Raw genomic sequence first — 453592 nt, 5'->3', positions numbered from 1 at the left:
CGTACCTGTGGAAGCGACGGCAGCCAGCCGTCCTCGCCCCCTGCCCAGGGACCGGTGTGCCGCCCATGGGCTCAGGACGTACTCAAACCCGACGCTGTGAAAGGTTGTCTTACATGTCCGAACCCGCCCGGGAACCGTCGCTCGACCATTTCGGCCCCCAGGGGATGAGGCGCTTTCACATTCCGCAGGGGCACGGGATCCCGTGTCCGGAGTCGGCCCGTGAAACTCTGCAGAGCGTCGGCGTGCCGCTGCACGTGGCTCCTTACTTCACGGCGGCCTCCCCGACCGACAGCCTGAAAATCGGCGTCTACGCCGCCCACCACCACCTGCCACAGCCACCTGTCGGACAGTCGAATTTGCTGCGGCTGGGTACCGACGGCCTGGCCCACCTGTGCGTCCGCCCCGACGGCTCGGTGCAAGCTGTGTTCCTCGGCGACTGGGGCGAAGCAGACATGCTGGTGTCCTCAAACGTCAGCGCGTTCGCCACCTCGCTCGCTGCCCTGGACCGCACGCTCCCGGTGATCGCCGCATCCACATCTCTCCCTGACGCCGCAGCCGCTTTCCGTGAGCTCAACGCCGAATTGCGCCAGATTGACCCTGCCGCCTTCGAAGACCGTGAGAGCTGGTGGCCGCGCGTCCTGGACGATGTGCGGCACACCCTCAACTTCCCCTTCTCGGCCGCCTTCGAATACCTCGACGCCGCAGGTGACAAACAGATCGTCACCGACGCCACCGGCCCTGGGCGTGCCCACCCCGAAGAAGTACTGTGGCATCGGCTCGAAGAACAGGGCGTCACACCGGAGCAGGTCCGGCGGGTGTACTGCGAACTCCAGCCGTGCATGATGCCGGGCCACTATTGCGCCGCCTGGTTGCAGCGCATCTTCCCGCACGCCGAGTTCACGCACTCTTTTGACTACGGTTCGGCAGCTGAGTCACGCGAGCAAGGACTGAAGGACCTCATTACCCATGCGGCCGAACAGGCTGAGCGGTAAGCATGGCGAGCACCGGACAGTGGGCCCGTCCTGCTGCCGGCCGGGAGCCGGCAGCCGCTGCTCTGTTGGCCTGGATGGCCGACGAATCCGCACCGCGCCTGTGCCTGGTCACCGGCAGCAGAGGCTGCGGCAAATCCACCTTGTTGGCCTGGTTGGTAGCCCATGGCACTCGACCCGGCACACCCGCCCAGCGCCGTGTGCACGCATTTGTTCCTCTCGGATGCCTCGGACTGCGAGCAGCCGCCTGGACGCTGGCGGACCAGCTGCAACTCAGCGCCCCTTCTCCTGCTGATCTGCTTCAGGCCCTAGCTCTGGACCCGCGGCCGACAACCATCGTGCTTCCCGACCTGCACACTTCGGCAGCCCCCGATGCGCTCACTGAACTCGTCGCTGCTTTGCTCGGTCTGGATCACATACGCCTGATAGCGGAAATCGATTCCCAGAGTCCGGCAACCGATGTGCTCGCCTCTCACCGGCCAGCCGTCATGAACCTTGATCACGATCAGTGGACCGACGCCGACCGTCTGGTCGCCTGGAGAAGGCAACATCGCCCCTCCTTCGCGCCTTTGCCGGAGCCCACATGGATCAGGTCCACGTTGCAGGATCTCGACGACCCCGCCCACGTCACAGCCGCCGACCCTCTCCAGGTCACCACCCACTACGAGGCCAGCCACCACGACCACGGCGGACTGCGCACTGCCTGGCTGCGTGCCGGGCAGTCCCTCATCAGCGAACACCAGCCTTCCCTTCGGGCTCTGCTACTGCTCGCCGCCCTCGGCGACAGCGCCGATCCTCGCCTGCGGCACGAGCTCACCGCCCTTGCCGCTGATGCCTCCTGGCAGTTGCTGTGGAGCCGGGTCAGCGGCGACATCCGACCGCCCTGGCCAGGTCCCGCGCGTGCACTCGCCTTCGGCCCAGCGCCGGACACCACGCTGCTGGTGGCAGACCACCAGGGGGTCGTTCGCATCCTGAGCGTGATCGACGCCCACCCCGCTGGACGCCTGTCCAGGCCTTTTCATCCCACAAACACACTGGTCTCACTGCCGGACGCCACCGTGCTCGCCCTCACAGGGCAAGGTCAACTCGATGCACAGCGCCTTACTGTCCCGTCACAATCCACGGGCATCAGCGCGCTTCTGACCGATCACGCCAGCACCAGCGAGCTGCTCATCGACACTCTGCGCGAACACCTCGCACGCCACCCCGGCCGGGTTGTCGCCGCGTCCACGAGCCTGCTCGCCGTCGCCGATCGCACAGGCGCCGTGTACGCCTTCCCTTCTCATTCCCCAACCGACGGCCCGCGCACGGCCACCCTGCACCAGGCTCCGGTCACTGCGATGGCCGTCGTGGACTTGCATGCGTCCGAAAGCTTCGACGACACCGAGCCCGTCCCGCTGCTGTTCAGCGGAGCGCTCGACGGGAAAGTGCACGCCTGGGCCCCGGGCAAAGAAGCGATACCCACCCCGATCGCCGCGCGACCCGCGCCCGTCACAGCTCTTGCCGCAGCGCACACCCCCACCGGACCCTCGCTCGCCATCGCCTGGGCGGACGGCCTCATCGAACACCATCATCTGAACAGTGGCACGCTGCGCACCTTCCGCCCCGGACCCCCAGTGCAGGCCCTTGCTCTGACACCTCAGGGCCACATGGTGGTGGGCGCGGAGGAGATGCTCATCTGTCTGAGCCCCCGCTGACACAGACACACGACTCCAGCCGGCCAGTACCGGTTGACGACCTATCAGCTTGTAATAAAAGCTGATCGGGTCGAGTCAAGCGTGGGGGAGTAACACACGTGGGGAAGCAGCTGCCCGATGAGCTTGTCGAGGTCCTAGACCTCGTCGGCGTCAACTGGCCCAACATCGATGAAGACGAAGTCCGTGAGAGCGCGACGGACTACCGCAACCTGGCCGTAGGCCTGCGCGACGTCATCGCGCAGGGCAACAAGGCCTGCTCCCACATCGTCGCCGGCCGCAGCAAGGGCAAGACCGTCGACGCCATCGACCGACGCTGGGGCAAGCTCACCACCAAAGACCTCTCCACCTTCAGCAAGAGCCTTGACGACCTCGCCGACGCCCTCGACGACTGCGCCAGCTTCATCGAAGGCTGCAAAATAGCTTGCATAGCCGAACTTTCAGCAACCGCCGCAACGGCAACCGCTGGTGTAGTCGGCATGTTCTTCACCGCCGGCCTCAGCGGCCTGCTCAGCGCCGCAGCGATTGTCGCCTGTCGCATCGCGCTGAACGAAGCGATCGACTACGCCATCGAACAGATCGCTTTGGTCGTCACCGAGAAGATCGAGGGAAGGGTCCTCGGTAAGATCGAGGACCTGTTTACCGACCGGTTTGACGCCGGCGACGATGCTCGAGGCTACGCGGTGGGCAGCGCGGACATGGCCATGGATCTAGTCATCGAGTTCGACGAGTTCGACAAGGCATCCGGGGGCTACGACGAGACCAAGCGCGACTTCGAAAAGAAGAAGATCACTCACAAGACGGGCAGTGCAAAGCGGCGTAGCTCCGTCAACAAGGACAGCCGCTTCCACAAGCTCGCCACCGTCATGGACAAGGCCGAGGACGCCGTCGACAAGAAGGTCGACGAGACAGTCGATGTCCTGGAAAAGCACGGTGGGAAGATCGACGCCAGCAAGAAGGAACACAAGAAGGCCGACACGGAAAGCAAGGAGGACATCGACAGCTGCAAGGTTCCCGGTGATGTCCCGATGTATCTGGTCAACCTCGACGGCAGCATCGTGGAACTCCACACCAACGGCACCACCACTCCCGTCGGCAAGAACGACGACTCCGGCATCCACCTGCTGATGACCGAGGACGGCGGTAAACGTGCCTGGCGCCCTCGGGACGGCGACACCAATCCGTATCCGGTCGGGGTCGACGACACGAAACGTGTGGAATCGAAGCCCATCGCTCCAGGCTCAACAGACCTGGCACGAGCCACCCAAACCGCCCGATACGCGAAAAAAGACTGGACAGGAAACAACTACGCCGCCGGACGATTCATCGACGACAAAGGGCACGACTTCATACTGGTCGGCCACAGCAAGAGCGTCCATTCCGAACGCGCAATCGGGTACCCACTGCTCAAGGCCAATCAGAAGGAGCACCTGAAAAGCCTGTACACTGAGCGAGAACCCTGCCAGAAGCCACCTTCATACTGTGACCGGTGGACCGCCAAGTGGTTCGGAGAGGGTATTCCCGTCACTCACTCCCAAAGCTACGACCAGTCGCTCCCCAAGAGGGAAGATGAAACAGATTACAAGTATCGTAGAAGAGTAGACGCCGAACACATCGAGTATCGAAAAAATTTGAAGAACTGGTATAAGACCCACACTCCGGAAACTCCCTACCAGGACTGAGAGAAGAACAGCAGGCTCCCGTGATCTTTGATTTTCACCCCAGCGAACTCGACCGGATCTTCGGTGCCGATCACGTGCAGCGGGTCCCTCCAGAAGCGGCAATCGCCGCCGGCATCACCGGCGACACCCGCTCGTTCCTGGTCGAAAACGGACTGCCTGACAATGAGTTCCTGACGTTTCCGGACTTCAGGAAGCCGGGAGTGGCATTTCGGAAGGTTTCGCTCGAAGACCTTGGCGCAACGTGGAATCTCCCAGAGTCCGCCGGGTGCTGGATCGTCCTCGGCAATTTTGAGATCAGTACACTCGTCCTGGACACACGCACCGGTGAGGTGCATCAACTCGCCGAGGGCATCATGCGCCCGATCCCCCTGCATGGAGACATCTCGTCCTTGGTGAAGACGATTGCGGCATTGACCGAGCTCACCAAGGCGCTGCCTGAGGACTACGAAGACGACGAGGAAGCACTGGAGAACCTGCAAGAGGACCTCGACAATCTCAAGCGCTTCATCTCATCGCGCGATACCCGTCCCTTCGCAGATGAGCACAGTGAATGGGTTGACATTGTCACCTCGCTCGGCGCCGGCATGTGGGGATAGCCCCGGAGCGCGTCGCTCGGCTTGTCCATCTCCTTGTCCCCCTTCCATGAGGATCTGGTCGCCCGCCCCCACTGCGGGCCGGGACCGTGCTTTGCGGAACGGATACGCTGTGGATTCACGCGGCCGGGCTGCTGCTCACGGTCTAAATTTTGCGGAGGCGTGGCCGTAGCTTTCGTCGGTGTCACGCGGAACGTTTGGGGAGGAGAGGCAGACCGTCCACCCGAGCGGCGATGAAGTTGTGGCCCCCTGCTCCCTGCTCATGTCCATGCGACGAGCCCAGCACTAGTGATCTGAGTCAGAGATTCGTGGGCAGTAGGCGGCGACCTTGTCGAGGATCTCGTCGGCTGTCTTTGTCCAGACGAACGGTCTGGGGTGTTCGTTCCAGTCGGCGAGCCAGGCCCGGATGTCGCGTTCGAGGGCTTGGACGGAGCGGTGGACGCCGCGCTTGAGCTTCTTCTGCGTGAGTTCGGCGAACCACCGCTCGACCAGGTTCAGCCAGGACGCGCTGGTGGGGGTGAAGTGCAGGTGGAACCGAGGGTGCGCCAGCAGCCACCGCTTGATGTCCGGGGTCTTGTGGGTCGCGTAGTTGTCCAGGATCAGGTGAACCTGCAGATCAGCCGGGACTTCCTTGTCCAGCTTCGCGAGGAACTTCTTGAACTCGGCCGCCCGGTGGCGGCGGTGGAGGGAGCCGATGACCTTGCCGGTGGCGACCTCGAGGGCGGCGAAGAGGGTCGTGGTGCCGGCCCGGACGTAGTCGTGGCTGCGGCGTTCGGGAACGCCGGGCACCATCGGCAGAACAGGCTGGGAGCGGTCCAGTGCCTGGATCTGCGACTTCTCGTCCACGCAGAGCACCAGGGCCTTCTCGGGCGGATCGAGATACAGACCGACGACGTCGCGGACCTCGTCGATGAACAGCGGGTCGGTGGACAGCTTGAACGTCTGCGACCGGTGCGGGGCCAGGGCGAACGCCCGCCAGATCCGCGAGATGGTCGACTGGGACATCCCCGTGGCCGTGGCCATCGACCGGGTCGACCAGTGGGTCGCGTTCTTCGGCGTCTCCTCGAGCGTCTTGACGATGACCCGCTCGACGTCGGCATCGGTGATCTTCCGGGGCACGCCGGGCCGCGGGTCGTCGCACAAGCCGTCCAGGCCCCGCTCGATGAAGCGACGCCGCCAGGTGCGGACCGTGTCCGGAGCGATCCGCAGCCGGCGGGACACCTCCATGATCGAGTGGCTCTCGGCGCACTCCAGCACGATCCGCGACCTCAAGGCCAGAGCCTGAGCCGTCGTACGACGGCGTAACCAGCCCTCCAACACCCCCCGCTGGGCATCGGTGACCGACAACGGCGGAATCTTCGGACCCGGACGACTCATACCCGACTAACGACGAATCTCTGACTCAGGTCACTAGCCGACGAGGTCTTCGGCACGCTGGCGGACGCGGACCGCGCCGACGTGCCGCTGAACACCGAGACCCTCGCCTCCGTCGTCAACCGCCTTTCGGTGCTGACGCTGCGCATCTGGCACAGCGAGCGGGCTGCGGACAGGGACGAACTGGCTCGCCGACGCGTCCCCGTCCTCCACGGCCAGCGGGAGGAGCTGTGCGCTGCCCTCGACGCGCTCGTCGCCGACGTCGCCGCCGGCCGCCGGCGGCTTCCCGTATCGGGCCGCTTCAAGCTGTATGGGCGGGGCTGTGGACTGCGCCAGGGCGAGGTGTTTCGGGCTGAGCCGGAGGACATCGACTTCGAACGCGGCCCGCTTCACGCTCGGTGCCGAGTGCAGGTGATTCAAGGAAGGCTGTACTTCGCCCTTCCGAGGGGCAGGAAGATCCGCACGGTGACCTGCCCCGTCGGTGGCCGAGGCGCTGAAGCGTCACATCGAAACCTTCCCGCCGGTAGAGGTGAAGCTGCCGTGGGGCAGGCCGGACGGGAGAGGAAGAAGATCTCCCTCCTGCTCGCCACGCGCTTCGGCACGCCATCGCGGTGTACACGTGGAACACCTGCACCGGCCCGTCGTGACCGTGGCCCGCCAGCTCGGACATCCCTCACCCGCGATCACCCCGGTTACCATGGTCGCTTCATGTCGGAAACCGGCAGCAAGGGGGCGCGCGGGCTGCTGGGGGAGGGGGAGACCGGCTCACCGGCCACAATTCCACGGATACCCCTGCGTCGTCGACCGGTGATTTCCGCCCCCACGCCCTGGAGAAGTCGTCCCTGGATCGCAAGGCTGAAGAGATGGGTGGCCTGGGAAAGTGTTGGAAGAGGTCGTAGCGACCCGCTATGTCACGCCCCTGCGGGAGGGCGGCTCGCTCCCCGGAATCGTCGAAGCCGATGATCTCGGTACCTATGTCATGAAGTTCACCGGCGCGGGACAGGGCCGCAAGACGCTCGTCGCGGAGGTGATCTGCGGCCGGCTCGGCCGGCGCCTCGGGCTGCGCGTGCCCGAGCTCGTCGCCATCCAGCTGGACCCGGTCATCGGCCTGGGCGAGCCCGACCAGGAGGTCCAGGAGCTGCTCAAGGCCAGCGGCGGGCTGAACCTCGGCATGGACTACCTGCCGGGCTCCATCGGGTTCGACCCGCTCGCGTACGAGATGGACCCCGTCGAGGCCGGCCGGGTCGTCTGGTTCGACGCGCTCATCAACAACGTCGACCGGTCCTGGCGCAACCCCAACATGCTCGTCTGGCACGGCGAGCCGTGGCTCATCGACCACGGCGCCACCATGATCTGGCACCACAACTGGCCCGGCGCCCAGGCCTCCGCCGCCAAGCCGTACGACGCCTCCGACCACGTACTGGCCACCTACGGACCCGACGTGGCCGCCGCTGCCGCCGAGCTGGCCCCGCGCGTCACCGAGGAGCTGCTGACCGAGGTCGCCGCCGACGTACCCGACGAATGGCTGGTCGACGAGCCCGGCTTCGACACGCCCGACGCCGTGCGGCGCGCCTACGTCGAGACGCTGCTGCCGAGGGCCGCGACCATCCACGAGCGCGTCACCGTGGGGAAGCGGACCGAGCGCAGGCCCTCGCAGGCGCCCGGCTGGCTCACCGACCACCTCACCCCCTGGCCCCACACCACCGGGCAGGACAAGCACAGCAAGCAGAAGGACAGCGGCGAGTGACCGAGCGCAACGTCTTCGAATACGCCCTGCTGCGGGTCGTCCCACGGGTCGACCGCGGCGAGTGCTTCAACGCCGGCGTGGTGGTCTACTGCCGCGCCAAGGGCTTCGTGGCCGCGCGGACGCACCTGGACGAGGCCAAGCTCACCGCGCTCGACCCCGCCGCGGACGTCCTCGGCGTACGGGCCGCGCTGCACGCCGTGGAGGGCGTCTGCCGCGGCGGGGACGACGCCGGCCAGGCCGGGTGCGAGGACGCGGGCCGCCGCTTCCGCTGGCTCGTCGCGCCCCGCTCCACCGTGGTCCAGCCGGGCCCCGTGCACACCGGCCTCACCGCCGACCCGGAGGCCGAGGTCGAACGCCTGCTGGACCTGCTGGTCCGCTGACCGCGCGCCGGAAGCCCGGCACCCGCGCCACGGGCCGTTGACACCGGGTGCCAGGGCTTCTAGCGTCTCGTCCTGCTGAAGGTACTAAGCGGTCGCTCACCACCCGGGCAACGGTGGCGGCGGGCGACTCCAGGGACTCAAGGGCGAGGAGAACCAGCATGTCCACCACCCAGCAGCGCGTGGCCGTCGTGACCGGAGGGGCGCGCGGCATCGGCGCGGCGACCGCCGTACGGCTCGCCGCCGAGGGCCGCGCCGTCGCCGTCCTCGACCTCGACGAGGCCGCCTGCAAGGACACCGTCGACACGATCACCGCCGCCGGCGGCACCGCCCTCGCCGTCGGCTGCGACGTCGCCGACAGCGCCCGGGTCGAGGCCGCGGTGGCCCGGGTCGTCGACGAGCTCGGCGCCCCCACCATCCTCGTCAACAACGCGGGCGTCCTGCGGGACAACCTGCTGTTCAAGATGTCCGAGTCCGACTGGGACACGGTCGTCGACGTGCACCTCAAGGGCGCGTTCCTGATGGCCAAGGCGTGCCAGAAGCACATGGTCGACGCGGGCTTCGGCCGGATCGTCAGCCTGTCCTCGTCCTCCGCCCTCGGCAACCGCGGCCAGGCCAACTACGCCGCCGTCAAGGCCGGCCTCCAGGGCTTCACCAAGACCCTCGCCAAGGAGCTCGGCAAGTTCGGCATCACCGCCAACGCCGTCGCGCCCGGGTTCATCGTCACGGAGATGACCGCGCAGACCGCCGCGCGGGTGGGCATGGGCTTCGAGGAGTTCCAGGCCGCCGCCGCCACGCAGATCCCCGTCCAGCGCGTCGGCCGCCCCGAGGACGTCGCCAACGCCATCGCCTTCTTCACCGGCGACGACGCCGGCTTCATCTCCGGCCAGGTCCTGTACGTGGCCGGCGGGCCCCTCAACTAGCGCGCGGCGGGGAGAGACGATCATGAACGCCAGCACACTGCCCGAGCCCACCGGCCGGGTCGCCCTCGTCACCGGCGGCAGCCGGGGCATCGGCTACGGCATCGCCGAGGCCCTCGTCGCGCGCGGCGACAGGGTCTGCATCACCGGCCGCGGCGAGGACGCCCTCAAGGAGGCCGTCGAGCGGCTCGGCGCCGACCGCGCCGTCCACATCGCGGGCAAGGCCCACGACGAGGCCCATCAGGCACGCGCCGTCGAACGCACCATGGAGGCGTTCGGCCGGGTCGACTACCTGATCAACAACGCCGGGACCAACCCCGTCTTCGGCCCCATGGCCGACCTCGACCTCAATGTGGCCCGCAAGGTCTACGAGACCAACGTCATCTCCGCGCTCGGCTTCGCCCAGCAGACCTGGAAGGCGTGGCAGAGGGAGAACGGCGGCGCCATCGTCAACATCGCATCCGTCGCCGGTGTCGCCGCCTCCCCGTTCGTCGGCGCGTACGGGATGAGCAAGGCCGCGATGATCAACCTCACGCTCCAGCTCGCCCACGAGTTCGCCCCGGTCGTCCGGGTCAACGCGATCGCCCCGGCCGTGGTGAAGACGAAATTCGCGGAGGCCCTCTACGAGGGCCGCGAGGCGGAGGTGACCGCCGCCTATCCGCTCGGCAGGCTCGGCGTGCCCGCGGACATCGGCGGCGCCGCCGCATTCCTCACATCGGACCAATCGGACTGGATCACCGGACAGACTCTGGTGATCGATGGGGGAATTTTCCTCAATGCCGGAGTCGGCTGAGGTGGATTGCGCCTGGTTGGTCGACTAATGCCTCAAGTGCCCCGCCGGTCTCCCTGATTGACCTGGCGGGGCGCTGCGGTATGGTCTGCCGACCATGGCTGAACGAGGAGCGTGTGCACGTGTTCAACCGGACCAGTCTGCAGGCAGCTGCAGCCCTTGCGTCCATATCCCTGCTGGCGGGATGCAGTCTCTTCGCGGGTGATGAAGCCGAGGCGGAAAGCAAGATCGTCGTGGGTACGACGAGTTCTCCGACGACCCTCGACCCAGCGGCCGCGTGGGACAGCTCCTGGGAGCTGTACCGGAACGTCTTCCAGACGCTGCTGAGTTTCCCCACCGGCAGCACGACGCCCCAGCCGGACGCGGCGGAATGCAAGTTCGCCGACAGCGCCAGCAAGGTGTTCGAGTGCGATCTGCGCGACGGGCTGCAGTTCTCCTCGGGCAACAAGATCGACGCCGCCGCCGTCAAGCACTCGATCGAGCGCATCCGCACGATCAACGCCGAGGGCGGTCCGAACGGCCTGCTCGGGTCCCTCGACACGATCGAGACCCGCGGCGACAAGACGGTGGTCTTCCGGCTGAAGGAGTCGGACGCCACCTTCCCGTTCGTCCTCGCCACCCCGGCCATGTCGATCGTGGACCCCGCCACCTACCCGGCGGACAAGCTCCGCGAGGACGGCAAGGTCGTCGGCTCCGGCCCGTACACCCTCGCCAAGTACACCGAGGGCGTGGAGGCCGAGCTGGTCAAGAACCCCACCTACAAGGGGTTCGCGTCCGACCGCAAGAACACGGCCGTCACCATCCGCTACTTCGGCGAGTCCGACGCGCTGGTCGCCGCGCTGAAGAACAAGGAGATCGACGCCACCTACCGCGGCCTCACCGCCGAGGAGGTCGTCGAGCTCAGCGAGAAGAAGCCCGAGAACGAGGGCCTCCAGGTGGTCGAGTCCACCGGCGCGACCATCCACTACCTGGTCTTCAACCCTCAGGACCCGCAGGCCGGCAATCCCGCCGTCCGCCGGGCCGTCGCCCAGGTCATCGACCGGGGCGCCCTCGTCGCCAAGGCGTACCGGGGCACCGCCGAGCCGCTGTACTCGATGGTCCCCAAGGGCATCGCCGGGCACACCACGAAGTTCTTCGACCAGTACGGCGACCCCGACGTCGCCAAGGCGAAGAGCATCCTGCGCAAGGCCGGCATCGACAAGCCCGTCAAGCTGACCATCGGCTACACCACCGACCGGTACGGCTCCTCGACGGCCGCCGAGTTCGCCGAGATCAAGCGGCAGCTGGAGGACTCCGGCCTGTTCGAGGTCACCCTGGTCGGCAAGCCCTGGAAGGAGTTCCAGGAGGCCTACCAGAAGGGCGAGTACCCGGTCTTCGGCCGCGGCTGGTTCCCCGACTTCCCGGACCCGGACAACTTCGTCGCGCCGTTCGTCGGCAAGAACAACGTCCACGCCGCGCCGTACGAGCAGCAGGAGATCACCGAGCGGCTGCTGCCCGAGTCGCGCCGCAAGAGCGACCGCGCCGCGGTCACCGAGCAGTTCGAGCGGGCCCAGCAGATCTTCGTCGAGGACGTCCGCCTGCTGCCGCTGTGGCAGGGCAAGCTGTACGTGGCGGCCAGCGAGGAGATCGGCGGCGCCGAGCGCGCCCTCGACCCGCAGACCGTCATGCAGATGTGGGAACTGCACCGCAAGACCAGCTGGTAGCGGCTGCCCGACGCAGGAGGTGGGGTCGCTTGTCAGTGGTCGCAGGTAGGTTCTGTGAACGACAAGCGATCCCACACCGGAGGTTGTTGACGTGACCGACACCGCCATGCTGCCCGAGTCCTGGCGCGGCGTCCTCGGCGACGAGCTGCAGAAGCCGTACTTCAAGCTGCTCACCGAGTTCGTCGAGGAGGAGCGGGCCAAGGGGCCGGTCTACCCGCCGCGGGACGAGGTCTTCGCCGCGCTCGAGGCCACTCCGTACGACAAGGTCAAGGTCCTCATCCTGGGCCAGGACCCGTACCACGGAGAGGGCCAGGGGCACGGGCTGTGCTTCTCCGTCCGGCCGGGCGTCAAGACCCCGCCCTCCCTGCGCAACATCTACAAGGAGATGCAGGAGGAGCTCGGCCACCCCGTCCCGGACAACGGCTATCTGATGCCGTGGGCCGAGCAGGGCGTCCTGCTGCTCAACGCCGTGCTGACCGTCCGCGCCGGCGAGGCGAACTCCCACAAGGGCAAGGGCTGGGAGAAGTTCACCGACGCGGTGATCAGCGCCGTCGCCTCCCGCCCCGACCCGGCCGTCTTCGTCCTGTGGGGGAACTACGCGCAGAAGAAGCTGCCCCTCATCGACGAGACGCGGCACGTCGTGGTGAAGGGCGCCCACCCCTCCCCGCTCTCCGCGAAGAAGTTCTTCGGCTCCCGGCCCTTCACGCAGATCAACAAGGCCATAGCCGAGCAGGGCCACGAGCCGATCGACTGGCGCATCCCCGACCTCGGCTGAGGACCCCGCCCCCGGGCCCGCGGCTCCTTGCCGCTCGCGGGCACGGGGGACTTCCAGGTCCCGCCGGCCGCCGGCCCCTCGCGCCCGCGTGCCCCGAAGCCCCCTGGGGCGCCACGGCCCGGAATCCCCCCGTTCCCGGTCTCGGGCCTCGCGGGGGCCGCGCTCGGGAATCCCTCTGAAGCCGCCCGTTCCCGGCGTCGGGCCTCCTGGGGGCCGCTGAGAGCCCGCCAAGACGTTCCGCTCCCGGCGTGAAAAAACCGTTGTCGCGGCCGGGGCCGCCCCGTAAGGTCCCTTCCCGACGGCGTGTAGCTCAGTCAGCCAGAGCACCGGGCTCCAGACCCGGAGGGCGCAGGGGCAGATCCTGCCACGCCGGCTTATGGACGACGACACCCGCCACCAGCCCGCCGCGGGCACCGGATACCCGCGGGGGCAGCTGGCCAAGGCTTTCGCCACCGCCCGCACCCACCCCGACCCCGCCACCCGCGACCGCGCCGGACACCGCGCACGGCAGTGGCGGGACGTGCTCGACGGCATGGCGTCCGGGAGCCTCGCCATCGGCTCTCCCACCCCCGCCGGGTGGCCCGCGTGGATCACCCCGGAGGTCGTACGGGGCGGCTTCGCCACCGGTTCCCCCGCCGCCGGAGGGCCGCTCACGCCCCACGAGACCGACACCGCGCGCCGCGCCGGCATCCCCGCCGAGCGCGCCGCCCTCTTCCGCCACCACCTCACCAGGCCCGGCCTGCGGGAGCTGTGGGCGCTCCTCGACAGCGGCCGCTACACCGCCGACCTGCCCGAGGAGACCGCCCTGCTGACGGTCGCCTGGCTGGTCCGCGCAGGCGACCTGGAGGCCGCCGCCCGGCTCGTACGGGAGCTGGAGCCGTACGCCGACCGGCTCCGCTTCACACCCCGCCCGTCGCCCCGGCCCGCCCCCGCCGACGGCGTCCACCGCGGCACGCTCGCCGACGCCACCGCGACCCTGGAGCGGCGCCGCCCCCACGCGGCCGTCGAGACCCAGCGCGAGGCCCTCACCGTGTGGCGCCCGTTCGCCGACGAGCTGCTCGCCCACTGGCTGCTGACCGCGGGCCCCGACGGCGTACGCGTCCTGGAGCGGACCCCCGGCCCCGCCTGGCTGGAGCGCGGCGCCGCCCTGCTCGACCGGTACGAGCGGCTCGCGGCCACCCACACCCGCTGCGCCAAGCACCGCAAGCCCAAGGAGAACGCCGCGATCCTGCGCGCCGCCCTGGAGGACACCGTCGCGGGGCGCGCCCTGGACGCGCGGCGGCTCGGGCTGCTGCGCCACGCCGTCGCCTCGATGGTCCGGCGCCGCGGCCTGCCCGGCTCCCCGGAGCACACCGCGCTGCGCCGCCGCCAGGCCGAGGAGGCCGCCCGCCCCTCCCACCACGCGCTGGCCCGGCTGGTACTGCGCCGCCTGGCCGGGCTGCCGGGCCACACCGGCTTGCCGGACCCGGACGCGTACACGGGCCCGGTCACCGCGCGCGAGGCCGAGGAGACCGGCATCCCCGCCGGTACGGCCCTGCCCGCGGCGGTGCGGCGGCCCGTCGAGACGGCGATGTCCGCCCCGCTGCGCATCCTCGTGGAGCGGGGCATCGTCCCCTCCGGCGAGATCCTCGCCCGGCTGGCGTCCCAGCTGGTCGCCGCCGTCCACGCGCGTGCCTGCCCCGACGAGGCGCTGGGCGCCCTGGCCGCCGCCCACCACCGGGCGTTCCAGTCCCGCCGGTCGCTGCTCCTGCTCGACCTGGCGAGGCAGACCCGGCCCGACGACCTGCCGTGGGCGCGGGCGCTCGCCCCGCACCGGGGCGGCGGCGCCGGACGGGACGACGCCCGCGCGGCGCTGCGCGAGCTGGCGGAGCTGGCCGTCGAGGCGTTCCCGGGCACCCTGCTGCCCAACCCGCTGATCTGGCAGTTCGGCCACCTCGCCCGCCAGGCCGAGCTGGAGGCGCCGTTCACCGAGGAGCTGGCCGCCGACATCTTCACGGGCACGTTCACCCCCAAGTTCGCCTCCGCCGCCGCCATCGCCGCCGACCTTTTGGAGGGCACGCTGTACGAGCGGTACTACGGCATCGACTACGCCGCCGTCCGCGCCCTGGCGGCGGCGCACGGCACGGGCCGGGCGGGGAGCGGCGGATCGCGCGGGCAGGGGACGCCCCGGACGGCCGGCGGGTTCGCGCGGCTCTGCCACGAGCGGGCGGGCGTGGCCGGCCGTTCCTGGAGCCCGGCGGCCAACGGCACGGTGATCGAGCAGGCGCAGATCCTCACCACCCACAACCTCGCCACCCTCGTCCACGTCGTCGGCGCCGCCCCGCAGGCGGGCCCGGCCGAACTGGCCCGCCGCTGCCTCGACGACGTCCGACGCCTCACCGGCCTGGCGGCCCGCCACCCGCGCCCGCTCAGGCTGATCAAGAACGCGGCGTACGCGTGGCGGCACCTCGTCTTCCATCTGTCGCTGTGCCCGCCCGGCGAGCAGGCCGCCTTCCTGGACGAGGCCGGCCTCGGCGAGGGCGGGCTCACCCCGGCCCTCGCGGGACTCCACCTGGTGGCGGCCGGCGGCTCGTTCGGCGCCGACGGCACGGCGGCCCGGGGCCGCGCCCGCCGCTTCCTCGGCTGGACCACGGAGCGGCACTGGCTGACCGCCGCCAGGTGACCGGCCGCCGTCGGCTGCGTCTGCCCGGATACCGCCGCCCGGGCGGCTAGCTTCGGGGTACGACGACGAGAAAGGCCCCAGCATGGCGGACGACGACGCGGCCCCGCCCGGCCGCCCGGGCGAGCAGGTCCCGACCGGCGGGGACGACGACCCGGTGATGACCGGCATCGGCCAGGCGATGATGCTGCTGCACGGCGGCGACCGCGAGGAGGCCCGCAACCGGTTCCAGGCCCTGTGGGAGCGGATCGGGCCGGACGGCGACCCGCTGCACCGCTGCACCCTCGCCCACTCCATGGCGGACGCGCAGGACGACCCCGACGACGAACTCGCCTGGGACCTGCGCGCCCTCACCGCCGCCGGCACGCTCGACGACGACCGGCCCGCCCGGCACGGCACGGCCGCCGCCCTGCGGGCCCTCTACCCGTCGCTCCACCTCAACCTGGCCGCCGACTATCTGAAGCTGCGCCGGCCGCACGCCGCCCGCGAACACCTCGACCGGGCCCGTGCCGCCTCCGCAGCGCTCGGCGACGACGGATACGGCGCGGGCGTCCGCGCCGCCATCGACCGCCTCGACCGCCGCCTCCGCGACCACGGAGCCTGACACCCGCCGGCGGCCTTCCGGACCGGACCGGTGCCCGCAGAGCCCCTGGACCGGTCGACGCCGGCCGGCCGGGCACCCCGAGCCCGCGCGGGACGGGTGCGCGCCGGGGTGAAACACGCCACACGTATGCTGCGGGCGGACGGCACCACGTGAGAGGAGACGCCCGTGAAGGTGGGCTGCATCGGGCTCGGCGACATCGCGCAGAAGGCGTACCTTCCGGTCCTCACCGCCCGGCCCGGAGTCGAACTGCACCTCCAGACCCGCACCCCCGCCACCCTGGAGCGCGTCGCGGAGGCCCACCACATCCCGGCGGCCCGCCGCCACACGGACCTCGACTCGCTGCTCGCCGCCGGCCTGGACGCCGCGTTCGTGCACGCCCCGACCGACGTCCACCCGGAGATCGTCACGCGGCTCCTGGAAGCGGGCGTCCCCACGTACGTCGACAAGCCCCTCGCGTACGGGCTCGACGACTCCCGCCGGCTCGTGGAGCTCGCCGAGCGGCGCGGAGTGTCCCTCGCCGTCGGCTTCAACCGCCGCTGGGCGCCCTCCTACGTCCAGTGCGCGGAGCACCCGCGCGAGCTGATCCTCATACAGAAGAACCGCGTGGGCCTGCCCGAGGACCCCCGCACGCTCGTCTTCGACGACTTCATCCATGTCGTCGACACGCTGCGCTTCCTGCTGCCGGGCCCGGTCGAGCACACCGACGTCCGCGCCCGCGTCCGCGACGGCCTCATGCACCACGTGGTGCTCCAGCTGTCCGGCGACGGCTTCACGGCGATCGGGATGATGAACCGCATGAGCGGCTCCACCGAGGAGATCTTGGAGGTGTCGGGCCAGGACACCAAGCGGCAGGTCGTCAACCTGGCCGAGGTGATCGACCACAAGGGCCAGCCCACCGTGCGGCGCCGGGGCGACTGGGTGCCCGTCGCCCGGCAGCGCGGCATCGAACAGGTCACGCTCGCCTTCCTGGACGCCGTCCGGGCCGGCACGGTCCTCAGCGCCCGCGACGCCCTGCGGACCCACGAACTGTGCGAGCGGGTCGTACGGGACGCCCTGGAGCAGGCCGCCTGACACCCCGCACCCCGGCGGCGCCCGCCACCCCGGCGAGGACGGCGAGCGCCGCCCACGGGGCCCAGTCCCCGAACCGCGTGTACGGGGTCGTCGCGGTGGCGAGCGGCAGGTCGTAGACGGCGGCCGCGCTGCGGTCCGTGCCGATCGGCGTGCCGATCCGGGCGCCGTCGGGGCCGTACGCGGCGCTCACCCCGGTCAGCGTCGCGTGGACCATCGGCCGCCCGGTCTCCGCCGCGCGCAGCGCCGCCAGCGACGCGTGCTGGGCGGGCGCCCAGCTGTCCTGGAACGTCGACGTGGCCGACTGGGCGACCAGTACCCGGGCGCCGTCCCGCGCCAGGTTGCGGCTCATGTCGGGGAACGCCGACTCGAAGCACACCAGCGGCCCCACCGCCAGCTCCCCGTCCTTCCCGGCCGTCATCACCACCTGGGCCGTGCCGCGCCGCCGGTCCTCGTCGGCCGCGCGCCCCACCGAGGTCACCCACCCGAGCACGGACCGCGCGGGCACGTACTCGCCGAACGGGACGAGCCGCATCTTGTCGTACCGGTCCCCGGTCGGGCCGTCCCGGCCGACGAGGACGCTGCTCTTGTAGATCCCCGGCAGGTCCGAGCGGCGCGCGTCGACGTTCACCAGCACTTCCGCCCCGACCTGCCGGGACACTTCGGCCAGCCGCTCGGCGAGGTCCGGCCGGGCCGCCAGATCGGCGCCCACGCTGCTCTCGCCCCACACCACGAGGTCCACGTCCCGCCCGGCCAGGGCACGCGTCAGCTCCTCGCCGCGGGCGAACCGCCGCTCCGGGCCGTCCGGCCCGCCGATCACGCCCGGCTGGACGACCCCCACCCGTACCGTGTCCACCGGCTCCGCGGGCGCCGGCCACAGCCAGGCCGAACCCATGGCGACCGCGCACACCGCCGCCACCGCGACAGCGGCCGTACGCACGGAGGGAACCGCCACCAGCAGCGCCACCGCGGTGTTCACCGCCACCACCAGGAGCGTCACGAGCCACACCCCGCCCAGCGCCGCCATCCGCAGCGCCGGCGCCACCTGCCACTGGCTGGCGCCCAGCAGCCCCCAGGGGCCGCCCAGCCCCTCCCAGGACCGCACCATCTCGACCATCAGCCACCCCGAGGGCACCACGGCGCACGCCAGCAGCGCCCGCGTCCGCGACCCGGCTGCCTCCCGGAACGCCCACCGCGCCAGCCACCCCCAGGGCGCCCACAGCAGCCCCAGCAGCGCGGCCAGCACCAGGATGAAGACATGGAGGTTCGGCATCAGCCAGTGGTGCACGGCCAGCACGAACCCCGTACCGCCCAGCCACCCCTCCAGCGCGGCCCGCCGGGCGGTCGGCGCCGAGCGGAGCAGCAGCAGCCACGGCACCAGCGCCCCGTACGCCAGCCACCACAGGGAGGGCGCCGGGAACGCCAGGGCGGGCAGCGCCCCCGCGAGGACGGCGGCCGCACCGCGCGCCCGGCCCGACGAAACCGCCCGTGTCCACCACGCCGGGGACGGCCGCGCGGCCACCTCACCGTGCTCGGCCCGCAACCGCATCCGCGTCGCCTCCTCGCCCCGGAATCGTCCGGCTCCCGGGAGCCCGGAACTCCAGTGTGACGGAGGAGATCACTCCACGGACAGTGCGCCGGGCGCGCGCCCCGCGCTTTCCCGGTGGTTTCCCCGGCCCGTACGGGTGGGTCAGGCGGCCTCCCACTGGTGGGCGCGCCCGCCGCGCCACTCCACCAGGTGCGGATCGTCCAGGTCGATGCCGGTCTCGTCCAGACCGGCGCGGCGGAGGAACTCGACGAGGTCGGCGTCGTTGTGGGCCAGCCCGAGGATGCGGCCGCGCGCGGTGACGCGGCGGCCGCCGCTCGGGGTGGGCCGGTGCACGACGATGGGCGCTTGCCAGGGCATACCCCCAGGGTGCCCCGCACGCCGCTTGATCGCAGGCCGCGGCGGGACGGTGGGCGGCCGGACGCGCGGCGGGCCCGGCAGCCGCGCCGGGCACGCGTCGGGCCGCCCCGCGGGAAGCGGGGCGGCCCGGTGCCGGTGGAGTGCGAGGGCTACGCGGCGGTGCCGACGTCGCCCGCCTGCGCGGCGGCCCACTTCAGGACGAGGGCCTGGTAGATCCGCTGCTCGTCGGCCGACAGGCGTCCGCCCGAGCGCGCCCACAGTTCGCGGATCGCCCGGTTCAGGGCGTCGGCGTCGGGGGCGGGCATGGCGGGGTCGAACGCGGGCTTGGACATGGGACAAGACTAAGGGGCAGATCGGACCATCCGCTGTGACCCGCCACGCACCGTGACGATTCCCACGTCCCGGCTCCGGACGGGCCCGCGCGGCCCGGGGCGCCCCGCACGCGCGCCGCCCCGCACCCGGCGCCGCCCGCGCGCCGCGCGTCAGTGCGAGGGCTGACCCGCGTCGGGCGCGAGGACGCCCAGCCAGATCAGGGCGAACAGCACCAGCCCGAGCACTATCCGGTAGATCACGAACGGCATGAAGCTCTTGGTCGAGATGAACTTCATGAACCAGGCGATGACCGCGTAGCCCACACCGAAGGCGATGACCGTGGCGAAGACCGTCGGCCCCCACGCCACATGGCCCTCGCCGACGGCCTTCAGCTCGAACAGGCCCGAGGCCAGCACGGCGGGGATCGCCAGCAGGAAGGAGTAGCGGGCGGCGGCCTCACGCGTGTAGTTCATGAACAGCCCGCCGCTGATGGTCGCGCCCGACCGGGAGACGCCCGGGATCAGCGCCATCGCCTGGCACATGCCGAAGATCAGGCCGTCCCTGACGCCGAGGTCCCGCAGCGTCTTGCGCTCCGGCGCCGCGCGGTGCCGGCCGCCCTCCTGGGCGCGCGCCGCCAGCCGGTCGGCCACACCGAGCACGATGCCCAGCACGATCAGCGTCGTCGCGATCAGCCGCAGATCGCGGAACGGGCCCTCGATGTGGTCCTTCAGCGTGACGCCCAGCACACCGATCGGGATCGACCCGACGATCACCAGCCAGCCCATGCGGGCGTCGTGGTCGGAGCGCATCGACTTGTCGGTCAGCGACCGGAACCACGCCGTCACGATGCGGGCGATGTCCTTGCGGAAGTAGATCAGGACCGCCGTCTCGGTGCCGATCTGCGTGATCGCCGTGAACGCGGCGCCCGGGTCGTGCCAGCCGGCGAAGGCGGCGGTGAGGCGCAGATGGGCACTGGAGGAGATCGGGAGGAACTCCGTCAGCCCTTGGACGAGTCCGAGGATGAGCGATTCGAACCAATTCATGGGGCCAGGGCCGTCCCGAAATGTGCGTGTGCGGTCGTTTGGGTCGGTGCAGCGTATCGCTTCCCGGTGAACGGAGGGTGATCATCCGGTGTCGTGGAGCGGTGTCAGGACACGGCGGACGCGCGCATCCGGTGCCGCTTCCGCCACGCCACCACGGCGCCCGCCGTGACGCTGACCACGATGAACCCGGCCGACAGCAGGAAGGCCGGAGACGTCGGCGACGCCGCCTCGCTCCCGGCGACGACGTACGCCGCCGTGTTCGGTACGCAGCCCAGCCCCGTGCCCAGCAGGAACGGCGCGTACCGCATGCGGGAGAGCGCCGCCCCGTAGTTGGCCGCCGCGAACGGCACGCCGGGGAAGAGCCGGATCGCCAGCGTCGAACGGAACCCGTGCCGGCTGAGCTGCCCGTCGGCCGCCTCCACCCAGCGGCCGCGCAGCAGCGGGCGCAGCGCGTCGCGCCCCAGCGCCCGCCCGAGCGCGAACGCGATGCCCGCGCCGAGGACGGTCCCCGCGACGGCCGCGGCGAGCCCCGCCTGCGTGCCGAAGAGGGCGCCGGACGCCAGGTTCAGCACGGGCCGCGGCACGAACGCCGCGGTGCACAGCCCGTACGCGACGCCGAACAGCACGACGGCGCCCGCCCCGCCCACCTGCGGCGGCCAGCCCCCGCCCGCCAGGACGCGGTGCGGCTCGTACGCCACGACCAGCGCCCCGGCGCACGCGAGCAGCACCACGAGCAGCGTCAGCCGCGACCAGGGCGACAGCAGGAGTCGGGAGCAGCGCAGGGCGAAACCGGCCTGGGGCCGGACGGCGGGCTCGAGCATCCGGGGAGCGTAACCGACGACGGGCGGGCCCCACCGTGACCGGCGCCGCATCCCGCCCACCCGACCGCGCGGCCCGCCCCACGGGTACGCACGGTCACACGCGCACACCCGCCCGCAGGACGTGCCGGTCGCGTGGCGCCGGCAGCGGGATACGGCCGGGGAAATTCGCTCGACGCGCGCGAGTGGTCACGGCAGGATCGTCCGCATGTCCCGGTACGCCTTCCTCGCAGCGCCGTCCGCAGTCGCGGACGCGCCGAAGGCTGCCGCCATCGTCCTGGACGGCGCCCGAAGCTGACCCTTCCCGGATCGTCCGGCGGACCCCGCAGGGGGAGGGTCGGCAAGGCCGAGGGGTCCCCGCACACGCTTCGAGTTCCGGAGAGGAACCACCCCGTCATGTCCAAGACGGCCTACGTGCGCACCAAGCCGCACCTCAACATCGGCACCATGGGTCACGTCGACCACGGCAAGACCACCCTCACCGCGGCCATCACCAAGGTCCTCAGCGAGCGCTCCGGCGGCGCCACCTCCTACGTCGCGTTCGACCGGATCGACCGGGCGCCCGAGGAGGCGCGGCGCGGCATCACCATCAACATCGCGCACGTCGAGTACGAGACCGACACCCGCCACTACGCCCATGTCGACATGCCCGGCCACGCCGACTACGTCAAGAACATGGTGACCGGCGCCGCCCAGCTCGACGGGGCGATCCTCGTCGTCTCCGCGCTCGACGGGATCATGCCGCAGACCGCCGAGCACGTGCTGCTCGCCCGCCAGGTGGGCGTCGACCACATCGTCGTCGCCCTCAACAAGGCGGACGCGGGCGACGACGAGCTGACCGACCTCGTGGAGCTGGAGGTCCGCGAGCTGCTCACCGCCCACGGCTACGGCGGCGACTGCGTGCCGGTCGTCCGCGTCTCCGGGCTGAGGGCCCTGGAGGGCGACCCGCGCTGGACGGCGTCGATCGAGGCGCTGCTCGACGCGGTCGACACGTACGTGCCGATGCCGGTGCGGTACGTGGACGCGCCGTTCCTCATGCCCGTCGAGAACGTGCTCACCATCACCGGCCGGGGCACCGTCGTGACGGGCGCCGTCGAGCGCGGCACCGTGCGCGTCGGCGACCGCGTGGAGGTCATCGGCGCCGGCACGGAGACCGTCGTCACCGGTCTGGAGACCTTCGGCAAGCCGATGGACGCCGCGCAGGCCGGGGACAACGTGGCGCTGCTGCTGCGCGGGGTGCCGCGCGACGCGGTCCGCCGCGGCCATGTGGTGGCCGAGCCGGGGAGCGTCGTGCCCAGGCGCCGGTTCACGGCGCGCGTGTACGTCCTGTCGGCCCGCGAGGGCGGCCGGGCGACGCCCGTGGCGACGGGCTACCGGCCGCAGTTCTACATCCGCACCGCCGACGTGGTCGGCGACGTGGACCTGGGCGAGGCGGCCGTCGCCCGGCCCGGCGACACGGTCGCCATGACCGTCGAGCTGGGCCGGGACGTGCCGCTGGAGCCGGGGCTCGGCTTCGCGATCCGCGAGGGCGGCCGCACGGTCGGCGCGGGCACCGTGGACGAGGTGCTGTAGCCCGCCGGGGCGCCGGGGGAGCGGCTGGGAGAATGGGGCGGTGAACGAGCCCGTACCCGTACTCCGCGCCGTCGACGGCGGCACCGCCAAGCTCATGCCGGACATCGACCGGGAGCGGGCCTGGCTGCTGACCGTCGACGGCGCGCCGCAGTCGTACGTCGACCTCGACGACCCGACGCATCTGGAGTTCGAGTACGCCCGGCGCCTCGCCCATGTCGTGGACACCGCGGCCGACGAGGGCGCCCCGCTCGACGTGGTCCACCTCGGGGGCGGGGCGCTGACCCTGCCCCGGTACGTCGCGGCGACCCGGCCGGGCTCGCGGCAGGAGGTGGTGGAGGCGGACCGGGGGCTGCTGGCGCTGGTCGCCGAGCACCTGCCCGTACCGGCCGGGTCGGGGATCACCGTGCACGGCGCGGACGCGCGGGCGTGGCTCGGGGCGGCGCCCGCGCGGTCGGCGGACCTGGTGGTGGGCGATGTGTTCGGCGGCTCGCGGGTGCCCGCGCACCTCACGTCCGTCGAGTACGCGCACGAGGTCGCCCGGGTGCTGCGGCCCGGCGGCGTGTACGCGGCGAACCTCGCGGACGGGGCGCCGTTCGCGTTCCTCCGCTCCCAGCTCGCGACGTTCGCCGCCGTGTTCGGCGAGCTGGCCCTGATCGCCGAGCCCGCGGTGCTGCGCGGCCGGCGGTTCGGGAACGTGGTGCTGGTCGCGTCGGACACGCCGCTCGACACCGCGCGGCTGGCCCGCCGGACGGCCGCCGACGCGTTCCCCGCGCGCGTCGAGCACGGCCCGGCCCTGGCGCGGCTCACCGCGGACGCGTCGGCCGTACGGGACGTCGACGCCGTGCCGTCACCGGAGCCGCCCGGCGGGGCGTTCGGCATCGGCTGACCGGGCGCGGCGGGACGTCCCGTGTCCGCCGGGCGGGGCGCGGCGGGGCGTCCCGTGTCCGCCGGCCCGGCGCGGCGCGCGCTACGCCGGCGCCGGGTCCGGGTCCGACGCGGCGGCGGACGGCTTCTCCAGGCGGTCGGCGGGCACCGGCTTCGTACGCCGCGTCAGGTTCCGCACGTCGGGGACGAGCAGCACCAGCGCCGTCACCACCAGGATCAGCGCGGCGCACCCCCACAGGGCCTGCGGACGCCCCACGGCGTCGGCGACGGGGCCCGCGATCGCCGTCGACAGCGGCAGCATCGCCGTCGAGCCGAACCAGTCGTACGCGGAGACCCGCGACAGCTTCTCCTCCGGGATCTCCTGGTGGAGCGCGGTCATCCACGCCACGCCGAAGACCTCGATCGCGACGCCGGACACCAGCATCACCGCCGCGAGCGCGCCCACGGGCAGCGGTACCGCGAGCCCCGCCGACGGCAGGGCGAGCGGGAACACGCACACCGTGCCCACCAGCAGCATCCGGCGCGGTTTCCAGCGCATCATCAGCAGCGCGCCCACGACCGTGCCCACGCCGAACGCGGCGAGCGCGAGCCCCCAGGGCCGGGCCCCGCCCAGTGATTCCTTCGCCACCAGCGGCCCGTACACCGACTCGGCGGCCCCGACGACGGCGACCACGACGGAGAACTGCGCGACGATCGACCACAGCCAGGGGCGGCTGACGACCTCGTGCCAGCCCTCCCGCAGATCGGCGAGCAGCCCGCCGCCGGAGGCCCGCTCGGGGATGTGGCTCACGTCGAGGAAGGCCCGCATCGCACCGGCCACGGCGAACGCGGCCGCGTCGATCGCGAGGACCCAGCCCGGCCCGAACGCGGCGATCATCGCGCCGCCCAGCGCGGCCCCGCCGATGGCCGCGCCGCTCATGGTCATGCGGAACAGGGCGAAGGCGCGGTTCACCTGGTCGCCCTGGACGCTCGACATCAGCATGCCCTCGGCGGCCGGGTTGAAGAACGCCTGCCCCGTGCCGCACAGCGCGCTCAGCAGCATCATCTGCCACAACTGCGCCCGGTCGGTGAGGACGAGGATCGCGAAGAGGGCCTGCGAGACGCCGCTGACGGTGTTGGCGGCGACCATCACGCGGTGCCTCGGCAGGCGGTCCGCGACGGCGCCGCCGACGAGGAGGAAGAGCATGAGCGGCAGGGTCCGCGCGGCGGCGACCAGCCCCACGTCGCCGCCGTCGCCACCGGACTCCAGCACGGCGAACGCCCCCGCCACCAGGGCGCCGTGGGAGCCCAGGCTGGTGATGAGGGCGGCTGCGGTCAGCAGCACGTAATTGCGGCCCGCCCACTCCGGGCGGCGGCCGGGACGGAGGCGGGAGAGTGCGGCGGGGGTTCTCACATCCGGGACTATCTCCGGTGGAGACCCCCGCCGACAAACGGATTAACCGTCAGAAAGGGCCGAAGCGCCATGAAACCCCGGTGCCCGGCCGGGGCCCGCGGGGCGGGGTGCCGCGCGGCCGGGCGCCGCGGGAGGGGGTTACGAGGCCGGCGTGCTCAGCCGGACCGTGCTGAGGATCTTCTGGATCGTGGCCTCGGGGACCTCGTCCTTGATGCCGGTGTTCGCGTACATCACCCAGGAGACGAAGTCGCCCTTGGCGTTCTTGAAGGAGAACGCGATGGACTTGCCGTCCGTGTCGCACTTGTTCTCGTGCTTGGTGTTGAGCGCGGTCGCCGTGGCGACATGGCCGCTGAGGCCGGACTTCGTCGTGTACGGCACAGCCTTGGTGATCTTCACCGTGCCCTTGGGCTCGGTCTGCGCGTATCCGGCCCACACCCAGCTGCCGGCCTCGTTGTACGCCGCCTCGGCGGTGTTCTTCGCGCCCTGGCCGCCCTTGGTGCCGGCCGTGGCCAGGCTCCAGGTCTCCGGGGTGCCGTCCTTGTCGTCGTCGAAGGTGCACCACTCGCTCTTGTAGCGGCCGGGCGCCGACATGGTGACGACGGGCGTGCCGTCGCCGGCCTTCTCGTCCTCGAAGCCCGTGGCCACACCCGAGCCGATGACCTCCCAGTCCGGCGGGATGTCGAAGAGCGTGTCCCGCTTCGGGTTGTGGACGACCTTCCAGCCCGGTATGGACGCCTGGGGCGCCGTCGAGCCGTCACGCGGGTTCTCGGTGGGCGACTGCGGGGGCGCCATCGGCGCCGAGGGCGCGGCGGCGCTCTGGGACGGCGCGGTCCCGCCCTGCGCGGTGTCCTGCTTCTCGTCCTCGCCGAGGACCAGGAAGCCGGTCACCCCGGCCGCCGCGAGGACGACGACGGCCGCGGCGATGGCGACGACGGTCGTCTTCTTCTTGTCGCCGCCCGACGGTACGGGCGGGCCGGGCGGCTGCCCGGGAACGGCGTACTGCGGCACGGTCGGCTGCTGGTACGGGTTCTGCTGGTAACCCGGCTGCTGCGGGTAGCCGGGCTGCTGGTACCCGGGCTGCTGGTACGGATTGGGCTGCTGATACCCCGGCTGCTGATAGGGGTTCTGCGCGTTCGGGTCCTGCGGGTTCTGCTCGCCCCCGGGCGGCTGCTGTCCTGGCCACATGGGCTGTAACCATAGAGGGGAGGGGTGGCCGGTGCCATGCCCGGGCCCCGCCGGAGGGTTCACGCCCAAACTACTGCCTGGTAACTTCGGGCGCATGTCCGACACGATGCCGAACATCGGCGAGATGCTGCTGGCCACCGTCCCGATGGCCAGGACCCTGAACCTGGAGGTCGTCGAGGCGACCGCCGAGCGGGCCGTCCTGCGCCTGCCCGACCAGAAGGACTTCCACAACCACGTCGGCGGCCCGCACGCCGGGGCGATGTTCACCCTCGGCGAGTCGGCCAGCGGGGCCATCGTCATCGGTGCCTTCGGCGACCAGATGGGCCGCGCCGTCCCGCTCGCCGTCAAGGCGGAGATCGGCTACAAGAAGCTGGCGATGGGCGTGGTCACCGCCACCGCCACGCTCGGCCGCCCCCGCGCCGACGTCGTCGCCGAGCTCGACGCGGGGCAGCGCCCGGAGTTCCCGGTCCTCGTGGAGATCACCCGCGAGGACGGCGCCGTCACCGGTGAGATGACCATCACCTGGACCCTGCGCCCCCACTCCTGACCGCCGGGCGCCGCGCCGCCCCCTCGCCGCCCGCCCGTGGCCCCACCCGGCCGCGGGCGGGCGGCTCCATGGGCGAGAGCGGCGCGGCCGGTGCGCGCGTACGGCTCCTGCGGGCGGCCCCCGCCTCGTACGCCACCCGCCCGGTACGGCGCCAGCACCGCCCGTCGCGCCACCCGCCCGGTACGGCACCGTCACCCCCCCCGTCGCGCCACCTGCCCGCGTACGGCGCCGTGACCGCCCCCCGAGGCCCCGCCGGAAGCGGGTGTGCCGGGGCGCAACCTCCGCCGCCGCCTCCGCGTCTCCTCCCCTGGCCCCGCCTCCCCGTGCGGCGCGGGGCGTCCCGTCCGACCCGGTAGGCTGCCTGGCCCCAGAGGTCACTCGTCGATACGGAGGAACCGGCGTTGCACGTCCAGGAGTGGCTCGAGACCGTCCCGGCGGTCAGCATCTACATCCTGGTGGGTGTGGTGATCGGGCTGGAAAGCCTCGGCATCCCGCTGCCGGGTGAGATCGTCCTCGTCAGTTCGGCGCTCCTCGCCTCCCAGCACGGGGACATCAACCCGTACATCCTGGGCGCCTGCGCCACCGCCGGGGCGATCATCGGCGACTCCATCGGCTACGCCATCGGCCGCAAGGGCGGACGGCCCCTGCTGGCCTGGCTCGGCGGGAAGTTCCCCAAGCACTTCAGCGAGGCCAACATCGCCATGGCCGAGCGGTCCTTCGAGAAGTGGGGCATGTGGGCCGTCTTCTTCGGCCGGTTCGTCGCCCTGCTGCGGATCTTCGCCGGGCCGCTGGCGGGCGTGCTCCACATGCCGTACTGGAAGTTCCTCATCGCCAACGTCTTCGGCGGCATCCTCTGGGCGGGCGGCACCACGGCCGTCGTCTACTCCGTCGGCGTCGTCGCCGAGGCGTGGCTGAAGCGGTTCTCCTGGCTGGGCCTCGTCCTCGCCGTGGCCATCGGCCTGACCTCGATGCTGGTGCTGAGGCACCGCGCCCGGAAGGCCACCGAGAAGTCCGAGGCCGAGCGCGCCGCCGCTGCCGCCCCGGAGCCCGTCCCCGCCCCCTGACCGCCCGGCCCGCCCCGGCGCGGTGCGCACCGGGGCGCGGCCTCCGAGCGGGGACGGGCACCGGGCGTGCGCCGCGGAGGTGCCGGTCAGGCCTGTGCGGCGTGCGCCTCGCGGTGCGCCCGGGCGAGGTCCCGGTACATCGCGGCGTTGACCTTGATGCCCTCGCGCTCCTCGTCGGTCAGCTGCCGCTTCACCTTCGCGGGGACGCCCGCCACGAGCGAACCCGGCGGCACCCGCATGCCCTGCGGGACCAGCGCCTGCGCGGCGATCAGGGAGCCCGCGCCGATGTGCGCGCCGTTGAGCACCGTGGCGCCCATCCCCACCAGGACGTCGTCCTCCACGGTGCAGCCGTGCAGCACGGCGTTGTGGCCGACCGAGACGCGCTCGCCGACCGTCACGGGGAAGCCGGGGTCGACGTGCACCGTGCAGTTGTCCTGGATGTTGCTGTCCGCGCCGAGGACGATCGGCCCGCAGTCCGCGCGCAGTACGGCGTGGTACCAGACGCTCGCGCCCGGCCCCATGGTGACCTCGCCGACCACGACGGACGTGGGCGCGGCGAACGCGCTCTCCGCCACCTCCGGCCGCTTGCCGCCCACCGCGGTGATCAAAGGCCGTTGCGTCATTCCGTGCTCCTCGTGCGCTGGGTTCGTCGTCACGCCCAGGAGGAACCGTAGGGCACGGGTGACGGTGCGGGGCCGGTGGGGCGAACATCACAGCCCCGCGCCCTCACCGGCGCCGATCCGGCCCACTACCGTGTCCGGGTGCCCAGGAACAGAAACACGTTCTCCTTTTCGTCGCTCGCCGCGTGGCGCCGCCGTGCGCTGACGGCGGCGGTGCACCGCGGCTGGCGCTGGGTGCAGGAGACCGGCTCCGTCACCGCCGAACGGCCCGGAGCGCTGCGCTTCCGCCGGATCGGCGAGGGCACGCGGCTGGCCTTCCCGCTGGGCACGGTCTTCGGCGAGCCGTGGATCGAGCTCGGCTCCTGCTGCATCATCGGCGAGCAGGTCACGCTCAGCGCGGGCATGCTGCCCGGCCTCGACCTCGGCCCGGACCCGGTGATGACCCTCGCCGACGGCGTCGTCCTCGGGCGCGGCAGCCATGTCGTGGCGGACGCGCCGGTCACCATCGGCGCCAACACCTTCTGCGGGCCGTACGTCTACATCACCTCGACCAACCACAGCTACGACGACCCGCACGAGCCGATCGGCCGCCAGTGGCCCCGCTCCGCGCCCGTCGAGATCGGCCCCGGCTGCTGGCTCGGCACCGGAGCGGTGGTCCTGCCCGGCGCCCGTATCGGACGGAACGTCGTGGTCGCCGCCGGGGCGGTCGTCCGGGGGGAGGTCCCCGACCACGCGGTCGTCGCCGGCGCGCCGGCCCGTGTCGTACGCCGCTGGGACGCCGAGAACGGCTGGCAGCCGCCGCTGCGTACACCCCCGCCCGTGCCGATCCCGGAGCACGTCACCGCCGCGCAGCTGGCCGCGCTGGCGGCCTGGGAAGGCCACTGACCCCTACGGCCCCGAGCCCCCGCGGCCCGTCGGCGGGGTGTCCGGCACCCGCGGTCGGACCGCCCGCCGCGCCCCGTCCCTGAGCCGGGCCTCCCCGAGCCCGCCGGTCCGCCCCGCGCCTCCGCGGGCCGGGCGACCGCCGGTGCCGCGCGCCACCCCGCCGGACCGCCTGACTGGCCCCTTTTCGGCGGGAACGCCCAGTATGGAGGGTGAGGTGGATGGCGAAGTGACCAGCGAGGGTGGCACCGCGGCTGGGGCTCCGGGACTGCGGGCTGACCTCGCAGGCGGAGCCCCCGGCGCCGTGCGCCCGTACGGGGCCGCGGCCGGGGCCGGACGCGCCCTGATGTTCGCCGGCGCGACCCTCGCCGCCGTGTACGTCCCCAGCGAGGGCGGCCGCGAACTGCGCCTCGCCGGGCCCGCCGACCGGTCGGGGACGCTGCCGGGCTGGCCGGGCGGGTACGCCGTGTCGGGCCGGTCGGCCGTCGCCGACGTCTTCCGCAGCGGCCGCCCCCTGTGGCCCACCGCCGCCGAACTCGCCGCGCGCCGGGAGGCCGTCCCCGAGGGCGTACGGCCCGACGCGGCCCTGGGGGTGCTGCCCGTCGGCGCGGACGACCGGCGGCTCGGCTGCCTCGTCGTGGTCGACGAGACCGGCCGGGGCTTCGACACGGACCGGCGCGGCTTCATGGAGCTGTACGCCGAGCAGGTCGCCGCCCGCATGGAGGCGGGCGGCGAGGCGGCGACCGCGTACACCGTGGCGAGCGGCGCCGGCGGGATCGTCCCGGAGGGGTCGGTGCCGCGCCGGGAGGGCCCGTCGCAGATCCGGTACCAGCTGATGCCCGGTCAGGCCCTCGACGCCGAACGCCTCGGATCGTTCACCCTCGAACTCCACACCGGCCGGATCACCGCCGACATGCGGATGCTCGAACTGGTCGACATCGCGCCCGAGGACTTCGACGGCCGGGTCGAGACCCTCCTCGCGCACGCCGTCCCCGACGACCTGCCCGCCCTGATGTCGCTGGTCGAGCCGGGCAAGAGCACATCGGCCGGCCGGGAACTGGAGTTCCGCGTCCGCCGCCCCACCGGCGACCTGCGCTGGCTGCGGCTGCGCTCCCGCGTCCTGCACGACCCCGCCGGACGGCCCGAACGCGTCCTCGGCATCGTCGTCGACGCGTCCTCGCTGCGCCCCGGCACCGACGAGGTGTCCCTCGTGCAGCGGCTGTCGGCGTCCCTCGCCGCCACCATGACCGCCCGCGACGTCGCCCGGGTCGTCGTCGGCGCCCTGCGCGACCCGCTCGTCGGCGCCGACCGCGTCGCCGTCGCCGGTCTGGAGGCCGACCGGCTCGTCGTCACCGTCCTCGACCCGCCGGAGGCCACCGCGTGGCCGGAGATCTGGCGCTCCGAATGGCGCTCCGAGTGGCCCGACACGCCGCTGCGGTCCCTGCCCACGCTGGCCGCGGCACTCCGGGACGTGCGGGTCGGGCTCGTCCCGGCCGGGGCCGACGTCGAACCGGCCCTCGCCGGTGTCGGCCCCGGCGGCCTCGCCCTGCTGCCGCTGCCCGCCGAGGGCCGTGTCATCGGCGCCTGCCTCGCGGGCTGGGACAAGCCGCACGAGTTCGGCGCGGAGGAGCGGTCCCTGCTGACCGCGACCGCCGGCCTCGTCGGCCAGGCCCTGCGCCGTGCCCACGCCTTCGACGCCCAGCACGAACTGGCTACCACCCTCCAGCGGAGCCTGCTGCCGCGCCGGCTGCCCGAGCTGGCCGGGGGAGTGGCCGTCGCCCGCTACCTGCCCGCCATGGTCGGCCTGGAGGTCGGTGGCGACTGGTACGACGTGATCCCGCTCTCCGAGAGCCGCGTCGCCCTCGTCATCGGCGACGTCCAGGGGCACAGCGCCGGAGCGGCCACCATCATGGGCCAGATCCGCACCGCCATCCGGGCGTACGCCGTCGAGGGCCACCCCCCGGACGTCGTCGTCTCGCACGCCAACCGGCTGCTCGTCGGCATGGAGACCGACCTGTTCGCCACCTGCTGCTACGTCGAACTCGACATGGAGGAGGGGGAGACCTGGATCGTCCGCGCCGGACACCTCGCCCCGCTGCTGCGCCACCCCGACGGCTCCACCGAGGAGGTCGAGACCGAGGGCGGCCTGCCGCTCGGCGTCCTCGCGGACTCCGACTACCCGATCACCGCCGTCGGCCTCGCCCCCGGCACGGTCCTCGCCCTGCTCACCGACGGCCTCGTGGAGTCCTCCAGCCTCCACCTGGAGGACGGCATGCTGCGGATGCGGGACCTGCTCTCCGACGCCGACCCGCGTGACGCGGGCCGCATGGCCGACCGGCTGCTGGGCGACGGGACGCGCCGCGACGACGACATCGCCCTGCTGCTGATGCGCTACGACGGGATGGGCGTCCCGCCGATCCGCACCGGCTGGACCGTGTGGCGGCTGCCCGACGCCGTCATGCACGCCCGCCGCTTCACCGCCCGCACCCTGCGCGCCTGGGGCGTCAGCGAGGAGGCGGACGCGGCGCTGCTGGTCGTCTCCGAGCTGGTCACCAACGCCCTGGTGCACACCCAGGGAGCCGTACGCCTCGATCTGACGCTCGCCGGGGACCGGATGCGCATCGCCGTCACCGACGCCTCGCCCAGGGCGCCCGCCAAGCCCGTGATGGCCGACTGGGAGTCGACCGGGGGGCGCGGCCTCTTCCTGGTGGAGGCCATGTCGTCGTCCTGGGGCTCGGTCCCGGTCAGCGGCGGCAAGCAGGTGTGGAGCGAGTTCGTCGTCACCCGCGAACCGGGCCCGGCCGGCGGCGGCGCGCCCGGGCCCGTGCCGGAGGAGGCGGCGGGCCCCGCCCCGTCCGGCTCGAGGCGCGTCGGCTCCGCCAAGGAAGGAGGGTGAGGGACGTGTTCCGTCGTACGAGGCCGCGCACGGCCCTCCGGACCCCGCGGCGGGCTCCGGCCCTCGGGGTGTCCCGAACGCGTACACCCCTCCGCCGGAGGTCCGGCGGGCCGCGCTCCGGGCCGGCCGCCGCCGCCCTGGCGTTCGCCGTGGCGCTCGCCGGCTGCGGCACCGCCGAGCAGGCGCATCTGGACGGCGGGCCGAGCCCCACGCTCACCGAGTTCACCCCGCGCATCGGACTGCTGCTGCCCGACACCCACACCGCGCGCTGGGAGACCTTCGACCGGCCGCTGATCGAGGCGAAGGTCGACCAGATCTGCCCCGGCTGCACCGTCGACTACGCCAACGCCGAAGGCGGCGTCGCGGCGCAGAAGCAGCAGGTCGACTCGATGATCACGGCGGGGGTCGACGTGCTCGTCCTCAACCCCGTCGACTCGCGGGCGCTCAGCTCCGCGGTGACCAGGGCCGCCAACGCGGGCATCCCCGTCGTCTCGTACGACCGCCTCGCCGACGGCCCGATCTCCGGGTACGTCTCCTTCGACGGCCGCCAGATCGGCCGCCTCCAGGCCGAGGCCCTGCTCGAGGCGATGGGTCCCGAGGCGGACGGCGGGCAGATCGTCATGATGAACGGCGACCCGGCCGACCCCAACGCCACAGCCCTCGAACGGGCGGCGCGGGAGGCGCTGAACGGGCGGGTGCGGATCGCCAAGTCGTACGACACGGACCGCTGGCGCCCGGAGATCGCCCACGCCAACATGGCCGGCGCCATCGCCGCGCTCGGCGCGGGCAGCATCGACGGGGTGTACGCGGCCAACGACGGCCTCGCCGGCGGTGTGGTCTCCGCGCTGAAGGCCAACTTCATCGACCCGCTGCCGCCGGTCACCGGGCAGGACGCCGACCTCGGCGCCATCCAGCGGATCATCAGCGGCGAGCAGTACATGACGGTGTACAAGCCGTTCAAACCGATGGCCGAGGCCGCCGCCGAGATGGCCGTCGCGCTCGGCCGCGGCGACCCGCCGAACGCCATCGCCCCGCAGGGCGGCGGCCAGGCGACGCTGCGGGGCGTGCCGGCCCTGCAGTTCGCGCCGATAGCCGTCACCGCCGGGAACGTGCGGGAGACGGTCGTACGGGACGGGATGTACACGATCGGGCAGATCTGTACTCCGAAGTACGCCTCGGCGTGCGCGAAGGCGGGACTCACCGTGTAATCGGGCTCACCGCGTGCGCCACCGGGCCCGCGCGGCCGCCGGGACCGCCGCACGGGCCGCGGGCCCGCTCGTGAAGGGCCCCGGGCCGCCGGGACCGCCGCCCGGTCGGAGGCCCGCCGTGTCGTCGGGGAGAAGGAGGTGATGGTCGGTGCCGGTCCCGCCGCTGCTGTCCCTGCGCGGCATCCGCAAGCGGTACGGCGCCGTCGAGGCGCTCGCCGATGTGGAGCTGGAGATCAGGGCAGGGGAGATCGTCGCCCTGATGGGCGACAACGGCGCCGGGAAGTCCACCCTCGTCAACGTCATCGCCGGGGTCGCCCCCGCGGACGAGGGGGTCATCCGGTGGGAGGGCCGCGCCGTGCGGGTGCGGCGGCCCCACGACGCCCACGCCCTGGGCATCGCCACGGTCTTCCAGGACCTGGCGCTGGCCCTGTGCGACAACCTCGACGTCGTCGGCAACCTGTTCCTCGGCCGCGAACTGCGCCGGGCGGGCCTGCTGGACGAGGTGGAGATGGAGCGCAGGGCCCGCGACCTGCTCGGTTCACTCTCCATCCACATGCCGGACCTGCGGGCGCGGGTGGCGTCCCTGTCGGGCGGCCAGCGGCAGACCGTCGCGATCTCCCGCTCGCTCATCGGCGAGCCCCGGCTGCTCCTCCTCGACGAGCCCACGGCTCCCCTCGGCGTCCAGCAGACCAGCCGGTTCCTCGACCTGGTGGAGACCCTGCGGGACCGGGGCGCCGGGGTGCTGCTGGTCAGCCAGAACATGGGCGACGTCAAAGCGGTCGCGGACCGCGTCGCCGTCCTCCACCTCGGCCGCAACAACGGCTTCTTCGACGTCAGCACCGCATCGCAGGAGCAGATCATCTCCTCCATCACCGGAGTCACCAGCCACCCGGGACCGGGCACCGCCCGCCGCCCCCCGCACGCGCGCGGAGCGGGACGGTGAACGGCCTGCGGCGGACGCTCGGCGGCGGCGCGGAGGCCGTCGGCCGCCGGCTGACCAAGGGCGAACTGGGCGCGCTGCCCGTCGTCGTCGCCGTCCTCGTCATCTGGTCCGTCTTCCAGATCCTCAACGCCAACTTCCTCGCCCCCCGCAACCTGTCCAACCTCAGCGTGGACATCGTCGGCGCCGGCATGATCGCCGTCGGGATCGTCTTCGTCCTGCTGATCGGGGAGATCGACCTGTCGGTCGGGTCCGTCAGCGGCCTGTCGGCGGCGCTGTTCGCCGTGCTGAACGTGCGGCACGGCATGGCCGAGTGGCTGGCCATCCTGACGGCCGTGCTCTGCGGCGCCGCCATCGGCGCCCTGCACGGCTACTTCATCGCGCGGATCGGAGCCCCCGCCTTCGTCGTCACCCTCGCCGGGCTGCTCGGCTGGAACGGGCTGATGCTGTACGTGCTGGGCACCAGCGGCACGGTCAACCTGGACGAGCGGAGCCTGATCGGCGAACTGACCGGCCACTACTTCCACGAGGTCGCCGCGGCGTACGGCCTCGCGGCGGTCGGGTCCGTGCTGTGCTTCCTCGTGTACTACCGGGACCGGCGGCGGCGCAGGGCGGCCGGCATGCCGCACCGCCCGCTCACCGAGATCGCGGTGCGCACCGGGGTGGTGGCGCTCATCGCGTTCTCCGCCGCGCACGTGCTCAACCGGTTCCAGGGACTGCCGCTGGCCCTGCTGTGCTTCCTGCTGGTCGTGGCCGGCCTCGACCTGGTGCTGCGCCGCACCCGCTACGGGCGTAAGGTGTACGCCCTGGGCGGGGGCAGCGAACCGGCCCGGCGCGCCGGGATCGACGTCGTCCGGGTGCGGATCTCGGTGTTCATGCTGTCGGGGACCATGGCGGCGATCGGCGGGCTGTTCCTGGCCTCCCGGATCACGTCGGTGAGCCAGACGTCGGGGTCGGGCCTGCTGTTGATGAACGCCATCGCCGCGGCCGTGATCGGCGGCACCAGCCTCTTCGGGGGCCGGGGCACCACCTGGGCCGCGCTGCTGGGCATGCTCGTCATCCAGTCGATCGCCTCCGGGATGTCCCTCCTGGGCATCCAGCCCGCCGTCCAGTTCATGATCACGGGCGGGGTGCTGCTGGCCGCCGTCGTCATCGACACGGTGGCCCGCCGCACTCGCAGGGAGCACGGCTGGGCGTAGCCGGGACGGCGCCGAAAGGGGCCTTGGCGCCGCGCTCTCCCCGTTCCGAGGGCGTCAGCCCAGGCCGAGCGCGGGGATCTCGATGGCCGGGCACCGGTCCATGACCATGTCGAGGCCCGCCGCGGTGGTGCGCGCGTACGCCGCCTCGTCGATCACGCCCAGCTGGAACCAGACCGCCTTGGCGCCCTTGGCCACGGCCTGGTCCGCGATGTCGCCGGCCAGCTCGCTGTGGACGAACACGTCGACGACGTCCACCGGGAACGGGATCTCCGCCAGCGTCGCGTACCCCTTCTCGCCGTGCACGGTCTCCGCCTTGGGGTGGACCGGGACGACGCGCTTGCCGAACCGCTGGAGGACGGCGGCCACGCCGTACGCCGCGCGGGAGCGGTTGGTGGACAGGCCCACGACGGCCCAGGTGTCGCCGGACTCGGTGAGGATCCTGCGGATGGTCTCGGTGTCGCCGTACACGTGCCGTCTCCTGACTGCCGGGGGCTGCTGCCTCGTGATCAACCAGGCTAAGGCGCACGGCATTCCGTCACCCCTTTACGCGCGACATGGATAGTGGCACTATCTAGATATAGGTAGTGCCACTATCCATGTCTGTTTCCGCGCCGTTCACGCGCGCGCCGCCGAGAGGACCCGTCATGCCCACCCTGCCCTGGACCACGCCCCACCCCGTGCCCGCGCACGCCCCCGCCGTCGTGATGGCGTCCCGCTTCGAGGTGCGCTCCCTCGCGGACGTGCCGCGCTTCTTCCTGAAGTCGCTGGCCGCCTGGCGCCAGGTGAACAGCGCCCCCGGCGTCTACGGCGCCTCGCTGGTCGCCCGGCCGCTCAAGCGGACCTTCTACACGCTCTCCGCCTGGCAGGACCGCGACGCCGTGTACGCCTACGCCCGCGCCGAACCCCACCGCGGGATCATGAAGGACCTCCGGTCGACCATGCGCGGCTCCACCTTCACCTTCTGGGAGACCACCACCGACGCTCTGCCGCTCAGCTGGGACGAGGCCCACCGCCGCCTCGCCGAGCAGGCGGCCCGCGACGCCGCCGAAGGGGCGGGACGCGGCCGCGACTAGGGTGGCGGGATGCAGGAGCAGTACCTGACGGTGGCCCGCGAAGGCGTCCACGAGATCGAGATCAACCGTTCGCGCTTCCTCTGCGCGCTCGCCCCCGCCGCGACCGAGCAGGAGGCGCAGGACTTCGTCGCCCGCGTCCGCCGCGAGCACCCCACCGCCACCCACAACTGCTTCGCGTACGTGATCGGCGCCGACGCCGCCGTGCAGAAGGCCAGCGACGACGGCGAGCCGGGCGGCACCGCCGGTGTGCCGATGCTCCAGATGCTGCTGCGGCGCGACGTGCGGTACGTCGCCGTCGTCGTCACCCGCTACTACGGCGGGGTGAAGCTCGGCGCCGGCGGCCTCATCCGCGCCTACGGCGGCGTCGTCGGCGAGGCCCTCGACGCGATCGGCACCGTCACACGCCGCCGCTTCCGCCTCGCCACCGTCACCGTCGACCACCAGCGGGCCGGCAAGCTCCAGAACGACCTGCGCGCCACCGGCCGCTCCGTCCGCGACGTGCGGTACGCCGACGCCGTACGCATCGAGGTCGGTCTGCCCGACGCGGACGTGGACGCCTTCCGGGGCTGGCTCGCCGACGCCACCGCCGGCACGGCGACCCTGGAGCTCGGCGGCGAGGCGTACGGCGACGCCTGACGCCCGCGCGCCGGGGCGGGGCCGCGCCCCACCGGCCGCCGCCCCACCGGCGCGCGAGGCCGCCCCGTACGGATGGCAGACTTGCCTACCGGTCCGGGCGGCGGACGGCACGGCCACGCGGGCACCGCCCGCCGGCGCCGGCGCGACCGCGGCGGCGGCAGCGGTACGAGCGGCACACAGGGGGCGGAGCGGAACGTGAGACTTCTGCACACATCGGACTGGCACCTGGGCCGGTCCTTCCACCGCGTCAGCCTCCTCGACGCCCAGGCCGCCTTCCTCGACCACCTCGTCGCCACCGTCCACGACCACGACGTGGACGCCGTCCTCGTCGCCGGCGACGTGTACGACCGGGCCGTGCCACCGCTCGCCGCCGTCGAGCTGTTCGACAGCGCCCTGCACCGGCTCGCCGAGGCGGGCGTCCCCACGGTGATGATCTCCGGCAACCACGACTCGGCCCGCCGCCTCGGCGTCGCCGCCCGGCTCATCGACCGCGCCGGCGTCCATCTGCGGACCGACCCCGACGGCATCGGCACCCCCGTGCTCCTGCCCGACCCGCCGCACGGCGACGTCGCCGTCTACGGGCTGCCCTACCTCGAACCCGCCCTCGTACGGGAACGCCTCGGCGCCCCGAGGACCGGCCACGAAGCCGTCCTCACCGCCGCCATGGACCGCGTGCGCGCCGATCTCGCCACCCGCCCCGAGGGGACCCGCTCCGTCGTCCTCGCCCACGCCTTCGTCACGGGCGGCGAACCGAGCGACAGCGAGCGGGACATCACCGTCGGCGGCGTCGCCTCCGTGCCCGCGGGCGTCTTCGACGGCGTCGACTACACCGCGCTCGGCCACCTCCACGGCGCCCAGGCCCTCACCGACCGCGTCCGCTACTCCGGCTCGCCGCTCGCCTACTCGTTCTCCGAGTGGCGGCACCGCAAGACCATGTGGCTCGTCGACCTCGCCCCCGACGGCTCCGTCGCCGCCGAACGGATCGACTGCCCCGTCCCGCGCCCCCTCGCCCGCGTCCGGGGCCGCATCGACGACCTCCTCGCCGACCCGGCCCTCGACCGCCACGAGGACGCCTGGGTCGAGGCGACCCTCACCGACCCGGTGCGCCCCGCCGAGCCCATGGCCCGGCTCACCCGGCGCTTCCCCCACACGCTCAGCCTCGTCTTCGAACCCGAGCGCGCCGACACCTCCGACGACCTCCTCTCCTACGCCCGCCGCCTGCGCGGCCGCACCGACCAGCAGATCGCGGAGGACTTCGTGACCCACGTCCGCGGCGGCGCCGGCCCCGACGCCCACGAGCGGGCCGCCCTGCGCGGCGCCTTCGACGACGTACGCGCCGACCTCGCCGTACGCGAACGCGAGGTGGGCAGGTGAGGCTCCACCGGCTCAGCGTCACCGGCTTCGGCCCCTTCGGCACCACCCAGGAGATCGACTTCGACACGCTCTCCTCCGCCGGCCTCTTCCTCCTCCAGGGCCCCACCGGCGCCGGGAAGACCTCCGTCCTCGACGCGGTCTGCTTCGCCCTCTACGGCTCCGTCCCCGGCGCCCGCCAGGCCCCCGGCACCACGCTGCGCAGCGACCACGCGCCCGCCGGCACGGCCACCGAGGTGGTCCTCGACCTCACCGTCGCAGGCCGACGCCTGGAGATCACCCGGCGGCCCGCCCAGCCCCGGCCCAAGAAGCGGGGCAGCGGGTTCACCACCGAGAAGGCCCAGTCCTGGCTGCGCGAATACGACCCGGGGACGGGCACCTGGAAGGACCTCAGCCGCTCGCACCAGGAGATCGGGGAGGAGGTCGCCCAGCTCATCGGCATGAGCCGCGACCAGTTCTGCCAGGTCGTGCTGCTGCCGCAGGGCGACTTCTCCCGCTTCCTGCGCGCCGACGCCGAGGCGCGCGGCAAGCTCCTCGGCCGGCTGTTCGACACCCGCCGCTTCGCCGCCGTCGAGGAGCGCCTCGCCGAACTGCGCCGCGCCGCCGAGCAGCGGGTCCGCGAAGGCGACCAGCGGCTCCTCGCCCTCGCCCACCGCATGGCCCAGGCCGCCGGTGACGCCGCCGCCGACTGGCCCGCGCCCGACGGCGAACCCGGCGACCCCGGCCTCGCCGAAGCCGTCCTCGACTGGGCCGCCGTCGCCCGTTCCGGCGCCCGCGAAGCCCTCGACGCCGCCCGCCTCGCCCTCACCGCCGCCGAGGAACGGCAGACCGCCGCCCGCCGCGCCCTGGACGGGCAGCGCGAGCTCGCCGCCCTGCGCGAACGCCACGAGGACGCCCGCCGCCGCGCCGCCGCCCTGGAGGCGGGCCGCGCCGGCCACGACGCCGACCAGGCCCGCCTCGACGCCTCCCGCAAGGCCGAACGGGTCGCGGGACCGCTCGACCAGCGCCGCCAGGCCGAGCGCGAGCACGCCGCGGCGAGCGCCGGCCACGACCGCGCCCGGACCGCGCTCCTCGCCCTTCCCGGCCTGCCCGCCGACCTCGCCGACGCGGGCACGGAGGCCCTCGCGCGCCTCGCCCGGACCCGCCGGGAGGAACTCGGCGGCCTGGACGCGGCCCGCCGTGCCGAACAGCGGCTCGCGGAGATCGCCCGCGAACGCGCCGACCTCGAACGGCAGGCCCGCGCCGACGACGAGGCCCTGCTGGAGACCGCCGCCTGGCTGGACGGCTGGGACGACACCCGCGGCGCCCTCCTCGCGCGCGTGGACGCCGCCCGCGAGGCCGCCACCCGGGCCGAGCACCTCTCCGGACAGCTCGCCCCGGCCCGCCGCCGCAGGGACGCCGCCCGCCGCCGCGACGCCCTCACCGGCGAACTGGCCGCCGCCCAGGCCCGGTACGCGGCCGCCCGCGACACCGCGAACGCCGCCCACGAGACCTGGCTCGACCTGCGCGAACGCCGACTGCGCGGCATCGCGGCCGAGCTCGCCGCGCACCTCACCGACGGCAACCCCTGCGCGGTGTGCGGCTCCGCCGAGCACCCGGCGCCCGCACGGCCCACCGCCGACCATGTGGACCGCGCGGCGGAGGAGACGGCGTACGAGGCGCACACGCGCGCCGCCGAGGCCCGCACGGCCGCGGAACGGGACGTCGTCCGCGTACAGGAAGCCCTCAACGCCGCGGCGCAGGAGGCACGGCACGACGGCGGGCCGAGCGGCGGCGAGCCGTCGGGCACCCGCGGCACCGAACCGCCGGGCGGCCCGTCCGTCGCGGAACTGGAGGAGCTCGTCGCCCGGCTGGAGCGGGAGCACGCCGAGGCGCGCGCCCTCGCCGCCGACAGCGCCTTCGCCCGCGAGGAGCTCGACCGGGCCGAGCGCGAGCACGCCCGCCGCGTCGAGGAGCGCCGGCTGCTGGAGACGCGGTCCGCCGCGCGCGCCTCCCGCCGCGACACCCTCGACCGCGAACAGGCCGACCGCCGGGCCGACCTGGCCCGCGTCCTCGGGGACGGCGGCGGCACCGTCGCGGCCCGGACGGCGGCGCTGGAGCGGGAGGCCGCCGCGCTGGACGCCGCCGCCGACGCCGTACGCGCCGTCGAAACGGCCGCGCGGCGCCTGAAGGAGGCCGACGGGCGGCTCGCGGACGCCGCCTACCGCGCCGGGTTCGCCACTCCGGCCGCCGCGGTGGACGCCCTCCTCGCCGAGCCCGAACGGCGTGCCCTCCAGCGCCGGGTGGACGCCTGGCAGGCGGAGGCCGCCGTGGTCGCCGACCGCCTCGCGGACGCCGCCGCCCGCGCCGCGGCCGAGGGCCCGGCCGCCGACGTCGCCGCGGCCGAGGCCGCCCACGAGGCCGCCGAACACGCCGTCCGCGCCGCGACCGCGCGGCTCGCCGCCCACCGCGAGCGGTGCGAGGCGCTGGAGCGGCTCTCCGCGCGCGTGGCGGACGAGGTCCGCTCGCTGGGCCCGCTGCGCGTCGAATACGACCGGGTGGCCCGGCTCGCCGCCCTCACCGCCGGGACGTCCGCCGAGAACGAGCGGCGGATGCGCCTGGAGTCGTACGTCCTGGCGGCCCGCCTCGAACAGGTCGCCGCCGCGGCCACCGCCCGGCTCCAGCGCATGTCCTCGGGCCGTTACACCCTGGTCCACTCCGACGCCCGCAGCGGCGGCAAGCGGGCCGGGCTCGGGCTGCACGTGGTCGACGCGTGGACCGGCAGCGAGCGGGACACGGCGACGCTCTCGGGCGGCGAGACCTTCTTCGCGTCGCTCGCCCTGGCGCTCGGCCTCGCGGACGTCGTCACTGACGAGGCGGGCGGCGTACGCCTCGACACGCTCTTCATCGACGAGGGGTTCGGCAGCCTGGACGACCAGACCCTGGACGAGGTGCTGGACGTCCTGGACTCGCTGCGCGAACGGGACCGCAGCGTCGGCATCGTCAGCCACGTCCCCGACCTGCGCCGCCGCATCCCCGCCCAACTGGAGGTCGTCAAGGGGCGCGACGGCTCGCACGTGCGGCTCAGGACCGGCGACGGCACCCTCGGCTGATTCCGTCCCCGCGCACGGCCCCGGGCCGGCCGCGTGGACGGGGTCAGCGGCCGACCGGGCGGCGGGGCAGCGGCGAGGAGTACACGACGCTGGTGGTCACCGACCCCAGCGCGCCGATCTTCCCCGACACCTCCTCCAGGTGCCGCATCGACCGCGCGGCGACCTTCAGGACGAAGCAGTCGTCCCCGGTGACGTGGTGCGCCTCCAGGATCTCGGGCGTCGCCTCCAGCAGGTCGTGGAACGGCTTGTAGTTGCCGTTCGGATAGCGCAGCCGTACGAAGGCGAGCACGGACAGGCCCAGCGCCTCGGGGTCCACCACCGCCGCGTATCCGGTGATCACCCCGGCCTCCTCGAGCCTGCGCACCCGTTCGGTCACGGCACTCGCCGACATCGCGACGGCGCGGGCGAGGTCGGCGAAGCTGACCCGGCCGTCGGTCTGGAGGAGCTGGAGGATGCGCCAGTCGGTGGCGTCCGGTGAGAATCCCGTCATGGAGCAGCAATAGCAGGGGAATCCACGGCGGAACAAGGAGATGGCCGGGGATCGTCACTTCATCGGAACGTCCGCCGACCGTAGTTTCCTGGTATGAACCTCACCACGGAGATCACCGACCCGACCGCCCCTGCCCCGGCCGCGCCCGCCACCGCACCGGCCCCCGGCCTTGTCCACGCCGCGTCCGCCACCGCACCGGCCCCCGGCCCTGTCCACGCCGCGCCTGCCGCGCCCGCCACGGAACCGGCCCCCGGCTCGGCCGTGCCCGCGTCCGCCGCCAACCCGGTGCTGCGCGTGCCGCCCGCGGCGCCCCCGGCGGCAGCCGCGTACTTCGCCGCGAGCCTGGCGTTCCACGCCGACGTGGCCGACGTGGCGGCGGCCCTCGCCGACGGCGGCGGCCCCGGCTTCGCCGTAGTGGACTCCCGCTCCACCGAGGCGTGGGACCAGGGGCACATCCCCGGCGCCGTCCATCTGCCGACCGCGCGGATCCCCGAGGAGGCAGCGCGGCTCCTCGATAAGGCCGTCCCGGTGGTCACGTACTGCTGGGGCCCCGGCTGCGACGGCGCCACCCGCGCCGCCCTCGCACTCGCCCAACTCGGCTACCACGTCAAGGAGATGCGGGGCGGCTTCGAGTACTGGGCACGCGAGGGCTTCCCGTACGAGACGTCGGAGGGCCCGCGCCGACGGGACGCCGACCCCCTCACCGCGCCGGTGGCCGGCGGAGCCTGCGGCTGCTGACGCCCCGCCGCCCGCCGCCGCCCGCCGGCGACCGCGGTTGTCCCCGGCCGCGGTCGCCGTCGGTCACCGCGGCTGTCCCTCACGGCCGCGGTTCCCCGCGGCTGCGGACCGGGGCGGCGCGCGGCCGCCCGCGGGGTCACAGCCGGGACAGCTCGTCCACCAGGTCGTCCAGGCCGAGCGGGCCCTGCGAGAGCGCGGCCATGTGCCACTTCTTCGCGTCGAAGGCCGCCCCGTGCGCCTTGCGGGCGTTCTCCCGGCCCAGCAGCCACGCCCGCTCGCCCAGCTTGTAGCCGATGGCCTGGGCCGGCATCGACAGATACCGGACCATCTCGCTCTCCACGTACGCGGGCGGCCGGCTGCTGTGCCGCTGGAAGAACTCCTGCGCCAGCTCCGGCGTCCAGCGCTCGCCGGGACGGAACGGCGAGTGCGCCGGGATCTCCAGGCCCAGGTGCATGCCGATGTCCACGACCACCCGGCACGAACGCATCATCTGCGCCTCCAGGTAGCCGAGCCGCCGCTCCGGGTCGGGCAGGAAGCCCAATTCGTCCATGAGCCGCTCCGCGTACAGGGCCCAGCCCTCCGCGTTGGCGTTCACCATGCCGACCGTCGTCTGGAACCGGGACAGCCGGTCCGCGACGTGCGCCCACTGCGCCAGCTGGAGGTGGTGGCCGGGCACGCCCTCGTGGTACCAGGTCGACACCAGGTCGTACACGGGGAAGCGGGTCTCGCCGTTGACGGGCAGCCAGGTCCGGCCGGGGCGTGAGAAGTCCTCGGACGGGCCCGTGTAGTAGGGGGCGGCGGCGCTGCCGGGCGGCGCGATCCGCGACTCGACGCGCCGCACCCGCTCGGCGAGGTCGAAGTGCGTCCCGTCGAGGGCGTCGATCGCCTCGTCCATCAGGTTCTGCAGCCAGGCGCGCGTCTCCTCCACGCCCTCGATGTGCGTGCCGTGCTCGTCGAGGTGCGCCAGCGCCTCCCACGGCCCGGCGCCGGGCAGGATCCGGTCGGCCTCCTTCCGCATCTCGCCGAGGAGGCGGTGGTACTCGTCCCAGCCGTACGCGTACGCCTCGTCCAGGTCGAAGTCGGTGCCGTTGTGGTAGCGCGACCAGCGGGCGTACCGCTCGCGGCCCACCGTGTCGGGCGCGTCCGCGACGGCCGGCGCGTAGGTGCCGCGCATCCAGTCGCGCAGCTCCGCGACGGCCGCCGTCGCGCCGTGCGCCGCCGTGTCCAGCTCCGCGCGCAGGGCGGACGGGCCCCCTGCCGCGAACTCCTCGAACCAGCCGCGCCCGCCGCCCTCGCCCGCCCACTTGCCGAGCTGGTCGATGAACGTCGCCGTGGCGCGCGGGCCGCCCGTCAGCCCCCGCTTCAGGCCCAGCGCGAGGGACTCGCGATACCCGTCGAGCGCGGCCGGCACGGCCCGCAGCCGCTCCGCGACGACCGCCCAGTCCTCGTCGGTCTCCGTCGGCGTCACCGTGAACGCCATGCGGACGCTGTGCGCGGGCGACCGGAGGTTGCTGACGGTCCGCAGGCCCTCCTGGGCGTCGTGGACGGCCAGTTCGGCCGTGAGCCGCTCCCGCAGGAGCCGCGCGCAGCGCCGCTCGGCGTCGCTGCCGGCGTCCGGCAGCCGCTCCGCCGCGTCGAGCCGGACGAGCGTGTCACGGGCCAGGGCGGCGCGTTCCTCCTGGCCGGCGGGGGAGTAGTCGGGCAGAAGCGCATAGCTCTCGCGCACGCCCAGGTACGTGCCGGTGACCGGGTCGAGTTCCACGAGGTCCGCCACGAAGGCGTCCGCGACCTGGCGGGGGAGAGCGCTGCTGGGGGTATCTGGCATGCCGACCATCCTCGTACGCGCCCGGCGCCCGCGTCACCTCATTCGATCACAGTCGGCTGACAAACGAGCGCGCCGCCGGCGCCCCCGGCCTCCTGTGCGATGCGGTGGTGGCGGAAGGGGCCGGTGGGTCGTCGCGCCGGGACCGGGCGGGGGCGCCGCCGTACCGCTCGGCGAAGGTCGGCGCGACCTGTGGCGAAGCGCTCCCCCGGCCGTGCGCGCCGGACGCCGGGCGCCCGGGGACGGCGCCGCGGGCGGCGGGGCGCGCCTCGCGCGGGCGCGCGGTGGGGCCGCGGCGCGGTCGGGTGCGCCGCGGCCCCACCGCGCGCCGACTTTGGCCAAAACCCTTCGCCCGAGGGCCGCACCCGGGACGGCTACGGCCGGTGAGGGGTGCCCTGACCGGCGCGGCCGGTGCCGGGAGCGTGCCGGGGGAGCGGGGCGGCGGGCGGGAGTTGGACGGGGCGGCCGCGCCTTTCGGCCGACTCGCGCCGCTCGGCACGCAGCGTCTCCAGCCGCGCGGTGATGACGAGGGTGCCCTCCTCGATCTGGTAGTCGAGCGGCAGCCGCAGGGCGCGCATGGCGGCGACCATGCCCGTGTTGGACGCCTGCGTCACGGCGTACACGCTGTCGCAGCCCGCGTCGAGCGCGAGGCCCACCAGCCGGCGCAGCAGCTCGGAGCCGACGCCCCGCCGCTGCCAGGCGTCCTCCACGAGGAGGGCCACCTCGGTCTCGTCGCCGTCCCACAGCAGGTGCCCGAGACCGACCAGCCGCCCTGAAGCCGTCTCCACGGCGAGGGTGCGGCCGAAGCGGGGGCTCAGCAGATGGTTCAGATAGCGGTCCGCGTCGGCGACGGGACCGTGGTAGCGCAGCCCCAGCGTCCGGTCGGAGCACCGGTCGTGCATGGCGCGCGCCGCCGGCAGGTCGTCCTGGTCGGCGCGGCGGACGGTGATCTCGTTGCCCTCCGGCAGGATCAGGACGTCCTGGCTGCGCGGCACCCTGGGCCCGAGCCGCGCGTCGAGCTCGACCAGCGCGCGGGCGCGGGCGAACTCGGTGGGCGTGAACGGCAGGTAGGGGCGCTCGACCGTGAGCACCCCGCCGTACGGGTCGCGCAGCAGCATCACCGTGTCGTTCTGCTCCAGGGCGCCCTCGACCGGGGCGGTGCGGTCGTTGCGGCGGCCGGTTCCGGGGGAGACGGCGGGGACGGAGCGGATGGTGCAGCGGCCCAGCAGCTGCCGCAGCGCCAGCGGCAGTTCGGCGGCGTCGAGGGCGGTGCGGGTGGCCATGCCCAGGACCCGCGTGGGCGTGTCGACCAGGTCGTGGGCGTCGGCCCGCTCGATCCAGGTGCGCGTACCGCCCGCGGCGGCGGTCTGCCGGGTCAGCGCGGCGGGCTGGAGCGTGGCGGGGGCGCGCAGCAGGAACTCGTCGACGGTCCCGTCGGCCAGCGGGTGCGTCTGCAGCGTGAGGATGTCCACCCGCAGCTGCGCGAGCGCCCCGCACAGGGCGGCCAGGCTGCCCGGTTCGTCGCGCACGGTGGTCCGCATCCGCCACAGCACGGTTCCGGCCCGGCCGTGCCCGGCGCCGCCGCCGGGCGCCGCCTCGCCGCCGGGCGCCGCCTCGCCGCCGGGCGCCGTCGAGCCGTCGTGGCCGGGGGCCGGTGAGGGCGCCGGGGCGGCCGGGTGCCCGTGGGTGGAGGCGTGTTCCGGGCCGGCCGGGTGCCCGTGGGCGGGCGCGGTTCCGGGGGGTGTGGGCGTGGGCGGGGCATGGCTGTGGCGGCGTGCCCACCAGGTGTGGAACGCGGCGGTGGCCACCAGGACCACCGCGGACACGATGAGCAGGTACGGCCCGTTGGGGCCGTGCGCGATGGCGTTCGCGATCGCGTCCGCGACGGCGACGGCGGTGAAGAGCGCCGCGAGCTCGACGAGATCCCGCCGCCAGTGGTGCTGACGGCGGGTACGCTTCGCGGAAGTGACGGTCACTTCGGTCATCTGGGTCATGGCACCACTTTGACGCAGCGGTGTTGCGCGATCACGAACGATGTGTGACTGACTGGTTAAGCATGCATCTGCGGCTAAAAGGTTGATTTTTGCAGTGTGTCCGGACCGGCACGGCACGGCCACCCGGGCCCGTCCCACGCCGGCCGGCGACCTCACCGGCCCACGCCGGTCCCGGCCCGACGCCGGTCGGGGAGTAGCCGGTCCGGGTCCCGGCCCGCGCCGGTCCCGGCCCGACGCCGGTCGGGGACCAGCCGGTCCGGGCCCGCCTCGCCTGGGGTCCACACCAGTCGGCCCACGCCGGTTCGGGCCCGCGCGAGCCGGGACCACCGGCCCAGGCTCACGCGGGCCGGGGACCACGCCGGTCGGCGCCCGCCCGGGTCCGGGCACACGCATTGCCGTCCCGGGAATTCCGGCCCGGACGGCGCCGGGCACTCCGAGGCGGTCGGCACGCGCCGGCCGTCCACCCGCGGAGCCCGGCGCCCCGCAGCGCCCGGCCCGTCTCCAACGGGTGGCTCAGGCCAGCGCCTTGGCCAGCCTCCTGGCCTGGACGACCAGCTGTGAGGACCCGCGCCGCGCGGCGAGCTCCGCCAGCCCCGGCATGCCCTCCCGCGCCGACGCCCCGGACCCGGACGCCCCGGACGCGGACCCCGGCCCGGACGCCCCCGCCCCGCACCGCTCGGCGCAGTCGGCGGCCACCGCGAGTACGGCGCCCAGCCCGCGCGGGGGTTCACCGGCGAGCAGCGTCGGCAGGGCGCCCGCGAGGACCGCCCACACCGTGCCGTACGCGCCCGTCTCCGCCGTCGTACGCAGCGCGTCCGCCAGCCGGTTGACCTTGACCGTGCCGAGCTCGACCAGCTCCGCCAGGTCGCCCCCGAGCCGCGTCGCGTCCAACTCCCCGCGCGAGGCCAGCACCAGCAGGGCGTCCACCGCCGCCAGCCGGTCGTCCGCGTGCCGGGCGCCGAGCCCGCAGGCCACCGCGAGGTGCACCGCGGGCCCCGCCTCGCCGTCCGCCTCGGCGAGCGCCGGCAGGACCTGCCCGCCGTACCGCTCGTCCTCGTCGGCGCAGCGCGTCACGAGCGGCAGCAGCCAAGCCGCGAGTGTCTCCCGCTCGTGCGGCAGTACGGCGATGCCCTCACGGGACTCGCTGGTCCGGCAGTAGCAGTTCGCGCCCTCCCCGGTCCAGGGCCGCCCCAGCGCCCGGAACGCGGGCGGGAACTCCCGCTGGAGCACCGGGTTCTCCGCGGTCGCCACGACCGGGCGGCGGAGCGGCGTGCGGTCCTCCACCCAGACGGGCCGCGGCACCTCGGCCACCGCGCGCGTACCGGGCGCGAACGCCCCGCGGCCTTCCGTCAGCCAGGCCGCAAGCCGGTCGCCCTCCTCCGTGCCCAGCGCGGCGGCGGCCTCGGCAGCCTCGCGCACACCGGGGCCCGTGCGGCGCACCCGGAGCAGCGCCTGCGCCGCGTCGCACTCCCCGGGGCGTACGCCGAGCCGCCGGTACGCCGCCAGCCGGTCGACCAGCTCGGCCGGGTCCAGCGCGCCCGACCGCCACGTCGGCGTGGCGAGCAGGAACGGCAGCGGGTCCGTCACCGCCCGGAACGCCGCCTCCTGCGCCCGCGCCACCGGTACGCGCCCGAGCCGCCGGTGCCCACAGCCGTGCCCGGCCACGTCCCGGAGGCCGCGCAGCAGCGCGTCGCGCCCGATGCGTCCCGCCACGGCGGCGACGAACAGCGGCACGCCCCGCAGGTGCCTCGTGTCGGCCCGCGCGTGGTCGTACCACCACAGTCCCGGCAGCAGCGGGAGGAGCGCCTCCCGCAACGCCTCGACGTCCCGGTGGGCGGCGCGTGTCAGCCCGTCCAGCGCCCGTTCCGTGTCCACGCCGTCCGGGTCGGCGGAGCGCAGCAGTACGGCGACCTCCTCGACCAGCTCCGGCAGCGTCCCGGCGGCCGGAGCGACCCGCTGCGGCTCCGGCGGAGGCGGCAGCAGCTCCACGTACGGCCCCCCGGCGCCGCCCGGCTCCTGCGGCAGCGCGCCGAACACGGCCGCCGCCGCCTCGCGGTGGACCGGGCTCAGCAGCGCGGCCGCGCTCTCCGCCAGCGCGCGGCGCGTCTCGCCGTCCACCGAGCCCAGATGCCGGCCCACCAGCTTCAGCGCCCGCTCCTGCAGCGCGGTGTCGCTGTGCCCGAACGCCTCGGCCAGCACCGGCAGCAGCTCCCCGGCCGCAGCCGCGTCGCGCCGCAGGACCTTGCCGACGAGGGCCAGCTGCGCCCGCACGAGCTTCTTCTCCGGCCGGAACAGCACCGAGGAGGACACCTCCGCCACCTGCCGCGCCGGCAGCCCGCCCGACTCCGCGAGCCGCGCCAGCACCTCCTGCGCGTACCCGGCCACCGCCGACGGTGCGTCCGCCGCGAGGCCCGCCCAGTCGGCCGTACGCTCCCGCTCCTCCCGCGCCGTGAGCTTCAGCGCCCGCAGCAGGTCCAGCACGAACCGCAGCTCCGACGGTCTGCCGCCGCGCAGCAGCCGGGCCACGGAGCAGTTCACCAGGACGTCCCGCTCCACCACGTCCGTCTCGGCGAGCGAGGCCAGGACCGCCGCCCAGCCCTCTTCCCAGAGCAGCGCGCCGTCGAGCTCGGCCGTCTCGAAGAGGCGCGGCACGAGCACGGGTGTCTGCGGGTCGGCGGACAGCTCCGGCAGCCGCCTGCGGGAGGAGACGGAGTTCAGCCAGCCGTGCACATAGCCGTCCGTCACCGGGACCGGGCAGCCGGCACGCTGCACCAGCCCGTGGATCAGCGGATAGTCCTCCCGCGCCGTCGCGGCACGGCCCGCCAGCCGGTGCGCGATGTCCCCGAGCCACGCCGGGTCCCGCCGCCGCAGCACCGCCAGCAGGAGCGTGTGCGGCGGCGTCGCGAAGTCCCGCAGATCCCGGGCGCCGATCCACGACGCGACCGCCGCCGCGCCCGTGAGGCAGCCCGCTCCCGCGACCATGATCGCGTGGTGAACGGGCCGCCGCTCGGTCCACCGGTCCCAGCCCCAGTCGCGCAGCTGCGCGCGCAGGGCCTTCAACTCCGCCGACAGCGCCCTGCGTTCCGCCGCGTCCAGCGTCCACAGCAGCTCCGGCACATCGTGCGGCCTGCCCTCCCGCACGGCCTCCAGCACGTCCTTCATCGCACCCCTCCCGTGGCCTTCGCCTCACGCCGCGCCATCCGCACGGCCAGCGCGTGCTTGCAGGGGCCGCGCCCGCCCCGGTGGTCCGTCCACCAGCGGCAGGTGCACGTCAGCGCCCCGCCCGTCTCGCGCACCTGGTAGCGGCGCTCACCCGACGCGACGGTCGCCAGGGCACCCGGCCCCGCCGCCGCCGACAGCTCGACCGCCCCCGAGGCGACCAGCTCGCGCGCCGCGAGCAGCCGCGGGTTGTGCCGCTCGGCGCGCTCCGCGTCGTACGGCAGCTCCCGGTGGAAGTACGCGGCCTCCGCCACGTCGTAGCCCACCCGCCCGGCCGTGCCGAGCCGCGTCAGCGCCGCCCGCACCCGCTCCACCGGCAGCCCCGCCCGCACCGCCAGCTCACCCGGGTCGATGCGCGGCTCCCAGGCGAGCAGCACCGACACCAGCTCCGCGTCGGCCTCCGCGTCCGGCGAGGCCAGGGCCTCCAGCACACCGCCCTCCCCGGAGAACCCGCGCGACGGCTCCGGCGAGAGCGTCAGCGTGAGCCGCATCCCCGGCAGCACCACCTCCCAGGCGCTCGCCGCACCGCCCGCCCCGGCGGCGGGCGCGGCCGGCCCGTACACGCGCAGCGCCGTCGCGTGCCGCAGCACCCGCTGCAGCGCCACCAGCCGCTCCGGGCCCGCGAGGCACACCGCGCCGGGGACGGGCCGCGTCGTCGGCCGCAGCGTCCGCCCCGCCGGTACGACCCACATCGGCGGCCGACCGGCGGCGCCGGCGGCGCGCGGCAGCGACCGCAGGAACCGCACCGCCTCGGCGGCCGGCAGTTCGGCCCGCAGGTCGAAACCGGAGCACGCCACCTGCGCCTCGGCGAACCCGCGCAGCCACCGGTCCGGCAGCGGGACCTTCTTCTCCACCACCGAACCGCCCAGCGTGGTCACCGCCAGCTCGTCCGGGCCCACGCGCAGATGCAGCGGATCGTCGCCGGTCAGCCGGGACAGCGCCTCCCGCAGCGGGTTGTTCACGTCCACATTGGTCGTGCCGTGCCCCGTGTCCGCCCCGTCCAGCCCGTCGCGCAGCACGTCCAGCCGCGCGTACACGCCGTTGCACCCCGAGAACGACTCGAACCGCAGCCGGTCGCCGTTCCCCGCCACCACCGGGTCCAGCGAACCCGGGCGCATCCGCTGGTGGTAGCGGGCGGCGGCGACGTCCGCCACCGCGAGCAGCCCCCGCGCCGCGGCCAGAGGGGACGTCAGGAACCCCGAGAAGAACCGGGGATGGGCCTCGGCGCCCACCGGCGTCAGCCCGCCGGAGGTCTCCAGTCCGAGCGCCCGCCCGGACGGTGAACTCCCCAGGGCGGACGGGCGTGCGTAGGCGAAAGCCTGTACGGATCGCGTCATGTCCCGACCGTAGAACCCGCCACTGACAATCCCCGGCGGCGGCCGCCCGAGGCCCTGCCCGGCCCCCGGCGCTCCCGTCGGCCCGGCCCCTGCGGAAACGGCACACCGGGCGCACGGGGCGGGACCGGCACGGCGGCGGCAGCCGCTTTCCGGCCACCCGCCCCCGCTCTCCGCCGGGCTCCCGGCCCGGCCGCACCCCGTACAAGCCGGCCCCCATCGGCGGCCGCCGGCCCGGCCCCGGCGACACGCCACCGGGCCGCCGTGTGTCCCCCGCCTCGCGCTACGGCACCGAGGGGCGGTGCGGCAGCGGCAATTACCCTTCAGTAGCCGGGAGTTCGGCAGCGCCTCGGACAGGCGCCCGCGGTGCGCCGCCCGCCCCGGCGAGGATTGGTCTTGACCAAGGGGGTGGCCCGTCCTATGGTCGCAGGGATAGTGCAGGGACCTTTAATAAACAAAGGCACGGAAACTCGTCCGGGACACGGCGATCGCGGAGGATCAGGGTGGGGACCACGCAGCTGGAATCGGTGCCGGAGCCGAAGTACTGGCACTTGAAGACCGTGATCGGCGAGGCGCTCGACTCCGAGTTCCAAGTCGGGGAGATCCTGCCCAACGAGCGGGAGCTCGCGGCGCGCTTCGGCGTCGCCCGCGCCACGCTCCGCCAGGCCCTCGAACAGCTGGAGCTGGAAGGCCGCCTCCAGCGCCGCCGCGGCGTCGGCACCACCGTCGCCCCGCCCCGCGTCGGCGTGGACGTCTCCACCGCCCAGCACCGCTGGCCCGGCTCCGGCGACGACAGCTGGCAGGCCGTCGACTGCGCCCTCACGCCGCCGCCCGCCGCCGTCGTGCGCCTCCTGGCGGCCGACACGGACACCGGCGAGGAGACCGCCGCCGCCACGGCAGCCGACGCGCCCGGCACCGTGTACGCGGTGCGCCGACTGCGCGCCACGCACGGCCAGGCCGTCGCCGCCGAGCAGCTGTACGTCCCCGCCGCCTCGGTCCCCGGCCTCGCCGACGCCGACCCGCTGACGGGCCCCGCCCTCGCGCGCGGCGTCCTGCGCGAGCTGGAGCGGCTGCCGCTGGAGGGCCAGGACCGCTCCGTCGAACTGGGCTCCGCCCGCGCGGACGACGCCAGGGAACTGGACCGCCTGCCCGGCGCGCCCGTGCTGGTCGTCACGACCCGCTATCTGTCCGGCGGCCGTACGGCGGCGGTGTCCGTCGCCACGTACCGCGCCGACACCTGCCGCCTCACCTTCGGCGACGTGGGCGACCTGCAGATCGCCTCCTGACCCGCGCGGCCCTCCCCGCCGCGCGGCGCTGCTCAGCGCCGCGCGGTGACCGTGCCCTCCACGGCGAACAGCTGCTCCTCCACATGGTCCAGGGCCAGCCGCAGCGCCCCCGTCGCCACGGCCGCCTCACCCAGCAGCGAGAGCTCCACACGCGGCGGCCGCAGGCAGAAGCGGGCCAGCTCCTCCCGCAGCGGCGGCAGGACGCCGTCCAGACCGGCCGCCCACCCGCCGACGACCACGACCTCCGGATCCAGCGCCAGCACCAGCGCCCCCACATCGTGCACCAGCCGCTGTGTGAACCGGTCCACCGCCGCCATCGCCCGCTCGTCCCCGCGCCGCGCGGCGGCGAACACCTCGGCGACCGCCTGCTCGTCCAGCGGGTGCAGCGGCTCGTCCGTCGTCGACAGCAGCGTCTCCGGCTTGTCGCCGCGCCCCAGCAGGTGCAGCGCCCCGATCTCCCCGGCCGCCCCGCCGAAACCCCGGTGCAGCCGCCCCCCGATCAGGGAGCCGGCGCCCGGACTGAGCCCCGCCAGGACGAACACGATGTCGTCCGTGTCGATCGCGGCGCCCTTCCAGTGCTCGGCCACAGCCGCCGCGTTGGCGTCGTTCTCCACCAGCACCGGACAGCGGAACGACCGCCGCAGCCGCTCGCCCAGCGCCAGACCGGTCCACCCCGGCAGCGCCGTGCACAGCCGCACCGTCCCGTCCGCCTCCACGATGCCCGGCGTACCCACACCGACCGCCCGCAGCGCGCCGCGCGCCACACCGGTGCGGCGCAGCACGTCGGCGACGGCCGCGCGGACCCGCTCCAGCCGCTCGTCGGCCGAGGCCTCCACGGACACCTCGCGCGTCCCCGCGCCGATGATGCGCCCGTCGAGCCCCGACAGCAGCGCAGCGACCCGGTGCGGGCCGATCTCGATGCCCAGCAGGTGCCCGGCCTCGGCCCGGAACCGGAACCTCCGCGCCGGCCGTCCCTGGCGCCGCACCTCGCGCTCCTCCGGACCGGCCTCGACCACCAGGCCCGCCTCGATGAGCCCCTCGGTGACGCCCTCGACGGTGGGACGGGAGAGGCCGGTGAGCCGGGTGAGGTCGGTCAGGGTGCGGGCGTCGCCGCCGCGCAGCGCATGGAGTACCACCGCGGAGTTGATCCGCCGCAGCAGCGAGGGATCTCCGCCGGTCAGCCGCCCCACCTGTGTCCTCCCAGCTCGAGCCGCGTGTCTGCCGGATCGTACTCAATGCCGGGGCGCCGCGGCGAGGGAGGGCCGCACGGCCCGGCCCCGGCGGCCCGATACGGTACGGCGATCCCGTACCCGCAAGACGCCGCCCACCCGCCCGGCGCCCCCGCGCGACCCCGTTGTCCACAGGCCGACCTGACGCGACGCCAATTGTCAGTGGGGCGGGCTTTACTGGAGCCATGACCACGGGCCGTCACCACCTGACGATCATCGACCTGCTGCGCAGCCGCCCCTTCCCCCGGCAGCGCGGCCGGTCCGACGTGGGCGAGAGCGGACCGGGCTACCACATAGCCGAGCTCGCTACGAGCGAGGACTTCTGGGAGGACCGCGGCCGCGCCGAGGAGGTCCAGGAGCAGTTCGAGGCGGAGCTCGACGCGCTGGCCGTCCTGCTGGCCGGGCGGTGGGGCGAGCCGCAGGTCTTCAGCCTCTGGTCGGTCTTCGAGCGCGGGATGGACGGCGAGGAGATGCCGGAGCCGTGGGGCGTCCTCAGCAACCACGTGCCGCATGTGCACCTGTGGAGGACCGACGGCCGGTGGATAGCGCTGGGCGTCTCCCAGTGGGACCGGGAGCTGCCCTTCCAGCTGCTCGCCGTCGTCACGGAGACGGATCCTCCGTAGCGGCGGCCCTCAGGCGGGCGTACTCCTCGGCCATCGTCCGCAGGGTCCAGTGGGCGTTGAGACCGCTCGGGTTGGGCAGCACCCAGACCCGCGTGTCACCGATCGTCCGCTCCTGCGGCCCGATCACCGCCTTCCGGTCGCCGAAGGCCACCCGGTACGCGGTGACGCCGACGACCGCGAGCCGGCGGGGCCGCAGCCGCTCCACCTTCGCCGTGAGCAGCCGGCCGCCCTCGCGGAACTCCTCGTCGCTCAGCTCGTCGGCCCGCGCCGTCGCCCGCGCGACCACATTGGTGATGCCCAGCCCGTACGACAGCAGCTCCTCCTGCTCGGAGGGCGCCAGTTGGCGCGGGGTGAAGCCGGAGAGGTGCAGCACGGGCCAGAAGCGGTTGCCCGGCCGGGCGAAGTGGTGGCCCGTGGCGGCCGACATGAGGCCCGGGTTGATGCCGCAGAAGAGCACGGACAGGCCGTCCGCGACCACGTCGGGGACGACGCGGTCGCGGGCGGCCTGGAGCTCCTCGGCGGTGAAGCGGCGTGAGGCCACGTCAGAGGATGGCGCCCGGGGTGTAGGCGGCGGCCTCCGGGTGCCGCTTGGCGATCTCCTCGATCCGGGCGACCACGTGGCCCACCTGGTCGGCCGCGGCGCCCGTGAAGGACAGCTTGTCGGCCATCAGCTCGTCCAGTCCGGCACGGTCCAGCGGGATGCGCTCGTCGGCGGCGAGCTTGTCCAGCAGCTCGTTGCGCTCCACACCCTGCTCCCGCATGGCCAGCGCGGACGCCACGGCGTTCTCCTTGATGGCCTCGTGGGCGACCTCGCGGCCCACCCCGGCGCGCACGGACGCCATGAGCACCTTGGTCGTCGCCAGGAACGGCAGGTACCGGTCGAGCTCCCGCGCCACGACCGCCGGGAAGGCGCCGAACTCGTCCAGCACCGTCAGGAAGGTCTCCAGCAGCCCGTCGAACGCGAAGAACGCGTCGGGCAGCGCGACCCGGCGCACCACCGAGCAGGACACGTCGCCCTCGTTCCACTGGTCGCCCGCCAGCTCCCCGGCCATCGACGCGTAGCCGCGCAGGATGACCATCAGCCCGTTGACGCGCTCGCAGGAGCGGGTGTTCATCTTGTGCGGCATCGCGGACGAGCCGACCTGGCCCGGCTTGAAGCCCTCGGTGACCAGCTCGTGGCCCGCCATCAGGCGGATCGTCTTCGCCAGCGACGACGGGGCGCTCGCCAGCTGCACCAGCGTCGTCACGACCTCGTAGTCCAGGGACCGCGGGTAGACCTGGCCGACGGACGTGAAGGCGTGCGCGAAGCCGAGGTGCGAGGCGATCCGCTGCTCCAGCTCGGCCAGCTTCGACGCGTCGCCGCCCAGCAGGTCCAGCATGTCCTGCGCGGTGCCGACGGGGCCCTTGATGCCGCGCAGCGGGTAGCGGCCCAGCAGCTCCTCGAGACGGGCGTAGGCGACGAGCAGCTCGTCCGCGGCGGTCGCGAAGCGCTTGCCGAGCGTCGTGGCCTGCGCGGCCACATTGTGCGACCGGCCGGCCATGACGAGCTCGCCGTACTCGGCGGACAGCTTCCCGAGCCGCGCCAGCACGGCGACGGTGCGGTCCCGCATCAGCTCCAGGGAGAGGCGGATCTGCAGCTGCTCGACGTTCTCCGTCAGGTCGCGGGACGTCATGCCCTTGTGGACCTGCTCGTGGCCGGCGAGGTCGTTGAACTCCTCGATCCGGGCCTTCACGTCGTGCCGCGTGACCTTCTCACGCTCGGCGATCGACGCCAGGTCGACCTGGTCGACGACGCGCTCGTAGTCGGCGAGGGCGGCGTCCGGCACCTCGATCCCGAGGTCCTTCTGGGCGCGCAGCACGGCGAGCCACAGGCGGCGCTCCAGCTTTACCTTCTGCTCGGGGGACCAGAGGACGGCGAGTTCGGCGGAGGCGTAGCGGCCGGCGAGGACATTGGGGATGCGAGGCTTTGCAGTCACGTGTACGGATTCTACTGGCGATTCGTGCAGGCCAGCGCGCCGCCCCGGATTGTGCGTTGCTACGAGACGCAGGCCGCTTCCCGCCGCGCCCGCGCCCGTCCGGCGTACGGGAGGCTACGGCACCGGCTACGGCACCGGGCCGTCGAACGGCAGCAGGTCGGGGCGCTTCGGCGGGCGGCCGTCGCCGGACGAGCGGCCCGTCAGGCGCCGCCCGATCCACGGGCCCAGATGCTGGCGGGCGAACCGCATATCGCTCAGCCGCCGCTCCACCCACGGAGTCCGCACCTCCGGCGGCAGGGGCGCCCGCCAGTCCTCGCGCGCCTCCAGGCCCAGCGCCTGCCACACGGCCTCGGCCACCCGCCGGTGTCCCTCGGCCGTCAGATGCAGCCGGTCCACGTCCCACAGGCGCGGATCGCCCAGCACCGGCGCACCGTACAGGTCCACCACGAGCGCGTCATGCCGCGCGGCCAGGCCGTCGATGTGGGCGAACAGCTCCTCCATGCGCGGCCGGAAGCGCTCCATCACCGGTCCGCGGCGGCCGGGGCTGCGCATCAGCACGAGCCGCTTGCACGACGGGGCCAGCCGCTCGACGGCCTCGTCCAGCCGGGCGCGGACCCGTCCCATGTCGCACTTGGGCCGCAGGGTGTCGTTGAGCCCGCCGACCAGCGTGACCACATCGGCGCCCATGGCGGCGGCCCGGTCCACCTGCTCGTCGACGATCTGGCCGATGAGCTTGCCGCGCACCGCCAGATTGGCGTAGCGGAAGCCGGGCGTCAGGGCGGCGAGCCGGCCCGCCAGCAGATCGGCCCAGCCCCGGTACGAGCCGTCGGGCAGCAGGTCCGACATCCCCTCGGTGAAGCTGTCGCCCACCGCGACCAGACTCGTGTACGTGGCATTCATCTCCATGGCGCAGTGATCGTACCGCGCGGTCGGGATGCGACCTGCTGTTCGATTAAGATCGCCGGAGCCCGGGCCCCGGAAGGCGCCCGGGGACCACGACCGGGGGAAGAGACGGGAGAGCCCATGACCGGGGCACTGGAACAGACGCTCGCCGACGCGCTGGCCCATCTGCTGACCGCCCTCGACACCAGCGACGACGAGGTCGTCGACCCGGACGAGGCCGTCCGGTGGATGGAGCACACGTCGCACGTCCTCGACCGGCTCACCGCGGCCGACCGGCGCCGCCTCGCCGACCTGTTCCGCGACACCGCCCGCCGCGAGCCGGAGGGCCCCTGGCGGGACGCGCTGCGCGAGCTCCCCGACAACCTCGGCCTGGACGAGGACGCGCACAGCGGGTACTGCGACGCCGTGGAGGACCACACGGCCCGGCTCGTGGCGGCCGTGCGGGACGCCGACCCGGCGACGCCCGTCCCCACCTGCCCCGGCTGGACGCTGACCGACCTGGTGCGGCACCTGGGCGAGGTGTGCCGCTGGATGGACCACCTCGTCTCCACCCGCGCCACCGCGCGCGTGGAGCCCGACGCCGTGCCGCTCGACCTGCCCGGTGACCCCGCCACGTATCCGGAGTGGCTGGCGCGCTCGGCCGACGCGGTGCTGCGGACGCTGCGCGACGCGCCGCCGGAGGCGCCGATGTGGTCGTACGGCGCCGATGCCCACGTCCGCTTCTACGCGCGGCGCCTGTGCTACGAGACGGCCGTCCACCTGGCCGACGCCGAACTGGCCCTGGGCGGGCGGCCGGGCGTCGACCAGGGCACGGCCGCCGACGGCATCGAGGAGTTCCTGGAGAACCTGCCGTACTACGCCTGGGTGGCCGAGCCGATAGCCCAGCTGGGCCGCGACGGGGCGGCGCTGCGGCTGCGCGCCGCCGACACGGGAGCGGTGTGGACCCTGACCCTCGGCGGCGGCGGCTTCGGCTGGAGCACGTCCGGCACCGGCCCGGCCGCCGTCACGGTCGAGGCCGGATGCGGCGAGCTGCTGCTCCTGCTGTACGGCCGGTACGGCGCCGAGGACGGCCGGTTCACCGTCACCGGCGACCGCGCCCTCCTCGACGCCTGGCTGGCCGCCACCCGCTTCTGAGCCGGCCGCGCCGTGCCGGGCCGCGACCCGCACCACGGGCCACCGCGATCAGGCACCGCGGCGGCGGTCGACGGCCGCGCCGCCGCGGCCCCGCCGGCCGTGCCGCGGCGCGGGCCGGGCCACCACACCGCCGCGGCCCCGCCGGTCAGGCGGCCGGGCCGCCCACCAGTTCGCGCAGCACGTCCTCCATCGTGACCAGCCCGGCCAGCCGGCCGTCCTCGTCCAGGACGGCCGCCAGATGCGTACGGCTGCGGCGCATCGCCGTGAGCACGTCGTCCAGCGGTGTCGCGGCCCGCACCCGGGCGATCGGACGCATCGCCGACACGGGGAACGGCTGGTCGCGCGGTATGACGTCCAGCGCGTCCTTCACGTGCAGATAGCCCAGGATGCGCCGGGACGCGTCGACCACCGGGAAGCGCGAGAAGCCGGACCGCGCGGCGAGCCGCTCCACCTCGTCCGGCGTGGTGCCGACCTGCACGTACACGACCCGCTCCAGCGGCATGACCACATCGCGCACCGGGCGGCGGCCCAGTTCCAGCGCGTCGTGCAGCCGCTCGGCGGCGCGGTCGTCGAGCAGACCCGCGTCCCCGGCGTCGGTGACCATCCGGGCCAGCTCGTCGTCCGAGAAGGTCGCGGCGACCTCGTCCTTCGCCTCCACGCGCAGCAGCTTCAGCAGCGTGTTGGCGAACGCGTTGATCGTGAAGATCACCGGCCGCAGCGCCCGCGCGACGGCCACCAGCGGCGGGCCCAGCAGCAGCGCCGTACGGACGGGCTCCGCCAGCGCGATGTTCTTCGGCACCATCTCGCCCAGCAGCATGTGCAGGTACGTGGCCACCGCCAGGGCGATCACGAACGAGATCGGATGGACCAGTCCGTGCGGCACGCCGACCGCCTCGAACAGCGGCTCCAGCAGATGGGCGATGGCGGGTTCCGCGACGATGCCGAGGACCAGGGTCGCCAGCGTGATGCCGAGCTGGGCGGCGGCGAGGAGCGCGGACACGTGCTCCAGGCCCCACAGCACACTGCGGGCCCTGCGGTTGCCGGCCTCGGCCTCGGGCTCGATCTGGCTGCGGCGCACGGAGATCAGGGCGAACTCGGCGCCGACGAAGAAGGCGTTCAGGACCAGCGTCAGAAAGCCGATCAGCAACTGGACGGCGATCATCGGCCGGCCCCCTCACCAGAAGAACCCGAAGGACCCGAAGAACCGGACGTCCCTGAGGACCCGGAAAACCGGGAAGGCCCCGAGGGCCGGGAAGCACCTGAAGCCCCGGAGGACCCCGACATCCGGGAGGCCCCCGAAGCGCGGGTCCCCGAAGGCCCGGCAGAACCGGAGGCACCGGCGCCCCCGGACTCCCCGGTCTCGTCCGCGTCGGCGCCCGCGGCGGGCGCGTGCAGCATCAGGCGCGCCGCCCGGCGTCCCGAGGCGTCCACCACGTCGAGCCGCCAGCCGGCCACCTCGACGGTGTCGCCGGCCTCCGGGATGCGGCCCAGCTCCGTCGCGACCAGCCCGGCGAGCGTCTCGTACGGGCCGTCCGGCACGTGCAGCCCGATCGTCCGCAGCTGGTCGGTGCGGGCGGCGCCGTCGGCGGACCACAGGCCGCGTCCGTCGGCGTCCTCGCCGGCCCGAGCCAGGTCGGGCGTCTCGTGCGGGTCGTGCTCGTCGCGCACCTCGCCGACGACCTCCTCGACGATGTCCTCCATCGTCACGACGCCGGCCGTGCCGCCGTACTCGTCGATGACGACGGCCATCGTGGCCTTGCCGTACATCCGGTCCAGCAGCCGGTCCACGGTGAGGCTCTCCGGCACGAGCACCGGCTCGCGCAGCAGCTCGACCACCGGGGTCCGCAGGCGCCGCTCGGCCGGGACGGCCAGCACGTCCTTGATGTGCGCGGTGCCGATGACCGTGTCCAGGCTGCCCCGGTAGACGGGGAAGCGGGACAGGCCGGTCGCCCGCGTCGCGTTGGCCACGTCCTCCGCGGTGGCCTGCGCCTCCAGGGCGGTGACCTGGACGCGCGGCGTCATCACGTTCTCGGCGGTCAGCTCCGCCAGGTTGAGCGTGCGGACGAACAGCTCGGCCGTGTCCGGCTCCAGCGCGCCCTCCTTCGCGGAGTGCCGCGCCAGCGCCACCAGCTCCTGCGGGCTGCGCGCGGACGCCAGCTCGTCGGCCGGCTCCATGCCCAGCCGGCGCACCATGTGGTTGGCCGTGTTGTTGAGGTGGCTGATCAGCGGCTTGAACGCGGCGCTGAAGACGCGCTGCGGGGTCGCCACGACCTTCGCCACGGCGAGCGGCGACGAGATGGCCCAGTTCTTGGGCACCAGCTCGCCGACGACCATCAGGACCACCGTCGACAGGGCCGTGCCGATCACCAGGGCGACCGACGAGGCGACGGACGGCGACATGCCGAGGCCGCGCATGGGACCGCTGATGAGCTTCGCCACGGAGGGCTCGGCGAGCATGCCGACGATCAGGTTGGTCACGGTGATGCCGAGCTGGGCGCCGGACAGCTGGAACGTCAGCGACCGCACGGCCTTCAGGGCGCCGGTGGCGCCGCGCTCACCGCGCTCGACCGCCCGTTCGAGCGCGCTGCGCTCGATGGTGGTCAGGGAGAATTCGGCCGCCACGAACGCGCCGCACGCCAGGGCGAGCAGCAGCGCCACGAGGAGCAGCAGCACTTCCGTCATCGGTTCACCTCCGTCCCATGATCGGTCAGAGGCGGGATGATCGCGCGATGTCGATGGCGGGTCGTACTACTGGGAGGCTCGCCCATGGGCGGACGCTCACACACCTTTCGCGAACGGTCGGATTCGTACACCCATCGTAAAGGAGCAGCAAAGCACCGCCAGGTCCGATCAGCCTCAGTCGGTGAGCGGCTTGACCCAGCGGCTCCACTGGGGCTCCGGGGCGTATCCGGCGGCCCGCCAGGCGGGGTGCGCGGACGTGTTGCGGTCCAGCACCATGGCGTCGGCGCGCCGCCCGCCCAGCCGCGTGAACCGCTCCTCCGCCGCCGCGAGCAGCGCCGTACCCACGCCGCGACGGCGCCGCAGCGGGTGCACGGCCAGCCGGTACAGGTGGCAGCGCCATCCGTCGAACCCGGCGATCACCGTGCCCGCCAGCTCCCCGTCCCCGCTCTCGGCCAGCAGCAGCGCGCCGGGGTCGCGGGCGACGAGCCGTTCCACGCCGTCGCGGTCGTCGCTGATGCTCGTGCCCTCGGCCGCCAGCTTCCAGAACGCCAGAACGGCGTCCACGTCGGCGGACCCGGCGGCGCGTATCCGAAGATCGTCCATCCCCGCATCCCATCACCGCGCGCCGGTCGGCGTCGAACGGTTTCGGCCGCGTCCGCCCGACCCCTTGCCGGTGCTAGCGACTTCGCGCTAGCGTGGTGGGGTGGCGAAGACTCAGCTGAACGTACGGGTGGACGAGACGACCGCCGAGGCGGCCCGGCGCAGAGCGCGGCAGCGGGGCGTCAGCGTGAACCGGTACATCGAGGAGCTCGTCCAGCGCGACGTCGGCGAGGCGGGCCGCACGTTCGTGGACGCGGCGGCCGACTTCATGAAGCAGTACGAGTCGGTCTTCGCCGACGAGTTCCGCGGGGACCCGGTGCTCGGGCCCCGGCCCCGCCCGGAGGGTGGTCGGTGAGGGCGTCCGCGCGCGCATGAACCTCTCCATCGACCTCGCCTGGCTCCTCATGGTCGCCGAGCAGAAGGCCCCCAACGACCCGCAGGTCGTCGACTGGGGCGCGCTCGTCGCCGCGGTCAGCCGGCACGACGCCGAGATATTCGGCATCGCCGTCTACGACGACCCGCACACCCGCGCGGCCGCCCTGCTCCAACTGCTGCTGCACGTCCCCGCGCTGGAGCACTCCAACGCCCTGTTCGCGTCGGCCGTCGCGTACGGGTACCTCGTCGCGTCCGGCCTGCGCGTCACCACGTCCCCGGAGCGCGTCAGGGAGCTGGCGCGCCTGGTGAAGACCGGCGCGGTGGACGTCCGGGACATCGCCGACGAACTCGAACGCTGGACCCTCTGAACCGGCACGCACCGGAGCCCCGAGCGGCAGCCACCCGGCACGGAGCGGCCCCACGGCCGCGGGGCCTCCGTCCCTGCGGGACCGGGGCCGCCGGGGGAGACCCGCATGAGTACGCACGGGTCGGCCCCTTGAGTACCCCGGCGGATACCCCGCCCCCCACCGCCCCGGTTTCCTGGCCCCATGACCAGCGCACCGACCCGCCGCCGCATCGAAACGCGGCAGATCACCACCCTCGGCACGGCGCTCGCCGGGGCCCTGCTGCCGCTCGCGCTCGGCGTCCTGTTCGCCAAGGCGATGGCCGCCGACCCGATGACCCCCGTCAACGCCCTCATCACCAACGGCGGGCGCGCCCGGATCTCCCCGGCCGGGCTGCGCGGCTGCGGGCGGGCGGGCCGCGGCGGTCTCAGGCGGTGCCGGACGCGGGTCGCCGCGCGACGCCCACGACGGCGGGCGACGACGGCAGCGGAACACCCCGCTCCGGAATCATCAGCCGCCGGTAGGTGACGATCTCGAACCCGGCCGCCTCCATCTCGGCGAGCGGGTCGCGCGCCGTGTGGCAGCCGCCGAACAGCCGGGGCCACACGGTCGCGTCCACCCCCCGCTGCACCGCCGCCAACACCCGCCCCTGCGCCCGGCCGTGCTCAAGGAACCGCAGCTCACCGCCCGGCTTCAGCACCCGCCGCAGCTCCGCCAGCGACCGCCGCACGTCCCGTACGCTGCACAGCACCAGCGACGCGACGGCACCGTCGAACGCCTCGCTCTTCACCGGCAGCGCCTCCGCCGTCCCCGGCACCACGTCCACCGGAACCCCGGCGCGCAGCCCCTCCTCCACGGCGAGCCGCCGCAGCAGCCGCTCCGGCTCGATCGCGACGACCTCGGACACCGCGGCCGGGTAGTACGCGAAGTTCAGCCCGTTGCCCGCACCCACCTCGACGATCCGCCCGGACAGCCCGTCCAGCAGCTCCCGCCGCAGCTCCCCGACCCCGCCCTTCGCGTCGGCCAGCACGCTCACGCGCGCGTAGAACCGGGCGAACAGCGGATGGCGCACGGCGTCCGGGCCGGCCTTCGTCCTCTGCTTCGTCATCGCGGACCTCCTCCGACAGCATCCAGCAGGGTCGGGCGCACACGGGGATGATGCCCCGCACCGCGCCGCCGAGAGCCCGTCAGCCGGCCACGAAGCAGAACTCGTTGCCCTCCGGGTCGCGCATCACCTGGAAGTCCCCCTGCTCGTCGCGCACCACACCACCCACGCGTACGGCTCCGAGGGCCACCGCCGCGTCGGCCGCGCCCGCCACGTCGTCGGCGTGCAGGTCCAGGTGCAGCCGGTTCTTCGCCGACTTGCCCTCCGGCACCCGCTGGAACGCCACCCGCACGAACCCCGGAGGCTCGACGTACGACCAGCCCTGGTCCCGGTCCACGGGCTCGCCGCCCAGCATCGCGGCCCAGAACCGCACCAGGGCGGCGGGGTCCGCGCAGTCGAACACGGCCTCGCTGACAGTCACTCGCATACCCGCCAGCGTATGCGCCGGACGCCCCGGCCCCCAGGACCGAGGCGCCCGCCGCGCATGTCTCCCGTGAAACCGGCCCTCAACAGGCCGGACCGGGCGGGAAGGTCACGCGCCCGCCGCCCGGGCGAACGCCTCCGCGTCCCATGTCCCGCCCAGCTCCGGGGCCAGCCACCCGGGCGCCTCCGACCGGAACACCCCGGGCGCGAGAGCGCCGGCACCGGCCGGCACCGCGCCCAGCAGCGGGGCACCCGCCGAGGCGGGCAGATCGGCCAGGTTGCACCGCTCGGCCAGCCCCGGCGCCTTCGGCCAGCTGCCCACGACCATGCCCAGCTGCGCCAGGCCACGCGCGCGCAGCGCCTCACCGGTCAGAGCCGCCAGGTTCAGCGTGCCCAGCCCCGCCGCGGCGACCACCAGCACCGGGGCGTCCAGCATCCGCGCGGCATCGGCCAGGGTGCCGCCGTCCGCGTCGTACCGGACCAGCAGCCCGCCCGCGCCCTCGACCAGCACCAGGTCGTACTCGGCGGCCAGTTTCCCCGCCGCCTCCGCCACCGCGTCGGGCCGCACCGGGGCCATCCCGGCCCGCCGGGCGGCCGTCTCCGGCGCCAGGGGCTCGGGGAACCGGGCCAGTTCGCGCCCGGTCACCCCCGGCCCCGCGAGCCGTACGACCTCGTCAGCGTCGCCCCGCTCACCCGGCCCGACACCCGTCTGCGCGGGCTTCAGCACGGCCACCGAACGCCCGCCCGCGCGGGCGGCCGCGGCGACGGCCGCCGTGACGACCGTCTTGCCGATCTCCGTACCGGTACCGCTCACCACCACGACCGGCATGTCAGCCCTCCCTCGCAGCCGCGCACACCGCACGGCAGATCCGCGCCACGTCCTCGTCACCCGTCACATACGGCGGCATCACGTACACCAGGTCCCGGAACGGCCGCAGCCACACGCCCTCGCCGACCGCCGCCGCCGTGGCCGCCGCGACATCGACCGCATGGTCCAGCTGGACCACGCCGATCGCGCCGAGCACCCGCACGTCCTTGACGCCCGGCAGCCCGCGCGCCGGTTCCAGGCCCTCGCGCAGCCCGGCCTCGATCCGCTTGACCTCCCGCGCCCAGTCCTGCGACAGCAGCAGATCGATCGAGGCGCAGGCCACGGCGGAGGCCAGCGGATTGCCCATGAACGTCGGACCGTGCGCCAGCACCGGCACCTCGCCGCGCGAAATGCCCTCGGCCACCCGCGAGGTGCACAGCGTGGCCGCCATCGACAGATAACCGCCGGTCAGCGCCTTGCCGAGGCACATCACATCGGGTGCCACCCGCGCGTGGTCCGCCGCGAACAGCTCACCGGTCCGCCCGAAGCCCGTCGCGATCTCGTCGAACACCAGCAGCACGTCATGCGCGTCGCACGCCTCCCGCAGCACCCGCAGGTACTCGGGGGAGTGGAAACGCATACCGCCCGCGCCCTGCACGACCGGCTCCACGATCACGGCCGCCACCTCGTCGGAGTGCCGGGCGATCAGCTCCCGCAGCTCCCGCGCGTACCGCTCCTCGTACGCCTCAGGGGGCGCCGGGGCGAAGACCTGCCGGGGCAGCACACCGGTCCACAGGTCGTGCATGCCGCCTTCGGGGTCGCACACCGACATGGGCTGCCAGGTGTCCCCGTGGTAGCCGCCCCGCCACGTCAGCAGCCGGCGCTTGGCCGGGCGGCCGGTGGAGCGCCAGTACTGCAGGCACATCTTCACGGCCACCTCGACCGAGACGGAGCCCGAGTCGCTGAGGAACACATGCCGCAGCGGCTCCGGCGTGATCTCCACCAGGCGCGCCGCCAGTCGCACGGCCGGCTCGTGGGTGAGCCCGCCGAACATCACATGGCTCATCCGCTCCACCTGGCCGCGCACGGCCTCGTTGAGCACCGGGTGGTTGTAGCCGTGCACGGCCGACCACCAGGACGACATGGCGTCCACCAGCTCCGTGCGGCCCCCGGCCGGTTCGGCCAGCCGCAGCCGCACCCCGGCCGCCGACTCCACCACGAGCGGGTCGACCCGGCCGGGCATCGGACCGTACGGATGCCACACGTGCTCCCGGTCGAGCGCGATCAGCTCGCCGGGCGTGTACCGCGGCTCAGGCATTGGGCGCGAGGTCCGTACCGGCACCCCGGCGGCGCACCGCGACCAGATCGGGCCGCGCACCCGGGACGGCGGCGCCCTCGCCCTCGGCGGCACCGGAAGCGGCCTCGGGGGCCACCGCGGCGGCCGTCGCGGTCTCACCGGCACCGGCCGACGAGCCGCACACCCCGCCCGAGCCGCCCTCCGAGCCGCAACCGCCGCCCGTGCCGCAACCGCCCGCCGCCGCGTCCGCGCGGTGCTCGGGCAGCGTCGTCGTACCGGCGCCCTCCACCTCGAACCCGGCGTCGGCGATCATCTCCAGGTCCGCCTTGCCCGCCTGGCCCTCACTGGTCAGGTAGTCGCCCAGGAAGATGGAGTTGGCCAGGTGCAGCGCCAGCGGCTGCAGCGTCCGCAGATGCACCTCGCGCCCGCCCGCCAGCCGGACCTCCACGTCCGGGCAGACGAACCGCACCATCGCCAGGATGCGCAGCGCCCGCTGCGGCGTGAGGTTCCACTCCTTGGCGAGCGGCGTCCCCTCGAACGGGATGAGGAAGTTCACCGGCACCGAGTCCGGGTCCAGCTCACGCAGCGCGAACACCACGTCGACCAGGTCCTCGTCGCTCTCGCCCATGCCCGCGATCAGACCCGAGCACGCCGACAGACCCGCCTCGTGCGCCTTGCGCACGGTGTCGACCCGGTCCGCGTAGGTGTGGGTGGTCGTGATCTCCCCGTACGTCGACTCGGACGTGTTCAGGTTGTGGTTGTACGCGTCGGCGCCCGCCGACCGCAGCCGCTCCGCCTGGCCGTCGGAGAGCAGCCCGAGGCACGCGCACACCTCGACGCCCTCGTTGTCCTCCTTGATCGCCTCGATGGTCTTCGAGACCCGGTCCACGTCCCGGTCCGTCGGACCCCGGCCGCTGGCGACCAGGCACACGCGCTTCGCGCCGCCCGCGATCCCCGCGGCGGCCGCCTTCGACGCCTCCTCCGGCTTCAGCCACGTGTACTTGAGGATGTCCGCCTTCGAGCCGAGCCGCTGCGAGCAGTACGAGCAGTCCTCGGGGCACAGCCCGGACTTCAGGTTCACCAGGTAGTTGAGCTTCACGCGCCGCCCGAACCAGTGGCGCCGCACCTTGCCCGCCGCCGCCACCACGTCCAGCAGCTCGTCGTCCGAAGTCGCCAGTACGGCGAGCGCCTCTTCACGGGTCGGCAGCTCACGCCGCAGCCCCTTGTCCACCAGCGTGTTCAACAGGTCCATGGCGCTGATCCTGACGCACGGCACACCCCCTGGCCAAGGAGGAACCGGACAACGAGCGCCGTCGGAGGTGTGTGGATGACCACACTCTGACCACGCCTCTTCTTCGTTAGGGTCTGTGCGCTGCCTACAAAGGGGACCAGACATGCCCAAGGCCACGCCCGGCGACGCCCTGCCCGCGACGCCGTCCGGACGGACCGACGCCGCCGGCCCGTTCGACCGGACCGAAGCGGCCGGCCCGTTCGACTGGACCGACGCCGAGGCCCGCCGCCGCGCCTCCGCCGGGCTCGTCCGCACCCTGCGCCCCCGCCCCGCCGACGCCGACCTGCTGGACCTGGCGAGCAACGACTACCTGGGCCTCACCCGCCACCCGGAGGTCACCGGCGCGGCGGCCGAGGCCGCACGCCGCTGGGGCGCCGGCGCCACCGGCTCCCGGCTCGTCACCGGCACGACAGCCCTCCACGCCGAACTGGAACGGGAACTCGCCGGCTTCTGCGGCTTCGAGGCCGCCCTCGTCTTCTCGTCCGGCTACGCCGCCAACCTCGCCGCGCTCACCGCGCTCACCGCGCACGGCTCCCTCATCGTCTCCGACGCCGGCAACCACGCGTCCATCGTGGACGGCTGCCGCCTGTCGCGCGCCGAGACCGCCGTCGTCCCGCACGCCGATCCCGACGCCGTACGCAAGACCCTCCACGCCCACCCCGGCCGCCGCGCCCTGGCCGTCAGCGACTCGGTGTTCTCCGTGGACGGGGACGCCGCCCCCCTCGGCGAGCTCGCCGCGGCCTGCCGGGAGCACGGCGCCGCCCTCGTCGTGGACGACGCGCACGGCCTGGGCGTCCTCGGCGACGGCGGCCGGGGCGCCCTCCACGCCGCCGGCCTTGCGGGCGCGCCCGACGTCGTGGCCACCCTGACGCTCTCCAAGTCCCTGGGCAGCCAGGGCGGCGCCGTCCTCGGCCCCGCCCGCGTCATCGAGCACCTGGTGAACGCCGCCCGTACGTTCATCTTCGACACGGGCCTCGCCCCGGCCGCCGCGGGCGCCGCCCTGGCGAGCCTGCGCCTGCTGCGCCGCGAACCGCACCTCGCGGGCCGCGCCCGTACGGTCGCCGCGACCCTGCACGCCCGGCTGGCCGCCGCGGGGCTCACCGCCGTACGGCCCGACGCGGCGGTCGTGTCGGTGCGGGCACCGTCCCCGGACGAGGCGCTCCAGTGGGCGGCGGACTGCCGCGCCGAGGGCGTGGCCGTCGGCTGCTTCCGCCCGCCGTCCGTGCCGGACGGGGTGTCGCGGCTGCGGCTCACGGCCCGCGCCGATCTCACCGACGAGCAGATCGACCGGGCCGTGGCCACGATCCTGCGCACGGCGCCGCCGTCCCGCTGAGCGCACGGCGAATCCGGTCCGGGGCGGTGGTCCCGCCCGCACCGCGCCGCCGCCCCTTGAACCCTCGGCGGATACCGTCCGCCGGTGACACCGTCCGGACGGCGCCGCCGGAAACCGCTCTCCCGTCGCAGCGTTCACCACTTCGGGCGACGGGCGGGCGCCTATCTCGGCGGAGCCCTCCCGTAAGCACGACATAAGTGGCAGTCTGGCGCGAAGCACAGTCCGGGACCGTTTGACCGGCAATCCACGGCATGCCGGAGTCCGGCCCGGTGGGAAAGGGACAGCGTCGCCATGGCCGACCATCAAGAAGCGTCCGTCACCCTGCCGAGCGATCCCGCCTCGGTCTCCACCGCCCGCAGATATGTGGCCGACGTGCTGGCCGAGTGGGGTCTGCCAGGCGGCAGCGACACCGCCGAAACGATCCGCCTGATCGTCTCCGAACTCGCCACCAACGCCGTCCAGCACACGCGCGGCCAGTCACCCGACTTCACCGTCGACGTGCGCCTCGAACGGCACGAGTGGCTGCGCATCGGCGTCACCGACAGCCACCCGCGCTATCCGAGGCGCCTCCCCGCGGCCGCGCAGCAGGACAACGGCCGCGGCATGGTCATCATCCGCTGGCTGGCCGCCGAATACGGCGGCCGGCTGACGGTGACGCCGACCGAGCAGGGCGGCAAGACCGTGTGGATCGCGCTCCCCTGGAAGGCGCCGCTGCAGGGCTGACCTTTGGTGCCTGCGCGGTCGCCTCCGGCGGATGTGACGTGCTGCGGGGGCGCACCGTGCCGGTGCAAGCGGCGCGCGCAGGCGGAAGCGGCGCGTGTCGGCGGACGGCGACGAACCGACGGAGCAGGCCGTGCCGGCAGGCGGCGACGTGGCCCGGGGGAGCAGGCAGCAGTTGACGTGCGGTCAGCGCACCCGGCCGTAGGAGACGGACCGCGTCCAGATCCGGTCGAGCTTCACCCACGAACCGGTCTTCGGCGAGTGCCAGATCCGGTTGTTCCCGGCGTAGATGCCGACGTGGTACACGCCGCCGCGCCCGTGGAAGAACACCAGGTCGCCCCGGCGCCGGTCCGACTTCGCCACCCTGCGCGTCTTGTTGTACTGGCCCTGCGCGGTGCGGGGCAGCTTCTTCCCGGCGCGCTTGTACGAGTAGAGCGTCAGCCCCGAGCAGTCGAAGCGGTGCGGGCCCGCCGCCCCCCACTGGTACGGGGCGCCCTTCTTCGACGCCGCGACCTTCAACGCCTTGCCCGCGGCGGCCGGAGCGGCGTGCGCCTCCGGAGCGGCGGGTGCGACGAGCGTGCCGCCCACCGCGAGCAGCGTGAGAGCGGACAGGGCCCGGGCGATCCGGGCCGGCATCGGATGGCAGGGGGAGGACGGTACCGGGACCTGATTCTGCGTCGCGGACATGCAGTACCCTTCGTCAACCCGCCTGTGAAGGATTGCCTGTCGGGTTCGGACAGGACGAAGATGCCCGGCCGCTGACGCGGCTTCACCCCAAGGGACACCGGGCCGCACTCCGTGTGCGGGGGTCGCCCCGTACTGCTCGGGTCCTCCACTCCTGCCGATCCACTGATGTCGACCAGTCGTCCGGACGGCGGCAGGACTCGGCGTTCCGCCCGGACCGCCCCGCCGGGGTGGCGGGGGCTTGTCGTCGTGACGGATCTTTCCCGCACCGCCCCGGAATCGGGAGCTGCGACGGGGCGGTGTGAGCCTCGTCACGCTTGCTCCGAACGGGTGGACGGCAGTGTTTCCCGGCCGACCCGCCGGATACGGCTGAGCCTCGTACCTGCGGCATCGCGACCCGCGACGGCCCGACGCCTACCGCCGGTCCGCAACTCGTCCCCGTCGAAGTTCGTCCTTTCGCCTCAGCCGAACGGTCCAGTGGCCGTCCCCCGGCCGGGTCCCCGAAACCCGTCAGGGTGACGCATCGTGAGGCACCGTCACCCGCAGGGCGCGCCGCTCGCCGTCCAGCGCGCGCAGCGCACGCGCCAGCGTCTCGGCGTGCACCTCGCGTTCGCCCCGCTCGTGCATCAGCGTCAGGGCGTCGCGCAGCGCGACGGCCCGGCCCACCAGTGCCTGCGCGGCCCGCAAAGCGCCGTACGTGTGCGTGGCGCGCGCCGGGTTGAGGCGTCCCAGCAGGTCGACGGCCTCCAGGAACGCGTCGACATAGGCGCACTCCGCCCGCGTGAGGGCCGGCAGGGGAGGGAATTCCGGCGGACGCACGGTCACCCCTCCCGGGTGCGCAGCACGTGGTCCACCACGCCGTGCTCCCGTGCGCCGGCCGCGTCGAGGACCAGGTCCCGGTCGAGGTCGGCGACCACCTGGTCGCGCTCCCGCCCGGTGTGCCGGGCCAGTACGTCGACCAGCAGCTCGTGCTGGCGTGTCAGTTCCCGCGCCTGGAGGTCGAGGTCGGAGGGCTGGCCGCGCAGCGGTTCGGCCAGCTCGGGCTGCCGGAGCAGCACCCGTGCGCCGGGCAGGGCCGCGCGCTTGCCGGGCGCGCCGGCCGCGAGCAGGACGGCGGCGGTGGACGCGGCCTGCCCGATGCAGGTGGTGGCCACGTCGCAGGAAATCAGCTGCATGGCGTCGTAGATGGCGGTCATCGCGTCGACCGGTCCGCCCGGCGAGTTGATGTACAGGGCGATGTCCTGGTCCGGCGCCGCGTACTCCAGGTGGATCAGCTGGGCCACCACGTCGTTGGCGGCCGTCGCGTCCACGGGCGTGCCGAGGAGGATGATCCGCCCCTCGAGGAGCTTGGAGTACGGGTCGAGGGTGCGGGTGCCCCAACTGGTGCGCTCGGTGAACTCGGGGAGGACATAGCGGGCGTGCGGGGTCATGACGGGATGCCTCCATCCGTAAAAAATGTACAGGATGTACAGACCGTTAGAATGGGAGCATGGCCTACGAGATTCCGGTGACGCAAGCCCGGGCAGAGCTCGCCGATCTGATCAACCGCGTCGTCTACGGCGGGGAGCGCGTCGTCGTCACCCGCCACGGCAAACCGCTGGTGGCGCTCGTCTCCGCCGCTGACCTGGAACGACTCGAATCGCCCCAGGAGGCGCCCGACGAGCGGGCGGTCGGCTCGGTGTCGGAGTTGCGCGAGGCGCCGTCCGCTCCCCGCGAACACCGCCGCTTCGGCATCGCCGCCGAGCACCGCCCCTACGGGGACTGACGGGCGCCCGCCCGCTCACCGCCGCACGCCGCGCGCCCCCGACCGGGGCGGGCGGGGGCGCGGCTCGTCGATGCCGGGATGCCGGGGCGGCTCCGTCATGTGGCGTACGGGCGTGCCCCCGTGTGGCGCGCGGACGGCGATGCGCATCAAGGGCATGGGTGTGCGGAGCCCGTACGCCGGAACGCTGCCGGGCGGGGCGGGGCGGGGCGACGGCGGGTGGGGACGGGTGCGGACGGGCGTGGGTCCGGTCTGGCGTTCAGTCGCGGCGGGCGCGTCGCGGCAGGAGGCGCCGGAGGCCGCGCGGGCGGTCCGGGGCCGGGGGCGTCGCGGGCTCCACCGGGGCGGCCGCCTTCACGGCGGCGGCGTACTCGTCCACGTACTCCTGGCCGGACAGGTCGAGGATGCGGTACATGATCTCGTCGGTCACCGCGCGGACGACGGCCTTCTCGTTCTCCATGCCCGCGAAGCGGGAGAAGTCCAGAGGCTCCCCGAACCGGACCGTGACGCGCTTGATCTTGGGGAGCACCTTGCCGGGCGGCTGGATCTCGAACGTGCCGACCATCGCGCACGGCACCACCGGCACCCCTGCCTTCAGCGCCATCACCGCGACGCCCACCTTGCCCTTGTACAGCCGCCCGTCGTGCGAGCGGGTGCCCTCCGGGTAGATGCCGAGCAACTCGCCCCGCGACAGCACCTGCAGGCCCTCGCGGATCGCCGCCTGGCCGGCCTCCTTGCCGGACCGGTCCACCGGGATCTGCCCCGCGCTGCGGAAGAACGCCGCGGTCAGGCGGCCCTTCAGGCCCGGCCCGGTGAAGTACTCCTGCTTGGCCAGGAACGTGATGCGCCGCTTCAGTACGGCCGGCATGAGGAAGTGGTCCGAGAACGACAGGTGGTTGCCCGCCACGATGGCCGCCCCTGTCTCCGGAATGTGCTCCAGCCCCTCGGTCCTCGGCCGGAACAGCAGACGCAGCAGCGGCCCGAGGAGCACGTGCTTGAGCAGGTAATAGAACACGGGCTGGCTCCCTACGCTGCCGGGTCGGCCTCTGAGCTGCGTGCCACCGGGTCGAACGGCACGTGGAGGAGGCGCGGGGCATGTGCGGGCCTCGACACCTGTGATCACCTCTGATCGTACGCGTACGGACCTGGCGCTGATTCTCATGAAAAAGGATCAGTTCATTGTCGCTCACGGGTCCGACGACACATTCACACCGACGCCTGTCATACGGGGGACGCCCCCCACCGGTCTCCCGGGCAGACGACAACCAAGAGCCGGGGGTTGCGGCGGGCGCCCTTCCACGGCGACGGCGGGCGACGGGTGACGGACGAAGGGGGGCGGACGACGGGCGGTGGGCGACAGACGATCGATGGCAGGTGCGGCGGGCGGCAGGTGAGGCCGAGGCCTGGGGCGGCCGAGGCCTGCTGGGGAGGCGGGCGCCAGGAGAGGGGTGTCGGATGGCGGCGGACCACGGACGACCGGTGACGGGACACGAGGAGGATCGAGTGACGTGACGTGACGAGAAGGCGCGGGCGCGGTGTGCGGGCACGGCGCACGGACGCATGAGCGCACCGGCCCGTCGGCCCTGCGGGGACGGGGACGAGAGCGCGGGCGGGGGCCTCGGCCGGCGCGGGGCGGCCTGGGTGGTCTCGGCCAAGGCGGGGTGGTGTCGATCGGGTAGTGCTCGGTGGGTCTGCGGACCGGAGCGGTGCCGCCGGGGTATGCGAGACGTATGTGGTGGTTCCACCGGATACACGGCTCGTTCCGCGGCTCGCCCTTCGGGCGGGGGTGGCGGCGTGGCAAGGACCTGGAGCTGATGCACCGGGCCATGGGTTTCGCGGCGCTCGGCCTGCTGACCCTCGTCCCGCTCCTCATCGTGGTCGCGGCAGCCGACCCCGCAGGCGGCCAGGGCTTCGCACAGTGGCTCGCGGAGGGCCTCGGTGTGAGCGAGGCGTCGCGGGACGAGGTGGAACGGGTGTTCGCCGCTCCCGCCTCGGCCCTGGAGTCGACGACGGGTTTCGGTCTGGCGGCGCTCGCGGCGTTCGGGGTGACCTTCGGGGGCGTCGTCCAGACCGGGTACGAGAAGGTGTGGGAGGTTCCGCCGGCCCGCTGGCACACGATGTGGCGGCACCTGGTGTGGCTCGCCGCGCTCATCGGCTACCTGCTCCTGTCGTCCCACGTGGCTGCCCAGCCGACCGACGTGGGCGACCTGACCTGGCGGATCACCGTGGCGGTGGCCAGCGCGCTGGTGTTCTTCTGGTGGTCGCAGCGACTGCTCCTGGGCGGCCGGGTGCCATGGGGCGCACTGCTGCCGGGTGCGGTGTCCACGGTGATCGGGCTGGCGGGCCTCTGGGTCTTCTCGCACCTGGTGTTCTCGCCGCTGATCGCCTCCAACGCGGTGGCGTACGGCCCCGTCGGCACGGTCCTGGTCATCCAGTCATGGCTGGTGGGAGTGGGCTTCGTCGTCTTCGGCGGCGCACTCGTCGGCCGCGTGCTGTACGAGGAGCGCTGGCTGATCGGCCGGGTCCTGCGCCGCACCCTGCAACGCCTCACGCCCCGCCGCCGAGCGGAGAGGCCCTGAGCGGACGGTCACGCTGAGCGGACGGTCACGCTGAGCGGCGGGGCGGATGGCGGCCGCAGTCTCCCGTCCGAGCCCGTCGCCCGCCCGGGCCCTCCTGGGAAATCCGCTTGCCTGCTCCGGTCGGTCCTGGAACAGTGTGCCGCGCTCCGCGACCTCGCAGACACACTCACGGTGAGGAATGAAGCCAATGTTCTCGGCGTCCCCCAGCGGCCGCCGTCGGCCCTGAGCGCCTGCTCCGCAGCGGCCTCAGCGTGCCACGCTGTTCCACACGGCGGCCCCACGACGCGGTGCCTGACGCACCGCCACGCTCCCGCGCCCCGAACGTCCCGCGTTCGCCAGGGGCTCCCGAGACTTCGTGAGGTCGATACCCACCATGGACATCCAGGTCCAGAGCTTTGCCGTCGCCAATCTCCGCCGCCGCCCCGTGGTCGTCGAGACCGGTGGCTTCGTCGCCGGATTCACCCCCGATACCGACAACCCCGACATGAACTACGCGACCCCGCTGCCCGGCGCCAAGCCGATGGAGCAAGACGTCGCGGCCTTGATCGGGGTCTTCCGGGAGCGGGGTCTGCTGCCCCGACTGGAGTTCGCCCCGCAGGCCGCCCCGGCCGTGGCACCGGCCCTGCGGGCGGCGGGCTTCGCCACCGAGGCGGTGCACGAATACCTCGTCTGCACACCCCACACGCTGACAGCCCCCGAATCCGCCGACTCTCCGCGTGTGGAGAGCCCGGCCACCGAAGAGGAGTTCGCCGAGCTCGACGCCGCGTTGGCCGAGGCATTCGGTGGCGTCTTCGCGCCCTCCCCGCAGGGTGCGGCCCGACTGCGCCGCACCCAGCGGAGCGGCGGAGCGGTCCGCTTCGTCCGCGACCCGGAGGGCGGCATCGTCGGCGGGGCGTCCTGTTCCCCGCCGGCCGAGGGCACCGCAGAGCTGTCCGGCGTCGGCACCCGCCCCGCCTACCGGGGGCGCGGTATCGCCGCCGCGGTAACCGCCGCGCTGACCGAGGCGATGTTCGCCCGGGGAGCCGGATCAGTCTGGCTGGAGTACTCCGGAGAAGGATCCCGCCGCGTCTACGAGCGCGTTGGCTACCGACCGCAAGGCACTCGCCTCTACCTCTCCTTGCCCCCGACGCGGCAACCCTGACGCCACCGACCCGCTCGGGGGGGGCGACGGCATGCCGCCCGCCCCCCCCCGAGCTCGCAGCGCCCCACCAGACGCGACGACCTCTCAGGCAGCGCCCGCCGCACTACGTCCGCGTCGATGGCGACCCTTCTGCGGGTGGTCCGAAGGCCGGGCCGTCCGGCATGCGCCTCGGGCGCGGGCCGCCGACCCGGGGGCCTGGGGCCGGCGGCCGGGGCCGGGGTCATCGAGGGGCGGTGGGGCGGACCGCGAGGATGGCGATGTCGTCGTCGCTGTCGGCGCCCAGGCCGATCAGGAGCTCGTCGCACAGGACGTTGAGGGGTTCGCGGGCCAGGGCGGCGGTGTGGCGGCTCAGGCGTTCCATGGCGTCGTCCAGCGATTCGTCGCGGCGCTCGATCAGGCCGTCGGTGTACAGCAGTACCGTCGCGTTGGCGGGGACGGCGTCCTTCGCGCGGGGGCGGGGCATGTCCGGGTCCATGCCGAGCAGCACTCCGGACCCGTCCTCCAGGAAACGGGTGTGGCCGTCGTCCGTCGTCAGCAGCGGCGGCAGATGCCCGGCCGACGAGTGCACCAGCTCCCACGGGCCTTCCGCCGGGCCCTTCAGCAGCCCGTAGATGCACGTCGCCGTGGCTTCCCGGTACAGCGTGTGGTTCGCCATGTCGAGGCGGCGCAGTACCGTCTCCGGGGGTTCCTGCCGGTCGACGGCGATACCGCGCAGCATGCTCCGCAGCTGGCTCATGGCGATGGCCGCGTCCAGGTTGTGCCCCGTCACATCGCCGATGACCAGCGCCGTGTCGCCGCTCGGCAGGATGAAGCTGTCGTACCAGTCGCCGCCGACCTGCGCCGTGGTGGACGACGCGGCGTAGCGGGCCGCCAGTTCCAGATGGGCGACCTCCGGCAGTACGGGCAGCAGGGACCGCTGGAGCCGTTCGGCGATGTTCCGGGTCTCCTGGTACAGGCGCGCGTTGTCGACGCCCAGGGCGAGCGCGCGGCCCAGGTCGTCGATGAGCGACAGATCCCCTTCGGTGAACGGCCGGTCCCGGTCCGTACGGGCCACGGTCAGCGCGCCGAGGATCTCCCGTCGGGCCCGCAGCGGCGCGACGATGGCGCTCACCGTCTCCAGCCGCCCGAACAGCTCCCGGTAGTGGGCGTCCAGCGGGCTCGCCGCCTCACCGGGCGGCGGGGAGTCGGCGAGCAGCAGCGGCCCGGCGCCGCTGAGGGCCCGCGCCAGGGGGCCGCGGGCCGCGTCCGTCAGCGGCGGCAGCGCGCCCTCGAACTCCTCCATGCACAGGTCGCCCGGGTCGCGGTGGACCACACGCGCCCGTTCGAGCAGCGCGTCCTCGGTGAACAGGTCGATCGCGCACCAGTCGGCGAGGCGTTCGGTGAGGATCCGGCCGACGTGTTGCAGGCCGTCGTCCAGGTCCGGGGCGTTGCTCATCGCGGCGCCGGTCTCCGCCAGCAGCGACAGGCGTTCCAGCGCGGGCAGGACTGCCTCGCCGCGCCGGCCGGCGGGGGCCGGGTGCTGTGGGGCGGACGGGGGAGCGGCGTGTTCCTGGGGCGCGGCGGCGGGGCGTCTGCCGGGGCGGCGCGAGGCGGGCCCCGGCGCGGCGGCGCGGGGGGACATCTGCGCGACGAACACCGTACGGCCGTCCGCCGTCTCCTGCGTCTGGATGAACAGTCGCACCGGTACGAGCCGGCCGTCGCGGTGCAGCGCGGGCAGCGGGACCGAGCGGCCCAGGATGCGGGGCTGCCCGCTCAGCAGCAGCGACGTGAACGCCGCGATGTGCCGTTCCCGCAGGTGCTCGGGGATGAGCGTGGGGAGCGGCCGCCCGACGAGGTCGTCGGCGTGCCAGCCGACCAGGTCGGCGGCGGGGCCGTTCACGGCGATGATGCGGTTCTGCTCGTCGGCGGCGATCGTCGGGACCCTGCTGGCCTGGACGTGCGCGGCGTCCCACGGCGCCGGTTCCGCGGGCCCGGCGCCCGGATCGCGCGGCACGACCGTCCAGGCGGTGGGGTGCGTGCCCGTGAGCTGGCCGGTGATCTCGTCGAACAGCCAGGTGTGGAAGACGCGGCTGCGGGGCAGCGCGGGCAGGGCGAGCAGCCGCTCCTCACGCGCGGCCTGCTCGGCCACGTCCAGAACGCGGCTCAGGGTCTCCACCGCAGGTCCCGCGTCGGCCGGCACGGCCAGCGGCAGGGAGCGGATCTCCCCCTCGACGGGCTCGTCGCGCAGCGCGGCCGTCACGCACGCGCTGATCACGTTGCTGATGTCCTGCGCCGTGACCAGGTCCTCCGGCGGTACGTGGTGTTCCCCGGCGGCCGCGGCGAGCTCCAGTTCGCGCAGCAGGACGTGCCGGTGCTGCTGCGCCGCGGCGTAGAGGGCCCCCGGTACGTCGACCAGCGTGACCGTCTCGGCGGACTCGGCCGGCGGCTCCGGGTTCCGCCACGCCGTGGGGTGCGGGGCCGGGCCCGGCGACAGTTCGAACCACACGGTCTTGGCCGTGTCGCCCGTTTCGACGCCGTGCCGGGACGCCAGCCGCTCGACGAGCGCCAGGCCCTGCCCCGTACCGGCGTACGGAGGGCAGTCCTGCGGCACCAGGACCCGCGTCGGACGGTGGTCCCGCACCGCGACGCGGACCCGGCCGTCGGCCGCGCCGGCGGACACGTCGATGTCGGTGCGGGCGTGCAGCACGGCGTTGGTCACCAGTTCGCTGGTGAGCAGTTCGGCGGTGTCCAGCAGGTCGGGTGCGGTCCCCGGTGCGGCATCGCCCAGAGCGGCCCGCACGAACCGGCGGGCCCGCGCGGCGCTCTCCGGGTCCGGAGGGAACCGTTGCGACGGTGCTTCCGGGGCAGTGGGGACGCCCATGCCCTCAGTCTGCCTCAGCGGACCCGGCCTCGCGGCCCGCCCGAGCCGCCCCGTGGCAGACGGGTGAGCCCCCGTGCCCCTCCGCCCCCGGTGCCCCCTGCCCGCCGTGCCGCCGGCACCGCCCCGGCGGAACGCCCGCCCGCAGCGGAACCGTGGCGCGATCCGCGTGCGCCCCGCGCGACTGCCGCTCCTAGCGGAGGCCCAGGCACGGCAGCCACGCCCGCGATGCCCCGCGGGCCGCCGTCAGCAGGGCGGCCAGCGCTCCCGGCGCGCCCGTCAGCAGATCCGCCGGCCAGCAGGGTGCCGCCGGCCTGGTCCCGCCCGCTCCGGGCGCGGGCCCCGAGCCGGGCGCATCCGGTGCGGCCCCCGATCCGGGGCCGGCCGGGCTCGTACCCGGGCCCGTGGCCTGCGGCGCCAACGCCTCCGGCAGCCGCGCGGCCAGCAGTACGGCGAGCCGCTCCCGCAGCCGCGCCGCCCCCTCGTGCCCGGCGTGCCGGGCGAACGCGTCGGCCACCACCAGCACGCCCGCCGCCCCGTGGCACAGGCCCAGCAGGTCGGCGGGCCCTTCGCCGTACAGGTGGAAGCCCTCGTCGTACCGCTCGGCCAGCCGTGTGAACACCTGGGCCGCCCGGTCCGCGGCCGCTTCGTCGCCCAGCGCGTTGGCGGCGTCCCACAGCGCCCACGCCACGCCGGGCGCCCCGTAGCACCACGCCTGCCGGGGCGCGGCCTCCCGCGAGGGGATCCGCCCGTCCAGCCCGGCGCCCGGCCAGGTGCGCAGTCCCCGCCCGTCCTCGTACTCCTGGCGCTCCAGCCACCCCGTGACGCGGCGCAGCGCCCCGGCGGCCTCCGGACCCGCGTGCCGTACGGCGGCGGTCAGCGCGGTGGCCACCCCGGCGGCGCCATGCCCCATGCCGGTGTTGATACGCCCCTGCAGCCACGCGAGGTGCGGGTGCCGCTCGTACCCGTCGGTGCGCAGCCGCCACAGGTCGTCGCTGTCGCACAGGGCGGTGAGCCGGTCCCGGTACGGCGCGAGGTGGACGGGATCGGGGCGTACCCCGGCGCACTGCGCGAGGAGGCCGCCCGCGGGGCCGACGATCAGGTCGTAGTCGGCCAGCCGTACGCCCTCGGTGCGGCTCTCGCGTGTCGCCGCCGTGTCGACGAGACGGTCGCGCAGCCGGTCGGCGACCTGGTGGAGGCCGGGGTGGAGGGCGGCGCCGAGGCGCAGGCCGACGAGCGTGCCGGCGAGTCCGCCGTCGTAGAGCCCGGTGTGGCCGGGGCCCCGCCCCGCGCCGCGCGCCCAGACGGCGACGGCGTGCGCGGCGGCGTGGACGTCCTCCGGTGTGGCGCCGTCGGCGCTCGCCACCACGTGGGCGAGCACGGGTACGCCGGGGTCCGACGGAATGGGCGCGGCCCCGTCGCCGTCGGGCGCGGCGGCCCAGCGGGTCAGACAGCGGACGGCGAGGTCGAGCGCGTCGGACCGGCTGTCAGCAGCGTGCGGGACGGGCCGGCTGTCCGGGACGTGCGCGGCGAGGCGGGCCGCGCCCGGCGGGGCGACGGGGGTACGGGCGGGATGTCGGGGCCTTGGCTGCACGGTGCTCCTCGGATCGCGTGCCTGCGGGAAAAGAGGGCGGATCGCCGGTGACAGGTGGCGGATGAGGACGGTTGGTTTCGGGTGTCGGGCTTCGCTTCTCGCTTCCCGGGTGTCGCTTTCCGCGTGCCGGGGGCCAGTCCCGTGTCCTGGTCGGAAGGGTCCGACCGGGGGCCAGGTTTCACAGCGGGTCCCAGGGGGCGTGGCGGAGCCGCCCGCTGGACGGGCGGCTCCTGTGGTGCGCTGCGGTCACCCGCAGATGACCACCGTGGCGCAGACGATGATCGTGCAGAGGCCGCTGCAGCCGGCCGTGTACGCCTGCGTCTCCGGCAGCTCCGTCTCGGTGATCCGCGCGTCGAGGTCGTCGATCAGGTTGTCCAGGTCGGTGAGTTCGAGGGTCTGGGGCATGGTGGTCCCGCCTTTCGTGGTTGTCGTTGCTTGCTTCTGTCTCCTCATGAGGTGTTGACCGCCCCAGGGGACCGCCGCCCACGCGGGACGGTCGGGCCGGGGACGCCTGTGGGCGCCTCGCCGGGCAGCAGCGTGGCCGCGGCCTGCGCGGCGAGCTGCTCCGGACGGGCGCGGTGGGGGAGGCGCAGCAGGACCTGTGCGGCGACCGGCGCCCCGCCGTGCAGCGGGTCGCGCAGGGTCAGGCCGTCCGGTCCGGGCAGCATCTCCTCGGCGTACAGTTCGCCGCCCGCCCGCTGCGCGCACAGGCGCTCGACCAGCGGGACGGCGGTCACGGAGTCCAGATCGGCCGGGACGGGCTTCGCCCCGGGCGCGGTGCGCAGGAAGACGTGGCGGGGCAGTCCGGCGGAGCGCCGCAGCACCGCCAGCGCGCGCACCTTCGCCAGGGCGCCGTCGCGGGGGTGCCACAGCCGGGCGCGGTCCAGCCGCCAGGTCGCCGGGGCCACCACGAGCGTGCCGCCCGCGACCGTCAGCCTCGGCAGCCGCGCGGCTTTGGGCAGCGCGGCCTCCAGGCCGTCGAGGCGCACCATCCGGCGGGTCGCCGGGAGACCTGCCGTCAGGAGCAGTCGCGTCAGCACGTCGTACGGCGGCGCGGGGCTGCGCGTCGCATGGTGGACCGGCACGATCCGCCGCCCGTCCGCCTCGGCGACCAGCAGCCCGTCCCGTACGCGCACCGTGATCCGGTCCAGCGGCAGGTACCGCGCCTCACCGCCCGCCGGGCCGTAGTACGGCGTCGGGTCCGGGTCGCCGGTCCACCAGGAGGTGACGACGGGGCGCCGCACGGCGTTCGCGGCGCGTTCGGCGAGCGGCGGCACCAGCAGTTCCACGAACCGCACGCCCGTGCGCCGCTCCAGGTCCGCGAGGAAGGCCCGGTACGCGTCGGCCGCCCCGTAGCCGCCGTCCAGCGCCCGCATCCCGTCCGCGAACCGCGCGTCCAGTACGCCCGCCGGGGACGCCGTCTCCAGTACGGCGAGCGCGCCGCCCGCACCGCCCGGCAGGGGCCGCAGCAGGCAGTCGTACGGCCAGGGCGGCAGCGCCTCGTCGGCGGGCGGCGCGCCGAGCGCGTCCAGCAGCCCGTCGTCCAGGTCGACCCGCTCCTCGGCGGCGTGGGCGGCGAGGTGGCCGAGCAGCGCGCCGTACGGGGTGCCGGCGGCGTCCGTCCCGGGCCAGCCCGCGTACGCCCGGAGCGCGACGGGGGCGGGGCCCTCGGCGGGGGCGAGCCGCTCGGCGAGGAGTTCGCTCACCGGACGGGGCTCCGGACCGATCCGCCACGGCACCTCCGCCGGAGGTTCCACGGCGGCCTCCCGCAGCGCGGCGATCCGCGCGGCGACCCGCACCGCGTCCTGTACCCGGTCGGCGGCGCGCGCCGCGACGACGGTGTCCGCCCGCCGGTACACGTCCACGAACCACCGCCCCGCCGCCTCGGCGGCCCGCGGCTCACGGGCCGGTTCCGCGCCGCCCGGACGCTCCCCGCGCCCCGCCGCCTCGGCGCCGTGCGACGGCCCGCACGACCCCGCGGCGCCCCCGGTCCGTTCGCCCGCCACCGCACCCGCCGCGCCGGTACCCTGCGGCCGCTCGGCGGTCGCCGCCGTCTCTGCCGATCGCGGAAGCCCGGCCGCCGCCCCGGCCCGCCCGGTCGGCCGCAGGCCGTGCTCCGCCGCCCCCGCCGGACGCGGCAGCTCCGCGCCCGGCGGCGTCCACGCCCCGTACCGCTGCCGGGGTGCCGCGCACACCTGCAGGACGCCCACCCCGGCCAGGTGCCGCAGGAACCCGCGCAGCACCGCGGGGTCCGCGGGGCGCGTGCCCGCCGCCCCGGCGGCCAGCGCCTTCTCCAGGTCGCCGAGTGCCACAGGTCCGTCCGCGAGCAGCGCCAGGACCCGGGCCAGCGCCCCGGTGCGCCGCAGGACGACCTCGCGCAGGCGCCCCGGATCGCGCGGCTCCACCACCCAGCAGCGCAGCACCGCCGTCCCGTCGGCCGGGTCGCCCGCCGTGAAGTGCAGCGGCGCGGGCGCCAGCAGCGTCGCCGGCGGGGCGTCGAGCAGGTCCACGGGCGCGGCACTTGTGCGTACGAGGTGGACGTTCTCCACCTCCCCCAGGGCGACGGCGCCCAGCGCGGCCCGCCCCGCGAGCAGCGTCCCGGCGCCGTCCGCGCCGCCCACCGGGGCCGCCGCGACATGCCCGGCCCAGCCGCGCGGTGTCGTCTTCGCGGCCATCCGGCCCAGCACCCGCCACAGGTACGCGGACCGCTTCCGCAGCTGCTTGCCCTGCCAGGAGCCGCCGTCGGCCAGCCGCCGCGCCACGTCCTCGACGACGCCGGGCGCGGTCTCGGCCAGGAACGTCCGCAGCACCGCGTCGTTCCGGGCGGACTCCCAGGCGCGGGTGCCCACGCGGGTCTGCTCCGCCGCCACGGCCTCCTCCAGCCGTCGCGCCTCCGCGCGGGCCTCCCGCGCGCCCTCCAGCAGCGACCGCGCCTCGCCCAGCAGCGCCCCCGCCGCCGGTACGCCGGACAGGGCGGCCAGCAGCGCGCAGTCGTCCGGGCCGGGCGCCTCCCCGGCGTGCAGGCGGCGGCGCAGCGCCAGTACGGCACCGCGCTCGGCGGCCCCGAGCCGGTCGTCCGGCACGAGATGGGTACCGACCCGTTCGGCGAGCGCCCGCGCCCGGCCGGCCAGCCGATCGACGGTGCCGGCGTGCCGGGCCACCCGGTCGAACAGCGCGGGGTCGCCGGCCGCCGTCCACGCGGCGCACGGCATGCCCGCGACCCGCAGCAGTGCCAGGGCGCCCAGGGTGTCGGCCGTGTCGGCGCTCATGTCAGGCCCTCCCGTCGTCGGTGAGCGCCTCGCCGGTGGGCGCCTCGTCCGCGAGCGCCTCGGTGAGCAGGCCCTGCCGGGCCACGGAGAAGCGCCCCCGGTTCCAGTGGAAGATCACCCAGTGGGCGGCGGCCCTGCGCGGCCCGATCCGCGCCTCACCGGACTCGAAGTAGCCGGTCCGCCATTCCTCGGCCGCCGCGCGCAGCGCGTCCCGGTGGGCGGCCACCCGCGCCCGCCACGCGGGGGGCAGCGCGTCGAGCCTGGCCTCATCGGGCAGCTCCCAGTACGCCCGGACCCCCGCCGCGGCCCGTTCCCGTTCGGCGCCGCGCAGCCCTTCCGCGAGCCGGCGGCCGGTCTCCTCCCGTACCGCCTGCCACACGCCCCGGTGCTCCCAGCCGACGATGCCCAGCCCGTCGAGTACGGCGCGCAGCAGCGTCAGCGACAGCCGCCAGTCGGCCGGCGGGCGCTCCCCGGTGTGGTGGTCCAGCCATGCCCGCGAGTCCGCGGTGTGCAGCCGGTGCACGTGCTCCATGGACCGGGCCCCGCCGTAGAGGTACGTCTCCGGCTCGTACACGGCCGGCACCGGTTCCGCCCAGCCGCGCGGCGACCGGCCGAGGAGGCGTACGAGCTCCGCGCGCAGCGTCCCGGCGGCGCAGGGCGCGGGCGCGTGGAACCGGACGCGCAGGCCCGGCGGCTTGTGGACGAAGAAGAAGTCGTCGGCCGCCCCCTCCTCGGTCAGTTCGCGGGCGGTGTCGGCGAGCCGCCGGTACAGGGCGGGCCAGGCACGCGCCCCGTCGGGGGCGAGGTTGATCTGCGTCCACCCGCTGTCCGGTCGCCGTTCGTCGCGCAGGGCGCGCAGTCCGGCGGCGACGAAGGTGCGGCGGGCCGCCTCGTACGCGTCGCCCTCGGGCACCAGCGGGAGGGCGCCGGGCGGATCGGTGCGGGCGTCGTGAAGGCAGTCCGCGAGCAGACGCTCGACCTGCAGCATGCGGCCTCCTCAGGGACGACCCGGCGGATGGCTCCGTCGGATGTCGGACGGTCCGACAACTGTGTGTCCATGTCACGGTCCGTCGAAAGCATGAGGAGAAGTAGTCATATGAACGATGGGAGTGCGCTGGCGTGACTCCGAGGTACGCGGGGCGGACGCGCGCGCCGGAGCCCGCCACGGGCGCCCCGTGAGGAACGACCGGGGCCACGGCGGTGGTCGCCGTGGCCCCGGGGTGCCGTACGCGGTTCCGGTGCGGGTCAGCGCCCGGACCGGACCGTCACTGGTAGGTGATGTCCGACGCGGCGTAGCGGCAGTGGGTGCCGTCGGGGCCGCTGCCGAGGGTGCGCGGCTCCTTGCCCTTGTTGTTGCCCTCGTACCGGACGCACGGCTGGATCTTCCGCTTGGCGTCGCCGTGGACGCGGATGTCGCGCAGCGACGCCGTGTCGCCGTAGTTGGCGTTGACGCCGACGAGCTGCTTGCCGGGCACGGTCACGTCGACGTCGCTGACGATGATCGTCCGCTTGTACTGCGTGGAGCAGTTGCCGCAGCTGCGCACCAGCTTGCCGAAGTCGGACAGCTGGAACTTGGTGATGACCAGCTTGCCGGCGCCGTTGAACTGGAAGACCTTGTCGGACGCCTTGCGGGCGCCGCCGCCGTACACCGTGTACACCGACGAGGCGGACTTGCCCTTGAAGGAGGCGGCGTCCTCGCCGACGTCCTCCCACCAGACGTTCTGCAGGGTGCAGCTGCCCAGGCAGTGGACGCCGTCGGCGGCGGGGGAGCCGATGACGACGTTCTTCAGGACCGCGCCGTCCTTCAGCGTGAACATCGGCGCCTGGCCCTCGCCCTGGCCGCCGTCGCCGAGGGCGCCGGTGCCGTGGAAGCGCTGGAGTTTGCCGTCGTACGTGCCGGACACCTCGATGGTCTTGGCGACCGGCTTGCTGCCCTTCGCCTCCGGCCACGCGGACGCGGCGCCCGCCGGGGCGAGCATGCCGCTGCCGACCAGCGCGGCACCGGTCAGGCCGAGCGCGGTCAGGCCGCCGACGACGGCGCGGCGACGGGTGAGGCGGCGGCGGTGACGCGCACGCGGCGCTACCGGCTGCGTCGGCTGTGTCTCTGAACTCATGTGAATCCTCGGATGGGGGGCCACTTGCACCCGGTAGTCGCCGCCGCCACCGGGAGGGTTGCCGCCCCGAGGAGTTTCTCCACGAAGTCCCCCCGGCGAGGGGTTCCGCCCGCGAGGAGTCCAGCCCGCGAAGAGTCCGGCTGCGCGAGGGCCCGGACCATCGGGCGTCCGGGCCACCGGGCGTCCGGGCCGCCGGAGCGCCGGGGCCCAGGACCGCCGGACTCCATCACCGTCGGGCCCCAGTCACCGGGTCCCGGGACCGTCCGGCCCCCGGCTCAGTTGTCGCCCGCGGCCACCATGCCCAGCGTCACCAGGCCGAGCACGATCCAGGCGAACCACAGCCATCCGTTGCTGCCCAGGGCCACCGTGTACGCCGTCGTCAGGACCAGCGCACCGATGGTGACCATCCCCATGGTCTTCGTGGAACCGGACATCGCGCCCTCCTCCGGAGCCGACCCGCGGGCCTCGCCCTGCCATGGTCGCCCCAACGGAGTGCACGGCGCTACCGGCGTGCACGTCCCGCGCGCACCCTGTGCGCCCCGCGCCCACCGAGGGGTCGTGCGCCCCCGCACCTCACGCGCGCCCTCGCACCCGCCCTGACCCCGCATCCGCGGTGACACCCCGCACCCGCGCCCGGGTGCGTCCCGGTCTACCGGCTGCCGCGTGCCTGGAGCGAGGCCAGGTACGCGTTGTACGCCTCCAGCTCCTTGTCGCCGTCGCGGTCCGCGGCCCGGTCGGAGCGGCGCGCCGCCCGCTGCTCGGAGTGGTACCACTGGTACATCAGCGCCACCAGCACCACCACGGACGGGATCTCGCTGAACGCCCAGGCGATGCCGCCCGCGGCGTTCTGGTCGGCGAGCGCGTCGATGCCGAGCGACGCCGGGGGGTGCGCGTACGTGCCGACCATCGGTTCCGACGCCATCATCAGCGCGATCCCGAAGAACGCGTGGAACGGCATGCCCGCGAACAGCTCCAGCATCCGCATCACATACCCCGGCCGGTGCGGGCCGGGGTCCACGCCCATGATCGGCCAGAAGAACACCAGGCCGACCGCGAGGAAGTGCACCATCATCGCGATGTGGCCCGTCGTGGAGCCCATCAGGAAGTCGAACAGCGGCGTGAAGTACAGGGCGTACAGGCTCGCGATGAACATCGGGATCGTGAACGCCGGATGCGTGATCACCCGCATGTACCGGCTGTGCAGCAGCATCAGCAGCAGCTCTCGCGGTCCCTTGGAGCCCCGGGCCGCCACCGGCAGCGCCCGCAGCGCCAGCGTCACCGGCGCGCCGAGCAGCAGCAGGATCGGCGAGAGCATGCTGATCACCATGTGCTGGACCATGTGGACGCTGAACATGACCATGCCGTAGTCGTTCAGCCCCGTGCACATCACCAGCGCCACGGTCAGCACACCGACGGTGAAGAACACCGTGCGGCCGACGGGCCAGGAGTCGCCGCGCCGCCGCAGCCGCGCGACCCCCCAGCCGTACAGCGCCAGCGCGAGCAGACAGCCCACCAGGAAGAACGTGTCCGGCGAGAACGCGAGCCCCCGCCCCAGCGTGAACGGCGGCAGGTCCATCATCGTGCCGTGTCCGCTGTGATCCATCCGGCGGCTCCTGATTCATGCTGGGTTGTCCGCTTGCCGCACCAGACTAGAACCGCCCCCGGCCGCGTCGGCGACCGGGGGCGGGTTCGGCGCGCCCGCGCGGCGCTACAGGACCGTCTCCGCCTCGGTGTACCGGTCGGCGGGGACCGTCTTGAGGGTCTGGGTGGCCTCCGCGAGCGGGACCATCACGATCTCCGTGCCGCGCAGCGCGGTCAGCATGCCGAACTCACCGCGGTGCGCCGCCTCCACCGCGTGCCAGCCGAACCGGGTCGCGAGGACGCGGTCGTACGCGGTGGGCGTGCCGCCGCGCTGGACGTGGCCGAGGATGACCGCGCGGGCCTCCTTGCCGAGCCGCTTCTCCAGCTCGCCGGCGAGCTGCTGGGCCACGCCCGCGAACCGCTCGTGCCCGTAGATGTCCTTGCCGCCCTCGTTGAACGCCATGGTGCCCGCGCGCGGCTTGGCGCCCTCGGCGGCCACGACGATCGCGAACTTCTTGCCCGCCGCGAAACGCGCCCCGACACGGGCGGTGAGCTCGTCGATGTCGAAGGGGCGCTCCGGTACGACGATCGCGTGCGCGCCCGCGGCCATGCCGGAGTGCAGCGCGATCCAGCCGGTGTGCCGGCCCATGACCTCCACGATGAGGACGCGCTGGTGCGACTCGGCGGTCGTCTTCAGCCGGTCGAGCGCCTCCGTGGCGACACCGACGGCCGTGTCGAAGCCGAACGTCACATCCGTCGAGGCGATGTCGTTGTCGATCGTCTTGGGCACGCCCACTATCGGCAGCCCGGCCTCCGACAGGAGGTTCGCCGCCTTCAGCGTGCCCTCGCCGCCGATCGGGATGATCGCGTCCAGGCCCAGCTCGGCGACGTGGCCGCGGGCCCGCTCCACACCGTCCACCAGGTGCGCGGGCTGCACCCGCGACGAGCCGAGGATCGTGCCGCCCTGGGCGAGGATGCCGCCCACGGAGTCCAGGTCGAGCTTGCGGTAGTCGCACTCCAGCAGGCCCCTCCACCCGTCGTGGAAGCCGATGACCTCGTCACCGTGGTCGACGACGGCGCGGTGCACGACGGAACGGATGACGGCGTTCAGACCGGGGCAGTCGCCTCCGGAGGTGAGCACACCAATGCGCATAGCCCGAAATACCTTTGCAACGTGGGCCGACTCCCGGACCACGTCGTCCGGTCTGGATCACCCGTAACCCTACCGGCGGAGGGGGGCGTCATCGAACCGGACGTCCGGCTTGTGGACACTTCGGAGGAACCAACGAGGAGCGGCGCGAAAAGGCCCAAACGAGCGGCCCGGCACACGGAAGTGCGACCCGGTCCGCGAGGCGCCCGGCACGTGCCCGGACACGGCGCAAAGGGGCGGCCGCGGGCCCGTGCGACGGACCGCGCGACCGCCCCTCACCGGTGCGGCGCGGCTCAGGCCGGCTGGCTGGCCGCCGCGATCCGCTCGGCGCGCAGCGCCTCGTACCACCGGTCGTCCGTCGGCGGCAGCGCGTTCACGTCGAGGGCCAGCTTCAGCAGCAGGTCCGCGATCTGCGGGTTGCGCGCCATGACGGGGCCGTGCATGTACGTGCCGAAGACGGTGTCGTTGTACGCGCCCTCGGTGCCGTCGCCGGTGCCGTTGCCCTTGCCGAACACGGTCCGGGCGAACGGGCGGGCCGTCGGGCCCAGGTGCGTGATGCCCTGGTGGTTCTCGAAGCCGGTCAGCTGCGGCAGGCCCAGGCGCGGGTCGATGTCCGCGAGGACGTCGCCCACGCACCGCTCGCCCTCGCCGCGCGTGGAGATCACGTCGATCAGGCCGAGGCCCGGCTCCCGCTCGCCGAGGTCGTTGATGAACTCGTGGCCGAGGATCTGGTAGCCGGCGCACACCGAGAAGATGATCGCGCCGTTCTCCGCCGCCCGGTTCAGTCCGCCGTCCCGGCGCAGCCGCTCGGCGGCGAGCCGCTGCGGCCGGTCCTCGCCGCCGCCGATCAGGTAGATGTCGCCGGAGGTGGGGATGGGCTGGTCGCTGCGCACGTCCACGCGGTGCACGTCCAGGCCGCGCTGGCGGGCGCGGCGCTCGACGACGAGGACGTTGCCCTGGTCTCCGTAGGTGCTGAGCAGGTCGGGGTAGACCCACACCAGACGCAGACTGCTGTCGCTCATGCTCTTTCGTCCTTAGGGGCTCGTGGGTCAGTTGCCGACGCGGCGGCGGACGTCCTGGAACGCGGTGTAGTTGGCGATCAGCTCGATCCGCCCGGGCGGCGCGCTCTGCACGGCCTCGTCGAGGGTGTCGCACACGCGGAAGTCCAGGCCCGCGACCTCCAGGCGCACGGCGAGGTCCAGCCGGCGGTCGCCGATCACGAAGATCGGGTGCCCGGCGAGGCGCGGGTAGTCGACGTCCCACAGCCACGAGGTGTCCGTGCCGTCCGCGCCGCGCGCGTTCACGGAGAGGATCACCGGCGTCGGCGGCTGGTCGATGAGCGAGAACGTCTCCAGCCAGCCGGCCGGGTTCTTCGCCAGCAGCAGCCGCAGGTCGCGGCCGAGGAACGACACCACGTCGTACCGGCCCGCGACGGCCTGCACCTGGTACATCCGCTCCAGCGCCACCTGGGGCGGCACCCCGAAGACGGCGGCGACGGCCGCGGAGGTCGTGGCGTTCGCCTTGTTGGCGCGGCCCGGCAGCTGGAGGTGGATCGGCCAGGCCGAGCCGTGCGGGTCCAGGACGTGGTCGCCGCTGAGCGCCCACGTCGGGGCGGGGCGGCGGAAGCCGCACTCGCCGCAGAACCAGTCGTCGCCGGGGCGCTGCATCACACCGCCGCACGCCGGGCAGGACCAGGCGTCGTCCTTCCACTCCTGGCCGGCCGCCACCCACACCACGTTGGGGGAGGAGGAGGCGGCCCACACGACGAGCGGGTCGTCGGCGTTGGCGACGACCACGGCCTTCGTGCCGGCGAGGCCCTCTCGCCACTTCTCGGCGAGCATCCGGGTCTCGGCGGCGCGGTCCAGCTGGTCGCGGGAGAGGTTGAGCAGCGCGATCGCCTTGGGCTCCGTGTCGCGGGCGACGCCCGCCAGGTACTTCTCGTCGACCTCGATGACGCCGTACTTCGAGTCCGTCCCGCCGGCCAGCGCCGAGGTGATGCCCGCGGGCATGTTGGCGCCGAGCGCGTTCGAGACGACCGGGCCGCTGGCGCGCAGGGCCTCGGCGATGAGCCGGGTCGTGGTGGTCTTGCCGTTGGTCGCCGACACCAGGACGACGTCCAGATGCTGCGCGAGCCGGCCCAGAAGGTCGGGGTCGAGCTTGAGCGCCACCCGGCCGCCGATCACCGATCCGCTGCCGCGCCCCGCCGCGCGAGACACCGCCGCTGCGGCCTTGCCCGCCGTCACGGCCAGCTTGGCGCGCGGCGACAGCGGCTCCGAGTTGCCTGCCATCGTCCTTGTTCCTCCTAGCGTGGGTCGCCTCAGCCTATCGAGATCCGGTCGCCGCCCCGAACCCCGCCACCTGCCGGAAGGCTGGTGGCGGGCCTGAACGTACCCTGAACGCCATGCGAAACCGGCCGATCCCCGGCAGTTCCGGCGCCGTGCGGGCGATGAGCCTGCTCGGCTCGCCCGTGCTGCACGCCCCCTGCGAGACCGTCACCGACTTCGGGCCGTCCCTGGCCCGTCTGGTGGAGGACATGTTCGCCACCATGTACGCGGCGAACGGCGTGGGCCTCGCGGCGAACCAGATCGGGGTGGGCCTGCGGGTGTTCGTCTACGACTGCCCGGACGACGAGGACGTCCGGCACCTCGGGCACGTCGTCAACCCGCGCCTCGTGGAGGCCGACGGGGTGAGCGTGCGGGGCCCGGAGGGCTGCCTGTCGCTGCCGGGCCTGGAGGCCGGGACGGAACGGTACGACCGGGCCGTGGTGGAGGGCGTGGACGTGCGGGGCGAGCCGGTGCGGGTGGAGGGCACGGGCTTCTTCGCCCGCTGCCTCCAGCACGAGTGCGACCACCTGGACGGCCTGGTGTATCCCGACCGGCTGGGCGGCTGGCGCCGCGCGCGGGTCCTGCGAGCCGCCCGCCGCGCCCCGTGGGGCCGGCGCGGCTGACGGGGCGTAGGGGCCGCGGGTACGCCGTGCGGCGGTACGCGCCCGAGGCCGGCCCCGCCCGCGCTCGTACCGCGTCCCGGTCCGCGTCGTCCGGCCGGGTGGGGCCCCGGCTCAGAACCGGGGGCCGTCCACGCGGTCGTCGGCCTCGGCGAGGCGGCCCCACAGGAGGTCGGCGAGGGCGGACACCAACGCGGCGCGGCCGCAGGGCCGTTCGCCGAGCCACCAGTCGCCGGCCGCGTGCATCATGCCGACGATGCCGTGGCCCCACACGCGCGCCATGGCCTCGCCGCCCTCGCCGAGGTCGATGCGCTCGGCGATGACGTCCGCGAGCTCCTCGCCCATGCGGCGCAGCACCGGCGCCGAGTGGCGGCCCACGTCGAACCCCTGCTCCGAGTGCTGGCCGGCCTCCTCCGACGGGTGCATCAGGAACCGGTACACCTGCGGGCGCGCCTCGATGGCGGCGAGGTACGTGTCGAGGGTGGCCTCCACGCGCCGGCGCCGGTCGGCGGGGGCGTCGAGCGCGGCGCGCAGCGCGGACAGCAGGGCGTCGGTGTGCCGTTTGGCGAGGGCCCGGTACAGCCCGCCCTTGTCGCCGAAGTGGCGGTAGAGGATCGGCTTGGTGATGCCGGCCTCGGCGGCGATCGCGTTCATCGACGCCTGCGGTCCGTCGCGCAGGACCACGCGGTCCGCCGCCTCGAGCAGTTCGCGCCGCCGCTGTTCGGCCGACCGCTGCTGCTCGGTCCGGTGTGTGGTGTCCATAGCGTCTCTCCCCGCCCGTCGATGTTCCGTAAGGCAGCCGCAACGTAACACCGTCACTGCGGACGCTGCCGGTTGACAGCCTCTACTTACCGGTAACAGACTGCGGTTACCGTTAGTAACATGCGCCGCGCGCCGGGAGGGAACCATGGCCGAGTTCACGCTCGAGCTGAACGACGACCAGAAGCAGGTCCGTGACTGGCTGCACGGCTTCGCCAAAGACGTGATCCGCCCGGCCGCCGCCGAGTGGGACGAGCGCGAGGAGACCCCCTGGCCGGTCATCCAGGAGGCCGCCAAGGTCGGCATCTACTCCCTGGACTTCTACGCGCAGCAGTTCTTCGACCCGACCGGGCTCGGCATCCCCATGGCGATGGAGGAGCTGTTCTGGGGCGACGCGGGCATCGCCCTGTCGATCGTCGGCACGGGACTGGCCGCGGTGGGCGTCCTCGCCAACGGCACCGAGGAACAGATCGGCACCTGGATCCCCGAGATGTACGGCACGCCGCAGGACGTGAAGGTCGCCGCGTTCTGCTCGTCGGAACCGGACGCCGGGTCGGACGTCGCCTCGATGCGGACCCGCGCCGTGTACGACGAGGCGAAGGACGAGTGGGTCCTCAACGGCACCAAGACCTGGGCCACCAACGGCGGCATCGCGAACGTCCATGTCGTCGTGGCCGTCGTCGACCCGGAGCTCGGCTCCAAGGGCCACGCCTCCTTCATCGTCCCGCCGGGCACGCCGGGGCTTTCGCAGGGCCAGAAGTTCAAGAAGCACGGCATCCGGGCCTCCCACACGGCGGAGGTCGTCCTGGAGGACGTACGGGTGCCCGGCTCGTGTCTGCTCGGCGGCAAGGACAAGCTGGACGAACGGCTGGCGCGCGCCCGGGAGAAGGCCCGCAACGGCGGCGAGCGGGTGAAGAACGCCGCGATGGCCACGTTCGAGGCGTCCCGCCCGGCCGTCGGCGCGATGGCGGTCGGCACGGCCCGCGCGGCGTACGAGGTGGCGCTCGACTACGCCACGACACGCGAGCAGTTCGGCCGCCCGATCATCGACAACCAGGGCGTCGCCTTCCAGCTGGCCGACATGCGCACCCAGATCGACGCGGCCCGCCTGCTGGTGTGGCGCGCGTCGTGGATGGCCGCCACGGGCAAGCCGTTCACGTCGGCGGAGGGCTCCATGTCGAAGCTGTACGCCAGCGAGGTCGCCAAAAAGGTCACCGCGCAGGCCATCCAGATCCTCGGCGGCAACGGCTACACCCGCGAGTACCCGGTCGAGCGCATGCACCGCGACGCCGCGATCTACACCATCTTCGAAGGCACCAGCGAGATCCAGCGCCTCGTCATCGCCCGCACCCTCTCGGGCCTCCCCATCCGCTGATCCGTGGATCCAGGCAGGACGGATACAGCGCCTACCCGAAGCCGGCCTCCTCTCTCACACGAGAGGAGGCCGATCAGGCCGTAGGGAGGCATGTTGATCCACGGTCGGGTGGTGTGCGCGAGTGCGGACAGCACCGCGGTTCGTGCCCGGACAGCACTCCTGTGTTCCGCCGCGGTCCGGTGGGGAGCACGGGATTCTCGTTTCTCCTCCGGTGAGAGGGGCGGTTAGCCTCCGGGGCATGACGGACCTGGTTCACGAGGGCGGAACCGGCGGGGAGCCGGCGGCGACATGGGTGGTGGGCCCGGGGACGGGGTGGCGGGTGGAATGGGCCACCGACGGCCTGATCACCGGGTCCGGCAAGGCGGCGACCGGCCACGCCGACTGGGTGCGTTCGGCGGCGACCACCGTGGTTGACGGGCGCGCGGTCGCCATCACCGGAGCTGACGACGAAGCCGTACTGGTGTGGGACCTGGCGACAGGAGAGCGGATCGGTGCCGCGCTGCCTGCCCGTGGTTCGGTGTGGACTGTGGCCACAGAGATCGTGGACGGCCGTCCGGTTGCCCTCGTCGCCGACCCGTCTGCCCTGGTGCAGTCGTGGGACCTGGCCGAGGGCCGTCCTCTGGCGAGTCTCGCTGGTGGCGCGTGGGCTGCGGCGACAGGCGTGGTGAACGGTCGACCCCTGGTCCTCATAGGAAGACAGAACGTTCCCAGGCTGTCGATGTGGGACCCGGCCACGGGCGAGGTTGTGGGCGATCTCGTGAGCGACCCGCAGGTGGGGCGGATCGGCGCCGTGGTGGCGGTGGCGACGGCAGTGGTGGACGGCCACTCCGAGGCCGTCACTCTGCACGACGACAGCACCGTCAGGGCATGGAGTCTCACCGAGCGTCTGTATCAGGGCCAGGTCGCACCCCCGACCGGGGGCAACAGCCAGCGGGTGTCGCTGGCCGTCGCCGTCGTCAGCGGCCGCTTGGTCGCCGTCACCGGCACCTGGGACGGGCAGGTTCAGGTGTGGGACGTGGCGACATGCACGGAAGTGACGGGGCGTGCGCCACTGACCGGCCATACGGGGCCGGTGTGGGCCCTCGCCGCGACCGTGATCGACCCCCTCGTCATCACAGCCGGTGACGACCGGACGGTACGAGTGTGGGACATGGCCGCCCGCCGTCAGGTGGGCTCGGATCTGGTGTTCCCTTCGGAGGTGACCGCCGTGACCATGGCCTCCGACGGGCGGCTGGTGGTCGGGGTCGGCGGCGACATAGCGGTCCTGGCACCGCACCCGCATGCCCGGGCACGGTGACGCTGTTCCCCTCGTCGTCGGCGAGAGCGATGAGCATCGCTTCGCAGCGATGTCGTCCATAGCCGCCCCCCTCATCGACAAGGACTGAGCGATCGTCGCCCTGCAAGGAGCGCATCCGCCACTCCATGTCATCGGGAGTTCTCACAGCTCGCACCCCCTCCCGGGCCTCCCCATCCGCTGACCGCCCCGCGGCCACGCCGTCTCCCGGAACCCCGGGCCGGGGCTCCGGGAGACGGCGCCGTACCCGCCCTCAGGAACAGGTCTCGTGCAGCTTGACCGCGCCGAAGTCGATGGTGGTGTCGGCCGTGACACTGGTGCCCGCCGCCGGACTCTGCGAGCAGACGGTCCAGTTCCGGTCCAGCACCTGCGCCCGCCCCGCGCCCGTCTCGTCGTGCGAGCTCAGAAAGAACAGGCCCTGCGCCTGGGCGTGGTCCTGGGCGTCCTGGAGCCCCATGCCGACGAAGTCCGGAACGGTGATCCTGACCGGTTCCGCGGGCGGCGCCGAAGTGGCGGGCTTCGCCGCCTTCGGGGTCTGCGAGGGCGCGGCGGCCGCGGGTTTGGCATCGGCAGGCGGAGCCGCGGTCACCGTCCGGGTGACCGTGGGCGCGGGTGCCGGGCTCGCACTTGTGTCGGCGCCCGTTTCGCCCCCCGACGCGCCGACGCCGACGCCGACGAGGAACAACAGGGCCGCGGCGGGGACGGCCACCCGCTTGCGCGCCCACTTCGGCCCTGTCGCCGACGACGCCGCCTGCTGCGCTCCCCACTGGGGTTGAGGCTGCTTCGGTGACGGTGTGTTCATGGAACCCCCCCTGGTGCGTGTCCGGAAGCCCTGAACGTAGCGGGCGGGGGCGCAGCGAGGGGACGATCTCCTTCCGTTGGTGACGGAATCGTGATGGCAAGAGGGGGATGGTGTGCGGGTCCCCCGGCCGGCGCGGGGGGAGGGGTGGGGTCCGCGGGCGGGCCGGTCGGGGGGCGGGTCACTTCACCGAGCCGGCCATCACCCCCTGGACGAAGTGGCGCTGGAAGGCCAGGAACACGATGACCGGGACCACCAGCGACAGGAAGGCGCCGGGGGCCAGGACGTCGATGTTGCTGCCGAACTGGCGTACCTGCGACTGGAGTTCCACCGTCAGGGGCTGCGACGACGAGTCGGCGAACAGCAGGGCGACCAGCATGTCGTTCCACACCCACAGGAACTGGAAGATGGCCAGCGACGCGATGGCCGGGCGGCCCACCGGGATGACCAGGTGGGTGAAGATGCGCCACTCCCCGCCGCCGTCCATCCGCGCGGCCTCCAGCATCTCACGCGGCATCTCCGCGAAGTAGTTCCGCAGCAGGAAGATCGCGAACGGCAGCCCGTACGCCACGTGGAAGAGGACCACGCCCGGGATCGTGCCGAAAAGCCCCAGCTGGCCGAAGAGCTTCGCGACCGGCAGCAGGCCCACCTGGACCGGTACCACCAGCAGCGCCACCACCAGCAGGAACAGCCAGTCGCGGCCCGGGAACTCCAGCCACGCGAAGGCGTACCCGGCCAGTGCCGCCAGCACGACGACCAGGGCCGTGGCCGGCACCGAGATCAGCACCGTGTTCCAGAACGCCCGCGTCATGCCCGCGTTGTCCAGCAGCGCCGCGTAGTTGGCCAGCGACAGCTGACCCGGATCGGCCAGCGCCGTCCACCAGCCGCTCGACGCGCTGTCCCGCGCCGACCGCAGCGACGACAGCAGCAGCCCCGCCACCGGTGTGATCCAGATCAGGCCCACCACCAGCAGGAACGCCTGCACCAGGCCGTTGCCGAGCCAGCGGCGCAGCCGGCGTTCGCGGCGGCGCGGGGGAGCGGACTTCGGCGGGGCGGCCGGGGACGCCTGCTTCACCGGGACGGGCGGCGCGGTCGCGGTCATGACTGACTCCTGCGGAAACGGCGGACGTTGAAGACCATCGCGGGGATCACCAGCAGCAGGAGCAGGACGCTCAGCGCGCTGCCGAGCCCCTGGTCGTTGCCGCCGCCGAACGACACCAGCCACATCTGCGTGGCCAGCACCGTCGCGTCCTGCTGCACCGGGCCCGGCGCGATGATGTAGATGAGGTCGAAGACCTTCATCACATTGATCACCAGCGTGACGAAGACGACCGTCAGCACGGGCGCCAGCAGCGGCACGGTGATCCGCCGGAACACCTGCCACTCGTTCGCCCCGTCGATCCGCGCCGCCTCCAGCGCGTCCCTCGGCAGGGCCGACAGACCCGCGCCGATCAGGACCATCGCGAAGCCCGTCCAGATCCACAGGTACGCCCCGATGATCGCCGGGGTGACCAGCGCCGGCCCCAGCCAGGACACGCCCGCGAACGGCTCCGCGAAGTTCTCCGCCGGCAGCCGCACCGTGTACGAGCCGCCCGCGTCCAGCCCCTCGAAGCGGAACGCGCCGTCCGCGCCCGTGGTGGCCGTGGCGACCGTCCGGCCGCCGCTCACCGCCTCGACGGCCAGGCCCGGCAGGCCCCGCTCCGCCGCGTCCACCTCACCCGGACGCCCCCCGCCGCCCGGCGTGAAGTCCAGGTACACCACGCCCCGAAGCTCATCGGGGCCCGCCTTCGCCGAGGACGCCTCCGCCGCGGGACGCGCGTCCTCCGGCACCTCGGCGGGCTTCACGCCCACGAGGCCCAGCGGCAGGGCCGTACCGCCCGGGGAGAGCGCCCGTGTCGTCTCGTACGCCCCGCCGTCGACGGGCCGCACGGCCTCGCCCTCGCGGGCCCGCGCCCCCGGATACGACGCGCCGTCCTCGAACAGGTCGTGCACGCCCACCACGGCGGCGTTCAGGACGCCCTTGTCCGGGTCCTCCTCGTAGGCGAGGCGGAAGATGATGCCCGCCGCGAGGAACGACACCGCCATCGGCAGGAACAGCAGCAGCTTGAACGCCGCCGCCCAGCGGATCTTCTCCACCAGCACGGCGAGGATCAGCCCGAGGCCGGTCAGCAGCGTCGGCGCCACGACGACCCAGACGGTGCTGTTGCGGACCGCCGTCAGCGTGGCCGGGTCGCGGAACATCTCGACGTAGTTGCCGGCGCCGACGAAGCGCGTGCCCGACGCGTCGAAGAGGCTCCGCCCCACCGAGAACAGCACCGGGTACACCACGAGCGCGCCGAGGAGCAGCAGCGCCGGCAGGACGAAGGCGACGGCGGCGATCCGCCGGCGCCGCCCGGCGCGGCGCCGCGCTTCGGCGGCCCCCCACCGGGCGGTTCGCGTGACTGTGGTCATCGCGCTCAGCCCTGGTTCGCGGTGCGGTACGCCTTGGCGGCCGCGGCCTCCAGCGCGGCCGCCGTGCGGGCCGGGTCGGAGGGGTCGCGCAGGAAGTCCTGGAGGATCTTCCACTCGCCGGCACCCTTGGTGCCGCCGAATGCCGCCGGGGCCTGGTCCGACATGTCGAAGCGCACCGAGTCGCCCGCCTTGATCAGCGACTCGGCGGTGGACCGCAGGGTCGTGTCGCCGTACGCGCCGAGGTCCACGGACTTGTTCGGGGAGATGAATCCGCCCTCGGCGGCCCACACGGACGCCGCCTCCGCGGTGGTGAGGAACTCCACGAACGCCATGGCGGCCTTCTGGTTCTTGCCGTCCTTGAGGACGACCGCGGCGTCACCGCCGCTGACGACCGGGGCCTTGCCCTGGCCGACCGGCGGGAACGGGAAGAACGTCGCGTCCTCGCCGATCTTCCGCCCGAACTCGTCCTTCGCGATGCCCGCGACGAAGTCGCCCTCGTAGACCATCCCGGCCTCCGGCTTGGGCCCGAAGACCTTCTCGACCGAGCCGGGGAAGTCCGTCGCGAGCGCCCCGTTGCGCCCGCCGGCCAGCAGCTTGTCGTCGGCGAACAGCTTCGACAGCGACTTCAGCGCCTCGACGACGCTCGGGTCGGTCCACTTGATCTCGTGCCGGGCGAGCTTGTCGTACTTCTCCGGGCCCGCCTGCGACAGGTAGACGTTCTCGAACCAGTCGGTGAGCGTCCACCCGTCCTCGCCGGCGACCGCGAACGCCGCCGTGCCCGAGTCGGCCACCGTACGGGCGGCCTTGAGCATCTCGTCGTACGTCGTCGGCGGCTTCACCCCGGCCTGGTCGAGCGCGTCGGGGCTGTACCAGACGGTCGACTTGTTGGACGCCTTGAAGTAGACGCCGTACAGGGTGCCGTCGACGGAGCCGTAACCCTTCCACACGGGCGCGTAGTTGGCGTCCACGGACGTCGCGACGTCCTTCGACAGCGGCGTGAGCCACTTCTTCGCGGCGAACTGCTGGAGCACGCCGACCTGGGGGACCATCACCACGTCCGGGGCGTTGCCGCCCTCGATCTTGCTGCCGACGACGGTGGAGACGTTGTCGCCGGTGGACACGAACCGGGTCTGCGCGCCGGTCTTCGCCGTGAAGGCGTCCAGCACCTTCTGGAAGTTCTTCTGTTCGGCGCCGGACCAGACGCCGGCGACCGTCAGGGTCTGCCCGGCCAGGGCCTTGCCGTCGCCGCCGCCCGCCGGGGCGACCGGGTCGCCGCCGCACGCGGTGGCGCCCAGGGCCAGGACGGCGGTGAGGGCGGCGGCGCGCACGGCGGTGGAGCGGGAGGCGGTGGAGCGGGCGGTCGTGGAGCGTCGTCTCGTCATGTCCGTACCTTTCGCAGGGGTTCGGTTCGGTTCGATTCGGCTTCGGGAGGAGCGCTCGGGGAGGAGCGCTCGGGGAGGAGTGCCTGGGGAGAGGGCGGGGGAGCGCGGTCAGGGGGTCGTGATCCACCAGGCCGCGGTGGACCCGGGCAGCGAGCCCGGTGTGCAGGGGCCGCTCGCCAGCAGCGGCGTCCCGTCGACGGGCGCCGGGACCGGAGCCGTACCGAAGTTCACGGCGCACACCAGTCCGTCGCCGCGCTCGAAGGCCAGGACGCCCGGCGGCGCCTCCAGCCAGCGCAGGCTGCCCTCGCCCAGCTGCGGCAGACCGCGCCGCAACTGGAGGCCGTCGCGGTACAGGTGCCAGAACGAGCGCGTGTCGGCGAGCGCCCGGTCGGTGGCGTGCTCCGCGAACCAGCCCGGCTGCGGCAGCCACGGCCGCACCTCGGCGCCCGCGCTGAACCCGAACGGCGAGGCGTGCCCCGACCAGGGCAGCGGCACCCGGCAGCCGTCGCGGACGCGGGCCCGGCTGCCGGTGCGGCGGAAGATCGGGTCGGTCAGCACCTCGTCGGGCAGGTCCACCACCTCGGGCAGGCCCAGCTCCTCGCCCTGGTAGATGTACGCGGCGCCGGGCAGGGCCAGCATCAGCAGCGCGGCGGCGCGGGCGCGGGCGGCGCCGAGGCCGGTGCCCTCCGTGCCGGACTCGCCGTACCGGGTGACGGTGCGGACCTGGTCGTGGTTGTTGAGGACCCACGTGACGCTGGAACCGGTGCCGGCGATGTCCCGCAGCGCCTCGTCGATGACGGCCCGGAACGCGGCCGCGTCCCACGGTGCCCCCAGCAGGTCGAAGAAGAACGCCTGGTGCAGCTCGTCGGGCCGTACGTACAGGGCGTGTTCGCGGGCGGTCGGCACGGACACCTCGCCGACCAGCAGCCGTTCGCGGCCGTCGCGGGCCGTGTACTCCTCGCACACCTTCCGCCAGTGCCGCCACACGTCGTGCACCTCGGGCTGGTTCCACGCGAGCGGGTTGACGGAGTCGCGGGTACGGGCGTCGGCCTCCGGGTCGGGCGAGTCCGGCAGGTCCGGGTGCTTGAACAGCCCGGCGGCCACGTCGATGCGGAACCCGTCGACGCCCCGGTCGAGCCAGAACCGCAGCACCTCGTCGAAGTGGGCGCCCACCTCGGGGTTGCGCCAGTTCAGGTCGGGCTGCTCGGGCGTGAACATGTGCAGGTACCACTGGCCGGGCGTGCCGTCCGGCTCGGTGACGCGGCTCCACGCGGGGCCGCCGAACATCGCGTGCCAGTTGTTGGGCGGCAGGGCGCCGTCCGGGCCCCGGCCGTCGGCGAAGTGGAAGCGGGCGCGCGCCGGGCTGCCCGGACCGGCGGCGAGCGCCTCGCGGAACCACGGGTGCTCGCTGGAGCAGTGGTTGGGGACGATGTCCAGCAGCACCCTGATCCCCAGCCGGTGCGCGTCGGCGACCAGTGCCCCGAACTCGTCCAGGTCGCCGTAGACCGGGTCCACGTCCCGGTAGTCGGCCACGTCGTAGCCGTGGTCGTGCTGCGGCGAGGGGTAGAAGGGGCTCAGCCAGATGCCGTCGACGCCGAGCTTCTTCAGATACGGCAGGCCGGAGCGGACGCCGGCGAGGTCGCCGATCCCGTCGCCGGTGCTGTCCAGGAAGCTGCGGACGTACACCTGGTAGATCACCGCGTCGCGCCACCAGGGGCGCGTCAGGCGGTGGGAGAGGCCGTCGTGGGCCGGGGCTGTGAGCATCACCCGTTGACCTTGTTTCTGCGTGAAGGGTGCGCGCCGCCCGGAAGAAGACGGGGCAGCGGTTATGCATGCATGTTAGGTAGCGCGCTTAACCTCGTGTCAACGACGAAGTCATAAACACCGGCCGGTTACCGGGGTATGCGGGGATTTGTCCCTACGGAAAACAGGCAAGGGCGGCAGAGGAATGCCTAACAGGTAACTAGGGAAGGTGGAGGTGAGGGGATTCGGCGTCCGCGGTCAGCCGCGGCGGCGCGCGATCGCTTCCAGCTCGGCCGCCAGCCGCCGCACCGCGGCCCCCGGCTCCTGGCGCTGCGCCAGCGCGTCGTGCATCACGGCCTGCACGGCGAGGCTCACCTGCTCGTACCGCGGGCTCTTGGGACGCGGCCGGGCCGCCAGCACGCCCTCGCGCAGCGCCGGCAGGTACGGGAAGCGCCGCACCAGCGCCTCGTCCCCGTACAGCGCCGCCCGCACCGGCGGCAGGGCGCCCTCCACCAGGACCCGGCGCTGCACCGCGTCGCTGGTCAGATACGTGATGAGATCGGCGGCCGTCTCGGCGTGCCGCGCCCGGCTGCTCACCGCAAGGTTGGAACCGCCCAGCACGCTCGTGCCCGGACCGTCCCGGCCCGGCAGCGGCACCGCCCCGAACCGGCCCGCCACCTTCGAACCGCTCCCGGAGGCGCCCGCCCACGCGTACGGCCAGTTCCGCAGGAACAGCAGCCGCCCGGCCTGGAAGGCCCGCCGGGACTCCTCCTCCGTGTACGTCAGCGCCTCGCGGGGCACCCACCCCTCCCGTACGCCCCGCGCCAGGAAGGCCACCCCGGCCCGCGCGGCCGCCGAGTCCACCGCGACCCGGCCGCCCTCCTCGCCGAGGACCGCGCCGCCCGCCGAGTACACCGCCTCCGTCACGTTGACCGTCAGCCCCTCGTACGGCAGGAACTGTCCCGCGTACCCGCCGACACCGTGCTCCGGGGCGACCGTCCGCGCCTGCCGCTCCAGCTCCGCCCAGGTGCGCGGCGGGCGCTCGCCCGCCGCGGCCAGCAGATCCGAGCGGTAGAACAGCATCCCGGCGTTCGTCACGTACGGCACGGCGTACAGCCGCCCCTCGTACGTCGCCGTGTCCACGACCGGCGGCAGGAACGCGTCCAGCGCGAACCGGTCGCGTTCCAGCGGGGCGATCCACCCGGCCGCGGCGAACTCCGACGTCCACGCCACATCGATGTTGAGCAGGTCGAACCTGCCGTCACCCGAGCGCAGGTCCGTGATCATCTGCGCCCGCGTCTCGTCCGCCGAGTCCGGCAGCTCCACCAGCGTGACCCGCTCCGCCGGGCGCGCGCGGTTCCAGTCGTCGAGCACCGGCCGCAGATACCCGGTGAGGTCACCGGCCGTCGCCAGCGTGACCGGGCCCCGCCCGCCGTCCCGGCGCCCGTCGCCGGGCACACCGGACGCCACCGAACCCACCAGCAGCAGGATCACCACCAGGAGGCCCCTACCCGCGGCACTCGTCCACCGCATAGGTTCCTCCTGCAGCACCGGTCCGGACGCCCTCGTCAGGTCAGGGGCATGTATACCTGTTAGGCATTGGGCGATACTAGGGCGCAGAGCACATCGAGCCCGGATCGCGACAGAAGGAGAGCCCACGAGTGCGCATGCAGCTCCTCGCTCTCCTCGCGGACGGGCCCGCGCACGGCTACGAGCTCAAGCAGGACCTTGAGACGCTGCTGGGCGCCGCGTACCCTCAGCCCAACGTCGGCCAGATCTACGTCACCCTGGGCCGGCTGGAGAAGTCGGGGCTCATCGAGGGCGAGGAGGTCGCCCAGTCGAGCCGGCCCAACAAGAAGATCTACCGCCTCACCGCCGCCGGACGCGACGAGCTGCGCGCCTGGTTCGAGGCGACCGCCGAGGAGCCGCGCGTACGGGACGAGTTCTTCATGAAGCTCGCCCTCGCGCCGCGCACCGGCCTCGCCGACCAGATCACCCTCATCAACCGACAGCGACGCGAGTACCTCAGGACGATGCGCACCCTCTCCAAGCTGGCCGCCACCGAGACCCGCGACAACCGCACCGCGCACCTGCTCATCGAGGGCGCGATACTCCACCTCCAGGCCGATCTGGACTGGCTGGAGCGCTGCCAGGAGGAGCTGGAAGGGCTGGAGGAGCGGCGATGAGCGCGCGCCGCGCGGCCCGGTGGCCCCTCCTGGGCCGCAAGCGCGCCGCGACGCCCGCGGGTCCGCCCGCCGGGACGCCCGCACCGGCAGCCGCGGGTACGCCCGCACCCGCACCCGCGGGTACGCCCTCCGGAACACCGGACGGCGGCGAGGCCGCCGGAACCCGGGCCGAGCCCTCCGCCCCGCCCGCGGGCACCACCGCCCCGGCGTCCGGGAGGCCCACCCCGCTGCTGGAGGCCCGCGGCCTGGTCAAGACGCACCATGGCGAAGGCGGCCCTGTCCACGCCGTGCGCGGTGTCGACCTCACCGTCCGTCGGGGCGAGTTCATCGCCGTCACCGGGCCGTCCGGCGCCGGCAAGTCCACGCTGCTGCACCTCCTCGGCGGCCTCCAGCGCCCCGACGAGGGCACCGTCCGCCTCGACGGCGAGTCCACCGACGGCTACAGCGAGGCCCGCTGGGCCGTGGAGCGGCGCCGCAGCGTCGGCATCGTCTTCCAGTTCTTCAACCTCGTCTCCAACCTCACCGTCGCCGACAACGTCGAACTGCCCGCCCTCCTCGCCGGCGCGCCCGCCCGCGCCGCCCGCGCCGAACGCGACAGGCTCCTGACCGAACTGGGTCTCGCCGCCAAGGCCCGCAGCATGCCCGGCGAGCTGTCCGGCGGCGAGCAGCAGCGCGTCGCCCTCGCCCGCGCCCTGGTCAACCACCCCCGGCTGCTCCTCGCCGACGAACCGGCCGGCAGCCTCGACAGCAAGGGCACCCGCGAGGTGATGCGGCTGCTGTCCCGCTTCCACCAGCGCGGCCAGACCATCGTCCTCGTCACCCACGACGCCCGGCTCGCCAGTGCGGCCGACCGCGTCATCAGCTTCTTCGACGGCCGGATCACCGACGACGTCCGTCTCGGCGGCGACGACGACCACGACGACACCACCGACGCCGGGCCGCGCGCCGCAGGCCCCGCCCGCGTCGTCGAGCTGAGGGACTGACCGCCGTGCGGGCCATGCTGCGCTGGGCGCACGCCGATCTGCGCACCCACCGGGGCGAGGCGCTGTTCCTCGTCGCCGCCACCGCCGGGATCGTCGCCTCGCTCCTCCTGGCCGCCGCCCTCTTCGGATACGCCACCAACCCCTGGCAGCGGGTCTTCACCCAGTCGCACGGCGCCCACGTCTGGCTCCACACCGGCCGCGCCGCCGACCCCGCCCGCCTCTCCGGCCTCGACGGCGTCGCGTCGGTCGCCGGCCCCTACGACACGGTCGCCACCACCGCCGCCTCGCGCGGCGCCCGCGCCGCCGTCGAACTGCGCGCCGCCCCGCCCGCGCCACCCGCCACCGGCCGGCCGCTGCTCACCGCGGGCCGCTGGCTCGACCCGGCCGTACCCGACGGCGTCGTCCTGGAATCGGGCCTCGCCGCCGCCCTCGTCGCGGGGCCCGGCGACACCCTCACCCTCCCCGGCGGCAGCGGCCGCACCCTCACCGTCCTCGGTGTCGCCGACACCGCCGAACCGCGCTACGAGCCCGGCGAACGCCCCGGCACCGTCTGGGCCCCGCCCGCCACCGTCCGCGCCGTCCCCGGCCTGCCCGGCCGCATCACCGGCCTGCGCCTCACCGACCCGGACGACACCGAGTACGCCGTACAGCGCGCCGTCACCGCCCTCGGCGCCGGCGCAGTCACCGAGGTCACCCCCTGGCAGCGGGCCCGCGCCGAGGCCCAGGGCGACACCCGGCTCCTCGGGCAGGTCCTCGGCCTGTTCGGCCTGGGCGCGCTCGCCGCCGCCGCGCTCGCCGTCTTCGGAGCGATCAGCACCCGCGTACGGGGCCACCTGCGCGACATCTCCGTCCTCAAGGCCGTCGGCTTCACCCCCGGCCAGGTCGTCCGGGTCTTCCTCGCCCAGCACCTCGCGTACGCGGTGCTCGGCGCGGCACTCGCCACCGCGCTCACCCAGCTCCTCGGCAGCCGCATACCCGGCAGGGTCGGCGAGGCCGTCGGCGTCTGGCAGGGCCTGCCCGGGCACACCGCCGCGCTGCTCGGCGTCCCGGCGGCCGTCGTGGTCCTCATCGGCGCCGCCACCTGCCTCGCCGCCTGGCGCGCCGGACGCGTCCCGCCCGTCCCCGCGGGCACCACGGCGGGGCCGCGCACCGGGCGGGGACTGTCCCGGCCCGCGCTGCGCGCCCTGGCCCTGCCCGGCGTGCCGCCCGCCCTGGTCCTCGGCTGGCACCGCGCGTTCGGCCGGGGCCGGCACGCCCCCGCCGCGGTCGCCCGGCTCGCCCTGCCCCTGCTGCTGATCACCGTCGCGCTCGGCGCGTGGACCACCATCGCGCGCTTCGACGCCCGCCCCGAGCAGCTCGGCCTGCCCGCCGCGCTCACCGCCCGCCCCGCCGAGGGCGTCGGCGACCGGGAGGCCCGCGCCCTGCTCCAGCGCAGCCCCGACGTGCTCGCCGCCCACCGGGGCCTGGAGGTCGCCGCCCTGGTGCCCGGTCAGACCGGAACCATCGCCCTGCGCGGCCTCGGCACGCGCCAGGACCCCTACCCGTACTCCGTCGCCGAGGGCCGTCCCCCGCTCGGGCCCGACGAGGCGGTCGCCGGGCAGGGCCTCCTCGACCTCCTCGGCGTCCGAGTGGGCGACTGGGTGCGCGTCACCGTCGGCGGCCGCCCCCAGGTCCTCCATGTCGTCGGCCGCAGCATCGAACCGGAGAACGGCGGCCGCACCTTGTCCACCTCGCTGGACACCCTCCGCGAGAACGACCCGGACCTGCGGCCCACCGTCTACCACCTGCGGCTGCGCCCCGGAGCCGATCCGCACGCGGTGCGCGCCGAACTGCTCCAGGCGGCCGCCGGACGCCTCGACATCCACGAGGTGCCGGGCCCCGCCGACCGGCTGGCCGCGCTGCGCGGCGTGGTCGCCGGGCTGATCGCCGTCCTCGCCCTGATCGGCCTGACCGAGGTGACGACCGCCATCGGCGGGGCGGTCCGGGACGGGGAGCGCGACCTGCTCGCGTGCAAGGCCATGGGCCTGTCCGCCCGGCAGGTCACCGCCGTCACGGTCAGCGCGGTCGGCTGCACGACCCTCGCCGCCGCCGTCGCCGGTACGGCCCTGGGCGTGCCGCTCGCGCGGTGGCTGATCGACCTCGAGGGCCGCACCAGCGGTATCGGCGCGGGCATCGCCCACGGGCCGTCGGCGCTCCAGCTGCTGGCGGTGGCCGCCGCGGCCGTGCTGGGCGCCGTCGCGCTGGCGGCCGTCCCCGCCGCGCGGTCCGCCCGCCGCAGACTGGCCGACACGCTCGCCGCGTACGCCTGACGGACCCGCGCCGCACCCCCGGCTGTGCCGGGCGCCGGGGCGTCGCACGGCGGCCGTACGGCCGGGCGGCCGGCCCGCGCCCGTATCCGCGGCCCCCGGCGGGCGCGCCCGGCACGGGTCGGGAGCGGGCGGTGCCGGGTCGGGCCGGGAGCCGGGCGTGCCCGGTGAGAACGCGGGTCAGGCCGGGAGCGCGGCCTCGATCGCGTCGACCAGCTCCGGCGCGTCCGGCTCCGTGCGCGGACGGAAGCGGGTGACCTCGCCCCGCGCGCTGATCAGGAACTTCTCGAAGTTCCACTGGACATCGCCCGCCTCGCCCCGGGCGTCGGCGACCTCGGTCAGCTCGGCGTACAGCGGGTGCCGGCCCGGCCCGTTGACGTCCGTCTTCTCCAGCAGCGGGAACGTCACCCCGTACGTCGTCGAGCAGAAGGTGCTGATCTCCTCCGGGCTGCCCGGCTCCTGCCCGCCGAACTGGTTGCACGGCACGCCCAACACGGTCAGCCCGCGCTCGCCGTACTCCTGCTGCAGCTTCTCCAGGCCGGCGTACTGCGGGGTCAGCCCGCAACGCGACGCCACGTTCACCACCAGCACGGCCCGGCCCCGGTACTCGGCCAGGCTGGTGGGCTCGCCGGACAGGGTGCGCAGCGGAATGTCGTACAGGCTCATGGGCCACTCCTCGTCGTCGGGGATCGTTGACGGGTCAACGCGTCAGCGGATCAGACGACAGGGTAGACACGTACGCATGAACGACGAGCCACTTCCGGACTGCGCACCCGCGAACACCCCGGCCGACGCGTCCGGGCGCCCGCCCGTGTCCTGCCGGATGTGCGGCCGCCCGCTGACCGGCCGGGCCTCGCGCCGCACCGGTCTGGGACCGGCGTGCGACGCGAAGCTCCACCCGGACCGCCCCGACATCCGCCCTCGCCGCCACGAGGTGGAGCAGGAGCCGCTGTTCTAGGCGGCCCGGCGACCGGCCGGGGCTACCGCAGCCGCCGGAACAGGCCCTCCTGGACCACCGAGACCAGCAGTCGCCCCTCCACGTCGTAGATCCTGCCGCGTGCCAGGCCCCGGCCGCCCGTTGCGATCGGGGACTCCTGGTCGTACAGGAACCACTCGTCCGCGCGGAACGGCCGGTGGAACCACATGGCGTGGTCCAGCGACGCCATGTCGAATCCGCGCGGCCCCCACAGCGGCTCGACCGGGATGCGCACCGCGTCCAGCAGGGTCATGTCGGAGGCGTACGTCAGCGCGCAGGTGTGGACCAGCGGGTCGTCGCCCAGCGGGCCCACCGCGCGCATCCACACGGCGCTGCGCGGGTCGGCGTCCTTGATCTCCTCGGCCGTCCAGCGCAGCCGGTCCACGTACCGGATGTCGAAGGGCTGGCGGCGCGCCATCCGCTCCAGCGACTCGGGCAGCGCCCCCAGGTGCTCGCGGATCTCGTCCACGACCGGCGGCAGCGTCTCCGGGGCCGGGAAGTCCAGGCGCGGCGGCAGCTGGTGTTCGAACCCGGCCTCCTCCGGCTGGTGGAACGAGGCCGTCAGATTGAAGATCGTCTTGCCGCGCTGCACGGCCGTGACCCGCCGGGTGGTGAACGACCGGCCGTCGCGCACCCGCTCCACCTGGTACACGATCGGCACGCCGGGGATGCCGGGCCGCAGGAAGTAGGCGTGCAGCGAGTGCACCGGGCGGTCGCCCTCCGTCGTGCGGCCGGCGGCGACCAGCGCCTGCCCGGCGACCTGCCCGCCGAAGACCCGCTGCAACGACTCCTCGGGGCTGCGGCCGCGGAAGATGTTGACCTCGATCTGCTCCAGGTCGAGCAGGTCGACCAGTCTCTCGGCGGGGTTCGTCGTCATGGGCTCTCCGGTTCTCCTCGTGACGGGTGGGATGCGAACTGCTCCGACGGGCCGGGCGCGCGGCGGCGCCGGCCGTCGGCGACGGCGGGCGCCGTCAGAACGGGCCCACGTCGGTGACCCGGACGACCGCGCGGCCCTCCTCGTCGGACGCCGCGAGGTCCACCTCGGCGCTGATGCCCCAGTCGTGGTCGCCGTTCGGGTCGGCGAAGGTCTGCCGGACCCGCCACAGGCCGTGCTCCGGGTCCTCCTCGATGGACAGCAGCTTTGGTCCGCGCGCGTCCGGGCCGGTGCCCAGGTCGTCGTACTCGTCCCAGTACTTGTCCATCGCCTCGCCCCACGCGTCGGCGTCCCAGCCGGACTCGCCGTCCAGCTCGCCCAGCTCCTCCACATGGTCCAGCGCGGCCAGCTCCACCCGGCGGAACATGGCGTTCCGTACGAGGACGCGGAAGGCGCGGGCGTTGGCCGTGACCGGCTTGACCTGGTCGGCCTTCTCCTGGGCCTCCTCGGCGGTCTCCACCTCCGGGTTGGCCAGCTGCTCCCACTCGTCGAGGAGGCTGGAGTCGACCTGGCGGACCATCTCGCCCAGCCAGGCGATCAGGTCCTCCAAGTCCTCGGTCTTCAGGTCGTCGGGGATCGTGTGGTCCAGCGCCTTGTACGCGCTCGCCAGGTACCGCAGCACGATGCCCTCGGTGCGGGCCAGCTCGTAGAACGAGGTGAACTCCGTGAAGGACAGCGCCCGTTCGTACATGTCGCGGATCACCGACTTCGGCGACACCGGGTGGTCACCGACCCACGGGTGCGACTTCCGGTAGACGTTGTACGCGTGCCACAGCAGCTCCTCCAGCGGCTTGGGGTACGACACGTCCTGGAGCCGCTCCATCCGCTCCTCGTACTCGACCCCGTCGGCCTTCATCGCGGCGACCGCCTCGCCGCGCGCCTTGTTCTGCTGGGCGGCGAGGATCTGGCGCGGGTCGTCCAGCGTCGACTCCACCACGGACACCATGTCCAGCGCGTACGACGGGGACTCCGGGTCCAGGAGCTCGAACGCGGCCAGGGCGAACGTGGACAGCGGCTGGTTGAGCGCGAAGTCCTGCTGGAGGTCGACCGTCAGCCGGATCGTGCGGCCCTCCGCGTCCGGCCGGTCCAGTTGCTCGACCACACCGCCGTCGAGCAGCGAACGGTAGATCGCGATGGCGCGGCGGATGTGCCGCAGCTGGTTCTTGCGCGGCTCGTGGTTGTCCTCCAGCAGGCGGCGCATCGCCTCGAAGGCGTTGCCCGGCCGGGCGATCACCGACAGCAGCATCGTGTGCGTCACCCGGAAGCGGGACGTCAGCGGCTCCGGCTCGGACGCGATCAGCTTCTCGTAGGTGTTCTCCGTCCAGTTGACGAAGCCCTCGGGCGCCTTCTTCCGGACGACCTTGCGCCGCTTCTTCGGGTCGTCGCCCGCCTTGGCGAGCGCCTTCTCGTTCTCGATGACGTGCTCGGGCGCCTGCGCGACCACGAACCCGGCCGTGTCGAACCCGGCCCGCCCGGCGCGCCCGGCGATCTGGTGGAACTCGCGGGCCCGCAGCGTGCGCACGCGGTTCCCGTCGTACTTCGTCAGGGCGGTGAACAGCACCGTGCGGATGGGGACGTTGACGCCGACGCCCAGGGTGTCCGTACCGCAGATCACCTTCAGCAGTCCCGCCTGGGCGAGCTTCTCCACCAGCCGGCGGTACTTCGGCAGCATGCCCGCGTGGTGCACGCCGATGCCGTGGCGCACGTACCGCGACAGATTGCGGCCGAAGGCGGTGGTGAACCGGAAGTTGCCGATCAGCTCGGCGATCTTGTCCTTCTCCTCGCGCGAGCACATGTTGATGCTCATCAGCGACTGCGCCCGCTCGACGGCGGCGGCCTGTGTGAAGTGGACGATGTAGACCGGCGCCTGCTTGGTGTCCAGCAGCTCGGTCAGCGTCTCGGTGATCGGCGTCGTCCGGTACTCGTACGACAGCGGCACCGGGCGCGTCGCCGAGCGGACCACGGCGGTGGGGCGGCCCGTGCGGCGCGTCAGGTCCTTCTCGAACATCGACACGTCGCCGAGCGTCGCCGACATCAGCACGAACTGCGCCTGCGGCAGTTCGAGGAGCGGGATCTGCCAGGCCCAGCCGCGGTCCGGCTCCGCGTAGAAGTGGAACTCGTCCATGACGACCTGGCCGATGTCGGCGTCCTTGCCGTCGCGCAGCGCGATCGACGCCAGCACCTCGGCCGTGCAGCAGATCACCGGCGCGTCGGCGTTCACGGACGCGTCGCCGGTCAGCATGCCGACGTTCTCCGTGCCGAACAGCTTGCACAGGTCGAAGAACTTCTCCGACACCAGCGCCTTGATCGGCGCCGTGTAGAAGGTCACCTGGTCATGGGCGAGCGCGGTGAAGTGCGCACCCGCCGCGACCAGGCTCTTGCCCGAACCGGTGGGAGTGGAGAGGATCACGTTGGCGCCGGACACCACCTCGATCAGCGCCTCCTCCTGGGCCGGGTAGAGCGAGATGCCCCGGCCCTCCGCCCATGACGAGAAGGCCTCGAAGAGGGCATCGGGATCGGCGGTCTGCGGCAGCTGATCGATAAGGGTCACGCCTCCATCTTGCCTGGCTTCCGCCGGGAAGCGGGAACCGGCCACCACCTCGAAGATCACGAGCGGTACCCTGTCCCGTCAACTCGGCTACACGAACAGCGGACTGGGGCGGGGCACACACATGATGGGACCGGCGCACTCACTGTCCGGCGCGGCGGCCTGGCTGGGTGTGGGCGCCGCGGCCACGGCCGCCGGGCACCCCATGCCATGGCCGGTTCTCGTCGTCGGCGCGCTCATCTGCGCCGGTGCGGCGCTCGCCCCGGACCTCGACCACAAGTCGGCGACGATCTCCCGCGCCTTCGGGCCGCTCTCCCGCTGGCTGTGCGAGGTCGTCGACAAGCTGTCGTACGCGGTCTACAAGGCGACCCGCACCCGGACGGACCCGCGCCGCAGCGGAGGCCACCGCACCCTGACCCACACCGCGCTCTGGGCGGTCGCCATCGGCGTGGGCGGCTCCGTCCTCGCGGTCACCGGCGGCCGCTGGGCCGTCCTCGGCATCCTCTTCGTCCACCTGGTCCTCGCCGTCGAGGGCCTGCTGTGGCGGGCCGCCCGGGTCTCCAGCGACGTCCTCGTCTGGCTGCTCGGCGCCAGCTGCGCCTGGATCCTCGCCGGGGTGCTGGACCAGCCGGGCAACGGCGCCGGATGGCTGTTCGAGGCGCCCGGCCAGGAGTACATGTGGCTGGGGCTGCCGATCGTGCTCGGCGCGCTGGTGCACGACATCGGCGACGCGCTGACCGTGTCGGGCTGCCCGATCCTGTGGCCGCTGCCGATCAAGAAGAAGCGCTGGTACCCCGTGGGGCCGCCGAAGGCGCTGCGCTTCAAGGCGGGCAGCTGGGTCGAGGTCCGGGTGCTGATGCCCGTCTTCATGGTGCTCGGCGGGTTCGGCGGCGTGGTCGCGCTGAACGTCGTCTGAGACCCCGCGGGGCGGCGCGTGGCCTTCGCGGGTTCGTTCCGGCATGCCGGACTTCTTCCTGCGGGGCCCGCGCGAGAACCGGCCGATGTCCGCCCGCCCCCTGGCGCCCCCTGCGCGGGCGCGCTTCACTCCCTGCCCATGAGACGACGAACGATCATGAGCATGATCACCGGCCTGGCGCTCGCCGCGGGCGCCCTCGCCGGCGGGCCGGCCGCCGCGGCGGCGACCGAGAGGCCCGGTGTGCCCGCCGAGTTCGGCTCCGACTGGCACGACCCGGTCAGCGCCGCGCCGCCCGTGCCCCGCCCCGAGGGCGTGCGCTCCTGCGAGGTGACCGTCGCCCGCGCCCAGTTCCGCGACTTCACGCCGTACCGCGGCTCCTACACCCCGCCCGAGGAGTGCGGCAGCCGGTGGAGCGCCGTGGTCCTGCGGCTTGAGGGCAAGGTCAGGGGACGCCAGTACGACCGGCTCGGCCACCTCGCGATCGGCGGCGTCGAGGTCTTCCGCACCTCCACGCCCCAGCCCTCCCCTGAGGGCATCACCTGGTCGGTGGAGAAGGACGTCACCCGCTACAGCGACACGCTCCGCCGCCCGCAGCCCGTCGAGATGCTCATCGGCAACGTCGTCGACGACACCCACACCGGCGTCATCGACGTCACCGTCACCCTCACCTTCTACGCCGGGCGCGGCCCCTCCGACCCGGCACCCGACCCGGCCGCCACGCCCGAGCGCGTCCTGCCGCTCGGCACCGACGGCACCGTCACCACCCCGCGCAACACCGAGCGGATCCTCGCCGAGGTGTACGCCACCGGCTCGGGGGGCGGCTGCGAGGAGTACTGGTACCTGTCCGTCCCCACCGGGGCGCCCTACTCGTGCGCCGCGGCCGACGGACCCCACCGCGAGGTCCGCGTCAGCGTCGACGGGCGGCTCGCCGGTGTCGCCGCGCCCTTCCCGACGGTCTGGACGGGCGGCTGGTCCAACCCGTTCCTGTGGTACGTGATCCCCGGCCCCCGCGCCCTCGACGTCAAGCCCGTGGTGTACGACCTGACGCCCTTCGCCGGGCTCCTCAACGACGGCCGCCCGCACCGCGTCGAGGTCTCGGTCGCCGGGGTCCCGCAGGGCCTGCCCGGCTGGAGCACCCCCGTCAATCTGCTGCTGTGGCAGGACGAGGGCCGCGACGTGGTGACCGGCGCCCTCACCCGCCACGACGACGGCGGCCTGGCCAACACCTCCGTCCACACCCCCGGCGCGCCGCACCGCGTCGACACCCGCGCCGCCCACCGGCTGACGGTCGCCGGGTACGTCGACACCTCCCGCGGCCGGGTCACCACCACCGTCACCCGAGCCGTCGGCCACACCTCCGTGCACCGCTGGGGCGCCGACGAGAACCCCGACGCCCTCGACGCCACCTGGACCGACCACGAGACGGTCACCACCGGCGGCACCACCACCCGCACCCACCGCACCTACACCATGGACGGCGAGACGACCCTCGGCGCGGGCGACCGGCTCCGCACGGTCCTGACCCTCGCCGACCGCGCCCGCACCGACGTACGGCGCGACGGCCGGCAGCTGTCGTACGAGCGCCTGGACCACACCTACACCGGCGACGCCACCTTCACGCTCGGCGTCCCGCGCGACCAGCGCCACGCCGTGGGCACCTCCATGGAGCGCTACCGGCTCCACTCCTCCGCCGGCTGCCACGACCGCACCCTGCGCACCGCCCAGGGCGTCCTGACCGAGGACCGCACCCGCTGCTGACCGCCCCGCCCGCACCGGCTCGTCCACCCGGCACGGGCCCGGCGGCCGCCCCCGCGACGGGCGGCGGCCGCCGGGCCCCGGTCACGCCTCCGCCGGGCGCTCCGAGTCGACACCGGGCCTGCCGCGCCGCCACTCCCCGCGCGTGAAGTCGGGGAACTCCAGCGGCGCGCCGCCCGCCCGCACCGACGCGTGGCTCAGCGGGACCGGCGCCGTCCAGGTCGCCGCGTCGTACACGTCGAAGTCGGGGACCAGGCCCAGCCGCATGCACTGCGTCAGCCGGTACACCATCAGGTAGTCCATGCCGCCGTGCCCGCCGGGCGGGTTGGCGTGCTCCTTCCACAGCCAGTGGTCGTACTCCCCGGCGTACGCCGCGAAGTCGCCCCACCGGTGGTCGGCGTGGTCCGGCTCCAGGTAGATCCGCGCCGGGTAGTCCTCGAAGACGCCCCTGGTGCCGCCCAGCGAGTTGATCCGGCTGTACGGGTGGGGCGTGGACACGTCGTGCTCCAGCCGGATCACCCGCCCCTTCGCGGTCCGCAGCATGCTCACGGTCCGGTCGCTCCCGATGTACGTCTCCTTCCAGCTCGGGTGGCCGGGCGGCATGTGGGCGGCCCGGTACTCCGCGAGGCCCAGCGCCGGCGTGCCGAAGCTGCTGATGCTCACGACCCGGTCGCCGCGGTTGACGTCCAGGTAGTTGGCGACCGGCCCGAAGCCGTGGTTCGGGTACAGGTCGCCGCGCAGCCGCGTGTGCCACAGCCGCCGCCACGGGCCCTCGTAGTACGTCGGCGAGAACATCAGCTCCCGCAGGTCGTGGTTGTACGCCCCGGCCGCGTGCAGCAGTTCGCCGAACCGGCCCGCGTGCGCCATGCGCAGCACCCGTGTCTCGTTCCTGCCGTAGCAGCAGTTCTCCAGCTGCATGCAGTGGCGGCGGGTCCGCTCCGACAGGTCGACCAGCGCCCACAGCTCGTCGAGCGCCATCGCCACCGGGCACTCCACACCGACGTGCTTGCCGTTCAGCAGCGCGGCCCGCGCCATCGGGAAGTGCAGCTCCCACGGCGTCGCCACGTACACCAGGTCGATGTCGCCCCGCTCGCACAGCCGCTCGTAGTCGTGCTCGCCGTTCGCGTACACCGCGGGCGTCGGCTGCCCGGCCGCCGCCACCCTGGCCGCCGCCCGCGCCGCCTTGTCCCGTACGGGATCGCAGACGGCGGTCACCCGGACGCCCGGGACGGCGAGGAACAGGTCGAGCATGCCGGCGCCGCGGTTGCCGAGGCCCACCACCGCCACCCGCACCGTGGACCTGCGGGCGAACGGCACGCCCGCCATGGTGGCGCCCTGCCGGGGCGGCGGCGCGGCCCGCCCCGCCGTGCCCGCGCCCCCGGCGGTCGCGGCCGCCGCGGCGTGGGCGGGGGCGCCGCCGATGGCGCCGATACCGAGACCGGCGCCCGCCACCCCGGCGGTCGTGCGCAGGACGGCGCGGCGGGAAGGGGCGGGGGCGTCGTGCTGCGCGGGTACTGCGTCGTCGCTCATGGAACCTCCAGTACATGACGTGCACGGCTGGTTCATGAATCCCACGAGGACCCTCGCGGGCGGGCGACGGGTGCGCAAGGGAGCGGATCAGCCGTCCGCCCCGCCCCACGGGCCCGCCGGGTCGCCGCCGCACGGCTCCACGGGCCCGCCGGGTCGCCGCCGCACGGCTCCACGGGCCCGCCCGGCTACGGGCGTGTGGCGCGCTCCAGTTCCAGGAGGACCGACCGGTAGGGGCGTCCCGTCGCGTGCTGCATCCCGATCTCGCACGTCCGGTTCGCCGACAGGTACGCGTCGAACTCCCGCGCCCGCACCCCCGCCGCCTCCCGCGCCGTCGCCGCCTCGGTCAGCTCCGGGTGCAGCAGCCCGCGGTCGCCGGCGAACGCGCAGCACCCCGCGTCCGCCGGGACGACCACCTCGTCGGCGCACACGGCGGCGAGCGCGGCCAGGTGCTCCCCGGCGCCCAGGGCCGCCGCCGAACACGTCGGGTGGACGACGGCGGAGCCCACCGTCCGGCGCACCGCCAGCCCCGGCAGCAGATGCTCCACGGCCCACACCACCGCGTCGTACACGGTCAGTTCGCCGTGCAGCCGGCGCGTCGGCGCGTCCAGATACGGCACCAGCTCCCGGCCCAGGCCCAGCGCGCACGACGAGGCGTCCACGACCAGCGGCAGCAGCCCGCCGCCGGTCCACCCCCAGGCGGCCTCCACGACCCGCCGGGCCATCACCGAGGCGCCCTCCTCGTACCCCTTGGACGCCCAGGCGGTCGCGCAGCACAGGCCCCGCACGTCGCCGGGCACCCACACCGGCCGCCCGGCGCGCGCCGACAGGGCCACGACCGCCTCGGGCAGCGTGGGACCGCCGGGCCCGTCCGGCGAGCCGAACACCCGGTTGACGCAGGCCGGGAAGTACACGGCCGCCGCTCCCGCCCGCTCCGTGCGGGGCAGCCGCGCGGGCGCGGCGTCCGGCACTTCCGGCAGCCACTCCGGTACGAGATCGGGCCGCACCGCCCTGCGCAGCGCACCGGTCACCGCCCGCGGCAGCCGCTCGCCCGCCACCCGCCGCGACCGGTACGCGGCGGCCACCGCGCGCCGCGCCGCGCCCTCCACGACCGCGAAGTTCCGCGCGGCCAGCGCCGCCGCGCGCTCCTCGCGCGCGGAGTGCCGCAGATGCCGCAGCCGCTTCATCAGCGCGCCCGTGTCGATGCCGACCGGGCAGGCCGCCGCGCAGGAGCCGTCCGCGGCGCAGGTGTCCACCGCGTCGTAGCCGTACTCGGCCACCAGGGCATCCTCCACCCGGGAACCGTGCCCCTGGCGGACCATCTCCCGCCGCAGCACGATCCGCTGGCGGGGCGTGGTCGTCAGGTCCCGGCTGGGGCAGACCGGCTCGCAGAACCCGCACTCGATGCACGCGTCGACCAGCCCCTCCACCGCGGGCACGGACTTGAGGCCGCGCAGATGGCCGCTCGGGTCCCGGTCGAGGACGACCCTCGGGGCGAGCACGCCGTCGGGGTCGAGCGCCTGCTTGGTGCGCCACATCAGCTCCGTGGCGCGCGGCCCCCACTCCAGCTCCAGGAACGGCGCGATGTTCCGCCCCGTCGCGTGCTCGGCCTTCAGCGAGCCGTCGAAGCGCTCGACGGTCATCCGGCAGAACGCCTCCATGAACGCCGCGTACCGCTCCACGTCCGCCGGGGACGCCGGGTCGAACGCCAGCAGGAAGTGCAGGTTCCCGTGGGCGGCGTGCCCGGCGACGGCCGTGGTGAAGCCGTGCTCCGCCTGGAGGTCCAGCAGGGCGGCGCACGCCTCGGCCAGCCGCCCGGGCGGCACGGCGAAGTCCTCCGTGATCAGCGTCGTACCGGGCGGGCGGGAGCCGCCGACGGCCGTGACGAACGCCTTGCGGGCCTTCCAGTACCCGGCGATCGTCCCCGCCCTGCGGGTAAACGCGTTGGTCACCGACTCCACCGGGGCGATCAGCTCCAGCGAGTCCAGCACCTCCACGGCCGCCCACTCGTACGCGTCCAGCGCCGCCGCGTCGGGCGCGCGGAACTCGACCAGCAGAGCCGCGCAGTCGCGGGGCAGCTCCGCCCAGTCGGGCGGCACCCCCGGCACGCTGACCGAGGCGCGCAGCGTGTTGCCGTCCATCAGCTCCACGGCGAGCGCCCCCGCCGCCGTGAAGCGGGGCACCGCCTCCGCGGCCGCGGACAGCGACGGGAAGAACAGCAGCGCCGCCGACACCGCCCGGTCCAGCGGCAGCGTGTCGAGGACGACCTCCGCGATGAACCCGAGCGTCCCCTGCGAGCCCACCATCAGCCCGCGCAGGATCCGCGCCGGGGTCTCCCCGTCCAGGAAGGCGTCCAGCCGGTAGCCGTTGGTGTTCTTGATCCGGTGCTTCGCGCGGATCCGGGCCGTCAGCCCCGCGTCCGCCTCGATCCGCGCCTTCAGGTCCAGCAGCGCCTCGCACAGCTTGGGCTCGGCGCGCGCCAGCAGCTCGTCGGCGTCCGGGGCGCCCGTGTCCACGACGGTGCCGCTCGGCAGGACGACGGTCAGCGACGCCACGGTCCGGTAGGCGTTGCGGGTGGTCCCCGCGGTCATGCCGGAGGCGTTGTTGGCCACGACCCCGCCGACCGTGCAGGCCGCCGCGCTCGCCGGGTCGGGGCCCAGGACCCGGCCGTGGGGCGCGAGCGCGGCGTTCACCCGGGCGACCGTCGTGCCGGGCCGTACCCGCACGCGGGCGCCGCCGTCGAGGACCTCGACGCCCTCCCAGTGCCGCCGGACGTCGACCAGGATGTCCTCGCCCTGCGCCTGCCCGTTCAGGCTGGTCCCCGCCGCGCGGAAGACCACCTCCCGGCCCTTGCCGCGGGCGTACGACAGGATCGCCGACACGTCGTCCACGTCCTCGGCCAGCAGCACGACCCGCGGCACGAACCGGTACGGGCTGGCGTCCGAGGCGTACCGCACCAGGTCGGAGACGCGCGACAGCACCTTCTCCGGTCCGAGGACGGCGGTCAGCTCGTCGCGCAGCCGCGAGGACGTGCCGTGCGCCCGCAGATCGGGCAGCCGGTCCGGCAGGGGCGTCCGCCCGGTGTCGCCCGGGCGCAGGGGGTCCGGCTTCGGCTCCAGCAGCGGCATGTCACGTCCCCTCGACGGCGCGCGCGGGGCGCGCGGCGGCTCAGCAGTGCCGCTCCGGCACTCCGTCGACCAGAGCGGACAGCAGCCCGCCGAGCACCTCGCGCTGCTCGACGGTCAACGGGGCCAGGATGTCCTCTGCGGCGGCCCGGCGCGCGCTGCGCAGCCGCCTCAGCGTGGCGCGCCCCTCGTCCGTGAGCTCGATGCGGATGACGCGGCGGTTGGCCGGGTCAGGTACGCGGCGCACCCGCCCGCTCGCCTCCAGCCCGTCCACCAGGCTGGTCACCGCCCGGGGGACCACCTCGAGCCGCTCGGCCAGATCCGCCATCCGGGGCGGGCGCTCGTAGTGCGCGACCGTGCGCAGGAGGCGCGACTGCGCGGGCGTGATGGCGATGTCCGCGGCCTCCAGCTGCCGCTTCTGGCTGCGGTGCAGACGGCGGGTCAGCCGCAGCAGCTGTTCGGCGAGCAGGCCGTCGGCGTCGGGTGCGTTCATAATCGGAAGGGTATCAGGACACCGCTCATTGTGAACCAAGGTAACAATGAGCTATCCTCTGCTTCGAGGGTCGTGCCCCGCTGCCCGCGGGGCACGCGACGACCGGCCGGAAGGAGCCCATGCGTATCCACGCCGAGTCCACCTGGACCCCGCCGCCCCCGGATCCGGACCAGCCGCCGGCCCAGATCCGGCGCATCCTGCGGCTCTTCCGCCCCTATCGCGGCCGGCTCGCCTTCGTCGGCCTGCTCGTCGGCGCCTCGTCGCTGGTGGGGGTCGCCTCGCCGTTCCTGCTGCGCGAGATCCTGGACACGGCCATCCCGCAGGGGCGCACGGGGCTGCTGAGCCTGCTGGCGCTCGGCATGATCCTCACCGCGGTGGTGACCAGTGTCTTCGGCGTCCTGCAGACGCTGATCTCCACCACGGTCGGGCAGCGCGTCATGCACGATCTGCGCACGGCGGTCTACGGCCGGCTCCAGCAGATGCCGCTCGCCTTCTTCACCCGGACGCGCACGGGCGAGGTCCAGTCGCGCATCGCCAACGACATCGGCGGCATGCAGGCCACGGTCACGTCGACGGCCACCTCCCTGGTCTCCAACGTGACCGCCGTCGTGGCGACGATCGTGGCGATGCTGGCCCTCGACTGGCGCCTCACGGTCGTCTCGCTCCTGCTGCTGCCGGTGTTCGTGTGGATCAGCCGCCGCGTCGGCAGGGAGCGCAAGGCGATCACCACCCAGCGCCAGAAGCAGATGGCCGCCATGGCGGCCACGGTCACCGAGTCGCTGTCCGTCAGCGGCATCCTGCTGGGCCGCACCATGGGGCGCGCCGACTCGCTGACCCGCTCCTTCGCCGACGAGTCCGAGCGCCTGGTCGACCTGGAGGTGCGGGCGTCGATGGCCGGGCGGTGGCGGATGGCGTCCGTCAGCATCGTCATGGCGGCCATGCCCGCGCTGCTCTACTGGGCGGCCGGGCTCGCGCTCCAGGCCGGCGGGCCGACGATCTCCATCGGGACACTCGTCGCCTTCGTCTCGCTCCAGCAGGGCCTGTTCCGTCCGGCCGTCAGCCTGCTCTCCACGGGCGTGCAGATCCAGACCTCCCTCGCCCTCTTCCAGCGGATCTTCGAGTACCTCGACCTGCCCGTCGACATCACCGAGCCCGAGCGGCCCGTCCGGCTGGAGAAAATCCGCGGCGAGGTCCGCTTCGAGGACGTCGCGTTCCACTACGACAAGGACGACGGGAAGACCGGCCCCACGCTCGACGGCATCGACATCGTCGTGCCCGCGGGAAGCCGCCTCGCCGTGGTCGGTGCCACCGGCTCCGGCAAGTCCACCCTGAGCTATCTGGTGCCCCGCCTGTACGACGTGACCGCCGGCCGGGTCACGCTGGACGGCGTCGACGTGCGCGACCTCGACTTCGACAGCCTCGCCCGCGCGGTGGGCGTGGTCTCCCAGGAGACCTACCTCTTCCACGCCTCCGTCGCCGACAACCTCCGCTTCGCCCGGCCCGACGCGACCGACGCCGAGATCGAGGCCGCCGCCAAGGCCGCGCAGATCCACGACCACATCGCCTCGCTGCCCGACGGGTACGACACGCTGGTCGGCGAGCGGGGATACCGCTTCTCCGGCGGCGAGAAGCAGCGCCTCGCCATCGCCCGCACCATCCTGCGCGACCCGCCGGTCCTCATCCTGGACGAGGCGACCAGCGCTCTCGACACCCGGACCGAGCAGGCCGTCCAGCAGGCGATAGACGAGCTGTCCGCCGGCCGGACCACCATCACCATCGCCCACCGGCTCTCCACCATCCGCGACGCCGACCAGATCGTCGTGCTGGACGCCGGCCGCATCGTCGAGCGGGGCACCCACGCCGAGCTCCTCGCCCGCGGCGGCCGGTACGCCGCGCTGGTCCACGGGGACGTGCGACTGGACGCCGCACCGGGTCACACGGAAGCGCCGCCGCTCCCGTGGGACGGGGGAGCGGCGGCGCCGGACGGAGCGAGCGTCAGACCAGCCAGCCCACGAAGTGGATGACACCGGCGAGCAGGTGGGTGATGAGGTCCATGCGGTGAATCTCCTTGTGCCTTGTGCATGTGTGGGACTACGCAGTCGCGGTCTACAGCCCGTCGCTTGCGCCCCGTAAGCATCACGCGCCGCGGCGGTGCGACGCGGGGGAATCCCCTCCGGCCACACGTTCCGGCGAACATCCGCTCGCACGTTCGCCTGTTCCCTCACATCAGTCATACGTGCCGATATATCCCATATGCGAAATTTATGAGGATCTCCGGGTTAGCGTGCCCGCATGAGGCTCGTGACCCAGAAGGCGCACCGTCACAGGCATCGGAGGCGCGGCAGACCCAGGCTGACCCGCCGGGGCAGGATCGTCCTGATCACCGGCGTGCTCGCCCTCGTCGCCGCGGGGACACTCGTGCCGCTGCTCGTCCTCCGCGACACGCCCCCGCCGCCCAAGCCGCCGGAGAAGACCCGCACGCTGCTCATCCCGGAGGGCTGGCGCGCCGGCCAGGTGTACGACGCCGTGGACCAGGCCCTCCGGGTACCGCCCGGCACCACCCGCACCGAGGCCGCAACCGCCCGCCTCGGCCTGCCCCCGGCCGCGCAGGGCAACCCGGAGGGCTTCCTGTTCCCGGCGACGTACCCGATCGACAAGACGACCACGCCGCGCGGCCTGCTGCGCTACATGGTCACCACGGCGGGGGAGCGCTTCGGCACACCGAAGGTCGCCCAGGGCTCCCGGCGTAGCAGCCTCAGCCTCTACGAGACGGTCACCATCGCCAGCATCGTGCAGGCCGAGGCCGACACGGCGGACGACATGGGCAAGGTCGCCCGCGTCATCCACAACCGCCTGGCCCGCGGCATGGCCCTCCAGATGGACTCGACGCTCAACTACGCCCTGGACCGCTCCACCCTCGACACCTCGCACGCCGACACCCGCATCGAGAGCCCGTACAACACCTACACGACACCCGGCCTGCCCCCCACCCCCATCGGCAACCCGGGCGAACAGGCCGTCCACGCCACGATCGCCCCACCACCGGGCGACTGGCTGTACTTCGTGACGGTGAACCCGGGCGACACCCGCTTCACCGCCGACTACGACGAACACCTCGCGAACGTGGCGGAGTTCAACCACAACCGCCGCACGGCATCCTCATAACCCGCGGTCCGGTCAGGCCGCGGTCCTCGCGGGGCTTCGCCGCAGCAGCTGCCGGACCTCGCGGACGGCGGCGCGTCCGGCGCGGTTGGCGCCGATGGTCGAGGCGGACGGCCCGTAGCCGACGAGGTGCACCCGCTCGTCGCGTACGGCGCGGGTGCCGTCCAGCCGTATGCCGCCGCCCGGCTCCCGCAGCCGCAGTGGCGCCAGATGGTCGACGGCCGCCCGGAAACCGGTCGCCCAGAGGATCACATCGGCGTCCAGGGTCCGCGCCGTACCGCCCTCCGGGGCGTCCCAGGCCACGCCCGTCGGGGTGATCCGGTCGAACATCGGCCGCCGGTCCAGGACGCCGCGCGCCCGCGCCTCGCGGATCGCGTCGTTCAGCGGCAGCCCGGTCACGCTGACCACACTGCTCGGCGGCAGCCCCTGCCGTACCCGCTCCTCCACCAGCGCGACCGCCGCCCGCCCCTCGGCCTCGCCGAACGGCCCTTCGCGGAAGACCGGCTCGCGGCGCGTCACCCATGTCGTCTCGGCGGCCACGTCGGCGATCTCCATCAGATGCTGGGTGCCGGACGCGCCGCCGCCGACCACGATCACCCGCAGCCCGGCGAAGGGCTCGGGCCCCGGATAGCCGGCCGTGTGGAGCTGCCGCCCCCGGAAGGTCTCCTGTCCCGGATAGCGCGGCCAGAACGGCCGGTCCCAGGTGCCCGTCGCGTTGATCAGCGCCCGCGCCGCGTACACGCCCTCGGACGTCTCGACGCGCAGCCGCCCGCCGTCGCCCTCCCGCACCGCCGTCACGTCGACGGGCCGGTGCACCCGCAGGTCGAAGGCGTCCTCGTACCGGGCGAAGTACCCGCCGATGACCTCCGAGGACGGCCGGCCCGCGTCCGCCCCGGTCAGTTCCATGCCGGGCAGCGCGTGCATCCCGTGCACCTTGCCGTACGTCAGCGAGGGCCACCGGAACTGCCAGGCACCGCCCGGCTCCGGCGCGTGGTCGAGCACCACGAAGTCCCGCTCGGGTACGAGTCCGGTCCGCCGCAGGTGGTACGCGGCGGACAACCCGGCCTGCCCGGCACCCGCGACGACCACGTCGATGTCGTTCACGCTTCCCCCAACCGACACGGGGCGGAGGATCTTCCCGCCCCGCCGCAGGGGCACCATGGAGGCATGAGCGACGCATTCACGACCCGCACGCTGGACATCACCACCGGACGCCGCGAGACCGTCCACGACCTCACGGACGCCTGTGCGGCCTTCCTCGACGAGGTGGCGCCCGGCCGAGACGGCCTGCTGAACGTCTTCACGCCGCACGCCACCGCCGGCGTCGCCGTCATCGAGACGGGCTCGGGCAGCGACGAGGACCTGCTGGCCGCCCTGCACACGCTCCTGCCCGCCGACGACCGCTGGCGCCACCGCCACGGCTCCCCGGGCCACGGCCGCGACCACGTCCTCCCCGCCCTGGTGCCGCCGCACGCCACGCTTCCGGTCCTCGCGGGCCGCCTCGCCCTGGGCACCTGGCAGTCGGTGTGCCTGGTCGACACGAACGTCGACAATCCGAACCGCCAGGTGCGCCTGAGCTTCCTGGGCTGACGCGCCGGTCACGACCGCCCTCCCGGGGCGGCGGCCGGCCGCGGAGCCGGCGTCAGTAGCCGTAGATCATCTTGTAGGCGACCTCCGGGAGGAACTGTCCGGCCGAGGAGCCGGCGCCGACGCCGCAGTTGCCGTCGGACTCGCCCGGTGCCTTGATCCACAGCAGCATCTCGGCGCCGCCGCCCATCTGGGCGGGGGTGCCGATGCGGCGGCCCGCGGGGTTGCACCACTCGCCGTTGGAGCCGTTGCCGTTGCGGCTGGTGTCGACGACGAACGGCTTGGTGTAGCCGTAGCGGGCGGCGAGTTCGCTGTTGACGGCGTTGCCGTAGGCGGTGTTCTGGGCGGTGGTGTAGTAGTTCGAGACGTTGAGGGAGAAGCCGTGGGCCTGGCGGAGCCCGGCTTCGTGGAGGCGCTGGGCCATCGTCGCCGCGCCCACCCAGCCGGGGTTGCCCGCGTCGAGGTAGACCCAGGTGTTGGGCGCCTGGCGGCCGAACTCGGCGAGGGCGCCGCTGATCATGCCCTGTCGTTCGCGGATCTGGGTCTGGTTCAGGCAGCCGTAGTCCGCGAGGGAGTCGGGTTCGAGGACGACCAGGGCCGGGCGGTTGCCGATCCCCCCGGCGAACTGCGAGATCCAGGACGCGTAGGCGGAGGGCGACGAGGCTCCGCCTCCGGAGTGCCCGCCGCACGAGTCCCGGAGGTAGATGTTGTAGGCGACCAGGACGGGCAGCTTGTCCGCCTGGTCCGCCGCCCCGGCGTACGCGCCCGTGGCGGTGCCGATGGTGCCGCTCCAGGCGCCGAACCAGCGGGCCATGGGCCTGTTGGCGAGGGACGTGCTGATCGCGGGCGCCCGGCCGTCACCGGGGTTGGCGGCGACCCACTGCTTCGCGGCGGAGTTCGGGTCCACGTAGAAGCCGCTGGTCATGGTGGTGGGGTCGGCCGCGTGGGCGGGCGGCGCGACGGCGAGCGCCAGGGGCACCGCGGCGAGGGCGGCGACGAGGGCGCGGATGGTGTGGCGCATGGCTGTACCTTTCGTTTCTCCGACGGGGACCGCCGCGCGCGCGAGCGGGTCCCGGATGCCTGCTGCGGTGGCTCCTGCCGGCGTCCGACCGGACGGGAGGGGGCCCGGATCATCCTGGCCCCCTCCGGTGTACGGGTGTCGGCGCACCGGGTCAGGCGCGGCTCCAGCGCTGGTTGGTGCCGTTCCAGCAGGAGTAGAGCTGGATCAGTGTGCCGTTTGCGGTGCCGCCGGCAGCGGCGTCGAGGCACAGGCCGGACTGGACGCCGACGATGGAACCGTCGGAGTTGAGCCGCCACTTCTGGTTGTCACCGCCCCAGCAGTTGTAGATCTGCACCTTGGCGCCGTTGCCGGTGCCGGCGGCGTCCAGGCACTTGTCCCCGTAGACCCTCAGCTCGCCCGCGGCGGTGTGGGTCCACTGCTGGTTGGGGCGGTTGTTGCAGTCCCAAAGCTGGACCTGGGTGCCGTCGGCCGTACTGGCCCCGGGCACGTCCAGGCAGCGTCCCGAGGCGACCCCCTTGATCTGTCCGGAGCCGGGGGAGGGCGTCGGAGTGGGGGTGGGGCCGGGGGAGACGGCGTTGAGCGCGTTGAGGACGGAGGTGTAGGCGGGCTTCTTGCTGCCGTCGCCGTTGAACAGCAGCGGCGTCTGCTCGGCTCGCCAGGAGTCGGTGTCCCGCACGCCCCAGACGGTGATGCCGACGCACCGGGGGACGGCCAGGCAGTCGTTGGTCACGTTGGCGTAGGTCGTGGGGGAGGCCCCCTGGATGTCGAGCTCCGTGACGGCCACGTCGACGCCGAGGGCGGCGAAGTTCTGCAGGGTGGTGCGGAAGTTGCTGTTGTACGGGCTGTCGCTGTTGAAGTGGGCCTGGAAGCCGACGCAGTCGATGGGCACGCCGCGCTGCTTGAAGTCCCGGACCATGGCGTACATGGCCTGCGTCTTGGCCCAGGTCCAGTTCTCGACGTTGTAGTCGTTGTAGCAGAGCTTGGCGGCCGGGTCCGCGGCGCGCGCGGTGCGGAAGGCGACCTCGATCCAGTCGTTGCCGGTGCGCTGCAGGTTGGAGTCGCGCCGGGCTCCCGAGGTGCCGTCGGCGAACGCCTCGTTCACGACGTCCCACTGGACGATCTTGCCCTTGTAGTGGCCCATCACGCCGTTGATGTGGTTGATCATCGCCTGGCGCAGCGCGCTGCCGCTGAGGCTCTGCATCCAGGCGGGCTGCTGGGAGTGCCAGGCCAGGGTGTGGCCGCGCACCTGCTTGCCGTTCTGCACCGCCCAGTTGTAGACGCGGTCGCCGGCGGTGAAGTTGAACTGGCCCTGCTGGGGTTCGGTGGCGTCGATCTTCATCTCGTTCTCGGCCGTCACGGAGTTGAACTCGCGGGCCGCGATCGTCGTGTACGCCGGGTCGTTGAGCTTGCCCGAGGCGATGGCGGTGCCGAAGTAGCGCCCGCTCTGGGCCGCCGCGCGGCCGAGCGTGCTCTCGGCGGCCTGAGAGTCCGGCGGTGTCGCCAAGACGGTGGCCGAACCGAGGACGCCGACGATCAGCGCCGCGCACAGGCCGCCGATCTTACTGCGTAGAAGGGATGGTCGAACGACGTGTGAGCGCATGACTGAGCCTCCAGGACGGAGATCACGGAAGGATTTCGAGCGCGGCGGAGGGAATTGCGTCGTGCTGTCGTCTGCGAGGTCCGCGCCCGGGAAAAAAGGGGGGGTGCGTGCCGCCAGGGAGTGACGATGTGAGGCCGGCACCGTGCCCGCGGCGGTGAAGAGATGAAGCGGCCTCGGGAATCAGTGTGAAAATTCGGCAGGGGCATGTCAACGGTTTCGAAGGTGTTTCGAATTCCGCCTCTTCGGGGTGATCCGGAAGAGAATTCCGCGGGCCCTTCCCCGCCGAAAGGATTTCGACGGGGAAGGGCCCGCTCTGTGTCCGCCGTTGAGGCGTCCGCGCCTTTTCCGATGGAGGGCGCGGAGAAATCCCGGACGTGGACGCGCGGCTCCAACGGCCGCCCCGCATTCCCCCCCGTACGGTCGATTACCGCCGCCTGTCCGCGGGCGGCCTCACGCGGGCGTGCGCGGCCCGCCCGCTTCGCCGCCGCACCGACGGCTCAACTCCGCTGGGGATACGTGAGATCGAACCAGGCGAAACGCGCCCGGCTGGTGGACGGGCGGCCGTTGGAGGTGGCGTAGAGGCCGAGCTGGACGCTGGTGAACAGCGGGGTGAGGAAGGTGGCTTCGACGGTGGCCAGGTCCCGCCAGGCGCCGTCGGGCGCGGCGTGGGCGAAGGTGTGGCCGAAGCCGCGGATGCGGACCCCCAGGCGGACGGGGCCGGGGGAGAGGGGGACGCGGGCCAGGACGTCGGGCCCGCGGTGGAGGCTGAGCCCTTCCGCGTCGCGAAGGAGGAGAAGGTGGGCGTCGTCGTCGATGACCACGGCGAGACCGGCTTGTTCGCCCGGTGCGACGGGGGTGAAGTGCAGTTCGGTGGACACGTCGCAGTCGGGGTGCTCCTGGGGGCGGACCAGCAGTGAGGGGGCGCTGCGTTCGCCGAGGCGTTCGGGGCGCAGCTGGAGCAGGAGCCCGTCACCGGTGGTCCAGAACGGCGCGCGGGGCGTGCGCAGGGTGCTCCAGTCGGCGGAGAGGGCGGCGAAGTCGTCGTGGACGGGGAGCCGGGGACTCGTGTGGGCGACAGGGGTGAAGACCGGCCAGCCGTCGCTCCAGGTGACCCTGGCGAGGAAGGTCTCGCGGCCGATGGCGGAACCCGGGCGCACGCCGAGGAGGACGGCCCGCCAGTCGCCGTCCGGGGTCTGGACGAGGTCGGCGTGGCCGGTGCAGGTGACCGGGCCCGTGGCGGGAGGCAGCACGGGGTTGCCGGGGGCGCCCTCGTACGGGCCGGTCACGCGGCCCGCGCGGGCGGCCACCACACTGTGGTCCACATCCGTGCCGCCCTCCGCGGTGAGCAGGAGGTAGCCGCCGTCGACCCGGTAGAGGTGCGGGGCCTCCGACCAGCGTGCACCCGGCCGGCTCCCGGACCACAGAACGTACTCGGGTCCCGTGAGCCGCCGTTCGCGGGGCAGGTACTCACGCATCCAGATCTCGGTGCGGCCGGCGGCCTCGTCCAGGGCGCGGGCGGCGGTGAACCAGGCACGGCCGTCCCCGTCCGGCCCGTCGTCGAAGAACAGCGACGGGTCGAAGCCCTCGCCCTCCAGCCACTGCGGCTCCGACCACGGTCCCGCCGGGTCGGTCGCCGTGACGACGAAATGGCCGCGGCCGTCCATCAGCGTGCAGACGAGGTGGAAGACCCCGTCGTGGTGCCGGATCGTCGGTGCGAACAGACCGCGTGAGGGCTCGCAGCCGTCGAGGTCGAGCTGCGACGGCCGGTCGAGCGCGGAGCCCAGACGCCGCCAGTTCACCAGATCGCGGCTGTGGAACACGGGAAGCCCCGGGAACCACTCGAAGGTCGACGTCGTCAGGTAGTAGTCCGCTCTTACCCGGCACACGGAGGGGTCGGGCCGGAAGCCGGGCAGCACGGGGTCGGCGAAGGAGGCGCTCATGAGACGGGGACGATCTCGACGGGCACGGACAGCACCCGGTCGGCCGCCGGGTGGCGCACGGGGCCGTGCAGGGTGAAGGAGCCACGCAGCGGCAGATCGCCGCTCGACCGGCCGACGGCCACCCCGATCTCTCCGGGCTCCACTCTTCTGCGCAGGTCGAGCCCGGTGAAGGAGGTCCGGTCGGCGTGGACGGAGAAGGTGACGCGGGCGGCGGCGCCCGGCCGCAGCTCCACCCTGGCGAATCCGGCGAGCCATCTCTCGGGACGGACGACGGACGCCTCCGGATCCGAGAGGTAGAGCTGGACGACCTCGGTCCCGGCCACCTGCCCGGTGTTGCGGACGGTGACCGAGACGGCGACGGAACCGTCCGTCGGGGCGACCGGGTCCACCGAGAGGTCCGAACAGGTGAAGGTGGTCCAGCTCAGCCCGTGTCCGAAGGGGAACAGGGGCGTCGGGTCCACCGAGCTCCAGTCGGTGTGCCCGCCGAGCCTGGAGCGCAGGTAGGTGCCGGGCTGGCCGCCGCCGTGGCGGGGGATGGAGACGGGCAGCCGGCCGGAGGGCTCCGCGGCCCCGCTGATGATCCGGGCCAGCGCCGTCCCGCCCTCCTCGCCGGGGAAGAACGCCTGGATCACGGCCGACGCGCGCTCGGCCAGCGACCCGAGCGCGTAGGGCCGCCCGGAGACGACGACCAGGACGGTCGGTATCCCGGAGTCGAGGACGGCGGCGGCGAGGGCGGCCTGGTCGCCGGGCAGGTCGAGCGTCTCGGCGTCGCAGCCCTCTCCCGAGGTGCCCCGGCCGAACATGCCGGCCCGGTCGCCCAGGACGAGTACGTTCACCTCCGGGTCGTCCGCGGTGACCGTGAACCCGGCGGCGGTGAGCGCCTCGCCGAGCGTCGGGATCTCGAGCCCCGGGTCGCCGGGCAGGGCCACGTGGTTGGGGAAGGAGTAGCACCCGAGGAAGGCCTGGGGGTCGTCGGCGTACGGACCGCTGATCGCGACGCGGCACGGCCGCAGCGGCAGCGTGCCGTCGTTGGCGAGCAGCACGGTGGACCGCTCGGCCAGCAGCCTGGCCAAGTCCCGGTTCTCCGGCGGGTCGAGGTCGACCGGCTCCGGTTTGACGGGCTCCCAGTCGGGGTCGAGCAGGCCCAGCCCGGCCTTCTGCAGCAGGACCCGTTCGGCGGCCCGGTCGACGAGCGCCTCGGGGACGCTGCCCGACCGCACGAGTTCGACCAGCGGCTCGCCGTAGCAGCGCACCGTGGGCAGTTCGACGTCGATCCCCGCGGCCAGCGCCAGCGCGCCGGCCCCGCCGCGCGATCCGGCGACGCCGTGCCGGGTCTCCAGGAACGAGACGGCGTAGTAGTCCGCGACGACGACCCCGCCGAAACCCAGCTCGCCCCGGAGCAGATCGGTCAGCAGGCGCTCGTCGGCGGCCGCCGGGACGCCGTCCACATCGGTGTAGCTGTTCATCACCGAGCGGGCGCCCCCCTCGCGGAGCGCCCGTACGAACGGCTCGAGCAGCACGTCAGCGAACTCGCGGGGCCCCGCGGCGACGGGGGCCATGTTCCGGCCGCCGCGCGAGGCCGAGTAGCCGGCGAAGTGCTTGAGCGTCGCCACGACGCCGGCGCCTTCCAGGCCCTGTACGTAGGCCGTGCCGATCGCTCCGACGAGGTACGGGTCCTCGCTGATGCACTCCTCGGTCCTGCCCCACCGGTAGTCGCGGACCACGTCCAGCACGGGAGCCAGCCCCTGGTGGACGCCGACCCGGCGCATCCCGGCGCCGATGGCGGCGGCCATCCGCCGCACCAGCCCGGGATCGAAGGAGGCGCCCCAGGCCAGCGGCCCGGGGAAGACCGTGGCGCCGAACGTCATGAACCCGGTCAGGCACTCCTCGTGCGCGACCGCCGGGATCCCGAACCGGCCCGACGCGGTCACCTGCCGCTGCAGCGAGGCGAGCCGCTCCATCCCGGCCTCCGCGGTGACCGGGGCGGTGCCGTACACCCGGGTGAGCTGGCCGAGCCCGTGGGCGACGACGTCGTCGAGACCGGGCGCGGGTCCGCCGTCGTCGTCCTCCATCGGCGCGACGGGCGCTCCCGGATCCGAGGGCAACGCCCAGAAGCCGGCGAGTTGCCCCGCCTTCTCCTCCAGCGTCATCCTTCCCAGCAGATCGGCGACGCGCACGGACGCGGGGAGGCGGGGGTCGCGCCAGGGCTCGTTCAAGGGGTTCTCCTAGGGACGAGGCGGGGCGGTGGAGAGCCGGACCTTGAGTTCGGTCGAGAGCTCCATCCGCGGGCTGACCAGGGGCTGGCGGTCCAGAAGCTGGAACAGTGTGCGGGCCGCGACCCGGCCCATCTCCTCCAGCGGCTGGCGTACCGTCGTCAGCGGCGGTGACAGCCAGTCGCACATCGGCAGGTCGTCGAAGCCGACCACGCTGAGGTCCCGGGGGATGCTCAGTCCGCTCTGCCGGGCGGCCTCGTAGACGCCCATCGCCTGCTGGTCGCTGCCGGCGAAGACGGCGGTCGGCGGGTCGGGCAGGGCGAGCAGCTCCTGGGCGCACCGGAACCCGCCCTCGTGCTGGAAGTCGCCGAACCGGATCAGGTCGCGGTCGACCTCGATCCCGGCCCGCTCCAGGGCGGCCCGGTACCCGTCGATGCGGGCCTGGCTGCACAGCATCTCCTTGCGCCCGCCGATCGCGGCGATCCGGCGGTGCCCGAGCTCCAGCAGGTGCTCGGTGGCGGCGAGGCCGCCCGCCCAGTTGGTCGCCCCGACGCTCGGCACGCCGCTGTCCGGCAGGTCGATCGGGTCGATGACGACCAGCGCCGCCCCGGCCCGCTCGACCTGGGCGCGCTGGGCGTGGGTGACGGAGGCGGTGACGAGGATGACGCCGTCGCTGTGGTGCAGGGCCGGGAGCGCGGTCCACCCGGACGGTGAGGCCTCGCCGGGCGGTACGAGCGACACGACGGTGCCGACGCTGCGCTGGGCGCACTCGGCCTCGACGCCGCGCAGGATCTCCACCGCCCACGCGCTGTCCAGACCGCCGATGACCAGGTCGACGAGACCCGATCTGCGGGCTCTGCCCTGCCGGCCGGGCGGGAAGTAGTTGTGCGCCTGCAGCAGCCCCTCGATCCGTGCGCGCGTCGAGGGTGCGACATCGGAGCGGCCGTTGATCACCTTGGACACGGTGGCCGGGGAGACCCCCGCTTTCGCGGCGATGACGGCCAGGGTCGGGCGCTGCTCGCTCAACTTCTCTCCTCGGGCGGCCGACTGCGGCCAACGATAGATATCGCAAATCTTTCGATGAGTTTCCGGGCGGCCCGACCTGCTTGTCAACCCTGCGGCATCGGTCAGTTGGGCAAATAAATCTACGCGGGGTCTTGACCGGTAAGCCACTCGTTCCTAGTTTGTGGCAGCGCAGAATTCGAGAGAGTTTCGAAACATTTTCGGGCACGAACCGGCACTCCCCCACCCCGGAGGTCCCATGGCCAGCACCCTCCCGAGCCGACGTAGCTTCCTCGCGCTCTCGGGCCTGACCGCCCTGTCCGTCTCCCTGACCGCGGCTTGCGGAGCCGGCGGGTCCGGGGGCGGGCCGACGGCCGACGGCAAGGTGTCCTTCGCGTGGTGGAACATCGCCACGACCGAGCCGGGCAAGTCCCTCTTCCCGCAGATCTCCGCGGCCTTCACGGCCGCTCACCCGGACATCGAGATCCACACGACCTCGTTGGAGAACGAGGCGTTCAAGTCCAAGCTCACCGCCACCACCTCCTCCGGCAAGCTCCCCGACGTCTTCCAGACCTGGGGCGGCGGTGTGCTCCGGCAGCAGGTCGAAGCGGGGCTGGTCGAGGACCTCACCGACGTCTTCGACTGGTCGTCCCGGCTCACCCCGGTCTCCCTGCAGCCGTATCAGTTCGAGGGCCGCACCTACGCGGTGCCGTACGACATCGGCATGGTCGGCTTCTGGTACAACAAGAAGCTCTTCGCCAGCGCCGGGATCACCGCCCCGCCGGCCACCTGGGCCGCGTTCCTGGAAGACGTCCGCAGGCTCAAGGCGGCGGGCATCACCCCGATCGCCCTCGCGGGCAAGGAGAAGTGGCCGGGCCACTACTACTGGGCCTACCTCGCGATGCGCGTCGCCGGTCTCGCCGCGCTGCGGCAGGCCGCGGTCACCAAGGACTTCACCGCTCCCGGCTTCGTCCGGGCAGGCGCCCATCTGAAGGAGCTGGTCGACCTCCAGCCGTTCCAGGAGGCCTTCCTCGGCGCCGGCTACGCCACCCCCGGAGGGCAGGCCGCGACCATGGGCAACGGCCGGGCCGCCATGGAGCTGATGGGGCAGTGGGGGCCGTCGGTGCAGCAGGACGCGGGCGCCGGCCTCGGAGCGGACCTGGGCTTCTTCCCCTTCCCGACCGTCGACGGCGGTGCGGGACGGGCCACCGAGGTGTTCGGCGGCGGCAACGGCTTCGCGCTGCGCAAGGGCGCCCCGAAGGAGGCACTGGACTTCCTGAGGTTCCTCGTCCTGGAGAACCAGTCCAAGCTGGTGGCCTCCGGCGCCTACCTGCCGGTGGTCAAGGGCGCGGAGAGCCGACTCACCGACGCCGACAGGAAGGTGGTGGCCGAGAGCCTGGTCAAGGCGACGGGCTTCCAGCTCTTCCTCGACCAGGCGTACCCGCCGGCCGTCGGCCAGGAGGTCAACGACAGCGTCGCCGACCTCATCGCCGGCAAGAAGACGCCCGAGCAGGTCACCACCTCGATCACCGAGGCTGCGAAGAGTGCCTAGCCCCGTGTCCACCCTGACCCGGGAGCGGACGGAGAGGGCCGCGCCGGCGCAGCCGCCGCGCAGACCGCGGACCTTCCTGCGCGCCTCGCGGGACTGGGCGTCGGTCGCCTGGTTCCTCGTCCCGGCCCTGGTCCTCTTCGTCCTCTTCGTCCTCGCCCCGATCGCCGTCGCCGTCTACACCGGCTTCTTCCGGTGGGGCGGCATCGGCCCCATGGACGACTTCGTCGGCTTCGCGAACTACACCCGGCTCTTCGACGACCAGGTCTTCCTCGGCGATCTGGGGCGCGGGCTGTACCTGATCGTCCTGTCCCTCACGGTCCAGCTGCCGTTCGCCCTGTTCACCGCCGTCCTGCTCAACCAGAGGCTTCGCGGCCGCGCCGTCTACCGCATGCTGTTCTTCGCGCCGTACATCCTGTCCGAGGTGGTCACGGCGGTCCTCTTCACGATGGTCTTCCTGCCCGGCACCGGCATGGCCGACCACCTCGCCGGCCTCCTGGGCCTGGAGGGGCTGCAGGGCAAGTGGCTCGCCGACCCCTCGACGGTCATGCCGACCCTCTTCCTGGTCATGGTCTGGAAGTACTTCGGCTTCCACATGATGCTCTTCCTCGCCGGGCTGCAGGGCATCCCGGCCGAGGTCCTCGAAGCGGCCTCCATCGACGGCGCCGGCGCCTGGCAGCGCTTCCGGCACGTGACGCTGCCGCTGCTCGGCCCGACGATCCGGATCAGCGTCTTCCTTTCGGTCATCGGGTCCATCCAGCTCTTCGACCTCGTCTGGGTCATGACCGCGGGCGGGCCCAACCACTCCTCCGAGACGATGGCGATCGCGATGTTCCAGTTCGGGTTCAAGCGCTACCAGGTCGGCTACGCCAGCGCGATCAGCGTGATCCTCTTCATGATCAGTCTGGTCTTCTCCCTCTTCTACCAGCGCTATGTGCTCCGCCGTGACCTGAGCGGCGCCGTCACCACGGGAAGCGGCCGATGAACGCCCGCAGGACGGTGCGGGGCATCTCGCTGCACGCCGTGGTCTGGCTGATCGCCGCGTTCGTCGTCGTACCGCTGATCTACGCGGTGGTCTCCGGGTTCAAGAGCACCGGCGAACTGACGACGAACCCGTTCGGCCTGCCGGAGCGGTGGAAGGCCGCCAACTACACCGGAATCCTCGGCGACAGCATGTTCTGGCGGCAGATCGCCAACAGCGCCGGCATCGCGATCGCCACGACGCTCTGCACGGTCGGTGCCGCCGCGATGGCCGCCTTCGTGCTGGCCCGCTACGCCTTCCGGGGCAGGGAGCTGTTCTACACGCTGTTCACGATCGGGCTGATGTTCCCGTTCGCGGTGGCCGTCCTGCCGCTCTTCCTGATGCTGCGCACCTTCGGCCTGCTCGACAACCCGCTGGGGGTGATCCTCCCGCAGGCCGCGTTCGGGCTCCCCATGACGATCGTCATCCTGCGCGGCTTCTTCCGGACCGTCCCGGCGGAGATCGAGGAGGCCGCCGTCATGGACGGATGCGGCAAGTTCCGCTTCTTCTGGCGGATCCTGCTGCCGATGGCGCGTCCCGCGCTCGGCACGGTCTCGGTCCTCTCGGTCGTCGCGAGCTGGAACAACTTCTTCCTGCCGCTGCTGGTGTTCAACGACCCGAAATGGCAGACCATCCCGGTCGGCGTCCAGCAGTTCCAGGGCCAGTACTCCACCGACTACGCGCTCGTCCTCGCCTACATCGTGCTCGCCATGGTCCCCGCCCTCGCCTTCTACGCCGTCGCCGAACGGCAGTTGATCGGCGGCCTCACCGCGGGCGCGACCAAGGGCTGACCCTTCCACACGCCCTCCCGTCCCGCGGACACCCCGGTGCCCTCCACCCGGTCGCGGCCCGGTTCGCCCGGGCCGCCCCATCCCCCCGTCCCCGAAGGAGCTCTCCTGATGAGATTTCGCCGCCCGCCCCTGGTCCTGGGTCTCGTCCTCGCGGTCCTGTCGTCCTTACTGCTCGGGGCCGCCCTCGTCGGCGCCCCGCCCGCCGCCGCGGCGACCGTCGACACCAGCGCCTGGTACGTGCTCGTCAACCGCAACAGCGGCAAGGCCCTGGACGTCTACAACCTGGCGACCGGCGACGGCGCCCGGATCACCCAGTGGACCAGGAACGACCAGAACCAGCAGCAGTGGCAGTTCGTCGCCTCCGGCGACGGCTACTACCGGGTCAAGTCCCGCCACTCCGGCAAGGTCCTGGACGTCCACAACCTCTCCACCGCCAACGGCGGCCCGGTCGTCCAGTGGACCGACCTGAACGGCACCAACCAGCAGTGGCGGCTCGCCGACAGCGCGGACGGCCACGTGCGGCTCATCGCCCGCCACAGCGGCAAGGCCCTCGAAGTGCAGGGCGCCTCCACGGCCGACGGCGCGAACGTCGTCCAGTACGACGACTGGGGCGGCGCCAACCAGCAGTGGCAGCTCGTCAAGGTGGCCGGCGGCACCCCCGGCACCTGTGCCCTCCCCTCGGCGTACCGCTGGTCGTCGACGGGCGCGCTGGCACAGCCCAAGGCCGGATGGGCCTCGCTCAAGGACTTCACCGTCGCCCCGTACAACGGCAAGCACCTCGTCTACGCGACGACGCACGGCGCCGCGGGAACGGGAGTGGGCTGGGGCTCGATGAACTTCACCCCCTTCACCGACTGGCCGGAGATGGCCTCGGCGGGCCAGAACACGATGTCGGCGTCCGTCGTCGCGCCCACGCTCTTCTACTTCGCGCCGAAGAACATCTGGGTGCTCGCCTACCAGTGGGGCCGGACCGCCTTCTCCTACCGGACCTCGACCGACCCGGCCAACCCGAACAGCTGGTCGGCGGAGCGTGAGCTCTTCTCCGGAACCATCGCCGACTCGGGAACGGGCCCCATCGACCAGACCCTCATCGGTGACGGCACGAACATGTACCTGTTCTTCGCCGGCGACAACGGCAGGATCTACCGGGCCTCCATGCCGATCGGGAACTTCCCCGGCAGTTTCGGCTCGACCTCGACGGTGGTCATGAGCGACACGCGGAACAACCTGTTCGAAGCCCCGCAGGTCTACAAGCTCCAGGGCCAGAACCGCTACCTCATGATCGTCGAGGCGATCGGTTCACAGGGCCGGTACTTCCGCTCGTTCACGGCCACCAGCCTGAACGGCTCCTGGACGCCCCAGGCCGCGACCGAGACCAACCCCTTCGCGGGCAAGGCCAACAGCGGCGCCACCTGGACCGACGACATCAGCCACGGCGAACTGGTCCGCGCCGGCGCCGACCAGACCTTCACCGTCGACCCCTGCAACCTGCGGTTCCTCTACCAGGGGCGCGATCCCCGCTCCGGAGGCGACTACGGCCAGTGGCCCTACCGGCCCGGCCTGCTGACGCTGCAGCGCTGACCACGCGGCACCGGCACCCGCCCGGGCGCGGGGCCGGCGTGGCGGGCCCGGCACACGGCCGGGCCCGCCACGGCCCGCTGCCCCGCCGACGGCGGGGCAGCGGGGCGCGTGCCGCGGGCTTCAGTGCTCGCAGAGGGAGAACTCCCGCTCGAAGAGCTGCTCGTTGTGCTCGTCGACGAAGAACTTGCGTTCCTGCATGAGCTGCTCGCGGTATTCCTTCGCCTGTTCGAGCGTCATGGTCGAGGTGTCGGCCCAGGGCTGCTGGGGCGGGACGTCCGACGTCGAGACGATCGGCTCCGACGGGTCGACCAGGAAGAACGCCAGGATCTTGCGATGGCCCGGTCGAGTGGGGTCCGCGAGGCGGAACGAGCCGACGCGGTGCTGCAGGACGTTCGGGAACGCCAGGCAGCGGCCCGCCGGGGTCGGCACCGATCCCAGTTCCTGGTTGAGCGCGTCCTCGTTCTCCAGGCCGTAGACCTCCCGCACCCCGTTGTCGTCGTTCTGCTCGTAGTACGGGTCGTCGAGCGCCGCGCGGAAGCCCAGCCGGCTCTCCGTGATGTTCTCGCTGTCCCAGTAGTAGATGCCGGTCGACACGATCCGCTCGTTGAGCATCCCCTCCACGTGCCACGAGCCGCCGGGGTACTCGGGCTTGTCCGGCGTGAGGTGGATGTTGGCGAGCTTGACGATCACCTGAAGCCGCCGTCCGCGCAGGTCGACCCGCGCGGACCCGTCCGGCACCTCGGGGGGCGTGAAGGCCGGGGCGTCCGGGACGACGGGGCGGCGCTCCTCCCACCAGGAGTCCAGCGCCTCGTCCCACGCGCGGACGGCCTGCGCGTACGCCTCGTCGTCGCTGTAGTCGTCCTTGTCGGGGTGCTCCGGCTCGGAGTCGTACCACCCGTAGGGGTCGGCCTCGATCCGCAGGGGGCGCGGATGGCGCAGATCGGTGAGCACGTTCTCCAGCAGGGGCCGCATCCGGGCGAACAGCTCCGGCAGGACCGCGGCCAGTTCACGGTGCTTCTCGGGGTGGACGTTGTTGACGTACGAACGGAAGGCGACCCCGCCGTCGGCATCGACGTCCACGTCGGTGGGCAGCCACTGGAACCTCTCCGAGAACTCGTACTTCGAGTAGTGGTTCGTCGGGTTGTGCCACGCCCGCCCGGGCCCGCCGCTCACCTCCCTCACCAGGCAGAACAGCGAGGGGTGAACCAGGTCCAGCACCTGGCCGTCGGAGCCGGGGTGCCAGTCCCGCTCCGCTTCGGGGACCTCCTCCAGCACGCGGACCGCGTCGCGCAGCCGGGCCCGGAGCCGGTCGTCGACCAGCGTGTCCGACTGCCACACCCCGTCGACGGCGGACACCTCGGCGCCGGTCCGCTCGTCCCGCAGCGCGGCGTAGTGCGCGAGCTCCGCGAGGACGTAGGCGACCTGCGCCTCGGTCATGCCCTGGTCGACCGCTTCCCGCGTCCATCGGGCGACGACGGCGGGGTCACGCATCTTCTCGAACCAGCGCGGCTTCGACCGGATGTGCGCGCTGCACTGCATCATCTGCAGCTCCCGCAGCGTCCGGGGCGGCGCGGCGTACGACAGGGAACGGGACGCCTGGAAAGGCAGCGGAAAAGCAGACGTGGCGGTCAATTGCCCTGGTCCTTCGAATCGTTGTGCGATGCCGGGGAAGGATACGTCAGCGGTCTGACACAGCCGCCGCGGGCACGGTTCGCCGCAACCGGCCGGACGCGCCGCCCGGCCGGTCCCCGGCGCGGAGACACCGCGCGCCGCGCGCCTCAGTTCATGTAGGCGTTCTCCCAGGCCACTTCGGCACGGCAGGCGTGGGGGTCGGTGCGGCGCACGGTGAGGGTCACCTCGCGGGTGCCGCCCGGCACCGCCTGGTTCAGCGTCTGCGCGGCGAGGTCGCGGGCCTCGTGGGCGCCCTCGGCCAGGGGCGCCTTCGCCGCCGCCAGGGTCCACCGCACCGCCGCCTCACAGCCCTGGGGCGCCCGCACCCGGATCGTGCCGTGGAGGGTGTCGTACTCCTCGCCCGAGGGCGGGGTGAAGGCGGTCGTCACCGTCTTGCCGGCCGCCACGTCCCACGTCCAGGTGTTCGGCGTGCACGAAGCGGCCTTCGCCCCCGTGGCCAGGCACTCCGGTTTCGTACCGCTCCGGTAGGCCAGGGGCTTGTCCGGGGTGCTCACGATGTAGCCGAGCACCAGCAGCACCAGGATCAGAAGGCCGCAGCCGCCCTTGCCGCCCCCGGACGGGCTGGTGGAGGAACCGGTCCCGGCCGGCGCGGGCGCGGGCGCGGGCGGCCGCGCGGGGGGAGCGGCGGGCCCGGCGGTCCGCGGCGCGGCGGCCTTGACCGTCCGCGGCGCGGCGGCAGGACGGGAGGACCGGTGCTGTGTGCGGGGCGGGCCGCCGGACGGCGCTCCGGCTGAGGCGCCGTCCCGGACGGCGCGCAGGCGTTCGACCGTCTCCCGCGCGCTCTGCGGCCGGTCCGCGGGGTCGCGCGCCAGCAGGTCCGCGACGAGCGCGGTCAGCGCGGGCGGCGCGTCGGGGAGGAAGTCGGTGAGCGGCGGGGCGTCCTCCAGGGTCTTGCGCAGCGCGATGATCCGATGGTCCATCGACTCGAACGGCATCCGGCCGGTGAGGAGCACGAAGAGGACGCCGCCCAGCGCGTAGAGGTCCGACCGGTGGTCGCCCTTGCCGTCGAACTGCTCCGGAGCCCCGTACGCGAGGGTGCCCGCGGGCCCGAGTTCGGTCGACGATGCCAGGTCGAAGGAGGTCTGCGTCCGGAGGAACCCGGCGACGCCGAAGTCCAGGACCTTCACCCCGCCGGTCTCGGTGACCATGACGTTGCCCGGCTTGATGTCGTAGTGGACCACCTGCGCCGCGTGCGCGGCGGCGAGGCCCAGGCAGATCTTCTCGGCGATGCTCAGCGCGCGGGGGAGGGGCAGGGGCCCCTCGTCGTGGAGCAGGTCCTTGAGGGACCTGCCGTGGATCCGCTCCATGACGAGGAACGGCATGCCGGTGTGCATCCCCCGGTCGTACAGGACGACGACGTGGGGGTGGCTGATCTGCGCGACGGCCACCGCCTCGCGCTCGAAGCGCCGCAGGGCCGGCTCGTCGCCGGCCCGGTGGGGCAGGATCAGCTTGATCACCACGTCCCGGTGCAGGCTCTTGTCACGGGCGGCCCACGCCTCGCCCATACCGCCCCGGCCGAGCTGCTCCCTCAGCTCGTACCGGCCCGCGATCAAGTCTCCCTGCCACACGGGCCTGCTCCTTCACCTCGGACCCGGCACGCGGGTCTGCGACGACAGTCGTGACAGGAGCCATCCGACCAGGCGTCACGGGCGGTGCCATAGCCGGTCCGTGCAGCCGTAGCCCGCTTGTGACGCAACGACCGGCCCCCGCACCATCAGGCCCCGCCGCCCCGCCGCCCGCGCAACGACCGGGCCCCGCAGGCATGAGGCCCCGCCCGCCCCGGCCGCCGCGCAACGCCCGGCCCCCGGTCCGCCCGTCCCGGGCTACCCCCACGCCCCCGCGCGGCCCAGCACGAAGTCGTACGCCTCCGACGCGCGGAACGCGCCCTGGCCCTCGCGGAACAGCAGGCCCGCCCGCCGGAACGCGGGGTCGTCCGCCGTCGCGGGGACGTACGGCACCGCGACGCACCGCATGCCCGCCGCGTGTGCCGCCTCCGCGCCCGGCGGGGCGTCCTCCATGACGACGCACTCGGCCGGGTCGGCGCCCAGCCGGCGGGCGGCCTCCAGGAACACGTCCGGCTCCGGTTTGCCGCGGGGGACCTCCTCGGCGGAGACCACGGCGCGGAAGTACCCCGACAGGCCCGTGCCGGCGAGCACCGCCTCGATGGCCGCCCGCGAGGAGCCCGACGCGACGGCCATCGGCACACCCTCGGCGTGCAGCCGCTCCACCAGCAGCCGCATCTCGGGGAAGACCTCGGTCCCGGCGCGGGCCAGCTCCAGGTAGTGCCGGTTCTTTCCGGCCAGCAGCTCCTCCAGCGGCGCGTCGATGCCGTACTCGGCCTTCAGCGCCCGCAGCGTCTCGCGCGTGCCGATGCCGATGAAGTCCGTGTGCCGCTTCCAGTCGAAGCCGGTCACGCCGTAGGCCGCGAGGAGCCTGCGCCCGGCCTCGTAGTAGTTCGGCTCGCTGTCGACCAGCGTGCCGTCCAGGTCGAAGACGACGGCGGTCATCCGTTCTCCCTCCCGCCGCCCCGCGGCGCGTAGTGGTGGACGTCGGCGGTCACCCGGTCTCCCTCCCGCCGCCCCGAGGAGCCCTCGCCTCGCGGCCGACCGACTCCACCAGCGGCAGCAGCCGGAACGGCACCCGTTCGCGCAGCGCCACCTCCGTGCGCGTCCGTACGACGCCCGGAAGCCGGATGAGCCGCTGGATGACGTCCTCCAGATGGGCGTTGTCCCGCGCCACCACCCGCGTCAGCAGGTCCCCGCCGCCCGTGATCGAGAACGCCTCGACGATCTCCGGTACGGCGGCGAGCGCGTCGCCCACCTCGTCCAGGTGCCCCTGCGTCACCTCGACGTGCACGAAGGCGAGCACCGGGTGGCCCAGCGCGGCGGGGGAGAGGAACGGACCCGTGCCGGTGATCACGCCCTCCCGTTCCAGGCGGTCGAGCCGGGCCTGGAGGGTGCCGCGCGCGACGCCGAGGATCCGCGCGTACTCCCGCACGCTCGTACGAGGCTGTTCGATCAGCAGCCGGAGGATGCGTGTGTCCAGTTCGTCGACCGGCATGGTCCGTCGCCCCCTCGTGGCCGGGCAGTCCGTATGCCGACTGTACCAATGGCCTGTCGGACGCCGTCCGGTTCCGGCCGACGGTCCGGACGGCCCCGCGCGCGTCCGAATGGCCGAGGGAACGTTTCTCCCCGACCCGCCGACGACTTGGCCGAAAATCGCCGAAAGTCCGGCCCGAAGGGCTCCGCACACCCCGTGACCACGGTGTCGCCCCTCCCGGTGACGTGCGCGGGGCCACCGTGTGTCGGATCAAATCACCGCAGGGGCGACGCGTACCGTTGACGGCCCATGAGCTGCGGCGTATCACTTTCGGCTAGTGCCGTAACTCTCTCCTTCCAGGGAGGTGTTCCCTCTGTGGCGACGCGACGCGCGTTCCTCGCCGGCTCGACCGCAGTAATCTCCGCCACCCTCCTGCCCCCCTCTCCCGAAGCACACGCCGAGGCCGGGAGCCAGCTCATGCGTGAACCGCAGCTCATCGGAATCCCCCTCAGCGACGTCCTGCTGCTCGGCGGTGCCGTCGCGCCGGGGCCCTCCGGCAAGCAGGCCCTGTGGAACGCGTCGACGGGCAAGCCCGCCCGTCTCAACGCCATGGACCCCACGACCGGTGATCTGCTCGTCAGCGCCCCGCTGACCGGAGGCGACGGCGCCTGGGCCGTCACCGCCGCCCCCAGCGGCGTCTACGCGGGCACCTACGGAAACGCGCATCTGTACCGCTGGAAGCCCGGCTCCGGCGACGTCGCCGAGGACCTGGGCCTCCCGGCCGCCGGCCAGACCTTCATCTGGGCGCTGGCCACCGACGCCGACGGCAAGATCTGGGGCGGTACGTTCCCCGGCGGCAAGGTGTTCCGCTTCGACCCGGACACCGGCGCCTTCACCGACTTCGGCCAGGCCGTCGCCGGCCAGACGTACGTGCGCAGCATCGCGTGCGCCGGCGGCAAGGTCTACAGCGGCGCGTACGCGGCCGCCCACATCGCCGAACTCGACCCCGTCACCCGCACCTTCACGCAGCTGCCGACGCCTCCGGGCCTCGGCACGATCACCGGCAAGCCGGTCTACGACCTCAACGCGTACGACAACCGGCTGTACGCCCGCATCGGCTCCGACGCCCCGAACCCGCTGTACGTCTTCGACCTCGCCACCCGCACCTGGTCGGACCCCATCCCGGAGGTCCACGGCCTGAGCGTCTGCCCGCCCGGCGAGGACGGCGCCGTCTACTTCTTCCAGCGCAGCGAACTGCGCCGCTACGACCCCGCTACCGGCGCGAACACCGGTACCGGCCTGTTCCTCACCGGCAAGGTGCAGAACGCCCGCTCGTTCGGGTGGGCCGAACTGGGCCTGCCCGACTACCCCGGGCGCAGCGTCGTCGGCACCCTGTGGCGCGGCGACATGTTCCGGTACAACCCGACGACCGGCGCCCACGCCGTCCTCGCCACCAAGGTCCGCAAGGAGCCCATCGACATCCAGGCCCTGGCGGCGGGCGGGCGCCGGACCATCTACGCCGGCGGCTTCCTCAACGGCGGCCTGTCCGCGGTGAACACCATCACGGGCACGCCGTCCTTCCACCGGTTCGGTCAGATCGAGGCCATCCTGCGGGACTCCGAGGGCACGGTCTGGATCGGCCAGTACCCCGACGCCCGGCTGTTCCGCTACGAACCGGACCAGCCGTGGAACAGCCCCGAGTACTCCCCGGAGGGGCCGCCCGGCACGCCCGCCAACCCCCAGGTCGTCGTCACCCTGAAGCCGGAGCTCCAGGCGCGCGCCCGCTGCCTCGCCGAGGCGGACGGGAAGATCGCCGTGGGCACGGTCCCGGACGGCAACCGGCTGGGCGGCGGACTCGCCGTGTACGACAAGGCCAGCGGCGCCTGGACGTTCACCCGCAATGTCGTCCAGGACATGTCGATCATCGCGCTCACCGCCGACGGCGGCGTCGTCTACGGCGGCGCGTCGATCTTCGGCGGCCTCGGCACGACCCCGCCCACCCGGACCGCCGGCGCCGTCTTCGCCTGGGACGTCGCCGCCGCCCGGAAGCTGTGGGAGCTCGAACTGGTCCAGGGCATAGCGTCGGTCAGCGCGGTCGAGGTGTTCGCCGGCGTGGTGTGGGCGCTCGCCGGGCATTCGCTGTTCGCCATCGACCCGGACGGCCCGACGATCCTGCACCGCCTCGAACTGGGCACCCGCAGCAACGACGGGTCGATAGTGATCAGCCGCCGCAAGCTCTACGTCTCCGTCGACGGCGCGCTGATCTTCCGGGTCGACCCGCTCTACCCGGACCGCGATCCGCACCTGCTGGTCAACTTCCCGCACCGGCGGCTCGCCGCCCACGAGGGGTGGCTGTACCTCAGCCGCGGCCCCGAGCTGTACAAGGTCGACGTGCGTCGCTGACGCCCGGACACCACCGGCGCCATGCCATTGACAGCCCGATTTCTGCCCGGTTACTTTCGGCCCAGACCGAAAGTGACCGGGCTCGCGTATCCTTCTCAGGCCCTGCGGAGGCCCATATGACGACAGGCTTCAAGCGCGCCATCACCCCCGTCGCCCTCCTCGCCGCGGCCTCCCTGCTGGCCGGCTGCGGCGGTGGCGGCGGGTCCGGATCGAACGACGTCACCGTCTGGATGTACCCCGTCATCGCGGACCCCGAGGCCAACTCCGCCTACTGGGCGCAGATCGAGAAGGACTTCGAGGCGGCCCACCGCGGCACGGACCTCACCATCGAGGAACAGCCCTGGGAGAACCGCGACGAGAAGCTCGCCACCGCCTTCGGCAGCGGCAAGGGCCCCGACGTGGTCCTGCTCAACCCCGACCAGGTCCCGCAGTACCTCGGCAACGGCGCCATCCGCCCCGTCGACAAGGCCGTCGAGGACATCAAGGAATCGTTCCTGCCCAACGCCCTCAAGGCCCTCACCCACGACGGCAAGCTGTACGCGGTGCCCATCTACCACACCGTCACCACGACGCTCTACAACAAAAAGCTCCTCGACCGGGCCGGGATCGACAAGCCGCCCGCCACCTGGGACGAGATCAAGGCCGCCGCGCCGAAGCTGAAGCAGGCCGGCGTCGCCACCCTCGACTACTCGGCCAGCAACGAGGCGACCCTCAACCTCAACTTCTACCCGCTGCTGTGGCAGGCCGGCGGCACGGTGTTCACGGAGGACGGCAAGAAGGCCGCCTTCAACGGGCCCGAGGGCGTCGCCGCGCTCACCTTCCTCACCGACCTCTACAAGGCGGGCGCCATCCCCAAGTCGGCCCTCACCAACACCAACATCTTCGCCGACCACCCCCTCGGCAAGCAGCAGGTCGCCATGGGCTTCGCCAGCACGCTCGCCGACGCGGAACTGGCCCGCAAGACCTGGGGTGCCGAGAACGTGGTCGTCGGCAAGCCGCTCGGCGACGTCAAGCAGGTTTCCTTCGGCGTCCCCGGTGGCCTCGGCCTCAACGCCGCATCCCGCAACGTCGCCGGGGCGGAGAAGTTCCTCGCGTTCATGGCGGAGCCGGCCCGCATCCAGAGCCTCGGCAAGGCGAGCGGCTTCCTGTCGCCGCGCACCGACGTGACCGTCCCCAGCGACGCCCCGTACGCCAAGCAGTTCCAGGAGGCGCTGCCCTTCGCGTACCCCGGTGAGCCCAGCCCCGTCGCCCGCCAGCTGATGTCGCTGATCGCACCCGAGATCCAGGCCGCGCTCACCGGGCGCAAGAGCCCCAAGGAAGCCCTGGACGCGGCGGCCGCGCAGGCCGACGACCTGCTGGCGCGGCAGCGTTGACCGCCGGCACGGCCGGCGAGCGGACCGCACCGACCCCCGAGCCCGTCGCCGTACCCGGCCCGCCCCTCCCGGCGGGCCGGCCGGCCCGGCCGGTCCGCCGCCGCGAGGCACGCGTCGGGCTCCTGTTCGTCGCGCCGATGCTGCTGCTGTTCCTGGTCTTCCGCTTCGGCCCGACCATCGGCGCGGCGTTCCTGTCGCTCACCGACTACCGGCTCAGCGGCGACTGGCGGTTCATCGGGATCGACAACTACGCCCGCCTCCTCCAGGACGACCTGTTCTGGTCCAGCCTCGGCGTCACCGCCCTCTACACGCTGTTCTTCGTGCCGCTCACGGTCGCCCTGTCGCTCGGCACGGCCCTGCTGCTGCACCGCACGGTCTGGGCGCGCGGCTTCTTCCGCGGCGTGTTCTTCCTCCCGTACGTCACGAGCATCGTCCTCGCCGCCGTCATCTGGAAGTGGATCTACGACGTCGAGGACGGCCTGCTCAACGCGGCGCTCGGCGTCCTCTCGCTGGGCCCCGTCGACTTCCTCGGCGACGAGCGGCTCGTCCTGCCCGCCATCGCGGCCACCTCCGCGTGGAAGGGATTCGGCTATTCGATGCTGATCCTCCTCGCCGGACTCCAGTCCATCCCCCGCGAGGTCACCGAGGCCGCCGTCATCGACGGCGCCACCGGCTGGCGGCGGCTGCGCTGGGTGACGCTGCCGCTGCTGCGCCCCGTGCTGTTCTTCGTCCTGGTCATCGAGGCTATCGGGGCGTTCCAGGTGTTCGACGCGATGTACGTGATGACGGCGGGCGGGCCGGTGCGGGCCAGCTACTCCCTCGTGTACTTCCTCTACGACACGGGCTTCAAGTTCTTCGACTTCGGCTACGCGAGCGCGCTGGGCCTGGTGCTGTTCCTGGTGGTCCTGGTGTTCTCGCTGATCCAGCGGCGGCTGATCGGACGGGACGACTGATGGCGAGAGTGCGGCTGCCGGTTCTGCTGGCCCTGGTGGCGCTGGTGACCATGACGCCGTTCGTGGTGATGGTGCTGGTCGCGTTCGCGCCGCCCGGCGGGAAGACCCTGCCGGGCGCGTTCGACCTGACGCGGGCCACCTGGGAGAACTTCTCCGCCGTGCTGTCCGGCGCCGACATCGGCCGCTGGGCCGCCAACTCCCTGGTGTACTCGCTGGTGTCCGTCGTGCTGATCCTGCTGTTCGCGTCGATGGCCGGCTACGCCTTCGCCAAGAAGCGCTTCCCGGGGCGCGAGGTGCTGTTCTGGTCGTTCCTGGCGACGCTGATGGTGCCGTTCCAGGCGACGCTCATCCCGTACTTCGTCCTCGTCTCCCGGCTCGGCGGCGTCGACACGTACTGGGGACTGATCGTCCCGACGCTCGCCAACTCGCAGGCCGTCTTCCTCATGCGGCAGTTCATCGCGCAGCTGCCCGACGAGCTGTTCGAGGCGGCGAAGATCGACGGGGCGTCGGAGTGGCGGATCTACACCACCGTCGTCATCCCGCTCATCACCCCGGTCCTGGCGACCCTCGGCGTGTTCGTCTTCCTGTGGCACTGGAACGACTTCCTGTGGCCGCTCGTCATCGGCCAGTCCTCCGAGATGCGCACCCTCACCGTGGGCCTCGCGACGCTGGAGGGCGAGAACGTCGCCGTCAACCAGATCATGGCCGGCGCGACCATCACCGTCCTGCCCTGCCTGCTGGTCTTCGGCCTGCTCCAGCGCTACCTGACCGACTCCATCGCGACGACCGGCCTCAAGAGCTGAACCCGCGCCGCCGACCGGTCACACCGCGCGGAGCCTGGGCAGCACGTCCGTCCCGTACGCCTCGATGGCGCGCAGCGCGTCCGCCTGCGGCATACCGGGCGGCTGCACGCGCAGCACCACCCCGTCGGCGCCCATCGCCGCGTAGTGGCCGAGCCGGTCGGCGCACTCCTCGGGCGAGCCGATCACCGAGCGGGCCGCGATGTCGTCCCACTCCTGCGCGTACCGCGCCGCGTCCTGCGAGGTGCGCTTCCAGTCGCCGTACGCGTCGTACAGCCCGCGCAGCGGCTCCTCCAGCGCGGCCCGCGCCAGCTGCGTGGTGGGAGCGCAGTAGCCCTCCCGGCAGACGACGACCTCCGCCCCGAGGCTTCCCGCGCCCCTCGGGTACGAGAGGTACTCGGCGATCTTGCCGGGCAGGTCGGCGTCCAGCTCGTTGAACGACGTCGTCCAGCCGTCGCACATCCGCGCCGTCCGCTCCAGCGCGGTCGGCACCCGCCCGCCGTTCCAGATCCGCGGTCGCGGCGCCTGCACCGGGCGCGGCGAGAGGAACGCCCCCTCCAGGGAGGTGAACCGGCCCTCGTGGGTGACCTCGTCCTCCGTCCACAGCCGCGTCACCAGCTCCAGGCACTCCTCGAACCGCGCCACCCGCTCGCGCGGCTGCGTGCCGTACAGCGTGAACTCCTCCGGCCGGTAGCCCAGGACGAAACCGGCCGTCAGCCGCCCGCCCGACAGCACGTCGATGTGGGCGAGCGTCTCCGCCAGCCACACCGGGTGGTACACGGGCGCGATCAGCCCCGCCGTCGCGAGCCCGATCCGCTCCGTGTGCGCCGCCAGATACGCCAGGGAGGTGATCGCCTCGTGGTAGCCGGGACGGTGCAGATGCCGCTCCCCGAGCACCACCCAGGCGAAGCCCGCCTCCTCCGCGAGCCGCACCTGCTCCACCGCGTCGGCGAGCCGCGGTCGGTCGGCCTTGTCGGCGTAGAGGTTCACGTAGAGGCCGAGGCGCATGGCACCGGTTCCTTCCTTTACGGTCCGGGCCGTAAAGGCTAGCGTGAACGCGCACCGCGGCGACAGACCGTGGGACAAGACGACAGACCGTCAGACCGCACGTCAGACAGCACCGTCCTACAGGGGGTCGTTGATGTCCGCTACCGAGGAACTCGCCGGACGGCTGCGCGGCACCGTCCTGCCCGCCGTGCTGACGCCCATGGACGCCACCGGCGCCGTCGACTACCCGGCGCTGCGCCGGTACGCCGAACGGGTGGCCGCCGAGCGGATCGGCGGGGTCGCCGTGTGGGCGCACACCGGGCGCGGGCTGCACCTGTCGGCGGCCGACCGCAGGCGGGTCCTCGAGGTGTGGCGGGACACCGTGGACCTCCCCGTCGTCGCCGGGGCCGGCGTACCGCGCGCGCTGCGGGGCGCGCCGCTGGAGGACGCCGAGGACGCGGCGGTCGCCATGGCGGCGGAGGCCGCGGAGCTCGGCGCCGACGCCGTGATGGTGTACCCGATGGCCCGCCACCACGCCCTGCCGGACGGGACGGAGCGCGCGGTACGGCTCCACGAGCGGGCGGCCGAGGCGAGCGGGCTGCCCGTGCTGGGCTTCTTCCTGCACGGCGAGGCGGGCGGGTACCCGTACTCCCCGGAGCTGATCCGGCGGCTGCTGGCCCTGCCGTCGGCGGCCGGCATCAAGATCGCCACGCTGGACCGGGCGGTGGACTGCCAGGACGCCGTCCGCGCGGCGGAGGGGACCGGCGCCCTGGTGGTGACCGGCGAGGACCGGATGTTCGGCCCGTCCCTCATGTGGGGCGCGGACACGGCCCTGGTGGGCATCGCCGCCGCCCGCGCGGGCCTCACCACCGCCGTGCTCGACGCCTGGACGGCAGGGGACGCCGCGGGCTTCCTGCGCGCCTCGGGGCGCCTGGACCGGTTCGCGGAGGCGACGTTCCTCGCGCCCATCGAGGGCTACGTCCAGCGGATGCTGTGGGCCGCCGTCTGGGAGGGCGCCGTCCCCGAGGAGGCCGCCTTCGACCCGTACGGGCCGCCGCTGCCCGCAGCCGAGCGGCGCGCCGTCGTCGCCTGCCTGGAGCGGCTCGCCAAGGAGGAGGACGGCGCCGCGGACTGAGCGCGCGGCGCCGGGGCCCCTCGGCACCCCGGGCCCCCTCCGGCCGCCCGCCGCCCCGTGGGGGCGCGGATTGGCGAGGACCCGTCGGGGCCCGGGCGCCCCGACGGCGGTCAGCCCCTGCCGGCGCCGCCGTCAGCCGGCCGGGACCCGGCGCGCCGCCCGGCGCAGGGCGCCGGCGACACGGTCGACGTGCCCGGCGCCGTACGCCTCGTTCCACGGCAGCGCCAGCAGCGTCCGCCCGATCAGCTCCTCCGCGCGCGGGCACAGCCCCGTACGGCCCCCGGGCACGGCCGGGTTGGCGTACAGCGGGCGCTCCAGATAGCCGGGCAGCGCCGGTACGCCCTCGGCCGCCAGCTTCTTCGCCCAGCGCGCGTTGTCCCCGACCAGCAGCGGGACCATCCACCACGCGTGCCCCGTCGGCTCACCGGCGAGCGCCACCCCGTCCAGGCCCTCCAGCGCGTCCAGCAGCCGCCCGGCCGCCGCGCGCCGCGCCCGTACGACCCCGCCGACCTTCGCCAGCTGGGCCCGCGCCACGGCCGCGACCAGCTCCGGCATCCGGTAGTTGAGGCCCATCTCGCGGTGGATGCGGCCCTCCGAGCGGTCCCAGCCCTTGTCCATGAACAGCCGCATCCGCCGGGCCAGAGCCGGGTCGTCCGCGATGGCCAGGCCGCCGTCGCCCGCCGTGATGTGCTTGTACTGCTGCAGGCTGAAACAGGCGATGTCCCCGACCGTGCCCAGCAGCCGCCCCGCCGCGTCCTCGCCCAGCCACGCCTGCGCGCAGTCCTCCACCAGCGGCAGCCCGTGCCGGTCGCAGATCTCCCGCAGCCGCGCCACGTCCGCCGCTCCGCCGAACAGGTGAACGGCGATCACCGCCCTGGTGCGCGGGGTGATCGCGGCCTCCACGGCGTCCGGGTCGAGATTGCCGTCGGCGGCGCGCACATCCGCGAAGACCGGCCGCGCCCCGTGCACCAGGACCGGCGCGACCGTGCCGAAGTCGGAGATCGGCGTCGTCACCACCTCGTCGCCGGGGCCCACCCCGCACGCGGCGACCGCCAGGTGCAGCGCCGCCGTGCCCGACGAGCACGCCACCGCGTGCGGACGTCCGTACAGCGCGGCCATCTCCGCCTCCAGCGACCGCGCCTCCGCGCCGAACGCGCTGCACAGCACCGCCGAGTCGAGCACCCGCAGCACCGCCTCGCGCTCCTGCGCGCCGATCGTCCTGCCGTCCGGGTCGAGCACCGTGGGCAGGGGGATTTCCGGTTCGGGCATCGGGTTACTATCCTTCCGCCAAAGACGCGGTTACGGTCTGGGCCGAAACTAAGACCCCTGTGGACGGGCGTCAACCAGCCCCACGGACGCACCCCGCCGCACCTCGCCAAGACGAACGGAGACCGGCCGATGGCGCTCACGGTCGGCGTGATAGGCCCCGAGGACCTGGTCGACAAGGTCGTCGCCGTCGGCGGCGAGACCGCGGCGGCCCGGCTGCTCGCGCTGCCGTACCGGCACGAGGACGAGACGCCCGACGCGGTCGTCGGCGCCCGCTCCCGCGTCGACGCCCTGCTGTTCACCGGCGTCGTCCCGCACACCCTCGCCGCGGGCGCCGGCCTCGTCGACCGGCCCGCGATGTACGTCCCGTACAGCGGCGCCACACTCCTGCGGGCCCTGGTGGAGCTGCTGCGGCTGGGCCACGACGTGTCGCGGATCTCCATCGACACGCTCAGCCGCGCGGAGGTGACCGAGACGCTCACGGAGGCGAAGCTGCCCACCGAGCACGTCCGCGTCCTGCCCTACCGCCCCGGCCTCACCTCCCAGGACCTGGTCGACTTCCACCTCGCCGCGCACCAGCGGCACGGCACCACCGTCGCCCTCACCTGCCTCGGCTCGGCCTACCACCAGCTGGAGCACCGCCTCCCCGCCGTACGGCTCGCCCCGTCCCGCCACTCCATACGCGCCACCCTGCGCGCCCTCGTGCTCGCCACCACCGGTGCGCACAGCGGTGACGCGCAGGTCGCCCTCGGCATCGTGGACCTGCCGGCCGTCGACGAGGAGCTCGCCGCGGACCTCGCCGTCCTCGGCGGCAGCCTCGCCGGGCTCCCCGACGGCAGCCGCCTCGCGGTGACCACCCGCGGCGCGCTGGAGAAGGCCACCGAGCAGTTCACCCGCCTGCCGTTCCTCGACGGGCTCGCCGCCCGGCACGGCTCCGCGCACGTCGGCTTCGGCCTCGGCCGGACCGCGGCCGAGGCGGAGGCGCTGGCCCGGCGGGCCGTCAACCGGGCCCGGTCGGTCGGACCGGTCGCCGGGGTCGTGTGCATGAAGGACGACATCGACATCGTCATCGCCCACGACTCCGGGGACATCCCCGGGCCCGCCGCCGCGCCGGCGGAGGCCACCGGACTGCTCGCCCGCCGTGTCGGCCTCAACCCGCAGACCCTGGAGCGGCTGCGGGAGCTGGTCGCCGCCGAGGAGGAGTCCGGCATCACCGCGCACCGCGTCGCCGAACACCTCGACGTCCAGCAGCGCACCGCCCGGCGCATCCTCAAGCGCCTGGAGCGCGCGGGCGTCGCCGTCCCCACCGGCAGCCGGCAGGAAGGACGCACCGGCCGCCCGCCCATCGTCTACCGAGTACGTCTCTAGGCCCGACGCCGAGGGCGGGGCCGTGACCCGGAGGAGCCGCGTGAAGATCCAGTCGATTCGCAGCCATGTCGTCCAGGCCCCCTACCGCCGTCCCTTCGCCATCAGCAGCGGCACCAGCCCCGACCTCGTCAGCCTCGTCGTGGAGGTGCGCACCGACGACGGCGCCACCGGCTACGGCGAGGCGTCGCCGATGACCGCGTACACCGGCGAGACCCTCGACGGGCTGCGCGCCGCGCTCACCGGCCACGCCGCGCCCGCCCTCGTCGGCCGCGACCCGCGCGACCTGGCCGGCGCCCACGCCGCCATGGACGCCGCCATCCGCGGCCAGCACCTCGCCAAGGCCGCCCTGGACCTCGCCCTGCACGACCTCGCCGGCCGCGCCGCGGGATGGCCCGCCCACCTGCTCCTCGGCGGACGGCTGCGCGACGAGGTGCCGACCGCCTGGGTCGTCGGCCTCGGCACGCCGGAGGAGATGACCAAGGAGGCCGCCGAGTACGCGGCGCGCGGCTTCACCCACATCAAGGTCAAGGGCGGCGAGGACCCGGACCTCGACGTGGAGCTGGTCCGCGCCGTGCGCGCCGCGATCCCGGACCGCACCGAGCTGTCCCTCGACGCCAACGAGGGCTACGACCCGTCCACCGCCGCCCGCACCGTGGCGCGCCTCGGCGACGAGGGCCTCGACCTCGTGGAGCAGCCGCTGCCCCGCTGGGACCTCGCCGGGATGGCCGCCCTGCGCGGGCGCGGCGGGCCGCGTGTGATGGCCGACGAGTCGCTCCAGTCGCTGCACGACGCCCTGGAGATCGTCCGGCGCGGCGCGGCCGACGTCCTCAACATCAAGATCCTCAAGGTGGGCGGACTCCACCGCGCCCGGCAGATCGCCGCGCTCGCGGAGGCCGCCGGGCTCGCCGTGAAGATCGGCACCATGCCGGAGCTGGGCGTCGCCACCCTCGCGGCCGCCCACCTCGCCGCCGCGCTGCCCCACGCGACGGTCCCCGCCGACCTCGTCGGCCCGCTGCTGGTGGAGGACGAACCGCTGGCCCCGGCGGCGTTCGCGAGCGCGGCCGACACCGGACACGTCGCCCTGCCGGACACACCGGGCCTCGGGCACGGACTGACCGCCCTGCCCGGCGGGGCGTGACGTCCTGCCGGGCAGGGCGTGACCGGCCTGCCGGGCACTCCTGGTCCAGTGGTTCCCACTGGCCGACCATGTGCCGGGTATCGCTGTGCCAATGGCCCAGTGATCGACGCACGATTTGAGCCACCGCCCCCGCGGATGTTTTGCTTGTCATATCCACGTATCAATGGCGCCGCGCAGCGCCGGACGGCAACGACGCCGTCCCGGACCGCGGCGCCTTCGTCGTGCCTCCGGACGCCCACCACCCCCGGGCACCTCCACGGCCGACGACGGCAAGACAGAACAGGGGGGCGGTACCACCGTCATGAAGAAGTTCTTCGTGGCCCCGGACCCGGGGTACCTCAGGCTCAGGAACGCGACCCGCGCCGTACTCGGCATCGCGCTCGCCGTCGCGCTCGCCGAACTGGCCGGTCTCTCGCTCACGGCGTCCATCACCGGAGGGCTCGCCGCGCTGCTGGCCCTGTTCACCGTCATGGACGGCACCGTCCGCGCCCAGCGGATCACCACCGCCCTGCTGCCGGCCGCCGGGCTCCCCGTGCTCGCCCTGGCCACGCTGCTGCGCGACGCGCCCCTCGCCCGGGACGCCGCGTTCCTCGCCGTCGTCTTCTGCGGGGTCTACGCCCGCCGCTGGGGCCCGCGCGGCCACGCGCTCGGCATCTTCGCCTTCATGCAGTTCTTCGTGGTGCAGTTCCTCCACGCCGCCCCCGCGCAGCTCCCGGAGCTGTACGCCGCCGTGGGCATCGCCCTGGCCGCCGCGGCCGCCGTGCGGTTCGCCGTCTGGCCCATCGAGCGCCGCACCCCGCCCGCCGCCGCGCCGGCCCCGCTGCCCGGACGCGGCCTGGCCCGCCCGACCACCCGCCAGGCCGTCCAGGTCACCATCGCGTGCGCCTTCGCCCTGGCCGTCGGGCAGGCGCTGTCCGAGGAGCGCTGGTACTGGGCGGTCGGCACCACCTGGTGGATCTTCGTCAACACCGCCTCGCGCGGCGAGACCCTCGTACGGGGCTTCCGCCGCGTCCTCGGCACCGTCATCGGCATCTTCGCCGGGCTGGTCGTCGCGCTGCCCCTGCACGGCGCGCCCGGCCCGACGGCCGTGCTCGTCGCCGTCTGCGTCTTCGGCATCTTCTACACGGCCCCCGTCTCGTACAGCTGGATGATGCTCGCCGTGACCGTGATGGCGGGGCTGCTGTACGGGCTGCTCGGCGTCCTCACGCCGGGGCTGCTGGTGCTGCGGGCCGCCGAGACGGGCGTCGGCGCGCTGTTCGCCGCGCTCGCCGTGACCTTCGTCCTGCCGGTCACCACCCACGCGACCAACGACGCGTGGATCCAGCGCGCCCTGCTCGCGGTGCGCCGCTGCACCGCCGAGGCCGCCGAACGGCTCGCCGGCTCGCCCACCGCCGACCCGGCCCCGCACGCCGCCGAGCTGGAGATGCTGCTGGGGCGCGTCCGGATGGCCCTGGCGCCACTCGTCCACCCGCTGAGCCCGTTCCGCGACCGCAAGGCCCGCGCCCGGCGGGTGCTCGCCCTGCTCGACGACTGCGCCCGCGAGGTGCGCGGGCTCGCCTCGGTGGCCGCCGACCCGGACGCCAGCCACGACGCCCGGCTCGCGGCCGCCTGCTGGCGCGTGGAGGCGGCCGTGGAGGCCCTGCTGGAGGGCCGCGAACGGGCCCTGCACGCCGAGGGCCGCGAGGCGCCCGCCGTGGCCGCCCCGGAGGGCGCCCCCGCCCCGGACGACACGGCCGCGGCCGCCGTACCGGCGCTGGCGCACCTGCGGGGCCTGGAGCGACTGCTCGCCGAGCTCGACGGGCCGCTGCGCACGAGGCCCCGCTCGCTGCTGGTGCGGTCCTGACCCCGGACGCACGCCTGCCGTGCATGGTCTAGACCGCAACTGCTAGCGTCGTCCCCGGCAACGCCAGGCACGGCCACGGGGGAGGGGCAGCGGTGGAGCGGCACGGGAACGAGGACACGGGGCCGGGCGGCGGCGTGAGGCGGGCGTTCATCGGGTCCTTCACCTCCGCCGGAGGCCACGGGATCACCGCCGCCACCGTCGACGGGGCGACCGGCGCCCTGACGCCCACCGGCGCCACGGACGCCGTCGCCGACCCGTCCTTCCTCGCCCTGCGGCCCGACGGCGCCGTGCTGTACGCCGTCTCCGAGACCGAGCGGGGCGCCGTCGCCGCCTTCGGCACCGACGGCCCGGCACCCCGCCTGATCGGCGCCCCCGAGCCCGTACGCGGCTCCGCGCCGACCCACCTCGCGTACACCGCGGGGCACGTCGTCGCCGCGCACTACGGCTCCGGCTCGGTCAGCGCCCAGCCCGTCCGCCCCGACGGCGCGCCCGGCCCGGTCACCGGCCTCGTACGGCACCGCGGAAGCGGCCCCGACCACGACCGGCAGGCCGCCCCGCACGCCCACCAGGTCCTCCCCGCGCCGGACGGGCGCCACCTGCTCACCGTGGACCTCGGCACCGACTCCGTACGCGTGTGCGTCCTCGACCCGGTCGCCGGGACGCTCACCGTCCGGCGCGAGACGGCTCTGCGCCCCGGCAGCGGACCGCGCCATCTCGCCTTCCACCCGTCGGGCGGCCACGCCTACGTCCTCTCGGAGCTGGCGCCGACGCTCACCGCGTGCCGCTGGGACGGCCGCACGGGCACCCTCGAACCCGTGGCGGAGGTCCCGGTGCGGCCGGCGGGCGCGACGGGGCCCGGCTACCCCTCGGCGCTCGCCGTCAGCCCCGACGGGCGGTTCGTGTGGGCCGCCGTGCGGGGCGACGACACCATCGCCGTCCTCCAGCTCGACGGCGCCGGCGAACGGCCCCGCCTGGTCGCCGCCGTGCCCTCGGGAGGCCGCTGGCCGCGCGACCTCGTCGCGGACCCGAGCGGGCGGCGGCTGTACGTGGCGAACGAGCGGTCCGGCGACGTGACCTGGTTCGACGTGGACCCCGCGACCGGGATCCCCTCACGCGCGGGCGCGGTCCCCGCCCCGGCGGCCTCCTGCGTCGTCCTCGCCTGACACCGACCGGACGCCCGGCCCGCGCACCCGCACCGGCACGGCCGGCCACCACGCCCGGCGGGCCCGCACGCCCCCGGGCACCACGCCCGGCGGGCCCGCACGCCCCCGGGCACCACGCCCGGCGGGCCCGCACGGCCCCGGGCACGCGCCAGGCGGGCCCGCACGGCCGGACGGCCGGGCCCCCGGACACGCGGAAGGGCCCGCACCGGCGCGCCCAGGCGCGGTGCGGGCCCTTCCGGACGGGGCGTCCCGCCGGGGCCGTCCGGTCAGCGGACCGGGGCCGCCTGCTGCGGGGAGATGCCCAGCAGCGTCATGTAGCCGGACAGCACCAGCTTGCCGACCGCCGGGTACGCGCCCAGCGGCTCGGCGACCGGGCAGTCCGCCGCCTTGGCCGCGTCGTCCAGCAGGCCCTCGGCGAGCTCCGGACCCACCAGGTACGGGGCGACCGCGAGCTGCGCCGAACCGGCGTTGCGCAGCTGCTCCGCCACCGACGCCACGGAACCCTCCTGGTCCAGGGCGGCCGCCATCACCGGCACGGCGAGGCGCGCCGCCAGCAGCATGCCCGTGATCCCGGCCGCCTGGACGGCCTCCGGGCCCCCGGTCGTGGCCAGCACGATGCCGTCCGCCGCCGTCGTGACCGTGAACAGCCGAGCCCGGTCGGCGCGCGCCAGACCCGCCTCGGACAGGCGCACGTGCAGCGCCTCCGCCAGCAGCGGGTGCGGGCCCAGCACATCGGTCAGCTCGGCCGGCGCGCCGCTGTCCGCGACGGCCTGCCGTATCCGGCCCATCAGCTCGGCGTCCGGGCCGACCAGCAGCGGCACCACGACGGCGGCCGGGCCCTCGGGCTCGGCGACCTCGCGGCCGGCCGCCACGGCCAGCTCGTACCGCTCCACGCGCAGCCGCGCGGCCCGCTGGAGGACACCGGTCAGGGACACGTACTCGGTGTCGTCCCCGTCGAGGAAACCGATCGCGGCCTCCAGGCCCGGCAGCTCGGAGCGCGCGATGCTCACGAGCTCTTCCGCGAGGCTGCGCACAGCGGCGGAAGGCTCACCGGGGACGGCGAGGACGAGTGCGGGCGCGCCCTCGGGCGCCGCCAGGGGTTCGGGGCGACGGTGCCGCCCGGACTGGCGGGGGCGTGGCATTCGTACAGGCAGGCCAGCGGGCCCAGTGGGGGAGCTCATGGCGCCGCATGCTACTGGTTTTGTCCGCCTCGCTGTTCGGGGAGGGGGCATTCCCGCCCCCATTGAGCAGTTTGTCGGAAGAGTCGCCTCAGTTGCCGTATGTGTCCAGCAGACCGGGCTCGGCCGGCAGCCCCGGCGCGTCCGCGGCGAGCGCGGCGGCCAGGGCGAGCGCACCCGACAGCGGGTCGCCGGCCGCCGACACCGGCCGCACACCGGGGAGTTGACGCGCCAGCTCCTCGCGCAGCGGTACGAGCAGCGGGTCGCCGATCCGGAACAGGCCGCCCGTCAGGGCCACATCGCCCGCGCCTCCGGCCGGGTGGACGGCCGCGGCGGCCTCCGCGATGTGGCGAGCCGCACACACGAGGACGTCCGCCGCGACCGGGTCGTCGGCCGCGCAGCGCGCCACCTCCGGCGCGAACGACGCGAGGACGGCGGCCCGGTCCGTACGCGGATACAGCCGGCCGGGCAGTCCGGCGGCGGGCCCGAACAGCGCCTCGGCGCGGGCCAGCAGGGCCGGTGAGCCGCCGCGCCGCCCGTCGTGGGCCCGCAGCGCCGCCTCCAGACCGGCCCGGCCGATCCAGGCGCCGCTGCCGCAGTCGCCCAGCAGATGCCCCCAGCCGTCGGCGCGGCGCCAGCGCACCAGGTCCGTGCCGAGCGCGACGAGACCGGTGCCCGCCGCGACCACCGTGCCCGGCACGGTGCCCAGGGCGCCCGCGTACGCGATCACGGCGTCGGACGCCAGCGCGAGTCTCCGTACGCCCAGCGCGGCGCCCAACGCGCCCGGCAGCAGGGCGCGCAGCCCGTCACCGAGCCCGGCCATGCCGGCGGCTCCGACGGCGGCCGCGACGGGCCGCAGCCCGCCCGCCCCGGCGTCGTCCAGCAACTCCCGGGCGACCGGCACCAGCCGCTCCATCAGCCACCGGGCGTCGATCCCGCCGGGCCCGGTGGGCACGGGCGTGCCGAACTCCCGCGAGCCCACGACCCGCGCCACCGCACCCGCGGCGCCGCGCCGACCCGCCGTGGGACGCTCCCCGGGGGCGACCGCCGCCAGGGCGACGCGGAAGCCCGAGCCGCCCGAGTCGACGCCCAGGACCAGCGGGCCGTCCGGTCTCACGGCAGGCGCCAGTCGACCGGCTCCGCCCCCTGACGCAGCAGCAGGTCGTTCGTCCGGCTGAAGGGGCGCGAGCCGAAGAAGCCCCGGTCCGCCGACATCGGCGAGGGATGCGCCGACTCGATCGCCGGAAGGTCGCCCAGGAGCGGACGCAGATTGCGCGCGTCACGCCCCCACAGCACCGACACGAGCGGCTTCCCGCGCGCCGCCAGGGCCCTGATGGCCTGTTCGGTGACCTCCTCCCAGCCCTTGCCGCGATGCGCGCCCGGCTTGCGGGGCGCCGTCGTCAGCGCCCTGTTGAGCAGCAGCACCCCCTGCCGCGTCCAGGGCGTCAGATCGCCGTTGGACGGCCGGGGCAGGCCCAGGTCGGAGTGGAGCTCGCGGAAGATGTTCTCCAGGCTGCCCGGCAGCGGCCGCACGTCCGGCGCGACCGAGAAGCTCAGCCCCACCGCGTGCCCCGGTGTCGGATACGGGTCCTGGCCGACGATCAGGACCTTCACCTCGTCGAACGGCTGCTGGAACGCCCGCAGGACGTTCGCCCCCGCCGGGAGGTAGGTGCGTCCCGCGGCGATCTCCGCGCGGAGGAAGTCCCCCATCGCGGCGATCCGATCGGCCACGGGTTCGAGGGCTTCGGCCCAGCCGGGCTCGATGATGTCTTTCAACGGTCGTGCTGCCACGGCCGTCACTCTACTGGCGCAACCCACCCCTTCCGTCACCCGACGACCGCGGCCCGTACGCACAGCACATCGGGGAGATGCGCGGCCAGTTGGGTCCAGCTGTCGCCGTCGTCGGCGCTCGCGAACACCTCGCCGTTGCGATTGCCGAAGTACAGGCCCGCCGGGTCGGCGCCGTCCGTGCACATGGCGTCGCGCAGCACCGTGCCGTAGTGGTCCTCCTCCGGCAGGCCGCGCGACAGCGCCTCCCAGCTGCCGCCCGCGTCGCTCGTCCGGTACACCCGGCAGCGGCGCCCCGCCGGCACCCGGTCCGAGTCGGCGTTGATCGGGAAGACGTACGCCGTGTCCGCGTGCTTGGGGTGGGCGACCGTCGCGAAGCCGAAGTCGGACGGCAGCCCCGCCCCGATGTCGGTCCAGGTGCCGCCCGAGTCGTCGCTGCGGTAGACACCCCAATGGTTCTGGAGGTACAGCCGGTCCGGGTCGCCGGCGTCCTGGGCGATCTTGTGCACGCACTGGCCGAACTTCGGGTTCGGATCCGGCAGGAACACCGCCGACACCCCGTCGTTCGACGGCGACCAGGACGCGCCGCCGTCCCGGGTGCGGAACACCCCGGCCGCCGAGACGGCGACCGTCACGGCGTCGGGGTCGCGCGGGTCGGTCACCACCGTGTGCACCGCCTCGCCACCGCCCCCCGGCTGCCACCGCGACCGCGTGGGATGCTCCCACAACGGCCTGACCAGCTCGAACGTCTCGCCCTCGTCGTCCGACCTGAACAGCGCGGCCGGCTCCGTGCCCGCGTACACCACGCCGGGCGCCGCCGGGCCCGCCGGATGCAGCTGCCACACGCGCTCCAGCGACGCGCCCGTGTCCTCGGGGAACCTCACGGGCGCCTTCGCCGGCTCCGTCCAGCGCGCCCCGAGGTCGTCGGAGTGCAGCACGGAAGGCCCCCAGTGCGCGCTGTCCGCGCCCACCAGCAGCCGGGGAGTGGACCGCCGCAGGTCGATGCCGACCGCGTACACGGCCTGCGAGGGGAAGTGGGGCCCGTCGAACTCCCAGCGGCCGCCGCGCCGGCGGGCGGTGAACAGGCCCTTGCGGGTGCCAACGGCAAGCAGTACGTCGGTCATGGCCGACACCTCCAGGACGCCTTTGTCGCGATACGGGCCAGTCTGCACCCACCCACTGACAACGGCCGCCGGAGCGCCGTCCCCGCAGGCCAGGCCGCGCGCCCCGCGATCCACGAGGCCCGGGTCCGCGCGCCCGCTCGGCGGGGGACCCGGGCCGTCCGGGGCCTGCGTCCGCCGCCGCGCCCTCCGGGGTCCTCGTCGCCCGCCGGGCTCTCGGGGAACTGCTCGACGCCCGCCCCGCGCCCCGCTCAGCCCTCGCCCGCGGCCGCCAGCAGCCCCGTCCAGTCGGGGATCTTCACCGGTCCGCGCCCCAGGGCCCGGCCCAGCGCGGCCTCGGCCTCCTCGATCGCCAGCCAGCCCGGCCACCGCACCGGCCGCAGCCCCCCGGCACGCAGTTCCGCGACCGGGTCGTCCGGCACGGCCCGGCGGGCCAGCAGCGGCGCGTCCTGGAGCAGCGAGGCCGCCGTCTCCTTGGCACACGGCCGGTTCGTGCCGATCACCCCGCTCGGCCCGCGCTTGATCCACCCCGCCACGTACTCGCCCCGCGACGGCGCCCCGTCCCGCAGCACCCGCCCCGCCGCGTGCGGGACCGTCCCGCGCACGGGGTCGAACGGCAGGCCCTCCGGCGGCGCGCCCCGGTAGCCGACCGCCCGCAGGACGAGACCGGCCTCGATCTCCTCGTACGTCCCCGTGCCGCGCACCCCGCCCGTGCCGTCCGGCTCGGTGCGCTCGAACCGCACCGCGGCGACCCGCCCGCCCTCGCCGAGGATCTCCACGGGCCGCAGGAAGAACCGCAACCGGATGGAGCGCGGCACAGCGGACAAGCGCCCTGCGGCCCCGGCGACGCCCCCCGCCGCCGCCTCCGCACCGGCGGCCTCCCACTCGCGGATCACCTCCACGTTGCGCCGGTTCACCGCGGGCAGCCCCGAGGGGTCCGCGTACGCCGGGTCCAGGGCCAGGTCCGCCGGCTCCACGCCGATCCGCGCGGACGGCAGCGCGCCCAGCTCCCGCAGCTCCTTGGTGGTGAACCGGGCCTGCGACGGGCCGCGCCGGCCCACCATGTGGACCTCCCGCACCGCGCTCGCGGCCAGCGCCCCCAGCGCGGACTGCGGCACGTCGGTGGCCCGCAGGTCCTCGGGGGCCCGCGCGAGGACGCGCGTCACGTCCACGGCCACGTTCCCCACGCCGATCACGACCGCCGAGCGCCCCTCCAGCGCGAAGCCGTACGCGGAGGCGTCCGGGTGGGCGCTGTACCAGGCGACGAAGTCCGTCGCCGAGAAACTGCCCGCCAGGTCCTCGCCCGGCACGCCCAGGCGCCGGTCGCGGGCGGCGCCCACGCAGTAGACGACGGCGTGGTACAGCTCCAGCAACCGCTCCGGCGGGACCCCGTCCGCGCCGACCGGGACATTGCCGACGAAGCCGATCCGCTCGTGCTCCAGCACGGCGCGGAGGTTGTTCTGCAGGGACTTGATCTTCTCGTGGTCGGGGGCGACCCCGTAGCGCACGAGCCCGTACGGACACGGCAGGCGGTCCAGCACGTCCACCCGCACGTCCGGCACCAGCGTCTGCTCGACCAGTGACTGGGCGGTGTAGACCCCGCTGGGGCCCGAACCGACCACGGCGACACGAAGCACGGCACGCGCTCCTTCCCCGGAGGAACCTTCAGCATCCCACCGGGGAGCGCCGCGCGGGAGGCCCCGCGGCCCCGTGAACCGCCCGCCCGCCCGCGCGGGCGCCCGCGCCGGACGAGGCACCGGACCCGCCCGCGGCAAACACCCGTCCACGCGCGCCGTCCCGCCTCCGGGCCCCGCGCGCTCCGGCGCCCTACCGCACGGGCACGCCGTCCTGCACGACGGCCCGGCCGCCCTCCGGGGGCGAGCCCAGCTCCCAGTCCAGCCCGTACCGCTGGAACAGCTCGGCCCTGAGCCGGGCGGGTGACATCGGGGCGCCCGGCAGCAGGATGGCGACGACGGCGCCCATCAGCAGCGCCCGCAGCAGCGGGTAGTCGGCGTCCACGTCCCGCGAGCCGTACCGCTCCATCGTGTCCCGCAGCAGCGCCGCGAGCCGCTGCTGCTCCGGGCAGCGCACGAACCCCTCGGCCTGCAGGATCCCCGCCATGTGGGTGCGCATCAGCAGCGGCTGGTCCACGGCCAGACCGAGGATCGCGTCGATCGCGCGGGCCAGCCGCTCCCTGCCGTCGTCCGTGCGCGGCTCGCGCTCCAGCGCGGAGGCCAGCGTCATGTGCATCAGGCGGTGGACGGCGGACTGCAGCAGCTGGCGTTTGCCGGGGAAGTAGTACGACACGAGTCCGCGCGCCGAACCGGCCCTGTCGGCGATGTCCCCGAGCGTCGTCGCCTCGTACCCGCGCTCGGCCACCAGCTCGACCGTCGCCTGGAGGAGCCGTTCGCGGGACCGCCGACGAAGCTCCGCATTGACCGATGCGCTTCGCGGGGACATGCTGAACTCCTGCGTTGACTGGCTTCCAGCCAATATACTCAGAGCGTCCCCGCCGACACGCACCGCCTCGTCGGCCGGGGCAGCGCGTCACGCGGACCGGGCGACGCGGGGGATCGCCCGGTCCGTGCTGGCGCCCGCCCCCGGACCCGTCCGGCCCGCGCGGTGAAGCCGCGGGTCACGCCCCGGGGGCAGCTGAGCCCGCCATCCGGCGGTGGCCGAGGCCGACCGGTGCCCGCCCTTCGCAGCCGACCCCACCCGAGCGCCCGGACCGGCCCCATGAACCCGGGCTGGCGCCCGTACGGCATATGCGGCCCGCACGCCCCTCCGGCCGCCCCGCGCCCGCGTCCCTCCACCGACCGCCCCCGCGCCGGTGGTTCAGCCGCCGGAGCCGGCCGGCGCGTAGTCCCCGAGCGTGCGGCGAGGCGTCCACCCCAGCGACCGGGCCCTGGACACGTCCAGGACCACGGAATGCGCCAGCTGGTCGACGGCATAGCGGGTCAGCGGCGGATCGGCGTGGGGACGCAGCCGGGCCAGCGTCTGGGCGGCGCCCGCAGCCGCGCGGGCGACCGGCAGCGGGACGTGACCGACGCGCGCCCGCACGCCGTGGGCCCGCAGGACGGTCCGCACCGCCTCGTCGCGGTCGTACGGCACGGGATCGGCGATGTTGTACACGCCCGGCGGCCAGTCGGCGGCCAGCAGGCAGGCGTCGGCGAGGTTCTCCACGGCGGTCAGGCTCAGGCGGACGCTCGGCCCCGGCAGCAGGAGCAGCCCGCGGCGGACACGGGACAGCAGCCGGGGCACCAGGTGCGGGTCCCCGGCGCCGTACACCGCGCGCGGCCGCAGCACCACGGCCCCGCCGTCGAGGGCCAGGGCCTCACCGGCGGCCTTGGTGCGGCCGTACGCGTTCAGGTGCCCGCGCACCGGGTGGTCCTCGGTGACACGGGAGCGCCCGCTGCCGGGCGCGTACACGCTGGCGCTGCTCACCCACACCACCGGCCGCCCCGCCGCGGCCCGCAGCAGCCGCGCCGTGCCGTCGACGTTGACGGCGCGCATGGCGGCCTCGGCGGGGGAGCCGGGCAGCGGGTCGCCGACGGCGGCCGCGCAGTGCACGACGAGGTCCGCCCCGGACAGGTCCGGCACCTCGCGCGCGGCGTCCCACGGGCGGTGCCGGCCGACCGGGCCGGGGCGCCGGCCCACGCACAGGACGTCATCGCCGCGGGCGGCCGCCGCCGCGGCCACGTGAGAGCCGCAGAAGCCGCTCGCCCCGGTGACGGCGATCGTGGTCATCGGTTCTCCAGGGTCGGGTGGCCGCCCGCGGCGCGGACGGTGAGGGAGCGCCAGCCCGGCAGGGCCGCGCCCCGGTCCGCGCGGGCCCGCACGACGACGGGGCGGTGGGGCGCGAGCGCGGCGAGGGTGTCGTCGAGCTGGGCGCGGGCCAGCCGCGCACCGGGACAGGCGTGGCCGCCGGCGCCGAAGACCAGCCGGGCCACACCGGGCGGAGCCGGGTTGTGGGCGTCGGGCGGCCGGACGTGGGCGCGCGCCGCGTGGCGGGCCACGAGGATCAGGCGGTCCCCCTTCCGCACCGGGCAGCCGCCCAGGTCGGCGTCGGCCGCCGCCACACGCGGCAGCAGCGGCGACGGGGCCGTCACCCGCAGCAGCTCGCCCACCAGCGCCGGGCGCAGCAGTCCGTCGGCCGCGTCGTCCCACAGGCCCGCGTCGGCGCACCAGGCGGCGGCCCGCGGCAGGGCGGCGACCGTGGTGTTGACGGCGGCCACCGCCAGCATGGCCCGCAGGGCGGACTCCGCTTCCCCGGCGGGCCGGTCGGGGGCGAGCAGCGCCTCCAGCCGCGCCGCCGCCGCGGCGGCCGCCCGCGCGGTGCCCGGCAGGCGCGGGCCGGGCAGATGGTCGCGTACGGCGGCGGCCGCCGCGTCCGCCGCCGCGCGGGCGATGGCCTCCGGGTCGCCGGTCGCGCCCAGCAGCGCGCGGACGGTCGCCCCGGCCAGTTCCCGGGCCAGCGGCACGAGATCGATGTCGCGGCCCTCGGCGAGCGGGGCGACGCGGCGGTCCAGGACGTCGAGCCACACCGGGCGCAACCGCTCCACCCCGGCCGCGCCCAGGTCGTCGGCGACCGCGCGCCGAGTGGCGCGGTGCCCGGAGCCCTCCTGGTCGAACAGCGTGCCGCCCGCCGACAGTTCCCGTGCGGCGCCTCCGGTGGTGCCGGCGGCGGTGCGGTCCAGCGGGACGCGGGTCAGGGCCTGCCGGTACGGCTCGGTGCCGTGCACCAGCAGCGCCCCGCCGACACGGGTGACGGCGCGGCGGCGGGTGGCGGCGAGCAGCGCGAACAGCAGCGGGTGGGAACGGGTGTAGACGCGCCGGTCCCGACGCCGCGCGGCACGGACAGCGGAGGCCGCCCGCCCGGACACCGGAGGTGCGGCTCCTCCGGGCCCACCGGCCATCGGACGCACGCCGCTTTCGGTTCGGTCGGTCATCGGACGTGCGCCTCCTTCAGGTCGGCCGGTCATCGGACGCACGCCACTTTCGGCTCGGCCGGTCATCGGACGTGCGCCTCCTCGGAGTCGGCGGGGCGGTAGCGGCGGTCCCAGCACCACAGGAGGGTGCGGCGGGCGCCCCAGGCCCGCAGCCGGCGCAGGCTCGCGTACACGACCATCCGCTTGGCGCGGGCGATCCGGTCGCTGTGCTCGCGCGCCCGGTTGAGGAGCAGGACGTCCTCGGGCGGCCCCTCCAGCGGAACGCGCGGTGTGCCCCCGCAGCGCAGGTACAGCGCGGCCGTGAGGGCGATGTTGTGGCCGTGGCACAGCACGTACGGCGCGCGGAAGCGCGGGTGCCGGTGCGCCGCGCGGCAGCGCCCGTACAGCGCGGTCGCCCTGACGACCGCCGGCAGCAGATACCGCTCCGCGAGCGACGGCGACTCGTCGCGGCGCGGCACGCTGCGGCCGCACACCATCTCCGTGCCGCGCGCCAACTCCCGGCGTGCCGCGGCGATCCAGTCGGCGGCGGGCAGGCAGTCGGCGTCCGTGCGGACGAGCAGTTCGGCGCCGTGCGCGACGGCGTACCGGAACCCGGTGTCGGCGGCGGCGCCGGTGCCCCGCTGCTCCTCGTGGACCAGGTGCACCGGGAAGGGCGCATCGGCGGCGAAGCGGCGTACGGCGGCGGCGGTGCCGTCGGTGGAGGCGTTGTCCACGACGACCAGGGCGAAGTCCGTGTCGGTCTGCCCGGCGAGCGCGGCGAGGGTGGCGCCGATACCGGCCTCCTCGTTGTACGCGGGCACCACGGCCCACAGCGGCGGCGCACCACCCGTCGCGGTCATCGCCGGCCCGCCGCGGTGAGGTGCCGTTCCGTCTCGGCGAGGCGCCGCTGCGCGAGGCGCGCGGTCGCGGCGCGGTCGGGCTTCAGGGACCGGCCGGACAGCGGGATCTCCGCCAGCAGCACCGCGTCCGGCCGGGCGGCGCCCATGCGCCGCAGCGGCCCGGCCAGCGCGGCCCGCAGCGCGGCACGGTCCGCCCCGGGGCCCGGCTGGACCACGGCGACCAGCCGTTCGTCGCCGTCAGTGGCCGGTACGCCCACCAGCAGGGCCAGTTCCACACCGGGCACGTGCAGGGCGGGCTCATAGAGGCCCGGGTAGATGTTCTCGGCGCGGCGCAGGATCATGTCCTTGCGGCGGCCCTCCAGCACGATCCGGCCGCCGTCGAGGCGTGCCCGGTCACCGGTCGCGACCCACGGGTCCGGCTCGTCGCCGAGGTACCGGTGGCGCGCGGCGGGGCCGGACAGCAGCAGTTCGCCCGACGTGTCCGTCGTGGCCGCCACTCCCGGCAGCGGCGCCCCGACGAGGTCCCCGTCGCCGGTGAACGCGGCCTTGTCGGACTGCTCGACCGCCGCGGCCGGGAACAGCTCGGTCAGCGCGTACACGCCCCACGCCTCGTGCGCGCCCGCCCGCTTGACGCGGGTCAGCAGGTCGGCGCTCGCCGGGGCCGACCCGGTCCACACCCGGCCGGTGAACCGGCCGCCCTCCGCCAGGAGCCGCCTCAGCCGCGGTGGCGTCAGATAGGTGGCCTGCGGCGCGAGTCGGCGCAGTTGGCGGCGCAGCACGGGCGCGGAGCGGGCGGGCAGCGCGACCGGCGCCCCGCTCGCCAGGGACGGTACGAGGACGAAGAAGGTCCCGCCGAGTACGGGCCGCCCGGCCTCGGGCCGCACCAGCTCCGCCACCGTCGCCATGCCGGCGGCGAGCGAGGAGCGGGTGTGCACCACCGCGCGGGGCCGCGAGGTCGTGCCCGAGGTGAACACGATGACCGCGTCGCCGTCCCCGTCCGCGGGGCGCGGCAGGGGCAGTGACCGGGCATCGCCGTCCAGCGCCGGGGCGCAGCCGGGCAGCCGCGGTCCGATGGTGGCGACCGGGCCCAGCCCGGCGAGGTCCGGCAGGGCCAGCCCGGCCCGGCGGGCGAGCGGCCGCGCCCACCCGGCGACCGCCTGCGCGGCGGCGTCGGCCAGGACGAGCTCCGGCCGGGCCAGGGCGAGCCGGGCGCGCAGCACGTCGGGGCCGGCCCCCGGGTCCAGTACCGCGGCCCGCGCGCCGAGCCGGTGCACGGCGAGCATCACCGCGAGGGCGCGCGGCCCGGGCCGTACGGCGACGCCGACCGTGCCGCCCGGCGCGACGCCCCGCGTGAGGAGGGCCGCGGTGTAGCGGTCGGCGAGGTCGGCCAGCTCCCCGCAGGTGGCCCGGGTGCGTACGGCCCCGGTGCGGGTGGCGCCGAGGACGGCGGGCCGTGCGGGGTGGCGGCGCAGCGTGTGGGCGAGTGCGTCCAGCATCAGCGCGGGTCCTCCCCGTGGCGGCCCGGCCCCTTGTCGAGGTACCAGCGGGCCGTGCCGAGCAGGCCGTAGGCGCGCAGGCGCCGGGTGGAGTTCTCCACGACCATGTCGCGGGCGTGGACGATGGCGGTGGTGCGGCGGCGCACCCGGTTGAGGAACAGCCGGTCGGTGGGGGAGGGGCGGCGCGGCATCCCGCCGACGGCCTCGTACAGCGCGGCGGTGACGGCCATGTTGTTGCCGGCGTGCATCCGGTACGGGGCGAGGTAGCCGTGGCGGCGGTGGTGCGCGGGACGTATCCGGCCGAAGAACGCGGCGATCCGGACCAGCGCGCGGAACGCGGCCCGCCCGAGCGGCCCGTGCTCGTCGCGGCGCGCGTCGATGCGTCCGCACACCAGGCCCGCGCCGCGCAGCAGGGCGGCGCGGGCGGCCGCCGTCCAGCCGGGGTGCGGCAGGCAGTCGGCGTCGGTGCGGGCCAGCAGTGTGGCGCCGCGCGCGATCGCGTACCGGAAACCGGTGTCGACCGCGCAGCCCACGCCCTTCTCCGGCTCGTCCAGCACATGTACCGGGAAGGGCGCCCGGTCCGCGAAGCCGCGGGCGAGGGCGGCGGTGGAGTCGGTGGAGGCGTTGTCGACGACGACGAGGGTGAAGTCGCGGTCCCGCTGGGCGGCGAGCGCGTCCAGCGTGGCGCCGATGCGCTCCGCCTCCTGGTGGGCGGGCACCACCACCCACAGGGCGCTCACGCCTTCTCCCAGACCATGGTCATGATGCTGACGCCGCCGCCCAGGCCGACGAACAGGACCCGGTCGCCGGACCGCAGGTCCTCGTGGACCCGGTCGAGCTGCACGCCGAGCGTCGCGCTGGCCATGTTCCCGAGCTCGGGCACGGTGACGACGAGCCGCTCGCGCGGGACGCCGGTGAGCTCCACGAACCGCTCCAGGTAGGGCACGGTCACCTGGTGCACCAGGATGTGCCGGAAGTCCTCCCACGCCAGTCCGGTGCGGTGCCGCATCCGGTCGAGCACCGACGTGCCGACCTTCTCGAACACCTCCCGCAGTTCGCGTCCGTCGCCGTGGAAGTACGTGTACTCGTCACCGCGCGGATGGCGCGAACCGCCGCCGAAGATGCCGCCCACCGACCAGTGCCCGGAGTGGGTCTCGGTGTCCACGTCGAGGATGCCGCCCCGGTCCACCGCCTCCAGCACGACCGCGGCGCCGGCGTCGCCGAAGGTGTAGCCCGCGAAGCCGTCCCGCAGCTGGCCGGGGTCGGCCGGGTCGTGCCGCACCGCGCGGCTGGGGGTCTCCCCGGTGACGACCAGGGCGCGGCGGGCGCGTCCGGCGAGGATCATCGCGCGGGCCGCGTCGATGCCGTTGACGAAGCTGTTGCAGGCGTTGGTCACGTCCAGCGCGTGCGCGCGGGAGCCCAGTTCCGCCTGGACGATGTGCGCGGTCGCCGGTTCCACCACGTCCCGCGTGGCGGACGCGAACACCAGCAGGTCCACGTCGTACGCGGCGAGCCCGGCCCGGTCGAGCGCGATGCGGGCGGCCCGCACGGCGAGCGTGGAGGCGTACTCGTCCTGCGCCGCCACCCGCCGCGAGGCGATGCCGGTGGCCCGTTCGAGCATCCGCGCCGGCAGGGACAGCCCGGAGGCCGCCGCGATCCGCTCCTGCAGCCGCCGGGACGTCAGCTCGTGGCCGGGCAGGGAGGAGGCCACCGCGGTGATGCCCACCCGGCGCACCGGGCCGTGGGAGGCGTGGTCTGTGTGCATGGGCTGGACGCTACGAGCGCCTCGGGAGGGCCCGCCTGAGCGCTGGTACTCAATTCGAATAGGTGATCGCCCGGCGTGTGGTGGGGGACGCGTCGGCGCGCGGGCCTGCCCTCTTGTCCGCTCGGCGCGCCCAAAGAGGCGCCGCCGAGGGGGCCGCGGCGGGGCGATGTGCGTCCGGCCGTCCCCGCACCAGCCGAGGGCAGTCGTATCCGCCTCGTGGCGTCTCCGAGCTGATTGCCGGAGCGACGGCCTGGACCGGCTCACTCCGCTGCCGCCCATGCCCCACTGCCCAGACAGCCTCCACGCGCACCCGGCGGTGGCTCACAAGGCACGGCAGGGGCCGCAGCCGTACGCGCGGCGGGGAGGTGCGACCATGCCGAGGTGGCCCACGACATCGTGTTCTTCCTCGCGCCCGGCGACGAGGCCGCCGCGGCGACGCGCCTGCGCGGGCCCGGTCCCGCCCACGCGTCGGTGAGCTGCCGTTTCATCGAGCCGGACACCGCCATCGCCGCATGGGACATGCACTTCGAGGAACCCTCCGCCGAGGCCCCGCCGCTGGAGCGGCTTTTCCGGTGGCCGTGGCCGGAATGGGTCACCGCCCCCCTGAACGACGGCGTGGAGGTGTTCGCGTTCCCGCACCGCTTGACCCGGGCACTGGCTCATGCCGCGCCTTCCGAACTGGAGGCGCTGGCAGACCGCTGGGCCGACATTCTCAGACGCGCCGACGGGGACGACATGACCGACGACGATCTGGTGGCCGTCGTGAAGGGGGTGGCCAGGCTCGCCGCCTCGGCGGTGCGCACGGGCGGCGGACTCTACTGCTGGAGTTTCTGACGCTCAGCGCCCCGCGCCCTCCATCAGCACCGCCGATCGTTCCGGGCGGGCCGTCCTCCGCTCGTACGCCACGACCGCCGCCGCCACCAGGCAGGCGCCCAGCAGCCAGCCGCCCAGGACGTCCGAGGGCCAGTGCACCCCCAGGTACACCCGCGTCAGACCCACCCCGACCGTCGACACCGCGCCCACCATCAGCACCGGCCGCACCAGCGCGCGGCGCGCCGTCCGGGCGGCCGCCCACCACAGCAGCCCGCACACGACGGCGGCCGTCATCGCGTGCCCGGACGGGAACGCCGCGAACTCCGCCGTGTCCACCGGGTCCGACCAGCGCGGCCGGTCGCGCCCCACCAGGGCCTTCGCCGCGTGCTGCACCCCGGCCGCCACCACGGCGACCACCACCAGCAGCCCCGCCGGCCCCGGCTGCCCGGCACGCCACAGCGCCAGCGCCGCCAGCGCCAGCAGGACCCGCAGGGTCAGCGGGTCCCACACCCAGTCGGTAAGCACCCGTACGGCCTCCGTCAGCACGGGGCGGCGCACCGCTGTCGGATGCAGCTCCTCCACGACCGCCCGGTCGAACGCGAGCAGCGGCGCCCACGAGACGGCGACCAGCACCAGCAGCGCCAGCGCGGCGGCACCGCAGCCCATGGCCACGGCACGCAGGACGGGAAGAGGGAGAGGGGCGAGGGCGCGGGATGGGGGGTTTGTGGGGGGATGCATATAAAGATCCTGCCCGAAGACCGGCAGGTCAGGCGCCCATGACACCATCGGCCCCGACCGCGGCCCGGGACGGCCGAATCTGCCCGGTCGCACGCCGGGGCCGCCAGGCCCGCCCGCCCCTCCCGCCATCCGCGGCGCTCAGATCTGGCCGCGCTCGGATCAGCCGACGCTCAGGTCAGCGCGCTCAGCCCCGGGGCCAGGGCCACCAGCAGGGGGACCGCCGGGACCAGGGCGGCCGCCGCCGTCAGGCGCAGGCGCCGCCCCGGAGTGAGCCGGGGCTGGGCCGTCAGCAGCCGCGTCACCCGCTGCGGCACCTCGGCGTGGTGCGTCGGGCACGGCCCGAAGACGCCGCGGTCCTCGTTCAGCCCCACCAGCGCCAGCGCGATCGTCAGCCGCCCGAACCGCTTCGACGCCGAGTCGTCCGCCGCCAGCTCCACCAGCCGGTGCATCTCCGCACGGAACGCCTCGAACACCGGGACGCGCGGGAACCCGGACGCCAACGCCGCCGCGCAGTACAGCAGCCAGTCGTGCCGCGCCCGCGCGTGCCCCTGCTCATGGGCGAGGACCGCGTCGAGCTGCCGCCCCTTCAACCGGCGGAGCGCCGCCGTCGTGATGATCAGCCGCGGTCGCGTACCCGGCAGCCACCAGGCGTCGGGCCGGTCGCCCTCCAGCAGCACCAGCGGCCCGGAGGACGCCTCCTCGCCCGGCAACTGCGGTGCCCGCACCAGCAGTTCGGCGCGCTGCCGGCGGCGCCGCGCCCGCGAGTCGCGCACCTCGCGGGTGAGCATCGCGCCGGTCCACAGCCCGCCGCACGCCAGCAGCACCGCGAGCGTCGCCGACCAGGGGCCGAGCGCACCCAGGGCGTACGCCTCCACGACACCCTCGGGCGCCGTCGCGAAGACCCGGCCGCGTACCTCGTGCCAGGCGGCCGCGGCGCTGAACGTCATCGACAGCGCGAAGCTCAGCAGCACCGCCGCCACGACGCACTGCCAGACCCACAGGGCGACGATGGGCTCACGCTCCGGCCAGTCGGCCCGCGCGAGCAACCGCGGGGCCACGACGGCGACCAGGACGCCGAGCGCGAGCAGCGCGAGGGAGACCCACATGGTGTCAGCCTATGAGGGGGGCGCCTCTCATAGACAGAGACGAAGAAGGAAGTGACGCACGCCACGGTCCCTTCCAGGGGTCCCCGCCTCCCCGCAGACGCCACGGTCCCTTCCCGGATGCCGCCGCCTCCCCGCAGGCGCCACAGTCCCTTCCAGGAGTCCCCGCCTCCTCACAGGCGCCACGGTCCCTTCCCACGGTCCCCGCCTCCCCGCAGCCCCGTAGCGCCCATGTGCCCGGCTTCCGCGTGCGCGCCGACTCCGGTGGGCATCCTCCGGGCGTGGCGGGGTGGCTGCTGGTCGTGCTGTGCGGGGTGACGGGGCTGTACTGCCTGGTGCTGCGGCACCGGTGCCCGGGGGCGGGGAGCGAGGCGGTGATGGGCCTCGGCATGGCGGCGATGGGCCTGCCCGCCTCGGTGTTCACGCCGCCCGCGTGGTGGTGGGCCGGGTACGCGGTGGTGTTCGGGGCGGAGGCGGCACGGTCCGCGTGGGCGCTGCGGGGCGGCGGGGCGCGCGGCCGTCACGCGCACCACCTGATCGGTTCGCTGGCCATGGTGTACATGGCGCTGCCGACCGGTGCCGCCGCACAGGCAGAGCCGGGGACGCACGGGGCGCACGGCGCCGGTGGGGTTCCGCTCCTGACCGGTGCGCTGCTCGCGTACTACGCGGTGTGGACGCTCCGCGCGGGCGCCCGCCTGGTCCCGGCCCCCGCGCTGCCGACGACCCTGCCCGCGGCGACCGCGCTCGCCGCCCCGACGCCGGCCAGGCCCCCCGCCATGCCCACCGCACCCTCCGTCCCAGCAGCCGCCCCCTTCGCCCCGCCACCGTCCCCCGCCGCGGCGGGCGTCGCCGCGTGCCGGGTGGCCATGGCCGTGGCCATGCTCGTGATGCTGGCCGGCGGCCACGCCGTGCCCGGCGCGCGTTAGGGTCGGAGCCGATCGCACGCGAGGGGAGAACGCTCACGATGGACACCGCACCGCTCCGGGACGCGACGGAGACCTACCGCGACGCCGTGGAGGCGGACGTCCCCGCCCTCGTCGAGCTCGTCGAATCGGCGTACCGGGGCGATGCCAGCCGCGCCGGGTGGACGACGGAGGCGGACATCCTGGACGGGCAGCGGACCGATCCGGACGGCGTCCGCGCGGTGATCTCCACGCCCGGCTCGCGGCTCGTCGCCGTCGAGCGGGACGGCGGACTCGTCGCCTGCTGCCAGCTGGAACGGCGCGGGGACGCCGCGTACTTCGGGATGTTCGCCGTGCGGCCGGGCCTCCAGGGCGGCGGGCTCGGGCGGCGCGTCCTCGCGGAGGCGGAGCGCCTCGCCCGCGAGGAGTGGGGCGCCCGCGAGATGCACATGACCGTGATCTCCGTGCGGGACGAGCTGATCGCCTGGTACGAGCGGCGCGGCTACCGCCGTACGGGCCGGACGACCCCGTTCCCGTACGGCGACGAGCGCTTCGGCGTGCCGCGCCGCGACGACCTGGAGTTCGAGCTGCTGGTCAAGGAACTGGGCTGATCCCGCCGGCCGGTTCGGGCGCCGCGCCCGGGCCGGCCCCCGGCTCCGTACGGAAGTCCAGCCGGCCGTCGGCCACGTCCACGCGGACCCGGCCGCCCGCCGCGAGCCGCCCGTCGAGCAGCAGCCGCGACAGTTCGTTGTCGACCTCGCGCTGGATCGTGCGGCGCAGCGGCCGGGCGCCGTACTCGGGCTCGTAGCCCCGCCGCGCCAGCCAGTCGACGGCGTCCGGCGTGAAGTCCACGCCCACGTGCTGGGCGCGCATGCGGCGGCGGGTGTCCTCCAGCAGCAGGTCGGTGATCTGCCGCAGCTGGGCCTCGGCGAGGCGGCGGAAGATGACGATCTCGTCGATGCGGTTGAGGAACTCGGGGCGGAAGTGCTCGCGCAGCGGGCGCAGCATCCGGTCGCGGGCGGCCTGTTCGTCGCCCGCGGCCTCCGCGCCGAAGCCCAGCAGGCCGCGCCCCGTGCCGATGGCCTCGGAGCCGAGGTTGCTGGTCATCACGATGACCGTGTTCTTGAAGTCGACCGTGCGGCCCTGCGCGTCGGTGAGCCGCCCGTCGTCGAGCACCTGGAGCAGGATGTTGAAGACGTCCGGGTGCGCCTTCTCCACCTCGTCCAGGAGGAGCAGCGAGTACGGGTGCCGGCGCACCGCCTCGGTGAGCTGCCCGGCCTCCTCGTGCCCGACGTATCCGGGCGGCGCGCCCACGAGCCGGCTGACGGTGTGCCGCTCCTGGAACTCGCTCATGTCGAGCCGCACCATGCGCTCCTCGCTGCCGAACAGCGCGTCGGCCAGCGCGCGGGCCAGCTCGGTCTTGCCGACGCCGGTCGGGCCGAGGAAGAGGAAGCTGCCGATGGGGCGGCGCGGGTCGGCGAGACCGGCGCGGGAGCGTAGTACGGCCTCCGAGACCGCGGACACCGCCTCGTCCTGGCCGATGACCCGCTCGCGCAGATGCTGTTCCAGGCCGAGCAGCCGCTCCTTCTCCTCCTGGGTGAGCCGGCTGACGGGGATGCCGGTCTGGCGGCTGACGACCTGCGCGATGTCCTCGGCGGTGACCTCCAGGACGCGGTCGTCGCGCATGACGGGCTCGCCGCGGCCGGCCTTGATGCGGTCCTGGAGCTCCTGGATGCGGTCGCGCAGCTCGGTCGCCCGCTCGTACTGCTCGGCGGCGACGGCCTGGTCCTTGTCGCGGACGAGCTGCTCGGCCTCCCGCTCCAGGGCCCGCACGTCGGTGTCCTGGGACCGGGCGCGCAGCCGGACCCGGGCGCCGGCCTGGTCGATCAGGTCGATGGCCTTGTCGGGCAGGAACCGCTCGGTGAGGTACCGGTCGGACAGTTCGACGGCGGCGCGCAGCGCGTCGTCGGTGTAGCGGACCTGGTGGTGGGCCTCGTACCGGTCGCGCAGGCCGCGCAGGATCTCCAGGGCGTCCTCGGGGCTGGGCTCGGGGACGAGGATCGGCTGGAAGCGCCGGGCGAGGGCGGCGTCCTTCTCCACGTACCGGCGGTACTCCTCCAGCGTGGTCGCGCCGATGACGTGCAGCTCGCCGCGGGCGAGGGCGGGCTTGAGGATGTTGCCCGCGTCCATGGAGCCGCCCTCGGAGCCGCCGCCTCCGCCGCCCGCGCCGACGACGGTGTGGAGTTCGTCGATGAAGAGGACCAGTTCGCCGGAGTGGGAGCGGACCTCCTCGATGATGGCGTTCATCCGCTCCTCGAAGTCGCCGCGGTAGCGGGTTCCGGCGACGACGCCGGTCATGTCGAGGGCGACGACCCGGCGGCCGAGGAGGGTGTCCGGTACGTCGCCGTCGGCGATGCGCTGGGCGAGGCCCTCCACGACGGCGGTCTTGCCGACACCGGCGTCGCCGATGAGGACCGGGTTGTTCTTGCCGCGCCGGGACAGCACCTCGACGGTCTGCTCGATCTCCTGCTCGCGCCCGATGACCGGGTCGATGCGTCCCGCGCGGGCGATGTCGGTCAGGTCGCGCCCGTACTTGTCGAGGGTGGGCGTGCCGTGCTGGGGCGCCGGGCGCTGGTCGGCGGCGGTGTTCTCCCAGCCGCCCGACGAGCCGGCGCGCGGGGCGGGCCTGAGGTGGGAGGGGCCGGGCACGGAGCCGGGGTCGAACCGGGCGGCGCGCAGGATGCGGCCGGCCGCCGAGTCGGGGTTGGCGGCCAGGGCGGCGAGGACGTGCTCGGGGCCGATGTAGGAGGCGCCGATGTGCCGGGCGAGGTCGTGGGCGTCGAGGAGGGCGCGCTTCACCGCGGGCGTGACCGCGATGCGGGACTGCGGCGGGCCCTCGCCGGCCGTGCGGTCGATCTCAGCGGCCAGCTCGTCGGGGTCGGCGCCCGCCCGTACGACCAGGTCGCGCGTCGGCTCCGTGTCGAGCGCGGCGCGCAGCAGGTGCTCGGTCTCCAGGTCCGCGCTGCCGTGCTCGGCCGCGTAGGTGGCGGCGTCGTCGACCATGCGGCGGGCCGGTTCGCTCATCATCCGCGCGATGTCGATGTACCGGGGGCCGCGCCGCGCCGCCGAGGAGGCCGGGGTGCCCCCGAACAGGCGGGCCAGAAACTCGCTGAACGGGTCGGGGCCGAAGCCCTCGGGTCCGAGGAATCCATTGCTCATAGATGACCGTCCCAGTTGTCCCAGTCCGTCGCTGTTCGTCGTAGCCCGTCGCTGTCTGTCCAGGATTCACACCGGTCACGGCAGAATCCAGCCACGCGGGTTCCCCGGGCGGTGCCCGTTACACCGGGGGTGGTGCCCGTGGGCGGGCGGGCGGCCGGATGTGACCGTCCTCTCGGCCGGAGACAGGAAAAACGGCGGTGACGGCGGGGGTCGCGCAGGATAATTTTCGCCAGACCCTCTTGTGGTGAAGAACCGCAGATGGATACGGTGCCTTAACGCGAGGTTCTCCTGTGGAGGAAGTGAGATGACGGAAATTCTTGTGCAGGATGCTGTCGGTGGCGAGCTGTCCACCGATGTCAGGGTGGTCGACCACCCCGCATGGCCGCAGCTCAAGAATGCCGTGGAGGAGATCCGCGTCTGGCAGTCGGCCGACGGCTCGATCGACTTCGACGCCGAGGGCGCCCCGGCCCGCACGGACGCCGACGCCGTGCTCGACCGGATCGTCGCGGCCGTCGAGCGGCTCTCCCCGCTCCTGCCGCACGGCGCCGACTATCACCGTGCGCTCGTCGCGGACCTGCGCAAATGGGCCGACGGCGGCTACGGCGTGCCCGACTTCCTCGACTCGCTGACCGCCTTCCAGCCCGCCGCCGAGCGCGTCGACGGCCGCCAGCACCTCGTCGTGTTCCCCATGTACACGCAGAACGGCAACCCGGACCGCAATCTGGAGGCCGTCGTCCTGCGCATGGTGTGGCCGGAATGGCTCGCGGAGCTGGAGGCCACCCGGTACGACAACCCGCTGTTCTGCGGCATCACCTTCGAGGACTTCACCTCGGGCTACGACACCAACTCGGCCGTCCTCTTCCCCGAGACCGTCGCCGTCCGCGAGGTCCCCGAGCGCTTCACCTGGGGCGGCATCTTCTGCGACCGCGAGGCCGCCCGCTTCCGCCGCGTCACCGAGGCCGCCGTCGACGTCCTGGGCGTCGAGCTGCCCGAGGACATCCGGGAGATGCTCGACGACCAGCAGCGCTGCCAGGAGGCCTTCGTCCTGTGGGACATGGTCCACGACCGCGCCCACAGCCACGGCGACCTGCCGTTCGACCCGTTCATGATCAAGCAGCGCCAGCCGTTCTGGATGTACGGCCTGGAGGAGCTGCGCTGCGACCTGACCGCCTTCAAGGAGGCCGTCCGCCTGGAGGCCGAGGGCAACCGCCACGGCCGTGACGTCCAGTACGCCGTGCTGTTCGACCGGATGTTCCGCTTCCCGGTCACCGGCGACCGCGTCCGCAACTACGACGGCCTGGGCGGCCAGCTGATGTTCGCCTACCTCCACAAGCACGACGTCATCCGCTGGACCGACAACACCCTGCGCATCGACTGGGAGCGGGCCCCCGAGGTCACCAACCAGCTGTGCGCCGAGATCGAGAAGCTGTACCGCGACGGCATCGACCGCCCCAAGCTGGTCCACTGGTTCGCCGCGTACGACTTCGTCTCCACCTACCTCGCCCCGCACCCCGGCTCCCGCTGGGCCAAGGGCCCCGACGCGCTGGACGTCTCCCAGCCGCCGCGCAAGCTCGTGGACGACGTGCTCCCGGACGAGTTTCCGCTGAGCATGTTCTACGAGGCCCTCTCCAAGAAGCTGAAGTCCGTGATCGCCTCCACCAAGGGCATCACCGCCGCGGACGTCGAGAAGGCCGCCGCGTGAGCGAGCAGCACCCCGCGGGTACGACCGGTACGCCCGGCGCACCGGGCACGCCCGGAACGGCCGGTACGCAGACGGAGGAGACGAACACCATGACCAGCAACGGCAACGGCGGACCGCTCGACGGCGCCGTCATCGCGGTCGCCGGAGCGGCCGGCCCCGCCGGGCGCGCCGCCCTGATGCGGCTCGCCGAGGCGGGCGCCACGGTCGTCGGCGCCGACGCCGACCCCGCGCGCCTCGCCGAGGCCGTCGACGCCGCCCGCTTCGCCCACGGCGGCGCCACCGTCACCGGCGAGAAGGTGGACCTGCTCGACCTCGCCGCGACCCGCGACTGGGCCGAGCGGACCGAGAAGGAGTTCGGCCGCGTCGACGGACTGGTCCACCTCGTCGGCGGCTGGCGCGGCGGCAAGACCTTCGCCGGCACCGACCTGGCCGACTGGGAGGTGCTGGAGAAGCTCCTCGTCCGCACCGTCCAGCACACCTCGCTCGCCTTCCACGGGGCGCTCGGCCGCAGCGACCGCGGCCGGTACGTGCTGGTCAGCCAGTCCGGCGCCAGCAACCCCACCGAGGGCAACGCCGCGTACGCCGCGGCCAAGGCCGCCGCCGAGGCGTGGACCCTCGCGCTCGGCGACTCCTTCCGCAAGGCGGGGGGCGAGGACGGGCCGAGCGCCGCTGCTGCGATCCTGGTGATCAAGGCACTGGTGCACGACGCGATGCGCGCCGAGCGCCCGAATGCGAAGTTCGCGGGCTTCACCGACGTCAAGGACCTGGCCGACGCCATCGCCGGCGTCTGGGACCGGCCCGCCCAGGAAGTGAATGGACAGCGCCTGTGGCTGACCCCCAAGCCGTGACCCCGGCGTTCCCCACCCGTACCGACGCGCGCCGTCACCACGACCCGTCGGTACGGGGCTTCGCCAGCGACAACTACGCGGGAGCCCACCCCGAGGTCCTCGCCGCGCTGGCCCTCGCCAACGGCGGCCACCAGATCGCCTACGGCGAGGACGACTACACCGACCACCTCCAGCGGGTGATCCACAGCCACTTCGGCCCGACCGCCGAGGCGTTCCCGGTGTTCAACGGCACCGGCGCCAACGTCACGGCGCTCCAGGCGCTGGCGGACCGCTGGGGCGCGGTGATCTGCGCCGAGTCGGCCCACATCAACGTGGACGAGGGCGGCGCGCCCGAGCGGATGGCCGGCCTCAAGCTGCTCACCGTGCCCACACCGGACGGCAAGCTCACGCCCGAGCTGATCGACCGGCAGGCGTTCGGCTGGGACGACGAGCACCGGGCCATGCCGCAGGTCGTCTCGCTCGCCCAGAACACCGAACTCGGCACGGTCTACACGCCGGACGAGATCCGGGCCATCGTCGACCACGCCCACGGCCTGGGCATGAAGGTCCACGTCGACGGCGCCCGGCTGGCCAACGCGGCCGCGTCGCTGAACATGCCGATGCGCGCGTTCACCAACGCGGTGGGCGTGGACGTCCTCACGCTCGGCGGCACCAAGAACGGGATGCTGTTCGGCGAGGCGGTCGTCGTCCTCAACCCCGAGGCCGCCCGGCACATGCGGCACCTGCGCAAGATGTCCATGCAGCTCGCCTCGAAGATGCGGTTCGTCTCCGTGCAGTTCGAGGCGCTGCTCGCCAAGGACCTGTGGCTGCGCAGCGCCCGGCACGCCAACACGATGGCGCAGCGCCTCGCCGACGGCGTCCGCTCCGTCGACGGCGTGGAGATCCTCTACCCGGTGCAGGCGAACGCGGTCTTCGCCCGTCTCCCGCACGAGGTGAGCCTGCGCCTGCAGAAGCGCTTCCGCTTCTACTTCTGGGACGAGGCGGCCGGCGACGTGCGCTGGATGTGCTCCTTCGACACGACGGAGGACGACGTCGACGCGTTCCTCCTCGCGCTCAAGGAGGAGATGGCCCGCTAGCGGGCACCGATCCCCGAAGTCCCGCCCTCCGGCAGCCGGAGGGCGGGACTTCGCGCAACGCTCACCGCCGCGGGGCAGGTGTCCTCCGCCCCTACCTCACGGCCGGCCCCGTCACCTCACGCGCGAGCCCGGCCGTGGGCCGCTCATACGGGGCCGGAGGGGCAGCGGCCCAGCGCGCCCATGCGCGGGCGCGCGCCCCCGCGGGGACGCGCGCCGGGTGCGGCTCGGCCGGCCGCCGCGCCGGGTGTCAGCGCAGCTCCGCCGCCGTGGGCGCCGTGCCGCCCAGGTGGGCCGGAACCCACCAGGTGTCCTCCGCGTCCCTGGGGCGCACCGGGTACGCCCGCTGGGCCGCCTCCAAAAGCTCCTGCACGCGCTCGCGCAGCCGCCGCGTGATCGCCCCCGCGTACTGGTCGGTCGGCGCCTCCACCGGCTCGCCCACCCGGATCGTCACCGGGATGTGGCTGCGCTTGAAGTTGCGGGGGCGGCCCTTCGTCCACAGCCGCTGCGTGCCCCACAGCGCCATCGGGATCAGCGGCACCCCGGCCTCCTGCGCCAGCCGCGCCGCACCGGACTTGAAGCTCTTCAGGGTGAACGACTGGGAGATCGTCGCCTCCGGGAACACCCCGATGACCTCCCCGGAGCGCAGGGACTCCAGCGCGTGCCGGTACGCCGCCTCGCCCTGCGTACGGTCCACGGGGATGTGCTTCATGCCCCGCATCAGCGGACCGGAGATCTTGTGGCGGAACACCGAGTCCTTCGCCATGAACCGCACCAGCCGCTTCTGCGGCCGCGCGGCGAGACCCGTGAAGATGAAGTCGAGATAGCTGATGTGATTGCTGACCAGGACCGCGCCACCGGTGCGCGGGACGTTCTCCGAACCCTGAATGTCGATCTTGAGGTCGAGCGCCTTGAACATGGTGAGCGCGGCGCCGATGACCGGCCGATAGACGAGTTCTGCCATCTGGAGAACACCCTTCTTCTGTCTGCCTGGGGAGGGTCCTCCCGGCGAAAGTTACGCAGCCGTAGGTATGCGGCTTGCCCGATGCTGCCGCATGTACCGCGTACAGGCCAGTCCGAACGTCCCCGAAGGGCCGGAAACCAGCGAGATACTCATCACGTCAGCCTGCCCGGCGGGCCCCGGAGGAATCATGGAAGGGCCGGAAGCGCTGTACGGAACGACGAACAGCCCCGGGCAGGCCGGGCGGACCGGCCCCCGGCGGGACCGGGAAGGGCGACGGCGTCCCGGCCCGACGGCCGGCCAAGGCGGCGGCATGGATACGGAAAGCGGGGTCACGGCGGTGCGGGACGGTGCGGGCGAGCGGAACGGGAGGGCCCTCGGCCCCGGAGACCTGGGCGCCGGGCTGGGGGAGCGGGCCACCCTCGTGCAGTTCTCCACCGCCTTCTGCCAGCCCTGCCGCGCCACCCGGCGCACCCTCGCCGAGGTGGCCGCCATGGTCGACGGCGTCGCCCACGTCGAGATCGACGCCGAGCGCAACCTCTCCCTCGTACGGGAACTCGGCATCACCGCCACACCCACCGTCCTCGTCCTCGACGCGGCCGGCCGCACGGTGCGCCGCGCCACCGGGCAGCCCCGCAGGGCCGATGTGATCGCCGCGCTGGGCCGTGCCGTCGAAACCGCCGCTGACCGGCCGTGATGCTGATCGCATCTGCCCGTGCGGCCTTGACGCGGACCGCCGCGCGTCGTCAGGCTGACGCCCGTGCCGTACGAACTCCTTCTCCACGGGCGTGCCCACATCGACCTCGCCCGTCACGCGAGCGCGCTCTGTCCGGGTGTCTGAGCAGCCGAGGACCCCAGCCCCGCACCCGCGCCTCCCGCAGAAGGACAATTCCATGACGGTCACCCCCGCCCTCGGCCTCGACGCCGGGCCCGCGCTCCTGCGCGCCGCGTTCCGGAGGCACGCCGCGGGTGTCGCCGTGATCACCGCCCCGGGTGCCCGCCCGGCGGGGTTCACCGCCACCTCCCTCACCTCGGTCTCGGCCGAACCGCCGCTGATCTCCTTCGGCATAGGCACCGGCTCCTCGAGCTGGCCCGCCGTCGCCGCGGCGAGCCATGTCGGCGTCCACCTCCTGGGCGAGGACCAGAGCGAGCTGGCCGCCACCTTCGCCCGCAGCGGCGCCGACCGCTTCGCCCCGCCCACCCGCTGGAGCACCGGCCCCGAGGGCGTCCCCCTGCTCGACGACGCCCTCGCCCGGCTCGTGTGCCGTGTCGTCGCCCGCGTCCCGGCCGGCGACCACCGCATCGTGGTGGCCGAGGTCGTGGACGGGGATCCGGCGGCCCGCGAGGGCCGCCCGCTGCTGTACCAGGACGGCCGCTTCAACGCTCTGAGGGACTGAGAGATCCCGGTTACTCAGCGTTGGCAAGGTCACAGTTCAAAGCGCTTGCTTACCGGGAAGGCTCCCGGTGTACTGACGAGTAATATTTCGTTGCGGGGCGGCCGCCGCCCCGAGCGCAAACCGCCCCATCAGGCGCCTATGCTGCGTGCAACAAGGCAGCCCAGTAATGACGATGCAGTAGGAGAGCCGGCGTGAGCTTGAGGATCGTTGTCTGTGTGAAGTACGTGCCCGACGCCACCGGCGACCGGCACTTCGCCGATGACCTGACCGTCGACCGCGACGACGTCGACGGCCTGCTGTCGGAGCTGGACGAGTACGCGGTCGAGCAGGCGCTGCAGATCGCCGAGGAAGCGGACGACGCGGAGATCACCGTCCTCACCGTCGGCCCCGAGGACGCCAAGGACGCCCTGCGCAAGGCGCTGTCCATGGGCGCCGACAAGGCCGTCCACGTCGAGGACGACGACCTGCACGGCAGCGACGTCATGGCCACGTCCCTGGTCCTCGCCAAGGCGATCGAGAAGACCGGCTACGACCTGGTCGTCTGCGGTATGGCGTCCACCGACGGCACCATGGGCGTCCTGCCGGCGATCCTCGCCGAGCGCCTGGGCGTCCCGCAGGTCACCCTGCTCTCCGAGGTCTCCGTCGAGGACGGCGTGGTCAAGGGCCGCCGCGACGGCGACGCCGCCACCGAGCAGCTGGAGGCGTCCCTCCCGGCCGTCGTGTCCGTGACCGACCAGTCCGGCGAGGCCCGCTACCCGTCCTTCAAGGGCATCATGGCGGCCAAGAAGAAGCCGGTGGAGTCCCTGGACCTGGACGACCTGGACATCGACGCCGACGAGGTCGGCCTCGAGGGCTCCTGGACGAAGGTCGACTCCGCGGCGGAGCGCCCGGCCCGCACGGCCGGCACGATCGTCAAGGACGAGGGCGAGGGCGGCAAGCAGCTGGCCGAGTTCCTCGCGAGCCAGAAGTTCATCTAGGGCTCGCGCAGAGCCACCGACAGCCCGCTTAAGACTTCGCATTCGCAGGAGAGCATTCCCATGGCTGAAGTTCTCGTCTACGTCGACCACGTGGACGGCGCCGTCCGCAAGCCCACCCTGGAGCTGCTGACGCTGGCCCGCCGCGTCGGCGAGCCCGTCGCGGTCGCCCTCGGCTCCGGCGCCGAGGCCACCGCCGCCACGCTCGCCGAGCACGGCGCGACCCGCGTCCTCACGGCCGACGCCGCCGAGTTCGCCGACTACCTCGTCGTCCCCAAGGTCGACGCGCTGCAGGCCGCGTACGAGGCCGTGTCCCCGGCCGCCGTGCTCGTCCCGTCCTCCGCCGAGGGCAAGGAGATCGCGGCCCGCCTCGCGGTCCGCATCGGCTCCGGCATCATCACGGACGCCATCGACCTGGAGGCCGGCGACGAGGGCCCGGTCGCGACGCAGTCCGTGTTCGCCGCCGCGTTCACCACCAAGTCCCGTGTCTCCAAGGGCACCCCGGTCATCACGGTCAAGCCGAACTCGGCCCCCGTCGAGGCCGCCCCCGCCGCGGGCGCCGTCGAGGCCCTCGCGGTCTCCTTCTCCGAGAAGGCCACCGGCACCAAGGTCGTCTCCCGCACCCCGCGCGAGTCGACCGGCCGCCCCGAGCTGACCGAGGCCGCGATCGTGGTCTCCGGCGGCCGCGGCGTCAACGGCGCCGAAAACTTCGCCCTCATCGAGAAGCTCGCCGACTCGCTCGGTGCCGCCGTCGGCGCCTCCCGCGCCGCCGTCGACGCCGGCTGGTACCCGCACACCAGCCAGGTCGGCCAGACCGGCAAGTCGGTCTCCCCGCAGCTGTACATCGCCACCGGCATCTCCGGCGCGATCCAGCACCGCGCCGGCATGCAGACCTCGAAGACCATCGTGGCCATCAACAAGGACCCCGAGGCCCCGATCTTCGACCTGGTCGACTACGGCGTGGTCGGCGACCTCTTCGAGGTCGTCCCGCAGCTGACCGAGGAGATCCAGTCCCGCAAGGGCTGATCGCCGACGCGCACACGGCCGGGGGCCGTGCGGTGGACCGACCCACCGCACGGCCCCCGGCCGTCGCCGTACGCGCCCCGAGGGGGCGGCCAGGGCCTGTACCGGGCCGGCCGGCCTTCTCGCGGCAGCCGGGCTCAGACCTCCTCGTCGGCGGTCAGCCGCCACGCGCCGACCTCGCGGTACTCCGAGTCGTACACGGGCGACGCGTCACCGGGGCGCAGGTCGTAGTGGTGCAGGTTGCCGGCCCAGTAGCGCAGGATGCGGCCCAGCTCCCGCACCGTCGTCTCCTTCGGCTGCGCGTCGTCCACGGCGACCTCGAGCACGAACTTCACTGCTTCTCCTCCCAGGAGTGCTGAAAAGACGGATCCGCTCGGGCCCGGCGCCGGACCTGCTATCAAGTGTTTCATTGAACTGCTACCAGGCACTTGAGCCGCGTCGTCGCTGACAGGCGGTGTGAAATGCCGGAAAAGTCTCAACTGGGCGTGAGGGGGCGGCGCATGGCCGACCGGGTGAAGGCGGCGGACCTCGCGCGGGCCGCCGGGATTTCCGTGCAGCAGCTGCGGACGTACGTCGACACGGGGCTGCTCCCGCCGGTCGAGCGCACCCCCGCCGGCTACCGCGTCTTCACCGCCGCCCACGCGGACGCGCTCGCCGTGGCGCGGGAGCTCGCCGCCGGGCACGGCTGGGCCACCGCCCGCACCGCCATGGCCGCCGTCCACGCGGGCGATCCGGAGACCGCGCTCGCCGCCGTGGACGCCGGGCACGCCCGGCTGGACCGCGAGCGCACCGAACTCGCCGCCGTACGCGAGGCGCTGGGCGCCGTGCTCGCCGGACGGGAGCCGCCGCCCGCCGCGCCCCGCACGGCGCTGCGCATCGGCGAGGCCGCCCGCGCCGTGGGCGTGAGACCGCCCGTCCTGCGCCTGTGGGAGGCGCGCGGCCTGCTGCGGCCCCGCCGTGAGCCGGGCACCGGCTACCGGGTCTACGACCGCTCCGAGCTCCATGTCGCCCAGGTCGTCGCCCTCCTGCGCAAGGGCCACCACCCGCTCGCCGCCATCGAGGCCGTCCTGCGCGAACTGCGGGCCGGCGGCGGCCCGGACCGCGTCCTCGCCGCGCTGGACGCCCGTGCGCGCGACCTCCACCGGCGCAGTCTGCGGCGCCTCGCCGCCTCCGCCGCCCTCCATGGCTACCTGGGCCGCCTGGGACACCATTGACGAGCGTCCACCACCCCCGATAGCTTCACCATACGGATTGTTGATTCCGTCAAGCGGAAACATCGAGCGTGTGGAGGGTGCGGGACATGGGTCAGCAGGAGCAGGTGGCGACAAGCCTCGCGGGTGCGGTCAGCGAGGGCATCAGCGCCTCCCTCGCCACGGTGGACGCCGAGCTCGCCCGCCGCTACCCCGGCGACCCCGGCACCCGCCAGCCCGTCCACACCGTGTACGTCCCCGGAGACGCCTTCGCCGCCGACACCATCCGGTCCTGGGGCGACCGCGCCCTCGCCGCCCTGGACGAGCACGCGCCGGACGCCGCCGCCCTCGCCGCCGTCCTGGGCCTCCCCGACGAGCTGGCCGGGCCCGTCCACGCGCGCGTACGGGCCAAGCTGGAGCGGGAGCCCGTCGAGGACCTGCGCATCGACTTCGAGGACGGCTACGGCGGCCGCACCGACGCCGACGAGGACCGCGACGCCGCCCGCGCCGCCCGGCTGGTCGCCGAGGCGTACCGCGACGGCACCGCCGCCCCGTACACGGGCATCCGCATGAAGTGCATGGAGGCCGCCGTACGCGACCGGGGCATCCGCACCCTCGACATCTTCCTCACCGGCCTGATGGAGGCGGGCGGACTGCCCGACGGGCTCGTCCTCACCCTCCCCAAGGTCACCTATCCGCAGCAGGTGACCGCGATGGCCCGGCTGCTGGACGAGTTCGAGAAGGCGCGCGGCCTCGAACCCGGCCGGATCGGCTTCGAGATCCAGATCGAGACCAGCCAGGCCATCCTCGGCCCCGACGGCACCGCCACCGTCGCCCGCATGATCGACGCCGCCGAGGGCCGCGCCACCGGCCTCCACTACGGCACCTTCGACTACAGCGCCTGCCTCGGCGTCTCCGCCGCCTACCAGGCGAGCGACCACCCGGCCGCCGACCACGCCAAGGCCGTCATGCAGGTCGCCGCCGCCGGCACCGGCGTCCGCGTCTCCGACGGCTCCACCAATGTGCTGCCCGTCGGCCCGACCGCCAAGGTCCACGACGCCTGGCGCCTCCACTACGGCCTGACCCGCCGCGCCCTGGCCCGCGCCTACTACCAGGGCTGGGACATGCACCCCGCCCACCTGCCCACCCGGTACGCCGCCGTGTTCGCCTTCTACCGCGAGGGCCTGGAGCCCGCCGCCGCCCGCCTCGCCGCCTACGCCAACCAGGCCGGCGGCGACGTGATGGACGAACCGGCCACCGCCAAGGCGCTCAGCTCCTACCTGCTGCGCGGCATCGACTGCGGAGCCCTCGACACCGCCGAGGTCGCCCGCCTCACCGGCCTCACCCGCGCCGACCTCGACCGCTTCGCCGCCCCGCGCCGCGGCGACCTCACCGGTACGAACCAGTGACCTCCCGGTAGCCGTCCGGGGCCGGAAGGCCCGCCGCCGCCCCGTAACCTGTACGCGATCACGACGGCGTAGAGGAACGGGGCAGCGGTGTCCACGGGGGAACACGAACTGATCGCCGGCCGGTACCGGCCGGTGCGGCAGCTCGGACGGGGCGGGATGGGCGTCGTCTGGCGCGCCCACGACGAGGTGCTCGGCCGCGAGGTGGCCGTCAAGGAACTGCGCACGTACACGGACTCCTCCGGCCCCGAACTGGCCGAGCTGCGCGTGCGGATGCAGCGGGAGGCGCGGGCGGCCGCGCGGGTCCGCCACGCCGGGGTCATCGCCGTCCACGACATCGCCGACCACGAGGGCCGCCCGGTCATCGTCATGGAGCTGGTCGACGGGCCCTCGCTCGCCGACGTGCTGGCCGAACGCGGCGTCATGGACCCGCGCGAGGCCGCCCGGATCGGCGCCGAGGTCCTCGACGCCCTGGCCGCCGCGCACGCCGTGGGCGTCCTGCACCGGGACGTGAAGCCGGGCAACATCCTGCTCGACCGGACCGGGCGGGTCGTCCTCACCGACTTCGGCATCGCCGCCATGGAGGACCCGGGCGACGGCTCCACCACGCACCTCACCCGCAGCGGCGAACTCGTCGGCTCCCTGGACTACCTGGCGCCCGAACGCGCCCAGGGCCAGGAGCCGGGCCCGGGCTCCGACGTGTGGGCGGTCGGCGCGACACTGTACGCGGCGGTCGAGGGCACCTCGCCGTTCCGCCGCACCTCCACGTGGTCGACGCTCACCGCCATCGTGGTCGAGCCCCTGCCCGAACCGCGCAACGCGGGGCCGCTCGCCGCGCTGCTCCAGCAGCTGATGGCGAAGGACCCGGCGCACCGCCCGGACGCCCCGACCGCGGCCCGGCTCCTGCGGCAGATCGCGGACGGCACGGCGGCCGGGACGCCCGCGGACACGGCGGGCACGGCCGCGGGGTACGTGCCGACCGAGCGCGCCACCCTGCCCCCGCAGGGCTTCGGCCCGCCGCAGACGGGCGACGTGCAGGGGTTCGGGGCGCCACAGGGCTTCGGGGCGCCGCAGCCCGGCGACGCGCAGGGCTCGGGGGCTCCGCACGCGGCCGGCGCGCAGGGCTTCGGGGCGCCGCAGGGCGGGGCGCCGGACCTCCGGGGATTCGGGGCGCCGCCCGCCGGGCCGCCCGCCGGGCCCGGACACGCCGAGGGGCGGGGCACGGCCGGGGCCGGCAGCCGTACCAGCCGTACACGGGCGCGGGCCGCGGCGCGCAAGCGGACGTCCGGGGCGCTGGTCGCGGCCGCCGTGGCCGCGGTCGTCCTGGCCGGCGGCGGCGTGACGTACGCGCTCATGGACCGCGACGACCCGGCGGGCGGCGGGCAGGCGCTCACCGGCGGCGAGACGAGCGCGAGCCCGTCCGCTCCGCTCGGCGAGGACGGCATGCCCCTCGCGCCCGGCGCGGGCCCATCGGCCTCCGCGAGCGGCACGGCGAGCGCTCAGCCCCGGCCCTCGGCGAGCGGGAGCCCGCGTGCCTCCGCCTCGCCGTCGGCGTCGGCCACCGTTCCCGGCACGGCCACCGGCGGCGGTGACGGTACGACGGGCGGGGGCGCCGACGCGGGCGCCGGCTCCGCCTCCGGCGGCGGCACCGGCGGTGGGGCCGCGGCCGGCGGGTCGACGACGGGCGGCTCGTCCACCACCGGGGGCGGCACCGCCCAGGAGCCGGCCTGCCACCCCATCGGGGGCGGCAAGTACAACTGCACGGTGTGGCGGACCGCCAACACCCACCGCTCCGACGGCAGCCAGGCCGGCATCCTCAACGCCGGCACCAACTACTTCTACTGCCAGTCCGACCTGGGCCGCCGCGAGACCCACGGGGAGTGGACCAACGTCTGGTGGGCGAAGACCGACGACGACAGCGGCAACACCGGCGTGTGGTTCAGCGACGTGTACATCCGGGGCGGCGACAACGACGCCCCGGTGCCGGGCCTGCCCCTCTGCTGACCGGTACGCGGCCCGCGCCCCGCGCGCGGGCCACGCGGGCCACGCGGGGCCCGTCCGGCATCGGCGGTCCGACCCGGCGGGCGTCCGACCCGGCGGGCCCCGCAGGCGGGCGGAGCGGGGTCGGCCCGGCGCGCGCCCCGCAGGCGGGCCGAGCGGGGCCGCGTCCGGCAGGGGCGCGCCACCGGGTCGGGGCGGCGCCCTACGCCGGCGGGATCTCGCCCGAGCCGCGCGCCACCAGCCGCGTCGCCAACTCCACGCGCTCCGGCGCCTCGTGGAGCCCGTCCAGGCGGCGGAACAGCCGCTGCGCCGCCGTGCGGCCCAGCGCGGCCGCGTCCTGCGCGACGACCGTGATGCCGAGCAGATCGGCGAGCTCGATGTCGTCGAAGCCGACCAGCGCGACCGGGCTGCCGCGCCCCGCCAGCTCGCGCACGACGGTGACCGTCACCCGGTTGTTGCCCGCGAACAGCGCGGTCACCGGGGCCGGCCCGGACAGCATCGCCGCGCACGCCTCCCGTACTCGCTCCGGCCCGGTGGGGCCCAGGGAGACCCACGCCTCGTCCACGGGCAGCCCCGCCGCGCCCATCGCCGCCCGGTAGCCGCGCAGCCGCTCCGCGGCCGTGTGGATGCGCGGCTGGTCGCCGATGAACCCAATCCTGCGGTGGCCGTGCGCGATGAGGTGCGCGACCCCGGCGCGGGCGCCGCCGAAACTGTCCGACAGGACCGTGTCCGCCTCGATCCGGCCCGCCGGACGGTCCACGAACACGGTCGCCACGCCCGCCCGCATCTCCGGCTCCAGATACCGGTGGTCGTCGCCCGCCGGGATCACGATCAGCCCGTCCACCCGGCGCGCGCACAGCGCGAGGGCCAACTCCCGCTCCCGGGCGGGGTCCTCCGCGCTCGACCCGTTGATCAGCAGGGCGCCGTGGGCGCGGGCGACCTCCTCCACCGCGCGGCTCAGCGGCCCGTAGAACGGGTCGGCGAGGTCCTCCAGGACGAGGCCCACCGTGGCGGTGCGCCCCTTGCGCAGGACGCGCGCGCTGTCGTTGCGGCGGAAGCCCAGCACCTCGATCGCCTCCCGCACGCGGCGCTCGGTGTCGGGCGTGACCCCCGGCTCGCCGTTCACCACGCGCGACACGGTCTTGAGACCGACGCCCGCGCGGGCGGCGACGTCCTTCATGGTGGGCCGGTTGCCGTAGCGGTGGTCGGGGCGTCGGGCGGTCTCGGCCACGGTGCGCTGGTCCTGTTCCTGTCGCGTCATGGGGCTCGTACGGGGGGTGTGGCGTCGAGCATAGGGCCTGGACAACGTTGTCAGAAGCCGGAACACTGAATGCGGCAGCAGAGGAATCCGCAGGTCCCGGGGGCCGGCGCGATCGGGGGAGCCGACGGATGCAGAGGGAGCCGGAGCCCGCTCCGGGTGCGGGCGGACGCACCGGTCCGTCCGGGGACGCCGACCCGGCGGGCGGCACCGGCCCGATGAAGACCGGCCCGGCGCGGGGCGCCGGCCCCGCGGACGGCGGCACCCCGCCGGACGGCGGCGCCCCGCCGGACGGCGGCGCCCTGGCCGGTGGCGGCGCCTCGCCGGACGACGCCCCGGACGCCGGTGGGGATCCGGTGGGCGGACCGCTGGCCGCCGCGCTCGACTTCGGCGGCACGAAGATCGCGGGCGCGCTCGTGGACGGCGCGGGCCGGATCGTCGTACGGGCCCGCCGCCCCACGCCCGCGCGCGAGGACGCCGAGACCGTGATGGGCGCCGTCGCCTCCGTACTCGCCGAGCTCACCGCCTCCCCGCTGTGGGGGCGTGTGGACGCTGTCGGCATCGGCAGCGCGGGTCCCGTGGACGCCGCCGCCGGTACGGTCAGCCCGGTCAACGTCCCCGCATGGCGCGGTTTCCCGCTGGCCGGCCGGGTCCGTGCGCTGGCCGGGGGGCTGCCGGTCGCGCTGGTCGGCGACGGGGTCGCCATGACGGCCGCCGAGCACTGGCGGGGCGCCGCCCGCGGCTACGACGACGCCCTGTGCCTCGTCGTGTCGACCGGGGTGGGCGGAGGGCTCGTCCTGGGCGGGCGCCCGCATCCGGGGCCCACCGGCAACGCGGGCCACATCGGCCACATCAGCGTCGACCTGGACGGCGACCCGTGCCCGTGCGGGGGGCGGGGCTGTGTGGAGCGCATCGCGAGCGGGCCGAACATCGCGCGCCGCGCCCTCGCGGCCGGGTGGCGGCCGGGCCCCGACGGCGACGCGACGGCCGCCGGGGTGGCGGTGGCGGCCCGCGCGGGCGACCCTGCGGCGCGGGAGGCGTACGTCCGCGCGGGGCGGGCCCTGGCGGCGGGCATCGCGGCTGCGGCGACGCTGCTGGAGGTGCGGATCGCGGTGGTCGGCGGGGGAGTGGCGGGCGCGGGCGACGTGCTCTTCGGGCCGCTGCGGCGGGCGTTGCGCCAGTACGCCACGCTCTCCTTCACCGAGCCCCTGGAGGTCGTCCCGGCGACGACGGGCACGGACGCGGGCCTGCTGGGCGCGGCGGCCGCGGCCCGGGGCCTCGTGGGGAAGCCGTAGCGGGCGCGCCCCCGCCGCGGCTCGCCCGTTGTCCTGCTCCGTGACGCCGAGGGGGTGCCACGGCCTTCCGGGCGTGCGGTTCCCGGGGCTCGGTGGCGGCCCGCCGGGGCGTCGCGATCGCGCGGAACGCTGCCGGACCCGCACGCCACCGGGCCACCACGTCGTCCACGCCGTCCAGCGCCGGGTCGCGGCTCTTGCCAGGCGCGTAGTCCGGTGACCGGTCGGCGCGCACGGGCGGAGGGGCGCAGCGGGCGGGCCCCATCGGCCGCGCACGTGAGCAGCGAACCCGCGGACGCCGCGTGGCGGCCGTCCGGGTCACCTCCGGTCATGGCGGGACCGCGGGCCACGGGCCCGAGCACCCCCGCTCGCAGGGCGTCTTGGCCCGGTCCGCGATGAGTTCCGGGCCCGCGACCGGTCCACCCTTCACACGGACGCGAGGAGCGAGAACCATGCCCGAGGTCTTCACCGCCGCCAGCATGTCCCTCGACGGGTACGTCTCCGGGCCGGGCGAGAGCGGCTTCGACAAGCTGTTCGCCTGGTACGGGAACGGCGATGTCGTCGTCGAGACCACGCACCCCGACCTGACCTTCCGCCTCACCGAGGTGAGCGCCGCGTACTTCCGGCGGACCGCCGCGCGGACCGGGGCGATCGTCGTCGGACGGAAGCTGTTCGACGTGACCGACGGGTGGGGCGGCGAGCATCCGCTGGGCGTGCCGGTCGTCGTGGTCACGCACAAGGTGCCGGACGGCTGGCCGAGGAAGGGCGCGCCGTTCCACTTCGTCACGGACGGCGGGACGGAGGGCGTCGAACGGGCCGTCGCGCTCGCGCGCGAGCTGGCCGGGGGCAAGGACGTCGCCGTGAACGCCGGGACGATCGCGCAGCAGTGCCTCGACGCGGGGCTGCTGGACGCGGTCGCGATCGACCTGGTGCCCGTGCTGCTGGGCGGCGGAACGCCGTTCTTCACCGGCCTCGCGGGCGCCCCGTACGAACTGGAGGGACCGGTCTCCGTCGCCGAGGGCAGGCAGGTGACGCATCTGCGCCACCGGGTGCGGCGCGCCGCGGGGGCGACCGGCTGACGGCCGTTCCGCCGCTCGCACCGCAGCGCCGTGGCGGCCGGCGGTGTGCCGCCCGGCCGCGGCCCGCCGCTCGTGGCGCGCCATGACCCGCTGGTCATGCCGCCCGGGCGTGGGGCCGCCGCCGGTGCCGCGCCATGCCCCACTGATCGGTGCCGCTCTGGGCCGTGGCCCGCCGCCCCAGCCGCCGCCCCAGCCGCCGCCCTGGGCCGTGGGCCCGCCGCCCAGCCGCCGCCCCGGCCCTCGTCGTCCGCGGCCCGCTACCCGCCGAAGCGGCGCACGTAGCGCTTCTGCCACGGCGTCTCCACCGCGCGCGGGTGGTAGTGGCGGCGCACCCACGCCACGGCCTGGTCCGCGGGTACGCCGTCCAGCACCGCGAGGCACGCCAGGGCCGTGCCCGTCCGGCCGCGGCCGCCGCCGCAGGCCAGCTCGACGCGCTCCACGGCCGCCCGCTCCCAGGCGTCCGCCAGGACGGCGCGGGCCTCCGCCCGGTCCGCGGGCAGCCGGAAGTCGGGCCACCGCAGCAGGCGGGACTCCCACGGGACCTCCGGCGGCCGGTCGCCCAGCAGATGCACCGCGTACGTCGGGACCGGTCCGTCCGGCAGCGGGTGGCGCAGTCCGCGGCCCCGCACCAGCCGCCCGGACGGGAGGCGCACGACGCCCAGGCCGTCCGGCGGCCAGGGGGAGGCCGGCGCGTTCTCGGGTGGGAGAGCCATGCGGCCGACGATACCGGCCGCGTCTCGCACAGGTGTCGCCCTCGCCTGCTTCGTGGTGCACTTGAGGCAGGCAGGGAGCTGGACCGTGGCTGCGTCGGTATCGCGAAGACCGGTCGGCATCGCCATCGCCGTGGTGGCGGCCGTCGCGGTGGCCCTCGCCCTCCTGCTGGCCCGCTGCGGCACCGATGGGCCCGCCCCGACCGCCCCGGTGACGAGCCCGCCGCCCTCCGCGACGCCGCCGGACCGGACAGCGGGGCCGCGCGTCTCGCCGTTCACCGGACTGCCCGGCCGTACCGGCCCCGTGCTCGCCGTGAAGATCGACAACGTGCCGGCCGCCCGACCGCACACCGGGCTCGGCGCCGCCGACCTCGTCTACGTCGAGCAGGTCGAGGCGGGCCTCACCCGGTTCCTCGCCGTGTACGCCTCGCAGCAACCGCCGCGCGTCGGCCCGGTCCGCAGCGCGCGCGAGTCCGACGTGGAGCTGCTGCGCCAGTTCGGGCGCCCCGCCCTCGCCTACTCCGGGGTGCGCAGCGCCCTGAAGGGCTTCCTCCAGGACGCCCCGCTGTACGCGCTGCCGCCCGAGCGGGCCCCCGCCGCGTACGTCCGCGACCCCGGCCGCCCCGCCCCGCACAACCTCTACCTGCGGCCCGGACGCGCCCTCGCCGCCGCGCCCGACACGACGCCCGCCCGCGACATCGGCTTCCGCTTCGGCGCGGCCCCGCCCGGCGGGCGCCAGGTGGACGAGCACACCGTCCGGTTCCCCGCCGCGCGCTACACCTTCACCTGGTCCCCGGACGGCGGGCGCTGGCTGGTCTCGCTGGACGGCGCGCCCGCCCGCACCACCGACGGAGGGCGCGTCGGCGCGAAGACGGTCGTCGTCCAGTACGTCACGGTGCGCCCCTCCGCGTACGCGGACCGGGGCGGGAACGTCACGCCGTACACCGAGACCGTCGGCTCCGGCACCGCGCTGGTGCTGCGCGACGGCAAGGCCCACGACGCCCGCTGGAGCCGTCCCTCCGCCACGGGCGGCACCTCCTTCACCACCCCGGCCGGCGCGCCCCTCGCCTTCGCGCCCGGCCAGGTGTGGGTCGTCCTCGCGGCCCGCTGACCCTCCGGCGGCGGGGCCGCGCACGGTACCACCGGATCCGGCCGACCCGTGCCCCGTTCACCGCCCGTGCCGGTGTCCGCCTCCGCCGGGAAACCCCCGGTCCCCCGGAGCGTTACGGCCACCCGTCCGGAACGCGGGTTTCCGTGGCAGGGTGTTGCGGGCAAGCCACTGGGGGCCAACGGAAGAGGGGGAACCGTGATCGTCTGGATCAACGGTGCGTTCGGCGCAGGCAAGAGCAGTGCCGCGCGCGAACTGATCGACCTGATCCCGAACAGCACGCTGTACGACCCGGAGCTGACCGGCGGCGCGCTGCCGGCGCTGCTGCCGCCGGACCGGCTCTCCGCCACCGGCGACTACCAGGACCTGCGCATCTGGCGGCGCCTGGTGGTGGACACGGCGGCGGCGCTCCTCGCCGAGGTGGGCGGAGTGCTGGTGGTGCCGATGACGGTGCTGCGGCAGGAGTACCGCGACGAGATCTTCGGCGGCCTCGCCGCCCGCAGGATCGCCGTGCGGCATATCGTCCTCACCCCTGAGGAAACGATCCTGCGCGCCCGGATCGCCGGACGTGAGGAGCACCCAGGCGACCCGGCGGCGAGCGCGCGGGTGAGACAGCGGGCCCTCGACCACATCGCGCCCTACCGGGCCGCGCTCGACGACTGGCTCGCCGCCGACGCGTACGCCGTCGACAACTCCGCCCTCACCCCGGAGGCGACCGCGAAGGTCGTCGCGGACGCGGTGCGCACCGGCGAGGCGGGCGCCTGCGGGATCGTCCAGACGCCGGAGCCGACCGGCGAGACCCTCGCGGCCGGGGTGCTGCTCTTCGACGACGAGGACCGGGTGCTGCTGGTCGACCCGACGTACAAGCCGGGCTGGGAATTCCCCGGCGGCGTGGTCGAGCGGGGCGAGGCGCCCGCCCGTGCGGCGATGCGGGAGGTCGCCGAGGAGACCGGGCTCGAACTGGCCCGCGTGCCGCGGCTGCTGGTGGTCGACTGGGAGCCGCCGAAGCCGCCCGCGTACGGCGGGCTGCGACTCCTCTTCGACGGCGGCCGCCTCACCGACGGGCAGGCCGACCGGGTGCTGCTGCCCGGCTCCGAGCTGCGCGGCTGGCGTTTCGCGACGGAGGCGGAGGCGGCGGACATGCTGCCGCCGGTCCGGTACGAGCGCCTCCGCTGGGCCCTGCGCGCCCGCGAACGCGGCACGGTCCTGAACCTGGAGGCGGGCGTCCCGGTGGGATGACGGCGCCCGGTCCGAGGCGGGCGCCGCCACCCGGCGCCCGCTATGCCCGCGCCGCCTCGGCCGCGGTCCGCAACGCGGTCGCGGCGTCCGCGGTCAGCGGCTCGCCGTGCCCGCAGCACACCGCGCGCAGCGGGCTCAGCCGGGACAGGCGGCGCATCGACTCCACCGCCGCCGCCCGGTCCACGTGGAAGACGCCCAGGGTCACTCCGGCGACCGACGCCACGGTGTCGCCCGTCAGCAGGACGCCGTGGCGCGGCAGGTGCAGGGCGACCGAGCCGGGCGTGTGGCCCGGCGTGTGCACGACGTGGGCGCCGCCGCCGAAGTCCAGTACGTCGCCGTCCTCCAGCTCCCGGTCCACGCGCGTGGGCGGCGCCTCCGGCGTGGTCAGCCCGTGCTCGTACAGCGGGAGCTCCCAGTCCAGCAGGTCCGGTTCGGGCACGGGCGCCTCCCCGCGCACCACCGGCGCGTCCAGCCGGTGCGCGAGGACCTCCGCCCCGAACCGCTCCGCGAGCGCCTCCGCCGCGCCCACGTGGTCCCGGTGGCAGTGGGTGAGGACGATCCGCCGCAGCCGGGCGCCCGGGCCGCCGATCGCGTGCAGCGCCCGGACCACGGCGTCCTCGGCACCCGCCCAGCCGGCGTCCACCAGTGTCAGCGAACCACCGCGCCCCGCCGCGCCGTCGCTCCCGTCCGAGCCGTACCGGGCCTCCGCGCCGCCGTGGCCGTCCGGGCGGCCGCCGCCGTCGCGGTGGTCCGGGCCGTCGGGGTCCTGCCAGACGTACGCCTGGCCGATCGGGAAGCGGAGCATGTGCAGTCCGGGCACGACCGGGACCAGGTCGACGGCCGGCTCGTCGCAGACGCGCGTGTGCGGTGTGGGAGTCATGGCCCGACGCTAAGGGGGCGGGCCGCCGAGGACCGCCCCCTTGCGCTCTGCGCGAATCAGCTGAGAGCTCAACCCCGCTTCGACTGCGCGTAGTTGCGCAGGAACAGCGCCTCGGCGACCGACATCCGCTCCAGCTCCTGCGGCGACACGCTCTCGTTCACCGCGTGGATCTGCGCCTCCGGCTCGCTCAGCCCGATCAGCAGGATCTCCGCCTGCGGGTACAGCGCGCCGAGCGTGCTGCACAGCGGGATCGACCCGCCCATGCCCGCGGCCTGCATCTCCTCGCCCGGGTACGCCACGGCCAGCGCCTCGGCCATCGACGTGTACGCCGGGCTGGCCACGTCCGCCTGGAACGGCTGGCCCTGCCCGACCTGCTCCACCGTCACCCGGGCGCCCCACGGGGTGTGCGCCTGGAGGTGCGCGGTCAGCAGCTTCGTCGCCTCGGCGGCGTCCTGGCCGGGCGGCACGCGCAGGCTGATCTGCGCCCGCGCGGTGGCCTGCACCGACGGCGTGGCGCCCACGACCGGCGGGCAGTCGATGCCGATCACCGTGACGGCCGGGCGCGCCCACAGCCGGTCCGCGACGGTGCCCGAGCCGATCAGCTCCACCCCGTCCAGGACCCTGGCGTCCCGCCGGAAGTCCTCCTCCGCGTACTGCAGGCCCTGCCACTCGGCGTCCGCCGCGAGCCCGTCCACCGTGGTCGAACCGTCCTCGGCGCGCAGCGAGTCCAGGACGCGGATGAGCGCCGCCAGCGCGTCCGGCGCCGCCCCGCCGAACTGGCCCGAGTGCAGGTTCCCGGCGAGCGTGTCCACCTGCACGCGCAGCATCGTCATACCGCGCAGCGAAGACGTCACGGTCGGCAGGCCGACCCGGAAGTTCCCCGTGTCGCCGATGACGATCGCGTCGGCGGCCAGCAGCTCGGGGTGCGCCTCGGCGTACCGCTCCAGACCGCCCGTGCCCTGCTCCTCGGAGCCCTCCACGATCACCTTCACGCCGACGGGCACACCGCCGTTCGCCTTCAGGGCGCGCAGCGCCAGCAGGTGCATGATGAACCCGCCCTTGCAGTCGGCGGCGCCGCGCCCGTACCAGCGGCCGTCCCGCTCGGTCAGCTCGAACGGCGGCGAGTCCCAGCCGGCCAGGTCGAGCGGCGGCTGCACGTCGTAGTGCGCGTACAGCAGCACGGTCGGCGCGCCGGCCGGGCCGGGCAGGTAGCCGTACACGGACTGGCTGCCGTCCGGCGTGTCGAAGACGGACACATCGGTGAAGCCCTCGGCGCGCAGCGCGTCCGCCACCCATGCGGCGGCGGCCTCGCACTCGCTCCTCGGGAACTGGGCCGGGTCCGCCACAGACTGGAACGCCACGAGCTCCGTGAGCTCCGCCTTGGCGCGGGACATCAGCGAGGCGACGGTGGCGGCGATCGGCTCGGCGATCGGCTGGGCGGTCATGGTCACGCTCCTGGTGGGTGCGGCATCGTACGTCGGATTCGGTACGCGGGCGCGCGCCGCGCGTGTGTGCGGCGAACGCGGGTCCGATCCTCGCACAAGGCATGGACGGCGAAGCCCCGTAGGATGCGGACGAGAGCGAGGATCACGGTCGGGACCGGGAGCGGAAGCACATCGTGAGCAGCGAGAACGTGTGGGATGTCGTCGTGGTCGGCGCGGGGCCGGCCGGAGCCTCCGCGGCCTATGCCGCGGCAGTGGCGGGCCGCCGGGTCCTGCTCCTGGAGAAGGCGGAGCTGCCCCGCTACAAGACGTGCGGCGGCGGCATCATCGGCCCGTCGCGGGACGCGCTGCCGCCCGGCTTCGAACTGCCGCTGCGGGACCGGGTGCACGCCGTGACGTTCTCGCTCAACGGCCGCTTTGCCCGTACGCGCCGCTCCCGGAGGATGCTGTTCGGGCTGGTCAACCGGCCCGAGTTCGACCAGCGGCTGGTGGAGCACGCCCGCAGCGCCGGCGCCGAGGTCCGCACGGGCGTCGCGGTCGCGCGGGTCGAGCAGCACGGCGCCGCGGTGCCGGACCGGCGGACGGTCGCCGTCGTGCTCGCCGACGGCGAGACGGTCCTCGCGCGCGCCGTGGTGGGCGCGGACGGCAGCGCCAGCCGCATAGGGGCGCACGTGGGCGTGAAGACGCAGCAGGTCGACCTGGGCCTCGAGGCGGAGATCCCGGTGCCGCCGTCCGTGGCCGAGGACTGGGCGGGGCGGGTCCTCATCGACTGGGGCCCCATGCCGGGCAGTTACGGCTGGGTGTTCCCCAAGGGGGACACGCTGACGGTCGGGGTGATCTCCGCGCGCGGCGACGGCGCCGCGACGAAGCGGTACCTGGACGACTTCGTGGCCCGCCTGGGCCTCGCCGGCTTCGAACCGGCGATCTCGTCGGGGCATCTCACCCGCTGCCGCAGCGACGACTCGCCGCTCTCGCGCGGCCGGGTCATCGTCTGCGGCGACGCGGCCGGGCTGCTGGAGCCGTGGACCCGCGAGGGCATCTCCTTCGCGCTGCGCTCGGGCCGGCTGGCGGGCGAGTGGGCGGTGCGGATCGCCGAGGCCCACGACGCGGTGGAGGCCCGCCGCCAGGCCCTGAACTACGCGTTCGCCATCAAGGCGGGTCTCGGTGTCGAGATGGCGGTGGGGCGGCGGATGCTCGCCGTCTTCGAGCGGCGCCCGGCGCTGCTGCACGCCGCGATCACGGGGCTGCGCCCCGCCTGGCGGGCGTTCACCGACATCACGCGCGGCGCGACGACACTGGCGGGGATCATCCGTACCAACACGGTCGCCCGCCGCGCCATGGAGACGCTGGACCGCCGCCGCCCCGCGGAGCCCGAGGCCCCGCAGCCCGAGGCCGAGCCGGAGCCCAGGGCGGAGACGGCGGGCGAGCGGTAGGCCGCGGCGCCGTCCCCCGCGAGGGGGTGTCGCGTGCGGCGGGCGTGGTGTCCCGTCCGACACGGGGGTCTCTCGTGTGGCGGGCGTGGCGTCCCGCGCGTCGCGGAGGTGCCCGTGCCTCGGGGGGCGTCGCGTACGGGGCGGGGGCGGTCCCGTACGTCGCGGAGGTGCCCGTCCCTTGGGGACGGCGTGCCGTACGGGGCGGGGGCGTCCCGTGGGATGGCCGTGGTGGCGTTCCGTACGACGGGGGGAGTACGCGCGGGCACCACGCCGGGCTGACGCCCCCGCCGGGTGCGCGCGTCTAGCGTGGACGGCATGGACCACCAGCCCGGCGTGCCGGACGACGAGACGGCGCCGCCCCCGACGGACGCGGTACGGGGCGGGCCGCGCCGCCTGCTGTCCGGCCGTACCGGCGGTGCCGGCCCCGGCCCGGCGGCGGAGCCGCCCGGACCTCCGCGGGTGCCGTGGCGGTCGAGTCTGGTCGTCACGCTGTTCGCCGTCGCCGGTACCGGCTTCGCCGCGCACGGCCAGCCCGACCGCGTACCGCCCGAGCTCGCCGGGAGGGGCCTCGTCGTCGCCGCGGGCCTGCTGCTCCTGGTCCGCCACCGGCACCCGTCGGCGACCGCGCTCGCCACCGCCGCCGTCACGCTGGTCTACCTGGGTGCCGGCTACCCGTACGGGCCCGCGCTGCTGCCGTTCGGCGTGGCCGTGTTCGCCGCCGTCGCCGCGGGGCACCGGCACACCGCCTGGGCGGCGCTCGGGCTGCTGTGGGGCGGCCATCTGCTGATCGCCCACTGGCTGTACGCGTGGCTGCCGCCCGCCGGGGACCGGGCCGCGTCCTGGACGCAGCAGCTGCCCGTCGCCGCGTTCGCCGCGGCCACGCTGGCGGGCGCCGAGGTCGTGCGCGTACGCCGGGAGCAGCGGGCCCGTGAGCGGGCGGAACGGGCCGCGGCACAGCGGCGCCGCGCCGACGAGGAGCGGCTGCGCATCGCCCGCGAGCTGCACGACGTCCTCGCGCACTCGCTCGCCGTGATCAACGTCCAGGCCGGCGCGGGCCTCGCCCTCCTCGACAGTGACCCCGAGCAGGCCCGGACCGCCCTGGCCACCATCAAGGCCGCGAGCAAGGAGGCGCTCGGCGAGGTGCGGCAGGTACTCGACACGCTCAGGGCGCCCGGAACCGCGCCCCGCGCCCCCGCCCCCGGCCTGGACCGGCTGCCGGAGCTGGTCGCCCAGGCGGCGGCCGCCGGCCTCGCCGTCGAGGTCACCGCCGAGGAGGCCCCGGCGCCCGGCGCGCCCGCCACCGGCCGGGGAGCGCCCCGCGGCCTGCCGCGCGGCGCCGACCTCGCCGCGTTCCGCATCGTGCAGGAGGCCCTCACCAACGTCGTCCGCCACTCGGGCTCGCGTACCGCGCGGGTGCGGATCACCCGCGCCCCGGACCACCTGGCCCTCCTCGTGGACGACGACGGACCGGCGACCGGCGCCGACGCGGGCGGCAGCGGCAACGGCCTGGCCGGCATGCGGGAGCGGGCGGCCGCCCTCGGTGGCACGATCGAGGCGGGCACCCGCCCGGACGGCGGCTTCCGGGTACGGGCCGTACTGCCGCTCACCGGCAGCGGCACGCTGGACGACAGCGCATCGCGCACCGGCAGCGGCACGCTCGACGACAGCGCATCGCGCACCGGCAGCGGCACGCTCGACGACGGCGAACCGCGCACCGATAGCGGGCCGCGTACCGACGGCGAACCGCGTACCGAGAGGGGAGCCCCGTGATCCGCGTCCTCCTCGCCGACGACCAGGCGCTCGTACGGGCCGGGTTCCGCGCGCTGCTCGACGCCCAGCCCGACATCGAGGTCGCAGGGGAGGCGGCGGACGGCGAGGAGGCCGTCGCGCGCCTCCGCGAACTGCGCCCGGACGTGGCGCTGATGGACATTCGCATGCCCCGCCTCGACGGGCTCGCCGCGACCCGCCGCGTCACCGGCGATCCGCGGCTCGCCGCGGTGAGGGTGGTGATGCTGACCACCTTCGAGCTGGACGAGTACGTCTTCGAGGCCATCCGGTCGGGCGCGTCCGGGTTCCTGGTGAAGGACACCGAACCGGACGAGCTGCTGCGGGCGGTGCGCGCCGTCGTGGCGGGCGACGCGCTGCTGTCGCCGGGTGTGACGCGCCGCCTCATCGCGGAGTTCGCCGCCCGCTCCAAGGCCCCGGCGGCGGCGGTCGGGCTGGAGGAGCTGACGGAGCGGGAGCGGGAGGTGATGGCGCTGGTCGGCCTGGGCCTGTCCAACGAGGAGATCGCCCGGCGGCTGGTCGTCAGCCCGCTCACCGCGAAGACCCATGTGAGCCGGACGATGGTGAAGCTGGGCGCCCGCGACCGCGCCCAGCTCGTCGTCCTCGCCTACGAGTCGGGGCTCGTCCGCCCCGGCTGGCTCGGCTGACCGGGCCGGCCCGGCCGACCGGCGCGATCGCCCGCGCGGTACGTCACCACGTCACCGCCGAGGTCTCCCGCCACAGGCGGGCCAGCCGGTCGTCGCCCGAGATGGCGACGGCCGGGGTCCCGGCGGGCAGCCGGTTCCACAGCGTCAGGTACAGCGCCTCGGCGGGGCCGCTCATCTCGCAGTCGGCCGGGCCGTCGGCCGTGCGCGCGGTGCGGGGCGCGTCGGCGGACAGCGCGACGGTCCACACGTCGCCGGTGTCCGTCGCGCGGACCCGCAGGGTGCCGGGCCGGTCCGTGCGGACGCGGCTTTTGTCACGGCCGTGGAAGCCGCACAGCAGCTCGTCGATCCCGTCGGCGGCCAGGTCCGGCGCGACCGGCGACCGGCCGGCCACCAGGCCCAGCGCGGACTCGGCGTCCACGCGGTGCACGGTCGTCTCGTGGGCCTGGCGCCGCGCCCAGAAGGCGAGCGGCGAGGGGGCGGGCAGGAACGTCCAGCAGTCCAGCGCGTCCGGCGCCCCGCTCAGCGCGGCCACCAGCCGGTCGTGGCCCTCCCGGTACCAGTCGAGCAGCGCCGCGCCGTCCAGGTCCGGCTCACCGCCGCCGGGCTGGTACGCGGTGCGGGCTTCGGCGACGAAGGCGGTCGCCCAGCGGTGCACCATGCCGGTGTGCCGCAGCAGGTCCCGTACGGTCCACCCGGGGCACGTGCGGACCTCCGCGTCGCCGCCGGCCTGTCCGGCGGCCTCGGCCAGCAACTGGCCCGCGTGTGCGAGGTGCTTGATGTGCTCGGCAGTGTCCATGCCCGGATTCTGCCATCGCGCCCCGCGCCTCAACCGCGCCTCAACCGCGGCGCGGACGCGGCCGCCGGCGGGCGCTGGTGGTGGCGAGCCGGGCGAGCGCGCCGACCGCGAGCGACTGGAGGACCACCGACACGCCGAACGCCGCCCAGAGGAACCATGACGACTCGACCAGGCCGCCCGCGGCGAGCTCCCCGGCGGCGAGCAGCACCAGCATCGTCGGCGCGGCCACGGCTATCAGCCCCAGCACGGCGAACGACGCGTCCGGGTGCTCGACGAACCACAGATCGCGGATCACCAGGGCGGTCACCGCCGCGACGACCGCCAGGTACACGCCGGAGGCGATGTTCCCGAACGCCAGCCGGACGAAGGCGCGGAGGGCGGTGATCGGCTTGTTCGGACGCATACGGGGCTCCAGAGGTCGGGGAGCCCCATCCTGTGCGGGGAGCGCCGGCGGCACCTGAGTACGGCTACTCAGGCCGCGCGGGGCGCCGAGGCGTTGCGCGCGCGGTAGCCGAGGGCCGCCGCGGCGGCGGAGAGCAGCGCGACCGACGTCAGGGCCGCCGGCAGCGAGAACCAGTCCGCGAGGAAGCCGATGACGGGCGGGCCGAGCAGCATGCCGCCGTAGCCGAGCGTCGACGCGGCCGCCACCCCGGCGGGACCGGCGAGCGCGCCCGCCCGGTCCACGGCGACCGGGAAGATGTTCGCCAGGCCCGCGCCGGTCACCGCGAAGCCCAGGAGTGCCGCCCACACGGTCGGCGCGAGCGCGCCCAGCAACATGCCGGCCGCCGCCGTCGCGCCGCCCACCACGAGCGTCCTGGTCTGCCCGAGCCGCTCCAGCATCGCCGTACCGGACAGCCGCCCGGCGGTCATGGTGAGCGCGAACAGCGCGTACCCGGCCGCCGCGAGACCGGGGTGCGCGTCCAGGTCCTGCGTCAGGTGAAGCGCGCCCCAGTCGGCGAGCGCCCCCTCGCCGTACGCCGTGCACAGCGCGATCACCCCGAACAGCGTGACCAGCCGCCGCGACCGGCCGTCCATCCGCCGCCGCCCCGAAGCGGGCGCCGCGGGCAGCGCCTCGGGCGGTACGGGGGAGGGGTGCCGCAGCAGTACGGGCCCGGCGGCGGCCGTCAGGAGCAGGCCCACCACGGTCAGGCCCAGCAGGTGCGCGGCGGGCGACAGGCCGCCCGCGACGAGCCCGCCGAGCCCGGCGCCGACCATGCCGCCCAGGCTGAAGGCGGCGTGGAAGGCGGGCATCACGGGCCTGCGCAGGGCCGCCACCAGGTCGACGGCGGCGCTGTTCATCGCGACGTTGATCGCGCCGTACGCGGTGCCGAACACCAGCAGGACGAGGCCCAGCGCGAGGGCCGAGTGGGTGAGCGCGGGCAGGGCGATGCTCAGCGACAGCAGCACGGCGGCGCCGACGGTGACGGCATGGCTGCCGTACCGCTGGCACAGCCGCCCGGTGAGCGTCATGGTGACGACGGCCCCGGCGGACACGCCCAGCAGGGCGAGCCCGAGGTCGCTCGCGGAGGAGCCGGTCTGCTGCTTGATCGCCGGGATGCGGACGACCCAGCCGGCGAAGAGGAACCCGTCGAGGGCGAAGAAGAGGGTGACGGCGGTGCGGAGACGGCTCAGCGAGCGGACGCCGGGGTCTCCGGCGGGGGCTCGGTGAGCGGCGGACGCGAGTTTGTTTAGTAGCGGCACAAACTCAGGATAGAGGTCGGCGGCGGCTCACGACAATTCCGGGGGCGCTCCTCCGGCGGCTGGGGCGGGAGTGACCGACAGGCGCCCGTGCCCGCCCGGCAGTGAGGTGACCGACAGCCACGGGGGAGGGTACGGGCGGGGAGGCGGCCGTTCTGCCCGGTGGAGGCGAGCTGTGTGGGGCGCCCCGCGGCGGAAGCGTCCGGCGGCGACGCGCGGACGCGCCCCCGGCGACGCGTGAACGCGCCCCCGGCGGGGCGGGGGCGCGTCCGGGCCGACGGGCCGCGGTTGGTCGGGGACGGGTCACACCGTCCGGTTGCCCTTGGGCTTGCCGCGCTGGTCGGGGGTGCCGTGCGGGGGCGGGCTGTGCGGCTGGGGGGACGTGGCCGGGGACACCGGCGAGCCGCCCGTCGCGTGCCCCGCCTGCTCCGGGCGGAACGCCGTCGGGTCGCCGCCGGTCGGCTCGGCACCCGCGTCCAGCTGGCGTTTGCGGGACGTGAGCAGCTGGACGACCTGGGGACGGCCGGCGTGCTCCTCCTCGTACCGGAGCAGCCGGTCCAGTTCGTCCGGCTGGAGCGACCTGATGCGGGACTCCAGCGTCCCCACGGGCAGCTGGTCGTAGTCGGGCAGCGGCAGTGCGCCGCGGTCGGGGGTGGTCATCCGGGTCCTCCCTGGAACGTGGCCGGTCACGCCTGGGCGGCGTGACGCGCGTGGGCTTCCTCGACGTCCTCCACCACATGGCGGTCGAGCGCGGCGCGCACCAGCGCCGCCGCCAGCGACGGCAGTTCCTCCTTCCTCACCAGCCGGGGCAGCTTCCGCGGGTCGCCGGGCAGCCCCAGGCGGCGGGCGCCTTCCAGCGCCTTGCGGTCCAGGTACGGCGCGACCTCCGGCCACACGCCCTGGACCTCCCGCAGGAAGATGTCCGCGCCCGCCGGGCCGATGCCGGGCACCTCGCACAGCAGGTCGCGCAGCCGTTCCGGTTCGCCTCCGGCCGCCTTCCTCAGGCGCCGCAGGTCGCCGCCGTACCGGTCGAGCACGAGCCGCGCGGCGTCCCCGAGCTGGGTCGACGTCCGCTCGTCGTAGCGCCGGTAGCCGCCCCTGCCGAGGGCGTCCACCCGCTGCTGCCAGGTGGCGTCCCGCATGCGCCGCGCGTCGCGCATGCCCGCGTCGAACAGGGCGCGGGCCGCCGCGACGGCCGTCGCCGCCCGGATGCGGGCGCTCAGCAGATGGGCGAGGACCAGCAGCTCGTACAGCGGCTGCGGGGTGTCCTTCAGCCGGATGCCCGCCTCCTCGGCGTACGTCCGGCCGTGCCCGCCCAGCAGGTCCCGAACGGTCTCCCGCTCGTCGCGCCCGCCGGCCGAAGGTGCCATGGGTGCCTCCTGACTCGCTGTCGCCGTTCCCGAAGCCGTCCGCCGGCCGCCGTCCGCTGTCCGCTGTTCGCGCGCGTGGCTGCCGCGCCGTACCGCCGCGCGGTCCGAGGGCGCCGTGCGGCGCGGTGGCGGTGCGCTCGCGGTGTGCGCCGCCGCTGCCCGCAGTACCCGTCGCGGGGCGGCCGAAACAGCACGCCCCGGCGGCCGGTGCGCCGGATCATGGGAGACTCGCCCCCATGAACGGCAAGGCGACGACCACCCGGACCAGGCTCGACAGGGGCCGCGGCGCCCTCGGCCCGGCGCTGGAACTGGTGCACACGGGCCGGGCGCCCACCCGTGCCGTCCTCACCGCCGAGCTGGGCGTCACCCGCGCCACCGCCGGGGCCGTCGCCGCCGAGCTGGAGGCGCTCGGGCTGATCCGGGTGGACTCCCGGCCGGGCGCCGCCGCCGGTTCCCAGGGCCGGCCCTCGCACCGGCTGACCATCGACGAGAACGGGCCGGTCGCCCTCGCCGCGCAGATCCACGCCGACGGGTTCCGCGCGGCGCTCGTGGGCCTCGGCGGCCGGATCGTCGCGACGGCGCCCGGCTGCGTCGAGGTCACATCCGACCCGGCGCAGGTCCTCGCCGCCGTCGTCGAGGCCGGCGCCGGGCTGCTGAGGGAGAGCGGCCGCCGCTGCGTCGGCGCCGGCCTGGCCGTGCCGTCCGCGGTCGCCGAGCCGGAGGGCACCGCGCTCAACCCGCTGCACCTGGCGTGGCCCGCCGGGGCGCCCGTGCGGGACGTCTTCGCCGCCCTGGTACGGGAGGCCGGCATCGACGGCCCCGCGTTCACCGGCAACGACGTCAACCTGGCCGCGCTCGCCGAGCACCGGCACGGCGCGGGCCGGGGCGCCCAGCACCTGCTGTGCGTCGCCACCGGGCACCGCGGCGTGGGCGGCGCGCTCGTGCTGGACGGGCGGCTGCACACCGGCAGTTCCGGCCTCGCCCTGGAGGTCGGCCATCTGACGGTCAACCCCGCGGGGCGCCCCTGCCACTGCGGGAGCCGCGGCTGCCTGGACGTGGAGACCGACCCGCTGGCCTTCCTCACCGCCGCCGGCCGCGTGCCGGGGCCCGAGGTGTCCCTGCTCCAGCAGTGCCGGGACCTGCTGCGCGACGAGCCCGGCGACGCGGGTGTGCGGGCCGCCGTCGAGGAGCTGGTGGACCGGCTGGGCCTCGGCCTCGCGGGCCTGGTGAACATCCTGAACCCGGACCGGATCATCCTGGGCGGCCTCCACCGCGAACTGCTGGCCGCCGACCCGGAGCGGCTGCGCGCCGTCGTGGCCGACCGCAGCCTGTGGGGTCGCAGCGGAGGCGTACCGATCCTGGCCTGCACGCTGGACCACAACAGCCTGGCGGGCGCGGCGGAACTGGCCTGGCAGCCGGTGCTCGACGACCCCTTGTCCGCCCTGGGCCGCCCCGCGGCCGACGACTGACCGCTCCCGCCGCCCCGGCGTCCCGACCGCCGCCCGGTGCCCGGAGTCCGGAGCCCCGGGCCAGTGCCCAGGTGGCGCGGATGCCGGGGCCCGGGCCCGAAGCCCGAGTCACCGGATGCCGGCACCCCGGCCAGCCGCCCCGGCCTCCCGACCGCCGCCCGGAGCTCAGGCCCTGGAGCCCGGAGCCGGAGCACCGGGAAAACGCCTCGCCTCCGCGTGGCGGCCCGGCGTAGGGTCCACCGCCGTGACCACCACCGATTCGCCACCCCGGCTCACCCGCCTGACCTTCCACGGACCGCTGTCGGAGGCCCGCGCGCGGCGGCTCGTCGCGTCCCTCGCCGCCGAGCGGCCCGCCACCGTCCTGGACATCGGCTGCGGCTGGGGCGAGTTCCTGCTGCGAGTGCTCGACGCCGTGCCCGGCGCGACCGGCACCGGCGTCGACATCAACGCCGACGACCTCGCCCGCGGCCGCGCCCTCGCGCGGGAGCGGGGGCTCGGCCGCCGCGTCGCGTTCGTGGAGGAGTCGGCGCGCGGCTCCGCCCGCGGACCGGCCGACCTGGTGCTGTGCCTCGGCTCCAGCCAGGCCCTGTGCGACCCGGACGGCCCCCACGATGTCGCCGCCGCCCTGCGCGAGCTGCGGCGGCTGGTCGCGCCCGGCGGCCGGGTACTCCTCGGCGAGGGCTTCTGGCACCGCGTACCCGCCCCGGAGGAGCTGGCGCGGATGTGGCCCGGCGCCCGCGCGGACGACCACCCGCCGCTGGGCGCCCTCGTGGACGCGGCGGTCGAGGCGGGCTTCCGGCCGGCCTGGATCGAGACGGCCGACCGCGACGAATGGGAGCAGTTCGAGTCCGGGTACCGCCATGACGTCGAGGTGTGGCTCGCGGCGAACCCCGGCCACCCGGACGCCGCCGAGACCCGCGCCCGCGTCGACCGGCAGCGCGCCTCCTGGCTGAACGGCTACCGCGACGTCCTCGGCATGGCCTACCTGACCCTCGTCCCCGTCGGCTGACGCGCCCTCAGTCCCAGTGCCGGCCGGGCCGCAGCGCCGCCCGGCCGGGCTGGGACAGGTGCAGCACCCGGAAGGCCTCGCCCGCGCCCTCAGGGGCCGCGCCGGCCCACAGGCTGAACTCCAGCAGCTCCCAGCGGCTCGGGTCGACCGCCACGGCCGCCGCCACGAGCCCGTCCTCCCGTACGAGCCGCCCGTGTGCCTCCACCGCCCGCGCCACCGCGTCGGCGGGCCGCTCGTCCGCGCCGATCCGCTCCCGCCGCCGCACCGCGTGCTGCGGCGCGGCGCCGGCCGCCGGGCCCTCGCCGTACGCCGCGCCCGCCCAGTGCCGCACCCTCGGGCGCCCGAAGTCGTCGACGATCCCCTGGAAGCCAGGCCCCCACAGAAAGGCGTTCATGCCCTCGGGCGCCGCCCACAGGTAGAACGGCGCGTACTGGTTCACCGGCGCGCCCGCCGCGCGCTCCCGCACCAGGTAGGCCTTGAGGCCGAGCCCCGGGAAGTCGTCCAGCAGGTGGCCGCGGGTCGCCACCCGGCGGTGGATGACGCCCATGTCGTAGTCGGCGGGCAGGGTGATCTCGTACTGCATCGCGTGCATCAGGCGGCCCTCCGCCCCGCGAGCAGGGACAGCAGCCCGTCGACCGCCGTGTCGAACGCCGCCGCCGAACCGGACGCGCGGGCCAGCACGTACCCGCCCTGCACGGTGGCCACGACTGCCGCCGCCGTACGCTCCGGGTCCAGCGCCCCGTCGAACTCGCCGCTCGCCACGCCCTCGCGCAGGACGCCCGCGAGCCGGCCGCGCAGCCAGTCCAGGGTCTCGTCCACCGGGGCGCGCAGCGCGTCGTCCGCGACGACGTCCGGGTCCATCGTCAGCCGCCCCACCGGGCAGCCCCGCAGGACGTCCCGCTCGCGCCGCAGATACGCCGCCACGCGCGCGTAGGCCGTGCCCTCGCCGCCCAGCACCCCCTCGGCGGCGGCCCGCATCTCCTCGGCGGTGCGGCGGATCGCGGCCAGCGCCAGATCGGGCTTGCCCGCGAAGTGGTGGTACATGCTGCCCTGCCCGGCGCCGGCCCGCTGCTGGATCGCCCTGGGGCTGGTGCCCACGTAGCCGCGCTCCCACAGCAGCTCCCGTGTGGCGTCGACCAGTCGCTCGGAAGTCGTCATGCGGGCACTGTACATACCAGTAGGTACAGAAACCATACTCCCGTCGTCGTACGGCCGTTGCCGCTGTGCGTACGACGACGGGGGCGCCCGCGCGGGGCGAGGCTCGTCATGCGGGACGGAGGAGCCGTCCCCGCGAGACGGAGGAGGCGAACGCCATGAACACTCTCGCCCACGCCGGCCCCGGTCCCTGGGCGCTGCTGCTCCCGCTGTTCTGGGCCGGTGCCGCGGTGACCGCCGTCCTGCTGCTGCGCCGCGCCGGGTGGTGGGGCGGCCCGCCGCACCGGGCCGCGTCCGGACGCCCGCCCGGCGACCCGTCGCCCTGGACGTGCTGGGGCGGCGGTTCGCGGCCGGGGAGATCGACGAGGAGGAATACGGGAGTCGACTGTCCGTCCTGGACGAGCGGTTCGGTGACCGCCGCAGCCGCTGACGCCGTCCGGGACGGCGCCGAAGCCCCGCCGGCCGGTCAGCCCGCCACGGCCGACCGGACGGCGGTGGCGTGTCCGCGTACGGTCTCCGCTGCCTCCGCGCCGTCGCCGAACGGCACCGGCTCCTTGAACGCGGCGCCGCCCACCGCCCCGTACGCGGGCACCGCGGGGATGCCGACGGGCGTGGCCGAGGGCGCGGGGAGCGTGAACCACACGACCTTCCCCGTGTCGCCCTGCGGGCGCGCGCCCCAGCTCTCGCTGACGGCCTCTATCAGCGCGAGGCCCCTGCCCGACGTGGCGAGCGGGTCCGGCCCGTCCTCCAGGTGCACGACGGCGGGGAGGCGGGGATCGTGGTCGTGGACGGAGACCGTGAGCCGGTCGAGGAGGAACTCGATCTCCACCGTGCAGATCTTGTCCGGCTTGGCGTGCCGGTGCACATTGGTGAGGAGTTCGGTGACCCCGAGCGCCGCCTTCTCGATGAGGGGGTCGAGGTTCCAGTAGCGCAGTTGCGCCGACACGATTCTGCGGACCTGTCCGATCCGCGACGGCAGGGCTTGGAGCTCTACCGCGCACTGCCTGCTGCTTGCCTGGCTGATCACGGCTGCGACTCCCCGAAGTAGGTCCGGAAGAAGACGAGGATCGGGTCCAGTGGATGCTGGGCTCGTGTCCGGCGGACTGGATCGCAGTGTGACCGCCGGTTCACCCTGAGTGATGTCAATCCAGCGTGGACCAGACGTGACCGCTTCGCAACCGCGGCAGCGGACGCCCCGTCAGTCCCGCCTGTCGCACGACCGGTCGCCGGCCCCGCGGACGCGCCCCGGCCCGGCGACGCGCCCACCGGTCCGGCCCCGCGCGCGCCCGGTATGGCGACACACACGCCCGGTCCGGTGGAGTGTGCGGCCGCTCGCGCCACGCGCGCTCAGTCCCGCCGGCCGCCCGCCCGCCGTACGGCCTCCAGGAAGCGGCCCGCCAGGGTGGCGCCCGCACGGTGGTCGCGCTGGCCCATGGTGAGCCGGTACCGGGCCCCGTTGAGCGTCGCCACCGCCGCGTCGCGGGACGCCGCGAACCACGGCCGGCCCGCCCGCACCGCACGGACCGGAGCGCTGTCGATCTCCCGCCCGTAACTGGTCAGCAGCGCCAGCCGGCCGCCCTCGATCCGCACCTCGCCGGCCGTCGTCAGAGAGCGCGGCCACCGCTCGATGCGTACCCCCGTGGCGCTGAATTCGGGTTCAGTCATGGTTCCGCCGCCCCCTTCGCACCCGTTCCAGGGTGCCCAGTCTGCACGGAGGACCCGCGTCCGCACCAGTGCACCTCAGGCAGGTGCCTGCAAGCTCGGCCTATGAGGGGTCAAAGTCATCGTTTGCCCAGGTCGGGGAGGTATGTTCGGTCGCGGGACCCATGAGGGAACCGAGGTGCGCAGGACGCGGACGACGAGGAGTGGCGCGTGAGGACCGTTGAGCAGCCCGAACCGGCCGGACCCGGCAGCGGCACGGCGCCGGAGGGCCCCGGTGCGGCGGCGGAGCGGCGACCGGACGCCCCCCGTGCGGCGGCCGTGAACACCCCCGTCGCGCCCGCGCGGACGCCCGCCGCGACCATCGACGTCGACCGCAGCGATCCGGCCTACCGGGACTGGCTGAAAGACGCCGTGCGAAAGGTCCAGGCGGACGCCAACAGGTCGGCCGACACCCATCTCCTGCGCTTCCCGCTCCCCGACCACTGGGGCATCGACCTCTACCTCAAGGACGAGTCGACCCACCCCACCGGCAGCCTCAAGCACCGCCTCGCGCGCTCCCTGTTCCTGTACGGGCTGTGCAACGGCTGGATCCGGCCCGGCAAGCCGGTCATCGAGGCGTCCAGCGGCTCGACCGCGGTCTCCGAGGCGTACTTCGCGAGCCTGATCGGCGTCCCGTTCATCGCCGTCATGCCGCGCACCACCAGCCCGGAGAAGATCCGCCTCATCGAATTCCACGGCGGGCGCTGCCACTTCGTGGACGACTCGCGGCGCATGTACGAGGAGGCCGCCGCCCTCGCGACGCAGACCGGCGGCCACTACATGGACCAGTTCACCTACGCCGAGCGCGCCACCGACTGGCGCGGCAACAACAACATCGCCGAGTCCATCTACCAGCAGCTGCGCCTGGAGCGGTACCCGGAGCCCGCCTGGATCGTCGCCACCGCCGGCACCGGGGGCACCTCCGCGACCATCGCCCGCTACGTCCACTACATGCAGTACGACACCCGCGTCTGCGTCCCCGACCCGGAGAACTCCTGCTTCTTCGACGGCTGGACGAAGGAGGACCCGGAGGCCGTGAGCGACTGCGGCTCCCGCATCGAGGGCATCGGACGGCCGCGCATGGAGCCGAGCTTCGTGCCCGGCGCCATCGACCGCATGATGAAGGTCCCCGACGCCGCGAGCGTCGCCGCGGTGCGGGCCCTGGAGAAGGCCATCGGCCGCAAGGCCGGCGGCTCCACCGGCACCGGCCTGTGGAGCGCGCTGAAGATCGTCGCCGAGATGGTCGCGCAGGGCCGCACCGGCAGCGTCGTCACCCTGATCTGCGATCCGGGGGAGCGGTATCTGGACAAGTACTACTCCGACGCGTGGCTGGCGGAGCAGGGTCTCGACATCGACCCGTACGCGGCGACGCTCGACGAGTTCCTCGCCACGGGCGTCTGGCCGGACTGACCGACCGCCCGACGGCCGCCACCGCCGCCCCGACGGCCCGCCACCGCCCTGGCGGGCCGTCAGCCGCCGTGTACGGGTGCCTCCGCGCCCAGCAGCCGGTCCAGCTCGCGGCCGAAGACCCACCGCCCCGCCCGCGCCAGCAGCGGGTCGCACCAGCGGGGCAGCCCGCGCACCCGCAGCTCCTCCACCCAGGTCACCCGCGCGCCCGCGCCGTCCGGGCGCACGGCGATCTCCGCCCAGCCCCGCACGACGCGCCCGTACTTCTCCAGCCGGCACAGCCCCGGACCGGGCCGCCCGCCGGGGCCCGCGCCGTCCGGCGGCTCCCAGCGGACCACCGCCATCGGGTCGTCGAAGCCCAGCGGCCCGAGCCCGGTGCGCGCGGTGAACCGCGTCCCCACACCCGGCGGGCCCGGCGTCAGCACCCGCACGCGCGTCAGCGGCACGCGCGCCCCGTGCGCCTCCCAGTCGGTCACCCGCCGCCACGCCTCCGCCGCCGGCAGGCCCGTACGCCGCTCCAGCCGGAAGACGCTCACGCGCCGTCCCGCCACCGCTCGTCCGCCGCCCCCGAGGGCATCGGAGCCGGCTCCGCCCCGGCCGCCGGACCGGCGACCACCAGCCCCGGCAGATGCTCCGCCATCGCGGCCCGCACCTCGTCCGACGCCCCGGCGTCCGTCACCAGCGTGTCCACGTCCTCCAGCCGCGCGAACGAACTCAGCGCCACCTTCCCCCACTTGGTGTGGTCCGCCACGACCACGACCCGCCGCGCCGAGCGGATCAGCCGCCGGTTCGTCTCCGCCTCCGCCAGGTTCGGCGTGGACAGCCCCGCCTCCACCGACACGCCGTGCACCCCGAGGAACAGCACGTCGAAGTGGAGCGACCCGATCGCCTGGTCCGCGACCGGGCCGACCAGCGCGTCCGAAGGGGTGCGCACCCCGCCCGTCAGCACCACCGCCGGCGCGCCCGGCCGCGCCGTGCCCCCCGGCCCCCGACCGTGCGGGGACGCCGAGTGGAAGACGTCCGCCACCCGTACCGAGTTCGTCACCACCGTCAGGTCCGGCACGTCCAGCAGCCGCCGCGCCACCGCGTAGGTCGTCGTGCCGCCCGACAGGGCGATGGCCGCGCCCGGGGCCACCATCGCCGCCGCCACCCGCGCGATGTCCTCCTTGGCGCCCGGCTCCAGCGCCGACTTCGCCTCGAACCCCGGCTCGTGCGTCCGCGCGTCCGCCACCGGCACCGCGCCGCCGTGCACCTTCTCCAGCACGCCCTGCCGCGCCAGCGCGTCCAGATCCCGGCGCACGGTCATGTCGGAGACGTTCAGCCGGCGGGTGAGCTCGTTGACCCGCACCCCGCCGCGCCGCCTGACCTCGTCCAGGATCAAGGCGCGCCGCTGCTCCGCGAGGAGGTTGTGGTTGTCGCTCACCGCAGGTGCCGGTCCTTCCGTGGTCGAGGGGTCGTACGTCATGATCCGCCGTTCGCGCAGGTGGCCGGGGAGGCATCGGATGGCCGGGCAGGCACATCCTGCCACGCGCTTCAGCCGCGGGGACGGCGGGGAGATTACGTGAGAGCCGTGCGGCACCCCGCCCCCGCCCAGGCCCCCCACCCGTACCGTCCGCCGTACGCCCCGCTCCCGTCCGCCCGTACCGCCCCGCTCCTCCCGACAGCCCGGCAGCAAGACCGCCCGACAGCAAGACCGCCCGCCCCGCCGCACATCCCTGCCGCAGAGAGCGAGCCCCGAAGTGTCCTCAGCCACACCGGAACCCGCTCCGGTCGCCGCACAGGAGCCGCGCAACACCGGAGCCGCGCTCGAACTCCTCGTGCACGGCGTCGGAGGCACCACGCCCCAGGAGATGCTCGACGACCCGCGCACCGTCCGCGTCACCGGCGACAACACCGCGGCCGTGTACCGGCGCGCCACTGACGTACGCGCCGAGGCCGAACCGGACCGGTTCCGCGACGGGCCCGTCCCGGAGGCGTACTGCTGGTGCAACCTCACCTCCGGCAACGGCACCCGCGCCCTGTGGCTGCTGCTCCTGCCGTTCATGGTGGTCAACCTCGCCCACTGGATGCGCCCGCCCGCCACCCGGCACGGCCGCTCCGCGCGCCTGTACGGCGTCCTCGTGCGGCTGATCGCGCTCAGTCTGACGGTGCTGCTCACCGCCGCCGCCTGCGAGGTCGCCCTCGACCTGGCCGCCTGGCAGTGCGCGGGCGCCGCCGCGTGCACCGAGGGCCGCTCCTGGCTCGGCTTCCTCGCCGCGTCCGAGGGCGGCTGGTGGTCCCAGCCCGGCCGGCGCCTCACCGTCGCCGCCGCCGTCCCCACCGCGCTCGTCGCCCTCCTGTGGTACCTGTCCCACCGCACCTGGTCCGCGTACGAGGCGCAGCGCCCGCCGCGCGGCGAGGACGAGCGCGACGACCGGCCCGCGCTCGGCCGCCCCGGCTTCTGGTACGGCCGCCGCCTCGTCGCCCGGCTCCGCGCCGCCCACACGGCGGCGGGGCTGCTCACCGTCGCCGCCGCCGTCGCAGGGGCCGCCGCCCGCCACGACCGGGGCGCCGGCGACCCGCTGCGCGCCGCCCTCGGCTGGTGCGTCGAAGCGGCCCTCGCCGCCGGCGCCGTCGTCGTGGTGGCCGTCGTCTGCCGGCGCGGCCGCAGCGAACGCCGCCTCGACGGCCGCGTCGACCGGGCCCTGGTGGCCTGGCTGCCCGGCTCCGCCGCGGCGCTGCTGCTCCTCGCCGCCCTGTACGCCTCCTGGTCCCGGCCGGCCTGGCGCTCGTCGGGCGTCCTGCCCGGCGACGCGGCCTTCTCGGTGCTGACCCTCGGGCAGGGCGTCCTCATCGTGCTGCTGGCCGCCGTCGCGCTGCGCCTGCACCGCCGCGCCCCCGACCCGCGCACCGTCCTGGGCGGTCTCGCCGGGCCCGCCGTCACCGTGCTGGCCTGCGCGCTCGGCGGGGTCATGGCGGGCGGTGTCGCCCAGCGCGTCGCCGACTGGCTGGACGGGCCCGGCACCCCGGGCACCGGCGACGGCCCCATCGCCGGACCGCCGCTCCTGCTGAGCTGGCAGGCAGCGGCCATCCCCGTGTTACTGCTCCTGCTGCTGGTCCCGGCGGTGTTCCTCGTCGTCCGCACCGCGCTCGCCGCCCGGCGCCTCGCGCCCGTCGTGGAGGCCGAGTACGCCGGCGAGGCCGCCGACCGGTTCCGCACCCGCCGCATCGCCGGCATCCGCGCCGCGGCCCGGCTCACCGACGCCGCGCCCGTCCTCGTCGGGCTGCTCGCCGCCGCGACGCTGCTGCTCGGCGCGGCCGGCATCGCCGGGACGTGGGGGACCGGCACCGTACCGGCGGAGGCGTTCGACGGGGCGCCCCCCTTCCTCGACGGGGCCGCCGAGGCCTGCCAGGCGCTGGGCTCCTGGCTGGTCGGCCTCGGCTTCATCCTGTTCGTCACCTGGGGCCGCCGGGCCTACCGGGACGCCTCCGCCCGCCGCACCATCGGCATCCTGTGGGACGTCGGCACGTTCTGGCCGCGCGCCGCGCACCCGTTCGCGCCGCCCTGCTACGCCGAGCGGGCCGTGCCGGACCTGGCGTGGCGGATGGCGTCCTGGACGGGCCGCACCGGCGGGCGCCTCGTCATCTCCGGCCATTCGCAGGGCAGCGTCCTGGCCGCCGCCGCCGTGTGGCAGCTCCCGCACACCACCCGCCGGCGCGTCGCGCTCCTCACGTACGGCTCACCGCTGGAGCGCCTGTACGGGCGCTGGTTCCCCGCGTACTTCGGCCGCGAACCGCTGACCGGACTGCACCGCGAGGTCCACTGCTGGCGCAACCTGTGGCGGCCCACCGACCCGATCGGCGGGCCCGTCCACCTGCCCGCCGAGCACGGCAAGCCCGAGGTCGACCACCCGCCGCTGCGCGACCCCGTCGTGTACGGCCGCACCGACGACCACCCGCTGCCGGAGCCGATCCTCGGGCACGCCGACTACCAGGCCGACCCGGCGTTCGCCCGCGAACGGGCCGCGCTCCTCGACCGGCTCCCGCCGGCCCTGCCGCTGCCGGTGCCCATACAGCGCACCGAGGGCCCCGACGACCCCGACGGCGGCGCCGCTCACGGCAGTTCGGGCAGGTCCTCCGGGTAGAGCAGGCTCAGGTCGTCCGTGCTCGCCGTGGCGAGCGCGGCGACCCGGCCCGCGTGCCGCTCCACCATCGACTCGAACGTCTGCCGCGCGGTCCGGCCGTTGCCGAACGCCGCGCCCTTCGGCAGCGCCTCGAAATACGCCAGCAGCGCCTTCGCCGTGCCGTCCGCGAGCCGGTACTCGTGGTCGTCGGCCTGCTGCTCCACGATCCGCAGCAGCTCCTCCGGCGTGTAGTCGGGGAAGCGGATGGTCCGTGAGAAGCGGGACGCCACACCCGGGTTGACGGTGAGGAACCGCTCCATCTCCGCCGTGTAGCCGGCGACGATCACCACGACGGCGTCCCGGTGGTCCTCCATCAGCTTCACCAGCGTGTCGATCGCCTCACGCCCGAAGTCCCGCCCCGAGTCCTCCGGCGACAGCGCGTACGCCTCGTCGATGAACAGCACCCCGCCGCGTGCCCGGTCGAACGCCTCCTGCGTACGGATCGCCGTGGACCCGATGTGCTCGCCGACCAGGTCCACGCGCGACACCTCCACGAGGTGCCCGCGCTCCAGCACGCCCAGCGACGCGAGGATCTCGCCGTACAGCCGCGCCACGGTCGTCTTGCCCGTGCCGGGATTGCCGGTGAACGCCAGATGCCGCCGCACGGACGCCGCCTTCAGCCCGGCCTCCTGCCGTTTGCGGCCCACCTCGATCATGTTGGTGAGCGTGCGGACCTCCCGCTTGACGCTCTCCAGCCCCACCAGCGCGTCCAGTTCGCCCAGCACGTCCTGCGAGTCCCGTACCGGCGCGGGCGCGGGGGCGGGCGCCGTCGCCTGCGCCGGAACCGCGCCCAGCAGCCCGCCCGGCGCGGGCCCCGCCGGCAGGACCGCCACCGTGGACGCGGCGGGCGCCCCGGCCGGCAGCGCCGCGGAAGCGGAGCCCGTACGGGCGGCGATGCCGCTCTCGTCGCTGGTGCAGTCCTCGGTGACGGGCCCGTCCTCGCCGAACTCGTAGCCGCCGCGCGCGCAGCGCTCCGTACGGCACCGCCGCAGCGTCGTCCGGCAGCCGTCCATCACATGGAAGCCGTAGCCGCCGCTGCCCGTGACCCGGCAGCCGGTGAACGTCCCCCGGCCCTCCGCGGACACGTAGAACCCGGCCTCCGCCGGCGAGGTGACCGTGCACCGCTCCACCGCCGGGTCGGCGCCCTTCGTGACGATGACGCCCGTCTGCACCCCGTCGAAGGCGCAGTTGGCGAGCGTGCCGCCGCTGCCGTGGTCCCGGAACCAGGCGCCCGTCGCCGCGTCCCGGACCCGGCAGTCGTCCAGCTGCGCGGTCGCCCCGTCGCTCACCGACACCGCCGTGTTGCGCACCTGCGACAGGTCGCTGTCCACGACGTCGACCCGCGACCCCCGGTCGAGGACGAACAGCGCGTCCGGCACCCCGTGCACCCGGCACGCCTCCAGCACCGCCGTCGCCCCGTCGCTCACCCACACCGCCGGGTAGTCGCCCGTACTGTCGTGGATCTCGCACTGGTTGGCGTCCACGCGCGTGCCCGGGTCCCACACGGACAGGCCGTTGCGCCCGAACCGCCGCACCTTCGACCGCGTCAGCGTCAGCACCGACCGGGACCGCAGGTCCACCGCGTTCTCCGGCACGTCGTGGATGTCGCAGTCCGACAGCGTCAGCACCGCGTCGGTGTCCAGCGTGATCCCGTCCGCCGACGTGCGGTGCACCACCGAGTCCGTCAGGTGCGCCACCGCGCGCCCGCCGACGCGCACGCCGCTGCCGCGGATCTCGTACACCTCGCAGCCGATGGCCTCCAGGCCGCTGTCCTCACCGGTCACCGACAGGCCCGCACCGGACGCGTGGTGGATGCGGCACCGCTCGATCCGCGGGTGAGCTCCGCCGGTCACCGACATCCCCGCCTGGCCGGCCGCGACGACCTCGCACTCCTCGAACACCCCGCCCGCGCCGTCCAGTACGCCGATGCCGACACCGGCCGGGTTGTCCACCGTGCAGCGCCGCACCGTGGGCCGGGCCGCGCCGCGCACCTCCACGCCGACCGCCGAGCGGGTCACGATCCGCAGGTCCAGGATCTCCGGCGTGCCGTCCTCGACGAGCAGCGCGGGCGCCGCCGCGTCCTGGCCCTCCAGATGCAGGTCCCGTACGGTCGCGGAGGCCCGCACGGTCAGCGGCACCCCGTCGGCCGGGGCGATCCGCACCGGCCCGACGGCTCCGTCCGCGCCGCGCAGCGTCACGGCGCGGCGCAGCACCAGGTTCTCCCGGTAGGTGCCGGGGGCGACGGTGAGGACGTCGCCGTCCGCCGCGGCCTCCAGGGCCGCGGCGAGCGTGGCGTACTCGCCCGTGCGGCGCCGCCACCGCGACGTACCGCTGTGCGTGACCTGGACCGTGCCCTGTGCCATGGTGCTGCTCTGCCCCCACCTCGTGCGCTCGCGGCGACCCGCTCACCAACCCGTCGCCCCACCGTAGCGCGCACGGGGGAGCCGGGTTGCCTCCTCCACGCGGGCGGCGGCTGACGGGGCGTCCGGTGCGCGGGGGAGGGAGGACGTCGCCGTAGACCCGGCCGGTGCGCACCCCGCCGCCGGGCGTGGCGGGCGGTGCCGCGGCGGACGGCGGTCCGCCGCGTGTGCCGGGGCCGGCCGGACCGGGGTCAGACGTCGTCGCGGGTGGCGAGGACGCGGAACGGATCGCCGACCCGCAGGGTGCCCGTCGTCTCGGGGACCAGGTTCTGACCGAAGATCACCTTCGAGCCGAGCCTGCGGTGGCGCGACAGGGTGCGCAGGGGTTCCTTGCCCCGCACGCCGGTGCGCTGGTCGGTGGTGGTCACCACGCAGCGACCGCACAGCTTGGCCACCCGGAAGGAGACCTCCCCGATGGCGATCCGCGCCCAGCGGTCCTCCTCCCACGCCTCCGTGCCGTCCACGACGACGCTCGGCCGGAACCGCTCCATGGGCAGGGGGCCCTCGTCGGCGTGGTCGCCCGCCGCGATCAGGGCGTTGAGCGCGTCGAGCGAGGCGGTGGTGGTGACCAGCAGCGGGAAGCCGTCGGCGAAGCTGACCGTCTCGCCCTCGCGCGCGTACGCGGGGTCGACGGGGCGGCGGCGCGCCGGGTCGTCCATGTGGACCAGGCGCACGTCGGCGCCCAGGTACGCGCTGAACCACGCGTCCGCGTCGGGCGCCGCGGGCACGGCGTCCACCTTGGTGCCGAAGACGTCCACGGCGACCGTGCCGGCCGAGGGGTCCGGCACGGCGACGGTCAGCGGGTCCCGGCCGGGCGCGGACACCCGTACGCCGCCGTCGGGCAGAAGCGCCGCCGAAGCGGCCGCCAGCGCCGCGTACTGACGCTGCGTCACCGCCTTGCCTTCGCGGTCGGCGAGCATCCAGCGGCGGTCCCCGGCCAGACCCCACGGCTCCACGACCGCGGACGCGGGCGCGGAGCCGGCCAGGGCCTTCACGGGGTACAGGTGCAGGGAGCTCAGGGCGGGCTGGGACGTGACCTCATCACTCGGCATGGCCCCATCCTGCCAGGGGCCGTCCCCGCCCTCCCCGCGGTCTCGTTCAGTAACCGCCGCCCTGGTACGGCCGCCGGTACGGGTCGTCGTACGGAGCCGGCGGCGCCGGTGCCGGGCGCGGCGCGGCGGGGCGCATCGCCTCGTAGCCGGCGCCTGCCGGGGCGACGGGGCGCATCGGCTGCGGGGCCTGCGGACCCGGGTAGCCGCGCGGGGCCTGCGCCTGCTGCGGGACGTACGGCGCCGGGGCGGCGGGCGCCGGGGCGTACGCCGCGGGGGCGTAGGCGGCCGGGGCGGGCTGCTGCGCGGGCGCCTGCTGCGGGTAGCCGTAGCCGCCGCCGTAGGACGGCGCGGCGGGCTGCGGGGAGGGGGCCGCCGGAAGGGCGGGCAGGGCCGCGGGGAGCGCCGGCAGATAGGAGCTGCCGGTGTCGTACGCGGCGGGCACTCGGATCGGGGCGATCTGAGGCGTGCCCCGCTCTGCGACGAGGGAGTCGTAGATCGGGGTGTCCGGGAACGACGGCGCGTGGTAGTACGCACCGCCGTACGAGGCACGGGGGGAGGTCATGGCCCTAAGTTAAGCCCACGGTGTGCCGGGTGGAAGGCCGATAAGCGGGTTGTTTGACGCATCTTGTGCGGCCACGGAACACCAATGTGACCCAACACGGGAAAATCGGTCGCGCCGGTGTCCCATGATCGCGTAAAAGCCGAGATGGCGGGGGGTTACCGACGGGTCCGCGGGGCACGGCCGCAGCGGCGGGATTAGCGTGGCGCCGCAAAGTCACCAGGGGTCTCGGAACGCGCAGGGGGCGGCATGTCCATGATTAAAGGAGCCAATGTTCCGGTGCCGACGCGAAGGCTTCGCGTCGAATTGGCGTGGAGTTCGGGTGCGGGCGTACCGGATGTCGACGCGTCGGCACTACTGCTCGTGTCGGGAAAAGTGCGCTCCGACGCGGACTTCGTTTTCTACAACCAGCCCGCGCACCCGTCCGGTTCGGTGCGCCACGAGGGCAAGCGGGCCTCCGGGACGACCGTGACGGACGCGCTCACCGTCGATCTGCCGCGCGTGGACGGAGTGGTGGACCGGGTCGTGCTGGCGGCTTCGGCGGACGGCGGCGGCACCTTCCGGCAGGTGCCGGACCTGTGCGTGCGGGTGCTGGACGCGGCGGACGGCACGGAGGTCGCCCGCTTCGAGAGCCGGGACGCGACCGTGGAGTCCGCCCTCATCATGGGCGAGTTGTACCGGCGTCAGGGCGCCTGGAGGTTCCGCGCGGTGGGGCAGGGGTACGCCACGGGGCTGGAGGGGCTGGCGACGGACTTCGGCATCACGGTCGACGAGCCGCAGAGCCCCGCGCCCGCGCGGGCCGCGGGGCCCGCGCCGGTACGGACCCACGCGCCCGTACCGGCCGGGGGCGCCGCGCCCGCGGGTCCGCCCGCGCCCCCTGCCGCAGGGACGGTCGCGGGCCGCGCGCCCGTACCGGCCGCCGCACCGGTTCCCGGCCCTGAGCCCGTGCCGGCGCCCGCGCCCGTACCGGGCCCTGGACCCGTACCGGCTCCTGAACCCGTACCAGGCCCTGCCTCCCTGCCGGCTCCCGCGCCCGCGCCGGCCCCTGAGCCCGTGCCGACGCCCGCGCGGGTGCCGGAGCCCGCCCCGGTGCCCGCGCCGGACGCGGGAGCCGCGCCTGCCGGGGCGTCCGCACCCGCGCCCGTACGGCTGTCGAAGGTGACGCTGACCAAGGACGCCCCCTCCGTGTCCCTCACCAAGCAGGGCGGCACGTCGGGCGCCCTGCGCGTCAACCTCAACTGGAACCTCCGCGAGCAGTCCCCGCGCTGGGGCGGGACCTTCGGCGGCGCCGTCGGCCGCCACTCCTCCCTCGACCTCGACCTGTGCGCCCTGTTCGAGCTGGCGGACGGCAGCAAGGGCGTCGTCCAGGCGCTGGGCGACACCTTCGGCTCCCTGCACCGGCCGCCGTACATCCACCTCGACGGCGACGACCGCACCGGCGCCGTGGACACCGGCGAGAACCTCACCGTCAACCTCGACCACAAGGACGCCTTCCGCCGCATCCTCGTCTTCGTCACCATCTACGCGGGCGCCCGCAGCTTCGCCGGCCTCCACGCCACGGTCACGCTCACCCCGGCGCACGGCGCGCCCGTCGAGTTCTCCCTCGACGAGTGCACCGTCCCCTCCACCGTCTGCGCCCTCGCCCTGATCACCCGTCAGGGAGACGACCTCGTCGTCCGGCGCGAGGCCCGCTACCTCGTCCCCGCGCGCGGAGTCAGCCCGCAGCGGACCGTGGACCAGGCGTACGGCTGGGGCATGCGCTGGACACCCGGCCGCAAATAGCCCGCCCCGCGACGCAGCCGCGCCCCGCGTCGCGGGAAGGCCCCGCAGCGAGGCCTCGCGCGCACCGCGGGAACGCCCGGCAGCAAGGCACCGCCCCGCAGCGGAGCCGCGCCCCGCAGCGGAGCACCGCCCGGCAGCGGAGCCGCGCCCGGAGCGGAGCCGCGTCCCGCGCCGCAGGCGCGTCCGCGTCACCGCTCCGCCGCCGCGTGCGAGGCCGCCGGGGCCGGGTACGTACGGCCCTTCCACGCGGCACCCCGCCCCCGGTGGTGCCGCACCGCCGAGTCGACCGTCATCAGCAGGTACAGCGCCGCCGTCACCGGAAGCAGCGCGGCGAGCCACAGCGGCTGCCGGTAGTGGCGGAGCATCGGCGCGTACGTCCCCGCCATCCCCGCCCACGCGGCGCCGCCCGCCCACGCCGCCACCGCGTCCCCCGGCCCGGTGAGACCGGCCAGCAGGCACAGCGGCGGCGCCACGTACACCAGGAGCAGCCCCGCCACCGTCGCGGCCAGCAGCGCCAAGCTGTGCCGCAGCTGGGCGTAGGCGCTGCGCGCCACCATCGCCCACAGATCGGCGAGGCGCGGATACGGCCGGACGCTCTCGACCCGCTCCGCCAGCCCCAGCCAGATCCGCCCGCCCGCGCGGCGCACCGCCCGCGCCAGCGCCACGTCGTCGATCACCGCGTCCCGGATGGCGTCCGGCACCCCGGCCCGCTGTGCCGCACCGGCCCGCAGCAGCACGCACCCGCCCGCGGCGGCCGCCGTCCGCCCGCCGCCCCCGTTGATCCACCGGAAGGGGTACAGCTGGCAGAAGAAGTAGACGAACGCCGGAACGACCAGCCGCTCCCACGCGCCCGCCACCCGCAGCCGCGCCATCTGCGACACGAGGTCGAGCCGGTGCGAGACGGCCGCCGCGACCAGCCGCCGCAGGCTGTCCGGGGCGTGCGCGATGTCGGCGTCCGTGAGCAGCAGGAACTCCGGCGCCTCCGCGCCCCGCGCGCGTACGACCCCGATGCCGTGCCGCACCGCCCACAGCTTGCCCGTCCAGCCGGGCTCGGGCGCCCCCGGCGACACGACCGTCAGCGGCAGCCCGGCCCCGCCCCCCGGCTTCGGCTGCCGCGCGGCCAGCTCGCGCGCCAGCTCCGCCGTGCCGTCCGTACTGCCGTCGTCCACCAGGACGACCTCCGCCCGGCCGGGATAGTCCTGGCCCAGCAGCGACGGCAGGCTCACCGGGAGGACCTCCGCCTCGTCCCGCGCGGGCACCACGATCGCGACGGACGGCCACCGCCCGGGCTCCGCCGAGCCGCGCGGCAGCCGCTGATCGGTACGCCAGAACAGGCCCTGCCCGCACACCAGCCACGCCCACGCGGCACAGGAGAACAGGGCGATCCACGCAATCACGCTCATTCGCCGCAGTCTGCCCCAGAGTGGGGCCCGACGGAGGCCGGTCGGCTAGGGTGACCGGGTGAAGATCGCGCTCATGGACTCCGGGATCGGCCTGCTGCCGGCGGCCGCCGCGGTGCGCCGGCTGCGGCCGGACGCCCAGCTCGTGCTCTCCTCAGACCCCGACGGCGTGCCGTGGGGCCCCCGTACGGTCGAGGACCTGACCACGCGCGCCCTCGCCGTGGCCCGCGCCGCCGCCGCGCACCGCCCCGACGCGCTCGTCGTCGCCTGCAACACCGCGTCCGTCCACACCCTCCCCGCCCTGCGCGCCGAGCTGGAACCGGACATCCCCGTCATCGGCACCGTGCCCGCGATCAAGCCCGCCGCGGCCGGGGGCGGCCCCGTCGCGATCTGGGCCACGCCCGCCACCACCGGAAGCGCCTACCAGCGGCGGCTCATCGCCGAGTTCGCGTCCGGCGTCGACGTCACCGAAGTGCCCTGCCCGGGCCTCGCGGACGCGGTCCAGGAGGCCGACGAGGCGCGGATCGACGCCGCGATCGCCGCCGCGGCCGCGCTCACCCCGGCCACGGTGACGACCGTGGTCCTCGGCTGCACCCACTACGAGCTGGTCGAGGAGCGCATCGCCGACGCCCTGCGCCCGGTCACCGGCCACGACGTGGCGCTGTACGGCTCCGCCGACGCCGTCGCCGCGCAGGCGCTGCGCCGCATCGGCGAGACCCCGCGCCCGGACGCCGAACCGGCGGGCGCCGAGTCCCTGACGGTCCTCCTCAGCGGCCGCCCGTCCGTCCTCCCCCCGTCCGCCCTCGCCTACCCGGAGGCCCGCCTCCTGCCGGGCCCCGTCACCAGCGCGTAACGGCACCGGCCCGTTGCGGGGCCCGGCGCGCCGCGGGCCCGTCCGGCGGCGGCCGGGGGTCACCCGGACGTCGGTGTGCGGGGGCCGGACGAGGGGCCGCTCGGTACGCTCCGAGCATGAGGGAGCCGACCGAGCCGGGTGGCCCTCCGGGAGGCGGGCCGCCCGCCCCGGAGTTCGTACCGGCGGTGCCCGAGACGTGGAAGGGGCGTGCGACCAACCGCGTGCAGTGGCTGCTCGCCGCCGTCGGCGCCGGCTGTGTCGCGCTGGGGGTCGCGCTCGCCGCCGGGGCCGTCTGGACGGGCGGCGTCACCGCCGCGCTGATGGCCGTGGTGGGCTGCGTCGCCGTCGGTGTCCTGGTCCTCTTCGGGACGCTCGCCTTCGTCCACGTCGAGCTGACCGTCGACCGGCACGGCCTGGAGGTGCGCTGCGGGCACATGGGCGTGCCGCGCCGCCGCATCCCGCTCGACCATGTCGTCGGCGCCGACTTCGACCCGCGCGTCACCCCGTGCGCCTGGGGCGGCTGGGGGTACCGCTGGCGGCCCGAGAAGGGCACCGCCGTGGTCGTACGGCGCGGCGAGGGCCTCGTCCTCACCCTCGGTGACGGCCGCACCTTCACCGTCACCGTGGACGACGCCGAGACGGCGGTCCGCGTGATCCGCCACCGCCTCCACCTGCGCCGCCGCACCGCCACCCCCACCGACCTCTGACCCCGCCCCCCGGCCCGGTGCGGCCCCCGGCCCGGCCCCGCGACGCCGTACGGCCCCGCCCCGCGCGGAACCGGTCCCGCTCCCCGTACCTCCGCCGCGCGCCGTAGACTCCGCCAGGTGAGCGCCACCATGACCCCCGTCGCCCTGCCCGGACCGCCCGAGCCGGAGGAGGCACGCGGGCGGTGGCGGCTGATACGGCCCGCCGCGGCCGCGCTCTCCGGCGCCGCGCTGTACCTGAGCTTCCCGCCGCGGCCCCTGTGGTGGCTGGCGCTTCCGGCGTTCGCCCTCCTCGGCTGGGCGCTGCGCGGGCGCCGCCTGCGGGCCGGCTTCGGGCTCGGCCTGCTCACCGGGCTCGCGTTCCTGCTGCCGCTGCTCGTGTGGACCGGCGAGGAGGTCGGCGCGGTGCCGTGGCTGGCGCTCGTCGCCGCCGAGTCGCTGTTCGTCGCCGCCACCTGCCTCGGAGTCGCCGCCGTGTCGCGGCTGCCCGCCTGGCCGGTGTTCGCCGCCGCCGTGTGGGTGCTGGGCGAGGCGGTGCGCGCCCGTGTCCCGTTCGGCGGCTTCCCCTGGGGCAAGATCGCGTTCGGGCAGGCGGACGGGCTGTTCCTGCCCCTCGCCGCCGTGGGCGGCACCCCCGTGCTCGGCTTCGCCGTCGTCCTGTGCGGCTTCGGACTGTACGAGGCCGTCCGCCTCGCCCTGGTGCGCCGCGCGACCGGCGCCCTGCCGCGCGGACCGCTCGCCGCCGCCGCGCTCTCCGTCCTGGTGCCCGTCACCGGCGCGGCCGCCGCCCTTCCGCTGGTGTCCACCGCCCCCGAGGACGGCACGGCCACGGTCGCCGCCATCCAGGGCAACGTGCCGCGCCTCGGCCTCGACTTCAACGCCCAGCGCCGCGCCGTCCTCGACAACCACGCGCGCCGCACCGAGCAGCTCGCCGCCGACGTCGCCGCGGGCCGCGCCCCGAAGCCCGACTTCGTGCTGTGGCCGGAGAACTCCTCCGACCTCGACCCGTACCGCAACCCCGACGCCCGCGCCGCCATCGACCGGGCCGTCGCCGCCATCGGCGTGCCGACCGTCGTGGGCGCCGTCCTCACCCCGGACACCGGCCACCTGCGCAACACGCTCGTCCAGTGGGAGCCGGGCCGGGGCCCCGTCGCGACGTACGACAAGCGGCACGTCCAGCCCTTCGGCGAGTACATCCCCATGCGGTCCTTCGTGCGGATCTTCGACAAGGACGTCGACCGGGTCAGGCGCGACTTCGGCCCCGGCACGGAGGTCGGCGTCTTCGACCTGGCCGGGACCCGCGTCGGCCTGGCGACGTGCTACGAGGCCGCGTTCGACTGGGCGGTGCGCGACACCGTCACCCACGGCGCCCGGCTGATCTCCGTGCCCAGCAACAACGCCACCTTCGGCCGTACCGAGATGACCTACCAGCAGCTCGCCATGGACCGCGTACGGGCCGTCGAGCACAGCCGCACCGTCGTCGTGCCGGTGACCAGCGGCGTCAGCGCGATCATCCTGCCCGACGGCCGGATCGTCCGGCAGTCGCGGCTGTTCACCCCGGACGCCCTGGTCGCCGAGGTGCCGCTGCGCTCCTCGCTCACCCCGGCGACCCGGATGGGCGTGCTGCCGGAGGCCCTGCTGGCCGCCGCCGCCCTCGGCGGCATCGGCTGGGCGTCCGCCGTCGGTGTGCGGGCCCGCCGCGCCGCCCGCGCGCGGCGCTGAGCCGTTAGGGTCGCCGCATGGCGACACCGGACTTCATCAAGGCCATCCGCGCCTCCGCGGGCCATCAGCTCCTGCTCCTGCCCGGCATCACCGCCGTGGTCCTGGACGACGACGACCGCGTCCTGCTGATGCGCCGGGCCGACGACGGAAGATGGGCGCTGATCGGCGGCATCGCCGAGCCGGGGGAGCAGCCCGCCGTCACGGCCGTCCGCGAGGTGTACGAGGAGACCGCCGTCGAGTGCGTGGCCGAGCGGGTCGTCATGGTCGACGCGCAGCCGGCGCCCGTCACCTACCCGAACGGCGACCGGTGCCAGTACGTGGACATCGTCTTCCGCTGCCGCGCCACCGGCGGCGAGGCCCGGGTCAACGACGACGAGGCGCTGGAGGTCGCCTGGTTCCCGGTCGACGCGCTGCCCCTGCTCCACGAGAGCCAGCTGTTCCGCATCAAGCAGGCCCGCACCGACGAACCCACATGGTTCGCCACCACATAAAGCGACCGAACAGTGGGCTGCGGCCCTATGTGAGCCCCGTACACGGCTCCCTAGGGTGCGGACCATGAGCACTTCCACGCCCCCCACCGACCCGGCACCGGACCACACGGCGGAGCCGGCCCCCGCACCCGAGCCCGCGCTCGCGCCCGAGCTTGTGCCGGCCGGAGCGGCAGCGCATCCCGTCGCGCTGGACCTCTCGGGCCGTACGGCACTGGTCACCGGAGCGGCCGGCGGGATCGGGCGGGCCTGCGCGCTGCGGCTCGCCGCGGCCGGCGCCCTGGTCAGGGCGGTCGACCGGGACGCGGACGGCCTGGCCGCCCTCACCGGGGCGGCCGACGGCCTTCCCGGCACCGTCCGGCCGCACGTCCTCGACCTCACCGACCTGGACGCCGCCGAGCGGGCCGCCGCCGGCACCGACGTCCTCGTCAACAACGCCGGACTGCAACTCGTCCGCCCGATCGAGCAGTTCCCGCCGGACGTCTTCCACACCGTCCTCACCGTCATGCTGGAGGCGCCGTTCCGGCTCATCAGGGGCGCGCTGCCGCACATGTACGCGCAAGGGTGGGGCCGGATCGTCAACATCTCCTCCGTGCATGGGCTGCGCGCCTCCCCTTTCAAGTCCGCCTATGTGGCCGCCAAACACGGTCTGGAGGGACTGTCGAAGACGGCCGCCCTCGAAGGCGCCCCGCACGGCGTCACCTCCACCTGTGTCAACCCCGGCTATGTGCGCACCCCACTGGTCGAGCAGCAGCTCACGGACCAGGCCGCCGCGCACGGAATCCCGCCCGAGCGGGTCCTCACCGACGTGCTGCTGCGCGACACGGCCGTGAAGCGGCTCATCGAGCCGGCCGAGGTCGCGGAGGCCGTCGCCTATCTCTGCACCCCGCAGGCCGCCTTCGTCACCGGCACCTCCCTCGCCCTGGACGGCGGCTGGACCGCCCACTGAACGCCCACCCGCGCGTGGACCGGACGGTTTTCCACAGGTCTGGTGCGCCCCGGCCCCCGGCAGGTATCCCTGTGTCCATGTCCGGAGAACAGCAGGCGCGCCACCCCCACGACCAGGGCTCCTACCTGGAGCTCCTCGCGCGCGGCGCGGCCGTCGAGGCGTATGACAGACCCGTGCTGCTGGCCCGCGCGGACGGCGCGGACGCCGCGACGCTCGCCGGTCTGGAGCACGCCAAACAGCTCGCGCTGCGCGTGCACGCCGAGGTGGAGGGGCGCCGCCGCCGCGAGGCCGAGCTGTCCGCCCTGTTCGAGACCGCCCACGACCTGGCGGGCCTGCGCGACCTGGACGCGGTGCTCCGCGCCATCGTGCAGCGCGCCCGCTCCCTGCTGGGCACCGAGGTGGCGTACCTGAGCCTCAACGACCCGGTGGCGGGCGACACGTACATGCGGGTCACGGACGGCTCCGTGTCGGCCCGCTTCCAGCAGCTGCGCCTCGGCATGGGCGAGGGCCTCGGCGGCCTCGTCGCGCAGACGGCCCGCCCCTACGTCACGGACGACTACTTCCGCGACGACCGGTTCCGGCACACGCGGACCATCGACGCGGGCGTGCGCGACGAGGGCCTCGTCGCGATCCTCGGCGTGCCGCTCACCCTGGGCAGCCAGGTCATCGGCGTGCTCTTCGCCGCCGACCGCCGCGCCCGCGTCTTCGAACGGGAACAGGTCGCGCTGCTCGGCTCGTTCGCCGCGCACGCCGCGGTCGCCATCGACACGGCGAACCTCCTGTCGGAGACCCGCGCTGCGCTCACCGAACTGGAGCGGGCCAACGCCATCATCCGCGACCGCAGCGCCGTCATCGAGCGGGCGTCGGAGGTCCACGACCGGCTCACCGAACTGGTGCTGCGCGGCGGCGGCGTACGGGATGTGGCGGACGCCGTGTCGGAAGTCCTCGGCGGGACGGTGGAGTTCACGGAGGCCCGGCAGCCCAGGGCGTCCGCCGACGGGCGCGCGGTGCGCCGCGGCGACGCGTGGGTGGCGGCGGTCTCGGCGGGCGGCGAGGTTTTCGGCGCCCTGGTCCTGCGCCGGGGCGGCGACCTCGACCCCGTGGACCGGCGGACCCTGGAGCGCGCCGCGATGGTCACCTCGCTGCTGCTCCTGGCCCACCGCTCGGCGGGCGAGGCGGAACAGCGCGTACGGGGCGAGCTGCTCGACGACCTGATCGACACGCCGGACCGCGACCCGCGCCTCCTGAAGGACCGCGCGGCGCGCCTCCACGCCGACTTCGACGTACGGCACGTGGTGCTGGCCGCGCGTCTGGACCGCCCGGCCGGCGCGCCACCGCCCGGCGACCCGCCACCGGACGGACAGCCCGCCGGTCCCGGAGGCCCGGCTCCCGACTCGGCCCGGGCCCACGCGGACCGGCAGCGGCTCTGGTCGGCCGCCTCGCACCTGGCGGCGACCCGCCGCGGCCTCGCCTCGACGCGCGACGGCGGCACGGTCCTGCTGCTGCCGCTCGGCCCGGACGAGACGGCCGCCGACGTGGCGCGGCGCACCGCGCTGGACCTCGGCCGCACCCTGCGCGAGCCGGTGACCGTCGGCGCGTCCTCCCCGGCGAGGCCGCCCGCCGCCGAGCCCGGCGCGATCGGCCCCGCGTACGCCGAGGCCCGCCGCTGCCTGGACGCCCTGGCGCTGCTGGGCCGCACGGGCGAGGGAGCCGCCGCCGACGACCTGGGCTTTCTGGGGCTGCTGCTGGCCGACGCGCGGGACATCGACGGGTTCGTGGAGCGCACGATCGGCCCGGTGGTCGCGTACGACCGGCGCCGCGGCACGGACCTGGTGCGCACCCTCGACGCGTACTTCGCCACCGGCAGGAGCCCCGCCCGCACCAAGGACGTCCTGCACGTCCACGTGAACACGGTCGCGCAGCGCCTGGAGCGGGTGGCCCGGCTGCTCGGCGACGACTGGCAGTCCCCGGACCGGGCACTGGAGGTCCAACTGGCCCTCCGCCTCCACCTGATGTCCCCGGCCCTCACCCGCTGAAAGCGGCAGGAGGCCACCGGGCTCCCGGCGGATCGCCGACCCCGGGGGAGCGGTCCCGGCCGGGGGACCCACGCGGAGGCCGGTCCGCCCCCGCACGCCGAGCCCCGCCCCCCGCACGGGGGAGTCCCGCCCCCCGGCACGCGGGAGTCCCGTCCGGCCCCGCACGCGTACGGCCCGTCCGGCCGCGCACGGGGCGCGCGCCGGACGGGCCGGGGCCTCCGGTCAGCCCTCGGCGTCCACGCGTACGGGCGCGCCCGCGCCGCGCACCGGACCCGCCTCCGCGCGGGCCTCGTCGTCGAGGTCGCTGTTGCGGGTCTCGCGTGCGCAGGCGACGGCGACGACCGTGAGCAGGGCGGCGGCGATCACGTACAGGGAGATCGGCGTCGACGTGCCGTGCTCCGCGAGCAGCGCGGTCGCGATGAGCGGCGCCGGGGCGCCGGCGGCGACGGACGCGAACTGGGCGCCGATCGACGCGCCCGAGTACCGCACGCGCGTCGCGAACATCTCCGCGAAGAACGCCGCCTGCGGCGCGTACATGGCGCCGTGCAGGACGAGCCCGACCGTCACGGCGAGCAGCAGGGGCCCGAAGCCGCCGCGGTCGATGAGCGCGAAGAACGGGAACATCCACAGGCCCACGCCGACGGCGCCCACGAGGTACACCGGCCGCCGCCCCACCCGGTCGGACAGGGCGCCCCACACGGGGATGACGGCGAAGTGCACGGCGGAGGCGAGCAGTACGGCGTTGAGCGCGGCCTGCTTGCCGATCCCCGCCGAGGTGGTGGCGTACACGAGGATGAAGGCGGTGACGACGTAGTAGCTGATGTTCTCCGCCATGCGCGCGCCCATGGCGATCAGCACATCCCGCCAGTGGTACCGCAGCACGGCGACGAGCGGCATGCGTTCGGCGCCGGCGGACTCGGCCTTCCGCGCCTCGGCGCGCTCCAGGGCCGCCTTGAACACGGGCGACTCGTCCACGGACAGCCGTATCCACAGCCCCACCACGACGAGCAGGCCGGACAGCAGGAACGGCACCCGCCAGCCCCAGGAGGTGAACGCGGCGTCGGACAGCAGCGCCGTCAGCGCGGCGAGCACGCCGGTCGCCAGCAGCTGCCCGGCGGGCGCCCCGGTCTGCGGCCACGACGCCCAGAACCCGCGCCGCCGGGCGTCCCCGTGCTCCGACACGAGCAGTACGGCGCCGCCCCACTCGCCGCCCAGCGCGAAGCCCTGCACCAGCCGCAGCACCGTCAGCAGCACCGGCGCGGCGCTCCCGATGGACGCGTGCGTCGGCAGCAGACCGATGGCGAAGGTCGCCCCGCCCATCAGCAGCAGCGACAGCACCAGCAGCTTCTTCCGTCCGAGCCGGTCCCCGTAGTGCCCGAACACCAGCGCCCCGAGCGGCCGCGCGGCGAACCCGACCGCGTACGTCAGGAACGACAGCAGCGTCCCGACGAGCGGGTCGGACTCGGGGAAGAACAGCGTGTTGAAGACGAGCGCCGCGGCGGACCCGTAGAGGAAGAAGTCGTACCACTCGATGGTCGTGCCGATGAGACTGGCGGCGACGATGCGCTTGAGGTTCGAGGGGGTGGGCGGAGCACTGGCGGGCGACGACATCGGCACCACTTCCTGCGGCAGAGGGACACGTTCCGGTGACGCCACACCGTAGGAACGCCCAGGTCAGCGGCGTATGTGGCGGGACACCATAGTTCTCTGCCAGACAGTGCGCGTGGCCACCATGCGAGGTGCTTCCCTGGGCTGCGCACGGACAGCCGCGACGCGAGGTGACGCGTATGCCGTGACGGCGTCCATTGGAACCCCCGCCGACCACCCGATCCGGTGAGCCACGGGGCGGAAACCGGCGAGTCGCGCCCCGGTGGAAGGAAACTGATGGCCTTTCACATTCCACGGATGACGGGAGTGCCCCATGGTGAACGGTGCGGTTCTGGTGGCGGTGCCGGAGGGCCGCGTTCCCGCGGGCGCCCAGCTCGCGAGGATCGGCAAGGAACTAGCGGACCAGGGCCTGGAGGTGCGGTGGGCCGCGCAGGTCGAGGAGGCCCGTGCCGTCCTGCAGACGGAGGCCGGTCTCGCGGGGGCCATGGTCGCCTGGGACCTCCCCGACGGCGGGGACACGGACCGGGAGGGCGGCGGAGCGGCGGTCCTGCGGCTGATCGGGCAGCGCTTCAGGAACCTGCCGGTGCTCCTGGTGATGTCGCACGACGGCGACGCGGACCAGCAGTTCGAACGGCTGCCGCTGTGGGTCTCGGAGGTGGTGTCCGGCTACATCTGGCCGCTGGAGGACACCCCCGCGTTCATCGCCGGGCGGGTGGCCTCCGCCGCCCGCAACTACCACGAGGCGATCCTGCCGCCCTTCTTCAAGGCGCTGCGCCACTTCGACCAGGCGCACGAGTACTCCTGGCACACCCCCGCGCACTCCGGCGGGGTCGCGTTCCTGAAGTCCCCGGTCGGACGGCAGTTCTTCGACTACTACGGCGAGCGCCTGTTCCGCACCGACCTGTCGATCTCCGTCGGCGAGCTGGGCTCGCTGTTCGAGCACAACGGCCCGATCGGCGACGCCGAGCGCAACGCCGCCCGCGTCTTCGGAGCGGACCGCACCTACTTCGTCCTGCACGGCGACTCCACCGCCGACCGCATGGTGGGCCACTACTGCGTCACCGGCGACGAGATCGCCCTCGTGGACCGCAACTGCCACAAGTCCGTCCTGCACGGCCTGGTGATCTCCGGCGCCCGCCCCGTCTACCTGGTGCCCACCCGCAACGGGTACGGACTGGCGGGGCCGCTGCCGCCGGCGCACACCGACCCGGACGCGGTACGGGCCAGTGTGGCGGCGAACCCCCTGACGGCCGGGGCCGTCTCCCCGGATGCGCAGTACGCGGTCATCACCAACTCCACCTACGACGGCCTGTGCTACGACACCGTCCGCACCGCCCGCCGTCTGGCGCCCAGCACCCCCCGCCTCCACTTCGACGAGGCGTGGTTCGCCTACGCCCGCTTCCACCCGCTGTACGAGGGCCGGTACGGGATGGCCGTCGGCCCGGACGTGCTCGACGACGAGGTGCGGCCCACCGTGTTCGCCACCCAGTCGACCCACAAGCTCCTCGCGGCCCTGTCCCAGACGGCGATGGTGCACGTGCGGTCCGCGCCGAGGGCGCCGGTCGAGCACGACCGGTTCAACGAGGCGTTCATGATGCACGGGACCACCTCGCCGCTGTACCCGGGGATCGCCTCCCTCGACGTGGCCACGGCCATGATGGACGGCGCGCCGGGACGGTCGCTGATCGACGAGGCCGTCACCGAGGCCATCCGGTTCCGCCAGGCCGTCGTGACCAGCGGGCGGCGGATCGCCGAGGCGGGCGACCGGCCGGGGTGGTTCTTCGGCGTGTGGCAGCCGGACACCGTCGTCGACCCCCGCACCGGCGAGCGCGTCGACTTCGCCGACGTCCCGGCCTCCGTGCTCAGCCGGGAGCCGCGCTGTTGGCACCTGGAGCCCGACGCCGACTGGCACGGCTTCAGCGGCCTGGACGAGGGCTACTGCATGCTCGACCCCATCAAGGTCACGATCACCTGCCCGGGGGTCACCGCCACCGGGGAGCGGTCCGACTGGGGGATCCCCGCCCGCATCCTCACCGCCTACCTCGCCGCGCGCGGCATCGTGGTGGAGAAGACCGACAGCTACAGCACGCTGGTCCTGTTCTCCATGGGCATCACCAAGGGCAAGTGGGGCACCCTCATGGACGGCCTGATGGACTTCAAGGCCCTCCACGACGGCGACGCCCCGCTGGAGCGCGTACTGCCGGAGCTGTGCGCGGAGCACCCCGACCGCTACGCCGGGCTCACCCTCAAGCAGCTGTGCCGGCAGATGCACGAGCACCTGGCGCGGGCTGAGCTGATCGACGCGCTCGACGAGGCCTTCCGGCGGCTGCCCGAGCCCGTGCTCCCGCCGCAGCACTGCTACCGGCGGCTGGTCCGCGGCGGGACCGAACGCGTACCGGTGTCGAAGGCCGTGGACCGCGTCGCCGCCGCCATGGTCACCGTCACGCCGCCCGGCATCCCCGTCCTCATGCCCGGCGAGTCGACGGGCGCCGCGGACGGGCCCCTGCTGCGCTACCTCCGCGCGCTGGAGGAGTTCGACCGCCGCTTCCCCGGCTTCCGCAGCGAGACCCACGGCGTCACCATCGACCGGTACACGGGCGACTACCTGATCGAGTGCCTCAGCCAGGACGGATGACCCCGAGCACGGTGGGCGCGGGCGGGGGCGGAGGTCCGATGGACCGCGTAACCGCCCCCGCCCCGGGGCCGCACCCCCACCTCGGGTCCGCGCTGGGGGGGGGGCACGGGGCCGCGTGATCTGATGGGCGGGCCACTCCACCCGAGCCGCCTGACGGGCGGTCAACCGCCCGGACGCCCGCGCCGCATACCCGAGTGCCGCAGTTCCCGGCCGGTCTTCTCGACGCGCCGCCGGCGTTCAGCCCCTCCCCGGCGCCCGGGAAGCGTCAGCCGGTCGTCCCGCGAGGAGCGGTCGTCCCGCAAGGGCCGGTCGACGCCGCGGTGGTCCGCGCGTGGGCCCGGGGCAACGGCTACGACGTGCCCGTGCGAGGGCGGATCCCGCTCGAAGTCCTCGACGCCTGGAGGCGGGCGACCGCGGGCTGACGCGGCGGAGGCGGTGTCGTGGAGGTCCGCCCGCCGGGGCGCCCCGGCCGGCGCCGGCAAAACAAAGTGAACGGTCGTGCGTGCTATTATCTGGCTCCTGGCATCGATCGAGGAGCGGCCGGCATGAAGCCCACCGAGGCACTGGCGAGCATCACCCTCAACGGACTCTCTTACGTCTCCCGGCGGCTGGCGGGCGCGGGCGCGTTCGCGCTGTTCCACATGCCGCTCGCCCGCAGCCGTATGCGGACCGCCGAGCGCGCGCTCGCCGAGCAGGCGCGCGTCGGGCGCGTCGAGGCCGGCGGCGCCTCCGCGGTGACGTACCAGTGGGGCGACGGCACACGGCCCGTGCTGCTGGTCCACGGCTGGCAGTCGCGCGGCTCGCGCCTCTCCGACTTCGTCCCCGGCCTCCTCGACCAGGGCTACTCCGTCGTCACCTTCGACGCCCCCGGCCACGGCGACGCCCCCGGGCGCAGCACGAGCATCCTCCAGTACCGGGACGTCATCACCGCCCTGCACGAGCGGTACGGGACCTTCGAAGGGCTCGTCGCCCACTCCCTGGGCGTGCTCGGGTCGTTCTTCGCGCTGCGGCACGGGGCCACGGCCAAGCGGGTCGTCACCATCAGCGGCGTATGCGACTTCTCCTACCTGGTCGAGGAGTTCTGCGCCCAGCTGCGGCTCGGCGCCCGGCCCAAGGCCCTGCTGTACGAACGCGTCGGCGCCCGCCTCTTCCCCGGCGCGCCGGCCGACCGGACCCCGTTCTCCGTGACGCACACGGCGCGGGAGGTCGACGTCCCGGTCCTCGTCGTCCACGACGAGGACGACACCAGGATCGCGGTGGCCCAGGCCCGGCGGCTGGCAGGCGCGTTCGGCGCCCGTGCCCGTCTGGTCACCACGCGCGGACTCGGGCACCGCCGCATCCTCGGCGACCCGGACGTCGTGCGCACCGTCCAGGAGTTCATCGCGGAGGGCGCCGGACTGGGCGACGGGGCCGCCAAGGGGCTGGCCTCCGCCGGCTGAGCCCGCGCGAGACCGAGCCCGCGCGAGAGCAAGTCCCGCAAGACCAAGTCCAGCGAGACGGACCCCCGCGAGACCGAGCCCCCGCGAGACGGAGGCCGCGCGGGCCCCGGCTCCGCCGGCCGAGGCCCCCGGGGCCCCGCCCGGAGGGCAAGCCCCCGCCCCCCGTTCGGTGACCGCACGGTCGTCCACCCGGTGGCTAGACTGGAGCGGCCTCACCGGGCACCGGGGGGTCCGGCCAGGGAAGCGGGAAGAGATGGGCACCACGCAGTCACGCGTCGACGGGCGGATCGCCCGCGGCAACCAGACCCGTCAGCTGATCCTGCGGCGCGCCGTGGACATCGCGTCCGTCGAAGGTCTGGAAGGGCTGTCGCTGGGACGCCTCGCCGGGGAGCTGAAGCTCAGCAAGAGCGGGGTGTTCGCCCTGTTCGGCTCCAAGGAGGACCTGCAGCTCGCCACCGTGCGCGCGGCCGCCGCGATCTACCGCCAGCACGTCATCGACCCGGCCCACGACCTGCCGTCGGGGCTCGGCCGCCTGTGGGCCGTCTGCGCGGGCTGGCTCGCGTACTCCCGCGACCGCGTCTTCCCCGGCGGCTGCTTCTTCTACTCCGCCGTCGCCGAGTACGACGCCCGCGAGGGCAAGGTGCACGACGCGCTCGCCGCCGCCCGCACGGACTGGTTCCGCTACCTGGAGCAGACCGTCCGCGACGCGCAGGCCGCCGGGGAGGTCGAGGCCGGCACGGACGTTGCGCAACTCGTCTTCGAGATCGCCGCCCTGCTGGAGATGGCCAACGCCGAGTCGGTCCTCTACGACGAGTACGCCTCCTACGACCGGGCGGCCACCGCCATCCGCGACCGCCTGCGCGCCGCGGCCACCGACCCGTCGCTGCTGCCCGCCACCGCCTGACGGCCGCGGCGGGCCGCCCGCGGGGAACGGGGCGGCGGGCCCCGGCACGGCTACCCATAGGGTGCTGCCATGCCTGGTTCGTTGAGTTCCCCGAAAACCGCTGCCGCGCTTCGCACATCGGCACGTGCCTCCGCCGAACTCCTGCTCGTCCTGGTGGCGGTGTCGGTGTCCCTGTGGCTGCTGGGGCGGATGTGGTCGGTCGTATGGCCGCTGATAGTCGGCCTGTTCCTCACGACGCTGACCTGGCCCCTCGCCCGGTTCCTGCGCCGCCACGGCTGGCCCGCCGCGCTCGCCGCCTCGGTGGTGACCGTGCTGTTCCTGCTCGTCGTCGTGGGCATCGGGGCGCTGATCGCCGTACCGGTCGCGTCGCAGTCCGGTGAGCTCGCCGACGGCGTGGTCGCGGGCATCCAGCGGCTGCGCGAGTGGGCCGCGGGCCCGCCGCTGAACATCGGCGACGACCAGATCACCGGCGCCCTCGACACGGCCGTCGCCCGCATCCAGGACAGCATCGGCAGCATGGTCACGGCGGTCGTCACCGGCGTGAGCACCGTGGTCAACGGCGTGGTGACCGCCGTCCTGGCGCTGTTCCTGATGTTCTTCTTCCTCAAGGACGGCCCGCGCTTCCTGCCCTGGCTGTCCCGCCAGCTCCCCGGCCGGCTCGCCACGGACGTCCCGGTCGTGGCCGCGCGCAGTTGGGAGACCCTCGGCGCGTTCGTGCGCTCCCAGGCGTTCGTCGGTCTGCTCGACGCCGTTCTCATCGGCATCGGGCTGTGGATACTCGACGTTCCGCTGGTGCTGCCGCTCGCGGTCCTCACCTTCGTCTCCGCGTTCGTGCCGATCGTGGGCGCCCTGTTCGCCGGGCTCGTCGCCGTACTGATCGCGCTGGTCTCCAACGGCATCACGGACGCGCTGATCGTGCTGGCCGTCATCGTCGTGGTGCAGCAGCTGGAGGGCAATGTGTTCCAGCCCATGATCCAGAGCCGCGGGCTCGGGCTGCACGCCGCCGTCGTCCTGCTCGCCGTCACGCTGGGCGGCAGCCTGTACGGCATCGTGGGCAGCCTGCTCGCCGTACCCGCTGCGGCGCTGATGGCGGTGGTCTGGAACTACGTGCGCGAGCAGCTCGGCGAACCGCCGCGCGCCGCGGACGCCGACGACTCCCCGTCCGCCGCCGCCGTCGTGCCGTAGCGCCGACGGCCCCGAAGCCGCCGCCGTCGTGCCGTGGCGCCCGCGCCCGGACGACTGGCACACACGAGCCGTAGACGGCCCGGCACACGAGCCGGCGACGGCCCGGCGCCCCCACTCGCGGGTGGGGGCGCCGGGCCGTCCGGCGTGTCAGGAGGTCTCCCGCCGCCACAGGGTGCTCGACAGGTCCGTGCCCCGCACCAGTTGGACCCGCCACGGTTCGATGCGGATCACGTGGTACTCGGGCGAGTCGGGCCCGCCCGGCCAGTAGTGGACGGGGTCGTAGCCCACGCCCGGCGGGCCGCCTCTGCGGTACAGGTCCCAGGCGTGGTGCCGGGCGGCGGTGTCGTCGGCCCACGCGGAGAGGGCGTCGACGTGCACGGTGTTCTGCCGCGGGCTCCAGTAGGAGTACGTCGTATGGGGGTTGCCGGCCAGGTGGGCCGCCTTCACCGGGGTCCGGTAGGACGCCAGCCAGCCGAGCGGCCTGCCGTCGACGACCTCCCAGACGGGGAGGAAAACCCGGGCGCGGGGGCGGCCCCGGCGGTCGACGGTGATCATGGTGGCGTACCGGATGTCCCGTACGTAGGCGAAGAAGGTGCTCTCCATCTCGGCGAACTCGCTGACGCGGATGGTGGCCATGGGGGTGCGGCTCCTCGTGCGGCGGGGTCAGTGCGTGGCGGTGAGTCCGGCGGGCCGGTCCGATCCGCCGGCCGCCCCGGCACCCTCGTGGGCCCCGGTGTCAGCGGTGTCCCCGGTGTCCCCGGGTGCCTTCCCGGCGCGGCTGCCGCGCAGTGCGAACGCTCCGACGGCCGCCGCCAGCAGCGCCGCGCCGAACGGCACCCACAGCGCCGCGCGGTATCCGTCGAGCAGCCCCTGCGGTGACGTGGACGCGGTCGCCGCGACGTTGACCGCCGCGGCGGTGGACAGTCCCAGCGCGGCACCGAACTGGAAGGACGTGTAGAGCAGCCCGCCCGCCAGGCCCTGCTCCTCCTCCCGCACGCCCTCGGTGGCGACGATGGTCAGCGGGCCGTAGGCCAGCGAGAACGCCAGGCCCAGCAGGAGCAGGCCGGGGAACATCGCCGCGTACGTCCAGTCGGGGCCGACCGGCAGGAACAGCCCGTACGACAGCGTGGCCAGCAGCAGGCCGCCGAAGATGACCCGCGCGTTGCCGAACCGGCCGACCAGCCTCGGCGTCAGCAGCGGGGAGGCGAACGCGTCGATGCCGATGACCAGCAGCGCGAAGCTGGTCTCCAGCGTCGACCAGCCGCGCAGCTCCTGGAGGTAGAGCACCACCAGGAACTGGAAGCCGAAGAAACCCGCCGCGAAGAGCAGCCCGACCAGATTGGCGCGGACCAGGGCGCCGTTGCGGAGGATGCCCAGCCGGACCAGCGGGGCCGGGGAACGGCGCTCCACCACGACGAACACGGCGAGGAGGGCGAGGCCCGCGCCGAGCGTGGCGGCCGTCCACGCGAGGCCGGTGTGGGCGGCGCGCTCGACGCCCAGCACCAGCAGGACGACCGCTGCGGTGATGGTGAACCCGCCGGCCAGGTCGATGTTCCGGGCCGGCGCGTCGGGCCGCGGGTGCGCGGGGACGAAGACGAGCGCCGCCGCCAGGATCAGCGCGGCGAACAGCACGGGTGCGAAGAACACCCAGCGCCAGCCCGCCGACGTGAGCAGCCCGCCCACGACCAGACCGGTCGAGAAGCCGCCCGCCGCCGTGCCCGAGTAGAACAGGAGCGCCTTGTTGCGCCGCGGACCCTCCTCGAAGCTCGTGGTGATGATCGACAGTCCGGCCGGTGTCATGAAGGCGGCCGCGACCCCGGTGACGAACCGGGAGACGATCAGCATCCACTCCTCGGTCGCGAACCCGCCCAGGCCGGAGAAGACCAGGAAGACGGAGAGCCACAGGACGAACATCCGGCGGCGCCCGAAGAGGTCCGCGGCGCGCCCGCCGAGCAGCATGAAGCCGCCGTACCCGAGGACGTACGCGCTCATCACCCACTGCAGGGAGCCGGTGGACAGGCCGAGGTCGGCGCGGATGGACGGCAGGGCCACATTGAGCATGGCCACGTCGATGCCCTCGATGAAGATCGCGCCGCACATGACGAGCAGGACGCCCCACTCACGTCCGCTCAGGGATGCGGTCGTTCCGGGTGAACTCATGGCGATTCCTTGGTGCCGTAGGGGTGTTGTCGGTGGCACCACCCTCCGCCCGCGCGAGGTGGGGGAACAACGGCGAAGATCGCAACGTTCGTTCAGCCAGGCTTACCGATCCGACCGTCCGGGGGACTCGATGGAACGCGACGAACTGGAGTGCTTCCTCCTCCTCGCCGAGGAGCTTCACTTCGGCCGCACGGCCGACCGGATGCGGCTGTCCCGCGCCCGGGTGAGCCAGCTCGTACGGCGGCTCGAACGCCGCGTCGGCGCCCCGCTGTTCACCCGGACCAGCCGCCGTGTCGCCCTGACCGCGCTGGGTCGCCGGCTGCGGGAGGACCTGGAGCCGCACCACCGGGGGATCGAGGCGGCCCTGGAGCGCGCGGCCGCCACCGCGCGCGGCATCGACGCGGTGCTGCACGTCGGGTTCCCCAACCCGCTGGCCGGCGAGATCGTCATGAAGGCCACGGAGGCGCTGCGGGCCAGCCACCCCGGACTGTCCGTGGAGATCTGCCGGATGCCGCTGGACGACCCGTACGGGCAGCTCCGCAAGGGCCAGTTCGACGTGCTGATCGCCGAACTGCCCGTACGCGAGGAGGACCTGGGCGCCGGGCCGACGCTCCTCGCGGAGGAACGCGTCCTGGCCATCAGCCCCGGCCATCCGCTCGCCGCCCGCGACGCGGTGTCCCTGGAGGACCTGGCCGACGTGCCGCTGCTGACCATCAGCGGCAGCGTGCCCGACTACTGGCTGGAACACCATGTCCCCGCCCGCACCCCCAGCGGCCGGCCCATCGCCCGCGGCCCGGGCGTGACCGACATGCAGGAGGCGCTGATGCTGGTCGCGGGCGGCAAGGGCGCGCTGCTCGCGCCCGCGCACACGGCGACGTACTACGCCCGGCCCGGTGTGGCGTACCTGCCCTTCGCCGACGCCGAACCGACCGCGTACGGCGTGGTGTGGCGCGCCGGGGACGCCACCGGCGCGGTGCGGGCCTTCACCGGCGCGGCCCGCGAGGTGGCCAGGCAGGTCGCCGGAGCGTCCCGCCGTCCTTCCGACGCGCCCGGCACGGTGACCGGCGCCGTCCTGGCGGGGGGTGCGGTGTGAGCGCGGGGGAGAGGCGGGAGGGGCACGGCGGCAAGGGGCCGCACGGCGGCGGGTAGGCGCGGCAACGGGTGGGTGGCCGCAGCGGGCGGGTGCGGCCCCGCGCGGGGGCGCTCAGCCGGACGGGGGACGGGCACACCCGCGGTCCGTCGCGCGCCGCGCCTCGTGCGCGCGTCCCGTCAGGGCTTGGGGGCGGGACCCGGCGGGATGTGGACCGTCATGATCAGGTGGCAGGTCCCGGTGCCCGCGCCGCGGTAGGTGTGCGGGGCGTCGCCGTCGAAGGAGGCGGTCTGCCCCGCCTCCACGGGGTGCTCCGCGCCGTCGACCACCAGCACCATCCGGCCGGCCGTGACGCTGACGGTCTCCACGACGCCCGGCTGGTGCGGGTGGCTCGGATACTCCTCGCCCGGCTCCAGCCGCCACCGCCAGACCTCGACCGGGGCCGACCCCGACGTCGTCAGCATCAGCCGGGCCTCGCTGCCGCGCTCCCCGGTCCACAGCGGAGCGACGCCCTCGGCGCTCACCACCCGGACCCGGCCCTCGCTCGGCCCCTCCAGCAGGGCGGAGACGGAGACGCCGAGGGTGTCGGCGAGCCGGACCAGGGTGGCGAAGTTCGGATTGCCCTGCGCCTTCTCCAGCCCCACCAGGGCGCCCTTGCTCACCTGCGCGCGCCGGCCCAGTTCGTCGAGGGACAGGCCCGCACGGGTGCGGGCCGCCCTGACGTTGTGGGCGAGCGTCCGCAGGGCTGCCTCTGTCTCGGCCATGCCGATCACCATCCTCGCGCGTGGGGTCAGTGAAATGTAACGCCCGGTCGTTTGGTTGACACAGGCCGGTCGATTCGTTGTACGGTTCAGTCGTTCCATCGAATCGTAAGGGATGTACGTACCGTGATCGCTCTGCTGCTGGCCCTGGGCAGCTCCCTCGCCTACGGGTGCGCCGACTTCCTCGGCGGCCTCGGTGCCCGCAAGGCCCATGTGCTGCGTACGGTGATGATCGCGGCCCCCGCGTCACTCGCCGTCGAACTGCTGCTGTGGCCGCTTCTCGGCGCCTCGTTCAGCACCGCCACCCTCGCCTGGGGCGCGGCGTCCGGCGTGGCCTCGGCCGCCGCGTTCGCGCTGCTCTACCGCACCCTCGCCATCGGGCCGATGAACGTGCTGTCGCCCGTGACCGCCCTCGTCTCCGCCGCGCTCCCCGTCGCCGTGGGCCTCCTCCAGGGCGAGCACCTGGGCGCCACCGCGCTGGTCGGCCTGCCGCTCGCCCTCGTGGCCGTCGTCCTCGTCAGCGCCGGGCACGGCACGGGAACGGCCCGCCCGTCCCGCACGGCGCTGCTCCTGGCCTTCGGGGCGGGCGCCGCCATCGCCCTGCAGCTGGTCTTCCTGCACCAGGCGCCGGCCGACAGCGGCGTCGCCCCGCTGATCGTCGGCCGGGCGGTCTCCTCGGCGGTCACGCTCGCGGCGGCCGGGCTGATGTTCCGCAGGCTGGGGCCCGAGCGTCCCGCGTACGGAATGTCGGCGGCGGCCGGCGCGCTGGACTCGGTGGCGAACCTGCTGTTCCTGCTGGCCGCCCGCAGCGGCGACCTCGCCGTCGTCGCCGTGATCACCGCCCTGTACCCGGCCGGCACGGTCCTGCTCGCCCGCACCGTGCTCGCCGAGCGCCTCCACCGCGGCCAGCTCGTCGGCCTCGGCACTGCCGCCGTCGCCGTCAGCCTCTTGGCGCTCACCTGAACCGGCGGGCCCTCCGGGAGCGGCCGCCCGGACCCTCCTGGAGCGGCCCCCTCGCCTGAGCCGGACCTTCCGGGTGCGGCGCACCCCGCCTGAACCGCCGGGCCACACGGTCAACGCCCCGCCCTCTCCCCGACCGCCACCCGCTCACCCTTCCCGCAACCCCCGCCCGCAAGGAGCACCGCATGTTCATCCAGCCCTGGGACGCCGCGCTGGACGAGGCCGAGTGGCACAGCTGGATCGCCGAAGGCCACGACTTCGGCATCCTGAGCGTCAACGGCCTGCCCGGCCGGCCGCCCGTCGCCGTCCCCACCCACTTCACCGCCGACACCGGCCGGCTCCTGATCCACCTCGCCCGCCCCAACCCCGTCTGGAAGGCGATCGAGAACGACCCGGACGTCCTGTTCACCGTCTTCGGCGACTACGCCTTCGTCCCCGGCCCCTGGCGCGCCCAGCCCGGCGTCCCGCCCACCGACGGCGTCCCCACCAGCTACTACACGGCCGTCCAGTTCACCTGCCGCGCGCACATCCTGGACGACCCCGAGGCCAAGGCCGACCTGCTGCGCCGCCAGCTCGTGCACTTCCAGCCCGACGGCGACCACGCCCCCGTCGAACCCGGGCTGCCCCCGTACGGGCGGATGCTGCCCGGCATCCGCGGACTGCGCCTCGACGTGATCGAGGTACAGGCGAAGTTCAAGTACGACGACCACAAGTCCGTCGAGCACCGCACCGCCGTCGCCGAGCGCCTCGCCGGGCGGGGCGAGGGCCTCGACGCGCCGGCCGCCCACCAGCAGCGCCGCCGCCTGGACCGCGTCGGCCCCTGGAAGCCCTGACCCCTCGCACCCGGCACCCGCCCCACCCCGGAACCGCCACCCCGCCCCACCCCGGAACCGCCACCCCGCCCCACCCCGGAACCGCACCCCCGCACAGGAACGGAGAGTCCCGCCCATGACCGTCTTCCGCGTCGCGTCCACCGTCACGGACGCCTTCCCCGGCACGCTCATCGCCCTCGTCACCGCCACCGGCCTGCGCGGCCGCGAGCCCTGGCCCGGCACCGCCGCCGCGGTCGAGGCCCTGGAGCGCGGTCTCGCCGACGGCTCCTGGCGGCCCGCCGACGAGACCGACCCCCGCATCGAGGCCTGGCACGCCGCGTACCGCGCCTTCGGCACCAACCCCCGGCGCGTCCGCCCCAGCGTCGACGCGCTGGGCCGCCGCCTCGCCAAGAAGGGCTCCCTTCCCCGCATCAACCCGGCGGTGGACGCCTACAACCTCGTCTCCGTCCGCCACGCCCTGCCCGCCGGGGCGTTCGACCTCGACCGGGTCTTCGGCGACGTGGACATCCGCCACGCGGACGGAATCGAGTCCTTCACCCCGCTCGGCGAACCCGACAGCGTCGAGACGCCCAAGCCGGGCGAGGTCGTCTACGTGGACGCCGCCGGTGTCCTCACCCGCCACTGGAACCACCGCGACGCCCACCGCACCCGTGTCACCGAGGACTCCACGCGTGTCGCCTTCCTCCTCGAAACCGTGCAGGGCGCGCGCGACGGCCATCTGCTGAAGGCCGCGGCGGAGGAACTGCGCGACCTCCTCGCCCCGCACGCCGCGGACACCGCCGTGCACCACCTCGGCGCCGAACGGCCCGAGGCCGCCGTCTGAGCCGCCGCGCGAGGCTCGACGCCCCGCCGTGTTCGGGGGGTTGGTCCAGACCGGACTCTTGACAGGCCCTGCGTTCACTCCTTAAATCACGTAGTGAATCAAGCCCTCGCAGGGCTCCCCCCACACCCATCCACACGACGCGGCAGCCGCCCTGGCCCCTCCGGGCCGAGGCGGCGACGCTTCGGCTTGTCATGCGCAGGTCATATTCGCCGTGCCGTGTGCTCCCGAAGGGAGATCCATGGCCTCACCACGCCCGCCCAGGCGTCTGCTGCTGACCCTCGTCTCCGTACTCGCCCTCGCGTCGCTGTCCACCGGCCTGGCGCAGGGCGCCCCCGCCCGCCCGGCACCGCCCACCGGCGCCACCGCCGCCTCCGCGGCACCCTCGGGCACCGAAGGCGCCGCGGGCCCCGCGGGCGCCGCCGCTCCGGCGGGGACGGCCGCCGTGACCTTCTCCGACGACTTCGACGGACCGGCCGGCGCCGCCGTCGACGGCACGAAGTGGCAGATCGAGACCGGCGACAACGTCTCCAACCACGAGCGCCAGTACTACACCGCCGGCAACCGCAACGCGGCCCTCGACGGCCAGGGCCACCTGGTCATCACCGCCCGCCGGGAGAACCCCGGCAACTACCAGTGCTGGTACGGGCGTTGCGAGTACACCTCGGCGCGGATCAACACGGCCGGCCGGTTCACCACCACCTACGGGCGGGTCGAGGCGCGGATGAAGGTGCCGCGCGGACAGGGCATGTGGCCGGCGTTCTGGATGCTCGGCAACGACATCGGCCAGGTCGGCTGGCCCGCGTCCGGCGAGATCGACGTCATGGAGAACGTCGGCTTCGAACCGTCCACCGTCCACGGCACCCTCCACGGCCCCGGCTACTCCGGCTCCGGCGGCATCGGCGCCGGCTACACGCTGCCGGGCGGCCAGGCGTTCGCCGACGCCTTCCACACCTTCGCCGTCGACTGGAGCCCGGAGGCGATCACCTGGTCCGTCGACGGCATCGTGTACCAGCGCCGCACCCCCGCCGACCTGGGCGGACGGCAGTGGGTCTTCAACAAGCCGTTCTTCCTGATCCTCAATCTCGCGGTCGGCGGCTACTGGCCCGGCGACCCCGACGGCAGCACCGTCTTCCCCGCGCGGCTCCTCGTCGACTACGTCCGCGTCACCAGCGGCGGCACGCAGCCGGGCGGCGGGCCCATCACCGGCATCGGCGGCAAGTGCGTCGACGTCGCCGGCGCCGACACCGCCAACGGCACGCCCGTGCAGCTCTACGACTGCAACGGCACCGCCGCCCAGCGGTGGACGGTCGGCGCCGACGGGACGATCCGGGCGCTCGGCAAGTGCCTGGACGTGGCGTCCGGAGGCACCGCCGACGGCACGCCCGTCCAGCTGTGGGACTGCAACGGCACCCCCGCCCAGCAGTGGGCCGTCCCCGCGGCCCGCGACATCGTCAACCCGCAGGCGAACAAGTGCCTGGACGCCACCGGCGGCAGCACGGCCAACGGCACCCGGCTCCAGATCTGGACCTGCACCGGCGCCGCGAACCAGAAATGGACCGTGACCCGCTGACCCGCTGACCCGCTGACCCGCTGACCCGCTGACCCGCTGACCCGCTGACCCGCTGACCCGCTGGCCGCGCCGCCACGGAGCGCGCCGGGCGCCCGGCCCCGCGGCGTCCGCGGCGGACGGCGACCGGGGGCGTCGCGCCGGCCGCTGGTAAAATGGGGGCACGCTTCGACACCGCCGGGGCCCGTACCGAGGGGTACGGGCCCCGGCGCGTTCCGGGCGCCCCACCCAGGAAGGTTCCCCATGAACGCGAAGCCGCCCATCCAGTCCTTCGACGCGCTCGGCCTGCCGCCGCGGCTGACGGAGACGATGACCGCCCTCGGGGTGACCGAGCCGTTCCCGATCCAGGCCGCCACCCTGCCCGACGCCCTCGCGGGCCGCGACATCCTGGGCCGCGCCCGCACCGGCTCCGGCAAGACGCTCGCCTTCGGTCTCGCCCTGCTCGCCCGCACGGCCGGCGTCCGCGCCGAACCGAAGCGGCCCCTCGCCCTCGTCCTCGTACCCACCCGGGAACTCGCCCAGCAGGTCGGTGACGCGCTGGAGCCGTACGCGCGGGCCCTGGGCGTCCGCCTCGCGACCGCCGTCGGCGGCCTGTCGATCAACCGGCAGGCGGCGGAGCTCAAGGCCGGCACGGACGTGCTGATCGCGACGCCCGGCCGGCTGACCGACCTGGTGGCGCGCCGCTACTGCCGACTGGACCAGGTGCGGATCACCGTCCTGGACGAGGCGGACCAGATGTGCGACCTGGGCTTCCTGCCGCAGGTCACGGAACTCGTCGGCCAGGTCCGGCCCGACGGGCAGCGGTTGCTGTTCTCGGCCACGCTCGACGGCGCCGTCGACCGGCTCGTACGCGACCATCTCCGCGACCCGCTGCCGGTCTCCGTCGACCCCGCGACCGGGCCGGTGGACACGATGGAGCACCACGTCCTGAACGTCCACCCCGCCGACAAGTACGCCACCGCCACGGAGATCGCCGCGCGCGACGGCAGGGTCCTGATGTTCCTGGACACCAAGGCGGGCGTCGACCGCTTCACCCGGCACCTGCGCGACAGCGGCGTACGGGCGGCCGCCCTGCACAGCGGCAAGTCGCAGCCGCAGCGCACCCACACGCTGGCCCAGTTCAAGGAGGGCGCGGTCACCGTGCTCGTCGCCACCAACGTGGCGGCGCGGGGCATCCACGTCGACGCGCTGGACCTCGTCGTCAACGTCGACCCGCCCGCCGACGCCAAGGACTACCTGCACCGCGGCGGACGCACCGCACGCGCGGGGGAGTCCGGCAACGTGGTCACCCTGGTCACCCCCGACCAACGGCGCGACGTCAACCGCATGATGACCGAGGCGGGCATCCGCCCCACCGTCACGCAGGTGCGCTCCGGCGAGGCGCGGCTCACCGCGATCACCGGCGCGAAGCGCCCGCCGGCCCCGGCGAAGGCCCCCGCCGGAAACGCCGCGTTCCGCGGCATCGGCACCCGCCCCGGCCGCCCCGCCAAGGAGTCCCGCAAGGCCGCCGAGGCCCGCAAGGCCGCGGCGGCCCGCGCGGCGGCCCGCGTCCGCAGAAGCCGCTGAACACGCCGCGGGCGGGCCCGCCGCCCGCCGCCACCGTGCGGCGTGATCGCGTCACTCTCCTGAAAACCGGTCAGAGGACGGCCGCGCCAACTGTTAGCCTCCTGCGGCCCGTGTGAACCACGGGTTCCACTGGGGAGGGACATGTGAACAGAGTGGGAAGAAGACCGCACCGCGCCGGAAGGGGCCGGCTCGCCGTGGGCGGCCTCGTCACGGCCGCCCTGCTGGGCGTGCCGGGCACGGCGCACGCCACCACCAACCTGCCGCCGCACCAGCCGCTGGTCCAGGACCTGAAGACCGGCATCGCGCCGTGCGCGGCGGGTGACGAGCGGACGTACGTCGACTCGGCGCCCCTGCTCGGCGCCGTGCTGCGCGACCCGGCGGAGGACGACCAGCCGGGCACGGGCAACTGGGTCACGGGCGAGTTCGAGGCGTGGTGGACCGACGCGGCGGGAGCCGGGCAGCGCCGGACGTACACCACGTCCCGGTCGCTCTCGGGAGACTCCGCGACCTGGCAGCTCCCGGCGGACGTCCCGGCGGACACGGTCGTCTCCTGGCACGTGCGCGCCCACGACGGCACCGCGGTCTCCGACTGGAGCGACGCCGGCACGGGCTCCCCCTGCGAGCTCGTCCTCGACGACACCAGCCCGGAGAAGCCGGTCGTCGCCCCGGCCGACGCGCCCGACGGCCAGTACCGCGGAAGCGTCGGCGTGTACGCGCGCTTCACCGCCGACTCCCCGTCGGACGACGTGGTCGCGTACCGCTACGACTTCACGGGCGGCCCGTCGCTCGTCGCACGCCCGGCTGTCGCGGGCGGCCCGGTCACGATCACCCACCTCCCGCTCCAGGCCGGCCCGGGACGCCTCAGCGTCTCCGCCCTCGATCGCGCCTCGCGCGTCAGCGCCACCACCGCGTACGACTTCATGGTCGACGAGGGACGTGCGCCCGTCGCCCACTGGACGCTGTCCGACGCGCCCGGCTCGGCCACCGCCGCCGCCGAGACCGGCCCCGCCGCCACCGCGGGCTCCGGTGTGACCTTCGGAGCCGAGGCCCCGCGCGGCACCTCGGTCACCTCCACGGCGTCCCTCGACGGCAGCAGCCACGGCTACCTCACTCCGAACGCGCCGGTCCTCGACCCGGGCACGTCCTTCGCCGTCAGCGCCTGGGCCCGCCCCGCGCGCACGGACGTGAACATGACCCTCGCCGCCCAGGACGCCGGCAGCGGCGCCGGGGTGACGCTGGGCCTGCGCACCCGGGACGAAGGCGCCCACTGGTCCTTCACGGTCGGCGGCGCACGCGTCACCGCGGGCGCCCCGGAGGCCGGTGAGTGGACCCACCTGCTCGGCGTGTACGACGCCGTCAAGCGCCAGGCCCGGCTGTACGTCGACGGCCGCGAGGCCGGCACCCCCGCCGAGGCCACGGCGGCGACCACGGCCGGGGCCTTCCAGATCGGCCGCGCCCGCAGCGGCGACGGATACCGCGACCGCTGGCACGGCGAGATCGGCGACGTCCGGGCGCACGACCGGGTCGTCGTCCCCGCCGAGGCCGCCCTGCTCGCGGACCGCAAGCCGGTCGCGCTCGGCCGCTGGGCCCTGGAGACCGCCACGAACGGCACCAGCCCCGCGCAGAACGGCGGTACGCCGCTCACGCTCGGCCCCGGCGCCACGATCCACCGAGGACCGGACTACTCCGCTTGCATCCCCGGCCTCGACCCCGACTGCCCCGACGTGCCCAACGCGCTCGTCGGCGACGGCCACCTCCAGCTGGACGGGACGACCGGGTACGCGACCACCGGCACCACGCTCGTCGACACCCGGGACAGCTTCACCGTCAGCGCCGTCGTCCGCCTCGCCGACGCGGAGCCGGACCGCCCGATGACGGTGCTGTCCCAGGCGGGCCGGCACACGGACGTCTTCAAGGTGCGCTACGACCCGTCCGCCTCCGCCTGGCAGCTGGTCATGCCGCAGCGGGACGAGCCCGACGCGCCCGAGACCGTGGTGTCCCAGATCGCGGCCCCCCGGGGCGACGACGGCCTGGGCAACCGCGTCGCGGTCGTCTACGACGACGCCACCGACCAGGTCCGGCTGTACCTCGACGGATACACGAACGCGGACGCGACCGCGTCCGTGCCCGGCGGCCTGCCCAGCACCGGCGCCCTGCAGATCGGCCGGGCGAAGGCCGGCGACGGCTGGGGCGAGTACCTGCGCGGTGACGTCGACGAGGTGCAGGTGTTCGCGGGCGCGCTGCGCGACCGCGACATCCCGGCCCTGGGCACGGGAAGCGATCCCTGCCTCTGCTGACCCGTTCCACCGCCCGGCCGCCCGCTGACGGCGACCGGGCCGGGGCCCGCCTGGCGCCGTGCGCGGAGGCGGGCCCCGCCGTGGCGGCGCCAATTCAGGCGTCGGGCTCCGTGCGGACCGTGAGCAGGTCGCTGTCCGTGACGGCCGCCAGGGACAGGGTGCGGTAGCCCATGGTGTCGAACAGGACCGTGATCCGGTCGCCCTCCTCGTTCATGACCATGCCGTCGCCCCACTCGCGGTGCCGGACGTGTGTGCCCGCCGGGTACGACGCCGCCGCCGGATGCCCCGGCGGGGCGGCGCCCGGCTCCGTGACGCCCTCGGTGGGCGTCCCGGCCGCCGGGTCGGGGGAGTCCTCGGCGAGGCACGTGTCGCACGTGCCGCACGGCGCCTCGTACTCCTCGCCGAAGTAGCCGAGCAGGAAGCGGCGGCGGCAGCCCGTCGTCTCGGCGTACGCACGCATCATCTCCAGGCGCGACTCCTCCAGCCTCTTGCGCGCCTCCGCCGTCCGCGACGCCCGCTGCGCGGCCTCGTCCGCCGGGACGCCGGGCTCCGGGCTGAGCTGCCCCTCGTCGTCCGTGCGTACCGCGCCCGCCTGCTCCAGCAGGTTCGCGGCGGCCGTCACCCGGCGGCGCGGCAGGTCCGTCCCCGCGCCGAGCTCGTCCAGGTCCACGGGCCCGTCGCCCTCGTGGACGGCCTCCGCGACCTCCCCGAGCGTCTCCTCGTCGGGCGTCCGCGTGGCGAACATCCGCTGCAGGCCGCTGTCGCCCGTCCGGTAGTGCAGGACCGCCACGGCCGCGCCGCCGTCCCGTCCCGCCCGGCCGATCTCCTGGTAGTAGGCGTCCAGGGACCCGGGCAGCGCCGCGTGCAGCACGAACCGCACGTCCTCCTTGTCGATGCCCATGCCGAACGCCGACGTCGCCACCACCACGTCCGCCTCCCCGGCCAGGAACGCGTCGTGGACCCGCGAACGCTCCCGCGCGGGCAGCCCGGCGTGGTACGCCGCCGCCGACAGGCCAAGCCCCGCCAGCTCCGCCGCGTACTCCTCCGCGTCCCGGCGGGTCGCCGTGTACACGAGGCCCGGCTTGGCCTCCGACGCCGCCCGCTCCACCACCGCGCGGCGCCGCTGGTCCTCCTCGGCGAACCGCCGCACCTCCAGGGTGATGTTGGGCCGGTCGAATCCGGCGACCACCTGCGCGGCGTCCTCGCCCATCTCCAGCCGCCGCACGATCTCCTCCCGCACCGGCGGGGACGCGGTCGCGGTCAGCGCCAGCACCGTGGGCCCGCCCACGCGCCGCACGGCGTGCGCCAGGCGCAGATAGTCCGGGCGGAAGTCGTGCCCCCACGCGGCGACGCACTGCGCCTCGTCGACGACGAACAGCGAGGGGCCGGCCTGCGCCAGCCGGTCCAGCACCTCGTCCTTCGCGAGCTGCTCCGGCGACAGGAACAGGAACTCCGCGTCCCCGTGCCGTACCGCCTCCCACGCCGCCCGCGTCTGACCGGAGCGCTGCGCCGAGTTCACCGCGACCGCCTCGGGGCCGCCGTCGCCGGGCAGCCCCGCGATCTGGTCCCGCTGCAGCGCGATGAGGGGGGACACCACGACGGTCGGCCCGGGCAGCGCGGTCCCGGCCACCTGGTACACCGCCGACTTGCCCGCCCCGGTCGGCATGACCACGAGCGTGTCACGGCCCGCGAGCACCGCCTCCATGGCGGCCAGCTGACCCGGCCGCAGCGTCTCCCAGCCGAACACGTCGGCCGCCGTCCGGGACAGCAGCTCCGCGTCGCTCCCGGCACTCGGTGTGCGCATGGTCTCTCCCGGGGGTGGAGGGTGGGGCCCCGCCTCCGACTACCCCGTTTTCGCCCGCCCTGACATGCGGCGCCGCCCGCGGCGCCGTGCCGTCGTCAGGCCCCCGCGCGGCGGAGCCCGCGGGCCGCTGCCAGGCCCGCCGCCGCCTCGTGCAGGGCGTCCTCCAGTACGGACGGGTCGTTGAGGGTGCCGCTGCCGTCGGGCGGTACGAGCCACCGCGTCCCGTCGGCGGCGTGCCCCGGCCGGGGCACCACGACCCAGGTCCCCGCGCCCGCGCAGCGCACCCCCGTCCCGACCCAGTGCTCGCCCGTCGCGGGCGGCACGAAGAAGCCGACACGGGTGCCGCCGACATCGGCCAGCACCGGTCCGGGCCGTTCCACGCGGCGCGCGAGCGCGTCGAACGCCGGGTAGCCGAGCCGGCCCGGGACGAGCAGCACGTCCCACCGCCTGCCCGCGGGGAGCGGCAGGGTCCTGAACGGGTTGTCGTCCCAGGCGCGGCGGCAGCCCAGCGGGTCCGGCGCGACCGCCGCCAGCCACTCCACCGCTGCCCCGGTCTGCGCATCCCTCACGGCACATCTCTCCTTCGCTGTACGGGCCGCCGTCATCGGCGTCACGGAGGAGAGGCGGCCGGGCCGCCGCCATGACGCGGGTCCGGCGGGTTTGCCCCGTTCGGCGCAGCGCGCGGACGCCTGACCGGATGCCTTCGCCCGCGACGCCTCCGGGACCTGTCCGCCGCAGCTCGGCTCCGGCCGCCCCGGTCGCCAGGCCGGTCCCGCCGAGCAGACCTCCTCCTAGTCCCGCCGGCCCCGCCGTGGACCGGCCGGCCCCGCCGTAGACCCGCCGCGCCGCCGCGGACCGCCCCGGCCGCCGTGGGCGGAGCAGGCCACGCGCGAAGTGCCACCGCCGTAGATCCGCCGCGCCGTGAAGGTCCCGCCGAAGTGGCCCACGCGCGAGGCGCGCCAATGGCCTACGCACCGGTGCCGACCTCTGCGTACCGTCCCCGTCATGCCCCACCTGCTGCCCCCCGCCGGACCCCGGCGCACGCTCGCGCTCGCCCAGTTCGGCAACTCCGTCGGCGACGGCGCCTACTACGTCACCTCGGCGCTCTACTTCACCCACGTCGTCGGCCTGGCCCCCACCCGGATCGGTCTCGGCCTCACCCTCGCCTGGGCCGTCGGCTCGGTCGCCGGGGTGCCGCTCGGCCGGATCGCGGACCGCCGGGGCCCGCGCGGCACGGCCGTACTGCTCGCCCTGGCGACCGGCGCGGCCGTCGCGTCGTTCCTGGTCGTACGGGGTTTCCTGCCGTTCCTCGCGGCCGCCTGCCTCTACGCCACCGCCCAGTCGGGCCTCGCCGCCGCCCGCCAGGCGCTCCTCGCCGGCCTGGTCGCGAAGGAGGACCGCACCGGCGCCCTCGCCCATCTGCAGTCGACGCTCAACGCGGGCCTCGCCGTGGGCGCCGGGCTCGGCGGGCTGGCCCTCTCCGCCGGGACCACGTCCGCGTACCTGGCGGTCTTCGCCGTCGACGCCCTGAGCTTCCTGCTGTGCGCGCTCGTCCTGCTGCACCTCCCCGCCGTCGCCCCGGTGAGCGCGCTTCCGGGCGCCCGGCTGGAGGTCCTGCGGGACCGGCCGTACGCCGTGGTGACCCTCCTGAACACCGTGCTCCTGCTGCGGATGCCGCTGCTGAGCATCGGACTGCCCCTGTGGATCGCCGGGCGCACGGACGCGCCCGAGTGGCTGGTCTCCGCCCTCTTCATCCTCAACACGACGGCCGTGATGCTGTTCCAGGTCCGCACCGCCGGCTCGGTCACCGGGCTCGGCACGGCCGCCCGCGCCATCCGCCGGTCCGGCGCGCTGATGCTCCTCACGTGTGCGGCGTTCGCCCTCTCCGGCGGCACCCCGCGCTGGGTGGCGGTCACCGCCCTGGTCGGCGGGTCGGTCCTGCTGGTCGCCGGGGAGATGCTCCAGTCGGCCGGCTCCTGGCAGATCGGCTTCGACCTGGCCCCGGCCGGGCGGATCGGCGAGTACCAGGGTTTCTTCGGCGCCGGCGTCACGGTCGCCCGCACCCTGGGGCCGCTGCTGCTCACCGCGCTGCTGATGGGGATGGGCACCGCGGGGTGGCTGCTGCTGGGCGGGCTGTTCCTGGCGGCGTCGTGGGCGATGGGCCCGGTGTCCCGGTGGGCGGGGGAGCGGCGCCGCGAACCGGCCGGCGCGCCCGCGCCCGGCGGGGCCGCCGCACGGGCCGCCTGACCGGGCCGTCGGCCGCCTGACCGGACCTGCGGGCGGCGGGGACGGGCCGAGGGTGACCGAAGGGCCCGCGGGCGGCCCGACGGGCCCGAGGCGGCGCCGTGCGCGCGCCCGGCGCGCCCTGCCTCGTCGGCAGGTCGGCGACCTCCGGGCGCTCAGGGGCGTGGGGACGCCCCCAGGAACGCGGTGACCGTCTCCGTGAACGCGTCGGGCGCCGCCCGGTGGATCAGGTGCCCGACGGGGAGGGTGACCGTCCGCGCGCCGGGGATGCGGCGGGCGAGTTCGGCGACGCCGTCCTGGGGGACGTGGCTGCGCGGGCCGCCGCCCAGGACGAGCGTCCCGGCGGTGATCCGGCCGAGCCCCTCCAGCCACCGGGGGTCGGGTGAGTCGATCTGCCGTCGGACGGCCAGGACCATGTCCCAGTCGAAGGCCGGCGGACCGTCGGGCCGGACCGGTGTCGTGGGCTTCCGGGGGCGCGGGGCGGAGACGTCCTCCAGGACGAGCCGGCGCACCCGCGCCGGACGGTGCTGGGCGAGCAGATACGCCACGATCCCGCCCATCGAGTGCCCGATCAACTCCACCGGTCCGAGCCCCAGTGCGTCGAGGAAGCGGTCCACGTCGGCCCGCATGAGGTCCAGCGTGTACGTGCCCGGCCAGTCGCTGCGCCCGTGCCCGCGCAGGTCGAGCGCGTACACCCGCCGGCTCGCGGCCAGCGCGGGCGCGACCCCGTCCCAGTCGGTGGCGTCCTCGCCCAACGCGTGCAGCAGCACCAGCGGTTGCGCCCCGGGCGGGCCGGACACCCGGAAGGCCAGCCGGACCCCGCCCACGTCGACCGAGCGCCGATCGTCCATGCCCGTACGATACGCGGCCGCCCGAGCGGAGCGCCCGGCCGCGCACGGGCTGTCCGCGCCCGGCCGGGGCGCCGGGTCAGGGCCCTTCGGTGGGCGTGCCCTGGTGGTGGAACATCTGCCACCGCCCCGGTGAGACCCGCCGCCAGAGGGAGGTCCGGTGCGACCAGCGGCCGTTGATTCGCGCGGTGTACTTGACCATCACCAGGCCGTCGGCCAGCCGCGTCCCGCGCATGCGCGCGGTGGTGATCGGTTCACCGGCCGGGTCGGTGTACGCGGCGACGCGTTCCGCCGTGCCCTCGTACACCACCTCGGCGCCGGACGCCCCGAACTCGTGGAAGTCCGGGGCGAGAAACCCCCGCAGTCGGCCGGCGTCGGCCCGGCACTCGGGCGTCAGCGTCTCCACCTCCGCCGCCAGCGCCTCCGCCACCTGCGGATCGTCCTCACCCGTGAACCCGTACGCATCCGTCATGCGTCACACCTGTACCACCGCAACCGGCGTGCCAGCGAGGGCTTTTCGCTCGGCGCCGCGTCGGGACCGGTTCCCGCGGCTCAATGTGGCGGCGTCCAAGGGACCTTTCCTGGGGGGAGATGGACGAGGTGGGCCGCTCGGCCCGTCACGCTCTGCTCGTCGTCCGCCATCCCGCGATCAGCGCGCCCAGCGCGTCGGCCCAGAGCGGCGCGCTGTCCGGTTGACGGCCCGACGCCGCCAGCCGGAGGTCCAGCGCGGCGAGTCCCTCGCACAGGCCGCTGAACTGAAGGGCGGCTTCCCGCACCGTCCTTCCCCCGGTGCCCCCGGAATCCCGCAGCGGGCGGATCCGCTCGAGAAGGATCTCGACGGCTTCCCTCCTGGCCGGTTCGAAACGCTTGCGGACCTCTGGCGAAGCGACAGCCCGCTGCTGGAAGGTGACCTGGAAGAGCGCGGGATGCGCCAGGGCCCATGCCCGGTACCCCGACACCCCGGCCACGACCAGGTCCGCGGCGGGGTCGTCCGTCGTGGGCAGCGCCGCGACCTTCGCCGCGAGCAGCGCGAAGCCCCGCACACCGAGACCGGCGATCAGGGCCTCCTTGGAACCAAGGCTGGTGTAGACGGCCCGCGTCGTGGTCCCGACCTCGTCCGCGACCCGTCGCACGGTCAGTGCCTCCAGGCCCTCGGCCTCCAGGATCCGCTCCGCCGCGTCCAGCAGCGCTTCGGCGGTCTCCTCGTCGTGCACCCGTTTGCGTCCCATGTTGACAGCATAGGGGCACGGCGTTACGTTACAACGAAACGAAACATTGTCGCGAAACGGGATGGTCGTGTCCCGTCGCGGCGAGACCCCTCCGAGGCGGTGCGTCATGGCAACCGCGACCCATCCGAAGACCGGCCTGGCCTACGACATCGAGGGAACGGGCACGCCTGTCGTCCTCCTGTACGGGATGACCTTCGACCGGCGCACCTGGCGACCGGTCGTCGACGAACTGGACGGTGCCGTCACCAGCATCGCCGTCGACCTGCCGGGACACGGCGGCAGCAGCGCCGGACCCACCCGGCTGGACGACGTCGCCGAGGCGATCCACCGACTGCTGGAGTCACTGGGCGTCGAACGCCCGGTCGTCGTCGGGCACTCCATGGCGGCCGCGGTGGCCGGACTCTACGCGTCCGCCCACCCGGCGCGCGGCATCCTCCTGGTGGACCAGGCGACGGAAGTGCTCCCTTTCGCCCGGATGCTCCACCGGATCGCACCCATGCTGCACGGCCCCGCGTTCCACCAGGTCTGGCCGAACATCGAGAAGAGCCTCGGACTCGACCGCATCCCCGACCCGACCCGCGCGCTCGTCCTCGGCACGCACAGGGTCGAGCGGGACGTCGTGCTCGGATACTGGGATCAGATCCTGACCACGGATCCGGCCGACCTGCAGGCGTGGATCGACGCGAAGGCGGCCCGCATACAGGTCCCCTGCCTCGCGGTGTTCGGCCGACCCGCCACCGAGGGCGAGCGCGAGCGGTTCGACGACCTGCCGGACGTGCGGCTCGAGGAGTGGCCGGGCTGCGGGCACTTCGTCCACCTCGTCCACCCCAGACGGTTCGCGGCCAGACTTCGCACCTTCGTCGACTACTGCGACAGCGACACGATGGCCACCCGCCAGGCGAGTTGAGCAGCGAGCGTGCCGAAAGCGGCGGCGCCCGAGGAACCGGCCACCACCGGCCCGTTCCCGACGGCCGCACCCCGGCGCTCCCGCCGCCCGACGTGCGGCCGGAGCGCCGCGCGACACCGCGCCCACGCCGGCTGCGCCCCGCGGGCTGTGGCGGCAGGCCGCCGCGCCCCACGGGCTGTGGCGGCAGACCGACGTGCCCCGCAGGCGGGTGCGCCCACCGCCGTGCACCGCCGCCTCATTCCATGCGCGCGCCGAGCGGTTCGACCGTCACGGCCACTGACCGGTCCCGCAGAAGTTCGGCGAGGTGCTCCATCTCCACCAGCGTCCCGGTGAGCCCGGGGCCCGCCAGTTCGGCGGCCAGCGCGCGGGCCCCTTCCAGGGTCAGGTCGCAACGGGCCTCGCGCAGCGCCCTCATCACCGCGGCCGTGCGGGGCGGTTCGCCGGCCGGGCGCAGCCGTACCGGACCGTGGGCGCGCAGCAGGGCCTGCCGGACGTGCTCCGGGGTCGCGGGTCCACCGCCCCGTTCGCACCCGCCGTACGAGCAGCCCGTGCAGCCGCTCTCGATGCCCCACCGCACGAGGCCCCGCTCGACGGTCTGGCCGATGTCCCGTGTCAGCACGCCGCCGCAGCGCTCGCAGCGCCCGGTGACCCGTACGCCCTGGGTGATCAACGACCTGCCTTCTTCCGCCACGTGACCGGCGAACGGGCGGCGCGTACCCCCCGGTCGGCCCGCATCAGTACCGCGTACAGGGCGGCGGAGACGGCCATGCCTGCCGGGAGTGACAGGTCCACTCCGCCCAGGGCCGCGGCGACGGGCCCGGTGTAGAGGGTGTTGACGCACAGGGACGCCGCCACCACGCCCGAGGTGACGGCGAGGGCACCGGCACGGTTGACACCGCGGCTGTACCAGAAGGGGCTGCGCGGGGACTCGTCCGCGAGCGCGGCGCCGTCGTACCGGCATCGGCGCAGCGCGATGTCGGTGGCGTACACGGCCATGAGGGGGCCGATCAGGACCACGATCACCTGCAGGGCGTTGCTGACCGTGTCGAGGAAGTCGGAGACGAGCAGCCCGTACAGCGTCAGCGCGACCGCGACCGCGCCGTCGAGGAGGACGCTGACGGAGCGCCGGACCCGCAGCCCGACCGCCTGGAGGGCGAGACCCGCGCTGTACGCGGTCAGGGCGTTGATGGAGACCGTGCCGAGGACCAGCGCCAGCAGGAAGACCGGTGTGAACCAGCCCGGCAGGATCTGCTGGAGCGCGCTCTGCGGGTCCGTCATGTCCACCGTGGTCGCGGCGAGCACGCCCAGGGACGACACGGCGACGCTCGGCACGAAGGCGCCCAGGGCCGTCCACAGGGTGATCGAAGCCCGGGAGGCGGTGCGGGGCAGGTAGCGGGAGAAGTCGGCGCTGGTCGTGTACGACAGCGGGCCCGACGCGGTGAGCGCGGTGCCGGCGATGAGGACCGCCCACAGGTCGAGGCCGGTCAGCGGCTCGGCGGGCTGGTGGGAGAAGTCGGCGCGCCGCACCACGGCGACGGCGACCACGGCGAACGCGGAGGCGAGCACCAGGGTGATCGGGAGGTACAGCTTCATGATCGTCGCGTGGCCGTAGACGCTGATGGCCAGCGTCAGCGCCGCGATGGCCACGATGACCGCCACCTTGACCCCGGTACCGGCGGTGACGCCCGCCATCTCGACCAGCGCGAACGCGGCGCTCGCCGCGGCGGCCAGATTGAGGGCGAAGTAGCAGACGGACACCAGCCAGCCGCCGATCGCGTTGTTCACGCGGTTGCCGATCACCCCGTACATCGCCCTGGTGATCACCTCGCTCGGCGCGCCGGCCGCCGGGCCCGAGGTGGCGAGGAACCCGGTCAGCAGCCAGAACAGATTGCCCACGACGAGTACGCCGATCGCCTGCCCGAGGCTCAGGCCCATGAGCACCAGCGCCCCGCCGATGACCAGGCTGAGGTAGTTGACGTTCGCCGCCGCCCAGATGGCGAAGAGGTCGCGGGGGCGGCCGCGGCGCTCCGCGTCGGGGATCGGGTCGATGCCGTGCGCCTCGATGCGGCCCGCACGGCCGGACGCGGGCGGTTCGTGCCGGGTCGGGGCGGCGGGGGAGGCGGGCCGGTCCGCCGGGGGCGGCCCGTCGGCCGGCGCGGGCGGCGGGGCAGGGGCTGCCGAGCCGGGCTGGGCGGGTGGCTCGGACGGGGGTGCGGAGTCGGCCTGTGCGGGTGGCCCGGGCGGGCCGTCCAGGGGTTGGGGGTCGGGGATCGTGGACGCCATGCGGCCCTCCGGAGTGCTGGTCGAAACCCACCTGGTTGCTTATTGGTCGCACACTCAATAGCATCGCCGGTATGCCGTCAAGCGTTCAGCGGAAACGAGTACGCAAGTCACCCGAAGCCCGTCGGGCGGAGATCGTCGAGGCCGCGAGCGCGGTCGCGCTCACCGAGGGGCTCGAGTGCGTCACGCTGCGCCGGATCGCCGACGAACTCGCCGTCCGGCCGGGCCTGATCAGCCATTACTTCCCGTCCGCCGAGGACCTCGTCGCGGAGGCGTTCGGCAGCGCCGCCGGTGGCGAACTCGACCGTCTCATCCCCGCCGCGCCCCGTCCCCTGCCGCCCACCCGGCAGCTCGCGCGGTTCCTCGCGCACACGTCGGGGGAGGCGTACGACGACATCAGCCGCCTCTGGATCAACGCCCGCCACCTCAGTCGCTACCGGCCCGTCCTGCGCGAACGGGTCCTCGTCCAGGAGGCCGCCTGGCGCGGGCGGCTGGAGGAGCTGATCCGCGAGGGCGTCGGGCAGGGGGAGTTCCGCACGGACGACCCGTACGGGGTGACCATCCAGATCCTGGTCGTCCTCGACGGGCTGGGCGCCCACGCCAACACCGGCACCGCCGCCCGCCCGGAGGCCGTGGCCCGCCTCGCGCACACCACGGCGGAGCGCGAACTCGGCCTGCCGGACGGCGCCTTGACCGCCGAGGGCCACGACCCCGGGGCGACAGCCTGACGCCCGCGTTGTAGGACCTCGGCGCGCCCGGGCCTTGACCTCCCGGTGCCTTGCCGCTGCCGGGGTCCTGAGCCGGACCGGGGTCCTGACAGGGCCGGGGTCCTGACCGGGCCGGGGCCTTGACCTCCCGGTGGCTTGCCGCGCCGGGGCCCCGTCCCTCCCGGCGCCTGGCCGCGCCCGAGCCCTGACTCCCGGCTTCCGGCCTGCCGGACCGGGGCCCCGGCCTGCGGGCGCCGTGACCAGCCCGGCGGTACCAGAACTCACCTTGTACGCAAGGACCTGGGTCGAGCCCGGTCGCAATTCGTCCACGTCTGCCGGGACTTGACGGCCCGGCCGACACACGTAATCCACCCCCGCTAGGAGCCGCCGCCGTGCGCACCCGTCTCGTCCTGCTCTCCGCCCGCCTGCTCGACCCGGTCACCGGCGTGTTCCTGCCCGAGACGGCCCTCGCCGCGACCGGCGGGCGCATCTCCGCACTCGGCGACGACCGCGCCATACGCGCCCTCGCCGACCCCGGCACCACCGTCGTCGATCTCAAGGGCGCCGTCGTCACCCCCGGCCTGGTGGACGGCCACCTGCACCCCGTGACCGGCGCCGAACTCACCCACGGACTCGACCTGTCCGCCTGCGCCGGCCTCGACGAGGTGCGCGAGGCGCTGGCCCGCGCGGTACGGGACCTGGCCCCCGGCGCGTGGCTGCACGGCTGGGGCCTGGACCCGAACGTCTTCGGCGAACACCCCGTCGGGACCGCCCCCTTCGACGCCGTCCTCGACGGGGTGCCGGCCCTCCTCCTGCTGTTCGACGCCCACTCCGCGCTGGCCAGCCGCCGCGCTCTGGAGATCGCCGGTGTCGACGGGCCCCGTACGTTCGACCAGGCGTCCGCCGAGGTCGTGTGCGACGCCTCAGGCCGGCCGACCGGGCTGCTCCTGGAGGACGCCGCCTGCGAACTCGTCGAACGGGTCGCCCCGCGGCCGACCCGCGCCGAGCGCCGAGCCCGGCTGGCCGAGGCCCTGCGCGGCATGGCCGCCGCGGGGCTCACCGGCGGCCACGTCATGGACGCCAACGGCGACAGCCTCACCCTGTACGCCGAGCTGGACGAGGCCGGCGAACTGCCCGTACGGCTCCGCGTCGCGCCCTGGTGCCAGCCCGGCACCGACGCCGAGGGACTGCGCGCGCTGATCGCCCAACAGGGCACGGGCGGCACGCTGTGGCGCACGGCGGGCGTCAAGCTGTTCATGGACGGCACCATCGACAACGGCACCGCGTGGCTGGAGCACCCCGACTGCCACGGCGAGTCCACCGCCGCCTTCTGGCCCGACCCCGACGCGTACACCCGCGCCATCGGCGAACTCCACCGCGCCGGGGTGCCCACCGCCACCCACGCCATCGGCGACGCCGCGGTGCGGCACGTCCTCGACTCCGTCGAGAAGGCCCAGGCCACCGGGGCGCCGGGCACCGGGGTACGGCACCGGGTGGAGCACATCGAGACCGTGCCCGACGACACGCTGCGCCGCTTCGCCGAGCTCGGCGTGGCCGCGTCGATGCAGCCCACCCACTGCTGCGACTTCACGCGGGCCGACCACACCGACAACTGGTCCCGCCGCCTCGGCGAGGAGCGCGCCTCCCGCGCCTGGCGCTGCCGCGACCTGTGGGACTCCGGCGCGACCGTCGTCCTCGGCTCCGACTGGCCCATCGCGCCCTACCCGCCGCTCGGCGTGATGGCCGGCGCCCGCCACCGCCGCCCCAGCCGGAACCTGGCCCTCCCCCCGCACGGGCCCGGGCAGGCGCTGACCGCGCGGGAGGCGCTGCAGGGCATGACCGTCAACGCGGCGTGGGCGGCGGGCGAGGAGCACGAGGCCGGACGGCTCGCCGTCGGCCACCGCGCCGACCTGACCGTCTTCGCCGACAACCCCCTCACCACGGCCGCCACCGACCTGGCGGAGTTGCCCGTGCTCCTCACGGTCCTCGACGGCCGCCCCACGCACCGCGTACCCGCCCTGTAGCCGCGGGCGGCGCCCCGGAGACGGACCCGCGGCGCGCGCCGGAAGGTTTGCGGCGCGGGCGTGCGGCCAGGCGGGGTGGTGGGCGGACGCCGGTGCCCGGTGACGGGCCGGTGTCCGCGCCCATGACGTGCTGTGCGGGGTGGAGGGGGTCGGGCGTGGCCGTGGCGGAGCGGGGGAGCGGGACGGGGCGCCGTGCCGGGTGGCGGGACGTGGTGTTGGCGGTGGGCCTGGTCGGGGCCGCCGTGGGCGGGCTCGCGCTGCTGGTGCGGACGGTGTGGGGCGGGTCGTACGGGGCCTTCGGCACGGTGGTGCTGGCTCTGGCCGTCGCCGCGGTCGTGGCGGTGGCCCGCCGGGTGGCCGTCGGCGGCGTGCCGCCCGACGTGGACGCGGGCGCGCCCGGAGCCGTACCGCCCGCCCGTGACGAGATCCGCGCGACCGTGCCGCCCCCCGACGACGTGCCCGTACCGGACGGGGACCTCCCTGTACCGGAAGGGGAGCTGCCCGTACTGGACGGGGAGGCGGTCGACCACGCGGGGGTGGACCCGCAGGGCTTCGAGCACACGGTCGCCGCCCTGTGCGTACGGGACGGCTGCACCCGCACCGAGGTGTCCGGCGGCCCCGGCGACCTGGGCGCCGACGTGGTGGCGACGACCCCGGACGGGCGGCGGCTGGTCGTCCAGTGCAAGCAGTACGGCCCCGACCACCCGGTGGGCTCGCAGGACCTCCAGCGGTTCGGCGGCACCTGCTTCGCCGTCCACGAGGCGGAGGTCGCCGTCGTCGTGACGACCAGCACCTTCACCGCTCCGGCCGTCGAGTACGCCGCCGCGCTGGGCATCGTCTGCGTGGACGGCGAGACGCTGGCGGCGTGGACGGACGGGCGGACGCCCCCGCCCTGGGAGGCCGCGGCCGGGCGGTGAGGGCGCGGGGCGGGACGGGACGCGGCGGGTGGCGGGAGCGCACCCGCGGACATGGCAGGATCGGAACAATGACGGAACGGATCATCGCCGCCTGTGACGGGGCGTGCAAGGGCAATCCCGGGCCCGCGGCCTGGGCGTGGGTCATCGCCGGTGCCGACGGGGAGGTCGCCACATGGGAGGCGGGCCCGCTGGGCCGGGCGACGAACAACGTCGCCGAGCTGACCGCGCTGCTCCGGCTGCTGGAGGCCACCTCGCCCGCGACGCCGCTGGAGGTCCGCATGGACTCCCAGTACGCGATGAAGGCCGTCACGACCTGGCTGCCGGGCTGGCGGCGCAAGGGCTGGAAGACCGCGTCGGGCTCGCCCGTGGCCAACAAGGACCTGGTCGTCGCCATCGATGCCCTGCTCACCGGCCGGGACGTGCGGTTCGTGTACACGCCGGCCCACCAGGTCGACGGCGACCGCCTGAACGCCGCCGCCGACGCGGCGGCCAGCCGGTCGGCCGTCACGCAGGAGCCCGCGGGGTCGGCGGCCGGCTCGGTCCTGCCGCCCCCGGACACCCGCGAACGGCCCCCGGCGCCCCGCCGCGCCGGCGCCGCACGGGCGGGCGGCTCACGGACCGGCGGCGCCCGCACGGGCGGCTCGAAGGGCGGCACGGTGCGGGCGAAGTTCCCCGGCCGCTGCCGTTGCGGCAGCCCGTACGGGAAGGGCGAGACGATCGCGAAGAACGACAGCGGCTGGGGCCACCCGGCCTGCGCGACGGCGTCCTGACAGCCGTATCCCGCCCGGCTCCCGGAAACCGGCGCCGCACCGCCGCGGCCGGGTGCGGTGACCGGTTCCGCTGGGTCGGCCGGTGATGTCGGGCCGACCCAGCGCGTCGGCGCCTGCCCCGGCCGAGGTCTTCCCCACCGCCGCGGACGCGGGCGCGGGTGCGGGTGCGTCGCAAGGCGGCCTGAACTCCCGGGCGCCGGCGCGGGGGAGGCGCCGATGACATCGGCGCCTCCGCTCGACCCCGCGCGGTCTTGGTCCGGCCCCGGCCGTGCGGAAATCGTTTGCGGCGGGCGGGGCCGGGGCCGACAGTTGCCTGATGCACTCCGAAAGACCCTTCACCGTCCGTCCGGCCACCGCCGAGGACGCGTCGCTGATATGCGCGCTGCTCAACGAGATCGACACGATCGAAACCGGCGGCCCCGACACCGAACTCCACGACGTCGAAACCGACCTGGCCCACCCCGAGGTGGACCTGCGCGAGGACTCCTGGCTCGCCTTCCAGGACGGCAGGCTCGTCGCGTACGCCCTCGTCTGGGACGAATCCGGCGGCGAGCGCGTCAACACCGACCATTACGTCCTGCCCGGCCACGAGGCCGCCGCCGAGCACCTGTTCGCGCTCGTCGAGCGGCGGGCCGCCGAGCGGGCGCGGGCCAACGGCGCCTCCCGCGCCGTCCTCCACCTCCACCTGAACGCCACCCCCACCACCGACCTGGACATGCTGGCCCGGCGCGGCTGGGGCCGGGTGCGGCGGTACCACGTGATGACGCGGGCCCTGTCCGACGCCGACCGGGCGGTCCCCGAGCCGCCCGCCGGCCTCGTGCTGCGCGACTGCGCCGACGAGGCGGACCGGCGGCGCGCGCACGCCCTGATCCAGGAGACGTTCAGCGAGCACTTCGACCACCAGCCCCGCACCTACGAGCAGTGGCTCGACGACATCGGCGGCGCCCGCGTGGACTGGTCGCTCGTGTGGATCGCCTCGGTCGGCGCGGACGACGCGGCCGTGCTGTTCTCGCGCAACGACCGCCAGACCATGGCGTGGATCCGCAACATCGGCGTCCGGCGGGAGCACCGGGGCCGGGGCATCGCCGGGTACCTGCTGCGGTACGCGTTCGGCACGTACGCCGGACTCGGGCGCGACACCATCGGGCTCGGTGTGGACACGCTCAACAAGTCCGGCGCACTGCGGATCTACGAGGCGCACGGGATGGGCACCCACTTCGCGGTGGACACCTGGGAGGTCGTCCTGCCCGTGGAGCCCGCCGCCGTGTGAGGCTCAACGCCCTTGGAGCGCCTTGACGTTGTCACCGAAGGTCCAGTTGCGTGAGCCGTCCCAGTTGATGGACCAGGTCATCAGGCCCTTCAGCCGCCCGCCGTACGCGTTCCACGCCTGGGCGACCGCGGCGGGCTGCATGTGGCCGCCGCCCGCGCCCGGCTGGGCGGGCAGGCCGGGCACCTGCTTGTCGTACGGGACGCGGACGGTGGTGCCCTGCACGACGAGGCCCCGGTCGAGGCAGTCGGTCTGCGCGGTGAACCCGGCGACGGTGCCCGCCGCGTACGAGTCCCCCGAGCAGCCGTACATGCTGCCGTTGTAGTACTGCATGTTCAGCCACCACAGGCGCCCGTTGTCGGCGTACTTCTTGATGACCGGCAGGTAGGCGCCCCAGATGGAGCCGTACACGACGCTGCCGCCGGTGACGTACGCCGTCTCGGGCGCCATGGTCAGGCCGAAACCGGGCGGCATCCGCTCCAGGACGCCGTCGATGATGCGGATCAGGTTGGCCTGGGAGGTGGAGAGCCGCTTGATGTCGCCGCTCCCGATCAGGCCGGTCTCGATGTCGATGTCGATCCCGTCGAAGTTGTACGTCTTCAGGATCGGCACGATCGTCTCGACGAACCGGTCCGCCACCGCCGTCGAGTTGAGGTCGATGCCCGCGGTGGCGCCGCCGATGGACAGCAGCACCGTCAGGCCGGCGGCCTTCGCCTCGCACATCTCGGCGGGCGTGGGCACCTTGACGGTGTTGTCCATGCCGTCGTGCCACAGGGCCGTGCCGTCCGAACGGATCACGGGGAAGGCGGCGTTGACGACGTTGTAGCCGTGGCTGCGGATGCGGGGATCGGTGAGGGGCGTCCAGCCGAAGGGCGGGTGCACGCCGTTCGCCGCGCCGTCCCAGTTCTCCCAGTAGCCCTGGAGGACCTTCCCCGCGGGCTTCGGCTTGAGGGCGCAGGTGGCGCTCTGCGCCGGGGCGGCGGCCGCGGTGGCCGGGGCGCCGGCGGGGGAGGGGCGGGCGGCGGCCGCCGGCACCGCCGCGCCACCCGCCATGTGCAGGAGGCCCGCCACCGCGAGCCCCAGGCCCAGCAGTCTTCTTCCGCGAGGTGCCATCGTCCGCGTCTCCCTCCTCGGCCCGGTCAGGGAACCTCAGAGTCTTCTGGTCCAGACCTTTCGTCAAGAGGTCTGGACCAGAGTGGCACGCGCGTGCGGTCAGAACGCGCCGATGGCCCGCGTCAGCTCCGCCACCGCCGCGGCGACCGGCGCCGCGGGCTCCGCGAAGGCCGCCAGCCGGTTCAGGGCCCGCCGCACGACACCCGGCTCGGGCTCCCCCTCCTCCAGCTCCTCCCGCAGCCGCCGCAGCTCCACCCGGGGCGCCTCCTGGTCGGGCAGCTCCGCCCGGTGCTCCTCCAGCAGCCGCTCCACCAGCCCGATCAGCCGCTCCACCTGGGCACGCTGGTCCTCGCCCGGCGCGTGGAGCGCGATGTGGCCCGCGACGGCCCGCGCGTGGGGCCCGACGGCCTGGTTGGCGACGCTGCTGTGCCCCCCGTACTGCTGCACGCCGAAGTTGGCGGCGCCGGCCGTCTCGCCGGGACCCGGCTGTGCTTCCTCGGACATCGTTCCCCCTCCTATCGTCCGGCCGCGCCGCCGGACGGCGGCGGGCCTCCCGCGCTGGCCTGCGCGGACTTGGCGGTCGCCCGCGCGCCCGTGCCGACCGCCTGGTTCCCCACGACGCTCACCCCGCCCGTCTGCAGGACGCCGTGGTTGAGGATCGTCTGCGTCTGGGTGCGGAAGTCGGCCGTGTCCACGCCGTGTTCGTCCAGGAAGTCCCGGACGGCGGCGAGGGCGTGCCGGTCCAGCGCGTTCAGCGCGCGGCGCGCGTCCAGCAGCTGGAAGTGGTGGAAGTACTCGGGCCCCTGGGCCGACTCGCGGACGCTCATCCGGGCACCCCGGTCGTACGCGGGGTCCTCGCGCGCCGCCCGCAGTTCGCCGTCCAGGCGCCGGGGCCTGCGGCGCTCCGTGAGGAACTCGGCCAGGCACGACCAGGGCGCCCGCCACAGCGCGCCGCCCGTCCTCAGCAGCGCTCCCGGCAGCAGCGCCCGGCGGCTCCCGGCCGGCACCGGCGGCAGCAGGTCGACGGCGTGCATGTCGCGCCGCACCGGCCCGAGGACATACCGCTCGCACCGCAGGTGCAGCGTCCCGCCCGCCACCGCCACGTGCAGGAAGTGGCTCGGCACGATCTCGCCGCCCCACAGCGGCAGATGGGCCGCCAGGAAGTGCCGGGCGGGCCCGTCCGGGTGCAGCGCGATCTGCCGCAGGGCCGCCTCCGGCAGCCGCGTGGCGGGCGCGCGCAGCGGATCGGGCAGCAGCCGGTCGTCACCGGGCAGCTCCCGTCCGCTGACGAACACCCGGTCCTCCACCACCAGCTCCGACCCGCCCGGCGCGGCCGACAGACCACCGACCCGCTCCGTGAGGCGGCGGCGCAGCCGCTCCACCACGTCCCAGGCGTCGAAGGCGGTGACCGAACCGGACGGCTCCGGGGGCAGCAGCGGCAGCGACAGGGTCCACTCGGACTCGCGCCGGCCGAACCCGAGGAACGGCGTGAAACCGCTGTAGCAGGTGACGTTGCCCCGCTGGGCGTCGGCGAGCGCCGCGATCCGGGCGGCCGCCCACGGCTCCACCGCCGCCGGGCGCGGCAGCCCGTCCGGGTCGAACGCGTCCCGCCGCAGCGCCCCGCGCAGCCGCGCGTCGACGTCGGCCTCCTGGCCGAGGACCGTGCGCACCGCCAGCGCCGCCCCCGCCAGCGCGGCGAGCAGCGGCGGGATCCCGTACCCGTAGGCGCCCAGCAGCCAGCGCAGGACGCCCGGCAGCGGCAGCTCCGACAGCACCACACCGGTCAGGACGCCGCCGGCGAGCAGGGAGACGGCCATGGCGGCCATCCGCAAGGGCGCCGTACGCGGCAGGCGCCGGCCCCGCGCCGACGGGTACTTCACCGACGACGTGGACACCGCTCCCAGCGCCGCCGGTATCAGCCGGGCGTACAGCAGCCACAGCGGGGCGAACAGCGCGACCAGGCCGTACGCGACCGCCAGCCTGCGGTCCCGCTCGCGGTGCAGCCGGCGGGCCGTCAGACTGTGCCGCGCCACCGGCACCAGGTCCACGCCGGGCGACACGGCCATCGCGCCGAGGCGGTCGCCCAGCAGCCCCTCGACCACGCGGCGGGCGAACCTCGGATCGGTGTAGGCGGCGGCGCACAGATAGCGCGTCACGTCCCCCGGCCGGCTGCCCGTCGCGACGGGCCGGTCGGTGTGCCCGACGGCAGGGGTGTCGGCGGCGGCGGGGCCGGGCGGCCGCTCGGGCTGCGCGGCCCCGCCCGCCCCGCTGTACAGGACGCGCACGGCCAGGCCCAGCAGGACGCCGAAGACCAGCCCGTCGAGGAGGAACAGGATGAACACGTCGTCGTCGCTGCGGCCGAAGGCGATCGTGGCGCCCGGCTCTGCCGTGACCACGACCCCCCACGACACGAGCGCGGCGACCAGGGAGATGAGCACACCGGCGCCCAGGGAGGCCGCCGTGCGTATGCCGCCGCCCGCCGGCGCCCGCCCCACCAGCCGGGGCACGAGCAGCGCGATCCCCGCCAGCAGCACCAGGAAGGCGACGTTCCCCCGCAGGTCCGGGGCGCGCGTGTACGGGTCGGTCCCCGGCGACAGCTCCCAGCCCTGGGCGAGCAGCGCCCGGTACACCATCGACATGACGCCCGCGTCGCCCGACGTCCAGGCGTCCAGCAGGCCCTCGCGCACCCAGGGGCTCCCCACCACCACCAGGCACGCACTCAGTAACGCGACTCTCCACCCGCCCACTCGTGTCACGGCACCCCCCGGAAGTCTCGTGGACCCGTACTCTAGGAAGCCCCCGGCGCCCTGTCAGCGGGTTGGCCGACACCGCCGTGTCGTGGCATATGCCCCCGCCGCGCGGCCGTGACGCCGCGGGGCCCCCTCACCCGGCCGCCGCCCCGCCCGGCCGCAGCCCGGGGTGCTGTTCGGCGAGCCGGTCCGGGGCCGCCTGCCGCCACGAGTCGACGAGGATGTCCCGCAGCTCGTCCAGCCCCTCCAGCGCGGCGAGCCGCACCCGCACCCACGCCGAACCCGCCTCGTGCGGCGGGACCCAGAACTTCTCCGGCTCGGCGGCGATCAGCTCGGCCCGCTCGAACCGGGGGCAGCGCACGGCGAACGACGTCTGGTCGTCGGGAATCGTGACGTACATCTTCCCCGCCACGCGGAACGTGGGCATGCTCCACGCCTCCTTCTCCACCGTCTCGGGGAGGGACAGGGCGATACGGCGGACGTCCTCGGCATCGATCATGGCACCCACGGTAGCCAGCACCACTGACAGCGCCGCCGCCGGCCGTCGCGGCCCCGGCCCGCCGCGCCGTTGCCTGGTCCGGAGGGCTCCGCGCCGGTACGGTCGGCCTACCCGATCACGGCCCGCCGCTCCCGTCGCGGGCCCGGCCGACAGGGAGGTGGTGTGGTGAGCCGGTCACCACAGACGGGCGGCAGGTCGGCCGCCGAGGTCTTCGACGAGGTGGGCGCGCGCTACGAGGAGGTATTCGCCGACGTCCCGGGCCAACTCGCCGCGCTGGACTGGCTCGTGGACTGCCTGCCGGCGGGCGCCCGGGTGCTGGACGTGGGCAGCGGTACGGGCCGCCCCGCGGCCGAGCGCCTGGCGCGCGCCGGGTTCGACGTGCTCGGGATCGACGTGTCCGCCGAGATGGTCCGGGTCGCGCGGGAACGGGTCCCCGGCGCCCGCTTCGAGCAGGCCGACGTGCGGACCTTCGAGGCGCCCGAGGGCGGGTACGACGCGGTGTGCTCCTTCTTCCCGCTGCTCGTCATGGACCAGCCGGAGGTGGCCGACTCGCTGACCCGGATGGCCTCGTGGGTCGCACCCGGCGGGGCGCTCGCGCTGGCCACGGTGCCGGGCGACATCCGCGGCCTGGACATCGTGTGGATGGGTCATCCGGTGACGGTGAGCAGCCTCTCCGCGCCGGAGCACCTGCGGCTGCTGGAGGCCGCCGGACTGGAGGTGGTCCACCACCACACGGCGCTGTACCACCCGCACGGTCCGGACGCGCGGCCGGAGGAGCACCTGTACGTCCACGCCCGCCGCCCCGCCTGACGGCGCGTACGCGTCGCGCCGCGTGGTGCTCCCCGTCTGACGGCCGTACGCCTCGGCCCGCGCGACGGCGCGTACGCGTCCGCCCCGCCTCCCGGCGGACCGGGAGGCGGGGCGGAGGCGAGGACGGTGACCCGTCGGACCGGAGGAGCCGGTCAGACCGCCGGGGCCGGGTAGGTCGGGTACTCCACGCCGGAGACGTGCTGGACGACCCGGATGACCTGGCAGGAGTAGCCGAACTCGTTGTCGTACCAGAGGTACAGGATGGCGCTGTCGCCGTCGACCTTGGTGGCGCCGGCGTCCACGATCGACGCGTGGCGCGAGCCGATGAAGTCGCTCGACACGGCGTCGGGCGCGCTGATGAAGTCGATCTGGCGCTTCAGCGGCGAGGTCAGCGAGACGTTGCGGAGGTAGTCGAGGACCTCCTCGCGGGTCGTCTCGCGGCCCAGGCGCAGCGACAGGATCGCGATCGAGACGTCCGGGACGGGGACGCGGATCGAGCTGCCGGTGATGGGCGCCTTGAGGTCCGGCAGGGCCTTCGCGACGGCGGAGGCGGCGCCGGTCTCGGTGATGACCATGTTGAGCGGCGCGGAGCGGCCGCGGCGGTCGGCCTTGTGGTAGTTGTCCAGCAGGTTCTGGTCGTTGGTGAACGAGTGGACGGTCTCCACGTGGCCGCGCAGCACGCCGTACTCGTCCGCCATCGCCTTCAGCGGCGGGACGATCGCGTTGGTGGTGCAGGACGCGCAGGAGAGGATCTGGTCGTCCGGCTTGATGGTGTCGTGGTTGACGCCGTGGACGATGTTCGGGACATCGCCCTTGCCCGGCGCGGTCAGGACGACCTTGGCGATGCCCGGGCGCAGGTGCTGCGAAAGGCCCTCGCGGTCGCGCCACTTGCCCGTGTTGTCGATGAGGATGGCGTCGTTGATGCCGTACGCCGTGTAGTCCAGCTCCGACGGGTCGTTGGCGTAGATCACCTTGATCTCGTTGCCGTTGGCGACGATCGTGCTGTTCGCCTCGTCCACGGTGATGGTGCCCTGGAACTGGCCGTGGATGGAGTCGCGGCGCAGCAGCGAGGCGCGCTTCACGATGTCCTGGTCACCGCCGCGGCGGACGACGATGGCCCGCAGCCGCAGGCCGTTGCCCGAGCCGGTCTTCTCGATGAGCAGGCGGGCGACGAGGCGGCCGATGCGGCCGAAGCCGTACAGGACGACGTCGCGCGGCTCGCGGCGCTCGATCTTGTTCTCGCCGGTCGCGCCGGCGACGGCCTCGGCGGTGAACTCCTCGACGGACAGGCCGCGTGTGTCGGCCTTGTACGTCGCGGCCAGCATGCCGATGTCGATCTGCGACGGGCCCAGGTCGAGCGTCGTGAGGGCCTGCAGGAAGGGGAGCGTCTCGGTGACCGACAGCTCCTCACCGGCGATCTGCCTCGCGAATCGGTGGGTCTTGAGGATGCTCACCACCGACTTGTTCACCAAGGACCGGCTGTGCAGCAGGACGGTGACGTCCCGTTCCCGATGCAGCTTCCCGATCATCGGGATCATCGACTCCGCGATCTCCTCGCGGTTCTTCCAGTTGGTGAACGAGTCGTCTTTGACAGTCACAGGAATTATCTTTCGAGCTAGGCGGTGCTCATATGCTAACCACACCCCGGTTTGATCAATCAACGGGCCTCTGCGACGGCCTCCACGGCCCCTGGCGGCCCCCTCCCGCGAGTCGTGCCACAGTGCCGCCCCGCACCCACCCCAAAGACGAATCCCAGATGCGTCTTTGCTAGCGTCCCGTGGCGTGAGGCTGACCAAGTTCACCGATCTGGCGCTCCGCGCCGTCATGCGGCTCGCCGTCCTCGACGGCGACGCGCCGCCGACCACCCGCGAGGTGGCCGAGTCCATGGGCGTGCCCGCCGCGCACATGGCGAAGGCTGTCACGCGGCTGCGGCACCTCGGCGTGCTGGAGGCCCGCCGGGGCCGGGGCGGTGGCCTGGCGCTGACCGCGCTCGGGCGCGGCGCATCGGTCGGCTGGCTGGTCAGGGAGTTGGAAGGGGACGGGGAGGTCGTCGCCTGCGAAGGCGAGACGCCCTGTCCGCTGCGTGCCGCGTGCCGGCTGCGCGGCGCGCTGCGCGACGCGCAGGAGGCCTTCTACGCCACGCTCGACGCGTTCACGGTCGCCGATCTGGTGTCCTCGCCGACCGGCCCGGTGCTCGTCGGCCTCGTCGGCCGCCGCCCCGGCTGAACGGCGGCCGCACGCCGCTGGAAGGCGGCGAACACGCCCGTCCGTCGGCTTTTTAATGCGAAGATCACTTACCACTTTGAGGAGTCGCTGTGCTGTCCGAGCGGTCCGTCCCGGTCGTCCGCGCCACCCTGCCCGTCGTCGGCGCCCACATCGGCGCGATCACGGAGCTGTTCTACGAGAAGCTGTTCACCGACCGGCCGGAGCTGCTGCGCGACCTGTTCAACCGGGGCAACCAGGCCGCCGGCGAGCAGCAGAAGGCCCTCGCCGGCTCCATCGCCGCGTTCGCCGGGATGCTCGTGGAGCATCCGGAGGCCCGCCCGGACGCGATGCTCTCCCGCATCGCCCACAAGCACGCCTCCCTCGGCGTCACGTCCGGGCAGTACAAGCTCGTCCACCAGCACCTCTTCGCCGCCATCGGGGAAGTCCTCGGCGACGCCGTCACCGAGGAGGTGGCCGCCGCCTGGGACGAGGTGTACTGGCTGATGGCGAACGCCCTGATCGCCGTCGAGGCCCGCCTCTACCAGGAGGCCGGCGTCCCCGAGGGCGCCACGTGGCGGCGCATGGAGGTGGTGGAGCGGCGCGAGGAGACCGCCGACGCCGTGTCGCTCCTCCTGCGCCCCGCCGACGGCACGCCCGCCGGAGCCTTCCGGCCGGGCCAGTACGTCGGCGTCCGGGCCGTCCTGCCCGACGGCGCCCGCCAGATACGCCAGTACAGCCTCTCCTCCGCGCCCGGCGCGACCGAGTGGCGGATCACCGTCAAGCGCGCCCGGGGCGGCGCCGGACCCGACGGCGAGGTGTCGTCGTGGCTGCACGGGCACACCCGCGCCGGTGACGTCCTCGACGTCTCCGCCCCCTTCGGCGACCTGGTCCTGCCCGACGGCGACGGGCCGCTGCTGCTGGTCTCGGCCGGTATCGGCTGCACGCCGATGCTGTCGATGCTGCACCACCTCGCCGGCCGGGGGGACGGCCGCCCGGTGACCGTCGTCCACGCCGACCGCACCCCCGCCGACCACGCCCACCGCGAGGAGCTCCGCCGCCTGGCCGGCCGGCTGTCCGGCGCCCGGCTGCACCTCTGGTACGAGGAGCCCGGCGACGACCCGGACGCGGCGCGCGGCACGGTCGACGTGGCCGCGCTCGACCTGCCGGACGGCGTCACCGCCTACCTCTGCGGCCCGCTGCCCTTCATGCGCGCGGTCCGGGGCGACCTGCTGCGCCGCGGAGTGCCCGCGAGCGCCGTCCACTACGAGGTGTTCGGCCCGGACCTGTGGCTCGGCCGCGACTGAACCGCCGCCGGTGAACGCGCCCGGCCCGGTGGCCCGCCCCGCGCGGGGACGGCCACCGGGCCGGGTGCTCATGTGCCGTACGGTTCGCGGGGCGGCGCCAGGGCCGCGCGCCGCTCTCGGGCGGGCGGAACCGTGCGGGCGCGGGGCCCGCGTCGGCCGGACCGTGCGGGCTCGGGCCCGCGCTCTCCGGAGCCCTGCCGACTCGGGCCCGCGTCGGAGTCGTACGGACGCCGGGTCAGAGGCGGCCGGGTGTGCCGTCCTCGACCGGGTCGAGCATCTCCTCGCGGGGCGGGGCCGCCGCCCCCGCCGGAGCGGCGCCGCGGCGCCGCGCGGTCAGCCAGGTCGCGACCGGCTCGGTGTAGCGGGCGGTCAGCGGCCCCATGACGACGAGGATCAGCACGTACGCCGTGGCCAGCGGGCCGAGGGACGGCTCGATGCCGGCCGTCACGGCCAGGCCCGCGATGACGATGGAGAACTCGCCGCGCGCCACCAGCGTCCCGCCGGCCCGCCAGCGGCCCTTGACGGAGATGCCGGCGCGCCGCGCGGCCCAGTACCCCGTCGCGATCTTCGTACCGGCCGTCACCACGGCCAGCGCCAGCGCGGGCAGCAGCACGGGCGGGATGCTCGCGGGGTCGGTGTGCAGGCCGAAGAAGACGAAGAACACCGCGGCGAACAGGTCCCGCAGCGGGCTCAGCAGATTGTGCGCGCCCTCCGCCACCTCGCCGGACAGGGCGATGCCGACCAGGAACGCGCCCACGGCGGCCGACACCTGGAGCTGCTGGGCGATCCCCGCCACCAGCAGCGTCAGGCCGAGGACGACCAGCAGCAGCTTCTCCGGGTCGTCACTGGAGACGAACCGCGAGATCAGCCGCCCGTAGCGCACCGCCAGGAACAGGACGAGGCCCGCGACGCCGAGCGCGATGGCCAGCGTGGCGCTGCCCGCCGCCAGACCGACCCCGGCCAGCAGGGCCGTGATGATCGGCAGGTACACGGCCATCGCCAGGTCCTCCAGGACCAGGATGGACAGCACCACCGGGGTCTCCCGGTTGCCGAGCCGCCCCAGATCGCCGAGGACCTTCGCGATGACCCCCGACGAGGAGATCCAGGTCACGCCCGCGAGGACGACCGCCGCGACCGGGCCCCAGCCCAGCAGCAGCGCCATCGCCGCGCCGGGCAGCGCGTTCAGGGCCGCGTCGACCAGGCCGGCGCGGTACTGCGTCTTCAGATTGGTGACCAGGTCGGTCGCCGTGTACTCCAGCCCCAGCATCAGCAGCAGGAGGATGACGCCGATCTCGGCGCCGATCGCCACGAACTCCTCGCTCGCGCCGAGCGGCAGCAGCCCGCCCGTGCCGAACGCGAGACCCGCCAGCAGATAGAGCGGGATGGGGGAGAACTTCAACCGCCCGGCCAGGCGCCCCAGCAGGCCGAGGCCCAGGATGATCGCACCGAACTCGATCAGAAAGACAGCGGACGAGTGCATCTATCACTCCCTCCCGAGTATTGCGGCGGCGGCGTCCACGCCCTCGCGGGTGCCGATGACGATGAGGGTGTCCCCGCCGGCCAGCCGGAAGTCCGGACCCGGCGAGGGGATCGCGTCGGCCCGGCGCAGCACGGCGACGACCGACACCCCCGTCTCGGTCCGCATCCGGGTGTCCCCGAGATGCCGCCCGCACCAGTACGACGTGGCGGTCAGCTCGATCCGCTCGGCCACCAGGCCGAGGTCCGTCGTGGACAGCAGGCTCGGGCTGTGGTGGGCGGGCATGAGGGCGTCGATCAGCGCCTCGGCCTCCGTCGCCGTCAGCTTCACGGACAGCGCGCATTCGTCGGGGTCGTCCCGCCGGTACGCGTTGAGCACCCGCGTCCCGTCCCGTTGGGCGACGACCGACAGGCGGCGGTCCTCGCGCGTCGTGAGGTCGTAGCGGACCCCGATTCCGGGCAGCGGCGTACTGCTCATCCGTGGAGCGTGCACGGTGGATCTCTCTCCCTGGGCGTGGCTGGAGCGGTGCGGGGACGTGTGGGGCGGCATGGGCCAGGCATGCCGGAAGGGCGTGTGGGGACGCCTTGACGAATACTTTACCCGGGCAACCAATCGGGGAATTCCGTGTGAGGCACCGCATTCCCGCCCGTATCCGGCGCCGCGTGTCACCCTGGCCGTGACCGGCCCCTTGCCCGCCGTTCACACGCGGGGGTTACGATCGCCAGGGTTACGGCGTCGGGCGCTTCGGCGCGAGGCCCGCTCGGAAGGTAGGGAACATGGGAACGTTCAGTGTGTGGCACCTCGCCATCGTCCTCGGAGTCGTCGTGCTGCTCTTCGGCAGCAAGAAGCTGCCCGAGATGGCTCGCTCCCTCGGCAAGTCCGCCCGCATCCTCAAGAGCGAGGCCGCCGCGATGAAGGCCGAGAACGCCAAGACGGAAGAGGTCGGCAAGGCGGACGACACGACCGTCCCGCCGCCGTCCCGCCCCGCCTCCTGAACCCCGCGGCCGGGCGGCGCCGCTGCGCGCCACCCGGCGGCGCACCCGCGCGTCCCGTCCGGCGCGCGTACGGCCGACGGCCCCGCCCGGCGCTCGTGACGCCCCCCGGGCCGCCGCCCGCCTCCCACCGGCGCTGACGCCCGGCCCCCGACGCCGCCCGCTCGTCGAGTGGGCCGGGAGCGCGGCCCCCCGTGTCACATCCGGTGCCCTTCGCGCTGCCCGGTGGCCGCGCCGCGTCTCTTCCACCCGGTCCGCGTGAGCCCCAGTCCGCGCGAGCTCAGGTCTGCGTGAGGCCCGGTCCGCGTGAGCTCCGGTCCCGTACCACGTGAAGGGGCCGGGCGGTCCGTGCCGCCCGGCCCCTTCACGCCGATCGCCCCACGCGTCGCGCTGAGCCTCACGCCCAGGTCGCGTCGCTCACGCCACGGTGCGGCGGACGCACTCCGCCACCACGTCCCGCAGGCTCCCCGTGCGGTGCAGGATCTGCCGCTGCACCTGTGCCCCGTTGCCGTGCTTCAGCAGGTCCGCCAGGGCGTCCTGCGCCGGCAGGGTGTCGCCGTTCTCGTCCAGCGCGTCCCGGACGTGGTCGAACAGGGCCCGTACGACCGCCTCCGCGGGGGCCGGGCGCATCGTCAGCGGGTGGATCAGCTCGCCCTCCAGGCCCGAGCGGGCCGCGCGCCAGCTCGCCAGCCGCAGTAGCGCCACCCCGTGCCGGGCCGGCGGCACGCCCTCGCGCCACTCCCGCGCCGCCGTGTCCACCAGGCCCCGGATCAGCGTGGCCAGCAGCACCGTCGTCGACGGGTCCAGGCAGACGTCCGCGACCCGGACCTCCACCGTCGGATACGCCTTGGACAGCCGGGCGTCGAAGTACACCATGCCCTCGTCGCGCAGCGCCCCGCTCGCGATCATGTCGGCGACCTGCTCGTGGTACCGGTCGGCCGACCCGAACACCTCCACGGGCCCGGCGGACGGCCAACGCCCCCACACCCGGTTGCGGTAGCTGCTGTATCCGCTGTCCTCACCCTGCCAGAACGGCGAGTTGGCGCTCAGCGCCAGCAGCACGGGCAGCCACGGCCGCATGCGGTCCAGGACGCCCACGCCCTCCTCGTCCGACTCCACGGCCACGTGCACATGGCACCCGCAGGTCAACTGCTCCTGCGTGGTCAGGCCGAAGTGCTCCTTCAGCCACAGATGCCGCTCGTCGGTGCCGAGGGTCGGGCTCACCTCCAGCGGCGAGGTGGCGAGGGCCGCCACCGACGCGTCGACCCCTTCGGCGTGCCGGGCCGCCTCCGCCCGCCAGCGGCGGATCTCCTCCTCCAGGTCCCGCATGTCCGTCTGCGGGCTCGTCGCGAACTCCAACTGCTGCCGCTGGAGTTCACTCTCGAACACCTCGTCGTTCCCCAGCGGGTCGCGTGAGGCCGCCGCCAGGACCGCCGCGGACAGAGCGCGGGGCTCCCCGTTCTGACGGTCCACGAGCAGCAGCTCCTCTTCGACACCCACACTCCGCACAACATCACCTTTCTCAGCTCCGGGCCGACCGCCGCGCGAGCCGCCGGGCGGATCGGCGGCGCAGCCACAGGGGGAGTACGTACCAGCACAGCGCGAACCAGAGCATCACCCCGGCCACGAGCAGCTCGGCGAGCAGCCCGGGCACCACCACGTGGAGGATGAGGAGCAGCGTGCAGCCGATCGTCAGGGCGAGCAGCACCATCCCGCACATCATCAGCTTGTGCGCGGTGCCCACCAGCTCGTCCTTCATCCGCTGCCCCGACAGGAACCGGTGCAGCGACACCGGCGCTATCAGCGCCGCGGTCGCGGAGGCGCCCAGCACCACCGTGATCACGTAGATCACCCGGTCCGTCGTCGCCAGCTCCCGGAACAGCGGGGTGAACGCGACGCTCAGCAGGAAACCGAAGAGGATCTGTACGCCCGTCTGGGCGACCCTCGTCTCCTGGAGGATCTCGTTCCAGCGGCGGTTGACCCGGTCGCGGGCCGTCTCCGGCCGCTCCGGCTCCAGGACGGCCGCCGGGCTCTCCACGGCGGCCACCGGGATCTCCAGGCCGGCCGCCGGAGCCTCCGCACCGGCCACCGCACCGGCGTGCATGCCCGTCGGCGGAGCCTCCGAGCCGGCCGCGCCCTCCGCCGCGCCCGGCACCTCGAGCGCCGGCGCCTTGAACGGCGGGACGGCGAGGGCCCGCGCACCGGCCTGCCCCGCGCCTCGCGCGCAGGAAGGGCACGCGCCTGCTGAGGGGCGGCGCCCTGCGGGCCACCCGACCGGCTGCTCCGTCATGGTCATGGCGTCGTCCTCCGTACTCGGGGACGTTCGTGTGCCCAGTCCGCTCCGAAGCATGCCGATGCCCCCAACCGGTTGCGAATGCGGTGAAACGGGGTTAGCCGGACCGGATCACGGGGGACCCGTGGTTCCGTGAGAGCCCGCCCACCGGCCACGACGCCGGGGAGCGGGCGCCAGACAGACGCGGAGGAGGGATCGTCGCACCATGACGACGGCACGAGAGATCATGACCGAGGGCGCCGAGTGCATCGGCGAGAACGAGACCGTACTCGACGCCGCCAAGAAGATGACGGAGCTCGGCGTCGGTGCCCTGCCCATCTGCGGAACCGACAACAAGCTCAAGGGCATGCTCACGGACCGCGACATCGTCGTGAAGGTCCTCGGCGCGGGCAAGGACCCCGCCGACTGCAAGGCCGGTGAACTGGCCCAGGGCGAGGCGGTCACCATCGGCGCCGACGACGACGCGGACGAGATCCTGCGCACGATGACCCAGCACAAGGTGCGCCGACTGCCCGTCATCGACGGCCACACCCTCGTCGGCATCGTCGCCCAGGCCGATGTCGCACGGGCGCTGCCCGAACCGAAGGTCGGCGACCTCCTGGAGGCGTTGTCCACCGACTGAGCAGCCCCGGCATCCCGCCGGCACCGGGCCCCGGCCGCGCGCACGCGACCGGGGCCCGCCTCGTTTCGTACACCGCCCCAGGGGAGGGAGGCGCATGCCATGGGCGACATCCTGACCGGCACGTGTTCGTGGACGGACCCGGCCCTGGTCTCCAGCGGCTGGTATCCGCGCGGCCGGCGCGACGCGGAGGGGAGGCTGCGGCACTACGCGGACCGCTTCCCGGTCGTCGAGGTCGACTCGTCGTACTACGGCCTGCCCAGCGCCCGCAACAGCGCGCTCTGGGCCGAACGCACCCCGGCCGGCTTCCGCTTCGACGTGAAGGCGTTCTCGCTGCTCACCGGCCATCCGACCCGCCCCGCCGCGCTGCCCGCCGACTTACGGCCCGCGCTCGCCCGGCACGGCGGGACGCACCGCGCGCCCGCCGCTCCGGCGCTCCTGGACGAGGTGTGGCACCGCTTCGCCGCGGCGCTCCGACCGCTGCGCGACGCGGGCCGGCTGGGCGCGGTGCTGTTCCAGCTGCCCCCGTGGGCGGCCCCCGGCCCGCGCGTCCGGGCATTCCTCGAGGACTGCCGCGAGCGCACGGACGGCTGGCGGATCGCGGTCGAGTTCCGCCACCCCGGCTGGTGGACCGGCGCCGAGCGGGCCGGGACGGCGGCGCTGCTGCGCGACCTGGACCTGGCGTCGGTCGCCGTCGACACGGCCCCGGGCCTCGCCGGTTCGCTCACCCCCGACGTGCCGGTCACCTCCCCGGCGCTGTCGGTCGTACGGTTCCACGGCCGCAGCCCGGCGTGGGGCACCGGCAGCAAGGAGGACCGGTTCCGGCACGGCTACACGGAGGAGGAGCTGCGCGAGTGGCTGCCCCGGCTGCGCGCCCACGCCGACCGGGCCGCCGAGGTCCACGTCCTGTTCAACAACTGCTGCGGCGACGCCGCCGTACGCGCCGCCGAGGCCATGCGCGGCCTCCTCGGCGACACGGCGAAGGAGCCGCCGCGTACCGGCGCACATGGGAACGGCCCGGCGGGGCACACGGGTTGCGACCCGAACGGACCGGCCGGACGCACCGCGCCGACCGCGTCCGGCACCGGCACACAGGAGGTGTCATGTCCCAACTGATCCGCCGCATCAAGAGGTTCAGCCGCAGCCCGCAGGGGCGCAGGCTCATCCACACGGCGCGCCGCGCCGCCCTGGACACCCGGCGGCGCCGCACCACCCGCAGCCGAGGGCTGCTGGGGCGGCTGGTGCCGCGCCGCCACTGACGGCGCCGCCCCGTCCCGCACCGCGCCGCGGCCCCCGCCGGATCCCCCCGACCGGCCGGGGCCGCGGCGTGTCCGGGGGTTGTCGGCGGGGCCCGGCGACCCTGGGCGTAGGCCGTACGTCTGACAAATGTCATGGCTTCCTGTGCGCAACTTCCTTCTGGCGAAGGAGAGTCGGGCCCTTCGGGCCGCCCGAGGATGGGTGTGGGGCACCCACCGGTGCCCCGCACCGACCACCGCAGGAGTGCCCATGCACCTCTCGCCGCGCCCCGCCCGCCGAGGGCTGCGCCTCGCCGCAGTCACCTCCGGCGCCGTCCTGCTGTCGCTCGCCGCCGGGACGCTGCCCGCCCAGGCCGCCCCCGCCGCGCCGACCGCGGCGGCCGTCGCGGAACGCCACGCCCCGCGCCTCGACCGGCAGGCCCTGCGCGCCTCGCTGGACGCCATCCACCAGGCCGGCATGTACGGCACGTACTCCGCCGTCCGCGACGGCTCCGCGCACTGGCGCGGCGCCTCCGGCATCGCCGACAGGGACACGAAGCGCCCCGTCCGGCCCGGCTTCGAACACCGTGTCGGCAGCATCACCAAGACGTTCACCGCCGTCGCCGTGCTCCAGCAGGTCCACGCGGGCCGCGTCGACCTGGACGCGCCCATCGGCCGCTACCTGCCCGCACTCGTGCCGGGCGAGCAGGGCCGCACCATCACCGTGCGCATGCTGCTCAACCACACCAGCGGTCTCGGCGACCACATAGCCGCGGCGTTCCCCGGCATCATGGAGGACGCCGGCAAGGCGCTCGACGAGGGCCGCTTCCGGCACTGGGCGCCCGAGGAGCTGATCCGCTTCGGACTCGCCGCCCCCGCGCCCGCGCCGCGCGGCACGTACAGCTACTCCAACACGAACTACATCATCATCGGCGAGCTGCTGCGCGAGGTCACCGGCGAGGACCCGGAGCGGTACATCACCCGCCACGTCATCCGGAAGGCCGGGCTGCGCCACACGTACTTCCCGCGCACGCCGTACCTGACGGGCCCGCACTCCAAGATGTACGAGTCGATGTACGGCCTGATCGACCCGCCGCGGGACTACAGCGTCTACGACATGTCCTGGGGCGGCCTGGCCGGCAACCTCGTCTCCACCATGGACGACCTCAACTCCTTCTACCGGCAGCTCCTCACCGGCCGCCTCGTCGGCCCGGCCGAGCTGCGCGAGATGAAGACGACCGTCCCCATGTACGAGGCGCCGCCCGGCCAGGAGGCCGCCATGCGCTACGGGCTCGGCATCTACACGACCCGGATGTCCGACGGCCGCTGGTACTGGGGCCACGACGGCGGGGTGTTCGGCGCCGGCACCCTGGCGCTGTCCACGGACGACGGCCGCCACCAGGTCGCTCTCGGGATGAACCTGATGAAGTACCAGCGCGTCGACGACAGCGGCCAGATCGAGCCGCACGCCATCGACCACGCGCTGATCCGCCACGTCGAGACCGCCCTGGCCGGCGCCCCGACGGCTCCCGCGCCCTCGGCGGCCCCGTCCGCCCGGTCCGCGTCCCCGTCGGCCCGCCCGGCGGCGCCCGCGCTCACGGCGCTGCCCTCGGCGGCCGAGCCCCGGCCGTTCGCCACGCCGGACCCGCTGCGGCGCTGAACCGGCCGGGCGCCGTGAGCGCCCGGTACGACGGCCCGAGGGGCCGGGGCCCGCAGCCCGCACGAGGCCGCGGGCCCCGGCGCGTGCGGTGCCGCGGGCCCGTGCGGGACCCCGGCCATGCGGGAGTCGGACCCGTGCGGGCTGCGGCCTCCTGCGGGCCTGCGGGCCCCGGCGCGTGCGGTGCTGCGGTCTCCTGCGGGCCTGCGGGCCCCGGCGCGTGCGGTGCTGCGGTCTCCTGCGGGCCTGCGGGCTCCTGCGGGTCGCGCTCACGGGTGGGGCGGCAGCCGCAGGGCGCTGAGGGCGAGGGCCAGCTCGACCAGGTCCGCGGGGCGCCCGAGGGACCGGCCGGTCAACTGCTCGCAGCGGCGCAGCCGGTTGAGGACCGTGTTGCGGTGGCAGTACAGGCGGGCACCGGCGCGGCGTGCCGAACCGTCGCACTCCAGCCAGACGGCCAGTGTCTCCAGCAGCAGATCGCGGTCGGCCGGTTCGAGGCGTAGCAGCGGGCCCAGCACCCGCCCGGTGAGCGCCGTGGCGAGGTCCGGCGACGACACGAGGAGGGCGGCCGGCAGATGGTCCTCCAAGCGGACCGTCCCGCCGTCCCCGGGGCACAGGCGCAGGGCGATGTCCGCCAGCCTGCGCGCGTCCCCGACCGCCGCCAGCCCCTCCACCGCCGGGCTCACCCCGACGCGGACGCCGGGCGCCGCGCCCAGCCGCGCCGCCAGCGCGGCAACCACCCCGTGACCGCCGTGTCCGTCGTGGTCCCCGTCCCCGTCGCGTCCCCCGCCCTGCGCGTGCGCCAGGCGGCGGGGACCGTCCGCGTCAGGCCCCTGCCCCCGGCCCCGACCGCCTCCGTCGCCGTCCCCGTCGAGGAGCACGATGCCGTACTCGGCGTCCGCCCCGGTGTGCCAGCGCACGCGCGGGTCCGGCGTGGCCGGCTCCGGCGGCTCCGCCCCCGAGGGGAGCCGCCCGCCGACGGCGACGACCGCGTACCGGCCGCGCTCCGGAAGTCCCAGCGCGGCCGCCGTCTCCGGCAGGTCCGCGAGCCGTGCCGTGCCGTCCAGCAGCGCCCCGGCCAGCAGCCGCAGCCGGTTCTCCTGCCGCCACGTCAGCCGCCGCTCCACCCGCCGGTACGCGTCGGAGACGAGCGCGCACTGCTCGTCGACGAAGTCCCACACGTCACCGGCCACATGCACCAGCAGCCGTACGTCGTCGGCGGAGCGGCGGGACGTCTCCTCGACCAGCGCCTCCCACACGAGCGCCCCGCCCAGCCGGAACGCGTGCAGCAGCGCGTCCAGCGGCATGCCGCGCTCGGCGCGCGCCGCCCCGGTCCGCCACGAGCAGCGCCGCGCCTCCTCCCGCGCGGCGCGGGGGTCGAGCAGCGAGGCGATTCCGTGGCGCAGCGACTGGTGGGCCTCCTGCCAGACGTGACCGGGCTCGCCGGCGAGCGCCGCCCGGTACGCGGGCTCGCGCTCCCGCAGGGCCGCGACCAGCCGGTCGGTCAGATCGGGCAGGTCGTCCAGGAGGGCGCGCGCCGACCGGTGCAGCACCCGCCGGGCCGCCCCGGAGTCCGCGCCGCTCCGGGCGGGGCCGCGCGCGGGACGCGGCACCCGCGCCTCCGGTGACGGCGCCGCGGCACGCGGCCGTACGGCATCGCGCATCGTGTCCCTCCCCGAGGCCGGTGGACGCGGGGCCTGCCGGGCCCCGCCGCCCCTGGAAGGATGGCATACCGTCCGGTCGGTCGAGGAGTCATGCGCGGGGATGCGCGCGAGGCCGTTCCGCGTGCGGGCCGTGCCGGTCCCGTACGGCCCGCACGGCGGGTGCCTCCGGCGGCGCGGGGTCGGCGGGGTGCGCGCGGTCCACCATCCGCGCCAGGTCGACGCGCGACCGGACGCCCAGCGTCGCGAAGACGTTGCGCAGATGGTGGTCGACCGTGCGGGGACTGAGCGAAAGCCGCACCGCCACCTCCCGGTTGGTGGCGCCGTCGGCGACCAGCAGCGCGATGCGCATCTGCTGGGCCGTCAGCCCGGCCAGGCCGCCTTCGGGCCGGCTGCGCGGCGCGCTGCCCGACGCCCGCAGTTCGCTGTCGGCCATCTCCGCCCAGCCCCGCGCCCCGCACTGCTCGAACGCCACCAGCGCCTCCCGCAGCCGGTCGGCGGCCTCGCGCGGCCGCCGCTGCCGCCGCAGCCACTTCCCGTACAGCAGCAGGGTCCTGGCCCGCTCGAACTCACCGCTCGCCGACTCGTGGCGGTGCAGCGCCCGCTCGTACCAGTCACCCGCCTCCGCCGGGTCCAGCAGCGCACGGCAGCGGGCCAGCAGGGCCGGCGCCTGCGGATCGCCACCCAGCGACGCCCACACCGCGAACTCCTCCACGGCCGACCGCGCCGCCCCCGCCTGGCCCGCGAGGGCCGTCGCCTCCACATAGCAGGGGATGGCCAGCACCCGTACCGCGAAGTGCCCGCCCCTCGCGACCGGCCGGACGACCGGGCGGAGCCGGGCGGCGGCCTCCGGAGCGCGGCCCCGGCTCAGGTCCGCGCGCGCCGACGCCCACTGGGCGAGCGCCGCGGCCTGCGCCAGCCCGTGCCGCCGCGCGGTGTCCATGGCCCGCCCCGTGTGCGCCGCGACCCCCGTCTCGTCGCCCTCGACCGACAAGGCCAGCGCCAGGACGGCGTGCAGATGGGCGGCGGCGTTCCGCTGCCCGGTCCGGCCCGCCGCCCGCAGGCCCTCCTCGGCGTGGGCGCGCGCCCGCCCGTGCCGGCCCGCCCGCAGCTCGGCGTACGCCAGATACTCCAGCGCCCGCGGTTCGAACACCGCCGAGCCGGACGCCCGCGCCGCGGCGACGGCCCGCGCGCCGACCCGGCAGGCCGCGGCGACGTCCCCGGTGACCAGTGCCGCCCCCCCGGCCCGCAGCAGCCGCGCCGGGTCGGCGCCGCCCGGACCGGCCCGCTCGACCGTGCGCCGCAAAGGCTCCCGCGCCAGGTCCAGCCGTCCCCGCAGCGCGGCCCGCAAACCGGCCGGGTACGCGTCATCGCCCCAGCCCCCGCCCGGCGGCGCACACTCCGGCGCCCGGCGGCCCCCGGCGCCCGTACCGCCCGTACCGTCCGTGCCGTCCGGACGCTCCGCCCGCCGGTGCCCGGGGGTGTCCAGGGCGGCGAGGCACGCGGCCACGTCCCCGGCGGCCCACGCGGCGTCCGCCGCCGCCAGGCGGGCGACGGCCGCCCGGTCCGGGTCGTACGGATCGAGGAGCCGGGCGGCGGCGGTCAGCGACTCGTACGCGTCCAGCACCGGGCCGTCGTCCGCCCCGAGCAGGCCGGCGACCAGCTCGACCCGGCCCCGCACCGCGTCGTGGCCGCCCGCCGCCCGTGCCGCGGCCAGCAACTCCCGCGCCCGGCCGGGCAGTCCCGTGAGGCGCGCCTGCTCGGCCGCCGCCACCAGGCGCTCCCCGCGCGCCCCCGTCCCCGTCGTCAGCTCCGCCGCGCGCGCCAGCGCCGCCGACCGCTCGCGGTGCGGACGGCGGGCGTCCTCCCGTGCCGCCTCGGCGGCGAGCGCGGCGGCCAGCCGCGGGTCGGGGCCCGGTACGGACAGCGCGGTGTGGGTCAGGCGCGCGAGCGGGTTGCGGGACCCGTCCAGGGCGGCGGCGAGCGTCCCGTGCGCCGCGCGCCTCCGGTCGGGCGCGGCGTCCTCGTACACCAGCCGCCGCAGCGGCACCGTGGCGCAGCCGACGCGGCCACCGGACCGGACGAGCAGCCCGGCCGCCTCGGCTGCGGCGAACACCCGCCCCGGCAGCCCCGCGTGGCGCGCGGCGTCCCGCACCAGCCCGGCGTCGGCGGTGCCGCCCGCCGGGCCGTCCTCCGACGCCGCCGCGACCAGGAGCAGTAACGCCCGCACCTCCTCGGGGAGTTCGTCGGGCGCCGGGCTCACCACGCGTCTCAGTGCCACGGTGTCCACGAGCGGACCGGGCAGCGGCTCCGAGCCGGCCAGCCGCGCGGGGGAGAGGCGCTCCGCGAGGAGGACGAGCAGGGCCGGGTTGCCGTCCGCCTCCGTCACCAGCTCCTCCCGTACGGAAGGCTCCACGGGCACCGCCGCCGCGTCGTCCACCACGCGTGCCGCCGCCCCGCGCGACAGCGGCCCGAGGACCACGGACGGCAGCCCCGCGAAGTCCCGGCTCCCCGGATGCCGCCGCGCCGCCGTCACCAGCACCGCGACGGGGCCCGTCCGGGGCGCGTCGCGCAGGAAGGCGGCGAGGGACCGCCGGGACGCCTCGTCCCACAGGTGCGCGTCGTCCACGCACACCAGCGGCGTCCCCCTGGCGGACGCGGCCCGCAGCGCGTCGGCCAGCCGCGGGCCCTCCATGGGCGCCTCGGCCGTGTGGGGGCCCTCCATGTGCGCGGTGTCCGTGTGCGCGTCCTCCATGTGCCGGCCGGCCATGTGGGCGCCGGACATGTGCGGGTCGGACATGTGCGGGTCGGACATGTGCGGTGCGGCCATGTGCGGGGCCGCCATGTGCGGTGCGGCCGTGTGCGGGGTCGCCATGTGCCGGTCGGCCATGTGTGCGTCGGGCGGCGGTGCGTCGGGCGCGGCTCCGTGTCGGGCGAGGGCGTCGCACAGGACGCGCAGCCCGCCGCCCGGCACGCGGCAGTCGCCCGGTGCCGCGGCCACCCGTACGACGGGGCCGCCCGTGAAGGCGGCCGCCGCGTGGTCCAGCAGCGCCGTGCGGCCCATCCCCGGGTCGCCGAGCAGCACGAGGACGCCGCAGCCGCCGCGGCGCGGGGCGTCCAGCACGGCGGCGACGGACCGCAGTTCCGTGTCCCGGCCGTGCGGACGGGAACGCCGTTCGAAGGTCGGCTGTACGGTCATTCCCGCGACGGTAGCGATCCGCGCCCGTACCCGGAAGCCGTCCGACCGGTTCCCGCTTCCGGGCCGCCGCCCGCCCCGCACCGCCTCCCACCTGCGAGGACGCCCGCCGTTGTGCCGGTGCCCAGTCACCCGCACCGGACTGTGTGCCACCGCCCCGCCGGCCCGCACCCGCGCGGGCCCCCGCGCCAGTCACCCACGCCCCACTGCCCCGCATCCGCACGAGACCCGCCCGCCACACATCCGCCCCGCCACACCCCGGTGCACATCCGCCCCACCACGGCCCGGTGCACATCCGCCCCGCCACAGCGCCGACACGCATCCGTCACGGCACACGGCCGGCGGCCGCGCGCGGGGCGCGGCCGCCGGTGGTGGTGAGACCCCGCAGGGCCTCGGATTCAGGACACGTGCGGGCAGTTGCCCCGGTACTCCTCGATGGTGAGGCTCGGCCGGGGCAGCGGGCACAGGAACTGCTCGTAGCGGGTGTCGTTGTCGATGAACCGCTTCAGCCACGAGATGCTGTACTTCGCGATCGTCGTGTTCGACGAGTTCGGCGCGAAGTGCGAGGCCCCGTTCAGCTCCAGGTACGCCCGGTCCAGCGATGACGGAAGGCTCTCGTAGAACGGCTCCGCGTGGCTGGACACCGGCGCGATGCTGTCGCCGTCGGCGCCCATGATGAGCGTCGGCGTCTGGATCTCCGGCCAGGTCTTGTCCAGGTTCCACGGCGTCAGCGGGATCGCCGCCTGGAGCGACGGACGGCTCTTTGCCGCCTCCAGGCTGCCGCCGCCGCCCATGGAGTGCCCCATCACCCCGAGGCGGGTGCTGTCGACCCGGGTGCGCAGGGGGCTGACGCGCGTCAGGTAGTCCAGCGCGGCCAGGAGCTGGCGGCCCCGGCTGTCGGGCTGGTCGAGCGTCGTGTTGGTGTCGATGGTGAACACGACGAACCCCTGCGACGCGAGCCGGGGGCCCAGCCAGGCGATCGACGACTGGGTGCCCGTGTAGCCGGGGGAGATGGCGACGGCGCCGAACGTCCCGTCGCTGGTGGTCGTCGGGTAGTAGATCGTCCCTCCGCCGAAGCCGGTCACGGCCAGCGAGGAGACGGTGGCCTCCGAGACGGCGTACGGCCCGCGCACCGCCTCGATGCTGGCGTTGGTCGGCGCGGGGCCGCGCTCGTACGGGTTGTCCGCCGCGTGCGCGCCGGGCGTCGGCCCGAGGCCGAGGCCGACGACGACCGCGACGGCCGCGAGGGCGCTGCTCAGTGAACGGGTCCTGCGCTGGATGTGGGGGTGCTGGTGCACGACAAAGTCGTCCTCTCCGTCGTCTGGCGGGACCCCCGGCGCGGCGGGCGCGGCCGGCCGGCGGCGGCGCGCCGCACCGGGGGGTGGGTGGCCCGCCGGTGGGTGGCGCAGTCACTGTGGCGGCGGACCGCGGCGGCGGGCATCGGCTATATCACCGGTCTCGGCGCCGGGCGCGCACGAAGGGCCGTCCGGTGCTCGACTGGAAGGGGGCACGACGAGAGGAGCCCGCCATGTACGTGCTGCGCGTCGAGCACGCGGTACCGGACTACGAGGCGTGGAAGCAGGCGTTCGACGGCGACCCGCTGGGCCGTGGGGCGGCGGGCGTCCGGGCGTACCGGGTGATGCGGCCCGTCGGGGACCGGGACCGCGTCATGATCGACCTGGAGTTCGAGGATGTGGAGCGGGCCGAGGACATGCTGTCCCGGCTTCGGGAGCTGTGGTCCCGTGTCACGGTGGTGACGGGTCCCCGCGCCGAGGTCACGGAGGTCGTGGAGACGGGACGGTACTGAACCGGTACCGCCGCCCCCGCGCCGGGCCCGACCCGCGCCGGGCCCGCCACGCCGGTACCGCCGCCCCCGCACCGGGTCCGACCCGCGCCGGTACTCATGCCCCCGGGCCCTCCGTCACGGGCAGGCACTCGGCGAGCAGGTCCAGGACGTCGCGCCAGGCTCGCCGCGCGTGCACGGGGTGGTGGCCGACGCCGGGGACCGTGGGATGGTCGACCGGCGGGTGGTGGAAGGCGTGCAACGCGCCGCCGTAGACCGTGAGGCGCCAGTCGACGCCTGCGGCCCGCATCTCGGCGGCGAACGCGTCCCGTTGTGCGGGCGGCATGATCGGGTCTTCCGACCCGACCCCGGCCCACACCGGGCAGCGAATGCGCGCCGCCTCGCCCGGCCGGCCCGTGGTCAGTGCGTTGACCGTCCCGATCGCGCGCAGGTTGGCGCCGCCGCGCCCGAGTTCCAGCCCGACGGCGCCCCCGGTTCCGTAGCCGACGGTGGCGATGCGGTCGGGGTCGGTCCGGGGCTCGGCGCGCAGCACGTCGAGCGCCGCACGGCCGATCGCCCGCATCCGGTCGGAGTCGGCGAGCAGCGGCATGCACCGGGCCAGCATCTCCTCGGGGTCGCTCAGATAACGCCCGCCGTGAAGGTCGAAGGCCAGCGCCACATAGCCCAGCTCGGCGAGCGCGTCGGCGCGGCGGCGCTCGACGTCGCTGAGCCCCATGCCCTCCGGTCCGAGCAGCACCGCGGGCCGACGGTCGGCACCGGCCGGGAGCGCGAGGTGCCCGATCATCGTCACACCGTCGGCCGGGTACGCGACCGCACGCGTCGTCATCTTCGTCATGGGACCGGACCGTAGTGATCGTCCAGCCCGGTCCGGCCGGTGTTCCGCCACCGGCAGAACAGCACGGGTGTCCCTCCGCAAGCGGCATGCGCCCGGCGCTCAGAGCCCAACGGGGATGCCCGGCAGTTTCGCGGGACCCGCCGGCGTGCCCGGTTCGACAGAGTCGCCAGCCTTAAGCGTGCAGGAGTTTGCCTATAGTCTGTAGGTAGAGACATACTCGCCATAGGCAAACAGAGAGCAGGTGATGGTTGTGGTTCGGGCGGGACTGAGTCCGGAGCGGCTGACGCTCGCCGGTGCGGAACTCGCCGACGAGGCCGGTTTCGACCAGGTGACCCTGTCCGCGCTCGCCCGGCGTTTCGACGTGAAGCCGGCGAGCCTGTACGCGCACGTCAAGAACTCCCACGAGCTCAAGACCCGGATCGCGCTGTTCGCGCTGGAGGAGCTCGCCGACCGGGTCGCCGACGCCGTGGCCGGGCGCGCCGGCAAGGACGCCCTGACGGCCTTCGCGAACGCCTACCGGGACTACGCGCGAGCGCACCCCGGCCGGTACGAAGCGGCGCGGTACCGGCTCGACCCGCAGACCGCCGCGGCAAGCGCCGGCGTGCGGCACGCGCAGATGACACGCGCGATCCTGCGCGGCTACGACCTGGCCGAGCCGGACCAGACGCACGCGGTGCGCATGCTGGGCAGCGTCTTCCACGGCTACGCCTCCCTGGAGGCGGCCGGCGCCTTCGATCACACGGACGTCGCCGCTCAGCAGTCCTGGGCCTGGACCCTGGACTGCCTCGACACCGCGTTGCGAAGCCGGCCCACCCCCTGACCGACCGCCCCACCCCGCAACCAAGGCCCGAGGCATTGAGCACCGAACAGAACCTGATCACCACCCCCGTCACCGCCGACTTCCTGCGCGGGCACCTCGACGTGGAGGAGACCACCCACGGCCTCCTGCCGCACCGGCTGCCCGCCTGGGCGCGCCGCCGGATACCCGACGACCTGCTGGCCGTCGCCGAGGCCCAGCCCTCCGGCGTCCGGCTGGCCTTCCGTACCTGCGCCACCACCATCAGCCTGGAGACCCTGCCCACCAAACGCGTCTACCGGGGTTTCCCGCCCCCGCCGGACGGCGTCTACGACCTCCTGGTCGACGGCCGCCTCACCGCCCAGGCCACCGTGGCCGGCGGGAACCTGCGCACCGTCACCGACATGCGGACCCAGAGCGCGGAGTTCACACCGGGCCCCGCCGGCACCGCCCACTTCGCCGACCTCCCCACCGGCGAGAAGGACATCGAGATCTGGCTGCCGCACGCGGAGACCACCGAGGTCATCGCCCTGCGCACCGACGCCCCCGTCGAGCCCGCCCCGGACAGGGGGCGCCGGGTGTGGCTGCACCACGGCAGCTCCATCAGCCACGGATCCAACGCCGCCTCGCCCAGCGCCATCTGGCCTGCCCTGGCCGCCTCAGCGGGGGACGTGGAGCTGATCAACCTCGGATTCGGCGGCAGCGCACTGGTCGACCCGTTCACCGCCCGCGCGATGCGCGACACCCCCGCGGACCTGATCAGCCTCAAGCTCGGCATCAACGTCGTCAACAGCGACGCCATGCGCCTGCGCGCCTTCGCCCCCGCCGTCCACGGCTTCCTCGACACCATCCGCGAGGGGCACCCGGCGACCCCCCTGCTCCTGATCTCGCCCATCCTGTGCCCGACCCACGAGGACACCCCCGGCCCTCTGATGCCGGACCTCTCCGGGGGAACCCTGAGGTTCAAGGCCACCGGTGATCCGGCCGAGACCGCCGCCGGACGGCTCACCCTCACGATCGTCCGCCGCGTCCTGGCCGACATCGTCGGACAGCGGGCCGCCGAGGACCCCAACCTCCACTACCTCGACGGACTCGGCCTCTACGGAGAGAGCGACCACGACGAGTTCCCCCTGCCGGACGGGATCCACCCCTGCCCCGAAGGGCACCGCCGCATCGGCGAGAACTTCGCCGAGCTCGTCTTCGCGGACGGCGGGCCCTTCGCCGCCACGACCGGCTGACCCGGACGGCCCCGGCCACCGGGCCCCGCACCGCTCCGGACGCAGCACCACGACGGGCCCCGGCCGCAGTCCCGCCCGGAATGGAGCACCACGACGGGCCCCCGCCGCCGTACCGCCCGAAGGTGGAGGCAGTCACGCCGTCGCGCCCGGCCCGGCGTGCCGCCAGGAGGTACCACGTGCTCACGCGCCCCGCCCGCCCCCGTGCCGCCGCCCGGACGGCCGCCGCCACGGCCCTGGCCCTCGCGGCGGCGATGGGCCCCGTCCTCGGCTCCGCCCCGGCGGGCGCCACCGCCCCCGCGCGGGACGACACCCTCCAGCGCCGCCTGGAGCAGCTCGTCGCCACCCGCGGGGGCCCGCCCGGCGCCATCGTCGTCCTCCACCGCACCGCCCCCGGCGCCGCCCGCCCGGGCACCGCGCCCGAACCGGCACGGACCGAGGTCTACCGGGCGGGGACCGCGGACCTGCGCACGGGCCGCCCGCCGCGCGTGGACGACCACATGCGGATCGCCAGCGTCGCCAAGGCGTTCAGCGGGGCCGTCGCCCTGCGCCTGGTCGACGAGCGGCGGCTGCGCCTGGACGACACGATCGGCCGGGTCCTGCCCGCGCTGCCCGCGGCCTGGCACCGGGTCACCCTGCGGCAGCTCCTGCAGCACACCAGCGGCCTGCCCGACTACAGCGCGTCCCCCGGGTTCCGCGCCGTCATCACGGAGGACCCGCGCCACCGCTTCGACTCGCGGCGCCTGCTCGACTACGTCGCCGACCAGCCCCTGCGCTTCCCGCCCGGCAGCCGGTACGCCTACTCCAACTCCGACAACATCGCCGTCGCGCTCATGGCCGAGGCGGTCACGGGACGCCGCTACGAGGACCTCCTGCGGCAGCTGGTGTACCGGCCGCTGGGCCTGCGCGACACCCACCTGCCGCAGGGCCACCGGCTGCCCGAGCCGTATCTGCACGGGTACGCCGTCGACCCGCCCGCACCGCCCGAGGACGTGAGCGAGGCCATCGGCGCGTCCGGCAGCTGGGCGTCGGGCGGGATCGTCTCCACCCCCGCCGACCTCGGCGCCTTCATCCGCGCCCACGCGTCCGGCGCGCTCCTGTCCGACGCGACCCGGCGCGCTCAGCGGACGTTCGTCCCCGGCGGCGCGTCCCAGCCGCCCGGCCCCGGCGCCAACGACGCGGGCCTCGCGCTGTACCGCTACACCACCCGCTGCGGAGTGGTGTACGGCCACACCGGCAACACCCCCGGCTACACGCAGCTCGCCGCCGCGACACCCGACGGCACCCGCTCCCTCACGTTCACCGCCACCAGTCAGATCCCGCTCGACGCGCGGCTCCTGGCCCGCACCCGCGCCCTCCAGGAGGACTTCGTCTGCGCCCTGCTGCGCCGCGACTGACCGGCGCCGGCATGCGGCGGGGTGCCGCCCGCGCGACGGCGGGCGGCACCCCGGTCTCCCCGGCAGGCCGGGCGTCAGGCGGCGCGGTACGCCTCCGCCAGCTTCGCCAGCGCGGCCGACGGCCTGCCCTTCAGCAGCAGCTGGTCCGCCTCCGCGAAGGGCTTCGCGGACGCCGCCGTGATCCGGCCGTCCATCTTCTGCTGGACGAGCAGCCGCGCCTTGCCGACCAGTTCACGGGCGGCCGGCGAGGTGCCGCGTCCGGCGGCCTCCAGGGCCCGCGCCCCGGCCGCGAGGGCCTTCAGCGCCGTCCCGCCGCCGCGCAGCGGCTCCGACAGGGTGGTGAGCCCCCAGCCGTACGGGAACTGCGGGTCGTACACGGCGTCCCCGACGTTCACCGGCAGCTGCGCCTCGGACTTCGGCCAGGTGACCGGCAGTTGCCCGGTGAAGGGCCGCTTGCCGTACAGTACGTCGGCCACGCCGTCGCCCTCGGTGCCCGGCAGCCAGGACGCCACCAGCGCGTCGACGGCGGCGAGCCGGTCCCCGATCAGCTGCGGCCGGCCGGACACGACGAGCACCGCGCACGGCATCTCCGCGCACACCCGGTCGACGGCCGCCTTGTCGGCGGGGGAGAGCTCCAGGTCGTGGCCGTTGCCGACGTCGCCGACGCCCTCCGCGTACGGCGTCTCACCCACGACGACCACGCCCACGTCGTGCCCGTCGGGGTCCGCCGACGCGTCCTTCGAGTAGGTGATCTCCGCGTCGGGCGCCGCCTTCCGCATGCCCTCCAGGATCGTCGTGCCGGTGGTGATCCGGCCCGACGAGCCCTGCCAGCTGATGGTCCAGCCGCCCGCCTGGTTGCCCAGGTCGTCCGCGTTGGACCCGGCGACGTACACCTTCTGCGACGCCTTCAGCGGCAGCACGCCGCCGTCGTTCTTCAGCAGCACCTGCGACTTGGCGGCGGCCTCGCGGGCGACGGCCCGGTGCGCGGGGGAGCCGACCTCGGCGAGGTGCGTGGTGTCGGCGTAGGGCTTCTCGAAGAGGCCCAGGCGGAACTTCTGCGTCAGGATGCGCGACACCGCGTCGTCGACGCGCGCCTCGCTGATCCGCCCGGCGGTCACCTCCTCCTGGAGGATGCGCGTGAAGTCCTGGTAGTTCGTCGGCACCATGATCATGTCGAGTCCGGCGTTGACCGAGGTGCGCACATCGCTCGGGTAGTCGCCGGGGATCTGGTCGATGGCCTGCCAGTCGCTGATCACGAAGCCCTCGAAGCCCATCCGGCCCTTCAGCACCCCGTTGATCATCGCCGCGTCGGCGTGCATCTTCACCGGCCCCGCGTCGTCGCCGATGATGTCGAGCGACGAGTACGACGGCATGACCGTGCCCGTGCCGCGCTTCACCGCCTCCGCGAACGGCGCCAGGTGCACCGCCTCCAGCTCCTCGCGGGTGACCCTCGTGACGCCCTGGTCGATCGTGTACGAGCCGGTGGACGACGAGCCGAAGGCCGTACCGCCGTCGCCGACGAAGTGCTTGGCGCTGGTCAGCACCTTGTCGTTGCGGTCCAGGTCCTTGCCCGACGCGCGGCCCTGCATGCCCTCGATGACCGTCGTCATGGCCGTGACCAGCGCCGGGTCCTCGCCGAACGCCTCGTACGACCGCCCCCACCGCTCGTCGCGCGTCACGCACAGGCACGGCGCGAAGTCCCACGGGACGCCCGTCGCGCGGACCTCCTTCGCGGTGACCGCCCCGGTGCGGCGCGCCAGCTCCGGGTCGCGTCCGGCGCCGATGCCGATGTTGTGCGGCATGATCGTCGCGCCGACGACGTTGTTGTGGCCGTGCACCGCGTCCACGCCGTAGATCAGCGGGATCTGGAAGCGGGTGGCCTGCGCGCGCAACTGGTACGCGTCGACCATCCGCGCCCACGCCTCGGGGGTGTTCGGGGTCGGCACGGAGCCGCCGCCGGACAGCAGCGAGCCCAGCGCGTGGGAGGCGATGTCGCCCTGGGAGCGCAGCGCGTTGCGCTCGGCCTGCGTCATCTGCCCGGCCTTCTCCGCGAGCGACATCCGCTTCAGCAGGTCCGCGACGCGCTTCTTCACCGGAAGACGCGCGTCGAGGTACGGCAGGCCGTGCGCGTTCACGACGACCTGCGGGGTCTCGGCGGGAGCCTTGGCGCCGGTCACGGAGAGCCGCAGCGGTACGGTCTCGGCGGCCTCGGCGGCGCCGTCGCGCAGGGTCGGCACCTCCACCGTGCGGGACTCGCCGGAGGGCGTCCCGGCGGGGAAGGTGACCGTGCCGGAGACGGGCGTGAAGTCCTCGCCCGGCCGGGCGTTGCCGCCTTCCGCGGTGTACGCGACGGTGACCGGCTCGGTGAGCGGCCCCGACCCGGTGGTGGCGACGGAGAGCCGCACCCGCGCGGTGCCGCCCTCGTCCACGGGGTGGACGGCGGAGTCGGCGACGACCCGCGCGTTGACGGCCGGGTCGGCCTTCCCGTACAGCTCCACCCCGTCCACGGCGAACGTGCCGGGCGAGCCGGGCGGCAGGGTGAAGGCGTACCCCCACATGGCGTTGAGGCCGAGGACCTGGTCGATGCCGCCGACCGGCTGGTAGTCGGCGCGGTAGACGAAGTCGGAGAACGGGATCTCGACCAGGTGCCAGCCCTCCCAGTCGTCGGTGAACGACGTCGTCCACAGCTCCGACGTGGCGCCGCTGCTGCCGCCGTCCTTGATCTCGAAGTGGATCCGCTTGCCCGAACCGGGCGGCAGCGGCGCCTTGTTCTGCCCGTACCACCAGAACCGGACGCCCTTGTGGGCGGTCCAGTCGGGGGCGGGCCGGTCGGTGGCGAACTCGTGGCTGAAGCCGCCCCAGCCGCTGATGTCGTAGCGGCCTTCGAGGACCTTGGCGCCCTCGGGCGCGTCGGGGCGCTCCGCGAGGGACAGCGCGGGCCGGTCGTCCGCGTCGCTGCCCCAGGTGAAGATGCCGTCGGCGGGCGGCTCCGCGAACGGCACCTCGCCCTCGAACCGGTCCACCGCGACGGGCGGCGGGCCGTCGTCGGCGGCGGTGACGGGCGGCGCGCCCGCGAGGAGGCCGGCGAGGACGGCGGTGGCCGCGAGGGCCGCCGTTCTCGCTCTGCCCCGGCGGGGGCGTGCTGGGCGGTGTCCGGGCATGGAGGCTCCTTCGGCGCTCGTCCGGGTTCGGGTACGTCGGGATGGGGATCGGGGGTCGGGGTCCGGGCGGGACGCGGCGCCGGACGGCGGGCGTCCCGCCCGGCCGGGCGCCCGCGGCCGGGTTTCCGGGCGGGGCGCGGGTGCCGGGCCCGGCGTCACACGGGCCGGAAGGTCCACTTCTGGTTGTCGCCGCCCGTGCAGGTCCAGATCTGGGTGCGGGCCCCGTCCGCGGACGAACGGTCCCGCACGTCCAGGCACTTGTCGGCCGCCGGGTTGACCAGGTCGCGGGTCGCGGCGTTGTACGACCAGCGTTGCGCGCCGGTCCCGTTGCAGGTGTACAGCTGCACCGGGGCGCCGTCCGCCGTCGAACCGCCCGCCACGTCCAGGCACTTGCCGAGCGCCCGTACGCTGCCGTCCGCCGCGGACGTCCAGCGCTGCGCCGCCGTGCCGTTGCACGTGTACAGCTGCACGGGCGTGCCGTCGGCGCCGGAACCCCCGGCGACGTCCAGGCACTTGCCGGCCAGGCCGGTGAGCGTGCCGCCCGCCGGGGCGCCGCCGCCGGGCGTGCCGCTCCAGGTGAACGTGGCGGTGGTGCGGGCCGGGAGGGTGTACGTGAAGGACTGGTCGCCCCAGTTCACCCGCACCGACCGCGCGCCCGTACCGCCGTTGTGCGCGATGAGCGCCTTGGAGCCGTCCGGGTTGCGCCAGGCGACGTTCTGCACCGTGCTGTCGGCGGTGGAGGCGATCCGGTACGCGCCGGGGCGGACGAACTTGGTGAGGTGGCCGGTCGTGTAGTACTCGATCGTGTAGTCGACCTGACCGGCCCGGGCGCCGCCCTCCTGCACGGTGATCAGGCCGGTGCAGGTGCCGCAGCCGCCGTTGTGCGGGCCCATGTGCTGGTTGAGCGCCAGGCTCCACTTCACCAGGCTGCTGCTCCAGTTGCGGGCGTAGCCGACGATGTCCGCGAGGTCCTCGTTGTGCTGGTTGGCGACCCAGGTGCCGCCCGAGTGCTCGGTGCTGAACTGCCGCACGGCTGGGTACTGGTCGTGGACCTGGCTGCCGACCGCCGGGTCGCCGAAGTAGCCGTGCCAGGCGATGCCGCCGAACAGCGGGTCGTCGCGGACACCGGGGTCGGCCAGCACCGCCGAGCCGAAGTTCGCGTAGTCGCCGTAGTTCCAGTCGTGGACCAGCACCTTGGTGGTGAGTCCCGCGGCGCGGAACGCCGGGTACACGTGGTTCTTGGTGAACTCGACCAGGCCGGACGGGTTCCAGTTCATGCCCGGGTAGTCCATGGCGGTCGGGTTGTCGGCGCGGCAGCAGTTGGGCTCGTTCTGCACGGACAGGTAGTCGACCTTGATGCCGGCGGCCTGGTAGCTCTGGACATACTTGACGAGGTACTGGGCGTAGGTGGGGTAGTGCTCCCACTTCAGCCAGCCCATCTGGTCCATGCGGCCGTTGTCCTTCATCCAGCCGGGCGCGCTCCACGGGACGCCCTTCACCCGCAGCGCCGGGTTGAGCTGCCTGGCCTGCGCGGTGAGGAGACGGACGTCCGTGTCGTAGCCGTTGGCCCCGAAGTCGGCGAGGTCGCAGCAGGTGTCGTCCAGGGAGACGTGGCCGGGGCGCGACAGGTCGGACGCGCCGATCGGGTTGCGCACGAAGGACAGGCCGATGCCCTCGGTCGGTGAGAACAGCCTGCGCATCACCGTGTCGCGGGTGGCCGCGCTGACGGGGCCGCCGCGCAGCAGATAGGCCGTCGTGTCCGTGATGGACGCGCCGCCGCCCTCGAACTGCTGGTAGGTGGTGCCCTCGTCCACGGTGATGGTGTGCGCGGCGCTGCCGCCCGCGGGGCCGAAGGCGAGCGGCGTCTGCGGGGCGAGCCCGCGGGTGACGGTGCGTCCCGCGGCGTCCGACGTCGTGGTGAGCCACACGTCGACGCGCTCGCCGGCGGCCTGGGCGGTGCCCGGGCCCGCGACGACCAGGGCGCCGGCGGCGAGGACGCAGGAGAGCAGGGAGGCGGCGAGGCGGCGGGAGCGGCGGGGCCTTCCGCGGGGAGTGGTGCGCATGGTGCTCCTTCCCAGGGGGTGGGCGCGCCGCCCGGCGGGGGCGCGGCACGGGGTGGGGCGGGGCGGACGGTGGACGCGCGGAGCCGGAACGGGAGCGGGGAGGCAACCGGGAGCGGCCCGCACGGTCCGCGAGGGGTCCGTTCACCGCTTGAACGTGACTCACCGCTTAACTCGGGGCTTGATTTAAGTGGCGCCGACGGCGGGCGTCAAGGCATCGCACACGCCAACTCCCGTGTCCCGTACACCGCTCAGGCCACCGCAACCGGGACGGACCGGCATGTTCCGCGTTCAACCTGTGGAGCCGCGGCGGCCCATGGACGGCGCGCGGCGCCTCCCGTTGAACGCGCCGCCCCGTACGGGACCGCTGAACACGTCCCGCGCCCCGCACGTACCTGAGGCTGCGTCGACCGACAGGAGCGGACATGACCGATCGCGAGGAGACCAAGGTGCGCGGACTGCGCGACGGCGGTGCGGAAGTCGCCGTCGTCCTCACCCTCGGCTGGGACGACGTGGCGGCCCTCGGCCGCGAGGCGAGCCGGCTGGCCGAGCAGCGGGGCACGCCCGTGACCCTCGACGAGGCCGCCAGCCACCGTCTGCGCACCTGGTCGTCGGTGGCGGCCGGACCCGAGGCGCGCGGCAGGGCGGTCGGCCCCGCCCCGGCCGCCGCCCCCGACCGGCCCCGCCCCCACGCCGCGCCCCTCGGCGACGCCGCCCCCGTCACCCCCCTCTCCCCGCACACCGCCCAGCGCGCCCCGGGACGGCCCGCCGCGGCGGCCGGCGGCGCGAACCCGGCCTGACGAAAGGACCCACACGACCGTGAAAGCCCAGCGCGTGCCGCGCCTCGCCGCACTCCTCGCCCTCCCCGCCGCACTCGCCCTCGTGGCGGCCGCCGCGACCCCCGCCGCCGCGGAGGAGCGGCGCTCCTTCCAGATCGACCTCGACCCGCTCAACGACTCCGGCGGCAACGGCACGGTGATGCTCAGCCTCGACGGGCGCCGCCTCACCGTGCGGATCGAGTCGGAGGGCCTCACTCCGGGGCAGCCGCACGCCCAGCACATCCACGGCTCCACCGACGGCCACGACTTCCGCTGCCCCGACGCGAGCGCCGACGAGGACGGCGACGGCCTGGTCACCACGAGCGAGGGCCTGCCGGTCTACGGCGAAATCAACATCTCGCTCACCACCGAGGGCGACACCTCCGCCGACAGCGGCCTCGCCGTCGACCGGATGCCCGTCGCGGACGCCGACGGCACCCTCTCCTACGAGCGGACCCTCACCGTCTCGCAGGAGGTCGCCGACCACATCCAGGACCTCCACGTCGTGCAGCACGGCCTCGACCGCAACGGCAACGGGGAGTACGACTTCTCGGCCGGCAGGAGCGACCTCGACCCGAAGCTGCCGCAGGAGGCCACCGCGCCGGCCGTGTGCGGCATGGTCGAGGGCGCCGCGGTCGGCTCCATCCCGGTGGGCGGCGTCGAGACGGGCGGCGGCGACGCGCGCGGCGGGCACGCGAGGATTGTCGAGGCGACCGGCCGGGTCGGCGCCGGCGCGGCGGCCCGGGCGGGCACGGCGGCCGACGCGGCCCCGGCGGGGGAGGCCGGCGCGGCCGGCGGCACGAGCGGCGCCGACCCGGCCGGCTCCGGGAACCTGGCGCTCGGGGCGGGCGGGATCGCCGCCGCCGCGGGAGCCCTCGCCCTGGGACGTCGCCGGTGGGCGGTCCGCGCGGCCGCGGCACCCGCGACCCGCGCGGCCCGCCCGGAGCGGCGGGGGAGCGGCCGGTGACCGCCCGCCGCCCCCGCCGCGCCGCCCCCGCCCTGGCGGCCGCCGCGGCCCTGCTGCTCACCGCCGGGTGCTCCGGCTCGACCGCGCCCGCGCCCGCCGCCGCACCCCGGCCGGCCCAGGGCGGGCCCGCCCACGCGAACCCCCACGACGGCGGCGCCTCCACCGGGGGCTCCGGCGGACAGGACGGCGCCGCGGGCCCGGCGGGTGAGGCCGGCCGGGCGGGAGAGCCGGGCGGGGCCGGCCAGGGCGGCGAGACGGAGCCCGCGCCCCGCGCCCTGTCCATCCCCTCCCTCGGCATCACCTCCGTCCTGGAGCGGCTCGGCCAGCAGAAGGACGGCACCATGGAGACGCCCCGCGATCCGGACAAGGCCGGCTGGTACGTCCCGGGCCCGGCCCCCGGGGCCAAGGGCCCGGCCGTCATCGCGGGCCACGTCAGCTGGAACGGCGAGCCGTCCGTCTTCCACCGGCTGTCCGCCGTGAAGCGCGGCGAGACGATTCGCGTCGAACGCGAGGACGGCACCACTGCGGAGTTCACCGTCGAACGCGTTGGCCAGTATCCGAAGAACCGCTTCCCCACGGTCGAGGTCTACAAGAACATCGACCACGCGGGCCTGCGCCTGATCACCTGCGGCGGCCGCTACGACCCGTCGAAGCGCTACTACTCCGACAACGTCGTCGTCTTCGCCCGCCTCACCGGCACCTAGGGCCTGTCTTTCGGATCTTCCCGGGGCCGCGTGGCCTGGCACGCACGTCTGCGGCGTTGTCGTCGGTCGCCAGTGTCCCCCAGCTACCGCTGGGAGGTGCCCCCACCGCAATGGCTCCCTCCTCCGCCTTGCATCCGCACGCACCATGCCCCGCTCACCCACAGGCAAAGACACCGCGCCACGAAGTCGGGCCGATCCGGAAGACAGGCCCCAGGACCGCACCACCCGCGGTGGCACGCGCCGGGGCCGGCCGACCCACACGGGCGGCCGGCCCCGGCGGCGCTCACCCTTCCGGCCCCCCGCGCGGAGCCGGTCCGGGCGGACACCCCGGCGGCGGATCAGGCGGTCCCCGGTGGCCGATCGGGCGGCGGATCAGGCGGTCCCCGGCGGCCGATCGGGCGGTGGCGGCGGGGGAGCAGGCGGCAGCCGCGGCGGTGTCCGGGTGACGCTCAGCCCCGCCGCGCGCGCCGCGCCCGCGAAGACCAGCGCGTCCTCGACCGCCGCGCCGTTCGGGTCGTTGTTGAAGTACGCGTACACGTCCAGCCCGTCCGCCCACGTCCCGGCGATCCGCCCCGCCCAGGTCTCCAGCGCCCTGCGCCCGTAGCGCGGCCACGGCCTGGCCCGCCCCTGGTGGAAGCGCACGTACCCCCACCGCGCGGTCCGCCACAGCGGCGTCACCGGCCGTGCCCGCACGTCCGCCCAGCACAGCGCCGCGCCCCGCGCCTCCAACACGCCCCGCACCGCGTCCGTCCACCACGACGCGTGGCGCGGCTCCACCGCGACCCGCACTTCGGCGGGGAAGGCGGCCAGGCACGCGTCCAGCAGCCCCGCGTCGGCCCGCAGCGTCGGCGGCAGCTGGAGCAGTACGGGCCCGAGCCGGTCCCCGAGCCCCGCCGCGTGGCCCATCAGCCGCCCCACCGGCTCCTCCGGGTCCCGCAGCCGCTTCACATGCGTCAGGAACCGGCTGGCCTTCACGGCGACGACGAAGTCCGGCGGGGTCCGCTCCCGCCACGCCTCGAACGTCCCGTACGTCGGCAGCCGGTAGAACGCGTTGTTGACCTCGACCGTCGCGAACGCCGCCGCGTACTCCTCCAGCCACAGCCGCTGCGGCGTCCCCGCCGCGTAGAGGACACCGCGCCAGTCCCGGTACTGCCACCCCGACGTGCCGACGAGAAGCACCATGCGCCCATCAAAGCATGCGATCCGGACATTCCGTCCCCGGTCGGCGGCGTGGGCGCCGGCCGGCCCGGACGGCCGCCCCCGGCGGTCCGCCAACACACCGAACCCGCAGGCCAGTTGCTGTGGTTGAATCCCTGGCCATGACGCTAGCTGCCGAGTCCGCCGAGTGGTACGCCAAGGAAGTCACGTGGATGGTCGTGGGGGTCGTCGCCACCCTGGCGGTCGGGCTCCTCACCGCGTGGGCGACCAAGAACGCGAGCCTGCGCCGCTGCCGCGTCACGTACGAGGTGGTGTCGAACTCCCTGCTGCTGCCCAGGGACCACAGCGGCAACGTGTCGGTGAGCCACCAGGGGGTGCGCCTCGACGAGCCGAGGGCGGTGACGATCTACCTGCGCAACGCGGGGCGGCGCGACATCACGAGCGACCAGTTCCACGGCGGCAGGCCCATCGCCTTCGACTTCGGCCGCCCCGTCCTCGAACTGCTGAGCGTCCAGTCCTCCGCGTCGTCCTACCCGATGGACGTGGAGCTGGAGGGCAACGCCTTCCTCGTGCGGCCCTCCTTCATCCGGCGGAAGAAGGGCGCGGCCGTCACCGTCCTCCTGGACGGCGCCTTCGAGACGGCCGACCTGACCGTACGGCACGAGATGGTCAACGGCCGCGTGGACCTGGTGGACCATGTGCGGAACGGGGCGGCGGGGCGCCTGGGGACGGCGGCCCTGGCCGCGGCGGCCGTCGCGTCCGCCTTCACGCTGTCGGCCCTGGTCTCGTCGCTCAAGGACCTCTTCTGACCGGCGCCCCGGGCCGGAAGGCCCCGCGACGGCGGGGAACCGGTCAGGAGCGGCGGCGCGGCCTGCCGCGCCGCGCGCCCTGCGACGCCCCGGCACCGCCGCGCCGCGCGGGCTTGCCCGGCTGCTGCTTCCCGGACTGCTGCTTCCCGCCCGCGCCGCGCCCCCGGCCGCCGCCCGCGCCCGCACCGGAGGCCGCGGGGCGCTTGGCCTTCGGCTCGTCGGCGGGCTTGCGGCCGCGCGTGCTGTTGACCGTCCGGCCGCGCACGATCCCGATGAAGTCCTCCACCCGGTCGGTCGTCCGCTCCTCCGGCCACGCCAGCGCCACCTGCGACTGCGGCACGCCGGTGATCGTCCGGTACGTGAGGTCCCGGCGGTGGTGGAGCCGCGCCAGCGACTGCGGCACGATCAGCAGGCCCACGTTGGCCGCGACCAGTTCGACGGCGTCCGCGGTCGTCGCGGGCCGCTCGAAGCCGGGCTCCCCCGGCGGGCGCTCCCAGCCGAGGGTGTCGTCGAGCGGGTGGAACACGACCTCGTCGGCGAGGTCCTCGGGGGTCACCTCGTCGACGGCGGCGATCACATGGTCCTTGGGGACGACCACGACGGTCGTCTCCGTGTACAGGGGGATCGCGCTGAAGTACGCGCGGTCGACCGGCAGCCGTACGAGTCCGGCGTCCGCGTCCTCGCGGCGCATCGCGTCCTCGGCCTCGGCGGCGGGCACCGAGACCAGCTCCAGCGGCACGTCCGGCAGCCGCTCCCGCCAGATCCGCGCCCACTTCGCGGGCGTGGCGCCCGGTACGTAGGCGAGTCTGAACGGGGAGGGTGCTTCCGTGCCTGTCACCCGGCCAGGTTACCGGGCGTGGTCGGGAGCCGCGCACATGCTCGATATCCTGGACGTATGACGTCGCACCGCACCCCCCAGACGATGAAGCCCGCGACCGCGGCGAAGAAGCTGGGGGTCTACCTCGAGGCCACCCCGAAAGAGTTCCAGGAGGGTGCCGTCTCGCGCGACGAGCTGAACGCCCTCCAGACCGACCCGCCCGAGTGGCTCCGGGAGCTGCGGCGCAACGGCCCGCACCCCCGCCCGGTGGTCGCCGCCCGGCTCGGCGTGTCCATCTCGGGCCTCGCCCGCGGTGGCGTCACCGAGGCGCTCACCACCGAGCAGATCGACGCCCTGAAGGCGGAGAACCCCGAGTGGCTGCGGAAGGAGCGCGCCACCCAGGAGGAGGTCCGCAAGGAGGCCGCCCGCCTCAAGGAGAAGCGCGCCGCCCAGCAGAACGCCGCCGCGGACTCCTGACCCGCGCGCCGCGGACACCGGCGCCCGCGCTCCTGGCAGCGCGTACCCGATACGAACCCGGCCCGGCCGCCCCGCAGAGGGGAGGCCGGGCCGGGGCCGTCCGGGAGCGCGTCAGCACCAGCGGGTGTGCCGGCAGGGGCTCCAGCCGCCACCGCCGCCGGACGAACCGCCGGACGAACCCCCCGACGACCCGCCGGGGAAGCCGTCCGGCCAGTTCGACGTGCGCTTCCGATCGCCCGGGTACGGGTCGCGGTAGTCCGGGTCGCCGTCCCCGTCCCGGTCCGGCAGGCGCGCGTCGCCGCCCGTGCCCCGGTCCGGCTCCGGGCAGCCGTTGTCCGGGGACGACAGGTACAGCGTCACCCTCTCGTCGGCCGGGACCTTCGCGCCCTCCGCCGGGTCGTGCCGGCACACCCGCCAGTGGTCGTACTCGCCCTCGTCCGGCAGGGAGTCGTTGACGTACGCCTCCTCCGCGTCCACCCGGTCCTCGTCCACGCCCAGCGCCAGTACCTCCTGGCGGGCGGTCTTCCACGTCTTCCACACCAGCTCGGGCATGACCGGCCAGGGCATCGGCGCCCCGTCCGACGGCGGGCACGGGTCGCCGGTGTGCACGGCGGCGAAGTCCACGGTCCGGTGCCCCGGCTCCCCGCCGACCTCCTGGAAGCACACCGTCCACAGGGAGCGGGCCATGATGTCCTTCCCCTCGTCGGACGCGTCGTGGTACGCGACCGTGTACCCGCGCTTGCTCGCCTTCGCGTAGGCCACGTCGAGCGGCTTGCCCCGCAGATCCGGAAGCGGCCGCTCCGGCGGCAGGGACGGGGACGGCGCCTGCCGTGACGGGAACGCGGTGGGCAGCGTGAAGGGGCTCGGCTTCGCGGGCCTGGCGTCGGCCGCCGTCTCGCGCTTCCCGCCGTCGTCCGGTTCGGGCATCACCGAGCCGAGCAGCGCCATCGCGCCCACCGTCGCCGCGATCTTCCCGGCCCTCGGCCACGCGGTGCCGCGCCACACGAGGACCAGCGCCGCGACCAGCGCGGCCATCCCGAGGCCGGGCGCGATCAGCCCCAGCAGCGGCACGGCGGCGAAGGAGCCGAGCCGGGCGCGGTTCGTCCGCCACCACGGGCGGTGCGCCGCCGGGGCGGACGGCTCGGGGGCGTCGGGCAGGGCGGGGGCGTCGGGCGGGGCGGGTCTTCCAGCGGGTCCGGGGCCGGGCACGGGGGCGCCTTTCGGGTCGTACGGTTGTCCGGGCGCATCGTACTCAGCGTCGGAATGACTCCCTCCGGGCGGTTCCCACCTCCGAAGCGCCCGCCGCCACGGCGTCCTGACGGGCCGTGACGGCACCCGGGCCCCCGCCCCGCCCGGTCCCGCGACGTCCGCCCCTCCGTCAGGCCGCCCCTCCGTCAGGCCGCCCCGACCCCGTCCGCGCCGAGCGGGCGAGGTCCCGGAACGGCGGGCGCCGCCGGGGCCGGGCCCAGCGTCGTCGTGCCGGGTGCCGCCCGGTGGCCGAGCCCCGTCCGGTACGCGTCGAGCGCGGCCTCCACCCGCCCCGTACGGCGCAGCAGGTCGCCCAGCAGCCGGCACAGGTCCGCGAGGTCCCCGGTCGCACCGCTCCGCTCCAGCAGGCCGAGCGCCAGCACGTAGTGCTCCTCGGCGGCCTCCAGCTCGCCCCGCTCCTCGGCGATGAGCCCGAGCAGCCGGTGCGCGCCGCCCGCGTGCACCGCGCCGCGGCCGTCGTCCAGGCCCAGCACCGGCGACAGCAGCGCGGCGGCCTCCTCGTACCGCCCGAGCCGCCGCAGCACATCCGCCAGCTCCACCTCCACCTGCGCCGTGTACAGCTCCGCGCGCCGCGCCGCCAGCATGTCCCGCGCCGTGCGCAACTCCGCCTCCGCCGCCAGGAGTTCGCCGCTCTGCGCCTTGACGTAGCCGCGCATCCAGTGGCAGTGCGCGAGATCGGTGCCGAGCCGCAGCTGCCGGTACATCGCCTGCGCCTTGGCGAGCGAGGCGTCCGCGTCGGCGATGCGCCCCTCCGCCAGGAACGTCCGCGCGACCTGCCGGTGCATGCCCGCCACCAGCGCCGGATCGTCCACGCGGGGCGCGAGGGCCAGCGCCAGCTCCGCCGCGTGCGCCGCCCGCGCGTGGGCGCCCATGTCGATGTACGGGCCGATGACCGCCGCGTACAGCATCACCAGCGCCTCGGGGTCGGCGAGGCCCCCACCCGTCAGCTCGTCGATGGCCGACTCCAGCAGATAGCAGGCGTACCGCAGTTCCCCGGCGAGCAGATGGGCCACGGCGCGCCCGCGCACCGCACGCGCCCGGCGCGGCAGCGGCTCGTCGGCGAGCAGCCGCTCCGCCTCCGTGAAGTGCCGCGCGGCGCCCTCGAGGTCGCCGGTCTCCAGCGCGCAGTCCCCGAGCCCCAGATGCGCCTCGGCCCGCTCGGGGGCAAGGCCGTGCCGCTCGGCGTCCGCGAGGAGCCGCCCGTAGAGCCCCGCGGCCTCGGCGGCGGAGCCGGTGGCCAGCACCCGCTGCGCGTCGGTCAGCCCGAGGCGCAGCTCGGTCGCCAGCCGGGCGGGACGGCCGGTCGCCAGCTCCTCGTACGAGGTGCCCAGCCGGCCGGCGAGGAAGCGCAGCGCCGCCTCGGACGGCCGTACGCGCCCCGCCTCCAGCGTCGACACGTACGCGGCCGTGTACGACGGCTCGGCGAGCTGACGCTGCGTCATGCCCCGCGCGGCACGCAGCCGTTGTACGCGGCGACCGATCTCGGCCGGTTCGTCCATGGCTACCCCCTGGTCGCTGGAAGGCCCCCAGTATTCAGGGCGGCGGGGCCATTGCGCGGCCCCCCTGCGCGCCCCTACCTTAAGCGGCTGGTTCACCGGACTTAAGTTCCCGCTTAACTCCCGTTGCCCGTCCGCCCCGACCCTTCGCCGCCAGGAGGCCCCGTGCGCCCCTCCACCCCGCGCAGACCGCTCACGGCAGCCGGTGTCGCCGTGGCCGTCGCCGCCGCGCTCGCCGCCGGACCCGGCACCGCCGCCGCCGGACCCGCCCACCGGACCGCCCCGCAGACCGCGCCCGCCGAACGGGTGGAGGTCGAGATCCCCGGTCCCGAACACGGCACCGTCGCCGGTTCCGGCCACATCGCGGTGCCCGCCGCCGGGCTCGGACGGCCCGCGCCCCGGCTCACCGGCGCGGCCGCCGAGGCCGACGGCACCGTGACCAAGGTGATCGACAACGGCCCCACCGCCGACCGGCTCGACGTCGTCGTCATCGGCGACGGCTACACCGCCGGCGAACTGCCCCGCTTCCACGCCGACGCCCGCGCCAAATGGGCCGACATAGCCGCCGTCGAGCCCTACGCGACCTACCGGAACCTCTTCAACGTGTGGACCGTCGACGCCGTCTCCCGCGAGTCCGGCGTCACCGGCGACCCGGACGGCGGCACCGTGCGGGACACCGCGCTCGGCTCGTACTTCTGGTGCGGCGACATCGAGCGGCTCCTGTGCGTCGACCAGGAGCGCGTGGACGCGTACGCGGCGCTCGCCCCCGAGGCCGACCTGGTCCTCGTCCTCGCCAACAGCGCCAAGTACGGCGGCGCCGGGTACAACGAGCCGAGCAAGACCCTCGGGTACGCGGGCATCGCCACCGCGTCGGCGGGCAACGAGAAGTCCGGCCAGGTCGCCGTCCACGAGACCGGGCACTCCCTCGGCTACCTCGCCGACGAGTACTTCTACCCCGGCACGCCCGGCTACGAGCGGTACACCGGCCAGGAGCCCGCCGAACCGAACGTCTCCACCCACGACGCGGCCCACCTCGCCCAGCGGCACGCCAAGTGGTACCGCTGGCTCGGCGAGGAGTCCCCGGACGGCGGCACGGTCGGCGCGTACGAGGGCGGCGGCTACTACGAGCGCGGCCTGTACCGGCCCACCGACGGCTCCGTCATGCGCTACCTCGGCAAGCCCTTCAACCTGCCGGGCGTCGAGGCGATGATCGCCGGGTTCTACCGCCACGCCCGCCCCGCCACCGCGCTCACCCCGCCCGGTACGACCCTGACCGGCGACCGCGCGGCCGTCGTCGCCGTACCCCGCCTCACCGGCGCGGACGGCCACCAGCTGACCGTCCGCTGGTCCCTCGACGACCGCGAACTGCCCCATCTGGCGGGCCGCACCGAGGTCCGCGTCGGCGAACTGGGCCTGCGGCGCGGCGACTTCCGCTCGCACCGGCTGACCGTCACCGTCGAGGACCGCACCGCCGCCGTCCGCGACCCGGCCGTCGCCCCCACCCTGCGCACGTCCTTCGACTGGCGCGTGCGCCGCTGACCCGCGCCCCCGGACCGTCCGCTCCGCGCCCGCGGCGCGGCGGAGGCCGGACCGGTACGGCCCGCCGGGCCCGTCCGGGCAGCTCACCCCGGACCGGCCCCGCCCGCCCGCGTCCCAGCGGGCGGGCGGGGCCGGCCGCGCGGCTACCGGGCGTCCGCCGGCCGCCCGGACACGCCCTCCGGCGCGCGGGCGTAGCCGGCCGGGCGGGCGGTGAACGTGCCCCGGCCCTGCGTGCGGCCGCGCAGCCGCGTCGCGTAGCCGAACAGCTCCGCCATCGGCACCACCGCGGAGACCGCCGTCGTACCGGCCCGGCCCGTGGAGCCGGTGACCCGGCCCCGGCGCGCCGCCAGATCGCCGAGCACCCCGCCGACCGCGTCGTCCGGCACCGTCACCGTGACCTCCGCCACCGGCTCCAGAAGCGCCGTCCCGGCAGACCTCAGCGCCTCCCGCAGCCCGAAGCGCCCCGCCGCGCGGAAGGCGAGCTCCGAGGAGTCCTTCGCGTGCGTCGCCCCGTCGGTCAGCGTGACGCGCAGCCCGGTCACCGGGTGGCCGCCGAGGGGGCCCTCCGCCAGGGCGTCCCGGCAGCCCGCCTCCACCGCGCGGACGAACTCCTGCGGCACCCGGCCCCCGGTCACCACCGACCGGAACGCGAACTCCCCGGTCGTCCCCGGCGCGATCTCCAGCGGCTCCACGTCCAGCACGACGTGCGCGAACTGCCCCGCCCCGCCGTCCTGTTTGACGTGCCGGTACACCAGCCCCGACACGCCCCGCACGACCGTCTCCCGGTACGCGACGCGCGGCCGGCCCACGACGACCTCCAGCCCGTGGGAGCGGCGCACCTTCTCCACCGCCACCTCCAGGTGCAGTTCGCCCATGCCGGACAGCACGGTCTGCCCCGTCTCCGGGTCGCTGCGCACCACCAGCGACGGGTCCTCCTCGACGAGCCGGGCCAGCGCGGCGGCCAGCCGCTCCGTGTCGAGCGACCGCCGCGCCTCGACCGCGACCGACACGACCGGTTCCGCCGCGCAGGGCGGCTCCAGCACCAGCGGCGCGCCCGGCGCGCACAGCGTCGTCCCCGCCCGCGCCGACTTCAGTCCGACGACGGCGACGATGTCCCCGGCGACGGTCCGCCCGGCCTCGGCGTGCCGGTCGGCCTGCACCCGCAGGATCCGGCCGACCCGTTCGGTGCGCCCCGCGCCCGCGTCCAGCACCGCGTCCCCCTTGTCCAGCGTGCCCGAGTACACCCGCAGGAACGTCAGCCGGCCCGTCGCCGTCGACTGGACCTTGAACGCCAGCGCGGTGAACGGCGCCGACGGGTCGGCCGCCCGCTCCTCCACCGCGTCGCCCAGCGCGCCCCGCACCGGCGGCACGTCCGCGGGCGAGGGCAGGTACGCCACCACGGCGTCCAGCAGCGGTTCGACACCCCGGTTCCGGTACGCCGCGCCGCACAGCACCACGACGGCGGCGCCCTCGCGGGTCAGCTCGCGCAGCGCCGCCGCCAGCGTGCCGTCCGCGAGCGCCGACGTGGCGCAGTACTCCTCCAGGGCGGCCGGGTGCAGCTCCGCCACGGCCTCCTCCAGCCGCGCCCGCCGCCGCGCCGCCTCCTCCCGCAGCTCCTCCGGCACGGGCACGTCCTCGTACCCGTCCCGCCCGTCGGCCCACAGCAGGGCCCGCATCCGCAGCAGGTCCACGACACCGGTGAAGCCGTCCTCGCGGCCGACCGGCAGCTGCGCCACGAGCGGCACCACTCCCAGCCGCTCCCTGAGGGACCGGGCGGCCGCGTCCAGGTCGGCGCCGGCCCGGTCCATCTTGTTGACGAACGCGATGCGCGGCACCCCGTGCCGGTCGGCCTCCCGCCACACGGCCTCGCTCTGCGGCTCCACGCCGGCGACCGCGTCGAACACGGCGACCGCCCCGTCCAGGACGCGCAGCGAACGCGTCACCTCGTCGGAGAAGTCGACGTGCCCCGGGGTGTCGATGAGGTTGATCCGGTGGCCGTCCCAGACGCAGCTGACGGCGGCGGCGAAGATGGTGATGCCCCGGTCGCGCTCCTGCGCGTCGAAGTCGGTGACGGTGGTGCCGTCGTGGACCTCGCCCCGCTTGTGGACGGCGCCCGTCAGATACAGCACGCGCTCCGTGAGCGTCGTCTTTCCCGCGTCGACATGGGCGAGGATGCCGAGGTTCCGTACGGCGTCGAGGGATGCGGGAGCGGGGAAGCGGTGTCGTGGGTCGGTACGCACGGGCCTGTGGCCTTTCGCATGGTGGAACGGTGTCATGGGCGGAGCGCGATTCCCCGTGACGACGCGTCGGCCGCGTACCCGGACAAGCCGGGCGCCTCCGGAGCGCGTGCAACGGCACGGCGCACGCCGGGGCAGCCCGGCACCGCGGCCGGGCACATGGCATTGCGGAAGAAGGGAAGCCGACGAAGCGTCACGGAACGGCCGGTGCCGGCCGCGCGGCGGGCACCGGGCCTACGAAGACACCAGGATCACGTCGTACCGCGACCAGGGGGCGGCGGCGACAGCGGTGCGGTCTCGCACGGTCGGGCCCCCTTCACTCGTCGTCCGGTCACTGATGCGGCACGCCCCGGCCCCGGGCCGGCGGCGCGCACCGCGAGTGTAGTGAGCGCCCGCCGCGCCCGGCACGGCATTTTCCGCGGACCGGGCCGCACTTGAATCTCCCCTTGGGGGAGCTCTTAGCGTCGCTGCCGCACGAAGCGAGAGCGAGGAGAAGCCATGACGGCGTTCGTACTGGTGGGCGAGGTCTTCACCGGCGGATGGATCTGGGACGACGTGGCCGGCCGGCTGCGCGAGGCGGGGGCCGAGGTATACGCGGCGGACCCGCCGACCGGCCCCGGCGACGGCCTGGACGCCCACATCCGGCACGTGGTGGGGCTCGTGGACGGGGCGGCCGCCGACCGGGTGGTGCTGGTCGGCCACGGCTACGGCATCCACCCCGTCCTGGGCGCCGCCGACCTGCGGCCCGACCGGACCGCGCGCGTGGTCCACCTGGACGCGGGCATGCCGCAGGACGGCGACCCGGCCCTGAAGGCGCTGCCCGACGAGGCGACACGGCAGCGGCTGCTGGAGGGCGTCGCCGGACCCGTGGCGCCGCCCGCGTCACCGGAGGAGTGGACCCGCTGGGGCAGCACCGACGGGGTCCCCGCCGACGCCCTGGACCGGCTCACCCGGCAGGCCGTACCGCAGCCGCCGCGCACCCTGACCGAGCCCCTGCGCCTCACCGGCGCGTACGCGAAGGCCCCCACCAGCGGTGTCCTGTGCGTCGCCAACGGCACGAGCATCGCCCTGGTCCAGTCGCTCGTCGCCCTCGGCGACCCCCGCCTCCAGGTGCTCACCGAGCCGCAGGTGACGTTCCACGAACTGCCCACCGGGCACTGGCCGATGCTGTCCGCGCCCGGCGAACTGGCGGACGCCCTGCTCGACGCCGCCGCGGGCCGGGGCCACCGGCTCACCCCGGCGGGCACCGAACCCCCCGCCCATCTGCGGCCGTTCCTCCTGGACGTACCCGAGCGGCCCCGCGAGCGGCACGGCGCCGTCGACCTGTACGTGCCCGACGCCGCCGCCCCCGGACGTCCCGCGCCCGCCGTGGTGTTCGTCCACGGCGGGCCCGTGCCCGAGGGGGTGGCCCCGACACCGCGCGACTGGCCCGCCTTCATCGGCTACGGCCGCTACCTCGCGGAGCTCGGCGTCGTCGCCGCCACCGTCGACCACGGGCTGCACGACCTGGCCGGCTACCCGCGCGCCGCCGAGGACGTGCGGGCCGCCGTCGAGCTCGTCCGGGCCGATCCGCGCGTCGACGCCGACCGGATCGCGCTGTGGTTCTTCTCCGGCGCGGGACCGCTGTCCGCGGACTGGCTGGCCGCGCCCCCGTCGTGGCTGCGCTGCGTGTCCGCGACGTACCCGGTGCTCGCGCCGCTGCCGAACTGGGGGATGTCCGATTCCCGCTTCCGCCCCGTCGCCGCGCTCCGCGCGGTGGGGAACCCGCCCGTCGTCCTGACCCGCGTGGAGCTGGAGACACCCGAGATCGCGGCGACCGTCGCGGAGTTCCTCGGCCGGGCGGACGAGTGCGGGGCGGCGGTGGAGGTGGTCGACGTGCCCGGCGGGCACCACGGCTTCGAGACCGTCGACCACACGGACGAGGCCCGTGCGGCCGTGGCGGACGCCGCCCGCCGGGTCGTCGGCCACCTGCGGGCCTGACGGTCACAGACCGCCGGTCTGGAGCAGCCGGTTCGGGGAGGTCTTGGACACGGTGAGGGTGTTCTTCACGGACTGGTCGACGAGCCACCCGGCGATGGCGCCCGGCGTCGCCGAGGGGTTCTGCGCCTTGTACAGCGCGGCCACCCCGGCGACGTGCGGGCTCGCCATCGACGTGCCGTCCAGGGCGACGCTGCCGCCGCCGAGCCGGGCCGACCTGATCTGCGTACCGGGCGCGTAGACCGACAGGCACGGGCCGAAGTTGGAGAACGACGCCTCCTGGTCGAGGTGGTTGCTCGCGCCGACCGTGAAGGCGCCGGGCGCGCTGGCGGGGGAGACCCCGCAGGCGTCCACGGCGGAGTTCCCCGCGGCGACGACGGGCAGCACCCCCCTCTCGTACAGGGCGCTGGCCGCGGCGTTCACCGCTTCGGAACGCGGGCCGCCCAGCGAGGCGTTGAGGACGGCCGGGGCGCTCCCCGCGTTCGCGGCGGCCCACTCGAAGCCGCCGATGATCCCGGACCAGGCGCCCCTGCCGTCGCAGCCGAGGACGCGCAGGCTCACCAGGCGCACCTGTCGGGCCACGCCGAACGTCGAGCCGCCGACGGTTCCGGCGACATGGGTGCCGTGGCCGTTGCAGTCCTGGCCGCGCCGCCCGTCGCCCATCGCGTCGTACCCGAAGTACACCCTTCCGGCGAACTCGGGGTGCGCGTAGTCGATGCCCGTGTCGAGGATGAACGCGTACGCGCCCGAGCCGGTGCTGTTGACGTTGAACTGGCCGTTGAGGGGCAGGTACGGCTGGTCGATCCGGTCCAGGCCCCAGCTGCTCGCCGCGACACGGGTGCCCGGCGCCTCCCGTACGGGTGCCGCGGTGACCTCGGCGTCCTGCTCGACGGCCGCGACCTCCGGCATGTTGCGCACGGTGGTGAGCTGCGTGGGGGACAGCTTGGCGGCGAAGCCGTTCAGGACCCGGCTGTACGAGTGGAGCGGCGTGACCCCGGCGAGCCGGGCCGCGTGCGCGGAGGCGACGTCCGGCTTGAGCGTGACGATGTACTGGCCGTCGATCCCGCCCGTCGCGTGGGTGCGCAGCGGGGCGGGGGAGGTGTGGACGGGCTCCGAGTCGGCCTGGGCGGCGGACGGCGCCGCGAACGGCAGCAGCAGGAGCAGGGCGACGGACGCGCAGCGCGCGGACAGTCTCATGGACGACTCCGATCGGTCGGTGGCGGGGGCGGCGTTCGCTCCCCGCCGGCGCGCCCGCCCGGAAGGGGGCGGGTCGCGCCGACAGGAATCTGGGCGCGGGAAGGCCCCGCCACGCCGGGATGACGGGGCCACGCCACTAGTCGGATGAGATGCGCCACGCGGCGGCGGAGCCCGACGTCACGTCGTCGCGCTCCTGCCGTGAGACCGCCGCGGGGCCTGCCGTGAGACCGCCGCCAGGCCTGCCGTGACGCCGCCGTCGGCCACGGCGTCACGCCGCCGTAGCGTTGCCGTCGGGCCGGCCGGGGAGCCGACGGGCGTCAGTCGCCGGCCCCGGCCGCCTCGCGGTGGGTGAGGTTGGTGCCCGAGCGCGGGTCGAAGACATGCATGTGCGCGGTGTCGACGTACAGCTCCGCCGGGCTGCCCTCCCGCACCCGTGTCGCCGTGCTCAGCCGGGTGACGATCTGGTGCCCGCCGCCCCCGGTCTCCGACGCCCCGGAGTCCGCCGCCAGCTCCGCGAGGTCCGCGCTGTCGGCGGGCTCCCAGCCCTCCTCCGTGAAGTGGGCGAACACATCGGAGCCCAGCGACTCGACGACGTCCACCATCGCCGTGAACCGCGCGCCCGGCAGCTCCGGGTCGACCAGCGCCGCGTCCTCGAACGCCTCCGGCCGCAGCCCGACGATCAGGTCGCGCGGCGCGCCCGCCGCCTCCAGCCGCCGCCGCACCTCCGCGTCCAGCGGCAGGTCCCCGACCACCGTCCGCAGCGTCCCCTCCTCCAGGGTGGCGTGGAGGAAGTTCATGGCGGGCGAGCCGATGAACCCGGCCACGAACAGATTGCGCGGCTGGTCGTACAGGTGCTGCGGCGTGCCGACCTGCTGGACGACCCCGCCGCGCATCACCACCACCCGGTCCCCGAGCGTCATCGCCTCGGTCTGGTCGTGGGTCACGTACACGGTCGTCGTGCCGAGCCGCTGCTGGAGCCGGGAGATCTGGGTGCGCATCTGCACCCGCAGCTTCGCGTCCAGATTCGACAGCGGCTCGTCCATCAGGAACGCCTTGGGACTGCGGACGATCGCCCGCCCCATGGCGACCCGCTGCCGCTGACCGCCCGACAGGTTCGCCGGCTTGCGGTCCAGGTGCTCGGTCAGGTCCAGGATGCGGGCGGCCTCCTCGACCTTCTCGCGGATCACGGCCTTGTCGGTCTTCGCCAGCCGCAGCGCGAAGCCCATGTTGTCCCGCACCGTCATATGGGGGTACAGGGCGTAGCTCTGGAACACCATGGCGATGTCGCGGTCCTTGGGCGCCTTGTCGTTGACGACCTGCCCGTCGATGCGCAGCGTGCCCTCGGTGATGTCCTCCAGGCCCGCGATCATGTTGAGCGTGGTCGACTTCCCGCAGCCTGAGGGGCCCACCAGGATCACGAACTCGCCGTCGGCGACGGTCAGGTCCACGTCCCGCACGGCCACGGCACCGTCCGGGTACCTCTTGGTGATGCCCTCGAGAACGATCTCGGCCACTGTCGGTGCTCCTTGGAGGGAATGCCGTAGGGGATTGCCGTAGGGGAGGGGGGGGGATGGGGCCGCGCCGGTCAGCCCTTGACGGCCCCCGAGGTCAGTCCGGCGACGATGCGCCGCTGGAACAGCAGCACGAAGACGATGATCGGCACGGTGATCACCATCGCGGCGGCGGCGATCGACCCGGTCGGCTCCTGGAACTGGCTGCTGCCGGTGAAGAAAGCGATCGCCGCCGGCACGGTCCGCGCCGACTGCGTGGAGGTGAGGGAGATCGCGAAGAGGAAGTCGTTCCAGCAGAAGATGAAGACCAGGATCGCCGTCGTGAACACGCCGGGCGCCGCCAGCGGCGCGATGACCAGCCGGAACGCCTGCGCCGGCGTCGCCCCGTCGACCTTCGCCGCCTTCTCCAGATCCCAGGGGATCTCCCGGAAGAACGCCGACAGCGTGTAGATCGCCAGCGGCAGCGAGAACGTCATGTACGGCAGGATCAGCCCCGGCCAGGTGTCGAACAGGCCCAGCGCCCGCTCGATGTCGAACAGCGGCGACACCAGCGAGATCGGCGGGAACATCGCGATCAGCAGCGAGAGGCCGATCAGCAGCCGCTTCCCCGGGAAGCGCAGCCGGGCCACCGCGTACGCGGCCATCGTGCCCAGTGCCACGGCGACGACCGTGGCGATCAGGGCGATGCCGATGGAGTTGACCAGCGCGCGGGTGAACTCGGACGTCTCGAAGATGCCCCGGTAGTTCTCCCAGGTCCACCTGGTGGGGATGAAGTTGCCGTCCGCGAGCGTGGACGGGTGTTTGAAGGAGAGCGCCGCGATCCACCACACCGGGAACAGCGCGTACGCGACGACGACGACGTTGGCGACCGTCCAGCCGGTCAGATGCCGTTTCCCCGCACCGGCCATCAGCGGCCCCCTTCCCCGGCCCCGGGCGCCGCCGCCCCGAACAGTTTGACGAACGCGAAGGCGATCAGCGCCACACAGAGGAAGATCAGCACGGAGACCGCCGAACCGATGCCGAGGTTGAGCGCGGTGAACAGGTTGTCGTAGCCGAGGATCGACACCGAGCCGGTGCCGTGCGCCCCGGCCGTGAGCACGTAGATGCTGTCGAAGACGCGGAACGCGTCCAGGGTGCGGAACAGCAGCGCCACCAGGATCGCCGGTTTCATCAGGGGGAGCGTCACCCGGGTGAACCGCTGCCAGGGGCCCGCCCCGTCGACCATCGCCGCCCGCAGCGTCTCCTCCGGCACCAGGGCGAGCCCGGCGAGCAGCAGCAGCGCCATGAACGGCGTCGTCTTCCACACCTCCGCCAGGATGATCAGTCCCAGCGCCGGCCACTGCTCCGTCAGCGGGGCCTCGCCGGCCGGGAGCAGCGCGGCGAGATAGCCGGTGCCGGGCGTCCACGCGTACTGCCAGGAGAACGCGGCGACGACGGTGACGATGCCGTACGGGACGAGGATCGCCGTGCGGACCGTGCCGCGCCCCACGATCGTGCGGTGCATCACCAGCGCCAGCGCCATCCCGAGCACCAGCTCGACCGCGACGGACACGACGGTGATCAGCACCGTCACACCGAACGCCTCCCACCAGAACGGCGAGGTGAGCACCGCCGCGTAGTTGCTCAGCCCCACGAACTCGGCGCGGTGCGGGAAGCGCAGGTCGTACCGCTGGAGCGAGAGGTAGATCGCGTAGCCGATCGGGTACGCGGTCACCGCCGCCATCACCAGGACAGCGGGCGCGCACAGCAGCCAGCCGAGCCGGCGCTCCTGCCGCGCGCCCTCGGAGAGCCGCGCGTCGACGGCCGCCGCGTCCACGGCGTGGCTGCCGCCCCCTTCCACCGTGGCCCGTTTCACGGGATCAGCCCCTTCGACTGGAGGGCGTCCTCGATCTGCGCCGCGATGGTGTCCACGGACCGGCGGGGGTCGATCGCCGAGGGCGGGGACAGCGTGTGGGCGATGACGATGGACACGTTCTGGTAGGCGGGCGTGCGGGGGCGGATGCTCGCGTTCTCCAGCGACTGGTAGATGGCGTCGGCGAACGGGTAGTTCCTGACGAACTCCCGGTCGAAGTACAGCTCCCGCAGGGTCGGCGGCAGCCCGCCTTCGACGGCCGCGGCGATCTGGTTCTCCCGGTTGCGCAGGCACAGCGCCGCCTCGAACGCCTCCCGGGGGTGGCGGGAGTACGCGCCGACGGCCAGGTCGATCCCGCCGACCGTCGGCCGCGCGGGCCGCGAGGCGTCCACCCGCGGATACGGAGCCCAGCGGAAGTGCCGGAACAGCCGCGGGTTGTTCGCCTTCATCGACGGATAGACGAAGGGGTAGTTCAGCTGGAACGCCGCCGTCCCGGACTCCATGGCGAGCCGGTTCTGGTCCTCCATCTGGTTCGGCAGCGACGGGTCGGCCGCCGGGGACCTGGCGAGGTCCCGCATGATCGTCGCGGCCCGCACGGCGGGCTCCCCCAGGGCGGGGGCGGTCGCCCGCGCGTCGAGGATGGAGCCGCCCGCGCTGGCGACGAGCGTGTTGAACCAGACCGTCAGGCCCTCGTACTGCGCGCCCTGGATCTCCACGTGGTGCGGTCTGCCCTCCGCGGCCAGGCGGCGGGCGGCGGCCAGCATCTCCGCCCAGGTGCGGGGCGGCTTGGCCACCAGGTCGGAGCGGTACCACAGCAGCTGCGTGTTGGTGTTGTACGGCACCGCGTACAGCCGGTTCTTCCACGTCCCGGTCTGCAGCGGCACCTTGAGCGTGCCCTCCTCGGCGCGGCGGCGCAGCTCACCCGTCCACGGCAGCACCCAGCCGGCCTCGGCGAACTCGGCGGCCCAGGTGACGTCGAGGCCCATGACGTCGATCGACGCGTCCTCCGCGGCGAGCCGGCGCACCAGCTGCTGCCGCTGGCCGTCGGCCGTGCGCGGCAGCTTGTGGTACACGATCCGGTAGCGGCCGCCCGAGTCCCGGGTGCAGTTGCGGGCGGCGGCGGCCAGGGCGCCGGAGTCGTCGGGGAAGTTGTACCAGTTGACCGTGGGCGTCCCGGCCTGCGCGTCGGAGCCGCAGGCGGCGAGCGGCGAGGCGAGCAGAGGCAGCACCAGCAGCGCCCGCAGCCCGCGCACCGAGGGGCGGCGTCCCGGCGCGCGCCGCGCGATGCCCGCCCGGGAGCCGCGCCGGCCCCGCACCTGCCGCCGACGGGCGGCGTCCTCCGGGTCCTCTCCTGACATGCGCCCGACGGTAGGCCCCGCCGCCGCGCCCGCCCGCGCGGCACGGGCGCCCCGCCCCGTAGGGCCACCCGACTGGCCGACGCGCCTAGGGACGCGGCGGGTGCCTGCGGACCTGGCCCACCCAGAGCAGGCCGCCGCCGGCGGGGGGTGTGCGGCGGGCGGCCGGGCGCGGCGCCGGGCGGGGCGGTTCGGGGACGGCGGCGCGCCGGCGCGACGCGTCGTAGGCCGCGCGCCGCACCGGGTCGCGCAGCACCTCGTAGGCCGCGACGACCTCGTCGAAGCGGGCGGCCGCGGCCCGGCGTTCCGGCTCGTCGCGCGCCGGGGCGCTGTCCGGGTGCAGGGCCCGGACGAGCCCGCGGTACGCCGAGGCTATCTGCCCGGCCGTCGCCGTCGGCTCCACGCCCAGCACCGTGTACGGGTCGCTTCCTCGCGCCACGGTCATCACCTCGCAGCCGCTGCCCGCGCCCGGCGGGGCCCCAGGTCAGCCGAGCGCGCGCCGGTCGTGGTCGCTGGCGCGGCGCAGCTCGTCCGTCCGCCGCGCCACGTCCTCGACCCGCGCGGCGAGCTCCGGGTGCCGGCCGCGCAGGTGCGGGCCGGTGTCGGCGAGCGGTCCGATCAGACCGGCCGCGTCGTCCCCGGCCAGCGCCTCGGTCAGCCGGCCGATGGGGGAGCGGGCCTGCCGGGACAGGTCCTCGAGCGCCGTGATCTGCCCGGCGAGCTGCCGCAGGTCCGCCGCGTGGCGCCGGGCCCACGCGCTCACCGACCGGTCCGCCGCGCGCCGGTCGCGTGTGGCCTTGACCCGCTGGTCGCCGGTCGTGCCGCGCTCGCCGTCCGGCCGCAGCCGCAGATACCGGCGCTCCGCCGCCTGCCGGCTGGCCACGCCGAGCGGTCCGGCGAGATCGGCCCAGCTGGCGCCGGCGGCGCGGGCCGCCTCGATCAGCGCGGGCTCCCAGTCCGACAGGCGCCGGCGCACCTCCCGGAGCAGCAGCAGCGCCGCCAGGTGGTCCTCGGCCGCGGACGGCTCGGACCGCTCGCCGTCCGCCGGGGCGTCGTGCGCCGCGCGGATCGCCTCCTCGATGGTGCTCAGCGCCGCCGCGGCGGCGACGAACGAGCCGGGGGCCGGCGGTGAGGGCGGCGTCGGCCGCTCGGCTTCGCTCACAGGGCCTCCTCCACGGGATCGCGGGTTCGCTCGGTGTCCTCTCCTCCGACGACGGACGTCCTCTCCGACGACGGGGTCATCGGGCCGATGACGGTCCCCTGACGTCATCGGTCTGACGACATCCAGTGGTGTCATCGTTCCAATGACACAGAGGATTGTCATCGTTCCGATGACATGTTACAACGGGATACAGGTGACCGCATTGGCATGACGTGTCAAGTCGATGGAGGTGTCCGACGATGTTGATGCGCACCGACCCGTTCCAGGAGTTCGACCGGATCGCCCAGCGGCTGCTCGGCACGTCCGGCACCTGGTCGCGGCCCACGGCGATGCCGATGGACGCGTACCGCGAGGGCGACGAGTACGTGATCGCCTTCGACCTGCCCGGCGTGGACCCGGACGCCATCGACGTCGACGTCGAGCGCAACATGCTGACGGTGAAGGCCGAGCGCAGGCCGCAGACGAGGGCCGAGGACGTGCAGATGGAGCTGTCCGAACGCCCCCTGGGCGTGTTCTCCCGCCAGGTCATGCTGGCCGATACCCTCGATGTGGAGAACATCAAGGGCGACTACGACGCGGGTGTCCTGACCCTGCGCATCCCGATCGCCGAGCGCGCCAAGCCGCGCAAGATCGCCATCAGCGCGACCGGCGAAGGCTCGCGCAAGGAACTCGACAGCTGACGGACCCCGCTCGCAGCGCGACCGGAGGGCGGACCTCCTCCGCCCTCCGCCGGCCGGAAGGGGCGCATGATGCAGATGTCATGGGAGCCGTTCCTGGACGCCGTCCGGGAGCGCGGCGAGTACGCGTCGCAGCACGAGGCGGAGCGCGCGGCCAGGGTCGTACTGGCGCTCCTCGGCGCGCACCTCGTCGGGGAGGTGCGGGCGGAGCTCGCCGCCCGGCTGCCCGAGACCCTCGAACTGATCCTGCTCAACCCCCTCCAGGCCGCCGAGCCGCTCTCCCCGGAGCGGTTCGTCCGCGCCACCGCCGCGTGGATCGAGGGAGCCACCGAGGAGACCGCCAAGTGGGACGTCGGCGCCGTGCTGAGCGTCGTCGCCGAGGCGGCGGGCGCCGACCTCATGCGCCGGGTCCTCCTCCAGCTCCCGCCGGGGTACGACCTTCTCTTCGGCCGCCCGCCGGCGGCCTGACCCACCACCCAGACGACGCACGGCCGCCCGCCGGGGCGACCGGGGAGGAAAGGCTTATCCGCATGACGTGGCAGGAACTCGTGGACCGCATCCGCACCGCCGGCCGCTACGAGACCGACGCGGAGGCCGAGCGCGTGCTGCGGGACGTGCTGACGGTACTGGGCGGCCATGTCATCGGCGACGAACGCTGCGAGCTGGTACGCCTCCTGCCCGCCGAGGCGGGCGCGCTCCTCGCCGCGCAGATCCCGGTGACCGAGCCCGTCACGGCCCCCGAGTTCGTGGAGCGCGTCGCCCGCCGCCTGGCGCTCACCCCGGCGGAGGCCCGCTGGGCCACCTCCACGGTCCTGACCGTCGTCGGCGCGTACGTCGGCGACGACCTCACCCGGCGCATCCTCGCGGGCCTGCCGCGCGGCTACGCCCTCCTGTTCGGCCTGGCCGACCTCGCGCCCGCGGCCTGACGCCGGGGGCATCGGGCCCGCCGTGCGGGAGGGCCGGCCGACGCGGGCCGGGGCGGGCGTCCGCCGTGCCGTCCTCGTCCCGGGGCGGCGCGCGCCCCGGCCGGGCGCACAGCCCCGCCACCGCCCGGCACAGCGGGTACGCCCCCAGCCGCCGCGCCCCCATGGCAGAACGGACACTCGGTCCGACGGCTTGTCAGATGATTTGATGGGCTCACGCGTTCGACGGGGATCGGGCGCGTCACGGTTCGGACGGTCCGGGAGGGGACGCGGCATGCGGAGGATCTTCAGCCAGGGGTGGCGCAGGCTGGGTGTGGCGGGGGCGGCGGGGACGCTGCTCGCCGCCGGACTGGCCGGTGCGGGCGGTGCGGCGGCGCACGCCGCGGAGGGGACCGCCGGGTCGGTCGTCCTCACCACGCCCGGGGTCGCGGCGGGCGGCCAGACCACGCACACGGTGACCGTCGACACGGCGGAGGGCGGGGTGCTGACCCTCGGTTTCGCCACCGCCGACGACCAGCGGCCCTGGGGCTCGCAGGACGAGTGGAGCATCGGCCTGACGGTCGGCGCCCCCGACGGCGCGCCGCAGCCGTGCGCGTACCCGGGAAGCCTGCTGCTCACCGAGCGGGTGCGCTGCGAACTCCCCGCCGGCACGCACACGCTGGCGTACCGGGTGGCCGCGTCCGCGTCGGTGCCGTCCTGGCACGTCGCCGTGGACGCCCGCTTCACCCCGGCGTCCGGCACGGGCGGCGCGACGGCCGCCGGGCGGTTCGACGTGGCCGGGGTGAGCGCGGTGCCGATGGACTGGGAGGTCCTCGCCCGCGACCGGCAGGGCGCCGTACGGGCGTACAGCTACTACCGGGGCGAGGGCTCCCCGCTGGACCGCGAGTGGGGCGAGAGCCTGGGCGTGGACTGGGGGGCGTACGACCGCCTCACCAAGCTCGCGCCGATCGACGTGCGGGGCCGCGGCGGTGACGTGGTGACCAGGGACGCGTCCGGGGTGCTCTGGTACCACCGGCTCGCGGGCGGCGGGCGGACCGCGTTCGAGGCGCCGGCGCGGGTCGGCTCCGGCTGGGGTGTGTACCGCTCGATCCGGGGCGCCGGAGACCTGACCGGAGACGGCCGCCACGACCTGATCGCCGTGGACGGTTCGGGCGTGCTGTGGCTGTACCTGGGCACGGGCGACCCGGCGCGGCCCTTCGAGGCGCGGCGCCAGGCCGGCACCGGCTGGGGCGTCTACACCTCGCTGACCGGCGGTCTCGACATCACCGGCGACCGGAAGGCCGATCTGATCGCCCGTGACGCCGCCGGCGGCCTGTGGCTGTACCGCGGCACCGGCGACGCGGCGGCCCCCCTCCACGCGCGTGCGCAGATCGGCACGGGCTGGAACATCTACGACACGCTGATCGCGTACGGCGATGTCACCGCGGACGGCAACCCGGAGCTGCTGGCGCGTGACACGGCCGGTGTCGTCTGGCAGTACACGGGCACCGGCGACGCGTCGGCGCCTTTCCGGGCGCGTGTGCGGGTCGCCTCGTACTGGGACGGCTTCGACGCCGTCCTCTGACGCCGGGGCGCGGTGAGCGGGGCGGTCCGCCGGATCAGGCGGACCGCCCCGTCGTCTCACTGGGCCGTTCCGGGCTCACCGGGCCGTTCCGGGCGCGGCCGTCACGGCCGTCCCCGGGCGGGGCCGTCCTCGCGGCGCGGCGCCGCTCAGGCGGTCAGCGGGCGGAAGTGGCGGGCGAGGGCCCAGGCGGCGATGCGCTGGCCCGTCGCGGTGCCGACCTCGTTCGCCGTACGGGTGTGGATGCCGCCCCACATGCGGGCGCCCTCGACGTCACTCGTGTAGTGGTCGGGAACGTGGTAGTGGCGGGTCTTCTTCATCATGACCGACGTGACGCGCAGGTCCAGGTCGGGGCGGTCCGACAGGGTCGTCAGCGTCCGCACCAGGGCGCCCGCGGTCGTGGTGTGCCCGCTGAGGTAGTCGGGGTGCGAGGGGGTGACGAGGAAGGGCTCCCACGCGGGGTCGGCCTCCGTCAGCGGGTTGCCGTCGTTCTCCGCCTCGCGGATCGCGGTGACGGGGCGCCAGGAGCCGTAGTGCAGCTTGGCGTCCCACGCGGCGATGGCGGCGTCCACCTGGACGGTGTTGACGGCGGCGAAGAGGCGGGCCGTGTCGACCAGGTCGAGGCCGTGCCGCTCGGCACGGTCGGCCAGGGCGCCCTGCAGGTCCACGGTGGTGAAGAAGCGCGCCGTCTCCGTCTGCTCCGCGGTGCGCACGGTGCTCGTCTTCGCGCCCACCGCCTTCACCTCGATCAGGTCGGCGGCATAGCGGGCGGACGTCAGCGCGGGAGGCGCCGCGGGCCGGAAGTGGTCGGGCCGCTCGATGAGCATCGGGCGCAGACGCCCCAGCCACGAACTGGTGAACGGCTGCTGCGCGGGCGGCGTGGGCCGCCACACCCCGAGGGCCGGCGAGGTGGTGAAGGGGACCTGGGCGCCGAAGCCGTCGTCCTTGCGCAGCGCGACCATGTGGGCCGCCGCGCGGCGGCCGAACTCCACGCCGGCCTTCTCGGCGGGCCCGTCCGGCACCTCGGCGAGCGAGGCGGCGTAGGCGCTCTCCAGCTTCGGCTCGGCCTGGGGGAAGTAGTGGAGCAGCACGTCGTGGGCGGCGGTCGCGGCGGCGGCCACGGAGGACGCCGAACCGGGCCCCCGCTCGCTCCAGCGGTACGGCTCGTAGCGGCCCTCGATGCCGACGACCGCGTTGTACATGCCCGCCGAGACGACGGCGTGCCAGACGGACGTCTCCGACGAGTTCGACTTGCCTTCCGGGTCGACGACCTCGCCCGTGAGCCGGGCCCAGTCGGCGATGACGGCGCCGGGCGCCGAGACGGCGGGTTCCGCCTGTGCGACGGACGCCGGGACCGCGGCGGCGGTGGCGGTCAGCCCCAGCAGCGCGGCTGCGGCGAGGAGGGTCCGGCGCGGTGACATCCTCAGTGGTGTTTTATGCACGATTTCGCCCCTGTTTGGTCAGTTTGCGACATCCTCACCCTCGCGGCCGGGGCGGGAACCGCAACCGCTGCCGGCGGGTCGCGCGCCCGTCCGGGCGCCGGGTCCACCCGAACGGAGGCGACTCCGGACCTATGTCTGATTTGGGGTGTTTGTGAGATTTGCCGACTGGTGGTCAATTGGCGCAATTTTGCGGTGTGGTGAGGGCAACGCCACCGCCGCCCGTAATCCGTGATGTCGGTCACGGCGGTCCGGAGGGGAAATCGCGCGTACGCCGCGCGGTGGTACGGAATTTCGCCGCCACCGGCCCCGGAAATGGATCTTCGCGGGAAATTCCCGGCCTTGTTCCGCCCCGCGGATGTCGTTTACGGTCACCGTCATTCCGGAGGGAACGCCGAATCCTGCCGCCTTCCGGGCTCCAGCACTCACACATTCACGCTCGGCAGGAGCGGGGGAACCAGGTAAGCCGCCGTTCCGGTCATCCGGAACGGCTTGGGGTGAAGTCGCGGGCGACCGCGGCCGGGCATCTCCAGCCCGAACCCGACAGCTCACCTCGCAGGCGTCGGAGAGGAAACGCCCCATGCCCGCACAGGGTAAGCACCGTCGCCCCAAGAGCAGCCGCCTCAGCCGTGGACTCGTCGTCGCGAGCACCGGCGGAGCCGCCCTCGCCCTGCCCCTGACCGGCGCGGCCACCGCCTCCGCCGCCCCGAGCGCGGCCCCCGCCGCGATCTCCGTCGCCGCCCAGGCGCCCGCCGCGGCGCCCGCCGCCGTCAAGGCCGCCAAGACCGTCACGCACACCGTGGTCGCCGGCGACACCCTTTCCGGCATCGCCGCCGAGCACTCCCTGAGCGGCGGCTGGAAGAAGCTCTACGCGGACAACAAGAACGCCATCGGTGACAACCCGTCACTCATCCGTCCGGGTCTGAAGCTCACCGTCGGCGCCAAGGCCCCGGCCGCGGCGAAGGCCGCCGCCGAGCGTTCCACGGCCGTCCGCGCCGACCGTTCCGCCGCCCGCACCGCCGTCGTCCAGACCGCCGTGAAGTCCTATGCCGACAACCTCGACGGCTGGATCAAGGAATCGCTGGACATCATGGCCCAGCGCGGAATTCCCGGCACTTACGAGGGAATTCACCGCAACATCATGCGCGAGTCCTCCGGAAATCCGCTCGCGATCAACAACTGGGACTCGAACGCCGCCGCCGGTACGCCCTCCAAGGGCCTCCTCCAGGTGATCGACCCCACGTTCCGCGCCTACCACGTGCCCGGTACGCCGTTCGACCCGTACGACCCGGTCGCCAACATCACGGCCGCGTGCAACTACGCCGCCGACCGGTACGGCTCCATCGACAACGTCAACGGCCCGTACTGACCCCGACCGCCCGCGGGGCACCCGACGCGCCGACCGACCGGCCCGCCGGGTGCCCCGCGGGCGCCGCGGCCTCCCCGGCGATACGGCCCCGCCGGGGGAGCGGGGCCGTACCACCGGGGACCGGCACGGCCCCGCCGGCCGGCGCGCCCCTGCCGTGGCACCGGCTCCGCCGGGCGCCCGCAGCGGTGCCGCGCCCCTCAGCCGTAGAGCGCCGGGCGCTCCACCAGCTCCACCTCCACGCGCCGCCCCTCCGCGCGCGAGCGCAGGCCCGCCTCGCAGACGGCCGCCGCCGCGTACCCGTCCCAGCAGCCGGGCCCGGTCACCTCACCGCGCAGCGCCGCGTCCACCCAGGCCCGCACCTGCCGGTCGTACGCGTCCTCGAACCGCTCCTCGAAGCCGGGCGCGATCGGGCCGCCCCACCGGCCGCCCGTGTTGACCAGCATCCCGTGCGCCTCGCCGATCCGCGCGGTGCCGTTCTCGCACACCGCCTCGGCCTGCACCTGGTACCCGAAGCGGCAGTTGACGTAGATCTCCACATCCGCGAGCGCCCCGCCGTCCGTCTCGAACACCACGAACTGCGGGTCGTCCACGCCTTCCGGGGCGTTCCCCGACGGCCTCGGCCGCATCACCGTCACCGCGGTGATCTCCTGGCCCAGCAGCCATCGCGTGGCGTCCATCTCGTGGACCACCGAGTCCGCCAGCAGCATCTCCCCGGTGAACCAGGGCGGCGACGCGGCGTTGCGGTGCCGCTGGTGCAGCATCAGCGGCCGCCCGAGACCGCCGCCGTCCAGCAGCGCCTTCAGCCGCGTGTACTCCGTGTCGTACCGGCGCATGAACCCCACCTGCACCAGCCGCCTCCCCAGGCGCTCCTCCGCCCGCATCACGCGCAGCGCGGACGCGGCGTCCGGGGTGAGCGGCTTCTCGCACAGCACCGGCAGGCCCCGCCCCAGCGCCTCGATCAGCGCCGCCTCGTGCGCCGCGCCCGGAGAGGCGACCAGCACGGCGTCCACGCCGGGCGCGCCGATCGCGGCGGCCGGGTCCGTGTACGCCGTACAGCCCTCGACCGCGTCCGCGACCGCCTTGGCCCGCTCGCCGTCCACGTCCGCGACGGCGGCCACCCGCGCCCCGCTGATCACCCGGTCGATGCGGCGCACATGGTCGGCGCCCATCCGCCCCGCCCCGACGACGGCCACGCCGAGCGTCCCGCCTCGTGTCATGGTCCCGTTCTCCTTCCGGTTCAGGCGCCGCACGAGCGGAGGAACCCGCGGGTGCGCGCCGCGATCGGCAGCGGCCGCTCGGGCGGGCAGGGATACATGTCCTGCTCGACGATGGCGAACAGGTCCACGCCGAGGCCCTGCGCCGCCGCCAGCACCGGTTCCAGCGCGGGCACCCCGTGCGGCGGCTCGCACATCACCCCGCGCCGCACGGCGGGACCGAACGGCACGCCTTCCGCCACGACCTCCGCCAGGACGGCCGGGTCGACCTGCTTGAGGTGCAGATAGCCGATCCGCTCCCCGTACGTCTCGATCAGCTTCACGCTGTCGCCGCCGCAGTAGGCGTAGTGCCCCGTGTCCAGGCACAGGGAGACCAGCTCCGGGTCGGTCGCGTCGAGGAACCGCTCGACGTGCTCCTCCGTGTCCAGGTGCGTGTCGGCGTGCGGGTGGACGACGATGCCGAGCCCGTACCGCTCCCGCACCTCGCGCCCCAGCCGCTCCATGCCCCGCGCCAGGTCCGCCCACTGCGCGGCGGTCAGCTCGGGCGGCTCGACGAGCTCGGCGGTCCTGTCGTCCCGCCAGAACGACGGGATCACCACCAGGTGCCGCGCGCCCATCGCGCGGGTCAGCTCCGCGACCCGGCTCACCTGCTCCCAGGTGGCGTCCCAGACGGCGGGGCCGCGGTGCAGGGCGGTGAAGACCGTGCCCGCGGAGACCTTCAGGCCGCGCCGCGCGGTCTCGTCGCCGAGCACGGCGGGGTCGGTGGGGAGGTAGCCGTACGGGCCGAGCTCGATCCACTCGTACCCGGCCTCCGCGACCTCGTCCAGGAACCTCCTCCACGGCACCTGCCCCGGGTCGTCGGGGAACCACACGCCCCACGAGTCCGGGGCGGAGCCGATCCTGATGCGGTCGAGGGACGGGGTGCCTGCGGTGTCCATGAGCGGTCCTTTCGGCGCGGCTCCCGGTTCGCTGACGGGGCCTCATCGGGCGGGCGCGCGGCGGGCGGCTGGGACGCCGTGCCGTGCGTGCCGGCGGGTGCCCGCGGCGGTGCGATCGGCGGGTGCCGGCGGGTGTCGGCGGTGTTGGTGCGCGGTGGGCGCCGACCCTATCGGCATGATGCCGGGAACGGGGCCCGTGTGGTCCGTCCGACCGCCACCTCGCCGCGACGCGGCGGGCACGGGGATGGGAGCGGCCCGTCCGGGGGAGGACACCTGAAGCACCCCGGCCCCGACCGCCCCGAAGGCCCCAGGAGCGACCCGCATGCCCGAGCCCGACCCCACCGCCCCGGAAGCCGCCGCCGCTGCCGCGCCGATGCCCGAGCCCCCGCGGGCCGCGGATTCCGCCGCCCCCGCGCCGATGCCCGGGCCGACGCGGGCGCCCGACCCGGCCGCCGCTGCCGGCCCCGGCGCCGCCGGGAGCGCGACCGGCGGGGAGCCCTTCGACGTGATCGCCATGGGCCGCGTCGGCGTCGACCTCTACCCCCTCCAGAGCGGCGTCCCGCTGGAGCGGGTCGAGACCTTCGGGAAGTTCCTCGGCGGGTCCGCCGCCAACGTCGCCGTCGCCGCCGCCCGCCTCGGTCGGACCGCCGCGCTCATCAGCCGCACCGGAGCCGACCCCTTCGGCGCCTACGCGCACCGGGCGCTGCGGGAGTTCGGCGTCGACGACCGCTGGGTCACGTCCGTCGACGGACTGCTCACGCCCCTCACGTTCTGCGAGATCTTCCCGCCCGACCACTTCCCCCTCTACTTCTACCGCCGGCCCAAGGCCCCCGACCTGGAGATCCACCCCGGCGAACTGGACTACGACGCCGTGCGCGCCGCCCGCGTCCTGTGGACGACCGGAACCGGCCTGAGCGCCGAGCCCAGCCGCGCGGCCACCCTCGCCGTGCTCGCCGCCAGGGGCCGCCGCGGCATCACCGTCCTCGACCTCGACTGGCGGCCCGCGTTCTGGCCCGACCCGTCCGAGGCGCGCGCCCACTACGCCGAGGCCCTGCGGCACGCCACCGTCGCCGTCGGCAACCTGGAGGAGTGCGGCGTCGCCACCGGCCTCGCCGAACCGGCCGCCTGCGCCCGCGCGCTCCTGGACACCGGCGTCGACCTGGCCGTCGTCAAACGGGGCCCCGCCGGTGTCCTCGCCGTCCACCGCGACGGCACCACCGCCGACGTACCGCCCGTCGAGGTCGAGGTGGTCAACGGGCTCGGCGCGGGCGACGCGTTCGGCGGAGCCCTCTGCCACGGCCTCCTCGTCGGCTGGGACCTGGAGCGGACCGTCCGGTACGCCAACGCCGCCGGCGCCCTGGTCGCCTCCCGGCTCGCCTGCTCCTCCGCCATGCCCACCCCCGCCGAAGTGGACGCCCTCCTGACCGCCGCCGGCCCGTGACGCCCCAGCCCGTGGCGCACCGGTCGTGGCGCCCCCGCCCGTGGCGCACCGGTCCGTGGCGCACCGGTCCCTGCCGCCCCGGACCGTGACGCCGTCCCCGCCGACGCCCCGCCCGCACCGTGACCGCCCCGCGCCACCCGACCCCGCAGAGAAACGGAGCCCCGCACCCATGGCCGGCAGCCCCCGACTCCACCTCCCCGCCGGCGCCGCCGCGAGCGGCCCGTACACCGTCGACGTCACCCCCGCCACCGCAGGCTGGGGGCACGCCGCGCTGCGTGTGCTGCGCCTGCCGCCCGGCGGCTCCCACACGTACGACACGGGCGCCGGCGAGTGGATCGTGCTGCCGCTCTCCGGCGGCTGCGCCGTCACCGCCGAAGGCCGCACCTTCCGGCTCGCCGGCCGCCCGGACGTGTTCAGCGCCGTCACCGACTTCGCGTACGTCCCCCGCGACACCCGCGTCACGCTCACCTCGCCCGGCGGGGGTCGCTTCGCGCTCGCCGGGGCCCGCTGCGAGCGCCGCCTGCCCGCGCGGTACGGCCCCGCTTCCGCCGTCCCCGTCGAACTGCGCGGCACCGGCATCTGCTCCCGGCAGGTCAACAACTTCGCCGCCGCCGACACCTACGACTGCGACCGGCTCATCGCCGTCGAGGTGCTGACGCCCGGCGGCAACTGGTCGTCCTACCCGCCGCACAAGCACGACGAGCACCGCCCCGGCGAGGAGTCGCGCCTGGAGGAGATCTACTACTTCGAGGTCGCGGCGCACGACGGCGCCCCCGGTCTCGGCTACCACCGGATCTCCCCGTCCGGGCAGGGCCGCGACAGCGACCTGCTGGCCGAGGTCCGCGACGGCGACACCGTCCTCGTCCCGGACGGCTGGCACGGCCCGTCCATCGCCGCGCCCGGACACACCCTGTACTACCTCAACGTCATGGCGGGCCCCGACGGCGAACGCGCCTGGCTGATCCGCGACCACCCCGACCACGCCTGGGTCCGCGCCACCTGGCCCGGACAGCCCGCCGACCCCCGCCTCCCGCTGTACACCGCCCCCACGCAGTGAGGTCCCGCATGCGCCCGACCGTCCGCCTCACCACCGCCCAGGCGCTGGTGCGCTTCCTGACGGCCCAGTACACCGAACGCGACGGCGTACGGCACCGCCTGATCGCCGCCACCTGGGGCATCTTCGGCCACGGCAACGTCGCCGGGATCGGCCAGGCCCTGCTGGAGGCGGGGGAGGAGGCCATGCCCTTCCACCAGGGCCGCAACGAACAGGCCATGGTCCACGCCGCCGTCGGCTACGCCCGCCACCGCAACCGGCTCTCGACCCACGCCGTCACCACGTCCATCGGCCCCGGCGCCACCAATCTCGTCACCGGCGCCGCCCTCGCCACCGTCAACCGGCTTCCCGTGCTGCTCCTGCCGGGCGACCACTTCGCCACCCACCCCGCCGACCCGCTGCTCCAGCAGCTCGAACACCCCCTCCACGGCGACGTGTCCGTCAACGACACGCTCCGCCCCGTCTCCCGGTACTTCGACCGGATCAGCCGGCCCGAGGCGCTCATCCCGGCCGCGCTGCACGCCATGCGGGTCCTCGCCGACCCGGCCGAGACCGGCGCCGTCACCCTCGCCCTGCCGCAGGACGTGCAGGCGGAGGCGTACGACTGGCCCGAGGAGTTCTTCGCGCGACGCGTGTGGCCCGTACGCCGCCCCGCCCCCGACCCGGTCCAGCTCGACGCGGCAGCGCGCCTGGTGCGTGCCGCCGCACGGCCGCTGATCGTCGCGGGCGGCGGAATCCACCACAGCGAGGCCGAGGACGCCCTGAGGGCGCTGGTCGACGCGACCGGCATCCCCGTCGCCTGCACCCAGGCGGGCAAGGGCTCCCTGCGCCACGACCACCCCGCCGACCTGGGCGGCGTCGGGCACACCGGCACGGCGGCCGCCGACGACATCGCCCGCGCCGCCGACCTGGTCATCGGCGTCGGCACCCGCCACACCGACTTCACCACCGCGTCGGGCACCCTCTTCGCCCGCCCCGGCGTACGGTTCGTCAACCTCAACACCACCCCGGCGGACGCCCACAAGCTCGCGGCGCTGCCCCTGGTCGCCGACGCCCGCGCCGGTCTCCTGGCGCTCGCCGAGGCGCTGCGGGGACACCGGGTCCCGGCCGCGTACGAGGCCGAGTACCGGGAGCGCCGGGCGCGCTGGGAGCAGGTGGTGGAGGCGGCGTTCCGGGTCGGCGACGACGGCGCCGTACCCACGCAGACGCAGCTGATCGGCGCGCTCGACGCGGTCGCCGGGGACGAGGACGTCGTCGTCAACGCCGCCGGTTCGCTCCCCGGCGACCTGCACAGGCTGTGGCGCGCCCGCTCCCCCCGCCAGTACCACCTGGAGTACGGCTACTCCTGCATGGGCTACGAGATCCCCGGCGCCATCGGCGTGCTGCTCGCCGCGCCGGGCACCCCGGTCTGGGCGCTCGTCGGCGACGGCACGTACCTGATGATGCCCACCGAGATCGTCACCGCCGTGCAGGAGGGCCTGCCGGTGAAGGTGGTGCTCGTCCAGAACCACGGGTACGCCTCGATCGGCGGCCTGTCCGAGCAGGTCGGCGCCGAAGGCTTCGCCACCGCGTACCGCTTCCGCGCCGCCGACGGCACCTACACCGGCGACCCGCTGCCCGTCGACCTCGCGGCGAACGCCGCCAGCCTGGGCATGCGGGTGCTGCGGCCGCGCACGGTGGGGGAGTTGCGCGCCGCGCTCGCCGAGGCCCGCGCCTGCGACCGGCCGGTGTGCGTCTACGCGGAGACCGCCCCGCCCGGCCCGGAGGCGCCCGGCGCGTCGGCCTGGTGGGACGTCCCGGTGCCCGAGGTCGCCTCCCGCGAGGCGGCCGTGCGGGCCCGCGAGAGGTACGAACGGCAGGCGGCCGAGGTGCGCCGGTACCTCGCCGGCCCCTGGACGGACCGCGACGGCGGGTGAGCGGGGCCCGTACCCGCTTCCCCGGGGTGCTCCCGGCGGGCCCGCCGGGGCCGGGGGCCTACCGCGCGGGCTCGGGGCGCAGGCGCCGCGCCGGGTCGATCGCCTCGACGGCGGTGACGAGCGGCGCCAGCTCCGGATTCCTGGCGGCTTCGTCGAGCGCCTCGCGCAGGGCGGCGTCGTTGGTGGGCCTGGCCTCCTCCAGCAGCTTCAGCCCCGCCTCGCTGACGTCCGTGTAGATGCCGCGGCGGTCGGTCGGGCACAGGTAGCGCGAGAGGAGCCCGCGGTCCTCCAGACGGGTGACGAGCCGGGTGGTGGCGCTCTGGCTGAGCACCACGGCGTCGGCGACCTGCTTCATCTGCAGGTGCCCGCCGTCGCCGTCGTGCTGGCGGCTGAGGACGTCGAGAAGCGAGTACTCGCGGACGCTCAACCCGTGCCTGGACTGGAGGGCGCGCTCCAGGTGCGCCTCGATCCTGCCGTACAGGACGTAGAGGGCCGCCCAGCCGTTGGCGAGGGCGGTGAGCGCGGGGTCCGTGGCGGTCATGGTCCGGGTCTCCTTCCGGATGCGTCTGGAGTCCAGGGTACGGCTTGCCCGTGATTAGCCGCCAGGGCCTTTATGCGGCTTGTGCAAGTTTTTCTTCCTGTCGGGGCGCCGAGTGGCTGCCCCGAGGCGCCTTCAACCTGCGACTTCCTCCCACCGTCGTGATCTTTAGGGACCGGTCGGCGGAAGCCCGCGCTTGCATTTAGAGCGCGCATGCAACTATTGTCGATGCCTGTAAGGCGCACTGGCAATCGCATGAAGGGTCGCGCCATGCCTCTCGCACTTCTCGCCCTGGCCATCGGGGCGTTCGGAATCGGCACCACCGAGTTCGTGATCATGGGTCTGCTGCCCCAGATCGCGGGCGACTACGGTGTCACCATCCCCACCGCCGGGCTGCTCGTCACCGGCTACGCGATCGGCGTCGTCATCGGCGCCCCGCTGATGACCGTGCTCGGCACGCGGATCAGCCGCAAGACGATGCTGATGCTGCTGATGGGCCTGTTCGTGGTGGGCAATCTGCTCTCCGCGTTCGCGCCCTCCTTCGGCGTGATGCTCACCGGCCGGGTCGTGGCCTCGCTCGCCCACGGCGCGTTCTTCGGCATCGGCTCGGTGGTCGCCGCCGACCTGGTCGCCCCCGACAAGAAGGCGGGCGCCATCGCCACGATGTTCACCGGTCTGACCGTCGCCAACATCGTCGGCGTGCCCCTGGGCACCTTCATCGGCCAGGCCGTCGGCTGGCGCACCACCTTCGCCGCCGTCGCCGGGCTCGGCGTCCTCGGGCTCCTGGGCATCGCCCGGCTCGTGCCCGCCATGCCCCGGCCCGAGGGCGCCCGGCTGCGCGGGGAGCTCACCGCCTTCCGCAACCCGCAGGTCCTCCTCGCCATGGCGATGACCGTCCTCGGCTTCGGCGGCGTCTTCGCCGCGATCACCTACATCGCGCCGATGATGACCCGCGTCGCCGGCTACTCCGACGGGGCGGTGACCTGGCTGCTCGTCCTCTTCGGCGCCGGCATGTTCCTCGGCAACCTCCTCGGCGGGCGCTACGCCGACCGCAAGCTCATGCCGATGCTGTACGCCACCCTCGGCGGCCTCGCCGTGGTCCTGGCGCTCTTCACCGTCACCGCGCACAGCCGCACCCTGGCCGCCGTCAGCATCTTCCTCGTCGGCGCGCTCGGCTTCGCCACCGTGCCGCCGCTGCAAAAGCGCGTCCTGGACCAGGCCCACGGCGCCCCGACGCTGGCCTCCGCCGTCAACATCGGAGCGTTCAACCTCGGCAACGCCCTCGCCGCCTGGCTCGGCGGACTCGTCATCGCCGCCGGCCTCGGCTACACCGCCCCCAACTGGGTGGGCGCCCTCCTCGCCGGCGCGGCCCTGCTCCTCGCCCTGTGGTCCGCCGCCCTGGAGCGCCGCGCCCCCGCGACCGGGACGGCGTCCGCCGCGCCCGCCCCCGCCCTCGTACACCACTGATCCCCACGACCCCGGAGAACCGCACCGTGCACACCCCCACCGCCACCCCGCTCACCACCGCCGACGCCGAGACCCTCGTCGCGACGGCCCGCGCCGCCGCCGACGCGGCCGGGGTCCCCGTCAGCGTCACCGTCCTCGACGCGGGCGGCCACCTCCTCGCCTTCCGCCGCGACGACCGCGCCGTCCTCATCTCCGGCGAGACCAGCACCCGCAAGGCGTACACCGCCCTCCAGCTGGACGCCCCCACCGCCGGCCTGGTCGACCTGGTCAAGCCCGACGGGCCGTTCCACTCCCTGCCCACCGCCCTCGACAAGCCGCTGCTGTTCATCGCCGGGGGCGTGCCCGTCCACCGCGACGGGCGTCTGGTCGGCGCCATAGGCGTCGGCGGCGGCACCCCCGACCAGGACCACGGCTTCGCCACCGCCGCGCTGGAGGCGCTCTCCCGGTAGAGCCGCCGCGCGCCTTCGCGGGCCCTCCCTCCCCACGCGGAGGGAGGGCCCGCGGCGATGCGGCGCGCCCCGGCTCACCACGCCGCGTCGTCGAACAGGGCGGGCACCTCCAGCGGCGCCGGGCTCGCCGTCAGCGACTGCTCCGTCCACATCACCTTGCCGCTCGCCGTGTACCGGGTGCCCCAGCGCCCCGCCAGCCGCGACACCAGGTACAGCCCGCGCCCGCCCTCGTCCGTGGTGGCCGCCCGGCGCAGGTGCGGAGAGGTGGAGCTGCCGTCCGACACCTCGCAGATCAGGGTGCGGCCGCGCAGCATCCGCACATGGATCGGCGGCGAGCCGTACCGGATGGCGTTGGTGATCAGTTCGCTGAGCATCAGCTCCGTGGTGAAGGACAGCTCGTCCAGGCCCCACTGCTCCAGCTGCCGCACGCACGCCCCGCGCACCGGCCCCACCGCCGACGGGTCGGGCGGCACGTCCCAGTCGGCCACCCGGTCGCCGGCCAGCAGCCGCGTGCCGGCCACCAGCAGCGCGATGTCGTCGCCCCGGTGCGGCGGCAGCATCGCGTCGAACACCGCCCGGCACGTCTCCTCCGGCGACCGCCCCGGCTCCCCGGCCAGCGTGTCCCCCAGCAGCCGCAGGCCCGCGTCGAGGTCCCGCTGCCGGTGCACGATCAGCCCGTCCGTGTACAGCGTCAGGAGGCTGCCCTCCGGCAGGCGCACCTCGTACGTCTCGAACGGCCCGCCGCCCAGGCCCAGCGGGGGGAACACCGGGACGTCGGGGAAGTCCACCGAGCCGTCCGGGCGGACGACGGCCGGGGCGAAGTGGCCCGCCGACGCCATGCAGCACTCGCCGCTCACCGGGTCGTAGATCGCGTACAGGCACGTCGCCCCGGTGATCTCGTTGCTGCCGGCCTCCCCGGTCTCCTCGTCGTCGATCCGCGACACCAGCTCGTCCAGATGCCCCAGCAGCTCGTCCGGCGGAAGGTCCAGCGAGGAGAAGTTGTGCACCGCGGTACGCAGCCGGCCCATCGTCGCCGCCGCGTGCAGCCCGTGCCCGACCACGTCCCCGACCACCAGCGCGACCCGCGTCCCGGACAGCGGGATCACATCGAACCAGTCGCCGCCCACCCCGGCCTGCGCCGGCAGGTAGCGGTAGGCGATGTCCAGCGCGTCCTGCTCGGGCAGCACACGGGGCAGCAGGCTCCGCTGGAGCGTGACCGCCATGGTGTGCTCCCGCGTGTAGCGCCGCGCGTTGTCCACCGCGACCGCCGCCCGCGCCGCCAGCTCCTCCGCGAACGCCACGTCCTCGTCCTCGAACCGCCCGGACGGCGCCGAGCGCCAGAAGTTCGCCATCCCCAGGACCACGCCGCGCGCCTGGAGCGGCACCGTCACCAGCGAGCGGATGCCGTACGCGAGGGCCACGTCGGCGCCCTCGGGGTCCTGGGCCCGCCAGCCGTGCGCCACGGTCAGGTCGGCCTCCAGCACGCCCCGGTTCCGCGCCAGCGCCGCCGCCATGGGCGTCGTCGGCACGTCGAAGCGGATGAGGTCCCCGGGCGGCTGCAGCGGATGGTCGTCCCGTACGCCGCTGAGGGCCGCGCGCCGCATCACCGCGTGGCCCTCCGTCGGCTCCTCGCCCCGCAGCACCGGGTCCAGCAGCTCCACCGTCACGAAGTCGGCGAACCGGGGGACCGCGACCTCCGACAGCTCCTGCGCGGTCCGCACGACGTCCAGCGTCGTCCCGATCCGCACCCCCGCCTCGTACAGCAGCGTCAGCCGCTCGCGCGCGACCGCCGCCACACCCGTCACGGCCGTCAGCTCGGTCGTGTCGCGCAGCGTCGCGACGGTGCCGGACGGGCCGCCGTACGGGTCGGTGGGCCGGGTGTTGACGGCGAGCAGCCGGTCGCCCGCCAGATGCACCTCGTCGGTGACGGGGCGGCCCGATACGAGGAGCTCGGCGGTGTCCCGCGCGAGGCCCAGGGCGGTGACCGGGCGGCCCTCGGCGTCCGGCGGCAGGTCGAGCAGGCGGCGGGCCTCGTCGTTGGCGAGGGTGAGCCGGCCGTCGTCGCCGACGATGAGCACGCCCTCGCGGACGGCGTGGAGCACGGCGTCGTGGTGCTCGTACATCCGGGTCATCTCGGCCGGGCCGAGGCCGTGCGTCTGGCGCCGCAGCCGCCTGCTGACGAGCGCGGCGCTGAGCGTGGCCAGGGCCAGGGCGGCGGCGCCCGCGCCGAAGAACAGCGGCAGCTGCCGGTCGACGGCCTCGCCGACGTTCTCGATGGACACCCCGGCGCTCACTAGGCCGACGACCGTGCCGCGCTCGTCCATGACGGGCACGACCGCCCGCGCCGCGTCGTGCGGGTCGCCCTCGAAGATCTCGGTGATGGTGCGGCCCTGCGCGGCCTGCTGGACGCCTTCGGCCCGGGTGCCCACCAGATTCGGGTCGCTGTCCGCGATCCGGGTGCCGTCGGGGGCCAGTACGGCGACGAAGTCCACGCCCGAGCCGTGCCAGGCGTCGACCGTGTGGCGCTGGAGGGCCCGCGCGGGGTCGCGGGACGTCAGCGCGGCGAGCGTGCCGGGGGCGTCGGCGAACGACTCGGCGGCGGCGAGGGAACGGTTCTGCGCGTCACGCTCGCTGTCGTAGCGCGCCTGGAGGGACAGGGCGCTCACCGCGGCGACGATCAGCACGGCGGCGACGATGACCTGGAGGAGCAGCACCTGCCCGGCGGCGCTCCGCACCCCGAGCAGCCGCCCCTGGCGCCCGGACCGCCAGAGACGTCCGTTCTTGCCCCTCATGACCCATTTCTAACACCGCGCGTGTTCCCCCGGCGACCCCACGCACACCGCCCGCCCCCGCTCGCGGCGGTGCCGGGCTGGTCCCGGGCTGCCGGGGCTCCGGCTCGGGTCGGGTCGGGGCGGGTGGGTCGGGGGCTGCGGGGTGCCCGGGCGGGGGGTCCGGCGCACCCTGGAGGCATGAGCCGAGCCAACGAGGAGGTCGAGGCGCTGCTCCAGGAGTACGCCGACCTCATCGCGATCAGCGGAGGCGACGCCTTCAAGGCGCGTGCCTACGAGAAGGCCGCCCGCGCCATCGGCGGGCACCCGGCCGACGTGGCGAAGCTCGACGTGGACGGCCTGCGGGAGATCCCGAACGTCGGCCGGTCGATCGCCGCGAAGGTCGTGGAGTTCCTGCGCTCGGGGAAGGTCCCCGAGATCGAGGAGACCCGCGCCGCGATCCCCGCCGGGGTCCGCGAGCTGATCGCCATCCCGACGCTGGGCCCCAAGAAGGCGATGGTCCTCCACGAGGAGCTGGGGATCTCCTCCGTGGACCAGCTCCTGGAGGCGATCCGCGGCGAGCGGCTGCGCGACCTGAAGGGCTTCGGCGAGAAGACCGAGGAGAACATCCTGCACGGCATCTCCCTGATGCAGCAGGCGGGCGACGGCCGCATCCTGATCAGCGCCGCCATGGACGTCGCCGAGCAGATCGTCGCCGAACTGTCCGGGATCACCGGCTGCGTGCGCTGCGCGTACGCAGGCTCGCTGCGCCGGATGCGCGAGACGATCGGCGACATCGACGTCCTCGTGGCGGCCGAGCGGGCGCGGCCCTTCATGGACGCCGTGGCCTCCCTCCCGTACACCGCGGAGGTCATCGCGCACGGCGAGAAGAAGACCTCGATCCGCACCACCAAGGGCCTCCAGGTCGACCTCAGGGTGCTGCCGCCCGAGTCGTGGGGCGCGGGCCTGCAGTACTTCACCGGTTCGAAGGCGCACAACATCCGCACCCGCGAGATCGCCGTCCGGCACAAGCTGAAGCTCTCCGAGTACGGCCTCTTCGACGCGAGGACCGGCCGCAAGATCACCTCCGAGACCGAGGAGGACGTCTACGCGCGCCTCGGTCTGCCGTGGATCCCGCCGACCCTGCGCGAGGACCGCGGCGAGATCGCGGCGGGGCTGCGCGGCGAGCTGCCCGAGCTGGTCCGGGAGAGCGACATCCGGGGCGACCTGCACACCCACACCGACCTCACCGACGGCCTCGCCTCCCTGGAGGACATGGTCGCCGCGGCCGCCGCGCGCGGCTACGCGTACTACGCGGTGACCGACCACGCGCCGGACCTGTCCATGCAGCGCATGACCGACGAGAAGATCCTCGCCCAGCGGGAGCGGGTCCGCGCCCTCGACCGGCGCCACCGCGGCATGCGGCTGCTGCACGGCACGGAACTCAACATCGGCCCGGACGGGGAACTGGACTGGCCCGACGAGTTCCTCGCCGGTTTCGACCTGTGCGTGGCTTCGGTGCACTCCCACTTCAACCAGAGCCGGGCCGCCCTCACCCGCCGCATCGTCCGCGCCTGCGAGAACCCGTACGTCGCGGTCATCGGCCACCCGACCACCCGCCGCATCGGCAAGCGCCCCGGCCTCGACGCCGACTTCGACGCCGTCTTCGAGGCCTGCGCCCGCACCGGCACCGCCCTGGAGATCAACTCCCACCCGGAACGGCTCGACCTGCGCGACGAGGACATCCTGCGCGCCAAGAGCCACGGCGTACGGTTCGCCGTCAACTCCGACGCCCACTCCACCACGCACCTGCCGTACCTCCGCTACGGCGTCGGCACCGCCCAGCGCGCCTGGCTGACCCCCGACGACATCATCAACACCTGGCCGCTCACCCGCCTGCGCCGCTTCCTCACCCAGGGCCGCCCCGGCTCGCGCTGACCCCCCGGCCGGCAGGCCCGCCCCCGCGGCCGCGAGCCTCGGCACGGTCGGTGCCAGAATCGGCCGCATGGTGTGCCGACCCGCGTCCGACACGGGCGGCCGCCAGGAGTGCGGCGGGTCCGCCGCGGACGTCCACGACCGTGAGAGAACATGACCAGCACCGCACCCGCCGGCACGACGGCCCCCATATCCGCAGACCGGGCGCAGCGCCGCATCCTGCGCGTCCTCGTGGCCTCCCAGGTCCTCAGCGGCGCGGGGCTCGCCGCGGGCGTCACCGTCGGCGCGCTCCTCGCCCAGGACATGCTCGGCTCGACCAGCCTCGCCGGGCTGCCCAGCGCCCTGTTCACCGCCGGGTCCGCGCTGGCGGCCGTCGCCGTCGGCCGCGTCTCCCAGGCGCGGGGCCGCCGCCCCGGCCTCGCCGCCGGATACCTGACGGGCGCCGTCGGCTCGGCCGGGGTCATCGCCGCCGCCGCCCTGGACCAGGCCCTCCTGCTGTTCGCCGCCCTGTTCGTCTACGGCGCCGGCACCGCCACCAACCTCCAGGCCCGGTACGCCGGCGCCGACCTCGCCGCGCCCGGCCACCGCGCCCGCGCCGTCTCCACCGTCCTCGTCGCCACCACCCTCGGCGGCGTCGCGGGCCCCAACCTCGCCGCGCCGACCGGCGCCTTCGCCGAGACCCTCGGCCTGCCGGACCTCGCCGGGCCCTTCCTCCTGTCCGGCGCCGCGTACGCGCTGGCCGCGCTCGTCCTCGCCGTGTGGCTGCGCCCCGACCCGCTGCTCCTGGCCCGCGACATCGCCCGCGCCGAGGAGGCCGACCCGGCCGCGCGCCCGCCCGCCGACGGAGCCGCCGACACCGGCGACCACCGCGCGGGCGTCGTCCTCGGCACGCTGGTCATGGTGCTCACCCAGCTCGTCATGGTCGCGATCATGACGATGACACCGGTCCACATGCACGGCCACGGCCACGGCACCGCCGCCTCCGGCCTGGTCATCGCCCTCCACATCGGCGCCATGTACCTCCCGTCGCCGCTCACCGGCTGGCTCGTCGACCGCTACGGGCGGATGACGGTCGCCGCCGCCTCGGGGATCACCCTCCTGGCCGCCGGTGTCCTCGCCGCGCTCGCCCCCGCCGACTCCGTCGCCCTGCTCGCGCTCGCGCTGGCCCTGCTGGGCCTCGGCTGGAACCTCGGCCTCGTCTCCGGCACGGCGATCATCACCGACACCGTCCCGCTCGCCACCCGCGCCAGGACCCAGGGCCTGGTGGACGTCTCCGTCGCCGTCGCGGGCGCGGCCGGCGGCATGGCCTCCGGTCTGGTGGTCGCCGCCGCCGGATACCCCGTCCTCGCCCTCGCCGGCGGCGTCCTCTCCCTGGCGCTCCTGCCGGCCGTCGCCGCGGCCACGCGCCGCCGCCGCTGAGCGGCACGCCGGGCTGCCCGTGGGCCGCCCCGCGCCGCTCTCCACACCGAGGCGGTGCGGCGGGGAAGGCCGTCGAGGTCGCCCCGGCCTGTGCACCACAGCAGTACGCGTACGGGGTCTCCCGGCGGCGCGTCGGGGAAGACCCGCTCCAGCACGCCCGCGCGCAGCGGCGCCGGGGGCAGCCACTCCACGGACAGGCCCCGCGCGATGTCATGGGTGTGCGCCGCGACCGCGGGCCCACCGGGCGACCGCCCGCCGTTCCCCGGGGGGCGGGAACCGGTCGTGGCCGGGAAGTGTCCCTGTGGGGGAGCGGTCGTGAAGCCGCGGGGAGGTACGAGGGGGGCTTCGTATGGGTGAGTGGGCCGTGCCCGGCTACACGGACGTGCGGGAGCTCGGCGCGGGGGCCGCCGGGCGGGTCGTGCTCGCCGTGCACGACGCGACCGGGACGCGCGTCGCCGTCAAGTACCTGGGCGAGACCCTGCGCCGCGACCCCGCCTTCGTCGAGGGGTTCCGCGCCGAGGCGCGGCTGCTCGGCGCGCTGGAGACCCCGCACGTGGTGCGGCTGTACGAGTACGTGGAGGCTCGCGAGGGCGCCGCCATCGTCATGGAGCTGGTCGACGGCCTCGCCCTGCGCGCCCTGCTCCGCGAGTACGGCCCGGTCGGCCCGGAGGCGGCGCTCACCGTCCTGAAGGGCTCGCTCCTCGGGCTCGCCGCCGCGCACGCCGACGGCGTCGTCCACCGCGACTACAAGCCCGAGAACGTCCTCGTCACCGCCGACGGCGCCTCCCGCCTCGTGGACTTCGGCATCGCCACCGGCCGGGGCACCTCCGCCGGGGTCGCCGGAACGCCCGCCTACATGGCTCCCGAGCAGTGGACCGGTGCCCCCGCGTCGCCCGCGTCCGACGTGTACGCCGCCACCGCCACGTTCTACGAGTGCCTCACCGGCCGCAAGCCCTTCACCGGCGAGAACATCGCCGAACTGGCCCTGCGGCACATCGAGGCGCCCGTGCCCGAGGACGACGTGCCCGAGCCGCTGCGCCCGCTCGTCCAGCAGGGGCTCGCCAAGGCGCCCGGGGACCGCCCGCAGGAGGCCGCCGCGTTCGTCCGCCGCCTGGAGGAGATCGCCGCGGCGGCGTACGGGCCCCGCTGGGAGGAGCGCGGCCGCGGCCGCCTCGCCTCCCTGGCCGCCCTCCTGCCCCTGCTGTTCCCGTCCGCGGGCGACCGCGCCGAGTCCACCACCGCTCTCGCCCGGACCGCGCTGCCCGACCAGCCCTGGTGGCGCGCGTGGCTGCCCAACCCGCTCGGCTGGGGCGCCATCACCGCCGGACTGCTCCTCGTCATCGCCGCCGTCCTCACCGGGGCCCCGGCCGCCCTGACCGCTCCCGGCGCCGCCGCGGGTTCCGCCGCCACGACCGACGTACGCGCGGACGCCGCCGTGCCCGTCCCGTCCCCGAGCGCCACGGCGTCCCCCACGGCCGCGCCCGGCCCGTCGCCGTCCACGCCGGCACCCTCCTCCGCGGCCCCGGACCCCTCCGCCTCCACCGGGCCCGCCCCGACGGCCCCGGACACACCGGACGCCGCCACCGCGACACCGCCGCCCGCGGACGGCCCCACGACCGGCTCCCCGACGACGGCCGCGCCGACCACCACCCCGCCGCCCGCCCCGGACCCCACCGGGACCAGCGCGTCACCGGCGCCCACCGCCGCGGCGGCGGCCGTCAAGGCGGTCACCGTCACCGACTTCCGCCAGACCGGCCCCACCACCGCGACCGCCACCTTCCACATCGCCACCGACGGCCCCGGCCCCGTCACCCTGGGCGTCCGCTGGTACGCCGGGGACTCACCGGCCACGACCGGAGCCCAGGACGGGGCCACCGAGACGTACCGGCGCGGCGGCGCCACCGGCTACACCGTCACGCTCACCCACACGTTCGCCGCGACCGCCTGCTACTGGACGGTCGGCGCGACCAGCGACCCGGCGCCCGCCGGTGGCGGCGCCTCCCGGCAGCTGCTCACCCGGAGGTGCGAGCTCCGATGACCGGCCCCCGCACCCCCCGTCCCGGACGGCCCGCCGACGACCCGGACTACAGCGCCACGGAACTGGCCGACCACTGGGTCGAGGCCCCGGCCCGCGCACCCGCGCTCCCCGACCGCGTCGAGGGCACGGTGCTGCGCTTCGGCCCCGGCGTGCCGACACCCCCGCCCGGCACCGGCACACCCCCGCCCGGCACTGGCACGCCCCCGCACCCCGGCGGTCGCACCCCCGGCGGCGCGCCGACCCTCGTCGGGCCCGTGCCGCCCCCGCCCGGGCGCCCGGCGCGGCGCGCGCGCCGGTACGCGCTGCCCGCGCTCGTACTGCTCTGCGTGCTCGCCTTCCTGGCCTGGCAGCGGTACGGGCCGCGGGCCGCCGTACTCGACGTGGCGGTCCGCACCGACGGCGTCGTACCGGCCCGCGCGGCCACGGGCGACGGCTGCGGCGGGACGGCCGACGTCGTCGCGGTCGTCCGCACCGACGGACGCCCCGGCACCCTCACCTACCGGTGGCTGCGCAGCGACGGCTCCACGTCCGGGGTGCTCACCGAACGGGTGCGCCGGGGCGGGCGGGAGGCGCGGCTGCATCTGCTGTGGACGTTCAGCGGCAGGGGCGCGTACGAGGCGCGCGCGGAGCTCCAGATCCTGACGCCGAGTCGGCACACGGCCAGTACCACGTTCACGTACGCCTGTACAGGTGGGGTCCCCTGATCGAGTGGTGACCCCCGCGGCACGGGCTTAGCGTTGAACGGTGGACGATCCCCGTCCACGGTCCCGCCCCCGAGGGTGTGTGCCATGACCGTCCCCCGCTCCACTTCCGTGTCGCGGGCCGCCACCCGGAAGAAGGGCGACGGCAGCGGCATAGCACTGCTGGTCATTGCCAGCAGCCAACTCATGGTGGTCCTCGACATCACCATCGTGAACATCGCTCTCCCGCAGATCCAGCGGTCGTTGGACTTCTCCACGACGGGACTGTCCTGGGTGGTGAACGCCTACACCCTCGCCTTCGGCGGACTGCTGCTGCTCGGAGGCCGCACCGGCGACATCCTGGGTCGGCGGCGGATGTTCATGGTGGGTGTCGGACTGTTCGCGCTCGCGTCGCTGCTCGGCGGATTCGCCCAGAACTCCTGGCAGTTGCTCGCCGCCCGCGCCCTGCAGGGCCTCGGCGGCGCCATCGCCTCACCGACCGCGCTCTCCCTCATCAGCACCACGTTCCGCGAAGGGCCCGAACGCAACCGCGCGTTCGGCGTCTTCGCGGCCGTCTCGGCGGGCGGCGGCGCGATCGGCCTGCTCGCCGGCGGCATGCTCGTCGAGTGGCTCGACTGGCGGTGGGTGCTCTTCGTCAACGTGCCGATCGGGCTTCTCATCCTGCTCGCCGCCCCGCGCTGGATCAAGGAGTCGGAGCGGCAGACCGGCCACTTCGACATCGCCGGCGCCCTCACTTCCACGCTCGGCATGGTCCTGCTCGTGTACGGGTTCATCCGGGCCGCGCAGGAGGGCTGGCGGGACCCGCTGACGCTGGCGTCGTTCGGCGCGGCCGTGGTCGTCCTCGCGGCCTTCTTCCTGGTCGAGCGCCGCTCGCCGCAGCCCATCACCCCGCTCCACATGTTCACCGACCGCAACAGGGCCGGCACATACGGGATGATGCTCAGCCTCGCGGCGGCCATCTTCGGGATGTTCTTCTTCCTGACGCTGTTCGTGCAGAACGTGCTGGGCTTCGGCCCGTTGAAGGCGGGCCTGGCGTTCCTGCCGGTCAGCGCGGTCATCGCGGTCGGCGCGGGCATCGCCTCGCAGCTGCTGCCCCGCTTCGGCCCGAAGCCGTTCATGGTGCTGGGCGCGCTGCTCGCGGCGGCCGGGCTCGGCTGGCTGACGCTGACGGACGCCCACTCCACGTACGCGGGCAGCATCCTCGGACCGATGCTGGTGCTGAGCCTCGGGATGGGCATGCAGTTCGTGTCGCTGACGCTGATGGCCCTGTCGAACGTGGCCCCGCACGAGACGGGCGCCGCGTCGGGGCTGCTGAACACCACGCAGCAGGTGGGCGGTTCGCTGGGCCTGTCCATCCTCGTGACCGTCTTCGGCACGGCCAGCCGCGGCGAGGCGGACCACCAGGTCGCCGACTTCATGGCGCGGGCGAGCGCGCCCGAACGGCTGCGGTTCCAGCGCACGGGCGAGTTGCCGCCGCCCTGGGCGCACGAGGTGCTGACGGCCGGCGTGTCGGTGGCGTTCATCCTCGCGGCCGTGTTCGCCGCGGTCGGCGCGCTGATCGCCCTGCTGGTAATCCAGGTGCGGCCCGGCGACCTGGAGCGCCTGCAGGGCGGCGGCCTCGGCCCCGGAGGCGCGGGACACGGCTGACCGCCCCGGAACCCGACCGCTGCGGAATCTGACCGCGCCCCTGACACCGTCGGTCGCGGGCCTGCGGCGCCTGCCCACCGTGCCGGGGCGGCGGGCGCTGCTCCGGGACTTTCGGAGGGTCGGCCGGTATCGGGCGGCGGGGGACCCGGACCCTGGTCGTCCCGGCGGCCGCGCGGCCGCCGGGACGGTACGCGACGCTCGGGCGAGAGCGGTTTCTGCGCGGACGGTTGACAGGTTCCGCCGGGGCTGGCTCTATGAACGCGCGGTGAATGGGAGCGCTCCCATCCCTTGCCGCACCGTTTGTCATGCTCGCAACAGATAGGACGTGACGCCGTGGGACAGCCCCCCGCCATCCCCCCAGCCGCCGTACGCCACCGGCGGTTACGCGCGTTGGCCGCCGCCGTGCTCGCCGGAGCGCTGCTGTGGGCCGCCGGCCCGGCCGCCGACGCGGCCCCGCCCCCCGAACCGCCCCCGGCCGCCGCCGCGCCCGCCGCGCCCGAGCGGGCCGGTACCGCCGCTGCCGACGACGACTGGCTGCACACGCGCGGCAACCGGATCGTCGACGCCCACGGCAACGAGGTCCGACTCACCGGCGCCAACTGGTTCGGGTTCAACACCACCGAACGCGTCTTCCACGGCCTGTGGTCGGCCAACATCGCCGACCTCACCCGCGCCATGGCGCAGCGCGGCGTGAACATCGTGCGCGTGCCCGTCTCCACGCAGCTGCTCCTGGAGTGGAAGGAGGGCCGCGCCGCCGTGTCGAGCGCCGTCAGCGCGTACGCCAACCCGGAGCTCGCCGGCAAGACCACCCTGCAGGTGTTCGACCACTGGCTGGACCTGTGCGAGCAGTACGGCATCAAGGTCATGCTCGACGTGCACAGCGCCGAGGCCGACAACGCCGGCCACTTCCATCCCGTGTGGTGGAAGGGGACCATCACGGCCGAGGACTTCCACACCGCCTGGGAGTGGGTGACGGCCCGCTACCGGGGCGACGACACGATCGTCGCGATGGACATCAAGAACGAGCCGCACGGCGGCGCGGGCGAGACCCCGCGCGCCAAGTGGGACGGCTCCACCGACCAGGACAACTTCAAGTACGCCTGCGAGACGGCGGGCAAGCGCATCCTGGCGATCAACCCGCACCTGCTGATCCTCTGCGAGGGCATCCAGATCTACCCGAAGAACGGGTCCGGCTGGTCGTCCACCAACGCCGCCGACTACCACTCCACCTGGTGGGGCGGCAACCTCCGCGGCGTCCGCGATCACCCGGTCGACCTCGGCGCCGGCAACGACCAGCTCGTCTACTCGCCGCACGACTACGGGCCGCTCGTCGCGCCCCAGCCGTGGTTCACCGGCGACTGGAACCGCGCCACGCTCGAACGCGACGTCTGGGACCCCAACTGGCTCTACCTCCACAAGGAGAACACCGCGCCGGTCCTCATCGGCGAGTGGGGCGGCTTCATGGACGGCGGCCCCAACGAGAAGTGGATGACGGCCCTGCGCGACCTCATCGCCGAGGAGGGCCTCCACCACACCTTCTGGTGCCTCAACCCCAACTCCGGCGACACGGGCGGCCTGCTCCTGAACGACTGGAGGACCTGGGACGAGGAGAAGTACGCGCTCCTCAAGCCGTCCCTGTGGCAGCACGGCGGCAAGTTCGTCGGCCTCGACCACCGGGTCCCGCTCGGCGGCGCGGGCAGCACCACCGGCCTGAGCCTCACCGACGTGTACGGCGACGGGGGCGGCGGCCAGGACACGACGCCCCCCACCGCGCCCACCGGCCTCGCCGCGACCGCGACCGGCTCCGCGTCCGTCACGCTCCGCTGGGCGCCGTCCACCGACGACACGGCCGTCACCGGCTACGACGTCCACCGCGACGGCGCGAAGGTCACCACCGCGCCGGTCACCGGCACCGCGTACACCGACACGGGCCTGACCCCCGCGACGCGCTACACCTACACCGTGCGGGCCCGCGACGCCGCCGGGAACACCTCCGCCCCGTCCGCCCCGCTCACCGTCACCACCGCCTCCTCGGGCGGCGGTCCGGCCGGCGGCCTGAAGGTCCTGCACCGCACCACCGACGGCGCGCCGGGCGACAACGCCATCCGGCCCGAGCTGCGCGTCGCCAACACCGGGACCACCGCGCTCGACCTGTCCGCCGTCACCGCCCGCTACTACTTCACCCGCGACGGCGGCGCGCCCACGGTGAGCGCCTGGTGCGACTACGCGGCGGTCGGCTGCTCCCGGCTGCGGCTGCGCGTCGTCCCGCTGCCCGCGCCGGTCGCGGGAGCCGACGCGTACCTGGAGGTCGGCTTCACCGACGGCACCCTCGCGGCGGGCCGCGACACCGGGGACATCCAGCTCCGGATGAGCAAGGCGGACTGGTCGCCGTTCGACGAGCGCGACGACCACAGCCGCGCCCCGTCCTCCGCGTACACCGACGCCCGGACCGTTCCCGCCTACACGGGCCAGGACCTCGCCTGGGGCGCCCCGCCCGCCTGACCCGTCCGGTACGGACGCGCGCGGCCGGTGGCCCGCACAGTGCGGGCCACCGGCCTTGAGGAGCGCGCGCCGGGCGACGGGTCAGATGATGCTGACGCCGTACGCGCTGAGCGCCTCGGTGACGGGCTGGAAGAACGTGGTGCCGCCCGAGGAGCAGTTGCCGCTGCCGCCGGAGGTCAGGCCGAGGGCGGTGGAGCCGGAGAACAGGGCGCCGCCGCTGTCGCCGGGCTCGGCGCAGACGTTGGTCTGGATGAGGCCGGAGACGATGTCGCCGCCGCCGTAGTTGACCGTGGCGTTCAGGCCGGTGACGCGGCCGCTGTGCAGACCGGTGGTGGAGCCGCTGCGCTGGACGGTCTGGCCGACGTAGGCGTTGCCGGCGCCGGTGATGTCCCGGTACGAGCCGTTGTACAGGTACACCCGGCCGTCCGCCGCCGCCGAGTTGGAGTGGCGGATGATGCCGTAGTCGTTGCCCGGGAAGCTGGTGCCCGCGCGCGAGCCGAGCAGGGTGGTCTGGCCGGAGTTCGTGTACCAGGTGCTGGCGATCTCCGTGCAGTGACCGGCCGTCAGGGCGAAGGTCACACCGCTGCTGTTGCGGACGTTGAAGCCGAGGGAGCAGCGGCCGCCGCCGGACGCGTAGATGGCCTGGCCGCCGGCGATGAGCTTGTTGAACGTGCCCGGCGTGCGCTTGATCTCCACGGCGCCGGCCTTGTCGCCGGCCGCCTTCTTCAGCTTGGCCAGCTCGGCGGCCGAGACGGTGGAGTCGGCGGTGACGACCAGCTTGCCGGACTTGGCGTCCGTGTACCAGGCGGTGCCCGGCACGTCCGCGTCGAGCACGGCCTCGCTGACCTGGGCGAGCTCCGCGACGGAAGCCCGCGTCGCCTCGGCGGTCTCCGCCCCGGCGCTCGGGGCGGCAAGCGCGGTGGCGGTGACCAGGGCGGCGGCGATGGCGGTGAGCCGCGCACCTCTGGCGAGTCCGCCGCGGGGGGTGAAGCGCTTGAAGTTCACTGCGTCCTCCGGTGGGGGAAAGTCGGGGCCCGTTGGGTGGACGGGCCCGACAGGCGGTGCCGGCGGCCCGGCGGTGACCGGGAGTCGGCATGTGCCTGACAACTTGTGACGCTGGGAATACTCGCGTCCGGTTCACCCCCGCCACAAGGCTTCCTTTTGGTCGCTCCCCGTACGCCCGGCGGTCAGGGCGGCGAAAGGCCGGATTCGCCACGAGACGCCACCGCGCCCGCGGGTCGCTGCAAAGTCGTGCAAGCGTTTGCTGCCCGGCCGGCGCGGCACCCGGAACCGCCCCTGCGAGCGGAGGGCGCACGGGTGTGCGAGAAGGGCGGCGGACCGACCGTTCGGGCTGTTCACGATTGAACGGACGGACCGTCAGCCGCGCGCGGCCCGGCCGCGTTTCCGGCCGCCGGACCGGGCCGCGCTACCGCCCGGCGAAGCCGTGGCGCTCGCAATCCGTGCCGACGGGGCCCACGGGAGCGCTCCCGCGGGCCCGTCGCCCCCTTATGCGGCAATCACTCCCGTTCGCACCGCCCCGCCATGTGTCCGGAATCCGTCTTCCCCTGTCCGGAGGGCGCCCCGGCACCCTCCCGACAGGCCGTCAGGCACCGCCGGCCGACGGGAAACCCCCGCGACCCGTACGGGCGGAACACCCGCCACCGGTGACCGTGTGGGCCGCGCACGGGCGGACCACACGGTCACCGGTGACCGTGTGTGTGGGCCGTGCACACCGTCACCAGGTGACCGGCAGCGCCCGCGGACCCCGGATGAGGGCGCTGCGCCGCCACGGGACCTCCTCGGGGGGCACCGCGAGCCGGGTGCTCTCCGGAAGCCGGTCCAGGAACATCTCCACCAGCAGCTCGATCTCCATCCGCGCCAGCAGGGCCCCCGTGCAGAAGTGCGGACCGTGCCCGAAGGACACATGCGGGTTCGGCGACCGGTCGAAGTCGATGCGCTCCGGGTCGCGGAACACCTCCGGGTCCCGGTTGGCCGCCAGGTACGACACGTACACCGCGTCGCCCTTCGCGATCCGCATGCCCCGCAGCTCCACGTCCTCCAGCGCGATCCGCGCCAGACCCACCGACGAGCGGTGCGGGATGTACCGCAGCAGCTCGTCCAGGGCGCGCGGCCGCAGATCCGGCTCCGCGCGCAGCCGCTCCCGCAGCCCCGGCCGGGTCATCAGCAGGTACAGCATGTTGCCGCAGTTGTTGGTGACGGCCTCGCCGCCGATCTGCACCGGGCCGACGAGACCGACGGCCTCCTCCGCGCTGATGTCGCCCGCCGCGACGGCCGCGCCCAGCAGCGACAGGATGTCCTCGCCGTCGCCGGGATCGGCCGTACGCGCCGTGATCTCCCGCTCGAACCAGGCGTACATCTCGTCCTTGGCCCGGCCGGTCGCCGCGGCTCCGTTCGCCGGGAACAGGATCTCCTCCACCCAGCCGCTCATCCGCTCCCGGTCGGCCTGAGGAATCCCCATCAGCTCGCAGATCACCGTGGTCGGGAACGGCCCGAGCACCCGGCCGATCAGATCGGCCGGCGGCCCGTCCCGCAGCATCCCCTCCACCAGCTCGTCGAGCATCTCCCGCGCCCGCCCGCGCAGCCGCTCCACGCCGCGCAGCGAGAACGCGGGCGCGACGGCGCGCCGCAGCCGGTTGTGGTCCGGCGGCTCGGCGAAGGCCAGCGAGCCGGGCCTCGGCTTGAAGTGCGGGGCGAGCCGGGTGACGGACAGCCCCGGGACGGGCGCGCGGCTGAAGCGCGGGTCGTTCACGACCGCCCGCACATCCTCGTACCGGGTCACCAGCCAGGCCCAGCCCTCGCCGTGCGGCAGCTGGACGCGGGTGACCGGCCCCTCCCGCATCAGCTCCTCGAGCACCGGGTCGAACTCGGTGGCCTTCAGGTCCAGCGCCGGCCAGAACCGTACGGGAGGCGGCCCCAGGGGCGGTCGTGCGACGGTGTCCTCGATCACGCGCGTGTCTCCGTTTCCTGACGCGGTTACGGGCGGACCGTCCCGGACGGCCCCTCCCTCACCATCCGTCCCGGCCGCGCGGAACACCCGCTGGACTACTCCGGACGGTCCGCCCCGGCCCCCGCCCGCGCCGGGGCACGGCGCCCTACGGAACCGACGCGCACCGCACGCCGTGATAGCAGCGGGAAACAGAACCAGCCACCCGGGCCCGCCCGGGAAGAGAGGGGCGCGCGATGGCCGCGGCAGCCGTACGGCTCGACGGGAACACCCTGCTGCTCGGCGAGGGGGTGCGGGTCCGGTTCATCCGGACGCTGCGGCTCCCGGAGACCGGCACCCACCCCCTGCCGCCGGGGCTCGGCGAGTTCCCCGTACGGCGCGTCGAGGACCACGCCGACACCGTGCCGCCGGAGTGGCGGGCGCGCGGCGGGGTGCTCGTCCCCATGTACCTGCGCGAGGCGATGTGGCTGAGCTTCGACAGCGCCGAGCCCGCCGCGCTCCAGGTCGGCGCCGGCAAGGTGTGCGCCGTCTCGGGCCGCCCCTGGAGCGGCACGCTCCGCCGCGACCCGCAGAACTACGTCGTCCTGCCCCGCCAGCCGTGGCTGGACGGCATCAACTCCGGGCGCGGCACCGTCCGCCAGTTCGTCGCCGTGCCGCTCGGCCTGGGCGCCACCGTCGAGGGCCAGGTGACGGGCGAGGAGACCTGGGGCGGGGTCCAGCTCCAGGCGTTCGGGCTCGGCGGCCCGGCCCGCGCCGCGTGGCGGGCCGAGCAGGAGGAGCGGGCCCGGCGGGCCGCCGCGGCGGCCGCGGCGGCCGCGGCCGCGCCCTCCTGGGACGCCGGCGCCCCGCCCGCGTACGGCGCGCCGGGTGCCCCGATGCCCGCGCCGATGGCCGCGCCCGCCGCCCCGGGCGGCCCCGCCCGCGCCCGCGCCGGCCGTCCCGCCGCCGCGATGGGCCTCGGCGCGGGCGGCACGATGCGCCAGGAGGTGTACCGGGACGACCGGCCGCTCTCCGACTGGGCCGACGAGCCGTCGGGCCGGGTCTTCGTCCACCTCGTCACCCCGCCCGAGTGGCGCCGCATCACCGGCGAGGAGCCCCCCGCGTCCCCCGTCGACCGCGCCGCCTACACCCGCGCCGGCCTGCCCTGGTACGACTACGACGACGCGTCCGCCACCGACCTCGCGCCCGCCGGGCCGCTGTCGGACGTCAAGCCCGTGGGGGAGTGGCTCGGCGACGACCACGCGCCCTTCGTGCCGCCCGCACCCCACCAGATCCACCCGCTGGGCGGTGCGCCCGCGCCCGGGAAGCCCGTCGGCGACGGCGACTGGTGACCCGACCGGCCCCCGGCCCCGCACCCGCCCGCCGCGACCGCGCACGCGTGCGGGCGGGCGCCGCTCCGAACGGGTGAATGCCGCTCCTTCCGCACGCCGTGCCCGTGACGCGGCCGGGGGACGCCGGTTAGCAGGGAGGCCCGGTCACCGGGTCTTCCGACCAGAAGGATGAGTCATGATCAAGAAGTTCGTCGCCACCGCGGGCGTCGCGGCGGCCGCCCTGGGATTCTCCGCGCCGATGGCGTCCGCCGTGGGCGACCACAACGTCGAGACCCAGAACGGCAACTTCTCCGAGCAGGCGTACGGCAACACCGTCACGGGCGGCAAGCTGAGCCCCCAGATGGGCCTGGTCCAGGGGTCCCTGAACAAGCTGTGCGCGGGCGTGCCCGTCCAGGCCGACGTCCAGAACGTCGTGGGCCTGCTGAACATCGGTGTCCAGGACATCCTGAACGACACGCAGAACCAGCAGTGCGCCGAGAACTCCACGGCGGTCAAGGGTGACAGCGCCCTGTCGCACCTCGTCGAGAACCTCATCTCGGAGAACGGCGCCGTCGCCGTCGACTGACGCGCGCACCGCCCGTACGAAGGGCCGGCCGGGACCCCCCGACCGGCCCTTCGCCGTCCCCGCGGCGCCCGCGAGCGTCCGTTGTCCCCGCTGCCTGGCCGGCCGCCCCGTGAGCGTCCGTTGTCCCCGCCCGGACCGGCCACCACCCCGCGAGCCCCCGCCGTCCCGCCATCCCGCCGCCCGGCCGGGCGGAACAGCGGCGGTGCCGACGGCCGCCGTGCTAGGCAAGGCGCATGACTACAGCGAAGCAAGGGCGCGTCCTCGTCGTCGGCGGGTTCGGCGCCGTCGGCGCCACCGTGACGGCCGCGCTCGAAGGGTGGTTCCCCGGCCGCGTCCTTCCCGGCGGCCGCAGCCGGGGCGTACGCGTCGACGTCGGCGATCCGGAGGGGTTCGGCCGCGTACTGGACGGGCTCGGGGACGTCGCCGCCGTCGTGCTCTGCGTCGAACCCCCGGGCCCGGGGGCGGCCCGTGCCTGCCTGGAGCGCGGCGTCCACCTCGTCGACGTCGGCGCGACGCCCCGGCTGCTGGACGGCGTGGCCGCCCTGCACGGTGACGCGGTCCGCGCGGGGGCCACCGCCGTACTGAGCGTGGGCCTCGCCCCCGGGCTCACGAATCTTCTCGCGGCCCGCGCGCACGAGGAGGTGGGCGGCGCCGACCGGATCGCCCTGACCGTGCTGCTCGGCACCGGCGAACGGCACGGCGGCGACTCCGTCCGCTGGACCGTCGACGGCCTGGCCGCGCCCCCGTCCGGTGCCCGCCCGGCCCGCTTCCCCCTGCCCGGGTACGGCACGCGGACCGCCTACCCGTTCCCCTTCTCCGACCAGTACACGCTGCGCGCCGGCCTGGGCGTCCCGGACGTCACCACCCGGTTGTGCCTGGACTCCCGCGCCCTCACGGCCGCCCTGTTCGGCGCCCGCCGGGCCGGGCTCGGCCGCGCGGCCCGGCACCCGGCCGTACGCCGCGTGCTGACGGCCGCGTTCGGGGCCGTCCACGTGGGCGGCGAGGGCTTCGCGGTGCGGGCCGACGCGTGGCGCGGCGGCCGGCACGCCGTGCACGCGCTGACGGGCCGCGCGCAGAGCCGCGTCACCGCGCTGGTCGCGGCCCGCGCCGCCCGCGCCGCGCTGACCGGCACGCTCCCGTCCGGCGTCCACCATGTCGAACGGCTCCCGGTGCTGGCCGGCCTGCCCGAGGAGTTGGCCGCCGACGGGGCGCTCAACCTGCACCGCCCGGCACCCGCGGGGGAGCGGTGAGCGGACCGGTCCCAAGGCGGCGCTGAGCGTCGGGGCACGCGAACGCGGCGACGAGCGGACCGGTCACGCGACGGTCACGCTCCGTACCCGATCGGCACGTCTCCGTGCCGGGAGGGTACGCGCCGCCCCCGTGCGGGCACCGGAACCGGAAGCTCCCGGCGTACCCCCTGAACACGATCAAGTCCTTCCAGCTGCGCCCGATTCACAAGAAGGGGAACCTTGCGCAAACTTCGGGCCAACGCGTGACCCTCCGTCAAACTCCCTCACTCGTACGGGCTATGCTCGGCGCTCGTCGTCATATGATCTTTTTCGTTCGATGGGTTTGAGGGTGCTGATGGTCCGTGAGGAATCGTCGCCCGGAAGTGGAAGCCCGCGGTCCGCGGCATCTTTCGTGTGGCTGCTGCCCGCCGCTGTGATCGCCGTCGCCACCGGGGTCTCGGTGGCCATGGTGGAGGCTTCCGCGAGAGGGCCGGTCGCGGTCTTCGGAGGGGTTTCCGCTCTGTTCCTCGCCGTGCTCGGCAGCGAGGCCGCGCGCCGCGGGCGGGTGATCGAGGAGCTGCGCCGTACCGTCGCCGCCCGCGACACCGCCCTGGCCCGCCGGCACGCGGAGACCGCCCACCTCGCGGGGACCCTGCTGCCCGACGCCGTCCAGCGGCTGCGCCAGGGCGAGTTCCCCGAGGACGTCCTCGCCTCGCTCACCGCGCCCGAGGAGCACCAGGCCGTCGTCCGCGTGGTCGTCGACGCCGTGACCGCCGAGGAGGACCTGCGCGAGTCGGCGCAGCGCGCCTTCGTCAACATCGCCCGCCGCGTCCAGGCGATCGTCCACCAGCAGGCGACGGAGCTGCGCGCGATGGAGGACCGGCACGGCCACAGCCCCGAGGTCTTCGGCGACCTGCTCCGCATCGACCACGGCACCGCCCTGATCGGCCGCCTCGCCGACTCCATCGCCGTCCTCGGCGGCGCCCGGCCGGGCCGCCAGTGGAGCCGGGCCGTCCCGCTGTACAGCGTGCTGCGCGGCGCCATGTCCCGCATCATCGACTACCAGCGCGTCGAACTGCACTCCGTCACCGAGGTCGCCGTCACCGGGCCCGCCGTCGAGCCGCTCATCCACGCGCTCGCCGAACTCCTCGACAACGCCACCCGCTACTCGCCGCCGCAGACCAAGGTCCATCTGACCGCCGTGGACGTGCAGTCGGGCATCGCCGTCGAGATCGAGGACGGCGGCGTGTCCATGAGCGAGGAGGCCCGCAAGCGCGCCGAGCGCATGCTCCGCCAGGCGCAGCAGGGCATCGACCTCAACGACCTGGGCGAGACCCCGCGCCTCGGCCTCGCCGTCGTCGGCCGCCTCGCGCAGGCGTACGGCTTCCAGGTCTCGCTGCGCTCCTCCGCGTACGGCGGTGTCCGCGCCGTCGTCGTCGTCCCGCAGGAGCTGATCACCACCGTCGCCGCCGCCTCGGGCCTCGCCCACGGCATCGGCGCGTCCTCCGTACCCCGCACCGCCGTCCCGGCCGCCCCCGCCGCCCCCGCCCCCGTCCCGGCCCCCGCGGAGCGTCCCGCGACCGGCCCGGTGGCGGACGGCGAGGCCCCCACGGTGGTCGAGCGGACCGCGAACGGCCTGCCGCAGCGACGCCGCAGGAAGCCGCTCGCGGAGCCGCAGCAGGCCGCAGCCGCCGCACCGGCCGCATCCTCGGGCCGGACGCCGACGGCGTCCGCGACCCCGGCATCCGAGCAGGAGCCGACACCTCAGGTGCAGCCCGGAATGTGGCTGGCCGCCTTCCAGAGCGGCCTGTCCGGGGAGCCCAACGACGCAAGCAAGGGGAACTCGCAGCAATGATCAAGCAGCAGGCCAATCTGGACTGGATGCTCAAGGACCTCGCGGAAGGCGTGCCGCAAACCCGACACGTGGTCGTGCTCTCCGCCGACGGTCTGCGCATGGCCCAGTACGGCACCGACCACGACACGGCCGACCGGCTCGCCGCGGCCTGCGCCGGGCTCCAGTCGCTGGCCGGGGCCGTCGCCACCGAACTGCCGCACAGCGACGGCAGGATGCGGCTCGTCGTGATCGAGATGGACGGCGGCTTCTTCTACCTGATGGCCGCCGGTGCCGGCGCCTACCTGGCCGTGCTCGCCGACGAGGGCGTCGACGCGGGGCTGATGGGCCAGCGCATGCGGGATCTCGTCCTGCGCATCGGAGAACACCTGAGCAGCCCGCCGCGACAGGATGGGCAGGGCGCCAGGTGAGCGGAGCGGGCGGCGGTGACTGGGAGGAAGCCAGTCCCGAGCGGCTCTATGTGATCACGGGGGGACGCAGCGGCGGGTCGGCACCCGCCCAACTCGACCTCGTCACGCTGATCGTGGCGAAGTCCGGTGCGAAGCCCGGGATGCAACCGGAACACGCGGCGATCGTCCAGCTGTGCCAGTCACCGCTGTCCGTGGCCGAGATCTCCGCGTACCTGGGCCTCCCGGTCAGCGTCGTCACGGTGCTGCTCGGCGACCTCCTCGCCGACAACCGCATCGTCGCCCGCGCACCCGTCCCACCCGCCCGACTCCCCGACCGCGCGTTGATTGAGGCAGTGATCGATGGACTTCAGAAGCTCTGAGCACAACGGCTCCGAGCGGCACGGCGGCGCCGCGGTTCGGGGGCCGCGCACCGAGGACGTGCTGCCCGAGACGGCCACCACCGCCGTCAAGGTGGTGATCGTGGGCGGGTTCGGCGTGGGGAAGACCACCTTCGTCGGCTCCGTCAGCGAGATCCGCCCGCTCACCACCGAGGAGACGATGACCCAGGCCGGGGTCGGCGTCGACGACACATCCGGGATCGACGGCAAGACGTCGACCACCGTCGCCATGGACTTCGGCCGGATCAGCATCAACCAGGAACTGGTCCTGTACCTGTTCGGCACACCCGGCCAGGAGCGGTTCTGGTTCCTGTGGCGCGGCCTGTTCGAAGGCGCCCTCGGCGCGGTCGTCCTGGTCGACACCCGCCGCCTGGAGGTCAGCTTCGACGTGCTCGGCCGCCTGGAGGAGCGCCGCGTGCCGTTCGTCGTGGCCGTCAACACCTTCCCGGACGCGCCCAGCTACCCGGTCGAGGAGCTCCGTACCGCCCTCGACCTGCCGCCGGCCGTGCCGATCGTCCCCTGCGACGCCCGGGACCGAGGCTCCGCGCGGGACGTCCTGATGACGCTGATGCGCTACCTGCAGACCCTCGCGACGACCCAGGAGGCGTCATGACCGCCCCCCACACCGAATCCCTCCAGGGCCTCACCCCGCCTCCCGGCTGCCCCGCCCACGCCGGGACCATCGGCGCCAGCGCGCTGCGCCGCATCTACGGTGCCGAGGCCGAGCGCGACCCGAAGGCCCTCTACGAGGAGCTGCGCCGGCAGCACGGCCCGGTCGCGCCCGTCCTCCTCCACGGCGACCTGCCTGCCTGGATCGTCCTGGGCCACCGGGAGAACCTGGAGGTGATGCGGTCCCCGTCGCGGTTCTCCAACGACTCCCGCCTGTGGCGGATGTTCAAGGAGGGGCGCGTCCCCGCCGACTCGCCGCTGCGCCCGATGGTCGAGTGGCAGCCCATGTGCGTCTTCACCGACGGCGCCGAGCACGAGCGGCTCCGCGCGGCGGTCCGCGACGCCCTGGACCAGTTCGACCGGCGCGGTGTGCGCCGCTACGTCATCCGCTACACCGACCAGCTGGTCGACTCCTTCGCCGCCGAGGGCCGCGCCGACCTCATCCGGGACTTCGCGGAGAAGCTGCCGATGCTGGTGATGACCCAGCTGCTCGGCATGCCCGAGGAGTACGGGCCGCACCTGGTCGACGCCTGCCTGGACCTGATGAAGGGCAGCGAGACGACCGTCGCCAGCAACGAGTTCGTCGTACGGACCCTGCGCACCCTCACCGAGCGGAAGAAGGCCCAGCCGGGCCACGACCTGGCGAGCCGGCTGCTGAGCCACGAGGCGAACCTCAGCGACGACGAGGTGCTGGAGCACCTGCGCCTGGTCCTCATCTCCGCCAACGAGACCACCGTCAACCTGATCGCCAACGCCCTGCGCCTGGTCCTCACCGACCGCCGCTTCCGCGCCAACCTCGCCGGCGGCCACATGACCCTGCCGGACGCGCTGGAGCAGGTGCTGTGGGACGACCCGCCGCTGTCGGCGATCACCGGCCGCTGGGCGACCGGCGACACGGTCCTGGGCGGCCAGCAGATCAGGGCCGGCGACATGCTGCTGCTCGGCGTCGCCGCCGGCAACGTGGACCCGGAGATCCGCCCCGACCTCGACAAGCCGCTCCTCGGCAACCGCGCCCACCTGGCGTTCAGCAGCGGCCCGCACGAGTGCCCCGGCCAGGACATCGGCCGTGCCATCGCCGACACCGGCATCGACACGCTGCTGGCCCGTCTGCCCGACCTGCGGCTCGCCGTGCCCGAGGGCGAACTGCGCTGGTCCGCCGCGTGGCTGTCGAAGCGTCTGGAGGCGCTGCCCGTCGAGTTCACCCCGCCCGCCTCGGCGGCGCCGCGGAGCCCGAGCGCGCCGAAGGACTTCGCCTCGACCGTCCCCGGACCGCTGCCCGAGCAGGTGCCGCCGCCCATGCCGAGCTCCGCGCCGGCCGCGGGCAGCCCAGAGCCCGCCCGGAAGACGTGGTGGAGCCTGTTCTTCCGGCCGAACCGCTGAATTCACGGAATCGTTCCTTCCAAAGGACCTCCGACCTGTTGGAACAGGGTTATCAGATGACTACTATGCGCCATAGTTGATCAAATCCCGTGCCTCAGCCGGCGTCGTCGCGACGCCTGTTGAGGCATGCACACACGTCGCACCGCGACGAGAGGAGGCCGTAGTGGGGCCCGGTCTGATAGTGCCGCCGATCTTCACGCCCATTCCGCCGGCGATCCACCCCTGCCACGTGGAGGCGGACGTCCTGACGGCGGCCTGGGCGGAGACGTACCGCATCGGATCGGAGAAGCTGCGCGCACGGCTGGTCTCGCAGGCCATCGGGACCTTCTCCGCGCGCATCCTGCCCGAGGGCCGCGAGGAGGTCGTCTCGCTCCTCGCCGACTTCATCCTCTGGCTGTTCGGCGTGGACGACGGCCACTGCGAGGAGGGCGAGCTCGGCCGCCGCCCCGGCGAGCTCGCCGCCGAGCTGCACCGCCTGCTGAGGGTCGCGCAGAACCCCGAGGTGCCGATGCTGGGCGACGACCCGCTCGCCGCCGGGCTGCGCGACCTGCGCCTGCGCGTCGACCGCTACGGCACCCCCGGCCAGGCCGCCCGCTGGGTGGACGCCCTGCGCGAGTACTTCTTCTCGGTCGTGTGGGAGGCGTCCCACCGCCGCGCCGGCACCGTCCCGGACCTCAACGACTACACGCTGATGCGGATCTACGACGGCGCCACCACCGTCGTCCTGCCCATGCTGGAGATCGGCCACGGCTACGAGCTCCAGCCGCACGAGCGCGACCGCACCGCCGTGCGCGCCGCCGCCGAGATGGCCTCCTTCATCATCACCTGGGACAACGACATCTTCTCGTACCACAAGGAGAAGAAGGAGAAGAGCGCCACCGGCTACTACCTCAACGTGCTGCGCGTCCTGGAGGAGCACGAGGGCATGACGCCCGAGCAGGCCCTCGACGTCGCCATCTCCCAGCGCGACCGCGTCATGTGCCTGTACATGCGCCTCACCGAGGCCCTCGCCGCCCAGGGCAGCCCGCAGCTGCGCCAGTACCTGCGCACCCTCGGCAGCTTCATCCGCGGCGCCCAGGACTGGGGCGTCACCTCCGTCCGGTACACCACCCCGGACGACCCGGCGAACATGCCCGCCCACTTCCGCGACACCCCCGTGGACGGCAGCGAGGAGCCGCTCGACATCCCGGCGATCGGCTGGTGGTGGAACCTCCTCGCCCCCGGCGGGGACGCGCACGCCGCCCCGCGACTGCACCGGACCGCGCAGAACTAGAGCAAAGGATTCCTCGGTGTCAGTGGTGACAGCAGGCTCCCCGACCGTTCCCCCCGCCCCCGGGGCCGTACCGCTCCTCGGGCACGCCTGGAGGCTGTGGCGCGACCCGCTCGGCTTCCTCAAGTCCCTGCGCGAGGCGGGCGACATCGTCCAGGTGCGCCTCGGGACCATGCCCGTGTACGTGGTCACCTCCGCGGAGCTCATCAACGAGGTGACCGTCCGGCAGGCCCGCAGCTTCGAGAAGGGCCGGTTGTTCGACCGGCTGCGCCCCCTCGCCGGCAACGGCCTGGCGACCGCCAACGGCGAGGTGCACCGGATGCACCGCCGGCTGATCCAGCCGATGTTCCACCCGCAGCGCATCGAGATGTACGCGCGGGTCATGAGCGACAACGCCCGTGAGCTCGCGGACTCCTGGCAGCCGGGCCAGGAGATCGAACTGGAGCGGGCGATGGCCGGGTACGCCGTCGAGACCCTCGCCAAGACCCTGTTCTCCACGGACATCGGCCTCCCGGCGGTCGAGGCGGTCCGCGAGAACCTCCCCGTCGTCCTGAAGAACATGCTCGTACGGGCCGCGTCGCCGAAGCTCCTCGACCGGCTGCCCATCCGCGCCAACCGCGACTTCGACGCCGCCTCCGCCCGGCTGCGGCGCGTCATCGACGAGGTCATCGCCACCACGCGCCGCTCCGGCGAGACCGGCCACCACGACCTGCTGTCGGTGCTGCTGGCCGCCCGCGACGAGGAGACCGGCGTCTCCCTCACCGACGCCGAGGTCCGCGACGAGCTGAGCACCATCCTCTTCGCCGGGGCCGAGACCACCGCCTCCTCCCTGGCCTGGACCTTCCACGAGCTGGCGCAGCGCCCGGACGTGGAGGCCGAACTCGTCGCGGAGATCCGGGAGGTCGTCGGCGACCGGCCCGTGGAGATCGGCGACGTGCCCCGGCTGGCCGCCGTCCGCCGCGTGCTGGACGAGGTGATCCGCCTGCACGGCGTCACCATGCTGATGCGCCGCGCCATCGCGCCCGTCGAACTGGGCGGCCACCACATCCCCGAGGGCGCCGAGGTCGCCTTCAGCCTCTACGCCATGCACCGCGACCCGGCCCTGTACCCGGACCCGGACCGGTTCGACCCGGACCGCTGGCTCCCGGAGCGCCGCGCCTCCATCGACCGGCAGTCGTACATCCCCTTCGGCGCGGGCAACCGCAAGTGCATCGGCGACGCGTTCGTCTGGACGGAGGCGACGATCGCCCTCGCGACCATCCTCGCCCAGTGGAGCCTGCGGCCCGTGCCCGGGCACACCCCCCGCGAGGTGCCCTCCGCCGTCGCCCACCCCGACCGCGTCCCCATGGTCGTCACACCCCGCCAGAGCTGAGACACCCGCACCGCACGCCCGGCCGGACCCCCCACGGGGACCGGCCGGGCGCGCCACGTCCGGCCCCCACACGCCCCTCCCGCCCATGGCGCGGCACACCACATGGCGGCCCCGACGTACACCCGGTCCACCGGCATCCCATGGGGCTGCACACCACATGGCGGCCCCGGCGTCCACTCGCCCGCCCCGGCGTCCGCCCGCCCGCCGCGGCACCCGTTCGCCCCGCCCGGAGGTGGTCGTGCTCCCGCGTCCCGTACGGCTCGAACTCCCCTTGTGCCGCAGTGGCGTCGACGCGAAGGATGCCCCCAGGGGTACCGTGCCCACCCGCACGCGTGCCCCGCCGCCGTTTCCGCCTCGTGTCCGCGACCCGGACAGGCCGAAAGGAGTGCGCTCGTGTTCTTCGTCGACACCCTCGCGACCGAAGGGCTCGGAAACCGCTGCTACCTGGCGGGAGGCGCGGCGCACGCCGTCGCCGTCGACCCGCCGCGCGACGTGGACCGCGTCATCGCCGCGGCCGCCGCCCGCGGGGTCCGCCTCACCCATGTGGTGGAGACCCACATCCACAACGACTACATCACCGGGGGCCTCGACCTGGCCCGCCTCACCGGCGCCGCCTACCTCGTCCCCGCCGGCGCGGGCGCGTCCTTCCCCCACGTCCCCGTCCACGACGGCGACCGCGTCCCCCTCGACGCCGCGCTCACCCTGCGTGCCCTGGCCACCCCCGGCCACACCCCGCACCACACCGCGTACGTCCTTCAGGACGCGGGCACGCCCGTCGCCGCGTTCACCGGCGGCTCCCTCCTCATCGGCACCGTCGGCCGTCCCGACCTGGTCGAGCCCCGCCTCACCGAACGGCTCGCCCGCGCCCAGTACGCCTCCGCGCACCGCCTCGCCGCCGAACTCCCCGACGACACCGCCGTGCTGCCCACCCACGGCTTCGGCAGCTTCTGCGCCTCCGTCCGCACCGGCGCCGACACGGGCCCCTCCACCATCGGCGCGGAGAAGACCGGCAACGACGCCTTCGCCAAGGACGCCGACACCTTCGTCGCCGATCTCCTCGCCGGCCTCGACGCCGTCCCCGCCTACTACGCGCACATGGCGCCCCGCAACGCCGCGGGGCCGGCCCCCGTCGACCTGACCCCGCCCGCCGTGGCCGACGCCGACGAGATCGCCGCGCGGCTCGCGGCGGGGGAGTGGGTCGTCGACCTGCGCGGCCGGGTCGCCTTCGCGCACGGCCATGTCGCCGGATCGTTCAACATCGAGGAGGGCGGCCAGCTCGCCACCTACCTGGCCTGGCTCATACCGCCCGGCCGGCCCGTCACCCTGCTCGCCGCGTCACCGGAGCGGATCGCCGCGGCCCAGCGCGAACTCGTCCGCGTCGGCATCGACCGCCCCGCCGCGGCGGCCACCGGCGACCCGCGCACATGGGTGCGCGACGGCGAGACGCTCCGCTCCTACGAGGTCGCGACCTTCGCCGCGCTCGCCCGCGCCCTCGACGCCGACCCGCGCAAAACGGTCGTCCTCGACGTGCGGCGCGACCCCGAGCGGGCCGCCGGGCACATCGAGGGCTCCCTGCACATCCCCCTGCACCAGCTGCGCCACCGCGCCGGCGAACTCCCGGCCGGCACGGTCTGGGTGCACTGCGCGGCCGGGATGCGGGCCGCCATCGCCGCGTCCATGCTGGACGCCGCCGGGCGGCAGGTCGTCGCCGTGGACGACGCCTTCGACGCCGCGCCCGCCGCGGGACTGCCCGTCGTACGCCCCTCCTGCCCGCGGGTGACGGCCCGCCAGGCGCGCGCCAGGACCGGCGCGGACGGCGGCGCGGTCCTCGTCGACGTACGGGAGGAGCAGGAGTGGCGCGCGGGCCACGCGCCCGGAGCCGTCCACCTGCCGCTGTCCGCGCTGCTCGCCGACCCCGCCGCGCCCGAGGCCCTGCGGGGGCGGGACGCGGTGGTGATCTGCCGCTCCGGGCAGCGCTCCCAGAAGGCCGCCCGCGCCCTCGCCGAGCGCGGGGCGAGCGCCGTGGACGTGGAGGGCGGCATGCACGCCTGGGCGCGCGCCGGATACCCGGTCGTCGACGAGCACGGGAACAGCGGCTCGATCGCGTGACCGGACTCCTCCTGGCCCTCGCCGCCGGCGCCGTCGTCGGGCTGGCGCTGGGGGCGCTCGGCGGGGGCGGCGGTGTGCTCACCGTCCCCGCGCTCGTCTACCTGCTCGGCTTCGCCCCCGTCGAGGCCGCCACGGCGAGCCTCGTCATCGTCACCGCCACCTCCGCCACCGCCCTGTACGGCCACGCCCGCGACGGCCGGGTGCGCTGGACGGCCGGGCTGCTGTTCGCGGCGGCCGGGGCCGGGCCCGCCGCGCTCACCTCGTCCCTGGCGGCGGGCGTGCCCCGGCCTGTTGTCACGGCGGCGTTCGCGGCGGTCGCCGTCCTCGCGGCCCTCCGCATGCTCGCCCCGGCACCGCAGGACAGGGACGGCGACGAGCGGGACCGGGGCGGCGAGAGCCGGGACGAGCGGGACCGGGGCCGCGCGAGCCCGGACGAGCCGGAGAGGGGCGGCGGGGGCGGTGGGGCGACCGGCGCCCGTTCCACGCGGTGGTTGCGGGCCGCCGGCGCGGGCGCCGGGGTGGGGGCGCTCACCGGGTTCCTCGGCGTCGGCGGGGGCTTCCTCGCCGTACCCGCCCTCGTCGCCCTGGCCGGACTGCGGATGCGGGCGGCGGTGGCGACCGGCCTGCTCGTCGTCACCGCCAACGCGCTGGTCGCGCTCACCGCCCGCGCGGGCACGGCCGCCCCGGTCGACTGGGCGGTCGTCGCCCCGTTCACGGGCGCGGCCGTGCTCGCCGCGTGGGACGGGCGGCGCCTCGCGGCCCGTGTCCCGGCGGCCCTGCTCCGCCGGATCTTCGGCTGGGGGCTGCTGGCCGTCGCCGCGCTGATGGCCGCCGACACGGCGGCCCGGCTGCTGTGACCGCCGATTCCCGCGGAACGGTGACCTCCGGGCCCCGTACGCCGTCTCCCCATCGGAGAGCCGGCACGCACGGAGGACGGGAGCGGCGATGAGCGGTGCGAGTGGTGTGAGCGGTGTAAGCGGTGTCAGCGACGAGGAGATCGCGGGGTACGTCCGGGCCCTCGCCGACCTGGAGCGGCGGCGCGAGGCCCTGGCCGAGAGGGTCGGGGAACTGCGCCTCGCGGCCACCCCCCGGGAGCTGGCGGAACGGGACCGGCTGGGAACGGAGCTCGCCGTGCTGACGGACGTCGTCCTGCTGGAGAGCGCGGCGACCCTCGGCCACCTGGGCCTGACCACGGCGGCCCTGGCCGTCCAGCACGTCCTGGAAACCGAACGGCCGACCGGCGAGGACGACTGACGGACCGTCGGGAAACCCCCGGCGCCGGGGCCGCCGCGCGCTTCAGGCCGCCGGTCCCGCGGACCGCGGCGGTGCCGGCTCGTCGCCGGCCCGCACGCCCAGGAACCACAGCCTGCCCCGTTCGACGGTGAACTCCACGGCGCACGCCTGGCCGTAGTGGTCGTCCAGCCGCCGCAGATGCCCGAGCAGCTCCCGGTAGGCGCCGGGGGCCAGCCGCTCCAGCCCTTCCAGCGGCAGTGGCTCACGCACCCCGGCGGTCACGTCCTCGCCCTGCGCGTCCGGCAGATAGGCCCCCGAAGCGCCGGGCGCGCCCGTCGCCGGGTCCCGCGTACGGGCCACACCGCTGCCGGAGTCGTCGCCCCGGTTGCCGAACACCATCGTCTGCACGGTCACCGCCGTGCCCAGGTCGTCCGGCACCCCCTCGCGGCGCCGCGACTCGCGCGCCGGAGCGGAGTTCCACCACGCGAACGCGGCACGCACCGCCCGGCGCAGCTGCTCGCGAGGATCGTCGGGGAACTCCTCGCCGGTCCGTTCCTTGACGAGGTCCTTGTACGTCTCCACGACGCGGATCAGGTCGCAGGCGTCCAGCCGCTCGTCCGCCACGTGGTGCTGCTCCTCCACCCCGTGCCTGACCCGCGCGAACAGCTCCGGCTCCACACCCATCACGGCGGTCCCGAACCGTTCGACGAGGCGCCGGTAGGAGTCCCAGGCGAACCGCTCGCGCGCCGGGGTCTTCGCCAGGCCCAGCACCGCGTACTCGTTCAGCCCCACGTCCAGGACGGTCCCCGGCACGCCGGGCACCGCGAACCGGGCCCCGGACCGCACCGACAGCAGCAGCGGGTCGTCCACCTGGCCGAGCCGCCGCCCCGCCGCCCGCTCCAGCCGCGCCAGGTGCTCCTCCACCTCGCCGTCCAGCCCCGCCGGCGGGGCGCCCGTCTCGGCGTACGCGCGGCACACCTCCGTCGACACGGTGAAGCCGGGCGGCACGGGCAGCCCGAGCCGCGCCATCTCGGCGAGGTCGGCGCCCTTGCCGCCGAGCAGCCCGGCCCGCTCCCGGCCGCCCTCGGCGAAGTCGTACACATAGCGGACCATCGCAGTACGCCCTCCAGATCGGCCGGACCGGTGCTCCCACCACGACCAGCGTGCCACCCCGGCACCGGACCGGCGCCCCGGCCCGTGCCGGGCGTTCACTCGTGCGGGACGACCGCCACCGGCGCCGGCGAGTGGTGCAGCACCGCGTGCGCCACCGAACCGATCCGCGGCCCGACCGGGGCGTGCCGCACCCGGCGGCCCACCACCACGAGGCCCGCGCCCGTCACCACCGACAGCAGCACCTGCCCGCCGCTGCCCAGCTCCACGTGCTCGGTCACCGGAACCTCCGGATACCGCTCCCGCCACGGCGCCAGCGCGTCGGTCAGCGCCTTGCGCTCGAAGGGCTCCAGGCCGCCCGCCTGGTCGGCCAGCGCCAGCGAACCGGGGCTGTACGCGTACAGCGGCGGCAGGCTCCACGCCCGTACCGCCCGCACGCCCACGCCGCGGGCGGCCGCCTCCTCGAAGGCGAACCCGAGCACGGCCTCGCTCTCCTCGGGCCCGCCCTGCTGGCCGACGACGATCTCGCCGGCATCGGCGCCCGCGGGTCCCGCCGCGTCCTCCCGCCGGGCCCGCACCGCCACGACCGGCCGGGGCGAGGCGGCGATCACCTGCTGCCCGTACGAGCCGAGCAGGAAGCCCAGCAGGGCCCCGTGGCCGCGCGAGCCGAGCACCAGCATCTCCGCCGACCCGGCGGCCTCCAGCAGCGCCGGCACCGGAGTGTCCGACACGAGCCGGGTGGTCACCAGCACGTCCGGGTGCTGTCGGCGCACCTGCGCCTCGGCCTCGTCCAGCACGGCCTGCGCGCGCCCCGCCTCCGCCTGCCGGTCCTGCGCGACCGGCACGTCGAGCGGCTGCCACAGCCAGGCGTGGACGAGCTGCAGGGGAAGCCCGCGCAGGGCCGCCTCCCGCGCCGCCCAGGCGGCCGCGGCGAGACTCTCCGGCGAGCCGTCCACTCCCGCCGTGATCGCTCGGGTCATCGGGGCGTGCGCCATGGATCTTCCTCCGTACGTCGCGGCGTCCTGCTGCTCCCACCAGTGTGAGCGGGCCACGCGCCCGGCGGCGGGGGCCGATAGGCCCGGTTTCCCGGCCGTCCGGCCCCTGAAACGCCGCTCACCCGCCCGGCGGCCGCCTTCCGGTCGTCCCGCCGGGCGGATCGGGTGACCCTGGAAGGAGGACCGGTGCCCCGCCGGTCCACCGCCGTCCGACGCGTCGAGGAGGCACACCATGACCCGGACGCTGGAGTGGAAGATCAACATGGATCTGGTGGAGGACGAGGGGGGCACCACGGAGGCGCGTGCCGTCCTCGACACCGGCAAGTCGACGATCACCGGCCACGGTTCCGCCCGGCGCAACCCGGAGGACGAGGACGTCCCGCTGATCGGCGACGAACTGGCCGCCAGCCGGGCGATGAGCGACCTGGCCCGGCAGCTGATGCGCCTGGCGTACAAGGACATCGGCGAGGCGGGCGCCGGGATGTCCGGCGAGGACGAGCCGGCGGCGCCGTACGGCTGGTCCACCCCGGCCCGCTGACCGGCGGCCCCCCCGCGGCCGCGGCGGCACCGGCCCGGCCGCCGGTGCCGCCGCCCGCCGGGACCCGGTCGGCGCCGCTCGGTGACGGCCCGTCAGGTCGCCAGCGCGCCCGTGTCCGAGTCCGTGTCGTCGGTCTCGTAGGCGAGCCGGTCGTCCACCGCCACGACCCCGTCGACCGTCTCGCACAGCCGCACCAGGATCGGGACGAGGCTCCTGCGCTCCAGGGTGCCGCTGAGCGTGACCGTCCCGTCGTTGACGTCCACCGTCACGGCGGACGGCGCGAGCCCCAGCGTGCGGGTCACCACGTCCTCCAGGATCTCCTCCTGGATGGCCCGGTCCCGCCGCAGGAACAGCTGGATCAGATCGCTGCGGCTGAGCACCCCGATCAGCCGCCCGGCCGCGTCCACCACGGGCAGCCGCTTGATGTGCCGTCGCTCCATCACACGGGCCGCCTCGACGGCGCTCCACTCCGGGCGCGCCACCACGGCCGGGCTCGACATCAGCCCTTCCGCGGTGCCGGGGCCCTGCCCGCCGGAGGTGTGCCGGTGCAGCAGGTCGGCCTCCGAGACGACACCGATCGGCCGCTCGTCCTCGTCCACGACGGGCACGGCCGTGATGCCGTACTCGTCCAGCAGCCGCGCGATCTCCTTGAACGAGGTGCCGGGCTGCACGGCCACGGCCTCCGGTGTCATCAGATCGGCCACGCTGCGGTGCCTCATCGTTCGTCGTCCCCTTCCGTGGGCCCCACCCCCGAGGATGCGGGACGCGGGGCCCGGGCGCCCGGTACGCCACGGGCCCGCACCAGTCTTCCGCACCTGCCTGTGGGCGCACGGGCCCCGCGGGCGCACCGGCGCACGCCCCGGCGCGGGTCCGGCGGAAGGCGCCGTGCGCCGTCTCAGAGCACCACGCCGCTGCCGTGCGGGGCGTACATGTCGAGCAGCCGCACCCGGGTCGCCTGGAGCCGGTGCGAGAGCACCTGCCCGACCCACTGCGTCAGCGCGTACCCGAACGCGGGCTCCGCCTCGCACAGCGCCCGCACCGCCGCGGCGTCGAACTCGTGGGCGCGCACCAGGCTCATCGCCTCCGCTCCCAGCTCCCACTCGTACGGCGGGAACAGCCACGACAGCCCGACCAGCTCGCCGTGGCCGAGCATCTCGATCACCGCGGGGCGCGGATGGCCGGGCAGCCGCGCGTCCAGGTTGACCGCGCCCGTCCTGATGATCCAGAACCGGTCCGCGGGCCGCCGCTCGTCGAACAGCCGGTGCCCCGGATCGAACGCGACGTCCCGCGACATCGCCATCAGCCGCTCGCGGTGCGGAGCCGGCAGGGCGTTGATCCTCGGCGCTCTGGTCATGTGAACCTCCTGGTGAACCGGCGCACCAAGCGTCGTCCGCCGCGCCACCGGACGGCAGGGCCGACCGGGTCCCGGGGGAGGGCCGACCGGCCCCGGCCGCGCGCCCGCCCGGCAGGCGGTGTCCCCCGCCCGGTAGGACGGTGTCTTTCGAGCCTACTCACCCCCGGCGCGTACGGCTCCACCATGCGGGCCCCGGCCCCCGCGACTACCGTGATTCCATGCCCGGACCCGAGCACCACAGGGGCGACATCGGCCGCCGCGTCGCCGCCCGCCGCGAGCAACTGGGCCTGACCCGCGAGGACGTCGCGCTGCGGGCCGGCTCCGCGCCCGGCTACATCGAGTACCTGGAGGAGCAGGCCGCCGTACCCGGCATGGGTTTCCTGCTCCGGCTCGCCGACGCGCTGGAGACCACCGTCGGCGCCCTCGCCGGCGGTGACGCCGATCTGCCGCCCGGGGTGGGGCACGCCGCCTACCATCCGGAGCTGGTCGAGCTCGGCCCCGAGGAGTGCCGGCAGCTGCTGGGCACCCACGGTGTGGGCCGCGTCGCCGTCACCACCCACGACGGGCCCGCCATCCTGCCGGTCAACTACGTCGTCGCGGAGGGCGATGTCGCCTTCCGCACCTCGCCCGACGCGCTCCCCGGCAAGGCCGCGGGCGGCGAGGTCGCCTTCGAGGTCGACCACATCGACGAGGCGTTCAGCCAGGGCTGGAGCGTCCTCCTCGTCGGCCCCGCCCGCGCCGTCACCGCACCGGACGCGGTACGGGCCCTGCGGGAGCGGGCGTTCACCACGCCGTGGGCAGGGGGCGAGCGGGACCTGTGGGTGGCCCTCACCCCCTCGCGCGTCACCGGCCGGCGCATCCTCGTCCGCGGCACCCACCGGGCCGGGGGCCCGCACGGCACCTGACGTCCGCCGCCGTCGCACCGGCACGTCCCGCGCGTACGCGCCGGGACGCGAGTCCTGCCAGGAGGAGCCATGAACCACGACGCGACGAAGGGGCCCGTCATCGCCGGTGTCGACGGCTCCCCCCAGGCCGGGGCGGCCGTCCTGTGGGCGGCCGGCGAGGCGTACCGGCGCAGGCGCCCGCTGCACCTGGTGCACGCCACGGGGACGGAGGGCCGCGCCACCGACGACGGCGCGCAGCAGGCCCGCGCGGCAGGCCACGACCTGCTCGCCGAGACCGCCGGCACCATCGCGCGGCGCTTCCCCGACGTGACCGTCGTACGCCGCCTCAGCCCCGGCGACCCGGTGCGCGCCCTGCACGACGAGGCGGGCACCGAGGGCACCATCGTGGTCGGCCACCGCGGCCTCGGCGGCTTCGCCGAACTGCTCCTCGGCTCCGTCGGCCTGGGCGTCGCCTCCCACGCCCGCGTGCCGGTCGTCGTGGTGCGCGGCGAACGGGACCACGCCGCGACCGGGACCGTCGTCGCCTGCGTACGCGACGGGCGCGACCACCCGTGGGTGGCGCACGTCGCCCGCGAGGCCATGCTGCGCCACGCGTCCCTGCGCCTGCTCAATGTGTGGAACCCACTCTCCCACGTGGGCACGGCGCTGACCATGCTCGACGACATCGACGGCGTCGCCCAGCGGCGGGTGCACGAGATGCACGGACTCGCCGACTCGCTGCGTGACGAGCTGCCCGCGCTGACCGTCACCACCGAGGTGGAGGGCGGGCGTTCCACCGCCGGTCTGCTCGTCCAGGCGTCCCACGAGGCCGATCTCGTCGCCGTGGGCGCGCACCGCCCGCCCCTCGGCGTCGGGCGGGGAGTCGGACACGTCGTCCACGCGCTGCTGCACCACGCCCACTGCCCCGTCGAGATCGTCCCCCGCGACCCGGCGTGAACCGGGGGGAACGGGAGGAGGACTGACGCGCTGGGCGGGTACACGGGAGTCGGCAGACGCGTTCCACCACGTCGCACCGGAGGTGGTCGACATGGCATCCGGGATGGACGAGGACCGCCTCCTCGCCGAGATCGAACGGCTCCTCGCGCGCGAAGACCCGGATCTGGACGCCCGCATGTCGGCGCTCGCCCGGCAGCTCCCCGGCGAGTCCGCCGCCGCCCCACCCGGGCGGCCCGCCCGCGACTCCCCGGGCCCGGCCGAGCCGGATGGCGGCGCACAGCGGGGGAGCGGGGCGCGGCGGGACTGGCGCAAGGTCCTCGCGCTGGTCGCGGTCGTGGTCGCCGTCGTCGGGCTCGTCCTCACCGCCGTCCTCACGCAGCCGTCCGGCTCCGGCGGCGAGACCACCCCGGTCAGCCCGGCCGGGCTGTCCGCGGTGACGCCGCACGGCCTCTGACGCCGCCGCCCGTCAGCCCGCCGCCCGTCGGCCCGCGCCCGGGCCTACGGCCTGGCGCCGCCCGTGGCGCCCGGCGCCCCGGCGCCCGGGCGCGGGCCTACGGCCTGGCGCCGCCCGTGGCGCGCGGCTCCCCGGCACCCTCGCCCTCCGGGGGCCCGTCGGGCAGTCCGGGCAGCAGCAGGAGCAGGTCCGCAAGGCCGCACACCCGGACGTGCGGCGACAGGCCGGCCAGCAGGGCGAGGACCTCCGGGCGGGCGCCCGCCGCGCGCGCCGCCTCGCACAGCCGCTCCCTGCCGACCCATCCCGAACCGAACGCCCCCCGCGTACACGCGGTGATCTCCTGCCGCGTCACCGTCGACATGGCCGCCTTCCTCCCGCCGTGCGCCCTGCGAAGCCACCGGGCCGGTCACTCAAAGCGATCGTACCCTCACAGCGCGGCGGGGTCCGCGGACTCTTACGTGAGGTGCGGGTTAACGCGCGGCGTCCGGTCGCCGTCCGGTTCCGTACGGGCCGTGGAATTCGGGCGGGTGGCGGCTCACGGCGGGTTGCCGGCTTGCCTTCGCACTCTGCTGCCGCGTTAGATTGGTGCCGCTCGCCGTCCCGCCGCCGCACGGCCGGGGCGGCGCGGGAGCCGCCACGCAGCGGCCGCGCCGACCCTCACGCACGCACCGGTCCTCACGCACCACCACGCCGCCACCTTCACGCGCGCTCACACAGGAGAGCCATGGCTGACGACGTCACCCGCACCGAGATCGCCGACCACCTGGCAGCCGTCTTCGCCAACGGAGCGGTCAGCCGCAGCGATCTGCTGATCGCCGCCGCCGGCGCCCGCCCCGAGGTCCGCCGGGTCCTGGAGCAGCTGCCCGACCGCCGCTACACCGAACTGCGCCAGGTGTGGGAGGACCTGCCCGCCATCCCCGTCAGTCTCTGACCCCGGCCCGTTTGCCTACCCGCGGGCCCGGTGCGCGGCCTCCGCCACGTCCCGGGCCCGCGACGGCGCCAGCCTCAGCACATACGCCGTCCCGCCCAGCACCGCGCGGACCACACCCCGCGGCCCGTACCAGGGCTCCACCACCCGCACCTCCGACAGCGGCGCGCTGTCGATCTCGCTGCCCCTGCTGTTCAGCAGCGTCAGCCGGCCCTCCGCCACCCGGACCCGGCCCGCCGTCGTCAACTGGCGCCACCCCCGCCGGATGAGCACGCCCCGCTCCTCGAACTCGCGTCTGGCCACGCTGCGCCCCCAGTCACCCCACACGCCGGCCTCTGGGGGACCATACCCGCGCCAGGACGGCGAGAAATGCACCCTGGCGCATCCCGTCCCGCCCCCTCGGGTGACGTCCGCCCGCACGTGTCCAGCGAGACGGATCACGTCCAGCAGAACGGGTTGTTTCATCCCTCCGCCGCATACGCGCGCCGCGTCGGCGGCAGGCTGGCCCCACGGCCGGCGAACGGCGGCCGCGACGACAGGGAGGGCGGCGACCGCATGGACGGCACGAACGGCAACGGCGGAACCCGCGAGGCGGGCGGTGCCCCCGGCGACCCCGCCGACCGCGTCCCCGCCTACCGGCAGATCCGCGTCACCACGCCGCGGGAACCGGTGGCCGCGCTCGCCGACACCGAGGCGCGGCTGGCCCGCGAGACCCACCCGGTGCTGATGTCCGCCGGGGCGCCCCTCTTCGGCGTCGTACGCGAACGGGACGGCGGCGGCTGGGAGGTCCTCGGCTCGTTCCTGGAGCAGGCGCCGCAGGAGGCCCGCGACAGCATGGGGGCCGCATTCCGCCGGGCGGCGCAGCGGGCGCGGGACGCCGGGGACGAGGCGGCGTACGCCGCGTGCATGAGCGCCGCCGAGCGCATGGACGGGGAGGCCCTCAACGAACTGACCGTCGCCGGGGTGCGCCACCGCGTCGCCCGCGCCGAGTGCTACATCCGGTCGGGGCCCGACGGGCCCGAGCCGCCCCGCCCCTCCGACCCCGGGCCCGCCGGGGCCGGGCGGGGCCGCGGGGAGCCGTGCCGGACCCGGGGGTCCGTCCTCGATCCGGTGCGGCCCACCGGCATGTCGGAGGCCCTGCTGAAGGCCGACCTGCTCACCCTGGTCCGCAAGGCGGGCACCGTCCCCGACGATGTCCGGGACGACTCCCGGCGCGCCGCCGACACCCACCCCGGCGGGGTGCTGCTGCCGCCGGTCTTCATGATCGCCCGGCGGGTGGAGGGCCGCTGGCGGCCGGACTCGGCAGGCAGCGCGACACCGCAGCGGGCCCGCGACCACCTCGCCTTCCGGCTGCGCGTCATGATCCCCTGGGAGGAGCGCCTCGACGCGGAGGCCCGCGATTCGTACACGGCCGCCGCCGAGCGCCTCGACGCGCACCCGGCCGACGAACTGGAGGCCGGGGGCCATCGCTTCCGGGTCGTCCGCGTCGAGCGGCTCGTGCGGTTCGGGCCGGAAGGGCCGGAGGGCCCGCGCCCCTCGGACCCCGACCCGCAGGTGCCCGTCATGGTCCAGGAGCAGCGGCTGCGCGAGCAGGACCTCCCGGACGCCGACGGGGACGCGCCCGGCGGACCGGACGAGGGGACGCGGCGCCTCGCCGGACTGTTCCCCGAGGAGGAGGCCCGTATCCGGGCGCTCGGGGAGCGGTGAGCGGAACCCTGCGGGCGTCGGTACTGGCGCCCGACATGGGCGCCGGTGTTACAAATAAGCGTGGTCCACTTTTCTGACCGGTTCCGGGGCGCCTCGGTCCGGTCACTGGCCGAAAGGCGTCCACGCAGCGTCGCCGGACAGGTGTTCGTCCTGCAGGTGGCGCTGGTCGTGCTGCTGGTCCTCGGCGCCCTGCTGGCCCTGCTGCTGCAGTCGCGCTACGACGGCGACCGCGAGGCGCGCAATCGGTCCGTCGCCGTCGCGCAGACGTTCGCGCACGCGCCCGGCCTGCTCGACGCCCTGGAGCGGCCCGATCCCGCGGAGGTCCTCCAGCCGGTCGCGGAGACCGCCCGCAGGGAGGCGGGCGTCGACTTCATCGTCGTCATGGACGTCGACGGCGTCCGCTACACCCACCCCCAGCCCGAGCGCATCGGGCAGCGGTTCGTCGGCACGATAGAGCCGTCCCTCGCCGGCCGGGTCCACACCGAGCACGTGGACGGCCCGCTCGGCGACGAGGTGCAGGCGATCGTGCCCGTCACCAACCCGGACGGGCAGGTCGTCGCCCTGGTCTCGGCGGGCCTGAAGGTGCAGAACGTCACCGGCGTCGTCAACCGGCAGCTGCCCGTCATCCTCGGCACCAGCGCCGCCGGCCTCGCCGTCGCCACGGCGGGCAGCGCCCTCGTCGCCCGCCGCCTGCGCCGCCAGACCCACGGCCTCGGCCCCGCCGAGATGACCCGCGTGTACGAACACCACGACGCCGTCCTGCACGCCGTCCGCGAGGGCGTCGTCATCGTCGGCGACGACGGCCGCCTCGTCCTCGCCAACGACGAGGCCGTCCGGCTCCTCGGTCTGCCGTCCGACGCCGAGGGGCGGCTCGTCTCGGAGCTGCCCGGCCTGGACCCGCGGATGGCGGACCTGCTGTGCTCCGGCCGGCTCGCCACCGACGAGGTCATCCCCGCCGGCGGACTGCTCCTCGCCGTCAATCAGCGCCCCACCGACCCGTACGGCGGCCACGGCGGCACCGTCGTCACCATCCGCGACACCACGGAGCTGCGGGCCCTGTCCGGCCGCGCCCAGGTCGCCCGCAAACGCCTCAACCTGCTGTACGACGCCGGTGTCGGCATCGGCACCACCCTCGACGTGGCGCGCACCGCCGACGAGCTCGCCGACGTGGCCGTGCCGCGCTTCGCCGACTTCGTCACCGTCGACCTCGCCGACCCCGTCCTGCGCGGCGAGGAGCCCAGCGGCACCAGCAGCGTCATGCGCCGCACCGCCTCCCGCGGCATCCGCGACGACCACCCGCTGTACCCGGTCGACCGCGTCATCGACTTCGTCGCCTCGACCCCGCAGGCCCGCGGCTTCGGCTCCGGGCGCGCCGAGCTCGTCCCCGACCTGTCGCAGGCGCCCGGCTGGCAGGCGCAGGACCTGGAGCGGGCCGGGCGGATCGTCGCGTACGGCATCCACTCGCTGATCACCGTGCCGCTCAAGGCGCGCGGGGTCGTCCTCGGCGTGGCCAACTTCTGGCGGTGCGAGAAGCCGGAGCCGTTCGACGACGAGGACGTCGCCCTCGCCGAGGAGCTGGTCGCCCGCGCCGCCGTGGCCATCGACAACGCCCGCCGCTACACCCGCGAGCACGCCATGGCCGTGACCCTTCAGCGCAGTCTGCTGCCGCGCGCCCTGCCCGAGCAGAGCGCCGTGGAGGTCGCCCACCGGTACCTGCCCGCCAAGTCCGGGGTGGGCGGCGACTGGTTCGACGTGATCCCGCTGCCCGGCAGCCGGGTCGCGCTCGTCGTCGGCGACGTCGTCGGGCACGGCCTGCACGCCGCCGCCACCATGGGCCGGCTGCGCACCGCCGTCCACAACTTCTCCACCCTGGACCTGCCGCCCGACGAGCTGCTGGGCCGCCTCGACGACCTGGTGGGCCGGGTCGACCAGGACGAGGCGGAGGCGGGCGGCAACCCGGACGGCGGCACCGGCATGACCGGCGCCACCTGCCTGTACGCCGTGTACGACCCGGTCACCCGGCGCTGCGCGCTCGCCAGGGCGGGGCACCCGATGCCCGCGCTGGTCCACCCGGGCGGGGCCGTCGAGTTCCCCGACCTGCCGGCGGGGCCGCCGCTGGGGCTCGGCGGCATCCCCTTCGAGACGGCCGAGCTGGAGCTGGCGGAGGGCAGCCAGCTGGTCTTCTACACCGACGGGCTGATCGAGGACCGGACCCGCGACATCGACGTGGGCCTGGAGCTGCTGCGCACCGCCCTCGCCCACCCGGACCGCACCCCCGAGGAGAGCTGCCGCGCGGTCCTCGACGCGCTGCTGCCCGCCCACCCCAAGGACGACGTGGCGCTGCTCATCGCCCGCACCCGCGTCCTCGGCCCGGAGCGCGTCGCCGACTGGGACGTGCCGTTCCACCCGGAGGCCGTCTCCCGGATGCGGGCCGCCGCCACCGAGCAGCTCGAGGCGTGGGGCCTGTCCGAGATGGCGTTCACGACCGAGCTGATCCTCAGCGAGCTGATCACCAACGCGATCCGCTACGGCTCAGCTCCCGTCCATGTCCGGCTCATCCACGACCGCGGCCTGACCTGCGAGGTCTCCGACAGCAGCAGCACCTCGCCGCATCTGCGGTACGCGGCGACCACCGACGAGGGCGGGCGCGGGCTGTTCCTCGTCGCCCAGCTCGCCGAGCGGTGGGGCACCCGCTACACCGGGCAGGGCAAGGTCATCTGGGCCGAGCAGCCGCCGCCGGGCCCCGGCGCGTACGACACGGGCCTCGGCGCGGAGATGTTCCTGGGCGCCCTGGACGCGGACCCGCTGTGAGCCCCCGGCGACCGCCGCCGACCCCGGGGTCCGGCCCCGGCCGCCGCGCCCCGGTCTTCCCCGGACGGCGCCGCGCGGCCGGCCCTGGGCTCGGGCGCATGTTCCTCACCCCGGGCGGCCCCACCCTCGGTGAGCTGGCCGTGCAGGCGCTTACCTCCGTGGAGCGCGGCTACGACCTGCTCGCCCCCTCGTTCGACGCCACGCCGTTCCGCACCCCCGACGCCGTCCTGGACGCCGTGGCGGACGCCCTGCGGCCGCTGGGCCCCGTCCGGGCCGGACTCGACCTGTGCTGCGGCACGGGGGCCGGTACGGGCCTGCTGCGCGAGCTGTGCCGGGAGCGGGTGACCGGCGTGGACCTCAGCGCCGGGATGCTCGCCCGGGCGGAGGCCGCGCATCCGCCCCGCGCGGGCGAGCCCGACCCGGAGTGGGTGCGCGCCGACGTACGGGAGCTGCCGTTCCGCGCGGAGTTCGACCTCGCGGTGAGCTTCGGCGCGTTCGGGCACTTCCTGCCGGCCGAGCGGCCGGGCCTCTTCGCGCGGGTGCACGGGGCGCTGCGGCCGGGCGGGCTGTTCGCGTTCCCCGTGGCGGCGCCGCCGAGGGTCGGCTCGGCGGCGTACTGGACGCTGTGGGGCTTCGACGCGGCGATGCGGGTGCGCAACGCGCTGTGGCGGCCGCGGTTCGTGATGTACTACCGGACCCTCCGCCTGCCCGAGGTGACGGCCGAGCTGCGCCGGGCGGGGTTCGCCGTGGAGCTCGCGGCGCTGCCCGCGCTCGGGACGCTCGAGGACGGGGCGCCCCGCTGCCGCCTGGTCATGGCGCGCCGCCCCGCGTGAGCGCGGGGCGGCGCGTCGTCGAGGGGATGGACGGGATGTGTCACGAACCCTTGCCGACCTCCTTGTTGATCGCCGCGGGGGAGTCGTACTCCTTGTCGGGCATGGACTTCAGCGCTTCCATGACCTTCTTGCTGGCGCCGTGCTCCTCGGCCTGCCGGACGATCTCGTCCTTGGTGGCGGGGTAGCTGACGCCGCCCAGGTTCTTCTGCATCTCGATGGGGTTCACAGCCATGGCCCGCGAGTACCACGCGCACGACGTGTCACACCGCCCGGCGTTCCGCAGGGCGAATCCATCACGGTTGCATCACAATGTCGTGTGAAGGTCGGTCAGTGCGGGCATATCCCGCGCGGGGGCGATGTCCCGGTCCGGGACGCCGCCGTGTCACCCGACACTTCTTCGCACCACCCCCCAAGGGAGACGCGCGTCGCCGTCCTCCCCTCTCACCTCATGGCGTCGGAAAGGCAGGTACGCCCATGCTGTTGGCGCATCCCGCTGTGCTTCGAGAGCTCGTTGCCCGGTACGAATCCCTCTGCGCCGCGGCGCAGGAGTGCGCGATCGCGCCGGATCTGCAACGCCGCCTGGACGACGTGACGTACACGCTCTGCGTGACGACCGGCACCCGGAAGCTGGAGCACGCGCTCGCGGCCGCACGGGCCAGGCTGGCCGCGACGGCGGCCGGCTGAGCGAGGGGAAGGGTTCGGCGGCCCCGGCCCAGGGGTAGACCGGGGCCGCCACGGGTGTCCGCAGGGGAGAGCGGATACACCCGGCAGCGAACACCGAGGGCGGCGCGAGGAGGGAGCGCCGCCCTTCTGTGTTCGGCCAGCGGGCACCGTACCGCGCTTGATGCGCGGCGTCGGTGACCTGCGAGCAGTAAATATATATACCGTTGAGTAGGCAAGGGCATGAAAAATTTCATGCTGGCCGATGGCCGAAAAAATTCGGTGCCACCCGACCGTGCCGGGCCACCGAGATCCCCGCCGCCGCGCCGGACCAACCGTCCGGACGGGCCGCGCGCCGTCAGTCGTCGAGGAAGAAGTCGTGCTGCATCGCGACCTGCTCGTATCCCTCCAACCGCGCCTGGGTGCGCTCCGGTTCGGCGTCCGCCATCGCCTGGAGCAGCGCCGCCGACAGCACCCCCGGCGCCGCGTACGAGTCGAACACGAGGCGCGCGCCCGCCGGCGCCGTCAGCGTCACGTCCGCCTCCTCCACCAGCGGCCCCATGGTCAGGTCTGTGACCAGGGCCACACGCAGTCCCGTGCTGCGCGCCGCCCGCACCGCGGCCAGCGTCTCGTTGGAGTGGCGCGGCATCGCGTACGCCAGCACCCACGAACCGCCCGCCTCACGCGCCTGGAGCAACGTGTCGAACGCGACGCTCCCGCCCCGCGACACCACCCGCACATCGGGGTGGATGCGCCGCGCCGCGTACGCGAAGTACTCCGCGAGTGACGCGGAGATCCGCAGCCCCACGACAGTCAAGGGCACGGATTGAGCCAGCTGCCTCCCGACCTCCAGCACCTGGCCGGGATCGGCCAGAACCCGACGCAGGCTCTCCAGGTTCTCGATCTCCGCGTCGATCGCCGCCTGCAGTTCGTTGCGCCGGATCTCCTCGCGCGAGTCGCCCGCCCCCGCCACGGCGCTCAGCGCGATCGGCTGCAGCGCCTCCCGCAGCGCGGGGAACCCCGCGTACCCGAGCGAGGTGGCGAACCGGGTCACCGAGGGCTGGCTCACCCCGGCCCGTTCGGCGAGGTCCGTGATCGACAGGAACGCGGCCTCCGTCAGATGGTCCACCAGGTACTGCGCGATGCGCCGCTGGCCCGGTGACAGCCGATGGCCGGTGAACAGGGCCCGGACCCGCTCGGCGGGCGTCCGCTCCGACTCCGGGGCCTGCCGCCCCGGTGTGATCGCGGCCGCCTGCGCGCGTGCCTGCTGCCCGGATGGCACTGATGGCACGATCCGCCTCCTTCTCGTCCCAATTGCGCACAACATAGCTCACGCCGGACCAGCACCTGACAGGACGGACGGAGCCCCCACCGGACATGCGCCGCGCCCCCTGCCGGGCGCATCCTGGCTGTGTGACCCGGAACGGCGCTCCCGGCCACGACCCGGACCGGCCGCCCCGGCCGACCGGGTCCGGCGGCGACGCGAGCGCGACGGACGACGGCCGCGTCGCCGACGCGTCCGCGGCGCCCCCTGCGCGGGGCGCACCCGCCAGCCCCGAGGGCACTGCCGAGCCGACGGCGTCCGCCGCTGCCGCGCCCGCGACGGGTGGAGCGGAGACGTACCTCGCCGCCGGGACCGGTGGGACGGAAAGGCCGCCTCCCGAGGCGGCGGCTGCCCCTGAGGACGGTCCCGGTGAGCCTCCGGCCGCGTCCGGCGGGCCTGCGGACGGGCCTGGTGGACCCGCGGACGCCGGTGGCCCCGCACCCGGGGCAGGTTCCGCAGCCCCCGGAGCCGCCGGGCTCCTCCCGGGTGGCACCGCCGGCCCCGCGCTCAGCCTTCCGCTCGATCCCGCGGCCGGTCCCGCCCACGCGCCCACGGCCACCCACGCGCCCTCGCCGCCGGGCGGCGCCGCCGGACCCGGCAGGCTCCGGGGGGCGGGAGCGGCCGCCGGGCGTGCGGCGACCCATGCGCCCGGCACGCCCGTCGGGACCCGTACCGGGTCGCCGGCCGTGCACGACGCGCTCCCCAGGGCCCTCGCCGCCGCCACCGTCGACGCCGTCCGGTCCGTCGGCGGCTACGCCGGCGGCGTCTACCTGCGCTCCCGCACCAGCGGCCTGCTGCGCCTCGCCGTCCTCGCCGGGCTGCCCGTCCGGCTGTTCCGCCCCTGGTGGCGGATGCACGTCAACCGGCCGTTCCCCGTCGCGGAGGCGTACCGCTCCGGCCGGTCGGTGCACCTCGCCGACGCCGAGGACGCCATGCGCCGCTTCCCGCAGCTGATGGCCGGGCTCCCGTACCCCTTCGGCTCCCTGTACGAGCCCCTCAGCGCCGGCCGCGACCGCTACGGCGTCCTCGTCGTCCTGCGCGGTGCCGCGCCGGGACGGCTCGTGGAGGCCGCCGACGGGCAGCGGATCCGGGACGTGGCCGACCGCCTCGGAGCCGTACTCGCCGATCTCGACGCCGACGGCGTCCCCATCGCCTGGGACCGGGAGCCGGCGCCCGTCCAGCTGCCCGCGGACGCCACCCCGCCCACGCGGGTGGGGCGCATCCGCTGGCGCCTGGACACCGGCGCCGTCACCGCCGACCCGGAGCTGTGCCGCATCCTCGGCACCGACCCGGACGCCTTCCCCGGCACCGCCGCCGCACTGGAGGCGCTGCTCGCCCCCGAGGACGTCTACGGACTGTGGGCGCTGGCCCGGCAGGTCGCCGAGGCGACCCCGCCCGCCGCCCGCCACATGTGGCTCAGCGGCCGCGACGGCCGCCCCCACCTCGTCGAACTGGCCCGCACCGCCGGCCCGGACGCCGACCCCGTCCACCTCACGGGCACCCTCGTCGACCCGGGCACCGGCCCCGTCACCGCCACCGCGGCCGACCGCCTCTCCACCGGCGTCCTCTCCGTCGACCGGCTGGGCCGGGTCACCCATGTCAGCCCCCGTGCCGAAACCCTCCTCGGCGTCGGCCGGGCCGCGCTCCTCGGCCGCGTCCTGTGGGACGCGCTGCCCTGGACCGACCGGCCCGCCTACGAGGACCACTTCCGCACCGCCTTCATCGCGGCCGAGCCCGTCCACTTCCTCGCCCACCGCGCCGCCGCCTCGTGGCTCTCGGTCTCCCTCCACCCCGACCACGACGGGATGACCGTCGTCCTCACCGCCGTCGACGAGCCCTCCTACGCGCCCCGCTCCGTCGCCGCGCCCGGCGGCGGGCTGGGCTCCCCGGCCGACCGCGCGTCCGTCCTGTACCGGCCCGTCGCCCTCGCGATCGCCCTCACCGAGGCCGTCACCGCCCGTCAGGTCTCCGAGGTCGTCACCGAGGAGCTGCTGCCCGCCTTCGGCGGCCGCCAGCTCGCCATCTACCTGCTCAGCGAACGCCACCTCCACCTCGCCTGGGAGACCGGCTTCCCGCAGGGCTTCCTCGACCGCTTCGACGGCGTCGGCCTCGACGCGCGGCTCCCCGGCGTGGAGACCCTCACCTCGGGGCGGCCCCTCTTCTTCGAGTCCATGCAGCGCCTCGCCGCCGCCTACCCCGGCATCCCCCTGGACGCCCACGTCGGCGCCCGCGCCTTCCTGCCGCTCATCGCCTCCGGACGCCCCGTCGGCTCCTGCATCCTCGGCTTCGACCAGCCGCGCGGCTTCAGCCCCGAGGAGCGGACCGTGCTCACCGCGCTCGCCGGACTGATCGCCCAGGCCCTCCAGCGGGCCAGGCGCTACGACTCCGAGGCCGCCCTCGCACGCGGCCTGCAGGACGCCCTGCTGCCGCACCGGCTGCCGCGCCTCGCCCAGGTCGACACCGTGGGCCGCTACCTACCCGGCACGCAGGGCATGGATGTCGGCGGCGACTGGTACGACGTCGTCGAGACGCCCCGCGGGCTGGTCCTCGCCATCGGCGACGTACAGGGCCACGGGGTGTCGGCGGCCGCCACCATGGGGCAGCTCCGCAGCGCCGTACGGGCCTTCGCCCTCACCGGCCACGACCCGAGCGAGGTCATGCGCGGCACGAACCGGCTCCTCATCGACCTCGACCCCGGCCAGTTCGCCAGCTGCTGCTACGGCGTCCTCGACCCCCGCACGGGCCTCATCCAGGCCGTACGCGCCGGACACCTGCCGCCGCTGCTGCGCCACCCGGACGGCCGTACCGAGGTGGTCGACCTGCCCGGCGGAGTCGTCCTCGGCATCGACCCGGACGCCTCGTACCCCGTGACCGAACTGCGGCTGCCCCGCGGCGGGGTGCTCGCCCTCTTCACGGACGGGCTCGTGGAGCGGCCGGGCAGCGACATCGACCAGGGCGTCGAACGGCTCCGCGGCGCCCTTGGCGCGCTCGGCCCCGGCTCGCTCTCCGCCGCCGCCGACCGGCTCATCGACGTGGCCGCCACGGACGGCGACCGGCCCGACGACATCGCCCTGCTCCTCGCCGCCCGCTGGCCGGAACCCGGCCCGTACGAAGGGGGCGGGCGGCCATGACGGACACCGACCGCGCGCCCGCGGCGGCCCCGGCGGGGGACGCCGACCGGTGCGGCCCCCTCGACGCCACACGGGCCGCGACCGCCGTGCTCGACGGCGACGGCACGGTCATCGGCTGGGGCCCCGCCGCCCAGCGGCTCCTGGGCCACACGCCCGACGAGGTCCTCGGCCGGCCCGTCGCGGCCCTCCTCGCGGACGGCCCCGACGCGGGCCTCCGGGACGCCTCCCCGCCCGGCGCCCCGCAGCCCCCCGGCCCCGGCGGACCCGCCGCCGGTCCGCGGCCGGCCGGCGCCCGCCGCCAGGTCCTCCACCTGCGCCACCGCGACGGCCGGACCGTCCGGGTCCTCACGGCGACCCTGCCGCTGGCCTCCCGCGCCCACACCGGACCGGCCCGGCTGCTCGCCATCGCCGACGCCGACGAGACCGAGCGCTGGGAAGCCCTGCAGTCGATGCTCCGGGGCCTGGCCACCCAGTCGCCGGTCGGACTCGCCATCTACGACACGGACCTGCGCGTCGTGTGGACCAACAGCGCCCTCTACCGGGAGATGGGCACCTCCCAGTACGCCGGGCTCGGCCCCGACGACATGGTCGCCGCGGGGGAGGTGCTGTCCGCCGGCTACCCGCCCACCCTGGAGGAGACGATGCGCCGGGTCCTCGCCACCGGCGAGCCGGTCACCGAGCTCCACTACCGGGGCCGCCCGCCCGTGGACCCCGACCACGACCACGTCTGGTCCTGCTCCTACTACCGCCTCGCCGACGCCGACGGAACCCACCTGGGCGTGTGCGAGGAGACCGTCGACATCACCGACCGCTACCTCGCCCAGCAGCGGCTCGACCTGCTCGTCCGGGCCGGCGGGGTCGTCGGCACCACGCTCGACATGAGCCGCACCGCCCGCGAGCTGTCCTCCGTCGCCGTCCCGCAGTTCGCGGACCGCGTGACGGTGGACCTCGTGGACGCCGTGCTGCGCGGCGAACCGCCCACGGCGGGCACCGCACGCGACGGCCGCCTCGTCCGCGTCTGGTCCACACCCGCCGCGGGCCCCGCCGACGGCCCCGGCAACGACGCCCCGCCCGGACCCGCCGGCCCGGGACGCGACGGCGAGAGCCCGGCGCCCGACCGCACCGGCACCGGCATCGGCACCGCTACCGGCAGCGGCACCGGACCCGGCACCGTCCCCGTCCGCTACCCGCCCGACGCGCCGCAGTCGCGCTGCCTCGCCACCGGCCGGCCCGTCCTCACCGACGGCCCCGCCACCACCCTCGTCGTCCCGCTGCGCACCGACGGCGCCCCGCTCGGCGTGGTCACCTTCCACCGCGAGGGCCGCCGCGCCCCGTTCGACACCGGCGACCTCCCCGTCGCCGACGAGCTGGTCGCCCGTACCGCCGTGTGCATCGACAACGCGCGCCGCTTCACCCGCGAGCACACCGCGGCGCTCTCCCTCCAGCACAGCCTGCTCCCGCGCAACCTTCCCCGCCTCACCGCCGTCGACTTCGCCCACCGCTACCTGCCCGCCGACAGCAAGTCGGGAGTCGGCGGCGACTGGTTCGACGTGATCACCCTCTCCGGCGCCCGCGTCGGCCTCGTCGTCGGCGATGTCGTCGGCCACGGCCTGGGCGCCGCCGCCACCATGGGCCGGCTGCGCACCAGCGTCCGCGTCCTCGCCCGCCAGGACCTCGCGCCCGACGAACTCCTCACCCGCCTCGACGACCTCATCACCCAGGCCGCCGACGAGGAGGCCGACACCCCCGGCTCCGTCACCGGCACGGTCCCGCAGGGACCCGCGCGCGGCGCGGCCGGCATCCCCGACGACCAGGCGGTCGGCGCCACCTGCCTGTACGCCGTGTACGACCCGGTCACCGGCGTCTGCCGGATGGCCCGCGCCGGACACCCCGCCCCCGCCGTGCTCGACGCGTCCCGCGGCGCCGTCACGGTCCCCGACGTGCCCGCGGGACCGCCCCTCGGCCTCGGCGGTCTGCCCTTCGAGACCGCCGAGCTGCGCCTGCCCGAGGGCAGCCTCGTCGCCCTGTTCACCGACGGACTGGTCCACGGCCGGGCCCGCGACTCCGAGACGGGCCTGGACGAACTGTCCGTACTCCTCGCCGACCACCGGGACCGCCCCCTCGCCGAACTGTGCGACCGGGCCGTCACCGCCCTCATCCCCGGCCCCGTCGACGACGACGCCGCCCTCCTCCTCGTCCGCACCCGCCTGCTGGACGCCGGCCGCATCGCCACCTGGGACCTCGGCCCCGGCCCGGAGGAGGTCGGCCGCGCCCGCGCGCTCGCCGCCCGCCAGACCGCCGACTGGGGCCTGGACGACCTCGCCTTCACCACCGAGATCGTCGTCAGCGAACTCGTCACCAACGCCCAGCGCTACGCCACCGGACCCGTCCAGCTGCGGCTGATCCACGACCGCACCCTGATCTGCGAGGTCTCCGACACCGGACACACCGCGCCCCATCTGCGCCGCGCCGCCATGGACGACGAAGGCGGGCGCGGGCTGTTCCTCGTCGCCCAGATGACCCAGCACTGGGGCACCCGCTACACCGAGACCGGCAAGACGATCTGGGCCGAGCAGGCACTGCCGCCGCCCTGACGGCCCCCGGCCCGCCCCGGCCGGGACAGGACCGGGCGGCGGGAGCGGCAGGCCGGCGGGGGACCGGGTTTGCCGCCCCGGCCGTCGGCAACCCGAGGGGAGGACATCCGTACGCACCCCGCCGACGGGACGACACCCGAGGGGAAGCCGCTGGAAACGCCGGGAGGCACGTCATGGCAGCGTCCGACCAGATCAGCGCCGAGCTGTGGGACGAGTTCCACACCGTCGTCAACATGACCTCGCGCGAGCTCCAGGAGTGGCTGAGCACCACCGCCGCCGACGAGGAGACCGAGGAGGTCCCCGACCGCGCCGGACCGCGCACCGGCCGCCGCGTCCTGGAGATCCTCGGCAAGCGGCGCACCGACCTCACCGAGGACGACGTGGCCGTCATGCGCCGGGTCTGCGACATCGTCCGCTCCCAGCGCGACCCGGACCTGGAACCCACGGCCGGGGGCACCGACTGGCGGCACGGGCTGATGAACATCGGGCACGACCCCCTGAAGCCGGCCTGAGCGGCCGCCCGTGCGCCTCTCCCACGTCCGCCCCACCGACCCCGGATACACCCGCGTCCGCCACGGACGCGGTTTCCGCTATCTGGACCAGCACGGCCGGCCCCTGGGCGACCCGGCCGAACGGGAGCGGATCAAGGCCCTCGTCATCCCGCCCGCCTGGCAGGACGTGTGGATCTGCGCCAAGCCCAACGGCCACCTCCAGGCCGTCGGCACCGACGCCGCCGGACGCCGCCAGTACCTCTACCACCCGGTCTTCCGCGCCCGCCAGGAGCAGACCAAGCACGAGCACGTCCTGGAAGTCGCCGAGGCGCTGCCCCGCGTCCGCGAGGCCGTCGACGCGGGCCTCGCCGGGCGGGGCCTGACTCGCGAGCGGGTGCTCGCGACCGCCGTACGCCTCCTGGACCTGGGCTTCTTCCGCATCGGCAGCGAACGCTACGCCGACCGCCACCAGACGTACGGGCTGACGACGCTGCTGCGCGAGCACTCCACGTGCACCCGCCGCCAGGTCGTCCTCAGCTATCCCGGCAAGTACGGCAGGCAGCGCGTCCACGCCGTCGCCGACCCGGCCACCCTGCGGGCCCTCACCGCGCTCGTCCGCCGGCGCGGCGGGAGCGACCGGCTGCTCGCCTACTGGGAGGACCGCGCGTGGCACGACCTGACCGGCGCCGAGGTCAACGCCTACCTGCGCGAGCTGGCCGGCGTCGAGGTCACCGCGAAGGACTTCCGCACCTGGCACGCCACCGTCATGGCCGCCGTCGCGCTCGCCGTCTCCCAGCCGGTCGCCCACAGCGAGACCGCCCGCCGCCGCGCCATCGCCCGCGCCGTCCGCGAGGTCGCCGACTACCTCGGCAACACCCCCGCGGTCTGCCGCGCCTCCTACATCAACCCGCGCGTCGTCGAACTGTACGAGGAGGGCGTCACCGTGGCGTCCGCGCTGCCCCGTCTCGGCGCCGACGGGCCGTACGGGGTGCCCGCCACGCACGGCCCCGCCGAGCTGGCCGTGCTGCGCATGCTGCGCGACGGCCGCCCGCCCGGCTGAGCGCCGGACGGGCGGCGGGGACGGCCCGTGCCGGGGCCGGTGCGGGCGGGAGCCCTACGGCCAGGACGGCTCCCGGCGCGGTACGACCACGATCTCGCCCGCCACGCTGCCGTCCGGCACCGACAGCGCGTACAGCACGGCGTCGGCGACGATGTCGGGGCTCTGCAGCATCGACACGTCCGTGTCGGGGAAGCGGTCCATGATGAACGGCGTCTCCATGCCGCCCGCCACGATCCCCGTCACACCGATGCCCGGGCAGTCCCGCTGCGCCTCCTTGAACAGGGTGTGCGTGAACGCCCGCAGCCCCGTCTTGCCCGCCGCGTACGGGCCGGCCTCCGTCCAGGTGCGGTTCGCCGCGGTGGACAGGATGTTCACGATGTGGCCGCCGCCCCGGGCGATCATCCGCCGGTAGGCCTCCAGGCACAGGTACATCGGGCCGAGCAGGTTCGTCTGGACCACCCGCGTGACCTCGTCGGCCGTCAGGTGCTCGATCGGCTTCGACACGTCCACGGCCGCGTTGTTGACCAGGACGTCCACGGCCCGGCCCGATCCGTCGAGCTCCCGGAACACCCCGGCCACCGCGTCCGGGTCCCGCACGTCCAGCTCCACGAACCGCGCCTCGCCGCCGTCGTTGTTCAGCTCGTCGCACAGCTCCCGCGCCAGTTCCTTGCGCACGTCCGCCACCAGGACCGACGCGCCCGACCCGGCCAGCCGCCGGACGATCGAGGCACCCAGGCCCCGCGCGCCACCGGTCACCAGGGCCTGCCTGCCCCGCAGGTCGACCCGCACTCCACTGCTGCCCATGCCGCGGCCTCCGCCTTCCCTCGGATGTGGTGCACTGACTCCCCACTGTGACCCGCGCGACACGGTCCGGCACCCGGAGCGGTCACTGTGAGCAAGCCCACGGTTTGGCCGAATCGCCCGCCGGGCAAGGGCGTTGCCGCCTCCGGCGCCGCCCGGCCGCCGCGGGGGAGGCCCAGGTCACGGTGGCGGCGCGCGCGGGCTGCCACGATGGTCCGCGCCCGTTCCCGGTGGAGCGGCAGCGCGGGCCCGCGTCCGCGTCGACAGCCCGCCGTGATCCGCCATTCGAGCCCCCCTTCCCTCACCTTGCCTCCTTCCTCCCGGGCCGCCTCGCCCGCAGCCCCCGCAGCCCCGCCCGCCGACACGTCGCCGTGGCGTTCGCTCAGGTACCGCAGCATGCGCTGGTGGTCCGTCGCGAACTTCGTCTCCAACGCCGGTACGTGGATGCAGCTGACCGTGCAGAACCTGCTGGTCCTGCAGATCACCGGCTCCGCCGCCGCGACCGGGCTGTCCCTGTCCGTCCAGGCCGCGCCGGGCCTGCTGATGGGCGTGGCGGGCGGCGCCCTCGTCGACCGCTGGCCCCGCAAGCTGACCGCCGCCGTCAGCCAGGCGCTCCTCGGCCTCGTCGCGTTCGCCACAGCCCTGCTGGTGGCGTTCGACCAGCTGAACCTGGGCGTCCTGATGGCCCTGGCGGCCGTCACCGGCCTGATCGCCACCGTCGACGGGCCCGCGTGCGCGCTGCTCGGCAACGACCTGGTGCGCGCCGAGGACGTGCCGTCCGCCATCGGCGTCGGCTCCCTCGTCCACAACGCGGGCCGGCTCGCGGGCGCGGGGCTCGCCGGCGTCACCGTGGCGTTCCTCGGCACGGCGTCGGCGTACGCGGCGAACGGGCTGTCGTTCCTCTTCGTGACGGCGGTCATCCCGTTCCTGCGGCCCGTCCGCGAGCCGGCCCGGCCGGTGCCGTCGGGCCGGCACGTGCCGCCGGTGCCGGCCGGGGAGCCCGTCACGCACGGCGCCGACGACGCCCGGATGGGCGTACGGGAGGGGCTGGCGTTCTTCGCCCGCCGCCCGCGACTGGTGGCCCTCGCGGTCATCTCGGGGGTAAGCGCCGTGTTCGGGCGCAACTACAGCCTGACCCTGGCCGTCCTCGTCGCCGGGCCGCTCGCGGGCGGGGCCGCCGCGTTCGGCACGGTCTCCACCGTCCTCGCGGCCGGCGGGATCGTCGGCGCCGTCCTGGGCGCGCGGCTTCGCAGGCCGTCCGTCCGGCTCGTCGGCACGCTCGCGGCGGCCGGCGGCCTCCTCCAGGTCGCCGCCGGGCTGTCACCGTCGCTGGCGGTGCTGCTGGTGCTGGTCCTGCCGATGGCCGTCGCCGAGTCGGTGTCGGACACCGCCGGGACGACCGTCCTGCAGACCGACCCGCCGCCGCACCTGCGGGGCCGGGTGCTCGGCGTGTGGGGCAGCGTCCGCACGGTGTGGAGCCTCGCCGGCCCGCCGGCGCTGGGGCTGCTCATGGAGCTGGCGGGGGCGCGGGGGGCGCTGGTGTTGGGCGGGCTGACGATCGCGGCGGTCGTGGCCGCGGGCCGGGTGGGGCACGCGCGGCGCGGGCCGGCGCCGGTGCTCCTCACCCCGGGCCCGAAGCCCGCCCCGACCCTCACCCCAGCCGCCTGACCCCAGCACGCCGCACCCCGGGCCCCGTCCGGCCCGCGGGGGCTGCGCCGTGGCGGGTGCCGCTTCCAGCGCTTACCGCACCTGTGGGTACCCTCCCGGGCGGGGTACCCCGTTGTGCCCACCCGTTCCGCCCTGGGGGTCCCCCCTGGACGAAGTCCTTGGGGGAGGAACGCATGCCCACAACGGGGTTGGGCCCGCTCCCTGTCCTGCCGCACAACGGGGGCACCCTCCTGGGCGGGTGCCCGGTGTGCCCACCCACCCCGAAGCTCTCGGCTTCGCTGGAGCAGGGGTTACCCCCATCGCCCTGAGGCCCCTGGACAAAGTCCTTGGGGGAGGAACGTCTGCCCACAACGGGGCGGGGTCGTTTCTCCGCCTGCCGCACAGGTTGGCACAGCGGGCCCTGGTGCGGGCAGGTGTGTGGCCTGCCAGGGGCCGCCAGAGGGCGGCGGGTCCGTGGGGCGGGGCTTCAGTCGGGGGGTGTGCGGGTGGCCGCGCGGGCCGCCCGGTGGGCCAGGAGAGTGGTCGAGCGGCCGTCCAGATACGGCAGCACCACCGCCTGCCCGCCCCACGCCCGCAGCACCTCCGCCTCCGGCAGATCCTCCGCCGAGTAGTCGCCGCCCTTCACCCACACATCCGGCTTCAGCCGCGTCAGCAGCTCCGCGGGCGTGTCCCCGTCGAACACCGCGACCGCGTCCACACTGCCGAGCCCGGCCAGCACCCGCGTCCGGTCCGCGATCGGGTTCAGCGGGCGGCCCGGCCCCTTCAGGCGTGTCACCGACTCGTCGGAGTTGACGCACACGATCAGGCAGTCGCCGATCCGCCGCGCGCTCTCCAGCAGGCCCACGTGGCCGGCGTGCAGCAGGTCGAAGCAGCCGCCCGTCGCCACCACCGTCCCGCCTCGCGCCCGCACCCGCGCGGCCAGCGCGAACGGATCGGTCACCGGCGGCTCGTGCCGGCCCCGCTCCGCGGGCGACCGCCACAGCGCCGGGTTGCCCGCGCCGCCCGCCGCCACGAACGCCGCTGCCTCCGCGACGCCCCGCTGCACGGCCTCCTCCGGCAGCGCCCCGTCGGCCAGCGCGGCGGCCGTGGCCGCGGCGAAGCAGTCGCCCGCCCCGCACGGGTCCCCGGCCGCCCGGTAGGGGGCCGGGACCAGCATCGGCGTGCCGGCGTCGGGCCCCGGCCGGGTCAGCAGCACGCCCCGCTCGCCGAGCGTCACCGCGACCGTCGCCGCCCGCCACCGCTCCGCCAGCTCCGCGCCCCGCCGCGCGTACGCCCGCAGCGACTCGCCGCCCGTGCCGGGGCTGAGCGCCCGCGTCTCGGCGGCGTTCGGCGTGACGATCCGCACGCCCGGTACGGGCGCGCCGCCGCGCGGGTGCGGGTCCCACACGACCGGCACGCGCGGCGCGATGGCCGCCAGCACGTCCCGTACCGCGCCGGCGGTGTGCCGCCCGTAGTCCGCGACGAGCACCGCGTGCGCGTCGGTCAGCGCCTCCCGTACCGCCCGGTCGGGCTTGCCGGGGTCGCCGCCGCCGCGGTCGATCCGCACCAGCGGCCGACCGGACGCCAGTACGCGGGTCTTGACCGGCAGCGTGCCCCGCAGCGGCAGCTCCACCAGCCGCACCCGGCCCTCCAGGGACCCGCGCACCGCGTCGCTCGCCGGGTCGTCGCCCAGCGCCGTGACCAGCACCACCTCCCGCCCGCCGCGCGTGGCCAGCGCGGCGGCGAGACCGGCGCCGCCGGGCCGCCGGTGGTCGCCCGTCACGTCGACGACCGGCGCGGGCGCGTCCGGCGCGAGCCGCGTGGAGACGCCCTCGATGTCCTCGTCCAGCAGCGCGTCCCCGACGACCACCAGCGGCCGGCGGGCGGTCATGACATCCTCCGCCGCGCCGCCGCCGGCTCGAACGCCCCGGCGGCCCCGCCGGTCCGCCAGTGCGGGCCCGTCTCGACGGCCGAGTCGAAGCACTCGCACAGCACGTGCACCGCCACCAGGTGCGTCTCCTGCACGGTCGCCGTCGACGGGGCGTCCACGCACAGCGCCTCGTGCGCGGCCTCCGCCAGCGGGTTCGGCGCGGGCCCGGTCAGCGCCCACACCCGCAGCCCCGCCGAACGCGCGGTGGCGGCCGCCGCGATGAGATTGCCGCTCCGCCCGGACGTGGACAGCAGCAGCAGGACGTCACCGGGCCGGCCGTGCGCGGCGACCTGCCGCGCGTACACCTGGTCGAAGCCGTAGTCGTTGCCGATCGCCGTGACGCTGGACGTCTCGGCGTGCAGGGAGATCGCCGAGTACGCGGGCCGCTCCCTCCGGTAGCGGCCCACCAGCTCGGCCGTCAGATGCTGCGCCTGCGCGGCGCTCCCGCCGTTCCCCGCGGCCAGCAGCCGCCCGCCGCCCTGAAGGACGACGGCGAGCCGGGAGCCCCAGTGGGCCACCCGGTCCAGGTGCTCGCGGCGGAACCGGCCGACGGCCTCCTCCAGCGACGCGCAGTGCCGCCGCGCCGCCTCGCGCGCCGCACCGGGCAGGCCGCCGTCGCGCGTGCCGTCGGGAAGACCGCCGGTGAGGCCGTCGGGCAGGCCGCGCGTGAGGCCGTCGGGGAACTCTTCGGGGAGGGAGAATTCGCTCATGTGTGTTCGGGCGCCTGCTTCCGGCGGATGGCCGCGGCGGACCCGCACCTCCTTCGTCGTTCGGTTCGGCAGCTGGTCGGCGTCGAATCGGTGTCTGATCGGCTGAAGGCCGGGGGCGGGGCTCAGGCCGCGTCCGTGACGGTGGGCCGGGTGGCCCGCACCCGCGCGTACACCGCCTCGGTCGCCGCCCCGACACGGCTCCAGTCGTACCGGCCCAGCACCCGCCGCCGCCCGGCCGCGCCGCACGCGGCCCGCAGCTCCGGGTCGGCCAGGAACTCCGCGGCGGCCCGCGCCAGGGCGGCCGGGTCGCGGGGCGGTACGAGACGGCCGCACTCGGGGTCGGCGACCGTGTCCAGCTGCCCGCCCACGGCGGTGGCCACCACGGGACGCCCGCACGCCATGGCCTCCAGCGGCACGATGCCGAACGGCTCGTAGTCCGCCGGGCACACCACCACGTCGGCGCTGCGCAGCAGCGGCGCCACGTCGTCGCGGGAGACCGCGCCGAGGAACCGCACCCGGTCGCCGACGCCCGCGAGGCGCGCGATCCGGCGCAGCCGCCGCACCTCCGGGTCGGCGTCCAGCCCGCCCGGCGGCGGACCGCCCACGATCACCAGCTCCGTGTCGGGCAGCCGGGACAGCGCCACGATCGTCACCGCCGCGCCCTTGCGGGGCACCAGCCGGCCCAGCTGCAGCAGCCGGTGCCGCGCCGGTCCGCGCGGGGCGGCCGGGCCGACGGGGGTGAACTGCGCGGGGTCCACGCCGCACGGCACGACGCTCACCCGCTCGGGAGGGATGCCCATGCGCCGCAGCTCGCGCACCTCGTCCCGGCAGGTCGCGATGACCCGGTCGCAGGCGAGCCCCACCTCGCACTCGGCGCCGATCCGCTCGGGCGGACTGGTGTCGGCGGCCTTCTGGTGGCGCCGCTTCACCGTGCCCAGCGCGTGGTAGGTGTGCAGCAGCGGCACCCGCAGGGCTTGTGAGGCCCGTACGGCGGCGATCCCGGACATCCAGAAGTGCGAGTGCACCACGTCCGGCGGCCGATCCTCCAGCACGCCCGCCATGTAACGCCCGAACGCCTCCATGTACGGCAGCAGTCCGTCCTTCGGCACCGGCTCGGGAGGACCCGCCGGCACATGGTGGACGACGACTCCGGGCCGCATCCCCACCTCGTCGGGCAGCCGAGGGTCGTCGCGCCGGGTGAATACCGTCACCTGGTGGCCGCGGTCGGCGAGCGCCCCGGCCAGCCGCGCGACGTGCACGTTCTGCCCGCCCGCGTCGACGCCTCCCAGCGCCGCGAGCGGACTGGCGTGCTCCGACACGAGCACCACCGACAGGGGTTCCACGGGGTCGTGGCCGGTCATGAGCGCACCTCCGTCAACACGCGCTCCCAGTCGTCCAGGAAGCGTTTGAGCCCGTACCGTTCCAGGGCCGCCTGCCGGGCGCGGGCGCCGTCCTCGGCGGCCGCCTCCGGCTCCTCCAGATAGCGGCGGGCGGCCGCCGCCAGCACCTCGGGCCGGGTCGACAGGACCCCGGTGCCCGCCGGGACGGCCTCCACGGCCTCCGTGGTGGCCAGCGCCACCACGGGCATGCCCAGGTGCATCGCCTCCAGCAGGGACAGCCCGAGCGACGTCCACCGCACCGGGTGCAGGTACAGCCGCCGCTGCGCCATCGCCGCGTGCAGCTCCCGCTGCGGCAGGTCCTGCGCCCGGCACCGGTCCTCGGGCAGGCCCAGGTGCGCGGCCAGGCCCTCGGTGCGCATCCCGAACACATCGAGCGGCGCCGCCTCCGACAGCGCGGGCAGCAGATCCGTACCGGTGTAACGGCCGCGCCGCACCGGCTCGTTGACGACGACCGCCGCGCGGGGCAGCCGCCCCGTGTACAGGTGGCCGGGGTCGACGATGCCGTGCTCGACGACCTCGGTGCGAGCCCTGCCGCTGTCCCAGAACAGCCGGTTGAAGTGGGTGACGTGGACGAGCGTCAGCCCGTCCCGGTCGGCGCACGGGTGCCGGGTGTCCGGCACGTTCCCGTCGGGCGCGTTGTGCTCCAGGTACACGACGGGCACATCGCGTCCGGGGCGCCGCCCGCCGAGCCAGCGCTCGGCGAGCTCGAACTCCTCGGGCCGCTGGAGGAGGACCACGTCGACCTGCTCCTCGCGGAGCCGGGCGGGCGTCACCTCCCGTACGGTGTCGGGCCAGCTGAACGTCCGCGCCCGGCCCCGCCCGTCGGGGCCCCGGTCGGGCAGCACGGGGACGAGGTAGGTGTGCGGGCCCTGGACGAACGCCGTCGTCCAGGAGCCGTGGACGTGCCAGAGCAGGATGTTCACCGCGCCGACCTCCTCACCGACTGGGAGTCCTGCGAGTCCGCCGTGAAGAACGCGCCCCGGCGCACCGCGTACGGGCCGATCGCCAGCAGGTCGACCGGTGTCGAGCCGAAGCACTCCAGCGCGTCGCGCGGGTCGTCCACCATGGGCCGGCCCGCCGTGTTGAGGCTGGTGTTGACGACCACCGGCAGACCGGTGCGCCGCTCGAACTCCTCCAGCATCCGCGCGACCAGCGGCTCGGCGTCGCGGTCCACGGTCTGGATGCGGGCGGTGCCATCGACGTGGACGACGGCCGGGACGCGCTCGCGCCACTCGGGCGCCACCTCGTGCACGAACAGCATGTACGGGCTGGGCAGCTGCCCCGTGAAGATCTCCGCGGCCCGCTCGGCGAGCACCATCGGCGCGACCGGGCGGAACTGCTCGCGGCCCTTGACGTCGTTGAGCCGCTCCAGGTTCCCCGCGTGCCCGGGATGGGCGAGCAGGGAGCGGTGGCCGAGCGCCCTCGGGCCGTACTCCGAACGCCCCTGGAACCAGGCGACGATCGCGTTGTCCGCCAGCGCCTCGGCCACGGTCGCCGCGATGTCCGGCGGCCGGTCGAACGGCACCGCCGCCGTCTTCAGCCAGGCGCCCAGCTCCGCGTCGGACCAGTCGCGGCCCAGGTCGGCGCCGCCCATCGGCGCCACCTCGTCCCCGGCGCGCGCCGCGAGCAGCATCGCCCCGCCCAGGGCGGTACCGGCGTCACCGGCGGCCGGCTGCACCCACACCCGTGAGAACGGGCCCTCGCGGGCGATGCGCGCGTTGGCCACGCAGTTGAGCGCCACACCGCCGGCGAGCGTCAGCAGCGAGTCGTGCGTCCGGCCGTGCAGCCACCGCACCAGGTCCAGCAGCGTCTCCTCCAGCACCGCCTGGGCGCTCGCCGCCAGGTCCGCGTGGTCCTGCGTCCACGCCTCCTCCGGGCCGCGCGGCGGGCACAGCTCCCGCCACGGCACGCCCGCCGCGCGGAAGCCGCCGTCACCGGTCGGGTACACGAACCGGCGCATCTCCTGGAGCATCCGGGGGCGGCCGTACGAGGCGAGCGCCATCACCTTGAACTCGTCGGACGAGCGCAGGAACCCGAGGTGCTCGGTCAGCTCCTCGTACACCAGGCCCAGCGAGTGCGGCAGGTCCTGCGCGGCCAGCGGCTCCAGCCGGTCGTGGACGCGGCGGGCCGCCAGATGCGACGCCCGCTCGCCGCGCCCGTCCAGGACCAGCACGGAACTGGTCGCGGCCCCCGGTTCCCCGGTCGCGAACGCGGCGGACGCGGCGTGCGCCATGTGGTGCGGCACGAACCTGACCGCCTCCGGGTCGAGGCCGGGCAGCGCCGTCTTCAGGAAGCCGGGCGCCTCGCGCGCGTAGGTGAGCCGCAGATGGTCCCACGGGTCGCGCAGGCCCATCTCGTCGGCGGGCCGGGCGAGCGCCGGGTCGAACGAGTACGCGACGGCGTCCAGGTCCTGCGGGCGCAGCCCGGCCCGTTCGAGGCACCAGGCGGCGGCCTTCTCGGGGAGTTCCCAGGCGGAGAAGGGCACGGGACGTTTGCCGTGCTTGCGCCGGGAGAAGCGTTCCTCCTCGGCTGCGGCGACCACGTGTCCGTCGACGACCAGCGCGGCGGCGGGATCGTGGAAGAGGGCGTTGATTCCGAGAATGCGCATGGGCTACCTGTCTTTCGGCGCGTCGGGGCGCGGTGCGACGGCGGGGGAGAAGGGAGGGTGCCGTGGCGGCACGGGGTGACGGCCGGTCAGGCGGCGGGCGCGGTGCCGGCCGCACCGTCCGCGCGGAACCATTCGATGGTCCGCCGCAGCCCGTCCTCGACCGGGACCCGCGGCTCCCACTGGAGCTTGTCGCGCGCGAGCGTGATGTCCGGGCAGCGCACGGCCGGGTCGTCGGTGGGCCGCTCGATGTACCGGATCTCCGAGCGGGAACCGGCCAGTTCGATGATCAGCCGGGCCAGCTCCAGCATGGTGGTCTCGGCCGGGTTGCCGATGTTCACGGGGCCGCGCAGCCCGTGCGCGGCGGCGGCCAGGATGCCCCGTACGGTGTCGTCGACGTAGCACAGCGACCGCGTCTGGAGCCCGTCGCCGGTGACCGTGAGCGGCTCGCCGGCCAGCGCCTGCCGCACGAACGTCGGCACGGCGCGCCCGTCGTGGCCGCGCATCCTCGGGCCGTAGGTGTTGAACAGCCGGACGATGCCCACGTCCGTGCCGTACGTCTCCGCCTGGGCGGTCGTCAACGCCTCGGCGAACCGTTTCGCCTCGTCGTACACGCTGCGCGGCCCGACCGGGTTGACGTTGCCCCAGTACCGCTCGTTCTGCGGATGCTGCTGGGGGTCGCCGTACACCTCCGACGTCGAGGCCAGCAGGAACCGCGCCTCCGCCCGGTGGGCCAGCTCCAGCGCGTGCCGTGTGCCGAGGCTGCCGGCGTCCAGCGTGTGCAGCGGCAGCCGCAGATAGTCGGCCGGCGACGCGGGGGAGGCGAAGTGCAGCACCAGGTCGGGCGGGCGGCCCACCTCGAACGGCTCCGAGACGTCCGCCTCGATCAGCGTGAAGTCCGGGTGCTCCAGCAGCGGGGCGACGTTCTCGCGCCGGCCGGTGCTGAAGTCGTCCACGCAGGTCACGGCCGTACCGGCGGCGAGCAGCGCGGAGCACAGATGGGACCCGACGAAGCCTGCGCCGCCCGTCACGACGGCGTGCTGCCAACTCCGGGCGAAGGTGTTCATACGGTCTCCTCGGTCGACGGTCATGGCGCCACGGTCTCCGTGATCAGCAGGTCCGTCAGCGCGGACATCCCGCCCTCGGCGAGGGCCTTGCGCTGGAGGTCCGCCGATGTGCCCTGCTGGAGCAGCCGGTGCACCAGCGAGGTCACCTCGCGGGTGTCCCCGGCCTCCTCCAGCGCCGGCGTCACGGAGTCGAGCAGGCGGACGAGCACGTCCCCGGCCCGGCGGGCGCGGCCCTCCGGGTCGATCAGGAGCTCGCTCAGTCCGTACCGGGCCGCGTACCAGTTCGCGGCCTGGAGCCGTTCGGGAGGGCAGTCGGGCAGCGGCTCGCCGGCCTCGTGGGCCCGCAGGGCCGTCGCCACCATGGCCCGGATCAGCCCCGCGAACATCACCGCGGCGTCCGCCCTCAGCTGCACGTCCGCGCAGCGGACCTCCACGGTCGGATAGCGCTCCGACAGCCGGGCCTGCCAGTAGATCTGGCCGGTGTCGGAGATCACCCCGGAGTCGAGCAGGGTCCGCACCCGCCGGTCGTGGTCGGCGGCGTCGGCGAAGGCCGGCGGCGGGCCGCTCACCGCCCATCTGCCGTAGATCACGGTCCGCCAGCTGGCGAAGCCCGTGTCGTGCCCGTCCCACAGCGGCGAGTTGGACGACATCGCCACCAGGACGGGAAGCCAGGGCCTGATCCGGTTGAGCACGGCGACCGCCGAGGGCCGGTCGGGCACCGCGACGTGCACGTGCATGCCGTTCACCAGCTGCTCGTCCACCAGTTGGGGCGCCTGCGAGCGCATGGCCAGATAGCGGGCGCTCTCCGTCACCGCCACGGGGCCGGGACCCCGGTACGGGGCGGTGCCCGTCGCCACGATCCGGCATCCGTTCTTCTCCGCCGCCGTCCCCAGCGCGTGCCGCAGCCGCAGCAGATGGCCGCCGACTTCGTCCAGGTCCGAGCAGACGGGGGTGGCCACCTCGATCTGGGACTGCAGCAGCTCCGACTGGACCTCCTGGTCCTCCACGATCGGGCCCAGACCCGCCGCCCTGCGCACCTCGTCGGCGAGGGGCACCGGCAGGCAGGTGACCGGATCGACGAGGAAGTACTCTTCCTCGACCCCAACTGTGATCATGTGCCGCCGGGTACCCGGAAAACTCAGTGCGAACCGGTACATACGGTACGAAGCGCTTCCCTCACCCGATCAGCGGACAGCGGGGTTCGGGCCCCGCGGACCGCCGGGGGCGGGACCCGGGCCAGCCGGTGGGGCGCCTCGGACGCCGCGTACCGCCCGCTGGGGCGCATGTGGACCGCCGGGCGGGGAGCACCCTCGGGCGTCGGCGCATGCGGGCCGGCGGGCGGGAGCTCCCTCGGGCGTCGGCGCATCCGGACCGGCGGGCGGGCAGTCCCCGGCGCCGGCGGACGTACCGGGCGCGGCGGCGCTCCGGTGTTCAGCGCACCGGCGTGCCCGCGCGCGCCTCGCCCTCCGCGTCCACGCCGGCCGCCGCGTCCCGGGCCCCGGGCGCCGTCCCGCGCCTCCGGCCCCGCGCCCCGCCGCCGTCCACCAGCCGCGCCGCCGCCTCCACCTTCGGGGGCAGCCGCCGCCGCGCCCGCAGCGCGGCCGGGAGCCGCTCCAGCACCCCGCGCAGCGCCTCCCGTGCCTCCGGGTCCCGCCGCGCGTCCGCCACCAGGCGCACGGTCCGCCGCGCCGCCACCGACAGCGGCCGCCGCAGCCACGCCGTCAGCACGGCGTTGCGCCGCATCACCGCGCGCCGGCCGTCCCGCACGCCCCCGACCGGGCTGTGCACGGCCACCACCTCCGGGCAGTGGCACACCGCCCAGCCGCACGCCTCCAGGTCGAACGCGAGGAGCTGCTCCTCCCCGGCGAAGAACACGACCGGGTGGTAGCCGCCCGCCTCCAGGAACGCCTCGCGCCGCGCGACGGCCGCGCATGCCAGGAAGCCCAGCACCCGCGTGCCGGGCAGCCCGTGCTCGCGGCCCAGGGGCGAAGCGGCCAGCTCCGCGTTGAGCGGGTCGTCGCGGCCCTCGTCGCCCACCCGCACGGTCGCGGCGACCAGGCCCAGCCGGGGGTGCGCGTCCAGCAGCCGCTCGGCGGCCGCCAGCGCGCCCGGCTCCCACCACGAGTCGTCGTCGCTGAACGCCACGTACGGCGTACGGGCGTGCCGCGCGCCGAGCGTGCGCCCCACCGCGCCGAGGTTCCGGCCGGGGGAGACCAGCGTCACCCCGGGGTGGCGGGCGGCGACCGCGCCGGCGGTGCCGTCCGACGAGCCGTTGTCGACGACCACGACGTGCGGCCGCTCGGGCAGCGCGGCCAGCCGGTCCAGGGTGTGCAGCAGCTGGTCGCGCCGGTCGCGGGTGATGACCACGACGGTCGTGCGGGAAGCGGCCGCGTGCGGGCCGGCGGTACGGGGCTCGTGGGCGGTCACGTCCGGGACACCTCCAGATGGGGGAGCAGGGCGGAGAGGACCTCGTCCGGCCCGATGCGCAGCAGCCGCGGGTCGGGCTCCCCGCCGTGCGGGTCGCCCGGCGGGCCCGGATGCCACAGCGCCACGTGCCGCGTACCCGGCGGCGGCCCCCACAAGCGCGGCGGCACCGGCCCGAACAGCGTCACGGACGGCGCCCCGTACGCGACGGCGACGTGCGCCACGCCCGTGTCGCCGCTCACCACGGCCGCCGCCCCGGCGCACAGCGCGGCGAGCCGCCCGTACGGCAGGCCGCCCGCGAACACGTCCCCGTCCGCCGTGCCCGATGCCTGCGCGACCCGCGCCAGCAGCGCGTCCTCGCCCGGCCCGCCCGTCAGCACCACCCGCCGGCCGCGCCGCCGGACCTCGCGCACGACCCACGCGTACCGCTCCGGGGGCCACCGCCGCGCCGGGGCGTCCGCGCCGGGGTGCACCACCACCGCGCCGGGCGCCGGGGACGGCTCGGCGGGCGGCGGCAGCCGCAGGTCGCCGGGGTCGGCGGGGACGCCGTACCACTCCAGCAGCCGGCACCAGCGGGCCCGCTCGTGCTCCTCCGCCGTCCACACCGGGCCGTCGATGTGCGGGGTCCCCGGGTGGGCGAACGCCAGCAGCCGCCGAGGCCCCGTCCGCTCCAGCGCCAGATGGCTGGAGGGGCCCCTGCCGTGCAGGTCCACGGCCACGTCCGGGGGCGGCCCCCGCCACGGCAGGCGCACCGGCACGGCACGCCCCGGAGCCGACGCGGGCAGCAGCGCGTCCACCGCGTCCACCGCCGCCACCACGTCGGCCAGCGCCCTCGGCGCGGCGAGCACCACCTCGTGTCCGGGAAAGCCGCGCCGCACCGCCCGCAGCGCGGGCACCGACGCCAGCAGGTCACCGAGCCCGAGCGCCCGCAGCACCAGGACCCGGGGCCTCACTCCGCCGCCTCCAGCAGCTTCCCCACGGCCGCCACCACGTCCTCCGCCGTCACCTCGTCCAGGCACGGGTGGCCCGGCAGCGGGCACTCCCTCGCCCGCGACCCGGCGCACCCGGCGTCCTGGTCGCCGAGCAGCACGTGCGGCACGCCGTACGGGCCCCACCGCTCGGCCGGCACGACCGGCGAGAACAGCGAGACGACCGGGGTGCCGACCGCTGCCGCCAGGTGCGCGGGACCCGTGTTGCCGGTCACCACCACGCCTGCCGCGGCGAGGACCGCCGCGAGTTCGGGCGGGCCGGTGCGGCCGCCGAGGTCGACCCCGTGCCGGCCCGCAACGTGCGCGGTCAGCTCCCGCTCGTCGGGGCCGCCCGTGACGACGACCCGGTGGCCCGCCCCGGCGAGCAGCCGCACCGCCTGGGCGCACCGGTCGGGGCTCCACCGGCGGGCCGGGACGCTGGCGCCGGGGTGGACGGCGACGTACGGGCCGGGACCGGTCAGCTCCCGGGCGGCCGGGCCGTGCCGCACCCGCAGCCGCCCGTCGTCGCCCGGCGGCCGCGGGAAGCCCGCCGCCTCGGCCAGCGCGAGCGCCGCCTCGGCCTCGTGGGCGCGCGGCGGCCGCTGGTGGCGCACGTCGAGCAGGGAGCCGGGCGCGTCGACGCTGTCCGCCGCGATGTGCGGGACGTGCGCCATCCGCAGCAGCAGCGCGGCCGGCAGGGGGCTCTGGTGGAACGAGGTCAGGACGAGCGCCGTGTCGAACCGGCCCGCCGCCAGCCGGTCCACGATCCGCCCGATGTCGGTCCGGTCCACGGGCGGCGGCGTGAACCCCACCCACGGCGCCTCCCACACGAGCACCTCGTCCACGCCCGGCAGCAGCCGCGCGGCGGGCGCGCCCTGCGGTCCGCACAGCATCGCCACGCGGTCCGCGCGGTGCGCCACCGCCCGTACGGCGGGCCCGGCGAGCAGCACGTCCCCGAAGCTGTCGAGCCGTACGACCAGCGCCCTCATACCGGCCTCCGCCCCGTCCGCACGCGCCTTCCCGGGGCGCCGCACCGGCTCCGCGCGGCCCGTCACACCGGCCTCCGCACGGCCGATGGCCGGCCCAGCACGTGGCGTACGGCGCCCAGCAGGTCGCGGCACACGTCCGGCGCGGCGGCCACCTCGGCGGGCAGCGTCCGCGTCGTCGGCACCAGCACACCCCGCGCGCCCGCCGCGCGCGCCGCGCCCATGTCCGCGCCGATGTCCCCGACGACCACGCACCGCTCGGGCGGCACCCCGAGCCGCCGCGCGGCCTCCAGCACGAGCCCGGGCGCCGGCTTCCGGCAGCCGCAGCCGTCCTCCGGGGTGTGCGGGCAGTGCACCCACACGTCCAGCGGCCGACCCAGCAGGGCGTCGACGCGGGCGTTCACCTCCGCCACCTCACCCTCCGTCAGCAGGCCGCGCCCGATCCCGGACTGGTTGGACACCACCCCGACCGGTATCCCGCGCGCCCGCAGCAGCCGTACGGCCTCCACGGCGCCGGGCATCAGCCGCACCCGCTCGGGGTCCCCGTTGTACGGCACGTCGACGATCAGCGTGTCGTCCCGGTCGAACAGCACGGCGGCGGGCTCCGCGCCGCCGGCGTCCGCGCCCCCCGGCGGGCACCCGTCCCCGGGCTCCCGCGCGAGACCGCCCGCGCCCCGGGCCCCGCTCACGTGGCACCGCCGTTCCACACGCCCGCCGAGCGGTGCCTCAGCACGCCGGTGAGCCGGTGCCAGACGGCGAGCGCGGGGATGGCCGCGCTGGTCACCGCCATGGTCAGCACCTCGTCGGGGGTGCGCGGCCCCGCCGCGATCCGCGCCCGCGCGAACTCCGCCGTCCCCAGCAGCCACCCGGCGGCGGCCAGCGCCGCCGCCCTCCGCCGGCCCGCCGCCGCGAGGACCACGGCCAGCGCGCCCGACGCGGTGACGGCCGCGTGCCGCCGGATCCGGCCGCGCGGCGCGGCGGCCCGCGCCCACCAGTCGGGGCCGTGCAGCCGCACCATCAGCGCGTCGTCGGCGTTGCCGGCCTGCGTCCGCAGCGACACCCAGCGGTCCGCGGGCCGCACCGGGTGCTCGGTGCGCCGGGTGCCGCGCCGGATGACCCAGCCCGCTTCGATCACCCGCAGCGCCAGGTCGGCGTCCTCGCGGAACGCCCGCCGGAACCGCTCGTCGAAACCGCCCACCATCCGCAGCGCCTCCGTCCGGTACGCCATGTCGGCGGTCGCCCACAGGGCCTGCTCCAGGCCCGCCGTGTTCCGCTCCCAGTCCGTGGGCGGCCGGTCGCCGGGCAGGGGGACCCGCAGCACCCCCTGGACGCCGCCGGTGTCGGGGGACGCGGCGGCGAGGTCGGCCGCGAGCTCGGCGCGCCAGGCGGGGCCCACGCGCACGTCGTCGTCCAGGAACACGGTCCACGGCTCCTCGACCTCGCGCAGTCCGGTGTTGCGGGCGGCGGCGGGTCCGCGCCCGCCGCTGCGCAGCACGACGGCCCGGTCGCCCAGCGCGCCGAGCGCGCCGACCGCGTCGAGCGGCAGGGCTCCGGGGCTCTCACCGGGCGGCGGCTCGCCGGGCCGGTCGTCCACGATGACGACGCGCTGCGGCGCGGGACCCTCGCTCGCGGCGAGCGCGCGCAGGCAGTCGGCGAGACAGGGCCGTCCCACGGTGGGGACGACCACGGCGTACGGGGTGGGCGGATGGCTCATGCGGCGGCGCCTCCCGATCCTGGACCGGTCACGAGGGCGTATGAAGTGCCCAGGTTTGATCACTTTATGCATGGATCACGGTGACGCGCAGGCCGATCCGGCCGAACCGCCGAACCCCGCCCCCCGACCCGACCCCGACCCCGCCCCCGTCGCGGCCCTTTGGACGGTCGCCCCGACCCCGGCCCACCGCCGCGCCCGCGCCCGCCCGGCCCCACCGGCCCGCTCGTCTCACGGGTCCGTGTGTCCGCCCCACCTCGCGGCCCGCCGCCCCGCCCGCCCAGGGCCACCGACCCGCGCATCCACCCCAGGCCGCCCCACCGGCTTCCGGTCACGGCCCCGCGCCCCGCCGCCGCCCCGCGCGACCCGCCGCCCCGCGTGCCGCCGCTCCCGCCCAGGTCACCGGCCCGGTCCGCGCCGGCCACCGTTCACCGGCCGCGGCGGCCGCGCTCGCGGAAGCCGTACCCGAGGGCGCGGCCGGTCAGCGCGTGCGGCAGCAGGGCCGCCGCCCGGGCGCCGAACCTGCTGGGCAGTGACCCGGCATGGACGACGCGGCGGCCGCGCATCAGCCCGGCGTACGCCTGCGCCGCCACCAGCGCGGGGTCGTCCTTGTGCCGCCACCGGCCGAGCAGCGTGTGCTCCAAGCCCGCGCGGCGGAAGAAGTCCGTGTCGGTCGCGCCGGGCAGCACGGTCGTGACCGTCACGCCCGTGCCCCGCAGCTCGTCCCGCAGCGACTCGCCCAGGGACCGCAGGTACGCCTTGGTGGCGCCGTACACCGCCTGGTGCGGTCCGGGGACGAGCGCGGCGACCGACGACACGACGAGCAGCCGGCCGGAGCCCGCCGCGACCATGCCGGGCAGCAGCCGGTGCGCCAGATGCGTGGTGGAGGTGACGTTGAGGTCGATGACCCGCGCGAGGTCGGCGAGGTCCGCGTCGAGGAAGGCGCCGCGCGTGCCGACACCGGCGTTGAGCGCGGCGGCGGCGAGGGGGCGCCCGGTGGCGGTGACGGCCTGGTGGAGCCGCTCCACCCCGTCGTACAGCGCCAGATCCGCCCGTACGGCGACGGTGTCGGCGCCCAGTCGGCGCAGCGCGTCGGCGGCGGCGTCCAGGCGGTCGTCGTCGGCGCAGACGACCAGGTCGAAGCCGTGCCGGGCGAACCGTGCGGCGAGCTCGCGCCCGATGCCGCTGGAGGCGCCGGTGACCAGGGCGAGGGGCTTGGCGGCCGGGCCGGTGGATGCGGCGGCGGTGTCGGCGTTCACCGGCGACGGGTACCCGGGGCCCGATTGGCTCGAACGGCCCAAGATGGTTTATCGTTCACCTATGCGGTTGTGAAGGGGGCCTTCACAAAGGCCCCTGGCCCACCGCGTGAGCTGCCCCGGCTGGTTCCCCCGTCCAGCCGGGGCTTTCCCTTTCCCGGGTGACCCCTGCATCCCCCGCCGGCTCCTTCACCGTTTCGGACATGCCGGGCATGACCTCGCGCTGTCGAGGAACTGTGAAGGGATGACCGAATACGAACGCTCCCTGACGATGCCCGCCCCGCCCGAGCAGGTCTTCGACCAGGCCGCCGACATCGGCCGTCTGGAGGAGTGGCTGCCGGGCGACCTCCACGTCCGCGCGGACGACCTGCCCGCGGTGACCGTCCACGAGGACGGCAGCGACGAGGACACCCCCGCGCTGCTGAAGCCCCGCAAGGACCAGATGCGCCTGGAGTGGGGCACCCGCGAGGAGGGCTCCTACGCGGGCTGGCTCCAGGTCGCCGGAATCGACAGCGGCGCCAGCGAGGTCACGGTCCACCTGTCGTTCTTCGACGAGACCCACGACCCGGGCGAGCAGCGAGTCACCGAGGCCCTGGACCGCAGCCTCCACCGCCTGGAGGAACAGGTCCGCCTCCGCGTCGAAACCCCCGGCGGCTGACCCACACCCCCATACCCCGCCGCGCCCGTCGGGCCCCTCCGGGCCCTGACGGGCGCACCGGTGAGGGCGCCCCGGCTGCCGGCCACGACGGCCGTCGCAGCCGGCGGCTTCGCCGTGCTACACGGGCTACGGCTTCGAGGAGTCGCCGGTGCCCGCGCCCGAAGGACGGTCCACTGCGCCAGGAAGAGGCCGGGGTCCGCCGACGGCCGACCATTCCTCCCGCCCTAGTCTCCCGAACATCCGAAGATTCCCAGGTGAGTCGGTCTGCCGCCGGTGTGGAGGACGACGTAGTAACCGCCCCACCCCAGTCGGCACTCGCCGAACAGGCTCTGCTCGTGTCCCTCGGGGCCCGCGGCCTCATGGGCGGCAGCGGCCAGGTCCTCGTACTGCTCGACCGACGGGCGGTCCGTGCCGAAGTGGTGCACCACGCGGTGGGCAGCCAGAGGGCGCAGGGTGCCGTAATCGGCGGCGCCGGAGCGCATCCGGCGATCCTCCGCGGTCACGACTCTGTCGACGTCGAGGATCGTATGGGTGCCCTGAGTCCCCATGAACTCCTCGTCCGCGTAGAGGTCGTCCAGGCATCGGTACCGGTCGTGATCGCCGTACTCCTCCCGGAAAACCCTGGCCTGCAGTGCGGCCAGGGCCGCCTCGACATCGCCGTCATACCGGGTGACGTAGTCCCATCCGCTGGCGCCCATCCCCGTCCCCTCCTTGAAGATCCTCAACCGGGCGCACGATAGCGGCGGGCACCGACAACGCCACGCCGGAACAGCACACCGCGTGTGCAGGGCCCGACCTGGACGGGCCGGGTCGGCGGTGGCCGTCCACTTGGTCGTCGCGCTCTCCTCGCAGCACCCGACCGGGCTCCAGCCGAAGCCCCGGGGCACCACCCCGGGGCTTCGGAGCACGTCCTACGGCAGCGCGCCCGGACACACTCCGGCGCCACCGTCAGGCGGCGCGCCGCATGGGGACGCGCCGGCAGCAGGCGGGGGACGCCCGCATCGGCATGCCCGGGCCCGACGGGCGCAGCCGCGTACAACGGGACGCGGGTCTGCGGGGTCTACGCCTCCACGCTCGGACGGGACGGTTCGCTGCCCGAGCCGCGCAGGCGGGCCGCCAGTGCCGCGAGGCGCGGGTAGCGCTCGTTGACCTCCGCCGCGTGCCGGTCCAGCTCCTGCGTCAGCCGCTCGGTGCGCTTGTCCACGTCCAGCTCGTCCAGGATCCGGTCGATCTCGCTGAGCAGCGCGCCGTGCAGCTGCCACTGCCGCGGGTGCTCCTGTACGTCCTCCAGCAGCAGGTCCGCCACCCGGTCGCGGACGGCCCTGCCCTCGGCCAGGGCGCGGGTCAGCTGCTCCTCCGCCTCCTCGGCGTTGGCCGACACCTGGGTCGTGATCAGCCGGGCGAAGCTCTGCACGGCGTCCGCCATGTGCCCGAACAGCTCGCGCAGCAGCACCGCCACGTCCGCCGGGAACAGCGTCTCCTCGGTGCGGTGCTTCGCCAGGTCCGTCAGCGTCCGGGACAGCACGCGCAGCACCACGGCGCAGATCTCCAGGGTGTCCAGGCCGGTCCGCAGCACGATCCGGGCCAGCAGTCCGTCCCGTACGCGCGGATTGAGGCGCAGGGACTCCTCGGCCTGCCGCAGTGACGCGTCCACCTCCACGATCGCGTGGTCCAGGCGCCGCGCCTCGTGCAGCCGGGCCGCCGCGTGCGCCACCGGCACATGGCCCAGGCCCGCGATGTCGTCGCCCATCGCGCGCAGTATGCGGCCCATGTCGGACGCCATGCCCTCGATGGACGCGCCCGCGGGCTGCACCCACACCGGGGGCGCGAGCAGCAGGTTGAACAGCAGCCCGACCCCGGCCCCGATCAGCGTCTCCAGGATCCGGTGCCAGGCGGCGGACCCGACCTGGGTGACGCCCAGCACCAGCATGGCGCTGATCGCCACCTCCGGCACGAACTCGCTGACCCGCACCAGATGGCCCACGATCAGCGCCGCGAAGATGGTCAGTCCGAGGCTCCACCAGGTGAGGCCGACCAGGGCGCTGAACCCGATCGCCACGACCACCCCGGCGATCACCGAGTTGACCCGGCGGATACCGGTCGTGAGCGTCGCGTACAGCGTCACCTGCACCACCAGCAGCGCCGTCAGCGGCGCCGTGAGCGGAGCGGGCTGCGCGGGCAGCACCATCAGGGCGACCACGTAGCTGATGACGGCGGCGACCGTGGACCGCAGCGTCTGCGCGGCGACGGGTTCCTTCGTCGGCCGCACCAGTTTGAACACGGGGGCTGTCGTTACTTCAGGCATCCGGTTCCCCTGCCCTCTCGTGTCGCACTCACAACCCGCCACTGCGTCGGGCCCGGCCGGAGTTTGCCGCCCGCGGGGCGTGGTACCGGCGGACCCATGAACCAACCAACCCCCGTCGCCGTCGTCACCGGCTCCGACTCAGGCATCGGCCGCGCCACCGCCGCCCATCTGGCCCGGCAGGGCATGGACATCGGCATCACCTGGCACCACGACAAGGCGGGCGCCGAGCGGACCGCCGACGAGGTCAGGTCGTACGGCAGGCGCGCCGCCGTCGCCCGGATGGACCTGACCGAACTGCCCGAGGCGGCCCGGGTCGTGGACGACCTGGCCGAGGAGCTCGGCAGGATCGACGTGCTGGTCAACAACGCCGGCACCGGCACCGCCACCCCCTTCCTCGACCTGTCGTACGAGACCGTGCGCGGTGTCGTCGACGTGGACCTCGTCGGGCCGTTCCTCTGCTCCCAGTACGCCGCCCGCCGCATGATCGCGCAGGGCGGCCCCGGACGGATCGTCAACGTCACGTCGGTGCACGAGCACCAGCCCCGCGTGGGCGCCGCCCCGTACTGCGCCGCCAAGGGCGGACTGGGGCTGCTGACGCAGGTGATGGCCCTGGAGCTCGCCGAGCACGGCATCACCGTCAACGCGGTCGCGCCCGGCGAGATCGCCACGCCCATGACCGGGCAGGAGGACCGCGACGTCCGCGAGGAGCGCCGCCCCGGCATCCCGCTGGGCCGGCCGGGTGACGCCCGCGAGGTGGCGGCCGTGATCGCCTTCCTGGCGAGCGACGACGCGGCGTACGTCACGGGCGCGTCCTGGGCGGTGGACGGCGGCATGCTCCGGATGGGCCCCATGGCCGGCTCCCACCTGGAGAGCGACGCCTGGCGCCGCCCCTGAGAGGCGCCGGCTCACGCGTGGCGGTCCGCAGCGGCCCGCCGGGGGCACCCGGAGCCCGCCCGGCGCCCCGGAGCGGCCCGGCCCCGGGAGGCCGGCGCCCCGGAGCGGCCCGGTCCGGGCACCCGAGCGGCCCGTGGCGGGCCCGGCACGACGGACCGGGCCCGCCACGGGCCGCGCCGCGTCAGCGGGAGACGACGAACCGCTCGTTCGGCACGCAGTGGGTCATCGTCAGCCCGGTCACGTCCCGCGGCGGGTTCTCACCCAGGTTCGCGAGCCGCTTGCGGTCCTCGTCGGTGAGGGTCTGGCCCGGCAGCGGCTCCAGCCCCGCCACGTCGCCCGGCGTGATGCCGATGCCCTCGCCGACCCGCAGCCCCAGGTCGTTGTCGACCATCAGGAAGTGCCACACCATCCGCTCCTGCACGGGCCGGTCGCACTGGGACAGGGCGTTGACGAAGTTGCGCACCAGGTCGTCGCGCTCCCACTGCTCCATCAGCTGGTAGCGCTGCCCGGCCTGGAGGTAGTCGTTGGCGCGCGGGATGCGCTTGCGGGTGAGGCGGCCGCGGATCTCCGGGCCCTGCTCGTCGTGCGTCGGGTACTCGGCCTCCCGCAGGCCGCCCATGAGGGACGGCTCGTAGTTGACGCTCGGGTCCTCGCCGGCGCCGTCGACGTGGTACGTCATCTGGCCGTCGCGCTGATTGGTGCGCACATCGGCGTTCTTGGCCTGGTTGACCGGCAGCTGGAGGTAGTTCGGCCCGACCCGGTAGCGCTGGGTGTCGCTGTACGAGAAGGTCCGGCCGACCAGCATCTTGTCGTCGGAGAAGTCCAGGCCGTCCACGAGCACACCGGTGCCGAAGGAGATCTGCTCGTTCTCCGCGAAGAAGTTCTCCGGCATCCGGTTCAGCACCATCCGGCCGACCGGCTTCGGCGGGAAGTCCTGCTCCGGCCAGGTCTTCGTGTCGTCCAGCGGGTCGAAGTCCAGCTCCGGGTGCTCGTCGTCCGACATCATCTGGACGAGCAGCTCCCACTCGGGGTGGTCGCCGCGCGCGACCGCCTCGTACAGGTCCTTCGTGGCGTGCCCGAGGCCCTGCGCCTGCATGTTCGCGGCGTCCTCCTCGGTCATGCTCCGCACGCCCAGCTTGGGCATCCAGTGGTACTTGACCAGCACCGTCTCGCCCTCGGCGTTCACCCACTTGTACGTGTTGACGCCGAAGCCCTGCATATGGCGGTAGTCCGACGGGATGCCGCGCGGGCTGAACAGGTTGACGAGCATGTGCATGCTCTCGGGGGTCTTCGCCATGAAGTCGAAGATCCGCCGCGGCTGCTGCTCGAAGGTGACCGGGTCCGGCTTCAGGGCGTGGATCACGTCCGGGAACTTGATCGCGTCCCGGATGAAGAAGACGCCCAGGTTGTTGCCGACCAGGTCCCAGTTGCCGTCCTCGGTGTAGAACTTCACGGCGAAACCGCGCGGGTCGCGGGCCGACTCCGAGGAGTCGCGCCCGCCGATCACCGTGGAGAACCGCACCGCAAGGTCGGTGCGCTTGCCGCGCTCCTGGAACAGCTTCGCCCGCGTGAAACGGCTGATCGGCTCGTCGCCCCACGAGCCGTACGCCTCGAAGAACCCGTACGCGGTGACGCCGCGGGCGTGGACGACGCGCTCGGGGATGCGCTCCCGGTCGAAGTGGCTGATCTTCTCCAGGAACTGGTAGTTCTCCAGCGTCGCCGGTCCGCGGGCGCCGACCGTGCGCTGGTTCTGGTTGTCGTAGACCGGGTGGCCCTGGCGGTTGGTGAGCACCTTCCGGCTGTCGTCCGTCACGATGTCCGGCTCCTCTCAGGCTGCTGGGCTGCGGCATGCCGGATTTATCCGATATGTCGCAGTACCCCCGTTACCCGCCCGGAGGGCACCCGTAACCGCGCAGCGCCCGCGGACCCGCCCGCCGGCCTCAGCGCACGCCCGCCAGCTGCTGCACCGGCAGGTGGTACACCGCGAAGGCCCGCCCCAGCACCGGCTGCGCCACATTGCGGACGCGCACCCCGCCGCCGGTCATCCCGTGCTCGCTGCCCAGGTGCGCGTGCCCGTGCACGGCCAGGTCGGCGCCCGCGTCGTCCACGGCCTCGGCGAGCAGGTAGCTGCCGAGGAACGGGTAGATCTCCAGCGGCTCGCCGGCCAGCGTGTCCGGCACGGGCGAGTAGTGCGTCAGCGCGATCCGCACCGCGCAGTCCGCCTCCTGGAGCATCCGCAGCGACGCGGCCAGCTCCTCCGCGCACCGCCGCGTGTACCGGACGAACGCCTTCATCTCCGGCTCGCCGAACTCTCCGCCGCTGCGGCCCGCGAACCCGCCGCCGAACCCCTTCGTCCCGGCGATCCCCACGCGCGTCCCGTTGACCCGCAGCACGGTGCCGCGGCCCTCCAGGACGGTGACGCCGACCTCCTCCAGCACGGCCGTCACCTCGTCCTGGAGGTCGCTCTGGTAGTCGTGGTTGCCCAGCACGGCCACCACCGGCACCGGCAGCCCGGCCACCTCGCGGGCCACCACGCGGGCCTCCTCGACCGTGCCGTGCCGGGTCAGGTCCCCGGCGAGCAGCAGCAGGTCCGCGCACTCGCCCAGCGTGTCGAACGCCGGCCGCAGGGCGCCGGCGCTCTCGGGGGACAGGTGGATGTCGCCGACGGCGGCTACCCGGATCATGCAAGCTCCTCGGGGTGCGTCGGGGCGTCGGAGCCGGCCACCACGAGGTCCTCGTGGAGGGGCAGGCCGGCCAGTTCCTCGCGGGCGATGCGCAGCACCTCGTTGCGGCAGGCGGTGCTGGAGACCGTGCCGTACAGCATCACGCTCCCGCCGCGCTCCTCGATGCGCACGCCCAGTTCCGCGATGTCGTCGCTCGCCAGCCGGTCCCGCAGGTGCGCGATGCGGTACTCGGCCGTGTCGGCGCCGCTCATGAGGCCGCCTCCTTCGGCTCGATGACGTTCAGGCGCTCCAGCAGGAACAGGAACGCCTCCGGCATGGGGGAGCCCTCGCTCTCCTTGCGCAGCAGGTCCCAGTCGATCCGCTCCCGCAGCACACGGGCGATCGGGAGGACCGAACCGAAGTCGCAGTGGTGCTCGGAGAACGCCGCCAGCTGGCTGCCCATGAGGTCGGTGGGCGCCAGGACCGGCATGTGCACCGAGTCGACGGGCAGGACCTGCGCCCGCGCCAGCATCTCCTCGGTGACCGGGTGCCGGGCCAGCTCGAAGATCAGGTCGATCTCCTCGCCCCGGCAGGTGGCCTTGATCAGCCAGTCCTCGGGGGGCTTGCGGACCTGGATGCCCGACCTCTGCAGCGCCTCGGTGACGGCGTCCTCGTCCTCGCGCAGCACGGCGAAGTCGGTGTCGTGCTGAAACTTGGCCGGAACGCCGTGCGCGTACGCGGCGACGCTGCCCGCCAGCGCGAACCGGTGCCCGCCCGCCTTCAGGATGCCGGCCACCTGCTTGGTGGCCTCCAGGATGGCCTGCGTGCGGTCCGGCGGCAGTGCCGGTCCGCCCGACACCTCGCCGGGCGCCGGGGCCACGGCGAGGTACGCGGCCTCGTCAACCTGGTTCTTCACGGTCTCGGCCCCCTTCATCGTCACTGGAGGGCGACCGGGTACCCCGAGCGCACACGCTTTATCCCGCTCGTCGCCGATCACCTGCGGGCCGCGGGCCCGCATGACCGGTACGGAGTACGGCGAGGGGGCCCGCGACCCGGTCGTGTGCCACGCGGTGGGGTGGTCCCGGGAGGCCGTGGACGGCTCGCGTCACGGTGCCCGGTGCGCGCGGTCCGCCGGAGACTCGGGGCCGGGCGGCGCGGCGGCAGCGGGGTCCAGTACGCGGGTGAGGAAGTCGCGCGTACGGGCCTCACGGGGCGCGCCCACCACCTGCGCGGCCGGGCCCTCCTCCACGATCGCGCCGTCGTCCATGAACACCACCCGGTCGGCGACCTCCCGCGCGAAGCTCATCTCGTGCGTGACCACCATCATCGTCATGCCGTCCCGCGCCAGTCCCCGCATCACCGCCAGCACGTCGCCGACGAGCTCCGGGTCGAGCGCCGACGTCGGCTCGTCGAACAGCATCACCTCCGGGTCCATGGCCAGCGCCCGCGCGATGGCGACCCGCTGCTGCTGGCCGCCCGACAGCCTCGACGGGTAGGCGTCCGCCTTCTCCAGCAGCCCCACCCGCTCCAGGTTCTCCCGGGCGACCTTCGCGGCCGCGGCCCGCTCGCGGCCCAGCACCCGCCGCTGCGGCAGAGTCAGGTTCTCCTCGGCCGTCAGGTGCGGGAACAGGTTGAACTGCTGGAACACCATGCCGATCCGGCGGCGCACCGCGTCGATGTCCACATCCGGGTCGGTGACGTCGGTGCCGCCCACGAGGACCCGCCCCGCCGACGGCTCCTCCAGCAGGTTCACACACCGCAGCAGCGTGGACTTGCCCGAGCCGGACGGCCCGATCACGCACACCACCTCGCCGCGCGCCACCTCCAGGTCGATCCCGCGCAGCACCTCGTGCGCGCCGAACGACTTGCGCAGCCCCCTGATCTCGATCTCCACGTGCCCGCCCGCGCGGGTCGCGCCGCTCCCGTCCTCCACGCCGTTCACCCGGCCCTTCCCGTGCGGGCCTCGAGGCGGCGCACCACGAAGCCGAGCGGAACGGTCACCAGCAGGTAGCACAGCCCGGCGACGAGGATCGGCGTGGAGTTGGCCGTCTGGCTGGCGAGGTCCCGGCCGAACTTGGTCAGCTCCCGCTCGTCCAGGGTCACCCCGAGGAACAGCACCAGCGACGAGTCCTTGAACAGCAGCACCAGCTCGTTGGTCAGCGGCGGGATCACGATCCGGAACGCCTGCGGGATGACCACCGACACCATCGCCCGCGCGTGCGAGAACCCCAGCGAGCGCGCCGCCTCCATCTGCCCCCTGGGCACCGCCTGGATGCCCGCCCTGATCGTCTCCGCCATGTACGCGGCGGCGACCAGCCCGAGGCCGAGCGCCACCTTCCCGTACGTCCCGCCGGGGATCTCCGCACCGGGGAACGCCAGCGGCACCGCGACCCCCACGAAGATGAAGATCAGCAGCGCGGGCAGGCCGCGGAAGAACTCGATGTACACCCCGGCGACCCACCGGTAGGGGGCGACCGACGACAGCCGCATCAGCGCGATCACCAGCCCCAGGACGAGGCCGAAGGCGAAACCGGACAGGGTGTAGACGACCGTGTTGCGCAGCGCCGTCGTGATGATCTCGGGGAACAGCTCCTCGGCGAGGGCGCGCTGCGCGAACTGGTTGCGCAGCCGCTCCCAGTCGGCCACGACGGCCAGGGCGACGACGGCGGCGACGAAGACCGCGTACTGGACGCCCTGGGAGACCCGCCGGCGCTGGCGCCTGGTCAGCCGCGACGTCACTGACGGGCCTTGGGCAGCGGGCCGATCCACTCCTCGTAGATCCTCTGGTACGTCCCGTCGGCCTTGGCGTCCCGGATCGCCTTGTCGATCGCCGCCCGCAGCCGGTCGTTGCCCTTCTTCACCGAGAAGCCGTACTCCTCGCCGGTGTCCACGTTCTCGCCGAGGACGAACGCGGCGGCGTTCGCCTTGTCCTTCAGCCAGCCCTGCACCACGGGGTAGTCGATGACGACCGCGTCGACCTGGCCGGTGCGCAGCCCGTTGAGGACGGCGTCGGAGCTCTCGAACGCGACCGGGTCGAAGCCCTGGCTCTTGGCGTAGCTCTCGCCGGTCGTCTCGGCCTGCGCGCCCAGCTTCAGCTTGCGGGCCTTGACCTCGGCGAGCGTCTTCACCCCGCTCTTCTTCGAGGCCAGCACCGCCTGCGTGGCGTCGAAGTACGGGATGGAGAAGTCGACGTTCTTCCTGCGCTCCTCCGTGATGGTCATCCCGGCGGCCGCGAGGTCGCACTCGCCGGAGTTGAGGAACGCGCCGGTCTTGAAGTTCTCGAACGGCGTGTCGAGGATCTTCTGCTGGACGCCGAGGTCCTCGGCCACCAGATCGATCAGCGCCACGTCGAAGCCGACGACCTTCCCGTCCCGCTCGAACTGGAACGGCGGGTACGGAAGGTGGGTGCAGGTGGTCAGCTTTCCCTTCTCGACCACGGGCACCCCGCCCTCGGCCTCTCCCGGGCCCTCCTCCTCGGACGCGCAGCCCGCCGCGAACAGCAGCGCCGCCGAGACGGCGGCGGCGACGGGACGGGCGCGGTTGCTCCTGCGGCCGGCAGTCATCGACACGGTTGACCTCCAAGGACGCGGGCGGCGGGACAGGGAGGAAGCCGCCGGGCGCGATCGTATGCCACAAAAGCCACCATAAGCCGCAAAACCGTACATTCTCTGACCCGGGGTCCGCGCCCGGCCCGGTACGGAAGCGCCCCCGCGCCGCCCCGGTGGGCCGGGACCCGCCGGGCGCGGGCATGCTGTGGGCGTGCTTTCGATTCCCCAACAGCCAGGCGCCGCGCCCGAGATGGGCCATATGGTCGTCTGCGGCGACGACGCGCTGGCCCACCGCCTGGCGCACGAGCTGAACGACGTCTACCGCGAGTGGGTGACCCTCGTCGTGCCCGGCCGCCCCGCCCCGGCGCCCAGCGAACCGGGCGGCCGTACCGGCGGACCCGGCCGTGCCCCCGGCACCGGACTGGGCGGTGGCGCCCTCGCCCTCTTCGGCAGGGTCTCCGCCGCCATGGCCCGCCCGGCCGCCGGCGACGCGCGCACGGCCACCGCCGCCACGGACCCCCGCGGCACGCCCCCCGGCACGGGAGCGCCGCGCGGCGGTACGGGCACGGGAGCCGGGCGCGGCGCGGGCGCCACCGGCCCGTACGGCTCCGATCCCTACGACACGCTCGGCGGCCGGGGACTGCGGCGCACCGTCCGCGTGATCGAGGTGGCCGAGGCGGACGAGGCGGCCCTCGTCGAGGCGGGCGTCGAACACGCCGCGGCGCTGGCCGTCGTCCACGAGGACGACGAGACCAACATCCGCACCGCCCTGCTCGCCCGCCGCCTCAACCCCCGGCTGAGGCTCGTCATCCGCATGTACAACCGCAAGCTCGGCCAGCACTTGGAACAGCTCCTCGACCAGGCGGCCGCCCTCGCCACGCCCGGCATCGACCCGGAGGTCCTGGACGCCTCCACCACCGTCCTGTCCGACGCCGACACGGCCGCGCCCGCGCTCGCCGCGACCGCCGTCGCCGGAACCAGCAAGATCGTCCACGCGGACGGGCTGCTGCTGCGCGCCGTCGAACGCACCCCCGCCCGCCCCGGCGAGACCGCCGACGCCGGTCTGTGCACCCTCGCCCTGCTGTCCTCCACCGCCAGCGACCCGGCCGGCAGCGACGGCACCGACAGCAGCGGCGAGCAGGGCCCCCGGCTGCTGCCCGACGACGGGGCCGTCGCCGCGGCCACCGGCCGCGGCACGGTCGTCCTGGAGGCCATCACCTACGCCGGCCCCACGCTCCCCGCCTCCCGGCTGGGCGGCGCCTCCGTGCCGTTCGCGTCGCTGTTCTCGCGGCGGCTGCGCTGGTCCCTCGCCGGCCTCGCCGCGGCCGTCGCCGCCATCGCCGTGGCGTCCTGGCTCACCACCGACGACCACCCCCTGCACGCCGCGTACCTGACGCTGCTCGACATCTTCGCGATCGGCGAGCCCGCTCTGGAGGCCCCCGTCGAACGGCAGGTCCTCCAGATGCTCGCCGGGTTCGTCGGGCTGCTCCTGCTGCCCATACTCGTCGCCGCGCTGCTGGAGGCGCTCGGCACCTTCCGCACCGCGACCTCCCTGCGCCGCCCGCCGCGCTCCCTGTCCGGCCATGTGGTGCTGCTCGGCCTGGGCAAGGTCGGCACCCGCGTCCTGACCCGGCTGCGGGAGCTGGGCATCCCCGTCGTGTGCGTCGAGTCCGACCCGGAGGCGCGGGGCGTGGCCACCGCACGCCGCCTGCGCGTCCCCGTCGTCCTGGGCGACGTCACCGAGGAGGGCGTCCTGGAGGCCGCGCGCATCCACCGGGCGCGCTCCCTGCTCGCCCTGACGAGCCTCGACATCACCAATCTGGAGGCCGTCCTGTACGGCAGGTCCGTCCGCCCCGACCTGCGCGTGGTGCTGCGGCTGTACGACGACGACTTCGCGACCGCCGTCTACCGCACCCTGCGCGCCGCGCACCCCGAGGCGCTCACCCGCAGCCGCAGCGTCTCGCACCTGGCCGCCCCCGCCTTCGCCGGCGCCATGATGGGCCGCCAGATCCTGGGCGCCATCCCCGTGGAGCGGCGCGTCCTGCTGTTCGCCGCGGTCGTCGTCGCCGGCCACCCGGAGCTGGAGGGCCGCACCGTCGCCGAGGCGTTTCGCCCCGGCGCCTGGCGGGTGATCGCCCTGGACCCGAGCGCGCCCGGCGAGCGGCGCCCCGACCTCGCGGCCGTGCACCACGGCGACGACGCGCGCACCGGTCTCGTCTGGGACCTGCACCCCGGCTACGTCCTGCGCGCGCAGGACCGCGTCGTCCTCGCCGCCACCCGGCGCGGCCTGGCGCAGCTCCTCGGCCGGGGTGCGGCGGCCACCCCGTGACGCGACGCGCCCGCCGGATGACTAGGGTGTTCCGCGGTCCGGCCGGACCGCGCAGCGCGGCGGCCGGCAGCGAGCGGCGAGGTGTGGAGGAACAGCTGTGCTGATGATGGGGAAGATCCTGCGGTTCGACGAGGTGCGCGGCTACGGGTTCATCGTGCCCCGCGAGGGCGGCGAGGACGTCTTCATGCACGCGAACGACCTGGTGGACGAGAAGTACCTGTACCAGGCGGGCCGCGAGGTCGAGTTCTACCTGGAGATGGGCGACAAGGGCCCCAAGGCGTCGGAGATCCGCCTCGTCGACCGCGCCGCCACCCGGACGCCCGCGCCGCGCGCCGACCGGGCCGCCGACCTCGACCCGCTGGACGACGACACCGTGGACGTGCTCACCACGGCCGAGTTCCGCACGGAGCTGACGGAGGCGCTCATCGAGGCCGACGGGACCCTGACCGCCGCGCAGCTCAAGCGGGTCCGCGCCCGCGTCCTGGAGCTCGCGCGCGACCACGGCTGGGTCGAGGCGTAGCAGCCCCGCCCGCCTGAGGCGCCCGACCGCCGCACACGCCCGTACGGTCTACGTGCCCGGCCGCCGCACGCGTCTGGCCGTCGCAGACGCCCGGCCGCCGCACGCGCCCGGAGCGAGGGCGCCCGGCGGCCCGGTGTGCCGTCCGTACGAGTCCAGCCCGCCCGCCCGTGTTGCGGGCGCCGCGTTCCGTGGAACACATGCCTGCGCGGGCGCGGAGGCGCTCGCACGGGACGAGAGGACGGGGCGATGCGCGACGGACACGTGGACCGGGCACGCCGGCGGGCCCTGGCGGTGGCCGCCCTCCTCGCGGCGGCGCTCACGGCGGCATCCGCGGCCCCCGCCCCCGCCGCAGCGGGCCCCGGACCGGGCGGTACGGCCCCCGGCGCGGCCTCCCGGACCGCAGGGCAGGCACCCGGGGCCGGCACCGCAGCCGGGGACGTCACAGCGCGGACCGAGACGGGCCTGGTGCGGGGCGTACGCTCCGGGGACCACACCCTCTTCCACGGCATCCCCTACGCGGGGCCTCCCAAGGGCGCGTACCGCTGGGCCCCGCCCCGGCCGGCCGCCCGCTGGAAGGGGGTGCGCGACGCGACGAAGCCCGGCCCGCTGTGCCCGCAGGTGCCGTCCTCGTACGCACCGATCGCCAGCGAGGAGGAGGACTGCCTCGTCCTCAACGTGACCACCCCGCCCCCCGCGACCCGCCGCCCGGCGCCCGTCCTGGTGTGGATCCACGGCGACGGGGCGGTGGGCGGCGGCGCGTTCTTCGACGGGCGCCGCCTGGCCGCCCGCGGCCTGGTCGTGGTGACCGTCAACTACCGCATGGGCGTCTTCGGCGGACTGTCCCTGCCCGGCCTCGAGGGCTCGGGAACCTTCGGCCTCCAGGACCAGCAGGCGGCGCTGGCGTGGGTCCGGCGCAACGCCGCCGCCTTCGGGGGCGACCCCCGCAACGTCACCGTCGCCGGCGTCTCCTTCGGGGCCGCCGCCATCGCCGGGCACCTCACCTCGCCCGGCTCCCGGGGCCTGTTCGACCGCGCCGTGATGGCCAGCGGCGAGGGCATGATGGACATGCCCGCCGGGGCGATGGGCCCGGGCGTGCCGGGATACCCGTGGTATGTCTGGCGCACCGGCCGGGAGATGCGCGACATCACCACCGAGATGACCGCCCCGCTCGGCTGCGCCGACCGCGACCCCGCCCGCACGCTGCGCTGCCTGAGGGCCCTGCCGGTCAAGCGCATCCTCGCCGTGCCGCACATCATGAACGCCTTCCAGGCCTTCGGGTACGGCAACCCCACGCTGCCCGCACTGCCGCCCGACGCCCTGCGCGCCGGACGGTTCCACCGCGTGCCCGTCCTCTCCGGGGCGACCCGCGACGAGCACCGCACCTTCGTGGGCATGCTGTACGACGCCGTGGGCAAGCCGTTCACCGAGGACGACTACCGCCGGTCGCTGCGCACCGCGTTCGGCCCGCACGCCCGGCACGTCGAGGCCGCCTACCCGGTCCGCTCCTTCCCCTCGCCGGGGATCGCCTGGGCCAGCGTGATCACCGACCGGATGTGGGCGCGCGGCACCGAGGCGCAGCACCGCGTGCTCGGCCGCCACGTCCCCGTGTACGCCTACGAGTTCGCCGACCGTGACGCGCCGATGTTCCTGCCGCTGCCCGGCGAGTTCGACTTCGGCGCCTACCACGCGGGCGACCTGCCGTACCTCTTCGAGGACGACAAGGCCGAGCCGCTGTTCACCCCGGCGCAGCGGCGGCTGTCGGCGACGATGACCGCGTACTGGGCGGCCTTCGCCCGGTCCGGCGACCCCAACGCACCCGGCCTGCCCCGGTGGGCGCCCTACCGGCCGGGGGAGCGCCCGGCGTACACCCAGTCGCTGGCACCCGACCGGATCGGGCCCGTGGACTACCACCGCGAGCACCGTCTCGGCTTCTGGTCCCGACTGCCCTGACGCCCCGCCACCACCCGCGGCGGGCCGCTCCTACGACGGCTCGGAGGCCAGATCGCCGCGCTCGCCGGGCCCCGTGCCCTCGCGCGGACCGGGCGCCGTGCCCTGACGCGGACCGGGCGCCGTGTCCTGACACGCACCGGGCGCCGTGCCCTCGCGCAGCCCGGCCGCGAGCCGGAGCAGCCGCGCCTCGTTCCCGGACAGGCCCGCGCGGCGCAGCGCCTCGTCGGCCTCCGCCATCGGGGACGCCAGGTGGACCGCGGCCAGGGGCGCGAGGCCCGGATCGCTGAGGACGGCCCGCGCGGTCTCCACCAGACGGAGGTAGGCCTGCGCCGCCGCGCGTTCGGGCACCGTGGGGGTGATGGTCATCTCTCGCTCCCTCTCGACGGATCGGTGCCCCCAACCCTTCCGCACACCACTGACATTCACGGGGCGTCACCTCCCTCCAGCCGCTCCACCAGCCGCTCGACGAACACCCGCTGCCCGGCCACCAGCAGTCCGGCGGCCTCCTGCGGGGTGCGCCAGGCGACCCGGTCCACCTCCGGGAAGGCGCGCGTCACGCCCGACCCGCGCGGCCACTCCATAGTGAACGTCCCCGGCACCACCAGCGCCGGGTCCAGATCGCCCTCGACCGCCCACACCGTGACCACCTTGCCGCCCGCCTGCCGCGCCTCCCCGAGCGGCACCGGTTCACCGTCCGGCACCGGCAGGCCCAGCTCCTCGGTGAACTCCCGCCGCGCGGCCGCCCACGCCGTCTCGTCGTCCGCGTACTCGCCCTTCGGCACCGTCCACGCCCCGGCGTCCCGCGACGCCCAGTAGGGCCCGCCCATGTGCGCGATGAGCACTTCCAGCCGCCCGTCCGTCCTGCGGAACACCAGCAGCCCCGCGCTGCGCTTCACCACCATGCGCGCCAGTCTGCCCGCCGCCCCCGGCCGCGCCGCGTTACCGTCGACCGGTATGGGACAGCAGCACCCCGACAGCCCCGCCCCGCCGGACAGCCCCGCCCCGCCCGAGAACCCGGCCCCGCCCGGCAGTCCCGCCCGGCCCGGCAGCCCCGGCGGCCCGCGGCGAAGGCGCGGCGGCGCGGGTCCGGACGACCCCGGCTTCCCCGCCCGGACGGCACCCGACGCCCCGACGCTGGACCGCCTCGACGCGGCGGTCACCGACTGCCGGGCCTGCCCCCGGCTGGTCGAGTGGCGCGAACGCGTCGGCCGCGAAGGGCGCCGCGCCTACGAGGGATGGGACTACTGGGCCCGCCCCGTGCCCGGCTTCGGCCCGCCCGACGCGGCGCTGCTCGTCGTCGGCCTCGCCCCGGCCGCGCACGGCGGCAACCGCACGGGCCGCATGTTCACCGGCGACCGCTCCGGCGACGTGCTCTACGCGGCCCTGCACCGCCTCGGCCTGGCCTCCCGGGCCGAGGCCACCTCCCGTGACGACGGGTTGCGCCTGTACGGCGTACGGGTCACCGCGCCCGTCCACTGCGCCCCGCCCGGCAACAGCCCGACGCCCGCCGAGCGCGACACGTGCCGCCCCTGGCTGGCCCGCGAGCTGGACCTGCTGCGGCCCACCGTGCGCTCCCTGGTGGTCCTGGGAGCGTTCGGCTGGCAGGCGGTGCTCCCGGCGCTCGCCGCGGCCGGCTGGCAGGTGCCCCGCCCCAGGCCGCGGTTCGGGCACGGCGCCCGCGTCAGCCTCCCGGCGGCGGGGGAGCGGCCCGGCCTGGAGCTGTTCGGCTGCTACCACGTCAGCCAGCGCAACACCTTCACCGGACTGCTCACCCCCGGCATGCTCGACGACGTGCTGGGCGCCGCCGCCCGCGCCGCCGGGCTGCCGACCGCTACGCCGTGAACTCGTACGTGAGCGGCGCCGACTGGGGCGCGAAACGGATGTCCGTCACCTCCAGCACATGGCCGTGCTGGTCGTACACCTCCCGGTGGACCGTCAGGTACGCGGCGACCGACGGCAGCGCCACCCCGACCGACTCGCGGCGCGTCAGCCGCAGCCCCGCCCGGTGCATCCACCGGTACACCGGCCGCAGGTCGGGGCGGCGCACCGGCCGCGCCTCCGCCCGCCGGTAGCGGGCCAGCTCCGGCACCTCGGCCAGCGCGTACCGGGAGAAGCGGGACAGCGCGCCGTGCTCCAGCGCCCCGTCGGGGCCCAGCACCCGGTGCCGGTGCACGAGCGCCGACTCGCCGGGCAGCAGCCCCAGCAGCGCGGCCGTGCCCTCCGGCGCCGGCTCCCAGCCGACCGACGCCTCCACGACCCGGTCCGCGCCCGCCACCGCGACGGGGAAGTCCAGCAGCCCGGAGCCCGCCGCCGCGGCCGGCCAGGAGCCGGGCGCGGCGGCGGGCGCCGCGAACGTACCGCGCCGCTCCGTCACCACCAGCCCCTCGTCGCGCAGCAGCCGCAGCGCGCTGCGCACCGTCTGCCGGTTGACCCCGAAGCGGTGGACGAGGGACCGCTCGGACGGGAGCCGGGCGCCCGAGGGGATCACCCCTCCCGCGAGGTCGTCGCGGAGCGCGGCCGCGACCCGGAGGTAGAGGGGGAGTGCCGTGGAGGCGTGGGGCTCGGTCATGTGTGAACCTCGATTTCGCCCTGTGTAGCCGAATGAGCCGTGTCGGTGAGCACATCCCTATCATTGGTCTAAACCTGTTGGGAAGCGCGGCTTTGCTCTTTCCCCCCGGCCCCGGCGAACTCTGGCCGAAACGGATTCGCCGCGGGGGCCACGGGTACCCGGCCACCGCCACGCACCGACCGGAAGGAGAACGGGACCATGAGGGCCGTCACCTGGCACGGGAAGCGCGACGTCCGCGTCGAGGACGTCCCGGACCCGCGGATCGAGGAGCCCACGGACGCGGTCATCCGGGTCACCTCCACCGGACTGTGCGGGTCCGACCTCCATCTGTACGAGGTCTTCGGCCCCTTCATGACGCCCGGCGACGTCCTGGGCCACGAACCCATCGGCATCGTCGAGGAAGTCGGCCCCCAGGTGCCGGACCTGCGGCCGGGCGACCGGGTCGTGGTGCCCTTCCAGATCGCCTGCGGCCACTGCTGGATGTGCGACCGCGGCCTGCACACCCAGTGCGAGACCACCCAGGTCACCGACGAGGGCAGCGGCGCCGCCCTGTTCGGCTACTCCCGCCTGTACGGCTCCGTGCCCGGCGCCCAGGCCGAGTACCTGCGCGTCCCGCAGGCCCAGTTCGGGCCCGTCAAGGTCCCGGAGGGGCCGCCCGACGACCGGTTCCTGTACCTCTCCGACGTCCTGCCCACCGCCTGGCAGGCCGTCGCGTACGCCGACGTCCCGCCCGGCGGCAGCCTCGCCGTCCTGGGCCTCGGCCCGATCGGCGAGATGAGCTGCCGCATCGCCCTCCACCAGGGCGTCGAGCGGGTCATCGGCATCGACCTGGTGCCCGAGCGGCTCGGCCGCGCCCGCGCCCGCGGCGTGGAGGTCTTCGACCTCACCGCCTTCGACAGCCAGGACGAACTGGTCGCCGCCGTACGGGACTCCACCGGCGGACGCGGCCCGGACGCCGTCGTCGACGCCGTCGGAACCGAGGCGCACGGCAGCCCCGTCGCCAAGGCCCAGCAGCAGATCGCCGGCCTCCTCCCGCGCGCCTGGGCGGCCCGCCTCCACCAGAGGGCCGGCGCCGACCGGCTCGCCGCGCTGTACCTCGCCATCGACCTCGTACGGCGCGGCGGCACCATCTCCCTCAGCGGCGTCTACGGCGGCGCGGCCGACCCGCTGCCCATGCTCACCCTCTTCGACAAGCAGATCCAGCTCCGCATGGGCCAGGCCAACGTCCGCCGCTGGACCGACGCCATCCTGCCGCTGCTGACCGACGACGACCCCCTCGGCGTCGACACCTTCGCCACCCACCACCTGCCGCTGGACGACGCGCCGCACGCCTACCGGATGTTCCAGCACAAGGAGGACGGCGTCAGCAAGGTCGTCATGCGGCCCTGAGCACCCCCGCCGACGGGCCGCCGGATCCGACCCGCCGAGACCACGGCCGCCCGTCAGGGCGCCACGGGCCGGCCGTCTCAGCCCTGGCCCGCGTCCTTCCACAGCGGCGGCAGGGCCAGGCCCTCCGGCGCCGGGCGGAACAGCACGGCCCGCGCCACACGCGGCGCGAACAGCGCGGTCAGCGGCTTCGTCAGCGACTGCACCGCCCGGAACACCGCGCCCACCTCGGCATCGCCCCCCACCCGCTGCTGCACCCGCGCCAGGTACCAGCCCACCGGCCGGTCCACCAGCCCCGGATGCGCCGTGCTGCCCACCGCGCCGGGCATCTTCTTGTCGGCGCCCGCCGAGATGTCCCACGCCTGCCGCGACGCCGCCAGCAGCGCCCGCTGCACCCGCGCCGTGGTCGGCGTGCGCCGCCGGTCCGCGAGCGCGTCGCGCAGCGCCACCGCCGTCAGCGCGGCGACCGCCATGCCCTGCCCGTAGATGGGGTTGAACGTGCACAGCGCGTCCCCCGCCACCAGGAACCCGGCGGGGCGGCGTCCCGGCCGGTCGTAGCGGCGCCGTACGTTCGCGGTGGCCCGGAAGCCGTACACCGGCGAGACCGCCTCCGCCTTCGCCATCCAGTCCCGCAGCACCGGGTGGGGCAGCCGCGCCGCGAACTCCTCGAACGCCTCGGGCTCGCCCGGCGGTTCCTGGCCGCGCAGCCCCGACAGGGTCACGAGGAACCTGCCGTCCTCCATGGGCAGCGCCACACCGCTGTACGGCTGGCCGGGGTTGGGCACGACGAAGTAGCCGGCCGCGTCGGTGTCGTCGGCGTGCCGGTCGTGCCGGTACACGCGCGTCGCGTACGCGAGACCCGTGTCGATGGTCTCCTCGTACGGCGGCTCGGCGCCCAGCTCCGCCAGCCACTGCGACGCCCGCGACCCGCGCCCCGACGCGTCCACCACCAGATCGGCGCCGATCACGCGCGGCTCGCCGCCCCTGCCCGCGCCGCGCTCGCGCACCAGGACGCCCCGCACCCGCGCGGCGTCACCCGCCAGCCCCACGGCCTCCGTCGCCTCCACGGCCGTGACGCGCGGGTCGGCGAGCACCCGGCGACGGATGACCTGCTCCACCAGCGGCCGGGACGCGGTGATGATGTCCACCATGGCGTCCATGCGCCGGAACCAGGTCCCGGCCTGCCACTGCACCACGTCCTCGGGCATCCCCACGCGCGGCGCGCCCGCCGCCAGCATCTCGTCCACGGCACCCGGCAGCAGCTGGTCCAGCGCCTGCCGGCCGCTCTCCAGCAGCACGTGCAGATGCCTCCCCTGCGGAACGCCCGCGCGCTGCTCGGCCTCCTCGGGGAACCGGTCCCGCTCGATCACGGTGACCCGCTCGGCGTGGTCCGCCAGCACCCGTGCCGCGAGGAGCCCCGCGATGCTGCCGCCGACCACCACCGCGTGGCGCGTCCCGCCCCCCGGCCCCGCGCCGCTGCCCAACCCGTCGGTCATGTCCGCCCCTTCGCGTCGACGTCCTACGACGGACCAGTATCCACGCCGGGTTGGGGCAGATCACGGGCGCCGAGCCGGAGGTGCTCGATGTGGTAGACGGCCTCGTCGAGGAGCTGGGCCACGTGGTTGTCGTAGAGGCTGTACTCGATCCGGCGGCCCTGCCGCACCCCGTGGACCAGGCCCAGCGCCCGCAGCAGCCGCAGCTGGTGCGAGACGGCCGACTGCTCCATGGAGACCGACTCCGCCAGCTCGGTCACGCCGCAGGGGCTCTCCCTCAGACGGGTGAGGATCATCAGCCGGGACGGCGTGGCCAGGGCCTGCAGTGTCGCGGCGATGGTGGCCGCGGCGTCCGCGTCGAGGCGGCCCGTGGGGGTGGCCCCGGCGTTCGCTCCATGTCCCATGCCAGTCATCGTAACCGCGTGATCAGTCATACAAATGAAGACGTCTTCATGTGTTCCGCTATGGTGGACGCGGCGCGGTCCCGCGCCCGTTGCCGCTCCGCCTTGGAAGAGGTGTGCCCGATGGCCTCCCCGGTGCTCGACACAAGCCCGGCCCGCCCGCCCGCCGCGCCCCCGCCCCCGGTCCGCCGCACCCGGCTGTCCGCGCTGCCCGAGGTGCGCTGGGCCGCCCTCGCGACGGTCGCGTTCCTCGCCGCCTTCCCCCTCGACCTGGCCGGCGCCCCCGCCTGGGCGTGGGGCCCGCTCTACGCCGTGTGCTACGCCGCTGGCGGGTGGGAGCCCGGCTGGGAGGGGCTCCGGGCGCTGCGCGAGAAGACCCTCGACGTGGACCTGCTGATGGTGGTCGCCGCGCTCGGCGCCGCCGCCATCGGCCAGTACCTCGACGGCGGTCTGCTGATCGTCATCTTCGCCGTCTCCGGCGCGCTGGAGGCGCTCGCCACCCGGCGCACCGCCGACTCCGTGCGCGGCCTGCTCGACCTGGCGCCCGCGCAGGCCGTGCGGCTGCGCGCCGACGGGACGGAGGAGACCGTGGACGCCGCCGCCCTGGCGGTCGGCGACACCGTCCTCGTACGGCCGGGGGAGCGGCTGTCCGCCGACGGCACGGTCCTCGACGGGGCGAGCGACGTCGACCAGGCCACCATCACCGGCGAGCCGCTGCCCGTCGCCAAGACGGCCGGCGACCAGGTCTTCGCGGGCACCCTCAACGGCACCGGAGCCCTGCGCGTCGCCGTGGACAAGGACCCCGCCGACTCGGTCATCGCGCGGATCGTCGCCATGGTGGAGGAGGCCAGCGCCACCAAGGCGCCCACGCAGCTGTTCATCGAGAAGATCGAACAGCGGTACTCGGTCGCGGTCGTCGTCGCCACCCTCGCCCTCTTCGCCCTGCCCCTCGCGTTCGGCGCGCCCTTCGAGGAGACCCTGCTGCGGGCCATGACCTTCATGATCGTGGCCTCGCCCTGCGCGGTGGTCCTCGCCACCATGCCGCCGCTGCTGTCCGCGATCGCCAACGCGGGGCGGCACGGCGTCCTCGTCAAGTCCTGCGTGGTGATGGAGCGCCTCGGCGCGGTGGACCGCGTCGCCCTCGACAAGACCGGCACCCTCACCGAGGGCGCCCCGCGCGTCGCGGAGGTCCGGGTGCTGCCCGGTGCCTCCCTGACGGAGGATCAGGCGCTGTCCCTCGCGGCCGCCGCCGAACTGCCCAGCGAACACCCGCTGGCCCGCGCCGTCGTGGCCGCCGCCCGGGAGCGCGGGCTGCCGCTCGCCGCCGCGGAGGAGTTCTCGTCCTCGCCCGGCCGGGGCGTGCGCGCCCTCGTCGACGGGCGGAAGGTCGAGGTCGGCCGCCCCGAGCAGGCCGCCGACGCCGTGCGCGCGGCGGAGGCGGCGGGCCGTACGGCCGTCCAGGTCGCCGTCGACGGGGTGCCCGTCGCCGTCCTCGGCCTCACCGACCGCCTCCGCGAGGGCGCGCCCGCCGCCGTCGCCGCGCTGACCCGCCTCACCGGCACGGCCCCGGTCCTGCTCACCGGCGACGGCGAACCCGCCGCGCGGAGCGTCGCCGCCGAGACCGGCATCACCGATGTGCGGGCGGGGCTGCTGCCCGAGGACAAGGCGGCGGCGGTGCACGCCTGGGAGCGTGAGGGCCGCCGGACGCTCGTCGTCGGCGACGGGGTCAACGACGCCCCCGCCCTCGCCGCCGCCCACACCGGCATCGCCATGGGCCGCGCCGGTTCCGACCTGGCCCTGGAGACCGCCGACGCGGTGGTCGTACGGGACGAACTGGCCACCGTGCCGGCGGTCGTGGCCCTCTCCCGGCGCGCCCGCAGGCTGGTCGTCCAGAACCTGGTGATCGCCGGGGTCTGCATCGGCGTCCTCGTCGTCTGGGACCTGGCCGGCCACCTCCCGCTGCCGCTGGGCGTGGCCGGGCACGAGGGCTCCACGGTGCTGGTCGGGCTCAACGGCCTGCGCCTGCTGCGCGAGTCCGCCTGGCGCCGGGCCGCTGCCGCCTGACGGCCGGCCCGCCGCGCGGGGGATCAGCCCTCCGGGTGGATCAGGCCCCGCTCGTAGGCCTTGACCAGGCGCTGCGGCACCTGGTGGACCACCCCGTCGACCGTCACGGAGACGAGCTGCGGGGTGGTCGCCTTCCACTGGGCGCGGCGGTGGCGGGTGTTGGAGCGGGACATCTTCCGCTTGGGAACGGCCATGGCTGAAGGGACCTCCATCGGTTTCCGGGGATGGCGGCCACGCTACATGAAAACGATTGCCATTAACAGTCGGGGTGGTCCGGGGAGCCCCCCGCGGCCGGAGCGCCCCCGGCGGCCGGAGCGCCCCCGGCAGCCGCGGGCCCGAGGCCGTCCAGGGACCCGAGGCCGTCCAGGGACCCCAGGCCCTCCAGCGCCTCCGTCAGCCACGCCACCCAGAACCGCTCCAGCTCGATCCCGCCGCGCAGCACCAGATGCCGGAGCCGGTCCGCCTCCGTGTCCCGCTCCGGCGGGAACTGGCGCCGCTCCATGGCCAGGTACTCCTCCAACTGCGCCTGGTGCAGCCCCAGATGGCGGCGCAGCTCGTCCGCCATGCCCTCGGTGCCCACGACGGCGGCCGCGCGCAGCCGCAGCAGCAGGGCGCTGCGGATCGGCTTGGGGTCCTCGGCGCGCCGCGTCCAGTCGGCCAGCTCCTCCCGGCCGGCGGGCAGCACCTCGTACTCCTTCTTCTGCCCCCGTACCGGGGTGGCCGGGGCGGGCAGGGCCCGGATGAGCCCCGCCTGCTCCAGCTTCCCCAGCTCGCGGTAGATCTGCTGGTGGGTCGCCGACCAGAAGTAGCCGATCGACCGGTCGAAGCGCCGGGTCAGTTCGAGCCCGGAGGACGGCTTCTCCAGCAGAGCGGTGAGGATCGCGTGCGGCAGTGACATGCCCGCATCCTAGGGACCCCGCGCGCCGCCCCGGCCCGGCCGCCCGCGTCGCTCCGGCTTCCGGGCCTGCCCGCCCCGGCGGACGGGCCCGGCTGCCGGCGGGGCGGGGTTCCGCGGCGCGCGCCCCCGGGGGCGCCGTACGCGGGCTACAGCGTCGCCGCCAGGCGGGTGCCCTGGTCGATGGCGCGCTTCGCGTCCAGTTCGGCCGCCACGTCGGCGCCGCCGATCAGATGCGCCCGCACCCCCGCCGCCGTCAGCTCCTCGTACAGGTCGCGGCGCGGCTCCTGGCCGGTGCACAGCACCACCGTGTCGACCGGCAGGGTGCGGGCCTCGCCGTCGACGGTGAGGTGCAGGCCCTCGTCGTCGATCCGCTCGTACGTCGCCCCGGCGACCATCGCGACGCCCCGGTGCTTGAGCTCCGTGCGGTGGATCCACCCGGTCGTCTTGCCCAGCCCGGCGCCCACCTTGGTGGTCTTGCGCTGGAGCAGCGTCACCTGGCGCGGCGGGCGCGGCCGCTCCGGCGCGCGCAGCCCGCCCCGCCCGGCGTACGCGGTGTCGACGCCCCACTGGCGGAAGTACGTCTCCGGGTCGAGGCTCGCGCCCTCGCCGCCGTCCGTCAGGTACTCGGCGACGTCGAAGCCGATGCCGCCCGCGCCCAGGATCGCGACCCGCTCGCCGACCGGCGCGCCGCCCCGCAGCACGTCCAGGTAGCCGACGACACAGGGGTGGTCGACGCCCTCGATGGCCGGGACGCGCGGGGTGACGCCCGTCGCGACGACCACCTCGTCGTACCCGGCCAGCATCCCGGCGGAGACGTGCGTGCCGAGCCGCACGTCCACGCCGCGCAGCTCCAGCTGGACGCGGAAGTAGCGCAGGGTCTCCTCGAACTCCTCCTTGCCGGGCACCCGCTTGGCCACGTTCAGCTGGCCGCCGATCTCGTCGGCCGCGTCGTACAGGGTGACCTCGTGGCCCCGCCCGGCCGCCGACACCGCGCAGGCGAGCCCGGCCGGGCCGGCGCCGACGACGGCGATCCGCTTGCGCAGCCGCGTGGGGGAGAGGACGAGCTCCGTCTCGTGGCAGGCGCGCGGGTTGACCAGACAGGAGGTGATCTTGCCGCTGAAGGTGTGGTCGAGGCAGGCCTGGTTGCAGCCGATGCAGGTGTTGATGGTCTCCGCGCGGCCCGCGCGCGCCTTCGCCACGAAGTCGGGGTCGGCGAGGAACGGCCGGGCCAGCGACACCATGTCGGCGCGGCCCTCCGCGAGGACCTGCTCGGCGACCTCCGGGGTGTTGATGCGGTTGCTGGTGACCAGCGGCACCGAGACGGCGCCCATCAGGCGCTTCGTCACCCAGGTGTACGCGGCGCGCGGCACGGAGGTCGCGATGGTGGGGATGCGGGCCTCGTGCCAGCCGATGCCGGTGTTGATGAGGGTCGCGCCGGCGGCCTCGATCTCCTTCGCGAGGGCGACGACCTCCTCCAGCGTCGAGCCGCCGGGCACCAGGTCCAGCATGGACAGCCGGTAGATCAGGATGAACTCCTCGCCGACCCGCTCGCGGGTGCGGCGGACGATCTCCAGCGGGAAGCGCGTCCGGTTCTCGTAGGAGCCGCCCCAGCGGTCCTCGCGGTGGTTGGTCGCGGCGGCGATGAACTCGTTGATCAGGTAGCCCTCGGAGCCCATGATCTCGACGCCGTCGTACCCGGCGGACTTCGCGAGCTCCGCCGCCCGCACATAGTCCTCGATGGTCTGCTCGACCTCGTCGTCCGTCAGGGCGTTCGGGACGAACGGGCTGATCGGCGCCTGGATCGCGCTCGGCGCGACGAGCTGCGGGTGGTAGGCGTAGCGGCCGAAGTGGAGGATCTGCATCGCGATCCGCCCGCCCTCCGCGTGGACGGCGTCCGTGACGACGCGGTGCCGCGCGGCCTCCTCCTCGGTGGTGAGCTTGGCGCCGCCCTCGTACGGCCGCCCCGCGTCGTTCGGGGCGATGCCACCCGTCACGATGAGGGCCGCCCCGCCCCTGGCGCGCTCCGCGTAGAAGGCGGCCATCCGCTCGAAGCCGTTCTCCGCCTCCTCCAGACCCACGTGCATGGAGCCCATGAGCACCCGGTTGGGCAGGGTGGTGAAGCCCAGGTCGAGCGGGCTCGTCAGATGCGGGTACGGGGACGGGCTCGGGGTCGGGGTCATGAGGGGCGCCTCCTCGCGCGCGGTGTCATCGCCCCTGTTGTAGACGACGGCGGGCCGCTTGTGCAACAAGTTGCATAAGCGGAAGGGCGTGAGGTGCGGCACCCTCCGCCCGTACGTCCTCGTCCCGCGCCGCCGATACCCCCGGCACCCTCGCCGGCACGTACGCACGTACGCACGCAGGCCCGTACCTCCCGCCGCCGGTCAGCCCGGCACCCGCCCCGCCGCCCACGCGTCCAGCTCCTCCGGCGTGCGGGGCACCGTCTCGTCCTCGCCCAGCAGTCCCCGGGACCGCAGCAGCCGGGCCACCGCCATCGCCCATGGCCGGCGCAGCCGCGCCGCGTCCAGCAGCTCCGCGTCGGCCAGCAGCCGGGCCACCGGCCCGGTGCGCAGCCCGTCCGGAGTGAGCACCGCCGCGTCGTCCGCCCAGCGCAGTGCCAGGTCGACGTCGTGCGTGGCCATCACCACCGTCGTCCCGGACGCCCGCAGCCCGTCGAGCGCGGCCAGCAGCCGCTCCTGCCCGTGCGGGTCCAGCCCGGCCGTCGGCTCGTCCAGGATCAGCACCCGCGGCCGCATCGCCACGGCACCCGCGATGGCCGCCCGCTTCCGCTGCCCGTACGACAGCAGGTGCGTGGGCCGGTCCTCCAGCGCCACGATGTCCAGCGCCTCGAGGGCCGCCCGCACCCGGGCCCGCACCTCGTCCTCCGGGAGGCCCAGGTTCATCGGCCCGAACGACACGTCCTGCCCCACGGAAGCCGCGAACAGCTGGTCGTCCGGATCCTGTACGACCAGCTGCACCGTCGTACGCAGCCGGGTCAGCCCCTTCCGGTCGTACGCCACGTCCTCGCCGGCCACCCGCAGGCGCCCGCTCGCGCACCGCAGCCCGCCGCTGAGCAGCCGCAGCAGCGTCGTCTTGCCGCTGCCGTTGCGGCCCAGCACGGCCAGCGACCGCCCCTCGGGGACGGCGAAGTCGACGCCCGAGAGCACGGCCGGCCCGTCCTCGTAGGCGAACCCCGCGCCGACCAGCTCCACCACGGCGGTTTCCGGCATCACAGCGACCTTTCCAGTACGAGGGTGAGGGCGACCACCGCCGCCAGCAGCGCCGCCGTCGCGGCCAGGAAACGGCGGTCCACCCGCGCCTCGGGCACCAGCACCCGCAGCGTCCCGTCGTAGCCCCGCCCCGCGAGCCCGGACTGCAGCCGCGCCGCACGGTCGAAGGCCCGTACGAAGGCGGTCGCGGCGAGCCCCGCCACCGACCGCCACGCCGCCGCCCGGCCGGTCAGCCCGAGCCGCGCGGCCTGCGCCTGCCGGATCCGCGCCACCGCGTCCAGCAGCAGGAACCCGATCCGGTACATCACCAGCGCCACGTCCACCACGGGCGCGGGCACCCCGGCCCGGACGAGCCGCGGCAGCACGTCCGAGACGGGCGTGGTGAACGCGAACAGCAGCAGTCCCAGCGACGCCGCCGAGGTGCGCAGCAGCAGCCCGGCGGCCTGGGCGGGCCCGTCCGGCGCGAGCGCCACGAACCCGGCGGGCCCGCCGACCTGGAACAGCAGCGGCACGGCGCCCGTCACACAGAATCCGAGCGGCAGCCGCCACGCCCGCCACAGCCGGCGCGGCGCCACCCCGGCCGGGCCGAGCAGCACGGCGAGGGCCGCGACGGCGACCAGCACGGCGCCCGGCCACGGCGGCAGGGACACCGCGCACGCGGTCAGCCCGAAGCCGAGCGCGGCCTTCTCGGCCGGATGGCGGCGGCGCCAGCGACTGCTGTGCGCCGCCACGTCGATGGGCAGCACCCGCGCTACTCCCCGGACGCGGGGGGAGCGGCCGCCCGGGGCCGCACCGGCGGCGCGCGCGGCCCCGTCAGGGAGCGCACCGGCACCGTCCCCGGCCTCGGCCGCCAGGGCCGCGCGGCCCCGCTCCTCGCCCTGCCGGCGTCCGCGCCGCAGCCCGAAGTAGTAGGCCAGCACACCCGCGCCGAGCGCCGCCTGCAGCGAGAACAGCGCCGACTCGACCTCACCGGACGGCGGCTCGTACAGCGGCGTGAACCACGGCTCGTAGTCCGGGGCGTTCTCCGTGATGGCCGTCTCCGCCTGCGCGTCGGCGCCCGCGAACGGCTCCTCCTTGCCGTCGCCGAGACCGAGCGCCAGCGGCAGCACCGCCAGCGCCACGACCACCAGCACCAGCAGGACGTTGATCCTCGCGTTGCGGCTCATCGGACCGCCGCCCCCTTCGTCGCGTCCGCCGCCGGCAGCACCCCGAGGCGCGCCAGCTCACCCTTGCTGGACTGCCGCAGCAGCCGCATGACCAGCACCGTCAGCAGGCCCTCGCTCACCGCGAGCGGCAGCTGCGTCACGGCGAAGATCCCGCCGAACTTGGCGAGCGCCCCCGCGAAGCCGCTCCCCGGGTCGGGGAACGCCAGCGCCAGCTGCACGCTCGTCACGCAGTACGTGGACAGGTCCGCGGCGAACGCGCCGAAGAACACCGCCACCATCAGCGGCACCCCGGACCGGCGCAGCAGCAGATACAGCCCGTACCCGGCCCACGGGCCGACGACGGCCATCGAGAAGACGTTCGCGCCGAGCGTGGTGAGCCCGCCGTGCGCGAGCAGCAGCGCCTGGAACAGCAGCGTGATCGTGCCGAGCACCGCCATGACCGGCGGCCGGAACAGGATGGCGCCGAGCCCCGTACCGGTGGGATGGGAGCAGCTGCCCGTCACCGACGGGATCTTCAGCGCCGACAGGACGAAGGTGAACGCCCCGGACGCGCCGAGCAGCAGTGTGGACTCGGGGTTGGCCCTGACCTCGCGGGTCAGCGCCCGGACACCGTGGACGACGAACGGAGCGGCCGCCAGTGTCCAGGCGACCGCGTGTTCCCGGGGCAGAAACCCCTCGGCTATATGCATGTGGGGGAGACCCTCTCCAGCACCTCGTGGATGGACAACGCGCCCTGGCCGGTCTCCTGGCTGACGGGTACTACCGCCTCGGCTCCGCCTTCCCGGATGCCGCGGTCTCCCGCGGCGGTCCAGTGGCTTCCCCGCTCGCGCGGGGGGTGGAGCCGGACTTCCCGATCACAGTGGCGAGGGCCGCACCGGCTTTGCACCGGTTTCCCGTACACCAAGGCCCTGCGACAGTAGTGCGTTGACCAGCTCCCTCACAACCGCGCCCGCCTCAGCCCTTGCGGTAGCCGTACGCCTCCGAAGCCGCCGCCGCGACCGCGTCGAGGTCCCCGCCGGCGGCCGACGTCACCACCGCGGCGACGGCGCCCTCCAGGAACGGCGCGTCCACCAGGCGCGTACGCTCGGGGAGTTCACCGCCCTCCGCGAGCAGGGCCTTCACCGTCAGTACGGCGCTGCCCAGGTCCACGAGCACGGCCACGCCCGCGCCCCGGTCCACCTCGTGCGCGGCCCGCGCGATCAGCTCGGCGCTCGTGCCGAGCCCCCCGTCGGGCCCGCCCCCGGCGGCGGCCACCGGCACCCCCGACGCCCCGCCGGCGAGCCCCAGCGCCAGCCGGACGACGGCCGCGGCGACCTCGGCGCTGTGCGACACCAGCACCACCCCGACCCCGCCGCCCGGCGCGCCCTCGACTCCGCCGCCCGGCGCGCCCGGCGCGCCCCCGGCGCCGCCCGCCGCCCCGCTCACGCGGACACCTCCGCGAGCGCGGCGAACAGCAGGGCGGCCGAGGCGGCGCCCGGGTCCTTATGGCCGACGGACCGTTCGCCGAGGTAGCTGGCGCGGCCCTTGCGGGCGAGCATCGGCACGGTGGCGGCGGCGCCCTCCTGAGCGGCCCGCGCCGCGGCGGCGGCGCCGCCCTCCCGGAGCGCGGCCACGGCCGGCTCCAGCGCGTCCAGCATCGTCTTGTCCCCGGCCTTGGCGCCGCCGAGCTGCGCGACCGCGGCGACCCCCGCGCCGAGCGCCTCCGCCAGGGCCTGCGGCGACACCTCGGCGCTGTCGCCCAGCGCCTTGCCGGCCCGGCGCAGCAGCGTCCCGTACAGGGGCCCCGACGCGCCGCCGACCGTCGAGATCAACTGACGCCCCGCCAGCGCCAGTACCGCGCCCGGCGTCCCTGGGGGCTCCGCGTCCAGGGCGGCCGCGACCGCCGCGAACCCGCGCCGCATGTTCGCCCCGTGGTCGGCGTCGCCGATGGCGGAGTCCAGTTCGGTGAGGCGGTCGGCCTCCCGGTCCACGGCGGACGCGGCGGCGGCCAGCCACCGCTGGAAGAACCCGGCGTCCAGCACGGCGCTCACCGCCCCCACCGCAGCGCCGGGGTCTGCACCGGCGCGTCCCACAGCCGCAGCAGCTCCTCGTCGGCCGCGCACAGCGTCACCGAGGCCCCCGCCATGTCCAGGGAGGTCACGTAGTTCCCCACGAGGGTCCGCGCCACGGGCACCCCCCGCTCCTTGAGGACCCGGTGCACCTCGGCCCCGAAGCCGTACAGCTCCAGCAGCGGTGTTCCGCCCATGCCGTTGACCAGCAGCATGACGGGACCGGACGGATCGAGGTCGTCCAGCACGGCGTCCACGGCGTGGTCGGCGATCTCCCCCGCGGTCATCATCGGCCTGCGCTCGCGCCCCGGCTCCCCGTGGATGCCGACGCCGAGCTCCAACTCCCCGGGCGGCAGGTCGAACGTCGGGCCGCCCTTCGCCGGTGTGCTGCACGCGCTGAGCGCCACGCCGAAGCTCCGCGACGCGGCGTTCACCCGACGGGCGACCGACTCCACCCGCTCCAGCGGGGCGCCCTCGTCGGCGGCGGCACCCGCGATCTTCTCCACGAACAGCGTCGCCCCGGTCCCGCGCCGCCCGGCCGTGTAGAGGCTGTCGGACACGGCCACGTCGTCGTCGACGAGCACCTTGGCGACCTGGACGCCCTCGTCCTGCGCCAGCTCGGCCGCCATGTCGAAGTTCAGCACGTCACCGGTGTAGTTCTTCACCACGAACAGCACCCCGGCCCCCGAGTCGACCGCGGCGGCGGCCCGCACCATCTGGTCGGGAACGGGCGAGGTGAACACCTCCCCGGGGCACGCGGCGGACAGCATGCCGGGCCCGACGAACCCCGCGTGCAGCGGCTCGTGCCCGGATCCGCCCCCGGACACCAGCGCCACCTTCCCGGCGACGGGAGCGTCCCGCCGCACGACGATCCGCTGCTCCACGTCCACGGTCAGCTCCGGGTGCGCGGCGGCGAACCCCCGCAGCGCGTCGGCGACCACGGTCTCGGGCACATTGATGAGCATCTTCAACGCTGCCTCCAGGCGAGGGACTGGACGGTGCTGAGTGGTGACGAGCGGTCGGGCACGGGCCGGGGCCCGCATGCCATCTTCACGCCTCACCCGCCGGATACGCACCCTGCGCGCCACACGCGGCCGCCGTGCCGCGCCCGGCTCGGTGCCCACCGGGGTGGCCTCCGCCCGGGTCCGGCCGGACGCCGCCGCAGGCCCGGACCGCCCTCGCCGTCACGCGACGGTCAGGACCTCGGACACCGCTCTGCGGGGCGTCGCCGGTGCCTCGGGGCCGTAGCCGAGGCGGATCACGATCTGCGGGTGCGCCGTCCGCGAGCGCGGGTCCCGCACCAGCCAGCGCAGCTCGGGCCACTCCAGCGCCTGCGAGTTCAGCGACGTGGCCAGGCCGTCCAGCGTCGCCTGGAGCAGTACGCGCTGCATGGCCTGTCCGGCGCGCAGCCAGTCCTCCGGCTCGTCCCGGCGGGTCCCCAGCACGGCCAGGCACGGTGCCGGCTCGTACACCGCGGCGCCCCGGTCGCCGGCCCCGCCGCCGGGGAAGTCCCGGACGGGTGCCCGCCCGTCGTAGCGCCGGAGACCGCGCGCGTACGGCGGGATGCCGTCCGGTGCCGACGCGTCCCGGTCCGCCGTCCAGCGGGCGATCTCCTCCCGTACCTCCGGCGACAGCTCCTCCGCGCGCTCCGCGTCCCACACGGCGGTCAGCACCTCCCGCACCCGCCAGTCGTCCGCCACGTCGAGGCGGGCCCCCTCGGCCACGGCGGCGCCGCGCAGCCCGTCCAGCAGCTCCTCGGGCACCGGCTCGTCGCTGAACGGGACCCGGCTGGTGTGCCGCCTGAGGACGGCGGGCCGCAGACCGGCGATGTCGTCGCGGTTCCGCGCGGGCACGAACCCGGCGACGGCCAGCAGTTCCGGGTCGGCCGGGTCCGGGCGCGCCGTGATCCGGGCCTCCCAGCCGGCGTCGGCGGCGGCGACCCGCAGGTTGAACAGGGCGGCCCCGCAGCCCAGGTGCAGCCCGCGTGTCGACGGGTCGGAGCGGGGCATCGTACGCGTCGGGTCCATCCGCAGGGCCAGCGCCCCGCGCGCCCGCTCGTAGTGGAACAGCCACGGCTGGGCGTTGTGCATCGACGGTGCCTGCACGGCGTCGGCCACCCAGGCCGTCAGCGATGTCGTGTCGGGCGTACGGGCGGTCATCGGACCCACCTCCCGAGGTGCGGTCGGCGCCTCCGGGCCGAAATGGCTCGGCCCCGGGCGGGAGCCTGCGTGCGGATGGCCCTCCCATCCGATCACCCCCCGAGCGTCCCCGCACGGCGGCGCCGCCGGACAGGGCCGGCCGGGGCACCCCGGAGGGCCGGACGTCCCGTGCCGCGCGGCGCGGGAACCCGCCCTCGTCGGCCGGGAGGACCGCTACGACGGCGGGCGTGCCTCGGAGGGCCGCGACCCGGGGGGCCGGGGCTCCGGCGACGGCGGTCGCAGCAGATACGACCCCGCGAGCTCGACGGCCTCACGCGTGGTGACCCCGGAAGGGTCCGCCGCGATGAACTGGCGGCCGATGGCCAGCGCGAACGCCAGGACGCTGCGCGCCTCCACCTCGTCCGGGTCGGTCAGGAACGCGCCGAACATCCCGCGCAGGAACCGCATCCGCTCGTTGTCGATGCGCCGCAGCCGCTCGGCCACGGCCTCGTCGCGCCGCGCCCAGACCCGCACCGCCAGGTCGATCCGGTGCAGGTCGTCAGAGGAGGTGAGCCGCCCGACGCGACGGAGCCGATCGGCCGGGTCGCCGCCCTCGGCGTCCACCCGGGCGAGGATGTCGCGGGTGCAGCGGCGCTCCCACTCGTCCAGCATCTCGGCGAGCAGTGCGGGGCGGCCGTCGAAGTAGCCGTAGAACCCGCCCTTCGTCACGCCGAGGCGGGCGGCGAGCGCCTCCACGCGGACCGCGTCGGGCCCGGATTCCGCGAGGACCTCGAGTCCTGCCTCGATCCAGCGCTCTCGGGGGGTACGGGCGACGGCGGGAATCGGCCACCTCCATTGCTGCGGGCTTCATCTGTACGTTACCGTACAGAACAGATGTACGGTGCCGTACAAACGGGGATCGGCCCCGGGGGCGGCGTTGACGGGGGAGGGCCGTGCCATGGGCCACGCGGGACGACTGCTGCGCTGGGCGAGCGGGATCATGTGGGTGCTGGGGGCGGGCCACCTGGCGCTGGCGACGTTCCTCGCCCGCGACGACGTGGCGGGCTGGGCGGAGCGGGGGGTGCGGGCGGCCGTGCCGCTCATGGACGGCGGGCCGACGGTGGCGTCGCTGACCAACGCGGTCACCTTCTGGGCGGGCCCCGGCTCGTTCAGCGTGCCGCTGATCCTGCTGGGCTGGCTGACCTGGCACCTCGCCGGCCGCGGGGTGGCGGTGCCCGCCGGGATCGGCTGGGCGCTCGCCGCGTGGTGCGTGGTGGGAGGCCTGCTGCTCGTGCCCTCGCCGTACTTCGCCGGGGCCGTCGCCGGACTGCTCGTCGTCGCCGCGGCGCGGCGGCCGGCCGGACCGGGGGCGCCCGCCGGGCCGGGGATGCCGGCCCAGTCGGGGGCGGCGGGATCGGGCCGGCCCGTGTCCGGCGGGCGGGGCGCCGCTCAGTAGTTCTGCCACTCGTGGCGGGTGTACTCCAGGACCGCCGGGTCCATGAGGGTGCTGGCGCGGACGTCCTGGGGGCGGCGGTCCACGGGGAAGACCGTGGAGGCCTTCAGGACCGCGTCGTCCAGGAAGCGCAGCCGGGGCGCGTCGGCGGCCAGCCGCAGCGGCGGGGCGCCGCCGCCCCGGCCGGGCGCCGCCAGGACGAAGCCCCAGTTGCCGAAGCTCGGCACGTCCACCTGGTAGGCGGTCGTCCCGTACCCGGCCTCCCGTACCGTCCGGGCGATCGACCAGTACGACTTGGGCGCGAAGAACGGCGACCCGGCCTGCACCACGACCCGGCTCTCCGGCTTCAGCACGTGCGTGAGCAGGTGGTAGAACTCGACGCTGTACAGCTTGGCCAGCGCCGCCGTGTCCGGGTCGGGGAAGTCGATGACGACCGCGTCGTACCGCTGCCCGGCGTCCCGCAACCAGGTGAAGGCGTCCGCGTTGACGGCGGTGACGCGCGGGTCGGCCAGCGCCTGCCCGTTGAGCTCCACCAGCGGGCCGAACGAGCGCGCGAGGCGGGTCATCGCCGGGTCCAGGTCGACCAGCGTCACCTTCTCCACGTCGTCGTAGCGCAGCACCTCCCGCAGCGCCAGCGCGTCGCCGCCGCCGAGGACCAGCACCGACGACCGCTTCCCGGCGAGCGCCGGATGGACGAGGGCCTCGTGGTAGCGGTACTCGTCCACCGAGGAGAACTGCAGGTCGCCGTTGAGGAACAGCCGCGTGTCCGGCGCGCCGGTGAACGCGGTGGAGCGGGTGACGACGATGTCCTGGTACGGGGTGGTCTCGGCGTGCACGATCGGGTCCCGGTACAGCTGCTGGCGCGCCGTCACCTCGATGTCGTCGGCCAGCGCGTACACCGTGGCCAGCACCGCCAGGACCGCCGCGACGCCGCCCAGCAGACCCGCGCGGACCATCCGCCTGGTCTCACGGCGGAAGATCCACAGGACGACGCCGCCGCCCGCGACGGCGTTCACCGCCCCCACCACCAGCGCGCCCTTCAGCTGCCCGAACGCGGGCAGGAGCAGCAGGGGGAAGCAGAGGCCGCCGATGAGCGCGCCGACGTAGTCCGCGGCGAACATGTCCGCGACGGCGCTGCCCGCCTCCTGCCGCCGGATCCGCTGGAGCAGCGTCATCAGCAGCGGGATCTCCGCGCCGATCAGGAGGCCCACGACGAAGCAGGCGACCACCATGGCCGGCATGTAGATCCGCAGCCAGGAGAACGCCACGTACAGCAGGAGCACCGAGAGGCCGCCGACGAGGCCGAGGAGCAGTTCGACCAGCGCGAACGCGCCGACGGCCCGCCGCTGGAGCGGTTTGGCGGCCAGGGAGCCGATCCCCATGGCGAACACCATGACGGAGATGACCACGGAGGTCTGCATCACGGAGTTGCCGATGAGGTAGCTGCCCAGCGCCGTCAGGGCCAGCTCGTAGACGAGGCCGCAGGCGGCGCAGACGAACACCGCGAGGAGCAGCAGCACCCGTGTCCCCCGCGGGTAGCGGGGGCGGCCGGGGGCGGTGGCGGGCGGCGCGGCTCCGGTGGGGTCACCGGCCGCGGCGGGGGCGCCGGGGCGGTCGCGGTCGCCGGGGTCGCCGGATCGGGTGGTGTCCGGGGCGGTGGTGGTGCTCATGGGGTGGGGAGGCGTCAGGAGACGGCGGCGCCGACCATGAAGGCCGTGCCGATGTACATGGCCGCCTGGACCCAGGCGGCGGGGTGGGCGGCGGTGCCGTTGTCGTCCAGGACGGCCGCGCCGAGCCGGCCGGGCGTGAGCACGCCGATGAGGAGCGAGATGAGGGTCATCACGACGACGCCGGCCAGCCCGTACAGGAGGGTGCTCACCAGGCCGTAGCCGAGGCCGAGCTCCGACTCGCTGGCGCGGATGGACGCCTCGATGATCAGGCCGACGGCGACCATCTGCCCGGCGAGCAGCACGGCGGCGCCGCGGTTGCGCTCGGTCCACACGACGTGGAACAGCTTGCCGGGGGTCACCACGTCGAGCGCGACGAAGCCGACCACCATCACGACGAAGCCGACCAGGCCGTAGAGCACGGCGATGCCGGCCGACTCGAAGATCTCTGCCACGGGGATGCCTTTCGGGGTCGTCGTCGGGGACGTACGGAGTGCGGGTGGGGGTGCGGGTGCGGGTGCGTTCGGGGGGTGTGCGGGTCGGGCGCGGGGCGCCGGGTCACTTGCCGGAGCCGGGCCCGCCGCCGCGGAAGCTCGCGCTGTCGGGGTCCGGCCACTTCGAGAGGCGCGACTTCCAGCGCTTGTGCCCCGAACGGTAGTCGTCGACCTGGACGAGGCTGCCCGTCTGGTAGGGGCTGATGGCCACGATGTCGTCGCGGTAGCGCAGGAACACCATGCCGTCGTCGGAGTGGAGCCGTTCGATGGCGGCGGACTGGCCCTCGATCTCGTCCGCGACCGGCTGCGGCGGGTCCACCTCGTCCACGTAGTCGGCGCCGTTGGGCTTGTACTCGCTGACGATCCAGCTGTACGGCACCGGGTTGGCGGCCTCGTCGTCGTCCGGTTCATCGGCGCAGCCCGCGAGGAAGGCGGCGGTGATCAGCAGCGCGGTGATGCGTCGGGCGGGGGCGGTTCTCATCGGGCCTCCAGCCGGGTGTGGGTCGCCACGATCCGGCGGCTTCTCGGGTACGTGTGCCAGGTGCGCCAGGTCAGCGCCGTGCCGTCCTGCTCGACCGTCAACGCGGTCACCGCGTCGGCGGAGCCGGGGAAGACGCCGTACAGGGAGTTCGGGTGGGCGTCCGCCAGGTCGCGGATGCGCGCGACCTCGGCGCCGAACCCGGCGGCGCCGTGCGTGTCGACGCGGGCGCCGAAGGAGTAGTGCCAGTCGGCGAAGTCGTGCGTCACGGCCCCGGGCAGGCCGCCGCTGACACCGGGCAGGCAGGCGACGGTCTCGCGGACCGGACCCGCGCACACCTGATGCGAGGCGCCGAGCAGCCGCAGCTGGACGTCGAGCCCGCCGACGGTGACGTCGCGCACGGCCAGCGCGTGGCGGGCGGGGTGGCCGAGCGTGAAGGACAGCTGGTCGGCGTCGGTGTCCAGATACGGCGTGTCCAGGGCTATGCCGTTCACTGAAGAGATCCCCCGAGAGCCGTACCTGCGCGAGCGCGCCGAGTATGACACAGCGGCCACCGCCTGCTCCCGCGGGAGCCCGGAGGCCCCGAGCCCGGAGGTCCCGAGCCTCGGCCGCAAGGTCGGGGGCCCGAGGCGCGAGGTCGGGGGCCCGAGTGCGGTGCGGGACGGTGCGGAGGCCGCCGCGACGCGCGCGGTGCGGTGTGGAGGGGATGAGCGCTGTGCCGTGCGGGGGCGGCGGGGTGGCTCCGGTGGCTCCCGGGCCTCCGGTCCCCGGTGGGGTGACGCCGTGCGGAACCGGGCCGCACCGGGGACGGCCCGCACCCGTCGTGGGGGAGCGGCCCGGCCCGGGCGGTGCGGAGCGGAGTCGTACCGCCCTGAAAGCGGCGTGCTGCTGTACGGCGCCGTGCGCGACGGCCCGGATCTGAGGACCCTGCGGGTGCGGGCCCGCGATGGTGCGGACCTGGCGGGTGCGGGGCCCGGGTGTGCGGGGCCCCGCGCGTGCTCACGGGTGTGCGTCTTGCTGTGTGTTCCGTGTGCGCGTCCCGCGCGCTGTCCGCCCCGCGTGCGCGTCCCGTCCCGGGTGTGCGTCCCCGTGGTCCTCGCCGGTCGTGCCGCCGGATGCCGTTCGCGCGGACGGGACGTCACCGCCCCGCCATCGGCGGGAGGGTGGTGTTTCGGCCACCCCCATGGAGGGGGTCTGTGGTCTGGACCTTAAGATCGGTCTGGGGGATTTTCACCTCGTACGCGACCAGCGGCGCCCCCGCGGCCGCGCTTCCGCAGGTCGGGGCCGGGTGGCCGTCCCGGCCGGGGACCCTCCGCCCTCGACAGGGGCCCCCTCGGCGGCGACAAGGGTTTTCCCCCTACCGCGTTCATGGCGCGTTTCCCTACTGTTCCGGCACCGGCGGTTCCCCCTTCTGACTTGAAAATGTCAGGTGCATGCAACCCCATGCGTGCGACCCCAGGAGGGAGCCACCGGGGCGGCCCCGATGGTGAGGCCGTCGCGCCGGCGGCGGCGCCGGGACCCACCCGGCCCGGGGGCTGTGGAGGTACCCCACAAACAGCCACAGCCCCGTGCCGCCGCCGCGCCCCGCACCCTCAGCAGCTCCGGGAGTCGCCGGAGCCGCTCTCTGAAAGGGAACGACTTGAACGGTTCCAGGCGGAGACTGATATCCGTCGTGGCGGCGAGCGCCACGATCCTCGGCGTCGCGGCCACCTCCTCGGTGGCGCTCGCCGCGCAGGCCACCCCCTCCCCGCAGACGGCCGCGCAGGCCGCGAGCCCGGCCGCCACCCTGCCGTCCGCGCCCGTCGAGAAGGTCATCGTGACCTACAAGGCGAACGCGGCCGAGGCGACCTCCAACACCGCCGCCAAGAGCGACACCGCCGAGAAGGCAGCCAAGACGGGCGAGAAGCTCGCCTTCGAGCGCCGCCTCGCCGGCGGCTCCGCGCTCGTCGACCTGGGCACCGCGACCACCAAGCAGGACCTCGCCGAGGTCATGGCCGCCTTCCGCGCCGACCCGGCCGTCGCCGCCGTCGACGCCGACATCCGCGCCTACCCGATGGCCGTGACGCCCAACGACACGGACTACGCCAAGCAGTGGGACCTCTTCGAGCCCACCGGCGGCATGAACGTGCCCGGCGCCTGGGACAAGACGACCGGCAGCGGCGTCACCGTCGCCGTCATCGACACCGGCTACGCGGCCCACTCGGACCTCGCGGCCAACACGATCCCCGGCTACGACTTCGTCTCCTCCGCCACGGACGCCCGCGACGGCAACGGCCGCGACAGCGACCCGAAGGACGAGGGCGACTGGAGCGCCACCGACGGCGAGTGCGGCACCGGCTCCCGCGCGAGCAACTCCTCCTGGCACGGCACCCACGTCGCCGGCACCATCGGCGCCGTGACCAACAACGCCAAGGGCATCGCGGGCATCGCCCACGGCGCCAAGGTCCAGCACGTCCGCGTGCTCGCCAAGTGCGGCGGCTCCTCCTCGGACATCGCCGACGCCATCACCTGGGCCTCCGGCGGCACCGTCCCCGGCGTCCCGGTCAACCCCACCCCCGCCAAGGTCATCAACATGAGCCTCGGCGGCGCCAGCAGCACCTGCCCGACCGTCTACCAGAACGCCATCAACGGCGCCGTCTCGCGCGGCACCACCGTCGTCGTCGCGGCCGGCAACAGCAACACCAACGCCTCCGGCTTCACCCCGGCCAACTGCAACAACATCATCAACGTGGCCTCCACCAACCGCGCCGGCGCCCGTTCGTACTACTCGAACTACGGCACCATCGTGGACGTCGCCGCCCCCGGTGGCGAGACCCGCAACGGCACGACCCCCACGCCCGAGAACGGCATCTACTCCACGCTGAACTCCGGCACCACGGTCCAGTCGCTGGAGAACTACCAGCCGTACCAGGGCACCTCCATGGCCGCCCCGCACATCGCCGGCCTCGCCGCGCTGCTGAAGTCGGCCAAGTCCACGCTGACGCCCGCCGAGATCGAGTCCGCGATCAAGAGCAACGCGCGTCCGCTGCCCGGCGCCTGCTCCGGCGGCTGCGGCACCGGCATCGCCGACGCCGCCAAGACGGTGAACGCGGTCACCGGCGGCACCACCACGCCCACCCCGGGCACCACCTTCACCAACACCTCGGACGTGTCGATCCGGGACTACCAGACCGTCGTCTCCCCGATCACCGTCAGCGGTGTCAGCGGCAACGCCCCCGCCACCCTCAAGGTGAACGTCGACATCAAGCACTCCTGGCGCGGTGACCTCGTCATCGATCTGATGGCCCCGGACGGCACCTACTACCGGCTGAAGAACTCCAGCTCCAGTGATCCGACCGCCAACCTGCTCACCACCTACACGGTGAACGCCTCCTCCGAGGTCGCCAACGGCACCTGGTGGCTCCAGGTCAGCGATGTCGGCACGGGTGACACCGGCTACATCGACTCCTGGGGTCTCACCTTCTGAGACACCGGTAGGGACAACATCACCGCAGGTCAGGGGCGTGTTCCCGGCGTCGAGCCGGGGGCACGCCCCACCGCGCTACGCGAAAGTGCCGTCCACATGCCGGACAAGGAACCTGGACTCCCCGCCCCTGGTTCGTATCCTCACAGGGCGCGGGCAGGCGGCCCGCTGCGCACGGGGGCGGACCCGGGCGCCGGAGGGTGGTGGCACATGAGGACGACGCCGTACCCCTCCATGCCGGTCGGCCGGGCACAGCTCATCGACCGCCTCGACCGCACCCTCCAGACCCGCGGCCGGGCCGTGCTCACCGGACCCGCCGGCATCGGCAAGACGGAGGTCGCGCAGGCCGCGGCCGCCGAGGCCACCGCCCGCGGCGAAACGGTCCTCTGGCTCGCCCCGCAGCCCTCCGACCGCGACATGCCCGGCGCCGCCGCGGCCGCCCTCGTCGCCTCCGTCCCCCCGTCCGCGCTCGACGGCCTGCCCGGCCCGCAGCGCGACGCCATCGCCGTCCTGTGCCGCGAGGCCACCGCCCCCGACACCGGCTGGGACCCCATCGCCCTGCGCCTGGGCCTGGCCCGCATGCTGCGCACCCTCGCCGACGGCGGCCCCGTCCTCCTCGTCGTCGACGACACCCGCCACATCGACCCCGACAGCGCCGACCTGCTGCGCTTCGCCTTCCACCTCGCCCCGCCCGAGCTGCACGTCCTCGCCGTCGAGACCCCCGCCCCCTACGGCCCCGACGCCCCCTACGGCGACCCGGGCAGCGGCCCGTCGGCGGACAGCCGCGGCGCCGCCGACCCGGACGCGGCCGCCGACGGCACGCCCGCCGCGCTGTGGGTGCCCTCCGAGGCGGACGTCCTGCTCGTCCCGCCGCTCCAGGCCGACGAGATCGCCGAACTCCTCGTCCAGCACCGGCTCGCCTCCCGCATGGCGGGGCGCATCCACCAGGCCAGCGGCGGCAACCCGCGCCTCGCCCTGGCCGTCGGCCGCTCCCTGGCCGACTCCCGCACCCCCGTCCACCACGCCGAGGCGCTGCCCCTGTCCGGCCGCGCCCGCGACCTGGCCCGCCGGATGCTCGCCGCCGCCCCGCCGCCGGTCCGTTCCGCGCTGCTCCTCGCCGCGCTCGCGCTGCGCCCGACCGCCTCCCTGGTCCGCCGTGCCGGCCGGCCCACCGCCGAGGCCGAACTGGCCGCCGCCGAACGCGCCGGGCTCGTCTCCTTCACCGAGGACGGCGCCATCACCTTCACCGCCGGGCTCCTCCCGACGACCCTCGTCCACGACACCTGCTGGACCGAGCGGAGCGAGGCCCACACCGCGCTCGCCCGCGTCGTGGACGACCCCGTCGAGGCCGTCCGCCACCTGGCGCTCGCCACCGACGTCCCCGACGAGCGCCTCGCCGCCGAGGTCGCCGCCGCCGTGGAGACCGTACGCCGCCGGGGCAACAGCGCCCTCGCCGCCGAACTGGCCCTGCTCGCCGCCGAGTCCACCCCCGTCCACCTCGGGCGCCGCCGCATCGCCCGGCTCGCCGCCGCCGCGGAGGAAGCCGCCCGCGCCGCCCGCGCCGACCTCGCGATGCGCGCCGCCGCCGACCTCCTCGCCCGCGACGCCGGCCCCGAGGACCGGGTGCGGGCCCGGCTCGCCGTCCTGGACACCGCGAGCCAGGGCCTCACCGACCTGGACGAGCTGTACGTCCACGCCCTGGAGGACTCCGAGGGCAACCCGGCGCTGCGCGCGGCCGTTCAGCTGCGCCTCGCCGTCAAGTACGTTCTCGCCGACGGCGACCCGGTCCGCTCCCGCGCCGCCGCCGTCGAGTCGGCCGCGCTCGCCCAGTCGGCGGGCGACAACAACACCGCCGCGGAGGCCCTCACCCAGCAGGCCCGCATGGACCGCGTCCTCGGCTCGCCCGACGCGGACAAGACCCTCGCCGAGGCCCGCGAACTCGAACGGGCCGTCCGGCCCCTCGGCGTCCGCAACTCCGCGCAGATCCTGACCATCCGCCACGCCCTCTTCGACGACCGGCTGGCCGAGGCCCGCGACGAGATCAACGCCCTGCTGCCCCTGGTCGAGCGGCGCGGCACCGTCGAGGACACCATCGAACTGCTCCACACCCTCGCCGCCGTGGAGGCCCGCCGCGGCCAGTGCGCCGCCGGCCTGCAGCACGCCCACCGCGCCCTCGCCCTCACCCTGGAGGCGGGCCTGTCACCCGGCCCCGCCTGGTACACCCTCGCCATCACGGAGACCGCCGGCGGTTCCTTCGCCCGCGCCCTGCGCTACGCCCGGCGCAGCGCCCAGGCGTCGGAGGAGGAGGGCGACAACGTCTTCCTCTCCCGCGCCCTGTACGCCCTGGGCCGGGTGCAGCTCGTCACCGGCGACGTCGCCGCCGCGGTGGAGACCCTGCGCCGCGTCCAGGAGGGGGAGCGCCGCCAGGGGACCGTGGACCCGTCGATGCTGCGCTGGCACGAGGAGCTGGCCGAGGCGCTGCTCGCCGCCGACGCGCGCGAGGAGGCCGAGTCCCTCGTCGCCGAGGTGCGCCCGGTCGCCGAGCGCCTGGGCCGTACGACGGTGTCGCTCGGCCTGGACCGGGCGTACGCGCAGTGCCTGGCGGCGGCCGGGAAGCCCGAGGAGGCGGCGGGGCTCCTGGCGGCGACGGCGGAGCGGTTCGCCGAGCACGGCCTCGTACTGGAGCAGGGCCGCTGCCTGATCGCGCTGGCGCGGGTGGAGCGCCGCAGGCGCAGGCGCTCGGCCGCGCAGCAGGCGCTGAACGCGGCGGCCGCCGTCTTCGAACGGGCCGGGGCCGCGCCCTGGCTCGACCTGGTGGCGGAGAGCCCGGCCCGCGCGGAGAGCGCCCCGGCGGGCGCCGCCGGCGCGCTGTCGCGGCTCACCGAGGCGGAGGTGCGGCTGGCCCGGATGGTCGGCCAGGGCGCCAGCAACCAGGAGGCGGCCGCACGGCTCTATCTGAGCGTGAAGACCGTCGAGGCGCGTCTGACCCGCATCTACCAGAAGCTCGACGTGCGCTCCAGGGCCCAGCTGGCCACGGTCATCAACCAGGCCAGGCCGGGACGCGCGGGCGCGGCCGGCGCCGACGACCTCGCCTGACGGCGCCCGCCCCGCCCTGCGGCCGCCGGACTGACCGGACTTCGTGCCGCCGTGTCGCCCGGGCCTGGGGTGCCGCCCGGGGCCGGCGTGCCGCCGTGGGCGACGTGCCGCCGGGGCCGGTGTGAGCCGACGGTCCGCCGTCGCCGCCGGATTGGCCGGAGTCCGGCATCCCGTCGCGCCCGGCGATCGGAGCCCGGTATCCCGCCGCGCCCGGCAATCGGAGTCCGGCACCCCACCGCGGTCGGCATCGGTGCCCGGCCCCCCTGCGGTCGGCATCGGTGCCCGCCGATCCGTCGCCGCCGGACACGGCACCGCCGCGCGGCGCAATCGCGTGCCGCGCGGCGGTGGGGGCGGGTGGTCAGTGCTGTACGGTCTCGCCGCCCGCGTGGGCCGTGCCGCCCTGCGAGACGCCCTCGGCGGCACCGTCGACCAGCGACGTGACGGTGTCGGTGCCGACCAGCGAGCCGGGGTCCGGCAGGCCGCCGCCGACGACGGCGTGCGAGGACGGGGTGAGCAGGGACGTGACGACTCCGGCGGCGAGGGACGCCACGGCGAGCATGCTGCGCTTCTTCATGCCCTGAACAACTACGGGGACGCGCTTGCGGTCACGGCCCTCCCGCGACCAATTGCCGCCGGGGCGCCCGCCCGCCGCCGTGGAGCGCCGCCCGGGGCCCCGTCCTACGGTGGAGGGGGGCCGCCGCACGGAGGAGGACGCCATGGTCACCGTCGACGACGCCGCCGCACGGGAGGAGTTCGCCGGCCGGGTCGTGGCCGCGCTCAACGGCGCCGCGACCGCGCTGCTCACCAGCGTCGGCCATCGGACCGGCCTGTTCGACACGATGGCCGGTTTGCCCGCGGCCACCAGCTCCGAGATCGCCGAGGCGGCCGGGCTGCACGAGCGGTACGTGCGGGAGTGGCTCGGCGGCATGGTCGTCAGCGGCTTCGTCGCCTACGACCCCGAGGGCGCCCGCTACACCCTGCCGCCCGCCCACGCGGCCGGCCTCACCAGGGCGGCGGGGCCGGACAACCTCGCCACCCTCACGCAGTACGTCGGCCTCATGGGCGGCGTCGAGGACCAGGTCGTGGCGGCGTTCCGCGACGGCGGGGGCGTCCCGTACACGGCGTACCCCCGGTTCCAGCAGCTCCAGGGCGAGGAGAACGGCCGCGTCTTCGACGCCGCGCTCGTGGACACCGTCCTGCCGCTCGCCCCCGGCCTGACCGAACGCCTCCGGGACGGCGCCGACGCCCTCGACGTGGGCACCGGGCAGGGACACGCGCCCGTCGTGATGGCCCGCGCCTTCCCCCGCAGCCGCTTCCACGGCCTGGACCGCTCCGAGGACGGCATCGCGGCCGGGCGGGACGAGGCGGCCCGGCTCGGCCTGCACAACGTCCGCTTCACCGTGGGCGACTCGACCGGCATCAGCGGTACGTACGACGTCATCACCGCCTTCGACGTCATCCACGACCTGGCCGCGCCCGCCGAGACCCTCGCCGCGATCGCCGCCGCGCTCCGCCCGGACGGGATCTTCCTCATGGGCGACATCGCCGCGTCGAGCCGGCTGGAGGAGAACGTCGACCATCCCTTCGGGCCGACCCTGTTCGGCTTCTCCGTCTTCTACTGCATGACCACGTCCCTCAGCACGGGCGGTGCGGGGCTCGGCACGGTGTGGGGCGAGCAGACGGCCCGCGCCATGCTCGCCGAGGCGGGCTTCACCCGGGTGGACACCCACGGCGTCGAGGGCGACCCGATCAACTTGTACTACGTCTGCCGGAAGGACTGAACCGGGGCCGGGCCGCCCCCGCCAGGGCCCGTCCGGAAGGGCCGGGGCCGCCCGTGACGGGCGCCTGCGGGTGTCCTGCGCGCACGCGCGGGTGAGGGATGGGCTGCCGGGTGTGCACGTGCCCGCGGGGGAGGGCCGGCCAGCGTGAACGCGCCTGCGGGCAGGGGCCGGGGCGCGTTGTCAGTGGCGCGTGCTGAGATGGGTTCACGGTGAGTGACAGGAACGGACAGGGGGGTCTTGCCGTGGACGTGCCGGAGATGTGCGCCTCGCTTCTGAAGGTGCTGCGCGGGGGCGATGAGGCGGCGTCCCGCGAGGCGGGCGGGGAGAGCGGGCGTCGGGGCGATGACGCCGCGTCGGGCGGGACCGGCGGGGAGAGCGGGCACGGGCAGGCCGCGGCGGCGCTGCGGGCCGCGCTCGGCTCGCCGAAGGGGCCCGGCCCGGGGCGGCTGATGGAAGCGGCGCGCGCCGCGGGCGAGTGGGACGACGCCCTCGCCGCCGAGGTCCTGCGGCGCGGGCGGCCCGCGCGCGCGTTCGCCGGACTCCTGGACGGGGAGCCGCCGGAGCCGGACGGTGAAGTGGCCGGCCTGCTGCGCGAGCTGACGGACCGTCACCTCCAGGGGGACCCGGAGCGGTGGCGGGGCCTGCACGACGCGCTCGGCACCGCGCGCGATCCGCTGCCGGACCTGGTCGCGGCCCGTCCCGCACCGGTCGGCGGCACGCCGCCGCTGCCGCCCAAGTCCGCCGCCGACACGCTCGCCCTGCTGCTGGACCACACGGCGCCCCAGCACGCGGCCGCCGCGCTGACCGCCCTGCCCGACCGCACCGTCGACACCCTGCTCTCCCGCGGCAGCCTGCCCCGCCCCGCGCTGACGGCGGCCGTCGTGGCGCACGGCGACTCCCGGTCGCGGACCGCCCTCGCCCGGCACCCCCGCGTGGATGCCCGCGTCCTGAAGGCCCTCGTCGCCGCCGACGACCCGGCGGTCAACGCCGCCGTGTACCGCAACCCGCGCTGCACGCCGTCGCTGCGCCGCGCCATCACCCACGCGCTGGACCGCGTCCCGCTCGACGCCGCGCTCCGCGCCGAACTGCTGTCCCCGGCGACGGACGGGTCGCGCAGCCTCACCGCGCCGCTCCTGGGCTGCGGCGATCCGGCACTTGTGGTGCGCGCCCTGCGCGCGGGCGTCCGCAAGGTGGCCCAGCGGTACGCCCTGCTGCGCGTATGGGAGCGCCGGGGCCCCGAGGCCATAGGGACGCTGCTGGCGGACGCCGAGGCCATGCGGTACGTCCACGAGGAGGTGCGGGCCGACGTCGCCGCCGCGCTCGGCGAAGTGGACGGGGCGGCCCGGCTGCGCGCCGAGGGGGAGCCGTACGACGACCCTGACGCGCTGCCCCGCCTGCTGAGCACCAGCCGGGGCACCAGCACCCTGCGCGACCTGCTCAACGAGCCGTACGCGCACGACATGCGGGCCCTCGCCGCCGCCAACCGCCGGGCGCCCTTCATGCCGAAGGCCGCGGAGGAGCTGGTCCGGCACGAGGACGCCACGGACGACGAGCGCGCCGAGTTCCGGCTGACGCTGCTCAACGCCGCCTGGCGGGCGGGCGGACGCATCGCCGGGAACCTCACGCCCCCGGAGCGGCGACTCGCCGGGGAACGGCTGGACGCGTCGGCCGGCGAGTGGGCCGTCGGTGTGGTGCGGGCCGGGCTTCTCGACCCGTTCCTGCTGGTCACCGCCGCCCGGCCGGCCGGGCAGGCCGTGCGCGCCCTGAGAGCCCTCGTCGACCAGGGCCTGTGGACGGGGGAGCCCCGCGTGGCGTTCGTCCACCTCTGCCACGACACGCTGGGAGCACGCCCGGACGCGTGGGAGGCGCTGTTCACCGCCCTGCCGGACCACCCCGGAACACTGGCGGAGGCGATCCACGAGGCCGCGTCGGCCACGACCGGCGCGGAGCACGCGGCGGAGCCGCCCGGAACGGTCCCGGACGCGCCGCCGGAGACCGACGGGGCGGTACCGGACGTGCGGCCGGTCACCGACGGGGCGGTGGCGCCCGCCGGGGCTTCGGGGCCCGACGGCGAGCCGGGGCCCGACGGCGAGCCGGTGGCCGGCGGGGAACGGTCGGCCGGCGGGGCACCGATGTCCGCGTCCGCCGGGGACGGGGACGGGGACCAGGCCGTGCCGCCCGCGGCGCCCGTGGGGGAGCGGGCGCGCAGTGCGCTGGGGGCGTTCGACCTGCTGGTGTCGCTCGCTCCCGGTGGGGCCGCGCCGCTCCCGGACGACCGGGGCGTACTGCGGTACCTGGCGGCCCACCGGGAGGGCGACACGCCCGCGTGGCGGCACCCCGAGTGGCTGTGGCGGGCCTGCGAGGACCAGGGGCTGGACGACCTCGTCCACCCGTGCGAGACGCCGACGCGCGAGGAGGCGCTGGCGTGGCTGCGGGACAGCGAGGACCGGACCGCCGAGGGCCGTGTCGCCGAGCGCGCCTTTCTGTACGGCGTGCTCGACGGCGACGACCTGCTGCACCACCTGCCCGCCTCCCGGCTGATGGACCTGCCGTACGACTGGGACGGTCTGGCGTTCACCACCGCCTGGCGCCGGTCCGTCGCCGCGTTCCTCGACCGGCAGCTGGGAACCGACCCCGACGCGTGGCTGGGCCTGGCCGCGGCGGCCCGCGAGGCGGACGGCACCGCCCCGTGGCCGGAGCTGCTCGACCGGGCGCGCCGCACGGGCCCCCGGCCGGCCGAGGTGCTGCGCGAGCGCTGCGGCGTCCCCGGGGAAGGACCGGTGCCCGGCGACCCCGAGGCCGCGCTGGCCCTGCTCGCCCGCGGCAACCACCTGTGGGAGTGGCCGCTCGGCGCGCTGCTGTGCGAGGCACGTGAGGAGGCCGTCGCGGCGGTACTGCCCCGCCTCGGGACCTACGGGCCGTGGCTCCTCGCCGCGTACCTCATGCGGAACAGGCCCACCCCGCGCGCCCCCTTCGCCCACCTGCTGCGGCTGCGCGACCCCGCGGCGCTGCGGATCCTGTCCGCGCAGCACCGGTGGCTCGGCGACGACGCCGTGCGCGGGCTTCTCGACCTGCCCGACCCGGAGGTGGACCTGGCGCTGCTGCGCACCTCCCACGACCGGACCGTGCTGCGGCGTCTCGTCGCCCGGCCGGGTCCGGCGACGGCGCGGCTCGCCGCCGACCTGCGGGCCGACCCGCTCGCCCAGCCGCCGGGCGGCACGGTGTGGCTGGAGTCGCCGGAACCGGACCTCGTGGAGCTGCTGTTCGCCCGCTCGGGCAAGCGCCTGAACCTCGCCCAGCAGCTCGTCGGATGCCTGAGCCTGCTGCGTCACGGCGGGCCCCGGAGGCTGGCCGCCCTCGCCGACGGCGGGCTCCTCGGCGCGACCGCGACCCGGCTGTGCCAGAAGGCCCTCGCGTCGGACGACCCCGAGGCGCCCCTCGCGGCCAGGCTCCGCCGCGAGCTGTCCGCCGAGCGCCTGGTGAAACGGCTGCGCGGGGCCCGCCACCAGTGGGCGGCCCGCGAGATCGCCGTGGAGACGCCCGGCCCGCTGGACTGGTCCGCCTTGGAGGCCGCGCACCGCGACGACCCCCTGCCCGGTTGGGACGAACTGGTGCGGCGCCCCGACGCGCCGCACGGCATACGGCTGCGCCACGCCGGCCTGCTGCGGGTGCCGCCGCGGGACGGCGTGCCGCTGGGGCGGGAGCTGACGGTGGCGCGGTTGCGCTGCGGCCTCGGCTTCCACCACCGCGAGCCCATGGACGCGGTCCTCGACCATCTGCTGGAGAGCGCCCAGCTGACCGGCCGGGACCTGGTCCACGAGGCGGCGCCGGCGGCGGTCGTCCTCGCCTACCTCAACCGGGCGCGGCTGCGCCGCGACGCACCCGCGGAGGTGCGGGTCGCCGTGGCGGAGACGGAACGGCTGGTGGGGGAGCGGCTCGGCGGTGACGCGCCGGCCTGGCGCCGGGTGGCCGCCCGCCTCACCGAGCGGGAGCCGGACTGGGAGCCGCTGGCCCCGGTGCCGTCACTCCTGTCGGTGCGGTAGCGGGCCGCGGGCTTCACTCCGCCGTGCCCGGGCTCTGACCGGGGTCGGGCGGGGTGCCGTCGCCCGGGGGCGAGCCGTTGCCGCCGTCGGACGGGGTGTCGGGGCTCTGGCCCGGCGGCGAGCCGTCGGGCGGCGGGGCCTCGGTGTCCGGGGTCTGCCCGCCGGGGTTCTCCCCGGGGGTCGTCCCGCCGTCCCGCGTCGTGCCCGTCTCGCCCGCCGGGGTGTCGGTCGGGGTGTCCGGCGGCCGGGTCGTCGGCTTGTCCGTTGGGCTGTCGGTCGGCTTGTCCGTGGGCTTGTCGGTCGGCTTGTCCGTCGGGCTGTCCGTCGGCGGGGTGGTCGTCGGGCCGTCCGGGGACGTGGGCGGCTTCGTGGTGGCCGGCGATGTCGTGTCGCCGGGAGACGGGGAGGTGCCGGCGGGGTGCGGCCGCTCGACGGGTTTGCCGGTCACCGGGTCGATCACGGTGAACGTCGGCACGGGGGTCGGGGCGGGCACCACGACCACGATCTCCTCGGCCTGGAAGCCCGGCCACGTCTTCCCGACCACCTTCTCGGGCCGCTCCACCTGCGGCCGGTCCAGCGGGTTGCCGCAGGCGCAGCGCACCCGGGGCACGCCGTACTTGTCGATGAGCACGGCCGTGCCGGCCTGGAGGACCGCCTGGTACGGGACGGCGCGCCCGTCCTCGTACCCGTGGTTCGTGACCAGCGTGTCCAGGCGCAGCTGCACGGAGGTCAGCCCGCGCAGATAGCCGGGCAGCCCCTCCGGGGTGGTGCGCAGCACCGAGGCGAAGGCGCCGGCCTTGGCCCGGTCTGCCTGGAGGTAGGAGATCTGCTTCTCCACGTCGCAGACGGCGCGGTTGCCGCTGCCGCCGTACAACTGGGGAGCCGAGCCCGCGTACTGGTGGCGCTGCTGGGTGGGGAGCCGCTTCACGTCCCGGTCGGCCGCGATGTCCGTGCTGGGCGTGAAGCTGTTCGGGGGACGGTAGGAGACGCTCTCCGCGCTCACCGCCTGCGCCTTGTCCGGGCGCGACAGCACCACGGCCAGCGCGATCGCCGCCACCAGGACACCGACGAGGGAGGCGACCACCGGGACGGACCGCCACCAGGGGCGCCCGCCCCCGCCGCCGGCGCGGCGCGCTCCTCCCCCGGGTCCGTCCCCGCCGCCCCCTCCACCACCGCCTCCGCCGGGCGGCGGCGGGGGAGTCGCCGGAGGCTGTCCGGGAGCCGTACTGCCTGGTCTGGGATGCGAGAGGGGGCCCGACGGGGGACCCGTGGGGCGGCCGGACGCAGGGTCGGAAGTCACATTCGTCCCTTTCTTCCGTTCCGCGTTCATTGTGTGCCCCATGCGGGTGCCGTCCGCAAGCCGGGAGCCCAGGACCGTGCCTAGCGTGAGCGATGTGAGCAGCCACAGCGCCGCGCGGAGCGGCACAGCAGCGCACGGTCCCGGCCACGCCGTGCGGGCCGGCCTCCACGCCCTCCTCGCGGTGGTCGCCGCGCTCGCGGCGATGGCGGTCACCGCGGCCCTCGGGCTGTGGGCGGCGGGCGCCACGGACCTGCCGGGCGGCTCGTTCCCCCGGATCGTCGCCGCCGTCGTCGTCATGGCGGCGGGCGGTGACGTCGAACTGGCGGGCGGCGCGGGCGAACTCGCCCGTACGGACGCCGAACTGACCGCCATGCCGCTGTCCGTGTCGCTCGTCGGCGCGCTCACCCTCGCGACCGGGTTCCTGCGCCCGCTGCGGCACCGGGCCGTGGCCTCCACGGGCGAACTCCTCGCCAGGATCGCGGGCACGGCCGCCCTCTGGCTGGCCGCCCTGGCCGTCGTCGCGGGCCTGGCCCGGCACACCTTCACCGATCTGCTGCCCGCGGACTCGCCCGCCGACCTCATCGGCGACCTGCTCGGCGACGTCCTCGACGCCGCGCCCAGCGTCGGCTTCCGCGCCGATGTCGGTACGACGCTGCTGTACGGGCTGCTGTGGGTGCTGGGCGTCCTCCTGCTCGCCCTCCTCGTCTCCCGCCGGGCCCCGCTCCCGGCGCGGCTGGTGCGCTACCAGGAACCGGTGCGGCCCGCCGCGTCCGCGATGCTGTTCCTGCTCCTCGCGTACGTCGTGCTGGGCCTCGCCACCGGGGTCGTCGTGGCCGCCACGCGCGGCCACGCCTCGGAGACCTTCGCCGTACTGCTGCTCGGCCTGCCCAACCTGGTGTGGCTCGCGCTGG

General features: G+C 74.9%; 388 protein-coding genes, 1 tRNA gene, 4 pseudogenes and 2 riboswitches (1 of these 395 running past the window's edge). Of the genes and pseudogenes, 191 read left to right on the top strand and 202 right to left on the bottom strand.

Features of this window, described 5'->3' with window-relative positions:
• The first annotated feature begins 113 nt into the window (after positions 1-113).
• From ACSUPT_RS03225 to ACSUPT_RS03210, 4 genes are all read left to right on the top strand, one after another.
• The gene (locus ACSUPT_RS03225) at positions 114-992 is read left to right on the top strand and encodes a nucleic acid/nucleotide deaminase domain-containing protein (RefSeq protein ID WP_436943427.1); all 879 of its coding nucleotides are present in this window, start codon (positions 114-116) and stop codon (positions 990-992) included.
• A gap of 74 nt (positions 993-1066) precedes the next feature.
• Complete coding sequence (locus tag ACSUPT_RS03220; protein WP_436943426.1) at positions 1067-2686, top strand: hypothetical protein; 1620 nt, start codon at positions 1067-1069, stop codon at positions 2684-2686.
• 98 nt (positions 2687-2784) lie between these two features.
• Positions 2785-4365: a nucleic acid/nucleotide deaminase domain-containing protein gene (locus ACSUPT_RS03215; protein ID WP_399220005.1), complete on the top strand. Its 1581-nt coding sequence runs from the start codon at positions 2785-2787 to the stop codon at positions 4363-4365.
• A 20-nt stretch (positions 4366-4385) separates the two neighbouring features.
• A complete protein-coding gene (locus ACSUPT_RS03210; protein ID WP_399220004.1) occupies positions 4386-4961 on the top strand; it encodes an SUKH-4 family immunity protein in 576 nt (191 codons plus the stop codon).
• A 282-nt stretch (positions 4962-5243) separates the two neighbouring features.
• On the opposite strand, the gene ACSUPT_RS03205 is transcribed toward ACSUPT_RS03210, so the two are convergent.
• Positions 5244-6335 carry an IS630 family transposase gene (locus ACSUPT_RS03205; protein ID WP_436943425.1) on the bottom strand — a complete coding sequence of 364 codons (1092 nt, stop codon included), beginning with the start codon at positions 6333-6335 and terminating at the stop codon, positions 5244-5246.
• Between the two features lie 81 nt (positions 6336-6416).
• Here ACSUPT_RS03205 and ACSUPT_RS03200 point away from each other — a divergent pair, with 81 nt between their 5' ends.
• From ACSUPT_RS03200 to ACSUPT_RS03150, 11 genes are all read left to right on the top strand, one after another.
• Entirely contained in the window at positions 6417-7295 is an 879-nt protein-coding gene (locus tag ACSUPT_RS03200) for a DUF4254 domain-containing protein (protein ID WP_436943424.1), read from the top strand.
• Positions 7213-8079: a HipA family kinase gene (locus ACSUPT_RS03195; RefSeq protein ID WP_361661202.1), complete on the top strand. Its 867-nt coding sequence runs from the start codon at positions 7213-7215 to the stop codon at positions 8077-8079. Before ACSUPT_RS03200 ends, ACSUPT_RS03195 begins: the two co-directional genes overlap by 83 nt.
• Complete coding sequence (locus ACSUPT_RS03190) at positions 8076-8459, top strand: DUF3037 domain-containing protein (RefSeq protein ID WP_351967259.1); 384 nt, start codon at positions 8076-8078, stop codon at positions 8457-8459. Before ACSUPT_RS03195 ends, ACSUPT_RS03190 begins: the two co-directional genes overlap by 4 nt.
• Positions 8460-8617: 158 nt before the next feature.
• Positions 8618-9379 carry a 3-oxoacyl-ACP reductase FabG gene (gene fabG, locus ACSUPT_RS03185; RefSeq protein WP_351967258.1) on the top strand — a complete coding sequence of 254 codons (762 nt, stop codon included), beginning with the start codon at positions 8618-8620 and terminating at the stop codon, positions 9377-9379.
• 22 nt (positions 9380-9401) lie between these two features.
• On the top strand, positions 9402-10169 hold the full coding sequence (locus tag ACSUPT_RS03180) for an SDR family oxidoreductase (RefSeq protein WP_351967257.1): 768 nt from the start codon (positions 9402-9404) through the stop codon (positions 10167-10169).
• A 119-nt stretch (positions 10170-10288) separates the two neighbouring features.
• Positions 10289-11869: an ABC transporter substrate-binding protein gene (locus tag ACSUPT_RS03175; protein WP_351967309.1), complete on the top strand. Its 1581-nt coding sequence runs from the start codon at positions 10289-10291 to the stop codon at positions 11867-11869.
• 91 nt (positions 11870-11960) lie between these two features.
• A complete protein-coding gene (gene ung / locus ACSUPT_RS03170) occupies positions 11961-12644 on the top strand; it encodes a uracil-DNA glycosylase (protein ID WP_351967256.1) in 684 nt (227 codons plus the stop codon).
• A 299-nt stretch (positions 12645-12943) separates the two neighbouring features.
• Positions 12944-13017: transfer RNA gene (locus tag ACSUPT_RS03165), tRNA-Trp, on the top strand.
• A 3-nt stretch (positions 13018-13020) separates the two neighbouring features.
• Positions 13021-15306 (top strand): hypothetical protein, encoded by a 2286-nt coding sequence (locus tag ACSUPT_RS03160; protein WP_436943423.1) that lies wholly within the window; start codon positions 13021-13023, stop codon positions 15304-15306.
• A 157-nt stretch (positions 15307-15463) separates the two neighbouring features.
• Positions 15464-15907 (top strand): hypothetical protein, encoded by a 444-nt coding sequence (locus ACSUPT_RS03155; protein ID WP_351967308.1) that lies wholly within the window; start codon positions 15464-15466, stop codon positions 15905-15907.
• 165 nt (positions 15908-16072) lie between these two features.
• Complete coding sequence (locus ACSUPT_RS03150; protein WP_361661189.1) at positions 16073-16978, top strand: Gfo/Idh/MocA family protein; 906 nt, start codon at positions 16073-16075, stop codon at positions 16976-16978.
• Here ACSUPT_RS03150 and lnt (ACSUPT_RS03145) read toward each other — a convergent pair.
• The 5 genes from lnt (ACSUPT_RS03145) to ACSUPT_RS03125 all read right to left on the bottom strand — a co-directional run bounded on the left by lnt (ACSUPT_RS03145) (position 16902) and on the right by ACSUPT_RS03125 (position 21057).
• Positions 16902-18524: an apolipoprotein N-acyltransferase gene (gene lnt, locus ACSUPT_RS03145; RefSeq protein ID WP_436943422.1), complete on the bottom strand. Its 1623-nt coding sequence runs from the start codon at positions 18522-18524 to the stop codon at positions 16902-16904. The genes ACSUPT_RS03150 and lnt (ACSUPT_RS03145) overlap by 77 nt on opposite strands.
• 141 nt (positions 18525-18665) lie before the next feature.
• Positions 18666-18881: a hypothetical protein gene (locus ACSUPT_RS03140; RefSeq protein ID WP_351967252.1), complete on the bottom strand. Its 216-nt coding sequence runs from the start codon at positions 18879-18881 to the stop codon at positions 18666-18668.
• 149 nt (positions 18882-19030) lie between these two features.
• Entirely contained in the window at positions 19031-19213 is a 183-nt protein-coding gene (locus ACSUPT_RS03135; protein WP_351967251.1) for a hypothetical protein, read from the bottom strand.
• Positions 19214-19363: 150 nt separating this feature from the next.
• On the bottom strand, positions 19364-20236 hold the full coding sequence (locus tag ACSUPT_RS03130) for an undecaprenyl-diphosphate phosphatase (RefSeq protein WP_351967250.1): 873 nt from the start codon (positions 20234-20236) through the stop codon (positions 19364-19366).
• A gap of 104 nt (positions 20237-20340) precedes the next feature.
• Positions 20341-21057 carry a TVP38/TMEM64 family protein gene (locus ACSUPT_RS03125; protein WP_361664320.1) on the bottom strand — a complete coding sequence of 239 codons (717 nt, stop codon included), beginning with the start codon at positions 21055-21057 and terminating at the stop codon, positions 20341-20343.
• 393 nt (positions 21058-21450) lie between these two features.
• Here ACSUPT_RS03125 and tuf point away from each other — a divergent pair, with 393 nt between their 5' ends.
• Positions 21451-22626, top strand: a complete 1176-nt coding sequence (gene tuf, locus ACSUPT_RS03120; RefSeq protein WP_436943421.1) for an elongation factor Tu — start codon at positions 21451-21453, stop codon at positions 22624-22626.
• A gap of 40 nt (positions 22627-22666) precedes the next feature.
• Positions 22667-23512 carry a spermidine synthase gene (locus tag ACSUPT_RS03115; protein WP_399219997.1) on the top strand — a complete coding sequence of 282 codons (846 nt, stop codon included), beginning with the start codon at positions 22667-22669 and terminating at the stop codon, positions 23510-23512.
• An 81-nt stretch (positions 23513-23593) separates the two neighbouring features.
• Here ACSUPT_RS03115 and ACSUPT_RS03110 read toward each other — a convergent pair whose 3' ends face one another.
• Positions 23594-24904, bottom strand: a complete 1311-nt coding sequence (locus ACSUPT_RS03110) for an MFS transporter (RefSeq protein ID WP_436943420.1) — start codon at positions 24902-24904, stop codon at positions 23594-23596.
• A 138-nt stretch (positions 24905-25042) separates the two neighbouring features.
• Positions 25043-26089, bottom strand: coding sequence for a hypothetical protein (locus ACSUPT_RS03105; RefSeq protein WP_351967245.1), 1047 nt, complete (start codon positions 26087-26089; stop codon positions 25043-25045).
• 94 nt (positions 26090-26183) lie between these two features.
• Here ACSUPT_RS03105 and ACSUPT_RS03100 point away from each other — a divergent pair, with 94 nt between their 5' ends.
• Positions 26184-26636, top strand: a complete 453-nt coding sequence (locus ACSUPT_RS03100) for a DUF4442 domain-containing protein (protein ID WP_351967244.1) — start codon at positions 26184-26186, stop codon at positions 26634-26636.
• A 401-nt stretch (positions 26637-27037) separates the two neighbouring features.
• A complete protein-coding gene (locus ACSUPT_RS03095) occupies positions 27038-27700 on the top strand; it encodes a DedA family protein (protein ID WP_351967243.1) in 663 nt (220 codons plus the stop codon).
• Between the two features lie 86 nt (positions 27701-27786).
• On the opposite strand, the gene ACSUPT_RS03090 is transcribed toward ACSUPT_RS03095, so the two are convergent.
• Positions 27787-28323 (bottom strand): gamma carbonic anhydrase family protein, encoded by a 537-nt coding sequence (locus ACSUPT_RS03090; protein ID WP_351967242.1) that lies wholly within the window; start codon positions 28321-28323, stop codon positions 27787-27789.
• 138 nt (positions 28324-28461) lie between these two features.
• Between ACSUPT_RS03090 and ACSUPT_RS03085 the strand changes: the two genes are divergently transcribed.
• The 5 genes from ACSUPT_RS03085 (at position 28462) to ACSUPT_RS03065 (ending at position 35445) form a co-directional block, all read left to right on the top strand.
• Entirely contained in the window at positions 28462-29205 is a 744-nt protein-coding gene (locus ACSUPT_RS03085; protein WP_351967241.1) for an acyltransferase, read from the top strand.
• A gap of 343 nt (positions 29206-29548) precedes the next feature.
• Positions 29549-32098: a SpoIIE family protein phosphatase gene (locus ACSUPT_RS03080; protein WP_436946163.1), complete on the top strand. Its 2550-nt coding sequence runs from the start codon at positions 29549-29551 to the stop codon at positions 32096-32098.
• Between the two features lie 68 nt (positions 32099-32166).
• Positions 32167-33306, top strand: coding sequence for a sugar ABC transporter substrate-binding protein (locus tag ACSUPT_RS03075; RefSeq protein ID WP_351967240.1), 1140 nt, complete (start codon positions 32167-32169; stop codon positions 33304-33306).
• Positions 33307-33454: 148 nt separating this feature from the next.
• Entirely contained in the window at positions 33455-34249 is a 795-nt protein-coding gene (locus tag ACSUPT_RS03070) for an ATP-binding cassette domain-containing protein (protein WP_351967239.1), read from the top strand.
• Positions 34246-35445: a sugar ABC transporter permease gene (locus tag ACSUPT_RS03065; protein ID WP_351967238.1), complete on the top strand. Its 1200-nt coding sequence runs from the start codon at positions 34246-34248 to the stop codon at positions 35443-35445. The genes ACSUPT_RS03070 and ACSUPT_RS03065 overlap by 4 nt, the downstream gene beginning before the upstream one ends.
• 54 nt (positions 35446-35499) lie before the next feature.
• Here ACSUPT_RS03065 and ACSUPT_RS03060 read toward each other — a convergent pair whose 3' ends face one another.
• Positions 35500-35913: a CoA-binding protein gene (locus tag ACSUPT_RS03060; protein WP_351967237.1), complete on the bottom strand. Its 414-nt coding sequence runs from the start codon at positions 35911-35913 to the stop codon at positions 35500-35502.
• A gap of 176 nt (positions 35914-36089) precedes the next feature.
• Between ACSUPT_RS03060 and ACSUPT_RS03055 the strand changes: the two genes are divergently transcribed.
• The 4 genes from ACSUPT_RS03055 (at position 36090) to ACSUPT_RS03040 (ending at position 41617) form a co-directional block, all read left to right on the top strand.
• On the top strand, positions 36090-36518 hold the full coding sequence (locus tag ACSUPT_RS03055; protein ID WP_361664298.1) for a DUF3291 domain-containing protein: 429 nt from the start codon (positions 36090-36092) through the stop codon (positions 36516-36518).
• Positions 36519-36527: 9 nt separating this feature from the next.
• Complete coding sequence (locus tag ACSUPT_RS03050) at positions 36528-37154, top strand: YigZ family protein (protein WP_436943419.1); 627 nt, start codon at positions 36528-36530, stop codon at positions 37152-37154.
• Between the two features lie 195 nt (positions 37155-37349).
• Entirely contained in the window at positions 37350-38528 is a 1179-nt protein-coding gene (locus tag ACSUPT_RS03045) for an exonuclease SbcCD subunit D (RefSeq protein WP_403503069.1), read from the top strand.
• Entirely contained in the window at positions 38525-41617 is a 3093-nt protein-coding gene (locus tag ACSUPT_RS03040; protein ID WP_436943418.1) for an AAA family ATPase, read from the top strand. Before ACSUPT_RS03045 ends, ACSUPT_RS03040 begins: the two co-directional genes overlap by 4 nt.
• Before the next feature lie 43 nt (positions 41618-41660).
• Here ACSUPT_RS03040 and ACSUPT_RS03035 read toward each other — a convergent pair whose 3' ends face one another.
• Positions 41661-42107, bottom strand: coding sequence for an Lrp/AsnC family transcriptional regulator (locus tag ACSUPT_RS03035; RefSeq protein WP_351967232.1), 447 nt, complete (start codon positions 42105-42107; stop codon positions 41661-41663).
• Positions 42108-42368: 261 nt separating this feature from the next.
• On the opposite strand from ACSUPT_RS03035, the gene ACSUPT_RS03030 reads away from it, so the two are divergent.
• Positions 42369-42845 (top strand): rhodanese-like domain-containing protein, encoded by a 477-nt coding sequence (locus ACSUPT_RS03030; protein WP_403506372.1) that lies wholly within the window; start codon positions 42369-42371, stop codon positions 42843-42845.
• 136 nt (positions 42846-42981) lie between these two features.
• On the opposite strand, the gene ACSUPT_RS03025 is transcribed toward ACSUPT_RS03030, so the two are convergent.
• The 4 genes from ACSUPT_RS03025 to ACSUPT_RS03010 form a co-directional block, all read right to left on the bottom strand.
• Entirely contained in the window at positions 42982-44670 is a 1689-nt protein-coding gene (locus ACSUPT_RS03025) for a DUF885 domain-containing protein (protein WP_351967231.1), read from the bottom strand.
• A 371-nt stretch (positions 44671-45041) separates the two neighbouring features.
• Positions 45042-46661, bottom strand: coding sequence for a GNAT family N-acetyltransferase (locus ACSUPT_RS03020; RefSeq protein ID WP_436943417.1), 1620 nt, complete (start codon positions 46659-46661; stop codon positions 45042-45044).
• Between the two features lie 513 nt (positions 46662-47174).
• Entirely contained in the window at positions 47175-49823 is a 2649-nt protein-coding gene (locus tag ACSUPT_RS03015) for a DUF6493 family protein (protein WP_436943416.1), read from the bottom strand.
• Positions 49820-51217: an SWIM zinc finger family protein gene (locus ACSUPT_RS03010; RefSeq protein ID WP_436943415.1), complete on the bottom strand. Its 1398-nt coding sequence runs from the start codon at positions 51215-51217 to the stop codon at positions 49820-49822. Before ACSUPT_RS03010 ends, ACSUPT_RS03015 begins: the two co-directional genes overlap by 4 nt.
• A gap of 500 nt (positions 51218-51717) precedes the next feature.
• On the opposite strand from ACSUPT_RS03010, the gene ACSUPT_RS03005 reads away from it, so the two are divergent.
• Entirely contained in the window at positions 51718-52500 is a 783-nt protein-coding gene (locus tag ACSUPT_RS03005) for a GntR family transcriptional regulator (protein ID WP_404143443.1), read from the top strand.
• Between the two features lie 32 nt (positions 52501-52532).
• On the opposite strand, the gene ACSUPT_RS03000 is transcribed toward ACSUPT_RS03005, so the two are convergent.
• Positions 52533-53690 carry an ROK family transcriptional regulator gene (locus ACSUPT_RS03000; protein WP_351963796.1) on the bottom strand — a complete coding sequence of 386 codons (1158 nt, stop codon included), beginning with the start codon at positions 53688-53690 and terminating at the stop codon, positions 52533-52535.
• A 224-nt stretch (positions 53691-53914) separates the two neighbouring features.
• Between ACSUPT_RS03000 and ACSUPT_RS02995 the strand changes: the two genes are divergently transcribed.
• Positions 53915-54352, top strand: coding sequence for a hypothetical protein (locus ACSUPT_RS02995; RefSeq protein WP_436943414.1), 438 nt, complete (start codon positions 53915-53917; stop codon positions 54350-54352).
• On the opposite strand, the gene mug is transcribed toward ACSUPT_RS02995, so the two are convergent.
• From mug to ACSUPT_RS02980, 3 genes are all read right to left on the bottom strand, one after another.
• Positions 54330-54893 (bottom strand): G/U mismatch-specific DNA glycosylase, encoded by a 564-nt coding sequence (gene mug / locus ACSUPT_RS02990; protein ID WP_351963794.1) that lies wholly within the window; start codon positions 54891-54893, stop codon positions 54330-54332. The two genes, ACSUPT_RS02995 and mug, sit on opposite strands and share 23 nt — an antisense overlap.
• 1 nt (position 54894) lies before the next feature.
• Positions 54895-56328, bottom strand: a complete 1434-nt coding sequence (gene purB / locus ACSUPT_RS02985; RefSeq protein ID WP_351963793.1) for an adenylosuccinate lyase — start codon at positions 56326-56328, stop codon at positions 54895-54897.
• Between the two features lie 126 nt (positions 56329-56454).
• Positions 56455-57234, bottom strand: coding sequence for an SGNH/GDSL hydrolase family protein (locus ACSUPT_RS02980; RefSeq protein WP_436943413.1), 780 nt, complete (start codon positions 57232-57234; stop codon positions 56455-56457).
• Positions 57235-57351: 117 nt separating this feature from the next.
• On the opposite strand from ACSUPT_RS02980, the gene ACSUPT_RS02975 reads away from it, so the two are divergent.
• Positions 57352-58365 carry a maleylpyruvate isomerase family mycothiol-dependent enzyme gene (locus ACSUPT_RS02975; protein WP_436943412.1) on the top strand — a complete coding sequence of 338 codons (1014 nt, stop codon included), beginning with the start codon at positions 57352-57354 and terminating at the stop codon, positions 58363-58365.
• 145 nt (positions 58366-58510) lie between these two features.
• On the opposite strand, the gene ACSUPT_RS02970 is transcribed toward ACSUPT_RS02975, so the two are convergent.
• The 3 genes from ACSUPT_RS02970 to ACSUPT_RS02960 form a co-directional block, all read right to left on the bottom strand.
• Positions 58511-59527 carry a hemolysin family protein gene (locus ACSUPT_RS02970; protein ID WP_351963790.1) on the bottom strand — a complete coding sequence of 339 codons (1017 nt, stop codon included), beginning with the start codon at positions 59525-59527 and terminating at the stop codon, positions 58511-58513.
• A complete protein-coding gene (locus ACSUPT_RS02965; protein WP_436943411.1) occupies positions 59524-61047 on the bottom strand; it encodes a hemolysin family protein in 1524 nt (507 codons plus the stop codon). Before ACSUPT_RS02965 ends, ACSUPT_RS02970 begins: the two co-directional genes overlap by 4 nt.
• Positions 61048-61221: 174 nt before the next feature.
• Complete coding sequence (locus ACSUPT_RS02960; RefSeq protein WP_436943410.1) at positions 61222-61650, bottom strand: GNAT family N-acetyltransferase; 429 nt, start codon at positions 61648-61650, stop codon at positions 61222-61224.
• A gap of 100 nt (positions 61651-61750) precedes the next feature.
• On the opposite strand from ACSUPT_RS02960, the gene ACSUPT_RS02955 reads away from it, so the two are divergent.
• Positions 61751-62002, top strand: a complete 252-nt coding sequence (locus ACSUPT_RS02955) for an antitoxin (protein ID WP_351963787.1) — start codon at positions 61751-61753, stop codon at positions 62000-62002.
• A gap of 16 nt (positions 62003-62018) precedes the next feature.
• Positions 62019-62390 carry a fic family toxin-antitoxin system, toxin component gene (locus tag ACSUPT_RS02950; RefSeq protein WP_361661847.1) on the top strand — a complete coding sequence of 124 codons (372 nt, stop codon included), beginning with the start codon at positions 62019-62021 and terminating at the stop codon, positions 62388-62390.
• Between the two features lie 403 nt (positions 62391-62793).
• Here ACSUPT_RS02950 and ACSUPT_RS02945 read toward each other — a convergent pair whose 3' ends face one another.
• The 5 genes from ACSUPT_RS02945 to bioB all read right to left on the bottom strand — a co-directional run bounded on the left by ACSUPT_RS02945 (position 62794) and on the right by bioB (position 67251).
• Positions 62794-63474, bottom strand: coding sequence for a class I SAM-dependent methyltransferase (locus tag ACSUPT_RS02945; protein ID WP_365728230.1), 681 nt, complete (start codon positions 63472-63474; stop codon positions 62794-62796).
• A 79-nt stretch (positions 63475-63553) separates the two neighbouring features.
• Positions 63554-63898: a VOC family protein gene (locus ACSUPT_RS02940; RefSeq protein WP_365728229.1), complete on the bottom strand. Its 345-nt coding sequence runs from the start codon at positions 63896-63898 to the stop codon at positions 63554-63556.
• A 105-nt stretch (positions 63899-64003) separates the two neighbouring features.
• The gene (gene bioD, locus ACSUPT_RS02935) at positions 64004-64723 is read right to left on the bottom strand and encodes a dethiobiotin synthase (protein ID WP_436943409.1); all 720 of its coding nucleotides are present in this window, start codon (positions 64721-64723) and stop codon (positions 64004-64006) included.
• Position 64724: 1 nt separating this feature from the next.
• Complete coding sequence (locus ACSUPT_RS02930) at positions 64725-66020, bottom strand: adenosylmethionine--8-amino-7-oxononanoate transaminase (protein WP_436943408.1); 1296 nt, start codon at positions 66018-66020, stop codon at positions 64725-64727.
• Positions 66013-67251, bottom strand: coding sequence for a biotin synthase BioB (gene bioB / locus ACSUPT_RS02925; RefSeq protein WP_436943407.1), 1239 nt, complete (start codon positions 67249-67251; stop codon positions 66013-66015). Before bioB ends, ACSUPT_RS02930 begins: the two co-directional genes overlap by 8 nt.
• Positions 67252-67393: 142 nt before the next feature.
• On the opposite strand from bioB, the gene ACSUPT_RS02920 reads away from it, so the two are divergent.
• Together ACSUPT_RS02920 and ACSUPT_RS02915 are read left to right on the top strand one after the other, a co-directional pair.
• Positions 67394-68623 (top strand): 8-amino-7-oxononanoate synthase, encoded by a 1230-nt coding sequence (locus ACSUPT_RS02920; protein WP_436943406.1) that lies wholly within the window; start codon positions 67394-67396, stop codon positions 68621-68623.
• 291 nt (positions 68624-68914) lie between these two features.
• Positions 68915-69346 carry an ATP-binding protein gene (locus ACSUPT_RS02915; RefSeq protein ID WP_436943405.1) on the top strand — a complete coding sequence of 144 codons (432 nt, stop codon included), beginning with the start codon at positions 68915-68917 and terminating at the stop codon, positions 69344-69346.
• Positions 69347-69529: 183 nt separating this feature from the next.
• Here ACSUPT_RS02915 and ACSUPT_RS02910 read toward each other — a convergent pair whose 3' ends face one another.
• The 3 genes from ACSUPT_RS02910 to ACSUPT_RS02900 form a co-directional block, all read right to left on the bottom strand.
• Positions 69530-69979, bottom strand: coding sequence for a C40 family peptidase (locus tag ACSUPT_RS02910; protein ID WP_399218184.1), 450 nt, complete (start codon positions 69977-69979; stop codon positions 69530-69532).
• Between the two features lie 558 nt (positions 69980-70537).
• The gene (locus ACSUPT_RS02905; RefSeq protein WP_351963777.1) at positions 70538-70846 is read right to left on the bottom strand and encodes a hypothetical protein; all 309 of its coding nucleotides are present in this window, start codon (positions 70844-70846) and stop codon (positions 70538-70540) included.
• A 2-nt stretch (positions 70847-70848) separates the two neighbouring features.
• On the bottom strand, positions 70849-71457 hold the full coding sequence (locus ACSUPT_RS02900; RefSeq protein ID WP_404143460.1) for an ATP-dependent Clp protease proteolytic subunit: 609 nt from the start codon (positions 71455-71457) through the stop codon (positions 70849-70851).
• 59 nt (positions 71458-71516) lie between these two features.
• On the opposite strand from ACSUPT_RS02900, the gene ACSUPT_RS02895 reads away from it, so the two are divergent.
• Positions 71517-71792: a type II toxin-antitoxin system Phd/YefM family antitoxin gene (locus ACSUPT_RS02895; RefSeq protein WP_351963775.1), complete on the top strand. Its 276-nt coding sequence runs from the start codon at positions 71517-71519 to the stop codon at positions 71790-71792.
• A gap of 256 nt (positions 71793-72048) precedes the next feature.
• On the opposite strand, the gene ACSUPT_RS02890 is transcribed toward ACSUPT_RS02895, so the two are convergent.
• Positions 72049-72804: a lysophospholipid acyltransferase family protein gene (locus ACSUPT_RS02890; protein WP_436943404.1), complete on the bottom strand. Its 756-nt coding sequence runs from the start codon at positions 72802-72804 to the stop codon at positions 72049-72051.
• Between the two features lie 715 nt (positions 72805-73519).
• Here ACSUPT_RS02890 and ACSUPT_RS02885 point away from each other — a divergent pair.
• On the top strand, positions 73520-74368 hold the full coding sequence (locus ACSUPT_RS02885) for a YhjD/YihY/BrkB family envelope integrity protein (protein WP_351963773.1): 849 nt from the start codon (positions 73520-73522) through the stop codon (positions 74366-74368).
• A gap of 373 nt (positions 74369-74741) precedes the next feature.
• Positions 74742-75509, top strand: coding sequence for a GNAT family N-acetyltransferase (locus ACSUPT_RS02880; RefSeq protein WP_436943403.1), 768 nt, complete (start codon positions 74742-74744; stop codon positions 75507-75509).
• Between the two features lie 220 nt (positions 75510-75729).
• Here the strand turns inward: ACSUPT_RS02880 and ACSUPT_RS02875 are convergent, their stop codons facing one another.
• The 11 genes from ACSUPT_RS02875 to ACSUPT_RS02825 form a co-directional block, all read right to left on the bottom strand.
• Entirely contained in the window at positions 75730-78369 is a 2640-nt protein-coding gene (locus ACSUPT_RS02875) for a SpoIIE family protein phosphatase (protein ID WP_399217906.1), read from the bottom strand.
• Between the two features lie 190 nt (positions 78370-78559).
• Positions 78560-79960, bottom strand: a complete 1401-nt coding sequence (locus tag ACSUPT_RS02870; protein WP_436943402.1) for a lanthionine synthetase LanC family protein — start codon at positions 79958-79960, stop codon at positions 78560-78562.
• Positions 79961-80206: 246 nt separating this feature from the next.
• A complete protein-coding gene (locus ACSUPT_RS02865; protein WP_351963769.1) occupies positions 80207-80365 on the bottom strand; it encodes a hypothetical protein in 159 nt (52 codons plus the stop codon).
• Between the two features lie 44 nt (positions 80366-80409).
• Positions 80410-83229 carry a lantibiotic dehydratase gene (locus ACSUPT_RS02860; protein ID WP_436943401.1) on the bottom strand — a complete coding sequence of 940 codons (2820 nt, stop codon included), beginning with the start codon at positions 83227-83229 and terminating at the stop codon, positions 80410-80412.
• Between the two features lies 1 nt (position 83230).
• A complete protein-coding gene (locus ACSUPT_RS02855; protein WP_436943400.1) occupies positions 83231-84217 on the bottom strand; it encodes a thiopeptide-type bacteriocin biosynthesis protein in 987 nt (328 codons plus the stop codon).
• A gap of 277 nt (positions 84218-84494) precedes the next feature.
• The gene (locus ACSUPT_RS02850; protein ID WP_436943399.1) at positions 84495-85343 is read right to left on the bottom strand and encodes a pectate lyase; all 849 of its coding nucleotides are present in this window, start codon (positions 85341-85343) and stop codon (positions 84495-84497) included.
• A gap of 275 nt (positions 85344-85618) precedes the next feature.
• On the bottom strand, positions 85619-85777 hold the full coding sequence (locus ACSUPT_RS02845) for a hypothetical protein (protein WP_351963765.1): 159 nt from the start codon (positions 85775-85777) through the stop codon (positions 85619-85621).
• A gap of 215 nt (positions 85778-85992) precedes the next feature.
• Complete coding sequence (locus ACSUPT_RS02840; RefSeq protein WP_351963764.1) at positions 85993-86946, bottom strand: cytochrome c oxidase assembly protein; 954 nt, start codon at positions 86944-86946, stop codon at positions 85993-85995.
• A 105-nt stretch (positions 86947-87051) separates the two neighbouring features.
• Complete coding sequence (locus ACSUPT_RS02835; RefSeq protein ID WP_351963763.1) at positions 87052-88077, bottom strand: 6-phosphofructokinase; 1026 nt, start codon at positions 88075-88077, stop codon at positions 87052-87054.
• 290 nt (positions 88078-88367) lie between these two features.
• Entirely contained in the window at positions 88368-89096 is a 729-nt protein-coding gene (locus ACSUPT_RS02830; RefSeq protein WP_351963762.1) for a type 1 glutamine amidotransferase, read from the bottom strand.
• Between the two features lie 27 nt (positions 89097-89123).
• Positions 89124-90362: a MurT ligase domain-containing protein gene (locus tag ACSUPT_RS02825; RefSeq protein WP_351963761.1), complete on the bottom strand. Its 1239-nt coding sequence runs from the start codon at positions 90360-90362 to the stop codon at positions 89124-89126.
• A 113-nt stretch (positions 90363-90475) separates the two neighbouring features.
• Between ACSUPT_RS02825 and def the strand changes: the two genes are divergently transcribed.
• Positions 90476-91021 carry a peptide deformylase gene (def, locus tag ACSUPT_RS02820; protein WP_351963760.1) on the top strand — a complete coding sequence of 182 codons (546 nt, stop codon included), beginning with the start codon at positions 90476-90478 and terminating at the stop codon, positions 91019-91021.
• A 111-nt stretch (positions 91022-91132) separates the two neighbouring features.
• On the opposite strand, the gene ACSUPT_RS02815 is transcribed toward def, so the two are convergent.
• Positions 91133-91780 carry a TetR family transcriptional regulator gene (locus tag ACSUPT_RS02815; RefSeq protein ID WP_351963759.1) on the bottom strand — a complete coding sequence of 216 codons (648 nt, stop codon included), beginning with the start codon at positions 91778-91780 and terminating at the stop codon, positions 91133-91135.
• 145 nt (positions 91781-91925) lie between these two features.
• On the opposite strand from ACSUPT_RS02815, the gene ACSUPT_RS02810 reads away from it, so the two are divergent.
• Both ACSUPT_RS02810 and ACSUPT_RS02805 read left to right on the top strand, forming a co-directional pair.
• Entirely contained in the window at positions 91926-93152 is a 1227-nt protein-coding gene (locus ACSUPT_RS02810; RefSeq protein WP_351963758.1) for an acyl-CoA dehydrogenase family protein, read from the top strand.
• A 238-nt stretch (positions 93153-93390) separates the two neighbouring features.
• Positions 93391-94449, top strand: coding sequence for a WD40 repeat domain-containing protein (locus ACSUPT_RS02805; RefSeq protein ID WP_436943398.1), 1059 nt, complete (start codon positions 93391-93393; stop codon positions 94447-94449).
• A 250-nt stretch (positions 94450-94699) separates the two neighbouring features.
• Here ACSUPT_RS02805 and ACSUPT_RS02800 read toward each other — a convergent pair whose 3' ends face one another.
• From ACSUPT_RS02800 to ACSUPT_RS02775, 6 genes are all read right to left on the bottom strand, one after another.
• Entirely contained in the window at positions 94700-95248 is a 549-nt protein-coding gene (locus tag ACSUPT_RS02800) for a PASTA domain-containing protein (RefSeq protein ID WP_436943397.1), read from the bottom strand.
• A gap of 178 nt (positions 95249-95426) precedes the next feature.
• Positions 95427-96347: a carbohydrate ABC transporter permease gene (locus ACSUPT_RS02795; protein ID WP_361661800.1), complete on the bottom strand. Its 921-nt coding sequence runs from the start codon at positions 96345-96347 to the stop codon at positions 95427-95429.
• Positions 96344-97696 (bottom strand): ABC transporter permease subunit, encoded by a 1353-nt coding sequence (locus tag ACSUPT_RS02790; protein ID WP_436943396.1) that lies wholly within the window; start codon positions 97694-97696, stop codon positions 96344-96346. The genes ACSUPT_RS02795 and ACSUPT_RS02790 overlap by 4 nt, the downstream gene beginning before the upstream one ends.
• 5 nt (positions 97697-97701) lie before the next feature.
• On the bottom strand, positions 97702-99078 hold the full coding sequence (locus tag ACSUPT_RS02785; protein ID WP_361661794.1) for an ABC transporter substrate-binding protein: 1377 nt from the start codon (positions 99076-99078) through the stop codon (positions 97702-97704).
• 108 nt (positions 99079-99186) lie between these two features.
• Entirely contained in the window at positions 99187-100842 is a 1656-nt protein-coding gene (locus ACSUPT_RS02780; protein ID WP_351963753.1) for a glycoside hydrolase family 13 protein, read from the bottom strand.
• Between the two features lie 237 nt (positions 100843-101079).
• Positions 101080-102354 (bottom strand): ABC transporter substrate-binding protein, encoded by a 1275-nt coding sequence (locus tag ACSUPT_RS02775; protein ID WP_436943395.1) that lies wholly within the window; start codon positions 102352-102354, stop codon positions 101080-101082.
• A gap of 128 nt (positions 102355-102482) precedes the next feature.
• Between ACSUPT_RS02775 and ACSUPT_RS02770 the strand changes: the two genes are divergently transcribed.
• From ACSUPT_RS02770 to ACSUPT_RS02760, 3 genes are all read left to right on the top strand, one after another.
• A complete protein-coding gene (locus ACSUPT_RS02770) occupies positions 102483-103007 on the top strand; it encodes a PadR family transcriptional regulator (protein WP_351963751.1) in 525 nt (174 codons plus the stop codon).
• 227 nt (positions 103008-103234) lie between these two features.
• Positions 103235-103990, top strand: a complete 756-nt coding sequence (locus ACSUPT_RS02765) for an ABC transporter ATP-binding protein (protein ID WP_436946162.1) — start codon at positions 103235-103237, stop codon at positions 103988-103990.
• A gap of 5 nt (positions 103991-103995) precedes the next feature.
• Positions 103996-106299, top strand: coding sequence for an FtsX-like permease family protein (locus ACSUPT_RS02760; protein WP_399217921.1), 2304 nt, complete (start codon positions 103996-103998; stop codon positions 106297-106299).
• A gap of 177 nt (positions 106300-106476) precedes the next feature.
• Here the strand turns inward: ACSUPT_RS02760 and ACSUPT_RS02755 are convergent, their stop codons facing one another.
• The gene (locus ACSUPT_RS02755; RefSeq protein WP_351963749.1) at positions 106477-106962 is read right to left on the bottom strand and encodes a glutathione peroxidase; all 486 of its coding nucleotides are present in this window, start codon (positions 106960-106962) and stop codon (positions 106477-106479) included.
• 76 nt (positions 106963-107038) lie between these two features.
• On the opposite strand from ACSUPT_RS02755, the gene ACSUPT_RS02750 reads away from it, so the two are divergent.
• The gene (locus tag ACSUPT_RS02750; RefSeq protein WP_361661780.1) at positions 107039-107254 is read left to right on the top strand and encodes a DUF6011 domain-containing protein; all 216 of its coding nucleotides are present in this window, start codon (positions 107039-107041) and stop codon (positions 107252-107254) included.
• 22 nt (positions 107255-107276) lie between these two features.
• Here ACSUPT_RS02750 and ACSUPT_RS02745 read toward each other — a convergent pair whose 3' ends face one another.
• Together ACSUPT_RS02745 and ACSUPT_RS02740 are read right to left on the bottom strand one after the other, a co-directional pair.
• The gene (locus ACSUPT_RS02745; RefSeq protein ID WP_361661777.1) at positions 107277-108149 is read right to left on the bottom strand and encodes an acyl-CoA thioesterase; all 873 of its coding nucleotides are present in this window, start codon (positions 108147-108149) and stop codon (positions 107277-107279) included.
• Positions 108150-108243: 94 nt separating this feature from the next.
• The gene (locus tag ACSUPT_RS02740; RefSeq protein ID WP_351963746.1) at positions 108244-110757 is read right to left on the bottom strand and encodes a DEAD/DEAH box helicase; all 2514 of its coding nucleotides are present in this window, start codon (positions 110755-110757) and stop codon (positions 108244-108246) included.
• A 121-nt stretch (positions 110758-110878) separates the two neighbouring features.
• Here ACSUPT_RS02740 and ACSUPT_RS02735 point away from each other — a divergent pair, with 121 nt between their 5' ends.
• Together ACSUPT_RS02735 and ACSUPT_RS02730 are read left to right on the top strand one after the other, a co-directional pair.
• Positions 110879-111670 (top strand): metal-dependent hydrolase, encoded by a 792-nt coding sequence (locus ACSUPT_RS02735; RefSeq protein ID WP_361661774.1) that lies wholly within the window; start codon positions 110879-110881, stop codon positions 111668-111670.
• A gap of 138 nt (positions 111671-111808) precedes the next feature.
• A complete protein-coding gene (locus ACSUPT_RS02730) occupies positions 111809-113428 on the top strand; it encodes a peptide-N4-asparagine amidase (RefSeq protein WP_436943394.1) in 1620 nt (539 codons plus the stop codon).
• A gap of 81 nt (positions 113429-113509) precedes the next feature.
• On the opposite strand, the gene ACSUPT_RS02725 is transcribed toward ACSUPT_RS02730, so the two are convergent.
• From ACSUPT_RS02725 to ACSUPT_RS02715, 3 genes are all read right to left on the bottom strand, one after another.
• Entirely contained in the window at positions 113510-114955 is a 1446-nt protein-coding gene (locus ACSUPT_RS02725) for a Gfo/Idh/MocA family protein (RefSeq protein WP_436943393.1), read from the bottom strand.
• Between the two features lie 185 nt (positions 114956-115140).
• Positions 115141-118080, bottom strand: coding sequence for an FAD-binding and (Fe-S)-binding domain-containing protein (locus ACSUPT_RS02720; protein WP_436943392.1), 2940 nt, complete (start codon positions 118078-118080; stop codon positions 115141-115143).
• A 40-nt stretch (positions 118081-118120) separates the two neighbouring features.
• The gene (locus ACSUPT_RS02715) at positions 118121-118570 is read right to left on the bottom strand and encodes a MarR family winged helix-turn-helix transcriptional regulator (RefSeq protein WP_436943391.1); all 450 of its coding nucleotides are present in this window, start codon (positions 118568-118570) and stop codon (positions 118121-118123) included.
• Positions 118571-118689: 119 nt separating this feature from the next.
• On the opposite strand from ACSUPT_RS02715, the gene ACSUPT_RS02710 reads away from it, so the two are divergent.
• Both ACSUPT_RS02710 and mltG read left to right on the top strand, forming a co-directional pair.
• Positions 118690-120594, top strand: a complete 1905-nt coding sequence (locus tag ACSUPT_RS02710; RefSeq protein ID WP_351963740.1) for an ABC transporter ATP-binding protein — start codon at positions 118690-118692, stop codon at positions 120592-120594.
• 268 nt (positions 120595-120862) lie between these two features.
• Positions 120863-121735 (top strand): endolytic transglycosylase MltG, encoded by an 873-nt coding sequence (mltG, locus tag ACSUPT_RS02705; RefSeq protein WP_403503010.1) that lies wholly within the window; start codon positions 120863-120865, stop codon positions 121733-121735.
• Positions 121736-121747: 12 nt separating this feature from the next.
• Here mltG and ACSUPT_RS02700 read toward each other — a convergent pair whose 3' ends face one another.
• The gene (locus ACSUPT_RS02700) at positions 121748-122836 is read right to left on the bottom strand and encodes an NAD(P)-binding domain-containing protein (RefSeq protein WP_436946161.1); all 1089 of its coding nucleotides are present in this window, start codon (positions 122834-122836) and stop codon (positions 121748-121750) included.
• Between the two features lie 63 nt (positions 122837-122899).
• Here ACSUPT_RS02700 and ACSUPT_RS02695 point away from each other — a divergent pair, with 63 nt between their 5' ends.
• Positions 122900-123322 (top strand): secondary thiamine-phosphate synthase enzyme YjbQ, encoded by a 423-nt coding sequence (locus ACSUPT_RS02695; protein WP_365725772.1) that lies wholly within the window; start codon positions 122900-122902, stop codon positions 123320-123322.
• A gap of 52 nt (positions 123323-123374) precedes the next feature.
• On the opposite strand, the gene ACSUPT_RS02690 is transcribed toward ACSUPT_RS02695, so the two are convergent.
• The 5 genes from ACSUPT_RS02690 to ACSUPT_RS02670 all read right to left on the bottom strand — a co-directional run bounded on the left by ACSUPT_RS02690 (position 123375) and on the right by ACSUPT_RS02670 (position 131119).
• Positions 123375-124340, bottom strand: a complete 966-nt coding sequence (locus ACSUPT_RS02690; protein WP_351963737.1) for a glycoside hydrolase family 6 protein — start codon at positions 124338-124340, stop codon at positions 123375-123377.
• 151 nt (positions 124341-124491) lie between these two features.
• On the bottom strand, positions 124492-125940 hold the full coding sequence (locus ACSUPT_RS02685; protein ID WP_436943390.1) for an endo-1,4-beta-xylanase: 1449 nt from the start codon (positions 125938-125940) through the stop codon (positions 124492-124494).
• A gap of 497 nt (positions 125941-126437) precedes the next feature.
• On the bottom strand, positions 126438-127880 hold the full coding sequence (locus ACSUPT_RS02680; protein WP_436943389.1) for a glycoside hydrolase family 43 protein: 1443 nt from the start codon (positions 127878-127880) through the stop codon (positions 126438-126440).
• On the bottom strand, positions 127877-130096 hold the full coding sequence (locus ACSUPT_RS02675; RefSeq protein ID WP_436943388.1) for a beta-glucosidase: 2220 nt from the start codon (positions 130094-130096) through the stop codon (positions 127877-127879). The genes ACSUPT_RS02680 and ACSUPT_RS02675 overlap by 4 nt, the downstream gene beginning before the upstream one ends.
• 9 nt (positions 130097-130105) lie before the next feature.
• Positions 130106-131119, bottom strand: a complete 1014-nt coding sequence (locus ACSUPT_RS02670) for a LacI family DNA-binding transcriptional regulator (RefSeq protein WP_351963733.1) — start codon at positions 131117-131119, stop codon at positions 130106-130108.
• A gap of 235 nt (positions 131120-131354) precedes the next feature.
• Here ACSUPT_RS02670 and ACSUPT_RS02665 point away from each other — a divergent pair, with 235 nt between their 5' ends.
• The 4 genes from ACSUPT_RS02665 (at position 131355) to ACSUPT_RS02650 (ending at position 136037) form a co-directional block, all read left to right on the top strand.
• Entirely contained in the window at positions 131355-132647 is a 1293-nt protein-coding gene (locus ACSUPT_RS02665) for an extracellular solute-binding protein (protein WP_436943387.1), read from the top strand.
• The gene (locus tag ACSUPT_RS02660; RefSeq protein ID WP_399217940.1) at positions 132640-133629 is read left to right on the top strand and encodes a carbohydrate ABC transporter permease; all 990 of its coding nucleotides are present in this window, start codon (positions 132640-132642) and stop codon (positions 133627-133629) included. The genes ACSUPT_RS02665 and ACSUPT_RS02660 overlap by 8 nt, the downstream gene beginning before the upstream one ends.
• Positions 133626-134456 (top strand): carbohydrate ABC transporter permease, encoded by an 831-nt coding sequence (locus ACSUPT_RS02655; RefSeq protein WP_351963731.1) that lies wholly within the window; start codon positions 133626-133628, stop codon positions 134454-134456. The genes ACSUPT_RS02660 and ACSUPT_RS02655 overlap by 4 nt, the downstream gene beginning before the upstream one ends.
• 108 nt (positions 134457-134564) lie before the next feature.
• Entirely contained in the window at positions 134565-136037 is a 1473-nt protein-coding gene (locus tag ACSUPT_RS02650; protein WP_436943386.1) for a non-reducing end alpha-L-arabinofuranosidase family hydrolase, read from the top strand.
• A gap of 120 nt (positions 136038-136157) precedes the next feature.
• Here ACSUPT_RS02650 and ACSUPT_RS02645 read toward each other — a convergent pair whose 3' ends face one another.
• The 4 genes from ACSUPT_RS02645 to ACSUPT_RS02630 all read right to left on the bottom strand — a co-directional run bounded on the left by ACSUPT_RS02645 (position 136158) and on the right by ACSUPT_RS02630 (position 140789).
• Positions 136158-137669 carry a DUF4246 domain-containing protein gene (locus ACSUPT_RS02645; RefSeq protein ID WP_436943385.1) on the bottom strand — a complete coding sequence of 504 codons (1512 nt, stop codon included), beginning with the start codon at positions 137667-137669 and terminating at the stop codon, positions 136158-136160.
• A gap of 146 nt (positions 137670-137815) precedes the next feature.
• Positions 137816-139297, bottom strand: coding sequence for a serine/threonine-protein kinase (locus ACSUPT_RS02640; RefSeq protein WP_436943384.1), 1482 nt, complete (start codon positions 139295-139297; stop codon positions 137816-137818).
• 255 nt (positions 139298-139552) lie between these two features.
• Positions 139553-140236 (bottom strand): HAD family hydrolase, encoded by a 684-nt coding sequence (locus ACSUPT_RS02635; RefSeq protein ID WP_436943383.1) that lies wholly within the window; start codon positions 140234-140236, stop codon positions 139553-139555.
• Between the two features lie 49 nt (positions 140237-140285).
• A complete protein-coding gene (locus ACSUPT_RS02630) occupies positions 140286-140789 on the bottom strand; it encodes an Lrp/AsnC family transcriptional regulator (protein WP_351963726.1) in 504 nt (167 codons plus the stop codon).
• A gap of 456 nt (positions 140790-141245) precedes the next feature.
• Here ACSUPT_RS02630 and ACSUPT_RS02625 point away from each other — a divergent pair, with 456 nt between their 5' ends.
• The 4 genes from ACSUPT_RS02625 (at position 141246) to ACSUPT_RS02610 (ending at position 146300) form a co-directional block, all read left to right on the top strand.
• The gene (locus tag ACSUPT_RS02625) at positions 141246-143171 is read left to right on the top strand and encodes a hypothetical protein (RefSeq protein WP_436943382.1); all 1926 of its coding nucleotides are present in this window, start codon (positions 141246-141248) and stop codon (positions 143169-143171) included.
• Positions 143172-143287: 116 nt separating this feature from the next.
• Complete coding sequence (locus tag ACSUPT_RS02620) at positions 143288-144544, top strand: ABC transporter substrate-binding protein (RefSeq protein ID WP_436943381.1); 1257 nt, start codon at positions 143288-143290, stop codon at positions 144542-144544.
• Entirely contained in the window at positions 144541-145497 is a 957-nt protein-coding gene (locus ACSUPT_RS02615; protein ID WP_351963723.1) for a carbohydrate ABC transporter permease, read from the top strand. Before ACSUPT_RS02620 ends, ACSUPT_RS02615 begins: the two co-directional genes overlap by 4 nt.
• Complete coding sequence (locus tag ACSUPT_RS02610; RefSeq protein WP_399217949.1) at positions 145497-146300, top strand: carbohydrate ABC transporter permease; 804 nt, start codon at positions 145497-145499, stop codon at positions 146298-146300. The genes ACSUPT_RS02615 and ACSUPT_RS02610 overlap by 1 nt, the downstream gene beginning before the upstream one ends.
• Positions 146301-146318: 18 nt before the next feature.
• Here ACSUPT_RS02610 and ACSUPT_RS02605 read toward each other — a convergent pair whose 3' ends face one another.
• The gene (locus tag ACSUPT_RS02605) at positions 146319-147305 is read right to left on the bottom strand and encodes an LLM class flavin-dependent oxidoreductase (RefSeq protein WP_351963721.1); all 987 of its coding nucleotides are present in this window, start codon (positions 147303-147305) and stop codon (positions 146319-146321) included.
• 133 nt (positions 147306-147438) lie between these two features.
• Between ACSUPT_RS02605 and ACSUPT_RS02600 the strand changes: the two genes are divergently transcribed.
• Positions 147439-148419 (top strand): dihydrodipicolinate synthase family protein, encoded by a 981-nt coding sequence (locus ACSUPT_RS02600; protein ID WP_351963720.1) that lies wholly within the window; start codon positions 147439-147441, stop codon positions 148417-148419.
• A gap of 132 nt (positions 148420-148551) precedes the next feature.
• Here the strand turns inward: ACSUPT_RS02600 and ACSUPT_RS02595 are convergent, their stop codons facing one another.
• Positions 148552-149688, bottom strand: a complete 1137-nt coding sequence (locus ACSUPT_RS02595; RefSeq protein WP_436943380.1) for a DegT/DnrJ/EryC1/StrS family aminotransferase — start codon at positions 149686-149688, stop codon at positions 148552-148554.
• 129 nt (positions 149689-149817) lie between these two features.
• Here ACSUPT_RS02595 and ACSUPT_RS02590 point away from each other — a divergent pair, with 129 nt between their 5' ends.
• The 4 genes from ACSUPT_RS02590 to ACSUPT_RS02575 all read left to right on the top strand — a co-directional run bounded on the left by ACSUPT_RS02590 (position 149818) and on the right by ACSUPT_RS02575 (position 155197).
• Positions 149818-151053 (top strand): hypothetical protein, encoded by a 1236-nt coding sequence (locus tag ACSUPT_RS02590; protein ID WP_436943379.1) that lies wholly within the window; start codon positions 149818-149820, stop codon positions 151051-151053.
• Positions 151054-151093: 40 nt separating this feature from the next.
• Entirely contained in the window at positions 151094-152191 is a 1098-nt protein-coding gene (locus ACSUPT_RS02585) for a mandelate racemase/muconate lactonizing enzyme family protein (protein WP_399217952.1), read from the top strand.
• 301 nt (positions 152192-152492) lie between these two features.
• Entirely contained in the window at positions 152493-154034 is a 1542-nt protein-coding gene (locus tag ACSUPT_RS02580; RefSeq protein WP_365729971.1) for an FUSC family protein, read from the top strand.
• A gap of 92 nt (positions 154035-154126) precedes the next feature.
• Positions 154127-155197, top strand: coding sequence for a lactonase family protein (locus tag ACSUPT_RS02575; RefSeq protein ID WP_361657042.1), 1071 nt, complete (start codon positions 154127-154129; stop codon positions 155195-155197).
• Positions 155198-155463: 266 nt separating this feature from the next.
• Here ACSUPT_RS02575 and ACSUPT_RS02570 read toward each other — a convergent pair whose 3' ends face one another.
• From ACSUPT_RS02570 to ACSUPT_RS02515, 12 genes are all read right to left on the bottom strand, one after another.
• Positions 155464-156378, bottom strand: coding sequence for a sirohydrochlorin chelatase (locus ACSUPT_RS02570; protein WP_436943378.1), 915 nt, complete (start codon positions 156376-156378; stop codon positions 155464-155466).
• An 88-nt stretch (positions 156379-156466) separates the two neighbouring features.
• Positions 156467-157492, bottom strand: a complete 1026-nt coding sequence (locus ACSUPT_RS02565) for a BadF/BadG/BcrA/BcrD ATPase family protein (protein ID WP_436943377.1) — start codon at positions 157490-157492, stop codon at positions 156467-156469.
• A complete protein-coding gene (locus tag ACSUPT_RS02560; RefSeq protein ID WP_436943376.1) occupies positions 157489-158166 on the bottom strand; it encodes a uracil-DNA glycosylase in 678 nt (225 codons plus the stop codon). Before ACSUPT_RS02560 ends, ACSUPT_RS02565 begins: the two co-directional genes overlap by 4 nt.
• Before the next feature lie 35 nt (positions 158167-158201).
• Complete coding sequence (locus ACSUPT_RS02555; protein ID WP_361657052.1) at positions 158202-159287, bottom strand: WD40/YVTN/BNR-like repeat-containing protein; 1086 nt, start codon at positions 159285-159287, stop codon at positions 158202-158204.
• Positions 159288-159535: 248 nt separating this feature from the next.
• Positions 159536-160921 carry an FAD-dependent oxidoreductase gene (locus ACSUPT_RS02550; RefSeq protein ID WP_436943375.1) on the bottom strand — a complete coding sequence of 462 codons (1386 nt, stop codon included), beginning with the start codon at positions 160919-160921 and terminating at the stop codon, positions 159536-159538.
• Between the two features lie 190 nt (positions 160922-161111).
• Complete coding sequence (locus ACSUPT_RS02545) at positions 161112-161744, bottom strand: TetR/AcrR family transcriptional regulator (protein WP_436943374.1); 633 nt, start codon at positions 161742-161744, stop codon at positions 161112-161114.
• 375 nt (positions 161745-162119) lie between these two features.
• Positions 162120-163031, bottom strand: coding sequence for an NAD-dependent epimerase/dehydratase family protein (locus ACSUPT_RS02540; protein ID WP_436943373.1), 912 nt, complete (start codon positions 163029-163031; stop codon positions 162120-162122).
• Complete coding sequence (locus ACSUPT_RS02535) at positions 163028-164233, bottom strand: cytochrome P450 (RefSeq protein ID WP_436943372.1); 1206 nt, start codon at positions 164231-164233, stop codon at positions 163028-163030. The genes ACSUPT_RS02540 and ACSUPT_RS02535 overlap by 4 nt, the downstream gene beginning before the upstream one ends.
• A 62-nt stretch (positions 164234-164295) precedes the next feature.
• Positions 164296-165072, bottom strand: coding sequence for a glycosyltransferase family 2 protein (locus tag ACSUPT_RS02530; RefSeq protein ID WP_436943371.1), 777 nt, complete (start codon positions 165070-165072; stop codon positions 164296-164298).
• Positions 165069-166568, bottom strand: a complete 1500-nt coding sequence (locus tag ACSUPT_RS02525) for a class I adenylate-forming enzyme family protein (protein ID WP_436943370.1) — start codon at positions 166566-166568, stop codon at positions 165069-165071. The genes ACSUPT_RS02530 and ACSUPT_RS02525 overlap by 4 nt, the downstream gene beginning before the upstream one ends.
• A complete protein-coding gene (locus tag ACSUPT_RS02520) occupies positions 166568-167308 on the bottom strand; it encodes a glycosyltransferase family 2 protein (protein WP_351963704.1) in 741 nt (246 codons plus the stop codon). The genes ACSUPT_RS02525 and ACSUPT_RS02520 overlap by 1 nt, the downstream gene beginning before the upstream one ends.
• Positions 167305-168333, bottom strand: a complete 1029-nt coding sequence (locus tag ACSUPT_RS02515; protein ID WP_361657072.1) for a 3-oxoacyl-ACP synthase III family protein — start codon at positions 168331-168333, stop codon at positions 167305-167307. Before ACSUPT_RS02515 ends, ACSUPT_RS02520 begins: the two co-directional genes overlap by 4 nt.
• 381 nt (positions 168334-168714) lie before the next feature.
• Here ACSUPT_RS02515 and ACSUPT_RS02510 point away from each other — a divergent pair, with 381 nt between their 5' ends.
• Complete coding sequence (locus ACSUPT_RS02510) at positions 168715-169167, top strand: hypothetical protein (RefSeq protein ID WP_399217961.1); 453 nt, start codon at positions 168715-168717, stop codon at positions 169165-169167.
• Positions 169168-169170: 3 nt separating this feature from the next.
• Here the strand turns inward: ACSUPT_RS02510 and ACSUPT_RS02505 are convergent, their stop codons facing one another.
• Positions 169171-169812, bottom strand: a complete 642-nt coding sequence (locus ACSUPT_RS02505) for a phosphatase PAP2 family protein (RefSeq protein ID WP_399218185.1) — start codon at positions 169810-169812, stop codon at positions 169171-169173.
• Between the two features lie 242 nt (positions 169813-170054).
• Entirely contained in the window at positions 170055-170990 is a 936-nt protein-coding gene (locus tag ACSUPT_RS02500; protein WP_351963702.1) for a M56 family metallopeptidase, read from the bottom strand.
• Positions 170991-171268: 278 nt separating this feature from the next.
• On the opposite strand from ACSUPT_RS02500, the gene ACSUPT_RS02495 reads away from it, so the two are divergent.
• Positions 171269-171913: a DUF5134 domain-containing protein gene (locus ACSUPT_RS02495; RefSeq protein ID WP_436943369.1), complete on the top strand. Its 645-nt coding sequence runs from the start codon at positions 171269-171271 to the stop codon at positions 171911-171913.
• A 38-nt stretch (positions 171914-171951) separates the two neighbouring features.
• Positions 171952-172500, top strand: coding sequence for a GNAT family N-acetyltransferase (locus ACSUPT_RS02490; protein WP_365726700.1), 549 nt, complete (start codon positions 171952-171954; stop codon positions 172498-172500).
• Here the strand turns inward: ACSUPT_RS02490 and ACSUPT_RS02485 are convergent.
• Positions 172484-175108 carry an ATP-dependent Clp protease ATP-binding subunit gene (locus tag ACSUPT_RS02485; protein WP_351963699.1) on the bottom strand — a complete coding sequence of 875 codons (2625 nt, stop codon included), beginning with the start codon at positions 175106-175108 and terminating at the stop codon, positions 172484-172486. The genes ACSUPT_RS02490 and ACSUPT_RS02485 overlap by 17 nt on opposite strands.
• A gap of 304 nt (positions 175109-175412) precedes the next feature.
• On the opposite strand from ACSUPT_RS02485, the gene ACSUPT_RS02480 reads away from it, so the two are divergent.
• The 3 genes from ACSUPT_RS02480 (at position 175413) to ACSUPT_RS02470 (ending at position 178734) form a co-directional block, all read left to right on the top strand.
• Positions 175413-176810, top strand: coding sequence for a DUF6421 family protein (locus ACSUPT_RS02480; protein ID WP_351963698.1), 1398 nt, complete (start codon positions 175413-175415; stop codon positions 176808-176810).
• An 89-nt stretch (positions 176811-176899) separates the two neighbouring features.
• Entirely contained in the window at positions 176900-177658 is a 759-nt protein-coding gene (locus tag ACSUPT_RS02475) for an SDR family NAD(P)-dependent oxidoreductase (RefSeq protein WP_351963813.1), read from the top strand.
• Positions 177655-178734, top strand: coding sequence for a threonine aldolase family protein (locus ACSUPT_RS02470; RefSeq protein ID WP_351963812.1), 1080 nt, complete (start codon positions 177655-177657; stop codon positions 178732-178734). Before ACSUPT_RS02475 ends, ACSUPT_RS02470 begins: the two co-directional genes overlap by 4 nt.
• Before the next feature lie 247 nt (positions 178735-178981).
• On the opposite strand, the gene ACSUPT_RS02465 is transcribed toward ACSUPT_RS02470, so the two are convergent.
• Positions 178982-179695, bottom strand: coding sequence for a lysophospholipid acyltransferase family protein (locus ACSUPT_RS02465; RefSeq protein ID WP_351963697.1), 714 nt, complete (start codon positions 179693-179695; stop codon positions 178982-178984).
• A gap of 310 nt (positions 179696-180005) precedes the next feature.
• On the opposite strand from ACSUPT_RS02465, the gene ACSUPT_RS02460 reads away from it, so the two are divergent.
• From ACSUPT_RS02460 to ACSUPT_RS02445, 4 genes are all read left to right on the top strand, one after another.
• Positions 180006-180389 (top strand): TlpA family protein disulfide reductase, encoded by a 384-nt coding sequence (locus ACSUPT_RS02460; protein ID WP_351963696.1) that lies wholly within the window; start codon positions 180006-180008, stop codon positions 180387-180389.
• A 196-nt stretch (positions 180390-180585) separates the two neighbouring features.
• Complete coding sequence (locus ACSUPT_RS02455) at positions 180586-181089, top strand: flavin reductase family protein (protein ID WP_351963695.1); 504 nt, start codon at positions 180586-180588, stop codon at positions 181087-181089.
• 191 nt (positions 181090-181280) lie between these two features.
• On the top strand, positions 181281-182066 hold the full coding sequence (locus ACSUPT_RS02450; protein WP_351963694.1) for an electron transfer flavoprotein subunit beta/FixA family protein: 786 nt from the start codon (positions 181281-181283) through the stop codon (positions 182064-182066).
• Between the two features lie 60 nt (positions 182067-182126).
• Positions 182127-183089, top strand: a complete 963-nt coding sequence (locus ACSUPT_RS02445) for an electron transfer flavoprotein subunit alpha/FixB family protein (protein WP_351963693.1) — start codon at positions 182127-182129, stop codon at positions 183087-183089.
• Positions 183090-183223: 134 nt separating this feature from the next.
• Here ACSUPT_RS02445 and ACSUPT_RS02440 read toward each other — a convergent pair whose 3' ends face one another.
• A complete protein-coding gene (locus tag ACSUPT_RS02440) occupies positions 183224-183421 on the bottom strand; it encodes a hypothetical protein (protein WP_351963692.1) in 198 nt (65 codons plus the stop codon).
• Positions 183422-183586: 165 nt separating this feature from the next.
• On the opposite strand from ACSUPT_RS02440, the gene ACSUPT_RS02435 reads away from it, so the two are divergent.
• From ACSUPT_RS02435 to ACSUPT_RS02425, 3 genes are all read left to right on the top strand, one after another.
• The gene (locus tag ACSUPT_RS02435) at positions 183587-184300 is read left to right on the top strand and encodes a MerR family transcriptional regulator (protein WP_436943368.1); all 714 of its coding nucleotides are present in this window, start codon (positions 183587-183589) and stop codon (positions 184298-184300) included.
• A gap of 86 nt (positions 184301-184386) precedes the next feature.
• Positions 184387-185685, top strand: a complete 1299-nt coding sequence (locus ACSUPT_RS02430) for a DUF6986 family protein (RefSeq protein ID WP_399217964.1) — start codon at positions 184387-184389, stop codon at positions 185683-185685.
• Positions 185686-185772: 87 nt separating this feature from the next.
• Positions 185773-187686 carry a serine/threonine-protein kinase gene (locus ACSUPT_RS02425; protein WP_436943367.1) on the top strand — a complete coding sequence of 638 codons (1914 nt, stop codon included), beginning with the start codon at positions 185773-185775 and terminating at the stop codon, positions 187684-187686.
• Between the two features lie 199 nt (positions 187687-187885).
• Here ACSUPT_RS02425 and ACSUPT_RS02420 read toward each other — a convergent pair whose 3' ends face one another.
• Positions 187886-188914, bottom strand: a complete 1029-nt coding sequence (locus ACSUPT_RS02420) for a LacI family DNA-binding transcriptional regulator (RefSeq protein ID WP_399218186.1) — start codon at positions 188912-188914, stop codon at positions 187886-187888.
• 158 nt (positions 188915-189072) lie between these two features.
• Here ACSUPT_RS02420 and ACSUPT_RS02415 point away from each other — a divergent pair, with 158 nt between their 5' ends.
• Positions 189073-190236 carry an ROK family protein gene (locus ACSUPT_RS02415; RefSeq protein ID WP_436943366.1) on the top strand — a complete coding sequence of 388 codons (1164 nt, stop codon included), beginning with the start codon at positions 189073-189075 and terminating at the stop codon, positions 190234-190236.
• Between the two features lie 449 nt (positions 190237-190685).
• On the top strand, positions 190686-191312 hold the full coding sequence (locus ACSUPT_RS02410; protein WP_436943365.1) for a dihydrofolate reductase family protein: 627 nt from the start codon (positions 190686-190688) through the stop codon (positions 191310-191312).
• A 257-nt stretch (positions 191313-191569) separates the two neighbouring features.
• Here the strand turns inward: ACSUPT_RS02410 and ACSUPT_RS02405 are convergent, their stop codons facing one another.
• A complete protein-coding gene (locus tag ACSUPT_RS02405; protein WP_436943364.1) occupies positions 191570-192025 on the bottom strand; it encodes a phosphatase domain-containing protein in 456 nt (151 codons plus the stop codon).
• Between the two features lie 85 nt (positions 192026-192110).
• Here ACSUPT_RS02405 and ACSUPT_RS02400 point away from each other — a divergent pair, with 85 nt between their 5' ends.
• Together ACSUPT_RS02400 and ACSUPT_RS02395 are read left to right on the top strand one after the other, a co-directional pair.
• Positions 192111-193133, top strand: coding sequence for a DUF3048 domain-containing protein (locus ACSUPT_RS02400; protein WP_436943363.1), 1023 nt, complete (start codon positions 192111-192113; stop codon positions 193131-193133).
• 195 nt (positions 193134-193328) lie between these two features.
• Complete coding sequence (locus tag ACSUPT_RS02395; RefSeq protein WP_403504911.1) at positions 193329-194369, top strand: NUDIX hydrolase; 1041 nt, start codon at positions 193329-193331, stop codon at positions 194367-194369.
• A 40-nt stretch (positions 194370-194409) separates the two neighbouring features.
• On the opposite strand, the gene ACSUPT_RS02390 is transcribed toward ACSUPT_RS02395, so the two are convergent.
• Positions 194410-195249, bottom strand: a complete 840-nt coding sequence (locus ACSUPT_RS02390; RefSeq protein ID WP_361657107.1) for an MBL fold metallo-hydrolase — start codon at positions 195247-195249, stop codon at positions 194410-194412.
• Positions 195250-195317: 68 nt separating this feature from the next.
• A complete protein-coding gene (locus tag ACSUPT_RS02385) occupies positions 195318-196694 on the bottom strand; it encodes a dipeptidase (protein WP_351963683.1) in 1377 nt (458 codons plus the stop codon).
• 173 nt (positions 196695-196867) lie between these two features.
• Between ACSUPT_RS02385 and ACSUPT_RS02380 the strand changes: the two genes are divergently transcribed.
• The 3 genes from ACSUPT_RS02380 (at position 196868) to ACSUPT_RS02370 (ending at position 200556) form a co-directional block, all read left to right on the top strand.
• The gene (locus ACSUPT_RS02380; RefSeq protein WP_399217980.1) at positions 196868-198124 is read left to right on the top strand and encodes a geranylgeranyl reductase family protein; all 1257 of its coding nucleotides are present in this window, start codon (positions 196868-196870) and stop codon (positions 198122-198124) included.
• A 315-nt stretch (positions 198125-198439) separates the two neighbouring features.
• The gene (locus ACSUPT_RS02375; RefSeq protein WP_436943362.1) at positions 198440-199894 is read left to right on the top strand and encodes a sensor histidine kinase; all 1455 of its coding nucleotides are present in this window, start codon (positions 198440-198442) and stop codon (positions 199892-199894) included.
• Positions 199891-200556: a response regulator transcription factor gene (locus ACSUPT_RS02370; RefSeq protein WP_351963680.1), complete on the top strand. Its 666-nt coding sequence runs from the start codon at positions 199891-199893 to the stop codon at positions 200554-200556. The genes ACSUPT_RS02375 and ACSUPT_RS02370 overlap by 4 nt, the downstream gene beginning before the upstream one ends.
• A gap of 43 nt (positions 200557-200599) precedes the next feature.
• Here the strand turns inward: ACSUPT_RS02370 and ACSUPT_RS02365 are convergent, their stop codons facing one another.
• The 5 genes from ACSUPT_RS02365 to ACSUPT_RS02345 form a co-directional block, all read right to left on the bottom strand.
• Positions 200600-201352, bottom strand: a complete 753-nt coding sequence (locus ACSUPT_RS02365; protein WP_436943360.1) for a maleylpyruvate isomerase family mycothiol-dependent enzyme — start codon at positions 201350-201352, stop codon at positions 200600-200602.
• Positions 201353-201392: 40 nt separating this feature from the next.
• Positions 201393-201755, bottom strand: a complete 363-nt coding sequence (locus ACSUPT_RS02360) for an SCO4225 family membrane protein (protein WP_351963678.1) — start codon at positions 201753-201755, stop codon at positions 201393-201395.
• A 68-nt stretch (positions 201756-201823) separates the two neighbouring features.
• A complete protein-coding gene (locus tag ACSUPT_RS02355) occupies positions 201824-203053 on the bottom strand; it encodes an MFS transporter (RefSeq protein WP_351963677.1) in 1230 nt (409 codons plus the stop codon).
• A 300-nt stretch (positions 203054-203353) separates the two neighbouring features.
• Positions 203354-203710: a hypothetical protein gene (locus tag ACSUPT_RS02350; RefSeq protein WP_351963676.1), complete on the bottom strand. Its 357-nt coding sequence runs from the start codon at positions 203708-203710 to the stop codon at positions 203354-203356.
• Positions 203711-203736: 26 nt separating this feature from the next.
• Complete coding sequence (locus tag ACSUPT_RS02345; protein ID WP_399217984.1) at positions 203737-204420, bottom strand: endonuclease; 684 nt, start codon at positions 204418-204420, stop codon at positions 203737-203739.
• 236 nt (positions 204421-204656) lie between these two features.
• On the opposite strand from ACSUPT_RS02345, the gene ACSUPT_RS02340 reads away from it, so the two are divergent.
• A complete protein-coding gene (locus tag ACSUPT_RS02340; RefSeq protein WP_351963674.1) occupies positions 204657-205889 on the top strand; it encodes an ROK family protein in 1233 nt (410 codons plus the stop codon).
• A gap of 244 nt (positions 205890-206133) precedes the next feature.
• Positions 206134-206898, top strand: a complete 765-nt coding sequence (locus ACSUPT_RS02335) for an SAM-dependent methyltransferase (RefSeq protein WP_403504365.1) — start codon at positions 206134-206136, stop codon at positions 206896-206898.
• Positions 206899-206905: 7 nt separating this feature from the next.
• Here the strand turns inward: ACSUPT_RS02335 and ACSUPT_RS02330 are convergent, their stop codons facing one another.
• Both ACSUPT_RS02330 and ACSUPT_RS02325 read right to left on the bottom strand, forming a co-directional pair.
• Entirely contained in the window at positions 206906-207490 is a 585-nt protein-coding gene (locus ACSUPT_RS02330) for a DUF4865 family protein (protein ID WP_399217986.1), read from the bottom strand.
• Positions 207490-208056, bottom strand: coding sequence for a TetR/AcrR family transcriptional regulator (locus ACSUPT_RS02325; RefSeq protein ID WP_436943359.1), 567 nt, complete (start codon positions 208054-208056; stop codon positions 207490-207492). Before ACSUPT_RS02325 ends, ACSUPT_RS02330 begins: the two co-directional genes overlap by 1 nt.
• 155 nt (positions 208057-208211) lie before the next feature.
• Between ACSUPT_RS02325 and ACSUPT_RS02320 the strand changes: the two are divergent.
• Positions 208212-208483 (top strand): annotated as a pseudogene (locus ACSUPT_RS02320) (SHOCT domain-containing protein).
• 36 nt (positions 208484-208519) lie between these two features.
• On the opposite strand, the gene ACSUPT_RS02315 reads toward ACSUPT_RS02320, so the two are convergent.
• Both ACSUPT_RS02315 and ACSUPT_RS02310 read right to left on the bottom strand, forming a co-directional pair.
• Complete coding sequence (locus tag ACSUPT_RS02315; protein WP_399218187.1) at positions 208520-209077, bottom strand: ATP-binding protein; 558 nt, start codon at positions 209075-209077, stop codon at positions 208520-208522.
• Positions 209078-209400: 323 nt separating this feature from the next.
• A complete protein-coding gene (locus ACSUPT_RS02310; protein ID WP_351963668.1) occupies positions 209401-209718 on the bottom strand; it encodes a hypothetical protein in 318 nt (105 codons plus the stop codon).
• Positions 209719-210033: 315 nt separating this feature from the next.
• Between ACSUPT_RS02310 and ACSUPT_RS02305 the strand changes: the two genes are divergently transcribed.
• On the top strand, positions 210034-211164 hold the full coding sequence (locus ACSUPT_RS02305; RefSeq protein WP_403504372.1) for a PLP-dependent cysteine synthase family protein: 1131 nt from the start codon (positions 210034-210036) through the stop codon (positions 211162-211164).
• Positions 211165-211223: 59 nt separating this feature from the next.
• On the opposite strand, the gene ACSUPT_RS02300 is transcribed toward ACSUPT_RS02305, so the two are convergent.
• Together ACSUPT_RS02300 and ACSUPT_RS02295 are read right to left on the bottom strand one after the other, a co-directional pair.
• On the bottom strand, positions 211224-211697 hold the full coding sequence (locus tag ACSUPT_RS02300; protein ID WP_403504369.1) for an SRPBCC family protein: 474 nt from the start codon (positions 211695-211697) through the stop codon (positions 211224-211226).
• A complete protein-coding gene (locus ACSUPT_RS02295) occupies positions 211694-212584 on the bottom strand; it encodes a DeoR/GlpR family DNA-binding transcription regulator (protein ID WP_351963666.1) in 891 nt (296 codons plus the stop codon). The genes ACSUPT_RS02300 and ACSUPT_RS02295 overlap by 4 nt, the downstream gene beginning before the upstream one ends.
• A gap of 316 nt (positions 212585-212900) precedes the next feature.
• On the opposite strand from ACSUPT_RS02295, the gene ACSUPT_RS02290 reads away from it, so the two are divergent.
• On the top strand, positions 212901-215285 hold the full coding sequence (locus ACSUPT_RS02290; protein ID WP_436943358.1) for a hypothetical protein: 2385 nt from the start codon (positions 212901-212903) through the stop codon (positions 215283-215285).
• On the opposite strand, the gene ACSUPT_RS02285 is transcribed toward ACSUPT_RS02290, so the two are convergent.
• The 3 genes from ACSUPT_RS02285 to ACSUPT_RS02275 all read right to left on the bottom strand — a co-directional run bounded on the left by ACSUPT_RS02285 (position 215255) and on the right by ACSUPT_RS02275 (position 219358).
• Positions 215255-217687 carry a right-handed parallel beta-helix repeat-containing protein gene (locus ACSUPT_RS02285; protein WP_351963664.1) on the bottom strand — a complete coding sequence of 811 codons (2433 nt, stop codon included), beginning with the start codon at positions 217685-217687 and terminating at the stop codon, positions 215255-215257. The genes ACSUPT_RS02290 and ACSUPT_RS02285 overlap by 31 nt on opposite strands.
• 248 nt (positions 217688-217935) lie before the next feature.
• Positions 217936-218796: an MOSC domain-containing protein gene (locus ACSUPT_RS02280; protein ID WP_436943357.1), complete on the bottom strand. Its 861-nt coding sequence runs from the start codon at positions 218794-218796 to the stop codon at positions 217936-217938.
• A gap of 46 nt (positions 218797-218842) precedes the next feature.
• A complete protein-coding gene (locus ACSUPT_RS02275) occupies positions 218843-219358 on the bottom strand; it encodes a DUF6643 family protein (RefSeq protein ID WP_351963662.1) in 516 nt (171 codons plus the stop codon).
• A 252-nt stretch (positions 219359-219610) separates the two neighbouring features.
• Between ACSUPT_RS02275 and ACSUPT_RS02270 the strand changes: the two genes are divergently transcribed.
• Entirely contained in the window at positions 219611-221137 is a 1527-nt protein-coding gene (locus ACSUPT_RS02270; protein WP_436946160.1) for a TerD family protein, read from the top strand.
• Between the two features lie 188 nt (positions 221138-221325).
• On the opposite strand, the gene ACSUPT_RS02265 is transcribed toward ACSUPT_RS02270, so the two are convergent.
• Positions 221326-222540, bottom strand: a complete 1215-nt coding sequence (locus ACSUPT_RS02265) for a glycosyltransferase (RefSeq protein ID WP_436943356.1) — start codon at positions 222538-222540, stop codon at positions 221326-221328.
• A gap of 58 nt (positions 222541-222598) precedes the next feature.
• Here ACSUPT_RS02265 and ACSUPT_RS02260 point away from each other — a divergent pair, with 58 nt between their 5' ends.
• The 6 genes from ACSUPT_RS02260 (at position 222599) to ACSUPT_RS02235 (ending at position 229289) form a co-directional block, all read left to right on the top strand.
• Positions 222599-223390, top strand: coding sequence for a glutamate racemase (locus ACSUPT_RS02260; RefSeq protein ID WP_351963659.1), 792 nt, complete (start codon positions 222599-222601; stop codon positions 223388-223390).
• A gap of 116 nt (positions 223391-223506) precedes the next feature.
• Positions 223507-224097 carry a hypothetical protein gene (locus ACSUPT_RS02255; RefSeq protein WP_436943355.1) on the top strand — a complete coding sequence of 197 codons (591 nt, stop codon included), beginning with the start codon at positions 223507-223509 and terminating at the stop codon, positions 224095-224097.
• A gap of 117 nt (positions 224098-224214) precedes the next feature.
• Positions 224215-225816, top strand: a complete 1602-nt coding sequence (lnt, locus tag ACSUPT_RS02250; protein WP_436943354.1) for an apolipoprotein N-acyltransferase — start codon at positions 224215-224217, stop codon at positions 225814-225816.
• Between the two features lie 17 nt (positions 225817-225833).
• Complete coding sequence (locus ACSUPT_RS02245; protein ID WP_351963656.1) at positions 225834-226307, top strand: NUDIX hydrolase; 474 nt, start codon at positions 225834-225836, stop codon at positions 226305-226307.
• Between the two features lie 64 nt (positions 226308-226371).
• Positions 226372-227253: a 3-hydroxybutyrate dehydrogenase gene (locus tag ACSUPT_RS02240; protein ID WP_436943352.1), complete on the top strand. Its 882-nt coding sequence runs from the start codon at positions 226372-226374 to the stop codon at positions 227251-227253.
• A gap of 77 nt (positions 227254-227330) precedes the next feature.
• Positions 227331-229289: a helix-turn-helix domain-containing protein gene (locus ACSUPT_RS02235; RefSeq protein WP_436943351.1), complete on the top strand. Its 1959-nt coding sequence runs from the start codon at positions 227331-227333 to the stop codon at positions 229287-229289.
• A gap of 222 nt (positions 229290-229511) precedes the next feature.
• Here ACSUPT_RS02235 and ACSUPT_RS02230 read toward each other — a convergent pair whose 3' ends face one another.
• A complete protein-coding gene (locus ACSUPT_RS02230) occupies positions 229512-230900 on the bottom strand; it encodes an MFS transporter (protein ID WP_436943350.1) in 1389 nt (462 codons plus the stop codon).
• Between the two features lie 310 nt (positions 230901-231210).
• Here ACSUPT_RS02230 and ACSUPT_RS02225 point away from each other — a divergent pair, with 310 nt between their 5' ends.
• From ACSUPT_RS02225 to ACSUPT_RS02205, 5 genes are all read left to right on the top strand, one after another.
• Positions 231211-233532 (top strand): Orn/Lys/Arg decarboxylase N-terminal domain-containing protein, encoded by a 2322-nt coding sequence (locus tag ACSUPT_RS02225; protein WP_436943349.1) that lies wholly within the window; start codon positions 231211-231213, stop codon positions 233530-233532.
• A 194-nt stretch (positions 233533-233726) separates the two neighbouring features.
• The gene (locus ACSUPT_RS02220) at positions 233727-233954 is read left to right on the top strand and encodes an Lsr2 family DNA-binding protein (RefSeq protein ID WP_436943348.1); all 228 of its coding nucleotides are present in this window, start codon (positions 233727-233729) and stop codon (positions 233952-233954) included.
• A 123-nt stretch (positions 233955-234077) separates the two neighbouring features.
• On the top strand, positions 234078-234971 hold the full coding sequence (locus ACSUPT_RS02215; protein WP_351963650.1) for an alpha/beta fold hydrolase: 894 nt from the start codon (positions 234078-234080) through the stop codon (positions 234969-234971).
• A gap of 253 nt (positions 234972-235224) precedes the next feature.
• Positions 235225-235875: a TetR/AcrR family transcriptional regulator gene (locus tag ACSUPT_RS02210; protein ID WP_436943347.1), complete on the top strand. Its 651-nt coding sequence runs from the start codon at positions 235225-235227 to the stop codon at positions 235873-235875.
• Between the two features lie 69 nt (positions 235876-235944).
• Positions 235945-237060, top strand: coding sequence for an AI-2E family transporter (locus ACSUPT_RS02205; protein WP_436943345.1), 1116 nt, complete (start codon positions 235945-235947; stop codon positions 237058-237060).
• Between the two features lie 147 nt (positions 237061-237207).
• Here ACSUPT_RS02205 and ACSUPT_RS02200 read toward each other — a convergent pair whose 3' ends face one another.
• Entirely contained in the window at positions 237208-237696 is a 489-nt protein-coding gene (locus tag ACSUPT_RS02200) for a pyridoxamine 5'-phosphate oxidase family protein (RefSeq protein WP_436943344.1), read from the bottom strand.
• A gap of 27 nt (positions 237697-237723) precedes the next feature.
• Positions 237724-239220: an MFS transporter gene (locus tag ACSUPT_RS02195; RefSeq protein WP_361664019.1), complete on the bottom strand. Its 1497-nt coding sequence runs from the start codon at positions 239218-239220 to the stop codon at positions 237724-237726.
• A gap of 130 nt (positions 239221-239350) precedes the next feature.
• Between ACSUPT_RS02195 and ACSUPT_RS02190 the strand changes: the two genes are divergently transcribed.
• Positions 239351-240313: a LysR family transcriptional regulator gene (locus ACSUPT_RS02190; RefSeq protein WP_361664016.1), complete on the top strand. Its 963-nt coding sequence runs from the start codon at positions 239351-239353 to the stop codon at positions 240311-240313.
• A gap of 176 nt (positions 240314-240489) precedes the next feature.
• Here the strand turns inward: ACSUPT_RS02190 and ACSUPT_RS02185 are convergent, their stop codons facing one another.
• Entirely contained in the window at positions 240490-241074 is a 585-nt protein-coding gene (locus tag ACSUPT_RS02185; RefSeq protein WP_436943343.1) for a helix-turn-helix domain-containing protein, read from the bottom strand.
• A gap of 123 nt (positions 241075-241197) precedes the next feature.
• Here ACSUPT_RS02185 and ACSUPT_RS02180 point away from each other — a divergent pair, with 123 nt between their 5' ends.
• The 6 genes from ACSUPT_RS02180 to ACSUPT_RS02155 all read left to right on the top strand — a co-directional run bounded on the left by ACSUPT_RS02180 (position 241198) and on the right by ACSUPT_RS02155 (position 249117).
• Positions 241198-242034: a DMT family transporter gene (locus ACSUPT_RS02180; protein ID WP_351963643.1), complete on the top strand. Its 837-nt coding sequence runs from the start codon at positions 241198-241200 to the stop codon at positions 242032-242034.
• Between the two features lie 182 nt (positions 242035-242216).
• Positions 242217-242864, top strand: coding sequence for an FMN-binding negative transcriptional regulator (locus ACSUPT_RS02175; RefSeq protein ID WP_436943342.1), 648 nt, complete (start codon positions 242217-242219; stop codon positions 242862-242864).
• A 115-nt stretch (positions 242865-242979) separates the two neighbouring features.
• The gene (locus tag ACSUPT_RS02170) at positions 242980-243687 is read left to right on the top strand and encodes a B3/B4 domain-containing protein (protein WP_436943341.1); all 708 of its coding nucleotides are present in this window, start codon (positions 242980-242982) and stop codon (positions 243685-243687) included.
• 238 nt (positions 243688-243925) lie between these two features.
• Complete coding sequence (locus tag ACSUPT_RS02165) at positions 243926-245257, top strand: lectin (RefSeq protein ID WP_399218006.1); 1332 nt, start codon at positions 243926-243928, stop codon at positions 245255-245257.
• 240 nt (positions 245258-245497) lie between these two features.
• Entirely contained in the window at positions 245498-246820 is a 1323-nt protein-coding gene (locus ACSUPT_RS02160) for a DEAD/DEAH box helicase (protein ID WP_436943340.1), read from the top strand.
• Positions 246821-247014: 194 nt separating this feature from the next.
• Positions 247015-249117, top strand: a complete 2103-nt coding sequence (locus ACSUPT_RS02155) for a LamG-like jellyroll fold domain-containing protein (protein ID WP_436943339.1) — start codon at positions 247015-247017, stop codon at positions 249115-249117.
• Between the two features lie 94 nt (positions 249118-249211).
• On the opposite strand, the gene ACSUPT_RS02150 is transcribed toward ACSUPT_RS02155, so the two are convergent.
• Positions 249212-250921, bottom strand: a complete 1710-nt coding sequence (locus ACSUPT_RS02150; protein WP_436943338.1) for a RecQ family ATP-dependent DNA helicase — start codon at positions 250919-250921, stop codon at positions 249212-249214.
• A gap of 95 nt (positions 250922-251016) precedes the next feature.
• Positions 251017-251490 (bottom strand): hypothetical protein, encoded by a 474-nt coding sequence (locus tag ACSUPT_RS02145; RefSeq protein ID WP_436943336.1) that lies wholly within the window; start codon positions 251488-251490, stop codon positions 251017-251019.
• A gap of 436 nt (positions 251491-251926) precedes the next feature.
• Here ACSUPT_RS02145 and ACSUPT_RS02140 point away from each other — a divergent pair, with 436 nt between their 5' ends.
• The gene (locus tag ACSUPT_RS02140) at positions 251927-253168 is read left to right on the top strand and encodes an MFS transporter (RefSeq protein WP_436943335.1); all 1242 of its coding nucleotides are present in this window, start codon (positions 251927-251929) and stop codon (positions 253166-253168) included.
• Between the two features lie 152 nt (positions 253169-253320).
• On the opposite strand, the gene ACSUPT_RS02135 is transcribed toward ACSUPT_RS02140, so the two are convergent.
• The 3 genes from ACSUPT_RS02135 to ACSUPT_RS02125 all read right to left on the bottom strand — a co-directional run bounded on the left by ACSUPT_RS02135 (position 253321) and on the right by ACSUPT_RS02125 (position 255242).
• Positions 253321-254016 (bottom strand): alpha/beta fold hydrolase, encoded by a 696-nt coding sequence (locus tag ACSUPT_RS02135; protein ID WP_365728313.1) that lies wholly within the window; start codon positions 254014-254016, stop codon positions 253321-253323.
• A 76-nt stretch (positions 254017-254092) separates the two neighbouring features.
• The gene (locus ACSUPT_RS02130; protein WP_436943334.1) at positions 254093-254485 is read right to left on the bottom strand and encodes a DUF4440 domain-containing protein; all 393 of its coding nucleotides are present in this window, start codon (positions 254483-254485) and stop codon (positions 254093-254095) included.
• A gap of 145 nt (positions 254486-254630) precedes the next feature.
• Positions 254631-255242 (bottom strand): TetR/AcrR family transcriptional regulator, encoded by a 612-nt coding sequence (locus tag ACSUPT_RS02125; RefSeq protein ID WP_436943333.1) that lies wholly within the window; start codon positions 255240-255242, stop codon positions 254631-254633.
• Between the two features lie 106 nt (positions 255243-255348).
• Between ACSUPT_RS02125 and ACSUPT_RS02120 the strand changes: the two genes are divergently transcribed.
• Positions 255349-256149 (top strand): alpha/beta fold hydrolase, encoded by an 801-nt coding sequence (locus tag ACSUPT_RS02120; protein WP_436943332.1) that lies wholly within the window; start codon positions 255349-255351, stop codon positions 256147-256149.
• Positions 256150-256384: 235 nt separating this feature from the next.
• Here ACSUPT_RS02120 and ACSUPT_RS02115 read toward each other — a convergent pair whose 3' ends face one another.
• Together ACSUPT_RS02115 and ACSUPT_RS02110 are read right to left on the bottom strand one after the other, a co-directional pair.
• The gene (locus ACSUPT_RS02115) at positions 256385-256819 is read right to left on the bottom strand and encodes a hypothetical protein (RefSeq protein ID WP_436943331.1); all 435 of its coding nucleotides are present in this window, start codon (positions 256817-256819) and stop codon (positions 256385-256387) included.
• A complete protein-coding gene (locus tag ACSUPT_RS02110) occupies positions 256816-258432 on the bottom strand; it encodes a purine-cytosine permease family protein (RefSeq protein WP_436943330.1) in 1617 nt (538 codons plus the stop codon). The genes ACSUPT_RS02115 and ACSUPT_RS02110 overlap by 4 nt, the downstream gene beginning before the upstream one ends.
• Before the next feature lie 71 nt (positions 258433-258503).
• On the opposite strand from ACSUPT_RS02110, the gene ACSUPT_RS02105 reads away from it, so the two are divergent.
• The 5 genes from ACSUPT_RS02105 to ACSUPT_RS02085 all read left to right on the top strand — a co-directional run bounded on the left by ACSUPT_RS02105 (position 258504) and on the right by ACSUPT_RS02085 (position 264117).
• A complete protein-coding gene (locus ACSUPT_RS02105; RefSeq protein WP_361663972.1) occupies positions 258504-259157 on the top strand; it encodes a TetR/AcrR family transcriptional regulator in 654 nt (217 codons plus the stop codon).
• A 371-nt stretch (positions 259158-259528) separates the two neighbouring features.
• The gene (locus ACSUPT_RS02100; protein WP_436943329.1) at positions 259529-261160 is read left to right on the top strand and encodes an amidohydrolase; all 1632 of its coding nucleotides are present in this window, start codon (positions 259529-259531) and stop codon (positions 261158-261160) included.
• Between the two features lie 209 nt (positions 261161-261369).
• Positions 261370-262077 carry a restriction endonuclease gene (locus tag ACSUPT_RS02095; RefSeq protein ID WP_436943328.1) on the top strand — a complete coding sequence of 236 codons (708 nt, stop codon included), beginning with the start codon at positions 261370-261372 and terminating at the stop codon, positions 262075-262077.
• Positions 262078-262145: 68 nt separating this feature from the next.
• On the top strand, positions 262146-262847 hold the full coding sequence (locus ACSUPT_RS02090) for a ribonuclease H family protein (protein WP_361663963.1): 702 nt from the start codon (positions 262146-262148) through the stop codon (positions 262845-262847).
• A gap of 316 nt (positions 262848-263163) precedes the next feature.
• The gene (locus ACSUPT_RS02085) at positions 263164-264117 is read left to right on the top strand and encodes a GNAT family N-acetyltransferase (RefSeq protein ID WP_404143734.1); all 954 of its coding nucleotides are present in this window, start codon (positions 263164-263166) and stop codon (positions 264115-264117) included.
• A gap of 3 nt (positions 264118-264120) precedes the next feature.
• On the opposite strand, the gene ACSUPT_RS02080 is transcribed toward ACSUPT_RS02085, so the two are convergent.
• The 4 genes from ACSUPT_RS02080 to ACSUPT_RS02065 all read right to left on the bottom strand — a co-directional run bounded on the left by ACSUPT_RS02080 (position 264121) and on the right by ACSUPT_RS02065 (position 268476).
• Positions 264121-265227: a chitinase gene (locus ACSUPT_RS02080; RefSeq protein WP_361663957.1), complete on the bottom strand. Its 1107-nt coding sequence runs from the start codon at positions 265225-265227 to the stop codon at positions 264121-264123.
• 99 nt (positions 265228-265326) lie between these two features.
• Positions 265327-265731: a DUF5955 family protein gene (locus tag ACSUPT_RS02075; protein ID WP_351963626.1), complete on the bottom strand. Its 405-nt coding sequence runs from the start codon at positions 265729-265731 to the stop codon at positions 265327-265329.
• Between the two features lie 11 nt (positions 265732-265742).
• Positions 265743-267914: a hypothetical protein gene (locus ACSUPT_RS02070; RefSeq protein WP_436943326.1), complete on the bottom strand. Its 2172-nt coding sequence runs from the start codon at positions 267912-267914 to the stop codon at positions 265743-265745.
• 196 nt (positions 267915-268110) lie between these two features.
• On the bottom strand, positions 268111-268476 hold the full coding sequence (locus ACSUPT_RS02065; RefSeq protein ID WP_351963624.1) for an MmcQ/YjbR family DNA-binding protein: 366 nt from the start codon (positions 268474-268476) through the stop codon (positions 268111-268113).
• 165 nt (positions 268477-268641) lie between these two features.
• Here ACSUPT_RS02065 and ACSUPT_RS02060 point away from each other — a divergent pair, with 165 nt between their 5' ends.
• Positions 268642-269286 (top strand): class I SAM-dependent methyltransferase, encoded by a 645-nt coding sequence (locus tag ACSUPT_RS02060; RefSeq protein WP_351963623.1) that lies wholly within the window; start codon positions 268642-268644, stop codon positions 269284-269286.
• A 152-nt stretch (positions 269287-269438) separates the two neighbouring features.
• Here the strand turns inward: ACSUPT_RS02060 and ACSUPT_RS02055 are convergent, their stop codons facing one another.
• Positions 269439-270884: a glyceraldehyde-3-phosphate dehydrogenase gene (locus ACSUPT_RS02055; RefSeq protein ID WP_351963622.1), complete on the bottom strand. Its 1446-nt coding sequence runs from the start codon at positions 270882-270884 to the stop codon at positions 269439-269441.
• A gap of 184 nt (positions 270885-271068) precedes the next feature.
• Here ACSUPT_RS02055 and ACSUPT_RS02050 point away from each other — a divergent pair, with 184 nt between their 5' ends.
• Positions 271069-271512 (top strand): RrF2 family transcriptional regulator, encoded by a 444-nt coding sequence (locus ACSUPT_RS02050; RefSeq protein ID WP_351963621.1) that lies wholly within the window; start codon positions 271069-271071, stop codon positions 271510-271512.
• 89 nt (positions 271513-271601) lie between these two features.
• Positions 271602-272795, top strand: a complete 1194-nt coding sequence (locus tag ACSUPT_RS02045; RefSeq protein WP_404143741.1) for a globin domain-containing protein — start codon at positions 271602-271604, stop codon at positions 272793-272795.
• Positions 272796-273030: 235 nt separating this feature from the next.
• On the opposite strand, the gene ACSUPT_RS02040 is transcribed toward ACSUPT_RS02045, so the two are convergent.
• Positions 273031-274275, bottom strand: a complete 1245-nt coding sequence (locus ACSUPT_RS02040) for a cation:proton antiporter (protein WP_351963619.1) — start codon at positions 274273-274275, stop codon at positions 273031-273033.
• A 3-nt stretch (positions 274276-274278) separates the two neighbouring features.
• The gene (locus ACSUPT_RS02035; protein WP_351963618.1) at positions 274279-274749 is read right to left on the bottom strand and encodes a cation:proton antiporter regulatory subunit; all 471 of its coding nucleotides are present in this window, start codon (positions 274747-274749) and stop codon (positions 274279-274281) included.
• 299 nt (positions 274750-275048) lie between these two features.
• Between ACSUPT_RS02035 and tatA the strand changes: the two genes are divergently transcribed.
• Positions 275049-275267: a Sec-independent protein translocase subunit TatA gene (gene tatA, locus ACSUPT_RS02030; protein WP_351963617.1), complete on the top strand. Its 219-nt coding sequence runs from the start codon at positions 275049-275051 to the stop codon at positions 275265-275267.
• Between the two features lie 414 nt (positions 275268-275681).
• On the opposite strand, the gene ACSUPT_RS02025 is transcribed toward tatA, so the two are convergent.
• Entirely contained in the window at positions 275682-276773 is a 1092-nt protein-coding gene (locus tag ACSUPT_RS02025) for a glutamate--cysteine ligase 2 (RefSeq protein WP_351963616.1), read from the bottom strand.
• Between the two features lie 13 nt (positions 276774-276786).
• On the bottom strand, positions 276787-277368 hold the full coding sequence (locus tag ACSUPT_RS02020) for a DUF6328 family protein (protein WP_436946159.1): 582 nt from the start codon (positions 277366-277368) through the stop codon (positions 276787-276789).
• 394 nt (positions 277369-277762) lie between these two features.
• Between ACSUPT_RS02020 and ACSUPT_RS02015 the strand changes: the two genes are divergently transcribed.
• The 4 genes from ACSUPT_RS02015 (at position 277763) to ACSUPT_RS02000 (ending at position 281071) form a co-directional block, all read left to right on the top strand.
• Complete coding sequence (locus tag ACSUPT_RS02015; RefSeq protein ID WP_351963615.1) at positions 277763-278179, top strand: CBS domain-containing protein; 417 nt, start codon at positions 277763-277765, stop codon at positions 278177-278179.
• A 99-nt stretch (positions 278180-278278) separates the two neighbouring features.
• The gene (locus tag ACSUPT_RS02010) at positions 278279-279292 is read left to right on the top strand and encodes a DUF72 domain-containing protein (RefSeq protein WP_436943323.1); all 1014 of its coding nucleotides are present in this window, start codon (positions 278279-278281) and stop codon (positions 279290-279292) included.
• The gene (locus ACSUPT_RS02005) at positions 279280-279435 is read left to right on the top strand and encodes a hypothetical protein (RefSeq protein WP_351963613.1); all 156 of its coding nucleotides are present in this window, start codon (positions 279280-279282) and stop codon (positions 279433-279435) included. Before ACSUPT_RS02010 ends, ACSUPT_RS02005 begins: the two co-directional genes overlap by 13 nt.
• 247 nt (positions 279436-279682) lie before the next feature.
• Positions 279683-281071, top strand: coding sequence for a serine hydrolase domain-containing protein (locus tag ACSUPT_RS02000; protein ID WP_351963612.1), 1389 nt, complete (start codon positions 279683-279685; stop codon positions 281069-281071).
• Positions 281072-281337: 266 nt separating this feature from the next.
• Here ACSUPT_RS02000 and ACSUPT_RS01995 read toward each other — a convergent pair whose 3' ends face one another.
• From ACSUPT_RS01995 to bdeA, 3 genes are all read right to left on the bottom strand, one after another.
• Positions 281338-282729, bottom strand: coding sequence for a PucR family transcriptional regulator (locus tag ACSUPT_RS01995; protein WP_436943322.1), 1392 nt, complete (start codon positions 282727-282729; stop codon positions 281338-281340).
• 88 nt (positions 282730-282817) lie between these two features.
• Entirely contained in the window at positions 282818-285925 is a 3108-nt protein-coding gene (locus ACSUPT_RS01990; protein ID WP_436943321.1) for an AAA family ATPase, read from the bottom strand.
• A gap of 395 nt (positions 285926-286320) precedes the next feature.
• A complete protein-coding gene (gene bdeA, locus ACSUPT_RS01985; protein WP_351963609.1) occupies positions 286321-287220 on the bottom strand; it encodes a bis(hydroxyethyl) terephthalate hydrolase in 900 nt (299 codons plus the stop codon).
• Positions 287221-287450: 230 nt separating this feature from the next.
• Between bdeA and ACSUPT_RS01980 the strand changes: the two genes are divergently transcribed.
• Positions 287451-287729 carry a hypothetical protein gene (locus ACSUPT_RS01980; protein WP_351963608.1) on the top strand — a complete coding sequence of 93 codons (279 nt, stop codon included), beginning with the start codon at positions 287451-287453 and terminating at the stop codon, positions 287727-287729.
• A 94-nt stretch (positions 287730-287823) separates the two neighbouring features.
• On the opposite strand, the gene ACSUPT_RS01975 is transcribed toward ACSUPT_RS01980, so the two are convergent.
• Positions 287824-288561 (bottom strand): dienelactone hydrolase family protein, encoded by a 738-nt coding sequence (locus ACSUPT_RS01975; RefSeq protein WP_436943319.1) that lies wholly within the window; start codon positions 288559-288561, stop codon positions 287824-287826.
• Between the two features lie 250 nt (positions 288562-288811).
• Between ACSUPT_RS01975 and ACSUPT_RS01970 the strand changes: the two genes are divergently transcribed.
• The 3 genes from ACSUPT_RS01970 to ACSUPT_RS01960 all read left to right on the top strand — a co-directional run bounded on the left by ACSUPT_RS01970 (position 288812) and on the right by ACSUPT_RS01960 (position 291989).
• A complete protein-coding gene (locus tag ACSUPT_RS01970) occupies positions 288812-289381 on the top strand; it encodes a TetR/AcrR family transcriptional regulator (RefSeq protein WP_351963806.1) in 570 nt (189 codons plus the stop codon).
• A gap of 35 nt (positions 289382-289416) precedes the next feature.
• Positions 289417-290595: a GDSL-type esterase/lipase family protein gene (locus ACSUPT_RS01965; protein ID WP_436943318.1), complete on the top strand. Its 1179-nt coding sequence runs from the start codon at positions 289417-289419 to the stop codon at positions 290593-290595.
• Between the two features lie 176 nt (positions 290596-290771).
• Positions 290772-291989 (top strand): serine hydrolase domain-containing protein, encoded by a 1218-nt coding sequence (locus tag ACSUPT_RS01960; RefSeq protein WP_436943316.1) that lies wholly within the window; start codon positions 290772-290774, stop codon positions 291987-291989.
• Between the two features lie 74 nt (positions 291990-292063).
• Here ACSUPT_RS01960 and ACSUPT_RS01955 read toward each other — a convergent pair whose 3' ends face one another.
• Together ACSUPT_RS01955 and ACSUPT_RS01950 are read right to left on the bottom strand one after the other, a co-directional pair.
• Positions 292064-295150, bottom strand: coding sequence for a glycoside hydrolase family 3 protein (locus ACSUPT_RS01955; RefSeq protein WP_436943314.1), 3087 nt, complete (start codon positions 295148-295150; stop codon positions 292064-292066).
• A gap of 155 nt (positions 295151-295305) precedes the next feature.
• Positions 295306-297213: a ricin-type beta-trefoil lectin domain protein gene (locus ACSUPT_RS01950; protein WP_436943313.1), complete on the bottom strand. Its 1908-nt coding sequence runs from the start codon at positions 297211-297213 to the stop codon at positions 295306-295308.
• A 422-nt stretch (positions 297214-297635) separates the two neighbouring features.
• Between ACSUPT_RS01950 and ACSUPT_RS01945 the strand changes: the two genes are divergently transcribed.
• From ACSUPT_RS01945 to ACSUPT_RS01935, 3 genes and pseudogenes are all read left to right on the top strand, one after another.
• Entirely contained in the window at positions 297636-298010 is a 375-nt protein-coding gene (locus ACSUPT_RS01945) for a hypothetical protein (protein WP_351963602.1), read from the top strand.
• 19 nt (positions 298011-298029) lie between these two features.
• Positions 298030-298800, top strand: a pseudogene (locus ACSUPT_RS01940) (hypothetical protein); the annotation flags it as partial.
• 191 nt (positions 298801-298991) lie between these two features.
• Entirely contained in the window at positions 298992-299699 is a 708-nt protein-coding gene (locus tag ACSUPT_RS01935; protein WP_436943312.1) for a class F sortase, read from the top strand.
• A gap of 372 nt (positions 299700-300071) precedes the next feature.
• Here the strand turns inward: ACSUPT_RS01935 and ACSUPT_RS01930 are convergent, their stop codons facing one another.
• Positions 300072-300881: a DUF72 domain-containing protein gene (locus ACSUPT_RS01930; RefSeq protein WP_436943310.1), complete on the bottom strand. Its 810-nt coding sequence runs from the start codon at positions 300879-300881 to the stop codon at positions 300072-300074.
• Between the two features lie 137 nt (positions 300882-301018).
• On the opposite strand from ACSUPT_RS01930, the gene ACSUPT_RS01925 reads away from it, so the two are divergent.
• A complete protein-coding gene (locus ACSUPT_RS01925; protein ID WP_351963599.1) occupies positions 301019-301666 on the top strand; it encodes a hypothetical protein in 648 nt (215 codons plus the stop codon).
• A gap of 43 nt (positions 301667-301709) precedes the next feature.
• Here ACSUPT_RS01925 and ACSUPT_RS01920 read toward each other — a convergent pair whose 3' ends face one another.
• Positions 301710-302504, bottom strand: coding sequence for a LysR family substrate-binding domain-containing protein (locus tag ACSUPT_RS01920; RefSeq protein ID WP_399218040.1), 795 nt, complete (start codon positions 302502-302504; stop codon positions 301710-301712).
• A 57-nt stretch (positions 302505-302561) separates the two neighbouring features.
• Between ACSUPT_RS01920 and ACSUPT_RS01915 the strand changes: the two genes are divergently transcribed.
• Positions 302562-302960, top strand: coding sequence for a DUF5997 family protein (locus ACSUPT_RS01915; protein ID WP_351963597.1), 399 nt, complete (start codon positions 302562-302564; stop codon positions 302958-302960).
• 111 nt (positions 302961-303071) lie between these two features.
• On the opposite strand, the gene ACSUPT_RS01910 is transcribed toward ACSUPT_RS01915, so the two are convergent.
• Both ACSUPT_RS01910 and ACSUPT_RS01905 read right to left on the bottom strand, forming a co-directional pair.
• Positions 303072-304169 carry a PASTA domain-containing protein gene (locus tag ACSUPT_RS01910; RefSeq protein ID WP_436943309.1) on the bottom strand — a complete coding sequence of 366 codons (1098 nt, stop codon included), beginning with the start codon at positions 304167-304169 and terminating at the stop codon, positions 303072-303074.
• Positions 304170-304354: 185 nt separating this feature from the next.
• A complete protein-coding gene (locus ACSUPT_RS01905) occupies positions 304355-305728 on the bottom strand; it encodes a tetratricopeptide repeat protein (protein ID WP_436943307.1) in 1374 nt (457 codons plus the stop codon).
• 162 nt (positions 305729-305890) lie between these two features.
• Between ACSUPT_RS01905 and ACSUPT_RS01900 the strand changes: the two genes are divergently transcribed.
• The gene (locus ACSUPT_RS01900) at positions 305891-307264 is read left to right on the top strand and encodes a M64 family metallopeptidase (protein WP_403505794.1); all 1374 of its coding nucleotides are present in this window, start codon (positions 305891-305893) and stop codon (positions 307262-307264) included.
• Positions 307265-307407: 143 nt separating this feature from the next.
• On the opposite strand, the gene fusA is transcribed toward ACSUPT_RS01900, so the two are convergent.
• Positions 307408-309504: an elongation factor G gene (fusA, locus tag ACSUPT_RS01895; protein WP_436943306.1), complete on the bottom strand. Its 2097-nt coding sequence runs from the start codon at positions 309502-309504 to the stop codon at positions 307408-307410.
• A gap of 495 nt (positions 309505-309999) precedes the next feature.
• Between fusA and ACSUPT_RS01890 the strand changes: the two genes are divergently transcribed.
• On the top strand, positions 310000-311481 hold the full coding sequence (locus ACSUPT_RS01890) for an alpha/beta hydrolase (protein ID WP_436943305.1): 1482 nt from the start codon (positions 310000-310002) through the stop codon (positions 311479-311481).
• A gap of 3 nt (positions 311482-311484) precedes the next feature.
• Here the strand turns inward: ACSUPT_RS01890 and ACSUPT_RS01885 are convergent, their stop codons facing one another.
• The 7 genes from ACSUPT_RS01885 to ACSUPT_RS01855 form a co-directional block, all read right to left on the bottom strand.
• On the bottom strand, positions 311485-312675 hold the full coding sequence (locus ACSUPT_RS01885; RefSeq protein WP_436943304.1) for a S8 family peptidase: 1191 nt from the start codon (positions 312673-312675) through the stop codon (positions 311485-311487).
• A 317-nt stretch (positions 312676-312992) separates the two neighbouring features.
• Complete coding sequence (locus ACSUPT_RS01880; protein WP_361664200.1) at positions 312993-314189, bottom strand: ABC transporter ATP-binding protein; 1197 nt, start codon at positions 314187-314189, stop codon at positions 312993-312995.
• Between the two features lie 71 nt (positions 314190-314260).
• Positions 314261-315094: a carbohydrate ABC transporter permease gene (locus tag ACSUPT_RS01875; RefSeq protein ID WP_351963589.1), complete on the bottom strand. Its 834-nt coding sequence runs from the start codon at positions 315092-315094 to the stop codon at positions 314261-314263.
• The gene (locus ACSUPT_RS01870) at positions 315094-316026 is read right to left on the bottom strand and encodes a carbohydrate ABC transporter permease (RefSeq protein ID WP_436946158.1); all 933 of its coding nucleotides are present in this window, start codon (positions 316024-316026) and stop codon (positions 315094-315096) included. Before ACSUPT_RS01870 ends, ACSUPT_RS01875 begins: the two co-directional genes overlap by 1 nt.
• An 11-nt stretch (positions 316027-316037) precedes the next feature.
• Positions 316038-317396, bottom strand: a complete 1359-nt coding sequence (locus ACSUPT_RS01865; protein ID WP_351963588.1) for an ABC transporter substrate-binding protein — start codon at positions 317394-317396, stop codon at positions 316038-316040.
• 85 nt (positions 317397-317481) lie between these two features.
• Entirely contained in the window at positions 317482-317832 is a 351-nt protein-coding gene (locus ACSUPT_RS01860) for a J domain-containing protein (RefSeq protein ID WP_436943303.1), read from the bottom strand.
• A gap of 45 nt (positions 317833-317877) precedes the next feature.
• Positions 317878-318555, bottom strand: a complete 678-nt coding sequence (locus tag ACSUPT_RS01855; RefSeq protein ID WP_436943302.1) for a type III effector protein — start codon at positions 318553-318555, stop codon at positions 317878-317880.
• Between the two features lie 239 nt (positions 318556-318794).
• Here ACSUPT_RS01855 and ACSUPT_RS01850 point away from each other — a divergent pair, with 239 nt between their 5' ends.
• The 4 genes from ACSUPT_RS01850 to ACSUPT_RS01835 all read left to right on the top strand — a co-directional run bounded on the left by ACSUPT_RS01850 (position 318795) and on the right by ACSUPT_RS01835 (position 321719).
• Positions 318795-319235 carry an Hsp20/alpha crystallin family protein gene (locus ACSUPT_RS01850; protein ID WP_351963585.1) on the top strand — a complete coding sequence of 147 codons (441 nt, stop codon included), beginning with the start codon at positions 318795-318797 and terminating at the stop codon, positions 319233-319235.
• Between the two features lie 69 nt (positions 319236-319304).
• The gene (locus ACSUPT_RS01845) at positions 319305-319700 is read left to right on the top strand and encodes a DUF2267 domain-containing protein (protein WP_436946157.1); all 396 of its coding nucleotides are present in this window, start codon (positions 319305-319307) and stop codon (positions 319698-319700) included.
• 62 nt (positions 319701-319762) lie between these two features.
• Positions 319763-320158 carry a DUF2267 domain-containing protein gene (locus ACSUPT_RS01840; RefSeq protein WP_351963584.1) on the top strand — a complete coding sequence of 132 codons (396 nt, stop codon included), beginning with the start codon at positions 319763-319765 and terminating at the stop codon, positions 320156-320158.
• A gap of 271 nt (positions 320159-320429) precedes the next feature.
• Complete coding sequence (locus ACSUPT_RS01835) at positions 320430-321719, top strand: FG-GAP repeat domain-containing protein (RefSeq protein WP_404143782.1); 1290 nt, start codon at positions 320430-320432, stop codon at positions 321717-321719.
• A gap of 146 nt (positions 321720-321865) precedes the next feature.
• On the opposite strand, the gene ACSUPT_RS01830 is transcribed toward ACSUPT_RS01835, so the two are convergent.
• On the bottom strand, positions 321866-323137 hold the full coding sequence (locus ACSUPT_RS01830) for a vanadium-dependent haloperoxidase (protein WP_365729877.1): 1272 nt from the start codon (positions 323135-323137) through the stop codon (positions 321866-321868).
• Between the two features lie 434 nt (positions 323138-323571).
• Positions 323572-323732, top strand: a riboswitch (cyclic di-AMP (ydaO/yuaA leader).
• A 3-nt stretch (positions 323733-323735) separates the two neighbouring features.
• Between ACSUPT_RS01830 and ACSUPT_RS01825 the strand changes: the two genes are divergently transcribed.
• Positions 323736-324524 carry a transglycosylase SLT domain-containing protein gene (locus ACSUPT_RS01825; RefSeq protein ID WP_361665152.1) on the top strand — a complete coding sequence of 263 codons (789 nt, stop codon included), beginning with the start codon at positions 323736-323738 and terminating at the stop codon, positions 324522-324524.
• Between the two features lie 197 nt (positions 324525-324721).
• On the opposite strand, the gene ACSUPT_RS01820 is transcribed toward ACSUPT_RS01825, so the two are convergent.
• Positions 324722-325741, bottom strand: a complete 1020-nt coding sequence (locus ACSUPT_RS01820; RefSeq protein ID WP_399218054.1) for a Gfo/Idh/MocA family protein — start codon at positions 325739-325741, stop codon at positions 324722-324724.
• 20 nt (positions 325742-325761) lie between these two features.
• Positions 325762-326676, bottom strand: a complete 915-nt coding sequence (locus ACSUPT_RS01815; protein ID WP_404143785.1) for a sugar phosphate isomerase/epimerase family protein — start codon at positions 326674-326676, stop codon at positions 325762-325764.
• A 322-nt stretch (positions 326677-326998) separates the two neighbouring features.
• On the opposite strand from ACSUPT_RS01815, the gene iolC reads away from it, so the two are divergent.
• The 3 genes from iolC (at position 326999) to iolD (ending at position 331087) form a co-directional block, all read left to right on the top strand.
• Positions 326999-328117 carry a 5-dehydro-2-deoxygluconokinase gene (gene iolC / locus ACSUPT_RS01810; protein ID WP_436943300.1) on the top strand — a complete coding sequence of 373 codons (1119 nt, stop codon included), beginning with the start codon at positions 326999-327001 and terminating at the stop codon, positions 328115-328117.
• A 169-nt stretch (positions 328118-328286) separates the two neighbouring features.
• Complete coding sequence (gene iolB / locus ACSUPT_RS01805) at positions 328287-329174, top strand: 5-deoxy-glucuronate isomerase (protein WP_351963577.1); 888 nt, start codon at positions 328287-328289, stop codon at positions 329172-329174.
• An 8-nt stretch (positions 329175-329182) separates the two neighbouring features.
• The gene (gene iolD, locus ACSUPT_RS01800; RefSeq protein ID WP_436943298.1) at positions 329183-331087 is read left to right on the top strand and encodes a 3D-(3,5/4)-trihydroxycyclohexane-1,2-dione acylhydrolase (decyclizing); all 1905 of its coding nucleotides are present in this window, start codon (positions 329183-329185) and stop codon (positions 331085-331087) included.
• A gap of 58 nt (positions 331088-331145) precedes the next feature.
• On the opposite strand, the gene ACSUPT_RS01795 is transcribed toward iolD, so the two are convergent.
• The gene (locus tag ACSUPT_RS01795) at positions 331146-331628 is read right to left on the bottom strand and encodes a MarR family winged helix-turn-helix transcriptional regulator (RefSeq protein ID WP_351963575.1); all 483 of its coding nucleotides are present in this window, start codon (positions 331626-331628) and stop codon (positions 331146-331148) included.
• Positions 331629-331895: 267 nt separating this feature from the next.
• Between ACSUPT_RS01795 and ACSUPT_RS01790 the strand changes: the two genes are divergently transcribed.
• Together ACSUPT_RS01790 and ACSUPT_RS01785 are read left to right on the top strand one after the other, a co-directional pair.
• On the top strand, positions 331896-333092 hold the full coding sequence (locus ACSUPT_RS01790; protein ID WP_436943296.1) for an MFS transporter: 1197 nt from the start codon (positions 331896-331898) through the stop codon (positions 333090-333092).
• Positions 333093-333118: 26 nt separating this feature from the next.
• Positions 333119-333541, top strand: coding sequence for a GlcG/HbpS family heme-binding protein (locus tag ACSUPT_RS01785; protein WP_436943295.1), 423 nt, complete (start codon positions 333119-333121; stop codon positions 333539-333541).
• A gap of 74 nt (positions 333542-333615) precedes the next feature.
• Here the strand turns inward: ACSUPT_RS01785 and ACSUPT_RS01780 are convergent, their stop codons facing one another.
• Positions 333616-336333, bottom strand: a complete 2718-nt coding sequence (locus ACSUPT_RS01780; protein WP_436943293.1) for a SpoIIE family protein phosphatase — start codon at positions 336331-336333, stop codon at positions 333616-333618.
• 177 nt (positions 336334-336510) lie between these two features.
• Here ACSUPT_RS01780 and polX point away from each other — a divergent pair, with 177 nt between their 5' ends.
• The 6 genes from polX to ACSUPT_RS01750 all read left to right on the top strand — a co-directional run bounded on the left by polX (position 336511) and on the right by ACSUPT_RS01750 (position 346551).
• Positions 336511-338247 (top strand): DNA polymerase/3'-5' exonuclease PolX, encoded by a 1737-nt coding sequence (gene polX / locus ACSUPT_RS01775; protein ID WP_404143797.1) that lies wholly within the window; start codon positions 336511-336513, stop codon positions 338245-338247.
• 150 nt (positions 338248-338397) lie between these two features.
• Positions 338398-339663 (top strand): MFS transporter, encoded by a 1266-nt coding sequence (locus tag ACSUPT_RS01770; RefSeq protein ID WP_436943292.1) that lies wholly within the window; start codon positions 338398-338400, stop codon positions 339661-339663.
• Positions 339664-340012: 349 nt separating this feature from the next.
• A complete protein-coding gene (locus ACSUPT_RS01765; RefSeq protein ID WP_436943291.1) occupies positions 340013-341701 on the top strand; it encodes a protein kinase domain-containing protein in 1689 nt (562 codons plus the stop codon).
• Positions 341698-342405: a hypothetical protein gene (locus ACSUPT_RS01760; RefSeq protein ID WP_399218064.1), complete on the top strand. Its 708-nt coding sequence runs from the start codon at positions 341698-341700 to the stop codon at positions 342403-342405. The genes ACSUPT_RS01765 and ACSUPT_RS01760 overlap by 4 nt, the downstream gene beginning before the upstream one ends.
• Positions 342406-342555: 150 nt before the next feature.
• Complete coding sequence (locus tag ACSUPT_RS01755; protein WP_351963803.1) at positions 342556-344049, top strand: MFS transporter; 1494 nt, start codon at positions 342556-342558, stop codon at positions 344047-344049.
• A 333-nt stretch (positions 344050-344382) separates the two neighbouring features.
• Positions 344383-346551, top strand: coding sequence for a cellulase family glycosylhydrolase (locus ACSUPT_RS01750; RefSeq protein WP_436943289.1), 2169 nt, complete (start codon positions 344383-344385; stop codon positions 346549-346551).
• A gap of 81 nt (positions 346552-346632) precedes the next feature.
• On the opposite strand, the gene ACSUPT_RS01745 is transcribed toward ACSUPT_RS01750, so the two are convergent.
• Both ACSUPT_RS01745 and ACSUPT_RS01740 read right to left on the bottom strand, forming a co-directional pair.
• Positions 346633-347556 (bottom strand): S1 family peptidase, encoded by a 924-nt coding sequence (locus ACSUPT_RS01745; protein ID WP_351963566.1) that lies wholly within the window; start codon positions 347554-347556, stop codon positions 346633-346635.
• Positions 347557-348286: 730 nt separating this feature from the next.
• Entirely contained in the window at positions 348287-349519 is a 1233-nt protein-coding gene (locus ACSUPT_RS01740) for a cytochrome P450 (RefSeq protein ID WP_361662320.1), read from the bottom strand.
• Between the two features lie 233 nt (positions 349520-349752).
• Here ACSUPT_RS01740 and ACSUPT_RS01735 point away from each other — a divergent pair, with 233 nt between their 5' ends.
• From ACSUPT_RS01735 to ACSUPT_RS01675, 13 genes are all read left to right on the top strand, one after another.
• Positions 349753-350847 carry a hypothetical protein gene (locus ACSUPT_RS01735; protein ID WP_436943288.1) on the top strand — a complete coding sequence of 365 codons (1095 nt, stop codon included), beginning with the start codon at positions 349753-349755 and terminating at the stop codon, positions 350845-350847.
• A 175-nt stretch (positions 350848-351022) separates the two neighbouring features.
• Positions 351023-351412 (top strand): rodlin, encoded by a 390-nt coding sequence (locus tag ACSUPT_RS01730; RefSeq protein WP_351963563.1) that lies wholly within the window; start codon positions 351023-351025, stop codon positions 351410-351412.
• Between the two features lie 233 nt (positions 351413-351645).
• A complete protein-coding gene (locus ACSUPT_RS01725; protein WP_436943286.1) occupies positions 351646-352662 on the top strand; it encodes a saccharopine dehydrogenase in 1017 nt (338 codons plus the stop codon).
• 334 nt (positions 352663-352996) lie between these two features.
• Positions 352997-354496, top strand: a complete 1500-nt coding sequence (locus tag ACSUPT_RS01720; RefSeq protein WP_361662311.1) for a sensor histidine kinase — start codon at positions 352997-352999, stop codon at positions 354494-354496.
• Positions 354493-354903: a roadblock/LC7 domain-containing protein gene (locus tag ACSUPT_RS01715; RefSeq protein ID WP_351963561.1), complete on the top strand. Its 411-nt coding sequence runs from the start codon at positions 354493-354495 to the stop codon at positions 354901-354903. The genes ACSUPT_RS01720 and ACSUPT_RS01715 overlap by 4 nt, the downstream gene beginning before the upstream one ends.
• Positions 354900-355262, top strand: coding sequence for a DUF742 domain-containing protein (locus tag ACSUPT_RS01710; RefSeq protein ID WP_351963560.1), 363 nt, complete (start codon positions 354900-354902; stop codon positions 355260-355262). Before ACSUPT_RS01715 ends, ACSUPT_RS01710 begins: the two co-directional genes overlap by 4 nt.
• A complete protein-coding gene (locus ACSUPT_RS01705) occupies positions 355243-355893 on the top strand; it encodes a GTP-binding protein (protein WP_351963559.1) in 651 nt (216 codons plus the stop codon). The genes ACSUPT_RS01710 and ACSUPT_RS01705 overlap by 20 nt, the downstream gene beginning before the upstream one ends.
• Positions 355890-357329 (top strand): cytochrome P450, encoded by a 1440-nt coding sequence (locus ACSUPT_RS01700; protein ID WP_399218069.1) that lies wholly within the window; start codon positions 355890-355892, stop codon positions 357327-357329. The genes ACSUPT_RS01705 and ACSUPT_RS01700 overlap by 4 nt, the downstream gene beginning before the upstream one ends.
• Before the next feature lie 163 nt (positions 357330-357492).
• Positions 357493-358602, top strand: coding sequence for a selina-4(15),7(11)-diene synthase (locus ACSUPT_RS01695; protein WP_351963557.1), 1110 nt, complete (start codon positions 357493-357495; stop codon positions 358600-358602).
• A 22-nt stretch (positions 358603-358624) separates the two neighbouring features.
• Positions 358625-359971, top strand: coding sequence for a cytochrome P450 (locus ACSUPT_RS01690; protein ID WP_403505596.1), 1347 nt, complete (start codon positions 358625-358627; stop codon positions 359969-359971).
• A 393-nt stretch (positions 359972-360364) separates the two neighbouring features.
• Complete coding sequence (locus ACSUPT_RS01685) at positions 360365-362080, top strand: rhodanese-like domain-containing protein (RefSeq protein ID WP_436943282.1); 1716 nt, start codon at positions 360365-360367, stop codon at positions 362078-362080.
• Positions 362077-362937, top strand: a complete 861-nt coding sequence (locus ACSUPT_RS01680) for a TSUP family transporter (protein ID WP_436943281.1) — start codon at positions 362077-362079, stop codon at positions 362935-362937. Before ACSUPT_RS01685 ends, ACSUPT_RS01680 begins: the two co-directional genes overlap by 4 nt.
• A gap of 88 nt (positions 362938-363025) precedes the next feature.
• A complete protein-coding gene (locus ACSUPT_RS01675; RefSeq protein ID WP_361662292.1) occupies positions 363026-363334 on the top strand; it encodes a hypothetical protein in 309 nt (102 codons plus the stop codon).
• Between the two features lie 72 nt (positions 363335-363406).
• Here ACSUPT_RS01675 and ACSUPT_RS01670 read toward each other — a convergent pair.
• A pseudogene (locus ACSUPT_RS01670) lies at positions 363407-364426 on the bottom strand (PEP/pyruvate-binding domain-containing protein); the annotation flags it as partial.
• 95 nt (positions 364427-364521) lie between these two features.
• Complete coding sequence (locus tag ACSUPT_RS01665) at positions 364522-365403, bottom strand: universal stress protein (RefSeq protein ID WP_404144176.1); 882 nt, start codon at positions 365401-365403, stop codon at positions 364522-364524.
• Positions 365404-365650: 247 nt separating this feature from the next.
• Here ACSUPT_RS01665 and ACSUPT_RS01660 point away from each other — a divergent pair, with 247 nt between their 5' ends.
• Positions 365651-365956: a DUF1876 domain-containing protein gene (locus ACSUPT_RS01660; protein ID WP_436943279.1), complete on the top strand. Its 306-nt coding sequence runs from the start codon at positions 365651-365653 to the stop codon at positions 365954-365956.
• A 92-nt stretch (positions 365957-366048) separates the two neighbouring features.
• Here the strand turns inward: ACSUPT_RS01660 and ACSUPT_RS01655 are convergent, their stop codons facing one another.
• Both ACSUPT_RS01655 and ACSUPT_RS01650 read right to left on the bottom strand, forming a co-directional pair.
• Positions 366049-366675, bottom strand: coding sequence for a CBS domain-containing protein (locus tag ACSUPT_RS01655; protein ID WP_351967143.1), 627 nt, complete (start codon positions 366673-366675; stop codon positions 366049-366051).
• A gap of 176 nt (positions 366676-366851) precedes the next feature.
• Positions 366852-367310, bottom strand: a complete 459-nt coding sequence (locus tag ACSUPT_RS01650; protein ID WP_351967142.1) for a cyclic nucleotide-binding domain-containing protein — start codon at positions 367308-367310, stop codon at positions 366852-366854.
• Between the two features lie 218 nt (positions 367311-367528).
• On the opposite strand from ACSUPT_RS01650, the gene ACSUPT_RS01645 reads away from it, so the two are divergent.
• The 3 genes from ACSUPT_RS01645 (at position 367529) to ACSUPT_RS01635 (ending at position 369605) form a co-directional block, all read left to right on the top strand.
• The gene (locus ACSUPT_RS01645; RefSeq protein ID WP_436943276.1) at positions 367529-368215 is read left to right on the top strand and encodes a helix-turn-helix domain-containing protein; all 687 of its coding nucleotides are present in this window, start codon (positions 367529-367531) and stop codon (positions 368213-368215) included.
• A gap of 69 nt (positions 368216-368284) precedes the next feature.
• The gene (locus ACSUPT_RS01640) at positions 368285-369151 is read left to right on the top strand and encodes a universal stress protein (RefSeq protein ID WP_351967140.1); all 867 of its coding nucleotides are present in this window, start codon (positions 368285-368287) and stop codon (positions 369149-369151) included.
• A 91-nt stretch (positions 369152-369242) separates the two neighbouring features.
• Positions 369243-369605 carry a hypothetical protein gene (locus ACSUPT_RS01635; RefSeq protein WP_361662280.1) on the top strand — a complete coding sequence of 121 codons (363 nt, stop codon included), beginning with the start codon at positions 369243-369245 and terminating at the stop codon, positions 369603-369605.
• Between the two features lie 97 nt (positions 369606-369702).
• Here ACSUPT_RS01635 and ACSUPT_RS01630 read toward each other — a convergent pair whose 3' ends face one another.
• Positions 369703-369966 (bottom strand): hypothetical protein, encoded by a 264-nt coding sequence (locus tag ACSUPT_RS01630; protein ID WP_361662277.1) that lies wholly within the window; start codon positions 369964-369966, stop codon positions 369703-369705.
• Between the two features lie 363 nt (positions 369967-370329).
• On the opposite strand from ACSUPT_RS01630, the gene ACSUPT_RS01625 reads away from it, so the two are divergent.
• A complete protein-coding gene (locus tag ACSUPT_RS01625) occupies positions 370330-370536 on the top strand; it encodes a hypothetical protein (protein ID WP_351967137.1) in 207 nt (68 codons plus the stop codon).
• 15 nt (positions 370537-370551) lie between these two features.
• Here ACSUPT_RS01625 and ACSUPT_RS01620 read toward each other — a convergent pair whose 3' ends face one another.
• The gene (locus ACSUPT_RS01620) at positions 370552-370836 is read right to left on the bottom strand and encodes a hypothetical protein (protein ID WP_351967136.1); all 285 of its coding nucleotides are present in this window, start codon (positions 370834-370836) and stop codon (positions 370552-370554) included.
• A 252-nt stretch (positions 370837-371088) separates the two neighbouring features.
• Between ACSUPT_RS01620 and ACSUPT_RS01615 the strand changes: the two genes are divergently transcribed.
• The 3 genes from ACSUPT_RS01615 (at position 371089) to ACSUPT_RS01605 (ending at position 375884) form a co-directional block, all read left to right on the top strand.
• Positions 371089-372240: a DUF5954 family protein gene (locus tag ACSUPT_RS01615; protein ID WP_436943273.1), complete on the top strand. Its 1152-nt coding sequence runs from the start codon at positions 371089-371091 to the stop codon at positions 372238-372240.
• Positions 372241-372300: 60 nt separating this feature from the next.
• On the top strand, positions 372301-375051 hold the full coding sequence (locus tag ACSUPT_RS01610) for a SpoIIE family protein phosphatase (RefSeq protein ID WP_399218077.1): 2751 nt from the start codon (positions 372301-372303) through the stop codon (positions 375049-375051).
• Between the two features lie 98 nt (positions 375052-375149).
• Complete coding sequence (locus ACSUPT_RS01605; RefSeq protein WP_436943271.1) at positions 375150-375884, top strand: class I SAM-dependent methyltransferase; 735 nt, start codon at positions 375150-375152, stop codon at positions 375882-375884.
• Positions 375885-375924: 40 nt separating this feature from the next.
• Here ACSUPT_RS01605 and ACSUPT_RS01600 read toward each other — a convergent pair whose 3' ends face one another.
• On the bottom strand, positions 375925-376116 hold the full coding sequence (locus tag ACSUPT_RS01600; RefSeq protein WP_351967132.1) for a DUF2795 domain-containing protein: 192 nt from the start codon (positions 376114-376116) through the stop codon (positions 375925-375927).
• A 242-nt stretch (positions 376117-376358) separates the two neighbouring features.
• Between ACSUPT_RS01600 and ACSUPT_RS01595 the strand changes: the two genes are divergently transcribed.
• Positions 376359-376568 (top strand): DUF5133 domain-containing protein, encoded by a 210-nt coding sequence (locus tag ACSUPT_RS01595; protein ID WP_023590146.1) that lies wholly within the window; start codon positions 376359-376361, stop codon positions 376566-376568.
• Between the two features lie 334 nt (positions 376569-376902).
• Here ACSUPT_RS01595 and ACSUPT_RS01590 read toward each other — a convergent pair whose 3' ends face one another.
• Entirely contained in the window at positions 376903-377826 is a 924-nt protein-coding gene (locus ACSUPT_RS01590) for a MurR/RpiR family transcriptional regulator (RefSeq protein ID WP_361665086.1), read from the bottom strand.
• A 728-nt stretch (positions 377827-378554) separates the two neighbouring features.
• On the opposite strand from ACSUPT_RS01590, the gene ACSUPT_RS01585 reads away from it, so the two are divergent.
• The 4 genes from ACSUPT_RS01585 (at position 378555) to ACSUPT_RS01570 (ending at position 385144) form a co-directional block, all read left to right on the top strand.
• A complete protein-coding gene (locus ACSUPT_RS01585) occupies positions 378555-380999 on the top strand; it encodes a SpoIIE family protein phosphatase (protein ID WP_404143825.1) in 2445 nt (814 codons plus the stop codon).
• A complete protein-coding gene (locus ACSUPT_RS01580) occupies positions 380996-383593 on the top strand; it encodes a SpoIIE family protein phosphatase (protein ID WP_436943269.1) in 2598 nt (865 codons plus the stop codon). The genes ACSUPT_RS01585 and ACSUPT_RS01580 overlap by 4 nt, the downstream gene beginning before the upstream one ends.
• A 173-nt stretch (positions 383594-383766) precedes the next feature.
• Entirely contained in the window at positions 383767-384105 is a 339-nt protein-coding gene (locus ACSUPT_RS01575) for a DUF3140 domain-containing protein (RefSeq protein WP_351967129.1), read from the top strand.
• Between the two features lie 10 nt (positions 384106-384115).
• Complete coding sequence (locus ACSUPT_RS01570) at positions 384116-385144, top strand: DNA topoisomerase IB (protein WP_361665083.1); 1029 nt, start codon at positions 384116-384118, stop codon at positions 385142-385144.
• Positions 385145-385198: 54 nt separating this feature from the next.
• Here the strand turns inward: ACSUPT_RS01570 and ACSUPT_RS01565 are convergent, their stop codons facing one another.
• On the bottom strand, positions 385199-385948 hold the full coding sequence (locus tag ACSUPT_RS01565) for an SDR family oxidoreductase (RefSeq protein ID WP_351967127.1): 750 nt from the start codon (positions 385946-385948) through the stop codon (positions 385199-385201).
• Positions 385949-386341: 393 nt separating this feature from the next.
• Between ACSUPT_RS01565 and ACSUPT_RS01560 the strand changes: the two genes are divergently transcribed.
• Positions 386342-387613 (top strand): MFS transporter, encoded by a 1272-nt coding sequence (locus tag ACSUPT_RS01560; protein ID WP_403503928.1) that lies wholly within the window; start codon positions 386342-386344, stop codon positions 387611-387613.
• 466 nt (positions 387614-388079) lie between these two features.
• Here ACSUPT_RS01560 and rfaE2 read toward each other — a convergent pair whose 3' ends face one another.
• The 13 genes from rfaE2 to ACSUPT_RS01495 all read right to left on the bottom strand — a co-directional run bounded on the left by rfaE2 (position 388080) and on the right by ACSUPT_RS01495 (position 402652).
• Complete coding sequence (gene rfaE2, locus ACSUPT_RS01555; RefSeq protein ID WP_351967125.1) at positions 388080-389483, bottom strand: D-glycero-beta-D-manno-heptose 1-phosphate adenylyltransferase; 1404 nt, start codon at positions 389481-389483, stop codon at positions 388080-388082.
• Positions 389480-390232 carry a D-sedoheptulose-7-phosphate isomerase gene (locus ACSUPT_RS01550; RefSeq protein WP_351967124.1) on the bottom strand — a complete coding sequence of 251 codons (753 nt, stop codon included), beginning with the start codon at positions 390230-390232 and terminating at the stop codon, positions 389480-389482. Before ACSUPT_RS01550 ends, rfaE2 begins: the two co-directional genes overlap by 4 nt.
• A gap of 122 nt (positions 390233-390354) precedes the next feature.
• A complete protein-coding gene (locus tag ACSUPT_RS01545; RefSeq protein WP_436943265.1) occupies positions 390355-391593 on the bottom strand; it encodes a glycosyltransferase in 1239 nt (412 codons plus the stop codon).
• The gene (locus ACSUPT_RS01540; protein WP_361663460.1) at positions 391590-392555 is read right to left on the bottom strand and encodes a glycosyltransferase; all 966 of its coding nucleotides are present in this window, start codon (positions 392553-392555) and stop codon (positions 391590-391592) included. Before ACSUPT_RS01540 ends, ACSUPT_RS01545 begins: the two co-directional genes overlap by 4 nt.
• On the bottom strand, positions 392552-394240 hold the full coding sequence (locus ACSUPT_RS01535) for a carbamoyltransferase family protein (protein WP_436943263.1): 1689 nt from the start codon (positions 394238-394240) through the stop codon (positions 392552-392554). The genes ACSUPT_RS01540 and ACSUPT_RS01535 overlap by 4 nt, the downstream gene beginning before the upstream one ends.
• Before the next feature lie 86 nt (positions 394241-394326).
• Positions 394327-395304, bottom strand: coding sequence for a UDP-glucuronic acid decarboxylase family protein (locus ACSUPT_RS01530; RefSeq protein WP_351967120.1), 978 nt, complete (start codon positions 395302-395304; stop codon positions 394327-394329).
• A 20-nt stretch (positions 395305-395324) separates the two neighbouring features.
• Complete coding sequence (locus tag ACSUPT_RS01525) at positions 395325-396419, bottom strand: carboxylate-amine ligase (RefSeq protein ID WP_436943262.1); 1095 nt, start codon at positions 396417-396419, stop codon at positions 395325-395327.
• Between the two features lie 316 nt (positions 396420-396735).
• Entirely contained in the window at positions 396736-397731 is a 996-nt protein-coding gene (locus ACSUPT_RS01520) for a glycosyltransferase family 2 protein (protein ID WP_436943260.1), read from the bottom strand.
• Positions 397728-398681 (bottom strand): glycosyltransferase family 9 protein, encoded by a 954-nt coding sequence (locus tag ACSUPT_RS01515; protein ID WP_436943259.1) that lies wholly within the window; start codon positions 398679-398681, stop codon positions 397728-397730. The genes ACSUPT_RS01520 and ACSUPT_RS01515 overlap by 4 nt, the downstream gene beginning before the upstream one ends.
• Entirely contained in the window at positions 398678-399685 is a 1008-nt protein-coding gene (locus ACSUPT_RS01510; RefSeq protein ID WP_351967116.1) for a glycosyltransferase family 9 protein, read from the bottom strand. Before ACSUPT_RS01510 ends, ACSUPT_RS01515 begins: the two co-directional genes overlap by 4 nt.
• Before the next feature lie 62 nt (positions 399686-399747).
• The gene (locus ACSUPT_RS01505; RefSeq protein WP_436943258.1) at positions 399748-400371 is read right to left on the bottom strand and encodes a D-glycero-alpha-D-manno-heptose-1,7-bisphosphate 7-phosphatase; all 624 of its coding nucleotides are present in this window, start codon (positions 400369-400371) and stop codon (positions 399748-399750) included.
• On the bottom strand, positions 400368-401396 hold the full coding sequence (locus ACSUPT_RS01500; protein WP_351967114.1) for a glycosyltransferase family 2 protein: 1029 nt from the start codon (positions 401394-401396) through the stop codon (positions 400368-400370). The genes ACSUPT_RS01505 and ACSUPT_RS01500 overlap by 4 nt, the downstream gene beginning before the upstream one ends.
• Positions 401397-401821: 425 nt before the next feature.
• Positions 401822-402652, bottom strand: a complete 831-nt coding sequence (locus ACSUPT_RS01495) for an SDR family NAD(P)-dependent oxidoreductase (RefSeq protein ID WP_436943257.1) — start codon at positions 402650-402652, stop codon at positions 401822-401824.
• Between the two features lie 241 nt (positions 402653-402893).
• Here ACSUPT_RS01495 and ACSUPT_RS01490 point away from each other — a divergent pair, with 241 nt between their 5' ends.
• Entirely contained in the window at positions 402894-403307 is a 414-nt protein-coding gene (locus ACSUPT_RS01490) for an SRPBCC family protein (protein WP_365729781.1), read from the top strand.
• A 224-nt stretch (positions 403308-403531) separates the two neighbouring features.
• Here the strand turns inward: ACSUPT_RS01490 and ACSUPT_RS01485 are convergent, their stop codons facing one another.
• Entirely contained in the window at positions 403532-404032 is a 501-nt protein-coding gene (locus ACSUPT_RS01485) for a hypothetical protein (protein WP_365729782.1), read from the bottom strand.
• Positions 404033-404367: 335 nt separating this feature from the next.
• The gene (locus tag ACSUPT_RS01480) at positions 404368-405612 is read right to left on the bottom strand and encodes an aromatic acid exporter family protein (RefSeq protein WP_351967110.1); all 1245 of its coding nucleotides are present in this window, start codon (positions 405610-405612) and stop codon (positions 404368-404370) included.
• Between the two features lie 96 nt (positions 405613-405708).
• On the opposite strand from ACSUPT_RS01480, the gene ACSUPT_RS01475 reads away from it, so the two are divergent.
• Positions 405709-406506: an SDR family oxidoreductase gene (locus tag ACSUPT_RS01475; protein WP_351967109.1), complete on the top strand. Its 798-nt coding sequence runs from the start codon at positions 405709-405711 to the stop codon at positions 406504-406506.
• 181 nt (positions 406507-406687) lie between these two features.
• Here the strand turns inward: ACSUPT_RS01475 and ACSUPT_RS01470 are convergent, their stop codons facing one another.
• The 7 genes from ACSUPT_RS01470 to ACSUPT_RS01440 form a co-directional block, all read right to left on the bottom strand.
• Complete coding sequence (locus ACSUPT_RS01470; RefSeq protein ID WP_351967108.1) at positions 406688-408319, bottom strand: catalase; 1632 nt, start codon at positions 408317-408319, stop codon at positions 406688-406690.
• Between the two features lie 127 nt (positions 408320-408446).
• Positions 408447-409190 (bottom strand): metallophosphoesterase family protein, encoded by a 744-nt coding sequence (locus ACSUPT_RS01465; protein ID WP_351967107.1) that lies wholly within the window; start codon positions 409188-409190, stop codon positions 408447-408449.
• A complete protein-coding gene (locus ACSUPT_RS01460; protein WP_351967106.1) occupies positions 409187-409441 on the bottom strand; it encodes a hypothetical protein in 255 nt (84 codons plus the stop codon). The genes ACSUPT_RS01465 and ACSUPT_RS01460 overlap by 4 nt, the downstream gene beginning before the upstream one ends.
• On the bottom strand, positions 409438-410085 hold the full coding sequence (locus ACSUPT_RS01455) for a hypothetical protein (protein WP_351967105.1): 648 nt from the start codon (positions 410083-410085) through the stop codon (positions 409438-409440). Before ACSUPT_RS01455 ends, ACSUPT_RS01460 begins: the two co-directional genes overlap by 4 nt.
• A gap of 189 nt (positions 410086-410274) precedes the next feature.
• Complete coding sequence (locus tag ACSUPT_RS01450) at positions 410275-411111, bottom strand: amino acid ABC transporter ATP-binding protein (protein WP_399218087.1); 837 nt, start codon at positions 411109-411111, stop codon at positions 410275-410277.
• Entirely contained in the window at positions 411108-411908 is an 801-nt protein-coding gene (locus ACSUPT_RS01445; protein ID WP_351967104.1) for an amino acid ABC transporter permease, read from the bottom strand. Before ACSUPT_RS01445 ends, ACSUPT_RS01450 begins: the two co-directional genes overlap by 4 nt.
• A complete protein-coding gene (locus tag ACSUPT_RS01440) occupies positions 411905-412732 on the bottom strand; it encodes an ABC transporter substrate-binding protein (protein ID WP_361663471.1) in 828 nt (275 codons plus the stop codon). The genes ACSUPT_RS01445 and ACSUPT_RS01440 overlap by 4 nt, the downstream gene beginning before the upstream one ends.
• 244 nt (positions 412733-412976) lie before the next feature.
• Between ACSUPT_RS01440 and ACSUPT_RS01435 the strand changes: the two genes are divergently transcribed.
• From ACSUPT_RS01435 to ACSUPT_RS01425, 3 genes are all read left to right on the top strand, one after another.
• Positions 412977-415046 carry an NAD-binding protein gene (locus tag ACSUPT_RS01435; RefSeq protein WP_436946156.1) on the top strand — a complete coding sequence of 690 codons (2070 nt, stop codon included), beginning with the start codon at positions 412977-412979 and terminating at the stop codon, positions 415044-415046.
• Between the two features lie 97 nt (positions 415047-415143).
• The gene (locus ACSUPT_RS01430) at positions 415144-415566 is read left to right on the top strand and encodes a cold shock domain-containing protein (protein ID WP_351967103.1); all 423 of its coding nucleotides are present in this window, start codon (positions 415144-415146) and stop codon (positions 415564-415566) included.
• A gap of 246 nt (positions 415567-415812) precedes the next feature.
• Positions 415813-417516: a carboxylesterase/lipase family protein gene (locus ACSUPT_RS01425; RefSeq protein WP_436943256.1), complete on the top strand. Its 1704-nt coding sequence runs from the start codon at positions 415813-415815 to the stop codon at positions 417514-417516.
• A gap of 30 nt (positions 417517-417546) precedes the next feature.
• Here the strand turns inward: ACSUPT_RS01425 and ACSUPT_RS01420 are convergent, their stop codons facing one another.
• Complete coding sequence (locus ACSUPT_RS01420) at positions 417547-417882, bottom strand: hypothetical protein (protein WP_436943255.1); 336 nt, start codon at positions 417880-417882, stop codon at positions 417547-417549.
• A 56-nt stretch (positions 417883-417938) separates the two neighbouring features.
• Positions 417939-418418, bottom strand: coding sequence for an NUDIX domain-containing protein (locus ACSUPT_RS01415; protein ID WP_365730305.1), 480 nt, complete (start codon positions 418416-418418; stop codon positions 417939-417941).
• Between the two features lie 52 nt (positions 418419-418470).
• Here ACSUPT_RS01415 and ACSUPT_RS01410 point away from each other — a divergent pair, with 52 nt between their 5' ends.
• Positions 418471-419358, top strand: a complete 888-nt coding sequence (locus ACSUPT_RS01410) for a uracil-DNA glycosylase (protein WP_351967099.1) — start codon at positions 418471-418473, stop codon at positions 419356-419358.
• On the opposite strand, the gene ACSUPT_RS01405 is transcribed toward ACSUPT_RS01410, so the two are convergent.
• On the bottom strand, positions 419348-420085 hold the full coding sequence (locus tag ACSUPT_RS01405) for a GntR family transcriptional regulator (protein WP_436943254.1): 738 nt from the start codon (positions 420083-420085) through the stop codon (positions 419348-419350). The genes ACSUPT_RS01410 and ACSUPT_RS01405 overlap by 11 nt on opposite strands.
• Positions 420086-420283: 198 nt before the next feature.
• Here ACSUPT_RS01405 and ACSUPT_RS01400 point away from each other — a divergent pair, with 198 nt between their 5' ends.
• Positions 420284-421474, top strand: coding sequence for a zinc-dependent alcohol dehydrogenase (locus ACSUPT_RS01400; RefSeq protein ID WP_399218091.1), 1191 nt, complete (start codon positions 420284-420286; stop codon positions 421472-421474).
• Positions 421475-421551: 77 nt separating this feature from the next.
• Here ACSUPT_RS01400 and ACSUPT_RS01395 read toward each other — a convergent pair whose 3' ends face one another.
• Together ACSUPT_RS01395 and ACSUPT_RS01390 are read right to left on the bottom strand one after the other, a co-directional pair.
• Positions 421552-422967 (bottom strand): FAD-dependent oxidoreductase, encoded by a 1416-nt coding sequence (locus ACSUPT_RS01395; protein WP_436943253.1) that lies wholly within the window; start codon positions 422965-422967, stop codon positions 421552-421554.
• 23 nt (positions 422968-422990) lie between these two features.
• Positions 422991-423368 (bottom strand): ArsR/SmtB family transcription factor, encoded by a 378-nt coding sequence (locus tag ACSUPT_RS01390; protein WP_351967095.1) that lies wholly within the window; start codon positions 423366-423368, stop codon positions 422991-422993.
• Positions 423369-423488: 120 nt separating this feature from the next.
• Between ACSUPT_RS01390 and ACSUPT_RS01385 the strand changes: the two genes are divergently transcribed.
• Positions 423489-425429, top strand: coding sequence for a heavy metal translocating P-type ATPase (locus ACSUPT_RS01385; RefSeq protein ID WP_436943252.1), 1941 nt, complete (start codon positions 423489-423491; stop codon positions 425427-425429).
• A gap of 23 nt (positions 425430-425452) precedes the next feature.
• Here the strand turns inward: ACSUPT_RS01385 and rpmF are convergent, their stop codons facing one another.
• The 12 genes and pseudogenes from rpmF to ACSUPT_RS01325 all read right to left on the bottom strand — a co-directional run bounded on the left by rpmF (position 425453) and on the right by ACSUPT_RS01325 (position 435713).
• Positions 425453-425623, bottom strand: a complete 171-nt coding sequence (gene rpmF / locus ACSUPT_RS01380; protein ID WP_351967093.1) for a 50S ribosomal protein L32 — start codon at positions 425621-425623, stop codon at positions 425453-425455.
• 62 nt (positions 425624-425685) lie between these two features.
• Positions 425686-426327, bottom strand: a complete 642-nt coding sequence (locus ACSUPT_RS01375; protein WP_436943251.1) for a PadR family transcriptional regulator — start codon at positions 426325-426327, stop codon at positions 425686-425688.
• Positions 426328-426473: 146 nt separating this feature from the next.
• A complete protein-coding gene (locus ACSUPT_RS01370; RefSeq protein ID WP_436943250.1) occupies positions 426474-428507 on the bottom strand; it encodes an FAD-dependent oxidoreductase in 2034 nt (677 codons plus the stop codon).
• Between the two features lie 201 nt (positions 428508-428708).
• Complete coding sequence (locus ACSUPT_RS01365; RefSeq protein WP_351967090.1) at positions 428709-429554, bottom strand: energy-coupling factor ABC transporter ATP-binding protein; 846 nt, start codon at positions 429552-429554, stop codon at positions 428709-428711.
• Positions 429554-430300, bottom strand: coding sequence for a cobalt ECF transporter T component CbiQ (gene cbiQ / locus ACSUPT_RS01360; protein WP_351967089.1), 747 nt, complete (start codon positions 430298-430300; stop codon positions 429554-429556). The genes ACSUPT_RS01365 and cbiQ overlap by 1 nt, the downstream gene beginning before the upstream one ends.
• Before the next feature lie 63 nt (positions 430301-430363).
• A pseudogene (locus ACSUPT_RS01355) lies at positions 430364-430720 on the bottom strand (energy-coupling factor ABC transporter substrate-binding protein); the annotation flags it as partial.
• On the bottom strand, positions 430717-431409 hold the full coding sequence (locus ACSUPT_RS01350; protein ID WP_436943249.1) for an energy-coupling factor ABC transporter permease: 693 nt from the start codon (positions 431407-431409) through the stop codon (positions 430717-430719). The pseudogene ACSUPT_RS01355 and the gene ACSUPT_RS01350, both read right to left, overlap by 4 nt.
• A 29-nt stretch (positions 431410-431438) precedes the next feature.
• A riboswitch (cobalamin riboswitch) is annotated at positions 431439-431640 on the bottom strand.
• A gap of 34 nt (positions 431641-431674) precedes the next feature.
• The gene (locus tag ACSUPT_RS01345) at positions 431675-432061 is read right to left on the bottom strand and encodes a PTS-dependent dihydroxyacetone kinase phosphotransferase subunit DhaM (RefSeq protein WP_351967149.1); all 387 of its coding nucleotides are present in this window, start codon (positions 432059-432061) and stop codon (positions 431675-431677) included.
• A gap of 80 nt (positions 432062-432141) precedes the next feature.
• Positions 432142-432741, bottom strand: coding sequence for a dihydroxyacetone kinase subunit DhaL (gene dhaL / locus ACSUPT_RS01340; RefSeq protein ID WP_436946155.1), 600 nt, complete (start codon positions 432739-432741; stop codon positions 432142-432144).
• A 5-nt stretch (positions 432742-432746) separates the two neighbouring features.
• Positions 432747-433733, bottom strand: a complete 987-nt coding sequence (gene dhaK / locus ACSUPT_RS01335; protein ID WP_351967147.1) for a dihydroxyacetone kinase subunit DhaK — start codon at positions 433731-433733, stop codon at positions 432747-432749.
• Between the two features lie 219 nt (positions 433734-433952).
• Positions 433953-434927, bottom strand: coding sequence for an Acg family FMN-binding oxidoreductase (locus tag ACSUPT_RS01330; protein ID WP_436943248.1), 975 nt, complete (start codon positions 434925-434927; stop codon positions 433953-433955).
• Between the two features lie 213 nt (positions 434928-435140).
• Complete coding sequence (locus ACSUPT_RS01325) at positions 435141-435713, bottom strand: TetR/AcrR family transcriptional regulator (protein ID WP_351967146.1); 573 nt, start codon at positions 435711-435713, stop codon at positions 435141-435143.
• A 151-nt stretch (positions 435714-435864) separates the two neighbouring features.
• Between ACSUPT_RS01325 and ACSUPT_RS01320 the strand changes: the two genes are divergently transcribed.
• A complete protein-coding gene (locus ACSUPT_RS01320) occupies positions 435865-436362 on the top strand; it encodes a DUF6463 family protein (protein ID WP_436943247.1) in 498 nt (165 codons plus the stop codon).
• Here the strand turns inward: ACSUPT_RS01320 and ACSUPT_RS01315 are convergent.
• The 4 genes from ACSUPT_RS01315 to ACSUPT_RS01300 all read right to left on the bottom strand — a co-directional run bounded on the left by ACSUPT_RS01315 (position 436356) and on the right by ACSUPT_RS01300 (position 439492).
• A complete protein-coding gene (locus ACSUPT_RS01315; RefSeq protein WP_436943246.1) occupies positions 436356-438029 on the bottom strand; it encodes a polyamine aminopropyltransferase in 1674 nt (557 codons plus the stop codon). The two genes, ACSUPT_RS01320 and ACSUPT_RS01315, sit on opposite strands and share 7 nt — an antisense overlap.
• Before the next feature lie 14 nt (positions 438030-438043).
• The gene (locus ACSUPT_RS01310; protein ID WP_351967083.1) at positions 438044-438481 is read right to left on the bottom strand and encodes a DUF350 domain-containing protein; all 438 of its coding nucleotides are present in this window, start codon (positions 438479-438481) and stop codon (positions 438044-438046) included.
• A 103-nt stretch (positions 438482-438584) separates the two neighbouring features.
• Positions 438585-439001: a DUF4247 domain-containing protein gene (locus tag ACSUPT_RS01305; RefSeq protein WP_351967082.1), complete on the bottom strand. Its 417-nt coding sequence runs from the start codon at positions 438999-439001 to the stop codon at positions 438585-438587.
• Entirely contained in the window at positions 438998-439492 is a 495-nt protein-coding gene (locus tag ACSUPT_RS01300; protein WP_436943245.1) for a DUF2617 family protein, read from the bottom strand. Before ACSUPT_RS01300 ends, ACSUPT_RS01305 begins: the two co-directional genes overlap by 4 nt.
• Positions 439493-440670: 1178 nt before the next feature.
• Between ACSUPT_RS01300 and ACSUPT_RS01295 the strand changes: the two genes are divergently transcribed.
• Positions 440671-442464: a S8 family serine peptidase gene (locus ACSUPT_RS01295; protein ID WP_436946154.1), complete on the top strand. Its 1794-nt coding sequence runs from the start codon at positions 440671-440673 to the stop codon at positions 442462-442464.
• A 207-nt stretch (positions 442465-442671) separates the two neighbouring features.
• Positions 442672-445557, top strand: a complete 2886-nt coding sequence (locus ACSUPT_RS01290; protein ID WP_436943244.1) for an AAA family ATPase — start codon at positions 442672-442674, stop codon at positions 445555-445557.
• Between the two features lie 358 nt (positions 445558-445915).
• Here the strand turns inward: ACSUPT_RS01290 and ACSUPT_RS01285 are convergent, their stop codons facing one another.
• The gene (locus ACSUPT_RS01285; RefSeq protein ID WP_361660708.1) at positions 445916-446131 is read right to left on the bottom strand and encodes a hypothetical protein; all 216 of its coding nucleotides are present in this window, start codon (positions 446129-446131) and stop codon (positions 445916-445918) included.
• 142 nt (positions 446132-446273) lie between these two features.
• Here ACSUPT_RS01285 and ACSUPT_RS01280 point away from each other — a divergent pair, with 142 nt between their 5' ends.
• Both ACSUPT_RS01280 and ACSUPT_RS01275 read left to right on the top strand, forming a co-directional pair.
• Positions 446274-447338 carry a class I SAM-dependent methyltransferase gene (locus tag ACSUPT_RS01280; RefSeq protein WP_436943243.1) on the top strand — a complete coding sequence of 355 codons (1065 nt, stop codon included), beginning with the start codon at positions 446274-446276 and terminating at the stop codon, positions 447336-447338.
• 242 nt (positions 447339-447580) lie between these two features.
• Entirely contained in the window at positions 447581-451381 is a 3801-nt protein-coding gene (locus ACSUPT_RS01275; RefSeq protein WP_436943242.1) for a hypothetical protein, read from the top strand.
• Between the two features lie 13 nt (positions 451382-451394).
• Here the strand turns inward: ACSUPT_RS01275 and ACSUPT_RS01270 are convergent, their stop codons facing one another.
• Positions 451395-452465, bottom strand: a complete 1071-nt coding sequence (locus ACSUPT_RS01270) for a DUF6777 domain-containing protein (RefSeq protein ID WP_351967076.1) — start codon at positions 452463-452465, stop codon at positions 451395-451397.
• Positions 452466-452775: 310 nt separating this feature from the next.
• On the opposite strand from ACSUPT_RS01270, the gene ACSUPT_RS01265 reads away from it, so the two are divergent.
• On the top strand, positions 452776-453592 hold the 5' portion of the coding sequence (locus ACSUPT_RS01265; protein WP_436943241.1) for a streptophobe family protein. It continues 497 nt past the right edge of the window; 817 of the gene's 1314 nt are visible here — the first part of the coding sequence; the start codon lies at positions 452776-452778; the stop codon falls past the right edge of the window.

The organism is Streptomyces sp. SudanB25_2051, from assembly GCF_964272635.1.
GTDB lineage: Bacteria > Actinomycetota > Actinomycetes > Streptomycetales > Streptomycetaceae > Streptomyces.
Note: the sequence above shows the minus strand (reverse complement) of the source record. Positions and strands in the feature narration are given on the sequence as shown.

Excerpts from the sequence above, each read along its gene's own strand:
- ACSUPT_RS03225 (WP_436943427.1), top strand. The coding sequence starts at position 114 with ATGTCCGAACCCGCCCGGGAACCGTCGCTCGACCATTTCGGCCCCCAG.
- ACSUPT_RS03220 (WP_436943426.1), top strand. The coding sequence starts at position 1,067 with ATGGCCGACGAATCCGCACCGCGCCTGTGCCTGGTCACCGGCAGCAGA.
- ACSUPT_RS03205 (WP_436943425.1), bottom strand. The coding sequence starts at position 6,335 with ATGAGTCGTCCGGGTCCGAAGATTCCGCCGTTGTCGGTCACCGATGCC.
- fabG (WP_351967258.1), top strand. The coding sequence starts at position 8,618 with ATGTCCACCACCCAGCAGCGCGTGGCCGTCGTGACCGGAGGGGCGCGC.
- ACSUPT_RS03180 (WP_351967257.1), top strand. The coding sequence starts at position 9,402 with ATGAACGCCAGCACACTGCCCGAGCCCACCGGCCGGGTCGCCCTCGTC.
- ACSUPT_RS03160 (WP_436943423.1), top strand. The coding sequence starts at position 13,021 with ATGGACGACGACACCCGCCACCAGCCCGCCGCGGGCACCGGATACCCG.
- ACSUPT_RS03155 (WP_351967308.1), top strand. The coding sequence starts at position 15,464 with ATGACCGGCATCGGCCAGGCGATGATGCTGCTGCACGGCGGCGACCGC.
- lnt (WP_436943422.1), bottom strand. The coding sequence starts at position 18,524 with ATGCGGTTGCGGGCCGAGCACGGTGAGGTGGCCGCGCGGCCGTCCCCG.
- ACSUPT_RS03140 (WP_351967252.1), bottom strand. The coding sequence starts at position 18,881 with ATGCCCTGGCAAGCGCCCATCGTCGTGCACCGGCCCACCCCGAGCGGC.
- ACSUPT_RS03135 (WP_351967251.1), bottom strand. The coding sequence starts at position 19,213 with ATGTCCAAGCCCGCGTTCGACCCCGCCATGCCCGCCCCCGACGCCGAC.
- ACSUPT_RS03130 (WP_351967250.1), bottom strand. The coding sequence starts at position 20,236 with ATGAATTGGTTCGAATCGCTCATCCTCGGACTCGTCCAAGGGCTGACG.
- ACSUPT_RS03125 (WP_361664320.1), bottom strand. The coding sequence starts at position 21,057 with ATGCTCGAGCCCGCCGTCCGGCCCCAGGCCGGTTTCGCCCTGCGCTGC.
- tuf (WP_436943421.1), top strand. The coding sequence starts at position 21,451 with ATGTCCAAGACGGCCTACGTGCGCACCAAGCCGCACCTCAACATCGGC.
- ACSUPT_RS03105 (WP_351967245.1), bottom strand. The coding sequence starts at position 26,089 with ATGTGGCCAGGACAGCAGCCGCCCGGGGGCGAGCAGAACCCGCAGGAC.
- ACSUPT_RS03100 (WP_351967244.1), top strand. The coding sequence starts at position 26,184 with ATGTCCGACACGATGCCGAACATCGGCGAGATGCTGCTGGCCACCGTC.
- ACSUPT_RS03090 (WP_351967242.1), bottom strand. The coding sequence starts at position 28,323 with ATGACGCAACGGCCTTTGATCACCGCGGTGGGCGGCAAGCGGCCGGAG.
- ACSUPT_RS03080 (WP_436946163.1), top strand. The coding sequence starts at position 29,549 with ATGTTCGCCGGCGCGACCCTCGCCGCCGTGTACGTCCCCAGCGAGGGC.
- ACSUPT_RS03055 (WP_361664298.1), top strand. The coding sequence starts at position 36,090 with ATGCCCACCCTGCCCTGGACCACGCCCCACCCCGTGCCCGCGCACGCC.
- ACSUPT_RS03050 (WP_436943419.1), top strand. The coding sequence starts at position 36,528 with ATGCAGGAGCAGTACCTGACGGTGGCCCGCGAAGGCGTCCACGAGATC.
- ACSUPT_RS03035 (WP_351967232.1), bottom strand. The coding sequence starts at position 42,107 with ATGACGGGATTCTCACCGGACGCCACCGACTGGCGCATCCTCCAGCTC.
- ACSUPT_RS03025 (WP_351967231.1), bottom strand. The coding sequence starts at position 44,670 with ATGCCAGATACCCCCAGCAGCGCTCTCCCCCGCCAGGTCGCGGACGCC.
- ACSUPT_RS03020 (WP_436943417.1), bottom strand. The coding sequence starts at position 46,661 with ATGACCCAGATGACCGAAGTGACCGTCACTTCCGCGAAGCGTACCCGC.
- ACSUPT_RS03015 (WP_436943416.1), bottom strand. The coding sequence starts at position 49,823 with ATGAAGGACGTGCTGGAGGCCGTGCGGGAGGGCAGGCCGCACGATGTG.
- ACSUPT_RS03010 (WP_436943415.1), bottom strand. The coding sequence starts at position 51,217 with ATGACGCGATCCGTACAGGCTTTCGCCTACGCACGCCCGTCCGCCCTG.
- ACSUPT_RS02995 (WP_436943414.1), top strand. The coding sequence starts at position 53,915 with ATGACCACGGGCCGTCACCACCTGACGATCATCGACCTGCTGCGCAGC.
- ACSUPT_RS02980 (WP_436943413.1), bottom strand. The coding sequence starts at position 57,234 with ATGGAGATGAATGCCACGTACACGAGTCTGGTCGCGGTGGGCGACAGC.
- ACSUPT_RS02975 (WP_436943412.1), top strand. The coding sequence starts at position 57,352 with ATGACCGGGGCACTGGAACAGACGCTCGCCGACGCGCTGGCCCATCTG.
- ACSUPT_RS02970 (WP_351963790.1), bottom strand. The coding sequence starts at position 59,527 with ATGATCGCCGTCCAGTTGCTGATCGGCTTTCTGACGCTGGTCCTGAAC.
- ACSUPT_RS02965 (WP_436943411.1), bottom strand. The coding sequence starts at position 61,047 with ATGACGGAAGTGCTGCTGCTCCTCGTGGCGCTGCTGCTCGCCCTGGCG.
- ACSUPT_RS02960 (WP_436943410.1), bottom strand. The coding sequence starts at position 61,650 with ATGGACGATCTTCGGATACGCGCCGCCGGGTCCGCCGACGTGGACGCC.
- ACSUPT_RS02950 (WP_361661847.1), top strand. The coding sequence starts at position 62,019 with ATGAACCTCTCCATCGACCTCGCCTGGCTCCTCATGGTCGCCGAGCAG.
- ACSUPT_RS02945 (WP_365728230.1), bottom strand. The coding sequence starts at position 63,474 with ATGACGAAGCAGAGGACGAAGGCCGGCCCGGACGCCGTGCGCCATCCG.
- ACSUPT_RS02940 (WP_365728229.1), bottom strand. The coding sequence starts at position 63,898 with ATGCGAGTGACTGTCAGCGAGGCCGTGTTCGACTGCGCGGACCCCGCC.
- bioD (WP_436943409.1), bottom strand. The coding sequence starts at position 64,723 with ATGCCGGTCGTGGTGGTGAGCGGTACCGGTACGGAGATCGGCAAGACG.
- ACSUPT_RS02930 (WP_436943408.1), bottom strand. The coding sequence starts at position 66,020 with ATGCCTGAGCCGCGGTACACGCCCGGCGAGCTGATCGCGCTCGACCGG.
- bioB (WP_436943407.1), bottom strand. The coding sequence starts at position 67,251 with ATGGACCTGTTGAACACGCTGGTGGACAAGGGGCTGCGGCGTGAGCTG.
- ACSUPT_RS02920 (WP_436943406.1), top strand. The coding sequence starts at position 67,394 with ATGCCCAAGGCCACGCCCGGCGACGCCCTGCCCGCGACGCCGTCCGGA.
- ACSUPT_RS02915 (WP_436943405.1), top strand. The coding sequence starts at position 68,915 with ATGGCCGACCATCAAGAAGCGTCCGTCACCCTGCCGAGCGATCCCGCC.
- ACSUPT_RS02910 (WP_399218184.1), bottom strand. The coding sequence starts at position 69,979 with ATGCCGGCCCGGATCGCCCGGGCCCTGTCCGCTCTCACGCTGCTCGCG.
- ACSUPT_RS02900 (WP_404143460.1), bottom strand. The coding sequence starts at position 71,457 with ATGACCCCGCACGCCCGCTATGTCCTCCCCGAGTTCACCGAGCGCACC.
- ACSUPT_RS02895 (WP_351963775.1), top strand. The coding sequence starts at position 71,517 with ATGGCCTACGAGATTCCGGTGACGCAAGCCCGGGCAGAGCTCGCCGAT.
- ACSUPT_RS02885 (WP_351963773.1), top strand. The coding sequence starts at position 73,520 with ATGTGGTGGTTCCACCGGATACACGGCTCGTTCCGCGGCTCGCCCTTC.
- ACSUPT_RS02880 (WP_436943403.1), top strand. The coding sequence starts at position 74,742 with ATGGACATCCAGGTCCAGAGCTTTGCCGTCGCCAATCTCCGCCGCCGC.
- ACSUPT_RS02875 (WP_399217906.1), bottom strand. The coding sequence starts at position 78,369 with ATGGGCGTCCCCACTGCCCCGGAAGCACCGTCGCAACGGTTCCCTCCG.
- ACSUPT_RS02865 (WP_351963769.1), bottom strand. The coding sequence starts at position 80,365 with ATGCCCCAGACCCTCGAACTCACCGACCTGGACAACCTGATCGACGAC.
- ACSUPT_RS02860 (WP_436943401.1), bottom strand. The coding sequence starts at position 83,229 with ATGAGCGCCGACACGGCCGACACCCTGGGCGCCCTGGCACTGCTGCGG.
- ACSUPT_RS02855 (WP_436943400.1), bottom strand. The coding sequence starts at position 84,217 with ATGCTGCAGGTCGAGCGTCTGCTCGCGGACTGCCTTCACGACGCCCGC.
- ACSUPT_RS02850 (WP_436943399.1), bottom strand. The coding sequence starts at position 85,343 with ATGAGTTCAGAGACACAGCCGACGCAGCCGGTAGCGCCGCGTGCGCGT.
- ACSUPT_RS02845 (WP_351963765.1), bottom strand. The coding sequence starts at position 85,777 with ATGTCCGGTTCCACGAAGACCATGGGGATGGTCACCATCGGTGCGCTG.
- ACSUPT_RS02840 (WP_351963764.1), bottom strand. The coding sequence starts at position 86,946 with ATGGATCACAGCGGACACGGCACGATGATGGACCTGCCGCCGTTCACG.
- ACSUPT_RS02835 (WP_351963763.1), bottom strand. The coding sequence starts at position 88,077 with ATGCGCATTGGTGTGCTCACCTCCGGAGGCGACTGCCCCGGTCTGAAC.
- ACSUPT_RS02830 (WP_351963762.1), bottom strand. The coding sequence starts at position 89,096 with ATGAGCGACAGCAGTCTGCGTCTGGTGTGGGTCTACCCCGACCTGCTC.
- ACSUPT_RS02825 (WP_351963761.1), bottom strand. The coding sequence starts at position 90,362 with ATGGCAGGCAACTCGGAGCCGCTGTCGCCGCGCGCCAAGCTGGCCGTG.
- def (WP_351963760.1), top strand. The coding sequence starts at position 90,476 with ATGCGAAACCGGCCGATCCCCGGCAGTTCCGGCGCCGTGCGGGCGATG.
- ACSUPT_RS02815 (WP_351963759.1), bottom strand. The coding sequence starts at position 91,780 with ATGGACACCACACACCGGACCGAGCAGCAGCGGTCGGCCGAACAGCGG.
- ACSUPT_RS02810 (WP_351963758.1), top strand. The coding sequence starts at position 91,926 with ATGGCCGAGTTCACGCTCGAGCTGAACGACGACCAGAAGCAGGTCCGT.
- ACSUPT_RS02805 (WP_436943398.1), top strand. The coding sequence starts at position 93,391 with ATGACGGACCTGGTTCACGAGGGCGGAACCGGCGGGGAGCCGGCGGCG.
- ACSUPT_RS02800 (WP_436943397.1), bottom strand. The coding sequence starts at position 95,248 with ATGAACACACCGTCACCGAAGCAGCCTCAACCCCAGTGGGGAGCGCAG.
- ACSUPT_RS02795 (WP_361661800.1), bottom strand. The coding sequence starts at position 96,347 with ATGACCGCGACCGCGCCGCCCGTCCCGGTGAAGCAGGCGTCCCCGGCC.
- ACSUPT_RS02790 (WP_436943396.1), bottom strand. The coding sequence starts at position 97,696 with ATGACCACAGTCACGCGAACCGCCCGGTGGGGGGCCGCCGAAGCGCGG.
- ACSUPT_RS02785 (WP_361661794.1), bottom strand. The coding sequence starts at position 99,078 with ATGACGAGACGACGCTCCACGACCGCCCGCTCCACCGCCTCCCGCTCC.
- ACSUPT_RS02780 (WP_351963753.1), bottom strand. The coding sequence starts at position 100,842 with ATGCTCACAGCCCCGGCCCACGACGGCCTCTCCCACCGCCTGACGCGC.
- ACSUPT_RS02775 (WP_436943395.1), bottom strand. The coding sequence starts at position 102,354 with ATGCGGTGGACGAGTGCCGCGGGTAGGGGCCTCCTGGTGGTGATCCTG.
- ACSUPT_RS02755 (WP_351963749.1), bottom strand. The coding sequence starts at position 106,962 with ATGAGCCTGTACGACATTCCGCTGCGCACCCTGTCCGGCGAGCCCACC.
- ACSUPT_RS02750 (WP_361661780.1), top strand. The coding sequence starts at position 107,039 with ATGAACGACGAGCCACTTCCGGACTGCGCACCCGCGAACACCCCGGCC.
- ACSUPT_RS02745 (WP_361661777.1), bottom strand. The coding sequence starts at position 108,149 with ATGACGACGAACCCCGCCGAGAGACTGGTCGACCTGCTCGACCTGGAG.
- ACSUPT_RS02735 (WP_361661774.1), top strand. The coding sequence starts at position 110,879 with ATGATGGGACCGGCGCACTCACTGTCCGGCGCGGCGGCCTGGCTGGGT.
- ACSUPT_RS02730 (WP_436943394.1), top strand. The coding sequence starts at position 111,809 with ATGAGACGACGAACGATCATGAGCATGATCACCGGCCTGGCGCTCGCC.
- ACSUPT_RS02725 (WP_436943393.1), bottom strand. The coding sequence starts at position 114,955 with ATGAGCGACGACGCAGTACCCGCGCAGCACGACGCCCCCGCCCCTTCC.
- ACSUPT_RS02720 (WP_436943392.1), bottom strand. The coding sequence starts at position 118,080 with ATGCCGCTGCTGGAGCCGAAGCCGGACCCCCTGCGCCCGGGCGACACC.
- ACSUPT_RS02715 (WP_436943391.1), bottom strand. The coding sequence starts at position 118,570 with ATGAACGCACCCGACGCCGACGGCCTGCTCGCCGAACAGCTGCTGCGG.
- ACSUPT_RS02710 (WP_351963740.1), top strand. The coding sequence starts at position 118,690 with ATGCGTATCCACGCCGAGTCCACCTGGACCCCGCCGCCCCCGGATCCG.
- mltG (WP_403503010.1), top strand. The coding sequence starts at position 120,863 with ATGAGGCTCGTGACCCAGAAGGCGCACCGTCACAGGCATCGGAGGCGC.
- ACSUPT_RS02695 (WP_365725772.1), top strand. The coding sequence starts at position 122,900 with ATGAGCGACGCATTCACGACCCGCACGCTGGACATCACCACCGGACGC.
- ACSUPT_RS02690 (WP_351963737.1), bottom strand. The coding sequence starts at position 124,340 with ATGCGCCACACCATCCGCGCCCTCGTCGCCGCCCTCGCCGCGGTGCCC.
- ACSUPT_RS02685 (WP_436943390.1), bottom strand. The coding sequence starts at position 125,940 with ATGCGCTCACACGTCGTTCGACCATCCCTTCTACGCAGTAAGATCGGC.
- ACSUPT_RS02680 (WP_436943389.1), bottom strand. The coding sequence starts at position 127,880 with ATGAGCGCCTCCTTCGCCGACCCCGTGCTGCCCGGCTTCCGGCCCGAC.
- ACSUPT_RS02665 (WP_436943387.1), top strand. The coding sequence starts at position 131,355 with ATGGCCAGCACCCTCCCGAGCCGACGTAGCTTCCTCGCGCTCTCGGGC.
- ACSUPT_RS02655 (WP_351963731.1), top strand. The coding sequence starts at position 133,626 with ATGAACGCCCGCAGGACGGTGCGGGGCATCTCGCTGCACGCCGTGGTC.
- ACSUPT_RS02650 (WP_436943386.1), top strand. The coding sequence starts at position 134,565 with ATGAGATTTCGCCGCCCGCCCCTGGTCCTGGGTCTCGTCCTCGCGGTC.
- ACSUPT_RS02635 (WP_436943383.1), bottom strand. The coding sequence starts at position 140,236 with ATGACCGCCGTCGTCTTCGACCTGGACGGCACGCTGGTCGACAGCGAG.
- ACSUPT_RS02630 (WP_351963726.1), bottom strand. The coding sequence starts at position 140,789 with ATGCCGGTCGACGAACTGGACACACGCATCCTCCGGCTGCTGATCGAA.
- ACSUPT_RS02625 (WP_436943382.1), top strand. The coding sequence starts at position 141,246 with ATGCGTGAACCGCAGCTCATCGGAATCCCCCTCAGCGACGTCCTGCTG.
- ACSUPT_RS02620 (WP_436943381.1), top strand. The coding sequence starts at position 143,288 with ATGACGACAGGCTTCAAGCGCGCCATCACCCCCGTCGCCCTCCTCGCC.
- ACSUPT_RS02610 (WP_399217949.1), top strand. The coding sequence starts at position 145,497 with ATGGCGAGAGTGCGGCTGCCGGTTCTGCTGGCCCTGGTGGCGCTGGTG.
- ACSUPT_RS02605 (WP_351963721.1), bottom strand. The coding sequence starts at position 147,305 with ATGCGCCTCGGCCTCTACGTGAACCTCTACGCCGACAAGGCCGACCGA.
- ACSUPT_RS02600 (WP_351963720.1), top strand. The coding sequence starts at position 147,439 with ATGTCCGCTACCGAGGAACTCGCCGGACGGCTGCGCGGCACCGTCCTG.
- ACSUPT_RS02595 (WP_436943380.1), bottom strand. The coding sequence starts at position 149,688 with ATGCCCGAACCGGAAATCCCCCTGCCCACGGTGCTCGACCCGGACGGC.
- ACSUPT_RS02590 (WP_436943379.1), top strand. The coding sequence starts at position 149,818 with ATGGCGCTCACGGTCGGCGTGATAGGCCCCGAGGACCTGGTCGACAAG.
- ACSUPT_RS02580 (WP_365729971.1), top strand. The coding sequence starts at position 152,493 with ATGAAGAAGTTCTTCGTGGCCCCGGACCCGGGGTACCTCAGGCTCAGG.
- ACSUPT_RS02570 (WP_436943378.1), bottom strand. The coding sequence starts at position 156,378 with ATGAGCTCCCCCACTGGGCCCGCTGGCCTGCCTGTACGAATGCCACGC.
- ACSUPT_RS02555 (WP_361657052.1), bottom strand. The coding sequence starts at position 159,287 with ATGACCGACGTACTGCTTGCCGTTGGCACCCGCAAGGGCCTGTTCACC.
- ACSUPT_RS02545 (WP_436943374.1), bottom strand. The coding sequence starts at position 161,744 with ATGTCCCCGCGAAGCGCATCGGTCAATGCGGAGCTTCGTCGGCGGTCC.
- ACSUPT_RS02540 (WP_436943373.1), bottom strand. The coding sequence starts at position 163,031 with ATGACCACGATCGCCGTCACCGGGGCGAGCGGCTTCTGCGGCTCTCAC.
- ACSUPT_RS02535 (WP_436943372.1), bottom strand. The coding sequence starts at position 164,233 with ATGACCGACCGAACCGAAAGCGGCGTGCGTCCGATGGCCGGTGGGCCC.
- ACSUPT_RS02530 (WP_436943371.1), bottom strand. The coding sequence starts at position 165,072 with ATGACCGCGACGGGTGGTGCGCCGCCGCTGTGGGCCGTGGTGCCCGCG.
- ACSUPT_RS02525 (WP_436943370.1), bottom strand. The coding sequence starts at position 166,568 with ATGCTGGACGCACTCGCCCACACGCTGCGCCGCCACCCCGCACGGCCC.
- ACSUPT_RS02515 (WP_361657072.1), bottom strand. The coding sequence starts at position 168,333 with ATGCACACAGACCACGCCTCCCACGGCCCGGTGCGCCGGGTGGGCATC.
- ACSUPT_RS02505 (WP_399218185.1), bottom strand. The coding sequence starts at position 169,812 with ATGGGCTGCGGTGCCGCCGCGCTGGCGCTGCTGGTGCTGGTCGCCGTC.
- ACSUPT_RS02500 (WP_351963702.1), bottom strand. The coding sequence starts at position 170,990 with ATGTGGGTCTCCCTCGCGCTGCTCGCGCTCGGCGTCCTGGTCGCCGTC.
- ACSUPT_RS02490 (WP_365726700.1), top strand. The coding sequence starts at position 171,952 with ATGGACACCGCACCGCTCCGGGACGCGACGGAGACCTACCGCGACGCC.
- ACSUPT_RS02485 (WP_351963699.1), bottom strand. The coding sequence starts at position 175,108 with ATGAGCAATGGATTCCTCGGACCCGAGGGCTTCGGCCCCGACCCGTTC.
- ACSUPT_RS02480 (WP_351963698.1), top strand. The coding sequence starts at position 175,413 with ATGACGGAAATTCTTGTGCAGGATGCTGTCGGTGGCGAGCTGTCCACC.
- ACSUPT_RS02475 (WP_351963813.1), top strand. The coding sequence starts at position 176,900 with ATGACCAGCAACGGCAACGGCGGACCGCTCGACGGCGCCGTCATCGCG.
- ACSUPT_RS02465 (WP_351963697.1), bottom strand. The coding sequence starts at position 179,695 with ATGGCAGAACTCGTCTATCGGCCGGTCATCGGCGCCGCGCTCACCATG.
- ACSUPT_RS02460 (WP_351963696.1), top strand. The coding sequence starts at position 180,006 with ATGGATACGGAAAGCGGGGTCACGGCGGTGCGGGACGGTGCGGGCGAG.
- ACSUPT_RS02455 (WP_351963695.1), top strand. The coding sequence starts at position 180,586 with ATGACGGTCACCCCCGCCCTCGGCCTCGACGCCGGGCCCGCGCTCCTG.
- ACSUPT_RS02445 (WP_351963693.1), top strand. The coding sequence starts at position 182,127 with ATGGCTGAAGTTCTCGTCTACGTCGACCACGTGGACGGCGCCGTCCGC.
- ACSUPT_RS02435 (WP_436943368.1), top strand. The coding sequence starts at position 183,587 with ATGGCCGACCGGGTGAAGGCGGCGGACCTCGCGCGGGCCGCCGGGATT.
- ACSUPT_RS02430 (WP_399217964.1), top strand. The coding sequence starts at position 184,387 with ATGGGTCAGCAGGAGCAGGTGGCGACAAGCCTCGCGGGTGCGGTCAGC.
- ACSUPT_RS02415 (WP_436943366.1), top strand. The coding sequence starts at position 189,073 with ATGCAGAGGGAGCCGGAGCCCGCTCCGGGTGCGGGCGGACGCACCGGT.
- ACSUPT_RS02410 (WP_436943365.1), top strand. The coding sequence starts at position 190,686 with ATGCCCGAGGTCTTCACCGCCGCCAGCATGTCCCTCGACGGGTACGTC.
- ACSUPT_RS02405 (WP_436943364.1), bottom strand. The coding sequence starts at position 192,025 with ATGGCTCTCCCACCCGAGAACGCGCCGGCCTCCCCCTGGCCGCCGGAC.
- ACSUPT_RS02390 (WP_361657107.1), bottom strand. The coding sequence starts at position 195,249 with ATGACTCCCACACCGCACACGCGCGTCTGCGACGAGCCGGCCGTCGAC.
- ACSUPT_RS02385 (WP_351963683.1), bottom strand. The coding sequence starts at position 196,694 with ATGACCGCCCAGCCGATCGCCGAGCCGATCGCCGCCACCGTCGCCTCG.
- ACSUPT_RS02375 (WP_436943362.1), top strand. The coding sequence starts at position 198,440 with ATGGACCACCAGCCCGGCGTGCCGGACGACGAGACGGCGCCGCCCCCG.
- ACSUPT_RS02365 (WP_436943360.1), bottom strand. The coding sequence starts at position 201,352 with ATGGACACTGCCGAGCACATCAAGCACCTCGCACACGCGGGCCAGTTG.
- ACSUPT_RS02360 (WP_351963678.1), bottom strand. The coding sequence starts at position 201,755 with ATGCGTCCGAACAAGCCGATCACCGCCCTCCGCGCCTTCGTCCGGCTG.
- ACSUPT_RS02350 (WP_351963676.1), bottom strand. The coding sequence starts at position 203,710 with ATGACCACCCCCGACCGCGGCGCACTGCCGCTGCCCGACTACGACCAG.
- ACSUPT_RS02345 (WP_399217984.1), bottom strand. The coding sequence starts at position 204,420 with ATGGCACCTTCGGCCGGCGGGCGCGACGAGCGGGAGACCGTTCGGGAC.
- ACSUPT_RS02340 (WP_351963674.1), top strand. The coding sequence starts at position 204,657 with ATGAACGGCAAGGCGACGACCACCCGGACCAGGCTCGACAGGGGCCGC.
- ACSUPT_RS02330 (WP_399217986.1), bottom strand. The coding sequence starts at position 207,490 with ATGCACGCGATGCAGTACGAGATCACCCTGCCCGCCGACTACGACATG.
- ACSUPT_RS02325 (WP_436943359.1), bottom strand. The coding sequence starts at position 208,056 with ATGACGACTTCCGAGCGACTGGTCGACGCCACACGGGAGCTGCTGTGG.
- ACSUPT_RS02310 (WP_351963668.1), bottom strand. The coding sequence starts at position 209,718 with ATGACTGAACCCGAATTCAGCGCCACGGGGGTACGCATCGAGCGGTGG.
- ACSUPT_RS02285 (WP_351963664.1), bottom strand. The coding sequence starts at position 217,687 with ATGGCACAGGGCACGGTCCAGGTCACGCACAGCGGTACGTCGCGGTGG.
- ACSUPT_RS02280 (WP_436943357.1), bottom strand. The coding sequence starts at position 218,796 with ATGCCGAGTGATGAGGTCACGTCCCAGCCCGCCCTGAGCTCCCTGCAC.
- ACSUPT_RS02275 (WP_351963662.1), bottom strand. The coding sequence starts at position 219,358 with ATGACCTCCCCCCGTGCCTCGTACGGCGGTGCGTACTACCACGCGCCG.
- ACSUPT_RS02270 (WP_436946160.1), top strand. The coding sequence starts at position 219,611 with ATGATTAAAGGAGCCAATGTTCCGGTGCCGACGCGAAGGCTTCGCGTC.
- ACSUPT_RS02265 (WP_436943356.1), bottom strand. The coding sequence starts at position 222,540 with ATGAGCGTGATTGCGTGGATCGCCCTGTTCTCCTGTGCCGCGTGGGCG.
- ACSUPT_RS02255 (WP_436943355.1), top strand. The coding sequence starts at position 223,507 with ATGAGGGAGCCGACCGAGCCGGGTGGCCCTCCGGGAGGCGGGCCGCCC.
- ACSUPT_RS02245 (WP_351963656.1), top strand. The coding sequence starts at position 225,834 with ATGGCGACACCGGACTTCATCAAGGCCATCCGCGCCTCCGCGGGCCAT.
- ACSUPT_RS02240 (WP_436943352.1), top strand. The coding sequence starts at position 226,372 with ATGAGCACTTCCACGCCCCCCACCGACCCGGCACCGGACCACACGGCG.
- ACSUPT_RS02235 (WP_436943351.1), top strand. The coding sequence starts at position 227,331 with ATGTCCGGAGAACAGCAGGCGCGCCACCCCCACGACCAGGGCTCCTAC.
- ACSUPT_RS02230 (WP_436943350.1), bottom strand. The coding sequence starts at position 230,900 with ATGTCGTCGCCCGCCAGTGCTCCGCCCACCCCCTCGAACCTCAAGCGC.
- ACSUPT_RS02225 (WP_436943349.1), top strand. The coding sequence starts at position 231,211 with ATGGTGAACGGTGCGGTTCTGGTGGCGGTGCCGGAGGGCCGCGTTCCC.
- ACSUPT_RS02215 (WP_351963650.1), top strand. The coding sequence starts at position 234,078 with ATGAAGCCCACCGAGGCACTGGCGAGCATCACCCTCAACGGACTCTCT.
- ACSUPT_RS02210 (WP_436943347.1), top strand. The coding sequence starts at position 235,225 with ATGGGCACCACGCAGTCACGCGTCGACGGGCGGATCGCCCGCGGCAAC.
- ACSUPT_RS02205 (WP_436943345.1), top strand. The coding sequence starts at position 235,945 with ATGCCTGGTTCGTTGAGTTCCCCGAAAACCGCTGCCGCGCTTCGCACA.
- ACSUPT_RS02200 (WP_436943344.1), bottom strand. The coding sequence starts at position 237,696 with ATGGCCACCATCCGCGTCAGCGAGTTCGCCGAGATGGAGAGCACCTTC.
- ACSUPT_RS02195 (WP_361664019.1), bottom strand. The coding sequence starts at position 239,220 with ATGAGTTCACCCGGAACGACCGCATCCCTGAGCGGACGTGAGTGGGGC.
- ACSUPT_RS02190 (WP_361664016.1), top strand. The coding sequence starts at position 239,351 with ATGGAACGCGACGAACTGGAGTGCTTCCTCCTCCTCGCCGAGGAGCTT.
- ACSUPT_RS02185 (WP_436943343.1), bottom strand. The coding sequence starts at position 241,074 with ATGGCCGAGACAGAGGCAGCCCTGCGGACGCTCGCCCACAACGTCAGG.
- ACSUPT_RS02175 (WP_436943342.1), top strand. The coding sequence starts at position 242,217 with ATGTTCATCCAGCCCTGGGACGCCGCGCTGGACGAGGCCGAGTGGCAC.
- ACSUPT_RS02170 (WP_436943341.1), top strand. The coding sequence starts at position 242,980 with ATGACCGTCTTCCGCGTCGCGTCCACCGTCACGGACGCCTTCCCCGGC.
- ACSUPT_RS02165 (WP_399218006.1), top strand. The coding sequence starts at position 243,926 with ATGGCCTCACCACGCCCGCCCAGGCGTCTGCTGCTGACCCTCGTCTCC.
- ACSUPT_RS02160 (WP_436943340.1), top strand. The coding sequence starts at position 245,498 with ATGAACGCGAAGCCGCCCATCCAGTCCTTCGACGCGCTCGGCCTGCCG.
- ACSUPT_RS02150 (WP_436943338.1), bottom strand. The coding sequence starts at position 250,921 with ATGCGCACACCGAGTGCCGGGAGCGACGCGGAGCTGCTGTCCCGGACG.
- ACSUPT_RS02140 (WP_436943335.1), top strand. The coding sequence starts at position 251,927 with ATGCCCCACCTGCTGCCCCCCGCCGGACCCCGGCGCACGCTCGCGCTC.
- ACSUPT_RS02135 (WP_365728313.1), bottom strand. The coding sequence starts at position 254,016 with ATGGACGATCGGCGCTCGGTCGACGTGGGCGGGGTCCGGCTGGCCTTC.
- ACSUPT_RS02130 (WP_436943334.1), bottom strand. The coding sequence starts at position 254,485 with ATGACGGATGCGTACGGGTTCACGGGTGAGGACGATCCGCAGGTGGCG.
- ACSUPT_RS02125 (WP_436943333.1), bottom strand. The coding sequence starts at position 255,242 with ATGGGACGCAAACGGGTGCACGACGAGGAGACCGCCGAAGCGCTGCTG.
- ACSUPT_RS02120 (WP_436943332.1), top strand. The coding sequence starts at position 255,349 with ATGGCAACCGCGACCCATCCGAAGACCGGCCTGGCCTACGACATCGAG.
- ACSUPT_RS02110 (WP_436943330.1), bottom strand. The coding sequence starts at position 258,432 with ATGGCGTCCACGATCCCCGACCCCCAACCCCTGGACGGCCCGCCCGGG.
- ACSUPT_RS02105 (WP_361663972.1), top strand. The coding sequence starts at position 258,504 with ATGCCGTCAAGCGTTCAGCGGAAACGAGTACGCAAGTCACCCGAAGCC.
- ACSUPT_RS02090 (WP_361663963.1), top strand. The coding sequence starts at position 262,146 with ATGACGGAACGGATCATCGCCGCCTGTGACGGGGCGTGCAAGGGCAAT.
- ACSUPT_RS02085 (WP_404143734.1), top strand. The coding sequence starts at position 263,164 with ATGCACTCCGAAAGACCCTTCACCGTCCGTCCGGCCACCGCCGAGGAC.
- ACSUPT_RS02080 (WP_361663957.1), bottom strand. The coding sequence starts at position 265,227 with ATGGCACCTCGCGGAAGAAGACTGCTGGGCCTGGGGCTCGCGGTGGCG.
- ACSUPT_RS02075 (WP_351963626.1), bottom strand. The coding sequence starts at position 265,731 with ATGTCCGAGGAAGCACAGCCGGGTCCCGGCGAGACGGCCGGCGCCGCC.
- ACSUPT_RS02065 (WP_351963624.1), bottom strand. The coding sequence starts at position 268,476 with ATGATCGATGCCGAGGACGTCCGCCGTATCGCCCTGTCCCTCCCCGAG.
- ACSUPT_RS02040 (WP_351963619.1), bottom strand. The coding sequence starts at position 274,275 with ATGCACTCGTCCGCTGTCTTTCTGATCGAGTTCGGTGCGATCATCCTG.
- ACSUPT_RS02035 (WP_351963618.1), bottom strand. The coding sequence starts at position 274,749 with ATGAGCAGTACGCCGCTGCCCGGAATCGGGGTCCGCTACGACCTCACG.
- tatA (WP_351963617.1), top strand. The coding sequence starts at position 275,049 with ATGGGAACGTTCAGTGTGTGGCACCTCGCCATCGTCCTCGGAGTCGTC.
- ACSUPT_RS02020 (WP_436946159.1), bottom strand. The coding sequence starts at position 277,368 with ATGCACGCCGGTGCGGTGGCCGGTGCGGAGGCTCCGGCGGCCGGCCTG.
- ACSUPT_RS02015 (WP_351963615.1), top strand. The coding sequence starts at position 277,763 with ATGACGACGGCACGAGAGATCATGACCGAGGGCGCCGAGTGCATCGGC.
- ACSUPT_RS02010 (WP_436943323.1), top strand. The coding sequence starts at position 278,279 with ATGGGCGACATCCTGACCGGCACGTGTTCGTGGACGGACCCGGCCCTG.
- ACSUPT_RS02005 (WP_351963613.1), top strand. The coding sequence starts at position 279,280 with ATGTCCCAACTGATCCGCCGCATCAAGAGGTTCAGCCGCAGCCCGCAG.
- ACSUPT_RS02000 (WP_351963612.1), top strand. The coding sequence starts at position 279,683 with ATGCACCTCTCGCCGCGCCCCGCCCGCCGAGGGCTGCGCCTCGCCGCA.
- ACSUPT_RS01995 (WP_436943322.1), bottom strand. The coding sequence starts at position 282,729 with ATGCGCGATGCCGTACGGCCGCGTGCCGCGGCGCCGTCACCGGAGGCG.
- ACSUPT_RS01990 (WP_436943321.1), bottom strand. The coding sequence starts at position 285,925 with ATGACCGTACAGCCGACCTTCGAACGGCGTTCCCGTCCGCACGGCCGG.
- ACSUPT_RS01980 (WP_351963608.1), top strand. The coding sequence starts at position 287,451 with ATGTACGTGCTGCGCGTCGAGCACGCGGTACCGGACTACGAGGCGTGG.
- ACSUPT_RS01975 (WP_436943319.1), bottom strand. The coding sequence starts at position 288,561 with ATGACGAAGATGACGACGCGTGCGGTCGCGTACCCGGCCGACGGTGTG.
- ACSUPT_RS01955 (WP_436943314.1), bottom strand. The coding sequence starts at position 295,150 with ATGCCCGGACACCGCCCAGCACGCCCCCGCCGGGGCAGAGCGAGAACG.
- ACSUPT_RS01950 (WP_436943313.1), bottom strand. The coding sequence starts at position 297,213 with ATGCGCACCACTCCCCGCGGAAGGCCCCGCCGCTCCCGCCGCCTCGCC.
- ACSUPT_RS01945 (WP_351963602.1), top strand. The coding sequence starts at position 297,636 with ATGACCGATCGCGAGGAGACCAAGGTGCGCGGACTGCGCGACGGCGGT.
- ACSUPT_RS01930 (WP_436943310.1), bottom strand. The coding sequence starts at position 300,881 with ATGGTGCTTCTCGTCGGCACGTCGGGGTGGCAGTACCGGGACTGGCGC.
- ACSUPT_RS01925 (WP_351963599.1), top strand. The coding sequence starts at position 301,019 with ATGACGCTAGCTGCCGAGTCCGCCGAGTGGTACGCCAAGGAAGTCACG.
- ACSUPT_RS01915 (WP_351963597.1), top strand. The coding sequence starts at position 302,562 with ATGACGTCGCACCGCACCCCCCAGACGATGAAGCCCGCGACCGCGGCG.
- ACSUPT_RS01905 (WP_436943307.1), bottom strand. The coding sequence starts at position 305,728 with ATGGACGAACCGGCCGAGATCGGTCGCCGCGTACAACGGCTGCGTGCC.
- ACSUPT_RS01890 (WP_436943305.1), top strand. The coding sequence starts at position 310,000 with ATGACGGCGTTCGTACTGGTGGGCGAGGTCTTCACCGGCGGATGGATC.
- ACSUPT_RS01885 (WP_436943304.1), bottom strand. The coding sequence starts at position 312,675 with ATGAGACTGTCCGCGCGCTGCGCGTCCGTCGCCCTGCTCCTGCTGCTG.
- ACSUPT_RS01875 (WP_351963589.1), bottom strand. The coding sequence starts at position 315,094 with ATGGCCGGTGCGGGGAAACGGCATCTGACCGGCTGGACGGTCGCCAAC.
- ACSUPT_RS01865 (WP_351963588.1), bottom strand. The coding sequence starts at position 317,396 with ATGTCAGGAGAGGACCCGGAGGACGCCGCCCGTCGGCGGCAGGTGCGG.
- ACSUPT_RS01850 (WP_351963585.1), top strand. The coding sequence starts at position 318,795 with ATGTTGATGCGCACCGACCCGTTCCAGGAGTTCGACCGGATCGCCCAG.
- ACSUPT_RS01845 (WP_436946157.1), top strand. The coding sequence starts at position 319,305 with ATGCAGATGTCATGGGAGCCGTTCCTGGACGCCGTCCGGGAGCGCGGC.
- ACSUPT_RS01840 (WP_351963584.1), top strand. The coding sequence starts at position 319,763 with ATGACGTGGCAGGAACTCGTGGACCGCATCCGCACCGCCGGCCGCTAC.
- ACSUPT_RS01835 (WP_404143782.1), top strand. The coding sequence starts at position 320,430 with ATGCGGAGGATCTTCAGCCAGGGGTGGCGCAGGCTGGGTGTGGCGGGG.
- ACSUPT_RS01830 (WP_365729877.1), bottom strand. The coding sequence starts at position 323,137 with ATGTCACCGCGCCGGACCCTCCTCGCCGCAGCCGCGCTGCTGGGGCTG.
- ACSUPT_RS01825 (WP_361665152.1), top strand. The coding sequence starts at position 323,736 with ATGCCCGCACAGGGTAAGCACCGTCGCCCCAAGAGCAGCCGCCTCAGC.
- ACSUPT_RS01820 (WP_399218054.1), bottom strand. The coding sequence starts at position 325,741 with ATGACACGAGGCGGGACGCTCGGCGTGGCCGTCGTCGGGGCGGGGCGG.
- ACSUPT_RS01815 (WP_404143785.1), bottom strand. The coding sequence starts at position 326,676 with ATGGACACCGCAGGCACCCCGTCCCTCGACCGCATCAGGATCGGCTCC.
- iolC (WP_436943300.1), top strand. The coding sequence starts at position 326,999 with ATGCCCGAGCCCGACCCCACCGCCCCGGAAGCCGCCGCCGCTGCCGCG.
- iolB (WP_351963577.1), top strand. The coding sequence starts at position 328,287 with ATGGCCGGCAGCCCCCGACTCCACCTCCCCGCCGGCGCCGCCGCGAGC.
- iolD (WP_436943298.1), top strand. The coding sequence starts at position 329,183 with ATGCGCCCGACCGTCCGCCTCACCACCGCCCAGGCGCTGGTGCGCTTC.
- ACSUPT_RS01795 (WP_351963575.1), bottom strand. The coding sequence starts at position 331,628 with ATGACCGCCACGGACCCCGCGCTCACCGCCCTCGCCAACGGCTGGGCG.
- ACSUPT_RS01790 (WP_436943296.1), top strand. The coding sequence starts at position 331,896 with ATGCCTCTCGCACTTCTCGCCCTGGCCATCGGGGCGTTCGGAATCGGC.
- ACSUPT_RS01780 (WP_436943293.1), bottom strand. The coding sequence starts at position 336,333 with ATGAGGGGCAAGAACGGACGTCTCTGGCGGTCCGGGCGCCAGGGGCGG.
- polX (WP_404143797.1), top strand. The coding sequence starts at position 336,511 with ATGAGCCGAGCCAACGAGGAGGTCGAGGCGCTGCTCCAGGAGTACGCC.
- ACSUPT_RS01770 (WP_436943292.1), top strand. The coding sequence starts at position 338,398 with ATGACCAGCACCGCACCCGCCGGCACGACGGCCCCCATATCCGCAGAC.
- ACSUPT_RS01765 (WP_436943291.1), top strand. The coding sequence starts at position 340,013 with ATGGGTGAGTGGGCCGTGCCCGGCTACACGGACGTGCGGGAGCTCGGC.
- ACSUPT_RS01760 (WP_399218064.1), top strand. The coding sequence starts at position 341,698 with ATGACCGGCCCCCGCACCCCCCGTCCCGGACGGCCCGCCGACGACCCG.
- ACSUPT_RS01735 (WP_436943288.1), top strand. The coding sequence starts at position 349,753 with ATGGCCGCGGCAGCCGTACGGCTCGACGGGAACACCCTGCTGCTCGGC.
- ACSUPT_RS01730 (WP_351963563.1), top strand. The coding sequence starts at position 351,023 with ATGATCAAGAAGTTCGTCGCCACCGCGGGCGTCGCGGCGGCCGCCCTG.
- ACSUPT_RS01725 (WP_436943286.1), top strand. The coding sequence starts at position 351,646 with ATGACTACAGCGAAGCAAGGGCGCGTCCTCGTCGTCGGCGGGTTCGGC.
- ACSUPT_RS01720 (WP_361662311.1), top strand. The coding sequence starts at position 352,997 with ATGGTCCGTGAGGAATCGTCGCCCGGAAGTGGAAGCCCGCGGTCCGCG.
- ACSUPT_RS01715 (WP_351963561.1), top strand. The coding sequence starts at position 354,493 with ATGATCAAGCAGCAGGCCAATCTGGACTGGATGCTCAAGGACCTCGCG.
- ACSUPT_RS01705 (WP_351963559.1), top strand. The coding sequence starts at position 355,243 with ATGGACTTCAGAAGCTCTGAGCACAACGGCTCCGAGCGGCACGGCGGC.
- ACSUPT_RS01700 (WP_399218069.1), top strand. The coding sequence starts at position 355,890 with ATGACCGCCCCCCACACCGAATCCCTCCAGGGCCTCACCCCGCCTCCC.
- ACSUPT_RS01675 (WP_361662292.1), top strand. The coding sequence starts at position 363,026 with ATGAGCGGTGCGAGTGGTGTGAGCGGTGTAAGCGGTGTCAGCGACGAG.
- ACSUPT_RS01665 (WP_404144176.1), bottom strand. The coding sequence starts at position 365,403 with ATGACCCGAGCGATCACGGCGGGAGTGGACGGCTCGCCGGAGAGTCTC.
- ACSUPT_RS01660 (WP_436943279.1), top strand. The coding sequence starts at position 365,651 with ATGACCCGGACGCTGGAGTGGAAGATCAACATGGATCTGGTGGAGGAC.
- ACSUPT_RS01655 (WP_351967143.1), bottom strand. The coding sequence starts at position 366,675 with ATGAGGCACCGCAGCGTGGCCGATCTGATGACACCGGAGGCCGTGGCC.
- ACSUPT_RS01650 (WP_351967142.1), bottom strand. The coding sequence starts at position 367,310 with ATGACCAGAGCGCCGAGGATCAACGCCCTGCCGGCTCCGCACCGCGAG.
- ACSUPT_RS01645 (WP_436943276.1), top strand. The coding sequence starts at position 367,529 with ATGCCCGGACCCGAGCACCACAGGGGCGACATCGGCCGCCGCGTCGCC.
- ACSUPT_RS01640 (WP_351967140.1), top strand. The coding sequence starts at position 368,285 with ATGAACCACGACGCGACGAAGGGGCCCGTCATCGCCGGTGTCGACGGC.
- ACSUPT_RS01635 (WP_361662280.1), top strand. The coding sequence starts at position 369,243 with ATGGCATCCGGGATGGACGAGGACCGCCTCCTCGCCGAGATCGAACGG.
- ACSUPT_RS01630 (WP_361662277.1), bottom strand. The coding sequence starts at position 369,966 with ATGTCGACGGTGACGCGGCAGGAGATCACCGCGTGTACGCGGGGGGCG.
- ACSUPT_RS01625 (WP_351967137.1), top strand. The coding sequence starts at position 370,330 with ATGGCTGACGACGTCACCCGCACCGAGATCGCCGACCACCTGGCAGCC.
- ACSUPT_RS01615 (WP_436943273.1), top strand. The coding sequence starts at position 371,089 with ATGGACGGCACGAACGGCAACGGCGGAACCCGCGAGGCGGGCGGTGCC.
- ACSUPT_RS01605 (WP_436943271.1), top strand. The coding sequence starts at position 375,150 with ATGTTCCTCACCCCGGGCGGCCCCACCCTCGGTGAGCTGGCCGTGCAG.
- ACSUPT_RS01600 (WP_351967132.1), bottom strand. The coding sequence starts at position 376,116 with ATGGCTGTGAACCCCATCGAGATGCAGAAGAACCTGGGCGGCGTCAGC.
- ACSUPT_RS01595 (WP_023590146.1), top strand. The coding sequence starts at position 376,359 with ATGCTGTTGGCGCATCCCGCTGTGCTTCGAGAGCTCGTTGCCCGGTAC.
- ACSUPT_RS01580 (WP_436943269.1), top strand. The coding sequence starts at position 380,996 with ATGACGGACACCGACCGCGCGCCCGCGGCGGCCCCGGCGGGGGACGCC.
- ACSUPT_RS01575 (WP_351967129.1), top strand. The coding sequence starts at position 383,767 with ATGGCAGCGTCCGACCAGATCAGCGCCGAGCTGTGGGACGAGTTCCAC.
- ACSUPT_RS01565 (WP_351967127.1), bottom strand. The coding sequence starts at position 385,948 with ATGGGCAGCAGTGGAGTGCGGGTCGACCTGCGGGGCAGGCAGGCCCTG.
- ACSUPT_RS01560 (WP_403503928.1), top strand. The coding sequence starts at position 386,342 with ATGCGCTGGTGGTCCGTCGCGAACTTCGTCTCCAACGCCGGTACGTGG.
- rfaE2 (WP_351967125.1), bottom strand. The coding sequence starts at position 389,483 with ATGACCGCCCGCCGGCCGCTGGTGGTCGTCGGGGACGCGCTGCTGGAC.
- ACSUPT_RS01550 (WP_351967124.1), bottom strand. The coding sequence starts at position 390,232 with ATGAGCGAATTCTCCCTCCCCGAAGAGTTCCCCGACGGCCTCACGCGC.
- ACSUPT_RS01545 (WP_436943265.1), bottom strand. The coding sequence starts at position 391,593 with ATGACCGGCCACGACCCCGTGGAACCCCTGTCGGTGGTGCTCGTGTCG.
- ACSUPT_RS01535 (WP_436943263.1), bottom strand. The coding sequence starts at position 394,240 with ATGCGCATTCTCGGAATCAACGCCCTCTTCCACGATCCCGCCGCCGCG.
- ACSUPT_RS01530 (WP_351967120.1), bottom strand. The coding sequence starts at position 395,304 with ATGAACACCTTCGCCCGGAGTTGGCAGCACGCCGTCGTGACGGGCGGC.
- ACSUPT_RS01525 (WP_436943262.1), bottom strand. The coding sequence starts at position 396,419 with ATGATCACAGTTGGGGTCGAGGAAGAGTACTTCCTCGTCGATCCGGTC.
- ACSUPT_RS01510 (WP_351967116.1), bottom strand. The coding sequence starts at position 399,685 with ATGAGGGCGCTGGTCGTACGGCTCGACAGCTTCGGGGACGTGCTGCTC.
- ACSUPT_RS01500 (WP_351967114.1), bottom strand. The coding sequence starts at position 401,396 with ATGAGCCATCCGCCCACCCCGTACGCCGTGGTCGTCCCCACCGTGGGA.
- ACSUPT_RS01490 (WP_365729781.1), top strand. The coding sequence starts at position 402,894 with ATGACCGAATACGAACGCTCCCTGACGATGCCCGCCCCGCCCGAGCAG.
- ACSUPT_RS01480 (WP_351967110.1), bottom strand. The coding sequence starts at position 405,612 with ATGCCTGAAGTAACGACAGCCCCCGTGTTCAAACTGGTGCGGCCGACG.
- ACSUPT_RS01475 (WP_351967109.1), top strand. The coding sequence starts at position 405,709 with ATGAACCAACCAACCCCCGTCGCCGTCGTCACCGGCTCCGACTCAGGC.
- ACSUPT_RS01465 (WP_351967107.1), bottom strand. The coding sequence starts at position 409,190 with ATGATCCGGGTAGCCGCCGTCGGCGACATCCACCTGTCCCCCGAGAGC.
- ACSUPT_RS01460 (WP_351967106.1), bottom strand. The coding sequence starts at position 409,441 with ATGAGCGGCGCCGACACGGCCGAGTACCGCATCGCGCACCTGCGGGAC.
- ACSUPT_RS01440 (WP_361663471.1), bottom strand. The coding sequence starts at position 412,732 with ATGACTGCCGGCCGCAGGAGCAACCGCGCCCGTCCCGTCGCCGCCGCC.
- ACSUPT_RS01435 (WP_436946156.1), top strand. The coding sequence starts at position 412,977 with ATGGTCGTCTGCGGCGACGACGCGCTGGCCCACCGCCTGGCGCACGAG.
- ACSUPT_RS01425 (WP_436943256.1), top strand. The coding sequence starts at position 415,813 with ATGCGCGACGGACACGTGGACCGGGCACGCCGGCGGGCCCTGGCGGTG.
- ACSUPT_RS01420 (WP_436943255.1), bottom strand. The coding sequence starts at position 417,882 with ATGACCATCACCCCCACGGTGCCCGAACGCGCGGCGGCGCAGGCCTAC.
- ACSUPT_RS01415 (WP_365730305.1), bottom strand. The coding sequence starts at position 418,418 with ATGGTGGTGAAGCGCAGCGCGGGGCTGCTGGTGTTCCGCAGGACGGAC.
- ACSUPT_RS01410 (WP_351967099.1), top strand. The coding sequence starts at position 418,471 with ATGGGACAGCAGCACCCCGACAGCCCCGCCCCGCCGGACAGCCCCGCC.
- ACSUPT_RS01405 (WP_436943254.1), bottom strand. The coding sequence starts at position 420,085 with ATGACCGAGCCCCACGCCTCCACGGCACTCCCCCTCTACCTCCGGGTC.
- ACSUPT_RS01400 (WP_399218091.1), top strand. The coding sequence starts at position 420,284 with ATGAGGGCCGTCACCTGGCACGGGAAGCGCGACGTCCGCGTCGAGGAC.
- ACSUPT_RS01395 (WP_436943253.1), bottom strand. The coding sequence starts at position 422,967 with ATGACCGACGGGTTGGGCAGCGGCGCGGGGCCGGGGGGCGGGACGCGC.
- ACSUPT_RS01390 (WP_351967095.1), bottom strand. The coding sequence starts at position 423,368 with ATGGGACATGGAGCGAACGCCGGGGCCACCCCCACGGGCCGCCTCGAC.
- ACSUPT_RS01385 (WP_436943252.1), top strand. The coding sequence starts at position 423,489 with ATGGCCTCCCCGGTGCTCGACACAAGCCCGGCCCGCCCGCCCGCCGCG.
- rpmF (WP_351967093.1), bottom strand. The coding sequence starts at position 425,623 with ATGGCCGTTCCCAAGCGGAAGATGTCCCGCTCCAACACCCGCCACCGC.
- ACSUPT_RS01375 (WP_436943251.1), bottom strand. The coding sequence starts at position 426,327 with ATGTCACTGCCGCACGCGATCCTCACCGCTCTGCTGGAGAAGCCGTCC.
- ACSUPT_RS01370 (WP_436943250.1), bottom strand. The coding sequence starts at position 428,507 with ATGACCCCGACCCCGAGCCCGTCCCCGTACCCGCATCTGACGAGCCCG.
- ACSUPT_RS01365 (WP_351967090.1), bottom strand. The coding sequence starts at position 429,554 with ATGCCGGAAACCGCCGTGGTGGAGCTGGTCGGCGCGGGGTTCGCCTAC.
- ACSUPT_RS01350 (WP_436943249.1), bottom strand. The coding sequence starts at position 431,409 with ATGCATATAGCCGAGGGGTTTCTGCCCCGGGAACACGCGGTCGCCTGG.
- dhaK (WP_351967147.1), bottom strand. The coding sequence starts at position 433,733 with ATGCTCATCAATGTGCCCGAGACCGTGGTCGCCGACGCGCTGCGGGGG.
- ACSUPT_RS01330 (WP_436943248.1), bottom strand. The coding sequence starts at position 434,927 with ATGACCGCCCGTACGCCCGACACGACATCGCTGACGGCCTGGGTGGCC.
- ACSUPT_RS01320 (WP_436943247.1), top strand. The coding sequence starts at position 435,865 with ATGGGCCACGCGGGACGACTGCTGCGCTGGGCGAGCGGGATCATGTGG.
- ACSUPT_RS01315 (WP_436943246.1), bottom strand. The coding sequence starts at position 438,029 with ATGAGCACCACCACCGCCCCGGACACCACCCGATCCGGCGACCCCGGC.
- ACSUPT_RS01305 (WP_351967082.1), bottom strand. The coding sequence starts at position 439,001 with ATGAGAACCGCCCCCGCCCGACGCATCACCGCGCTGCTGATCACCGCC.
- ACSUPT_RS01290 (WP_436943244.1), top strand. The coding sequence starts at position 442,672 with ATGAGGACGACGCCGTACCCCTCCATGCCGGTCGGCCGGGCACAGCTC.
- ACSUPT_RS01285 (WP_361660708.1), bottom strand. The coding sequence starts at position 446,131 with ATGAAGAAGCGCAGCATGCTCGCCGTGGCGTCCCTCGCCGCCGGAGTC.
- ACSUPT_RS01280 (WP_436943243.1), top strand. The coding sequence starts at position 446,274 with ATGGTCACCGTCGACGACGCCGCCGCACGGGAGGAGTTCGCCGGCCGG.